This window comes from Sphingomonas sp. (assembly GCF_965227385.1).
In the GTDB taxonomy this organism is placed as follows: Bacteria; Pseudomonadota; Alphaproteobacteria; order Sphingomonadales; family Sphingomonadaceae; genus Sphingomonas.
In genome coordinates, this window is record NZ_OZ245750.1 from 1,027,014 (window position 1) to 1,477,095 (window position 450,082).

415 protein-coding genes, 4 tRNA genes, 3 pseudogenes and 1 riboswitch (2 of these 423 only partly in view) are annotated in these 450,082 nt (G+C 66.4%); of the genes and pseudogenes, 238 read left to right on the forward strand and 184 right to left on the reverse strand.

Annotated elements, in window-relative coordinates:
• The 10 genes from ACO05N_RS04985 to ACO05N_RS05030 form a co-directional block, all read left to right on the forward strand.
• On the forward strand, positions 1 to 662 hold the 3' portion of the coding sequence (locus tag ACO05N_RS04985) for a motility protein A (protein WP_422056076.1). The gene continues 25 nt to the left of window position 1, outside the view; 662 of the gene's 687 nt are visible here — the last part of the coding sequence; its start codon lies off the left edge, out of view; its stop codon occupies positions 660 to 662.
• A complete protein-coding gene (locus tag ACO05N_RS04990; RefSeq protein ID WP_422056077.1) occupies positions 659 to 1,201 on the forward strand; it encodes a flagellar motor protein MotB in 543 nt (180 codons plus the stop codon). The genes ACO05N_RS04985 and ACO05N_RS04990 overlap by 4 nt, the downstream gene beginning before the upstream one ends.
• Positions 1,198 to 1,704, forward strand: a complete 507-nt coding sequence (locus ACO05N_RS04995) for a flagella basal body P-ring formation protein FlgA (protein ID WP_422056078.1) — start codon at positions 1,198 to 1,200, stop codon at positions 1,702 to 1,704. The genes ACO05N_RS04990 and ACO05N_RS04995 overlap by 4 nt, the downstream gene beginning before the upstream one ends.
• A gap of 100 nt (positions 1,705 to 1,804) precedes the next feature.
• Positions 1,805 to 2,089 carry a flagellar biosynthesis anti-sigma factor FlgM gene (flgM, locus tag ACO05N_RS05000; RefSeq protein ID WP_422056079.1) on the forward strand — a complete coding sequence of 95 codons (285 nt, stop codon included), beginning with the start codon at positions 1,805 to 1,807 and terminating at the stop codon, positions 2,087 to 2,089.
• Positions 2,076 to 2,390 carry a flagellar protein FlgN gene (locus ACO05N_RS05005; RefSeq protein ID WP_422056080.1) on the forward strand — a complete coding sequence of 105 codons (315 nt, stop codon included), beginning with the start codon at positions 2,076 to 2,078 and terminating at the stop codon, positions 2,388 to 2,390. The genes flgM and ACO05N_RS05005 overlap by 14 nt, the downstream gene beginning before the upstream one ends.
• Before the next feature lie 139 nt (positions 2,391 to 2,529).
• On the forward strand, positions 2,530 to 3,405 hold the full coding sequence (locus tag ACO05N_RS05010; RefSeq protein WP_422056081.1) for a lytic transglycosylase domain-containing protein: 876 nt from the start codon (positions 2,530 to 2,532) through the stop codon (positions 3,403 to 3,405).
• Between the two features lie 6 nt (positions 3,406 to 3,411).
• Positions 3,412 to 5,502: a flagellar biosynthesis protein FlhA gene (gene flhA / locus ACO05N_RS05015; RefSeq protein ID WP_422056082.1), complete on the forward strand. Its 2,091-nt coding sequence runs from the start codon at positions 3,412 to 3,414 to the stop codon at positions 5,500 to 5,502.
• On the forward strand, positions 5,499 to 6,254 hold the full coding sequence (locus ACO05N_RS05020) for a sigma-70 family RNA polymerase sigma factor (protein WP_422056083.1): 756 nt from the start codon (positions 5,499 to 5,501) through the stop codon (positions 6,252 to 6,254). Before flhA ends, ACO05N_RS05020 begins: the two co-directional genes overlap by 4 nt.
• A gap of 46 nt (positions 6,255 to 6,300) precedes the next feature.
• Entirely contained in the window at positions 6,301 to 6,654 is a 354-nt protein-coding gene (locus tag ACO05N_RS05025) for a YbaN family protein (protein WP_422056084.1), read from the forward strand.
• A 58-nt stretch (positions 6,655 to 6,712) separates the two neighbouring features.
• Positions 6,713 to 8,101 carry a M28 family metallopeptidase gene (locus tag ACO05N_RS05030; RefSeq protein WP_422056085.1) on the forward strand — a complete coding sequence of 463 codons (1,389 nt, stop codon included), beginning with the start codon at positions 6,713 to 6,715 and terminating at the stop codon, positions 8,099 to 8,101.
• A gap of 164 nt (positions 8,102 to 8,265) precedes the next feature.
• Here ACO05N_RS05030 and ACO05N_RS05035 read toward each other — a convergent pair.
• Both ACO05N_RS05035 and ACO05N_RS05040 read right to left on the reverse strand, forming a co-directional pair.
• Positions 8,266 to 8,520 (reverse strand): annotated as a pseudogene (locus tag ACO05N_RS05035) (flagellin); the annotation flags it as partial.
• Positions 8,521 to 9,519: 999 nt separating this feature from the next.
• Positions 9,520 to 9,876: pseudogene (locus ACO05N_RS05040) on the reverse strand (flagellin protein FlaA); the annotation flags it as partial.
• A 244-nt stretch (positions 9,877 to 10,120) separates the two neighbouring features.
• Between ACO05N_RS05040 and ACO05N_RS05045 the strand changes: the two are divergent.
• From ACO05N_RS05045 to ACO05N_RS05130, 18 genes are all read left to right on the forward strand, one after another.
• The gene (locus tag ACO05N_RS05045; protein ID WP_422056086.1) at positions 10,121 to 11,371 is read left to right on the forward strand and encodes a sigma-54 interaction domain-containing protein; all 1,251 of its coding nucleotides are present in this window, start codon (positions 10,121 to 10,123) and stop codon (positions 11,369 to 11,371) included.
• On the forward strand, positions 11,368 to 11,736 hold the full coding sequence (fliE, locus tag ACO05N_RS05050; RefSeq protein ID WP_422056087.1) for a flagellar hook-basal body complex protein FliE: 369 nt from the start codon (positions 11,368 to 11,370) through the stop codon (positions 11,734 to 11,736). The genes ACO05N_RS05045 and fliE overlap by 4 nt, the downstream gene beginning before the upstream one ends.
• 2 nt (positions 11,737 to 11,738) lie before the next feature.
• On the forward strand, positions 11,739 to 13,388 hold the full coding sequence (fliF, locus tag ACO05N_RS05055) for a flagellar basal-body MS-ring/collar protein FliF (protein ID WP_422056088.1): 1,650 nt from the start codon (positions 11,739 to 11,741) through the stop codon (positions 13,386 to 13,388).
• Between the two features lies 1 nt (position 13,389).
• The gene (gene fliG, locus ACO05N_RS05060) at positions 13,390 to 14,400 is read left to right on the forward strand and encodes a flagellar motor switch protein FliG (RefSeq protein WP_422056089.1); all 1,011 of its coding nucleotides are present in this window, start codon (positions 13,390 to 13,392) and stop codon (positions 14,398 to 14,400) included.
• On the forward strand, positions 14,393 to 15,097 hold the full coding sequence (locus ACO05N_RS05065; RefSeq protein WP_422056090.1) for a FliH/SctL family protein: 705 nt from the start codon (positions 14,393 to 14,395) through the stop codon (positions 15,095 to 15,097). The genes fliG and ACO05N_RS05065 overlap by 8 nt, the downstream gene beginning before the upstream one ends.
• Positions 15,098 to 15,103: 6 nt before the next feature.
• Positions 15,104 to 16,432, forward strand: a complete 1,329-nt coding sequence (locus tag ACO05N_RS05070) for a FliI/YscN family ATPase (protein ID WP_422056091.1) — start codon at positions 15,104 to 15,106, stop codon at positions 16,430 to 16,432.
• Positions 16,425 to 16,853 carry a hypothetical protein gene (locus tag ACO05N_RS05075; RefSeq protein WP_422056092.1) on the forward strand — a complete coding sequence of 143 codons (429 nt, stop codon included), beginning with the start codon at positions 16,425 to 16,427 and terminating at the stop codon, positions 16,851 to 16,853. Before ACO05N_RS05070 ends, ACO05N_RS05075 begins: the two co-directional genes overlap by 8 nt.
• 27 nt (positions 16,854 to 16,880) lie before the next feature.
• Positions 16,881 to 18,059: a flagellar hook-length control protein FliK gene (locus ACO05N_RS05080; protein ID WP_422056093.1), complete on the forward strand. Its 1,179-nt coding sequence runs from the start codon at positions 16,881 to 16,883 to the stop codon at positions 18,057 to 18,059.
• A 22-nt stretch (positions 18,060 to 18,081) separates the two neighbouring features.
• Positions 18,082 to 18,693 carry a flagellar basal body-associated FliL family protein gene (locus ACO05N_RS05085; protein WP_422056094.1) on the forward strand — a complete coding sequence of 204 codons (612 nt, stop codon included), beginning with the start codon at positions 18,082 to 18,084 and terminating at the stop codon, positions 18,691 to 18,693.
• 27 nt (positions 18,694 to 18,720) lie between these two features.
• Entirely contained in the window at positions 18,721 to 19,662 is a 942-nt protein-coding gene (locus ACO05N_RS05090) for a FliM/FliN family flagellar motor switch protein (RefSeq protein WP_422056095.1), read from the forward strand.
• Complete coding sequence (gene fliN, locus ACO05N_RS05095) at positions 19,659 to 19,949, forward strand: flagellar motor switch protein FliN (protein ID WP_066656183.1); 291 nt, start codon at positions 19,659 to 19,661, stop codon at positions 19,947 to 19,949. Before ACO05N_RS05090 ends, fliN begins: the two co-directional genes overlap by 4 nt.
• A gap of 6 nt (positions 19,950 to 19,955) precedes the next feature.
• Positions 19,956 to 20,210 carry a flagellar biosynthetic protein FliO gene (locus tag ACO05N_RS05100; protein WP_294017610.1) on the forward strand — a complete coding sequence of 85 codons (255 nt, stop codon included), beginning with the start codon at positions 19,956 to 19,958 and terminating at the stop codon, positions 20,208 to 20,210.
• Complete coding sequence (gene fliP, locus ACO05N_RS05105) at positions 20,207 to 21,025, forward strand: flagellar type III secretion system pore protein FliP (protein ID WP_422056096.1); 819 nt, start codon at positions 20,207 to 20,209, stop codon at positions 21,023 to 21,025. Before ACO05N_RS05100 ends, fliP begins: the two co-directional genes overlap by 4 nt.
• 7 nt (positions 21,026 to 21,032) lie before the next feature.
• Positions 21,033 to 21,302: a flagellar biosynthesis protein FliQ gene (gene fliQ, locus ACO05N_RS05110; RefSeq protein WP_066682622.1), complete on the forward strand. Its 270-nt coding sequence runs from the start codon at positions 21,033 to 21,035 to the stop codon at positions 21,300 to 21,302.
• A gap of 126 nt (positions 21,303 to 21,428) precedes the next feature.
• Positions 21,429 to 22,211, forward strand: coding sequence for a flagellar biosynthetic protein FliR (gene fliR, locus ACO05N_RS05115; RefSeq protein WP_422056097.1), 783 nt, complete (start codon positions 21,429 to 21,431; stop codon positions 22,209 to 22,211).
• Positions 22,211 to 23,353, forward strand: coding sequence for a flagellar type III secretion system protein FlhB (gene flhB, locus ACO05N_RS05120; RefSeq protein WP_422056098.1), 1,143 nt, complete (start codon positions 22,211 to 22,213; stop codon positions 23,351 to 23,353). The genes fliR and flhB overlap by 1 nt, the downstream gene beginning before the upstream one ends.
• Positions 23,354 to 23,386: 33 nt before the next feature.
• Positions 23,387 to 24,823, forward strand: a complete 1,437-nt coding sequence (fliD, locus tag ACO05N_RS05125) for a flagellar filament capping protein FliD (RefSeq protein ID WP_422056099.1) — start codon at positions 23,387 to 23,389, stop codon at positions 24,821 to 24,823.
• Between the two features lie 4 nt (positions 24,824 to 24,827).
• Positions 24,828 to 25,226, forward strand: coding sequence for a flagellar protein FliS (locus tag ACO05N_RS05130; protein ID WP_422056100.1), 399 nt, complete (start codon positions 24,828 to 24,830; stop codon positions 25,224 to 25,226).
• Positions 25,227 to 25,274: 48 nt separating this feature from the next.
• On the opposite strand, the gene ACO05N_RS05135 is transcribed toward ACO05N_RS05130, so the two are convergent.
• The gene (locus ACO05N_RS05135) at positions 25,275 to 26,345 is read right to left on the reverse strand and encodes a CaiB/BaiF CoA transferase family protein (RefSeq protein WP_422056101.1); all 1,071 of its coding nucleotides are present in this window, start codon (positions 26,343 to 26,345) and stop codon (positions 25,275 to 25,277) included.
• A 70-nt stretch (positions 26,346 to 26,415) separates the two neighbouring features.
• Between ACO05N_RS05135 and ACO05N_RS05140 the strand changes: the two genes are divergently transcribed.
• Complete coding sequence (locus ACO05N_RS05140) at positions 26,416 to 26,952, forward strand: NADPH-dependent FMN reductase (protein WP_422056102.1); 537 nt, start codon at positions 26,416 to 26,418, stop codon at positions 26,950 to 26,952.
• Between the two features lie 57 nt (positions 26,953 to 27,009).
• The gene (locus tag ACO05N_RS05145; protein WP_422056103.1) at positions 27,010 to 27,606 is read left to right on the forward strand and encodes a response regulator; all 597 of its coding nucleotides are present in this window, start codon (positions 27,010 to 27,012) and stop codon (positions 27,604 to 27,606) included.
• On the opposite strand, the gene ACO05N_RS05150 is transcribed toward ACO05N_RS05145, so the two are convergent.
• Genes ACO05N_RS05150 through argH form a run of 5 tightly spaced genes read right to left on the reverse strand, consistent with a single transcriptional unit; the run spans position 27,584 to position 32,160 of the window.
• On the reverse strand, positions 27,584 to 28,534 hold the full coding sequence (locus ACO05N_RS05150) for a CorA family divalent cation transporter (protein ID WP_422056104.1): 951 nt from the start codon (positions 28,532 to 28,534) through the stop codon (positions 27,584 to 27,586). The genes ACO05N_RS05145 and ACO05N_RS05150 overlap by 23 nt on opposite strands.
• Positions 28,531 to 29,286 (reverse strand): NAD(P)-dependent oxidoreductase, encoded by a 756-nt coding sequence (locus ACO05N_RS05155; RefSeq protein ID WP_422056105.1) that lies wholly within the window; start codon positions 29,284 to 29,286, stop codon positions 28,531 to 28,533. Before ACO05N_RS05155 ends, ACO05N_RS05150 begins: the two co-directional genes overlap by 4 nt.
• A complete protein-coding gene (gene lysA / locus ACO05N_RS05160) occupies positions 29,283 to 30,542 on the reverse strand; it encodes a diaminopimelate decarboxylase (RefSeq protein WP_422056106.1) in 1,260 nt (419 codons plus the stop codon). Before lysA ends, ACO05N_RS05155 begins: the two co-directional genes overlap by 4 nt.
• 10 nt (positions 30,543 to 30,552) lie before the next feature.
• Positions 30,553 to 30,786 carry a lipoprotein gene (locus ACO05N_RS05165; RefSeq protein ID WP_422056107.1) on the reverse strand — a complete coding sequence of 78 codons (234 nt, stop codon included), beginning with the start codon at positions 30,784 to 30,786 and terminating at the stop codon, positions 30,553 to 30,555.
• A 3-nt stretch (positions 30,787 to 30,789) separates the two neighbouring features.
• Complete coding sequence (argH, locus tag ACO05N_RS05170; protein ID WP_422058708.1) at positions 30,790 to 32,160, reverse strand: argininosuccinate lyase; 1,371 nt, start codon at positions 32,158 to 32,160, stop codon at positions 30,790 to 30,792.
• Between the two features lie 16 nt (positions 32,161 to 32,176).
• Between argH and ACO05N_RS05175 the strand changes: the two genes are divergently transcribed.
• Positions 32,177 to 32,767, forward strand: coding sequence for a TlpA family protein disulfide reductase (locus tag ACO05N_RS05175; protein WP_422056108.1), 591 nt, complete (start codon positions 32,177 to 32,179; stop codon positions 32,765 to 32,767).
• A 13-nt stretch (positions 32,768 to 32,780) separates the two neighbouring features.
• On the forward strand, positions 32,781 to 33,830 hold the full coding sequence (locus tag ACO05N_RS05180) for a hypothetical protein (RefSeq protein WP_422056109.1): 1,050 nt from the start codon (positions 32,781 to 32,783) through the stop codon (positions 33,828 to 33,830).
• Here ACO05N_RS05180 and ACO05N_RS05185 read toward each other — a convergent pair whose 3' ends face one another.
• Entirely contained in the window at positions 33,831 to 34,487 is a 657-nt protein-coding gene (locus tag ACO05N_RS05185; RefSeq protein WP_422056110.1) for a TetR/AcrR family transcriptional regulator, read from the reverse strand.
• 108 nt (positions 34,488 to 34,595) lie between these two features.
• Here ACO05N_RS05185 and ACO05N_RS05190 point away from each other — a divergent pair, with 108 nt between their 5' ends.
• Both ACO05N_RS05190 and ACO05N_RS05195 read left to right on the forward strand, forming a co-directional pair.
• Positions 34,596 to 36,821 (forward strand): TonB-dependent receptor, encoded by a 2,226-nt coding sequence (locus ACO05N_RS05190; RefSeq protein ID WP_422056111.1) that lies wholly within the window; start codon positions 34,596 to 34,598, stop codon positions 36,819 to 36,821.
• Positions 36,822 to 36,909: 88 nt separating this feature from the next.
• On the forward strand, positions 36,910 to 38,190 hold the full coding sequence (locus ACO05N_RS05195) for a spinster family MFS transporter (protein ID WP_422056112.1): 1,281 nt from the start codon (positions 36,910 to 36,912) through the stop codon (positions 38,188 to 38,190).
• A gap of 134 nt (positions 38,191 to 38,324) precedes the next feature.
• Here ACO05N_RS05195 and ACO05N_RS05200 read toward each other — a convergent pair whose 3' ends face one another.
• Genes ACO05N_RS05200 through ACO05N_RS05210 form a run of 3 tightly spaced genes read right to left on the reverse strand, consistent with a single transcriptional unit; the run spans position 38,325 to position 41,946 of the window.
• The gene (locus tag ACO05N_RS05200) at positions 38,325 to 39,602 is read right to left on the reverse strand and encodes a dihydrolipoamide acetyltransferase family protein (protein ID WP_422056113.1); all 1,278 of its coding nucleotides are present in this window, start codon (positions 39,600 to 39,602) and stop codon (positions 38,325 to 38,327) included.
• 5 nt (positions 39,603 to 39,607) lie between these two features.
• Positions 39,608 to 40,666, reverse strand: coding sequence for an alpha-ketoacid dehydrogenase subunit beta (locus ACO05N_RS05205; RefSeq protein WP_422056114.1), 1,059 nt, complete (start codon positions 40,664 to 40,666; stop codon positions 39,608 to 39,610).
• Positions 40,663 to 41,946 carry a 3-methyl-2-oxobutanoate dehydrogenase (2-methylpropanoyl-transferring) subunit alpha gene (locus tag ACO05N_RS05210; RefSeq protein WP_422056115.1) on the reverse strand — a complete coding sequence of 428 codons (1,284 nt, stop codon included), beginning with the start codon at positions 41,944 to 41,946 and terminating at the stop codon, positions 40,663 to 40,665. Before ACO05N_RS05210 ends, ACO05N_RS05205 begins: the two co-directional genes overlap by 4 nt.
• A gap of 242 nt (positions 41,947 to 42,188) precedes the next feature.
• On the opposite strand from ACO05N_RS05210, the gene ACO05N_RS05215 reads away from it, so the two are divergent.
• Complete coding sequence (locus ACO05N_RS05215) at positions 42,189 to 43,124, forward strand: ribose-phosphate pyrophosphokinase (protein WP_422056116.1); 936 nt, start codon at positions 42,189 to 42,191, stop codon at positions 43,122 to 43,124.
• 154 nt (positions 43,125 to 43,278) lie between these two features.
• Here ACO05N_RS05215 and ACO05N_RS05220 read toward each other — a convergent pair whose 3' ends face one another.
• Positions 43,279 to 44,025, reverse strand: coding sequence for a sulfite exporter TauE/SafE family protein (locus ACO05N_RS05220; RefSeq protein ID WP_422058709.1), 747 nt, complete (start codon positions 44,023 to 44,025; stop codon positions 43,279 to 43,281).
• Positions 44,022 to 44,525 carry a sterol desaturase family protein gene (locus tag ACO05N_RS05225; protein WP_422056117.1) on the reverse strand — a complete coding sequence of 168 codons (504 nt, stop codon included), beginning with the start codon at positions 44,523 to 44,525 and terminating at the stop codon, positions 44,022 to 44,024. The genes ACO05N_RS05220 and ACO05N_RS05225 overlap by 4 nt, the downstream gene beginning before the upstream one ends.
• A 22-nt stretch (positions 44,526 to 44,547) precedes the next feature.
• On the opposite strand from ACO05N_RS05225, the gene ACO05N_RS05230 reads away from it, so the two are divergent.
• The 5 genes from ACO05N_RS05230 to ACO05N_RS05250 all read left to right on the forward strand — a co-directional run bounded on the left by ACO05N_RS05230 (position 44,548) and on the right by ACO05N_RS05250 (position 49,065).
• Entirely contained in the window at positions 44,548 to 44,871 is a 324-nt protein-coding gene (locus ACO05N_RS05230; RefSeq protein WP_422056118.1) for a hypothetical protein, read from the forward strand.
• 129 nt (positions 44,872 to 45,000) lie between these two features.
• On the forward strand, positions 45,001 to 46,200 hold the full coding sequence (gene sucC / locus ACO05N_RS05235; protein WP_422056119.1) for an ADP-forming succinate--CoA ligase subunit beta: 1,200 nt from the start codon (positions 45,001 to 45,003) through the stop codon (positions 46,198 to 46,200).
• Between the two features lie 188 nt (positions 46,201 to 46,388).
• Positions 46,389 to 47,138, forward strand: a complete 750-nt coding sequence (locus ACO05N_RS05240) for an electron transfer flavoprotein subunit beta/FixA family protein (protein WP_422056120.1) — start codon at positions 46,389 to 46,391, stop codon at positions 47,136 to 47,138.
• Entirely contained in the window at positions 47,135 to 48,061 is a 927-nt protein-coding gene (locus ACO05N_RS05245) for an electron transfer flavoprotein subunit alpha/FixB family protein (RefSeq protein WP_422056121.1), read from the forward strand. The genes ACO05N_RS05240 and ACO05N_RS05245 overlap by 4 nt, the downstream gene beginning before the upstream one ends.
• A 14-nt stretch (positions 48,062 to 48,075) precedes the next feature.
• The gene (locus ACO05N_RS05250; RefSeq protein ID WP_422056122.1) at positions 48,076 to 49,065 is read left to right on the forward strand and encodes an HNH endonuclease; all 990 of its coding nucleotides are present in this window, start codon (positions 48,076 to 48,078) and stop codon (positions 49,063 to 49,065) included.
• Between the two features lie 160 nt (positions 49,066 to 49,225).
• Here ACO05N_RS05250 and ACO05N_RS05255 read toward each other — a convergent pair whose 3' ends face one another.
• Both ACO05N_RS05255 and nhaA read right to left on the reverse strand, forming a co-directional pair.
• Positions 49,226 to 50,230 carry a histone deacetylase family protein gene (locus ACO05N_RS05255; protein WP_422056123.1) on the reverse strand — a complete coding sequence of 335 codons (1,005 nt, stop codon included), beginning with the start codon at positions 50,228 to 50,230 and terminating at the stop codon, positions 49,226 to 49,228.
• A complete protein-coding gene (gene nhaA / locus ACO05N_RS05260; RefSeq protein ID WP_422056124.1) occupies positions 50,230 to 51,465 on the reverse strand; it encodes a Na+/H+ antiporter NhaA in 1,236 nt (411 codons plus the stop codon). The genes ACO05N_RS05255 and nhaA overlap by 1 nt, the downstream gene beginning before the upstream one ends.
• A 76-nt stretch (positions 51,466 to 51,541) precedes the next feature.
• Between nhaA and ACO05N_RS05265 the strand changes: the two genes are divergently transcribed.
• On the forward strand, positions 51,542 to 53,014 hold the full coding sequence (locus ACO05N_RS05265) for a DUF389 domain-containing protein (RefSeq protein ID WP_422056125.1): 1,473 nt from the start codon (positions 51,542 to 51,544) through the stop codon (positions 53,012 to 53,014).
• Here the strand turns inward: ACO05N_RS05265 and ACO05N_RS05270 are convergent.
• Positions 53,011 to 54,600 (reverse strand): lysine--tRNA ligase, encoded by a 1,590-nt coding sequence (locus ACO05N_RS05270; RefSeq protein ID WP_422056126.1) that lies wholly within the window; start codon positions 54,598 to 54,600, stop codon positions 53,011 to 53,013. The two genes, ACO05N_RS05265 and ACO05N_RS05270, sit on opposite strands and share 4 nt — an antisense overlap.
• A gap of 150 nt (positions 54,601 to 54,750) precedes the next feature.
• On the opposite strand from ACO05N_RS05270, the gene ACO05N_RS05275 reads away from it, so the two are divergent.
• Positions 54,751 to 54,999 (forward strand): FeoA family protein, encoded by a 249-nt coding sequence (locus tag ACO05N_RS05275; RefSeq protein WP_156442774.1) that lies wholly within the window; start codon positions 54,751 to 54,753, stop codon positions 54,997 to 54,999.
• Positions 54,996 to 56,843, forward strand: coding sequence for a ferrous iron transporter B (feoB, locus tag ACO05N_RS05280; RefSeq protein WP_422056127.1), 1,848 nt, complete (start codon positions 54,996 to 54,998; stop codon positions 56,841 to 56,843). The genes ACO05N_RS05275 and feoB overlap by 4 nt, the downstream gene beginning before the upstream one ends.
• 19 nt (positions 56,844 to 56,862) lie before the next feature.
• Here feoB and ACO05N_RS05285 read toward each other — a convergent pair whose 3' ends face one another.
• Both ACO05N_RS05285 and ACO05N_RS05290 read right to left on the reverse strand, forming a co-directional pair.
• The gene (locus ACO05N_RS05285) at positions 56,863 to 57,903 is read right to left on the reverse strand and encodes a serine hydrolase domain-containing protein (protein ID WP_422056128.1); all 1,041 of its coding nucleotides are present in this window, start codon (positions 57,901 to 57,903) and stop codon (positions 56,863 to 56,865) included.
• A gap of 338 nt (positions 57,904 to 58,241) precedes the next feature.
• On the reverse strand, positions 58,242 to 58,415 hold the full coding sequence (locus tag ACO05N_RS05290; RefSeq protein ID WP_422056129.1) for a DUF4169 family protein: 174 nt from the start codon (positions 58,413 to 58,415) through the stop codon (positions 58,242 to 58,244).
• Positions 58,416 to 58,450: 35 nt separating this feature from the next.
• Here ACO05N_RS05290 and ssb point away from each other — a divergent pair, with 35 nt between their 5' ends.
• Entirely contained in the window at positions 58,451 to 59,026 is a 576-nt protein-coding gene (gene ssb, locus ACO05N_RS05295) for a single-stranded DNA-binding protein (RefSeq protein ID WP_422056130.1), read from the forward strand.
• A gap of 77 nt (positions 59,027 to 59,103) precedes the next feature.
• Here the strand turns inward: ssb and ACO05N_RS05300 are convergent.
• Positions 59,104 to 59,190: transfer RNA gene (locus tag ACO05N_RS05300), tRNA-Leu, on the reverse strand.
• A gap of 119 nt (positions 59,191 to 59,309) precedes the next feature.
• On the opposite strand from ACO05N_RS05300, the gene ACO05N_RS05305 reads away from it, so the two are divergent.
• Positions 59,310 to 60,668, forward strand: coding sequence for an MATE family efflux transporter (locus tag ACO05N_RS05305; RefSeq protein WP_422056131.1), 1,359 nt, complete (start codon positions 59,310 to 59,312; stop codon positions 60,666 to 60,668).
• On the opposite strand, the gene ACO05N_RS05310 is transcribed toward ACO05N_RS05305, so the two are convergent.
• Positions 60,640 to 61,317 (reverse strand): zinc-ribbon domain-containing protein, encoded by a 678-nt coding sequence (locus tag ACO05N_RS05310; RefSeq protein ID WP_422056132.1) that lies wholly within the window; start codon positions 61,315 to 61,317, stop codon positions 60,640 to 60,642. The genes ACO05N_RS05305 and ACO05N_RS05310 overlap by 29 nt on opposite strands.
• A 189-nt stretch (positions 61,318 to 61,506) precedes the next feature.
• On the opposite strand from ACO05N_RS05310, the gene ftsE reads away from it, so the two are divergent.
• From ftsE to ACO05N_RS05330, 4 genes are read left to right on the forward strand one after another with little or no spacing between them, the layout of a single operon-like run.
• Entirely contained in the window at positions 61,507 to 62,214 is a 708-nt protein-coding gene (ftsE, locus tag ACO05N_RS05315) for a cell division ATP-binding protein FtsE (RefSeq protein WP_294017561.1), read from the forward strand.
• Positions 62,214 to 63,101, forward strand: coding sequence for a cell division protein FtsX (locus tag ACO05N_RS05320; protein WP_422056133.1), 888 nt, complete (start codon positions 62,214 to 62,216; stop codon positions 63,099 to 63,101). Before ftsE ends, ACO05N_RS05320 begins: the two co-directional genes overlap by 1 nt.
• Positions 63,098 to 63,640: a YdcF family protein gene (locus ACO05N_RS05325; protein WP_422056134.1), complete on the forward strand. Its 543-nt coding sequence runs from the start codon at positions 63,098 to 63,100 to the stop codon at positions 63,638 to 63,640. Before ACO05N_RS05320 ends, ACO05N_RS05325 begins: the two co-directional genes overlap by 4 nt.
• Positions 63,633 to 64,328, forward strand: coding sequence for a lysophospholipid acyltransferase family protein (locus tag ACO05N_RS05330; protein ID WP_422056135.1), 696 nt, complete (start codon positions 63,633 to 63,635; stop codon positions 64,326 to 64,328). The genes ACO05N_RS05325 and ACO05N_RS05330 overlap by 8 nt, the downstream gene beginning before the upstream one ends.
• An 82-nt stretch (positions 64,329 to 64,410) precedes the next feature.
• Here ACO05N_RS05330 and ACO05N_RS05335 read toward each other — a convergent pair whose 3' ends face one another.
• Positions 64,411 to 65,499, reverse strand: coding sequence for an alkene reductase (locus tag ACO05N_RS05335; RefSeq protein WP_422056136.1), 1,089 nt, complete (start codon positions 65,497 to 65,499; stop codon positions 64,411 to 64,413).
• A 52-nt stretch (positions 65,500 to 65,551) separates the two neighbouring features.
• Between ACO05N_RS05335 and ACO05N_RS05340 the strand changes: the two genes are divergently transcribed.
• The 4 genes from ACO05N_RS05340 to ACO05N_RS05355 are packed head-to-tail and all read left to right on the forward strand — an operon-like array spanning position 65,552 to position 70,399.
• Positions 65,552 to 66,487 carry a DMT family transporter gene (locus ACO05N_RS05340; protein WP_422056137.1) on the forward strand — a complete coding sequence of 312 codons (936 nt, stop codon included), beginning with the start codon at positions 65,552 to 65,554 and terminating at the stop codon, positions 66,485 to 66,487.
• 2 nt (positions 66,488 to 66,489) lie between these two features.
• A complete protein-coding gene (locus tag ACO05N_RS05345; RefSeq protein ID WP_422056138.1) occupies positions 66,490 to 67,149 on the forward strand; it encodes a COQ9 family protein in 660 nt (219 codons plus the stop codon).
• A complete protein-coding gene (locus ACO05N_RS05350; RefSeq protein ID WP_422056139.1) occupies positions 67,146 to 69,863 on the forward strand; it encodes an ATP-dependent DNA helicase in 2,718 nt (905 codons plus the stop codon). Before ACO05N_RS05345 ends, ACO05N_RS05350 begins: the two co-directional genes overlap by 4 nt.
• Positions 69,860 to 70,399, forward strand: coding sequence for a SixA phosphatase family protein (locus ACO05N_RS05355; protein ID WP_422056140.1), 540 nt, complete (start codon positions 69,860 to 69,862; stop codon positions 70,397 to 70,399). Before ACO05N_RS05350 ends, ACO05N_RS05355 begins: the two co-directional genes overlap by 4 nt.
• Here the strand turns inward: ACO05N_RS05355 and ACO05N_RS05360 are convergent, their stop codons facing one another.
• The 5 genes from ACO05N_RS05360 to rpmF all read right to left on the reverse strand — a co-directional run bounded on the left by ACO05N_RS05360 (position 70,400) and on the right by rpmF (position 73,377).
• Complete coding sequence (locus ACO05N_RS05360) at positions 70,400 to 70,729, reverse strand: MerR family transcriptional regulator (RefSeq protein WP_422056141.1); 330 nt, start codon at positions 70,727 to 70,729, stop codon at positions 70,400 to 70,402. It lies immediately after the preceding gene.
• Position 70,730: 1 nt separating this feature from the next.
• Positions 70,731 to 71,030, reverse strand: coding sequence for an integration host factor subunit alpha (locus ACO05N_RS05365; protein WP_422056142.1), 300 nt, complete (start codon positions 71,028 to 71,030; stop codon positions 70,731 to 70,733).
• 115 nt (positions 71,031 to 71,145) lie between these two features.
• On the reverse strand, positions 71,146 to 72,114 hold the full coding sequence (locus ACO05N_RS05370; RefSeq protein ID WP_422058710.1) for a beta-ketoacyl-ACP synthase III: 969 nt from the start codon (positions 72,112 to 72,114) through the stop codon (positions 71,146 to 71,148).
• A 26-nt stretch (positions 72,115 to 72,140) separates the two neighbouring features.
• Positions 72,141 to 73,172 carry a phosphate acyltransferase PlsX gene (gene plsX / locus ACO05N_RS05375; RefSeq protein WP_422056143.1) on the reverse strand — a complete coding sequence of 344 codons (1,032 nt, stop codon included), beginning with the start codon at positions 73,170 to 73,172 and terminating at the stop codon, positions 72,141 to 72,143.
• 25 nt (positions 73,173 to 73,197) lie between these two features.
• Positions 73,198 to 73,377, reverse strand: coding sequence for a 50S ribosomal protein L32 (gene rpmF / locus ACO05N_RS05380; RefSeq protein ID WP_422056144.1), 180 nt, complete (start codon positions 73,375 to 73,377; stop codon positions 73,198 to 73,200).
• A gap of 203 nt (positions 73,378 to 73,580) precedes the next feature.
• Here rpmF and ACO05N_RS05385 point away from each other — a divergent pair, with 203 nt between their 5' ends.
• Positions 73,581 to 74,015, forward strand: coding sequence for an MAPEG family protein (locus ACO05N_RS05385; RefSeq protein WP_422056145.1), 435 nt, complete (start codon positions 73,581 to 73,583; stop codon positions 74,013 to 74,015).
• Here the strand turns inward: ACO05N_RS05385 and nudC are convergent.
• The 3 genes from nudC to mutY are packed head-to-tail and all read right to left on the reverse strand — an operon-like array spanning position 74,012 to position 77,228.
• Positions 74,012 to 74,887 (reverse strand): NAD(+) diphosphatase, encoded by an 876-nt coding sequence (gene nudC / locus ACO05N_RS05390; RefSeq protein ID WP_422056146.1) that lies wholly within the window; start codon positions 74,885 to 74,887, stop codon positions 74,012 to 74,014. The genes ACO05N_RS05385 and nudC overlap by 4 nt on opposite strands.
• On the reverse strand, positions 74,887 to 76,182 hold the full coding sequence (locus ACO05N_RS05395; RefSeq protein WP_422056147.1) for a serine hydrolase domain-containing protein: 1,296 nt from the start codon (positions 76,180 to 76,182) through the stop codon (positions 74,887 to 74,889). The genes nudC and ACO05N_RS05395 overlap by 1 nt, the downstream gene beginning before the upstream one ends.
• Positions 76,179 to 77,228 carry an A/G-specific adenine glycosylase gene (mutY, locus tag ACO05N_RS05400; RefSeq protein WP_422056148.1) on the reverse strand — a complete coding sequence of 350 codons (1,050 nt, stop codon included), beginning with the start codon at positions 77,226 to 77,228 and terminating at the stop codon, positions 76,179 to 76,181. The genes ACO05N_RS05395 and mutY overlap by 4 nt, the downstream gene beginning before the upstream one ends.
• 27 nt (positions 77,229 to 77,255) lie before the next feature.
• Here mutY and ACO05N_RS05405 point away from each other — a divergent pair, with 27 nt between their 5' ends.
• Genes ACO05N_RS05405 through ACO05N_RS05430 form a run of 6 tightly spaced genes read left to right on the forward strand, consistent with a single transcriptional unit; the run spans position 77,256 to position 84,508 of the window.
• Positions 77,256 to 77,768, forward strand: a complete 513-nt coding sequence (locus tag ACO05N_RS05405) for a DUF721 domain-containing protein (RefSeq protein ID WP_422056149.1) — start codon at positions 77,256 to 77,258, stop codon at positions 77,766 to 77,768.
• Complete coding sequence (locus tag ACO05N_RS05410; RefSeq protein WP_422056150.1) at positions 77,768 to 78,472, forward strand: DsbA family protein; 705 nt, start codon at positions 77,768 to 77,770, stop codon at positions 78,470 to 78,472. Before ACO05N_RS05405 ends, ACO05N_RS05410 begins: the two co-directional genes overlap by 1 nt.
• Positions 78,473 to 78,499: 27 nt before the next feature.
• On the forward strand, positions 78,500 to 79,237 hold the full coding sequence (locus tag ACO05N_RS05415; protein WP_422056151.1) for a thioredoxin domain-containing protein: 738 nt from the start codon (positions 78,500 to 78,502) through the stop codon (positions 79,235 to 79,237).
• A 21-nt stretch (positions 79,238 to 79,258) separates the two neighbouring features.
• Positions 79,259 to 82,672 carry a chromosome segregation SMC family protein gene (locus ACO05N_RS05420; protein ID WP_422056152.1) on the forward strand — a complete coding sequence of 1,138 codons (3,414 nt, stop codon included), beginning with the start codon at positions 79,259 to 79,261 and terminating at the stop codon, positions 82,670 to 82,672.
• On the forward strand, positions 82,672 to 83,172 hold the full coding sequence (locus tag ACO05N_RS05425) for a hypothetical protein (RefSeq protein WP_422056153.1): 501 nt from the start codon (positions 82,672 to 82,674) through the stop codon (positions 83,170 to 83,172). Before ACO05N_RS05420 ends, ACO05N_RS05425 begins: the two co-directional genes overlap by 1 nt.
• Positions 83,144 to 84,508 carry an MFS transporter gene (locus ACO05N_RS05430; RefSeq protein ID WP_422056154.1) on the forward strand — a complete coding sequence of 455 codons (1,365 nt, stop codon included), beginning with the start codon at positions 83,144 to 83,146 and terminating at the stop codon, positions 84,506 to 84,508. The genes ACO05N_RS05425 and ACO05N_RS05430 overlap by 29 nt, the downstream gene beginning before the upstream one ends.
• A 121-nt stretch (positions 84,509 to 84,629) precedes the next feature.
• Here ACO05N_RS05430 and ACO05N_RS05435 read toward each other — a convergent pair whose 3' ends face one another.
• A complete protein-coding gene (locus tag ACO05N_RS05435; RefSeq protein WP_422056155.1) occupies positions 84,630 to 86,927 on the reverse strand; it encodes a glycoside hydrolase family 3 N-terminal domain-containing protein in 2,298 nt (765 codons plus the stop codon).
• Between the two features lie 222 nt (positions 86,928 to 87,149).
• On the opposite strand from ACO05N_RS05435, the gene ACO05N_RS05440 reads away from it, so the two are divergent.
• Positions 87,150 to 88,097, forward strand: coding sequence for a LacI family DNA-binding transcriptional regulator (locus ACO05N_RS05440; protein WP_422056156.1), 948 nt, complete (start codon positions 87,150 to 87,152; stop codon positions 88,095 to 88,097).
• On the opposite strand, the gene ACO05N_RS05445 is transcribed toward ACO05N_RS05440, so the two are convergent.
• From ACO05N_RS05445 to ACO05N_RS05465, 5 genes are all read right to left on the reverse strand, one after another.
• Positions 88,094 to 89,917 carry a family 43 glycosylhydrolase gene (locus ACO05N_RS05445; protein ID WP_422056157.1) on the reverse strand — a complete coding sequence of 608 codons (1,824 nt, stop codon included), beginning with the start codon at positions 89,915 to 89,917 and terminating at the stop codon, positions 88,094 to 88,096. The genes ACO05N_RS05440 and ACO05N_RS05445 overlap by 4 nt on opposite strands.
• A 113-nt stretch (positions 89,918 to 90,030) precedes the next feature.
• Positions 90,031 to 93,228: an amidohydrolase family protein gene (locus ACO05N_RS05450; RefSeq protein WP_422056158.1), complete on the reverse strand. Its 3,198-nt coding sequence runs from the start codon at positions 93,226 to 93,228 to the stop codon at positions 90,031 to 90,033.
• Positions 93,229 to 93,305: 77 nt separating this feature from the next.
• Positions 93,306 to 93,896 (reverse strand): methionine biosynthesis protein MetW, encoded by a 591-nt coding sequence (metW, locus tag ACO05N_RS05455; protein ID WP_422056159.1) that lies wholly within the window; start codon positions 93,894 to 93,896, stop codon positions 93,306 to 93,308.
• Positions 93,893 to 95,008, reverse strand: a complete 1,116-nt coding sequence (gene metX / locus ACO05N_RS05460; protein ID WP_422056160.1) for a homoserine O-acetyltransferase MetX — start codon at positions 95,006 to 95,008, stop codon at positions 93,893 to 93,895. The genes metW and metX overlap by 4 nt, the downstream gene beginning before the upstream one ends.
• Before the next feature lie 32 nt (positions 95,009 to 95,040).
• Positions 95,041 to 96,549, reverse strand: a complete 1,509-nt coding sequence (locus ACO05N_RS05465; protein WP_422056161.1) for a flavin monoamine oxidase family protein — start codon at positions 96,547 to 96,549, stop codon at positions 95,041 to 95,043.
• 131 nt (positions 96,550 to 96,680) lie between these two features.
• Between ACO05N_RS05465 and hisC the strand changes: the two genes are divergently transcribed.
• Entirely contained in the window at positions 96,681 to 97,787 is a 1,107-nt protein-coding gene (hisC, locus tag ACO05N_RS05470) for a histidinol-phosphate transaminase (RefSeq protein WP_422056162.1), read from the forward strand.
• Complete coding sequence (locus ACO05N_RS05475) at positions 97,784 to 98,527, forward strand: prephenate dehydrogenase/arogenate dehydrogenase family protein (protein ID WP_422056163.1); 744 nt, start codon at positions 97,784 to 97,786, stop codon at positions 98,525 to 98,527. The genes hisC and ACO05N_RS05475 overlap by 4 nt, the downstream gene beginning before the upstream one ends.
• Before the next feature lie 52 nt (positions 98,528 to 98,579).
• Here the strand turns inward: ACO05N_RS05475 and ACO05N_RS05480 are convergent, their stop codons facing one another.
• The 9 genes from ACO05N_RS05480 to gltX all read right to left on the reverse strand — a co-directional run bounded on the left by ACO05N_RS05480 (position 98,580) and on the right by gltX (position 105,219).
• Positions 98,580 to 99,026 carry a hypothetical protein gene (locus tag ACO05N_RS05480; protein WP_422056164.1) on the reverse strand — a complete coding sequence of 149 codons (447 nt, stop codon included), beginning with the start codon at positions 99,024 to 99,026 and terminating at the stop codon, positions 98,580 to 98,582.
• The gene (locus tag ACO05N_RS05485; protein WP_422056165.1) at positions 99,023 to 99,565 is read right to left on the reverse strand and encodes a GNAT family N-acetyltransferase; all 543 of its coding nucleotides are present in this window, start codon (positions 99,563 to 99,565) and stop codon (positions 99,023 to 99,025) included. The genes ACO05N_RS05480 and ACO05N_RS05485 overlap by 4 nt, the downstream gene beginning before the upstream one ends.
• Entirely contained in the window at positions 99,565 to 99,981 is a 417-nt protein-coding gene (gene ribH / locus ACO05N_RS05490; protein WP_422056166.1) for a 6,7-dimethyl-8-ribityllumazine synthase, read from the reverse strand. The genes ACO05N_RS05485 and ribH overlap by 1 nt, the downstream gene beginning before the upstream one ends.
• Entirely contained in the window at positions 99,981 to 101,120 is a 1,140-nt protein-coding gene (ribB, locus tag ACO05N_RS05495) for a 3,4-dihydroxy-2-butanone-4-phosphate synthase (protein ID WP_422056167.1), read from the reverse strand. Before ribB ends, ribH begins: the two co-directional genes overlap by 1 nt.
• Positions 101,107 to 101,715: a riboflavin synthase gene (locus ACO05N_RS05500; RefSeq protein ID WP_422056168.1), complete on the reverse strand. Its 609-nt coding sequence runs from the start codon at positions 101,713 to 101,715 to the stop codon at positions 101,107 to 101,109. The genes ribB and ACO05N_RS05500 overlap by 14 nt, the downstream gene beginning before the upstream one ends.
• 3 nt (positions 101,716 to 101,718) lie before the next feature.
• Complete coding sequence (gene ribD, locus ACO05N_RS05505; protein ID WP_422056169.1) at positions 101,719 to 102,663, reverse strand: bifunctional diaminohydroxyphosphoribosylaminopyrimidine deaminase/5-amino-6-(5-phosphoribosylamino)uracil reductase RibD; 945 nt, start codon at positions 102,661 to 102,663, stop codon at positions 101,719 to 101,721.
• Between the two features lie 14 nt (positions 102,664 to 102,677).
• Positions 102,678 to 103,034 (reverse strand): hypothetical protein, encoded by a 357-nt coding sequence (locus ACO05N_RS05510; RefSeq protein ID WP_422056170.1) that lies wholly within the window; start codon positions 103,032 to 103,034, stop codon positions 102,678 to 102,680.
• Positions 103,035 to 103,077: 43 nt separating this feature from the next.
• Entirely contained in the window at positions 103,078 to 103,749 is a 672-nt protein-coding gene (locus tag ACO05N_RS05515) for an energy transducer TonB (RefSeq protein WP_422056171.1), read from the reverse strand.
• A gap of 135 nt (positions 103,750 to 103,884) precedes the next feature.
• Positions 103,885 to 105,219, reverse strand: a complete 1,335-nt coding sequence (gene gltX, locus ACO05N_RS05520; protein ID WP_422056172.1) for a glutamate--tRNA ligase — start codon at positions 105,217 to 105,219, stop codon at positions 103,885 to 103,887.
• Positions 105,220 to 105,306: 87 nt separating this feature from the next.
• Between gltX and ACO05N_RS05525 the strand changes: the two genes are divergently transcribed.
• Positions 105,307 to 105,382, forward strand: a tRNA-Val gene (locus tag ACO05N_RS05525).
• 35 nt (positions 105,383 to 105,417) lie between these two features.
• Here the strand turns inward: ACO05N_RS05525 and ACO05N_RS05530 are convergent.
• Positions 105,418 to 105,780, reverse strand: coding sequence for a hypothetical protein (locus tag ACO05N_RS05530; RefSeq protein ID WP_422056173.1), 363 nt, complete (start codon positions 105,778 to 105,780; stop codon positions 105,418 to 105,420).
• A gap of 111 nt (positions 105,781 to 105,891) precedes the next feature.
• On the reverse strand, positions 105,892 to 106,461 hold the full coding sequence (locus tag ACO05N_RS05535) for a helix-turn-helix domain-containing protein (RefSeq protein ID WP_422056174.1): 570 nt from the start codon (positions 106,459 to 106,461) through the stop codon (positions 105,892 to 105,894).
• Positions 106,462 to 106,554: 93 nt separating this feature from the next.
• Here ACO05N_RS05535 and ACO05N_RS05540 point away from each other — a divergent pair, with 93 nt between their 5' ends.
• Complete coding sequence (locus ACO05N_RS05540; RefSeq protein ID WP_422056175.1) at positions 106,555 to 107,034, forward strand: DUF6456 domain-containing protein; 480 nt, start codon at positions 106,555 to 106,557, stop codon at positions 107,032 to 107,034.
• 5 nt (positions 107,035 to 107,039) lie between these two features.
• Here the strand turns inward: ACO05N_RS05540 and ACO05N_RS05545 are convergent, their stop codons facing one another.
• The 3 genes from ACO05N_RS05545 to ACO05N_RS05555 are packed head-to-tail and all read right to left on the reverse strand — an operon-like array spanning position 107,040 to position 110,422.
• Positions 107,040 to 107,510, reverse strand: coding sequence for a hypothetical protein (locus ACO05N_RS05545; protein ID WP_422056176.1), 471 nt, complete (start codon positions 107,508 to 107,510; stop codon positions 107,040 to 107,042).
• Between the two features lie 4 nt (positions 107,511 to 107,514).
• Positions 107,515 to 107,940: a hypothetical protein gene (locus tag ACO05N_RS05550; protein WP_422056177.1), complete on the reverse strand. Its 426-nt coding sequence runs from the start codon at positions 107,938 to 107,940 to the stop codon at positions 107,515 to 107,517.
• 40 nt (positions 107,941 to 107,980) lie between these two features.
• The gene (locus tag ACO05N_RS05555; RefSeq protein WP_422056178.1) at positions 107,981 to 110,422 is read right to left on the reverse strand and encodes a DUF2339 domain-containing protein; all 2,442 of its coding nucleotides are present in this window, start codon (positions 110,420 to 110,422) and stop codon (positions 107,981 to 107,983) included.
• A 104-nt stretch (positions 110,423 to 110,526) separates the two neighbouring features.
• Between ACO05N_RS05555 and dapF the strand changes: the two genes are divergently transcribed.
• Positions 110,527 to 111,471: a diaminopimelate epimerase gene (gene dapF / locus ACO05N_RS05560; protein WP_422056179.1), complete on the forward strand. Its 945-nt coding sequence runs from the start codon at positions 110,527 to 110,529 to the stop codon at positions 111,469 to 111,471.
• An 85-nt stretch (positions 111,472 to 111,556) separates the two neighbouring features.
• Positions 111,557 to 112,945, forward strand: a complete 1,389-nt coding sequence (locus tag ACO05N_RS05565; RefSeq protein WP_422056180.1) for an ADP-ribosylglycohydrolase family protein — start codon at positions 111,557 to 111,559, stop codon at positions 112,943 to 112,945.
• Positions 112,946 to 113,793: 848 nt separating this feature from the next.
• Here the strand turns inward: ACO05N_RS05565 and ACO05N_RS05570 are convergent.
• Entirely contained in the window at positions 113,794 to 114,183 is a 390-nt protein-coding gene (locus tag ACO05N_RS05570) for a DUF6491 family protein (RefSeq protein ID WP_422056181.1), read from the reverse strand.
• Positions 114,184 to 114,413: 230 nt separating this feature from the next.
• Here ACO05N_RS05570 and ACO05N_RS05575 point away from each other — a divergent pair, with 230 nt between their 5' ends.
• The 7 genes from ACO05N_RS05575 to ACO05N_RS05605 all read left to right on the forward strand — a co-directional run bounded on the left by ACO05N_RS05575 (position 114,414) and on the right by ACO05N_RS05605 (position 119,703).
• Positions 114,414 to 115,037, forward strand: a complete 624-nt coding sequence (locus ACO05N_RS05575) for a hypothetical protein (RefSeq protein WP_422056182.1) — start codon at positions 114,414 to 114,416, stop codon at positions 115,035 to 115,037.
• On the forward strand, positions 115,027 to 116,346 hold the full coding sequence (locus ACO05N_RS05580; protein ID WP_422056183.1) for a DNA-packaging protein: 1,320 nt from the start codon (positions 115,027 to 115,029) through the stop codon (positions 116,344 to 116,346). The genes ACO05N_RS05575 and ACO05N_RS05580 overlap by 11 nt, the downstream gene beginning before the upstream one ends.
• A gap of 46 nt (positions 116,347 to 116,392) precedes the next feature.
• Complete coding sequence (locus tag ACO05N_RS05585; RefSeq protein WP_422056184.1) at positions 116,393 to 117,121, forward strand: NRDE family protein; 729 nt, start codon at positions 116,393 to 116,395, stop codon at positions 117,119 to 117,121.
• Position 117,122: 1 nt separating this feature from the next.
• Positions 117,123 to 117,794, forward strand: coding sequence for a spermidine synthase (locus ACO05N_RS05590; protein WP_422056185.1), 672 nt, complete (start codon positions 117,123 to 117,125; stop codon positions 117,792 to 117,794).
• A gap of 81 nt (positions 117,795 to 117,875) precedes the next feature.
• Positions 117,876 to 119,012 carry a phage portal protein gene (locus ACO05N_RS05595; protein ID WP_422056186.1) on the forward strand — a complete coding sequence of 379 codons (1,137 nt, stop codon included), beginning with the start codon at positions 117,876 to 117,878 and terminating at the stop codon, positions 119,010 to 119,012.
• Between the two features lie 65 nt (positions 119,013 to 119,077).
• Entirely contained in the window at positions 119,078 to 119,326 is a 249-nt protein-coding gene (locus ACO05N_RS05600; protein ID WP_224922245.1) for a DUF6127 family protein, read from the forward strand.
• Positions 119,323 to 119,703, forward strand: a complete 381-nt coding sequence (locus ACO05N_RS05605; RefSeq protein WP_422056187.1) for an HK97 family phage prohead protease — start codon at positions 119,323 to 119,325, stop codon at positions 119,701 to 119,703. The genes ACO05N_RS05600 and ACO05N_RS05605 overlap by 4 nt, the downstream gene beginning before the upstream one ends.
• Here the strand turns inward: ACO05N_RS05605 and ACO05N_RS05610 are convergent.
• Complete coding sequence (locus ACO05N_RS05610; RefSeq protein WP_422056188.1) at positions 119,700 to 119,960, reverse strand: hypothetical protein; 261 nt, start codon at positions 119,958 to 119,960, stop codon at positions 119,700 to 119,702. The two genes, ACO05N_RS05605 and ACO05N_RS05610, sit on opposite strands and share 4 nt — an antisense overlap.
• A gap of 249 nt (positions 119,961 to 120,209) precedes the next feature.
• Here ACO05N_RS05610 and ACO05N_RS05615 point away from each other — a divergent pair, with 249 nt between their 5' ends.
• From ACO05N_RS05615 to ACO05N_RS05665, 11 genes are all read left to right on the forward strand, one after another.
• Positions 120,210 to 121,265, forward strand: coding sequence for a phage major capsid protein (locus tag ACO05N_RS05615; protein WP_422056189.1), 1,056 nt, complete (start codon positions 120,210 to 120,212; stop codon positions 121,263 to 121,265).
• Positions 121,266 to 121,434: 169 nt separating this feature from the next.
• Positions 121,435 to 123,111, forward strand: a complete 1,677-nt coding sequence (locus ACO05N_RS05620; RefSeq protein WP_422056190.1) for a hypothetical protein — start codon at positions 121,435 to 121,437, stop codon at positions 123,109 to 123,111.
• A complete protein-coding gene (locus tag ACO05N_RS05625) occupies positions 123,105 to 123,320 on the forward strand; it encodes a hypothetical protein (RefSeq protein ID WP_422056191.1) in 216 nt (71 codons plus the stop codon). The genes ACO05N_RS05620 and ACO05N_RS05625 overlap by 7 nt, the downstream gene beginning before the upstream one ends.
• 75 nt (positions 123,321 to 123,395) lie before the next feature.
• Complete coding sequence (locus tag ACO05N_RS05630) at positions 123,396 to 123,674, forward strand: hypothetical protein (protein WP_422056192.1); 279 nt, start codon at positions 123,396 to 123,398, stop codon at positions 123,672 to 123,674.
• Positions 123,674 to 124,213 carry a head-tail connector protein gene (locus ACO05N_RS05635; RefSeq protein WP_422056193.1) on the forward strand — a complete coding sequence of 180 codons (540 nt, stop codon included), beginning with the start codon at positions 123,674 to 123,676 and terminating at the stop codon, positions 124,211 to 124,213. The genes ACO05N_RS05630 and ACO05N_RS05635 overlap by 1 nt, the downstream gene beginning before the upstream one ends.
• Positions 124,210 to 124,614 carry a DUF3168 domain-containing protein gene (locus tag ACO05N_RS05640; RefSeq protein ID WP_422056194.1) on the forward strand — a complete coding sequence of 135 codons (405 nt, stop codon included), beginning with the start codon at positions 124,210 to 124,212 and terminating at the stop codon, positions 124,612 to 124,614. The genes ACO05N_RS05635 and ACO05N_RS05640 overlap by 4 nt, the downstream gene beginning before the upstream one ends.
• Positions 124,615 to 124,627: 13 nt before the next feature.
• Positions 124,628 to 125,035, forward strand: coding sequence for a phage major tail protein, TP901-1 family (locus ACO05N_RS05645; protein ID WP_294017498.1), 408 nt, complete (start codon positions 124,628 to 124,630; stop codon positions 125,033 to 125,035).
• Positions 125,032 to 125,340 (forward strand): gene transfer agent family protein, encoded by a 309-nt coding sequence (locus ACO05N_RS05650; RefSeq protein ID WP_422056195.1) that lies wholly within the window; start codon positions 125,032 to 125,034, stop codon positions 125,338 to 125,340. Before ACO05N_RS05645 ends, ACO05N_RS05650 begins: the two co-directional genes overlap by 4 nt.
• Positions 125,337 to 125,552, forward strand: coding sequence for a phage tail assembly chaperone (locus ACO05N_RS05655; protein WP_422056196.1), 216 nt, complete (start codon positions 125,337 to 125,339; stop codon positions 125,550 to 125,552). Before ACO05N_RS05650 ends, ACO05N_RS05655 begins: the two co-directional genes overlap by 4 nt.
• Positions 125,545 to 126,096 (forward strand): tail tape measure protein, encoded by a 552-nt coding sequence (locus ACO05N_RS05660; RefSeq protein ID WP_422056197.1) that lies wholly within the window; start codon positions 125,545 to 125,547, stop codon positions 126,094 to 126,096. Before ACO05N_RS05655 ends, ACO05N_RS05660 begins: the two co-directional genes overlap by 8 nt.
• A 127-nt stretch (positions 126,097 to 126,223) precedes the next feature.
• The gene (locus tag ACO05N_RS05665) at positions 126,224 to 128,506 is read left to right on the forward strand and encodes a DUF2460 domain-containing protein (RefSeq protein WP_422056198.1); all 2,283 of its coding nucleotides are present in this window, start codon (positions 126,224 to 126,226) and stop codon (positions 128,504 to 128,506) included.
• Between the two features lie 6 nt (positions 128,507 to 128,512).
• On the opposite strand, the gene ACO05N_RS05670 is transcribed toward ACO05N_RS05665, so the two are convergent.
• Positions 128,513 to 129,004 (reverse strand): hypothetical protein, encoded by a 492-nt coding sequence (locus tag ACO05N_RS05670; protein WP_422056199.1) that lies wholly within the window; start codon positions 129,002 to 129,004, stop codon positions 128,513 to 128,515.
• Between the two features lie 52 nt (positions 129,005 to 129,056).
• On the opposite strand from ACO05N_RS05670, the gene ACO05N_RS05675 reads away from it, so the two are divergent.
• The 7 genes from ACO05N_RS05675 (at position 129,057) to ACO05N_RS05705 (ending at position 135,265) form a co-directional block, all read left to right on the forward strand.
• On the forward strand, positions 129,057 to 129,863 hold the full coding sequence (locus tag ACO05N_RS05675; RefSeq protein WP_422056200.1) for a DUF2163 domain-containing protein: 807 nt from the start codon (positions 129,057 to 129,059) through the stop codon (positions 129,861 to 129,863).
• Positions 129,860 to 130,234 carry a peptidoglycan endopeptidase gene (locus ACO05N_RS05680; protein WP_422056201.1) on the forward strand — a complete coding sequence of 125 codons (375 nt, stop codon included), beginning with the start codon at positions 129,860 to 129,862 and terminating at the stop codon, positions 130,232 to 130,234. Before ACO05N_RS05675 ends, ACO05N_RS05680 begins: the two co-directional genes overlap by 4 nt.
• 1 nt (position 130,235) lies before the next feature.
• On the forward strand, positions 130,236 to 132,374 hold the full coding sequence (locus ACO05N_RS05685; RefSeq protein WP_422056202.1) for a phage tail protein: 2,139 nt from the start codon (positions 130,236 to 130,238) through the stop codon (positions 132,372 to 132,374).
• Between the two features lie 6 nt (positions 132,375 to 132,380).
• Complete coding sequence (locus tag ACO05N_RS05690; RefSeq protein ID WP_422056203.1) at positions 132,381 to 132,890, forward strand: DUF2793 domain-containing protein; 510 nt, start codon at positions 132,381 to 132,383, stop codon at positions 132,888 to 132,890.
• A 102-nt stretch (positions 132,891 to 132,992) separates the two neighbouring features.
• The gene (locus ACO05N_RS05695) at positions 132,993 to 134,117 is read left to right on the forward strand and encodes an OmpA family protein (protein ID WP_422056204.1); all 1,125 of its coding nucleotides are present in this window, start codon (positions 132,993 to 132,995) and stop codon (positions 134,115 to 134,117) included.
• 180 nt (positions 134,118 to 134,297) lie between these two features.
• A complete protein-coding gene (locus ACO05N_RS05700) occupies positions 134,298 to 134,600 on the forward strand; it encodes a transcription initiation protein (RefSeq protein ID WP_422056205.1) in 303 nt (100 codons plus the stop codon).
• Positions 134,600 to 135,265 (forward strand): phytanoyl-CoA dioxygenase family protein, encoded by a 666-nt coding sequence (locus ACO05N_RS05705; protein ID WP_422056206.1) that lies wholly within the window; start codon positions 134,600 to 134,602, stop codon positions 135,263 to 135,265. The genes ACO05N_RS05700 and ACO05N_RS05705 overlap by 1 nt, the downstream gene beginning before the upstream one ends.
• Here ACO05N_RS05705 and ACO05N_RS05710 read toward each other — a convergent pair.
• Positions 135,254 to 135,979, reverse strand: coding sequence for a YgfZ/GcvT domain-containing protein (locus ACO05N_RS05710; RefSeq protein WP_422056207.1), 726 nt, complete (start codon positions 135,977 to 135,979; stop codon positions 135,254 to 135,256). The genes ACO05N_RS05705 and ACO05N_RS05710 overlap by 12 nt on opposite strands.
• Before the next feature lie 44 nt (positions 135,980 to 136,023).
• Here ACO05N_RS05710 and ACO05N_RS05715 point away from each other — a divergent pair, with 44 nt between their 5' ends.
• On the forward strand, positions 136,024 to 137,349 hold the full coding sequence (locus tag ACO05N_RS05715; RefSeq protein WP_422056208.1) for a dihydroorotase: 1,326 nt from the start codon (positions 136,024 to 136,026) through the stop codon (positions 137,347 to 137,349).
• Positions 137,350 to 137,426: 77 nt separating this feature from the next.
• Positions 137,427 to 137,729 carry a hypothetical protein gene (locus ACO05N_RS05720; protein WP_422056209.1) on the forward strand — a complete coding sequence of 101 codons (303 nt, stop codon included), beginning with the start codon at positions 137,427 to 137,429 and terminating at the stop codon, positions 137,727 to 137,729.
• A 22-nt stretch (positions 137,730 to 137,751) separates the two neighbouring features.
• Here the strand turns inward: ACO05N_RS05720 and ACO05N_RS05725 are convergent, their stop codons facing one another.
• Positions 137,752 to 139,560: an ABCB family ABC transporter ATP-binding protein/permease gene (locus tag ACO05N_RS05725; RefSeq protein WP_422056210.1), complete on the reverse strand. Its 1,809-nt coding sequence runs from the start codon at positions 139,558 to 139,560 to the stop codon at positions 137,752 to 137,754.
• Positions 139,561 to 139,643: 83 nt separating this feature from the next.
• Here ACO05N_RS05725 and ACO05N_RS05730 point away from each other — a divergent pair, with 83 nt between their 5' ends.
• On the forward strand, positions 139,644 to 139,874 hold the full coding sequence (locus tag ACO05N_RS05730) for a hypothetical protein (protein ID WP_422056211.1): 231 nt from the start codon (positions 139,644 to 139,646) through the stop codon (positions 139,872 to 139,874).
• 4 nt (positions 139,875 to 139,878) lie between these two features.
• Here ACO05N_RS05730 and ACO05N_RS05735 read toward each other — a convergent pair whose 3' ends face one another.
• From ACO05N_RS05735 to crtY, 4 genes are read right to left on the reverse strand one after another with little or no spacing between them, the layout of a single operon-like run.
• Positions 139,879 to 140,832, reverse strand: a complete 954-nt coding sequence (locus tag ACO05N_RS05735) for a phytoene/squalene synthase family protein (RefSeq protein WP_422056212.1) — start codon at positions 140,830 to 140,832, stop codon at positions 139,879 to 139,881.
• The gene (locus ACO05N_RS05740) at positions 140,829 to 141,410 is read right to left on the reverse strand and encodes a TIGR00730 family Rossman fold protein (protein WP_422056213.1); all 582 of its coding nucleotides are present in this window, start codon (positions 141,408 to 141,410) and stop codon (positions 140,829 to 140,831) included. Before ACO05N_RS05740 ends, ACO05N_RS05735 begins: the two co-directional genes overlap by 4 nt.
• Positions 141,407 to 142,888 carry a phytoene desaturase gene (locus tag ACO05N_RS05745; protein ID WP_422056214.1) on the reverse strand — a complete coding sequence of 494 codons (1,482 nt, stop codon included), beginning with the start codon at positions 142,886 to 142,888 and terminating at the stop codon, positions 141,407 to 141,409. The genes ACO05N_RS05740 and ACO05N_RS05745 overlap by 4 nt, the downstream gene beginning before the upstream one ends.
• Positions 142,885 to 144,048: a lycopene beta-cyclase CrtY gene (gene crtY, locus ACO05N_RS05750; RefSeq protein ID WP_422056215.1), complete on the reverse strand. Its 1,164-nt coding sequence runs from the start codon at positions 144,046 to 144,048 to the stop codon at positions 142,885 to 142,887. The genes ACO05N_RS05745 and crtY overlap by 4 nt, the downstream gene beginning before the upstream one ends.
• Positions 144,049 to 144,156: 108 nt before the next feature.
• Here crtY and ACO05N_RS05755 point away from each other — a divergent pair, with 108 nt between their 5' ends.
• From ACO05N_RS05755 to ACO05N_RS05770, 4 genes are all read left to right on the forward strand, one after another.
• The gene (locus ACO05N_RS05755; RefSeq protein WP_422056216.1) at positions 144,157 to 144,921 is read left to right on the forward strand and encodes an SDR family NAD(P)-dependent oxidoreductase; all 765 of its coding nucleotides are present in this window, start codon (positions 144,157 to 144,159) and stop codon (positions 144,919 to 144,921) included.
• A gap of 120 nt (positions 144,922 to 145,041) precedes the next feature.
• A complete protein-coding gene (locus tag ACO05N_RS05760; protein WP_422056217.1) occupies positions 145,042 to 145,608 on the forward strand; it encodes an HNH endonuclease in 567 nt (188 codons plus the stop codon).
• A gap of 146 nt (positions 145,609 to 145,754) precedes the next feature.
• Positions 145,755 to 147,341: a serine hydrolase gene (locus tag ACO05N_RS05765; protein WP_422056218.1), complete on the forward strand. Its 1,587-nt coding sequence runs from the start codon at positions 145,755 to 145,757 to the stop codon at positions 147,339 to 147,341.
• 133 nt (positions 147,342 to 147,474) lie between these two features.
• On the forward strand, positions 147,475 to 149,565 hold the full coding sequence (locus tag ACO05N_RS05770) for a transglycosylase domain-containing protein (protein WP_422058711.1): 2,091 nt from the start codon (positions 147,475 to 147,477) through the stop codon (positions 149,563 to 149,565).
• Here the strand turns inward: ACO05N_RS05770 and ACO05N_RS05775 are convergent.
• From ACO05N_RS05775 to ACO05N_RS05805, 7 genes are all read right to left on the reverse strand, one after another.
• Positions 149,562 to 150,263 carry an SDR family NAD(P)-dependent oxidoreductase gene (locus tag ACO05N_RS05775; RefSeq protein WP_422056219.1) on the reverse strand — a complete coding sequence of 234 codons (702 nt, stop codon included), beginning with the start codon at positions 150,261 to 150,263 and terminating at the stop codon, positions 149,562 to 149,564. The two genes, ACO05N_RS05770 and ACO05N_RS05775, sit on opposite strands and share 4 nt — an antisense overlap.
• Complete coding sequence (locus ACO05N_RS05780) at positions 150,260 to 150,928, reverse strand: glutathione S-transferase family protein (RefSeq protein WP_224922132.1); 669 nt, start codon at positions 150,926 to 150,928, stop codon at positions 150,260 to 150,262. Before ACO05N_RS05780 ends, ACO05N_RS05775 begins: the two co-directional genes overlap by 4 nt.
• An 86-nt stretch (positions 150,929 to 151,014) precedes the next feature.
• Positions 151,015 to 155,487: a glutamate synthase large subunit gene (gltB, locus tag ACO05N_RS05785; RefSeq protein WP_422058712.1), complete on the reverse strand. Its 4,473-nt coding sequence runs from the start codon at positions 155,485 to 155,487 to the stop codon at positions 151,015 to 151,017.
• 38 nt (positions 155,488 to 155,525) lie between these two features.
• Complete coding sequence (locus ACO05N_RS05790; RefSeq protein WP_422056220.1) at positions 155,526 to 156,098, reverse strand: DUF2059 domain-containing protein; 573 nt, start codon at positions 156,096 to 156,098, stop codon at positions 155,526 to 155,528.
• Positions 156,095 to 157,543, reverse strand: coding sequence for an NAD(P)-dependent oxidoreductase (locus ACO05N_RS05795; RefSeq protein ID WP_422056221.1), 1,449 nt, complete (start codon positions 157,541 to 157,543; stop codon positions 156,095 to 156,097). The genes ACO05N_RS05790 and ACO05N_RS05795 overlap by 4 nt, the downstream gene beginning before the upstream one ends.
• Before the next feature lie 141 nt (positions 157,544 to 157,684).
• Positions 157,685 to 158,485: an undecaprenyl-diphosphate phosphatase gene (locus ACO05N_RS05800; RefSeq protein ID WP_422056222.1), complete on the reverse strand. Its 801-nt coding sequence runs from the start codon at positions 158,483 to 158,485 to the stop codon at positions 157,685 to 157,687.
• Positions 158,486 to 158,540: 55 nt separating this feature from the next.
• On the reverse strand, positions 158,541 to 159,470 hold the full coding sequence (locus ACO05N_RS05805; protein WP_422058713.1) for a complex I NDUFA9 subunit family protein: 930 nt from the start codon (positions 159,468 to 159,470) through the stop codon (positions 158,541 to 158,543).
• 119 nt (positions 159,471 to 159,589) lie between these two features.
• Between ACO05N_RS05805 and pdxH the strand changes: the two genes are divergently transcribed.
• Together pdxH and ACO05N_RS05815 are read left to right on the forward strand one after the other, a co-directional pair.
• Positions 159,590 to 160,168, forward strand: a complete 579-nt coding sequence (gene pdxH, locus ACO05N_RS05810) for a pyridoxamine 5'-phosphate oxidase (RefSeq protein WP_422056223.1) — start codon at positions 159,590 to 159,592, stop codon at positions 160,166 to 160,168.
• A complete protein-coding gene (locus tag ACO05N_RS05815) occupies positions 160,165 to 161,073 on the forward strand; it encodes a cation diffusion facilitator family transporter (protein ID WP_422056224.1) in 909 nt (302 codons plus the stop codon). Before pdxH ends, ACO05N_RS05815 begins: the two co-directional genes overlap by 4 nt.
• Here the strand turns inward: ACO05N_RS05815 and mnmA are convergent.
• On the reverse strand, positions 161,070 to 162,179 hold the full coding sequence (gene mnmA, locus ACO05N_RS05820) for a tRNA 2-thiouridine(34) synthase MnmA (protein WP_422056225.1): 1,110 nt from the start codon (positions 162,177 to 162,179) through the stop codon (positions 161,070 to 161,072). The two genes, ACO05N_RS05815 and mnmA, sit on opposite strands and share 4 nt — an antisense overlap.
• A 114-nt stretch (positions 162,180 to 162,293) precedes the next feature.
• On the opposite strand from mnmA, the gene ACO05N_RS05825 reads away from it, so the two are divergent.
• The 3 genes from ACO05N_RS05825 (at position 162,294) to ACO05N_RS05835 (ending at position 163,322) form a co-directional block, all read left to right on the forward strand.
• The gene (locus ACO05N_RS05825; protein ID WP_422056226.1) at positions 162,294 to 162,518 is read left to right on the forward strand and encodes a hypothetical protein; all 225 of its coding nucleotides are present in this window, start codon (positions 162,294 to 162,296) and stop codon (positions 162,516 to 162,518) included.
• Positions 162,519 to 162,618: 100 nt separating this feature from the next.
• On the forward strand, positions 162,619 to 162,918 hold the full coding sequence (locus tag ACO05N_RS05830) for a DUF1153 domain-containing protein (RefSeq protein ID WP_422056227.1): 300 nt from the start codon (positions 162,619 to 162,621) through the stop codon (positions 162,916 to 162,918).
• A gap of 143 nt (positions 162,919 to 163,061) precedes the next feature.
• Positions 163,062 to 163,322 (forward strand): GlsB/YeaQ/YmgE family stress response membrane protein, encoded by a 261-nt coding sequence (locus ACO05N_RS05835; RefSeq protein WP_066658922.1) that lies wholly within the window; start codon positions 163,062 to 163,064, stop codon positions 163,320 to 163,322.
• Positions 163,323 to 163,381: 59 nt separating this feature from the next.
• Here ACO05N_RS05835 and ACO05N_RS05840 read toward each other — a convergent pair whose 3' ends face one another.
• Both ACO05N_RS05840 and ACO05N_RS05845 read right to left on the reverse strand, forming a co-directional pair.
• A complete protein-coding gene (locus tag ACO05N_RS05840) occupies positions 163,382 to 164,092 on the reverse strand; it encodes an SIMPL domain-containing protein (protein ID WP_422056228.1) in 711 nt (236 codons plus the stop codon).
• An 88-nt stretch (positions 164,093 to 164,180) separates the two neighbouring features.
• Positions 164,181 to 164,441, reverse strand: coding sequence for a GlsB/YeaQ/YmgE family stress response membrane protein (locus tag ACO05N_RS05845; RefSeq protein ID WP_294018209.1), 261 nt, complete (start codon positions 164,439 to 164,441; stop codon positions 164,181 to 164,183).
• Positions 164,442 to 164,679: 238 nt separating this feature from the next.
• Here ACO05N_RS05845 and ACO05N_RS05850 point away from each other — a divergent pair, with 238 nt between their 5' ends.
• The 3 genes from ACO05N_RS05850 to ACO05N_RS05860 all read left to right on the forward strand — a co-directional run bounded on the left by ACO05N_RS05850 (position 164,680) and on the right by ACO05N_RS05860 (position 170,390).
• Complete coding sequence (locus tag ACO05N_RS05850) at positions 164,680 to 165,900, forward strand: efflux RND transporter periplasmic adaptor subunit (RefSeq protein ID WP_422056229.1); 1,221 nt, start codon at positions 164,680 to 164,682, stop codon at positions 165,898 to 165,900.
• Between the two features lie 13 nt (positions 165,901 to 165,913).
• Positions 165,914 to 169,078 (forward strand): efflux RND transporter permease subunit, encoded by a 3,165-nt coding sequence (locus tag ACO05N_RS05855; protein WP_422056230.1) that lies wholly within the window; start codon positions 165,914 to 165,916, stop codon positions 169,076 to 169,078.
• Between the two features lie 106 nt (positions 169,079 to 169,184).
• The gene (locus ACO05N_RS05860) at positions 169,185 to 170,390 is read left to right on the forward strand and encodes a DUF445 domain-containing protein (protein ID WP_422056231.1); all 1,206 of its coding nucleotides are present in this window, start codon (positions 169,185 to 169,187) and stop codon (positions 170,388 to 170,390) included.
• Between the two features lie 108 nt (positions 170,391 to 170,498).
• On the opposite strand, the gene ACO05N_RS05865 is transcribed toward ACO05N_RS05860, so the two are convergent.
• Entirely contained in the window at positions 170,499 to 171,173 is a 675-nt protein-coding gene (locus ACO05N_RS05865) for an HAD family hydrolase (RefSeq protein WP_422056232.1), read from the reverse strand.
• Between the two features lie 100 nt (positions 171,174 to 171,273).
• Between ACO05N_RS05865 and ACO05N_RS05870 the strand changes: the two genes are divergently transcribed.
• The 4 genes from ACO05N_RS05870 to ACO05N_RS05885 are packed head-to-tail and all read left to right on the forward strand — an operon-like array spanning position 171,274 to position 174,794.
• Positions 171,274 to 172,377: an MlaE family lipid ABC transporter permease subunit gene (locus tag ACO05N_RS05870; protein WP_422056233.1), complete on the forward strand. Its 1,104-nt coding sequence runs from the start codon at positions 171,274 to 171,276 to the stop codon at positions 172,375 to 172,377.
• Positions 172,377 to 173,189 (forward strand): ABC transporter ATP-binding protein, encoded by an 813-nt coding sequence (locus tag ACO05N_RS05875; protein WP_422056234.1) that lies wholly within the window; start codon positions 172,377 to 172,379, stop codon positions 173,187 to 173,189. Before ACO05N_RS05870 ends, ACO05N_RS05875 begins: the two co-directional genes overlap by 1 nt.
• A 7-nt stretch (positions 173,190 to 173,196) precedes the next feature.
• Entirely contained in the window at positions 173,197 to 174,168 is a 972-nt protein-coding gene (locus ACO05N_RS05880) for an MlaD family protein (protein WP_422056235.1), read from the forward strand.
• 8 nt (positions 174,169 to 174,176) lie between these two features.
• Complete coding sequence (locus ACO05N_RS05885) at positions 174,177 to 174,794, forward strand: ABC-type transport auxiliary lipoprotein family protein (RefSeq protein ID WP_422056236.1); 618 nt, start codon at positions 174,177 to 174,179, stop codon at positions 174,792 to 174,794.
• Between the two features lie 5 nt (positions 174,795 to 174,799).
• Here ACO05N_RS05885 and ACO05N_RS05890 read toward each other — a convergent pair whose 3' ends face one another.
• Positions 174,800 to 175,663, reverse strand: coding sequence for a peptidylprolyl isomerase (locus ACO05N_RS05890; protein WP_422056237.1), 864 nt, complete (start codon positions 175,661 to 175,663; stop codon positions 174,800 to 174,802).
• Positions 175,664 to 175,750: 87 nt separating this feature from the next.
• Between ACO05N_RS05890 and ACO05N_RS05895 the strand changes: the two genes are divergently transcribed.
• From ACO05N_RS05895 to ACO05N_RS05915, 5 genes are all read left to right on the forward strand, one after another.
• Positions 175,751 to 175,841, forward strand: a tRNA-Ser gene (locus tag ACO05N_RS05895).
• A 139-nt stretch (positions 175,842 to 175,980) separates the two neighbouring features.
• Positions 175,981 to 176,304, forward strand: coding sequence for an Arm DNA-binding domain-containing protein (locus tag ACO05N_RS05900; RefSeq protein ID WP_422056238.1), 324 nt, complete (start codon positions 175,981 to 175,983; stop codon positions 176,302 to 176,304).
• Between the two features lie 27 nt (positions 176,305 to 176,331).
• Entirely contained in the window at positions 176,332 to 176,544 is a 213-nt protein-coding gene (locus ACO05N_RS05905; protein WP_422058714.1) for a phage integrase central domain-containing protein, read from the forward strand.
• Positions 176,545 to 176,586: 42 nt separating this feature from the next.
• Positions 176,587 to 176,952, forward strand: coding sequence for a tyrosine-type recombinase/integrase (locus ACO05N_RS05910; protein ID WP_422056239.1), 366 nt, complete (start codon positions 176,587 to 176,589; stop codon positions 176,950 to 176,952).
• 49 nt (positions 176,953 to 177,001) lie between these two features.
• The gene (locus ACO05N_RS05915; RefSeq protein ID WP_422056240.1) at positions 177,002 to 177,160 is read left to right on the forward strand and encodes a hypothetical protein; all 159 of its coding nucleotides are present in this window, start codon (positions 177,002 to 177,004) and stop codon (positions 177,158 to 177,160) included.
• Between the two features lie 202 nt (positions 177,161 to 177,362).
• Here the strand turns inward: ACO05N_RS05915 and ACO05N_RS05920 are convergent, their stop codons facing one another.
• The 6 genes from ACO05N_RS05920 to ACO05N_RS05945 form a co-directional block, all read right to left on the reverse strand.
• On the reverse strand, positions 177,363 to 178,472 hold the full coding sequence (locus ACO05N_RS05920; RefSeq protein ID WP_422058715.1) for a PLP-dependent cysteine synthase family protein: 1,110 nt from the start codon (positions 178,470 to 178,472) through the stop codon (positions 177,363 to 177,365).
• Between the two features lie 54 nt (positions 178,473 to 178,526).
• Positions 178,527 to 181,316, reverse strand: coding sequence for a M16 family metallopeptidase (locus ACO05N_RS05925; RefSeq protein WP_422056241.1), 2,790 nt, complete (start codon positions 181,314 to 181,316; stop codon positions 178,527 to 178,529).
• Positions 181,317 to 181,389: 73 nt separating this feature from the next.
• On the reverse strand, positions 181,390 to 184,494 hold the full coding sequence (locus ACO05N_RS05930) for a TonB-dependent receptor (protein WP_422056242.1): 3,105 nt from the start codon (positions 184,492 to 184,494) through the stop codon (positions 181,390 to 181,392).
• Between the two features lie 123 nt (positions 184,495 to 184,617).
• The gene (locus ACO05N_RS05935; RefSeq protein ID WP_422056243.1) at positions 184,618 to 185,691 is read right to left on the reverse strand and encodes a FecR family protein; all 1,074 of its coding nucleotides are present in this window, start codon (positions 185,689 to 185,691) and stop codon (positions 184,618 to 184,620) included.
• Complete coding sequence (locus ACO05N_RS05940; protein WP_422056244.1) at positions 185,688 to 186,224, reverse strand: sigma-70 family RNA polymerase sigma factor; 537 nt, start codon at positions 186,222 to 186,224, stop codon at positions 185,688 to 185,690. The genes ACO05N_RS05935 and ACO05N_RS05940 overlap by 4 nt, the downstream gene beginning before the upstream one ends.
• Positions 186,225 to 186,389: 165 nt before the next feature.
• Positions 186,390 to 187,613 carry a threonine ammonia-lyase gene (locus ACO05N_RS05945; RefSeq protein WP_422056245.1) on the reverse strand — a complete coding sequence of 408 codons (1,224 nt, stop codon included), beginning with the start codon at positions 187,611 to 187,613 and terminating at the stop codon, positions 186,390 to 186,392.
• Positions 187,614 to 187,656: 43 nt separating this feature from the next.
• A riboswitch (SAM-I-IV-variant riboswitch) is annotated at positions 187,657 to 187,768 on the reverse strand.
• A 270-nt stretch (positions 187,769 to 188,038) separates the two neighbouring features.
• Between ACO05N_RS05945 and ACO05N_RS05950 the strand changes: the two genes are divergently transcribed.
• Positions 188,039 to 188,176, forward strand: a complete 138-nt coding sequence (locus tag ACO05N_RS05950; RefSeq protein ID WP_422056246.1) for a hypothetical protein — start codon at positions 188,039 to 188,041, stop codon at positions 188,174 to 188,176.
• A gap of 414 nt (positions 188,177 to 188,590) precedes the next feature.
• Here the strand turns inward: ACO05N_RS05950 and ACO05N_RS05955 are convergent, their stop codons facing one another.
• Positions 188,591 to 190,003: a sialate O-acetylesterase gene (locus ACO05N_RS05955; RefSeq protein ID WP_422056247.1), complete on the reverse strand. Its 1,413-nt coding sequence runs from the start codon at positions 190,001 to 190,003 to the stop codon at positions 188,591 to 188,593.
• Between the two features lie 163 nt (positions 190,004 to 190,166).
• On the opposite strand from ACO05N_RS05955, the gene ACO05N_RS05960 reads away from it, so the two are divergent.
• Complete coding sequence (locus ACO05N_RS05960) at positions 190,167 to 192,872, forward strand: TonB-dependent receptor (protein ID WP_422056248.1); 2,706 nt, start codon at positions 190,167 to 190,169, stop codon at positions 192,870 to 192,872.
• 20 nt (positions 192,873 to 192,892) lie between these two features.
• Positions 192,893 to 195,742 (forward strand): hypothetical protein, encoded by a 2,850-nt coding sequence (locus ACO05N_RS05965; RefSeq protein WP_422056249.1) that lies wholly within the window; start codon positions 192,893 to 192,895, stop codon positions 195,740 to 195,742.
• A gap of 52 nt (positions 195,743 to 195,794) precedes the next feature.
• Here the strand turns inward: ACO05N_RS05965 and ACO05N_RS05970 are convergent, their stop codons facing one another.
• The 4 genes from ACO05N_RS05970 to ACO05N_RS05985 all read right to left on the reverse strand — a co-directional run bounded on the left by ACO05N_RS05970 (position 195,795) and on the right by ACO05N_RS05985 (position 200,234).
• Complete coding sequence (locus ACO05N_RS05970; RefSeq protein WP_422056250.1) at positions 195,795 to 196,970, reverse strand: mandelate racemase/muconate lactonizing enzyme family protein; 1,176 nt, start codon at positions 196,968 to 196,970, stop codon at positions 195,795 to 195,797.
• Positions 196,971 to 196,979: 9 nt separating this feature from the next.
• A complete protein-coding gene (locus tag ACO05N_RS05975) occupies positions 196,980 to 197,909 on the reverse strand; it encodes a dihydrodipicolinate synthase family protein (protein WP_422056251.1) in 930 nt (309 codons plus the stop codon).
• An 84-nt stretch (positions 197,910 to 197,993) separates the two neighbouring features.
• On the reverse strand, positions 197,994 to 198,716 hold the full coding sequence (locus ACO05N_RS05980) for an IclR family transcriptional regulator (protein ID WP_422056252.1): 723 nt from the start codon (positions 198,714 to 198,716) through the stop codon (positions 197,994 to 197,996).
• 153 nt (positions 198,717 to 198,869) lie between these two features.
• Complete coding sequence (locus tag ACO05N_RS05985) at positions 198,870 to 200,234, reverse strand: hypothetical protein (protein ID WP_422056253.1); 1,365 nt, start codon at positions 200,232 to 200,234, stop codon at positions 198,870 to 198,872.
• Positions 200,235 to 200,420: 186 nt separating this feature from the next.
• Here ACO05N_RS05985 and ACO05N_RS05990 point away from each other — a divergent pair, with 186 nt between their 5' ends.
• From ACO05N_RS05990 to ACO05N_RS06005, 4 genes are read left to right on the forward strand one after another with little or no spacing between them, the layout of a single operon-like run.
• A complete protein-coding gene (locus ACO05N_RS05990) occupies positions 200,421 to 202,148 on the forward strand; it encodes a sodium:solute symporter family transporter (RefSeq protein WP_422056254.1) in 1,728 nt (575 codons plus the stop codon).
• Positions 202,145 to 202,882 (forward strand): SDR family NAD(P)-dependent oxidoreductase, encoded by a 738-nt coding sequence (locus tag ACO05N_RS05995; protein WP_422056255.1) that lies wholly within the window; start codon positions 202,145 to 202,147, stop codon positions 202,880 to 202,882. The genes ACO05N_RS05990 and ACO05N_RS05995 overlap by 4 nt, the downstream gene beginning before the upstream one ends.
• On the forward strand, positions 202,866 to 203,813 hold the full coding sequence (locus ACO05N_RS06000) for a 2-dehydro-3-deoxygalactonokinase (RefSeq protein WP_422056256.1): 948 nt from the start codon (positions 202,866 to 202,868) through the stop codon (positions 203,811 to 203,813). Before ACO05N_RS05995 ends, ACO05N_RS06000 begins: the two co-directional genes overlap by 17 nt.
• Positions 203,810 to 205,285: a 2-dehydro-3-deoxy-6-phosphogalactonate aldolase gene (locus tag ACO05N_RS06005; RefSeq protein ID WP_422056257.1), complete on the forward strand. Its 1,476-nt coding sequence runs from the start codon at positions 203,810 to 203,812 to the stop codon at positions 205,283 to 205,285. The genes ACO05N_RS06000 and ACO05N_RS06005 overlap by 4 nt, the downstream gene beginning before the upstream one ends.
• A gap of 280 nt (positions 205,286 to 205,565) precedes the next feature.
• Here the strand turns inward: ACO05N_RS06005 and ACO05N_RS06010 are convergent, their stop codons facing one another.
• From ACO05N_RS06010 to ACO05N_RS06040, 7 genes are all read right to left on the reverse strand, one after another.
• Entirely contained in the window at positions 205,566 to 206,849 is a 1,284-nt protein-coding gene (locus tag ACO05N_RS06010; RefSeq protein ID WP_422056258.1) for an NAD(P)/FAD-dependent oxidoreductase, read from the reverse strand.
• Between the two features lie 8 nt (positions 206,850 to 206,857).
• Complete coding sequence (locus ACO05N_RS06015) at positions 206,858 to 208,363, reverse strand: FAD-binding oxidoreductase (protein WP_422056259.1); 1,506 nt, start codon at positions 208,361 to 208,363, stop codon at positions 206,858 to 206,860.
• Positions 208,360 to 209,406 carry a 2-oxoadipate dioxygenase/decarboxylase family protein gene (locus ACO05N_RS06020; protein WP_422056260.1) on the reverse strand — a complete coding sequence of 349 codons (1,047 nt, stop codon included), beginning with the start codon at positions 209,404 to 209,406 and terminating at the stop codon, positions 208,360 to 208,362. Before ACO05N_RS06020 ends, ACO05N_RS06015 begins: the two co-directional genes overlap by 4 nt.
• A gap of 59 nt (positions 209,407 to 209,465) precedes the next feature.
• Complete coding sequence (locus ACO05N_RS06025) at positions 209,466 to 210,416, reverse strand: hypothetical protein (RefSeq protein WP_422056261.1); 951 nt, start codon at positions 210,414 to 210,416, stop codon at positions 209,466 to 209,468.
• Entirely contained in the window at positions 210,413 to 211,429 is a 1,017-nt protein-coding gene (locus ACO05N_RS06030) for a dipeptidase (protein WP_422056262.1), read from the reverse strand. Before ACO05N_RS06030 ends, ACO05N_RS06025 begins: the two co-directional genes overlap by 4 nt.
• 112 nt (positions 211,430 to 211,541) lie before the next feature.
• Entirely contained in the window at positions 211,542 to 212,165 is a 624-nt protein-coding gene (locus ACO05N_RS06035; RefSeq protein WP_422056263.1) for a helix-turn-helix domain-containing protein, read from the reverse strand.
• A 158-nt stretch (positions 212,166 to 212,323) separates the two neighbouring features.
• On the reverse strand, positions 212,324 to 214,768 hold the full coding sequence (locus ACO05N_RS06040) for a TonB-dependent receptor plug domain-containing protein (protein WP_422056264.1): 2,445 nt from the start codon (positions 214,766 to 214,768) through the stop codon (positions 212,324 to 212,326).
• Positions 214,769 to 214,969: 201 nt separating this feature from the next.
• On the opposite strand from ACO05N_RS06040, the gene ACO05N_RS06045 reads away from it, so the two are divergent.
• From ACO05N_RS06045 to ACO05N_RS06065, 5 genes are all read left to right on the forward strand, one after another.
• Positions 214,970 to 216,244 carry an amidohydrolase family protein gene (locus ACO05N_RS06045; RefSeq protein WP_422056265.1) on the forward strand — a complete coding sequence of 425 codons (1,275 nt, stop codon included), beginning with the start codon at positions 214,970 to 214,972 and terminating at the stop codon, positions 216,242 to 216,244.
• A 26-nt stretch (positions 216,245 to 216,270) separates the two neighbouring features.
• Positions 216,271 to 217,851, forward strand: a complete 1,581-nt coding sequence (locus ACO05N_RS06050) for an aldehyde dehydrogenase family protein (RefSeq protein WP_422056266.1) — start codon at positions 216,271 to 216,273, stop codon at positions 217,849 to 217,851.
• A 30-nt stretch (positions 217,852 to 217,881) separates the two neighbouring features.
• Positions 217,882 to 218,880 carry a hypothetical protein gene (locus tag ACO05N_RS06055; RefSeq protein ID WP_422056267.1) on the forward strand — a complete coding sequence of 333 codons (999 nt, stop codon included), beginning with the start codon at positions 217,882 to 217,884 and terminating at the stop codon, positions 218,878 to 218,880.
• 57 nt (positions 218,881 to 218,937) lie between these two features.
• Positions 218,938 to 220,344: an amino acid permease gene (locus ACO05N_RS06060; RefSeq protein ID WP_422056268.1), complete on the forward strand. Its 1,407-nt coding sequence runs from the start codon at positions 218,938 to 218,940 to the stop codon at positions 220,342 to 220,344.
• Between the two features lie 325 nt (positions 220,345 to 220,669).
• Positions 220,670 to 220,828, forward strand: a complete 159-nt coding sequence (locus ACO05N_RS06065; RefSeq protein ID WP_422056269.1) for a hypothetical protein — start codon at positions 220,670 to 220,672, stop codon at positions 220,826 to 220,828.
• A gap of 168 nt (positions 220,829 to 220,996) precedes the next feature.
• On the opposite strand, the gene ACO05N_RS06070 is transcribed toward ACO05N_RS06065, so the two are convergent.
• From ACO05N_RS06070 to ACO05N_RS06115, 10 genes are read right to left on the reverse strand one after another with little or no spacing between them, the layout of a single operon-like run.
• Positions 220,997 to 222,043: an oxidoreductase gene (locus tag ACO05N_RS06070; protein WP_422056270.1), complete on the reverse strand. Its 1,047-nt coding sequence runs from the start codon at positions 222,041 to 222,043 to the stop codon at positions 220,997 to 220,999.
• A gap of 31 nt (positions 222,044 to 222,074) precedes the next feature.
• Positions 222,075 to 222,839: an SDR family oxidoreductase gene (locus ACO05N_RS06075; RefSeq protein ID WP_422056271.1), complete on the reverse strand. Its 765-nt coding sequence runs from the start codon at positions 222,837 to 222,839 to the stop codon at positions 222,075 to 222,077.
• 18 nt (positions 222,840 to 222,857) lie between these two features.
• Positions 222,858 to 223,829, reverse strand: a complete 972-nt coding sequence (locus ACO05N_RS06080; RefSeq protein ID WP_422056272.1) for an ABC transporter substrate-binding protein — start codon at positions 223,827 to 223,829, stop codon at positions 222,858 to 222,860.
• On the reverse strand, positions 223,826 to 224,620 hold the full coding sequence (locus tag ACO05N_RS06085) for an SDR family oxidoreductase (RefSeq protein ID WP_422056273.1): 795 nt from the start codon (positions 224,618 to 224,620) through the stop codon (positions 223,826 to 223,828). Before ACO05N_RS06085 ends, ACO05N_RS06080 begins: the two co-directional genes overlap by 4 nt.
• Positions 224,617 to 225,462 (reverse strand): alpha/beta fold hydrolase, encoded by an 846-nt coding sequence (locus tag ACO05N_RS06090; protein ID WP_422056274.1) that lies wholly within the window; start codon positions 225,460 to 225,462, stop codon positions 224,617 to 224,619. The genes ACO05N_RS06085 and ACO05N_RS06090 overlap by 4 nt, the downstream gene beginning before the upstream one ends.
• On the reverse strand, positions 225,462 to 226,007 hold the full coding sequence (locus tag ACO05N_RS06095) for a cupin domain-containing protein (protein ID WP_422056275.1): 546 nt from the start codon (positions 226,005 to 226,007) through the stop codon (positions 225,462 to 225,464). Before ACO05N_RS06095 ends, ACO05N_RS06090 begins: the two co-directional genes overlap by 1 nt.
• A 27-nt stretch (positions 226,008 to 226,034) precedes the next feature.
• Positions 226,035 to 226,952, reverse strand: a complete 918-nt coding sequence (locus tag ACO05N_RS06100) for a VOC family protein (RefSeq protein WP_422056276.1) — start codon at positions 226,950 to 226,952, stop codon at positions 226,035 to 226,037.
• A complete protein-coding gene (locus ACO05N_RS06105; RefSeq protein WP_422056277.1) occupies positions 226,943 to 227,734 on the reverse strand; it encodes an IclR family transcriptional regulator in 792 nt (263 codons plus the stop codon). Before ACO05N_RS06105 ends, ACO05N_RS06100 begins: the two co-directional genes overlap by 10 nt.
• Position 227,735: 1 nt before the next feature.
• Complete coding sequence (locus tag ACO05N_RS06110; RefSeq protein WP_422056278.1) at positions 227,736 to 228,758, reverse strand: Rieske 2Fe-2S domain-containing protein; 1,023 nt, start codon at positions 228,756 to 228,758, stop codon at positions 227,736 to 227,738.
• Positions 228,751 to 229,083, reverse strand: coding sequence for a recombinase-like helix-turn-helix domain-containing protein (locus ACO05N_RS06115; RefSeq protein ID WP_422056279.1), 333 nt, complete (start codon positions 229,081 to 229,083; stop codon positions 228,751 to 228,753). The genes ACO05N_RS06110 and ACO05N_RS06115 overlap by 8 nt, the downstream gene beginning before the upstream one ends.
• Before the next feature lie 209 nt (positions 229,084 to 229,292).
• On the opposite strand from ACO05N_RS06115, the gene ACO05N_RS06120 reads away from it, so the two are divergent.
• Together ACO05N_RS06120 and ACO05N_RS06125 are read left to right on the forward strand one after the other, a co-directional pair.
• A complete protein-coding gene (locus tag ACO05N_RS06120) occupies positions 229,293 to 230,534 on the forward strand; it encodes an MFS transporter (RefSeq protein WP_422056280.1) in 1,242 nt (413 codons plus the stop codon).
• Positions 230,531 to 231,349, forward strand: coding sequence for an SIR2 family protein (locus ACO05N_RS06125; protein WP_422056281.1), 819 nt, complete (start codon positions 230,531 to 230,533; stop codon positions 231,347 to 231,349). The genes ACO05N_RS06120 and ACO05N_RS06125 overlap by 4 nt, the downstream gene beginning before the upstream one ends.
• Positions 231,350 to 231,352: 3 nt before the next feature.
• Here the strand turns inward: ACO05N_RS06125 and ACO05N_RS06130 are convergent, their stop codons facing one another.
• The 6 genes from ACO05N_RS06130 to ACO05N_RS06155 form a co-directional block, all read right to left on the reverse strand.
• On the reverse strand, positions 231,353 to 232,159 hold the full coding sequence (locus ACO05N_RS06130; RefSeq protein WP_422056282.1) for an IclR family transcriptional regulator: 807 nt from the start codon (positions 232,157 to 232,159) through the stop codon (positions 231,353 to 231,355).
• A gap of 50 nt (positions 232,160 to 232,209) precedes the next feature.
• Positions 232,210 to 233,673 (reverse strand): aldehyde dehydrogenase, encoded by a 1,464-nt coding sequence (locus ACO05N_RS06135; RefSeq protein WP_422056283.1) that lies wholly within the window; start codon positions 233,671 to 233,673, stop codon positions 232,210 to 232,212.
• On the reverse strand, positions 233,673 to 234,464 hold the full coding sequence (locus ACO05N_RS06140; RefSeq protein WP_422056284.1) for an aspartate dehydrogenase: 792 nt from the start codon (positions 234,462 to 234,464) through the stop codon (positions 233,673 to 233,675). The genes ACO05N_RS06135 and ACO05N_RS06140 overlap by 1 nt, the downstream gene beginning before the upstream one ends.
• Position 234,465: 1 nt before the next feature.
• The gene (locus ACO05N_RS06145) at positions 234,466 to 236,160 is read right to left on the reverse strand and encodes a thiamine pyrophosphate-binding protein (RefSeq protein WP_422056285.1); all 1,695 of its coding nucleotides are present in this window, start codon (positions 236,158 to 236,160) and stop codon (positions 234,466 to 234,468) included.
• Positions 236,161 to 236,183: 23 nt separating this feature from the next.
• On the reverse strand, positions 236,184 to 238,157 hold the full coding sequence (locus tag ACO05N_RS06150; protein ID WP_422056286.1) for a glycoside hydrolase family 3 protein: 1,974 nt from the start codon (positions 238,155 to 238,157) through the stop codon (positions 236,184 to 236,186).
• Between the two features lie 96 nt (positions 238,158 to 238,253).
• Positions 238,254 to 240,350: a TonB-dependent receptor gene (locus ACO05N_RS06155; RefSeq protein ID WP_422056287.1), complete on the reverse strand. Its 2,097-nt coding sequence runs from the start codon at positions 240,348 to 240,350 to the stop codon at positions 238,254 to 238,256.
• A 126-nt stretch (positions 240,351 to 240,476) separates the two neighbouring features.
• Here ACO05N_RS06155 and ACO05N_RS06160 point away from each other — a divergent pair, with 126 nt between their 5' ends.
• Positions 240,477 to 240,821, forward strand: coding sequence for a hypothetical protein (locus tag ACO05N_RS06160; protein ID WP_422056288.1), 345 nt, complete (start codon positions 240,477 to 240,479; stop codon positions 240,819 to 240,821).
• Here the strand turns inward: ACO05N_RS06160 and ACO05N_RS06165 are convergent.
• Positions 240,797 to 243,268, reverse strand: a complete 2,472-nt coding sequence (locus tag ACO05N_RS06165) for an MHYT domain-containing protein (RefSeq protein ID WP_422056289.1) — start codon at positions 243,266 to 243,268, stop codon at positions 240,797 to 240,799. The genes ACO05N_RS06160 and ACO05N_RS06165 overlap by 25 nt on opposite strands.
• Positions 243,269 to 243,446: 178 nt before the next feature.
• On the opposite strand from ACO05N_RS06165, the gene ACO05N_RS06170 reads away from it, so the two are divergent.
• The 8 genes from ACO05N_RS06170 (at position 243,447) to ACO05N_RS06205 (ending at position 253,242) form a co-directional block, all read left to right on the forward strand.
• Positions 243,447 to 245,786: a TonB-dependent receptor gene (locus tag ACO05N_RS06170; RefSeq protein WP_422056290.1), complete on the forward strand. Its 2,340-nt coding sequence runs from the start codon at positions 243,447 to 243,449 to the stop codon at positions 245,784 to 245,786.
• Entirely contained in the window at positions 245,776 to 247,077 is a 1,302-nt protein-coding gene (locus ACO05N_RS06175) for a spinster family MFS transporter (RefSeq protein ID WP_422056291.1), read from the forward strand. Before ACO05N_RS06170 ends, ACO05N_RS06175 begins: the two co-directional genes overlap by 11 nt.
• Complete coding sequence (locus ACO05N_RS06180; RefSeq protein ID WP_422056292.1) at positions 247,074 to 248,696, forward strand: carboxylesterase/lipase family protein; 1,623 nt, start codon at positions 247,074 to 247,076, stop codon at positions 248,694 to 248,696. Before ACO05N_RS06175 ends, ACO05N_RS06180 begins: the two co-directional genes overlap by 4 nt.
• Entirely contained in the window at positions 248,693 to 250,273 is a 1,581-nt protein-coding gene (locus ACO05N_RS06185) for an AMP-binding protein (protein WP_422056293.1), read from the forward strand. Before ACO05N_RS06180 ends, ACO05N_RS06185 begins: the two co-directional genes overlap by 4 nt.
• Positions 250,260 to 251,042 (forward strand): TetR/AcrR family transcriptional regulator, encoded by a 783-nt coding sequence (locus ACO05N_RS06190; RefSeq protein ID WP_422056294.1) that lies wholly within the window; start codon positions 250,260 to 250,262, stop codon positions 251,040 to 251,042. Before ACO05N_RS06185 ends, ACO05N_RS06190 begins: the two co-directional genes overlap by 14 nt.
• Positions 251,043 to 251,120: 78 nt before the next feature.
• Positions 251,121 to 252,011 carry an SDR family NAD(P)-dependent oxidoreductase gene (locus tag ACO05N_RS06195; RefSeq protein WP_422056295.1) on the forward strand — a complete coding sequence of 297 codons (891 nt, stop codon included), beginning with the start codon at positions 251,121 to 251,123 and terminating at the stop codon, positions 252,009 to 252,011.
• Positions 252,012 to 252,344: 333 nt separating this feature from the next.
• On the forward strand, positions 252,345 to 252,665 hold the full coding sequence (locus tag ACO05N_RS06200; RefSeq protein WP_422056296.1) for a hypothetical protein: 321 nt from the start codon (positions 252,345 to 252,347) through the stop codon (positions 252,663 to 252,665).
• Between the two features lie 79 nt (positions 252,666 to 252,744).
• Complete coding sequence (locus tag ACO05N_RS06205) at positions 252,745 to 253,242, forward strand: lasso peptide biosynthesis B2 protein (RefSeq protein ID WP_422056297.1); 498 nt, start codon at positions 252,745 to 252,747, stop codon at positions 253,240 to 253,242.
• Here ACO05N_RS06205 and ACO05N_RS06210 read toward each other — a convergent pair.
• Positions 253,233 to 253,751 carry a GNAT family N-acetyltransferase gene (locus ACO05N_RS06210; RefSeq protein WP_422056298.1) on the reverse strand — a complete coding sequence of 173 codons (519 nt, stop codon included), beginning with the start codon at positions 253,749 to 253,751 and terminating at the stop codon, positions 253,233 to 253,235. The two genes, ACO05N_RS06205 and ACO05N_RS06210, sit on opposite strands and share 10 nt — an antisense overlap.
• A 30-nt stretch (positions 253,752 to 253,781) precedes the next feature.
• Complete coding sequence (gene hemA / locus ACO05N_RS06215) at positions 253,782 to 255,023, reverse strand: 5-aminolevulinate synthase (RefSeq protein WP_422056299.1); 1,242 nt, start codon at positions 255,021 to 255,023, stop codon at positions 253,782 to 253,784.
• A gap of 216 nt (positions 255,024 to 255,239) precedes the next feature.
• On the opposite strand from hemA, the gene ACO05N_RS06220 reads away from it, so the two are divergent.
• Positions 255,240 to 255,407: a hypothetical protein gene (locus tag ACO05N_RS06220; protein ID WP_422056300.1), complete on the forward strand. Its 168-nt coding sequence runs from the start codon at positions 255,240 to 255,242 to the stop codon at positions 255,405 to 255,407.
• Between the two features lie 15 nt (positions 255,408 to 255,422).
• On the opposite strand, the gene murI is transcribed toward ACO05N_RS06220, so the two are convergent.
• Entirely contained in the window at positions 255,423 to 256,214 is a 792-nt protein-coding gene (murI, locus tag ACO05N_RS06225) for a glutamate racemase (RefSeq protein WP_422056301.1), read from the reverse strand.
• A 73-nt stretch (positions 256,215 to 256,287) separates the two neighbouring features.
• Between murI and plsY the strand changes: the two genes are divergently transcribed.
• The 3 genes from plsY to ACO05N_RS06240 are packed head-to-tail and all read left to right on the forward strand — an operon-like array spanning position 256,288 to position 258,651.
• Entirely contained in the window at positions 256,288 to 256,893 is a 606-nt protein-coding gene (gene plsY, locus ACO05N_RS06230; protein ID WP_422056302.1) for a glycerol-3-phosphate 1-O-acyltransferase PlsY, read from the forward strand.
• On the forward strand, positions 256,886 to 257,971 hold the full coding sequence (dprA, locus tag ACO05N_RS06235) for a DNA-processing protein DprA (protein WP_422056303.1): 1,086 nt from the start codon (positions 256,886 to 256,888) through the stop codon (positions 257,969 to 257,971). The genes plsY and dprA overlap by 8 nt, the downstream gene beginning before the upstream one ends.
• On the forward strand, positions 257,968 to 258,651 hold the full coding sequence (locus ACO05N_RS06240) for a hypothetical protein (RefSeq protein WP_422056304.1): 684 nt from the start codon (positions 257,968 to 257,970) through the stop codon (positions 258,649 to 258,651). The genes dprA and ACO05N_RS06240 overlap by 4 nt, the downstream gene beginning before the upstream one ends.
• 17 nt (positions 258,652 to 258,668) lie before the next feature.
• Here the strand turns inward: ACO05N_RS06240 and ACO05N_RS06245 are convergent, their stop codons facing one another.
• Positions 258,669 to 259,121 carry a hemerythrin domain-containing protein gene (locus ACO05N_RS06245; RefSeq protein ID WP_422056305.1) on the reverse strand — a complete coding sequence of 151 codons (453 nt, stop codon included), beginning with the start codon at positions 259,119 to 259,121 and terminating at the stop codon, positions 258,669 to 258,671.
• A gap of 122 nt (positions 259,122 to 259,243) precedes the next feature.
• Here ACO05N_RS06245 and topA point away from each other — a divergent pair, with 122 nt between their 5' ends.
• Complete coding sequence (topA, locus tag ACO05N_RS06250; protein WP_422056306.1) at positions 259,244 to 261,784, forward strand: type I DNA topoisomerase; 2,541 nt, start codon at positions 259,244 to 259,246, stop codon at positions 261,782 to 261,784.
• 4 nt (positions 261,785 to 261,788) lie between these two features.
• Here the strand turns inward: topA and ACO05N_RS06255 are convergent, their stop codons facing one another.
• Positions 261,789 to 262,085, reverse strand: a complete 297-nt coding sequence (locus ACO05N_RS06255; protein ID WP_422056307.1) for a hypothetical protein — start codon at positions 262,083 to 262,085, stop codon at positions 261,789 to 261,791.
• An 85-nt stretch (positions 262,086 to 262,170) separates the two neighbouring features.
• Positions 262,171 to 263,013, reverse strand: a complete 843-nt coding sequence (gene panC / locus ACO05N_RS06260) for a pantoate--beta-alanine ligase (RefSeq protein ID WP_422056308.1) — start codon at positions 263,011 to 263,013, stop codon at positions 262,171 to 262,173.
• Between the two features lie 77 nt (positions 263,014 to 263,090).
• Here panC and ACO05N_RS06265 point away from each other — a divergent pair, with 77 nt between their 5' ends.
• The 3 genes from ACO05N_RS06265 (at position 263,091) to pgmG (ending at position 265,663) form a co-directional block, all read left to right on the forward strand.
• Positions 263,091 to 263,891: a division plane positioning ATPase MipZ gene (locus ACO05N_RS06265; protein WP_224922911.1), complete on the forward strand. Its 801-nt coding sequence runs from the start codon at positions 263,091 to 263,093 to the stop codon at positions 263,889 to 263,891.
• Positions 263,888 to 264,196: a J domain-containing protein gene (locus ACO05N_RS06270; protein WP_422056309.1), complete on the forward strand. Its 309-nt coding sequence runs from the start codon at positions 263,888 to 263,890 to the stop codon at positions 264,194 to 264,196. The genes ACO05N_RS06265 and ACO05N_RS06270 overlap by 4 nt, the downstream gene beginning before the upstream one ends.
• Positions 264,197 to 264,280: 84 nt before the next feature.
• Positions 264,281 to 265,663, forward strand: a complete 1,383-nt coding sequence (gene pgmG, locus ACO05N_RS06275) for a phosphoglucomutase/phosphomannomutase PgmG (RefSeq protein WP_422056310.1) — start codon at positions 264,281 to 264,283, stop codon at positions 265,661 to 265,663.
• Between the two features lie 18 nt (positions 265,664 to 265,681).
• Here the strand turns inward: pgmG and ACO05N_RS06280 are convergent, their stop codons facing one another.
• On the reverse strand, positions 265,682 to 266,857 hold the full coding sequence (locus tag ACO05N_RS06280) for a tetratricopeptide repeat protein (protein ID WP_422056311.1): 1,176 nt from the start codon (positions 266,855 to 266,857) through the stop codon (positions 265,682 to 265,684).
• 97 nt (positions 266,858 to 266,954) lie between these two features.
• Here ACO05N_RS06280 and ACO05N_RS06285 point away from each other — a divergent pair, with 97 nt between their 5' ends.
• On the forward strand, positions 266,955 to 267,716 hold the full coding sequence (locus tag ACO05N_RS06285) for an exonuclease domain-containing protein (protein ID WP_422056312.1): 762 nt from the start codon (positions 266,955 to 266,957) through the stop codon (positions 267,714 to 267,716).
• Between the two features lie 63 nt (positions 267,717 to 267,779).
• Here ACO05N_RS06285 and ACO05N_RS06290 read toward each other — a convergent pair whose 3' ends face one another.
• The 4 genes from ACO05N_RS06290 to ACO05N_RS06305 all read right to left on the reverse strand — a co-directional run bounded on the left by ACO05N_RS06290 (position 267,780) and on the right by ACO05N_RS06305 (position 270,938).
• On the reverse strand, positions 267,780 to 268,697 hold the full coding sequence (locus tag ACO05N_RS06290; RefSeq protein WP_422056313.1) for a TraB/GumN family protein: 918 nt from the start codon (positions 268,695 to 268,697) through the stop codon (positions 267,780 to 267,782).
• A gap of 33 nt (positions 268,698 to 268,730) precedes the next feature.
• Positions 268,731 to 269,171 (reverse strand): hypothetical protein, encoded by a 441-nt coding sequence (locus tag ACO05N_RS06295; RefSeq protein ID WP_422056314.1) that lies wholly within the window; start codon positions 269,169 to 269,171, stop codon positions 268,731 to 268,733.
• Positions 269,143 to 269,352: a helix-turn-helix transcriptional regulator gene (locus tag ACO05N_RS06300; RefSeq protein ID WP_300492665.1), complete on the reverse strand. Its 210-nt coding sequence runs from the start codon at positions 269,350 to 269,352 to the stop codon at positions 269,143 to 269,145. The genes ACO05N_RS06295 and ACO05N_RS06300 overlap by 29 nt, the downstream gene beginning before the upstream one ends.
• A gap of 65 nt (positions 269,353 to 269,417) precedes the next feature.
• Positions 269,418 to 270,938: a sodium:solute symporter family transporter gene (locus ACO05N_RS06305; RefSeq protein WP_422056315.1), complete on the reverse strand. Its 1,521-nt coding sequence runs from the start codon at positions 270,936 to 270,938 to the stop codon at positions 269,418 to 269,420.
• Positions 270,939 to 271,041: 103 nt separating this feature from the next.
• Between ACO05N_RS06305 and ACO05N_RS06310 the strand changes: the two genes are divergently transcribed.
• The 11 genes from ACO05N_RS06310 to ACO05N_RS06360 all read left to right on the forward strand — a co-directional run bounded on the left by ACO05N_RS06310 (position 271,042) and on the right by ACO05N_RS06360 (position 283,101).
• Positions 271,042 to 271,926 carry a Ku protein gene (locus tag ACO05N_RS06310; protein ID WP_422056316.1) on the forward strand — a complete coding sequence of 295 codons (885 nt, stop codon included), beginning with the start codon at positions 271,042 to 271,044 and terminating at the stop codon, positions 271,924 to 271,926.
• Positions 271,927 to 271,930: 4 nt separating this feature from the next.
• Entirely contained in the window at positions 271,931 to 272,407 is a 477-nt protein-coding gene (locus tag ACO05N_RS06315; protein ID WP_422056317.1) for an MgtC/SapB family protein, read from the forward strand.
• Complete coding sequence (ligD, locus tag ACO05N_RS06320) at positions 272,394 to 274,844, forward strand: DNA ligase D (protein ID WP_422056318.1); 2,451 nt, start codon at positions 272,394 to 272,396, stop codon at positions 274,842 to 274,844. Before ACO05N_RS06315 ends, ligD begins: the two co-directional genes overlap by 14 nt.
• A 72-nt stretch (positions 274,845 to 274,916) precedes the next feature.
• Positions 274,917 to 277,397 carry a circularly permuted type 2 ATP-grasp protein gene (locus ACO05N_RS06325; RefSeq protein ID WP_422056319.1) on the forward strand — a complete coding sequence of 827 codons (2,481 nt, stop codon included), beginning with the start codon at positions 274,917 to 274,919 and terminating at the stop codon, positions 277,395 to 277,397.
• Complete coding sequence (locus tag ACO05N_RS06330) at positions 277,397 to 278,275, forward strand: transglutaminase family protein (protein WP_422056320.1); 879 nt, start codon at positions 277,397 to 277,399, stop codon at positions 278,273 to 278,275. The genes ACO05N_RS06325 and ACO05N_RS06330 overlap by 1 nt, the downstream gene beginning before the upstream one ends.
• 80 nt (positions 278,276 to 278,355) lie before the next feature.
• Positions 278,356 to 279,309 carry a DnaJ C-terminal domain-containing protein gene (locus ACO05N_RS06335; protein WP_422056321.1) on the forward strand — a complete coding sequence of 318 codons (954 nt, stop codon included), beginning with the start codon at positions 278,356 to 278,358 and terminating at the stop codon, positions 279,307 to 279,309.
• Between the two features lie 9 nt (positions 279,310 to 279,318).
• Positions 279,319 to 280,260, forward strand: a complete 942-nt coding sequence (locus ACO05N_RS06340; protein ID WP_422056322.1) for a YihY/virulence factor BrkB family protein — start codon at positions 279,319 to 279,321, stop codon at positions 280,258 to 280,260.
• Positions 280,257 to 281,060: an enoyl-ACP reductase FabI gene (gene fabI / locus ACO05N_RS06345; RefSeq protein WP_300492673.1), complete on the forward strand. Its 804-nt coding sequence runs from the start codon at positions 280,257 to 280,259 to the stop codon at positions 281,058 to 281,060. Before ACO05N_RS06340 ends, fabI begins: the two co-directional genes overlap by 4 nt.
• A complete protein-coding gene (locus ACO05N_RS06350) occupies positions 281,060 to 281,584 on the forward strand; it encodes a GNAT family N-acetyltransferase (protein WP_422056323.1) in 525 nt (174 codons plus the stop codon). The genes fabI and ACO05N_RS06350 overlap by 1 nt, the downstream gene beginning before the upstream one ends.
• Positions 281,585 to 281,658: 74 nt before the next feature.
• Positions 281,659 to 282,726, forward strand: coding sequence for a chorismate synthase (aroC, locus tag ACO05N_RS06355; protein ID WP_422056324.1), 1,068 nt, complete (start codon positions 281,659 to 281,661; stop codon positions 282,724 to 282,726).
• Between the two features lie 129 nt (positions 282,727 to 282,855).
• On the forward strand, positions 282,856 to 283,101 hold the full coding sequence (locus ACO05N_RS06360; RefSeq protein ID WP_422056325.1) for a hypothetical protein: 246 nt from the start codon (positions 282,856 to 282,858) through the stop codon (positions 283,099 to 283,101).
• A 42-nt stretch (positions 283,102 to 283,143) separates the two neighbouring features.
• On the opposite strand, the gene ACO05N_RS06365 is transcribed toward ACO05N_RS06360, so the two are convergent.
• The gene (locus ACO05N_RS06365; protein WP_422056326.1) at positions 283,144 to 284,433 is read right to left on the reverse strand and encodes an adenylosuccinate synthase; all 1,290 of its coding nucleotides are present in this window, start codon (positions 284,431 to 284,433) and stop codon (positions 283,144 to 283,146) included.
• Between the two features lie 68 nt (positions 284,434 to 284,501).
• Positions 284,502 to 287,879 (reverse strand): PAS domain-containing protein, encoded by a 3,378-nt coding sequence (locus ACO05N_RS06370; RefSeq protein ID WP_422056327.1) that lies wholly within the window; start codon positions 287,877 to 287,879, stop codon positions 284,502 to 284,504.
• Between the two features lie 106 nt (positions 287,880 to 287,985).
• Between ACO05N_RS06370 and ACO05N_RS06375 the strand changes: the two genes are divergently transcribed.
• Positions 287,986 to 288,990, forward strand: coding sequence for a fumarylacetoacetate hydrolase family protein (locus tag ACO05N_RS06375; protein WP_422056328.1), 1,005 nt, complete (start codon positions 287,986 to 287,988; stop codon positions 288,988 to 288,990).
• A gap of 133 nt (positions 288,991 to 289,123) precedes the next feature.
• On the forward strand, positions 289,124 to 291,280 hold the full coding sequence (locus ACO05N_RS06380) for a M3 family metallopeptidase (protein WP_422056329.1): 2,157 nt from the start codon (positions 289,124 to 289,126) through the stop codon (positions 291,278 to 291,280).
• Between the two features lie 21 nt (positions 291,281 to 291,301).
• Here the strand turns inward: ACO05N_RS06380 and ACO05N_RS06385 are convergent, their stop codons facing one another.
• The 3 genes from ACO05N_RS06385 to ACO05N_RS06395 form a co-directional block, all read right to left on the reverse strand.
• A complete protein-coding gene (locus tag ACO05N_RS06385) occupies positions 291,302 to 291,892 on the reverse strand; it encodes a DUF1989 domain-containing protein (RefSeq protein ID WP_422056330.1) in 591 nt (196 codons plus the stop codon).
• A complete protein-coding gene (gene gntA, locus ACO05N_RS06390) occupies positions 291,882 to 292,577 on the reverse strand; it encodes a guanitoxin biosynthesis heme-dependent pre-guanitoxin N-hydroxylase GntA (RefSeq protein WP_422056331.1) in 696 nt (231 codons plus the stop codon). The genes ACO05N_RS06385 and gntA overlap by 11 nt, the downstream gene beginning before the upstream one ends.
• Positions 292,578 to 292,670: 93 nt before the next feature.
• On the reverse strand, positions 292,671 to 293,066 hold the full coding sequence (locus tag ACO05N_RS06395) for a glycine zipper 2TM domain-containing protein (RefSeq protein WP_422056332.1): 396 nt from the start codon (positions 293,064 to 293,066) through the stop codon (positions 292,671 to 292,673).
• Between the two features lie 345 nt (positions 293,067 to 293,411).
• On the opposite strand from ACO05N_RS06395, the gene ACO05N_RS06400 reads away from it, so the two are divergent.
• The gene (locus tag ACO05N_RS06400; RefSeq protein WP_422056333.1) at positions 293,412 to 294,386 is read left to right on the forward strand and encodes an esterase-like activity of phytase family protein; all 975 of its coding nucleotides are present in this window, start codon (positions 293,412 to 293,414) and stop codon (positions 294,384 to 294,386) included.
• A gap of 99 nt (positions 294,387 to 294,485) precedes the next feature.
• On the opposite strand, the gene rpmB is transcribed toward ACO05N_RS06400, so the two are convergent.
• Complete coding sequence (rpmB, locus tag ACO05N_RS06405; RefSeq protein ID WP_145847280.1) at positions 294,486 to 294,776, reverse strand: 50S ribosomal protein L28; 291 nt, start codon at positions 294,774 to 294,776, stop codon at positions 294,486 to 294,488.
• Positions 294,777 to 294,946: 170 nt separating this feature from the next.
• Here rpmB and ACO05N_RS06410 point away from each other — a divergent pair, with 170 nt between their 5' ends.
• Together ACO05N_RS06410 and ACO05N_RS06415 are read left to right on the forward strand one after the other, a co-directional pair.
• Positions 294,947 to 295,222, forward strand: coding sequence for a hypothetical protein (locus tag ACO05N_RS06410; protein ID WP_422056334.1), 276 nt, complete (start codon positions 294,947 to 294,949; stop codon positions 295,220 to 295,222).
• Positions 295,223 to 295,307: 85 nt separating this feature from the next.
• On the forward strand, positions 295,308 to 295,736 hold the full coding sequence (locus tag ACO05N_RS06415; protein ID WP_422058716.1) for a nucleoside deaminase: 429 nt from the start codon (positions 295,308 to 295,310) through the stop codon (positions 295,734 to 295,736).
• 41 nt (positions 295,737 to 295,777) lie between these two features.
• Here ACO05N_RS06415 and ACO05N_RS06420 read toward each other — a convergent pair whose 3' ends face one another.
• Positions 295,778 to 296,455 carry an OmpA family protein gene (locus ACO05N_RS06420; protein ID WP_422056335.1) on the reverse strand — a complete coding sequence of 226 codons (678 nt, stop codon included), beginning with the start codon at positions 296,453 to 296,455 and terminating at the stop codon, positions 295,778 to 295,780.
• 128 nt (positions 296,456 to 296,583) lie between these two features.
• Here ACO05N_RS06420 and ACO05N_RS06425 point away from each other — a divergent pair, with 128 nt between their 5' ends.
• Positions 296,584 to 297,891, forward strand: coding sequence for a hemolysin family protein (locus ACO05N_RS06425; RefSeq protein WP_422056336.1), 1,308 nt, complete (start codon positions 296,584 to 296,586; stop codon positions 297,889 to 297,891).
• Positions 297,892 to 297,951: 60 nt separating this feature from the next.
• Here ACO05N_RS06425 and ACO05N_RS06430 read toward each other — a convergent pair whose 3' ends face one another.
• From ACO05N_RS06430 to purD, 3 genes are all read right to left on the reverse strand, one after another.
• Entirely contained in the window at positions 297,952 to 298,152 is a 201-nt protein-coding gene (locus ACO05N_RS06430; protein WP_422056337.1) for a hypothetical protein, read from the reverse strand.
• A gap of 56 nt (positions 298,153 to 298,208) precedes the next feature.
• A complete protein-coding gene (locus tag ACO05N_RS06435) occupies positions 298,209 to 299,984 on the reverse strand; it encodes a vWA domain-containing protein (RefSeq protein ID WP_422056338.1) in 1,776 nt (591 codons plus the stop codon).
• A 132-nt stretch (positions 299,985 to 300,116) separates the two neighbouring features.
• On the reverse strand, positions 300,117 to 301,385 hold the full coding sequence (gene purD, locus ACO05N_RS06440) for a phosphoribosylamine--glycine ligase (RefSeq protein ID WP_422056339.1): 1,269 nt from the start codon (positions 301,383 to 301,385) through the stop codon (positions 300,117 to 300,119).
• Here purD and xseA point away from each other — a divergent pair.
• From xseA to ACO05N_RS06455, 3 genes are read left to right on the forward strand one after another with little or no spacing between them, the layout of a single operon-like run.
• Positions 301,384 to 302,763, forward strand: a complete 1,380-nt coding sequence (xseA, locus tag ACO05N_RS06445) for an exodeoxyribonuclease VII large subunit (protein ID WP_422056340.1) — start codon at positions 301,384 to 301,386, stop codon at positions 302,761 to 302,763. The two genes, purD and xseA, sit on opposite strands and share 2 nt — an antisense overlap.
• Positions 302,764 to 302,793: 30 nt before the next feature.
• Positions 302,794 to 302,997, forward strand: coding sequence for a DUF2093 domain-containing protein (locus ACO05N_RS06450; RefSeq protein WP_422056341.1), 204 nt, complete (start codon positions 302,794 to 302,796; stop codon positions 302,995 to 302,997).
• Complete coding sequence (locus ACO05N_RS06455; RefSeq protein ID WP_422056342.1) at positions 302,994 to 303,875, forward strand: M23 family metallopeptidase; 882 nt, start codon at positions 302,994 to 302,996, stop codon at positions 303,873 to 303,875. The genes ACO05N_RS06450 and ACO05N_RS06455 overlap by 4 nt, the downstream gene beginning before the upstream one ends.
• 70 nt (positions 303,876 to 303,945) lie before the next feature.
• Here ACO05N_RS06455 and clpB read toward each other — a convergent pair whose 3' ends face one another.
• Entirely contained in the window at positions 303,946 to 306,525 is a 2,580-nt protein-coding gene (gene clpB / locus ACO05N_RS06460; protein ID WP_422056343.1) for an ATP-dependent chaperone ClpB, read from the reverse strand.
• 205 nt (positions 306,526 to 306,730) lie between these two features.
• Here clpB and ACO05N_RS06465 point away from each other — a divergent pair, with 205 nt between their 5' ends.
• The 3 genes from ACO05N_RS06465 (at position 306,731) to ACO05N_RS06475 (ending at position 310,190) form a co-directional block, all read left to right on the forward strand.
• Positions 306,731 to 309,565, forward strand: a complete 2,835-nt coding sequence (locus ACO05N_RS06465) for a M16 family metallopeptidase (RefSeq protein WP_422056344.1) — start codon at positions 306,731 to 306,733, stop codon at positions 309,563 to 309,565.
• Positions 309,566 to 309,594: 29 nt separating this feature from the next.
• The gene (locus ACO05N_RS06470) at positions 309,595 to 309,894 is read left to right on the forward strand and encodes a hypothetical protein (RefSeq protein WP_422056345.1); all 300 of its coding nucleotides are present in this window, start codon (positions 309,595 to 309,597) and stop codon (positions 309,892 to 309,894) included.
• A 122-nt stretch (positions 309,895 to 310,016) separates the two neighbouring features.
• On the forward strand, positions 310,017 to 310,190 hold the full coding sequence (locus tag ACO05N_RS06475; RefSeq protein ID WP_082737790.1) for a DUF1328 domain-containing protein: 174 nt from the start codon (positions 310,017 to 310,019) through the stop codon (positions 310,188 to 310,190).
• A gap of 2 nt (positions 310,191 to 310,192) precedes the next feature.
• Here ACO05N_RS06475 and ACO05N_RS06480 read toward each other — a convergent pair whose 3' ends face one another.
• Both ACO05N_RS06480 and purE read right to left on the reverse strand, forming a co-directional pair.
• A complete protein-coding gene (locus ACO05N_RS06480) occupies positions 310,193 to 311,260 on the reverse strand; it encodes a 5-(carboxyamino)imidazole ribonucleotide synthase (protein ID WP_422056346.1) in 1,068 nt (355 codons plus the stop codon).
• Complete coding sequence (gene purE, locus ACO05N_RS06485) at positions 311,257 to 311,742, reverse strand: 5-(carboxyamino)imidazole ribonucleotide mutase (protein ID WP_422056347.1); 486 nt, start codon at positions 311,740 to 311,742, stop codon at positions 311,257 to 311,259. The genes ACO05N_RS06480 and purE overlap by 4 nt, the downstream gene beginning before the upstream one ends.
• A 102-nt stretch (positions 311,743 to 311,844) precedes the next feature.
• Between purE and ada the strand changes: the two genes are divergently transcribed.
• Positions 311,845 to 312,885 (forward strand): bifunctional DNA-binding transcriptional regulator/O6-methylguanine-DNA methyltransferase Ada, encoded by a 1,041-nt coding sequence (gene ada / locus ACO05N_RS06490; RefSeq protein WP_422056348.1) that lies wholly within the window; start codon positions 311,845 to 311,847, stop codon positions 312,883 to 312,885.
• Here ada and ACO05N_RS06495 read toward each other — a convergent pair.
• The 5 genes from ACO05N_RS06495 to ACO05N_RS06515 are packed head-to-tail and all read right to left on the reverse strand — an operon-like array spanning position 312,882 to position 319,418.
• Positions 312,882 to 313,337, reverse strand: a complete 456-nt coding sequence (locus ACO05N_RS06495) for a GNAT family N-acetyltransferase (RefSeq protein ID WP_422056349.1) — start codon at positions 313,335 to 313,337, stop codon at positions 312,882 to 312,884. The genes ada and ACO05N_RS06495 overlap by 4 nt on opposite strands.
• A 16-nt stretch (positions 313,338 to 313,353) precedes the next feature.
• The gene (locus ACO05N_RS06500; protein WP_422056350.1) at positions 313,354 to 314,937 is read right to left on the reverse strand and encodes a trypsin-like peptidase domain-containing protein; all 1,584 of its coding nucleotides are present in this window, start codon (positions 314,935 to 314,937) and stop codon (positions 313,354 to 313,356) included.
• A gap of 16 nt (positions 314,938 to 314,953) precedes the next feature.
• Positions 314,954 to 316,501, reverse strand: coding sequence for a hypothetical protein (locus tag ACO05N_RS06505; protein ID WP_422056351.1), 1,548 nt, complete (start codon positions 316,499 to 316,501; stop codon positions 314,954 to 314,956).
• Positions 316,502 to 316,558: 57 nt separating this feature from the next.
• Complete coding sequence (locus ACO05N_RS06510) at positions 316,559 to 318,724, reverse strand: primosomal protein N' (RefSeq protein ID WP_422056352.1); 2,166 nt, start codon at positions 318,722 to 318,724, stop codon at positions 316,559 to 316,561.
• Positions 318,725 to 318,773: 49 nt separating this feature from the next.
• Positions 318,774 to 319,418, reverse strand: a complete 645-nt coding sequence (locus ACO05N_RS06515; protein ID WP_422056353.1) for a DUF2490 domain-containing protein — start codon at positions 319,416 to 319,418, stop codon at positions 318,774 to 318,776.
• Between the two features lie 155 nt (positions 319,419 to 319,573).
• Here ACO05N_RS06515 and fsa point away from each other — a divergent pair, with 155 nt between their 5' ends.
• The gene (fsa, locus tag ACO05N_RS06520; RefSeq protein ID WP_066656352.1) at positions 319,574 to 320,227 is read left to right on the forward strand and encodes a fructose-6-phosphate aldolase; all 654 of its coding nucleotides are present in this window, start codon (positions 319,574 to 319,576) and stop codon (positions 320,225 to 320,227) included.
• Between the two features lie 64 nt (positions 320,228 to 320,291).
• Here the strand turns inward: fsa and ACO05N_RS06525 are convergent, their stop codons facing one another.
• The 4 genes from ACO05N_RS06525 to ACO05N_RS06540 all read right to left on the reverse strand — a co-directional run bounded on the left by ACO05N_RS06525 (position 320,292) and on the right by ACO05N_RS06540 (position 323,276).
• Positions 320,292 to 321,179, reverse strand: coding sequence for an alpha/beta fold hydrolase (locus tag ACO05N_RS06525; RefSeq protein ID WP_422056354.1), 888 nt, complete (start codon positions 321,177 to 321,179; stop codon positions 320,292 to 320,294).
• A gap of 2 nt (positions 321,180 to 321,181) precedes the next feature.
• The gene (locus ACO05N_RS06530) at positions 321,182 to 321,385 is read right to left on the reverse strand and encodes a helix-turn-helix transcriptional regulator (RefSeq protein WP_422056355.1); all 204 of its coding nucleotides are present in this window, start codon (positions 321,383 to 321,385) and stop codon (positions 321,182 to 321,184) included.
• Positions 321,382 to 321,798, reverse strand: coding sequence for a hypothetical protein (locus tag ACO05N_RS06535; RefSeq protein ID WP_422056356.1), 417 nt, complete (start codon positions 321,796 to 321,798; stop codon positions 321,382 to 321,384). Before ACO05N_RS06535 ends, ACO05N_RS06530 begins: the two co-directional genes overlap by 4 nt.
• Positions 321,799 to 321,869: 71 nt before the next feature.
• Positions 321,870 to 323,276 (reverse strand): glutamate ligase domain-containing protein, encoded by a 1,407-nt coding sequence (locus ACO05N_RS06540; protein ID WP_422056357.1) that lies wholly within the window; start codon positions 323,274 to 323,276, stop codon positions 321,870 to 321,872.
• 176 nt (positions 323,277 to 323,452) lie between these two features.
• Between ACO05N_RS06540 and ACO05N_RS06545 the strand changes: the two genes are divergently transcribed.
• Positions 323,453 to 324,268, forward strand: a complete 816-nt coding sequence (locus ACO05N_RS06545) for an LD-carboxypeptidase (protein WP_422056358.1) — start codon at positions 323,453 to 323,455, stop codon at positions 324,266 to 324,268.
• Positions 324,269 to 324,659: 391 nt separating this feature from the next.
• Here ACO05N_RS06545 and ACO05N_RS06550 read toward each other — a convergent pair whose 3' ends face one another.
• Positions 324,660 to 325,013 (reverse strand): VOC family protein, encoded by a 354-nt coding sequence (locus ACO05N_RS06550; RefSeq protein ID WP_422056359.1) that lies wholly within the window; start codon positions 325,011 to 325,013, stop codon positions 324,660 to 324,662.
• Between the two features lie 235 nt (positions 325,014 to 325,248).
• On the opposite strand from ACO05N_RS06550, the gene thrS reads away from it, so the two are divergent.
• From thrS to ACO05N_RS06565, 3 genes are all read left to right on the forward strand, one after another.
• Complete coding sequence (thrS, locus tag ACO05N_RS06555) at positions 325,249 to 327,249, forward strand: threonine--tRNA ligase (RefSeq protein WP_422056360.1); 2,001 nt, start codon at positions 325,249 to 325,251, stop codon at positions 327,247 to 327,249.
• A 122-nt stretch (positions 327,250 to 327,371) separates the two neighbouring features.
• Positions 327,372 to 327,905, forward strand: coding sequence for a translation initiation factor IF-3 (infC, locus tag ACO05N_RS06560; RefSeq protein WP_066659927.1), 534 nt, complete (start codon positions 327,372 to 327,374; stop codon positions 327,903 to 327,905).
• Positions 327,906 to 327,913: 8 nt separating this feature from the next.
• Positions 327,914 to 328,762 carry a glycoside hydrolase family 16 protein gene (locus tag ACO05N_RS06565; RefSeq protein WP_422056361.1) on the forward strand — a complete coding sequence of 283 codons (849 nt, stop codon included), beginning with the start codon at positions 327,914 to 327,916 and terminating at the stop codon, positions 328,760 to 328,762.
• Positions 328,763 to 329,016: 254 nt separating this feature from the next.
• Here the strand turns inward: ACO05N_RS06565 and ACO05N_RS06570 are convergent, their stop codons facing one another.
• From ACO05N_RS06570 to ACO05N_RS06595, 6 genes are all read right to left on the reverse strand, one after another.
• Positions 329,017 to 329,235, reverse strand: a complete 219-nt coding sequence (locus ACO05N_RS06570; protein WP_422056362.1) for a hypothetical protein — start codon at positions 329,233 to 329,235, stop codon at positions 329,017 to 329,019.
• Positions 329,232 to 329,615 (reverse strand): VOC family protein, encoded by a 384-nt coding sequence (locus tag ACO05N_RS06575; RefSeq protein WP_422056363.1) that lies wholly within the window; start codon positions 329,613 to 329,615, stop codon positions 329,232 to 329,234. The genes ACO05N_RS06570 and ACO05N_RS06575 overlap by 4 nt, the downstream gene beginning before the upstream one ends.
• Before the next feature lie 85 nt (positions 329,616 to 329,700).
• The gene (locus tag ACO05N_RS06580) at positions 329,701 to 332,442 is read right to left on the reverse strand and encodes a [protein-PII] uridylyltransferase (protein WP_422058717.1); all 2,742 of its coding nucleotides are present in this window, start codon (positions 332,440 to 332,442) and stop codon (positions 329,701 to 329,703) included.
• Between the two features lie 158 nt (positions 332,443 to 332,600).
• Positions 332,601 to 333,149, reverse strand: coding sequence for a nucleotide exchange factor GrpE (gene grpE / locus ACO05N_RS06585; protein ID WP_422056364.1), 549 nt, complete (start codon positions 333,147 to 333,149; stop codon positions 332,601 to 332,603).
• A 24-nt stretch (positions 333,150 to 333,173) separates the two neighbouring features.
• The gene (gene hrcA / locus ACO05N_RS06590; RefSeq protein WP_422056365.1) at positions 333,174 to 334,217 is read right to left on the reverse strand and encodes a heat-inducible transcriptional repressor HrcA; all 1,044 of its coding nucleotides are present in this window, start codon (positions 334,215 to 334,217) and stop codon (positions 333,174 to 333,176) included.
• 31 nt (positions 334,218 to 334,248) lie between these two features.
• Positions 334,249 to 334,743 carry a DUF6438 domain-containing protein gene (locus ACO05N_RS06595; RefSeq protein ID WP_422056366.1) on the reverse strand — a complete coding sequence of 165 codons (495 nt, stop codon included), beginning with the start codon at positions 334,741 to 334,743 and terminating at the stop codon, positions 334,249 to 334,251.
• Between the two features lie 90 nt (positions 334,744 to 334,833).
• On the opposite strand from ACO05N_RS06595, the gene rph reads away from it, so the two are divergent.
• Positions 334,834 to 335,550, forward strand: a complete 717-nt coding sequence (gene rph, locus ACO05N_RS06600) for a ribonuclease PH (RefSeq protein ID WP_422056367.1) — start codon at positions 334,834 to 334,836, stop codon at positions 335,548 to 335,550.
• Positions 335,547 to 336,215 (forward strand): RdgB/HAM1 family non-canonical purine NTP pyrophosphatase, encoded by a 669-nt coding sequence (gene rdgB / locus ACO05N_RS06605; RefSeq protein WP_422056368.1) that lies wholly within the window; start codon positions 335,547 to 335,549, stop codon positions 336,213 to 336,215. The genes rph and rdgB overlap by 4 nt, the downstream gene beginning before the upstream one ends.
• A 35-nt stretch (positions 336,216 to 336,250) precedes the next feature.
• Here the strand turns inward: rdgB and ACO05N_RS06610 are convergent, their stop codons facing one another.
• Positions 336,251 to 336,736 carry a DUF892 family protein gene (locus ACO05N_RS06610; RefSeq protein WP_422056369.1) on the reverse strand — a complete coding sequence of 162 codons (486 nt, stop codon included), beginning with the start codon at positions 336,734 to 336,736 and terminating at the stop codon, positions 336,251 to 336,253.
• A gap of 90 nt (positions 336,737 to 336,826) precedes the next feature.
• Here ACO05N_RS06610 and ACO05N_RS06615 point away from each other — a divergent pair, with 90 nt between their 5' ends.
• On the forward strand, positions 336,827 to 337,507 hold the full coding sequence (locus tag ACO05N_RS06615; RefSeq protein WP_422056370.1) for a hypothetical protein: 681 nt from the start codon (positions 336,827 to 336,829) through the stop codon (positions 337,505 to 337,507).
• On the opposite strand, the gene ACO05N_RS06620 is transcribed toward ACO05N_RS06615, so the two are convergent.
• The gene (locus ACO05N_RS06620) at positions 337,504 to 338,070 is read right to left on the reverse strand and encodes a CAP domain-containing protein (RefSeq protein ID WP_422056371.1); all 567 of its coding nucleotides are present in this window, start codon (positions 338,068 to 338,070) and stop codon (positions 337,504 to 337,506) included. The genes ACO05N_RS06615 and ACO05N_RS06620 overlap by 4 nt on opposite strands.
• A 39-nt stretch (positions 338,071 to 338,109) precedes the next feature.
• Here ACO05N_RS06620 and hemW point away from each other — a divergent pair, with 39 nt between their 5' ends.
• A complete protein-coding gene (hemW, locus tag ACO05N_RS06625) occupies positions 338,110 to 339,249 on the forward strand; it encodes a radical SAM family heme chaperone HemW (protein ID WP_422056372.1) in 1,140 nt (379 codons plus the stop codon).
• A 173-nt stretch (positions 339,250 to 339,422) separates the two neighbouring features.
• Here the strand turns inward: hemW and ACO05N_RS06630 are convergent, their stop codons facing one another.
• Positions 339,423 to 340,622, reverse strand: coding sequence for a penicillin-binding protein activator (locus ACO05N_RS06630; RefSeq protein ID WP_422056373.1), 1,200 nt, complete (start codon positions 340,620 to 340,622; stop codon positions 339,423 to 339,425).
• 11 nt (positions 340,623 to 340,633) lie between these two features.
• On the opposite strand from ACO05N_RS06630, the gene rsmI reads away from it, so the two are divergent.
• The 4 genes from rsmI (at position 340,634) to ACO05N_RS06650 (ending at position 343,518) form a co-directional block, all read left to right on the forward strand.
• Positions 340,634 to 341,467 (forward strand): 16S rRNA (cytidine(1402)-2'-O)-methyltransferase, encoded by an 834-nt coding sequence (rsmI, locus tag ACO05N_RS06635; protein ID WP_300492759.1) that lies wholly within the window; start codon positions 340,634 to 340,636, stop codon positions 341,465 to 341,467.
• Complete coding sequence (locus tag ACO05N_RS06640) at positions 341,464 to 341,817, forward strand: YraN family protein (RefSeq protein WP_422056374.1); 354 nt, start codon at positions 341,464 to 341,466, stop codon at positions 341,815 to 341,817. Before rsmI ends, ACO05N_RS06640 begins: the two co-directional genes overlap by 4 nt.
• Before the next feature lie 108 nt (positions 341,818 to 341,925).
• On the forward strand, positions 341,926 to 342,882 hold the full coding sequence (gshB, locus tag ACO05N_RS06645) for a glutathione synthase (RefSeq protein ID WP_422056375.1): 957 nt from the start codon (positions 341,926 to 341,928) through the stop codon (positions 342,880 to 342,882).
• A 33-nt stretch (positions 342,883 to 342,915) separates the two neighbouring features.
• The gene (locus ACO05N_RS06650) at positions 342,916 to 343,518 is read left to right on the forward strand and encodes a DedA family protein (protein WP_422056376.1); all 603 of its coding nucleotides are present in this window, start codon (positions 342,916 to 342,918) and stop codon (positions 343,516 to 343,518) included.
• On the opposite strand, the gene gloB is transcribed toward ACO05N_RS06650, so the two are convergent.
• From gloB to ACO05N_RS06670, 4 genes are read right to left on the reverse strand one after another with little or no spacing between them, the layout of a single operon-like run.
• A complete protein-coding gene (gene gloB / locus ACO05N_RS06655; protein WP_422056377.1) occupies positions 343,515 to 344,246 on the reverse strand; it encodes a hydroxyacylglutathione hydrolase in 732 nt (243 codons plus the stop codon). The two genes, ACO05N_RS06650 and gloB, sit on opposite strands and share 4 nt — an antisense overlap.
• Complete coding sequence (locus tag ACO05N_RS06660) at positions 344,246 to 344,710, reverse strand: VOC family protein (protein WP_422056378.1); 465 nt, start codon at positions 344,708 to 344,710, stop codon at positions 344,246 to 344,248. The genes gloB and ACO05N_RS06660 overlap by 1 nt, the downstream gene beginning before the upstream one ends.
• A 53-nt stretch (positions 344,711 to 344,763) precedes the next feature.
• A complete protein-coding gene (locus ACO05N_RS06665; RefSeq protein WP_422056379.1) occupies positions 344,764 to 345,522 on the reverse strand; it encodes a tetratricopeptide repeat protein in 759 nt (252 codons plus the stop codon).
• A complete protein-coding gene (locus tag ACO05N_RS06670; RefSeq protein WP_422056380.1) occupies positions 345,519 to 346,241 on the reverse strand; it encodes an alpha/beta fold hydrolase in 723 nt (240 codons plus the stop codon). Before ACO05N_RS06670 ends, ACO05N_RS06665 begins: the two co-directional genes overlap by 4 nt.
• Positions 346,242 to 346,323: 82 nt before the next feature.
• On the opposite strand from ACO05N_RS06670, the gene ACO05N_RS06675 reads away from it, so the two are divergent.
• Complete coding sequence (locus ACO05N_RS06675; protein WP_422056381.1) at positions 346,324 to 347,217, forward strand: tyrosine recombinase XerC; 894 nt, start codon at positions 346,324 to 346,326, stop codon at positions 347,215 to 347,217.
• Positions 347,218 to 347,281: 64 nt separating this feature from the next.
• Entirely contained in the window at positions 347,282 to 347,884 is a 603-nt protein-coding gene (locus ACO05N_RS06680) for a superoxide dismutase family protein (RefSeq protein WP_422056382.1), read from the forward strand.
• Positions 347,885 to 347,890: 6 nt separating this feature from the next.
• Here ACO05N_RS06680 and thpR read toward each other — a convergent pair whose 3' ends face one another.
• Positions 347,891 to 348,430 carry an RNA 2',3'-cyclic phosphodiesterase gene (thpR, locus tag ACO05N_RS06685; protein ID WP_422056383.1) on the reverse strand — a complete coding sequence of 180 codons (540 nt, stop codon included), beginning with the start codon at positions 348,428 to 348,430 and terminating at the stop codon, positions 347,891 to 347,893.
• 129 nt (positions 348,431 to 348,559) lie between these two features.
• Here thpR and ACO05N_RS06690 point away from each other — a divergent pair, with 129 nt between their 5' ends.
• Together ACO05N_RS06690 and ACO05N_RS06695 are read left to right on the forward strand one after the other, a co-directional pair.
• Complete coding sequence (locus ACO05N_RS06690; RefSeq protein WP_422056384.1) at positions 348,560 to 349,306, forward strand: Bax inhibitor-1/YccA family protein; 747 nt, start codon at positions 348,560 to 348,562, stop codon at positions 349,304 to 349,306.
• A gap of 126 nt (positions 349,307 to 349,432) precedes the next feature.
• The gene (locus ACO05N_RS06695; RefSeq protein WP_422056385.1) at positions 349,433 to 349,669 is read left to right on the forward strand and encodes a hypothetical protein; all 237 of its coding nucleotides are present in this window, start codon (positions 349,433 to 349,435) and stop codon (positions 349,667 to 349,669) included.
• Positions 349,670 to 349,757: 88 nt separating this feature from the next.
• Here ACO05N_RS06695 and ACO05N_RS06700 read toward each other — a convergent pair whose 3' ends face one another.
• The 4 genes from ACO05N_RS06700 to ACO05N_RS06715 are packed head-to-tail and all read right to left on the reverse strand — an operon-like array spanning position 349,758 to position 353,686.
• Positions 349,758 to 351,071, reverse strand: a complete 1,314-nt coding sequence (locus ACO05N_RS06700; RefSeq protein ID WP_422056386.1) for an amidohydrolase — start codon at positions 351,069 to 351,071, stop codon at positions 349,758 to 349,760.
• A gap of 47 nt (positions 351,072 to 351,118) precedes the next feature.
• Positions 351,119 to 351,739: a DUF4893 domain-containing protein gene (locus tag ACO05N_RS06705; protein WP_422056387.1), complete on the reverse strand. Its 621-nt coding sequence runs from the start codon at positions 351,737 to 351,739 to the stop codon at positions 351,119 to 351,121.
• Positions 351,739 to 352,524, reverse strand: coding sequence for a 3-hydroxybutyrate dehydrogenase (locus ACO05N_RS06710; protein ID WP_422056388.1), 786 nt, complete (start codon positions 352,522 to 352,524; stop codon positions 351,739 to 351,741). The genes ACO05N_RS06705 and ACO05N_RS06710 overlap by 1 nt, the downstream gene beginning before the upstream one ends.
• Positions 352,525 to 352,537: 13 nt before the next feature.
• A complete protein-coding gene (locus ACO05N_RS06715) occupies positions 352,538 to 353,686 on the reverse strand; it encodes a patatin-like phospholipase family protein (RefSeq protein ID WP_422056389.1) in 1,149 nt (382 codons plus the stop codon).
• 109 nt (positions 353,687 to 353,795) lie between these two features.
• Here ACO05N_RS06715 and ACO05N_RS06720 point away from each other — a divergent pair, with 109 nt between their 5' ends.
• Together ACO05N_RS06720 and ACO05N_RS06725 are read left to right on the forward strand one after the other, a co-directional pair.
• Positions 353,796 to 354,686: a neutral zinc metallopeptidase gene (locus ACO05N_RS06720; RefSeq protein WP_422056390.1), complete on the forward strand. Its 891-nt coding sequence runs from the start codon at positions 353,796 to 353,798 to the stop codon at positions 354,684 to 354,686.
• Between the two features lie 10 nt (positions 354,687 to 354,696).
• Positions 354,697 to 355,164, forward strand: a complete 468-nt coding sequence (locus ACO05N_RS06725; protein WP_422056391.1) for a GreA/GreB family elongation factor — start codon at positions 354,697 to 354,699, stop codon at positions 355,162 to 355,164.
• A gap of 74 nt (positions 355,165 to 355,238) precedes the next feature.
• On the opposite strand, the gene ACO05N_RS06730 is transcribed toward ACO05N_RS06725, so the two are convergent.
• The gene (locus ACO05N_RS06730; RefSeq protein WP_422056392.1) at positions 355,239 to 356,135 is read right to left on the reverse strand and encodes a DUF2171 domain-containing protein; all 897 of its coding nucleotides are present in this window, start codon (positions 356,133 to 356,135) and stop codon (positions 355,239 to 355,241) included.
• 217 nt (positions 356,136 to 356,352) lie between these two features.
• Between ACO05N_RS06730 and ACO05N_RS06735 the strand changes: the two genes are divergently transcribed.
• A tRNA-Ala gene (locus ACO05N_RS06735) sits at positions 356,353 to 356,428 on the forward strand.
• Positions 356,429 to 356,461: 33 nt separating this feature from the next.
• On the opposite strand, the gene ACO05N_RS06740 is transcribed toward ACO05N_RS06735, so the two are convergent.
• The 5 genes from ACO05N_RS06740 to ACO05N_RS06760 all read right to left on the reverse strand — a co-directional run bounded on the left by ACO05N_RS06740 (position 356,462) and on the right by ACO05N_RS06760 (position 360,620).
• Positions 356,462 to 357,280, reverse strand: a complete 819-nt coding sequence (locus tag ACO05N_RS06740; RefSeq protein WP_422056393.1) for a tyrosine-type recombinase/integrase — start codon at positions 357,278 to 357,280, stop codon at positions 356,462 to 356,464.
• A 58-nt stretch (positions 357,281 to 357,338) separates the two neighbouring features.
• On the reverse strand, positions 357,339 to 357,740 hold the full coding sequence (locus ACO05N_RS06745) for a hypothetical protein (protein WP_422056394.1): 402 nt from the start codon (positions 357,738 to 357,740) through the stop codon (positions 357,339 to 357,341).
• A gap of 112 nt (positions 357,741 to 357,852) precedes the next feature.
• The gene (locus tag ACO05N_RS06750) at positions 357,853 to 359,124 is read right to left on the reverse strand and encodes a TolC family protein (RefSeq protein WP_422056395.1); all 1,272 of its coding nucleotides are present in this window, start codon (positions 359,122 to 359,124) and stop codon (positions 357,853 to 357,855) included.
• Positions 359,121 to 359,324, reverse strand: coding sequence for a YgaP family membrane protein (locus ACO05N_RS06755; RefSeq protein WP_422056396.1), 204 nt, complete (start codon positions 359,322 to 359,324; stop codon positions 359,121 to 359,123). Before ACO05N_RS06755 ends, ACO05N_RS06750 begins: the two co-directional genes overlap by 4 nt.
• 15 nt (positions 359,325 to 359,339) lie before the next feature.
• Positions 359,340 to 360,620 (reverse strand): NAD(P)/FAD-dependent oxidoreductase, encoded by a 1,281-nt coding sequence (locus ACO05N_RS06760; RefSeq protein WP_422056397.1) that lies wholly within the window; start codon positions 360,618 to 360,620, stop codon positions 359,340 to 359,342.
• 78 nt (positions 360,621 to 360,698) lie between these two features.
• Here ACO05N_RS06760 and ACO05N_RS06765 point away from each other — a divergent pair, with 78 nt between their 5' ends.
• The 9 genes from ACO05N_RS06765 (at position 360,699) to ACO05N_RS06805 (ending at position 373,721) form a co-directional block, all read left to right on the forward strand.
• Positions 360,699 to 361,040: a rhodanese-like domain-containing protein gene (locus ACO05N_RS06765; RefSeq protein WP_422056398.1), complete on the forward strand. Its 342-nt coding sequence runs from the start codon at positions 360,699 to 360,701 to the stop codon at positions 361,038 to 361,040.
• Between the two features lie 3 nt (positions 361,041 to 361,043).
• Positions 361,044 to 362,063, forward strand: a complete 1,020-nt coding sequence (locus ACO05N_RS06770; RefSeq protein ID WP_422056399.1) for an efflux RND transporter periplasmic adaptor subunit — start codon at positions 361,044 to 361,046, stop codon at positions 362,061 to 362,063.
• Complete coding sequence (locus ACO05N_RS06775) at positions 362,060 to 365,299, forward strand: efflux RND transporter permease subunit (protein ID WP_422056400.1); 3,240 nt, start codon at positions 362,060 to 362,062, stop codon at positions 365,297 to 365,299. The genes ACO05N_RS06770 and ACO05N_RS06775 overlap by 4 nt, the downstream gene beginning before the upstream one ends.
• Positions 365,296 to 365,622: an ArsR/SmtB family transcription factor gene (locus tag ACO05N_RS06780; RefSeq protein WP_422056401.1), complete on the forward strand. Its 327-nt coding sequence runs from the start codon at positions 365,296 to 365,298 to the stop codon at positions 365,620 to 365,622. Before ACO05N_RS06775 ends, ACO05N_RS06780 begins: the two co-directional genes overlap by 4 nt.
• Positions 365,623 to 365,696: 74 nt before the next feature.
• Positions 365,697 to 366,629 carry an MBL fold metallo-hydrolase gene (locus ACO05N_RS06785; RefSeq protein ID WP_422056402.1) on the forward strand — a complete coding sequence of 311 codons (933 nt, stop codon included), beginning with the start codon at positions 365,697 to 365,699 and terminating at the stop codon, positions 366,627 to 366,629.
• A 32-nt stretch (positions 366,630 to 366,661) separates the two neighbouring features.
• Positions 366,662 to 367,438: a sulfite exporter TauE/SafE family protein gene (locus ACO05N_RS06790; protein WP_422056403.1), complete on the forward strand. Its 777-nt coding sequence runs from the start codon at positions 366,662 to 366,664 to the stop codon at positions 367,436 to 367,438.
• A 906-nt stretch (positions 367,439 to 368,344) separates the two neighbouring features.
• Positions 368,345 to 371,284 carry a TonB-dependent receptor gene (locus tag ACO05N_RS06795; protein ID WP_422056404.1) on the forward strand — a complete coding sequence of 980 codons (2,940 nt, stop codon included), beginning with the start codon at positions 368,345 to 368,347 and terminating at the stop codon, positions 371,282 to 371,284.
• A gap of 59 nt (positions 371,285 to 371,343) precedes the next feature.
• On the forward strand, positions 371,344 to 372,531 hold the full coding sequence (locus ACO05N_RS06800; protein ID WP_422056405.1) for an alginate lyase family protein: 1,188 nt from the start codon (positions 371,344 to 371,346) through the stop codon (positions 372,529 to 372,531).
• Entirely contained in the window at positions 372,528 to 373,721 is a 1,194-nt protein-coding gene (locus tag ACO05N_RS06805; protein ID WP_422056406.1) for an alginate lyase family protein, read from the forward strand. Before ACO05N_RS06800 ends, ACO05N_RS06805 begins: the two co-directional genes overlap by 4 nt.
• 3 nt (positions 373,722 to 373,724) lie before the next feature.
• On the opposite strand, the gene ACO05N_RS06810 is transcribed toward ACO05N_RS06805, so the two are convergent.
• Positions 373,725 to 374,393, reverse strand: a complete 669-nt coding sequence (locus ACO05N_RS06810) for a response regulator transcription factor (RefSeq protein WP_422056407.1) — start codon at positions 374,391 to 374,393, stop codon at positions 373,725 to 373,727.
• Entirely contained in the window at positions 374,380 to 377,304 is a 2,925-nt protein-coding gene (locus ACO05N_RS06815) for a sensor histidine kinase (protein WP_422056408.1), read from the reverse strand. Before ACO05N_RS06815 ends, ACO05N_RS06810 begins: the two co-directional genes overlap by 14 nt.
• 220 nt (positions 377,305 to 377,524) lie before the next feature.
• Here ACO05N_RS06815 and ACO05N_RS06820 point away from each other — a divergent pair, with 220 nt between their 5' ends.
• The 8 genes and pseudogenes from ACO05N_RS06820 (at position 377,525) to ACO05N_RS06855 (ending at position 384,943) form a co-directional block, all read left to right on the forward strand.
• A complete protein-coding gene (locus ACO05N_RS06820; RefSeq protein WP_422056409.1) occupies positions 377,525 to 377,824 on the forward strand; it encodes a hypothetical protein in 300 nt (99 codons plus the stop codon).
• A 48-nt stretch (positions 377,825 to 377,872) separates the two neighbouring features.
• Positions 377,873 to 378,529 (forward strand): isochorismatase family protein, encoded by a 657-nt coding sequence (locus tag ACO05N_RS06825; protein ID WP_422056410.1) that lies wholly within the window; start codon positions 377,873 to 377,875, stop codon positions 378,527 to 378,529.
• 80 nt (positions 378,530 to 378,609) lie between these two features.
• Positions 378,610 to 379,446: an alpha/beta fold hydrolase gene (locus ACO05N_RS06830; protein ID WP_422056411.1), complete on the forward strand. Its 837-nt coding sequence runs from the start codon at positions 378,610 to 378,612 to the stop codon at positions 379,444 to 379,446.
• Between the two features lie 21 nt (positions 379,447 to 379,467).
• A pseudogene (locus tag ACO05N_RS06835) lies at positions 379,468 to 379,620 on the forward strand (DUF1427 family protein); the annotation flags it as partial.
• A 119-nt stretch (positions 379,621 to 379,739) separates the two neighbouring features.
• On the forward strand, positions 379,740 to 381,599 hold the full coding sequence (locus ACO05N_RS06840) for an amidohydrolase (protein ID WP_422058718.1): 1,860 nt from the start codon (positions 379,740 to 379,742) through the stop codon (positions 381,597 to 381,599).
• A gap of 4 nt (positions 381,600 to 381,603) precedes the next feature.
• Positions 381,604 to 382,011, forward strand: a complete 408-nt coding sequence (locus tag ACO05N_RS06845; RefSeq protein ID WP_422056412.1) for a DoxX family protein — start codon at positions 381,604 to 381,606, stop codon at positions 382,009 to 382,011.
• Complete coding sequence (locus ACO05N_RS06850) at positions 382,008 to 383,579, forward strand: MFS transporter (protein WP_422056413.1); 1,572 nt, start codon at positions 382,008 to 382,010, stop codon at positions 383,577 to 383,579. Before ACO05N_RS06845 ends, ACO05N_RS06850 begins: the two co-directional genes overlap by 4 nt.
• Entirely contained in the window at positions 383,576 to 384,943 is a 1,368-nt protein-coding gene (locus tag ACO05N_RS06855; RefSeq protein ID WP_422056414.1) for an alginate export family protein, read from the forward strand. Before ACO05N_RS06850 ends, ACO05N_RS06855 begins: the two co-directional genes overlap by 4 nt.
• Here ACO05N_RS06855 and ACO05N_RS06860 read toward each other — a convergent pair.
• On the reverse strand, positions 384,940 to 385,869 hold the full coding sequence (locus tag ACO05N_RS06860) for a LysR family transcriptional regulator (protein WP_422056415.1): 930 nt from the start codon (positions 385,867 to 385,869) through the stop codon (positions 384,940 to 384,942). The two genes, ACO05N_RS06855 and ACO05N_RS06860, sit on opposite strands and share 4 nt — an antisense overlap.
• A 112-nt stretch (positions 385,870 to 385,981) precedes the next feature.
• On the opposite strand from ACO05N_RS06860, the gene ACO05N_RS06865 reads away from it, so the two are divergent.
• Both ACO05N_RS06865 and ACO05N_RS06870 read left to right on the forward strand, forming a co-directional pair.
• Positions 385,982 to 386,680 (forward strand): pirin family protein, encoded by a 699-nt coding sequence (locus tag ACO05N_RS06865; protein WP_422056416.1) that lies wholly within the window; start codon positions 385,982 to 385,984, stop codon positions 386,678 to 386,680.
• Between the two features lie 57 nt (positions 386,681 to 386,737).
• A complete protein-coding gene (locus ACO05N_RS06870; RefSeq protein ID WP_422056417.1) occupies positions 386,738 to 387,928 on the forward strand; it encodes an MFS transporter in 1,191 nt (396 codons plus the stop codon).
• Between the two features lie 228 nt (positions 387,929 to 388,156).
• On the opposite strand, the gene ACO05N_RS06875 is transcribed toward ACO05N_RS06870, so the two are convergent.
• Complete coding sequence (locus ACO05N_RS06875) at positions 388,157 to 390,814, reverse strand: DUF4118 domain-containing protein (RefSeq protein WP_422056418.1); 2,658 nt, start codon at positions 390,812 to 390,814, stop codon at positions 388,157 to 388,159.
• Positions 390,815 to 391,142: 328 nt separating this feature from the next.
• Between ACO05N_RS06875 and ACO05N_RS06880 the strand changes: the two genes are divergently transcribed.
• The 6 genes from ACO05N_RS06880 to ACO05N_RS06905 all read left to right on the forward strand — a co-directional run bounded on the left by ACO05N_RS06880 (position 391,143) and on the right by ACO05N_RS06905 (position 397,342).
• The gene (locus ACO05N_RS06880; RefSeq protein WP_224919938.1) at positions 391,143 to 391,232 is read left to right on the forward strand and encodes a potassium-transporting ATPase subunit F; all 90 of its coding nucleotides are present in this window, start codon (positions 391,143 to 391,145) and stop codon (positions 391,230 to 391,232) included.
• A gap of 13 nt (positions 391,233 to 391,245) precedes the next feature.
• Positions 391,246 to 392,949: a potassium-transporting ATPase subunit KdpA gene (gene kdpA / locus ACO05N_RS06885; RefSeq protein WP_422056419.1), complete on the forward strand. Its 1,704-nt coding sequence runs from the start codon at positions 391,246 to 391,248 to the stop codon at positions 392,947 to 392,949.
• Positions 392,950 to 392,959: 10 nt separating this feature from the next.
• On the forward strand, positions 392,960 to 394,987 hold the full coding sequence (gene kdpB / locus ACO05N_RS06890) for a potassium-transporting ATPase subunit KdpB (RefSeq protein ID WP_422056420.1): 2,028 nt from the start codon (positions 392,960 to 392,962) through the stop codon (positions 394,985 to 394,987).
• 114 nt (positions 394,988 to 395,101) lie between these two features.
• Positions 395,102 to 395,686 (forward strand): potassium-transporting ATPase subunit KdpC, encoded by a 585-nt coding sequence (gene kdpC, locus ACO05N_RS06895; RefSeq protein ID WP_422056421.1) that lies wholly within the window; start codon positions 395,102 to 395,104, stop codon positions 395,684 to 395,686.
• Positions 395,687 to 395,694: 8 nt separating this feature from the next.
• Complete coding sequence (locus ACO05N_RS06900) at positions 395,695 to 396,414, forward strand: response regulator (RefSeq protein ID WP_422056422.1); 720 nt, start codon at positions 395,695 to 395,697, stop codon at positions 396,412 to 396,414.
• 166 nt (positions 396,415 to 396,580) lie between these two features.
• Positions 396,581 to 397,342, forward strand: a complete 762-nt coding sequence (locus ACO05N_RS06905; RefSeq protein ID WP_422056423.1) for a FadR/GntR family transcriptional regulator — start codon at positions 396,581 to 396,583, stop codon at positions 397,340 to 397,342.
• Positions 397,343 to 397,407: 65 nt separating this feature from the next.
• Here the strand turns inward: ACO05N_RS06905 and manD are convergent, their stop codons facing one another.
• Positions 397,408 to 398,616: a D-mannonate dehydratase ManD gene (gene manD / locus ACO05N_RS06910; protein WP_422056424.1), complete on the reverse strand. Its 1,209-nt coding sequence runs from the start codon at positions 398,614 to 398,616 to the stop codon at positions 397,408 to 397,410.
• A gap of 103 nt (positions 398,617 to 398,719) precedes the next feature.
• Here manD and uxaC point away from each other — a divergent pair, with 103 nt between their 5' ends.
• Positions 398,720 to 400,129 carry a glucuronate isomerase gene (gene uxaC / locus ACO05N_RS06915; protein WP_422056425.1) on the forward strand — a complete coding sequence of 470 codons (1,410 nt, stop codon included), beginning with the start codon at positions 398,720 to 398,722 and terminating at the stop codon, positions 400,127 to 400,129.
• Between the two features lie 37 nt (positions 400,130 to 400,166).
• Here uxaC and ACO05N_RS06920 read toward each other — a convergent pair whose 3' ends face one another.
• Positions 400,167 to 401,417 (reverse strand): dipeptidase, encoded by a 1,251-nt coding sequence (locus tag ACO05N_RS06920; RefSeq protein ID WP_422056426.1) that lies wholly within the window; start codon positions 401,415 to 401,417, stop codon positions 400,167 to 400,169.
• A gap of 40 nt (positions 401,418 to 401,457) precedes the next feature.
• Complete coding sequence (locus ACO05N_RS06925) at positions 401,458 to 402,822, reverse strand: alkaline phosphatase PhoX (RefSeq protein WP_422056427.1); 1,365 nt, start codon at positions 402,820 to 402,822, stop codon at positions 401,458 to 401,460.
• A 190-nt stretch (positions 402,823 to 403,012) separates the two neighbouring features.
• Here ACO05N_RS06925 and ACO05N_RS06930 point away from each other — a divergent pair, with 190 nt between their 5' ends.
• Both ACO05N_RS06930 and ACO05N_RS06935 read left to right on the forward strand, forming a co-directional pair.
• Positions 403,013 to 405,241, forward strand: coding sequence for a sensor histidine kinase (locus tag ACO05N_RS06930; RefSeq protein ID WP_422056428.1), 2,229 nt, complete (start codon positions 403,013 to 403,015; stop codon positions 405,239 to 405,241).
• Complete coding sequence (locus tag ACO05N_RS06935) at positions 405,238 to 405,888, forward strand: response regulator transcription factor (protein ID WP_422056429.1); 651 nt, start codon at positions 405,238 to 405,240, stop codon at positions 405,886 to 405,888. Before ACO05N_RS06930 ends, ACO05N_RS06935 begins: the two co-directional genes overlap by 4 nt.
• A 58-nt stretch (positions 405,889 to 405,946) precedes the next feature.
• On the opposite strand, the gene ACO05N_RS06940 is transcribed toward ACO05N_RS06935, so the two are convergent.
• From ACO05N_RS06940 to ACO05N_RS06950, 3 genes are read right to left on the reverse strand one after another with little or no spacing between them, the layout of a single operon-like run.
• Entirely contained in the window at positions 405,947 to 407,539 is a 1,593-nt protein-coding gene (locus ACO05N_RS06940; RefSeq protein ID WP_422056430.1) for a family 43 glycosylhydrolase, read from the reverse strand.
• Positions 407,540 to 407,556: 17 nt separating this feature from the next.
• Positions 407,557 to 408,582 (reverse strand): alpha/beta hydrolase, encoded by a 1,026-nt coding sequence (locus tag ACO05N_RS06945; RefSeq protein WP_422056431.1) that lies wholly within the window; start codon positions 408,580 to 408,582, stop codon positions 407,557 to 407,559.
• 14 nt (positions 408,583 to 408,596) lie between these two features.
• Positions 408,597 to 411,437, reverse strand: a complete 2,841-nt coding sequence (locus tag ACO05N_RS06950) for a TonB-dependent receptor (RefSeq protein ID WP_422056432.1) — start codon at positions 411,435 to 411,437, stop codon at positions 408,597 to 408,599.
• Positions 411,438 to 411,844: 407 nt separating this feature from the next.
• Between ACO05N_RS06950 and ACO05N_RS06955 the strand changes: the two genes are divergently transcribed.
• From ACO05N_RS06955 to ACO05N_RS06970, 4 genes are read left to right on the forward strand one after another with little or no spacing between them, the layout of a single operon-like run.
• Entirely contained in the window at positions 411,845 to 415,093 is a 3,249-nt protein-coding gene (locus tag ACO05N_RS06955; protein WP_422056433.1) for a TonB-dependent receptor, read from the forward strand.
• A gap of 20 nt (positions 415,094 to 415,113) precedes the next feature.
• On the forward strand, positions 415,114 to 416,406 hold the full coding sequence (locus tag ACO05N_RS06960) for a pectate lyase (RefSeq protein ID WP_422056434.1): 1,293 nt from the start codon (positions 415,114 to 415,116) through the stop codon (positions 416,404 to 416,406).
• 32 nt (positions 416,407 to 416,438) lie between these two features.
• The gene (locus ACO05N_RS06965) at positions 416,439 to 417,551 is read left to right on the forward strand and encodes a ThuA domain-containing protein (RefSeq protein ID WP_422056435.1); all 1,113 of its coding nucleotides are present in this window, start codon (positions 416,439 to 416,441) and stop codon (positions 417,549 to 417,551) included.
• Positions 417,548 to 419,131 (forward strand): pectate lyase, encoded by a 1,584-nt coding sequence (locus tag ACO05N_RS06970; RefSeq protein WP_422056436.1) that lies wholly within the window; start codon positions 417,548 to 417,550, stop codon positions 419,129 to 419,131. Before ACO05N_RS06965 ends, ACO05N_RS06970 begins: the two co-directional genes overlap by 4 nt.
• Here the strand turns inward: ACO05N_RS06970 and ACO05N_RS06975 are convergent.
• Positions 419,128 to 420,294: a cytochrome P450 gene (locus ACO05N_RS06975; RefSeq protein WP_422056437.1), complete on the reverse strand. Its 1,167-nt coding sequence runs from the start codon at positions 420,292 to 420,294 to the stop codon at positions 419,128 to 419,130. The two genes, ACO05N_RS06970 and ACO05N_RS06975, sit on opposite strands and share 4 nt — an antisense overlap.
• A 25-nt stretch (positions 420,295 to 420,319) precedes the next feature.
• Between ACO05N_RS06975 and ACO05N_RS06980 the strand changes: the two genes are divergently transcribed.
• A complete protein-coding gene (locus ACO05N_RS06980) occupies positions 420,320 to 420,904 on the forward strand; it encodes a TetR/AcrR family transcriptional regulator (RefSeq protein WP_422056438.1) in 585 nt (194 codons plus the stop codon).
• Here ACO05N_RS06980 and ACO05N_RS06985 read toward each other — a convergent pair.
• The 6 genes from ACO05N_RS06985 to ACO05N_RS07010 form a co-directional block, all read right to left on the reverse strand.
• The gene (locus tag ACO05N_RS06985) at positions 420,889 to 422,436 is read right to left on the reverse strand and encodes a carboxylesterase/lipase family protein (protein ID WP_422056439.1); all 1,548 of its coding nucleotides are present in this window, start codon (positions 422,434 to 422,436) and stop codon (positions 420,889 to 420,891) included. The two genes, ACO05N_RS06980 and ACO05N_RS06985, sit on opposite strands and share 16 nt — an antisense overlap.
• A complete protein-coding gene (locus tag ACO05N_RS06990; protein ID WP_422056440.1) occupies positions 422,433 to 423,443 on the reverse strand; it encodes a PfkB family carbohydrate kinase in 1,011 nt (336 codons plus the stop codon). The genes ACO05N_RS06985 and ACO05N_RS06990 overlap by 4 nt, the downstream gene beginning before the upstream one ends.
• 24 nt (positions 423,444 to 423,467) lie before the next feature.
• Positions 423,468 to 424,220: a 2-dehydro-3-deoxy-D-gluconate 5-dehydrogenase KduD gene (gene kduD / locus ACO05N_RS06995; protein ID WP_422056441.1), complete on the reverse strand. Its 753-nt coding sequence runs from the start codon at positions 424,218 to 424,220 to the stop codon at positions 423,468 to 423,470.
• A gap of 22 nt (positions 424,221 to 424,242) precedes the next feature.
• The gene (gene kduI / locus ACO05N_RS07000; RefSeq protein WP_422056442.1) at positions 424,243 to 425,085 is read right to left on the reverse strand and encodes a 5-dehydro-4-deoxy-D-glucuronate isomerase; all 843 of its coding nucleotides are present in this window, start codon (positions 425,083 to 425,085) and stop codon (positions 424,243 to 424,245) included.
• A gap of 34 nt (positions 425,086 to 425,119) precedes the next feature.
• A complete protein-coding gene (locus ACO05N_RS07005; protein ID WP_422056443.1) occupies positions 425,120 to 425,773 on the reverse strand; it encodes an RpiB/LacA/LacB family sugar-phosphate isomerase in 654 nt (217 codons plus the stop codon).
• 163 nt (positions 425,774 to 425,936) lie between these two features.
• Entirely contained in the window at positions 425,937 to 426,956 is a 1,020-nt protein-coding gene (locus ACO05N_RS07010) for a LacI family DNA-binding transcriptional regulator (protein WP_422056444.1), read from the reverse strand.
• 240 nt (positions 426,957 to 427,196) lie between these two features.
• Here ACO05N_RS07010 and ACO05N_RS07015 point away from each other — a divergent pair, with 240 nt between their 5' ends.
• The 11 genes from ACO05N_RS07015 to ACO05N_RS07065 all read left to right on the forward strand — a co-directional run bounded on the left by ACO05N_RS07015 (position 427,197) and on the right by ACO05N_RS07065 (position 445,067).
• Complete coding sequence (locus tag ACO05N_RS07015) at positions 427,197 to 427,988, forward strand: 2-keto-4-pentenoate hydratase (protein WP_422056445.1); 792 nt, start codon at positions 427,197 to 427,199, stop codon at positions 427,986 to 427,988.
• A gap of 11 nt (positions 427,989 to 427,999) precedes the next feature.
• Positions 428,000 to 429,307 (forward strand): MFS transporter, encoded by a 1,308-nt coding sequence (locus tag ACO05N_RS07020; RefSeq protein ID WP_422056446.1) that lies wholly within the window; start codon positions 428,000 to 428,002, stop codon positions 429,305 to 429,307.
• 149 nt (positions 429,308 to 429,456) lie between these two features.
• Complete coding sequence (locus ACO05N_RS07025; protein WP_422056447.1) at positions 429,457 to 429,909, forward strand: MarR family winged helix-turn-helix transcriptional regulator; 453 nt, start codon at positions 429,457 to 429,459, stop codon at positions 429,907 to 429,909.
• Between the two features lie 85 nt (positions 429,910 to 429,994).
• Positions 429,995 to 432,091 (forward strand): malate synthase G, encoded by a 2,097-nt coding sequence (locus ACO05N_RS07030; protein WP_422056448.1) that lies wholly within the window; start codon positions 429,995 to 429,997, stop codon positions 432,089 to 432,091.
• 103 nt (positions 432,092 to 432,194) lie between these two features.
• Positions 432,195 to 434,330: an autotransporter assembly complex protein TamA gene (locus ACO05N_RS07035; RefSeq protein ID WP_422056449.1), complete on the forward strand. Its 2,136-nt coding sequence runs from the start codon at positions 432,195 to 432,197 to the stop codon at positions 434,328 to 434,330.
• Complete coding sequence (locus ACO05N_RS07040; protein ID WP_422056450.1) at positions 434,330 to 438,538, forward strand: translocation/assembly module TamB domain-containing protein; 4,209 nt, start codon at positions 434,330 to 434,332, stop codon at positions 438,536 to 438,538. Before ACO05N_RS07035 ends, ACO05N_RS07040 begins: the two co-directional genes overlap by 1 nt.
• A 181-nt stretch (positions 438,539 to 438,719) precedes the next feature.
• Positions 438,720 to 439,496, forward strand: a complete 777-nt coding sequence (locus ACO05N_RS07045) for an aspartyl protease family protein (RefSeq protein WP_422056451.1) — start codon at positions 438,720 to 438,722, stop codon at positions 439,494 to 439,496.
• Positions 439,497 to 439,553: 57 nt separating this feature from the next.
• The gene (locus tag ACO05N_RS07050; protein ID WP_422056452.1) at positions 439,554 to 441,029 is read left to right on the forward strand and encodes a flavin-containing monooxygenase; all 1,476 of its coding nucleotides are present in this window, start codon (positions 439,554 to 439,556) and stop codon (positions 441,027 to 441,029) included.
• Positions 441,030 to 441,097: 68 nt separating this feature from the next.
• Positions 441,098 to 441,862 carry a trehalose-phosphatase gene (gene otsB / locus ACO05N_RS07055; RefSeq protein ID WP_422056453.1) on the forward strand — a complete coding sequence of 255 codons (765 nt, stop codon included), beginning with the start codon at positions 441,098 to 441,100 and terminating at the stop codon, positions 441,860 to 441,862.
• On the forward strand, positions 441,859 to 443,655 hold the full coding sequence (locus tag ACO05N_RS07060; protein WP_422056454.1) for a glycoside hydrolase family 15 protein: 1,797 nt from the start codon (positions 441,859 to 441,861) through the stop codon (positions 443,653 to 443,655). Before otsB ends, ACO05N_RS07060 begins: the two co-directional genes overlap by 4 nt.
• On the forward strand, positions 443,652 to 445,067 hold the full coding sequence (locus ACO05N_RS07065) for an alpha,alpha-trehalose-phosphate synthase (UDP-forming) (RefSeq protein ID WP_422056455.1): 1,416 nt from the start codon (positions 443,652 to 443,654) through the stop codon (positions 445,065 to 445,067). Before ACO05N_RS07060 ends, ACO05N_RS07065 begins: the two co-directional genes overlap by 4 nt.
• On the opposite strand, the gene ACO05N_RS07070 is transcribed toward ACO05N_RS07065, so the two are convergent.
• From ACO05N_RS07070 to hppD, 3 genes are all read right to left on the reverse strand, one after another.
• Positions 445,064 to 445,420, reverse strand: a complete 357-nt coding sequence (locus ACO05N_RS07070) for a Rieske (2Fe-2S) protein (RefSeq protein WP_422056456.1) — start codon at positions 445,418 to 445,420, stop codon at positions 445,064 to 445,066. The two genes, ACO05N_RS07065 and ACO05N_RS07070, sit on opposite strands and share 4 nt — an antisense overlap.
• Positions 445,417 to 446,697 carry a homogentisate 1,2-dioxygenase gene (gene hmgA / locus ACO05N_RS07075; RefSeq protein ID WP_422056457.1) on the reverse strand — a complete coding sequence of 427 codons (1,281 nt, stop codon included), beginning with the start codon at positions 446,695 to 446,697 and terminating at the stop codon, positions 445,417 to 445,419. The genes ACO05N_RS07070 and hmgA overlap by 4 nt, the downstream gene beginning before the upstream one ends.
• A 135-nt stretch (positions 446,698 to 446,832) precedes the next feature.
• Positions 446,833 to 447,870: a 4-hydroxyphenylpyruvate dioxygenase gene (hppD, locus tag ACO05N_RS07080; RefSeq protein ID WP_422056458.1), complete on the reverse strand. Its 1,038-nt coding sequence runs from the start codon at positions 447,868 to 447,870 to the stop codon at positions 446,833 to 446,835.
• Between the two features lie 143 nt (positions 447,871 to 448,013).
• On the opposite strand from hppD, the gene ACO05N_RS07085 reads away from it, so the two are divergent.
• Together ACO05N_RS07085 and ACO05N_RS07090 are read left to right on the forward strand one after the other, a co-directional pair.
• The gene (locus ACO05N_RS07085) at positions 448,014 to 449,684 is read left to right on the forward strand and encodes a tetratricopeptide repeat protein (RefSeq protein ID WP_422056459.1); all 1,671 of its coding nucleotides are present in this window, start codon (positions 448,014 to 448,016) and stop codon (positions 449,682 to 449,684) included.
• Positions 449,685 to 449,787: 103 nt separating this feature from the next.
• Positions 449,788 to 450,082, forward strand: partial view of a trypsin-like peptidase domain-containing protein gene (locus tag ACO05N_RS07090; RefSeq protein ID WP_422056460.1) — the beginning only. Its footprint extends 1,109 nt past the window's final position; only the first 295 of its 1,404 coding nucleotides appear in the window; its start codon is at positions 449,788 to 449,790; its stop codon lies off the right edge, out of view.

Genomic DNA, 450,082 nt, shown 5'->3' on the forward strand with positions numbered 1-450,082 from the left:
TTGCCGCGCTGGCCCCGCTTGACGCATCCGTGCTGCTCGATCCGCTGGCGCTCGCCATCGTGCTGGGCGGAACGGCGGCCAGCGTGCTGCTGCGCCACCGGCTTGCCGATGTCGCGCGCGGGCTGATCGCGCTCAAGACGCTCGCCCGCCGCCCGTGCGACGCCGCGCCGCTCATCGCGCAGGCCGGGTCGCTCGAGAAGATCGCGCGGCGTCACGGGCTGATCGCGCTCGACCGGTCGGTGATCGACGATCCCGACATGGCAGCTGCGGTCGCCGCCGCCGTCGATGGCGCGAGCCCGTCCGAGATCGAGGCGATCGTCCACGACCGCGCCGCAATGCGCGCCGAGCGGCACCGCGCCGTGATCGAACTGTGGAGCGGGGTGGCCGAAGCTGCACCCGCGATGGGGCTGATCGGCACGATCCTGGGCCTGGTCCGCATGTTCGCGGCGATGGACAATCCCGACCGCATCGGCGCAGCGATGGCGGTGGCGTTGCTCGCGACGCTCTATGGCGCGCTGCTTGCCAATCTCGTCGCCATGCCGATCGTCGCGCGCCTGAAGCGCCTCGCGCGGGTCGAGGAAGCGGAGCGGCTGCGGCTGGCGGCGCCACTGGCGCGACTCGCCACGCTCGAACGCGCGCGCAAACGCGAGCTGGCGGCATGAGCGCCGCAGTCTCCCCCGACAGCTGGGACGACATCGCCCCCGCCCGCTCGGTGTGGCTGATCACGCTCGCCGATCTGGCGCTGCTGCTGATCGGCTTCTTCGTCCTGCTTCAGGCGCATCGCGAGGCGGATCGCGCACGGCTGTTCGCCGGGCTGCGCAGCGGTTTCGGCACCGAAGCCCCGGCGCCGGCCGATCCGATGGCGGTCGCACGTGCGCGGGTCGACGGCTATGCGCCCGGAAGCGCCAATGCCGAGCTGGGCGCAACCATCGCCTGGGCGCGAGACGTGGCGCGCGACACGCGTACGGTCATTACCATCACCGGATCGACTGCGCCGACCGGCGATGTCGATCCCCGGACCGGCAGCGCCGCCATTCTCGCCGCCGATCGTGCGCGCGCCGTTGCCGCAGCATTGGTGGCACAGGGCGCAGTGCCGCCCGACCGCCTGATCCTTCGCGTCACGCCCGGCCAGCGCCGCGCCGTGACGCTTTCCGTCGGATTTGCCGGCGATCCCCCATCAGACGCTGGAGATCCCCAATGATCGCACTCCTGATCGCCCTGTCCGGCCCCGCCGTCACCTTCCAGTCGACCGAGGCGCTCGACCAGCTGGTCGAACGCTTCGCGGGTGCCCCGATCGGTGCCGAGGGCGGCGCGCGCGCTGCCGTGGACAAGCGTCTCAAGCTCGCCCCATGCGATGCGCCGCAGCTCAGCTGGCGCTCGCCGGCCGAGGATGCGGTGGTGATCCGCTGTCAGGGGCCGCAGCAATGGCGCGTGTTCGTCGCGATCAACGCGTTGCCGAAGGCTGCGCCCACCGCCACCACGCCCGCTCCGGTGGCCGCAAAGGTCGAATTCGTGATCCGTCGCGGCGATCCGGTGATGCTTGAGGTCGGCGCCGCCGGCTTCTCGATCACGCGCGAAGGGCTGGCGATGGGCGATGCTGCGGCCGGCGCGCGCGTTCTGGTCAAGACCGACGACAAGCGCCCCCCGGTTGCGGCCATCGCGCTCGCTCCCGGTCGCGCGAAGCTGCCCGGTTTCGGGGATTGACCGCGCGGCGGTGAAAAAATTCGCCGTCGATGCACTTTTTCCTAAAGCTCCCCGTCAAAGCGTCGTTTTTGCGTATGTCCGCAGAAAAAGGGTCGCAGACATGGTGGATCCAGTCGGCTTCAAGCCTGCATCTCTTGCCCCCCGGCTCACGCCGGTGGCCGCGGCCGCGCCCGTCGCTCGGCTGGAGGGTGCGACCGAAACCGCAACGACCAGCGCCGCTGCGTCGCTGACCAAGGCCGCCGCTGCCAGCGCGCCGGTCGATGCCGAGCGGGTCGCGCGGATCAAGAAGGCGATTGCCGACGGCAAGTTCCCGCTGGTCCCCTCGACGATCGCCGACCGGCTGCTCGCGCTCAAGCTGCAGTGGAATCCGAATGACCCGGCATGACGCCCTGATCCGCGTGATCGAGGCGCTGCACGCCGAGATCGCCGCGCTGAAGGCGAACGACGTTGCCGCGCTGGAGCAGGCGACGCGCGACAAATTGATGGGCATCGAGGCAGTGGGGGCCGCCAATGACGATGATCCCGCGCTGTCGGGCGAGCTCAAGGCGCTGGCCGAGGAAGCGCACCGGCTGAACGAAAGCTGCCGGATCTATGTGAACCTGATGGCCGCCAATGTGCGGCGGCGACTGACGGCACTGACCGGCAATGATTTGCCGTCCTACCGGCCCAGATTTGCCGCTGGCTAATTGCATGCCCGTCACCCCGGCCAAAGCTGGGTCTCCGGCGGCAAAAGACCCCAGCTTTCGCTGGTGTGACGCCTACATAATCAAACTGGCACGGCTCTTGCTGATCTTCCCGAACCCAAGGGGATGAGAAGCAGGGCCTATGACCGTACCTTCGATCGGAGCCAGAACGACCGTCACCACGGCGATCGCGACGGCGAGCCAGAAGACCGGCATCGACTTCAACTATCTGCTCGGCCAGGCACAGGTCGAAAGCGGGCTGCGCGCCGATGCGCGCGCGCGCACCTCCAGCGCGACCGGCCTCTATCAGTTCATCGAACAAAGCTGGCTCGGCGTGATCAAGGATCATGGCGAGAAGCACGGGCTGGGCTGGGCGGCGGACAGCATCCGCCAGACTGCCGCAGGCCGCTACACCGTGTCCGACCCGGCAACGCGCCAGGCGATCCTGTCGCTGCGCAACGATCCGCAGGCCGCATCGCTGATGGCCGCCGAACATGCCAGCGACAACAAGGATGCGCTGGAAGCATCTTTGGGGCGTGAGGCGACCGGCACCGACCTTTATATGGCGCATTTCCTGGGGCTCGGCGGCGCGCGCAAATTCCTGCGCGCGATGGATGCCGACCCGACCCGCGGCGCGGCGAGCCTGTTTCCCGCCGCCGCGCGCGCCAACCGCAACATCTTCTACGCCTCTGATGGCTCGCAGCGTTCGCTGGGGCAAATCTATGAGCGCTTCGCCGGCAAGCTGGATCGTGGCGCTGCTGCGGTCGGCGCGACCGGCACGGCTTCGGGCAGCCTCGACGCCCGCTTCCAGACGCTCGTCGCCTCGCTCGGCGAGGATGTCGAAGTGGTGCTGGGCAATGACGCGGTCGGACAGGATCGCGGCTGGCTGACCACGCTCGACCGGCTGCAGAGTGCCGGGCGGCTCAAGGCATCGGCGGTGCCGACCGTCAATCCGCTGCGGCCGACGCCGGAAACGGCGCGCCTCGCCTATCTCATGCTCGCGCAGATGGGGGCCTGACCCGCAATGAACGCAACTTCGCTCAAGGCCGGAATCCTGCCGGGCCTGCGCAGCTTCGCGCTGCCGATCGCGATCCTCGTGCTCGTCGCGATGATGGTCGTGCCGGTGCCGACCTTCCTGCTCGACGCCTTTTTCATCATGAACATCATCATCAGCCTCGCCGTGCTGATGGTGGCATTGAACGCGCAAAAGCCGCTCGACTTCTCCGCCTTCCCCACCGTGCTGCTGTTCGCGACCCTGTTCCGCCTCGGCCTCAACGTCGCTTCGACCCGCGTCGTGCTGGGTCACGGGCATGAAGGCGAGGCGGCCGCCGGCCATGTCATCGAAAGCTTCGGCACCTTCATGATCGGCGGCGATTATGTCGTCGGCCTGTTCGTGTTCGCGATCCTGATCATCATCAACATGATCGTGGTGACCAAGGGTGCCGGGCGCGTGTCCGAAGTGTCGGCGCGCTTCACCCTCGACGCCCTCCCTGGCAAGCAGATGGCGATCGACGCCGACCTCAACGCCGGATTGATCACGCCGGACGAAGCCAAGGCGCGCCGGATCGAGGTTTCGACCGAGGCCGATTTCTACGGCGCGATGGACGGTTCGTCCAAGTTCGTGAAGGGCGATGCCGTCGCCGGCCTGCTGATCCTGTTTATCAACGTCATCGGCGGCCTGATCCTCGGCCCGATCAGCCATGGGCTGACGCTGGGTGAGGCGGCGCAGACCTATGTGCTGCTGGCCATCGGCGACGCACTGGTCGCGCAGATTCCGGCGCTGCTCCTGTCGATCGCCGCCGCCGCGATCGTCACCCGGGTCAGCGCGGACAAGGACCAGGACCTGACCGGCCAGATCGGCAGCCAGTTCGGCAGCCACCGGACCTGGACGCCGGTCGCGGTCATCACCGCACTGCTCGGCCTGCTGCCCGGCATGCCCGCATTCATCATCCTGCCCGCCGCTGCGGGTTCCGGCTTCATGGCGTGGAAGATGTGGCAGGCGAGCAAGCTGCCGCCACCCCCCGCCGCGGTCGAGCCGGCCGAGCCGGTCGATCCCTCGCGCATCGGCTGGGACGAGGTCACCGACAATATGCAGGTGATGATCGACATCGGCTATGGCCTGGTGCCGCTGGTCGACGAACGCCGTGGTGGCGCGCTGATGGGCCGGATCACGGGTGTCAGGCGCCAGCTGTCGAAGGAGCTCGGCTTTGTCGTGCCGCAGGTGCGCGTGCGCGACGACATCAACATGCCCCCCTATGCCTATCGCATCGTCGTGGGCGGCGTGGTGATCGGGGAAGACAGCGTCTCGCCCGACGAGATGCTGGCGCTCGACACCGGTCAGGCGGTCGGCAAGCTCCCCGGCAAGGCCGCCAAGGATCCGACGTTCGGCCTCGACGCGATCTGGATTTCGCCCGCCGATGCCGATGCGGCGACCGGGCAGGGCTGGCTGGTCGTCGATCCCGGCACGGTGATGGCGACCCACCTCAATCAGGCGCTGATCCAGAATGCCGCCGATCTGCTCGGCCCGGACGAGGTGCAGGCGCTGCTCGACGGCCTGCGCGAGCGTGCCGCGCAACTGGTCGCCTCGCTCTCGCCCAACCCGCTGCCGATCACGACATTGACGCAGGTGCTGCGCGGGTTGCTGGCGGAGAATATCCCGCTCAAGGAATTCCGCCGCATCGCGGCCGCGATCGCGCTCGCCGCGCAAAAGACCGCCGATGCCGACGAGATCATCGAGCTGATCCGCCCCGAACTTGGGCCCCTGATCATCCAGCGGCTGTGCGGGGTCCGTGAACCGCTCCGCGTAATGACGCTGGAGGGGCAGCTCGAAGCGCTGTTGGGTCAGGCGATCCGTTCCGACCCGTCGAAGCGCCACACGATTGAGCCTGACCTTGGCCGCCGCATCGTCGATGCGTTGCAGCGCGCCGCCCAGCCGCTCGTCGCCGAGGCCAAGCCGTTCGCGCTGGTCGTCCAGCCGACCATCCGCATCGCAATCCGCAAACTCGTCCGCACCGTCCTGCCCGACACCCCGGTGATGAGCTTCTTTGAAGTGCCGGAGGACAAGTCGGTCGAGGTCGTCGCCGTGATCGGCGCACCGGAGGCACTTGCCGCATGACCTATCAGCCAAGCCCCAATGAATTTGGCCCGAATGAATTCGCGCTGACCTATGATCGCCGTGGCGACACGAAGCGGGACATGGACAGCCTCGTGCGCAAGCATATGCCGCTGGTCCGCCGGCTCGCCTGGCACGTCCACGGGTCGATGAGCACGCTGATCGACGTCGAGGATCTGGTGCAGATCGGGCTGGTCGCCTTGGTCGAGGCGGCAGGCAGCTTCGAGGATCGTGGGCTGGTCAGTTTCGACCAGTATCTCCACACCCGCGTGCGCGGCGCGATGATCGACGAATTGCGGCGCCAGGCGACGATCACGCGCGGCGCGATGAAACGCCGCCGCGCCTATCAGGACGCGGTCACCGCGCTTGCCGCCGATGGCGCGCGGCCCGACGAGGCGGCGGTCGCGTCGAAGCTGGGCGTCACGGTGGAGAAGCTGCGCAGCGATTATGCCAGTGCCGAAGCCGTGCGGTTCGATTCGATCGACGATGTCTATTCGGACGAAGGCCCGTGGTTCATGTCCGACGAACCCGACGCCTTCGACCAGCTCGCCGATGCCGACCAGCGCGAGGCGCTGATCGAAGCGATCTCCGAACTCCCCGAAAAGGAGCAGCTGGTGATCCAGCTCTATTATGTCGAGGAACTCAACCTCGAGGAAATCGGCCAGGTGATCGGCGTCGGCGCGGCGCGCATCTGCCAGATCAAGAAGAGCGCGCATGACCGGTTAAAGAAGGGGCTGATGCGGCGACTGGGGTAACGCGCTTTTTGCGAGACAGTCGCGACTGGCGTGCTACGCAAGCGGGGTGCGTCGCCATCTCTATCTGATCGCCGGGTTTCTGTGCCTCGGCCTCGCGGTGATCGGGGCGATCCTGCCGGTGATGCCGACGACGGTGTTCGTGATCATGGCCGCCTATTGCTTCGCGCGCAGCTCGCCCAAACTCGAACGCCGCCTGCTCGACCATCCGCGCTTCGGTCCGCATATCGTCCGTTGGCGCGAAAAGGGCGCGGTCAGCCGGAGCGGCAAGATCGCCGCGAGCATCGCCTTTGCCGCCAGCATCGCGCTGACCCTTGCACTCACCGCCATGCCCTGGCCATTGATCCCGATCGGCGCGGCGGTCGTGATCGGTGGCTGGCTCTGGACCCGGCCCGAAGCCTGACGTCTTGCCCCGCGCGCAGTCCCCGTTAGGGTCGCGCGGGTCAAATCAAGGGGTTTCCATGAAGCGTCTCTTCGCCGCCGCACTGCTCTGCACCGCGCTCGCCGCGCCCGCTTTCGCCCAGACCGCGGCGCCCGCGCCGGTCACCAGCGCCGCGCCCGCGACCGACTGGACGGTGAAACCCGAATGGATTTCGGCGCATGTCCGCTTCCTCGCTGGGCCGGAGTTGCAGGGGCGCGGTAGCGCGACGCGGGACGAGGCGATCGCCGCCGCTTATGTAGCGGCACGTTTCCAGGGCTATGGGCTGCAGCCCGTGCCGGGCACGGACGGCTATCTGCAAAAGGTGAAGGTGATCCGGCCGCGGCTCGACGGCGAGCCGAAGTTGGTCGTGGGCGGCAAGATGATCGCGGGAGCGAAGCTGCTGTTCGGCGGTGCCGAACGGGTCGAGGGCGTTGCAACGCTGTATATGGGCGACGATGGTGCGGAGCTGCCAGCGGGGGACGTTATCCTTGCCGGTGGGCCGAGGCTTTCGACGATGGCGGCGCTACGCGCCACCCGCGGTCGTAAGACGAAGCTGCTGGTGCTGCGCGAAAGCGATGAGACGCAAAAACTCTGGAGCCGACTGGGCGAACGTCCGCGATTGGACGCTTATCTCGCGAGCCAGGCGCCGGAGGACGGCGTTTCCGTAGTCGTTCTCCCCGCCGCCGCGTTCGATCGTGCGGCAAAGGCGGCGGGCAAGCCGGTCACGATGACCCTGCCCGGACTGGTGCGTGAAGAGGTCGAGACCACGAACGCCATCGGCTACCTGCCCGGCACCGACCCCAAGGCGGGGGTGATCCTGCTCGCCGCGCATGTCGATCACCTCGGCGTGCAGCCCGGCGGGACGGTCATGTACGGCGCGAACGATGATGCCTCGGGCGTAGCCGCCGTGCTCGAACTCGCCCATGCGCTGAGCAGCGGCAAGCGCCACAAGCGCGGCATCTTGTTCGCGGCGTTCGGTGCGGAGGAAATGGGCGGCTTCGGATCGCGCGCCTTCGCCGCCGCGCCGCCGGTGCCGCTGGGCGATATCGTCGCCAACCTCGCCTTCGAGATGATCGGGGCGCAGGATCCCAAGCTGCCCGCCGGCACGATGATGATAACCGGGTTCGAGCGCTCGACGCTCGGCCCGGCGCTGGTCGAACGCGGCGCACTGGTGGCCAAGGACCCCTATCCCGAGCAGAACTTCTTCGCGCGATCGGACAACTACCAGCTCGCGCTGCGTGGGGTGGTGGCGCACACCATTTCGGGCTGGGCAGTGACGCCGACCTATCATTCGCCGCAGGATACGATCGCCAATCTCGACATCCCGTTCATGACGCGCGCGGTCCAGTCGCTGATCGGGCCGGTCCGCTGGCTCGCCGAAGGCGACTACCGCCCCGACTGGACCCCCGGCGGCAAGCCGGGCGAGTAAGGGTCCGCTTCGGCGGGTGCCGCTCTGCGCAACGGGCGGCAAGCAGACAAAGAAAAGCCCCGGTGGTCTTTCGACCACCGGGGCTTCCTCGCATGCCCTTCCGGCAGGGAAGGGTGACCGGCCGTGGCGCCTGTCAGGGGGGTGACGCCCCGACCGGCACACGCTTAGCGAAGCAGCGAGAGAACGTTCTGCTGCGACTGGTTGGCCTGGGCGAGCATCGCGGTCGATGCCTGGCTCAGGATCTGCGCCTTGGCGAGCGCGGTCGTTTCGGCCGAGAAATCGGCGTCTTCGATGCGGCTGCGCGCTTCGGTCAGGTTGGTCGAATTGGTCGTCAGGTTGTTGACCACCGATTCCAGGCGGCTCTGCGCGGCGCCCAGGCTGGCCCGGGTCGATGCCACCGCGTCGAGTGCGTCGTCGATCGTCTTGAGCGCGGCCGACGCCTCGGTGCGGGTGCCGATCTGAAGCACCTCGGCTCCGCCGCCACCTTCGCCTTCGCCTTCACCTTCGCCTTCACCCTCGCCGCCGCCGGCTTCCGCCGCGACCCACACCTTGTCGCCTTCGGCCAGCTTGATCACATCGCCTTCAGCAGGCGATTCGAATGCGCTGATCTCGGCACCGTCGGCGATGTCGTCGGCGGTGACGGTGTAGAGGCTGTCGAGCTCGGTATCGCCATCGGCGATGGTCTTGGTGCCGCCCGCGCCGTCGGAGATCTTGTCGCCGACCTTGAGCTGGACTTCACGGCCTTCGGCCATCGTGAAGGCTGCGCCATTGGCGACGTCGTCTGCCGACACCGTATATTCGGTGCCGACACGGGCGTCGTCCGCAGCCAGCGTTTCGAGTTCGCCGGTTGCTTCCTCGGCGTCGCCAGCTTCTTCAACGGCGTCAGCCGCCCACACCTTGTCGCCTTCGGCCAGCTTGATCACATCGCCTTCAGCAGGCGATTCGAATGCGCTGATCTCGGCACCGTCGGCGATGTCGTCGGCGGTGACGGTGTAGAGGCTGTCGAGCTCGGTATCGCCATCGGCGATGGTCTTAGTGCCGCCCGCGCCGTCGGAGATCTTGTCGCCGACCTTGAGCTGGACTTCACGGCCCTCGGCCATCGTGAAGGCTGCGCCATTGGCGACGTCGTCTGCCGACACCGTATATTCGGTCCCAACACGGGCGTCGTCCGCAGCAAGGGTCTGGAGCGAGGAGGTGGTTCCGCCTTCGCCTTCACCTTCGCCGCCGCCTTCGACCGCCTCGACCGGAGCCGCGATGGTCTGGCCGGTGATCGACGACAGGTCGAGCTTGGTGATCTTGAGCGACACCGTCTGGTCCGCGCTCGATCCGACCTGGATCGTCTTGGTGATGTCGGCGTCGGTCGCGAACAGCTGGACATTGTTGAACTTGGTGTTCTTCAGGATGTCGTTGACCTGACCCGCCAGCTCGGTGACTTCCGTCTGCATGTTCTTGCGGTCGTCGTCCGAATAGGTGCCCGACGATGCCTGGGTCGCCAGTTCCTTCATGCGCTGAAGCATGTTGGTGACTTCGCTCAGCGCACCTTCCGCGGTCTGCGCGAGGCTGATGCCGTCGTTCGCATTGCGGATGGACACGGTCATCGATTTGATCTGGCTGGTCATGCGGCTCGCGATGGCGAGACCGGCTGCATCGTCCTTGGCGCTGTTGATGCGCTTGCCGGTCGACAGGCGCTCCATCGCGCTCTGCAGCGAGGTCGACGCCATCTTGGACGCATTCGCGGCGCGCAGGCTCGCGATGTTCGTTCCGATAACAGTCATGTTTCGTCTCCGTTCAATCCGGCGTCTCCCGTTCCCCCCTGAATGCGAGAGAGCCCGAGCCGCCAATGGGGTGAACGGCAGGGTGGGCGGCGGATTAAGCAGTTTTCTGCGCAGTTTTTCGCGGGTCTCGCGCGCGCGTAGAGGCACGCGCGGCTAACTGGAGCCGGAAAAGGCTGTTTTTTTGAATTGGTTTACTCAACGTTTACCAACAATCCCGCATTCCCCCGTTCAACAGGGGGTTCGAATGCAAACCATCTTTCCGTCGGCCGCAGTCCTTCGCCAGCATTATGCGCTGGTTTCGGCGCTGCGCTCGCAAGGGTTCACGATCGGTGCCGCCGACAAGGTGAAGCCGATGTCCGGCGACCTGTTCATGATCGTCGAGGGCGAAGCGCCCCCGGTCTCCGCCCGCACCCTGGTGCTGGCCGAGGGGCCGGTCGCGGCTATCCCGTTCCATGACGGCAACCCCGCACGCCTGTCGTTCGGTGCCGACGACGCTGCGGTTGCCGCCGGCTTTGCCAGCGCGATGTTGCGTGGCGCACATGCGCCGGTTGCCGCCGATCCGGAAAGCCTGGCGCTGTACGCGCTGGCCGAGCGCGTTGCCGCCGCCGACATCACCGTCCTGATCAACGGCCCGACCGGCACCGGCAAGGAAGTGCTGGCCAAGGCGATCCACAATGGCTCGACCCGGCGCGACGGTCCGTTCATCGCGGTCAATTGCGCGGCCCTGCCCGAAACTATGCTCGAAGCGCTGCTGTTCGGTCACCAGAAGGGCGCGTTCACCGGTGCCAATGCGGCGGGCGAGGGGTTCTTCCGCGCGGCCAATGGCGGCACGCTGCTGCTCGACGAAGTCGCCGAGATGCCGCTCGCGCTCCAGGCCAAGCTGCTCCGCGCGCTACAGGAGCGCGAAGTGGTGCCGATCGGCGCGACTGCCGCCGAAAAGATCGACGTTCGCGTCATCGCCTGCGCCAACCGCGACCTTCAGGCCGAGGTGATGGAGGGCCGCTTCCGCGCCGACCTTTACTACCGCCTGTCGGTCTTCCCGCTATCGACCCGGCAACTGGCGGCGCGCCCCGGCGATGTCGCCGCGCTGGCCGCGGCAATGGTCCTGCGTCACAGCGCCGGCCGCGCGCGGTTGCCCTGGGTGACGCGCGAAGCGCTGGCGGTGCTGCAGTCCCATGACTGGCCGGGCAATGTCCGCGAGCTCGAGAACGTCATCCAGCGCGCGCTGCTGCTGTGCATGGGCGATGCGATCACGCCGGATCATCTGATTTTCGATCGTCCGGCGATGCCGACACCCGTTGCGGCCGAGCCCGGCCAACTCAGCAACATCGTCCAGCTCAGCGAATTCGCGGCGATCCGCGAGACTCTGGCGGCATGCGGCGGCAGCCGGATCGAGACCGCGAAGCGGCTCGGCATTTCGGAACGCACGCTGCGCTACCGCCTCGCCAAAGCGCGCGAGCACGGCGAAGACCTTGTCCGGAGGATTAGCGCATGAGCGTGAGCGGAATTGGCGGCGCCGGGGGCGTCGACCGGGTGATGCAGCTGCGCGCGCAGATCCTCGAACGCAACGAAGCGCTGCAGCGCGCGACCAGCGGCGCCGCCGTTTCGGGCGGCGCGCCGCTCAGCCAGCCCGCCGGCCCGTCTAGCTTCATCGACACGATGCAGCAGGCGGTCGCGAACGTGAATGGCGCACAGAGCCGCGCCAGCGAACTCTCCGCCGCCTATGAGCGCGGCGAGACGGTCGACATCGCCAAGGTGATGCTCGCCCGCCAGGAGGCGTCGGTCGGGTTCGAAGCGACGCTTCAGGTCAGGAACAAGCTGCTGACCGCCTATCGTGACATCATGAGCATGCCGGTCTGATCATGAGCAACGCCATCGCCACCACCGACGCCCCTGTCCCCGCCACCAGCGGCGGCGCGGCCAACCCCCTCAAGCAGATGGGCGAGCTGTTCGCCCAGCCCGCAGTCAAGCGCAGCCTGCCGCTGATCTTCATGCTCGGCCTGATCGGCGCTGCCGCTCTGGCCTGGATGATGCTGTCCACCCCGCCGCAGCGGGTGCTGTTCGCGAGCCTCCCTGAAAGCGACAAGGCGGCCGTGGCACAGGCGCTCGACGCCGCCAGCATCGCCAACGGCATCGACGGGTCGGGGTCGATCACCGTGGCCGAGGACGATTATCACAAGGCGCGGATGCTGCTCGCCGGACAGGACCTGCCCAAGGCTGCGCCGGGCGGCTATGCGCTGCTCGACACGATGCCGATGGGCGCGAGCCGCGCGGTCGAGGGCGAACGGCTGCGCCAGGCGCGCGAGACCGAACTCGCCCGTTCGATCGGCGCGATCGACACCGTGGCCGAGGCGCGCGTGCACCTTGCCACCCCTGAAGCCAGCGTTTTCGTGCGCGACAAGGCCGAGCCGAGCGCATCGGTGATCGTCAAGCTTCAACCCGGCCGCAGCTTGTCAGACGCGCAGGTCCGCTCGATCGTCAACCTCGTCGCTTCGTCGGTGCCGGGGATGAAGCCCGATGCGGTGACCATCGTCGATCAGCTGGGCGAATTGCTCAGCAAATCGGGCCAGGAAGCGAGCGCCGGCGACGCACGGATCGATTTCCAGAACCGGGTCGAGGACAAGGTGCGGCAACAGCTCGTGACCCTGCTTACCCCGCTGCTCGGTGCCGGCAATTTCAGCGCCGAGGTACAGGCCGAGGTCGATCTGGACGAGAGCCAGGCGACCCGCGAAAGCTACGACAAGGACGGCACGGTGGTGCGCGCCGAACAGGGCAACTGGACCGGTGCGCCGCGCGACGGCGCGGGTGCGCCCGGCGGCATTCCCGGTGCGCTGTCCAACGTGCCGCCGCCGCCCAGCACGGTCGCGACCCCGACGCCCGGCGCCCCGGATGAAAACGGCCAGCCCGCGCCTCCCGCCGCTGCCCCGGGCATGAAGCAGAGCGACAGCTTCACCCGCAGCTACAGCAATGGCCGCGAAGTTTCCGTCACCCGCAACATGCCGGGCAATATCAAGCGGTTGTCGGTCGCAGTGCTGCTGCGCGAAGAGCCGGGCAAGCCGCGCGGCCAGGTCGAAATCCGCCAGATCGACGAGCTGGTCAAGGCCACGGTGGGCTACAAGGCCGAGCGTCAGGATCAGGTAACGGTGGTCAGCCGCAAGTTCAGCACCAATGCCGGTGCCGAGGCGGAAGGTGTCCCATTCTACGAAGCGCCCTGGTTCGCGATGGTTGCACGCAACGTCACCGCTCTGGTGATCGCGCTGCTGGTCCTGCTGCTGGGCGTGCGCCCGCTCGCCCGTGCGCTGATGCGCCGTCGTGACGATGCCCGTCCGGCCGGTGCGCCGATGGGCGCCGCCGATGGCGTGCAGCTGCCGACGCCGGTCAGCCCGGAGATGCTTGCCGGTTCGGGCCTGTCGCTGGGCGACCGGGTCGGACTGGTGCGCGATTTTACGCGCGAAAATCCGGCGCGCGCCGCGCTTGCGGTGCGCGACATGATCCGCACGGAGGCCCAGTGAGATGAACGCGCCGCGTCACTTTACCGGAGTCGAGCGCGCCGCCGTCCTGATGATGGTCGTCGGCGACGAAGAGGCAGCCGCGATCCTGCAAAAGCTCGATCCCGATGAGGTGCGTCAGCTCGGCGCGGCGATGATGGCCGTGGCGGACGTCAGCGAATGGGAAATGGCGCAGGTCCTCGACGATTTCACCGGCCGCGCGCAGGAGCGCAGCGCGATCCAGTTCGATCCGCGTCCCAAGCTGGAAACTGTGGTGACCAAGGCGCTGGGGCCGGAGCGGGCGGGCACCGTCCTCGCCAGCATCCTGCCGCCCGAGCCCGCCGAATCGATTTCGGCGCTCGCCTGGATGGATGCAACCGAGATCGCCGGGATGCTCGAGGACGAACACCCGCAGATTTCCGCTGTGCTGCTCGCGCATCTCGACCCGGCGGTGGCGGCACAGGTGCTCGAAATGCTGCCCGAGGCGGTTCAGCCGCAGGTGCTGCGCCGCGTCGCGCGGCTGGGGCCGGTCACGCCGGACGCGATCGCCACGCTGACCCAGGTCCTCGAGCGGCATCGCGGCCAGCCCAAGCGCGTTGCCGGCGTGCAGATGGGCGGCGCGCGCGAGGCCGCGAAGATCATGTCCTCGGCACGCAAGATCACCGAGCAGAAGGTGATGCCCAAGCTTGCTAAGATCGATCGCGAGATCGCCCGCGCGATCGAGGAGGCAATGTTCGTCTTCGACAATCTGCTCGAGCTCGACGACAAGAATATGGGCACCCTGCTGCGCAACATCGACAGCGACGTGCTGGTCCGCAGCCTCAAGGGCGTGGACGATGCGGCGCGCACCCGCTTCCTCGCGTGCATGTCGAGCCGCGCGGCCGACACGATCCGCGACGAGCTGGAAGCACGCGGCCCGATGAAGATGGCCGAAGTGCTCGACGCGCAAAAGGCGATGATCGCGACCGCACGCCAGCTGGTGAAGGACGGCACGATCACCATGCCGGGCGGCGGCGGAGACGACGACTATGTCTAGCTTTGTCCCAGGCCTCGCTACGCGCAGCGACGGCATCGCCGACGCGCTCAAGCGGGCCTTCGCCCCGCCCGCCGCCTTTGCCGCGCGCGCCATCGCGCCGCGCCCGCCCGCCGCGCCGCGCCACTTCGCGCCCGAGGCACCGGGCCATAAGCCGACGCAGGGCTGGGACATGTTCGAGGCGGACAAAGCGGCCGAGCCGGCGCCCTTCGTCGATCCAGTCGCTGCCGCGCGCGCCGCCGGCTATGCCGAGGGGCTCGCCGCCGGTCGCGCCGAGGCCGATGCGTCCGCGGCGCAACAGGCGGCATTGCTCGCCCAGGTCAGCGAAGCGCTGGCCCGGGGCGCACATTTCGATCGGGCGCGCATGGCGGGCCATCTGCGCCAGACGGTGCTGCATCTCGTCACGCAAATGATCGGTGAGGCGGGAATTGCCCCCGACATCCTTGCCGCGCGGATCGAGGCGGCAACCGATCTGCTCGCCGACAGCGCCGAATCGGCGATCCTGCGTCTCCATCCCGACGATGTCGCGTTGGTGCAGGATCATTTGCCCAAGACGGTCTTCCCTGTGGGTGATCCCCAGCTCAAGCGTGGCGCCTTCGTCATCGAAAGCGCCTCGACCATCGTCGAGGACGGACCCGACCTGTGGCTCGACCAACTGGCGCAGGCGATCGACCGCGTACCGATTCCTCCCGCGATCTGAGGGCGCATGTTCAACGATTTCAGCGACGCCTATCTCGACGGCCTTGCCGGAGGCGGATTCCGGCCACAGCCCAAGGTATCGGGGCGGCTGTCCTCTTATGACGGACTGCTGATGGAGGCCGTGGGCCTCTCGCTGCCGGTCGGCACGGTATGCGCGATCGGCACCGGCGACCATCGCGTCGAGGCCGAGGTGATCGGCTTTCGCGGCGGCAAGACCTTGCTGATGAACCTGGGTGGCCCAGCCGCCCTACTCCCCAATGCACCCGTTCGCCCAGTCGGCCCGCCGGGCGAGGCGGAGGTCGGCGCGGCGATGCTCGGCCGCGTGGTCGATGGCGCGGGCAAGCCGATCGACGGGCTCGGCCCGATTCGCGGCGCCGGCAAATGGCCGCTCGCCGGCAAGATCCAGTCGCCGCTCGACCGCGGCCGCGTGCTCCAGCCGCTCGATGTCGGGGTGCGCGCGATCAATGGTCTGCTGACCATCGGTCAGGGGCAGCGCGTCGGCATCATGGCGGGATCGGGCGTCGGCAAGTCCGTCCTGCTCGGCATGATGGTCCGCGCGGCCAAGGCCGATGTCATCGTCATCGGCCTGATCGGCGAACGTTCGCGCGAAGTGTCCGACTTTCTGGAGACCAAGGTGGCCGGTGCGGCGCGGGCGCGGTCGGTGGTCGTTGCGGTCCCCGCCAACCATTCGCCGGTGCTGCGCATCCGCGGCGCGCTTCGCGCGACTGCCATCGCCGAAGCCTTTCGCGATGAGGGCAAGAAGGTGCTGCTCATCATGGATTCGCTCACCCGCGTCGCGCATGCCGGGCGGGAGATCGGCCTGGCGCTCGGCGAACCCGCCAGCGCGCGCGGCTACCCGCCCAGCGCCATCGCGATGTTGCCCAGCCTGATCGAGCGCGCCGGGACCGACGTCCATACCGGCGGGTCGATCACCGCGATCTACACCGTGCTCGCCGACGGCGACGACGGCAACGACCCGGTCGTGGACAGCGCGCGATCGATCCTCGACGGCCATATCGTGTTGAGCCGCGCGCTCGCCGAACGCGGCGTCTATCCCGCGATAGACCTTGGCCCATCGGTCAGCCGTGTGATGACCGACATCGCCGACAAGAAACACGTCGCCGCCGCGCGCGTGCTGCGCCGTCACCTCGCGACTTATGAGGAGAATCGCGATCTCGTGCTGATGGGCGCCTATCGCGCCGGGGCAGACGCACAGATCGACGCGGCGATCGCCTGCCACGACACCGTGCTCGACTATATCCGCCAGCCCTATGACGAGACGGTCAGCCTCGACGAAGCCGTGACCGAGCTGGTCGGCGTGTTCGGGGATGGATAAGCACGCCAGAAAGCTGGGCCGGCTCCACCGCGTCCGCACGCTCCAGCTCGACATGGTGCGCGCGAGCGAGGTGGCCGCGCGCGAGAAGGTTGCCGCCGAACAGGCGCTGCGTGCCCGCATCGAATCGCTGGCGCAGGGCGTTGCGCCGTCGCCCGCGCCGCTGCCCGGCAGCGCCACCAGCCTGATCGCCGCCGCCCATTATCGCGAACGGCTCCATCAATCCGCATTCGCGGCCGAGCGCCGCGTGGCCGATGCCCAGCGGGGGCTCGACCATGCCCGCAGCGCAACCCAGGAAGCCAAGCGCGACCAGAGCGCGATCGAGAAGCTGATCGCGCGCGCCGAGGCCAATGCCGCCCGCCGCGCGATGCGCGCGCTCGAGGATATGCCAGCGATCCCGAGAAAACGGCACGATCCTTGCTGATCACCGGGCGAAGGAGTTTCGCCCGACGTGACCGACCTGCTCGCCTCGACCGCCATCCCCCTGTCTCGGCCGGGGATACTGCCGCGCGCCCTGACCGGGGCGGGAGGTGCAGGCTTCGATCTCAGCCTTGCGCTCGACTGTGTGATGCCCGGCATCGGACCCACGACCGGCAAGCCGGTTGCCGGGGGCGGCAAGGATTTGCCGGTCCCCGGCAATGGCGAGGTCGCCGGCGACGACACCGACACGGATGACGCATTGTTGGCGTGGATGCCGGAGGGGCTGGTCCCGCTCCCGCTCGAAGCGCCGTTGCCGGCCCGCATCGCGGTCGGCACGCCCAGCGCCCATATCGACGGGCCGATTGCCGATCCGATCGATGCTGCGATGCAGCCGCTCCCGCTGACCGATGCCGCGTCCCCGACCGGTGCGGGGGGCGAGGGCGAAGCCACCGCCCCGGCCGCGCCTCCCGCAGCGCCGGATGCGGCGGCGGCTCCCGTTTCCACTCCGCTTCGCACTCTGCGCGCGGTTCCGGCCCAGGCCGAGCCGGGCGCGGGGGGCGGGGTCGCTGCGGCGGAGGTGCGGATCGATCGCGCCGCCGCCGCGGCTCCCGAGCTTGCCGCGCGCGCGCCCGTCATGGTGCCGCCGGTCGTCCAGGCGGCACCCGCCGCACAGGTCTTCGCCGCCGCGCTCGCGGCGCCGCTGGCAGAACCGCGCGACACTGCCACGCCGGCCGATCCCGCCAGCCCGGAGCTCCAGCTGCTCCGCACGGTCGAGCTTCAGCGCACCACCGTGCAGGCAACCGCACCGACCGATCAGGCCCCGCTCGACCTCAGCCGTGACGATTGGACCGGCAAGATGATCGAGCGGATCGCCGCGCTGCGCGACGGGGTCGAGGCGGCGGACACCCGCATCCGCCTCGCACCCGAAAATCTCGGCGCTGTCGACGTCTCCATTCGCCGCGATGGCGACCGCATCCAGGTGCACTTCACCGCCGAAAATCCCGCGACTCGCCAGCTGCTCGCCGACGCCGCGCCGCGCCTTGCCGAACTCGCCGAAGCGCGCGGGCTCAAGCTAGGCCAGTCGAGCGTCGATGGCGGCGGGACCGGTGAGCGCGGCCAGCCACAGCACCAGCCACAACAATCCGCACCCGCCCGCCCGGCATCGGCGCGTGCGGACAGCAGCAGCGCGTCCGATGCGCGCATTGCCTGAACCATCCTGAGGGGGACCTAAGATGAGCGATACCCAAGCAACCGCAGCACCCGCCAAGAAGAAGGGCGGCATGATGAAATGGCTGATGATCGGCACCGGCCTGATCGTGCTGATCGGCGGCGGGGTCGGGGGCGGGCTCTATGCCGCCAATTCCGGCCTGCTCGGCGGCGCCGCCGCCCATGGCGAAAGCGCCGACGCCGACACGCCGCGCCTCGTCCCCAAGAGCGAGGAAGTCCGTGCGGCGGCTGGAAAGGAAGGCGAAGAGGGCGGCGAGGGCCAGGGCAAGCCGACGCCGAAAGGCGAGGGCGGCGACAAATACGCCTCCAACTATTACGCGCTGGAGAAGGAGTTCACCTCCAATCTGCGCGAAAGCGTCCATTTCGTGCAGGTCGGCATCGCCGTCTCGACCCCCTATGACAATCGCGTCGTCGAGAATCTGAAGACGCACGAGCTGGCGGTCCGCTCGGCGATTCTGCTCGCGCTCGGCGAAACCAATGAGGACGATGTCTTCACCGCCGACGGCAAAACCCGCCTGCAAAAGCGCCTCGCCGGCGCAATCAACGGCGTCCTGAAGGAAAAAGAGGGATTTGGCGGGATTGCTAACGTCTATTTTACCAATTTCATCGTTCAGTGAACGGGCATGGTTAACGGCCCTTCAGAGATGACCCTTCAGGAAAGCGCGCCAGAACGGCGCGAGCGTTCGCGCGCCAGCGCCGAACACGCGCCGGCACTCGGGGCTGCCAACCTCAACCCGTTCGGCGACCTGCACGGCGTCCAGCATCTCACCGCCCGGCTGGCCAAGTCGCTCAAGCCCGTGTTCGAACCGCTCCTGGGCGAAGGGCTGCGCGTCTGGGCCGAGCCGCTGGCGGTGCAGCGTCACGCCGATTATCGCGCAGAGCGGCCCGACGGGCTTACCGCCTGGCTGCCGCTGGCGATGGCGCCGGGGCGGGGTCGCGCTTTCATCCTGATCGATGGCAAGCTTAGCTACGAGATGCTCGACCGCTTCTTCGGCGGCGACGGCGAGGCACCGCACCCGATGCCGACCGACTTTACCGGATCGGCCGAAACTCTGCTGCATCGGCTGGCCGACAGCATCGCGGCGCAGCTGCGCCCGGCCTGGGAACTGCTTGCCGAGATCGATTTCGCCTATGCCCCCGCACCGACGCCGCTGTCGGTCGCGCCGGAAATCGACGGCGGCGACGCGATGGTCGTCACCCGCATCGGCGTCGCCCAGGGCGGGGCCAAGCCGCACTGGATCGACATTCTCTACCCCGTCAGCGCGCTCAAGCCATGGAGCCCTGCGCTCACCGCCAAGGTGATCGGTGGCGAGCCCGAGGTCGAGCCGCACTGGCGCAATTCGCTGACCCGCGCCGCGCTCGGCGTGCGCCTCCCGGTCCGTTCGGTGTTGGCCGAGCCGGTGGTGCCCGCCGCGATGCTGATGGCGCTCAAGCCCGGCGATGTCATCCCGATCAGCTTCGGCCCCGATGTGCCGGTGATGGTCGGCCCGCGCCGCATCGGATGCGGCACGGTCGGCACCGCCAATGGTCGCGCCGCCATCCGCCTGACCCGTTTCGACACCCCTGAGCTCGAGGACGCACGATGAACGACATGACCGGCAGTTTCGCCGCCGAAACCGCGGCCGCCGCCAATTTCCATCTGCTTCAGGATGTCGGGGTCAAGCTGACCGTCGAGATCGGATCGACCACGCTCACGCTGCGCGAGCTGCTCGCGCTCGCCGAAACCAGCGTGATCGAGCTGGACCGTGAGGCCGACGAACTGCTCGACGTGTTCGTCAACGGCACGCTGATCGGGCGGGGCGAGGTGGTGACGGTCGGCGAAAAGTTCGGCGTGCGCATGACCGAACTGGTCGCCCCCGAAAAGCGGGGCTGATCGACCATGATGTGGTCCTACATCCTCAAGCTGGTCGTGCTGCTGCCGCTCGTCTGCGGCCTGCTGATCGGCTGCCTCTATCTCTGGCGCAAGCTCGAGGCGCGACTGCCCGGCAATCAGGGCGACCGGATGCTCAAGGTGCGCGAGACGATGATGGTCTCGACCGGCACCCGCATCGCGGTGCTTGAGGTTGAGGGCAAGCGGCTGCTGGTTTCGGTCAGCCGCAACGGCGTGACCCTGATCGACCGGATCGACGGATGAGCCCGATGCTGCGCCACCTCATGCTCCTGCTCGGCGCGCTGGCGCTGGCGCTGTTCGCGGTCGCTCCGGCCTTTGCGCAGGACGCCGCCGCAGCTGCGCCCGTCGCCGTGCCGACCGCTGCCGCGACTCCCGGAGCGGGCGACGCGATCGACCGCGCGCTCGGCGATCTGGGCGGCGGCGACGCGCCGCTCAGCCTGTCGCTGCAGGTGCTCATCATCATGGGCCTGCTCACGGTGCTGCCGGGCATCCTGCTGATGATGACCAGTTTTACCCGGATCATCATCGTGCTGGCGATCCTGCGTCAGGCGCTCGGGCTGCAGCAGACCCCGCCCAACCAGGTGCTGGTGGGCCTGTCGCTGTTCCTGAGCTTCTTCATCATGGCCCCGACGATCGAGGTGATGAACCGCACCGCGATCCAGCCCTATGCCGACGGCCGCATTGGCGCGACGCAGATGATCGAGGAAGCGGGCAAGCCGCTCCACGCCTTCATGCTCAAGCAGACGCGGGTGAAGGACATCACCATGTTCGCGGGCATCGCCAAGGCGGGGCCGATCGCCAATCCGCAGGATACGCCTTTCTCGATCCTGCTCCCCGCTTTCGTCACCAGCGAGCTCAAGACCGCGTTCCAGATCGGCTTCCTGATCTTCCTGCCCTTCATCGTCATCGACCTGATCGTCGCCACCGTGCTGATGAGCCTTGGCATGATGATGATGTCGCCGACGATCATCTCGATGCCGTTCAAATTGCTGCTGTTCGTGCTGGTCGATGGCTGGGCGCTGACGATGGGCAGCCTTGCTTCAAGTTTTAGTGGATAGCCGGACCATGGACGCAGATTATTTCCTGTCGGTGGCACGCGAAGCGATGTGGATCCTCGCGCTCGCATCGGCCCCGATCCTGATCCCGGCGCTGCTGTCCGGCCTGATCCTCGGCATGATTCAGGCGGCGACGTCGATCCAGGAACAGACGCTGACCTTCGTGCCCAAGCTCGCGATCGTCGGGGTCAGCCTGGTGATCTTCGGCGGCATGATCATGACCCTGCTCGGCGATTTCACCACGACGATCTTCGAACGCATTCCGGATCTGGTGAAGTGACCTTCGCTCCGGTCCCCGCAGCCCCGCCCCAGCTGCCGCCGCGCCCGTTCGTGGGCGTGCCGCACGCACCGCGCGGCGACGCACGGCGTACGCGCTGGGCCCCGACTTCGGCCAGCATCCACTGACATGCTCGGCTTCGGCCTCGCAATCGAGCCGCAGCTGTGGGCGCTGCTGTTCACGATGGTGCGTGTCGGCGCAGCGTTCATGGCCGCGCCGGTGTTCGGCGCGATCGCAGTGCCGCTCAATGTCCGCATCCTGCTGACCGCCGCCGTATCGATCCTGTCGATGCACGCCGCGCCGATCGCGGTGCCGGGCGAGGTGTTCGTGCTGACCACGTTCCTCGCCGTCGCGGCGGAGGCTTTGGTCGGCCTCGCGCTCGGCTTCATCCTCCAGATCGCCTTCGCCGCGCCGTTGGTGGCGAGCGAAGTGATCGGCGTGTCGATGGGCCTCAGCTTCGCTACCGCGATCAACCCCCAGACCGGCCAGTCGACCCCGGCGCTGGGCCAGTTCCTGACCGTGCTGCTCACCTTGCTGTTCCTCGCGGTCGACGGTCATCTCGTGCTGGTCGAGCTGATCGTGCGCTCTTACGAACTGCTGCCCCCCGGCGGTGCCTGGCTCGCGCCGGGCAAGCTCATGAACATCGTGCTGTTCGGCGGCTATGCCTTTCTCGCCGGGTTGCTGCTCGCGCTTCCCGTGGGGTTCCTGCTGCTGTGCCTCAACATCGTGGTCGGCATGCTGTCGCGCTCCGCCCCCGCGCTTAACCTGTTCGCGATCGGCATTCCCGCCAGCCTTGCCATGGGCGTACTCGCCCTGCTCGTCGGCATGCCGGCCATGGGCGACTACATGCTCGTCATCGTGCGTGAGGCGCTCGACGCCGCACAGGCGCTGGTGCTGGGAGGCCTCGGCTGATGTCGGAGAGCGCCGGCGAAAAGACACAAGCCCCAACACCCAAGCGCAAGCAAAAGGCGCGCGACGACGGCGACCTGCTCAAATCGCGCGAGTTCGGCGCGGCGCTGATCATGCTGCTCGGCTGTGGCTGGATGATCCTGATGGGGCCGCAATTGCTGTCGGCGATCCGGGAGGTGATGACGGCCAGCTTCAGCTTCGGTCGCGCCGATATTGAGAGTTTCCAGCCGTGGAAGCCGCTCGCCACCGCCGGGTGGAAGCTTGCGCCGTCGCTCGGCGCGCTGCTCGCCATCACGCTGGGCGGCGCGGTGCTCAGCCAGGCGGCGCTCGGCTCGCTGCGCTTCAACGGCAAGCTGATGGCGCCCAAGGGCAACCGCATCAATCCCGGTTCCGGCCTCAAGCGCATCTTCGGCCCGACCGGCTGGATTGAACTCGGCAAGTCGCTGCTCAAGGTCGTGCTGCTCGGCGGCATGGGCGCGTGGCTGCTCTGGGGATCGGCGCCGATGACGATGGGACTGGTCTCGTCCGACCTCGGCACGGCGGTGAAGTCGCTTGGCGATACCTTTGCGACGCTCGTCATCGTCATGGCTGGCGGATTGCTGCTGATCGCGGGCGTTGACCTCCCGATCCAGATCTTCCGCCACATGCAGCGGCTCAAGATGACCCTTCAGGAGGTGAAGGACGAATATAAGGAAACCGAAGGCTCGCCCGAGGCCAAGAGCCATCGCCGCCAGCGCCAGCGCGAAATCGCCAAGGGCGGGTTGCGCAAGAGCGTCGCCACCGCGCATGTCGTGCTCACCAACCCGACGCACTTCTCGGTCGCCTTGCGCTACGATCAGGGCAAGGATCAGGTGCCGGTGGTGGTCGCCAAGGGCCGCGGCGAAATCGCGCTGGCGATCCGCGAGCTGGCGGATGAACTGGCGGTGCCACGGATCGAGCTGCCCCCGCTCGCCCGTGCGCTCTACTTCACCAGCCGCGAGAATCAGGAGATCCGCGACGACCTCTATCTCGCGGTCGCGACGGTGCTGGCGTTCGTGTTCGGCCTCGACAAGCGTGCCGGGGCGGCGATGCCGGCCGTGCGGGTGCCTGAAACCGCGCTGTTCGACGAAAACGGGGTGCAAATCGGCCTAAAGGGCAAGCCGTGATGGCCGTTCTTGAAGGCATGGGGGATCACGGCCATGGCCATTGAATCGATTGCGAAAACGATCGGCACCGGGTCGGGCATCGACACGACCGCGCTCGTCCAGGGTCTGGTCGACGCGCAGTTCGAGCTGAAGAACGCCGCGCTCACCAAACGCGAAGAGACGCTGACCGCGCAGATCACGGCGGCAGCAACGCACAAGAGCAACATCACCGGCTTCGCCACCGCGCTCGCCAGCCTGACGCGCGGCGGAACATTGTCGACCCAGCCGACCAGCTCGCACCCCGGCATCCTCGGCGTCACCCGCCTGGCCGGTGCCAATCTCGCGACGCTCAACACCAAGGTGGAGGTGCGCCAGCTCGCCGCGCCGCAGAGCGCCGCCAGCGCGCCCGTCACCGACCGCACCGCCGCGATCGGGCAGGGGACGCTGACATTGACCTTCGGCACCGCCACGGTCGCCGATGGCGCGATGACCGGCTTTACCGCCGGCACCGCCGCGCCCGTCACCATCCCCATCGGTCCGGCCAATAGCAGCCTCGATGGCATCGCTTCCGCGATCAACGCGGCCAAGGCGGGCATCTCTGCCTCGGTCGTCACCGACAGCGGCGGCGCGCGCCTGGTGGTCAAGGGCGCGAGCGGCGAAGCGCGCGCCTTCACGCTGACCGCGACCGAAACCCCGGGCCACACCGGCCTTGCCGCTCTCAATGTCGGCATCGGTGCGACCGGTACGACGATCGGCAGCGCTGCTTCCGACGCGATCGTCGCGGTCGACGGCATCGCGCTGCGCCGCGACGGCAACAGCATTTCCGATCTGGTCCCCGGCGTGCGGCTCGACCTGGCCTCGGCCCAGCCCGGCACGATCGTGTCGATCGGCAAGAGCGCACCGACCAGCGCACTGCTTCAGGCGGCACAGGATTTCGTCGCGACCTATAACGAGGTGTTTGCGGCGTTGAACAAGGACCTCGACCCGATCGGCGGCGCGCTGCGTGGCGATGCCGCGGCGAAGGCGGTGAAACGCTCGCTGCAGCAGATCACGATCGCACAGATCGCGACCGGTGCCGCGGGCGAGCCGACCACGCTGGCCCAGATCGGCATCCGCACCGAACGTAACGGGACGCTCAGCGTCGATACCACCGCACTCACCCGCGCGCTGGTCGATTATCCCGAAGCGGTCGAGCGGCTGTTCGCCGAACCGGTCGGCACCGGTGCCACCGGCAATGGCGTCGCCGGCGCGCTCAACGCCATCGCCACGGCGGCGGCCAGCACCACGCGCGGGCTGGGCGCGAGCGAGGCGGGCTATACCCGCGCCAAGGCCGATCTCGACGACGACAAGGCCGACATTCTGACCAAGATCGAGGACACCCGCACCCGCATGACCCGTCAGTTCGCCAGCATGGATGCCAAGGTCGCGGTCTATAAATCGACGATGAGCTTCCTCGAATCGCAGGTCGAAGCCTGGAACAAGCAGAATTGATGCGATGACCCGCCCGATCCGCCTCACCACCGACGCCGCCGCCACCTATCGGAACATCGACGCGGTGGGTCGCACCGCCGCGGCCGATCCGCACCAGCTGATCGCGCTGATGTATCGGGAGTGCATCGCCGCGCTTCGCTCCGCCGCCTTTGCGACCGAGAAGCGCCAGTTCCCGGTCAAGAGCGAGCGCATCGCCCGCGCCACCGCAATCCTGTTCGCGCTGGAAGGGGGCCTCGATTTCGAGCGTGGCGGTGACGTCTCGCGCACGCTGGCGACGCTCTACCACGGCCTGCGCAACCAGATCGTCCACGCGAGCATCGGCACCGACCCCGCGCCGTTCCGCGCGGTCGCCGACGACCTCGAGGAAATTGCCGGCGCATGGAGCGCCGCGCGCGCGGCATAATTCAAGCCATCAGTCCTCATCCCGGCGAGGGAGGATCGTTGATCGTCCCTAATCGACCCACCGCCCCAGCATCTCGCCCACGCTCGTCACGACCGCCGGTCCCACCGGCGCGGCACGCGGGGAGAATTGCGGCGCGGTCGGGCCACCCGCCGGGCCGCTCGCCAGCGGACGCCGGGCGAGTGCATGCGGATGCCGCGCGGCTTCGCTTAGGCTCAGCACCGGGGTGACGCACGCCGCCCCGTCGGGAAAGCGCGCGATCCATTCGTCGCGCGTCCGGCTGGCAAAGCGGCGGGCGAATTCGCGCGCCATGTGCGGCCAGGCGGCGCGGTCGAACTGCGGGATTTTCGACGCCTCCAGCCCGAGTACCGCGCACAGCTCGGCAAAGGCCGACGGCTCGATCGCGCCGACGGCGACATGCCGGGCATCGGCACAGCAATAGGTGCGGTAGAAGGGCGCGCCGCCATCGACCAGATTGGCCTCGCGCCGGTCGAGCCAGCGGCCGCTTCCGGCCAGGCTCTGGGTAAGCGCCATCAGCGTGCCCACCCCATCGACCGCCGCCGCATCGACGATGCGTCCCTCGCCGCTTGCCTGCGCGCCCAGGATCCCGCTGACCATGCCCAGCGCCAGAAACAGCCCGCACCCGGCATGATCGCCCAGCAGGGTGAGCGGCACTACCGGCTGGTCGGGCGTCCCGATGGCATGCAGGGTGCCTGTCAGGGCGAGTACATTGATGTCGCTGCCGGGACGTTCCGCCATCGGCCCGTCCTGCCCCCACATGCTCGCCCGGCCATAGACCAGCCGTGGATTGCGCATCCGGCACGCATCCGGCCCGATCCCCAGCGCCTCGATCGAACGCGCCGGCATCCCCTCGATCAACCCATCGGCGCGATCGATCAGGTCGCGCAGCTCGTTGATCGACGCCGGATGGCGGAAATCGAGCTCCAGTTCGCGCCGCCCGCGATACAGGCCGGGGACGACATGGCTCGCGCTCGCATCGGGCTGAACCACGCGGACCACGTCCGCCCCCAGGTCGGCGAGCAGCATCGCGGCGAACGGCACCGGCCCGATCGCGTCGATCTCGACGATGCGCACCCCAGCCAGCGGTCCCTTAGCCTGCACCTCCGTCCCTCCATTGTCGTCCCGCGCGTTCAGGGTGGCCCATCCCACCGGTTTCCGCTAGCCCCCCGCCATGAGCAAGCCGCACATCGTCGCCCTGGGCGGAACCTCGCGCCCCGAATCGAGCACCGGGCGCGCGCTGGCGCGATGCCTGGCAATCGCCGAAGACGCCGGTGCGCGCACCACCTTGCTGACGGGCGAGGCGATCAACTTCCCGCCCTTCGAGCTCTGCGATCCGGTGCCGGACGGCCGCATTGCGGATTTCGTGGCAGTGCTGCGCAGCGCCGACGCGCTGGTGATCGGGTCGCCGGGCTATCACGGCACGCTGTCAGGACTGGTCAAGAATGCACTCGACCATGTCGAGCTGTTGCGGGGTGACGACCGCGTCTATTTCGATCGCATGCCGGTCGGGATCGTCGCTACCGCCGGGGGATGGCAGGCGGCAGTATCGACCATGGCGGCGCTGCGCACCGTGGTCCACGCCCTGCGCGGCTGGCCGACCCCGCTCGGCGTCCCGATCAACACCGGCGCGCCGGGCGATCCGCTGGCCGACGCCGATCCGCAGCTGCGCATGATGGTCGATCAGATTCTCTGGTTTCTGCGGCGCTGAGGCGCTTGGGTCGCGGGATTAACCGGATTGTGACGCACCCGGTCTATAACGGCCGCCATGGTGACCACCACCGCCCCGACCGGCGACTCACGCCGCCGCGCCACGCGTACCATCCTGGTCGTCGATGACAGCCGGACCAGCCTGCACGTCATCGGCGGGCGGCTCGGCGCGATGGGCTATATGGTGGTGCTGGCGCAAAGCGGTCGCGAGGCGCTGGACCTGATCTCCGGGCGCGGCTTCGACCTGGTCCTGCTCGACATGGTGATGCCGGGCATGTCGGGTCTGGAAGCGCTCGGTGAAATCCGCACCGCTCCCGACACCGCCGACCTGCCCGTGATCATGATCACCGCGCTCAACGACCCGCACGGCGCGGTTGCGGCGCTGGCGGCGGGGGCCGACGATCACCTTGCCAAGCCGTTCGATTTCGGCGTGCTTCAGGCGCGGATCGAACGCACGCTGGAGCGGGCCGGCCGGATCGCCGAACTTAAGCGCACCGTCGCCGCGCTCGACGCGCGAATCGCCGCGCGCGCCATCGAACTGGGCGAGACGCGCAGCGAACTCGCCGTCACGCGCGCCGATTGTGCGCGGCTGCAGGGATCGGTCGACATGCGGGCCGTACTGGCCGTGCCGTTCAGCGGAACCAGTGCCGCCTGACGAAATACAGGCCGACGCCGGCCGCCACTGCCAGGCTGAATCCGGTGATCACCCAGAATGATTCGGGATGTTTGGCATATGGGATGCCGTCGACGTTCATCCCGAACAGCCCGGTGATGAAGGTCAGCGGCAGGAAGATCATCGCCACCACTGCGATCAGCAGCGAGCGCTGGTCGATCACCTCGGCCCGCAGGTCGGTCAGCGCCTCATGGATCAGCGCCGAACGCTCGCGAATGCTCTCCAGCTCTTCCGCCATCCGCGCAGCGCGGTCGGCGGCGGCGTTGATGTGCAGCCGGTCGTCATCGCTCAGCCAGGCCACCGGCAGCCCGGCAAGCTTCTCCAGCGCCACGCGCTGGGGATAGAGAAAACGCCGATAACCGATCGCCTCGCGCCGCACGCGGCTGACGTTGCGGCGTAGGTCGAACGCGGCGCGCGGGTCGAGCCGCTCCTCGCAATCGTCGAGCGAATCGCCGAGTTGCGCGACATGCGGATCGAGCTGTTCGGTGATCGCGGTCGCCAGCGTCGCGATCAGGTCGCCCGCGTCCCGAATGTCGCCTGCGATCATTGCCGCCCGCGCCGCATCGAGCGCATCGAGCGGCAGGCGCGTGACGGAAATCACCCGCTGGCCGTCGGCGCGCATGCGGATCGACGCGAGCGGATCGCTGCTCGCCATCTGCGCCTGCGTCATGCCGCGTAGGTTGAGCAACGCCGCACCATCGACCTGTTCGCAGCGCGGGCGCGTCTCCAGCGCGGTCAGCGCGTCGATGGTGAAATGGTCGAGCGCGGCATGATCGCGCAACCACGCCTGCACCTCCTCATCGCGGGACGTGAGGTGAATCCACACGAACTCCGCCTCGACCCCCAGCGCGTCGCGCGGGGCGATCTCCTCGACGGCCTGTGCCGTCACCCGATAGGCAAATCCACTCATCGCGTCGTTGCAACATCGACGGTCAGCCCGGGCAAGCCCTCAGGCGGCGCATCGCACAGCAGGCGATCGGCATCGGCGCGCGCGCGGTCCAGGATCGCGGCGGGGACGTCCGCGCGATGCGTCACGCGATCCGCCTGCGCCAGCCAGCGCGCCTGCCGCAGCGTCAGGTCGTCGGGGTCGGGAGAGGTCAGCACGATGGTCTCGATCCGGTCGCCCGGTGCATCCGAACCCGCAATCCAGCGCGCCACCGCCTCGTCATCCTGCGCCTGAAATGGATCGAGCGGCCCGCTCAGCGCCGCACCCAGCGCTCGCCGCCGCGCGCCCCCATCGGGCCAGCGCGCCCGCATCGCCCCCCGCGCCGCCGCCAGCGCATCGGCAAACGCGCCAAGACCAGCGGGAATCAGCGGCTCGATCCGCTGGCGCAACGCCGCCGCAAGTCCCGCCGACGCGCCCCCGGTGCCGATCGCGATCGTCACCGGATCACGCTCGACGATCGCAGGCAGGGTGAAGTCGCACAGATCGGGCCGGTCGGCGACATTGACCAGCAACCCGCGCGCCTTGAGCCGCGCGACCACCGGCTCGGGATCCTCACACGCGACCAGAGCGATGTGCGCGGCCGCATCCTCGCCGACGATCACCGCACCCGCGCGTTCGAGCAACCGACGCTTGGCCTCCGCCATCGCGCCGTCGCCCACCAGGATTGCCGGCCGCCCGTCCAGCCGCAAAAAGACGGGCAGGCCGGAGCGTTTCACCGCACCCACTCGGGGACGCGTTCGGCCCCCATGATCGTTTCGGGCTGGATGCGGTCGGCGACCACCGCGAACTTGTCGCCCGACACCAGCACCTCGGGCACCAGCGCGCGGCTGTTATAGGTCGACGCCATCGTCGCGCCGTACGCGCCAGCCGTGCGGAACACGGCAAGGTCGCCCGACTTCACCAGATCGATTTCGCGCCCCATCGCGAACGTATCGCCGGTTTCGCACACTGGACCCGCGATATTGGCGACGAACTTCTCCCCGGTCGGCTCGACCGCCTCGAACGCATGATAGGCGTCGTAGAGGGCAGGGCGGGCCAGGTCGTTCATCGCGGCATCGACGATGACATAGGGGTTGATGCTCGCCGGCTTGACCCAGATCACCTCGGTGACGAGCAGCCCGGCATTGCCGCAGATGAAGCGGCCCGGCTCGAACATCAGCGTCACGTCCCAATCGGCGGTGACGCGCTTGACCATCGCGCCGAATTCCTCGGCGGACGACACCTTGTCGTCCGGCTCATAGGGAACGCCAAGCCCGCCGCCCAGATCGACATGGGTGATGGTGTGCCCGGCGGCGCGCAGCTGCGCGACCAGCTCGCCGACGCGCTTGTACGCGGCCTCCAGCGGGGCGAGCGTCTTGAGCTGGCTGCCGATATGGATCGCCACGCCGCGCAAATTCATGCCCGGGCGCTTGGCCAGCCGGTCGAAGATCGCAGGCGCGCGGTCGATCGCCACGCCGAACTTGTTCTCCGCCTTGCCGGTCGAGATCTTGGCGTGGGTGCCTGCATCGACATCGGGGTTCACCCGCAGCACCGCCGGCGCGGTCTTGCCCTGCGCATGCGCCAGGTCGGCGAGGACCTCGCCTTCCTCCTCCAGCTCCAGATTGAACTGGCCGATATTCTCGTCCAGCCCCAGCTGCAGCTCGCCGCGGGTCTTGCCGACGCCCGAAAACACGATGTCCTCGGGCTTCATCCCCGCCGCCAGCGCGCGCTTCAATTCGCCGCCCGACACCACGTCCGCGCCATAGCCCTGCTTGGCCAGCACGCCGAGCACCGCAAGGTTCGGATTGGCCTTGATCGCGAACGCGATGTGCACGCGCGGCAGATCGGCGAGCGCGGCCTTCAGCACCTGCGCATGCCGTTCCAGCGTCGCGGTCGAATAGACGTAGAAGGGCGTGCCCACTTCCGCGGCGATAGCGGGAATGGCAACGTCCTCGGCGTGCATCACGCCGTTCTTGCGGGTGAAATGGTCCATGATGATCTTCTTACTGCGGCGGCAGATCGAACTCGTCGCTGCGCCGTTCTTCTGAGCTGAGCAGCACTTCGTCGCTGCGCGTCGGTCGCGTCTGGGGCGGCGCCTTCGTCAGGTCTGCCGGTGCCGGCGTGGCCACCGCCCCATAGGGTTTGGGGGGCAGCGACTCCCCGGCGGCCGGTTTCAGGTCGCCCCGATTGCCGCATGCGGCCAGCAGAAGCGCCGTGAAGACCACCAGGGTTCGCATAACTTACTCTCCTCTTGCGGCACGCGCCGCCGCAATCGCCTCACGCACCCGCGCCGGGGCCGTGCCACCAAAACTCATCCGGCTCGCGACCGAAGCATCGACCGTCAATACGTCAAACACGCGCGCATCGATACGCCCGTCGATCGCCTGCAGTTCCGCCAGTTCCAGCTGGTCGAGCCGCACGCCCTTGGCCTCCGCCGCCGCGACCGCGCGGCCGGTGATGTGGTGCGCTTCGCGGAACGGGATGCCGCCCTCGCGCACCAGCCAGTCGGCGAGGTCGGTGGCGGTGGCAAAGCCGCTTTCGGCGAGGGCGCGCATCCGGTCGGTGCGGAACGCCGCGCTCTCGACCATCCCGGTCATCGCCGCGATGGAGAGCGCGAGCAGGTCATGCGCTTCGAACACCGGCGGCTTGTCGTCCTGCATGTCCTTCGAATAGGCGAGCGGCAGGCCCTTCATCGTGATCATCAGCGCGGTCAGGCACCCGACGATCCGCCCGCTATGCCCGCGCACCAGCTCGGCGGCATCGGGGTTGCGTTTCTGCGGCATGATCGAGCTGCCGGTCGACCATTGGTCGGACAGCTTGACGAAGCCGAACGGCTGGCTCGCCCAGATCACGAACTCTTCTGCCAGCCGTGACAGGTGCAGCGAACATTGCGCAGCCGCCATCAGATAATCGAGCGCGAAGTCGCGGTCGCTCACGGCATCGAGCGAGTTGCGCGTCGGCCCGTCAAAGCCCAGCGCCGCTGCGGTCATGTCCCGATCCAGCGGAAAGCCCGTCCCGGCCAGCGCCGCCGACCCTAGCGGGCAGCGATTGCCCCGCGCGCGACTATCGCTGAATCGGCTGATATCGCGCGCGATCATCTCGAAATAGGCCATCAGATGATGCCCCAGCGTCACAGGCTGCGCGCTCTGCAGATGGGTGAAGCCCGGCATCACGCTGTCGGCATGTTCCTGCGCCCGCGTCAGCAGCGCGCCCTGCAGCGCGTCGAGCGCGGCGAGCACCTGATCGGTCGCGTCGCGCACCCACAGGCGGAAATCGGTCGCGACCTGATCGTTGCGGCTGCGCGCAGTGTGCAGCCGCCCGGCGACCGCCCCGATCTTCTCGGCCAGCCGCGATTCGGTCAGCATATGAATGTCTTCGAGCGCCAGATCCTCCGGCACCCCGTCACGTTCGTAATCGGCGGCGACCTGATCCAGCCCGGCAGAAATCGTCGCGGCATCCTCCGTCGACACGATGCCCTGCTGCCCCAGCATCGCGACATGCGCTTTCGATCCGGCGATGTCCTGCGCCCACATTCGCTTGTCGAACGGGATCGATGCGTTAATCTCACGCATCACCGACGACGGGCCTTCGGAAAAGCGCCCGCCCCACATGGAATTGGAGCTTCCCTTGCGCTCGACGATCGCGCTTCTCCTCACTCTGGGCCTTGGAACCGCCGGCTGCGATAGTGGCAAGCAACCCGACCCGCAAGCAACCGCAACTGTCGCCGACGAAAGCGCGGCTGCGCCCGACAACGCGTCCGACGAACCAGAACGCGTCGGCACGGTCGACCGGAGCAACAAGGGTCAGGCCGCGCCCGACCACGGCTTTCTAGACCCCGCGGGCAATCCGGTGACGCTGGCGGCGTTCCGCGGCAAGCCGCTGCTGGTCAACCTCTGGGCCACCTGGTGCGCGCCCTGCGTGCGCGAAATGCCGACGCTCGACCGCCTCGCCGTGCGCGAAAAGGACAAGCTCCAGGTGCTGGTGATCAGCCAGGACCTCGACGGCGCGGCCAAGGTCACGCCCTTCTTCGAAAAGGCCAAGTTCGCCGCGCTCCAGCCCTATCTCGACCCCGACGTCAAATTCTCGACCGGCTATGGCGTCAACCTGCCGACGACGATCCTCTATGACGCGCAGGGCAAGGAAGTTTGGCGCGTCTCGGGCGACATGGACTGGGACGGCGAGACGGCTGCGGCTTGGATCGCGGAGGCATCGAAGTAACGGAGGAAGCGTGATGAAGCCGCTGTTGCTTGCCCTTGTGTGCCTGGCGTTGGCCGCCGCGCCGTCACTGGCTCAGCCGGGCGGCAAGGCACCTGTCGACGATGTGTTCGACCGCGGATGCGGCGACGACAATGGAACCGACCGTTGCTCCGATGCGGTGCAGGACAAAATGCGATCCTTGTACGGGCTCGAGTCGGGCAAAGACCTGATCGACCGCGGCGTTACCTTCCGGAGGGTTATGCTGGTCGATGGCTATGGCAGAGATGTCGTCGCCATCTCCGCGCACAGGAAGCCGGGCCGGGCGCCCGTCATCGAGGTTCGAATTCCCGGGGCGCTCACGGCTAAATCTGCGACCTTGGAAGCCGCACTCAGCAGCGAAGCGTGGACGCGCATCATTGCGGAATCCGCGAATTTCGATCGCGACCTGGTACGCAGAAATGGGGTAGCTGAGGATGAAATCTCGCTTTGCCTCCATGCCTGGTTCGCGGTGGGTGAAGCGGGAGATGCGCGCAGGCTCGAACAGCATGTGCTGGGCGAGCAACAGACTGAGTCCGGGTATCGTCGCGATGCAGAAACCGCATGTGGCGGGGGGCTCGGAATGTCGTTCGCCTTTCGCCTCGCCGATATTGCGTATGAGGTGTTGGCCGAATGCGGCACGATCGACCGTGCGACCGTTCGGAATATCCCGATGCTCCTCGCGACCTGCACGGGACTAAAGGGCGATCGGCAGTCCGCCGGTGAAGCGCTCGCCGTGCTTAACAAGCTGCGGCCCGGCACTGAATTGACGCAAAAAGAGAGCGACTGGCTCGTCGCACACGACGCGGAGTCGGTTCAGCCGCAGCTGTGGTCGCTGCTTCAGACCGCCGGGGCGATCTTCTTCGAATCTCCTGAAGGGTTCGATGTCGATCACGTCAAAGTGCGCGGGACGGCCGCATATTGGAATACCGACAAGGCGGATGACGATGAGGAGGCAACGGTCGAACTGGCACTGATCCGCCAGCTCGACGGCTTCGTCGTCAAGAGTCTACGCGTATCCGAGCGTCGCCCGATGAAGCGCGGCTGACTACCGAACCCCCAACCCCCGCGCCAGCATCTCCGCCACCGTATCCGCGACCTCGGCCGCCTCGGCATCCTCGCTCCACACGCCATAGCGCAGGCCCAGAAACACGTTCATCCCCATGATCGCCCAGGCGTGGACCTCGGACACGTCGTCGCGCACCTCGCCGCGCTCGGCCGCCGCCTTCAGGCGCCTTTCGATGCGCTCGGCGGTGGTCTGATAGTGGAGCCGGAAACTCTCGGGATCGACGAACTCGGCCTCGTCGATGATGCGGTAGATTTCCTTGTGCTTGCGAACGAAGCCGATGAAGGTTTCAAGCCCCGCGCGCTCTGCGGCGATCTGCTCCGGCGCGGCGCGGATCGCGGGGGCGACATGTTCGCGCACCTGATCGCTCATGTCGCGCACCAGCGCGCGGAACACCGCGTCCTTCGAATCAAAATAGGTGTAGAAACTGCCCAGCGCCACGCCGGCGCGTCGGGTGATGCCGCTCACCGACCCCTCATGGAATCCCTTCTCGCCGAACTCGGCGGCGGCGGCGTCGAGGATGGCGCGCAATGTGCGGCGTCCGCGGGCGGTGCGCGGTTCCTTGCCCTCGCTCGCCGCGCTGTCGCCCAGATGCAGGGCAGGGGGCAGTGTGGCGGACTTGCCACGTTCTTGCGTCATTTCGTCCCCTCCTTCATCCGGAAGTTGAAACCCGGTTCAGGTTTCACTATAGGCAAGCGCAACCACTGACAAGGCCGGGTATCGTCGGCCGCTTTTGGGGAGGAAAGCATGAAGCGTCTCTATCCGTCTGTCCGCACGATTCTGACCGCCGGCGCCGCGCTGAGCGCGCTCGCCTCTGTCCCTGCCATGGCGCAGGATGCACCCGCCGACGAAGCCGCCGAAGCGCAGGACAGTGGCGAAATCGTCGTCACCGCGCGCCGTCGCGAGGAAAGCCTGATCGACGTGCCGATCTCGATGTCGGTCGTGTCGGGCGATTCGCTGGTCAAGAGCGGCGCGGCGGACATCACCGCGCTGCAGGACAAGACCCCGAACCTGACGCTGCAGGTCGCGCGCGGTTCCAACTCGACCCTGATCGCGTTCAGCCGCGGCGTCGGTCAGCAGGATCCGTTGTGGGGCTTCGAGCCCGGCGTCGCGCTGTACATCGACGATGTTTATGTCGCACGCCCCCAGGGCGCGGTGCTCGACATTTTCGACGTCGAGCGGGTCGAAGTACTGCGCGGGCCGCAGGGCACGCTGTACGGCCGCAACACCATCGGCGGTGCGGTGAAGTATGTCACCCGTCGCCTCGGCAATGACTTCAAGGCGTCGTTCCGCGGCTCCTACGGCTCGTACAACCAGATCGACCTCCTCGGTCAGGTCGTGGTGCCGGTCGGCGACACGCTGTCGCTGGGCGCGGCGGTCGCGCAGTACTGGCGCGACGGCTATGGCACCAACCTCACCACCGGTGCCGAGCATTACAACAAGGACGTCCTGGCCGCGCGCGTATCGGCGGAGTTCAGCCCGACCGACACCATCTTCTTCCGTGTCGCGGGCGATCGCGTGCTCGACCGGTCTAACCCGCGCCACGGCACCCGCCTGCTGCCCAACGGCACCGACCCGATCTATGCGCCGACCGCCAGCGTCTACGATACCCGCGCGGGCATCGGCGACGAGAATCGCGTCGAGACGCGCGGTGTGTCGATCACCGGTGAGATCGGCCTGTCCGACGCGCTGACGTTCAAGACGATCACCGCGTGGCGCGACGGCAACACCGACACGGTGATCGACTTCGACAACACCCGCCTGCCGACGCTCGACGTCCCTGCCGAATATTCGGACCGCCAGTTCACCCAGGAGCTTCAGCTGCTGTATGAGGGCGAGGCGCTTCAGGGCGTGTTCGGCGTGTATTACCTCAACGGCCGCGCCAGCGGTGCGTTCGACACCGTGCTCGGCCTGCTCAACACCACCACGCTGACCTCGGGTGAGGTGTTCACCAAAAGCTATGCCGCGTTCGGCGACTTCAGCTTCGACCTCAGCGATCAGTTCAAGATCTCGGCCGGCCTGCGCTACACCCGCGATGAAAAGACCGGCACGGTGTTCCGCCGCAACTATACCGGCATCCGGTCGCCGCGCTTTGGCAACACCACCGCGGTTCCCGGCCTGATCCGGTCGGACTATACCAACAGCCGCGATTTCGAGAAGCTGACCCCGCGCATCAGCCTCAGCTACCAGCCCCACGCCGACCTCAATTTCTATGCCAGCTATGGCAAGGGGTATAAGTCGGGCGGGTTCGACATGCGTGGCGACGCGATCCTGACGCCGACCACCGTCAACGGGTACGAGCCCGAGACGATCGACAGCTACGAGCTGGGCATGAAGGGCGCGTTTCTCGACCGCACCCTTTTCGTGAACGCCGCCGGCTTCTTCTCGACCTACAAGGACCAGCAGGTCACGATCCAGGTGCCCTCGCTCGCGGGTGGCATTGCCAGCTTCGTCGATAACGCGGGCAAGGGCGAGATTTACGGGTTCGAGCTCGAAACCCGCATGGTCCCGTCGCGCCACTTCCAGGCCAGCGTTGTGGTCGGCTACACCAACGCCGACTACAAGGAGTTCCTGACCTTTATCGGCGGTGGCACCACCCCGGTCGACGTCTCGAACGCGCGCGATTTCCAGAATACGCCGGAATGGACCGCCAACGCCTCCTTCACCTGGTCGAACGATGTAGCGGGCGGCGTGCTCGCCTTCACCCCGGCGGTTTCGCTGCGCAGCGATACCCAGATGTTCGAACTGGCGACCCCGGCGCTCGATCAGGACGGCTATGCGCTGGTCGACGCCTCGCTCAACTGGACCTCGGGCGACGGCCGCTATCGCATCGGCGTCGCCGCGCGTAACCTGACCGACGCGCGCTATCGCGTCGGCGGCTACAACTTCCCGGGCGCGACCTTCGGCAATTCGATCATCGGCTATTACGGCCCGCCGCGCACCGTGACCGGCACGTTCGAGATCAAGTTCTGATCGCTTTCGTGCTTTGAGTTTGCCAGACTGATCGGGCCGGGCGTCGAAAGGGGGCGTCCGGCCCATTTTTTTGAGGGAGAGGGTACGGATGAGCGCCACCAACGGGGCGGCCCCGGCTGCACAGGGCCATGGCACGCCCGGCTATCGTGCGGTCGTGCTGGCGATGCTGCTGCTGGTCTATACCTTCAACTTCCTAGACCGACAGATCCTCGGCATCCTCGCCGTGCCGATCAAGGCGGATCTGGGGCTGACCGATACCCAGCTCGGTGCACTCGGGGGCATCGCCTTCGCCTTTCTCTATTCGACGCTCGGCGTCCCTCTGGCATTGCTCGCCGACCGCACCAGCCGCACCTGGGTGGTGACGATCTCGCTGACGGTGTGGAGCGGCTTCACCGCCCTGTGCGGTCTCGCCAACAGCTTCTGGACCCTGTTCCTCTACCGGCTCGGCGTCGGCGTGGGTGAGGCGGGCGGCGTAGCCCCCTCCTATGCGATCATCGCCGACTATTTCCCCCAGCATCAGCGCGCCCGCGCGCTTGCCATCTACTCGCTCGGCATCCCCATCGGCCTCGCCTCGGGCACCTTGCTCGGCGCGTGGATCGCAAAGACCGTCGACTGGCGCTGGGCCTTCATCGTCGTTGGCCTGGCGGGCGTCATCATCGCCCCCTTCTTCCGCATGATCGTCAAGGAACCGCCGCGCCCGGTCGCGACCACCGCCGCAGCGCGCGCACCCATTGGAGAGGTGTTCGCGATCCTCGCCAAGAAGCCCAGCTTCTGGCTGATGGCGATCGGTGCCGGGTTCAGCTCGATGTGCGGCTATGGCCTCGCTTTCTGGGCGCCGACCTTCTTCGTGCGCAGCTTCGGCTTCGACCTGTCGACGACCAGCTATTTCTTCGGATCGATCCTGCTCGTCGGCGGCACGATCGGGGTGTTCATGGGCGGCGTGCTGGCCGATCGGCTGGGCCACAGCGACCGCGGTGCCTATGCCAAGCTCCCGGCGATCGCCTGGCTGATCTGCGTGCCATTGTTCGCCGGCGGGTTCCTGACCGACAATGTGACGCTGGCGTGGTTCCTGTTCCTGATCCCGAACGGCCTCAACATCCTGTGGCTCGGCCCGGTGACCACCGCGATCCAGAACCTCGTGCCCCCGCAGATGCGCGCGACCGCGAGCGCCAGCTTCCTGCTGATCAACAATCTGATCGGCTTGGGTGCCGGCTCATGGGCGATGGGCGCGATGTCGGACGCGATGACCGTGAGCTATGGCAACGAAGCGCTGCGCTATTCGGCGGTCGCGGCCCTGTCCTTCTACGTCATCGCCGCCGCGCTGATGTTCTGCGCCGTCCGCACCCTGCGCAAGGACTGGGTGGAGTAAGCGCTTTTGTTGCTTCAGCGTTGCTGAAACGGTTGCGGCACCGGCCCGCTCCCCCACCCGGCCACCCACGAGAGTAATCTGATTGGGTGGCTGGGTGGGGGAGCGGGCCGATGCCGCGTCAGCGAAGCTGACGCTCAGTCAGCAAACAACAACACCGGCGTCTCGAGCAGCTTGCGCAGCGCCTGGACATAGCTCGCCGCGTCCCAGCCATCGACGACGCGATGGTCGCAACTGATCGACAGGTTCATCAGCTTGGCGCGCACGATGTCGTCGCCGACGAAGACGGGGCGCTCGACGATCTTGTTCGGGCCGATGATCGCCACCTCGGGCCGGTTGATGACTGGGGTGGTCGCGATGCCGCCCAGTGGCCCGAGCGAGGTGATGGTGATCGTCCCGCCCTGCAGCTCTTCCGACTTGATCTTGCCGGTGCGCGCGGCTTCGGCCAGGCGGCCGATCTCGCTCGCCAGCTGCCACACATTCATGTCCTGCGCGTCGCGGATGACGGGGACGGTCAGGCCGGCATCGGTCTGAGTCGCCATTCCCATATGGACGCGGCCATGCCGCGTCACCACGCCGCCCTCATCGTCATAGCGTGCATTGAGCATCGGGAAGTCGGGAAGGGTGCGGCAGATCGCGACGATCAGGAACGGCAGCATCGTCAGCTTGGGCCGCGATCCGCGATTGGCGTTCAGGTCCGCGCGCATCGCCTCCAGCGCGGTCACGTCGATCTCGTCGACATAGGTGAAGTGCGGGATCGCGCGTTTCGCCGCCGCCATATTTTCGGCGATGCGGCGACGCATCCCGATCACCTTGACCGCCTCGTCCTCGCGCGCGCGGCTGGCGTGGGGGGCGTGATAGCCCTGCCCGCTGCCATAGCGCAGATAGGCGTCGAGATCGGCGTGGCGGATATGCTGGCCGTCATGCTTCACCTCGGCCAGGTCGACGCCCAGATCCTTGGCCCGCGCACGCACGGCGGGGGAGGCAAGGACATGACGCGCTTGCTCGGCCGGTGCGGGAGCAGGCGCGGGGACGGGAGCAGGAGCAGGTGCGGGCGCGGGAGGCGCGGTCTCTTCCACGACCTCCGGCACGCCCGGCGTCTCTGCCTCGACCTGTTCCTCGACCGCCGCGGCAACCGGAGCCGCTTCCGCCGCAGCTTCCTCCGCCACCGCCTCGTCGGTTTCCACGACCATCAGCGACGCGCCAATCGCGACCTGATCACCGACCTCACCGGCCAGCTCGACCACCACGCCCGACACCGGCGATTCCATTTCCACGGTCGCCTTGTCGGTCATCATGTCCGCGACCTGCTGATCCTCCTCGATCCGGTCACCGACCTTGACGTGCCAGGCGACGATCTCGGCCTCGGCAATGCCTTCGCCAATATCCGGAAGACGAAACGTAAAGCGCGCCATGCCGATCAGTCCTTCAGGAGTTTCTTGAGCGCCTGTCCGATACGGACCGGCCCGGGGAAATAGGCCCATTCGAGCGAATGGGGATAGGGCGTGTCAAACCCGGTAACGCGCTCGATCGGCGCCTCGAGGTGATAGAAGCACCGCTCCTGCACCAGCGCCGACAGCTCGGCGCCGAACCCGCCGGTACGCGTCGCCTCATGCACGATCATGCAGCGCCCGGTCTTCTTCACCGACTCCTCGATCGTGTCGATGTCGAGCGGCACCAGGGTGCGCAGGTCAATGATCTCGGCGTCCACGCCCATTTCCTCGACCGTCGCCTTCACCACATGCACCATCGTGCCATAGGTGAGCACGGTCAGCGCACTGCCCGGTCGCACGATCGCCGCCTTGCCCAGTTCGATCCGGTAATAGCCCTCGGGCACCGCGCCGCCGGGATGCTTCGACCAGTTTTCCGCCGGGCGATCCCAATGGCCGTTGAACGGGCCGTTATAGATGCGCTTGGGCTCGAAGAAGATGACCGGGTCATTGTCCTCGATCGACGCGATCAGCAGCCCCTTGGCGTCGTACGGGGTCGACGGGATCACCGTCTTCACGCCGGACACATGGGTAAAGATGCCCTCCGGCGACTGGCTGTGCGTCTGCCCGCCGAAAATCCCGCCACCGAACGGCGAGCGCACCGTCAGCGGTGCGGTGAACTGCCCCGCCGAACGATAGCGCAGCCGCGCCGCCTCGCTCACCAGCTGGTCGAGCGCGGGGTAGATATAATCGGCGAACTGGATCTCCGGAACCGGGCGCAGGCCGTATGCGCCCATGCCGATCGCCACGCCGATGATGCCGCATTCGGTGATCGGCGTGTCGAACACGCGGGTCTTGCCGAACTTCTCCTGCAGACCCGCCGTCGCGCGGAACACGCCGCCGAAATAGCCGACGTCCTCGCCCATCACGATCACGTTCGGATCGCGTTCCATCATCACCGCCATGGCGGAATTGATCGCCTGGATCATGTTCATGCGCGCGGTGTCGCCGGTTTCGCCGGTCGCGGCGGTGTCGATCACGTCGCTCATGCCCTCCTCGCCCATGGCCGGCCGCTCGCCTCTTCCTCGTCGATCATCTGCTGGCGCTGCTCGCGCAGATGCCACGGCATCTCCTCGAACACCCCGTCGAACAGCGAATCGAGCGGCTGGTGCAGGCCATGGCCCAGGATGCCGTTCTTCTCGGCTTCCTTCTGCGATGCCTTGACCAGTTCGGCGACCTCGCGGTCCTGCGCCGCGTGGCGCTCCTCGTCCCATTCGCCGATCGCGATCAGATGCGCCTTCAGCCGCGCGACCGGGTCGCCCAGCGGCCATGCGCCCGGCTCGCCCGCGCTACGATATTGCGTCGGATCGTCGGAGGTCGAATGACCCTCGGCGCGATAGGTGAAATGCTCGATCAGGGTTGGCCCTTGGTTGGTCCGCGCGCGCTCCGCCGCCCATTGAGTCGCCGCATAGACCGCCAGCGCATCGTTGCCGTCGACCCGCAGACCCGCCATGCCATAGCCGATCGCGCGCGCGGCAAAGGTCGTCGACTCGGCCCCCGCAAAGCCCGAAAAGCTCGAAATCGCCCATTGGTTGTTGACGACGTTGAGGATGACCGGCGCCTTGTAGACCGTGGCAAAGGTCATCGCCGAGTGGAAGTCGCCCTCCGCCGTCGATCCCTCGCCGCACCAGGTCGCGGCGATCCGCGTGTCGCCCTTGGCCGCGCTCGCCATTGCCCAGCCCACGGCCTGTGGATATTGCGTGGCGAGGTTGCCGGAGATCGAGAAGAACCCGTCGTCCTTCGACGAATACATGATCGGCAGCTGCTTGCCCTGCAGATTGTCGCCGCTGTTCGAATAGATTTGGTTCATCATCTGAACCAGGCTGTAGCCGCGCGCGATCAGGATGCCCTGCTGGCGATAGCTCGGGAAGCACATGTCGTCGCGGCTCAGCGCATGGGTGGCCGCGATCGCCACCGCCTCTTCGCCGGTGCACTTCATGTAGAAACTGGTCTTGCCCTGCCGCTGCGCGCGGAACATGCGCTCGTCGAATGCGCGCACCAGCGCCATGTCGCGCAGCATCGTGCGCAGCGTGTCGGGATCGAGCCGCGGGTCCCACGGGCCGACCGCGCGGCCCTCATCGTCGAGCACGCGGATCAGCGTGTAGGACAGGTCGTGGAAGCTCGCCGGATCGGCGGCGGTATCGGGGCGGGGCTGGGCACCGGCGGGCGGTACCTCCACCGCGGCGAAATCGACCGCATCGCCCGGCCGGAACTTGGGCTCCGGCACATGCAGGCTCAGCGGGGGCAGGTTGCGCGGGACGTCCGCCATGCACTCTCCAGCAGCTAAAGGCCGTCCGGGTCGCCCTGCGGCGCGCGGACATTTATTTCAGCGCCCGATTATATTGTTTCAACACATCTGTCGAGATGGGACAGCAATGCTGTCCTGACTCCCCTGTACCTGCGCGGGACGCCGTCGCGTGGGCACGCTACCCTAAACGCCCCCTTTTCGCGAGCGATCCACGCTCCTAAGGGGAGACAATTCGATGACATTCGCTTGGGAGCGACGCGCGTATGAAACTGATGGCTGGCAACTCGAACCTGCCGCTTGCCCAGGCGATCGCCTCATACCTCGAAATTCCGCTGACGCAGGCGAATGTGCGCCGCTTCGCGGATGAGGAAATCTTCGTCGAAATCCTCGAAAATGTCCGTGGCGAGGACGTGTTCGTGCTCCAGTCGACCGCCTATCCGGCGAACGACAACCTCATGGAATTGCTGATCATGATCGATGCGCTGCGCCGCGCATCGGCCAAGCGGATCACCGCCGTCCTCCCCTATTTCGGCTATGCCCGTCAGGACCGAAAGCCCGGCCCGCGCACACCGATCTCGGCTAAGCTCGTCGCAAACCTGATCACCACCGCTGGCGCCAACCGCGTCCTCTCGGTCGACCTCCACGCCGGGCAGATCCAGGGCTTTTTCGACATCCCGACCGACAATCTCTTCGCCGCCCCGGTGATGAGCGAGGATATCAAGGCGCGCTTCTCCGACAAGAATCTGATGGTGGTCTCGCCCGACGTCGGCGGCGTGGTCCGCGCCCGCGCGCTGGCCAAGCGGCTCGATAACGCCCCGCTCGCGATCGTCGACAAGCGCCGTGAAAAGGCCGGCGAATCGGAGGTGATGAACATCATCGGCGAGGTCGAGGGCCGCTTCTGCGTGCTGATCGACGATATCGTCGATTCGGCCGGCACGTTGTGCAACGCCGCTGCCGCGCTCAAGGCCGCGGGGGCCGAGGACGTTGTCGCTTATTGTACTCACGGCGTCCTCTCGGGCGGCGCCGTCGCGCGCGTCGACGGCTCGGCGCTGCGGGAGCTGGTCATCACCGATTCGATCGGCAACCACAGTGTCGTCGATCAGTCGCAGCGCGTCCGCCACCTGACCATCGCGCCGCTGCTGGCAGAGGCGATTCGCCGCATCGCGGATGAAAGCTCGGTGTCGAGCCTGTTTGACTGATCCAATTCCTCACCCAGCTCGCTGACGGAGGGGCGCCACTCCAAGTGGCGGAATTTTGCCGAGCTGTTCACGGCTGTCTTCGCAGCCGCCCCTCCACCACCGCCTGCGGCGGCGGTCCCCCATCCCCTGAGATAAGCTCAGGGGAGGAATGAGATCATCCCGCCGCCTTCGCCACCAGCACCACGCCCACGCCGATCATCAGCCAGTAGATCGCGGTATAGAATCGCTCCGGCGACACGCGCCGCACCAGCCACACCCCGGCAAAAGTCGACGCGATCGCCACTGGCATCAGCACCGCGCTGGTCCCCAGATTCTCGCCCGTGAACTGCCCCAGTGCCAGATAGGCGGGCACCTTGATCCAGTTCACTGCGCCGAAGAACACGGCGGTGGTGCCGACCAGATAGGCGGGCGCCAGCTGGCGCGGCATCACCCATAGCTGCCAGGGTGGTGCCCCGGCATGGGCGATCTGGCTGGTAAAGCCCGATGCGATCCCGAAGAGCGACCCGACCCAGCCGGGCGAGGTCGACGCCGCCCCCGCGCCCAGCCGGTCCTTCCACAGCCGGTGCGCACCGAACAGGACCGAGATTACCCCGACCATCGCGAGCACGACATCCGCCGACACGCTCGCCGCAAACCAGTAGCCCAGTGCAATGCCGACGATCGCTCCCGCCAGCGTCCACCCCAGCACGAAATAATCGACCGTTCGCCGGAACGCCCAGATGCCGACCACGTCCTGCACGATCAGGATCGGCAACAGGATCGCCGCAGCGCGCACCGGATCGATGACAAATGCAATCACCGGCAGCGACAGCGAACCCGCACCGGCAAACCCGCCCTTGGACAGCCCCAGCAGCGCGACCGCTGGAACCGCGATCGCGTAAAAGACGGGGTCGAGGATCAGAAGCGGCCTACCGGCTCACGCACCCCGGCATTGCCGCGCGCCTTGAGCTGCGCCTTCAGCTTTTCGGGCGGCGGGGCGTAGAGGAACCCGAAGCTGACGGTGCCATGCTTGGTCTCGACCACATGGTGCAGCCGGTGCGCCTGGATGATCCGCTTCATATACTCCGACTTGGGGATGTAGCGGGTGTTCAATCGCTTGTGCACGATGATGTCGTGGAACCCGAAATAGATGGCGCCATAGGCCGCGATCCCCGCGCCGATCCACGCATAGCCCTGCCACCACCCCAGATGCACCCCGCCCAGCAGCAGCACGAACGACGGCACCGCAAAGATCACGGCATAGAGGTCGTTCAGCTCCCAGTTTCCGGTACGCGGCTCATGGTGGCTTTTGTGCAGGAACCAGCCCGGGCCGTGCATCAGCCAGCGATGCGCGACATAGGCAAACCCCTCCATCAGGGCGACGGTGAGCAGGAACAGCGCGATGCCGATTGCGGGACTCATGCGGGCGATATAGCGACGGACCATGATCGATGCGAGACGCGTGATTCCCCTGATTGCGGCGCTGACCGCAGTTTCTGCCTGCGCGGTACCCGAAGCGCGGCTGCGCACCGGCCTCACCAACGCTGGCCTGCCCAAGCCGCTCGCCGCGTGCATGGCCGAACGCATGGTCGATCGCCTGAGCCTCGCCCAACTGATGCGCATCGCCGACCTGCCCAGGGCGCGCGAAGCCGAGTCGCTGGACCGCTTCTTGCGCCGCGTCCGCGCGCTCGGCGATCCCGAAATCCTTGCAGTTGCGACCAGCTCGGGCGGACTATGCGCCACCGGTCTCGCGAAAGAGGTGCGCTAACCCGCTCGTTTCGCAGGCGGCGCAGCGCTTATTGCAACTGCGCCGCAATGCCGAAGTCAAGACATTTGATTCCGCCGCGCCCCTGTGCTTAAGCGGCGCGAATTTTGCTGCAACGCAAAGGGCGATCCCATGAATATCCATGAATATCAGGCCAAGGAACTGCTGGCGAAGTACGGCGCGCCGATCGCGGCCGGTCACGCTGCCTTCACTGTCGAAGAGGCGGTCGAAGCCGCCAAGAAGCTCCCCGGACCGCTCTATGTCGTGAAGTCGCAGATCCACGCCGGCGGCCGCGGCAAGGGCAAGTTCAAGGAACTCGCCCCCGAAGCGAAGGGCGGCGTCCGCCTCGCCTTCAGCCTCGACGAGGTCGAGGCGCATGCGAAGGACATGCTGGGCAACACGCTGGTGACGATCCAGACGGGCGACGCGGGCAAGCAGGTCAACCGCCTCTACGTCACCGACGGCGCCGACATCGCCAAGGAATTCTACCTCGCGCTGCTCGTCGATCGCGCGACCAGCCGCATCGCCTTCGTCGTCTCGACCGAAGGCGGCATGGACATCGAGGAAGTCGCTCACTCGACCCCTGAGAAGATCCACAGCTTCTCGGTCGATCCCGCGACCGGCTTCATGCCCCACCACGGCCGCACCGTCGCCGCCGCGCTCGGCCTGACCGGCGACCAGGCAAAGCAGGCGGCCAAGGTCGCATCCTCGCTCTACGCCGCCTTCCTCGCCACCGACGCCGAGCAGATCGAGGTCAACCCGCTCGCGCTGACCGAGCAGGGCAACCTCCTCGTGCTCGACGCCAAGGTCGGCTTCGACGGCAACGCCATGTTCCGTCACAAGGACCTGATGGAACTGCGCGACACCACCGAAGAGGACCCGATGGAGCTCGAGGCGTCGAAGTACGACCTCGCCTATATCAAGCTCGACGGCGACATCGGCTGCATGGTCAACGGCGCGGGCCTCGCCATGGCGACGATGGACATCATCAAGCTGAACGGCATGTTCCCGGCAAACTTCCTCGACGTCGGCGGCGGCGCGAACAAGGAAAAGGTGACGGCCGCGTTCAAGATCATCCTCGCCGATCCGGCGGTGAAGGGCATCCTCGTCAACATCTTTGGCGGGATCATGAAGTGCGACATCATCGCCGAGGGCATCGTCGCCGCGGCGAAGGAAGTGAACCTGTCGGTCCCGCTGGTCGTCCGCCTCGAAGGCACCAATGTCGAGCAGGGCAAGGAAATCCTCGCCAACTCGGGTCTTGCCATCGTTCCGGCCAACGATCTGGGCGACGCGGCGAAGAAGATTGTGGCGGAGGTCCAGACGGCTGCTTGATCGCGGCCCCTTGAACGCCCATTGAAAGGGGGTCTGGCGCGTCATCCGCGTCGGACCCCTTTTTCGTTTGCGCAATGACGCTACGGCAATCGTATGATTCCATACCGGACTTGCGAAAACGGCAAAAACCCTTCTAGGGACAAACGGACTCGAACCTTTAAAACGACGCGATTGGAGCGGAGGACGCGATGAAAGTGCTGGTGCCGGTCAAGCGTGTGCTTGACTATAACGTAAAGCCCCGCGTGAAGGCGGACGGGACGGGCGTGGATCTCGCCAACGTCAAGATGAGCATGAACCCGTTCGACGAGATCGCGGTCGAGGAAGCGATTCGCCTGAAGGAAATGGGCGCGGCGACCGAGATCGTCGTGGTCTCGATCGGCGAGCAGAAGGCGCAGGAAACGCTGCGCACCGCGTTGGCGATGGGTGCCGATCGCGCGATCCTGATCACCGCTGAAGGCCCGGTCGAGCCGCTCGGCGTCGCCAAGCTGCTGGCCAAGGTGGCCGAGGAAGAACAGCCCGGCCTGATCATCCTGGGCAAGCAGGCGATCGACGACGACAATAACCAGACCGGCCAGATGCTCGGCGCGCTGCTCGGCTGGGGCCAGGGCACCTTCGCCAGCAAGGTCGAAGTGTCGGGCGACAAAGTCGACGTGACCCGTGAAGTCGATGGTGGCCTCGAAACCGTGAAGCTCAATATCCCGGCGATCGTCACCACCGATCTTCGCCTGAACGAGCCGCGCTACGCCTCGCTGCCCAACATCATGAAGGCAAAGAGCAAGCCGCTCGCCGCCAAAACCCCGGCCGATTACGGCGTCGACGTGACGCCGCGCCTGTCGGTGGTCAAGGTCGAAGAGCCGGCCAAGCGCACTGCGGGCGTCAAGGTTGCGGATGTGGATGAGCTTGTCGGCAAGCTCAAGGCACTGGGAGTTGTGGCATGAGCGTTCTGGTCTGGGTCGAACATGACAATGCGTCGGTGAAGGACGCAACGCTCGCCGCCGTCACCGCCGCGGGCAAGCTGGGCGACGTCGTCGCTCTGGTCGCCGGCTCGGGCGCGCAGGCTGCCGCCGACGCCGCGGCAAAGATCGCGGGCGTCAGCAAGGTGCTGCTCGCCGACGACGCGGCCTATGCCAATGCGCTCGCCGAGAACGTCGCGCCGCTCGTGGCTGACCTGATGTCGGGCTATGACGCCTTCGTCGCGCCCGCCACCACCACCGGCAAGAACATCGCGCCGCGCGTCGCCGCGCTGCTCGACGTGATGCAGATCAGCGAAGTGATCGGGATCGAGGGCGATCAGTTCACCCGCCCGATCTATGCCGGCAACGCGATCGCCACCGTCACCTCGTCGGACGCGAAGAAGGTGCTCACCGTGCGCGGCACCGCCTTCGACAAGGCGGCGACCGAGGGCGGCAGCGCGTCGGTCGAAACCGTTTCGGGCACGGGCGACAAGGGGCTGTCGAGCTTCGTCGGCGCGGAAATCGCCAAGAGCGAGCGCCCCGAGCTTACCAGCGCCAAGATCATCGTCTCGGGTGGCCGCGCGCTCGGCTCGGGCGAACAGTTCCACGCGCTGATCGATCCGCTCGCCGATAAATTGGGTGCGGCCGTCGGCGCCAGCCGCGCCGCGGTCGATGCGGGTTACGCCCCCAACGACTATCAGGTCGGCCAGACCGGCAAGATCGTCGCCCCCGAAGTCTATGTCGCGGTCGGCATCTCCGGCGCGATCCAACACCTCGCGGGGATGAAGGACTCCAAGACGATCATCGCGATCAACAAGGATGAAGACGCCCCGATCTTCCAGGTCGCCGACATCGGCCTGGTCGGCGACCTGTTCAAGGTCGTGCCGGAGCTGACCGAGAAGCTGTAAGCGGATCGGACGGAATGCAGGAAGGCGCCGCCGGCCGAAAGGTCGGCGGCGCCTTTCGTTTGAATCTTCTCGATTTTGTCGCCACTCTGCCGATGGAGGCAGGCATGGCGAACGGCGTATTCATCCATCGCGAGGACTCGCGCTACAAGGATACGCCGGCCCACCGATATCATTTCCCGAAACAGTATCTGGGTCGCGCGCAGCAATGTGTCGGGGACTGGATCGTCTATTACGAGCCGGTCAAGGTTCGGAATAGCAAGGGTTACTGGGCAATGGCTCGTGTCGATCGGATCGAACCAGACGCTGATAGTGCCGGTATGTATTACGCGATCATCGACACATCGTCGTTTATTGAGTTCGGCACGAACATTCCCTTTACGACCCATGGTGTGCCGATCGAACAGGGCCTGCTGAATGACGCCGGGGCGATATCCGGGCGGGCCCAAGCTGCGGTGCGACCGCTAAGCCGGCAGGACTTCATCCGTATCGCCAACGCCGGGCTCGACGCCACAGATGATGATCTCCTCCCCCGCGACGATGCCCTGCCCAGCGATCAGCGCGTGCGTGAAGAGACAATGCCGTTCGACTTCGGTGAGCGAGATAGGGTTGCGATCCTGACATCTCGCATCTCTCGCGACAGGGCATTTCGAAAGAAAGTGCTGACGGCCTATGGAGAGCGGTGCGCGCTCACCGGGCTCAAGCTGATCAACGGTGGCGGTCGCGCAGAGGTTCAAGCGGCGCACATCCAGCCGGTGGAGCGCAACGGCCCTGACATTGTGACCAATGGCCTTGCTCTCTCCGGCACCGTGCATTGGATGTTTGACAGGGGTCTGATTTCACTCGCCGACGACCTGACAATTCTCGTGTCGCGGCACGTCAATGATCGCCACAGCATCGAGGGTCTTCTAAACCGAAGCGGACGCGCCACCGCGCCACAGGTCGTTTCCGAGCAGCCTCATCCGCAATTTCTTAAGTGGCACCGCGACCACTGCTTCAAGCAGTAGAAACAAGTAAGCCCCGTCGCATCGCTGCGGCGGGGCTCCCTGAACGATCCGTTCCACATGGGTTCGGGTCGTCTAAATGCTCTTTCTCTCGATCAAGCAGGGTAACAACGTCCCCGCATCGCATTTGGTTCCATGCCCGCGAAAAAAATTCCCGCCCCCTTCAAAACCGGCTGAAAAAGCTCGCAACATTCGCCCCCAGCGCGTCGATCGCATAGCCGCCCTCCATGACCACCGCAGTCGGCAGCCCGGCGGCAGCGATATCGCGCCCCAGCACCGCATAGTCCGCCGTCTCCAGCGCGAATTGCGAAATCGGATCGCCGACGAACGTGTCCGCCCCGAAACTGACCATCAGAAACTCCGCGCCGGACGCCGCAATCGCCGCCAGCGCCCGGTCCTGCGCCGCCCGGAACGCATCGATCTTCGTACCGCGCGGGAGCGGCAGGTTCAGCGTCGCGCCTTCGCCCGCGCCCTCGCCGACCTCGTCAGCATGGCCCCAGTAAAAGGGGAAGTCCGTCGCCGGATCGGCATGGATCGAGGCGAAGAACACGTCGCCGCGCTCCCAAAAGATATCCTGCGTCCCGTTGCCGTGGTGATAGTCGATGTCGAGGATCGCGACCCGCTCTACCCCCGCATCGCGCGCCGCCTGCGCCGCCACCGCGACATGGTTGAGGTAGCAATATCCGCCCATATAGTCGGCCCCGGCATGATGCCCGGGCGGTCGCGACAGCGCGAACGCCGCCCGCGCGCCCGCCAGCACAGCGTGCGTCGCCGCCAGCGCGCATTGCGTGCTGCGATAGGCGGCGTCCCAGCTCTGCGGCGTCAGCGGCGTGACCACGTCGATGCTGTACTGGCCGACCAGCGCATCGATCCGGTCGAGCTTCAGCCCCGGCCGCCGCCGTGTCGGCCAGACATAGCCCATGACATCGCCCGGCCGCCCCGCCTCGGCCCAGCGCGTCGGGGCGGTCTTGAGGAACTCGACGTACCCCGCGTCATGCACCGCGCGGATGGGTGCCTCGCCGCGATCCTGCGGCAGCTCGGTCGCGCCCAGCGTTGCGGCAATCGCCGCCGCGCGCGCGGGCGTTTCGGCATAGGGCACGAACGCGCCATTATGCAGCTCGCGCGCCGGGGCATGCGCCAGCTGCCCCGGATCGTAGAAGCAGCGCATCAACCGACCAGATCGGCGTCGCCCTTGCCGCCTTCACTCCAGCGTGGCGCAAGCCGCAGGATGGTATAGCCGATCACCGCCGACAGGATCGACCCGGTCAGCACGCCGATCTTGACCTCATCGACCAGCAACTCATTGCCGGGGAAGGCCAGCCCGCCGATGAACAGGCTCATCGTAAAGCCGATGCCGCACAGCATCGCCACGGCATAGAGCTGCAGCCAGGTCGCCCCGCCCGGCGGCGCGGCAAAGCGCAGCTTTGCGGACAGCCAGATGCTCCCGAAAATGCCGAATTGCTTGCCGATGAACAGGCCCGCCGCAATGCCCAGCGGCAGCGGTTCGAGCAGGATGGCGGGTGACATGCCGGCCAGGCTGACGCCGGCATTGGCAAAGCCGAACACCGGCACGATCAGATAGGCGACCCAGGGGGCGAGCGCATGCTCCAGCTTGTGCAGCGGCGATTCGGCGTCGTCGCACGCGCCCGGGCTGGTGGTGATCGGCACCATCATCGCGGTCAGCACGCCCGCAATCGTCGCGTGCACGCCCGACATGAACACGAAATACCAAAGCGCCGCGCCCAGCAGCAGGTATGGCCACAGCCGCTTCACCCCGCTGCGGTTCAGCACATACATCGTTGCCATCACCAGCGCGCCGAGCGCGAGGTAGAGCGTCGACAGCTCGGCGGTATAGGCGATCGCGATGATCGCGACCGCGCCCATGTCATCGACGATCGCCACAGTGGTCAGGAACAGCTTGAGCGAGGCCGGCGCGCGGCTGCCGAGCAGCGCCAGTACGCCGATGGCAAAGGCGATGTCGGTCGCCGCCGGAATTGCCCAGCCATTGACCAGCGGGCCATCCCATCCGGTGATGAACAGATAGACCAAAGCCGGCCCCACCATGCCCGCCGCCGCCGCGACGATCGGCAACCGCCGATGCTCCCAGGTAGCGAGCTGCCCGTCGATGAACTCGCGCTTGATCTCCAGCCCCACGAACAGAAAGAAGATCGCCATCAGCGCATCGTTGATCCACAGATGCACGCTCATCGACCCGTATTTCGGGCTGATCACCGGCCCGGTGTCGAGGTGCAGCAGGTGGAAATAGGCCTCCGAAATACCGGGCAGATTTGCGACGAGCATCGCCAGCGCTGCGGCCGCCATCAGGATGATGCCGCCCGCGGCCTCGCTCTGCAAAAATCGGCGCAGCACCGATCGTCCTGCCTGGTCGTTCCGTGCGGCCATGCGTTGCTCCTGTGATTGCGGTTCGCCACCTGCCTAACCGCTGGCGGCACTGCGGCAAACCCCTTAGAGGCGCGATATGAGCATCGCATTGTTGAAGCCCGATAATCCGGTCGTCGCCTGGTGGCGGACGCGGGTGATCGCCACGGTCGATCATGTCGATGTCGTCGAAAAGGTGCGTGAAGACGCCGGCTTCACCGGCCGCTATGCCTTCATGACATTGATGTCGGCGGGCATCGCGGTACTCGGCCTGCTGCTTTCTTCGCCAGCGGTCGTCATCGGCGCGATGCTGATTTCGCCGCTGATGGGGCCGATCATCGGCCTTGGCTTCGGCCTCGCCACCTTCGACTGGAACGAGATCCGCACCGCTGCCATCGCGCTCGCGCTCGGCATCGTCATCGCGGTGCTGTTCACGGCATTGCTGGTGCTGGTCTCGCCGATCCAGAATGTGACGACCGAAATTGCAGCGCGGACCCGCCCCAATCTGTTCGATCTGATGATCGCGCTCTTCTCCGCGCTCGCCGGGGCCTATGCGATGATCCGGGGCAGGGCGGGGACGGTGGTCGGCGTCGCCATCGCCACCGCGTTGATGCCGCCGCTCGCCGTTGTCGGCTTCGGCCTCGCAACCTGGAACTGGACGGTGTTCGCCGGATCGCTGCTGCTGTTCCTTACCAATCTCATCACCATCGCGGTGGCCGCCGCCGTGGTCGCGCGCCTCTATGGCTTCGGCTCGCACCTCTCGCCCCAGCACACGATGCTGCAGACGATCGTCGTCACCGTCGCGCTTGCTGCCTTCGCGATTCCGCTGGGTCTGGTCCTCGTCCAGCTCGGCTGGGAAGCCAACGCCTCGCGCCAGATCCGCGAAGTGATCAGCAGCGAGTTTGAGGGCGCCGCGCGCCTGAGCCAGGTCGAGATCGATTACGAGGCGCAGCCCGTCCGCGTCACCGCCACCGTGCTGACACCCCAATTGCGTGCCGAGGCGGAAGCCCGCGCTACCGCCGTGCTGCGCGAACTGGTCGGCCGCCCGGTTGCGGTCGAGCTCGAACAGATCCGCGTCGGCACCGGCGCCCAGGCGGAAGCGGCGCAGGTCGCGGCCGCGCAAGCCTCCAGCGCCAGTGCCGCCAACCGCCTCGCCGCGCGCGCGCAGGAACAGCTCGCGCTGATCGCCGGGGTCAAGCCCGACGCGGTGATGCTCGACCGCGACAATCGCCGCGCAGTGGTCAACGCCGCCCCGCTGCCCGGCGCCAACCTCGCCGCCTATCGCGCGCTCGAAACCCGCGTCGCCGCAGGAGTTCAGGGCTGGACCGTCACGCTGATCCCGCCGGTGGCCGCCCTCCCCGACATCGCGGTAGCGGACGACAAGCCGGACGCCGAACCGCTCGCCACCGCGATCTGGGCGGCACAGCGGATCAAGCTCCCGCTCGGCGTGTCGGGCAATCGCGCGCAGACCGTGGTCGACGCCCTCACGCAAGCCGGCGTGGACGCCCGCGTCACCGGCAACGGCAGCGGCACCGCCCGCCTGCGCTGGCTGGCGCCGGAGGAGGCGAATTAAACCTTCGCCAGCGCCTCGGCGATCAGCTTGCGGCTATTCTCCACGCCATACAGCGCGATGAAGCTGCCCATACGCGGCCCCTGCGACGATCCCAGCAGCGTCCCGTACAGCGCCTTGAACCAGTCGCGCAGCGCTTCCTTGCCGAAATGCGCCTTGCCGATCTCATAGACGATGTTCTGCAGATCCTCGGCCGAGGCATCCGCCCCAGCAGCGGCGAGCTGCGCGTCGAGATCCTGCAGCGCCGCGACCTCGACCCCCTCGGGGGCGCGCCGCACCGGCTTCTCCGCCACATCGCGAACATAGGCAATCGCATAACCGATCAGCGCATCCAGCGCGGGCCAGTTCGCCGCCGTCGCATTGGGCACATAATTGCCCAGATAGCCCCACACCTGCTCGACCGTCGGCTCGCGCAGCACCCCGACCAGGTTGAGCAGCAGCCCGAACGTCACCGGCAGCGTCTCGGCCGGCGGCGGGCCGTTATGGATATGATGCACCGGATTGCCCAGCCGCTGCTCGACCGGCTGGTCGGCATAGGCGGCGCGGAACTGCCAGTAATCGTCCACCGCGCGCGGGATCAGCCCCAGATGCAGCGCCTTGGCCTTTTTCGGCTCGCGATAGATGTAGAAGGCGAGCGACTCGTCGGGGCCGTACGTCAGCCACTGCTCGATCGACAGTCCATTGCCCTTGGTCTTCGAAATCTTCTCGCCCTTGGCGTCGAGGAACAGCTCGTAATTGAATCCCTCGGGCGGCCGCCCGCCCAACACGCGCGCGATCTTGCCCGATTGCGTCACCGAATCGATCAGGTCCTTGCCCGCCATCTCGTAATCGACGCCCAGCGCGACCCAGCGCATCGCCCAGTCGGCCTTCCACTGCAGCTTCGACTTGCCGCCAAAGATGGTCTGCTCGATCCGCTCGCCCCCCTTGCCATCGCTGCTGTCGGTGAACGCGATCATCCCCGTCTCGGGATCCAGCACCTCGATCGGCACCTGCAGCACGATGCCCGTCTTGGGGCTGATCGGCAGCACCGGCGAATAGGTCGCCTGCCGCTCCGCGCGCAGCGTCGGCAGCATCACGTCCATGATGCCCTGATAGTTGCGCAGGACGAGCCGCAGCGCGTCGTCGAACTTGCCCGACCCGTAATAGTCGGTGGACGACGCGAACTCATAGTCGAACCCGAACCGATCGAGAAACTCCCGCAGCATCGCATTATTATGCGCCGCGAAGCTTTCGAACTTGCCGAACGGGTCGGGCACCTTGGTCAGCGGATGGCCGATATAGTGCGCCAGCATCTCGCCATTCGGCACATTGTCCGGCACCTTGCGCAGGCCATCCATATCGTCGCTGAACGCGATCAGCCGCGTCGGCTGATCCGACAGTGTCTCGAACGCGCGCCGTACCATCGTCGTGCGCAGCACTTCGTTGAACGTCCCGATATGCGGCAGCCCCGACGGGCCATAGCCGGTCTCGAACAACACCGGCGCACCGCCCGGCTTCCCGTCGGGATAGCGCTTGAGCAGCTTGCGCGCCTCTTCATAAGGCCATGCCTTTGAGGTGAGGGCGGCGTCACGGAGAGCGGTGTCGGTCATCACTGTCTATCTATCTGGATAAGTTGCGCATCAGCGGGTGCGCGAAGGCGGCCTGTTTTGCAACCTCGCAGTATCCACGCCGTGGGCGGCAAGGTGATAGAGTCGCATTCCGCTGGCATTTCCCCGTCGCTCTTGATAATCGCTCGCAACATGACCGACTCCCTCGCGCGTGCGCCGCGCAACCTCCCTGCTACCGTCGCCACGATCGACTGGTCCGCGCTAGCCCCGCACGAAGTGCGCCGCCTGCGCGAATTCGGGCTGGATGAAGGGGTCGAGGTCGAACTGATCCGCCCGGTGGGCTGGTTCGGCGGTCCCGCCGCGGTGCGCATCGGCCGCATGACCGTCGCGCTGCGCCGTCACATCGTCCAGGCGATCCATCTCAAGGCACCCGCCGCATGAACGCCCAACCGCTCGTCGCCCTGGTCGGCAACCCCAATGCCGGCAAGACCGCCCTGTTCAACGCGCTCACCGGCGCGCGGCAAAAGGTCGGCAATTATCCCGGCGTGACAGTCGAGCGCCATTCGGGCCGCCTCGCGCTCAACGATGGCCGCCCGGTCGAGCTGGTCGACCTGCCCGGTACCTACAGCCTCGATCCGTCCAGCCCCGACGAAGCCGTCACCCGCGACGTCGTGCTCGGAAAGCAGGAAGGCGAACGCCTCCCCGACGCGCTGATCGTCGTCGCCGACGCCTCGAACCTCGAAAACCATCTGCGCTTCGTGCTTCAGCTGCGTCAGCTCGGTCGCCCGATGGTGGTCGCGCTCAACATGATCGACATGGCAACGCGCGACGGCCTGACGATCGACGCCGATGCGCTGTCCGCCGAACTCGGCGTGCCGGTCGTCAACACCGTCGCGGTGCGCAAGCGCGGGCTCGACGACCTGCGCGTCGCACTCGATGGCGTGCTCCGGGCAAGCCGACCCGCCGCTCCCGCGACGCCCGAATCCGATATCACTTACTTCCAGCGCGACGCCCGCCGCATCGCCGCGCTCGCCATCACCGATCAACCGCGCAGCCGCGCCTTCACCCGCGCGGTCGATAATGTCGTGCTCCATCCCGTCGCGGGCTGGCTGATCCTGATCGCTTTGTTCTTCGTGATGTTCCAGGCGGTGTACAGCTGGTCCGAAGCCCCGATCGGCTGGATCGAGGGGACTCAGGAATGGCTCGGCGCCCACGCGCAGGAGAATCTGCCCAGCGGCTTTATCGGCGACCTGATCGTTCAGGGGATCATCGCCGGCGTCGGATCGGTGGTGGTGTTCCTGCCCCAGATCCTGATCCTGTTCTTTTTCATCCTGCTGCTCGAAGCGACCGGCTACATGGTCCGCGCGGCCTTCCTGATGGATCGCCTGATGTCGCTGGTCGGCCTGTCGGGCCGCGCTTTCATCCCGTTGCTCTCGTCCTTCGCCTGCGCAATCCCCGGCATCATGGCCGCGCGCTCGATCGACGATCCGAAAGAGCGGCTGACCACGATCCTGATCGCGCCGCTGATGACCTGCTCGGCGCGACTCCCGGTCTATATGCTGATCATCGGCGCGTTCATCCCCGCGCGTGACGTCGCTCCCGGCATCGGGCTGCAGGGGCTGGTGCTGTTCGGCCTCTATGTCCTCGGCATCGTCGGCGCGATCCTCGCCGCCTTCGTGCTGCGCATGACCGCGACGCGCGGCAAGAGCGGCGGCTTCATGATGGAAATGCCGCGCTATCAGCTCCCCTCGCTCCGCGACCTGCTGATCGGCTTGTGGCAGCGCGCCTATGTCTTCCTGCGCCGCGCGGGCACCATCATCCTCGGCGTCACCGTCGCGCTATGGCTGCTCGCCTCCTATCCCGTCGCGCCGGAGGGGGTAAAGCAGAGCGAATATTCGGTCGCCGGCCGCATCGCATCGGGCCTCGAAGTCGTCCTCGCCCCGATCGGCTTCAACCACGAAATGAGCCTCGCGGTGATCCCCGCCATGGCCGCACGCGAAGTGGCGGTCTCCGCGCTCCAGACCGTCTACGCCATCGACGCCCCGGACGAGGAAACCGGCGCAGCGGCGCTTGGCGAGAAACTGGCACAGGGCTGGCCCCTCCCCACGGCACTCGCCTTCCTCGCCTGGTTCGTCTTCGCCCCGCAATGCCTCTCGACCATCGCCGTCGCGCGGCGTGAGACCAACGGCTGGAAATGGCCGATCGTGATGATCGTCTATCTGTTCGCGGCAGCGTACGTGGCGGCGGGGCTGACCTATTGGACGGCGACGGCGCTGGGGCTTTAGCGGGCGGACGCTTCGCCCGTCAGCTCATCTGGCCGCGCAGAAAGGCGATCAGCTTTGGATCGCTCCCGGTCCGTTCCAGGATGGGCAGGATGACCCGCCATCCATTGTCGCTGTTGGTCAGGATGACGATGCCATCGCCGCGCGCGCGATCGATCGCGGCAAAGGTGAAGGCGCCAGGATCCTTGCCCGTATGGAGCATCGTCGTGCCACCGGCAAAGCCAAGCAGCTGCCAGCCCAGCCCGAACCCGATCCACGGCGGACAGCTCGCCGCTTTCGCCCCACTACAGATTTCCGCAGTCAGGTCTGCCTGCGATCGGCTGCGTTCTGCGGCGATGGTCGCATCCAGCCCCCGATCGTTCCGCGCCGCGATCATGAAACGCGCATAATCGCGCGCCGTCGCATGGGCCAGGTCGGCGGCGTTATAGCGCGCGACCGGCTCGACCGGCAGCGGCGCGCCGTCCGCGTCATGCGGCGTGGCGATCGGTTGGGTCACGCCCTGTGCGGACACATAGCCCGTGGCGCGCATCCGCACCGGCGCGAACAACCAGCGCGCCGCCAGCGTCTCGAACGCCTGACCGGTGCGATGCTCGGCATAGCGCGCAGCATATTGATAGCCCTCTCCCGAATAGCGCGTTGCCGTGCCGGGATCGAAGTCGAAGGCAAGCCCGTTGGAATCGCGCCAGTTCGGGAATCCCGTGCGATGGCTCAGCGCCATGCGGACCGTCAGCTTCATCCGCCGCGGATCGCGCGCCAGATCGGGGTCGCTCCAATAGCGGTCGATCGGCGCATCGAGCGACAATTGCCCGGCCGATACCAGCCGCAGAATGACCTCCGCCGTCAGCGGCTTGGTCAGCGACGCCAGATTATAGGGCGTGGCGACGCTCGCCGCCCGCCCCGGGCCCGCCATCCCCCAAGCCGCCGTCGCGACGATCCGGCCCTTGCGGATCAGCGCCACCGACGCGCTCTCCACCCGCTGTTCGCGCAGCGTCGCGGTCATATCCGGCAGCGCTGGGTTGGTCTTCGCCTCGGCCATCGGCGCGCACGCCAGGGCCGCGATCATGCCGCCGACGGCGAGCGCTCGCGGGGGAACTCGTGTGTTAGTCATATACAACAGCTAGCGGAACGGGGGTACGACATCAACCGTCTGATCGTCCCTCCCGCCCATTCTGTGCGGCGCACGGGCTGCGGCATACTCCTCCACCGGTGCTTCGTCACGCAGCTGTGATCGGCTGCAGGCCAATCAAGGTCATTCCTACACGTGCAAATTCTGCTTCTGTTCCCCAATGTGCCCGCGACTCGCCATTTTCGGTGCCATTCCGGCATAACGGTCACGCGACACCCGCCGCGGCGTTTGCGATGGTGTAAAGTGAGTGTAAACTTCCGCGTCCGGCGACGGATTCAATCGCGCTGCGACTGGTCCAATGTGCGCGCAAATCGCGCTTTCTCGGCGGTGTCACGTGCCTTTTCGGCCTTGGTGCGCCCGAATTTGGCGCGGTTCTCCACAGCCTTTGCGGCGGCCTGCGCCTTCGCGCGTGCCTTTCGCGCCTTGTTGAGGTTAAGGATATCGGCCATTCGTCCCTCGATATCGAATTAGCAGTGGAGTTTCCATGGCGGGCAGCGTCAACAAGGTCATCCTGGTCGGTAATCTCGGGCGCGATCCCGAAAGCCGGTCCTTTTCCAACGGCGGCAAGGTCGTGAACCTGCGCATCGCGACCAGCGAAAGCTGGAAGGACCGCAACAGCGGCGAGCGCAAGGAGCGGACCGAGTGGCACAGCGTCGCGATCTTCAGCGAAGGTCTGGCGAATGTCGCCGAACGCTATCTGCGCAAGGGCTCGAAGGTGTATCTCGAGGGCCAGCTGCAGACTCGCAAATGGCAGGATCAGCAGGGCCAGGACCGCTATTCGACCGAAGTGGTGCTGCAGGGCTTCGACGCCAAGCTGGTAATGCTCGACGGTCCCGGCGGCGGTCAGGGCGGTGGCATGGGCGGCGGCGGTGGTCGCGGCGCGGATGACTGGGGCGGCGGCGATGACGCGTTCGCGGGCCAGTCGAGCAATCGCGGCGGCGGCGGCTTCGGCGGTGGTAGCGGTGGCGGCTATGGCGGCGGCAACCGTGGTGGCGGCAGCAGCGGCGGCAACGCCGGCGGCGGCTTCCCCGACGATCTCGACGACGACGTGCCGTTCTGAGGTGACGCATGGCGCGCGGCACATGTCGCGCGCCAGCGGCCCCTTAAGGGGTTAATTTAGTTAGATTTTTCAAGAAATGGTGCGGTCGAGAAGACTCGAACTTCCACGGCCTTTCGGCCACAACGACCTCAACGTTGCGCGTCTACCAGTTCCGCCACGACCGCACTGATTTCGCCCACCCGATGAACCGGGTGGCTGGTAAGGCAGCGGCCCCTAGCAAAGCGCCGGGGGGCATGCAACCTCCCTTTTGTCCGCGCCACTCTGCGGCTAAGGCGACCGCCCCATGACACTGACCCTCGAAACCCGCGCGGAGATTCGCCGCATCCTCGCGCTGGCCTGGCCGGTGGTGCTGACCGGCCTCAACTGGACGATCCTGCACGTCACCGACGTCATCGTCGTCGGCCTCGTCAGCACGCATGAGGTGGCGGCATTGGGCGCGAGTCGGACACTGACCTTCATCGGCATCGTCGTCGCGCTGGGCTGGCTCACCGGCGTCCTCGTCTTCTCCTCCCGCGCCGATGGGGCCAAGGACCTGCCCGCCACCGGCGCGGTTCTGCGGCAGGGGCTGGTCCTCGGCGGCATCCTCGGCCTGATCAGCGGCGCGCTGCTGTTCGTCTTTGCGCTCCCGATGCTCCGCGGCGTCGGCGTCGATCCCGGCATCGCCCCCGATGCGGCGCGCGTCGTGCAGACCATGGCGCTCGCCTATCCGTTTCAGCTGGTCATCGTCGCGGCGAGTTTCTTCCTCGAAGGCGTCAGCCGCCCGCGCCGGGTGATGGCGGTCAACCTCTCGATCCTGCCCCTCAACGCGGTACTCGCCTGGATCCTCGCCACCGGCCAGTTCGGCCTTCCGCAATTCGGCGCAGTCGGCGCGGCGAGCGCGACCGTCATCGCGACCATCGTCGGCGCGGTCGCCATGACCGCCGCCGCGCTCACCCTGCCCCGCGCGAAGGAGCGCGGCGTGCGCGACTGGAGCGACATCGGCACGCCGGTGATGTGGCGTGGCGTCGGTCGGCTGATCGCCTTCGGCGCGGTGCCCGCAGTCGCGTCGGGGCTGGAGCTTGCGGGTTTTTCGATCCTGATCGCGTTGTCGACCCAGCTCGGCGAATCGGTCACGCACGCCTTTCAGATCGTGTTCTCGGTCCACAACGTCACCTTCGCCTTCGCGCTCGGCCTGGGTTCGGCAGCAGGCGTGCGCGCGGGTAACGCGGTGGGGGAAGGGGTTCCGGCACAGGCCGGGCCGCGCACCGGCATCGCCGCGATCCTCGCCGCGCTGATCCTCGGCCTGCTCGCGCTGCCGCTGACCTTCACGCCGGTCCTGATCGTATCGGGCTTCCCTGCTTCGGCCGAGGTCGCGACGCTCGCCGCGCTGATGCTGGCGGTGTGGGCGCCGTTCATCCTGTTCGACGGGCTGCAGGTCGTGTTCGTCTACGCGCTGCGCTCGCTCGGCGATCAGGTCGTCGCCGGCCTCAACGGCATCCTCGCTTTCTTCCTGCTCACCGGCGCGATCGGACTATGGACCGTCCAGCACGGCTGGGGCCCGATGGGGCTGGTCTATGCTTCGGGCAGCGGGATGATCGCCGCCGCCCTGCTCAACGGCGGGCGGCTCTGGTGGGTTATTCGCCGCCTTCGCCGGAAAAGCTGAACTGGATCGTCTTGCCGGTCTGCGGCACGTCCAGCTTGCCGCTGTTGAAGTCGAGGCTGCCCCCGGCGGGAAGGGTGCGGGGGTCCGGGGTGATGGTCCAGCTGTAGACAATCGTGTTGTTCACGTCGCGCAGCTCGGCCAGGATATTGGGGACGCGCTGCGTCTCCTTGGTCGGATTCATCACCTGCCCGCTGACCACGAACAGCTCGCCGCCATTGAGGCGCGGCTTGCGCTCGACCGACTGGGCGGTGAAGATCAACGGGGTCTGCGCCGCCCCGATCGGCAGGCCCAGCTGAGCGGCAAGGCCGGGCGCACCGGTCCAGATGATCGCGACCGCGCCCAAAGTCATCGACAGCCCGGCGATCGCCGCCGCGGCAGTCCAGCGCTTTTCGGGATTGCGGCGGGGCTTGAACGGCGGCTCGTGCGCGAACGGATCATAGTCGCGCGGCTTGTCCTCGGGCGGCTGCGAATAGGCGTCTGCGCGCACCAGATCGGGTGCCGGGGTCGGCGCCGGGCTGCCCGCCGTGGCGAGCGGGGCCTGGAACCAGCTATGCTTGCAACTGGCGCAACGGACCGTCCGTCCCTCGGCACCGATGGCGGTGTCGGGAACCAGATAGCGTGTTCGGCAATCGGGACATTCAAGGATCATGGCGGCACGCGTTGCTAGGCGGCCCTGGCTAACCAAAACGGGGCAAGGCCGGTCCCGAATCTAAACACCCGCCGCGCGCGAATGGCAAGGCCCCAGTAGCCCCAGCCCCTCGCCCGGCTTGAGCGCACCCGATGGCTGTGCGATGGCTGCGCGCGAGGCAGAAGGATCAGGAGCGGCCCGCGCCGGCACATGGCCAATATCGTTCAGTTTGAGAATGTCGGCCTGCGCTATGGCACTGGTGCGGAAACGTTGAGCGACGTCAGCTTCACGCTCAGCGCGGGTGCCTTTTACTTCCTGACCGGCGCATCCGGCGCGGGCAAGACCTCGCTGCTCAAATTGCTCTACCTTGCGCAGCGGCCAACGCGCGGCGTGGTGCGGCTGTTCGGCGAGGATGCCGGCGCGCTGCCGCGTCGCCGTCTGCCTGGATTCCGTCGCCGCATCGGCGTGGTGTTCCAGGACTTCCGCCTGCTCCCGCATCTTTCGGCCTATGACAATATCGCGCTGCCCCTGCGTGTCGCCGGAATGCCGGAGGGGGAGATCGAGGCGCCGGTGCGCGAAATGCTCGCCTGGGTCGGCCTCACCGACCGTGGCACGGCAAAGCCGCCGACACTGTCCGGCGGTGAACAGCAGCGCATCGCCATCGCTCGCGCCGTCATCACCCGTCCCGAAATGCTGGTCGCGGACGAGCCGACCGGGAACGTCGATCCCGACATGGCGGAACGGCTGCTGCATCTGTTCGATTCGCTCAACCGGCTCGGCACGACGGTCGTCGTGGCGACGCACGATTTTCACCTGCTCAACCGCATTCCCAATGCACGGATGATGCGGATCGAGAAGGGGCGCCTTCTCGACCCCACCGGCGCGCTGCGCTTTCCGCCCGACCGGGGGAACGCATAATGCGGATCGGGCGGGCACGGCCGCATCATCGCTGGCTCGACGATGGCCAGCGCACGCGTGCGATGCTGTGGATCATGGCGATCATGCTGTTCCTGACCGTGCTCGCCGGCGCGCTGGGCTTCGGCATGGCCGGGGCCGGGCGCTCGCTCGATCGCCAGCTTGCCGGGCGGCTGACGGTCCAGCTGATCGAGGTCGATGCGGCGCGGCGCGATGCCAATGCCGGCATGCTGGTTGACCGCCTGCGTGCGACTCCGGGCGTGAAACGGGTGGTCGAGGTCGACCGCGCCCGGCTGGCCGAGCTGCTGCGCCCGTGGCTGGGCGATGCCGGGCTGGATGCCGAACTGCCGATGCCGGCGATGATCGATGTCGATTTGACGAGCGGCGATCCGGCGTTGATCGCGCGCGTGCGGCAGACCGCGCTCGCGGTATCCCCCGCAGCGCGGGTGGATCAGCACGCGCAATGGCTGTCGCCCGTGGCGGGCTTCATCACGACCCTGACTTGGGCTGCGGCGGGGCTGGTGCTGTTGATGGCGACCGCGACGGCGGCAGTGGTGCTGCTCGCAGCGCGCGCGGGGCTCGACACGCATCGCGACACGATCGCGGTGCTGCACATGCTGGGCTCCACCGATACCCAGGTCGCGCGCCTGTTCCAGCGGCGGATCGCACTCGACACGCTGTTCGGCGGCATTCTCGGCACGGCGGCGGCGCTGGGTGCAGTGTGGCTGCTCGGGCGGCAGACGGCGGAGCTGGGTTCCGAACTGCTCGGCAGCATCGCGCTCGCCGATGCCGATTGGGTGCTGCTCGCGCTGGTGCCCTTGATCTTTGCGCTGCTCGCGATGGGCGCAGCGCGGGTCGCGGTGTTGCGCACGCTGGGGCGCACGCTGTGATCTGGCGCATTCCGCTGTTGCTGGTGCTGGCCTGGGCGCTTGGCTTTGGCCTGTTCATGCTTTCGCTTGGCAAGCCGCTCGACCCCGGGGTCCGGACCGATGCCATCGTGGTTCCGACCGGTGGGCCGGGGCGGATCGATCGCGGGATCGCGCTGATTCAGGCGAAATCGGCCAAGCGCATGCTGATCACCGGCACCGACCCGACCGTGCGCCCGATCGAGCTGGCAGTCGAATATCGGACCTCGCCACGGCTGTTCCGCTGCTGCATCGACCTGGGGCATGAGGCGGTCGATACGCGCTCCAACGCCGACGAGACCGCCGCCTGGGTCGCGCAGCATGGTTACAAGTCGATCCGGCTGGTCACTGCCGACTGGCATGTTCCGCGCGCAAAGCTGGAGCTTGCCAACGCGCTCGGTCCCGATGTCGAGATTCGCGGCGACGGCGTCCGCACCACGCCGAGCTGGTCGATGCTGTTGCGCGAATATCACAAATATCTGGTCCGCCGCTTCGCGCTGCTGTTCGGGATCGGCAATGGCTGACCGCATCCGCACGCTGATCTTCGCGATCATCTTTTACGGCCTGTCGGTGCCGATCGTGCTCGCCGCTCCGCTCGTGGCGCTGTTCGGCACCCAGCGGATCCGCAGCTATTCGATGGCATGGGCCGGGCTGGGACTGCTGCTCGCCCACCAGATTCTGGGCATTCGGGTCGCGGTCGAGGGGCGTCGGGCCGAAGGACCCGCGCTCTACGCGGTCAAGCATCAGGCGATGTATGAAACGCTTGCGATGGCGGCGATGCTCGACGGGCCTGCGATCGTGATGAAGCAGGAACTGGCGCGCATCCCGGTGTGGGGTTGGGTCGCGCGCCGCTATGGCGTCATCGTCATCGACCGTGCGGGATCCGCCAAGGCGCTGCGCGCCATGATGAAGGAAGCGCGCGCCGCGGTGGCAGAGGGACGGTCGGTAGTGATCTTTCCCGAGGGCACGCGCACCCCGCCGGGTGAAACGCCGCCCCTGCGGTCGGGCTTTGCCGGCCTCTACCGTGCCATCGGACTGCCTGTGGTGCCCGTCGCCTGCGAAACGGGGAAGGTCTGGCCGCGAAAGGGCCCCAAACGCCCCGGCCTGGTCACCTTCCGCTATGGCGACCCGCTTCCCCCGGGGATGCTGCGTGCGGAGATCGAGGCGGCGGTACATCGCGGCATCAATGCGTTCGAACCCGCCCGGCTCTAGCCGGTCCGCCGGGGATCCCGGCCCATGGCTCCGGGCGGGGACGCATCGCTGACATTCAGCGCTGGTCCCCGGCTCCGTCCGGTCAAGCGTCCTGCGTCGCCAGCGCGGGGTAATCGATATACCCCTCCGGTCCCTGGCTGTACCAGGTTGCCATATTGCCCTCATTCAGCGGTGCCCCGGTGCGCAGCCGTGCGGGCAGGTCCGGATTGGCAAGGAAGGTTCGGCCAAAGCTCACCGCGTCTGCAACCCCGCTGTCTAGCGCGGCCTGTGCCTGTTCGCGGGTCACATAGTCCGAATTGACCACCAGCGGCCCCTCGAACACCGAGCGGATCGCCGGGCTGAGCTTCGGCACGTCGGTGCGACCGAACGTACCCTCCGGCCCCGGCTCGCGCAGTTCGAGGAATGCGATGCCCAGCTCCGACAGGCGCTTGGCGGCGGGCAGGAACAGCGCGTGCGGGTCGCTGTCATCGACCCCCTGGCTCGCGCCATTGGGCGACAGCCGCACGCCGGTGCGGTCGGCACCTGCGGCCGCGACGACGCGTTCGGCGACCTGGCTCAGCAGCCGGATGCGGTTCTCGACGCTTCCGCCATACATGTCGGTCCGCAGGTTCGCACCGTCGCGCAGGAACTGGTCGATCAGATAGCCATTGGCAGCATGGATCTGCACACCATCGAACCCGGCCTTGAGCGCATGTTCGGTCGCGCGGGCGTAATCGTCGAGGATGCCGGGAATTTCCGCGATGTCGAGTGCGCGCGCCTGCTCATAGGGCTGGCGACCCTCATAGGTGTGGACATGGCCCTGGGTCTGCGTCGCCGACGCCGAAACCGGCTGCTCCCCGATCACCGAGCTATGGACCTGCCGTCCCATGTGCCACAGCTGGGCGACGATCCGCCCGCCTGCGGCGTGCACCGCATCCGTCACCGGCTTCCAGCCCTCGGCCTGTGCTTCGGTCCACAGCCCCGGTGCGAACGGCCAGCCCAGACCCTGACGGCTGATTCCGGTCGCCTCGGAAATGATCAGCCCGGCCGAAGCGCGCTGCGCATAATAGTCGGCCATAATCGCGGTCGGCACACCGTCGCGCCCGGCGCGACCGCGGGTCAGCGGGGCCATCAGTACGCGATTGGGCGCTTCGATGGCACCAAGGCGGATCGGGTCAAACAGGTCGGGCATGCGGGTCTCCAAATCAGTTGCGTTGCACAAGAGTTAAGGCGCTAAGGGCGACATGCACGACTCCACCCCGCCAAGAAAAGTTGCATCGGTAACAAGCAGCGCTGCGTTGCCCTTCGCCGCGCTGCTGCTCGGCAATCTCGCGCTCGCCTTCGGGCCATGGTTCGTGCGCGCCGCCGATGTGGGGCCGGTGGCGGCGGGGTTCTGGCGGCTGACCCTTGGCGTGCCGTTCCTGTTCGCGATCATCCTCATGAGCCGCGGCAACCCGGTTCAGGGAACGCGCGGCCTGTGGGGCATCCTGCTGTTGTCAGGCATCGCCTTTGCCGCCGATCTTGCCTCCTGGCATGTCGGCATCCTGCATACGACGCTCGCCAATTCCACCCTGTTCGGCAATTCGGCGACGCTGATGTATCCGATCTGGGGATTCCTCGTCGCCCGGGCGTGGCCGACCCGGCAACAGGGCCTGGCGCTCGCGCTCGCCGCGATCGGTGCCGGGCTGCTGCTCGGCCGTTCCTACGAATTGTCGCCGCAGAACCTGTTCGGTGATCTGCTGTGCCTGCTCGCGGGTGCCCTCTATACGGTCTATTTCATCCTGATGGCGCGCGCCCGCGCAGCGATGGCGCCGCTTCCCGCACTCGCCTGGTCCAGCCTGTTCGGAACCCTGCCGCTCCTGGTGTCCGCCTGGGCGCTGGGCGAGCAGGTGTGGCCCCAGAATTGGGGGGTATTGATTGGCCTCGCGCTCGCCAGCCAGGTCGTTGGACAGGGACTGATGATCTACGCGCTCGGCCATTTGTCGCCGCTGGTCGTCGGCATCGCCTTGCTGACCCAGCCGGTCGTCGCAGGAACCGTCGGCTGGATCGTCTATGACGAGCGGCTGGGTGTGCCCGATTTTGTGGGAGCGGCGTTGGTCGCGGTTGCTCTCGTTCTCGTTCGGCGCGGCAAAAGCCCGCCGGGACAGGTTGCGTCGAGCGAGGCAGAGGCTAAAACGTGAACATGACCAATGTCGCCGACATGACGCTCGACGAGCTGCGCGAAGCACTTGCCCCGCATCTCGCGCCCAATGCCGCCTTTGACGGATGGAGCGCGGCGGCCATTACCGCTGCTGCGGATGCGATCGGGGCGGATCACGACATCGCCCGGCTCGCCATCCCCGCCCGACCGGTGGAGATGATCGATTTGTGGTTCGCGCATGTAGACCGCGAAATGGCCCGCCGGCTGCCGCCCGAAATACTTACGCCGATGAAGATCCGCGCAAAGATCACCGGGCTGGTCGAGGCGCGGCTCGATATCCTCGCCCCGGATCGCGAGGCACTGCGCCGCGCGGTCGCGATCCTCGCCATGCCGCAGAATGCGGCGCGCGCGACCCGGCTCGGCTGGCGCTCGGCCGATACGATGTGGCGGCTCGCCGGCGATACCGCGACCGATTACAACCATTATACCAAGCGCGCGATGCTCGCCGGCATCTATGCCGCGACGATCGCCGTGTTCCTCAATGATGAAACGGAGGGTCAGCTCGAAACCCGCGCCTTCCTGTCGCGCCGGATCGAAAACATCATGCAGTTCGAAAAGGCCAAGGCAAAGCTGTCCGCGCGCTCCGATCATCGCTTCAGCATGTCGCGCTTCATCGGTCGACTGCGCTACAACGCGCGGTGAACCCGCTTCCCTACCCGGCACTCTACGCGAGCCATGGTGGCGTCTGGATCGCGACCGGGGAGGGCACACGCAGTGTCGGGCGGGGGGAGGCGGTGCGCCTCGCGGCCGATACGCCCCTCATCCTGCTCAATGCGCCGCTGACGGCACAGCGTCTGGGCTATCCCGATCTGTCCGGGCTCGATCTGCTCGAGCTGTTCGCGTTTCTGCGCCCGGCCCGGTTCATGGTGCCGACCCCGCGCGGCGTGGCACGCATACTCGGCATCGCCGAGCCCGCTAACGATGCCGCGGTCGCCCCGTTCCTGCGTGCTGCGGCCGAAGCGATGCTGGCGATCGCAGAGGCGGACTGGCCGGAACGGGAGGGCGCATGGCACGCCGCCCAGTCGCTGGCTAGATTGCGCTGGAGCTGGGCGCCGGCGGTTTCGCAGCGCCTGTCACGCCCCGAAAAGGCCGAGCGCTGGCTATTTTCGCGCTTGCCGGAGTGGAGCGAGGCTGCGCCGCGCACGCCACCGCGCACCGTGACGCTGGATACCGACGCGGTGCGCGACCGGCTGGCGTCGCTGACCGGATCGGGCGCAGAGGTGCGCCCGGGCCAGCGCCTCTACGCCGAAGCCGCCGCCAGCGCGTTCGCGCCCCGCACGATGCGCGATTCGCCCAATCTGGTGCTGGCCGAGGCCGGGACGGGGATTGGCAAAACCTTGGGCTATCTCGCGCCGGCCTCGCTCTGGGCACAGCAGGCCGATGGCGTCGTGTGGATCTCCACCTTCACCAAGGCGCTGCAACGCCAGCTGGGGCATGAAGGCGAGCGGCTGTTCGACGATCCGGCAGAGCGCAAACGCCGCATTGTGACGCGCAAGGGTCGCGAGAATTATCTTTGCCTGCTCAATCTGGAAGATGCGCTGCAGGGAGGGTTTGCGGGCCGTGCGGCAATTCTCGCCCAACTGGTCGCGCGCTGGGCCGCCTATACCGCCGACGGCGACATGGTCGGCGGCGATTTGCCCGGCTGGCTCCCGGTGCTGTTCCGCCGCAACGGATCGACCGCGCTGACCGATCGGCGCGGCGAGTGCGTTTATGCCGGCTGCCCGCATTACCGCAAATGCTTCATCGAGCGCGCGGCGCGGGCGAGCGCGGACGCCGATATCGTCATCGCAAACCATGCGCTGGTGATGGTCAACGCCGCGCGCGGCCGCGAAGCGACCACCCGACCGACCCGCTATGTCTTTGACGAGGGCCACCATCTGTTCGACGCCGCCGACGCGATGTTCGGCGTCGCGCTGTCGGGGCAGGAAACGATCGAGCTGCGCCGCTGGATCACCGGTCCTGAGGGGACCTCGCGCGGACGGCGGCGGGGGCTGGCGGCGCGGCTTTCCGACGTTGCCAGCTATGATGATGCCGGCGCGCGCGCGATCAGCGAAGCGGTGGACGCCGCGCGCGCACTGCCGTCCGACGGCTGGCTTCAACGCCTTGCCGAGGGGCAGCCATTCGGGGCGATCGAGCAGCTTCTCGCCGCCGTGCGCGGCCTCGTCTATGCCCGCGACACCGCCGGACCGGGCGAGGCGGGCTATGGCATCGAGACCGAGCTCGAACCCGATGCGCCGCTGATCGACGCCATTCCGCCCGCCGCCGCCGCGCTGGAATCGTTGCTGCGTCCGATGATGGCGCTCGGACGGCGGCTTGAGGCGGTGCTCGACGAGGCGCCCGACTGGATGGACGGGCAAGCGCGCGCCCGGATCGAGGGGGCGATCGCTTCCCTGGGCTGGCGCGCGGAGACGGTGGCGGCCTGGCTATCGCTCGTGGTGCGGATCGGCGGCCCCGCCACCGTCGACTTTGTCGACTGGCTCGCCGTCGAACGCATCGAAGGCCGCGAAATCGACATCGCCATCCACCGCCGCTGGCTCGACCCGACCAAGCCGTTCGCCGAAACGGTATTGAAGCCGGCGCACGGTGCGCTGGTCACCTCGGCAACGTTGCGCGCGGGCGGGGACTGGGACGTTGCCGAACAGCGCAGCGGCGCCCAGCATCTCACGCATCCGGCGCAGCGGTTCGAAGCCGCCTCGCCCTTCGACTATCCGCGCCAGGCGGAGGTGCTGATCGTCACCGACATCAAGCGCGGCGACATGGGCGCGCTTGCCGCTGCCTATGCCCGGCTGATCGTGGCCGCACAGGGCGGGACTTTGGGACTGTTCACCGCGATCCGCCGACTGCGCGCGGTCCATACCCGCATCGCGGACCGGCTTGCGCGGGAGGGGCTGCCGCTCTACGCCCAACATGTCGATCCGATCGATACCGGCACGCTGGTCGACATCTTCCGCGACGATCCGCGCGCTTCGCTGATCGGCACCGATGCGTTGCGCGACGGAGTCGATGTTCCCGGCCACTCGCTCCGGCTGGTGGTGATGGAGGGCGTGCCCTGGCCCAAGCCGAGCGTGTTGCACGCCGCACGCCGATTGGCCCATGGCGGAAGTGCGTATGACGACCGCATCGTCCGCGCGCGACTGGCGCAGGCATTCGGTCGACTGATCCGCCGTGCCGATGATTCGGGCGCGTTCGTGCTCCTCTCCGCCGCCATGCCTTCGCGCTTGCTCGATGCTTTTCCGCCCGGCACCCCGGTGGTGCGGCTGACGCTCGACGCGGCGGTCGAGCGCGTGCAGCGTCTTTCCTCCGTCGCATCGCTCGGGCAGAAGGCGCAGGAAACCGCCGATCGGGAGGGCCGATGAAGACGTTGACGGTGCTGCGCCACGCCAAGTCGAGCTGGGACGATGCGGTCGCACGCGATTTCGACCGGCCGCTCAACGCCCGCGGGCAGCGCGCGGCTGTCACCGTCGGCCGGCACATGCGCGGCGATGGGCTGACGTTCGACCATGTCGTCGCCTCGCCCGCCGTGCGGATCGTCGAGACGGTCGAACAGATCGAGACCGGCTATGGCAGCGCACTCGCCCCGGCATGGGATCGGCGGATCTATCTGGCCTCGGCCTCGACGCTGCTCGACGTGATCCACGAATTGCCCGACGGCGCCGACAGCGCCTTGCTGATCGGCCACAATCCGGGACTGGAGGATCTGGTCCTGATGCTGGTCCCTGACCGGCTCGGGGACCAGCTGCGCGATTCGGTCGAGGAGAAATTTCCGACTGCCGCGCTGGCGGTAATCACCTTTGACACCAGCGACTGGGCCGCGATCCGCTCCGATACTGGGACGCTGGTACGTTTCGTGCGCCCGCGCGACCTCGACCCCGCGCTTGGGCCCGAGCAGTAATCAACCGTCCTCGGTCAGCGCCCCCTGAAGCGAATCACGCAGCGCACGCAGCGAATCGGTCCGTCCGCGCCGTGCGCCGCGCTCCGCATCGAGCAGCCGCTGCACGCCCCGGATCGAGTAGCCCTCACGGCTGAGCAGCGCATCGATGCGACGCACCAGCGCCACATCGTCGGGGCGATAATAGCGGCGCCCCCCCGCACGCTGCAGCGGGCGGAGTTGGGTAAATCGCGTTTCCCAATATCTCAAAATATGCTGAGGGCGCCCGATTTCCTGCGCAAGCTCACCGATCGTCCGGAAGGCTTCGGGACCCTTGTCCGGACCGGCCGCCATGTCATCCCCCGCTGACGATCCGGTCGCGCAGCATCTGGCTGGCCCGGAAGGTCAATACCCGGCGCGGTGCGATCGGCACCTCGACCCCGGTCTTGGGATTGCGTCCGATCCGCTCGCCCTTGTCGCGCAGTACGAAGCTGCCGAAGCCCGAAATCTTGACATTCTCGCCATTGGCGAGCGCTTCGCACATATGGCCGAGGATTTGCTCGACCAGTCGGGCGGCGTCGGCACGCGACAGGCCGACGTCGCGGTGCAGCGCGTCGGCGAGATCGGCCCTGGTCAACGTTGCGGCGGTTGCCATTCTTAACCCTCCTGCCCCGTCTTGTTACCGTAACACATTGAGGGACGGGTGCAACCATCGTTGCGCCAACGTTACGATAACGTAGTATTACGGTACGGGGTGATTACCCGACGCTCTAAAAGCGTACGACCGCCGCGCCCCAGGTAAAGCCGCCGCCCATCGCCTCGAGCACCAGCAGGTCGCCCAGCTTGATCCGTCCGTCGCGCACCGCGGTGTCGAGCGCCAGCGGTACCGAAGCGGCGGACGTGTTGGCGTGCTGATCGACCGTCACCACAACTTTTTCGGGCGCAAGACCGAGCTTCTTGGCGGTCGCATCGAGAATGCGGGCGTTCGCCTGATGCGGCACGACCCAATCGACATCCTCCGGCCCCAGTCCGGCTGCCGCAAGACCTTCATTCATCACCGCGGCAAGATTGACCACCGCGTGGCGGAACACTTCCTTGCCCTTCATCCGCAGCTTGCCCACCGTGCCGGTGGTCGACGGACCGCCATCGACATAGAGCAGCTGATTGTGCCGTCCATCGGCGTGCAACTTGGTCGCGAGCACGCCGCGACCGCCCTCGACCGCCGTCTCCTGCGCCTCCATCACGATCGCGCCGGCGCCGTCGCCGAACAGGACACAGGTTGTACGGTCTTCCCAGTCGAGGATTCGGCTGAACGTTTCCGCCCCGATGACTAGCGCACGATGGGCGCTGCCCGCACGGATCATGCTTTCCGCGACCTGCACCGCATAGAGAAAGCCCGAGCATACCGCTGCCACGTCGAATGCGACGCAATCGTCGATGCCCAGCGCCGCCTGAACGCGCGTTGCGCTGGCCGGAAAGGTCTGGTCCGGCGTCGCCGTCGCCAGCACGATCAGGTCGACCGACTGCGCGTCGATCCCGGCTGCGGTCAGCGCCGCCCGCGCTGCATCGGTCGCGAGCGTTGCGGTGGTTTCGTCTTCGCCGGCAATGTAACGAAAGCGGATGCCGGTGCGTTCGACTATCCATTCGTCGGAAGTGTCGATCTGCGCGGCCAGCTCGGCATTGGCAACCCGGCGGCGCGGCAGCGCCGATCCGGTTCCGGTAATCACTGCACGCCGCATGGTTGCTGCGGCGGCGCTTGAGTCATTCATGCTGCCTGGGCCTCGAAATTGCCGAGATCCTCGGCGATGCGGCGGGTGAGATCGTCGCGTACCATCTTTGCGGCGACACCGATCGCGGTGTCCACCCCGATTTCGTTGGCGCTGCCATGGCTCTTCACGACTATGCCGTTGAGGCCGAGGAAGACGGCGCCATTGTGGTTATTGGGATCGAGATGGTGGCGCAGCAATTCGGTGGCTGGCTTCGAAATCAGGAAGCCGATCTTCGACCGGATCGAGCTGGAAAAGGCGCGGCGCAGCAGGTCGGCGACGAAGCGCGCGGTTCCCTCGACCGTCTTGAGCGCAATGTTGCCCGAAAAGCCGTCGCACACGATCACATCGACATTGCCGCGCGACATCGCATTGCCCTCGACGAACCCGGTGAAGCGCAGCGGCAAATGCGTCGCGGCGCGCAATTGCTGCGCGGCGTCGCGGATGATGTCGGTGCCCTTTTGCTCTTCGGTGCCGATATTGAGCAGCGCGACACGTGGCGATTCGAGATCGAGCACGGTGCGTGCATAGGCGGCGCCCATCACCGCAAACTGGATGAGGTTGCGCGTATCGACCTCGGTATTCGCACCCAGGTCCAGCATGACGACGTCATTGCTGCCGAGCGTCGGCATCCGCGCGGCGAGCGCAGGGCGATCGATGCCGGGCATGGTGCGCAGCGCCAGCTTCGCCATCGCCATCAGCGCGCCGGTATTGCCCGACGAGACGGCAGCAGCGGCATCACCGCGTTTCACCAGATCGATCGCGATGCCCATCGACGTCGTCTTGGCGCGCCGAATCGCTTGGCTCGGCTTGTCGTCGGCGGTCACCACCTCGGGCGCGTGCACGATCTCGGACGCAGCGGTGAGGTTGGGATGGGACTTCAGCCCCTCGCGAATCGCGGATTCGTCGCCGACGAGCAGAAAGCGCATGCCGTCGAACCGGCGTCGCGCACGTGCGACTCCGGCAAGCATGACCGCCAGCCCCTCATCGCCGCCCATCGCATCGACGGCGATTCGCGCGCTTGAGGTCATGACCGACGGCCCCCTTTAATCGGGCTCAGCCCTCGACCGAGACGATCTCGCGGCCGTTATAGTGGCCGCAGGCACCGCACAGCACATGCGGACGCTTCAGTTCGCCGCAATTCGGGCATTCCTGAAACGCCGCGACCTTCAGCGCGTCGTGCGACCGGCGCATGCCGCGGCGGCTCGGCGAAACTTTTCTCTTGGGGACGGCCATTTCGGCAAACCTTCTTGAACTGTCGTCTTAAAACCTGGATCGCGATACGCCCATGGCGGCGAACGGGCAAGCACCGGGGTCCGGCACTCGCCGGACAGCCCTGGGCCAGTCGCGAAGCGAGCGAGCGCCTATACCGATTTCCGTTCAAGTTGCAAGGCGGCGCGCGGCGTGGCAGCCACGACGTTTCAATGGGGGAAGAAACAATGGACGCCATCATCCTGCCGGTGACGCTCGCGGCAGCAGCCGCCTGCGCACTGATCAACGTCTGGCTCGCCGTCCGCATCGGTCAGGTGCGTCGGTCCGAGAAGGTCTCGATCGGCGACGGCGGCAACCCGCGGCTGATCGCCCGGATGCGTGCGCAGCTCAATTTCGTCGAATATGCGCCGATCGTGCTGATCCTGATCGGCCTGATAGAACTGGCGGTCGGCACGGAGACCTGGCTGTGGGCGGTGGCGGCATTGTTCGTGATCGCGCGCATCCTCCACGTGTTCGGAATGGACGGCTGGATGCCCGGACGCATGATCGGGATTTCGGTCACATTGCTCGTGACCATCGGCCTTGCGGGGTATGCAGCCGCGATTCCCTATTTTGCCTTTGGCGAATCGGAAACGATCGAGCTGGTCGAAACGACCGGCTAGCTTTCCGTCACCCAGGCGCTGAGCAAGCTATGGGCGATCGCGTAGCGCGGCGGAGCGATGAACCGTCCGTCCGTGTCGCCCGCCAGCGCCGCGCGTACCTCGTCGCGAGTCACCCACATCGCATCCTCGATCTCGGTCGTATCGAGCGAGAGCGTGTCGTCTTCAGCCCGCGCGATACAGGCGATCATCAGCGACGAAGCGAACGGCCAGGGCTGGCTGGCGACATAGCGTATAGCGGTCACGCGCACGCCCGCTTCTTCCAGCGTCTCGCGCGCCACTGCCTCTTCGATCGATTCGCCGACCTCGACAAAGCCGGCAAGCGCAGAATAGCGTCCGACAGGCCAGGCCGCCTGTCGCCCGAGCAGCGCGCGACCGTCATGCTCGGCGAGCATGATCACCACCGGATCGGTGCGCGGGAAATGCTCTGCGCCGCATCCGCTGCACCGCCGCGCCCAGCCCGCGCGGAACAGCTCGGTCGCGCTGCCACAGGCCGCGCAAAAGCCATGGCGCTGGTGCCAATCGACCAGGCTGCGCGCACAGGCATAGAGGCTTGCCTGATCGGGTGGCATCAGTCCGAGCATCGCGAACAAGGCGGGCGAGCGCGCCGCGCCATGCCGCTCGCTCATGCGCAGCGGCGCGAAATGCGGCTTGCCGTCGATATAGCCAAGGAACAGCGGGCGGGCATCCTCGGGCAGGTCCGCCAGGCTCACCCAGACCAGCCGCCCCTCGCCATCCAGCTCGGGGTCGAGCCCGTTGAGCTTCAGCATCCGCGCGCGCCAGTCGCCCCTCGCCACCGCCAGCGCCTCAGGGTTATTGCGTTCCCGGTCGGCGCGGTCGAGCACCCCGCCGGTGAACCCGACCTCTAGGCGCATCAGCGACCTGCTTGAGCGTAGACGGCTTTGACAGCATCGGCGCGCAATGGCCATTTGTCGGAAGGGAAGTAATTGACCATCACCGTCCCGCGAATTTTCTTCGCCGGGTCGACCCACGCGACCGTGCCCGCCGCGCCGCCCCAGCCATAGGTTCCCTTGCCCGCGCCGCCGGGAACGTCTTCAAGCTGGACCGATCCGCCCGCGCCATAGCCCATTTTCGGCCCGGTCGCGCCGCCGCTTCCGCTCGGCGCGCCACCATAAATGACGCCCGCGGGCAACAGGTCGGACATGGCGAGTTGCACCGTCTCGGGCTTCATCACGCGGACGCCATCGACCGCGCCACCATTGGCCAGCATGTGCAGGAACCGGTCATAGTCGCGGGCCGACATCACCAGCCCCGCCCCGCCATAGGGGAAGGAAGGCGGGGTCAGCCACGCCGAGCTTTTTGCCGGATCGAACGGGATGCGATTCTCGCCCGCCCAGGCATAGTTGGTCGCGAATCGGCCAACTTCCGACTTTGGCACCGTCCAATAGGTCGAGGTCATCTTCAGCGGCCCGAGCATCCGCGTCTGCAGGAACTGCTCGTAGGGCATCCCCGCCGCCGCCTCGATGATCGCGGGCAGCAGGTCGAGGCTGATCGAATAGCTCCACTTGGTTCCCGGCTCGGCGATCAGCGGCAGCGTCGCGACGCGCTCGGCAAATTCCTTGAGGCTGGTGGGGCGCAGCGGACGCGCCTGTGCTTCCAGCGCCGCGTTGACCGCGCCCGGCGTGATCCCCAGCCGCTCATATTCCTTGAGCAGCGGCCCCTTGGTGATGATCGAATAGCCAAGGCCGGCGGTGTGCGTCAGCAGATGCCGCACCGTGATCTGCGTCGTCGCCGGACGGCTGTCGAGGCTGTTGGCCGGATCGGTCAGCACTTTCATGTTGCGAAAGCCGGGAAAGAAATCGGCGATCGACTGGTCGAGCTTCAGCTTGCCGTCCTCGACCAGCATCATCGCCGCCATCGCGGTGATCGGCTTGGTCATCGAATAGACGCGCCACAGCGAATCGGGACCGGCCGGAGCAGCGTCGGCCTCCGTGGCGATACGGCCCGCGCTGGCGAAGACCGGCGCCGAATCGCCGACGCCATAGGCGATGACGATGCCCTGAGTACGGTTCTGCGCGACATAATCCTGCGCCAGCGACTGAACCGGAGCCGCGACGCGCGGTGCTGTCGCCGCCTGTCCCAATGCCGCCGATTGCGGGGCCGCCAGCGCCAGCGCCGCCGCACCACCGATCATCCAGGTCCGCTTCATGCTTCGCTCTCCATCGCCTCGACCGCCTTGGCGAACAGCCGCGGAAGTCCTGCCTCGTCCAGTCGCCCGATCGGCCACCATTCGCCGTCGAGCGCGTCTATGTGACGCGCGCGTGTTGCAGTCGCAAGCACGGCGTTCAGCTCGAAATGCGTGAACACATGGCGGATCGCCGCGTTGCGCAGCGTCCAGTCGGCTGCGGCCGGCGCGTCGGCCAGCCCCGGCGGGATCTCGCTCCACGGACCGGTCGGCAGCGCCCGCATGCCGCCCAGCAATCCCTTGGCCGGGCGCCGCACCAGCAGGACAGCGTCGTCGCGCTCCAGCCAGAAGAAGGTGCCGTAGCGCACCGGCCGCGTCGCCTTCTTCGCCTTGACCGGAAACGCCTCGGGCATCCCCGCCCGCCGCGCGGCGCAGGGTTCAGCCAGGGGGCAGAGCAGGCATTTCGCACTGCGCGGCGTACAAATCGTCGCGCCCAGATCCATCATCGCCTGCGCGAAATCGCCCGCGCGTGCGTCCGGCGTGATCGAATCGGTGAGCGCGCGAACCCGCGGTTTCGCCGCTGGTAGCGGGTCGGCCACGGCAAACAGTCGCGTGACCACCCGCTCGACATTGCCGTCGACCACCACCGCGCGCTGCCCGAACGCGATCGCCGCCACCGCCGCCGCCGTATAGGCGCCAAAGCCGGGCAGGTTTCGCAACGCCGCCTCGTCCCCCGGCAACTGCCCGCCATGCTCCCCCGCCACCGCCTGCGCTGCGGCGAGCAGGTTGCGCGCGCGGGCATAATAGCCAAGCCCCGCCCAGGCGCTCATCACATCGGAGTGGTCGGCAGCCGCAAGGCTCGCAAAGTCGGGCCAGCGGGTCGTGAATTTCTCGAAATAGGGGATCACCGCCGCAACCTGAGTTTGTTGCAGCATCACTTCGGACAGCCACACGCGATAGGGATCGGGCGGCGGCGTTCCCGGTGGCGCGCGCCATGGCAACGCGCGGGCATTGGCGTCGTACCAGGCGAGCAGCAGATCGGCGATGATGTGAGAAACATTGTCGGGCACGCCCCGGCTATGGCATGGACCGGGCGAATGAGTAAGCCGCGCATCCCGAGCGAAGAACCTCGCCGCAGCAACCGGGTCCGTGCCGTCGCCGATCTGGTGCCGGACGTCGGCCGCGTCGCGTTCCGCAAGTTCGGCTTCGTCCAGAGCGCAGTGCTCAGCCGGTGGAGCGAGATTGTCGGCGAGCGCTATGCCGGAGTTTCATCGCCCGAATCGATCCGTTTCCCGCGCGGCGAGCGCTCGAACGGCGTGCTCAGCTTGGTGGTGCAGGGCGCGCACGCCCCGATGATGCAGCATATTGCGCCCGAGATCGTCGAGCGCGTGAACCGCTTCTTCGGCTATCCCGCTGTTGCCCGCGTCGCAATTCGCCAGGGCGAAGTCGCCCGCAAGCCGAAGCCCGCCGACCCCGTGACTCCCGCGCCGCTGCCCGCCGAACTCGGCGACAGCCTGCGCGCGATCGTCGATCCAGAATTGCGGGCGGTGCTGGAAGGGCTCGGCGCCGGACTCGCCACGCCAGCATTCAAACTTGGAAAGATCGATTGATGCGTGTGTTTGCCATCCTGGCTCCGCTGGCCATCGGCGCCTTGGCTCCGGGCGGCGCGACCGCGCAGCAGCCGAAGACGAAGGCCGCCGCACCGCGCGACTGGTCGACCCATGTCGTGCAGGCACCTTCGGGCGCCTATCTGATCGGCAATCCGACCGCGAAAGTGCGACTCGTCGAATATCTCAGCTACACCTGCGGTCATTGCGCGGAGTTCATGGCCGAAGCGAAACTGCCACTGAAGAACGGGTACGTCCGCCGTGGCACGGTGCGGATCGAGGTGCGCCACGCCGTGCGCGATCCGATCGACATGGCCGCGGCGTTGCTCGCGCGCTGCGCCGGGCCGGGCGGCTTCGTCAGTGCGACGGATGCGATCTTCGCCGAGCAGCGCGATTGGGCGCGCCGCGGTGCTGCCTGGTGGAGCGCCAACGCGGCGGCGCTGCAGTCCGAAACCCGGCTCATGCAGTTGAAGGCTGCCGCCGAGGGTTCGGGTCTGAGTGGCCTGATGCGCGGTCGCGGCATGAGCGACGCGACGATCGACCGCTGCTTTGCCACGCCGACCGACCTCAACCGCCTGACCGCCATGGCCGACGCATCGTGGAAGGTGATCAGGGGCACCCCGACCTTCGTGATCAACGGCAAGACCGGTGGCGGCGGCCATTGGGAAACGCTCGAACCCGAATTGCGCGCTGCAGGTGCGCGCTGACCCATCCCCCAAGCGTGGAGACGTAACTTGAAGCGAATTGCAATCGGCCTGGTATCGGCACTGGCTCTGGCCAGCTGCGGTGGCGACAATGCCGGCAATAACAGCAGCGCCGCACCTGCGGCCCCGGTCGCGGGCGCATCCGCCCCGGCGGGCAGCCAATGGGTCGATACGGTGGTCAAGACCCCCGAAGGCGGCTTTCGCATGGGCAACCCGGATGCCCCGATCAAGCTGATCGAATATGGCTCGCGCACCTGTGGCCATTGCGCCAACTTTGCCGTCACGGGCATGGAGCCGCTCAAAGCCTATATCGCGACCGGCAAGGTCAGCTTCGAATTCCGCGACTTCCTGCTGAACCCGATTGACGTCGGTGCGGCACTGGCTGGCCAGTGCGCCGGGCCCGGCCCGTTCTTCGCGATTCTCGACCAGATGTTCGCCGAACAGCAGACGCTGATGAGCAATGGACCCAAGGAGGGCGATCCCTTCATCCAGCAGGTCGAGGGAATGGCGCCGCAACAGCGCATCGCCGCAGTGGCGGAGAAGTTCGGCTACCTCGCCTTTGTCCAGCAGCGCGGCGTCCCGGAATCCCAGGCACGCGCATGCCTTGCCGACGCTGCCGCCACCGATGCGCTGGTGAAGTCGGCCGAGGCCGGACAGAAGCGGTATAACATCGCCGGAACGCCGACCTTCATCCTCAATGGCAAGGTGCTGGAAAACACCGGCACCTGGCCGCAGGTCGAAGCCGCGCTGAAGGCGGCGGGCGCCTGACGAAGGCCGGGGGCGGGGCCGATGCAGATCAAGCGGCTCCGCCTGACGGGGTTCAAGAGCTTCGTCGACCCCGCCGACCTGCGCATCGAACCCGGGCTGACCGGCATCGTCGGCCCCAATGGCTGCGGCAAGTCCAACCTGCTCGAAGCGCTGCGCTGGGCGATGGGCGAGAACAGCGCCAAATCGATGCGCGGCGCGGGGATGGAGGATGTGATCTTCGCGGGCACCGCCAGCCGTCCGCAACGTGATTTCGCCGAAGTCTCGATCCTCGCCGAACAGGCCGGCGGCCCCGATGACGGCGAACTTGAAGTCGTCCGCCGGATCGAGCGCGGCGCAGGCTCGGCCTATCGCATCAACGGCCGCGACGTGCGCGCCAAGGATGTCGGCCTGCTCTTCGCAGATTCGGCGACTGGCGCGCATTCCCCGGCGCTGGTCAGCCAGGGCCGGATCGGCGCGATCATCCAGGCCAAGCCCGGCGAGCGCCGACAGATGCTCGAGGAAGCCGCCGGCATCTCCGGCCTGCACGTCCGGCGCAAGGACGCCGAGCAAAAGCTGCGCGCGACCGAGGCCAACCTCACCCGGCTCGACGAGCTGATCAGCGATCAGGAGGCGCGCGCCGCCGCGCTCAAGCGCCAGGCGCGACAGGCGGAGCGCTATCGCGAGCTGTCCGACCGCATCCGCGTGGCCGAGGCGCGGATGATCTTCGCCCGCTGGCGCGACGCAGCTGCCGCAGCCGACGCCGCCAAGCAGGAAGCTGCGGCGGCCGAGGCTTTGGTCGCCGATCGCACCGCCGCGCAGGAAGCCGCACTCGCCGCGCAACAGGCGGTTGCGACCACGCTCGCCACCGCCCGCGCCGCTGCGCTGACCCAGCGCGACCGCGCGAGTGAGGCGATGCACCGGCTGGCAACACTCCGCAGCGAGCGCGCCGCAATCGATCGGCGCATCGCCGAACTGCACGAATCAGTCGCGCGATTGGAAACCGACAAGGAACGCGAAGGCGCACTTGCACGCGACGCCGCCGACGCGCTCGCCCGGCTCGACAGCGAGACACAGGCCCTCGACGCCCGCATCGCCGAGGCGACCGCGCGCATGCCCGATCTCGACGCCGCACTCGCCGATGCCGAACGCGCCGCGCGCGATGCCGAGGTGGCGCTGGCACAGGCCCTCGCCGCACAGGCCGCCGAAGCCGCAGAGACCCGTGTCGCCGACGCCGCGCTTGCCGCCGCTCGCACCCGTGCGGAGCGCGCGACGCGCGAAGCCGCGCGGGTCGATGCCGAAATCCGCGCATTGGGAGACCCCGCCCCGCTCGCCGCCGAACGCCAGCGCGCGGCCGATGCACGGGCGCAGGCGGCGCACCAGGCCGAATCGGCGCGCACCGGTCTGGCCCGTGCCGACGCCGCAGAACGCGCCGCGATCGACTCGCGCAGCCGCGCCCAATCCGCCCGCGCCGAGGCGCATGCCGAGCTCGCCCAGCTCGACAGCGAAGCTGCGGCGCTGTCCAAAGCGACCCGACCCAGCGGCAAGGAACGGCTGCTCGACAGGCTGACGGTCGCGCCCGGTTACGAACACGCGCTCGCCGCCGCGCTGGGCGACGATCTGGAGGCTGGACTCGATCCGGCAGGCGAACGCCATTGGGCGGGGGCCGATGCACTCCCCGGCGACCCGCCGCCACCGCGCGGGACCACGCCCTTGGCTGCGCATGTCACCGCCCCGCCCGCGCTCGCCCGGCGGCTGGCACAGGTGCTGGTTGCAGAGAGCGATGAAGACCAGCCGCTCGCGGTCGGACAGCGGCTGGTGACGCTGATGGGCGTGCTGCGACGCTGGGACGGCTATGTCGCGCGCTCGGGCGGCGCGGCGGCGGCGGAACGGCTGGAGCGGGTCAACCGGCTCCACGCGATCGAAAAGGCGCGCCCCGCCGCCGTGCGCGCGGTCGATACCGCCGATGCCGAACTGGCGCGGATCGAAGCAGAGATCGCCGAAGCGAAGCGCGCCGCGTCCGATTGCCGCCGGCTGCTCGACAGCGCCGAAACCTCCGGGCGCGACGCCGCCCGCGCCGAAGACCGCGCCGCCGCCGCAATCGAGCGACTGGACGCCCAGCGCGCCGATCTGGAGGGACGCCGCGCGCGCACCGTCGCCGAGCAGGAGGAAGCCGCTGGCGAGGTCGCCCGCGCCGAAGCCGCGCGCGCCGCCCTGCCCGATGGCAGCGAAACCCGCGCCAAGGTCAGCGCGCTATCCTCCGAAGCCGAACTGCGCCGCACCGCGGCCGCGACCGCGCGGGCCGAGCGCGGCGCACTGGAACGCGACATCGTGTCAGCGCGCGAGCGGCTTGCCGCCGCGCAGGCGGAACGCCGCAGCTGGACGTCGCGTGCCGGGGAGGCGGCGCGCCGCATCGCCGAGATGGACGCCCGAGCCGTCGAGCTCGCCGAAGCCGCCGATGCACTCGCCGGACGCCCTGCAGAACTCGACGCGGCGGTCACCGGGGCCGAACGCGCGAGCGAAGAGGCACGCATCGAAAGCGCCGCCGCCCAGCTTGCCGAGCGTGAAGCCGAAGCCGAATTGCGCGGCACCGAAGCCGCCGTGCGCGCCGCCGGCGATGCGCTGGGCGAAGCGCGTGAACAACGCGCCGGTGCCGTCGCCCGCGCCGAGAATCACGATCTGCGCCGGGTCGAAATGAACCGCCTGTCGGGCGAACGCTTCGAATGCCCGCCGCCCGTCCTGTCGCAACGCGTCGGCTTCGATCCCGACAGCGTGCGCGGCCCGCAAGACGAATCCGCCGCGCACGACCGGCTGATCGCGGAGCGCGAGCGGATCGGCCCGGTCAACCTCGTCGCCGAGAGCGAACTGGCAGAACTCACCGCCGCTGCTCAGACCGCCGCGGCCGAGCGGGACGAGCTGATCCAGGCGGTGCACCGGCTGCGCGGCAGCATCGGTACGCTCAACCGCGAGGGGCGCCAACGCCTGCTCACCGCGTTCGAGGCGGTGGACCAGCATTTTCGCCGCCTGTTCACCACCCTGTTCAACGGTGGGCAGGCGCATCTCGCGCTGATCGACTCCGACGATCCGCTGGAGGCGGGGCTCGAAATCATGGCCCAGCCGCCGGGCAAGAAGCTCCAGTCGCTGACCCTGCTGTCGGGCGGCGAACAGGCGCTGACCGCCGTCGCGCTGATCTTTGCCCTGTTCCTCACCAACCCCGCGCCGATCTGCGTGCTCGACGAAGTCGACGCGCCACTGGACGACGCCAATATCGAGCGCTTTTGCGACCTGCTCGAAGCGATGACGCGGGAAACGGCAACGCGCTACCTGATCGTCACCCACAATGCCGCAACGATGAGCCGCATGCACCGGCTCTTCGGCGTGACGATGGTCGAGCGCGGGGTCAGCCGCCTCGTCTCGGTCGATCTGGGCGGCGCCGAATCGCTCCTGGCGGCTGAGTGATGCGCAGCGACGTGCATCATTTTTCGGCCGCCGATATTCAGCCAGTGCAGCGGCTTCTCGGCAAGATCGGACGCCCCCCGATGCGCTGGGTCGCAATCCTGATCGCCATCGCTGCAGCGCTAGCGCTCCTCGCGATCATGGCTGGGGACGCGAGGCTCGCGGCCATTCCAGGTGTCGCATTGGCGATCGCCACAGTCGCGTGGCTTACCCCTAGCTTGTCGCGCCGCACACTCGAGAATTGGATTGAGCAGCACGCAGGCTGTGCACCGTTCACGTCATGGGATGACACAGAGATCCGCAACGGCGGATGCGTTCACAGGACCGATGGCGTCTTTCCGTGGCGGACGATCCGCGCTGCTATCGCGAGCCCCGACTACATCATTTTGCTATCGCGCTGCGGCCCGCTGATCGTCCCGCAGCGCGCACTCGATGCCGAACGCGCGGCGGATCTTGTCCGCCAGTTGGAGGCCCATGGGATCACGGTGCGCCTTGCCGATTGACGCGATCCCCGCCCCTCGCCCGACCCGCTTCCGCCTCGCGCTGTTCGGGTTCGGGGACTTTGCGTTCAATCTCTACTGGCAGAGCGCGATGCTCTTCCTGCTGTTCTATTACACCGACGCGCTGGGCCTGCCGGTGGGGGTGGCGGCGACGATCTTTCTTGCCGCTTCGGTCTGGGACGGGATTGCGAACTTCACCGCCGGGCTGCTCGCCGACCGGCATGAGCCGCGTGGCGGACTGGGGCGGCTGCTTGCGCTCGGCGGGGTGCCGCTCGGGCTTGGCTTCATGCTTGCCTATCTGCCCCCGCTCGTGCCCGGCTATTGGGGGATGGCGGGCATCTTTGCGGGCCATATCCTGTTCCGCACCGCCTATGCCTTTTTGAATGTCCCCTATCTTGCAATGAGCGCGCGGGTCAGCGCAGACAGCAACGACCGGGCGTTCGTTGCCGGCGTGCGCATGCTGTCGGGCACACTGGCCGCGATCGTCGTCGCGCTCGGCACCGTTCCGCTGGGCTCGGGTCTGCTCGGCGTAGAGGTGGCGGCGGACGCCTATTTCGGGGCGGCTATGCTGTTCGCACTCGCCGGAGCCGCGATCCTCGCGCTGGTCGGTGCCAGCTATCGCGAAGCCGATGTGCCCGATCGCGCCGCACCGGTTCCGGTCCTGACCGCATTGCGCGCCATCGCCGCCAACCGCGCCTTCGTCACGCTGAACCTCGCGATGATGGCGGTGATCGTCGCGGTGACGATCCTCAATAAGTCGGTCCTCTATTATTTCAAATATTTCCTGCATGACGAGGCGAGCGGGCAACTCGCCCTGGCGTCGATGAGCGTGGTCAGCGCGGTGTCGGTGCCGTTATGGATGCTGCTGCGGCGCCGGATCGGTGCGCGCGGACTGTGGTTCCTGGCGGCCGGACTCGCCAGCGCCGGACTCGCCGCCTTCGCCCTGTTTGACATCCACCGCGCCGGGGTGATGCAGGCGTATCTCATGGCGATGCAGGCGATGATCGTCGGGCTGAACTTCGTGTTCTGGGCGATGCTGCCGAACACGATCGAATATGGCGAGCAGCGCACGGGCCTGCGCGTCGAGGGCGCAGTGTTCGGGATGGCGGCTTTGCTGCAGCGTGTTGCCATCGGTATCGCGACCGCGATCATCGGCTTCGGCTTCGATGCCGCCGGCTACGTGGCCAATGTCGAACAGAGCGCGGCGACGCTGACCGCAATGCGCCTGACCATCGGGGCGGTCCCGCTGGCATTCCTCGTCTTCTCGTGCGTGATGATGGCGCTCAACCCGCTCGCGCGCGGGGCGCATGCGCAAATCGTCAAGGATCTGCGCCGCTAGAGTCGTTTTCAGCCTCGCTGAAACGGCACCGGCCCATTCCCCCTCATTCGGCACCGCCCCGGGGGAGGAGGGGGAGCTGGAGCGGTGCCGAATCCCGGACCAGGTCCGGGGCGCGCGGCCGTCAGGCCGCTGCGAGGGTGAAGGTCGAATGCACGCCCTGCGCTTCCGCCGAGGGCGCGATCCACACGTCGAACAGGCCGGGTTCGACCGTGGGTTGCAGGTCCATGCCGATGAACTGCAGGTCACGCCGGCGCAGCACGAAGCGCACCGTCTCGCTCGCGCCGGGGGCCAGTGCCAGCTTGCGAAACGCCTTGAGCTCACGCACCGGGCGGGTGATGCTCGCCGCGCGATCGCGGATATAGAGCTGCACCACTTCCTCGATCGCGCGGGTGCCGCGATTGGTGATCGTCGCGGTGAACGCGATTTCGCCATCCCAGCCCAGCGTGCCCTGCTGCGGCGTCAGTCCCGCATACTCGACCTTGCCATAGGTCAAGCCGTGACCGAACGGATAGAGCGATGCGTTGGGGCTGGTCCGCCAGCGGGTCTTGTACGGCTCGAGCTTGTCGTCGCTCGGGTTCGGGCGGCCGGTCGGCTTGTGCGCATAGTGATAGGGCTGCTGCCCCGATTCGCGCGGGAAGCTGATCGGCAGGCGCGCCGAGGGGCTGTAATCGCCGAACAGGACGTCGGCGATGGCATTGCCGCTTTCCGATCCCAGGAACCAGGTGACGAGGATCGCAGGTGCGTTCTTGACCGCCCCCTCCAGCGCCAGCGCGCGGCCGTTCTTGAGCAACACGACGATCGGTTTGCCGGTCGCCGCAACCGCTTCGGCCAGCGCCATTTGCGGGGCCGGAACGGTGATGCTGGTGCGCGACTGCGCCTCGCCCGACATGTTCTCGCTCTCGCCGATCGCGAGCAGCACCACGTCCGCAGCGTTCGCCGCCGCCACCGCCGCCGCGATACCGCCATCGAGCGGTTCTTCGATCTTGGAGCCGAGCGTCACCGTGACCGGTGTGCTCTTGCCCAGCGCATTGCGCACGCCGGTTGCCAGATCGATCGCCTGCTTGTTGTCGCCATAGACGCACCACGGGCCGTTCAGGTCGTGCTGCCCCTCCGCGAACGGGCCGATGATCGCGATTCTTTTGCCGCTCTTGGGCAGTGGCAGCAGGTCGCCGTCATTCTTGAGCATCACGATCGAGCGCTTGCCCGCTTCGCGCGCCAGCGCGAGACTTTCCTTGGTGCGGGTCCGCGCCGCTTCGCGCTTTTCGTTGATGCGACGGAACGGGTCCTCGAACAGGCCGAGCTTGGCCTTGAGCGCCAGCACCTTGCGCACCGATTCATCGACGCGCGCCATCGGCACCTCGCCCTTTTCGACCAAGTCGGGCAGGTGGTCGCGGTAGAAGCCGCTGGTCATGCTCATGTCCACGCCGGCCATGAAGGCCAGCTTGGTCGCCTCACGCGCATCGGCGGCATAGCCGTGCGCGATCATCTCCATGTCGCCGGTGTAATCGGACACGACAAAACCGTCGAAGCCCCATTCCTCGCGCAGGATCTTGCGCATCAGCCATTCATTGCCGGTCGCGGGGACGCCCGACAGCTCGTTGAACGCGGCCATCGCGGTCGGCGCACCGGCAGCGAATGCGGCTTGGAACGGCGGAAAATAAACTTCGCGCAGCGTGCGTTCGGACACGTCGACGGTGTTGTAGTCGAGCCCCGCCTCGGCCGCGCCATAGGCGGCGAAATGCTTGGCGCAGGCCATCATCGTGTCGATTGCCTTCAGGCTCTTGCCCTGGAAGCCGCGCACGCGGGCTTCGGCGAAAAGGTTGCCGAGCAGCACGTCCTCACCCGCGCCTTCGACCCCACGGCCCCAACGCTGGTCGCGCGCGATGTCCACCATCGGCGCGAAGGTCCAGTCGATGCCGGCCGCCGCCGCCTCGAACGACGCCGCAGCCGCAGCCTTCTGCGCCAGTAGCGGCTCGAAGCTTGCGGCCTCGCCCAGCGGGACCGGGAAGATGGTGCGATGACCATGGATGATGTCGGCCGCGAAGATCAGCGGGATCTTGAGGCGCGACTCCCGCATCGCCGCGGTCTGCATGATGCGGCACATGCGCGCGTTGTTGCCGTTGAACACGCCGGTGATGCGGCCCTGACGCACCTCATCGACCTGCTGGTCGAAATTGGCGTTGGAACCGCTTGGCGGGTTCATCGCGATCGCCGCGCCGCCGCCCCATGCCGCCGCCATCAGGCTGAGCTGACCGGCCTTTTCATGGATCGTCATCTTGGCGATCAGCGCATCAACAAAGCCCGGAACCTCGATCTTCGCCGCTTCGCCCATCAACGCCCGCGCCGGGCTGTGCAGCCACGCAGCGACCGCACCTGCACCCATCAGGGCAGCGCGGCGAGAAATCCGGGTGTCGAGCATGTTGATCCTCTCCTGAACGGGTTGCACCAGCAAGGGTACGCTAGATTTGAATGGCTGGCGCGGTCCGAGTCAGGGGTGTCGCGGCAAACCGTAACCGGTTACATGCAGCCTAACGAACGTGTTTGCAATCGGGAATGACCCGGTAGAGAAGAACGTTCTCAATCTGGGGGACGTGACAACATGGGTGAGGCGACGATTCGGGATGTGGCACGGCACGCTCAGGTGTCGATCGCATCTGTTTCGCGCGCCCTGAACGGACTTGGCAATGTCCGCGCAGAGACGCGCGAGCGAGTCATCGCCGCCGCGGCCGAGCTTGGCTATGTCCCGCATGCCGGTGCACGCAGCCTTAGTCTGGCGCGTGCGCACGCGATCGGGGTCGTGTTGCCCGATCTGCATGGCGAGTTTTTCAGCGAATTCGTACGCGGCATGGACCGCGAGGCGAGCCGGCGCGGCTATGTCATGTTGCTGTCGGTCATGCATGACGAGGGCGAGCAGGCGGCAATGGCGTTGCGCGCGATGCGCGGCCGCGTCGACGGGCTGGTGGTGATGGCGCCGCATCTGTCCGAAGCGATGCTCCGCCGGGCGCTGCCGACCGGTCTGCCTGCGCTGATCATCAACGGCCCGCGCGCGATCACCGACCTGGCCACCGTACGGCTCGATAATGCAGCCGCCACCGAGGCGATGGTGGCGCATCTCGTCGCGACCGGCCGCCGCCGGATCGCGCATATCGCCGGGCCGGAGGGAAATATCGACGCGGGCGAGCGCGCCGCCGCATTCCGCAGCAGCATCGCACGGCTCCTGCCCGGGGCCGAGGCGATCGTCCTGCCCGGCGACTTCGCGGAGGAGGGGGGGGAAGCGGTCGCGCGCGCCATCGCCTCTGGCGAGATCGACTGCGACGCGGTGTTCGCCGCCAACGACATGATGGCGCTCGGCTGCCTTCAGGGGCTACGCACCGCCGGTATCGATGTGCCGGGGCAGGTCGCCGTCACCGGATTCGACGATATCCCGCTCGCGCGCTATCTCGGCGTCACCACGATGCGCGTCCGGATTGCCGAACTGGGTGAGGAAGCGATCGGACGCGTGATCAACGTGCTGGAGGGCGAGGGCGCCGACACGCGCGCCGAACTGCACCAGGCCGAGCTTGTGGTGCGCTCGACCAGTGCGGGTTAACGCACCCGCACCGGCGCGCTGCGTTTAGACACGCCGGTCTCGTTGAACGCCTCGACGGCGGCATAATAGCCGACCCCCTTGTTCAGCGCGCGCAGGTCAAGGCGCGCCTGCGGGCCGTCACCCAGTTCGTCGGCGAACACCTGATAGGTCAGCGTCAGCCGGTCCGGGCGGATGCCCCACATGACGTTGTACCCCACCGCGCCCGGCACCTTGCGCCAGCGCACTGTCGCATTGCGTTCGTCGGTATCGCGGATCGCCGCCACCGTCCCCGGCATCGCAGGCGCGCGGCCCTCGGCGTTGCCGAACACACGCAGATCGTTGATCGCCAGATGCGCGCCGCCGATATGACCGTGGACATAGCGGACGAAGCGGACCTTCGCGGGCGTTTCCAGCTGGAAATAGGCATTGGGGCGGTCGCGGCGCGGGGCCTCCGTCTCTGCCAGCTTGGACCAGCTTTTGCCGTCGAGCGATCCCTCCAGTTTGAACTCGGTATAGATGTCCGGCGCATCGCCATAGCGGCCGGACTTGTAATCGGCGAAATTGACCTGGATTGCGCGCACCATCTTCGCCGCGCCCAGATCCATCGTCAGCGTCTCGCCCGGCTCCTTGCTGGCGGCGACCCAGAAGGTGCGGGGATTCTCGTCCGCCGCCCGGTTCGCGTCATACGCGCCCAACGTCGAGGATGCGGTCAGGGTCTTGCGGTAGGACAGCAGCATCCAGCCGGTGAACAGCCCCTCGATATCCTCGACCTTGCCCTCCGGCATCCAATGCGGGAAATCCCCGAAGCGGGACGATGCCCACATCTGCCCGTCCGCTTCGAACCGCGTCGGGAACAGGTTGATCCGCCGCTCGAACGTCCAGTTATGGCCGAGCCACGGCGTGCCGCTGTTCCACCAATTGCCGTAATGGTCCTGCACGGTCGAGCCATGCCCGGCGCCCTCGACAAACCCGCCGGGCTTGTACGCGACCGGATTCCACGGTGCATAGGTAAACGGGCCGAGCGGCGATTTCGCGGTGTAAGCGCCATTGGCATAGGCGTTATACTCGGTCCCGGGCGCACCGTATTGAAGGTAATAGGTGCCGGCGACCTTGGTCATCCAGGCGCCTTCCATGAACGGCTTGATCGGGGTGCCGTCGGGCAATTTGCCCGAATGATCCTGACCGAAGCGTTCCCAGCCATGATTGTCGGGGTCGAGCTTGAACGCCTCGGTCGCGCGGCCCTTGTAGATCATCCGGCCGTCCTTGAACTCGATCCCGATGCCGTAGAGCGGGAAGACGTTGGACGACCCCCAATAGAAGTACCATTTGCCGTCATCGTCCAGGAACAGCGCGGGGTCCCAGGGCCCGGGCGGCACGTCGCCCGGCTTCATGTTCGCTTCGCCACCCGGCCAGACCTGTCCCGGCAGGCGCGGCATGCGGCGGACGAAATAGTCGAGCTTGCCCGTCTCCGGGGCGTCGGAGACATAGACCGACCCCGGCTCCATCATCGATGGCATCAGATACAGCCGTTCGCCGTCCGACCAGGCGGCGGGCGCGACGAAGCCCCCCTTTTCCCAGCGGCTCGGCGTGATGAAGGTCCAGTCGATCAGATTGGTCGAGCGCCAATAGCCCTCGGCCAGAGTCTGGAAGAGATAATAGGCGCCCTTGTGCCGGATGATCACCGGATCGGCGCCGGTGCGGTACGAGATGTCCTCGTTCACCTGCTCATAATTGTAGCGGTAGTCGAGGTCGATCGGATTGGCATAGGTCCGCTTGCCCAGCTGCGCAGTCGCGGAGGTCGCGCACAAGCTTACCAGCACCACAGCAAGGGTTACACGCATCGACCATCTCCCAAAGCTGCGCCGCGAGGCGCGTCAGCGGGCTGTAACCGGTTACAGCCGCCGGCGAAACCCCATTGGTTTGGCCGGGGCGTTGCCGCCCCGGCAGTCGCCGGTCACTCCCACCAATAGGGGCGGCGCTTTGCGGTGCCGGTGTCGACCTCGTTCATCGTGCGCGGGTCGTACATCCGGCCACCCAGCATGACGCGGTGGATCTTGTCGCTGTTCCGAATGTCCGCAGTCGGATCGGCGTCGAGGACGAGCAGGTCGGCCAGCTTGCCCGGCTCGAGCGAGCCAACATCCCTGGCGTAGCCCAGCGACCTGGCCGAATCGATCGTGCCTGCCCGCAGCGCCTCGACCGGGGTCATGCCGCCGCGCACGAACGACCACAGTTCCCAATGCGCGCCGATTCCGGCCTGCTGGCCATGCGCACCGATCGCAACCAGCTTGCCGGCCTGCATCACCTTCTTCGCCTCACGCGCATTGTCATCGTCGACGAAATTGCTCTCGGGTGCCTTTGTCACCCGCATCGTGTCGGCGCGCAGCTGCGCCGGGGGCGTGTGTACCATCAGCGGGTTTTCCCAGACATTGGTCGCCTGCCGCCAATAGGGGTCGCCGGCCAGGCCGCCATAGGTGACGACCAAAGTCGGGGTGTAGTTGGCGTCGCTCTGGCCAAAGAATTGGAGCACGTCCTTGTAGAACACCTCGCTCGGCACATTATGCTCGAGCGTCGAGTTACCGTCGGCGATCAGGTTCATATCCATGCCGAACAGCGACCCGCCCTCGGCCACGACCTGCATCCCCTCCGCCCGCGCGGCGGCGACGACCATCTGACGCTGCTCGCGGCGCGGCTGGTTATAGTTTTTCACCGAATAGGCGCCCTGCGCCTTCAGGCGGCGGACATGGTTGAGCGCGTCGTCATAGCTGTCGATCTGCGCATAGACGCCCGCAGCGCGCGCGCCGTACACGATCTCGCCGGTCGAAAAGAGGCGCGGAGCAAGGATCTTGCCCGCCTGCTGCATTTCCGCCGCGGCGAAGACATGCGCCGCCTGGCTCGACGGATCGTGCAGCGTCGTCGTGCCGAGTGCGAGGTTCTGGAGCAACGACCAGTTCTGCTGAGGGATCAGCTCGTCGGTGCCATAGGGGCCGTGCGCATGGGCATCGACCAGGCCCGGGATGATCGTCTTGCCGGTGACATCCACCGTCTTGGTCCCAGCGGGGAGCTGGATCGCAGCGGTCGGTGCGACCGCGACGATGCGATCGCCCTCGATCAGGATCGTGCCATCCTCGATCACCCCGCCATCGGCGCCGGCCATGGTGACGATCCGCGCGCCGGTCAGCGCGACCGTGCCGCTCGCCTTCGCCGCCTTGACCTCCATCGCCATCGACGTGGTGCGCGGGGTTACGGTGACCTTGGCGCCGCCCGGTGCCGAGGCGAAGAAGGCGTTGCGGTCGGCGGTGTAGAGCGTCGGACCGAGGCTCCAGTGCAGCCGCGCGCCATCGCCCGACCAGGTGATGTAATCGCCACCATCGCTGCTCACCCGCACCACCGGGAGCGCATCGCCCTTCGGCGCGACCGCAACCTGCTGGCCACCGGGCATCAGCGGCATCGCGAACACCTGATAATTCTGGCGGAAGGCGACGCTCTTGCCGTCCGGTGCGACGATGAATTCGGTGGCCAGTTCACCCGCAGCATGGACGCGCTTGCCCTCGCCATTCAGGTCGGTCGAGACGAGCTGGAGCCGCTCGCCACCCTCGACCATGAAGATACGGTCGTTCGAAGCGCCATAGTGCGGGCGCGACAGGCCGCGGCTGACCATTACCGGCGCGCCGCCAGCGGCGGCGACGCGATAGACGCCGGGATTCTCACCCCATTTCGGCGCGGTCAGCCCGCCGCCATCGCCCTTTTCGAACACGATCGTCTTGCCGTCGGGTGAAAATTGCGGGCGGGCATAATGGCCCGGCTGCTGCGTCACGCTCCGCGCCGCACCGCCCGAGGCGGAGACCACGCGGATCGCGCCAAGGCTCTCGTCATTCCACTGGACGAACACGATCGAACGCCCGTCGCGCGACCAGGCCGGAAACAGCTCAATGCCAGTGCCATCGGCGAGGTTGGTCAGCCGCTTCGCCGTTCCACCGCTCACCGGCTTGACCCAGAGCTTGCCCAGACTCTCGAATACCAGCTGGCTGCCATTGGGCGAGACGGTCGCGAAGCGCGGCATCTTGGTCGTAAAGCTCGTCGGAGCGACCGCGATTTGCGGGTGCGGCGCGTCGGCGACCGCGCGGGTATCGGCGACGCGGAACGGAATCACCGCCGCATTGGCGCCATCGGCATCGACGCGACGGATCTTGCCGCCGGCCCAGAACACGATCGACTTGCTATCGGGCGTCCAGTCGATGTTGGGATAGACGCCGGTGACCGCCCAGGTCTCCTGCACGTCCTGATCGAGCGCGCCATAGACGATGCGCTCAGCCCCGCTCGCCAGATCCTTGACCCACAGCTTGGACTTACCCGCCTCACGCCGGACAAAGGCGATGGACTTGCCATCGGGCGAGGGCGCGGGGCGCACCGATCCGCCCAGCCCCGACACGGCGGTCGTGGTCTCGCCGGTCTCCAGGTCGTAGCGCTCGATGTTGAACAGGTCGGTATTCGAATCCTGCGCATATTCGAAGATTGGGCCGGACGTGATGTTGCGGGTGAAATACACGCCCTTGCCATCCGCCGCATAGATCGGCTCGCCCAGTTCCTTCTGGTGCCGCTCGTTCGGGCGCTTGACCAGCTGCACGCCCGCCCCGCCCGAGACGTGATACAGCCACACCTCACCCGTGCCGAGCGAGCGGCCCGTGGTGAAGTGCTTCTTCGCGACGATATACTGCCCGTCCGGCGACCAGCTTGGCTGGTTGAGCAGGCGAAAATCTTCCTTGGTCAGCTGACGCTTGTCGCTGCCATCGGCGTTCATGATCCAGATATTGTCGCCACCGCCGCGGTCGGAGGTGAAGGCGATGCGGCGACCGTCGGGAGAAAAGCGCGGATGCACTTCCCACGCCATGCCTTCGGCGACGCGCGTCGGCGTGCCGCCCGCGATCGGCATGGTGTAGATGTCACCGAGCAGCGCAAAGGCGACCCTCTTGCCATCCGGGCTGACATCGACGTCGATCCACGTGCCTTCGTCGGTGTCGATCTTTGCCTGCTTGAGCGTCGCGCCCCGTGGCGCATTGACGTCCCATTTGGGAGTTTCGGCGGGCTTGTCCTGCGCGTTTGCCTGACCAAGTACGAAAAGCGCGGCGAGGACGCCGGCGACCGACTGACGCATATGGGACTCCCTGAACATGTTCTGGGCGCAGTTGGTAACGGGCGAAACCGGACCCGTCACCCGCGCTTCGTCGAAAATCAGCGCTTCAGCAGAAAGACGGCGTGTTCGGCACGGAAATTGGCGGCGGCCGAACTGGTCAGCTGGTCGCCTGACAGGAACCATGCTTGCTCGACCGTGATCCCGCGCTCGCGAACATAGGCGCGGAAATCGTCGATCGTGACATGGTGGATATTCGGCGTTTCGTACCACGCCACCGGCAACAGCCGCGTCACCGGCATCCGCCCGCCCCACAGCAGCGACAGGCGCACCCGCCAGTGCGCGAAATTCGGGAAGGACACGACCGCACGCTCGCCGATGCGCAGCAGGTGATCGAGCACGACATGCGGGCGCATCGTCGTCTGGAGCGTCTGGCTGAGGATTGCGTAGTCGAAGCTGGCGTCGGGGTAATCCGCAAGGTCGGTGTCGGCGTCGCCCTGAATCACGGAAAGCCCGCGCCCGACGGCGGAAGCGACATTGCGCGCGTCGATCTCCAGCCCGCGCGCGTCGCATCCCCGTTGATCCCGCAGCGCCGCCATCAACGCCCCGTCGCCGCACCCGACATCGAGCACCCGGCTGCCCGGCGCGACATTGGATGCGATGATTGCCAGGTCGGGGCGGAGTCCGGTCATTCGCCCGCCCTCAGGAATCCGTCCACCACGCGGTTCAGCTCGGGCGCTTCGAGCAGGAAGGCGTCATGACCGAAGGGTGAGGAGAGTTCGACAAAGCTGACCGGCGCGCCGGCGGCATTGAGCGCATGGACAATCGCGCGCGATTCGCGGGTGGGATAGAGCCAGTCGGTGTCGAAGCTGACGAGGCAGAAGCGCGCCTTCGTCTCGCGGAACGCATTGGCGAGCACCCCGCCATGTTCCTCGGCCAAGTCGAAATAATCCATCGCGCGTGTGATGTAGAGATAGGCGTTGGCGTCGAACCGGTCGACAAAGCTCAGCCCCTGATGGCGCAGATAGGATTCGACCTGGAAATCCGCGTCGAAGCCAAAGGTCTTGGCCTCACGCGCCTGCAGCTTGCGGCCGAACTTCTCAGTGAGGCCCGCTTCGGACAGATAGGTGATATGCGCCGCCATCCGCGCGACGGCGAGGCCCGATGCAGGCGGCTCACCCTCATAATAGGCGCCGCCATTCCAGCGCGGATCGGCCATCACCGCCTGACGCCCGACTTCGTGAAACGCGATATTCTGCGCCGAATGCCGCGCGGTCGATGCGATCACCACTGCGGCCTCGACCCGGTCGGGGAAGGTCGCGGGCCAGCTCAGCGCCTGCATCCCGCCCATCGATCCACCGACCACGGATTTGAGCCGGTCGACGCCGAGATGGTCGAGCAGCATCGCCTGCGCGCGCACCATGTCGCGGATGGTGATGACGGGAAAGCTCATGCCCCAGGGGGCACTGGTCGCCGGGTTGACCGTCGCCGGTCCCGACGATCCCATACAGCTGCCCAGCACATTGGCGCAGATCACGAAATGCCGCGCCGGATCGATGGGCTTTCCCGGTCCGATCATGCGCGCCCACCAGCCGGGCTTGCCGGTGATCGGGTGGGTCGACGCGACATGCTGGTCCCCGGTCAGCGCGTGGCAGATCAGGATCGCGTTGCCGCCGTCCGCCGCCAGCGTGCCATAGGTTTCATAGGCGATCTCGACCGGCGACAGCAGCACGCCCCCGTCGAGGCGCAGCGGCCCCGGAAGCGTCACGCGGCGGTCGAGGCCAAAGCGCGGATCGTCAGACATCGCCGCGTGCGTAGAAGTCGCGCGGCCAGGGTTCAAGCGGTTCCAGCGGGGATGGTTCGGCCAAGGATCGCCTGCGCAGCCAGCCGCCCGGTCTGCGCGCCCCCGTTCATATAGCCGGGAAAGGCGTCGGACAGATGCTCGCCGGCAAAGATGACGCGGCCGAGCGCGGGGGCGGCTTGCACCGCCGCACCATCCCCGCCTTCACGCCACAGCAGCGATCCGAAACGTGTCAGATAGCCGGGTGGATAACTGCCATAGGACCCGCCGATCAGCGGATCGCGATGCCAGGCGGTTCGCCGAACCGGTGCGTCGGCACAGGCTGCGGCAAGATCGCCGAGCGCCGCGCCCGCATCCGATGCGTAGCGTTGCGCCAGCGCTCGCGCCGACTCCGGCGAAGCGGTCGCGTCGCCACCGAGATACCAGGTCCAGACCGGTGGACCGTCCACGCCGCGAACGCTGCCGTCCCAGCCGCTCGCCCAGCTGCCGTGGGCCGCAGCGTGCCATACATCGCCGCCAGACCCGATCGCGTCGCGCCAGCGTGGCGAATCGGCCACGGCCAGCACCTTCTCGTTCCGGCCCAGCGTCATGGCACCGACAAATCTGCGCCACGCGGCAGGCAGCGGCACGGCAAAGTCGATCCGGCGGGTGACTGGCGCCGGCACCGCGACGATCACGGCGTCGGCGCGCATCGTCATGCCATCGGCAAAGGTAAGACGCACGCCGCCGGTCGCGCGATCGACGCGAAGCAGCCGGCGCCCTGTTTCGATCCTGTCCCCATAACGAGCGGCAAACGCATCGATCAGCGCGCCGCTCCCCCCGGCGATCGTATAGCGCTCGTCCGACCCGCCCAGGATATCGGCACGCTCGCCGTTCACGGTTGGCAGGCTGAACAGCAGCGAGAGCGCGGAGGTAGCATCGGGTTCGGCACCATATTCGGTCCGCGCGGTCGTTTCGAGCAGGCCGCGCAGCCAGGGTGCTGGGATCAAGCCGGCATGCCGATCGAGATAGTCGGCGACCGACACGGCATCGAACGCGCGCACGGCGGCGGGGTCGATGTCGATCCGGTCGGCGTCCCGGCCGATCTGTGCCGCGATCGGGGACAGCGCATCGGCCAGTTCGGTTTCCGCCACCATCTGCCCGCCGGTAACGACGATGCTGCGATGTGGCGCGGCCTTGCGGTCGATCAGGTCGACGCCGAATCGCTGTGCGATCGCGCGGATGTCATGATGGTCGCTGTTGACCAGCTGGGCGCCGAGCTCGAACGCGGGTGCCGTCGTGGACTTCAGCGTGAAGACGCGACCGCCGAGCCGCCCGGCGGCTTCATACAGCCGGGCATCGACCCCTGCCGCGCGCAGGTGATGGAGCGCGGTCAGCCCGGCGATCCCACCGCCGATGATCGCAACCCGGCCATTGCCGGTGTTTGCCGGTGCAGCGGTGGGGATCGCGGCGGCGACACCGCCGGCGGCAAAGCCCTTGAGCAACGCGCGTCGCGTCGCGCCGGGCTGAGCCGGGACCGGCGCAGCCTCTCCCGCGGCGGCCAAGTTCCGCCGCCGCGCCGCCGCCAGTGCATTCCAGACCAAACCCCCGCTTCGCATCCAACCCCCGGTTTCGTTGCGCAGGGGTTAGCGCCATGACCTTGCTATTGCGTAACCATTGGGCAAAGGGGTCGCCCATGACTGGACCGACCCCCAAGCCGTGGATCATGGACATTGCCCCCTATGTACCGGGCAAGTCGAAGACCGATGATGGCCGCAAGGCGATCAAGCTGTCGTCGAACGAAAATCCGCTTGGCACCTCGCCGGCCGCGCGCGCCGCATTCGCGACGGCGGCGCACAGCCTAGAACGCTATCCGGACGCCAGCGGCACCGAATTGCGCGAAGCGCTCGCCGCCAAGCACGGGCTCGATCCCGACCGGATCATCTATGGCAATGGATCGGACGAGGTGCTGCACCTTGCCGCCGGTGCATTCGCCGGGCCGGGCGACGAGATCATCTATGTGAATTACGGCTTCACCGTGTACCCGATCGCGACCAAGCGCGTCGGCGCGGTCCCGGTGGTCGCGCCCGACAAGGATTATGCGACCGACGTCGACGCGATCCTGTCCTGCGTCACCGACAAGACGCGGATCGTGTTCATCGCTAACCCGAACAATCCGACCGGCACCCATGCGAGCCGGGAGGAGATCGCCCGCCTCCACGCCGGGCTGCGCGACGACATCCTGCTCGTCCTCGACCACGCCTATGCCGAATATATCGATGGCGACATCGACGATGGCGGCATGGAGCTGGCGCAGACCGCGTCCAACGTGCTGGTCACGCGGACCTTTTCCAAAATGTACGGCCTGGCCGCCGAGCGCATCGGTTGGGGCTATGGCGCGCCCGCGATCATTGAGGCGATGCACCGCATCCGCCTGCCGTTCAGCATTACCATCGCCGGGACCGCAGCTGCCATCGCGGCGCTCAACGACGATGATTTCGTTGCGCGCTGCAAGACCGAGAATGCCAAATGGCGCCGCTGGTTCAGCGACGAGATCGCGAAGCTCGGCAATGCCGGCCTTCGCGCGGTGCCGAGCCAGGCCAACTTCGTGCTGGTGCTGTTCGAGGGCAAGCTGACCGGCGAAGCGGCCTATAAGGGGCTGATGGACGCGGGCTATATCGTCCGCTGGCTGCCCGGCCAGGGTTTGCCTCATGGTCTGCGCATCACCATCGGCAACGAGGAAGAGACGCGCGCGGTTGCGGCGATCCTGCAGCAGCTGGTGGCGGCCGTCGACGCCGAATGAAGCACTTCGGCATCATCGGCTTCGGGCGGTTCGGTCAACTCGCCGCCACGCATCTGCGCGACCATTTCACGGTGGTCGTGCACGATACGCGCGACATTGCCGAGGATGCGGTCCGGGTCGGCGTGGTGACCGACACGCTGCAGACGGTGGCCGCGTGCGATATCGTGATGCTCGCCGTCCCGGTCCAGGCGATCGAGCGCACACTCACCGCCATTGCCCCGCATGTCCGTCCCGGCGCGCTGGTCGTTGACGTGGCATCGGTCAAGATGCTCCCCGCGCGCTGGATGGCGGAGGCGCTGCCCGAGAGTGTCGATATCGTCGCCACCCACCCGCTGTTCGGGCCGCAGAGCGCGCGGCGCGGGCTGGCAGGACAGCCTTTGGTGGTGTGCCCGGTGCGCGGCGAGCGCCACCACCGCGTCGCCGAATTCGGGCGCGCGCTCGGTCTCAAGGTCTCGGTCACCAGCGCCGAGGAGCATGACCGCGAAATGGCCTATGTCCAGGCGCTGACGCACCTGATCGGTCGGACGCTGGTCAATATCCGTATCCCGGACGAAGAACTGAAGACCGACAGCTACCAACATCTGCTCGAGCTGTGCGCGCTGATCGGTGACGACAGCGAAGAGCTGTTCTTCGCGATTCAGAACCTCAACCCGTTCGCGGGTGAGATCACGCAGCAGTTCATCGGGGAGGCCAACGGCCTATTGGCGCGTGCGCTCAACGCCGGGAACCGCAGCGCCTAGTGTCGTTTCAGCATGCTGAATCGGGCCGGTGCCGCCAAACCGGAAAACGACTCTAACTGCGTTCCACTTCGTCCAACCGCGCCGTGACCCATTGGCGGGCCGCTGCGCGGAGTTTGGGCTGAAGGATCGCCACGAACGGCAGCACGATCAGCCAGGGGAAGAACAGGAAGGCAATCGTGAAGGCAAAGAACAGGGCGATTAGCCAGCCCCCGATCGCCTTGCCGATCTTTTCGTTGAAGCGGTCGTCCATAATGATCCGGCGTGGTGCCTTGAGGTCGTAGAGCGGCGCGGTGGTGAGGATCTGTGCGCCGCTCCGGTCGTCGATCCGACGAGGTTCGGGTTCGCTGACGGGGCGTTCGGACGGGGCTGGACGCTCTGGCCGGGGTGTCGCTGCGACGGGGCCGGGCGCGCTGGCCGGTTTCCCAGTCCGCGTGTCGATCACCACCAGCCGCCGATCGCGCTCGACGACCTTGTAACGGCTGGGGGGCACGTCGGTCACCGCACCGCCCGCCGCGCGCGCCACTGCTCGGCGCTCTGGCCCCAGGCGTCGACTTCGACGTCGGCATAGGGGGCGGGAAGCGTGACGGGGCGGAGGTTGGTCGAGCCGAGCCGCTGGGCAAGCCGGATCGAGCGGGCATTTTCGGGTGCGATGGTGTGGATCACCTCGCTCCAGCCGAGCACATCGACGGCATAGTCCATCGCCGCGACCGCGCCCTCATAGGCATAGCCACGCCCGGCGAACTCCGCGGCAACGCCCCAACCGACTTCGGTGCCGGGCCAGCCGTCGGGCATCCACGGACCGAGGCGGCCGACCCATTTTCCGGTGGCACGTTCGATGACCGAGAACATTGCGAAGCCGTTGATCTCCCACGCGCCCGCCATGGTGCACAGCTGCCGCCACGCGACGCTGCGTTCGACCGGGCCGCCGAGATGCTCGGTCGCCACCGGATCGGCGGAGAAGGCTGCCCAGCCGTCGAGATCCTCCGCCGCCGGACGGCGCAGGATCAGCCGTTCGGTGAAGAGGATCGGGTGGGTCATTACAGCCGCTGCTTCAGCGCCAGCATTGCGATCGCTGCTTCGGCGGCGCCGCCACCCTTGTTCAGCTGTGCAGGATCGGCGCGGCGGATCGCCTGGGCCTCGTCTTCGGTGGTCAGGATGCCATTGCCGATCGGGATGCCATCCATGGTCAGCGCCATGATCCCGCGTGCGCTTTCGTTCGAGACGATCTCGAAATGATAGGTCTCGCCGCGGATGACGACGCCGAGCGCGACATAGGCGTCATAGCGCTGGGTTTCTTCGGCGAGCACGATTGCGCCGGGAACTTCGAGTGCGCCGGGGACGGTGACCGTCTCATGGGAATGACCCGCCGCCTCGATCGCGGCGCGGGCGCCTGCGAGGAGCATGTCGTTGAGATGGTCGTAGAAGCGCGCCTCGACGATCAGGATATTGGCCATTATTCGCCTTTCAGATCGATTGCGCGCTCACCGACGATGCGCAGCCCATAGCCATCCAGGCCGACGAGCGTGTGGTGGGTGTTGGTAAGCAGCACCATTTCCTCGACGCCGAGGTCGTTGAGGATCATCGCGCCGACGCCATAGTCGCGCAACTCCTCCATATCGACTTCGGTGCGTTTCCCCGCCTTGCGCTCGACCGCCATGGTGAAGGCGTCGGCGCGTGGCTTGTTGATTACGACCACGACGCCTGCGCCCTCGGCGCCTATGATCTCCATTGAACGCTGCAGCAGGACGCCTCGATCACCCGCTTCGCCGAACACGTCGGCAAAGGGCGACAGAGCGTGCATGCGCACCAGCGTCGGCTTGCTGGGATCGACGCGCCCCTTGACCAACGCGAGCTGTTCGGTGCCGGTCGCCTTGTTCCAGAAGGCGATGGTGCGCCAGTCGCCACCCCAGCGGCTGGTGAAGACCGATTCGGAGCGGCGCTCGACCAGATGGTCGTAGCGGCGGCGATAGGCGATCAGGTCGCGGATCGTGCCGATCTTGAGATTGTGAAGCTGGGCAAAGGCGACGAGGTCGTCCATTCGCGCCATCGTGCCGTCGTCCTTCATGATCTCGCAGATCACGCCCGAGGGGTTGAGCCCGGCGAGGCGGGACACGTCGACCGCCGCTTCGGTATGACCGGCGCGGACCAGCACGCCGCCCTCGCGCGCGACGAGCGGGAAGACATGGCCGGGCGAGACGATGTCGGCGGCACCCTTGGTCGCGTCGGTCGCAACCGCGATGGTGCGCGCCCGATCGGCTGCGGAGATTCCGGTGGTAACGCCCTCCTTGGCCTCGATCGACACGGTGAAGGCGGTACCCATGCTAGTCCCGTTGCGGCGCGACATCGGCTCGAGGCCGAGCTGGTCGGCGCGTGCCTGGGTGATGGCGAGGCAGATCAGGCCGCGACCATATTTGGCCATGAAGTTGACGGCGTCGGGGGTCGCCATCTGGCCGGGGATGACCAGATCGCCTTCATTCTCGCGATCCTCGTCATCGACCAGGATGAACATGCGGCCGTTGCGCGCCTCGTCGATGATCTCTTCGGGCGTGGACAGGAAGGCGTGGGGCAGGCGGGACAGTTCAGCGTTGGCCACGGACGGCCTCCATGCGTTGCAGATAGCGTGCGAGCACGTCGATCTCGAGGTTGACCGCCTGACCCTGTGCCAGCGCGCCGAGGGTGGTGACGGCCTGGGTGTGCGGGATCAGGTTGATCGCGAAGTGGGCGGTGCCATCGGGCTGGTCGGTGACCTCATTCACGGTGAGCGACACGCCATCGATGGTGATCGATCCCTTGGCGGCGATGAACGGGGCGAGGGTTGCGGGGACGGCGAAGCCGATGCGCTGCGAATCACCCTCGGGGCAGATGCCGATCACGGTGCCCACGCCGTCGACGTGGCCGGTGACAATATGGCCGCCGAGTTCGTCGCCGACCTTGAGCGCGCGTTCGAGGTTGAGGCGCTGGTTGACCTGCCACTGCGCCGCGGTGCGCGAGATTGTTTCGTGGCTGACATCGACCGCGAACCAGCCGGGCCCCTTGTCGACGACGGTCAGGCAAACGCCCGAACAGGCGATCGACGCGCCCATATCCACGGTTGCCATGTCATAGGCGGTGGTAATGCGCGCGCGCAGGTCACCGCGATTTTCGATCGCTTCGATCGCGCCGACATCGGTGATGATTCCGGTGAACATATCCTATCCTCTGGCGCGCTCGTAGACCTCGATCCGGTCGCTGCCAAGCATGCGTGCATCGTGGAGGTTCCAGCGGCCATGCGCGGGATCGAGCGTCGCAAGACCCAAGTCGGCGAGACCGGGTCGGCCGCCCAGCAGGATCGGCGCGCGGTAGAGCAGGAGGCGGTCGACGAGGTCGGCGCGCAGGAATGCGGCGGCCGTATGTGCGCCGCCCTCGACCAGGAGGTGGTCGACACCGTCGAGGTCGGCGATCGCTCTCGCGCTGGCAATACGAGTCCATCCGGGCGCGTCGCTGGCCGAGAGCAGGATCCGGCGCGGGGTGCGGTCTTCCAGGCCGGCAAGGCGCACGTCGAGCCTTGGCGCGTCGGCGTCGAGCGTACCGCGGCCGACCAGAATCGCCTCATGTCGCGCGCGTTCGAGATGGGCGTGCGCGCGGGCGCGGAGGCCGGTGATCCAGCGGCTTGTCCCATCGGCGAGCGCGATGCAGCCGTCGAGCGAGGTTGCGAGCTTGAGCGTCACCGCCGGGCGACCGTGCGCGCGCCGTGTAAGGAAGCCGGCCATGCTGCGCGCCGCGTCGGCGGAACGGATATCGGTGGTGACGGCGATCCCCGCTTCCCGTAGCCGCGCGATGCCGCGCCCGTCGGTGCGTGGGTCGGGGTCGCGCAGGGCGATGACGACGTGCGCTACGCGACAAGCGATCAGCGAGTCGGTGCATGCCGGGCCGCGTGCCGACTCGTGCGCGCAGGGTTCGAGCGTGGTGTAGGCGGTTGCCCCGCGCGCGGCCTCGCCCGCCTGTGCCAGCGCCATCGCTTCGGCATGGGGGCGCCCGCCGGGCTGCGTCCAGCCGCGTCCGACGACGTGATTGTCGCGGACAATGACGCAGCCGACATTGGGATTTGGCGCGGTGCGGCCGCGCGCACGCTCGCCCAGCGCGAGCGCGGCACCCATCCACGCGGCATGGTTCAAATCCCGTATTCTTTCAGCTTGTCGTCGATCTTTTTGTATTCGAGCCGCTTCTTTTCAGCCTTGGCCTTTTCCTCGGCCAGCTTCTTTTTGCGGATCGGTTCGTCGATCTTCTGCTGCGCGATGATGTCGTCGAGCGTGCGGTCGGCACGCCAATTCTGGAAATAGACGATCTCGCGCTTGTACGGTTTTTCGAAATAGCTGTCCTTGTAGAAACCGAACAGGATCAGGCCGGTCGTGACCGCCGCAGCGACCAAGAACCAGACCTGATAGCGGTGGCGGATTCGCAGCACGTTGCGCAAATCCGCCAGCGCGCCGACCGTCGAAACGGGGCGATCGGGTTTGAAGAACCTCATGGCCGCCAAGATAGGGATTTTGGAGCCACCCGACCAGCCCCGCTCAATCCACCAATTTGAAGCTCAGCGTCATCGTCATCCAGTCTTCATAAGGGATGCCGTCGCGGGTCGCGGGCTTGAACCGCCATCTGGACAATGCATGGCGACGGGTCGCCTCGGACAAGCCCTTGCTGGGGGTGCGCAGGATCTCGATCGCCTTGACCCGCCCATCGACCCCGACCAGCACGCGCGCAACCAGCTTGCCCTCGGTCTGAGCGCGGATTTCGGAATTGGGATAGGGTGGCTGAAGCGCATCGGCGTAGCGCGGATCGACCGTGGCGCCGATCATCACCGGTGGCTTGGGCGGATCGGCGACGGTGGTGCCGCCCGAAGCCGGGCCGACGGGGCCGGGGGGATCCATCGTGGTTTCGGTGAAGTCGGGAGTCGCGCCGATCGGATCCGCCGCGCCGTTCGATTTGACGATCGGGGTGGGCTGGTGCGGCAGGGGTGTCGTCTGCTGCTTTACCACCGCATCCTTTTTGGGCAGCGGTTGCGGAGTCGGTTTGGGCGGATCGATCGGGACGTTGGTCACGAAGATCGGCGGTTCCGGGAGCAGGCCGGGAACGATGGTCGGGCCGACCAGGGTTGCGCCGAAGCCGACAGCGGCGAGCACGAGGAGGGAGGCGCCCGCACTGGCGGGGCGTGAAGCGGCTGGCTGGTAGCGGTTTGCGTGCATGACAGGCTCTCCATCATTCCGGTCTGTGCCGGTCGATGGATGATATACCATCACACAAACCTTGCAAATGTCTTTTCGTTCGGCGGATCGGGGCGTGCGGGGGGAAGGAAACCGGCGGGCTGGACGGGAATCCGTTCAGCCGCGCAGGCGCTCGACGGCGCGATCACGCCCAATGAGCGGAAGCAGCGCCGCCATGTCCGGGCCCGAGTCGCGCCCGGTCAGTGCCCGGCGCAACGGGTGGAACAGCGCGCGGCCCTTGCGCCCGGTCGCATCCTTGAGCGCGCCGGTCAACGCGTGCCAGGGGTCGGCGCTCCAATCGAGCGTTGCGGCGAGATCGGCGGCGGTGGCGAGAAAGGCGCGATCCTCGGGATCGGCGGGGGCATCGACGGGTCCGGCAACGACCTGCCACCATTCGGCGGCACCGCCAACGGTTTCGAGGTTCGGGCGGATCGCATCCCACGCGGCGGCGTCCATGCCCTCCGGCAGCCGATCGGCGACGGCCGCGAAGGGCAGCTGATGGACGATGCGGGCGTTGAGCTGGGCCAGTTCGGCTTCGTCGAACCGCGCGGGCGCGCGGCCGAAACGGGCGAAATCGAACCCGGCGATCAGCGGCTCGGGATCGGCCTGCGGCTCGACGGGATCGCTGGTGCCGAGCCGCGCGAGCAGCGCGATGATCGCCTGTGGCTCCAGCCCCGTGTCGCGGAAATGATCGCAGCCGAGCGAGCCAAGGCGTTTCGACAACTTCCCCTCGCTCCCGGTCAGCAGTGCTTCATGCGCAAAGGCGGGCGGGGTGGCGCCGAGTGCGGCGAACATCTGTACCTGTGCCGCGGTGTTGGACACGTGATCCTCGCCGCGCACGACATGGGTGATGCCCATGTCGATATCGTCGATCACCGATGGCAGGAGATAGAGCCACGACCCGTCGGCGCGGCGGATGACGGGATCGCTCATCGTCGCGGGATCGAAGCGCTGGGGCCCGCGGATCAGGTCGGTCCATTCGATCGGCGCGCTATCGTCGAGCTTGAAGCGCCAGTGCGGGCGCGTGCCGGCGGCTTCCAGTGCGGCGCGATCGGCGTCGGTCAGCGCCAGCGCGGCGCGGTCGTAGATTGGCGGCAGGCCGCGACCGAGCTGGATCTTGCGCTTCAGCTCGAGTTCCTGCTGGCTTTCATAGGCGGGATAGACGCGGCCAGCCGCGACCAGTTCGGCAAACCGACGTTCATAGAGGGCGAAGCGCTGCGACTGGCGTGCCTCGCCATCGGGGACGAGGCCGAGCCAGGCAAGGTCGGTGCGGATTGCGTCGACAAACGCCTCATCCGACCGTTCGGCATCGGTGTCGTCGATTCGCAGCAGGAAGCGTCCGCCATGCTTGCGCGCCCACATCCAGTTGTGGAGCGCGGTGCGGATATTGCCGACATGAAGACGGCCGGTGGGGCTGGGCGCAAAGCGGGTGAAGACGGGCGTGCTGGTCATCCGCGCCCGCTAGCCGATTTGGCTGCGCGATGGAAACCATCGCACGTCTTTACGCGCGCGGCGGTTACGCCTATCGGGGCGCGGTCCGGGCGCTTAGCTCAGTTGGTAGAGCATCTCGTTTACACCGAGAGGGTCGGCGGTTCGAGCCCGTCAGCGCCCACCATATCCACCGGAATTCGGCTCAGTCGCTGCACCAGCTCAATTGGCGCTGATCGACGGCTTGCCACCGGTCAGCTTCAATGTGACATAGCTGTTGTCGCAGACATTGGCGCTGCTGAAGACCATCGTCGTGGCGTCTTCGAAGGTCGCGCGCAGGTCGAAGCGGCATTGGCTGGAAGGACGGTCGAACCGCACAGTCGTCTTCGCACCCGGCTTGATCACCGGCGAACGGCGCGCTGTCTCTTCCTCCAGCCCCGGCTTCCAGTCCGCCGATCCTGTCGGCGCGATTTCGATCATCTTGATGGACTTGCCCGTGCCGTTGGTCAGGACGAAGTCCCACTCATCGGCAAGTGCAGGCGACGCGACGAACAGGGCCAGTACGAGCCCGGTCAGATAGTGCATGAGCATCCCTCCCCTAAAAGGACGAACGCAACCATGCGCCTGCGCACGGCCTGAGGCAAGATACGGGGAAATGCGCATGGCGGCCGCCGATCGGCGACGCAGAAGCTGTACCTAGAGCGATCGCACCAGCCGTGTGGCACAGGCAATCCAGGGCGGGTCGGCGACCACCTGTTGCCGCGCGCCGGGGCCGAGCGGAAGGATATTGAGCCGTCCCCCTTCGCCCTCATGTGCGATCAGGCGGCCGAACAGGAAGCGGCCTGTCGGACGCGGGATCAATACGTCCCGGTTGAGTGCGCGACCGAAATCGGCAGGCGCCAGACGGTGGCACCAGATTTCGTCGCCCGCGCGGTAATCGCCGATGCCGCCGGTGACCATGACCGCCACCAGATCCGGCTCGGTAACCGGCGGGACCACGGTGGCTGGGCGGCGAAGAGCGTGGGCCCCGCCCGAATCGAGGTTGGCGGCGACCGGGATGTCGGGCCGGTCGGGCAAGCGGACCAGATCGGCGGCGTCGACCCCGAGTGCGGCGGCGATGCGGTTGAGCCAGACCACCGATACGGTGCGGGTGCCCGTTTCCAGCCGCCCTATCGTCTGCGCCGTTGTGGGCGGGTCGCAGCGTTGCGCGACCTCCTCCAGCGTCAGCCCCTTGGCGCGGCGAACTTCGCGGATCGCGGTGATCAATGGCGGCTCCCAATAACCGATACGGTTAAGCGTGTTTCCTACAAGCGTGACGCTATGGCAAGTCCGATTCGCAATCGAGCGAAGGAAGAATAAATGCGGGAACTGGTCGAGCGCACGATCGAGGGCGGCCATGTGGTGCGGCACGCCCCGGCGCGGCGGACGGGGCGGCGGGTTACGGTCAATGACGCCGAATCGCCGCTCGCCTGGCTACGGGCACGGAACATGGTGGATGCGAGACAATTCGAAGCGGGCGAGCGGCTGCGCGACGATTACGAGATGGCGGCGCTCGGCCCGCGCGTCACCATGCGGTGGAATCTGGCACCGTCTGGCCGGCGCGGTGCCGTGCCGGGAGCGGGGCTCGATCCGACCGAAGCGCAGATTGCGGCGAAACGCCGGTTCGACGCCGCAATCGAGGCAGCCGGGCGGGGCCTGGCCGACATTTTGTGGCGGGTGATCTGCGCTGGGGAAAGCGTCCCGGCGGCGGAAAAGGCGCTGGCCTGGCCAGCGCGTGCAGGACGATTGGTGCTCACGCTCGCGCTCGACCGGGTGGCGGATCATTACCGCCTGCCGTGACGGGTTCAGTTGAAGAGCAGCAGCACATCGGTCGCGTCGCCGCCGCGATTGGCGACGCGGACGACCAGCGGGCCGCCGCCTGCAGCGATGCGGCAGGTGAGCAGCGCGCTGCCGCTGTTATCCACACAGAGCTGTCGCCCCGCCGTGTCGAGGATGGTGAGTGCCACTGGGGCCGCGCCGATCCGGCGGATGGCAACCGTCGCTGCGGCATCGGCGCTACGGGCGATCGGGAGCGACCATGTCGCGCCGGCGGGGACGGTCTGGCGGATCGAGCTGGGGCCGGCACCGAGCACGCCGCGTGCAGCCTCCGCCTCGGCCTCGGCAACCTCGGCGAGCAGCTGGGGGTCGCCTGCCGCGAGCGACCGGGCCTCGGCGCGCATCTCATTCCCGGTGATCGGGCGCGGACGATCTTCGCCACGAACGGGCAGTGCGGTCAGGGTCAGCGCGATGGCGAGCAGGCGAAGGGCGGCGCGCATCGGATCAGGCCGCGTTGGCGGGGCGTGGTCCGGTCCAGACCGGCGCGCCGACGCGGAAGCGGACCTGCGCTGCGGGAGTGGCGGACAGGCCGATGCCGTTGCCGCGATAGCGGACGACCCAGCTGTCGGCGGCATAACAGTTGCCGCGCGCAGGGCGGGCATATCCATATTGAACCGCATCGATCTCGGCCAGCATTGCGCGGTCGCTGCGAGCGAGCAGCCGGGCTTCGGCATAGAGAGCGGCGGCAGTGGTCGCCCCGGGGGTGAAGACAGTGCGAGGAAGGGCGGCGAGCAGCTTGGCCGCCTCGACCATCGCCAGCGGATCCTGCGCGGCGCGGGCGTAGCTGGCGAGCTCACCCGACAGCGCGATGGTGCGCGCCGCGTCGATGTCGGTTTCGGCGGGGTCGACGATGTGAACGATCTTGGTCATCTGGGCCTCCTGTTGGTGTGAGGCCAGGATGCCGCCGGGGTCAGGCGTTCGCCACTGACGCTTTCGGTCGCGCCGCGAGGAAGCGGCGATAGACCCAGCCGATCCCGATCAGCGCGACGCCAAGGCCGAGGAAGGACAGGATGCGGAGCAGGCCGTCGAGCGCGGCGGCGTCGATCAGGAACACCTTGACCGTGACGAAGGTGAGCAGGCCAAGCCCGGCGAGGCGCAGGTCACGGCTGCTTGAGCGGATACCCAGCGTCAGTCCGCCAAGCGCGAGGAGGAGCAGGGCGGCGGAGTAACCGTAATTTTCTCCCGTTCCGATCGGGCCGGTTATGATGCCGCCATGCGCGGCTTGGCGGACCGCGGCGAGGGTGGCGAGCAGCGCGGCGGCGATGGCGGCGCGGGTCGCCAGCGGCTGGGGCAGGAAGCGGTAGAGCCAGAAGCCGGCCAGCGCGACATGCAGCGCGGGCGGGAAGAGGCTGACCTGCTGAGCGACGAAGACCGGGTTGAGGACGAGCAGGTCGAACCAGAGCAGGCGGCCGAGCGCGAGCGCGAACAGCGGCAACGCGATGGCGGGGCTGCGGGTGCGGAGCGCGAAGGCGGCGGCGAACAGCGCGTGGGTGATCAGGGCACGCTCGACGAAGCCGAGGCTGTCGAAGCGCGGTTCGGTGGTGATGGCGAGCGGGAGCTTGGCGAGATGGTAGAGCAGCAGCAGCGCGATGGTGAGGCCGGTGCTGAGGACGGCTTTGCGCAATGGGCCAAAATGGCGGCCATCGCGGGCGAGCAAAGCGACCGGGGCGATCAGCGGAAGCAGCGCACGGAAGCCGTCGGCGAGGTCGGGCAGGAATGGGGCTGTCAGGCGCTCGCCCGCGAGCGACTGCGCGATCAGCACGAGGTAGTCGGCCAGCGGATCAAACGCAGCGGTCAGAATGGCAGCGATGCCGAACGCAGGTAGGGTGAGCAGTGCGCGGTCGCCGGTGCGGCGCGCCCAGAGGCCGAGGCCAAGCGTGGCGAACGCAAAGACACTGCCGAGCCATGCGAGCGGAACCAGCTGCCCCAGCGCGGTGGCGCACAGGATCGCCGCTGCGAGCGCGCCGCCGATCAGGCCGGGGTCACGGCTGTCGATTACGCTGCGGCGGCGCCAGCTGACGCTGAAGGCGAGCGCGGCGGCGAGGAGCTCGAGGCCCGCCCATTGCCAGTCGGTTAGGTGCGAAGGCTCGAGCAGGTTCGCGAGCAGCACCGGCCCGGCGATGCCGCCGAGCGCGAGGATCGCCCAGCTGCGCCCACGATTGAGCAGGATCAGGCCGGGAGCGGCGAACAGGAGCGCGAGGACCGGCGCGGCGATGAAAGTCGCGCCATGATCGGGCGCGACCAGCGCGGCAGCGAGCAGGACCAGCGACAGGGCGAGCGCGGCGAGCGCGCCCGGAAGATGGCGTGCGTCGCGCCAGGCGAGGAACAGCGCGGCGGCAGCGAGCACGAGGTAGAAGCTCCACGCAAATCCGTCGAAGCTGAGCGCGGGGGCGAAGATCAGCAGCTGGATAAGGCCAGCGACGAGCGGTGCGGTGCGCAGCCACGCGCTGGTGACGCCAGCGCGCGGAAGGGCGAGCGTCGCGGCGAGTGCGAGCGCGATGACGAAGGCGGCGGGTCCGGTGAGGCGGGTCGGCTCCAGCGCGACGAGCAGGAAATTGACCCAGCCGAATCCGACGACCGTTGCCGCGAGTGCGAGCCAGCCCCAGCCCCGGTGAATGGCCAGGCCGAACAGCGCTGCGGTGAACAGGCCGAGATAGGCGAGCAGCGGTCCGATGCCGGCAGCGTCGTACCCGGCGACAAGCGGGGCAATGAAGCCTCCGGCGAGCGCGAGCACGGCGGTGGGTGGACCGTGGCGCAATGCGAGGAATAGGCCGAGCGCAGTGACGCCGATCATCAGCGCGAAGGCAGGGAGCGGGCCGATCAGCTGATAGAGCGCGGCGGCGATGTAGAGCGTCGCGTAGCTGCTGGCGGTGCCGGCACCCGCCAGCGCCTGAGCGATCCGAGGGTCTTCGGCGAGAGTGGGGATGCGGCGGGCGGCCTCGCTGGCGCCAACCAGGATCATGGCGAAGAGCGCGGCGAGGATGGTGCGGACTGCTGGGGTGAGGAGGCCGATTTCTACGGCGTAGCGGACGAGGAAGAAGCCGGCGACGACCAAGGCGACCGCACCGATCCAGACGGGCAGGCGTGCGCCGATCAGGGATTCGAGGCTGGGGCGGTCAGGCTCGGGCTCTAGCGGGGGCGGAGGGGCTTCTGCACGTTTGACCGGCGGCGTAATGGCGGTGGGGGCTGGACGCGGCGGCGGCGCGAGTTCCGCCACACGCGTCGGCTGCGGCTCTGCCCGCGGGCTGCGTTCGAGCAAATCGACCCGTCGGGTGAGGGCGCGCAGCCGCTGGGCCTGCACCATCGCGACGATGCCGAGTGCGACCACGGCGAGGAACAGGATGCCGTCCATCGCGGACCTTGTGGCAGCTTGGCCGCAGTCGCGCCAGTGGCGGTTTGCAGCGGGCAAGCGGAACTGCAGTTGCGCGCGGATTGCAGTGACGTAGATGTCATCACATGGAATTGCACTTTTCGAAATGTCACGGGTCGGGCAACGACTTCTGCTATCTGGACGCGCGCGCCGTTGAGCTGGATGATGCGAGCTGGGGTCGGATTGCGCGCGCGTTGAGCGACCGTGCGGGGCCGGTCGGGGCGGATGGGATCTTGTTGCTGACGCGCGGGGATGGCGCTTCCGATTTCGGGATGCGGGTCGTGAACGCGGATGGTTCCGAACCGGAGACGTGTCTGAACGGGCTGCGGTGCGTGGCGCGTGCGGGATTTGAGGCGCTTGGGATCGATGCGGCGCGGGTGCGGTTGAAGACGAGTGGGGCGCAGGTGGCGCGCGACGCGGAGCTGGCGGCGGGTGTCTACACCGTGCGCGAGACGGTGGGGCCGGTGGCGACCGATCCGGGGGCGGTGGGCATTCGGGTTGCCGCGCCGGTGATCGACGCGGTGGTGCCGGAACTGCCGAGCGACCGCGCCTTTACCGCGCTGGCGATGCCCAACCCGCATCTGATCGCGTTCGTCGAGCGGGTGGACGTCGATGAGCTGGTCGCGCTGGGCCAGTGGTGCGAGGCGGGGCCGGCGTTGCTGGTCGATCGCGCCAATGTGAGCTTTGTCGAGCTGCGCGGCGCGGACCTGTTCGTGCAGACATTCGAGCGCGGGGTCGGGCTGACCAATGCGTGCGGGACCGCGATGGCGGGGTCAGTGCATGCGGCGGGGCTGACCGGGCGGTTGCCGTTCGGGGAGTGGCTGACGGTGTTCAACCCCGGCGGCCGGGTGCGCGCGCGGGCCGAAGGGGCGGCGGGGGGCAACGCGGTGACGATCGCGGGCAATGCGACGTTCGAGTGGGATGGCGTGATCGAGATCGACCCGGCGACCGGCGCTGTGGGCGCGCTGACCGTAGTGCGGCGGCGCGACGATGAGGTCGCGGCCTGGGCGGCGGCGATCGCAGCGCCCTGACGCCTCGACGGCGGCGCGCAGCCCGCATAGGGGGAGGACGATGCGGGGCGCCACACCCCGGCCCCCGGTTCGAGGAGAGTGATTGTTGCGCCGCCTGACGCTGCCCGCCCTGGCCCTGTGCCTGTCCGCCTGTGCGACCACCGCACGCGAGCCTGCACCCAAGCTGGCGGCGGCGCAGCCCGCGGCGCTTGAGATCGACCGCGCCGCCTATGCCCGGCGGATGGAGGGGTTCTGGCTGGGGCAGAGCATTGCCAACTGGACCGGGCTGGTCACCGAGATGGACAAGATCGGCGGCGACGGGCCGCATGGCAAATTCTACACGCGTGACGATTGGGGCAAGCCGGACCAGCCGAGCATCTTTGACCCGACCAAGCCCAGCCCGATTTCGCCGACGATCGATTTCGTGCTGCGCGGACCGGGCGAAAGCTGGGGCGCGGATGACGATACCGATATCGAATATATCTATCAGGAGGCGCTGCTGAAGCACCGCGCCAGCATCCTGACGCCGCAGCAGATCCGGCAGGCGTGGATCGACCATATCTATGACGAGAAACAGCCGACCCCGTACGGCAAGGACGAAACCGGCAACCAGAATTATCTGTGGGTTTCGAACCAGCGCGCCCACGAATTGATGCTGGCGGGGGTGCTGCCGCCCGACACCTCCGACCCCGCGCGCAACGAGCATATCGATATGATCGACGCGCAGCTGTCGACCGAGATTTTCGGCCTGTTCGCGCCGGGCCGCCCCGACATTGCGCTGCGCATGGCCGACCTGCCGATCCGCACCACGGCGCGGGGCGCCGCCGCCGACATTTCGCGCTTCCATGTCGTACTCCACGCGCTGTCGGCGCAGGTCGATCCGGCGCAACCGCTGGGTCCGCAATTGCGCGCCATCGCGGCGCAGGCGAGCCGGGTTCTGCCCGAGGGTGGCTATCCGCTGGCAATGTACCGCTTCGTCCTGGCGCAATATGAGAGCGGCGTGCGCTGGGAAGCGGCGCGCGACGCGGTCTATCGCCGCTATCAGGTCGAGATGGCCGATGGCTACGACCTCTCCGCGCGCAAGCTCTACTGCAATGGCTGTTTTGCGGGGGGTATCAACTTTGCCGCGGGGCTGGTCAGTTATTTCTATGGCGAGGGCGACCTGCGCGAGACGGTCCGGATCGGCACGCTGGCGGGATGGGATTCCGACAATCCCACCGCGACCTGGGGCGGGCTGATCGGGTCGATCATGGGGCGCGCGCGGATCGAGGCTGCGTTCGGCCGGAAGCTGTCGGGGCGTTTCCATATCCATCGTACGCGCAAGGGGTTTGCGAACGAGGGGTATGACGATTTCGTGGCGATGGGGACGCGGGCGCTGGCGATCGTCGATCGCGCGGTGGTCGAGGAGGCCGGAGGGCGCGTCGATCCGGCGCGGGGGCGGTGGGTTATTCCGGCGGCGGCGGCGGCGGGGGCGTGGGGGCCGGGGGGCCAGTAGGGAAGTTCTCGGAACCCGTTGCGGACCCCCCCGAAACTGAGACAACCTCGTGCGATGCGGAGGCCATGGTTGATCAGCGCGCCGATCCTGACATGCCTGGTCAGCTGTTCGAACGAGCAACCCCGGCCCAAGACCTGTAATGGCCCCTCGCTGGCGGTTTACCAGCCGGAAGACGGACCACGCTCTGCTCAACATGCACTGAAAATTGCTCGGGATCTGTCTACGGCTTCGGTCATGACGCCGCATGGGCGCGTTACGCACACGGTCGAGCAGTGCGGGCAGCGTAACCGCGATTGCGTCATTTTTCCGATTTCGATTTCGAAGCCACCCACTGGAAAAGCGACATGGGAAACGGCGGCGCATTCATGCCGGCGGGTCGGCGAACAGGGGCGCGCGGTCGTCTATTCCTGTCGTGATTTGCAGGGCGGGTGGGCAACGCGATTTTCAATGGCCGCCCCGAGGGGCGTGACTTCCTTTGTTCGCCACCACCCGCAAATTGGCAGCTTCCGCTCGACCTTGACCTCGGCTTGTGGCCTGTTTTCAACCTAGCCGGAGCGCGGGTCCGCGTCCCACCGAAATGCCGCCATGCCGGTCATCCCCCGTGTGTTCTGGGCCTCTGTCGCCCCCAGCGGCTCAGTCGCGTGCGGTGGGGTGGATGCTGAAACACGTTCAGCATGACGGGAGGAGGTGTGTTGGCGTTCTGGCGGTTGCTTCGTCGGGCCTTGCGTTGCGGTCGGACTTCGTGGTGCGCAAGGCGGCCCCGTCCCGGCACAAGCCCGGGATGACGATTGTTGGGGAGGCGGCTGGGGCGCTCACCCCACAGCCCCATGCCCTTGGGGCAGGGCCTGTCAGTCCTTTGGCTTGGCCGGCTTCTTCGCGCGTTCCGGGGGTTTGCCGTCGATCTTGACCAGCGAGGCGAGGCGGCATTCGCCTTCGCGGGGGACGATGATGCTGGCGAAACGGTCGATGCCGCCGGCGCCGCCCGACGGCTTGAAGGCGATCTGCCATGCCCAGGGGAGTTCCTGGCACGGAGCCAGGAAGGTGCCGCGATACCATTGGCGTCCCGCGCGCAGGTAGATCGCGTCGCGGCCATCGGCGCGGAAGTCGCGGATCATCGAGGGAAAGGGGATCCTGGCCTCCTTGGCGGCGGGCGCCGCCGGGGCAGCGTCCTGTGCGGTGGCTGGGAGGGCCGTGGCGAGGAGGGCCAGCGGGGCGAGCAGGGCGGGGCGGTGGGTCATGCTGGCAGCATGGCACAGACGCGATGAACCGGCGATGAGTGAATGACGAACCAAATGGGAACAAAGTGCTTGACATCGTCACGCTCATTCGGTACATAACAGGAACGCTGAAGAATTGCGAGTCGCGGCGATCGGGCCGCTGAGTGCGATCTTTGGGGAACTGGAAATTGAGTGAAGTCGGGCCGGGGCGGGGACGCCTGTCGGCCCGATTTGCGTTGGGGAGATGTGGGATGGGGACGCGACGCGCCTATACCGATCCGGTGCATGCGCCGTTCGATCAGAAGCGCAAATGGATCCGCTGGACCAAGGCGATGCGTGAGGCGTTTCTCGATCACCTCGCTGCCACGTGCAACGTCAAGGAATCGGCGGCGGTGATCGGGGTGATCCCCGGATCGGTTTACACGCTGCGTCGTCGTGAGCCGAAATTTGCCGAGGCGTGGGAAGAGGCGCTCGCGCTCGGCTACCAGATGCTGGAGACGCGCGTGGTCGGTCATGTCCTGGCGGGCAGGGGGCCGGACGAGCCGTTGGGAGCAGGCGTCGACAGCAATCTGGGACCGGTCAGTTTGGAGACGGCGATGAAGCTGTTGGTCCTGCACCGCAACGCTTCCGGCAAACCGCGCAAAGGTGGGGGCGGCCCGCAATATGCGCGACCCGATGAAACCGATGCGATGCTGCTCAAGCGGCTCAAGGCGATCGAGATGCGGCGCGCGCGTGAGGCCGAATGGGCGGCGCAGGTCGAGGTGGGCAAGGCCGGGTTGCTGACACACGATGCGGGCGCTGGCGATCCGGTCCTGGCACGCGATGCTGTGATCGATCACGTCGCGCGGGTGGAGGGTACGCGCGATGGCGAGTGATGCGGAGATCGGCGCCCTCATCGACCGACTGATCGCGCTGCCCGATGAAGAACGCGGCCATGCGGTGCGCGGGATGACGAAGCCGATGCGGCGCGAGTTCCTGGCGCGGTGGAAGCTGTGGGCGCATGGCGGACAGCTGGTGCCGCCGGGGGACTGGCGGGTATGGCTGATCCGTGCCGGGCGTGGCTTTGGCAAGACGCGCGCGGGGAGCGAATGGGTCAACCAGCTGGCGGTGGATGTGCCCGAGGGGCGCTTTGCGCTGGTCGGGGCGAGCCTGGACGAAGTGCGGCGGGTAATGATCGAGGGGCAGTCGGGGCTGATCGCGACGGCGCGCGTTGATCGGCGCCCGGTGTGGAAGGCGAGCGCGCGCGAGTTGCACTGGCCGTCGGGGGCAGTGGCGTTCGCCTATTCCGCGGAGTCGCCGGAAGGGCTGCGCGGCCCGGAGCATCATGCCGCCTGGGCCGATGAGCTGGGCAAATGGGGGCGCCGGGGCGATGCAGCCTGGGATAACCTGACGATGGGATTGCGGCTGGGGGATCGGCCGCGCGTGCTGGTGACGACGACGCCGCGGCCGACGCGGTTGATGCGGCGGGTGATGGCGCTGCCGGGCTGTGTCGAGACGCGGGGGAGGACGCGGGACAATCCGCATCTGCCGGTGAGTTTCGTGGCGGCGATGGAGGCCGAATATGGCGGCACCCGACTGGGGCGGCAGGAGCTGGACGGCGAACTGCTGAGCGATGTGCCGGGCGCGCTGTGGACGCGGGCGATGATCGAGGCGGCGCGCGACGTGGCGGTGGATGCGCCAGTGCGGGTGGTGGTCGGGGTCGATCCGCCGGCGAGCGCGGAGGGCGATGCGTGCGGGATCGTCGCGGTGGCGATCGATGGCGCGGGGCGGCTGTGCGTGCTGGAGGATGCGAGCGTGGCGGGGCTGTCGCCCGAGGGCTGGGCGCTCGCGGTGGCGGCGTGTGCCGACCGGCATGGCGCGGATCGCGTGGTGGCGGAGAAGAACCAGGGCGGCGACATGGTCGAGAGCGTGCTGCGCGCGGCGGCGGTGGCGATGCCGGTGCGGCTGGTCCATGCGAGCCGGGGCAAGGCGGCGCGGGCGGAGCCGGTGGCGGCGCTGTACGAGCGACGGCAGGTGCGGCATGCCGAGCCGTTCGCGGCGCTGGAGGACGAGCTGTGCGGACTGGTGCGCGGGGGCGATTATGCCGGGCCGGGGCGCTCGCCGGATCGCGCGGACGCGCTGGTATGGGCGGCGTGGGAGCTGGTGTTCGGATGGAAGGGGGAGGTCGGGGTGCGCAAGCCGTGAGATCGGCTCTAGGCGATGCGTTCGCCCCTCGCTAAGCCACGCTCCCATGTGCGTGCTGGCGTTGGCGTGGGGGATGCATCCCAATTGGTTGTTGGTCGCCGCGGGGAACCGTGACGAGCGGCATGCGCGCGCGACCGCGCCATTGTCGCGCTGGATGGCCAAGGGGCCGGTGATCGGCGGGCGCGATCTGGAGGCCGGGGGGACCTGGCTGGCGGTGAACGAGGCTGGGCGGCTGGCGGCGGTGACCAATGTGCGCGGCGAGGCGGTTGATCCGGCGCGGTTGTCGCGCGGGGGGCTGGTGACCGATATGCTCGCGGGGCATGAGCCGGAGGATCTGGACGCCTACAATCCGTTCAACCTGATCGCGGTGGATCGCGACGGGCCGCTCTATCTGTCGAACCGGCCCGATCCGGTGCGGCGGCCGTTGAGCCGGGGGATGCATGGGCTGTCGAACGGGTTGTTCGATACGTTGTGGCCCAAGACGATCCGGGTGCAGATGGCGCTGACCGCGTGGCTGGAGGAAGGCAGCGCGTCGATGGAGAAGCTGTTCGCGGCGCTGGCGGACGAGCGGCCGGCGGGGGCGGCGGAGCGGTACGAGCCCGATCCGTATGAGCCGGTGGACTCGCCGGTGTTCATCCGCAATCCGATCTATGGGACGCGGTGCAGCACGGTGGTGACGGTGGACCATTTGGGGCGCGGGCGGATTGCCGAGCGGCGGTTCAGCGCCTCGGGCTTGCTCGAGGGCGAGAGCGTCCTCAGTTTTACATGGAGTTGAGATGACGCCTCGCGAAGTGATCGGCGTGGCCGAGGTGCCGGGCGGGGAGCCGTTGCGGCTGGTGCGGCATGGGCGTGACTTCATCATCATGCTCGAGCGCAACGAGCTGATGTCGAGCCGGATGAGCGGATCGGAAGAGGCGCTGGCGGAGATGACGCTGGATCGGTTGAGCGATCCGGCCAATGCGCGGCTGTTGATCGGCGGATATGGCATGGGGTTTACGCTGCGCGCGGCGCTCAGGCGGCTGGGGCCGAAGGGTTGGGCGTGCGTGGTCGAACTGGTGCCCGGCATCATCGACTGGGCGCGTGGGCCGATGGCGGAACTGGCCGATGGGTGCCTGGATGATCCGCGCACGCAGCTGGTGATGGGCGATGTCGGTGCGGAGATTGCGCGCAGCCGGGGGAGCTGGGAGGCGATCCTGCTGGACGTCGACAATGGGCCGGACGGGCTGACGCGCGATGCCAATGACGGGCTGTACACGATGCGCGGGCTGGAGAAGGCGCGGACGGCGCTGGCGCCGGGCGGGGTGCTGGCAGTGTGGTCGGCGGGGCCGGACCCGGCCTTTTCGCGGCGGATGCGCGATGCGGGCTTTGCGGTGGAAGAGGTTCAGGTGCGGGCGCGTTCCAACGGGAAAGGTCCGCGGCACGTGATCTGGTTCGGAAAGAAGCGGTAAGAGTCTTTTAGGCGCGCAGACGCGCGCGCCCTCCCCCAGCCCCTCCCGCTAGCGGGAGGGGAGTTTTAGCGGAGAATTTTTATGAAATGGTTCGGGCGGAAGTCCGGGCGCGAGGGTTCGCGTCCGGTGTTGGCGCGTGGGCAGGGCGCGGGCGCGGTGCTGGGTGAGTGGCCGCAGAGCTATGAGGCGCAGGTGCGGGCCGGTTATGCGGCCAATCCGGTGGCGCAGCGGGCGGTGAAGATCATCGCTGAGAGCGTGGCGGCCGCGCCGGTCGCGGCGAGCGATGCGGCGCTGCTGAAGCTCATCACGGCGCGGAGCCAGGGGCAGGAACTGGGGGCGACGATTGCCGCGCAGTTGCTGTTGCATGGGAATGCTTTCGTGCAGCTCCTTGGCGATGGTGCGGGGGGTGTGGCGGAGCTGTTTGCGCTGCGGCCCGAGCGGGTGAGTGTCGAGACCGACGCCGGGGGGTGGCCGGTCGGCTATCGCTATCGCGTCGGCGCGAGCGTCAACACGATCGCGGCGGAGGACGCGGCGGGGCGGCCGCAGGTCGTGCATCTGAAGGCGTTCAACCCGGTCGACGATCATTATGGGCTGGGCTGCCTGGGCGCGGCGTCGGGGGCGATTGCGATCCACAATGCGGCGACGCGGTGGAACAAGGCGTTGCTCGACAATGCGGCGCGGCCCTCGGGGGCGCTGGTGTATGAGCCTGGGGACGGGAGCGCGCTGTCGCCTTCCCAGTTCGAGCGGCTCAAGAGCGAGATGGAGGCGGGCTTTGCCGGGGCCGCCAATGCCGGGCGGCCGATGTTGCTGGAGGGCGGGCTGAAGTGGCAGGCGATGAGCCTGACGCCGGCGGACATGGACTTTGTCGGGTTGAAGGCGGCGGCGGCGCGCGAGATTGCGCTGGCATTCGGGGTGCCGCCAATGCTGATCGGCCTGCCCGGCGACAATAGCTATGCGAACTATCGCGAGGCGAACAAGGCGGTGTGGCGGATGACGATCCTGCCGCTGGCGGACAAGATCCTGACCGAACTGGCGCAGGGGCTGTCGCCGTGGTTTCCGGATGCGCGGCTGTGGGTCGCGGTCGACAAGGTGCCGGCGATGGCGGACGACCGCGAGCGGCTGTGGCGCAGCGTCAGCGGGGCGGAGTTCCTGAGCGATGCCGAGAAGCGCGCGATGCTGGGGATCGGCGCGGAGATTGGCCAGGGGATCGGGGCGTGAGTGCGCCGGTGGACGGCAAGCTGCTGGCGCAGCTGATCGCGCAAGGGTCGGCCGAGGGGGCGGACATGGCGACGCTGCGTGCGGTGGCGGAAGAAGCGGGCGAGTTGGGCGCGAGCCGGGCGCTGGCGCGGCTGGGGCTCGACGATCCGCATGCCGGCAAGGACATGGGCGAGTTGCGCGAGCTGCTGGAGGCGTGGCGCGATGCGAAACGGTCGGCGGTGAAGGCGGTCGCGGGATGGGTCGTGCGGATGCTGCTGGCGCTGCTGGTTGTGGGGTTGGCGGTGAAGCTGGGGTTTTGGGGGGTGGGGAAGTGAGCGTGCGGTTCGCGGGCTACGCCGCAGTGTTCGATGTGCCGGACCGGGGCGGCGATGTGATCCGGGCCGGTGCGTTCGGGGCGCGGGTGCGGCGGGTGCCGCTGCTGTGGCAGCATCGTGGGGATCCGGTCGGGGTGATCGAGGCGATCGGTGAGGATGCGCGCGGGTTGCGCGTGACGGCGCGGGTCGATGCGCCGGAGCTGGCGGCGTTGGTGGCGCGGGGCGCGGTCAATGGCCTCAGCTTTGGGTATCGCACCGTCAAGGCGCGGCAGGGGCGGTGGCGCGAGATCGAGGCGCTGGAGCTGTGCGAGGTGAGTCTGGTGGCGCGGCCGATGCAGCAGCATGCGCGGGTGCATGCGTTAGCGACAGATATTTAGCGTAGCCGGCGGGCGTTGGCGCGGACTTTGCGGCGGTAGTGGGCGAGTGCCTTGCGCGTGGTGGTTGCGGGGCTCATGCCCATCGCGCCCGTCATCATCGCCAGTTGCAGTTCGAACGCGGCGGTCATTTTTTCGGAGATCATCAATTCGGCCTCGCGCTGCGCTTCGGGGCCGCCCTGGGCGATCCTGGTTGCGCGCAGGCCGATCACGGCGGCGGACTCCCAGCCGAGCGACCAGGCATCGAATCCGGCGTTCATCCAGCTTCTGGTCGATCGTTTGGACATTTGGAATTCCCGGCGTGACGGTGCGTCGCGGTCCTAACGATACAGGATCGTGGATGGGCCCGCATGGGCGCGAATATGGCGCATAGCCTATTCATTTTCTGAGACGACGGGGTTCGCCTGACGCGGGCCCCCTCCACCATCGCTTTGCGATGGTCCCCCTCCCCGTTCCCCCGGCCTTCGCCGGGGCAGGCGCGGAGGACTTTTTACTGGTGGGAGAAGACTATGGAAACGAAGGCGGATGTCCTCGAACAGTCGTTCGAGGCGGTGGAAGCGGCTGGGGTGCCGGTGGCGCGGCCGATGTTGAGCGGCGCGCGCAGTGTGACGGGCGCGGCGTTCGAGGGGTTCCTGCGCAGCGGGAGCGGCGCGCTGGAGATGAAGGCGCTGTCGGGGACGAGCGGGGCCGAGGGCGGCTACGCCGTGCCGCGTGAGATCGACGCGCTGATCGATGCGACGCTGGCGAGCATCTCGCCGATCCGCGCCATCGCCAATGTCGTGACGGTGGGCAGCGCGGGATACCGCAAGCTGGTCGCGTCGGGCGGGACCGAATCCGGCTGGGCGAGCGAGACGGCGGCGCGCGACGAGACCGATACGCCGGTGTTCAACGAGATCGCCCCGCCGATGGGCGACCTGTTCGCCAATCCGGCGGCGAGCCAGGCGATGCTGGACGATGCCGCGTTCGATGTCGAAGCGTGGCTGGCCGACGAGATCGCGCGCGAGTTCGCGCGGGCCGAGGGGGCGGCGTTTGTGAGCGGCAACGGGACCAACAAGCCCAAGGGGTTCCTGACCTATGCCACGGCGGCGACCGGTGATGACGTGCGGGCGTTCGGGACGCTGCAGCATATCGTGTCGGGTGCGGCGGGCGCGTTTGCGGCCAATCCCGAGGAAAAGCTGATCGACCTGGTTCAGGCGCTGCGGCCGCCGTACCGGCAGGGGGCGGTGTGGTGCATGAACTCGGCAACGCTGGCGCGCATCCGCAAGTTCAAGACGAGCGATGGCGCATTGCTGTGGCAGCCGTCGCTGAGCGCGGGGCAGCCGGCGACGTTGCTGGGCTATCCGGTGGTCGAGGTCGAGGATATGCCGGATATCGCGGCCAATTCGCTGTCGATCGCGTTCGGCAATTTCAAGGCGGGCTATCTGATCGCCGAGCGTGGCGAGACGCAGATCCTGCGCGACCCCTACAGCAACAAGCCGTTCGTGCATTTCTATGCGACCAAGCGCGTCGGCGGCGCGGTGACGAACAGCGAGGCCATCAAGGTCATGAAGTTTTCCGCCTCCTGACGGAGCGGGGTCAAGCTGCTGAAGTTCGCGGCTTCGTCAACGTGCGCGGCACGGTTAGCGGTGCGAAAATCATCGTAATTGTGCCGTTCGTTGCATGGCTGATACAGTTGGGTCGGGGCGATGCGGGCGCCCCGGCCAGTTCCGACTTTACCACCGCGGGAGCAGATAGATGGCAGAGCTGATTTACGCAGATTTGGTCGAGGAAACCACGACGACCACGGGGACCGGCGCAATTACGCCGGGAGGGGCGGTCGATGGATCGCGCAGCTTTGCCGCCGTGCTGAGCGAGGGGGACCAGTTCTATTACAGCATCGACGGGTCGCCCACCGATGCGAGCGTGTTCGAAGTCGGGATCGGCACCTATGTCAGCGGGACGATCGAACGGGCGCCGATTGTTTCGTCCGACGGGACCAGCGCCGTCGATCTTCCCGCCGGGACCAAGACGGTCGCCCTGACCGTGGCGGCCGAATTCTACCAGACCGTGCAGGCCCATGACGTGTTCGCCGCGTGGCAGGCAATTCCGGGCAATGAAGGACTGACCGTCACCGATTTCCTGAACCAGATTACCGGCGCGGACGGACTGTCGGCGCCGCATTACACGATCGAGACCGAGACGCCGCCGGACATCAACGCGGGATGGTCACAGGAGGGCGTCGTGTACGATTCGCCCGCTGGGACCGGGGGCGGCGAGCCGTCGAGCGTCCGGTTCGGGTTGAATTTCTCATATAACCCGTATCCCGCGGACACGCAGTATCCGGGGCAGCCGGCATATACCAACAACGTGTTCGGCCTGAGCTGGAACCTCAATACCAGCTATGCGCCCATCGACACGACCAAGGGCGGGCCGTCGATCCGTATCGAAAGCAGGTTCAAGGTGCCGACGGCCAATCCGGCCAATCCGGGTGGCTGGATCGATGGGTCGGAATTCCATCACGCGATGCACACGACCGGATCGGGCGGGATCGAGTATCGACCGATTAGCGTCTATGCCCCGTTCAACAACGACGATTGGGGCTATGATTCCGGCGTCAGCTTTACGGGCGCGAAATACACCTTTGCTGACGGATATCGCAACGTCCACGTCACATTTGCATTCAGCGGCACGTCGAGCGGGGACAAGTCGATCTTCCTGTCCAATCAGGTTCGGATCAACCGCGAAGGTAACGGCACGCCCTGGATGTATCAGTCCAACGCCGCCGGCACTTCGCGGCTGCCTTTGCCGTTCATCAGCGCCCAGAATCATTTGCAGATCGGGCAGCCGATCTACTCGTCGGTAGTGGCGGCAGGACTGAACCCGCTGAACATCCAGTCGGTGCTTGCGCTCACGGGGGTTTCCGGATTCACCAATGGCGCGCGGCTGGTGTATCTGAACGTCAATTCGATCACCGGTTCGGCGACCGGTTTCGAAGGCGAAGTGTCGGCCTCGACCCGGTTCGAGGGGTTCAGCGTCCGCAATCCCCATGCCAGCGGCAATTGTGGCGGCAGGATTGTCGGTAACGGAAACCTCTATCTCGACTTCTTCCGCCAGACGGACTTCAAGCGCTGGGGCATGACCCTGCGTTCCGACGACACCTTCGCCATCGGACAGCAGGCGCAGGGGGTGGCAGTCGCCGACGCGATCCGCATCAATTTCACGACGCTGCAAACGCAGTTCATGAAGGCCCCCAAGCTGCCCGGCGCGACCGTTTCGGGTGCGGGGTCGGCTTCGGCGGCGGGCGCGGGCGCACTGCATTATGTGACCGACCTGAACGCCACCACGACCGGCAGCGTCGCGGCGGGTAGCGGATCGAACAAGGGCGTCGTCGTGAGCGACGGCACCGACTGGCGGATCATGGCCGCATGGTAAGCCCGCGGCGCGGAGCAGCGATCGCGCGCCGCCGCATCGGCGGCGGTGCGATCAGCGCCGTGCGGCGCAGCGGGCAATTCCAGGCCCGGCAGGTCCGCCTGGCCGGACTGGCGCATGCGGACATCGGTGCCGATCCGCAGGTGGAGGCCGGCGCCGACGGGCACAGCGTCCGGGCCGAGGACAAGGCGCGCGTCGTGCGCCCGGACTGAAGCACGGCAACATGGAGACGATGGAGGGGCGGTCCGGGGGGCCGCCCCTTTTTTCTTGGGAAAAGGGGGCGAGCAATGGGCGTCTTTCTGAAGGATCCGGCGGCGACGCTGGATTATGCGATCGATTGGGCGGCGGTTGCCGGGGCTGCCGGACTGAGCGCAAGCGGCTGGGCGGTCGAGCCCGCGCACGATGGCGGACTGGCGGTGGTGGCCGAGGCGGCGAGCGGGACGCGATGTGCCGCGACGGTCGAGGGCGGGCGGCCGGGGCTGGTCTATCGCCTGACCAACCTGGTGACGTGGAGCGACGGCCGGCGCGATGCGCGCACGCTGGACGTGCGGGTGGAGCAGCGGTGATGATCGAGACGATCGTGCCGCCCGAGGCGGCCCCCGTCGCGCTGGCCGAGCTGCGCGCGTTCCTGCGGATCGACGGCGCCGAGGGCGATGCCGCCCTGGCGGCGCAACTGCGCATCGCGACCGAGATGTGCGAGGGATTTATCGGAGCGCCGCTGCTGGAGCGGACCCTGCGCGAGACGTTGTCGACGCGCGCCGAATGGCAGGCGCTGAGCGTCGCGCCGGTGCGCGCGGTGACGGCGGTTCATGCGTTGTCGCCCGGCGGGAGCGACGTTGCGCTGGCTCCCGAAGCCTACAGCATCGACATCGATGCGGGCGGGCGCGGCTGGATGCGCTGCCTGTCCGGCGCCGGGCGGGTCGCGGTCACGTACATTGCGGGAAGCGCGGGTGACTGGAACGCGGTGCCGGAGCCCGTGCGACATGGCATCCTGCGGCTCGCGGCGCATCTGCGGATGGATGGCGATGGCCAGCCGCCGGCGGCGGTGACGGCGCTGTGGCGACCGTGGCGGGTGATGCGGCTGGACGCTGGAGCGGTGCGATGAGCGCGGCGGCGGTGCTGGCGGAGGCGATCCGGGCGGCGCTCAGCGCACATGCCCCGCTTGCCGAGGGGCTGGCGGCGATCTTCGATGCGCCACCGGTACGCGCGGCGACGCCGCACGCGGTGATCGGCGAGGCGCAGCTGTCCGACTGGGGCACCAAGGACATGGCCGGGCGCGAGGCGCGGGTTGTCGTGAGCTTGCACGATGCCGGGGAGAGCCCCGCGCGGCTGCGGCGGCTGTCGGGCGAGGTCGAGACGGCGATGGCGGGGATGCCACGCGGGATCGGCGGAGGCTGGCAGCTGGCGAGCCGTGCACTGCTGCGCGCGCGGATCGAGCGCAAGGGCGAGGGACGCTGGGTCGCGACGAGCGAGTGGCGGGTGCGGATGTTGCAGAGCGGGATTTGAGGGAGATCGGGTGATGGCGGTGGAGAAGGGAAGCGCGTTCCTGTTGAAGGTGGGCGATGGCGGGTCGCCGGTTGCCTATGCGACGGTGGCGGGGCTGCGCACGACGCAGTTGAGCGTCAATGGCGAGGCGGTGGCGATCACGTCGAAGGATTCCGGCGCGTGGCGTGAATTGCTGTCGGGTGCAGGCGTGCGATCGGTCAGCGTGTCGGCGGCGGGGGTGTTTACCGGTTCAGCGGCGGAAACGCGGATTCGGGGCAATGCGCTGAGCGGCGTGATCGACGATTACCGACTGAGTTTCGAGAGCGGTGAGACGATGACCGGGCGGTTCCTGGTCACGCGGCTGGACTATGCCGGGGATTTCAACGGGGAGCGAAGCTACACGCTGAACCTGGAGAGCAGTGGCCCGGTGGTGTCGGCATGAGCGCCAACGCGGCGCGGGGCGAGGCGGCGGTGCGGGTTGCGGGGGTCGAACTGGTGCTGCGGCCGTCGTTCGGTGCGCTGGTAGCGGCGGAGCAGGAAGTAGGGCCGCTGTTCGCTCTGGTCGAACGGGCGGCGGACGGGCGGCTGGGGCTGGGCGAGATGGTCGCCTTGTTCTGGCATTGTCTGAAGGAACGGCCCGAGGGGCTGACCCGCGAGGCATTTGGCGAGGGGGTGGCGGCGGGGGGACTCGCCGCGGCGACCCCTGCGCTGCGCGTGCTGATCGGGCAGATCCTGGCGGGCCGGTGACCCCGGGTCAGGCCCGGGGCAGGTCGTTCGCCGAGCGCGCCGCGCTGTTGGCGGGGCAAGCGGGGGTGGCGTTCGGGTGGACGCCCGAGCTGTTCTGGAACGCGACCCCGGACGAACTGGCGGCACTGGTGCGGGCGGCGGCGGGCGAGGCGGTCGCGCCGCCCGATCGCGACACGATCTCAAAGCTGATGGAGGCGTTTCCCGATGGATGACGAGATCGAACACATGATGGTGCGAGTGCGCGCCGACACCCAGGGCTTTTCCCGCGACGTTGCGGAGATGCGCGCCGTGATCGACGGGCCGCTGCAGGCGGGTGCGGATCGTGCGGGCCGCGGGATCGAGAACGCGCTGTTGCGCGCGGTGCGGACGGGCAAACTGGGCTTTGAGGATCTGAAGCGCGTCGCGTCGCAGATTCTGGCGGAGATTGCGGCGGAGGCGGTGCGTGGCGGGATGGCCGCGATCTTCGGCAACGGTGGCATTGCCGGGGCGATCGGAGGGCTGTTCGGACTGCCGGGCCGCGCGACCGGGGGGCCGGTGGCGCCGGGGCGCGGTTACGTTGTGGGTGAGCGCGGGCCGGAGCTGTTCGTACCGACCAGCAGCGGGCGGGTCGAGGTGCCGGTTCAGGGCGGCGGGCGTGATGTGCGGGTGGCGATCACGATCAACGCATCGGGCGGCGCCGAGGCCGCCGGGGCGCTGCGGCAATCGAGTCGGCAGGTGGCGCGGGCGGTGAAGGCGGCGCTCAACGGGGTGGATTGAGGGTGTCCCCCTCCCGCTTGCGGGAGGGGTTAGGGGAGGGCGTGTCTGTTGAGCGCGGGTGCGTGTGGACAGGCCCTCCCCCGGCCCCTCCCGCAAGCGGGAGGGGAGAAGAAGGGGAGGGCCTAAGATGGCATATTGGCTGACGTCCGAACGGACGGTGCAGGCGGCGGGGGTGATCTCGCGCTTTGACCCGGCCTATTGGACGGTCAATTTTCCGCGGCCGATGATGGCGAGCGTGGTGGGCACCGCGCCGGACGCACTCCGCGTGGATGCGGTATTCTATCGGCAAAACGATCTGGCGGGGCTGATCTGGGAGAGCGTGGATCGGCATGACCACCCGCTACTGTCCTATGAGACCAGCCGGGATTATCGTGGGTGCCGGTTGCGCTTTCGGTGGCGATCCGGCGGGGTGATGCCGCTGGATCCGGTCAATGGACCGGTGCTGACGATCGAGGGGCGCGATGCGGCGGGGGTGCCGCGCGCCTGGTATGTGCGGTTGTGGAACTATGCGCAGGGGACGCCGGAGGATTGCGTCGTTAGCCTCGATTTTGCCAGCGTTGCGGGCGGGTTCGTGCTGCCGGGCGAGGCCGATCCGGTGTGGGCGGGCGATGTCGACCGAATGTTCGTGAGCCTGGTGCCGCCGGGCTACACCGGTGAGGACGCAGCGCTGGCGGTGCCGGTCGAGGGGTGGGTCGAGCTGTCGGAGATCGCGGTCGCGGGGCCGGGCGCGGTGCTGGCGATCGGCGACGTGGTGGTGCCCGAACATGGGCTGTCGATCTGCTCGGGCTATGACGACAGCTATCACCTGACCCCGGCGCGGCTGCTGCGCAATGCGCTGCAACTGGGGTATCGCGGGGACATCGTCCATTATGTCGGGATGAGCCATTATTTCCGGCTCGAGGCGGCGGCGGGCGGCTATTTTGCGAGCCTTGCCGGCGGGGCGCTGAACGCGCCGTGTGTCGCGTGGCATGCCGATTTCGCGGCGCGGGCGAGGGCGCTGGGGTTCGGCGTGATCTGGTCGCTCTCCTATGAGCTGTTCGATGCGCATTGCTGGGGCGATTGGAAGCAGCGGGCGGCGGATGGATCGCCCGCCCTGACGGGGTGGGAGCCGCCCTCGACCCTGTTGTCGCCGGCACATGTGGGGGCGATGGGGTATCTGCAGTCGGTGGCGGCAGCATTTGTCGGGATCGCGCAGGATGCGGGGCTGGCGGTCAAGTTTCAGGTCGGCGAGCCATGGTGGTGGGTGATGGCCGATGGCCAGTTGTGCATCCATGACGACGCGGCAAAGGCGGCATTGGGCGATCCGGCGGAGCAGAATGTGCGGGGCGATCCCGACACCGATGTGCTCGACGCGGCGGGGGCGTTGCTGGCGGCATCGACGGCGGCGCTGGGCGCGGCGGTGCGGGGTGTGGCTCCGGCGGCGCAGCTGTTGTTGCTCGCCTATCTGCCCACGGTGCTGGACCGGGACGCGCCGGAAGCGATGCGGGCGAACTTGCCGGTCGGCTGGACCTATCCGGTGTTCGATGTGCTGCAGCTGGAGGATTATGACTGGGCGGCGGCGGGCAATGCCGTCGCGAGCGCGCGCGGCGTGGCGCTGGCGCAGGCGCGGCTGGGCTATCCGGTGGAGAAGCAGCATTATTTCGCGGGGTTCGTGCTGAACCCGGAGGATGCGCAGCAGTGGCGCGGGATTGCTGCAGCGGCGGATGCGGCGCGGGCGCGGGGCGTGGCGGCGACGTTCATCTGGGCGCTGCCGCAGGTGATCCGCGATGGGTTCGTGACCTTCGACCAGGAGGATGAGATGCAGGCGTTCGACGATGTGCTGTTCCCGATTGCGCTTGGGCGCGAGGCGGAGGTTGCGCCGGAGGTGTCGACTGCGATCCTGACCAGCGCGGGCGGACATGAGGCGCGCAATGCAGCCTGGGCGCAGGCGCGGACCCGGTACGATGTCGGGCCTGGGGTGCGGAGCGAGGCGGATATCCGGGCGCTGCTGGGGTTTTACCGCGCGCGGATGGGACCGGCGCGGGGGTTCCGGCTGCGCGATCCGTTCGATGACTGCTCGAACGATGAAGGCGCGCCGGGTCCGCTCGATCAGGTGATCGGCACCGGGGATGGCGCGCAGCAGGCGTTCGCTCTGGTGAAAACATATGGCGATGTCGCGCGGCGGATCACCCGGCCGGTGGCTGGGAGCGTGCGGGTGGCGGTCGACGGGATCGAGACGGCGGCGTTCGCGACCGGCGCGGGCGGGGTGGTCATGCTGGACGAACCGGCGGGGGATGGGGTGGTGGTGACGGCGGGGTACCGGTTCGATGTGCCGGTGCGCTTTGCGGAGGATTCGCTGAGCGTGAACCGGGCGACGTTCATGGCGGGGGCGGCGCCCAGTGTGCCCTTGGTGGAGGTCAGGGAAGACTAGGCAGGGTCACTTAGCCCCAAGCGGAGCCAGGCCAGGAGGGCGGGGCACACTGGCGAGCCGATCGATCTCACGGTCGAACAGTGCGCCAAGCTTCGCGTCCCAGATCGCGGCGCCGTTCAACCCCGAATCCGCCACGAAGATCATCCCGCCGCCATCGAGCAGTACGCGGACGCGCTGACCCACGCGGGTGAACGCGATCGAACAGGAGTCGAGATAGGCGACGGAGATAGTCGAGCCTTCGACGATGCCCGGTCCGCCGGGCTTGAGAACCCGAAGAATCTTGACGCGGGCAGCGGGCAGCAGGCCCGGCTTCCAATCGTCGCCCAGGTTCATCGGTTTCTCGACCTCGGCGTCCACGACGAGCGCGGCGAGACCATAGGACTGTCGCGCATAGTCGAGCGCGCCGCTTTCCGACCGGATTGGCCCCATCGAGCATGCCATCGCGGGCGGCGCAATGCAGAGCGCAATCACGGAGATGGTGCGGAGCCAGCTGAGCATCGGTTCAGAGTGCCGTCCGCATTGCGTCCACGCAAGATCAAGGAAGACGCTGATGAACTGGCTGAACGCGCCGCTCGCCACGATCGCTTATTGCTGGCGGATCGAGCGGCGGGATGGGGTGGCGATCGGGCTGACCGCGCATGATCGCGATCTGGAGGTGGATGGCTTCCGCTATCGCGCGGCACCGGGGATGACGCCATCGGCGATCCGGCGCGGGGCGGGGCTGGATGCCGACAGCATGGATGTGACGGGCGCGCTGACTGGCGCGGCGATCAGCGAGGTCGACCTGCTTGCCGGGCGGTGGGACGGGGCGCGGATCAGCCTGTTCGCGGTCGACTGGACGGCGCCGGGCGAGATCGTCGTGCTGGGCAGCGGGACGATCGGGGCGGTCGAAACGCGCGATGGCGTGCTGACCGCCGAGCTGCGCGGGGCGGCGGCTGCACTGGATGCGCCGGTGGTCGAGATGACGTCGGCCGAATGCCGCGCCGAGCTGGGTGACGCACGGTGCCGGGTGGCGATGGCGGGGCGGCGGCGATTCGCGCGGGTGATTGCCGCCGAGGGGGCGGTGCTGACACTGGATCTGCCCGAGCCGGTGGCGGGTGGATGGGCTGGCGGGCGGCTGCGCTGGTTCGGCGGGGCGAATAGCGGGCTGAGCGATGCGATCGCGGCGTCGGCCGGGGATTTCGTGACGCTGCGGCGGGCACCGCGCTTCGATGCCGTTGGTGCCTTGGTGGAGGTGAGCGAGGGATGCGACAAGAGCATCGCGACATGCGCGGGGCGGTTCGGCAATGCGGCGAATTTCCGGGGCAAGCCGTATCTGCCGGGGGTGGATCTGTTGACGCGCTACCCGGGAGGATGAGTCCGCTGGAGCGGGCGCGGGGCGCGATCGGCGCGCGGTTCCGGCTGCATGGGCGCTGCGTGGCGCATGGGCTGGATTGCGTCGGGCTGGCGGGGCTTGCCCATGGGATTGCCGTGCCGCGTGGATATGCGCTGCGCGGCGGGAGTGTTGCGCAGGTGTGCGACGCGGCGGCTGCGGCGGGTCTGGCGCGTGTCGACGATGCGCGACCGGGCGATCTGGTGCTGTTCGCTGCGGGCGCAGGGCAGCTGCATCTCGCCATCGCGAGCGATGATGGTGTGATCCACGCCGATGCGGCGTTGCGCCGCGTGGTCGAGCGGCCGGGCGTGCCGCCGTGGCCCGAGCTGGCGCGCTGGCGGTGCAAGGAGAACTGACATGGCGACATTGGTGCTGATGACCGTCGGCGGCCTGTTCGGCGGTCCGGTCGGGGCAATGCTGGGCAGCCTTGCCGGTCAGGCGGTCGATCGCGAGCTGCTGTTTAAGCCCAAGGGGCGCGAGGGGCCGCGGCTGACCGAACTGGCGGTGCAGACATCGAGTTACGGCACGCCGGTGCCCCGGATTTTTGGGACTTTACGGGTCGCCGGGACGGTGATCTGGGCAACGGACCTGGTCGAGCATCGCCAGCGCGAGGGCGGCAAGGGGCGGCCGACGGTGACCAGCTACAGCTATACCGCGTCCTTCGCCGTGGCCTTGTCGGCGCGACCGATCCTGTCGGTCGGGCGGATCTGGGCCGACGGGAAATTGCTCCGCGGGGCGGCGGGGGACTGGAAGGTGCGGACCGGGTTCCGCTTGCATCCGGGATCGGAGGATCAGGCGGTCGACCCGTTGATCGCATCGGCCGAAGGCGCAGGGCTGGCGCCGGCGCATCGCGGCATTGCCTATGCAGTATTCGAAAACCTGGAGTTGGAGGAGTTCGGCAACCGCATCCCTTCCTTGACCTTCGAGCTTGTGGCCGATCCGGGTGCGGTAACGGCAGGGGCGATCGTCGCGGCACTGTCCGGCGGCACGGTCGATGCGGGCGACGCGACGCTGCCGATCCAGGGCTATTCGGGTTATGGCGAGTCCGTACGCACGGCGATTGCGCCGCTGATCGAGGCGAGCGGGGCCTGGCCGGTCATTGCCGGCGATGGCTTTATCCTGGCCAGCGGCGGGGGCAGCGCGGCGATGATCATCGACCCTGGTGCAGGCGGGGGCGGGATCGAGCGGTCGATCGAGGCACCAGACCGGGTCCCGAGCAGGGTGGCGATCAGCCATTACGACCCTTCGCGCGATTATCAGGCCGGGGTGCAGGTCGCGACCGACCCGCAGGGACAGGATCGCGAGCGGCGCATCGAGCTGCCTGCGGCGATCTCCGCTGCCACCGCGAAGGGAATCGCGCAGGCGGAGCTGGTGCGGGCGGATCTGGTGCGTACGCGGCGGGTGGTGCGCCCCGGATGGTCGGCGATCGACCTTGCGCCCGGCGCGCGCGTCGCGATTGCCGGTGAGAGCGGACTGTGGCGCGTGGTCGAGACCCGGGTGGAATCCGGCGAGGTCGCGTTGGTGCTGACCCCGATCGCCCCGCCGGTCGCGGCGGCACTGGCCAGCCCCGGGCGGGTCAGCCCAGCGCCCGACCGGATCCATGGCGCGACGCGGCTGCATGGTTTCGAGATGCCACATGTCGGCGAGGGATTGTTGAGCAGCCCCCGGCTGTCGATCGCTGCGTGCGGGACGTCGACCGGCTGGCGCAGGGCCGCACTGGCGGTGAGCAGTGACGCTGGGGCGCGCTGGGAGGCGATCGGCGGGACCGCGGTTCCTGCGGTGATCGGAACGGTGGTGACGGCTGCGCCCCCCGCAGGCGCGCTGATCGAGGACCGGCGTTCGCAGCTGGTGATCGACCTGGCCCATTCCGGGATGGAGCTGATCGACGCGTCGCCCGAAGCGCTGGATGCCGGAAGCAATCTTGCGCTGGTTGGGAACGAGCTGATCCAGTTCGGTCGCGCCGAGCCGCTGGGCGACGCACGCTGGGCGTTGAGCCGGCTGTGGCGCGGACGGCGGGGGACGGAAGATGCAATCGGCACGATGGCGCCGGGGGACCAGTTCGTCCTGATCACGACCGATGCGCTGACGGTGCAGGACGGACGCGGCGCGGCGGGCGCGCAGCTGACCGTGATGGCGACGGGGGTGGGCGATGCCGAGCCGGTCGAGGTTATCGTGCCCGTTACCGGGCGGTCGGTGGCGCCGCCCGCGCCGGTTGCGCTGCACGCAGTGCCCGCTCCGGGCGGCCGTAGGTTGCGCTGGACGCGGCGGAGCCGGGTGGGGTGGCGCTGGAGCGATGGCACCGACGCCCCGCTGGGCGAGAGCGCCGAACGCTATCAACTGCGGATCGCCGTATCCGGCCAGCCCGATATCGTCGTGACGAGCGACACCCCCGAATGGCTGCTGACCGGCACGGACGCGGCGACGGTCGAGGTGCGCCAGGCGGGCGACCACGGCCTGTCGCCGCCCGCGATCCTGATCCTCGAGGCGATGGAGTGACGACAGATGACGACGACCAGCCGATTCGCCCTGCCCCTGCTGCATGCCGGGCAGGCGCAAAAGGAATTGTTCCATAATGAGGCGGTCGTCGGGATCGACGCGCTGCTGCACCCGGATGTGCAGGGGGTGGGTGTCGACACACCGCCTGCTACGCCCGAAAACGGGCAGGCGTGGATCGTGGGGCATGCGCCGAGCGGCGATTGGGTCGGACATACCGATGAGATCGCATGCTGGACCGCCGGTGGATGGCGATTTGCTGCGCCGCGCGCGGGAATGGAGGTCTGGGCCGAATCGCTTGACCGGCCGGTGCGTTTCCGCGCGGGCATAGGGTGGCAGGTCGGCGTGATCGCCGGCAGCCGGATCGAGATCGATGGGATCCAGGTGATCGGTGCTCGCCGAGGGGCAGTTGCCACGCCCACTGGCGGTGCTATCGTGGACGAACAGGCGCGTGATGCGATCGAGGCGATCCTCGATGCGTTGCGGGCACACGGACTCATCGCTAGCGCCGAACTGTGACGTTGCGGCAACAGTCCCCGGATTTTGTTCGCTTGCGCGGAAACTTTCCAGCGGTTAGGAAGTTAGCGCTGTCCGAAGTGGCAACTAAGAAAGGGGATTAAGATGCGGAAGCTTGCCGTAACTCTGGCACTTGCTTCGACCGCGCTCACCACGCCCGCCCTCGCACGCGACGACGCGTGGTATGTGGGTGTTGAAGGCGGTGCGATGATCGTCGAAGACATTGATTACGACATCGGCGCCACGGCTGCCGCTGGAACGGTCGACCATAACTATGGTTGGGACGTTGGCGGTACGATTGGCTACGACTTCGGCGGTTTCCGCGCCGAGGCCGAAGTCAGCTACAAGCGCGCGACGGTCGATGCCTATCGTTCGACCCTCTCCACGCCGTTCTACACGGCGGCTGGTGCGGTCGCGAACCTTGCGCCGGGCACCTACGACTATGCGGGCGGCTCCTCGAGCGCGCTCAGCTTCATGATCAACGGCATGCTCGATTTCGGCGACGATGATGGGCTTCAGGGCTTCGTCGGCGGCGGTGCCGGCGTGGCGCGGGTCAAGGCTGACTATGCTCTGACCACCCGCGGCGCGTTCCTGGACGACTCCGACACCGTCTTCGCCTGGCAGGCGATTGCGGGCGTGCGTCAGGCGGTCACCGACAATATCGACGTCTCGCTGAAGTATCGTTTCTTCAACGCGGACAACGTGAAGCTGATCGACGTGACCGGTCGCACCTTTGACGGTCGCTATCGTTCGCACAGCCTGCTCGGTGGCGTGACGTTCAACTTCGGTGAGCCGGCTGCTCCGCCGCCTCCGCCGCCCCCGCCGCCGCCTCCGCCGCCTCCTCCGCCCCCGCCGCCCCCGCCGCCTCCGCCGGCAGTGTGCACCCCGGGGCCGTACATTGTCTTCTTCGAGTGGGACAAGTCGGACATCACGCCGGAAGCAGCGGGCATCCTGGATAACGCCATCTCGGCTTACCAGAATTGCGGCAATGCGCAGGTCATGCTCGCCGGTCACGCCGACCGTTCGGGTGCAGCCAGCTACAACGTCGGCCTCTCGCAGCGTCGTGCGGACTCGGTCCGTTCGTACCTGTCGGGCCGCGGCATTCCGGACGGTGTGATCGGTACGGAAGCGTTCGGTGAAAGCCGTCCGCGCGTCGACACCGCCGACGGCGTGCGCGAACTGCAGAACCGCCGCGTGGAAATCACTTACGGTCCGGGCTCGGGCATGTAAGCCACGCGGTCCACTCTGTGGATCGATAAGATTTGGGGAGGTCGGGAAACCGGCCTCCCTTTTTCTTTGCGCCATCGCGTGGGCTGGAATGGGTCGAGGGATCGACTTGCCGGAGGAGTCAGGCTCGGGCATCATCATGCCGATGTGGCCAAGTATTTGATCTCGTTCCCGAGTGCGGCGATGACCGTAGCCGATGATGAACTCGCCGCGGTGGGCGATGCCGCCCGCGCTGTGATCGCCGAGGCCAAGGCGGCAGGCGTGTACGTCTTTGCCGGTGGCATCGATGAAGCGATTGCGCCCGTCCTGATCCGCACGGACGGTACGGTATGTTCCGATCTCTATCCCGGCAGCCGTCTGGATGGCGGCTTCGCGATCTTCGAATTGCCGAGACAGGTCGATGCGATCGAGTGGGCGCGGCGGATCGCGGCCGCCTGCCGCTGCGCGCAGGAAGTGCGCGTGTTCATGTACGATCCCGCCAGCTGATGCCCGGTCCATTCAGCGAGAGTGGTGCCGCCCGCCTGGCAGGTGCCGCTTGCGACGCGATCGAGGCGCTGGCGGCGAGCCTGGCGGACCAGCCGACGGACCGCGCCGGTATTCGCTTGCACGGAATTGCGCCGCTTGCGGCCCTCCTCGACGGGCACGGCAGGATTGGTGCGCAAATCGTTCCCTTTGGGGGAGCAGGTGCGCGGCCGGTACGCGCCATCCTGTTCGACAAAAGCGAGCACAGGAACTGGGCGCTGGCTTGGCATCAGGACCGGACGATTTGCGTGCGCACGCGACACGACGTTCCCGGCTTCGGGCCGTGGACGGTCAAGGCGGGGCTGGTCCATGTGGCGCCACCGTTCGACCTGATCGAGCGGTTGATCACCATCCGTATCCATCTGGATCACGTGCCGGAGGACAATGCGCCGCTACTGATCGCGCCGGGGTCGCATCGGCTTGGGATGGTGCGCGAGGATGCGATCGAGAAGGCCGTGGCTGCGTGTGGTGCATATGCATGCCTGGCGGATGCCGGCGATATCTGGGTCTATGCGACACCCATCCTGCATGCGTCGGCGGCGGCGGTGACTCCGCGCCGCCGCCGGGTGTTGCAGGTCGATTATGCTGCGTTCGACCTGCCCGGCGGCCTTATATGGTCAGGCATCTGAGCCGAGTGCGGCGGTCAGCCAGTCGGGCAGGATCGCGTCACCCAACGCCTCGACGCGGCGATGTTCGACCATCAGCCCGAGTTCGGGATAGGTTGCGCGGGTGCGATCGCCCGGCGCGCTGAGCGGCGCGACCACGAGCCGCCGGTTGACCTTGGCGCGCCAGTTCATGCGCGCAGTGTTTTCCTGACCGACATAGCAGCCCTTGGAGAAGCTGACGCCGTTTAGCTCCGCGGCATTGCATTCGAGCCAGAGCGTCTTGTCCTGGCCGAGTTCCTCCGCCCCTTCGGTGACGCCGAGGTTGAGACGATGTTCCAGCCAGCCGATGGCCGGCGATCCCGCTTGCTCGCCGAGCCAGCGCCAGCCGAGCGCTGCAAGTCGTGGATCGGGAACGCCATGCCCCGCCGCGCGCGACCAATGGACCCCGCCCTCGGCAGCAGCAATCGTGATCGGGCGGCGCAGGCGGTAGATCGACAGGCGGCGGATCAGGGCGTCGCGCTGCGTTGCTTCACAATCGATCAGGATGTCGTCGCCGTGAGCCCACAGGATGAAGTCGAACAGCGCCTTGCCCTGCGGCGAAAGCAATCCCGCCCAGAGCGGCGCATCGGGCTGCACCGCATTCACATCCTGAGTCACCAGCCCTTGCAGGAAGCCGCGCACATCCTCCCCGGAAGCACGGATCAGGGCGCGGTCGGGCAGCAGGGTGGCATCAGTCATGGCGAACAGGTAGGAGGCGGGGCAGGCAAGCGAAAGAGGCTGATATGGCGACGTTCGATCTGAAGCTCACTGGTGGCACGGTGCATCTGCCCTCCGGCCCGGCGCAGGTCGATGTCGGGGTGCGTGACGGCAAGATCGTCGCGATTGGCGCGAGCGGGGACGCAGGCGAGACGATCGATTGCACCGGGCTCGACGTGCTGCCCGGGGTGATCGACAGCCAGGTCCATTTCCGCGAACCGGGGCTGGAAGCCAAGGAAGACCTCGAATCCGGGAGCCGCGCCGCGGTGCTGGGCGGGGTGACGGCGGTGTTCGAGATGCCGAATACCAAGCCGAATACCGACAGCGCCGACGCGGTGAACGACAAGCTCGCCCGCGCGAAGGATCGCATGTGGTGCGACCACGCCTTCTATGTCGGGGCGACCAACAGCAATGCCGAGCATCTGGCCGAGCTGGAGCGGATGCCGGGGACGGCGGGGGTCAAGATCTTCTTGGGCGCATCGACCGGCGACCTGCTGGTCTCGGACGATGCCAATCTGGCGCAGGTGCTGGCGAGCGGGCATCGCCGCGTCGCGATCCATGCCGAGGACGAGTTCCGCATGAACGATCGCGAGAACGAGCGGGTGGCGGGTGATCCGTCGAGCCATCCGGTGTGGCGCGACGACGAGAGTGCGATTTTGGCGACGCGGCGCATTCTGAAGCTGGCGCGGGAAGCGCGGCGGCGCATCCATGTGCTGCATGTGACGACGCCGGCGGAGTTGGAGCTGCTCGGCCAGTACAAGGACATCGCGACGTGCGAGGTGACGCCGCAGCATCTGACGCTGGCCGGCGAGGACGCCTATCCGCGCCTTGGCACCTACGCCCAGATGAATCCGCCGATCCGCTCGGCCGCGCATCGCGACGGGCTGTGGCACTGGCTCAATCAGGGCGTGCCGGACGTGCTGGGGTCGGATCATGCGCCGCACACGATCGCGGAAAAGGCCAAGCCTTATCCCGCGTCGCCCAGCGGGATGCCGGGGGTGCAGACGCTGTTGCCGCTGCTGCTCGACCATGTGGCGAAGGGGCGCACGACGCTGGCGCGGCTGATCGACCTCACCAGCGCGGGGCCGCAGCGGGTGTTCGGGCTCGTCGGCAAGGGGCGGATCGCGGTGGGCTACGACGCGGATTTCACCGTGGTCGACCTCAAGAAGCAGTGGACGGTCGAGGAGGGCTGGCTGGCGTCGCGGTGCGGCTGGTCGCCGTTCACCGGGGATGAGCTGACCGGCAAGCCGATCGGGACGATCATCCGCGGGCGTCAGGTGATGTGGGACGGGCAACTGGCGAACAGCGCGCATGGCCGGCCGGTGCGGTTCGAGGCGGTCGAGTTCGGGTGAGTCTCCGCTACCGAGCCTGCAGGAGCGCTACGCTGCTTGCTGCGATGCTAGCCAGCGGGACCACCGGCGTTGCTTCGGTGATCACGACCGGCCCATTCTACGTCCGTTACGCGCAAGAGGCGAGCGCTGCCGACCGGGCGGAGGTGCTGGCAATCGTTGTCTCTGTCTCCAAATCTCTTCCCGATTCGGTCGTTCATCTCTGCTCGACCGCCAGCTCCCACTTACAAAAGCGTTGGCATGGAGAAGTTCGGGCAGCGCTCGTGAGCGCAGGCATCGAGCTATCGCGCATCCGGGACAAGGGCCGGTGCGACGCGAAAATGGCGAAGAGCAAGCCCGAACATGCGGTGGCTGTGCTGGTCGGACCTGGCGGCCGCCCGTAAAGACCGTGCCGCATCGGATGGCTTAGGCCTCCACAGCCTCCCGCTCGGCCTGTTGTCGCATCCACATCTCGGCGTAGGTGCCGCGCTGCTCCAGCAGTTCGGCATGCGTGCCCTGTTCGGCGATCTCACCGTGTTCCAGCACGACGATGCGGTCGGCATGGACCACGGTCGACAGGCGGTGGGCGATGACGATGGTGGTGCGGCCGCGTTCGATTGCTTCGAGCGTGTCGAGAATCTCCGCCTCCGTCCGTGAATCGAGCGCGCTGGTCGCTTCGTCGAGGATCAGGATCGGCGGGTTCTTGAGCAATGTGCGGGCGATGGCGACGCGCTGCTTCTCGCCGCCCGACAGCTTGAGGCCACGCTCGCCGACGCGGGTGTCATAGCCGTCGGGCATCGATTCGATGAAGCCGGCGATCGCCGCGCCGCGGGCGGCCTGCGCGACCTCATCCGGCCCGGCGCCTTCGCGACCATAGGCAATGTTGTAGCCGATCGTGTCGTTGAACAGCACCGTGTCCTGCGGAACGATGCCGATCGCGGCGCGCAAGCTGGCCTGAGTCACCTGGCTGATGTCCTGCCCGTCGATTGTCACGCGCCCGCCAGTCAAGTCGTAGAAGCGGTAGAGGATGCGCGCGAGCGTCGACTTGCCCGCGCCCGACGGGCCGACGATCGCGACGGTCTGGCCGGGGCGGATGACGAGGTCGATGCCCTTGAGGATGTCGCGCCCGGGGTCGTAGCCGAAGCGGACATCTTCGAACCGCACCTCGCCGCGATCCACCACCAGCGGCGGGGCGTCGGGCACGTCCTTCACCTCGGCACTGGTATCGATCAGGTCGAACATCGCGCCCATGTCGATCACGCCCTGCCGGATCGTGCGATATACCCACCCGAGCATGTCGAGCGGGCGGAACAGCTGGCTGAGCAGGGTCGAGACGAACACGACATCGCCCGCGGTGAATTCGCCGGTGGACCAGCCCCAGGCGACCACCGCCATCCCCGCGCCGAGCATCACATTGGTGATCAGCGACTGGCCCATGTTGAGCCAGGCGAGTGAGTTTTCCGACTTCACCGCCGCCTTGGCATAGGATTCGACCGCGCGTTCGTAGCGATCGGACTCGCGCTGCTCCGCACCGAAATATTTCACCGTCTCGAAGTTCAGGAGCGAGTCGACCGCATGCGCGACTGCGCCGGTGTCGAGATCGTTCATCTGCTCGCGCAACTTGGCGCGCCAGTCGGTGACCCAGCGGGTGAAGGCGATGTAGATGATGACCATCGCCATGGTCGACGCGACCAGCCACCAGCCGAACTTGCTGCCGAAAATCTGGAGCACCAGCGCGAGTTCGAGGATCGTCGGGGCGATGTTGAACAGCAGGAAGTAGAGCATCGAATCGATGCTCTTGGTCCCGCGTTCGACCACCTTGGTCACCGCGCCGGTGCGCCGTTCGAGATGGAAGCGTAGCGACAGCTGGTGCAGGTGGCGGAAGGTGACGATGGCGAGCCGCCGGGTCGCATCCTGGCCGACTTTTTCAAACACCGTGTTGCGCAGATTGTCGAACACGGTGGTGAATAGCCGCGCGGCGGCATAGCCGACCACCATCAGGATCACGAAGGTGATGACGCCGCGCTCACCGATCGACATCGCGTCGACGGCGGCCTTGAGCGCATAGGCTGCGCCATAGACCTGCACGACCTTCGACAGCACAACCAGCACCAGCGCGCCGACGATGCGCGCCTTCAGCCCCGGCTGTCCGGCGGGCCAGAGATAGGGAAGGAAGCGCCGGAGCGTGGCGAACAGTGGACGTTCGCCGCCGGAGCGGGCGGTATCGGGAGGCATTGGCGCTATCTGGGGCCGCAGCGATCGGGATGCAATGAAACAAAACGCGCCCGCCATCCGTTGAAATGGCGAGGAGCGAGATGATGGAACCGGTTTTCTACGTGATGGCCATTCTTGGCTGCGGTGACTTCCAGGATCAATGCCAGCAGGCGCGGATCGAGCCGGTCCGGTATCAGAGCGCGGCGCAATGCCAAGCCGCCATGGCGCAGGTGTTACCGCGCCACACCGACCTCTCCTATCCGACCATTGCGGCGACCTGCCAGCAGCGCGGCGAACAGATGGCGCGCGCGGAAACTAAGCCGCGCCATCGCTGAGTCCTCACGATTGTCGCGGTCGCGTCCATAATTCCGCGGGTCGCGGACGCGGCGGATAGAACGTTCGACGCATGGTGGCTTGACCGAATGCGCGTGCGATCCAGCCCATCTTTTGCCCAGCGCTTGTTCCAGCGCGATGGTCCCATGCATGATCGCCGCGGGCGACGACTTCCCGTGCGATGTCCCCGTAAATTCCCGCTGCGGCCAAGACCGCCCAGGCGGACCGGAAGCCCAGCGCGGGGGTGCCCAGCCGCGCGCTGTCTTCATGTGCCTGCGCCAGTTCCCCCAACCATCGCGCCATCACCGTGAGGCGCGACCGAAACGGCGGCTTCATATGCTGGCCAGGCGGGATGTCCATTTCGACCAGCCATTCCATCGGCAGGTAGCAGCGTCCGATTGCGTCGTCCGCCTCGATATCGCGTGCGATATTGGCGAGCTGAAACGCAAGGCCGAGGTCGCACGCGCGGTCGAGCGTCGCGTCGTCCTGCGGATCCACCCCCATCACCACCGCCATCATGCATCCGACCGCGCCGGCGACATGGTAGCAATATTGCATCAGGTCATGTTCGGAGCGCGGGAACCAGCCCTTCGCATCGAGCGCGAAGCCGTCGACCAGATCCTGCGCAAAGCGGTGCGGCATGCGCGTTTCCGCGGCGACGATGCGCAACGCCTCGAACGCCATTTCCCCGGTCGGTTCGCCCGCCAGCGCCTTGTCGGTCAAATTGCGGATGCGCGCGAGCGCGGCGGCGGGGTCCTCGACCACGCGCGCATCATGGCCCAGCTCCTGCCCATCGGCGATGTCGTCGCACGCGCGGCACCAGGCATAGAGCAGCCACGCGCGCTCGCGCGTGACCGGATCGAACAGCTTGCTGGCCGCCGCGAAACTTTTCGAGCCCTTGGCGATGCTCTCCCGCGCGGCCGCCACGACGGCGTCGCGGCCTGGCGCGGGCAGAGTCACAGGTCCTTGCTGCCGATCTGGCCCACGGTCTGCGTCGGCACATGCGCCGCCATCTTGGCGAGCAGTCCGTCGAGCTGATCGTCGATGATCAGGATCGACTGGTGCTGAGGGCGCAGAAAGCCGACTTCGCCCATCTTCCCGACGAATTCGATCAGGCCGTCATAATAGCCCGCGACGTTGAGCAGCCCGACCGGATTGGCGTGATAGCCGATCTGCGCCCAGCTCATCGCTTCCCACAATTCGTCCATTGTGCCGGTGCCGCCGGGCAGAGTGATGAAGCCATCGGACAGGTCGGTGAACGCCTGTTTGCGCTCATGCATCGTGCGCACGACGTGCAACTCGGTACAGCCGCGATGCGCGACTTCGGCATCGACCAGCGCCTGCGGGATCACCCCGATCACCTCGCCGCCCGCTTCCAGCGCGCTGTCGGCGATCGCACCCATCAGGCCGAGCCGCCCGCCGCCATAGACGACGCCGATGCCGCGCTGCGCTAGCTTACGGCCGACGAAGCGGGCATTTTCGATATAGACCGGGTCCGCCGGGGTGGCGGATCCGCAATAGATGGCGAGGCGCTTCACGGGTTAGCTTGCTCCAGCATCAGCGCGGCGGTCGCCTTGGCGCTGCCGACCACGCCGGGGATGCCGGCGCCCGGATGGGTGCCAGCGCCGACGAAATAGAGGTTCGGGATCGAATCGTCGCGGTTGTGCGCGCGGAAATAGGCGCTCTGCGTCAGGATCGGCTCCAGGCTGAACGCGCTGCCCAGATGCGCGGCGAGATCCTGTGTGAAATCGGGCGGGGCATAGCTGAACTTGGTAACGATCCGGTCATGGATGTCGGGAATCAGGCGGCGCCCGACTTCGTCCAGAATGCGCTTCTCGAGCAGCGGGCGGACGGTATCCCAATCGACCGGGGCCTTGCCCATGTGCGGCACCGGGGCGAGGGCGTAGAAAGTCGAATGCCCTTCCGGCGCCATCGACGGATCGGTGATGGTCGGATGGTGCAGGTAGAGCGAGAAATCCTCGCTCACCACGCCATGATTGTAGATGTCGTCGAGCAGCCCCTTATAGCGCGGACCGAACAGGATCATGTGGTGCGGGATGCCGGGCCAGGTGCCCTTGATGCCGAAATGCACGACGAACAGCGAGGGTGAGAAGCGCTTGCGCTCCAGCTTCGCGGCGGTGCGCTGCGCGCTGCGCGAACCCTTGAGCAGGTCGCGATAGCTGTGGACGATATCGGCGTTGCTGGCGATGGCGTCCGCCTCGAACCGCTTGCCCGTCTTGGTGCGCACCGCGGTTGCGCGCTCGCCCAGCGTCTCGATCTCCTCGACACCATCGCCCAGCACCAGCGTGCCGCCGAGCCGCTCGAAATGCCGGACCATGCCCGCGACCAGCCGGTTGGTGCCGCCCATCGCGAACCATACGCCGCCGTCTCGCTCCAGCTTGTGGATCAGCGCATAGATGGCGCTGGTGGTCATCGGATTGCCGCCGACGAGCAGCGTGTGGAACGACAGCGCCTCGCGAAGCTTCTCATTCTTCACGAAGCTCGATACCATCGAGTAGACGCTGCGCCACGCCTGGTACTTCATCAGCGCCGGCGCCGCCTTGACCATCGAGGTGAAGTCGAGAAACGCGACATGGCCGAGCTTCTCATAGCCCTCGCGATACACCCCGGCCGAATAGTCGAGGAAGCGGCGATACCCGGCGATGTCGGCAGGATCGAGCTTGGCGATCTCCGCCGTCAGCACGCTGTCGTCATTGGTATAGTCGAAATTGGTCCCGTCCGGCCAGTTGAGGCGATAGAAGGGCGAGACCGGCGTCAGCGTGACGTCATCGGCCATGCGATGGCCTGACAGCGCCCACAGCTCTTCCAGCGATTCCGGCGCGGTGATGACGGTCGGCCCGGCATCGAACGTGAAGCCGTCCTTCTCCCAATAATAGCCGCGCCCGCCGGGCTTGTCGCGCGCCTCGACCACCACGGTGTCGACGCCGGCCGACTGCAGGCGGATGGCCAGCGCCAGGCCGCCAAATCCTGCTCCGATCACTACTGCACGCTTCATTTGCTCGACCCCCTGATCGCCGCGAGCGCGCGCCTGACCGGCACCGGCGGTTTGCCGGCGAGAACACGGGCGCGATCGAATAGGCTGGACTGAGCGCTATAGAAGCGGGCGACGAGCCCCGCGTCCAAGCGATAAAATCGTTCAAGCACGCGATAGCGTTCACCCGGCTCCGCGGCGCGGAACAGCATTGCGCTGAGCATGCGGTAAAAGCCGCGCTGTCGCCACGCCTTGCGCGCGTGACCATAGGTCAGGTCGTGCAGCGCCGCACCCGACAGGTCACGTGCATTGCCGATTAGTCCGGCGAGGCGCACCGCATCGGGCAGCGAATAGCCGGTAACCGGCTGAAACAGTCCGGCGCGCATACCCGCCTTGGCGACGCGATTGCCGCCCGACTTCCAATATTCTTCGAAATCCCCGCCCAGCGCGATCGGCAGCGACCCTGCCTCCTCGCGCATCACCCCTTCGACGACGATCCCGCGCGCGCTCGCCCAGGCGTCGATCCGCTTGGTATAAGCTGCGGTATCGATGTCGGGCGTGTCGCTGTAATAGGTGTCTTCGAGGAACAGCCGCGTCGCTGCAAAGGGCAGCGCATACATGAAGCGATAGCCGTCGATCTGCGCGACCGTCGCGTCCATAATTACCGGGCGCTTGAGCGCATGCGGTTCGGCCAGCGCCAGCTCGCGCCCGACGAACTTCTGCCAGCCCAGCTCCAGTTTGGACAGGTCGGCGGGACCGCGGCAATCGATCACCCCGCCTGCCTCGATCCGGTCGCCATCGGCAAGCACGACCGCGCGTGCGCTGGCGCCCAACACCTTGCGCCGGGTCATCACCGATCCTTCGGGCATCGCGGCACGGACGACCTGATCGAACCGATCAGACTCGATCGAATAATAGGGTGCCTTCAGCGTGCGCGCGTGCGCGGGAAAATGAACGTCGTAGCTGGTCCAGCCATAGGAGATCAGCGGCGCGACCAGCCAGCGGTCGGCGGGTGCCACGTCGCTGGCGAAGAACGACCAGAGGTGGTTGCCGCCTATGCTCCGCCCGCCCTCGATCAGGCGGACGTCGAGCGTCGGATGTTTGCGGCGCAGCGCGAGCGCGATCAGCCCGCCGGCAAGTCCCCCTCCGACAATGGCAACGTCGCAATGGATGATCGCTGGCATCGCCGCCGCCTAGCGGATCGTTGCGCATGGTAAAAGCCCCGCTTGCTGCGTGCGCGAACCTTTCCGTCGCGCCGGTGCGTTGCACTGCCGCAATCAAGGAGGGTGACGATGCGGACGGCAATGGTAACGGGTGGCGCGCAGGGGATCGGTCGTGGCGTGGTCGAGCGGCTGCTGGGCGAGGGCTGGGCGGTAGTGGCGATCGACCGCGACCGGGTTGCGTTGCGCGAGCTGGCCGACGCGCACGCGCCGCGCCCGCTGCTGACGCACCCGGCCGATGTCGGCGACGAGGCTGCGGTGGCGGAGCTGTTCAAGGTCTATGCGGCGTGGTGCAGGGACGTCGGCGCGGACGGTCTCGACCTGCTGGTCAGCAATGCCGGGATCGCCGACCCGGTCAGCGGCCCGATCGAGAAATTGAGCCTCGCCGACTGGCGCCGCTGGCAGGACAGCCATGTCACGGGCGGCTTCCTGATGACGCGCGCAGCCGTGCCGCTGCTGCGCGAGGGTGGCGGGTCGATCCTCTTCATTGCCTCCACGCGCGCCTTCCAGTCCGAGCCTGAGACCGAAGCCTATGCCACGGCCAAGGGCGGGCTGGTCGCGCTGACTCATGCGCTGGCGGTGAGCCTCGGTCCCGACATTCGCGTCAATGCGATCTGCCCGGGCTGGATCGAGACGGGGCCATGGCAGAAGGCGTCGGCGCGATCGGAGCCGGAGCATCGCGCGATCGACCGCGAACAGCACCCCGTGGGCCGCATCGGCACACCGGACGATATCGCCGATGCCGTGCTCTACCTCACCGATCATGCCGGATTCACGACCGGTCAGGCGTTGGTGATCGACGGCGGGATGAGTCGGCGGATGATCTATGCCGACTAATTGCGGTTCACTCCAAACCGGCCCTTGACCACGAGTCGCGCCCCGTGCTGTCATAGTCATGTCACGGCTGGCGGCGAATAAGCCCCGGTCGCGAGCGACGCGCGGCGAGAGAGGGGGACCATGTACCATCCCGATCTGATCCGACATCCGGAAGGGTGCCCGGCGCTCGTGCTCAATGCCGATTACACGCCCTTGTCCTATTATCCGCTGAGCGTGTGGCCGTGGCAGACCGCGATCAAGGCGGTGTTCCTCGATCGCGTCGACATCGTCAGCCATTATGAGCGCGAGGTGCGCAGCCCGACCGCGTCGATCAAGCTGCCCAGCGTGATTGCGCTCAAGCAATATGTGCGGCCGTCGCAGTTTCCGGCCTTTACGCGCTTCAACCTGTTCCTGCGCGACAAGTTCGAATGCCAATATTGCGGTAGCCACAAGGATCTGACGTTCGACCATGTCATCCCGCGCGCGCAGGGCGGGCGCACGACGTGGGAGAATGTCGCAACCGCCTGTGCCCCGTGCAATCTGAAGAAGGGCGGGCGCACCCCGAAACAGGCGGCGATGCCGCTGTTCATGCCGCCGATCCGCCCGACCAGCTGGCAGCTGCAGGAACATGGCCGCCGCTTTCCGCCCAATTATCTTCACGATACCTGGCGCGACTGGCTCTACTGGGATGTCGAGCTGGAGGCGTAGCGCTTCCTTGCCTACCCATATCTGTCGTCACCCCGGACTTGTTCCGGGGTCCACTGCGCGGCAAAGTCGGTCTTCCAGGCTCTTGCGATGCGCGCGGCTGAGTGGATCCCGGCACAAGGCCGGATGACGATTAGGGGTAAAGCGGAATGACGGGATTCACGGTGGATCGGCGGACGGCGCTGGCGCTTGGGGTTGGCGGAGCGGCGACGCTGGCGCTTCCCGCCTGGGCACAACAGGCCGCAGCCCTTGATGCGACGGTCGATCCGATCGTCGCGAACTTCATGCGTGCATTCGAAACACCGGGCATTGCCGTGGCGATCGTGCGCAAGGGACAGCCTGCCTGGCTCAAGGGCTATGGCGTGCGCACTATGGGCAGCGCCGCGCTGGTCGATGTCCACACCCGCTTTGGAATCGCGTCGAACAGCAAGGCGTTCACCGCCGCCGCGCTCGCGATGCTGGTGGAGGAGGGGAAGCTCGACTGGGACGACCGGCTGACCCAGCATATGCCCGAGTTCAAAATGGCCGATCCCGCGGTCACCAGCCTGTTCAACGTGCGCGACCTGCTCGTCCACCGTTCGGGGCTGCCCTTGGGCGCAGGCGATCTGCTCTATTTCCCGCGCTCCAACCGCACGGTTCAGGACGCGGTGCGCGCGCTGCAGTTTCTCCAGCCGGTGCGCCCGTTCCGCGGCGGCTATGATTATGACAATATCCTCTACATCGTCGCAGGCGCGCTGATCGAGGCGAAGTCGGGGATGAGCTGGCGCGACTTCATCCGCACGCGGATGCTCGAACCGCTGGGTATGGTCGACGCGGTGCCGTCGCTGGAGCTGCTGAAAACCGGCAACGTCGCGGGGCGCCATGCGCGACTGGGGCCGCCGGTGCGCGGCGTGGGGCCGATGCAGGTGATCGAGCCCGATGAATCGCCCGTGGTCGATGCCGGAGCGGGGATCAACGCCAGCATCGCCGATGTCGCCAGATGGCTGGAGGTTCAGCTGGCACTGGGCGCGCTGCCCGACGGCAAGCGGCTGTGGAGCGCCGACAGCGCAGCCGCGATGTGGACCCCGCAGATGGTGGTCGCGTCGAGCGATGGTCCCACCGACCTCAACCCGGTGCGTTCGATCATGCAGGGCTATGCGCTCGGCTGGTTCGTCCAGGATTATCGCGGCCGCCGCCTGATCAGCCATTCGGGCGGCCTGTCGGGTCAGGTGACGCAGACTGCGCTGATCCCGTCAGCGGGAATCGGGGTCGCGGTGCTCAGCAATACCGAGGACAGCGTGTCTGGCGGCATCCGCAACGCGCTGCTCGACCATCTGCTCGGCGTGCCAGCCTATGACTGGGTCGCCAATTATGTCGCGCGCAACAAGCTGGCCGCCGAAAGTGCCGTCGCGGCATTGGGCGATGGCGACGCCAAACGTCCCGCGGGCGGACCCAGCCTGCCGCTGGCCGCCTATGCCGGACGCTATCGCGATCCCTGGTATGGCGACATCGTGGTCAAGGCGGGCGGCAACGCGCTGTCGATCGATTTCGTCCCGCATCCCCAATTCGCAAGCCGGCTGGAGCCATGGGGCACGGATGCGTTCCGCACGCGGATGACGCCCGGCAAGGGCGAGGATGCCGTGGTGACCTTTGCCATCGCCGACGGCAAGGTTGCCGGTGTGACGATGAAGGCCCTCTCACCGCTCGCCGATTTCAGCTATGACTATCACCATCTGGCATTCGTGCCGGTGGCATGAGGTGATCGGATCGCAATGATCGTGAAGGGCAGGCGGCGGCCGGTGCGCGGCGGAGCGTTGGGTGCTCGCGCTGTCTCGATACGCGATCAGCTTGCTCAAACTGTTATATCGGCGTAATACAGTGTCCGGCTCCATGCGATACGACACTCTTTACCCCGAAATTCCGGACGCGCGCGGTCCTGCGGCTCAGCCTCAGCCGGCCGGCGCCGGCGGCTCGGGTCCTCCGCTGGGCGACTATACGGTCAACCTGCCGGTCATCGTGCGCCGGCGGAAATGGCGCTGGTTACCGCGCGTCCTCGCGCTGCTGATCCTGCTGTTTATCGCTGCGGTCGCGTGGCTGGTATGGACCGCCCCGCTTTCCAAGTCGCTCGAACCCCCGGTTCCGCCCTCGATCACCCTGCTGTCGGCAGAGGGGACGCCGATTGCCCGCACCGGGGCGGTGGTGGGGAAGCCGGTCGATGTCACGACGTTGCCCGACCATGTCGTCGAGGCGTTCATCGCGGTCGAGGATCGCCGCTTCCAGTCGCACTGGGGCGTCGACCCGCGCGGAATCCTGCGCGCCTTCGTCAACAACATGTTCACCGACAATGGCCGTCAGGGTGGCAGCACGATCACCCAGCAGCTGGCCAAGAATGCGTTCCTCAGCTCCGACCGCACCTTCGGCCGCAAGTTTCAGGAAGTGCTGATCGCCTTTTGGCTGGAGGCATGGCTGACCAAGGACGAGATCCTCTCGCGCTACCTCTCCAACGTCTATTTCGGCGACAACCAGTACGGCCTCGACGCCGCCGCGCGCCATTATTTCAGCCGTCCGGCGACCGACCTGACCACCGCGCAGGCGGCGATGCTGGCCGGACTGGTCAAGGCGCCGTCGCGGCTCGCTCCGTCGAGCAACCTGTCCGGCGCGCGGGAGCGTCAGGCGGTGGTTGTGCAGACGATGGTCGATGCCGGCTTCCTGACCGAGGCGGAGGGCAAGGCGGTGCAGCCCGCGCGCCTGCGTTTGTCCAAGGTCAAGACGTTGCCCAGCGGCACCTATTTCGCCGACTGGGTCCTGCCTCAGGCGCGCGACCGGTCGGGCGAGATTGCCACCAACCAGACCGTGACGACGACGCTGGAGGCGCGGATGCAGCGCGCCGCCGAACGCGCGGTACGCAATGCGGCGCTGCGCAAGGCCCAGGTTGCGATCGTCGCGATGCGCCCCGATGGTCGCGTGATCGCCATGGTCGGCGGCAAGAATTACGCGGCATCGCCGTTCAACCGCGCCACCCAGGCGCAGCGCCAGCCGGGGTCGACCTTCAAACTGTTCGTTTATCTCGCCGCTTTGCGCTCCGGAATGACGCCGGATTCGATCGTTCGCGATGAGCCGATCACGATTGGCGACTGGAGCCCGAAGAACAGCGACGGGCGCTATCGCGGCCCGATCACGCTGCGCGAGGCGTTCGCCCGGTCGAGCAATGTCGCCGCCGCGCGGTTGACCCAGCGGGTCGGTGTGCCGGCGGTGATCCGGGCCGCCCGCGATCTGGGGATCACCAGTGCGATCCCGAACGAAGCGTCGATTGCGCTCGGCACGTCGAGCGTGTCGCTGCTGGAACTGACCGCCGCTTACGCCGCCATCGCCAGTGGCACCGCTCCGGTCCGTCCGCGTGGGCTGACTGATGCGGACGAACCGGGCTGGGCGGAGCGGCTGACGGGCTCGACACACTCGCTGTCGCGCCGCGAACTCGATGGCATGCGGGAACTGCTGGCCGCGACGGTAGCGGGTGGCACCGGTCGCTCGGCCGCGCTCGCCGTCGATACGTTCGGCAAGACCGGGACGACGCAGGACAATCGCGATGCCCTGTTCCTTGGCTATGCCGACGGGATCATCACCGGCGTATGGATGGGCAATGACGACAACAGCCCCAATGCCGGGCTTGCGGGCGGTGGCGCCCCGGCGCGGGTGTGGCGCGATTTCATGAGCCAGGCGCTGGGAGTCGCCGCGCTGCCCCGGCCCGAGCCGGTGGTCGAGAATATCGGCGACGCGCTGGTCGAGGATCCGGAGAACTTCATCGACGAAGGCGTCGAGTTCGAAGGCAGCTTCGGCGACCGCGACCTTGGCGTCCGCGTCAATCGCGACGGCAGCATCGAGGTGACCCGCACACGCCGTGAAGGGCCGATCGAGGAGGAAACCATCGACGAACCGCGCGATCGTGCGCGGCGCGAGCCGGTGCCCGAAGACGAGTTCTAGGCGGGAATCTCGACCCCGTCCCAGGCGAAGCACTTCCCGCTATCGACCGGCTTCAGCCCTTCGATTACGTCGAGCAGCTGCAGCGCGGCGCGTTCGGGGTCGAACAGCTTGCCCGGCGCGACCGTGCCGCGAAACGGCTGCGACAGCTGCGTATCGACCGTTCCGGGGTGCAGCCCGACCACGATCGACCGATCGTTGCGGCGCGCGGCGTCGATCGCGAAGTTGCGGATCAGCATGTTGAGCGCCGCCTTCGACGCACGATAGCCGTGCCATCCGCCCAGCCGGTTGTCGCCGATGCTCCCCACTCGCGCCGACAGCGCCGCGAACACCGGCGTGCCGGTGCGCGGGAGCAGCGGAAGGAAATGCTTGGCGACCAGCGCGGGGCCGATCGTGTTGATCGCGAACACGCGCGCCAACCAGTCGGGGTCGATGTCGCGCAGTGCCTTTTCCGGCCCGCGCTCGCCCTCGCCCAAGATGCCCGTCGCGACGAACACCAGCGACGGTGGCGGCCCGGCGGCCACCAGCGCGGCGGCGGCTTCGATGCTCGCCTCATCGGTCAGGTCCAGATGCGCGTCCCCGGCCAACGACCGACCGAAGCGCCAGACCTTGGCGTAGGTCGCTTCCTCATCCAGCGCCTCGGCGAACGCGCCGCCGATCCCGCCGGTCGCGCCGATCACCACCGCGCTTGCCGTACTCACAGGTCGAGCTTCTCGTAATCCGACGGCGGGTTGATCCCCTCCATTCGCTCGGCAAGCAGCGGACGGAAGCTCGGGCGGCTCTTCATGCCGACATACCAGCGCTTGGCCTGCTCATGGCTCTTCCAGTCGATCCCGCCGAGATAATCGGCAACGCTGATCTGCGCCGCGGCGGCCAGATCGGCGAGGCTCATCGTCGCACCGCCCAGCCAGGTGCGATGATCGAGCAGGAAATCGATATAGTCGAGATGCGCGACCGCCGCCTTCATCGCCTCGCGCAACGCGCCGCTGTCTGGCGTGGCGCGCTGGACGATGCGCTTGATCATCCGCTCGTTGAGCAAGGGTCCGGTAATGTCGCGGAAAAACTGATTGTCGAACCAGCTGACCAGTCGCCGGATCTCCGCGCGGTCGGCGGCGGTGCCGTTGAGCAGGGCGGCCTTGCTCACCGTCTCCTCGAAAAACTCGCAGATCGCGACCGAATCGATCAGCACGACGCCGCGATCGTCCGCCATCACCGGGGTCTGTCCGGCGGGGTTCATGTCGAGAAACTCGTCGCGCCGGGCCCAAGGCGATTCGCGGACCGGCTCATAGCCGACGCCCTTCTCACCCAGGACGAGCCGCACCTTGCGCGAGAAGGGGCACAGGGGGAATTGGTAAAGCTGCCACATGCCGACCGGCATAGGCCCGGCGGGCGGGGGGCGGCAAGGGACGCGATCAAATTCCTCCCCCAGCAAACTGGGGGAGGAATCGAGGACTACTCTGCCGCGACCATCTCCACGCTGTCATCCAACGGATGCGCCAGCCGGGTCAGCATCTCCTTGGGCACGACCTGCCAGAACTTGCCGCGCACCCGCTCCCAATCCTCGATCAGTCCGGTCGACCATTTGCTGTCGGTCGCCTCGGCATGGTCGGTGACCAGGTTCTTGAGCACCGCTTCCCAGTGCAGCGACGACAGCCGCTGCCACACGATGCTCTCGCCATTGGCGCGCGCGTCGAACGTGCCGCTTTCGTCATAGATGAACGCCATGCCGCCGGTCATCCCCGCGCCGAAATTCGCGCCGACCTCGCCCAGTACCACCGCGACACCGCCGGTCATATATTCGCAGCCATTGGCGCCGCAGCCTTCGACCACCACCTGCGCGCCCGAGTTGCGGACGGCGAAGCGCTCGCCGGCCTGACCTGCCGCGAACAGCCGGCCCGAGGTCGCGCCGTAGAGCACGGTGTTGCCGATGATCGTGTTGTCTTGGCTGGCGAGCGGCGAGCTGACCAGCGGGCGGACGATGATGGTGCCGCCCGACAGGCCCTTGCCGACATAGTCGTTGGCGTCGCCGAACACTTCCAGCGTCACGCCCTTGCACAGGAACGCGCCGAGCGACTGGCCGGCCGATCCGCGCAGGCGGATCTGGACGTGACCATCGTTGAGCTTCGACATGCCGAAGGTCTTGGTGATCTCGCTCGACAGCCGGGTGCCGACCGCGCGGTGGGTGTTGCGGACATTATAGGCGAGCTGCATCTTTTCGCCGCGCTCGAACACCGCCTTCGCGTCGGCGATGATCTGCGCGTCGAGGCTGTCCGGCACCGCGTTGCGCCACGTCGACAGGCTGAAGCGCCGCTCGCTCTCGTCCGCGTCGACCTTGGCCAAGATCGGGTTGAGGTCGAGATCGTCGAGATGCTCGGCACCGCGGCTGACCTGACGGAGCAATTCGGTGCGGCCGATCACCTCGTCCAGGCTCTTGCAGCCGAGCTTGGCGAGAATCTCGCGCACTTCCTCGGCGATGAAGGTCATCAGATTGATGACCTTTTCCGGCGATCCGGTGAACTTCTGGCGCAGCCGCTCGTCCTGCGTGCACACGCCGACCGGGCAGGTGTTGCTGTGGCACTGGCGCACCATGATGCAGCCCATCGCCACCAGGCTGAGCGTTCCGATGCCGAACTCCTCCGCGCCCAGGATCGCGGCAATCACGATGTCGCGCCCGGTCTTGAGCCCGCCATCGGTGCGCAGCCGAACCCGGCCGCGCAGGCCATTGAGGGTCAGCGTCTGGTTGACCTCGCTCAGCCCCATTTCCCACGGCGTACCGGCGTACTTTACCGAAGTCTGTGGGCTCGCGCCGGTGCCGCCGACATGGCCGGCGACCAGGATCACGTCGGCATGCGCCTTGGCCACGCCCGCCGCGACCGTGCCGATGCCCGCGCTGCTGACCAGCTTGACGCAGACCCGCGCGCGCGGGTTGATCTGCTTGAGGTCGTAGATGAGCTGCGCCAGATCCTCGATCGAGTAGATGTCGTGGTGCGGCGGGGGCGAGATCAGCGTCACGCCCGGCGTCGAATGGCGCAGCCGCGCGATGAACTCGGTCACCTTGAAACCGGGCAGCTGCCCGCCCTCACCGGGCTTGGCGCCCTGCGCGACCTTGATCTCGACCTCTTCACACGCGCCGAGATATTCGGCGGTGACGCCGAAGCGACCGGACGCGATCTGCTTGATCGAGCTGTTGGCGTTGTCGCCATTGGCATAGGGCTTGTAGCGGATCGAATCCTCGCCACCCTCGCCCGACACCGCCTTGGCGCCGATGCGGTTCATCGCGATCGCCAGCGTCTCATGCGCCTCGGGCGACAGCGCGCCGAGGCTCATGCCCGGCGTCACGAAGCGCTTGCGGATTTCGGTGATCGCCTCGACCTGGTCGATCGCAACGCCCTCGGTCGGGAAGTTGAACTCCAGCAGGTCGCGCAGATAGACCGGCGGCAAATCGCGCACGCCGCGCGAGAATTGCAGATAGGTCGAATAGCTGTCGGTCGCCACGGCGGTCTGCAGCGTGTGCATCAGCTGCGCGCTATAGGCATGCGTCTCGCCGCCATGGCGTTGGCGGTAGAACCCGCCGATCGGCAGCGTCGCGACCGCGCTGTCGTAGGCGGCGTCGTGGCGCATCGTCGCGTTGAGGTGCAGCGAGGCATAGCCCTCGCCCGAAATCTTGGCCGGCATGCCCGGGAAGAAGTCGTTGACCAGCGCGCGGCTGAGCCCGACCGCTTCGAAATTATAGCCGCCACGATAGCTGGAGATCACCGCGATCCCCATCTTCGACATGATCTTGAGCAGGCCTTCGTCGATCGCCTTGCGATGGTTCTTCAGGCATTGCTCGAACGACAGGTCGCCGAACAGGCCGCGCGCATGGCGGTCGGCAATCGCCGCTTCGGCCAGATAGGCGTTCACCGTGGTCGCGCCGACGCCGATCAGCACCGCATAATAATGGGTGTCGAGGCATTCGGCGGTGCGGATGTTGACGCTGGCGTATGAGCGCAACCCCTTGCGCACGAGGTGGGTGTGCACCGCCGCCGCCGCCAGCACGCCGGCAATGGCGATGCGGCCCGGCCCGACGGCCTCATCGGTCAGAAAAATCTCGGTCTTGCCCGCGCGCACCGCCTGTTCGGCCTGCAGCCGGATATCGGCGATTGCCGCGCGCAGCGTCTCCGGCCCGCCACCGGCGGGAAAGCTGTAATCGATCTCCGCCGCCTGAGCGCCGAAATAGCGCTTCAGCCGCGCCCAGTCGCCATTGGTCAGCACCGGGCTTTCCAGCACCAGCACCTTGTTCGCGGTCTGCGCAGTATCGAGGATGTTGGCGAGGTTGCCGAACCGCGTCTTGAGCGACATCACGTGCCGCTCGCGCAAGCTGTCGATCGGCGGATTGGTCACCTGGCTGAAGTTCTGGCGGAAGAACTGGCTGATCAGGCGCGGCTTGTCGCTGATCACAGCCAGCGGCGTGTCGTCGCCCATCGACCCGACCGCTTCCTTGGCGTCGGTCACCATCGGCGACAGGATCAGCTCCATGTCCTCCAGCGTCTGCCCGGCCGCGACCTGGCGGCGGGTCAGTTCGGCGCGGGTCCATGCCGGCGTTGCGTCCGCCGCTTCGGGCAGATCGTCGATCCCCATGAACTCGCCGATCATCGAAGCGTAATCATATTCCCCGGCGATCCGGTCTTTTACCTCGCCATCGGTGTAGAAGCGGCCTTCGTCCAGATCGACCGCGATCATCTGGCCCGGCCCCAGCCGACCCTTGGCGACGACGGTCGCTTCGGGGATCTGCACCATGCCCGTCTCCGAACCGACGACCAGCAGGCCGTCGGCAGTGCGGGTGTAGCGCAGTGGACGCAGCGCGTTGCGGTCGACGCCGGCCACCGCCCAGCGGCCATCGGTCATCGCGAGCGCCGCGGGACCGTCCCACGGCTCCATCACGCTGGCGAGATACTTGTACATCGCCAGATGCTTATCCGGCATCGCGTCGATCGCCTGCCACGCTTCGGGCACCAGCATCAGCTTGGCCGTCGGCGCGTCGCGGCCGGAGCGACAGATTGCCTCGAACACGGCGTCGAGTGCAGCGGTATCGGACGCGCCCGCCGGGATCACCGGCTTGATGTCCTCCGAATGCTCGCCGAACGCGGTCGCCGCCATCTTGATCTCGTGGCTGAGCATCCAGTTCTTGTTGCCGCGGATCGTGTTGATCTCGCCATTATGGGCGAGGCAGCGGAACGGCTGCGCCAGCCACCATTGCGGAAAGGTGTTGGTCGAATAGCGCTGGTGGAAGATCGCGACGCGGCTGACGAAGCGTTCGTCGCGCAGGTCGGGATAGAATTCCGACAGCGATTCCGCGAGGAACAGCCCCTTGTAGATGATCGACCGGCACGACAGCGAGCAGATGTAGAAACCGCTGATCTGCGCCGCAATGATCCGCTTCTCGATGCGACGACGGACGAGGTAGAGGTTCTTCTCGAACTCCGCCGCGCTCTGTTCGTCCGGCATCGGCCCGGCGATCATGATCTGCTCGATCTCCGGCCGGGTCGCCTGCGCCTTTTGCCCGATGACCGAGACATCGACCGGCACCTGGCGCCAGCCATAGATGGTGTAGCCCGCATCGATCAGCACGCTTTCGACGATCGTGCGGCACGCCTCCTGCGCGCCCAGATCGACGCGCGGCATGAAGATCATGCCGACCGCAAGCCGGTTGGGCAGCACGCGATGCCCGCTCGCGAGCACGGCATCGTCAAAGAAGCGCAGCGGCAGGTCGACATGCAGCCCGGCGCCGTCGCCGGTCTTGCCATCGGCATCGACCGCGCCGCGATGCCACACGGCCTTCAACGCATCGATCGCACCCTGCACCACGCGGCGCGACGGCTGTCCATCGATCGCCGCGACCATGCCCACGCCACAGGCGTCGCCCTCGAACTCGGGGCGGTACATGCCTTCAGCGGCGAGGCGTTCGCGTTCGGATTCGTAGATCACTTGTTCGACTTTCCTGTGAGATCCGCTTCCAGCTTTTCGAGATCCTTTTCCCCGTCCGCCATCGACCTCTCCATCAATCGACGCTGCCAACCCAAAAGCTCCGGGTCTGCGGGGATCTTCATGCTCTCGTCCATGTAGAGCCGCCCGGTCGGCGTGCTGAAGAACGCGGTGATCTCATCAAGTTGCGCAACCGTGAAACGGCGCGCGTAGGCGCGCTCCATGATGGCGAACATGCCGGGCAGCTCGGTCTGTAGAAGTTGAATCGTCTTCTTCTGCTGCGTGGCAAAGAAGGCGTCGAGCGTTGCTTTCGCCTTGGGATCGGCGGCCAATGCCGTTTGAATGTCGGGCCGCGAGAGCAGCGCCTGCTGCATGTTCGCGAGCATCGGGTTTAGCATCGCTTCAAACATGGCGCTGCGCTGTGCCGGCGGCATCATTGCCTCAACCGTTCGCTTCGCGGCGGCAAGGTGTGCGGGATCGACTGCGGGCGCAGGAGTGGCCGCCGTGGTCGTCTGGGCGAGGGCGTGGCCTCCGATGGTCAGCGCAAGCGCGAAGGCAAATGGGCGGATCATGCCGCAACCTTTCCAACCGAAGCCATCTTCTGTGCCTTCAGCCACGCATGCATCCGCTCGCTGACATCGCGGCCGTCGCGGATTGCCTGCACCACCAGGCTCGCGCCCTTGACGATGTCGCCGGCGGCGAAGACGCCGTCGAGGTTGCTCATCATCGTGCGCGCATCGGTGCGGACGGTGCCCCAGCGGGTGACGCCCAGTTCGGGCGCGTTGAAGAGTACTGGCAGGTCCTCGGGGTCGAAGCCGAGCGCCTTGATCACCAGATCGGCGGGGACGTCGAACTTCGCCTCGGGATCGGGCTCGGGCGCGCGGCGGCCGCTGGCGTCGGGGGCGCCGAGGCGCATGCCGACGGCCTTGACCGCAGTCACCTGATCGCCGCCCTCGAATGCCTCGGGGGCGGAGAGCCAGACGAATTCGACACCTTCCTCCTCGGCATTGGCGGTTTCGCGCTGGCTGCCCGGCATGTTGGCGCGGTCGCGGCGATACAGGCACTTCACCGATTCCGCTCCCTGGCGGATCGCGGTGCGGACACAGTCCATTGCGGTGTCGCCGCCGCCGATCACGACGACATTCTTGCCCGCGGCGTTGAGGCTGCCATCCTCGAACGCCGGGACGCTGTCGCCAAAGCTCTTGCGGTTCGACGCGATGAGGTAATCGAGTGCATCGACCACGCCGTTCGCGCCGATGCCCGGCGCCTTGATCGCGCGCGGCTTGTACACGCCGGTCGCGATCAGCAGCGCGTCATGCTTGTGGCGCAGCTGCTCCAGCGTCGCGTCCTTGCCGACATCGAAGCCGAGGTGAAAGACGATGCCGCCCGCCGCCAGCCGGTCGGTCCGGCGCGTGACGACGTGCTTCTCCAGCTTGAAGCCGGGGATGCCATAGGTCAGCAGCCCGCCCGCGCGATCGTGGCGGTCATAGACATGGACCTCATAGCCCAGCACGCGCAGATATTCGGCCGCCGTAAGACCCGCCGGGCCCGCGCCGATGACGCCGACCGACTGGCCGCGCGCGGGGCCGGGCTGCAGCGGTTCGACCCAGCCTTCCTCCCACGCCGTATCGGTGATGAACTTTTCGACCGACCCGATCGTGACTGTGCCGTGGCCCGAGGATTCGATGACGCAATTGCCCTCGCACAGCCGGTCCTGCGGACAGATGCGGCCGCAAATCTCGGGCATGGTCGAGGTGCTGTTGGACAGCTCATAGGCTTCGCGCAGCCGTCCTTCGGCGGTCAGGCGCAGCCAATCGGGGATATGGTTGTGCAGCGGGCAGTGTACCGTGCAGTACGGCACGCCGCATTGCGAGCAGCGCCCGGCCTGATCCTCGGCACTAGGCGGCGCGTAGCGCTCCGCGATTTCACGAAAATCCTGCGCACGCAGGTCTGGATCGCGCTTCGGCGGAAACGCCTGCGCACGATCGACGAATTGAAGCATCACATCCTTGCCCATACGGCCCGGATGACAGCATTTTATTCCCGAGTCACGCAAAAATGGAGTGATAGGACAGCTGCGCTTACCTATTATTCCGCCGTCCCGGCCTTAGCATGCAATATTGTGTAATTTCATTTCAATGATATAGCCGATACGGTCCTATCGCAGCGAAAGGAATAAGATCGCGACTGCACCCAGCGCGATTCGATACAAGGCGAAGGGCGCAAAACCGAACCGGCCGACGATTTTGACGAACGCCTTCACCACCAGCAGCGCAACGATGAACGACACGCCAAGGCCGATCGCGATCCCGCCCAGATCATCGGCGTTCAGCAGGTCGCGATCCTTGTACAGCGAATAGGCCGTCGCACCCGCCATGGTCGGCACCGCGAGGAAGAAGCTGAACTCGGCCGCCGTCTTGCGCTCCACGCCCATCAGCAAGGCGCCCATGATCGTCGCGCCCGACCGGCTGACGCCCGGGATCATTGCGATGCACTGCACCAGGCCGATCGCGACCGCGGTGGGCAGCGGCATCGTCTCGACCCGCTCGACCTTCACCACCTTGACCATCCGCTCGATCACCAGGATCGCGATGCCGCCGACAATCAGCGCGACCGCGACGGTCATCGGCGACTGGATCAGCTGGCGAATTCCCTCATAAGCGACCGCGCCGATCAGCATCGCGGGCAGAAAACCGATCAGAATGTTGCGCGTGAACCAGATCGCCTCGCGCTCCCCCCGCAACAGGCCCATGCCGATTCCCCAGAAGCGCCGCCAATAGGCGACCAGTACCGCCAGGATTGCGCCCAGCTGGATCGCGACCTTGAACGCGACCGATCCTTCGCCGGTAAAGCCGAGCAGCTCGCTCGCCAGGATCAGATGCCCGGTCGACGACACGGGCAGGAATTCGGTCAGACCCTCGATGATGCCGAGGATGATGTAGATCGCGATGTCGCCCACGGCGCGCTCCCCCTGCCGGGTGTGCCCGGTCGTTCAACTGTGCCGGATGTGGCGGTCAGGCGTGGCGCGCGTCGGCGAACCGCCCATGCTTGCGATACTGGACCAGCCAGTGCGGCGCGACCGCGCCCAGCGGAGTCGGCGCGATGTCGAATGCCGCCAGGCCTTCGCCCGATGCGACATTGTCCTGCTGCAGCATCAGCCACTGGTCCCAGCTGATCGGCGCACCCGGCAGGAAACCGAGCGATGCCAGCGCTGCACCGGCGAAGTCGGGCAGCTCGACCACCGGCTTGTCGCGCCCGATCGCGCCCAGCAGCCAGTTATGGAACTGGGTAAAGGTCAGCACGTCCGGCCCGCCCAGCTCGATCGTCTGGCCGGCATAGCGCGCCGGCTCGGCGATCGCGCGCGTCACGGCCTGCGCGACATCCGCGACCCAGACCGGCTGGATCTTGGTCCCGCCCTTGAGCACGGGGACCACCGGCAGCGACGCGGCGAGCGCGGCGAAGCGGTTCACGAACTGATCCTCGCGCCCGAACATCAGGCTGGGGCGCAGGACCGTGGCGGTGGGGAAGGCGGCAAGGACAGCCGACTCGCCATCGCCCTTCGACCGGCCATAGGCCGAGGGCGAGTTGCTATCGGCGCCGATCGCGGACATCTGCACGAAGCTGGTCGCGCCAGCCTCGGCGGCGGCCTTGGCGGCATTGCCCGATCCGCGCGCATTGACGAGGTCCATGCGGCTGCCGAACACCCCCACCAGATTGACCACGGCGTCCGATCCAGCGACCGCGCGCGCCAGGCTGTCGGGGCGCGTCACATCGGCGACAACAAACTGCGTCTGGCCCAGGCCGCCCAGCGGCCTCAGGAACCATGCCGCGCGGGGATCGCGCTGCGCGATCCGCACCCGCGCCCCGGCCTTGAGCAGGCTCTGCGCGATATAGCGTCCGGCGAAACCGCCGCCGCCGATCAACGTCACCAGCTTGTCCTTCATCGCGTCCTCGAACAATTTGACCAAAGCCTGCGCTCCCCATGCCGCGCGATGCACCAAAGGGCAATGCCGGGATCGCCGTTCCCCCTCCCGCTTGGCGCGGCAAAGGTCTATGGCGGGGCATGACCGACGATCCCTTTGCCCTGTTCGATGCCTGGTACCGTGAGGCGCGGACGACCGAGATCAACGATTCCAACGCGATGGCACTGGCGACGGTGAGCGCCGATGGCCAGCCATCGGTACGCATGGTGCTGCTCAAAGGGCACGGGCCAGAAGGCTTCACTTTCTATACCAATCGCGAGGGGCGCAAGGCGGGCGAGCTGGAAGCCGTCCCGCGCGCGGCATTGCTGTTCCACTGGAAGTCGCTGCGCCGGCAAATCCGTATCGAAGGGCCGGTAAGCCGGGTGACCGACGCCGAATCCGACGCCTATTTTGCTACGCGCAGCCGCGACTCGCAGCTGGGCGCCTGGGCCAGCGACCAGTCGCGCCCGCTGCCCGATCGCGCGACGTTCGAAGCGCGCTTTGCGCAGGTGCAGGCGCGGTTCGAGGGCGTAGACGTGCCGCGCCCGCCGCATTGGGGCGGCTATCGCGTCACGCCGCAACGGATCGAATTCTGGATGGATCGCGAACACCGCCTGCATGAGCGCCGCGTATTCGTCCGCAATGGTGACAGCTGGGACGAAGGCTTGCTGTACCCATGAGCGCCACCCCGACCCGGGCGGCGATTGCCAGCGTCTGTGCGGCGCTGCTGCTCGGCGGGCTCAAGGCCTATGCTGCATGGACCACCGGATCGGTGACAATGCTGGCAAGCCTGTCGGATTCGGTGCTCGACCTGATCGCCTCGCTGGTGACCTTGGCCGGCGTGCGTATCGCTGCCCAACCGGCGGATGCGAAGCACCGCTTCGGTCATGGCAAGGCCGAGGCGCTGGCGGCATTGTTTCAGGTCTTGCTGATCTCGGCCTCCGCCACCTTCATCGCGGTGCGCGCGATCGAGCGGCTAGCGAGCGGCGAGGTGGCCGCCGATCCCGAGGCCGGGATCGTGGTGTCGGTGATCGCGATCGGCGTGACGCTGCTGCTGACCGCCTATCAGGCGCGCGCCATCGCGGCGAGCGGATCGATCGCGATCCGCACCGACCGGCTGCATTACCAGTCGGACCTGCTGCTCAATTCCGGGGTGATCGCCGCGCTCGTCCTCGAATCGGTGCTGCATCTGCGCGGCGCCGACCCGCTGTTCGGCATTGGCATCGCGCTATGGCTGCTCTGGGGCGCGTGGCACGCGGCGATCGAAGCGATCGGCCAGCTGATGGACCGCGAATGGCCGGAGGAGAAGCGCCGTGCCTTCATCGCCTGCGCGGCGGCGATCCCGGGTTTCGAAAGTCTGCACGATCTGCGCACGCGCACCAGCGGGTCGCAGGACTTTGCGCAATTCCATATCCATGTCCCCGCGACGATGACCGTGGCCGAGGCGCATGACGTGGTCGAAGCCATCGAAGCGCGACTCGAAGCCGAGTTTCCCGGCACCGAGATCCTGATCCATGTCGATCCGGAGGGGCAGGTCGATCGTCCCGGCGAGCCCTTGCGCGAGGCGAACGAGCTGAAGGGTTAGGCCGCGACCATCTCCGCGCGCTCGGTTTCGGCGATCCAGCCACCGCCGAGCACGCGTTCGCCCGCGTAGAGCACCGCCGCCTGGCCCGGCGCGACGCCATATTCGGGCGCGTCGAATACCACCCGGTCGCCCTCCAGCCGCGCCGGAACTGGGCGCGCCATCGACCGGACCTTGGCGGTCAGCGGGCCCTTATACTCTCCGCCGATCCAGTTGAGCCCCTCGATCCGAGCAGCGCTGACCGCGAGCGCGGACTTGGGACCGACCACCACATCGCGCGTCGCAGGGTCCAGTCGCAGAACGTAGAGCGGCTCGGGGCTGCCTCCGATTTCCAGGCCGCGGCGCTGTCCGACGGTAAAGTGGATCAGGCCCTTGTGCACGCCCAGCTTGTTGCCCGCCTCGTCGACGATCGCCCCGGCGGTGTCGGCTTCGGGCCGCAGCTTCCTGACCAGCGTCGCATAATCGCCATCGGGGACGAAACAGATGTCTTGGCTGTCGGGCTTGCCCGCGACGCCTAGGCCGATCTCCGCCGCAATCTCGCGCACGCGCGCCTTCGGCAGGCCACCCAACGGAAAGCGCAGGAAATCGAGCTGCGCGCCGGTGGTCGCGAACAGGAAATAGCTCTGGTCGCGCGCCGGGTCGGCGCCCTTGTGCAGTTCCGGCCCCTCCGGCCCCGCGACCCGCTGAACATAGTGGCCGGTGGCGAGGCAGTCGGCGCCGAGATCGCGGGCCAGCGCAAACAGGTCGGTGAATTTCGGCCCCATATTGCATTTGACGCACGGGATCGGCGTGCGCCCCGCCAGATAGGTGTCGGCGAAATTGTCGATCACCGTCTCGCGAAAGCTGCTTTCATGGTCGAACACATAATGCGCGATGCCGAGGCGATCGCACACGGCGCGCGCGTCGCGGATATCGCGGCCCGCGCAGCAGCTCCCCGCGCGCCCGACAGCTTCGCCATGATCGTAAAGCTGCAGCGTGACGCCGATCGTCTCGGCGCCGGTGCGCGCGGCGAGCGCTGCCACCACCGAACTATCGACGCCGCCCGACATGGCGACGACGATCCGCCGCTTCTCGAGCGGTCCGGTCAGCTGAAAATCTCCGGCAAACATGGCCGCGCACATAGGGGTTTCACGGGGGCGATGCAAAATCGCTGTATTTACCGGGCTTTCAGCCTTCGCGGTTAAACGGAGTCGGATGAGTTCGACCGATGACAGCAGGCTCCAGTGGATCTGAGCTTCCGATTCGACCGCGACGTCGCGGCGACGCCGATCGCTGCGCCGGTCGCGGTGTTGCTGGCAGCGGCTGCGGTGCGCCAGTCGGCAAGCCCGACTGCACAACTGCAATTCCGGCTCGACCGGCTGGCACCGGCGCACGGGTTGCTGGCGCCGCCGCACGGCGCGTTCAGCCTGGCGGCCGAACGCGCGCTAACCCGGTGGAAACGCCGATGAACGCGCCGTTTACCGTGCCGTTTAGGCGAAGCGAAATCCGCGGACGTTATGACGGGCTTCAGACGCAGTTGGGGACCCCCCGCCCTGATCGAGGTATTGAATGATTGAGAACCAGAAGATCCGCCCGGCAAAGGTGATCGGTCCGCTCGGCGAGCCGCTGACGCTGGATTCGCTCCCGCCGCCCGAGACGACCCGCTGGGTCGTGCGCCGCAAAGCCGAGGTGGTCGCGGCGGTCAATGGCGGCCTGCTGACGATCGACGAGGTGTGCGAACGTTACAGTCTGACCGTGGAGGAATTCGCGGGATGGCAGCGTGCGATCGACCGGTCGGGCATGCCCGGACTGCGCGTCACGCGGATCCAGCATTACAAGTCGCTCTACGAGCGACAGCAGAAATATTGAGGATCGGCCGATAGTTGGCCGCTCCTGTTACTGTCTCTCCCATCCGCCCGCGCCTCAAAACGCGGGCGGAACCATATTCGGCACTGGCGCGTCTTCGCTTCACATAGTCCGCGCGGCTTGCGGACGTCACAGTGGAGGAAGTTATGGACCTGGTTGGACTGATTGTCTGGCTCGTGATCGGCGGCGTGGTCGGCTGGCTCGCCAGCCTGGTGATGCGCACCGATGCTCAGCAGGGCATTTTGCTCAACATCGTCGTCGGCATCGTCGGCGCCTTCATCGGCGGCCTGCTGTTCGGCGGCTCGATCAACAGCGCGATCACCGTAATGACCTTCGTGTCGTCGCTGGTCGGCGCGATCATCCTGCTCGCGATCGTCAATCTGGTACGTCGCGGCTCGGTGCGTTAACGCCTACAGTCGGATTCGAGTGAAAAGGGGCCGTCCCGGCTGGGGCGGCCCCTTTTTCGTTACTTGAGCAGAAAGCGGATGCGGACGGTTGCGTTGACCTGCTGTTCGCCCGGCGCAATCTGGGTTGCATCCTTGGCCTCGGCCCGGACCATCATCTGCGGCACCGGTCCCGGCGCGCCGCCGTCGCTGCCTTCGCTGACCATCAGGATGCGGTCGATCCGCATCCCAAGCGCCCGTGCATAGAGGTCGGCGCGGGCGCGGGCGCGTTTCACTGCATCAACCCGGGCTTCGTCCATCGCCCCGTCGATCGCATCGATGGTCAGGCTGGGCCCGTCGATCTGGTTCGCGCCCTGCTTGACGAGCGTATCAAGGATCGTGCCGCTCCGCGCGATGTCGCGGAACTTCACCGATACGCTATTGCTCGCCTGATAGCCGGTGATGACCGGCGGCTGATTTTCGGCATAGCGATATTGCGGGCTGAGCGAGATCGTCGCGGTCTGGATGTCGCGATCCGCGATGCCCGCCCCCTTCAGCGCCGCCAGCACCGATGCCATTTGTCGCGCATTGGCGGACAGCGCTTCGGCTGCAGTCGCGCCCTGACTGACGACGCCGGCGCGGATCACCGCGACATCGGGGACGCGATTGACCCGGCCCTCCGCCACGACGTCGAGCAGCGTGCCCTCGCTGACGGTTGCGGTCGGCGCGGTCTGCGCGGTGGCGGCGAGCGGCAGGCTTGCAGCAAGTGCGGCGGCGCTCAACAGTCGGATCATCTAGTCAGGCCTTTCAACATAAAATTGTCCCGCCGCTGCTTAGGGCAGGGCGGGACAACCGGGGCTGAACGCCCCTTGCAGCATGCGTTCAGCGCGTGCGGCGAGTCATTACGAGCCGATAGAGTGCCAGCAACACGACGGCACCGACCGTGGCGGCAATATAGCTGTTTAGGGTGCTGGTCAGGTCGACCCCGATCGACGGCGCGACGAACCCGGCCAACAATGCTCCGGCGATGCCGATCAGGATGGTGACGATGATACCGCCCGGATCCTTGCCCGGCATGATTAGCTTGCCAAGGACGCCGGCCACCAGGCCGATCAGGATCCAACCGAGAATTCCTTCGGGCATGCTTTCCTCCTGTAGTCGTCTCCGTCCCCCGATCAGGCTGGAGCCAGCGGAAGATTGCATGATGAACGGGGCGCTGAATACCCCCATTTGCAACTGACTTGAGCTTGCGCGAAATGATCAAAACGGGCATTTGCCGCGCGCCTCAAAACTGCCCTTGAGGCAAGTGACTTATTCAGATAATACAGCGCGACGGGGAGGACCCGCGCCGGTCGTTGGCCGGGGGTAAAAGAGGTCGCGCATGAATTACGAGGCTCGGATGTTCGGTGGGGAAGAACGGCTCGCTTTGGCGGGTGAAGGCGAAAAGCGGTCGCGGCGCAAATGGGCGATCATTGCGGGGGTCATCGCGCTCGTCGTGATCGTGGCGGCGTATTTTGCCTTTGGCTCGGGCGGGGCGGACGAAAAGGCCGAGCCGGCCAAGGCGGGCGCTGCTGGCGCAGCCACGGGCGGTACGGGCGGTGATCGCCAGCTTCCGACCGTCACCGTCGCAGTCCCGGGCCGCAGCACCATCACCAGCGTGATCACCGGAAACGGCTCGCTCGCGGCACGGCGCGAAATGCCGGTGGGCGTCGCCGGTGAAGGCGGCATGGTCACGCGCGTGCTGGTTGAGCCGGGCGACTGGGTCAATGCCGGTCAGGTGCTCGCCACCGTCGACCGCTCGGTTCAGAGCCAGACTGCCCAGTCGCAGGCGGCGAGCATCCGCGTTGCGCAGGCCGACCTCAGCATCGCCCAGGCCGAACTCGATCGGGCACAGCAGCTGCTCGCGCGCGGGTTCGTGTCCAAGGCGGACATCGATCGCAAGACCGCGACCCGCGACGCAGCCGCGGCGCGCGTGCGCGTCGCCCAGTCGCAGCTGTCGGAGACTCAGGCGCGCAACCGCCGCCTCGACATCCGCTCGCCCGCTGCGGGCCTGGTGCTCACCCGCGCGGTCGAACCGGGTCAGATCATCAGCTCGGGCTCCGGCGCGCTGTTCCGCGTTGCTCAGGGTGGCCAGATGGAATTGCGCACGCAGCTGAGCGAAGCGGATCTCCAGCGCATCCCGGTCGGCGCGCGCGCCGAGGTGACGCCGGTCGGCACCGACCGCAGCTTCACCGGTGAAGTGTGGCAGGTCTCGCCGGTGATCGACCCGCAGACGCGGCAGGGCGTTGCGCGCGTCGCATTGTCGTTCGACCGGGCGCTGCGCCCCGGCGGCTTTGCCTCGGCGCGGATCAATGCGGGCGGCGCCGTCGCCCCGCTGCTGCCGCAATCGGCGATTCAGAGCGATGCCAAGGGCAATTTCGTTTACATCCTTAATGCCAAGGACGAGGCTGAGCGCCGCAACGTGACCACCGGTGACGTGTCGGATGCGGGGGTCGCGATCACCGCCGGCCTGACGGGCACCGAACGGGTGGTGCTGACCGCGGGCGCGTTCCTCAACCCGGGACAGAAGGTCAAGCCGAACCTCACCACGCTGAAGCGTTAAGGGACAACGGGATATGAGCTTTCGCAACATTTCCGCCTGGTCGATCCGGAACCCCGTTCCGCCGATCGTGCTGTTCCTGGCGCTGACCATCGCGGGCTTTGTCAGCTTTGCGCGGATGGATGTGAACAACGATCCGGACATCGATTTCCCGATCGTGTGGGTGTCGATCAGCCAGCCCGGTGCCGCACCGAGCGAGCTCGAGACCCAGGTCACGCAGCGCGTCGAGGCGGCGGTGCGCAGTCTGCAGGGTATCGACCAGATCGAATCCACCGTCAGCGAAGGCAATTCGCAGACGGTGATTCAGCTCGACATCGGCACCCCGATCGATCGCGCGGTCAGCGACGTGCGCGACGCGATTGCGCAGATCCGCGGCGACTTGCCCGATGGCATTCTCGAGCCGCTGGTCGGCCGCGCGAACACGTCGGACCAGGAGATCGCGACCTTTACCGCGACCGGCACCGACATGACGATCGAGCAGCTGTCCTGGTATGTCGACAATACGGTCGCCAATGACCTGCTGTCGATCGACGGCCTGTCCGGCGTCGAGCGGATCGGCGGGGTCAGTCGCGAAATCCGCGTCATCCTCAACCTGCCCAAAATCCAGTCGCTCGGGCTGACCGCCTCGCAGGTCAACCAGCAGTTGCGGCAGGTCAATCTGAACGCCGCCGGCGGTCGCACCGAGATTTCGGGCAGCGAACAGTCGGTCCGTGTTCTCGGCAATGCCCAGGACGCGCGCGCGCTCGCCGAAACGCGCATCGCGATCGGTGGCGACCGCAATGTCCGCCTCGGCGATATTGCCGACGTCAAGGACCTCTACGCCGAACAGCGCAGCCTGGCCGAGTTCAATGGCCGGCAGGTGCTGTCGTTCAACATCAAGCGCGCCAAGGGTGCGTCCGATGTCACCGTGTTCGAGGAAGCGGAAAAGAAGCTGGAGGCGCTGAACAAGCGCAATCCGAGCGTCAAGTTCAACGTCCTGTTCAACAGCGTCAAATATACCGAAGCGCAATATCATTCGGCGATGGTCGCGATGATCGAGGGCGCGGTGCTCGCGGTGGTCGTCGTGTTCCTGTTCCTGCGCGACTGGCGGGCGACGCTGATCTCCGCGCTGGCGATTCCGCTCTCGGCCATTCCCACCTTCTGGTTCATGGAGATGCTGGGCTTCACGCTCAACCAGATGACGCTGCTGGCGCTCAGCCTGGTTGCCGGCGTGCTGGTCGACGATGCGATCGTGGAGATCGAGAATATCGTCCGGCACATGCGGATGGGCAAATCCGCCTATCAGGCATCGATCGATGCGGCGGACGAGATCGGCGTTGCGGTGCTGGCCACGACCATGTCGATCGTCGCGGTGTTCCTGCCGGTCGGCCTGATGCCGGGCATTTCGGGGCAGTTCTTCAAGAATTTCGGCCTGACCGTGGTTGCCGCGGTGCTGATGTCGCTGGCCATCGCGCGCCTGCTCACGCCGATGATCGCGGCCTATTTCCTCAAGGCCAAGGGGCATGCCAGCCATGGCGAGGGCGCGATGATGGACGGATATGTCCGCATCCTGCGCTGGACGCTGACGCATCGCTGGGTCGCGGTGGTGGCGTTCCTGGTCGCCTTTGCGCTCGAGATCTTCCTCGCGGCGGGCGGGCCCTTGCCCTTCACCTTCCAGCCCAACCAGGATCAGGACGATATCACCGTCCAGATCGAAATGGTGCCGGGAACCAGCCTGGAGCAGACGAAGACTGTCGTCGACAAAGTGACCGCCATTGTTGCGGCGCGCAGCGACGTGGTCGAAAACGTCTATTCGCGCACCTTTGTCGGCAATGGCCGCGTGGTCGCGATCCTGAAGGACGAGCGCCCGATCACCAGCGTCGAGCTGGAGCAGCAGATACAGCCTGCGCTCGCCCAGATCCCCGATGCGCGCGTCAATGTGCGCTCGCAGGGCGGTTGGGGCGGCAGCGGCCGGGCGGTGTCGATCGTGCTGGGCGGTGAGGATCCCAAGCTGCTCAACGACACGGCGCTCAAGATCGTCGCCGAGATGGAGAAGATGCCCGAGCTGCGCGCACCGCGCATCACCGGCGATCTCCAGCGGCCGGAAATCGTGATCCAGCCGCGCACCGAGCTGGCGGCCGATCTTGGCGTGACGACGGCAGCCCTGTCCAACGCGATCCGCATCGCGACACTGGGCGACATCGACCAGAACAGCGCGAAATTCTCGCTGTCCGATCGTCAGGTGCCGATCCGCGTCGCGCTCGCCGAAAGTTCGCGCGCCGAGCTGGAAACGATCCGCAACCTGCCGGTTGCCACCTCGACCGGCGGATCGGTGCCGCTGGGCGTGGTCGCCGACATCAAGTTTGGCGTGGGCGCGACTCGTATCGATCGTCTGAACCAGAAGCGGCGTCTGGTCGTTGGTGCCGACCTGGCCACCGATCCCAAGACCGGCAAGCCGTTCGTGCTGGGCGCGGTGATGCAGAAGGTCGATCAGCTGCCGACGATGCGCAACCTGCCGATGGGCGTCGGCAAGCTCGAGGTCGGTCAGGCCAAGTGGCAGACCGAAATGCTGGTCAACTTCGTCGTCGCGCTGGTGTCCGGCATCCTGCTGGTCTTCGCGGTGCTGGTGCTGCTCTATCGCGGTGTGATGGCCGCGATGGTCAATCTGTCCTCGCTGCTGATCGCGGCACTGGGCGGGTTCATCGCGCTGTGGCTGACCGGCAATCCGATTTCGATGCCGGTGCTGATCGGGGTGTTGATGCTGCTCGGCATCGTCGCGAAGAACTCGATCCTGCTGATCGACTTCGCGCTGGAGGAGATGGAGAAGGGCGTCGACAAGATCACCGCGATCGTCGACGCGGGGCACAAGCGCGCACAGCCGATCGTGATGACTACGGTCGCGATGGTCGCGGGCATGGTGCCGACTGCACTGTCGCTGAACGGCGACGGGTCATGGCGCGCGCCGATGGGCATCACGGTGATCGGGGGTCTGATCCTGTCGACGCTGCTCACCCTGCTGATCGTGCCGGCGCTGTTCAGCCTGGCGCTCGGCATGGAACGGCGGATCGGTCCGTGGCTTGGTCGCAAACTGCTGACGTTCAGCCCGGGTGACGATGCGGAGGACAAGGCGCGCCTCGCCGGGTCCGTCCCCCCAAGCCGTATCGGCCATAGCGGCAGCGAAGGCACCGCGCCTGCCGAGTGAACCAAAACGACGCACGCGGATTGTTCCGGCTATGAACCCGGCAATCCGCGTGCTTTCTGGTCCTGTGATTCGCTCATCCGACCCCGTCCCGCCTGGCCTCAGGCGCATGCGCATTCTCGCCACCGGCCTGCTGGTACTGATGGCGGCGGTGTATTTCACCGCGCGCAGCTTTGAACCCGATTACACCGTCGCGGGCTTCGTCCGTGCCTTTGCTGAAGCCGCGATGGTCGGCGGGCTGGCCGACTGGTTCGCGGTCACCGCCCTGTTCCGCCACCCGCTCGGACTGCCGATCCCGCATACCGCGATCATTCCGCGCAACAAGGAGCGGATCGCCAGCTCGCTCGCCAATTTCCTGCGCGACAATTTCCTCATTCCCCGCGTCGTGGCGCGGCGGATGCGGACGATCGATGTGGCAGGGGCTGCGGGCCGCTGGCTGGCCCAGCCGCCTGAAAGCTCGGGCCGTCTGCGCCGCGGTGCCTCGCGCATGGCGGCGTCGCTGCTCGAATCGCTCGACAAGGATCAGCTCGGCGGCCTCATCAAGGGCGCGGTCGCCAATCGCCTGCGTCAGACCGACGTTGCGCCCTTGCTGGGTCAGGCACTGGGCGCGGCGATTGCCGAGGGGCGGCACCTGCCGCTGATGGATTCGATGCTGCGCTGGCTGGCCAAGATCATCGACCAGAATGAAGCGCTGATCCGCAAGATGGTGCATGAGCGGGCCGGGTCGATCATGCGCTGGACCGGGCTGGACGAGACGCTGGCCAATGCGATCATCGACGGGCTTTACAAGCTGGTGTCCGACGTCGCTGAGGATCCCGGCCACCCGCTGCGCGCCAAGGTGGAGGAGGGGCTGGAAAAGCTTGCCTTCGACCTGCAGTTCGACATCCCGACCCGATTGAAGGTCGAGGAATTCAAGGCCGACATGCTCGACAATCCCGCACTCGCCCGCTGGATCGAGGGGATGTGGGACCAGGCCCGCGGCGCGTTGCTCCGCGTGGCGCGCGATCCCGATGCCGCGCTGGCCGGCAAGTTTGGCGACGCGCTGCGCCAGCTCGGGCAAACGCTGCAGAGCGACCCGCGCCTCGCGCACATGATCAACCGCTTCGTCCGCCGCGCCGCAGTCGGCACCGCCGCCGATTATGGCGACGGCATCGTGCGGCTGGTGTCGGACACGGTGCGCGGCTGGGACGCGCGCACGATCACCGGACGGCTCGAAAATGCGGTGGGCAAGGATCTGCAGTATATCCGGATTAACGGGACGTTGGTCGGCGGCATGGTCGGGCTGACGCTGCACACGCTGCATACGGTGTTGTAAGCGACCCTATCCTCCCCCGCCAGGGGGAGGTGTCAGCGCAGCTGACGGAGGGGGAGGAAGCGCGATGGGTGAAAGGACGCAGCCTCCGGCTGGCGGGAAGGATTGTGGCTACCCCTCCCAATCCAGCACCGTCCACCCTTCCACCGCCGCCAGCTTGCGCAGCGGGCCATGGGCGTTGACCGCGAACGGCTCGTCCGCCCATTCGAGTACCGGCGCGTCGGAGACATGGTCGCTGTAGAAGCGCACCCGGATGTCCGTTCGCGATAGACCTTCCCGCGCCATCCACGCCTCTATCAGCCGCAATTTGGCCGGGCCGTAGCAATTCTCGCCCTCAAGGTCCGCCAGCACATTGCCATCGGCGTCGCGCCGCGCCGCGGTGGCGATCACCGTGTCGATGTCCAGCCGTGCGGCGATCGCTTCAGCATAATAGCCATGGCTCGCCGTCGCCAGCACCGGCTCCCAGCCCGCCGCGCGATCCGCTTCCACCCGCGCGCGGGCATCGGCGAACATATTTGTCGTCGCCATATCGTCCGCAAATGCATCCGCCACTGCCGCCAGATCGGTGGGCGGGATCGCGCGGCCGATCATCAGGCGATGCGTGATCTCCTTTAGTCGCGCCCGGTCGATCGCCTTGGCCAGATAGGCCAGGCTCGCCACCGCCGCGAGCGGGAGCAGCGCCAGCCGCCACGGCGCCCGCACGCGCGCCGCATGGATCAGGAATGGTGTCCATGTCGCGCGCCGCGTGATCGTCTTGTCCATGTCGTAAATGGCGAATCGGCGCATCGAAACCTTTCCTCGCCGTCCGCAATTGGTTCGGTCGGCACCTTATCCTCTAGCTACAGGTGCTTGCCGTTCCAGTCCGAATCAACGATGGGTGGTCGCGATGAATGCGCCAGCCGACTTTCAGCACGACGCGACCGCCGGGGCGCTGCGGTTCAGCGGCAACCTGTCGTTACGCTCGATCGGCGATCTGCCTGACCGGCTGAACGCGGTCGAGGGGGACGTGAACACGCTCGACATGCGCGGGATCGACCGGATCGACACGGTCGGCGCATGGCTGATCCATCGCTTCGCGCGGGATCGCGGCGCGCAGGTCGCGGGGCTCGATTCGAATCAGCAGCTGTTGTTCGACCATGTCGCCCAGGCCGATCACCCGATCGAAGGGCCGCCGAAGCCGATGGGCGCGTTCGCCCAGTTGCTCGCCGAGATCGGCGAAGCGGTAATTCAGGCGGGCAAGACCATGTTTGGCCTGCTCGGCTTCATGGGCGCGACCGCAGTCGCGGCCGGCCGGGTAATCGCCAATCCGCGTCGCTTTCGCTATCACGCGACGGTGCATCGGTTCGAGGTCGTCGGCGTCTCCGCGCTCGGCATCATCGGACTGATGAGCTTCCTGATCGGGATCGTCATCGCGCAACAGGGCGCGGTCCAGCTGCGCCAGTTCGGCGCGGAGGTGTTCACGATCAACCTGGTCGGGCGCATCACGCTGCGCGAACTGGGCATCCTGATGACCGCGATCATGGTCGCGGGCCGCTCCGGATCGGCCTTTGCGGCGCAGCTCGGCACGATGAAGCTGACCGAAGAGATCGACGCGATGCGCACCATCGGGGTCAACCCGATGGAGGCGCTCGTGCTCCCGCGCGTGATTGCGGCGGTGCTGATGCTGCCTCTGCTTGGCTTCTATGCCTCGCTGCTCGGGATGATCGGCGGCGGGCTGCTGTGCTGGATCGCGCTCGACATCCCGCCGATCACCTTCGTCCAGCGCATTCGCGAAGTGGTGCCGATCACCGACCTCTATGTTGGCCTCGTCAAGGCGCCGGTGTTCGGCGCGATCATCGCCATCGCCGGCTGCTATCAGGGGATGCAGGTCGAGAGCGACGCCGAACAGGTCGGCCTGCGCACCACCACGGCGGTGGTCCAGGCGATCTTCCTCGTCATCGTCCTCGATGCGTTCTTTGCGGTCTTCTTCACCGAAGTGGGGTGGAACTGATGACCGCTCCGACATTCGATGGCGAAGAAGCGATCATCCGCATTCGCGGCCTGCGCAACAGCTTCGGCGATCAGGTCGTGCATGACAATCTCGATCTCGACGTGCGGCCGGGCGAGATTTTGGGCGTGGTCGGCGGATCTGGCACCGGCAAATCGGTGCTGATGCGATCGATCATCGGCCTGCAACCGCCCGATGCAGGTGAGGTCCGTGTCTTTGGCGAATCGGTGATCGACGCCGATGAAGCGCAGGCGATTGAAATCCGTCGGCGGTGGGGCGTGCTTTTTCAGGGCGGCGCGCTGTTTTCGACCCTCACCGTGGCCGAGAATGTCCAGGTCCCGCTCAAGGAATTCTATCCGCAGCTCGACCAGCAGCTCCTCGCCGAGATCGCGGCTTACAAGGTGGTGATGACTGGCCTGCCGCCCGAGGCCGGCCCCAAATATCCCGCCGAGCTTTCAGGCGGCATGAAGAAGCGCGCGGGTCTGTCGCGCAGCCTGGCGCTCGATCCCGAATTGCTGTTCCTCGACGAGCCGACCGCCGGGCTCGATCCGATCGGTGCGGCGGCGTTCGATGAACTGACGCGCTCGCTCCAGCAGACGCTGGGCCTGACGGTCTTCCTCATCACCCATGACCTCGACACGCTCTATGCGATCTGCGACCGCGTCGCGGTGCTGGCCGACAAGCGCGTGATCGCTGTGGGAACGATCGACGAGCTGCTCGCTTTGGATCATCCGTGGATTCAGGAATATTTCAACGGCCCGCGCGGACGCGCGGCGGTGGCGAGCGCGGAACGCGCCGGAGCCATGGGGGCATGAGGGACTGATGGAAACACGCTCAAACCATGTGCTGGTCGGCGCAGTCGTGCTGATCCTGCTCGCCGTGCTGGCGCTGTTCACCGTGTGGCTTGCCCGGGTGAACACGACCAGCGAGAAAGAATATGACATCTTCTTCAAACAGGCGGTGGACGGGCTGAACAAGGGATCGCAGGTCGCCTTTTCCGGTGTGCCCGCCGGCCAGGTCAAGGAAATCGGCCTGTTCAAGCCCGACCCAAGCCTGGTGCGCGTGCGCATCGCGGTGAACAGCGACGTCCCGATCCTGCAGGGCACGACCGCGACGATCCAGGGCGTCGGGTTCACCGGGGTCAGCCAGATTCAGCTCGACGGCGCGGTCAAGGGCGCCCCCCCGATCGTGTGCCCGGATGCCAATCCACGCAGCGTCTGTCCGCTCGGCGTGCCGGTGATTCCGACCAAGCAGGGCGGCCTGGGCGCGCTGCTCAACTCCGCGCCGCGCCTGCTCGAGCGGCTGTCGACGCTGACCGAGCGGCTGACCGAATTGCTGTCCGACCGTAACCAGGCATCGATCAGCGGCATTCTCGCAAATACCGAAAAGCTGACCGGTGAGCTGGCCAAGGGTGCGCCGGACATGCGTGCAACGCTCGCCGAACTGCGCGTCACGGTGCAGAAGGCCGGCGTCGCCGCCGAACAGATCGGCAATCTTGCCGGCACCACCGATCGCGTGCTGGACCAGGAAATCGCGCCGACGATGAAGGATCTGCGCGGCGCGATCGCATCGGCGGACAAGAGCATGAAGGCGCTCGAGCGCACGTTGGGCAAGGCGGACGGCGGCATCGACGAGGTGACGACCAAGACCATTCCCGAGCTCAACCAGCTGATTCAGGACCTGCGCCAGATGACCGCCGCGCTTGCCTCGGTCGCGGAGAAGATCGACCGTGAAGGCGCCGGATCGCTGATCGGATCGCCCAAACTGCCCGACTACGACCCCAAGAAGAAGTGAGCCCGATGATGCGCAAGCTCCTCCTCGCCCCCGTCCTGCTCGCCGCACTGCCGCTTGGCGGATGCATCAAGTTCGGTGCCGAGCCGCCGCCCTCGCTGCTCAAGCTGGAGGCGGACGCTGTGATGCCGACCGGTCAGACGGTGAGCTCGGCGACGGTGCGCGCGATCACTATCGCCGTCCCGTCGGTGCCGCAGGAACTGGCGGTGACCCGCGTTCCGGTGCGCAGCAGCGACACGGCGGTCGCCTATCTGAAGGACGCGCAATGGGTCGAAGCGCCCAACCGCATGTTCGCGCGCGTGCTGGGCGACACGATCTCGGTGCGCACCGGCCGCGTCGTGCTGAACCTGCGTCAGTCGCTGTCCGACCCGGGCGCGCGGCTGGGCGGCGAGTTGCGGCAGTTCGGGGTCGATGCCGACAGCAATGCAGCGGTGGTGGTCTATGAGGCAACGCTGGTGCGCGACCGTCCCGCCGGTGCCGATGGCGTCCGTCCGGCAATGACGTTCGAAAAGCGCCGCTTCGAAGCGCGCGTGCCGATGGCGCAACTGACCCCGACCGAGGCGGGGGCGGCCCTCAATCAGGCGGCGAACCGCGTGGCGGGTGAGGTCGCCGACTGGGTCGGCCGATAACGGCGCTAGTCCACCCGGCGCACCGGCGGCATCACGTTGCAGATGTCCGCTCCACCCGCGGGCAGGTTGAAGAACGGCGGCTGGCGGTTCTCGCGCGCCTTGATCCAGGCCGCGAAACGGGGATTGTCCGCCGCGCGGTATTGAAAGCGTGGGCGCTCCGCTTCGGGCAGCGCGCTGGCCAGTCGACCGCGCACGAACGGCACGTGCTGGCTCGCCTCCTTGTAGAGGCCCAGGCCGCCCTCGGTCCCGCGCGGGAGCGAGGACAGATGCTCGATTCCCTCGATCACGCGCCCCACGATCGCGATGTTGCGGTCGAGATGGCGCGGGCCATGGCCGATCACCGCATACAGGTCGCCGCCGCTGCCGGTACTGGGGGCCAGATCGCGCGCGACCCCGACCATGGCATAGCAATGCGGGATCCACGCGACCGTGCCGTTGGTGGCGAGCGGCCAGCCATCGGCGCTATGCCCCGTGCGGCGGGCGTAAGGATCGCGCCGCGTGAGGCGGGTGATCGCGTCGTAGCGCGGCCAGTCATATTCGGCCGGCGGTTGCGCCACCACGCCGTCCGGCAGCGGCTTCTTCTCGGTCGGGTCACCCCATTGGACGACATAATTGTCATGGACGCGATAGACGCGCGCCGCGTCCCACCACCCCGCCGCCGCCAGCTTGCGGATATTGGCGACATGCACCGGGGCATAGCGCGGCGCGAGGCGGATCACGACCCGTTTGCCCGCGCCCAATGTCATGACCAGCAGCTCGTCGGCGGGGATGTCGCGCCAGTCCCCGACCAGTGGATCGGACGGCAGCGGCGCGGGTGCGGGTGCAGGCGCGGCGGCCTGGAGCGCGAGCGTGAGAGCGAGGGTCAACATGTCCGCAAGCTGTCACGCCTCCTGCGACCGCGCAACGCGCTTGCACAGCGCCGGGCAAATCTCTAGGCAGCGCGCTTCCAGCGGTGCGGAGCGGTGGCCGAGTGGTCGAAGGCGCTCGCCTGGAAAGTGAGTATACGCCAAAAGCGTATCGAGGGTTCGAATCCCTCCCGCTCCGCCATTTGGGCCTTTTTTAGGTCGCCGCGCTCCCTAAAAATCGCTAAAAAAGCCCGGAAATCAGCGGTTTTTTCGTTCCGCTGGGTTTCACTCAATTCCGCATCATCCCGCGCGAAGTGTGGGGAAAAATGAGGTGAGGTGTCATGGGGAGGCTCACTGCGGCGAAAATTCGCAGCCTCTCTGAACTGGGCCGCTACTCCGACGGCGACGGCCTATTCCTCGAAATCAACGGTCGCGGCGCGGCCGGCTGGATTCTTTGCGTGCAATCCGCGGGCAAACGGCAGGATATCGGGCTCGGCTCTGCGAAGTCGGTTTCACTCAAGGACGCTCGCGCGGCGGCCTATGCGACTCGTCAGAAAATCGCCCAGGGGATCGACCCGGTAGCGAAGCGCAAGCAGGAGCGCATAACGGTCCCCACGTTTCGCGAGGCGGCGGTCAGCGTGCATGAAGAGCACCGCGCAGCCTAGAAAAACGGCAAGCATCAGCAGCAGTGGATTTCGACGCTTGAGACCTATGCCTTTCCGGCATTTGGCGGCCGGCCGGTGAACGAGATCGAGGCACCAGCCATTCGTGACTTGCTTGCCCCGATCTGGTTGAGCAAGCCCGGGACGGCGCGTCGCGTGCGCCAACGGATCGCCACGGTTCTCGATTGGGCATGCGCGAAGGGGTTCAGGGCAACCGAGGCGCCGATGCGGTCGATCGCGTAGCGTCTGCCGCGTCAGCCCAAGAAGGATCGGCACTTTGCCGCGATGCCCTATGCCGATGTCCCGGCATTCATCGAGAAGCTGCGGGAGAGGGAGCCCGTCGGCCGCGTTGCCCTCGAAGCCCTGATCCTGACTGCTGCGCGGTCGGGAGAGATGCGCGGCGCATGCAGGTCGGAGTTGGATCTGGAGAACCGCATTTGGTCGGTCCCGGCCCAGCGCATGAAGATGGGGCGGACTCACCTTTTACCCTTGTCCGATGCGGCGGTCGCCGTGTTCGAGCGGGCCAAGGCATTCAAGGTCGGGGCGAGCGACCTCGTGTTTCCGGGGCAGAATGTGAGGCGGCCGCTGTCCGATATGACGTTGCTCAAGATTTTGCGCGACATGGAGCTGGCGTCACGGTTCCTGGGTTAGCTCTGCGTTCCGGGACTGGGTTGCGGACCAGACCGACTATCCCGGAGAGGTGGCCGAGGCTGCGCTGGCGCATGCGGTGTCCAACGAGGTCGAGGCCGCGTATCGGCGCACCGACTTTCTCGACAAGCGCCGGCTTCTCATGCGCGATTGGGCGGGCTTTTGCAGCGGCGCTTCGGCAGCATCGCGCAATGAGCTTGAGAAGGCATAGGCCCGAGGCTGTAGTCGTATTGCAGCGAGTTGGACTCAGGCAAGGAAGTTGGCGGCGGGGTTATCGTGCCGCATTCGACGCGGTGGGAGTACCTTAGTTTGGACAAGAAGCGCTCGATCAAATTGCGCTCAGGTTGAAGCGGCTTGCTGAAGCACGAGAGTGATAGTCGTCGCGTCGACGCCTTTCCAACGAGGCCGAAGTCTTACGGAGCCAGCAAGGTTTGGAAGATCCGGGCAGCGGACTGGGCCCAGTCCAGCGATCGCGCGGCGAGCCACGCATCGTCATAATAGGTGCAGCCGTAGCGTTCGCCGTTGTCGCACAGCAACGTGACGACGGAGCCCTGTTCACCCGCCGCGGCCATCTCGCCGATCAGCCTCGCGCAGGCTACGATGTTGGTACCTGTCGACCCACCGACCCGACGCCCGAGATGATCCGACAGCGCGTGCATCGCGCCGATGCTCTCTACGTCTTCCACCGCGATCATACGATCAATCACGCGGGGCATGAAGCTTGGTTCGACCCGCGCGCGCCCGATACCTTCGATGCAGCTCGAACAGCCTTCGGGCATTTCGATCATGGCGGGATCGGCATAGTGGCGGTGGAAGATCGACCCGACCGGATCGGCGACGCACAGCCGCGTCGCGTGGCGCCGGTAGCTGATATAGCGCCCCATCGTCGCCGAGGTGCCGCCGGTTCCTGCGCCGCATACGATCCACGCGGGCACCGGCGCTTCTTCCGTCGCCATCTGGGTAAAGATGCTCTCGGCGATATTGTTGTTCCCGCGCCAGTCGGTCGCCCGCTCGGCATAAGTGAACTGGTCGAGATAGTGGCCCCCGGTATCCCGAGCGAGCCGATGCGCGACGGCATCGATCGAGCGCGGATCCTCGACCGCATGGATCTCGCCGCTTTGAAAGCGGATCGCGTCGAGCTTCGGCGCTGCCGTGCTTGCCGGCACCACCGCGATGAACCGAAGACCCAGCATCTTCGCGAAATAGGCTTCGCTGACGGCCGTCGAACCCGAGGATGATTCGATGACGCAGGTGTCTGGCCCGATCCACCCGTTGCAAAGCGCGTAGAGAAACAACGAACGCGCCAGGCGGTGCTTGAGACTGCCCGTCGGGTGGCTGCTTTCATCCTTGAGATACAATGTGATGCCGGGATGACGCGGCAGGTCGACGCGGATCAGATGCGTGTCGGCGGATCGGTTATAGTCGGCTTCGATGCGACGGATCGCCTCCATCCGCCATGCCCGATGCGCCGGTCCGGATACCGAACCGATACGTGGAAGAACCGGTTCGGTCTGGACGTTCATGACAGTCATATCCCCGCGATGGTTCGCAATCCGGAACGCGCAGACCGATATCCGCTAGCGCAGACGCTTGCCATATGCATCGACGACTTCGACCTCGCCTAACCCGAGCTTTCGGATTTCCGCCTCGATCGTCGACAGATCGCCGATCACCATCCAGGTGAGCTCCTTGGGTCGGAACAGCCGCCGCGCCGCCGCGCGGACCTGATCTGGCGTCAGCGCCTGCACCCGGCCGATATAGCCGTTCCAATAGTCCTCGGGCAGGCCATATTCGAAGGTGTCGGCGTAGAAGCCCTTCATCCCGCCCGGCCCCTCGAGCTGCGCGGGCAGTCCGAGCAGGAGGACATTCTTGGCGGCGGCGATTTCCTCATCGCTGGGCGGGCGGGTAGTCGCGATCTCGCGGGTCTCGCGATCGATCTCCCGCATCGCTTCGACCGTCTTGTCGGCCTGTACCGATCCACCCGCTTCGACCATTCCGATCAGCGGGGCAGATTCGATGCTCGACGATGCGCCGTAGGACCAGCCTTTTTGTTCGCGAAGGTTCATGTTGAGCCGGGACAGGAAGTGACCGCCGAGAACGGTGTTCGCCACCCTCAGCACCTCGAAATCGGGATTCGTTCGCGGCCCGCCGGTCTGCAGGACCTTGATGATGCTGGACTTCGCTCCGGGCTGATCGATCAGGACGACGCGCGGTCCCGCAGGTCGCGCGGGTGGAACGAGCGTCTGCTTTTCGGGCAGTGGAGTTGCTGGTCGCTTCCAGCCGCTCAGCTGCTGCTCCAGTTTCGGGACGATTTCTGCCAGCGTGATGTCGCCGACGATCAGCAAGGTTGCGTTGTCGGGGCGCACCCAGCGCTCGTAAAAGCGACGCAGGTCGGCGGTGGTCAGTTTCTGGATCGTTTCGGGGGTCAGTCGTGCGGCATAGGGGTGGTCGGCGCCGACGATGTAACGCGGCGCCAGCCGCCGAAACTTGCCAGTGGGCGTCAGGCTGCTTTCTTCATACCCCCGGACGAAACGCTCCTTCTTGCGCGCCCATTCCTCTTGCGGGAAGGTGGGATTGAGCAGGACATCGGCATAGACGTCGAGCGTCTCGTCGAGATTGGCCTTGAGCGCTTCCATCGAATAGCGCGTATCTTCCTGCGCCACCGTCCAATAGACGCTCCCTCCTAGTCGCTCGAGCGCAGTCGAGATGTCGTCGCGCGAACGCGTGACGGTACCTGCCGTCGTCAGTGAGAACCCTTCGGACAGGCCTACCGAGGCCGGGTTGCGATCCGGCAGCGCACCGCCATCGACATACATCGTCATTGACACAGTCGGCACGTCGTGGCGCTCCGCCAGTGCGACCTTGACGCCGTTCGACAAGGTAGCGCGCTGCAGCGCTGGCAGACTGAAATCGGCCATCGCACCGACGGCCGGCTTCGTCGTCCGATCTACCGCAGCGCCGGAGACCTTGTACTCCGGCACGGCCCGCGCTTCGACGATAAGCGCACCGTCCGAAATCCACTGGCGTGCAGCGGCGACCGCCTGAGCAGGCGTTACGGAGAGGGTGCGCTGCTGGCGTACCGCATCATCGCCGGGATCGCCGGCAAACAACTCGCTCTCCGCCAGTCGGGAGGCCAGGCCCAGCACGCCGGACTGGGCGCGCACCGTGCCGGCGTAGCGGCTGCGCTTGTACCGCTCGACCTCTTCTGCACTCGGCCCGGTCCGAAGATAAGCGGCGATTTCCTCATCGAGCGCCGTTTCCAGCCGTTCGAAACTGACGCCCGGCTTGGCCGTGGCGTTTACCTGGAAAATTGAACCCAGCGCCAGCGTCGACACGGCCGATCGAACCTCGCTTGCCAGCTTCCGCTCGAGGACGAGACGCCGGTGCAGGAAACTGGTTGAGCCCTCGCCGAGCGTCTCGGCAGCAATCTTCAACATCGGTATCTGGGGATCGTTACGTCCAGGGACGTTCCAGAATTTGAACAGGATGGGGTTCGCGATCTGAACGTCCATTTGCACCCGCACCTCGCCCGTACGCATGGCGGGCCAATCCTTGACTCGATTGATCGGCGGCCCCGCGGGAATATTGCCGAAGTAGCGGGTGACCTTCTCGCGCGCCTCCGCCACCGTCACGTCGCCGGAAAGTACCAGCACCGCGTTGTTGGGACGATACCAGGTGTTGAAGAACGCGCGGACATCGTCGAGCGTGGCCGCGTTGAGGTCCTCCATGGAGCCGATCGGCGCCCAGCTATAGGGGTGCCCGGCGGGATAGCTGCGCCGCATCACAATTTCGCCCATCTCCGCGAGCGGTTGGTTCTCGCGCTGGCGCTTCTCGTTCTGAACGACCTTGCGCTGCTCGTCGAGCTTGGCCTGGTCGACTGCTGGCAGCAGGTTCGCCATCCGGTCCGACTCAAGCCATAGGACGCGATCGAGTGCCACGCTCGGGATAACCTGATAATATTTGGTGGTATCGAACTCGGTGGTGCCGTTCGCGCTGGCACCCACTTCGTTCATCTGTTCGAACCAGTCGGAGTCGGCATGTTGCGACCCATTGAACATCAGATGCTCGAACAGATGCGCGAACCCGGTGCGCCCCGGCGTCTCATTGGCGCTGCCGACATGATACCATACGCCGACCGCCACGATCGGCGTCTTGTGATCCTCGTGCACGATCACGGTCAGGCCGTTGGGAAGCACGAACCGCTCGAAGGAGATCGGGATCGGCTTCATCTCAGGGGCCACTGATGCCGGTTGTTTGACCGATGTCGTGGACTTGCGCGGGGTCGTCTGCTGAGCAGACGCCCCCGCCATGGCGACCGATCCCAGCAGCAGGGCAAGCGGAATTGCGGAAGAAGACCGAACTTTCATGACGTTCTCCAGATACGCGGGAGGAGGACCGCGGAGCGCCGCCCCACGGTCAAAGAGCATCGATCGTGCGCGGCTACTTGCCGAAGGATTTGCGCAGGCTAATCGTGAAGCGACGCAACCGGGCGTCGCCATAGCTACTGTAGCCCGACGCCCGATAGGTGGTGATCGCGACGACCGGCGGCGTTTTGTCGAAGACGTTCTGGATACCCGCAGACAGCCGCAGTCCGTTCAAAACGCCACTCGTGTCGCCAAAGTCATAGGCAAGAAACAGATCGCTATAGGACTGGACCGGCACCTTGCGCTCGCCTTGCAGCGCGACCGCACTCGCGATCGCGCCGCTCGTCGTGCTCGGGTCCGAAGTATTGTAGATGTTGTAGCTGCTATAGAACTGCGTATTCCATTGCACGTTGAGCTTGCCGATCTGCCAGTCGAACCCGGCATTGCCTTGCCAACGCAATGGCCCGTCCCGGTTGCCGGCATAGTTGAGCGAGGTTCCCTGTGCCGTGGTTTGCCGGATGCTGTCTGGATGCCAGGTGCCGATCCCGTACAGCCGAACCTTGCCGAGCGCATGGTCTTCCCAAAGATAATCGAGCTGGAAGTCGACCGACTGATAGATTGCGCGGAAGAAATTGACCGGTGAGGCATCGATCGAGACGATCCGACCGAGATATCCCGCAGGATCGCCCGCTTGCGGGGCAGCTTCCCGGACCACCCGGCCCGGAAACTGTTCCGGATTCGCCAGCAGATAGGGGATCGGGACACCGCCGATCTCGCTGTCCTTCTTGATCCGGGTATAATCTGCCGAGAAGCGCAGACCCCTGAACGGCGTCAGAATTGCGCCCAGCGACAGGCTCTTGGAACGTTCGGGCTGAAGCTCGGTGTTCCCGAGGCCGGTAATGAGGCTGTAGCTATAGCCCTCGGCGCGATTGCCGCGAAAGGGATCGGGATTGAACTGCCCGATTGTCAACGTGGTATTCGCCAACTGGATCACGCTGGGCGGCAGGAAACCGGTGGCGAAGCTCGCGCGCAGGACGAGACCTTCGAACGGAGAATACTTCGCGGCGAGCGTGTAGTTGGTGCTATCGATCCGCGCCTCAAGCGGGGTGTAGGTCGGAAAGATCGCATTGGGGTCGGTGGTGACGAGCTGATAGGCGCTCAGCGGCGCCGAGCGGGTCAGATAATCGTCATGGCGCACTGCGCCGCGCAACTCGAGTTCGCGCAGCATCGGAATGTCGCTCGCCGAGGAGACGAGTGGGAGCGTCACTTCGGCATAGGCCGAATTGGTTCGTTGGAAGCGTGGCGAGTAAAACGTATAGGTGCGTGCGCGGGTCGACTGGTTGAGCGTCACGTCCCGCGTGCTTTCGATCGTCCGCGCTTCCCGCTGCAGGGCCGCAGTCAGCGTGGCCGAGCCGCCAGGCAGCTTGAACAGCGGTCCGGACGCGCGGATCACCGGATTGTCGAAGGTCGACTCGTAGGGGCCGGTGACGGCCGTCGGCTCGTCGAACAAATAGCTTCCGAAATCGATTGGGCCCTGAAACGGGTTGAGCTGGGGGCGCCCGGCGCAAGAGGCTGCGGTCGATGCATTGAGGCCGCAGGTGGTGGCCGCCAGTTCGGTCACATAGACATAGCCCGTCGAACGGGCGGAGGACCAACTCCGATTGAACTCGACATTGACCGCCCATTTGCCCGGAAGCCGCACGATCGCGCCGGTGCTCAGGCGTCGGCTGGTCGATTCGAATTCATAGGGGAAGGCATAGTCCGGGACCGGGAACGAGACCGTCACCTGCTGCTGAAAGGGGTTTGTCGGCGCGTTGGCCGCCAGCGTCGCGGTGTTCGGAAGCTGGGTGACGCCGACGCTGTTACCCTTGTTCACGAAGTGCGAATAGTCGGCGAACATGTCGAGCCAGCTGTTGAACTTGCGTCTGACATTGACGTTGAACGAGCGAAGTTCGGACGACGTGATCAGCGCGCGTTCCGACCCGTTCAGGTCCTCGGGCATATCCAGATTGAGCCGGCCAGCCCCGGCGACGAAAGCCGCGCCACCGTCGCTCCCATAGCCCGCATAGCCAAGCGGTATTGTGGCTAGGTTCGAGTTGAGCGCGACGCCATTGTCGAGCACAAGGTTCGCACCGGTGCTGCTGCGAATGTTGATGCCGTTGCCGATCGGTGGTGTGGCGTTCCCGATGTAGGGCGACTGGTTGGCAAAACCGCGGTCGACGCCCTGTTGCACCAGCCGCCGGCGGTCCTTGACGAGCAACGTGCCTGAGTCGCTTATCGCGCCGCTGAACGCCACGGTGGTTCGTCCGCCCTCGAGCGCAAAGCCGCCCGCGACATCCAGACGGGTCATCGGGGCATGAAAATCGAACGTTGAATTATGGCTGAGCGTAACGTCGATGCCGCGATAGTCGCTGCGCAGGACAATATTGATGACGCCGCCGACTGCATTTCCGCCATAGATGCCGCCGGCGGACGATGGGAGCACCTCGATGCGCTCGATGGCACCGACCGGGATTCCGTTGAGATCAGGCTGAGCCGGCCCGCCATTGGCTGCTGAGCGGTCCGCTACCCGGCGCCCGTTCACCAAGATCAACGTCTGGTTGGAGCCGAGTCCGCGAAGGTTGAACGTGGAATAGGGCGAGCCAACGCCGCCTGCGGTCTGTGCGTTCGACCCACCGAACCGGCTGTTCTGCGGAAGTCGGCTGCTCAGAAATTCTTCGACGGACGCGGCTTGGGACGAACGAATTTCCTCTTTTCCGAACACCACATAGGGTTGATCGTCGTCCTCGCTGCGGCGGATATCGGCGTTGAGCGAGCGGTTGCCGACGATGAGGATCTCCGATCGCCCGGCACTTGCTTCGTCCGTCGCGGGGCTACCGGGGTCCGACGTGACTTGCGGCGCGCGTTCGATCACCATCGCCCCGCTCGCCGTCTGGCGCGCGCGCAAGCCCGAGCCCTGCAGCAATCGTTCGAGGGCTTGCTCGAAACTCATGCGCCCGGTCAGGCGGGGAGCCCGCTTTCCACGCGTGAGGTCAGCCGAAAAATGCAGCCGCCGATTGCTCTGGCGTGCAAGCTCGGTCAGCGACGTGCCCAGGCCCTGCGAAGCGATGTCGTAGCTGCGCGCCACGTCCTGCCCCGACGCCTCGGCTGGTACCGCCACGAGTGCCGCCGTGGCGGCCATCAACGCCGCCTTCATCCAGTTCCGGTTCCCAATCCCCACCCTTTTGTTCCCCCCGTCGATGTGTCGATCGACTATGAAGACGGGTCGAGGCGCCGGGTCCGCAAAAAAACTTTCACAAAAGCATCACTCGTCGCTGGTGTGGAAGGTCATTGGTCCATCGCGTTCCTGCGTTATCCGCACCGGCAAGACCTCGGTCGCGGCGCGTGCGAACGCCTCGGGATCGTTTGCCTTGAACACCCCACTGACGCGATACGCGCCCACTGTGGCATCAGCCAGCGCGATCGGCCGGGTCGTGTAGCGATTGATCTCAGCTACGGCCTCTGCCAGCGGCACGTCGTTGAAGACGAGTTGCCCGCCGCGCCATGCCGTCACGTCACGCGGTTCAACGGGCTTGACCTCGAGCGGCGCGGCTGGCGCGGCGACGGCACCGTCGCCTGCCGTAAGCGTGATTTCGCGTCGTGGCGCGCCCGGCGCCGCTCCCGCCCGCGATGCCGCACGCACTTTCACGACGCCCTCCACCATCGCGATGCGTACGCGATCACCCTCGAGGCGCACATTGAAGACAGTGCCGATGGCGGTGATCTCTTGTCCCTGCGCATAGACGCGGAACGGACGCGACTGTCCATGCGCCACTTCGAACAGCGCTTGCCCACGGAGGAGGTGCACCGCGCGTTCTCCCGTCGAATAGGCGACGCGGATCTGGCTATCGGTATCGAGCGTCGCGACCGATCCGTCGGGCAGGTCGATCGCCGCACGCTCCCCGATCCCGGTTCGATAGCGCCGCGCCGCCGGATCGCCCGCGTTGCTCGCGAGCGAAGGCGGCTGCGCCGTCGGGATCAGCGTGTGCTGCGGGGCAGCGGTCCAGATCATCGTCGCGACGACGGCGGCCGCCGCTGCTACGACCGCGCCGGTCCAACCCCACAGCCGTTTGCGACTGCCCCGCGCTTGCAAGGCCGTTCGCCGCAGTTCGATCAGCGCGGAATCGCCAGCATGCCGCGCGGTCACGCTCAGCGCCCACACTGCATCGTCATAAGCATCGGCATGCCTGTCGTCTTCTGCGAGCCACTGCGCGAAACGCAGTTGCTCGGCCTCGCTCAGGTCGCCCTGATCCTGCCGCAACACCCAAGCGGCCGCGCTCTCGTGCACTGCATCGGGCTGCCAAGGCGCGCGCGGGCGGGGCGTGGGGAACGCGCTCATGTCACGCGTCTCCGGCGCTCGGCGAGGCAGGCGGTGGCGAGCGTGATCTGTGCCTCCACGGTGCGTTTCGAAATTCCGAGCCGCTGCGCGATCTCGGTTCGCGGCAAATTCTCGAGTCTGGCGAGAATGAAGATGTTTCGCATGCGTTCGGGCATTTCGTTCAGTGCGGCGATCAGAATGTCTAGTTCCTGGCGCCCGCCAAGGATCCGCTCAGGGTCGAAATCGTCCATCCTATGGACCTGCTCGGCAAACCCGGCGACGGGATGCGCGACGCGTACCTTTTGATATCGGAAATAGTCGCGGGCAAGATTGGCAGCGGTGACGAACAGATAGCGGTCGGCACTTTCGACATGAGCGAGGTCATCCTTTTGCAGTAGCCGTGCGAATACCTCCTGGACCAGATCCTGCGCATCGGATGCGGGAATGGCGCGACGGGTAAAGTAGCGCAGCAGAACGCTTCCATAGCTTAGCGACAGGCTCTCGATCGATCGTCGCGCCTGGTTCTCATCGATCGGAATCGGTCGGTCTCGCATAGCTGATCGCGGCCTTATCGACTTTTCAGAGACAAGACGCGCGAGCAGGAGCGATCCGCAAGAAAAAATGCTGGAGCGCCGGGCTTTCGGGCGCGAGACGCGCTTGGGTCTGCCCTGCCCATGAGGCGAGCGTCGGTCGCCGCCGACGCGCAGGCGCGTTGCGAGTCAATTCAGCGCCCGGCGCGCCACTTCATATCGGTTCGCACGCAACGCCTCCATCAGACGGTCGCCGTGCGCACGATCCTGAATCTCGACCAATAGCTCGAGTGATACCCGTTTGGGATTGACGCTGAGTGCCATCCGGTCGTGCCCTACCTCGACGATGCATGCGCCCTCTCGGCCTAGCAGCGTTGCAATATCGGCTAGCATGCCAGGCTGATCGGAGATGGTGACGTCGAGCCGCATCAGCGAACCCTGTCGGATCTGATCGCGTAGGATCACGTTGGCGAACATTCTGCTATCGATGTTTCCGCCGGTCAGCGGAACTGCGACGCGCTTCCCCCTGAATCGGCTGCCATGTTCCAGCACCGCGGCAAGGCCGGCCGCCCCGGCGCCTTCGCACACCGTCTTCTCGACCGATTGTAGCAACGCGATAGCCCTCTCGATGGAAGCTTCCTCGACGAGCAGGATATCGTCCACCAACGCCGAGACGAACTGGCGCGTAAGCGCCCCTGCGCGCTTGACCGCGATGCCTTCGGCAATCGTTACACCGTCGGGGACGGGCGCGTCGTCGCCGGCGACTGCTCGGACCATCGATGGATAGATGACCGACTGTACGCCGATCACCTGGAGGTCGGGGTTGATCGCCTTCGCGGCGATCGCCACGCCCGCAATCAAGCCGCCGCCGCCTATTGGGACCACGATGACGTCAAGATTCTCGATGGCGCGAACGATCTCGAGTCCGAGCGTTCCCTGCCCTGCGATTACCTCGACATCGTCATAAGGGTGAACCAAGGTCAGGCCGCGCTGCTCTACAAGTTGCTCCGCCAGTGCGTGCGATTCGGCAAGATTTGCGCCCTCGACGATGACGCGGGCGCCATGGTCGCGCGTGCGCGAAATCTTGGTGAGTGGCGTGCCGACTGGCATGACGATGGTTGCAGCGATCCCCAGCCGGGCAGCATGATAGGCTACCCCTTGGGCATGGTTTCCAGCAGACATCGCGACGACGCCCAAACCCCGCTGCTTCGGGCCAAGGCCAAGCAGCTTGTTAAGCGCACCGCGTTCCTTGAAGCTCGCGGTGAATTGAAGGTTTTCGAATTTGAGGAAGAGTTCGCACCCAGCGAGGCGCGACAGCGTACGACTTGGCAAGCATGGTGTGTTCATGACGTGATCCGCGAGTCGCTGTTCAGCCTGCTCGATGTCCGCGAAAGAGGGCTTGATCTGATTCATGGCCTGGTCCGTTACAGGGGTAGCATCAGGACCGTGGCGTCGTGGAAACCCAAGCGGTTGCCGTTCGGCCGCATCGTCCGGCCAGAGCCGGACCACCACCTTTGCGAGAGAACGCGAGGTTGGCGCGGGCCGTGGCCCGTCTCCAGATGCAAGCACGTGGGGCGTGCCATGCCGTTTAAGACGGCTCAGGGCGATCAAGCCGCAGTCTCGCCAGAAAAATATTTTGGTGCGGCTGGCGGCTGGAGGAGAGGCTGGCGTGGATCGGCCCTTTCGCTGTTGTGCGATGAATATCGGCGGACGATGGTTCTTGTAGGCGTCAGGCTCGAACGCCGACGCGTGCGCCCCGCTCAAGCATGGACCATGACTGTGTAAGGCTCCTCCTGCGGACTTGGATTTACACGCTCCTGGAAGCAGGCAGTTTCATGGTGAGTGGCGCCGAAAACGTCCTGATGTTCAGCTACAACCTTCACAGTAGCTGCCACAAAGGCGGCATGATCGCCAACCAGGAAGCCAATTCCGATGGCAAGCGTCAGCGCCAGCGTGATGCCTTAGCGTCGGGATGATCCATTCGCATTGAGAGGGTTGAACCGTAGTTCCTGCGCGGGACGCCTTGCGGGCTTTTTCCCTGATCGCATCAATGTCCATCCGGGAATGGATAAAGCGGGCGCCGCCGCTCGCCAAGCAGGCTTGCTGCGGTGTCGCAAACGGGGGTTCATCAAACTCCGTTGTAGAGGGACCTCAATGAAGTTCGGCCGTTAAGCCGCTGACGGCGGTTTTGGCGGATGGCCCTGCTAGAAGCCGCCAGTCCGCAACCGGCCCAAAACCGGTCGCCTCCTAGACCACATTAGAAATGGTAGAAACTGGGCCGGGATCGGACAGTCCGCTTGTAGGGTCTGTAGCGTCGAAAATGGACAACGCGGGGAGCAATTGCAGCGCAGTCGCTGACAGCGGTTCTCGCTTCGATCTTGGCTCGACGATCACCGACAGTTGAAGCCTGCCGTCATCGTGGGACCGCTGAGGCAAATCGCGAACGGTCCTGGCGGCCCTCCGCGCTCGGTACGCAGATCTGCGCGCGGGGCGTCGGACCACGCATAGCGAACGGATTGCACTATACCGGGGCCGGGAACCGTCAGTTCAATCCTGCGCGGGCCGATCAGGCGCGCACGGACAGCAACACATGAGTCGGTGCAGAGCTCAAAGCCGCGCACGGCCCGACCATCCGGCGCGGCCAGCCGGTCGCCAATTCCATAGTCCAGGATCACGCTGCGTCCGGCCTGGGTGATGCGCGGCACCTCTGCGCCGGACTGCATATATCCACGCCCATAAGCCACCGACAGCGCGCGTTCGGCCGCGCGCTCTGCCACTACAGCCTTCTTCGCCGGATGCAGGTCGGTTGCGCTGTCCTGATCGATCTGGACCACCAGCCCGGCGGCGGCGTCAATGGCGACAAAGCGTCGCTGCGCCTCGCGGATCTGCGCCCAATGGCCGGGCGGCGTCCGGGGCGTCGGGGCGAATGGCGGAAGCTGTACGACGATCGTCGGGAGCGGCTGATCGAACGCCTTGCGCCAACTTGCCGCGAGGGCGGTGAGGCGCTGCGCATAACCGTCGGGCCGGTGGGTGTCGCTTTCGCCCTGATACCACAGGACGCCCTTGAGACCGAACGGAGCGAGCGGCGCGATCATGGCGTTGAACACCCGCCCGTCATTCTGGCGCGACACGCGATCGATCGCTTTGCTGGCCACGCCATGCCGAGCGAGGCTCGCGGAATCGACAAAGGCGGAGATCCGCGTCCCGCCCCACGATGCACCGATCAGGCCGATCGGTACCTTGAGGCGGGCGCGCAACTGCTCACCGAAATGGTGGCAGACGGCGGAGAATCGCGCGGCACTGTCCGGACTGGACGCGGCCCAGCCGCTCAGCGGCATTAGATGGGGGGACGGTACACGGGCCTCCCGCCGCGCGATGTCCAAAATGCGGAGGTGATCGTCCGTGGGGAAGCGTGCCGGAAGGTCGCTCGCCTTTGAGCGCCGGAATTCCATGTTCGACTGGCCGGCGCACAGCCACACGTCACCCATCATCACGTCGCGATAGCTGTCGCGGAACGAAGCCGCGGAGGCCGTCAGAGTGAAGGGCCCGCCGGCAGTGCGTTGAGGCAGGGTTACCGTCCAGCGACCCGCATGGTCCGCGAGTTCCTCTTTCGCGGTCGTCCCCAACATTACGTGCACCCGTTCGCCAGGCCGCGCCTGTCCCCAGACCCGGATCGGGCGATCGCGCTGGAGCACCATAGACGGGCCGAAGACCGTATCCAGCCCCAGCCGCTCCTGCGCTGGAGGCGGGCCCGCATCGCGGGTCTGCGCTGAGGCGGGCACCGCAAGCGCAGTCAAAAGCATGACCGTAAATCCGATGCGAACCGCCACCCCCATGGTCCTCTCCCTTTGCTCTTCGTGCAGTCGATAGACGAGATCACGGTTGACTTATAGCTAAAATAGCAACAAAATGCTTCCGATTGAACCGCTCGTTCGAAGCGGTATGACGATTGGGATGGAGGATGCCGTGAAGCGAATCGCCACAATTTCTCAAATTGCGCTGGTTGCGGCGATGCTGAGCACCGCGCCGGAATGTTTCGCTCAGGAGAACGAAACGCCGCCCAAAGAACAGGATGGCACCGCGCAGGCTCCGACGACCGAAGTCATCGTCACCGGCATTCGTGAATCGGAGGCCGAGTCGATCGACATCAAGCGTCGGTCGAAGCAGATCGTCGATTCGATTGTCGCCGAAGATATTGGCAAGCTGCCCGACCAGAATGTCGCCGAATCGCTGGAGCGGGTGTCCGGCGTGCAGGTTCGGCGCGAGATCGATGAAGCCGCCGACATCGCGATCCGCGGACTCAGCCAGAACCGGCTCGAGTTCAACGGCCATACGCTGATCAGTCCCTATGGTCGCGGAGCGGACGGGCCTGACGACGGCGCGTATAATGTGTTGACCCTCATCCCGTCCGAACTGGTCGCGCGGATGGATGTCACCAAGCTTCCCTCCCCGTCGATGATCGAAGGGTCGCTGGGCGGGACGGTCAACATCCTCACGCGCCGCGCATCACCGCGGAAGAAGTTCTTCATCGGCGGCTCGGCCCAGATCGTCGAGAAGTCCAAGGCGGGCGACCCGTCCTATCGTCTCACCGGGCTGATTGCCGCGTCACTGCTCGATGGGCGGCTCGGCATCGCGGTGGGGGCCAATTATCAGCGGCTGAATATCGGGCAGGATTCGTTCGACAGCTTTTCGTCCTGGCGCGAACAGCCCGACAATTTCAGCGCTGATCCGAGCGTGGTCGATCCCAATGGCGACGGCCGCAACATCTATTATTTCAACGACATCCGTTATCAGCGCCTGCAGGAAAAGCGGACCAAATACGGCGTCACCACCAACGTCTTCTTCAACCCCAGCGACAATCTCGAGTTCAGCCTCGACCTGCTCTACGCGCATGCCGAGACCGACCGCACCCGCAACTGGGTTTCGATCCCGCTGAGCCGCGCCGCGTCGGGCTATACCGACCTGGTCGTGTCAGAGAATGAGAATATCGTTGCCGGAACCGTGCGCGCGGTGATTCAGGGAAATGCCGAACGGCTGACCCTGCCAACCGACATCTTCTCGGGTCAGTTCGGGATGAAAACCCGGGTGGGCGATCGGCTGGAACTGTCAGGAGACATTGCGTACAGCCGTGCGACGCAGGATTATGGCCAGACCTATCTGCGTGCCGACACGATCGCGTCGCAGCTGGTGTCGTTCGACTTCCGCGACCGCGATGTGCCGGCCGTCGGACTTCCCGCCGGCGTCGATATCGCGGATCCGGCGCTCTACATTTACCGCACCAGCTTCGATAACCGCTATCTCTATGAAGCGGAGGAAATCACTGCGCGGTTCGATGCGAAGCTGGACCTGGATGGCGGGTTCCTGACCTCACTCGAGGCTGGATATCGCTTCGCGCAGATCGATCTCAACCGCGAAACCTATCGCAACCAGACGACCTATCCCACCTCGGCCGCGACCCGGATCCCAGTGACCTCGATCCCGGCCAACTATACCGTCGCCGAGTTCGATGACTTTCTGACCGGTGCACAGGGCGGTTTCCCGACCACCTATCTTGTGCCGATCATCGACAAACAGGGGAATGACGGCATCTGTCAGGTCTTCTCGTCGACCTGTACGCCCAACCTCTACGATCCGACCTCGAGCTTCAACCTGAGCGAGCCGGTTCATTCCGCCTATGCCCAGGGCAATTTCGAGACAAAAATGTTCGCGCTGCCCGTCAGCGGCAATTTCGGGCTCCGCTATGTCGGCACGCGCCTGATCGCCGATGGCTTCTACGGCATTCGTGGCAGCACCGCAGCGAACGCCTTTGCTCCGGTGCACCAGGTGGTCAGCTATGACGACTGGCTGCCCAGCATTGCCACCCGCTTCGAACTGTCGGACAGCGTGCTGCTGCGGCTTGGCGCGGCACGCGTGATCGCGCGACCGGATACCCGTGACCTGTCGCCGTCCTTCTCGATCACCTCGGCGGGTACCGGCGCGGGCGGCAATCCGGCACTCCAGCCCTTCCGCGTCAATCAGCTCGACGCATCGATCGAATGGTATCCACGTCGCGGCGCGCTGTGGTCGCTCGCGCTGTTCTACAAGGATGTCGCGAGCTTCATCTATTCGCAGACGGTCGAGGAGGTCATCCCGGGGCTCGACGCCGATCCGGGCGACAGCGACCCGGAAACGCCCTATCGCATCGGACGCACGTTCAACGGCCAGGGTGCGACGATCAAGGGGCTCGAAGTCCAGATCCGCCAGCCGCTCGACTTCCTGCCAGGGCCGCTCGAAAATCTCGGGGTCAAGGGCACCTACACCTATATCGACAGCAAGTCGGGGATCATCGACGGCCGCACCGACGAGGAGCTGCCGCTCCAGTCGCTCTCGAAGCACAGCGGCACCGCGTTGCTGTTCTATGAAGACGGGCCGTTCGGCATGCGGGTCGGATATTCCTACCGCAGCGGCTACCTCAACCGCATCGGTCTTGAAGGCAACGGTATCTACTACAAGGCGGCCGGCTATCTGTCGGCGGGGATCGATTACGACATCGCCAAGGGGGTGAAGATCAGCATCTCCGGGTCGAACCTCACCAACACGCCGACGCGCAAATACGCGAACTATGAAGAGGCGATCGCCAGCTATCTGGAGAATGGCCGCAATATCACCGGAACGCTGACCTTCCGGTTCTGAACAGAGTGAGGCGTAAGATGATGAATGGGCGCAGGAGCCGGATGCCGGCATTGGTGGCATTGCTGGCAGCCGGTTCGGCGCTGGCGGCATGCGGGGTGCGGGAGCCGGTTGCGACCGGGGCCGCTCCCGCCACCCCATCGGAGAGTGCGGACGCACTGGCGCAGCGGATCGCCGGCTTCGACCTCGACTTCACGGTGCTTTACCGCCCCGACGATCCCCAGATGGCGCAACGGCCGGCGGGGATAAAAGGGGTGGCATACAATGTCGCCACCTGGCGCGCCTTCGATCCGGCGCGCGCCGATCTGGTCGCCGAAAAGCGCGACGAAGCGACGCATGGCGACGGGTTCGACGACCGCATCCTCGCGGCAAAGGCAGAGGCACGCAGCGCCGACTATTTCAACGCCGGCGAACCGGTCGCAATGAAGCCGGTCAGCGTGCGGCGTGAGGGCAACCGACTGATCGCCACCTACCCCACCGATCCGCGTTTTACCCTGACCGCCGAGGTGGACCTGGCGGCAACGCCCTATCCGCTCCTCAGCTGGAAGCTGGATGCAAAGACGCCGGGCTATTTCTCGGTCGGCTATACCGGCGCACCCGATGTCGGCGCGGCGCAGGCGTCGGAAATCTGGCAGCCGCTGATCTGGCAGGAAAAGCGCATCCCCGACCGTTCGTACCTGACCCTGGCCTATCGCGCGACCCTGCCGACGACGATGGTGCGACAGGGCGATACCGGCTTCGCGGCGATCGCGCATCCGGGGGAGTTCCCCTTCCAGCCGCTCCCGCTCGCCGACAACAGCCGGTTCGGTGTCGCGGTGCGCGGCAGCGACGGCAGCGCGAGCCCGATGATCTTTGCGCCGGTGATGGGCGGCGCGGGATCGAAGCTCGCCAGCGGAACAAGCACGCAGTTCCGCGCCTATCTCGTCCGCGACAAGGCGGAGGAACTGACCCAGCTCTACGAAAAACTGGCGCGCAACGTGTACGGTTTCCGCAATTTCCGCAGCAACGCGGTCGGATCGCTCAACACGACCTTTGATCGCATGGTCGATTACTCGATGTCCTCCTACGCCCGCTGGATCGCGGAGCTGAAAGGCTCTTCCTACTCCACCGACGTGCCCGGCGCGGTCAAGAACGTCAGCAGCCTCAATCCGTTCGAACTGGCGCTGGTGACCGACCGGCCCGGCATGTTCGAGGATCGGGTGATCCCCTACGTCGAATATATGCTCTCGCGGGAGAAGTTCCTGTTCAGCCTCGACCCCGAACAGAAGATCCAGAACCCGTCGCGCGCGCTGCTTGGCCCGACCGCGCCGATTTCGGAACTGGCAACGCTCTACGCCGTGCTCGGCCGCCGCAATCCCGCGCTGCTCGACCTGGCGAAGCGCGAATATGCAGGATCGCGGACGCGCAACCTCGATGTCGCCGAGCAGGGCAAAACGTGGGAGAATGCGCTGTCGCTCTATGAGGCGACCGGTGATCGCGCGATGCTCGCCACCGCCGTTGCGGGCGCCGACCGCTATCTGGCGAAGCGGGTCGAGACGCAGCAGACCGAATTCAAGGATGCATCCTTCTTCTTCTGGCCTGCCTTCGTCCCCGATTTCGTCGACCTCTATCGGCTGTACGAAGCAAGCGGTGAGAAGCGCTTCCTCGCCGCCGCCCGGCTCGGCGCGCGCCGCTACACCATGTTCACCTGGATGGCCCCGGCGATCCCCGACGGGAACGTCACGGTCAATCCGGGCGGCAAGGCACCGGTCTATTGGTACCTCAAGTCAAAGGGCCACAAGCCGATGTCCGCGCCGCAGGAGGAGGTGCCCGCCTGGCGCCTGTCCGAATGGGGACTGACGCCGGAAAGCTCGGGCACCAGCACCGGACACCGCGCGATCTTCATGGCCAATTTTGCGCCCTGGATGCTGCGGATCGCGGCGGATACAGGCGACAAGCTGCTGCACGACGTGGCGCGATCGGCGGTGATCGGCCGCTATCGCAACTTCCCCGGTTATCACATCAACACCGCGCGCACGACGATCTACGAGGGCGCGGACTATCCGCTCAACGAGCATGAGAAGCTGAGCGTCAACTCGTTCCATTATAACCATATCTGGCCGATGGCGACGATGCTGCTCGACTATCTGCTTGCGGACGCAAGCGCGCGATCGAAGGGCCAGATCGACTTTCCCAGCCAGTTCATCGAAGCCTATGCCTATCTCCAGAACGGCTTCTACGGCTATGCGCCGGGCCGCTTCTATGGCGATAGCGGTGTGCATCTGTGGATGCCCAAGGGGTTGCTGACGCGCTTCCACCCCGAACTCAACTATGTCGCGGGCTATCGCGGGGACGCGCTCTACCTCGCGCTTGCCAACCAGTCGGACAAGCCGGTCACTGGCGCGATCGAGGTCGATCCGGCGCGCGTCACCGCTGCCGGCCCGTTGCGCGTAATCGCGCTCTCGAGGGAGGGAAGCGCAGCGCTCGCCAATGGCCAGGTGACAGTCACGGTGCCTGCGGGCGGACAGGTAGCGCTGCGCATCGACGGGCTGCGCGCGAAGACTAGCATCGACCGCGCCGGCCTTGAAAAGCCCGGCACCCCGGTGCGCAACGACAGCGCCGAACTGGCGGCGGGCGACGCGCGCGCCTATCTGCTCGATTTCGGCAGCTTCGGACGGCGCGGCTATGTCTATCTGCGCGACGACGACCGCAAGGTTAAGTCCGCGACGCTGCGCTATCGCGATGGGAAGACCTGGAAATCGCTGACCGACGCGAACTTTCCGTTCGAATTCAGCGTACCGCGCCAGCACGGACAGAGCCTTCGCTTCACTCTGTCGGTCGATGCCGCAGGCGGCGGGACCGTGACGAGCCCGGAAACAGTGCTGGGGGAATGACGGGAAGGGGCGGCCGGTTGACCAGCCGCCCCATTCGACCGCGCGCTATCTGTCAGCCCTGGATCTTCTCCGCATGCGCCCATAGCGCTTCGCCCGGCACGACACCCAGCCCCGGGCCCGCGGGCAACGCATAAGCACCCGCCTCACACATAAGCTCACCGTCGAGCAGCGCCGCGTTCCGGTCCATGATCGAATGCTGATATTCGTGCATCGGCAGGTCATCGATCGCCGCTGAGGCCTGCAGGCTCGCCGCCTGGAAGATACCGAGGCCGATCGTCGCGTGCGGGATCGTCTTCACATGATGCGCACCGGCAACCTGTGCGATGCGCATAAACTGGGTGATCCCCTTGTGTCCCATTTCGGGCTGAACGATTGCCACTGCGCCCGCGCGTAGGCGGGGCAGGGCATCGTGGACGCTGCGCCATTCCTCGCCACCCGCGATCGGCGTCGCCACGGAACGGGCAACATGCGCCAGCCCTTCGACATCCTCGGGCTTCACCGGTGCTTCGGCGAACCAAAGCCCATAGGGCTCGAGCCGCCGGATCAGCGCCGCCGCTTCCGCCGCGCCGAACATCCAGTGGAAGTCGATCATCAGCTTGACCTTTGGCCCCAGCGCATCGCGCAGTGCCGCCAGTTCAGCCTCGATTCCCTCGGGATCGACCGCTGCGGCGAACTTGATCGCGTCATAGCCCTTGGCGACGAACTCCCCCGCCAGCTCCACCCGCTCATCCAGCGTCGCGCGCGGCAGGCCAGAGACATAAGCGGGAATCGACGCGCGGCGCTCGCCGCCCAGCAGCTTGCGGATCGGCTGGCCGGCAAGCTTGCCGCAAATATCCCACAGCGCGATATCGACCGCCGCCAGCGCATCGAGCCAGAAGCCACCGGTATAGCCGCGCACGCGCAGCATGTCGTAGAGGTCGTGCCAGATCGCCGATACATCAAACGGGTCGCGCCCGCGTACCAGCGGCAGGATCAGATCGTCGATCAGCTCGCCGATCACGCGCGGCGCGGTCAGGCCATAGGTTTCGCCCCAGCCGACCGCGCCGTCGCGGGTCGTCACCTTCACCAGAACCGAGCGGTCCTGCGTCGGATAGATCGTCCGGTTTGACGTGCGAACTAGATAGCCGCGCTCATTGACCCGCTCGCCCGGGCGCAACGGACCCAGATAGGGCGTGTCGCGCGGGATGGTGACGATGAACGTCTCGATATGGTCGATCTGGTCCCGCATGACGCCCCTCTATACCGTTTGGCGCAGGTCGAGCGAACTGCCCATCTCGCGTATCAGCGGTTCGAGTGCGGCGAGCAGCTGGTCGAGTTCGGCGAGGTCGTACCGATCGAGCTGCGGGCCGGGTGCGCGGACGTAGGCGCTTTCGATCAGCCCACGCCGCCGCAACACCTCCTTGGTCAGCCGCCAGCGGAACACCGCCTGCATATTCAGCAGCGGCAGCGTGCGCTCGAACAGCATCCGCACCGTCGCGAGATCGCCCGCGCGATGCGCCGCGATGAGCCGGACGTGCAGGTCCGCGATTTCCGACGCGGGCATCGTGCCCTCCGCGCCACGCGCCAGTTCGTCCGTGATGTAACGCCCGCCCGCGCCGCCAAAGATCGCGCGCAGCTGCGGCACGCCCGCCTCGCGCAGCAGCGTGATACGCTGGCCGCAAGGGGCATTCTCCTCCTTCACATAGGCGATGTTGGGCGCACGTTCGATCACCTGCACAAGCTGTCGGGTGCTGAGCCCCAGTCCCATCGGGCGGGGGGCATTCTGCAACATGACGGGCACCGACGCGGCGTCGGCGAGCCCGGCATAGAAATCGCCGATCGCGTCCAGATCGTCGCCCTTCCGCGCCGGTGTCACGATCATCGCCGCCGCCGCGCCGGCGCGCTCCGCCGCCGCGATGAGTGCCGCGCTTTCCTGGTCGCTCGCGCCGCTGCATCCGGCGACGAAGGCGACGCGTCCGGCAGCACGCTCGCCGATCAGGGCGATCATGGCGAGACGCTCATCGAGATCGAGCAGGTCGTACTCGCTCGCAAGGCCCGGGAAGACCACGCCATCGCTGCCGCAACCGATCACCCATTCGACAACATTGGCCATACCGCGAATGTCGATCCGTCCCGCGTCGTCGAAGATGGTCGGCAGCACCGGAAAGGCACCGGCAATGTCGGTCATGCGCATCACTCCCCTTCGCGGCCCATCACGCAGCCGCCAAGGGTTCAATTAGGCAATCATTGCTAAAGTAGCAATAGTTTTCGGTCAGTCGCCGATCCGGGCCGCTGCATTTTGCAGCGCCTCGACGATCGGACCTGTATTCTGTTCCGGAATCCACCCGGACATCCCGACTGCCGCGAAAGACGGGTGGGACACCGGCACCGCGATGGTGTGCCGGTCCTCTTCGGCATTGACGAGCACGCGCGCAAACCCTTGCATGCGCACCACGGCGATCGCGGCAAACAGGTCGTCCAGACCGCCTGGAAATCCGGGAATTTCGCGATCCACAAACAGGTCATGGATCACCGCATCCTCGTGCTGGGCAAGCAGCGCCATCCCGATGCCGCTCGACGTCGCGGGGAGCAGGCCGATGCGACCGATGCCCTGCGTCGTGCTCATTCCCGGCGGGGCGTGGAACAGGTAGCTGACGCTGTCGCGCCACAGCACGCCCAGCGCGATGGTGAGGCCGAAGCGCCGCAGCTCCTCAAGCACCGGAAGCGCATCCTGCATGATGCGCGAGGCGTGCAGGCTCTGCGCCGCCAGCACATGCATCCCCGGCCCGGCGGTATATTTGCGGTTCGCCGTCTGCCGCGCGATGCCGAGATAGGAGAGCGTTTTGAGCAGCCGGTTGACCCGCGTCGGGTTGAAGCCAAGTTGCCGTGCCAGCTCGCGATTTCCAACGGGTTCGGGTGAAACGGCGAGTGCCTGGAGCGTCGCGATTCCGTCGATCAGGCTCTGGTTAGGCTGGGCATTGGGCTTGGACAGCATGAGCAAGGCGTTCCATCAGATGCGCCGGAGTGGCGCCACAGGGTAATGCGGGCGGCGGCGCCATGCACCATCGCCCGCATCTCTTGTGAAGGATGTCGCTAAGAGCGCAACTCCTTTGTTTCGCCTGGCGTTACATTTTCATGCCGGTCGCCCTCAATAGGGATTGGACGAGCCCGGCGGATCGGCGGGATAGTTGGTCACCGCGATCTTGCGGCGCGTGATCTGCGTATGCCCGCTGACGATCGACTTGCGGTAGAACAGATAGCTTTTCCCGTTCGAATAAATGCGGTCGAAGTTGGAATCGCCATAATCACCGCCGTCGAAATCGATCACGACCGGATACACCGCCTCCGAGGAGGTGGATGTCAGCAGAGTCTGCGGGGCGCTCCAGGTCAGCAGGTCGGTCGAAGTCGTATATTGTACCGCACTGCTGCTGCGAATGATCGCGATATAGTGGCGCGACGGCTTATGCCACACGACCGAGCGGACATAGCTGTTGAACAGCGACGGCTGCACTGTGGCGCAAGCGGAATTGGTGTTGCTGTAGGGGTTCTTCATCTGCTGGGTGAATTGCGGCGACGTCGTGTTGCCGTCCCACGCCCGCCAGCTCGTCCGGTCCTTTGGATCCGCGCTGCGGAACAGGCACACTCCCTTACCCTGCCCCCCGAAGTTCGAACTGCTGTACGCGAACATATAATAATAGCCGTCGAGCGTGCCGTCCTGATTGCGGCCACGCACGATGTTCGACGGCGTGCCGTATCCGATCCAGCCGGCCGACGTCGTGTTCGCATCGCCCGGATAGGCGACATGGGGATAGATGGCGACATGGCCGGGCGTGGCGGACGATCGCGCGAAGCTCACATGCCGGTCGGGCGACGAAACCGTCGCGGTCCACAGTGGAATCGACGAATACCAGCAATAGGGCAGGCCATCGCTCGTCCCTGCGTCGTGGCAGTCGGGATCGTTGGTGCGCGTGCCGAAATAGTCCTGATGGCCATAGGCATAGACCGTCGACCCTTCGAAATGCACCGCCTGGATCCACGTCTTCTGGTCGAACTGCGAGGGATCGGTGTTGCCGCTGTTGCCGGTCATCACCGGGGTGCAATCGAGCGCGGCGGTCTTGGGATTGTTGGTGAATCCGGTGACCGACCCGGTCCATTGCCAGCCGGTGGCATTGGGATCGGATACGGTCAGATGGATGACGTTGTTCTGGTCCTCGAACGCGCGGACCGGGCCGTCGATATGGACCTTCTGCGTCCCGCACAGATTGGTGTTGCTGTCGTGAAACGTCTCGATCGCCGAATCGGCGAGGACCAGTGTCGGCGCGGCAAGTGTCGTCGAGAGCGTCGCGGCCGCGACCGTCGTCTTTGTGCGTGCCTGCTTCCTGGCAGCGGGCGCGTTGTCGCTGCCCTGCACCAGCACTGTTCCAGGTGTAGCCTCTTTCGACGTCAGGACGGCGCCGCTGCCCGCGGCGAGCAATCCGGTGGCCAGCGCGGCTCCGGCAAGGATCTTCGGCATGACTCTCTCCTCGATATGGTTGTCCGTCACCGGCGCGGAGAGCCGACGACGCGTCATGCATATACTGTAATTGCTTATATAGCACTATTAATAGCGCCTACGCGGAAATTCGGCCTTTGTTTTCCAGATTTGTTGCTCTAATAGTGCTGCAAAATCATCTCTGGAGAGTGTGCATGAAGGTCCGCCATGACCACCGCTGATGCGATCGTGCTGATCGCCTATCTCGCCGGCATGCTGGCGCTGGGCATCTTCTATATGCGCCGCAACACCAGCCTGAAGCAGATGTTCGCCGCCGGGCACCAGTCGCCCTGGTGGGTTGCGGGGCTGTCGGGATTCATGACGATGTTCTCGGCGGGCACGTTCGTTGTCTGGGGCGGCCTTGCCTATCGTTCGGGCCTTGTCGCGGTGGCGGTCAACATGGCCTATGGCGTCGCCGCGTTGCTGGCGGGCGCGTTCCTGGCGGCGCGCTGGCGCCGGTTGGGAGTAGAATCACCCGCCGATTACGTCCGGCTACGCTTCGGCGCGTCGGCGGTGCAACTCTATCTCTGGGTGATGATGCTGTTCCGCCTGATCGGATCGGGGATCGCCCTCTACGCTCTGTCGGTGCTGCTCTGCGTGCTGGTCCCGCTCGATCCCGGCAATCCATTGCGCGATCCAGCCACGGGCAATCTCGCGGTCATCTACGCGGTGATCGCTTTCGGCGCGGTGATCGTCCTTTACACCATGCTTGGCGGCTTGTGGGCGGTGCTGATGACTGATGTTATGCAGTTCATCGTCCTCAATCTCGCCGTGCTGATCACGGTGATCCTGATCCTCGCACGGCTTGGCGGGCTTGAAGGGTTTGCCGAGCGCGTACCGCAGGGCTTTTTCGCGCTGACCAATGACGATTATGGCTGGTGGTTCATCGCCGCATGGACGGTGATCCACTTCTTCATGATCGGTGCCGAATGGGCGTTCGTTCAGCGGTTCATCAGCGTGCCGACCCCGCGCGACGCGCGACGCAGCGCCTGGCTGTTCGGCGGGCTCTACCTGATCTCGCCGGCCTTCTGGCTGCTCCCCCCGATGCTGTATCGGGCGATTGACCCCAATGCGAACCCCGAACAGGCCTATATGCTCGCAGCGCAGGCGGTACTTCCCGCCGGGATGCTGGGGCTCGTCCTGGCGGCGATGTTCTCGGCCACTGCCAGCCTGATAAGCGGCCAGCTCAACGTCTTCGCCGGGGCGCTCACCCCGATGCTGACGCGCGGGCGGGACGGACCGGCGGAGGTTCGCACCGGACGTATCGTCACCATTGGTCTTGGCGCGTTCCTGACTTTGGTGGCCGCGCTGATCCCGCTGCTCGGTGGTGCGGAGAAGGTGATCGTCGCAGCGACCAGCCTGCTGGTCGTGCCGCTGGTCGCACCCAGCGTCTGGGGCTTCTTCAGTGACCGGGTCGATCAGCGCTCGGCATGGCTGACCGTGATTGCAGCGGGCGGGGTGGGCCTGTTCCTGCGCTACCTGATCACCCCGGCGGGGCCGCTCGGCGACGTCGCGGCATTTCAGCCGCTTCAGCTGTGGGCGGCGGATGCGGGCATCCTGATCGACGTGATCGTCGGTGTCGCGGTGCCGATGTTGGTTCTGGGGGGCTTTCACCTGCTGTCGCGCCGGGTCGCGCCGGGTGTGGCGCGCATTGCCGCGTTGCCGCCTGCCGCAGAGTCTGTCGGTGGCAGTGGCGCATCCGACGCGCCGCGCATCGTCGCGCTGACCGTGGGTGCCAGCGGCGCGCTGCTCTGGATGACCGCGATTGCCGCAAGCGCGGACGATCGCGCGATATTGCTCGTCACCGGCGCGGCGCTTGTCGCGCTCGCGGCCTTGTCCGAATGGATCGGGCGGCGCGCGATGCGGGCGGGCCGAAAGGCGGAGGCGATGGCATGAGCGGACGGTTTGAAGGGCGGCGCATCCTGGTCACCGGTGCGTCGGGCGGCATTGGTGGCGCTGTCGTCGAAGGCTTTCGACGCGAAGGAGCTTGGGTCTGCGCGCTCGGCCATTCGCGTCCCGGCAATGGTGATCTCAACCTCGCCGCCGACCTGGCTTCCGACGACGCCGTGACCGATGCGCTGGCCGCCGTGCACGAAGCGGGCGGCGCGGTGGACGTCGTCGTCCATTCGGGCGCGGCGAGCGTCAATGCCGGGATCGCCGACACGCCCAGTGCCGACTGGCTGCGCATCTATGACGTCAACGTCGTCGGCGCGGTTCGCCTGATCCAGGGATGCGCGCCGGCGATGGCGGCGAAGGGCGGCGGCAATTTCGTGCTGATCTCGTCGATCAATTCGCGCTTCGCGACCCCGACTCTTGCGGCTTATGCGACGTCGAAAGCGGCGCTCGACGGCCTGATCCGCACTGCGGCGCTTGATCTGGCACCACAGAATATTCGCGTGAACGGGGTCGCCCCCGCGTCGGTCGATACGCCGCTGCTCGCGCGCAATTTCGATTCGACGCCCGATCCGCAGGCGGCGCGTGCCGCCAATGTCGGGCGACATCCGCTCGGCCGACTCGGTACGCCGCAGGACGTTGCCGAGACGGTGTTGTTTGTCGCGTCCGACGCGGCAGGCTGGATGACCGGAACAATTGTTGAGTTGGATGGAGGCGCCGGTGTCACACGCCGCTAGCGGTGCCTGGCCGATGGTCGGGATCAATTGGGGAAGCAGCAATTTTCGTGCGTGGCGGATCGGTGCGGACGGCGCGGTGCTGGATCGCGTAACGATGCCGCGCGGTGTCGCGTCCCTTGATCGTGACGGCATGCGCGCGTGCATCGACGACCTGGCCCATAGCTGGGGGCCGCTTGGCACCTGTTGGGCATCGGGAATGATCGGATCGAATATCGGCTGGACCGATGCCGGCTATTGCGAGGCACCCTCCTCGGTCGCCGACCTTGCTGGGCATAGCCTGGCCACTATGATCGGCGACACGCCGGTACGGATCATCCCCGGCCTTGCCTGTACCGGCCCGCATGATGGCCCGGACGTCATGCGCGGCGAGGAGGTGGAGCTTTATGGCTACCTCGCCCAGACCGGCGCGCGCGCGGGCGACCGCTTCATCGTCCTGCCTGGTACGCACAGCAAATGGGTGCATTGCCGCGACGGACGAATCGTCGATTTCTTCACCTCGATGGGGGGCGAGGTGTTCGACCGGTTGACCAGCCAAGGATTGCTCGCGTCGATCACGGAGGGCAGCGGCGTGCCGGGCGCAGCGTTCGAGGGCGGGTGCGACCGCGCAAGACTGAGCGGCCTCAACCTCGGCAGCCTGTTGTTCGAAACGCGCGCACGCGCGGTTCGCGGGGGGCTAGGCAAGGAGGATGCAGCATCGCATCTGCGCGGCCTGCTGATCGGCGGTGAAATCGCCGATGCACTGCGCCTATACCCGGCACTCGCCGGCGCACAGGTGACGCTCATCGGCAATCCCGGCCTGTCGGTGATGTTCGCACGGGCGCTCGATACGCTGGAGATCGGTGCCGAAATCGTCGAATCCGAGAGCTGTTGCATCGCCGGGTACGGCGCGCTCGCCGATGCGATAGCGGGCAGCGAGGCTCGCGCCGCATGATCGACGCACTGGCTGCGGTAGAGACGGCGCTGGCCGACGCCCCGGTCGTCGCGATCGTGCGCGGCCTCCATGCCGGGGAAGCGGTCGCGGTGGTCGAGGCGCTTTACGACGCAGGCATTCGGGTCGCCGAAGTCCCGCTCAACTCGCCCGACCCGTTTGCGACGATTGCGCTGTTGCGCAGACATTTCGGCACGCGGATGGTGATCGGTGCCGGGACCGTGCTCGATCCTGCAGATGTCGACCGGCTCGCCGAGGCAGGTGGGCAGATCTGCGTAGCACCCAATTGCGACGTCGATGTGATTGTGCGAGCGCTCGAGTTAGGGATCGTGCCGATGCCGGGCGTGGCCTCGCCGAGTGATGCATTTCGCGCCTATCGCGCAGGCGCGCGCTGGCTCAAATATTTCCCGGCGGGCGAAGTGGGGCTGGTGAACATCGCCGCACTGCGCCCGGTCATGCCCGCCGATGCGCGATTCGTCGCCGTGGGCGGCGTCGGTGCGGCGAATGCAGCCCGCTTTCTTGAAGGCGGCTGCGATGCAATCGGGGTCGGTTCGGAACTTTACCGACCGGGTCGGGATGCCGCCACAGTGGGCGGATCAGCACGCGAACTGGTTGCCGCAATGCGGGCTCCAAACCCCGAGCCGCGTGCCATTGCCAATCCGGGCGCGACGATCAGCGAGTCGCCGTTGCTCGATCAGGCGGGTGAGCATGTGCTGTTCGTCGATCCCGTCCAATCGACTCTGCACCGCGTGGCTCTTGCCGATGGCGCGATGCACCAGGTCGCGACCGATCTGCCCCTAAATGCGATTGGCTGGCGCGGCGACACGCTGGTGGGCCTCGCGGATCGTGCGCTAGTGGCGGTAGACTCATCAAGTGGTGCGACAACAGTCATCGTCGATGTCGAGGTCGGTCCTGGCTGCAGGTTCAACGACATGACCGTCGCGGCGGACGGAGTTGTCTGGGCCGGTACGATGCATCGTGGTCTGCTTGCAGGTCGCGGCGCGCTGTTCCGGATCAGCATGGACGGCTCGGTTGAGCGGGTCTGCGAAGGGCTGGGTGTGTGCAACGGGATGGAGTGGACCCGGGATCGGACCAGCCTCTATCTGGTCGATACGCTGCAACGCACGCTGATCCGTTTCTCCTCTGTGCCCGGCGGCATGCTTGGCGATCCTGTTATCGTCAGCGATTTCATGAATATCCCGGGCAAGCCGGATGGCATGACGATCGGAGCCAATGGCAATCTGCTGGTGGCGATGTGGGGCGGTGCGCGGGTCGTCGAGCTTTCCCCGAACGGCGCACTCCTACGCAGTCTCAACGTATCGCCTCCTCACGTCAGCAGCCTGTGTGCTGACGGCAGGGGCGGGTTGATTATCACGACCTCCCGCATGCGCTTGATGCAATGCGAAGCGGATGCGACGGGCTCGGGCAGCGTCTTAAGGTTCGCAATCGGTTGTGCAGTGCAATCCGGGGTTTAGATAGGCTCTGGCCGAAATGGACGGGCTGGCAGACCATATTTTGTTTGCCACCTGACGACTTGTAGAAGCGTCCGCTATTGGGCCGGGACCTGCAGTTCCGGAACGACAGAATTGGAGCGCAAAGCGGCCAATCGATGCCACGGCGAACCATCACATCTCTGACCCGATGTGGGGAAGAGTGTGGGGCAGGGATGCGTGAAGTTGACGCGGTGCTGTGCACAACCGCTGCACCAGCATAGTTGTGCAATGATGCGGTCGTCGAGGCAGGCCACGTTTCAGGTTAGCGACGTGAGCCCAAAAAATGTGCAGCTTGAGCGCCGATTTCGTACAAAGTAGACTTAACCGGGCGTAAGCTGGCGATCTTCACTTCGGTAGCGGGCAGCGCGAGTTCGTCGACACCAAGTGCGCCTGTTACAACTTGTGCCAAGTCGCGTCCGAACGTTGTACCCGGTGCTATGCCACGTCCATTAAAGCCGCTAATTGAAATCATGTTACGATCAAGGCAGTGAAACCGCGGCAGCGCATCCGATGTCATGCCGATCTGGCCGTACCATTGATGCTCGAATTCCACATCACCCAGCTCAGGGAAGAGGCGGGAGAGTTCCCGATAAGCCCACCCGACGTGGATTGGTTTGCCGGTCCCGCGTAATGCTCCGACACTCCCAAAGATAAGCCTGCCCCCATTGTCGAGTCGAAACGAAGATAAAATCTTCTTGGTGTCCCAAGCCCCCTGACGCTGTGGCAATATCTTGGAAAGCTGCGAACTATTGAGTGGACGCGTCGCCAGGTTGAAATAAGGTAAGAGAATCTGCTCGCGCCGAATGCGCGCGGTTGCCAATTCGGAATAGGCGTCGGTGGCGATAATCACCCACGGCGCTGTAACGCTCCCTCCTGCCGTCTGCACATTCCAGCTAGCTCCCTTTCTATTGAAGCCTGACACGGGCGAGCGGACAAACAATCGGGAACCCAATTCGGTCGCAGCGCGAGCCAATCCCCGAACATAGGCAAGCGGCTGGATCGTCCCGGCGCGTCGATCCAGCAAGGACCCGCTGTACGCATCGGTGCCCAGCTTATGTCTGGTTTCAGCCGCGTCCAGCAACTCGATCGGGGCGCCAAGCTGTTGCCACTGGCGCGCGCGCTCGGCCAATTCCTCTAACCCTGATTGTCCGGCAGCACAGTGAAGCGTGCCCGCCGTCGTCGCCTCACAGTCGATAGAGTAACGCTGTACCAGATCGAACACCAGGCTCGGCGCGTCGCCGAGTTGCTTCAGCAATTGTTCGCCACGACGTGTACCAAGTCGGCGCGGTAGTTCATCAGGCATTACCCAAAGGCCGGCATTCACAAGTCCGACATTGCGGCCAGACCCTCCAAAGCCGATTTCATCTCCCTCGAGCAGAACAGTCGCGCGACCACTCTCGGCTAAATGCAAGGCAGCGGCGCAGCCGGTGAAACCTCCGCCGACAATCACCACCTCGGCATTAATGTCACCCTCTAGCCGGCCCGCGTCCGGGAGTGGTGACGATGTCGCCTCCCAAAGACCATGAGAAAGCCTGTCATTGTTCATCTCCGGCCTCAATGTTTGCCCGTGCCAGCGCCGTTGCTATCGTCACCTTGCTGTTTCGGGTCGCCAAAGTCGCGGAGATCCCGGTCGTCAATATCCATGATCGGGCCGCCGTACCACACCCGGCTGATCGGCGCCGGAGCCAAAAGTGTCTGAACAGCGCCGGCCAGTTGCTGGACGGCCGGCGGGGTAAACCGATGATAGGCAGCGATGTTACGTGGCCCTACGCCATGTTCAGCGCTGAAGCTGCCGCCGTAGCGCTCGACCGCCACGGCAAAGATCCGCATCCGCACTGCCTCTGCCAAACCCTGCGGCAGCGGCCCGTGTTCGGTCGGCCACACCAGATTGAAGTGTATCCCGCCATCGCCGATGTGACCGAAATCGCACACTAGCAGCCCCGGATAATCCCGCGCGATCTCGGCGGCCATTTCGCGCCGAAATCTGGAGACATCGCCGCGCCGCACGGCGATGTCGCAGCCGATCGTGGTGCCCATGGCGCGCAGGCCGTCCGGAACGGCATGGCGCAATGCCCACAGGTCCGCGCCGTGATCCACGACCACATCGGCGATTGGCGAGGCAGGTGCCTCGATCATCTCCGCAAGGACACCTGCCAAAGCGTCTTCCAGGACCATGGCATCGAATGCCGCGCCTGCGGCGAGTTCGATCAGTACGAAATAGGGGTGTTCGGCATCGGCCGGGAACGGCCGGCGAAGATGCGGAACGTGATGCAACGCCGCGAGATAGGCCGGTCGGGAAATGCCCTCAAACGCGGTGAGCAGCATTCCCCAACTGCGCTCGAAGGTCAGCAGAAGCCCGTCGAGCGCCATGGGATCGCGCAGTGCGATCAGTGCCGTGATCGCGTGCCGGGGAGTGGGTTGAAGGGCCACCGTTGCCGCCGTGATGATTCCCATCGCACCGCCGCTACCGATCGCCAGCTGCTTGAGATCCAAGCCGTCATTCTGCTTCCAGCAGTCGCGACCCAGCTGCAGGATCGTTGCGGGCGCATTGCTGGTGACGAGCTCGAGCGACAGCAGGTTGCGGCGGACGTCGCCATAGCGAATGAACCGTGCGCCGCCGGTATTCGCGGCGATCATTCCACCCATTGTGGGATCGGCGCCAAGGTCGATCGGGAAGAACAGGTCATGCGCCGCAGCCTGCGCGTTCAGGGTCGACAATGACACGCCGGCGCCGACGCGGGCAGTGCGATTGACGGGATCGATCGCCACCGCGTTGAGTCGCTCCGTCGACAGCAATATCATGCCACCGCTCTCGTCGGCGACTCCGCTCGCAACCAGCCCCGTGCGTGCGCCTTGCGGTACGAGCGTGACGCCGGCGCGTACCGCCATCTCAACGACTGCCGCGACTTCCTCGGTGGTGCGCGGGCGGACCAGCGCGCGTGATCGCCCCGCTGGCCCGCGCCCGTCATGGTCACGCCCCGCCAGGTCGGACGGATCGGTCAGAACGTGCCCGCAGCCAACGATGCGGCGCAGCGCGACAACCAGATCCCGATCGTTCATGCCGCGCGGGTCATCGCAAAGATGCCGGTTGCGTTGCCAGTGTCGAAACTGAGGTCGAGCGTGCCGGTCGCTGGGTCGATATCGCGGCTGATGATTTCGTAAAACGATCCTGGAACGCGCCGGGTAACCTCTGACCCTTCGACCGCAAACGGCCGCTCCACGGGATCAGCGCGAAACGCCGTCTGCCGGACCCGACCGTTCTGCGAGACCTCGACGGAATCCTTGATCGGCACCCCCCGCGCGCGCTGACGGTCCGCTGCTTCATAGATGTCGGCGACCCGGCTGGTCGCGTGATTAAAGGCGTTGCCCTCGGTGGCGATCCACGCCGCTTCCGCCGATTGGGACAACAGCGCCTCATAGTCGCGCAGCGATGGCGTTTCATGCTGACGGCCGAACGCGGAGAGGAAGTTCGGCAGGACGTCCAGCGCCATCTGGAACGGGATGCTCTCATCTCGCTCCAGTTGCAGCAAGGCTGCCCGGCTGGCTTCGGTGAGCGGATCGCTGCTCGTGCCAAAGACGCGCTGCGCCACATACTGGAACTGGGCGTCGAACTGATCGACGTGCAATTCGCTGACAAAAAACTGGGGTAGCAGCTCGGGCTGATCGCGATGTGCCCATGCGTGACCCGTCATGCGCAGCCGTGGCAGTGGATAGATGCCGGCAACCGCATAGCCCAGCGGCTGCAAGATCCTCGCGATGGCGGCTTGCCCGGCTGGCAGCGCGCCCGTGTCACCACCCACCAGGCAAACCGTGCGGATCGCGCCATGGTCGAACCGGATCCGTTCATCGCGGGCGCGTTGCTCGGCTACGAACGCAGCGCCGGTCGGTACGCGCGCGAGCAGGTCGTCGAACAGCAGCACGTTCAGGGCTGCGGCCAGGCCGGCCCGCGGCACGGTGCCATTCGGTCCGATCGCGCTGAGCGGCGCGTCCAGGTCTATCGTCGCCAGCACGGGCGCGGCGCGCGCACCCAACAGGCTCGCCACCAGTTTGGCGCCGGGCGCGGTTTGATCAAGGGTCATGTCATCTCCGGTGGCGACGGGCATGGGTCGTGGAGCAGGCGCATGATCGATGCGCCCTTGTCGTTTGCGTCAGTGCGGCAGCGTCAACCGCCCGGCGATTTCGCGGCAGGTCGACGGTCTGGATCGGCCAGCTCGGCCTCCGAAGGCCAATGGCCTTGCGGGTTCTCGCGCACGATCTGTGTCAGCATCGCCTTGGCACCGGCCTCGTCCCCGCCAAAGCGGCGTTCCATTGCGATCGCGAACTTGATCGTGCTGTCGCGCGTATCGGCGAATTGCTCGGGCTTCAGTCGACCCTGCATGATCTGCACGGCCTGATAGTAAAAATCGTTCTCGATCAGCTTTAGCCCCGGCTCGATCGCGTCGATGATCGCGCGCGCCTTCTCGTGCTGACCCATCTTGCGATAGGCGAGATATGTCCAATAGGCCGTTGGCACACGCATGTCATCGCGCGCAAAATCGGCGGCAAGCTCCAGCGATTTTGCCATACCGGACACCACGGTTCGATAGTCGCCGGTCGCGAAGCTGGTCTGGGCGTGATAGTAGACGATGTTCCCACGGTAGGTGCTGATCGTCAGCCCCAGCGGGTTGGGCATGCCATCGGGCTCGAACGTGTCCGGCGTATCGCCCATGAGCGCCAGCGCTTTGGCATAGTCTGCCAGCGCTTCGTCAAAACGTCGCGCGCGCGTCAGATCGCGGGCGCGGAAGCGGTAGAGCTTGTAGCTGTTCGGAAAGCGCTTGATCCCGGCGCTGAATGCGTCGACCGCCTCGCAGACGCGGCCGGCGTAATCGAGCCGCCGACCGTACCAGATATGGGAGTCCTCCCGATCGGGCGCGATGCGCAGCGCTGCGGCAGCAATCGCGATATCGTCATCCAGAACCTTCTGTGTCGCAGCCGAATAACGCGGAATGGTCAGCGGCGTGCCGATCAGGCTGGTCGCGCAGAGTTTCGAAGCAGGCACCGGCGTTTGCGCCGATGCGGCCGAGCTGGCGGCGATGCCAAATGCGGCTCCGACAAGCAGCAAAACGCGGTTCATCCGATCACCTCTTGATAGATGCGGCGCACATTGAGACCCATAATCTTCTCGACCGTGCTCGACGGGTAACCGAGTTTGCGCACGCCATCCCAGACGACCTCCATGCGACGCGGCCCGTTCAGTTCGTCGATGAACAGCGGCCAGTCGGCCTCGTGGAAGTTCGCACCTTCCTCCCGCTTGAGCTCGGCGACATAGGCATCGGTCATTTCGACAATGCGATGATCGCGATCACTGCCGATGGCGACATGATCGGCGCCCATCACGTTCACCGCGTGGCCGATGTGACGGAAATATTCAGGCAGCGCGTCCTTGCGCTTCGTCGTCAGGAACGGGCGCATCTGGCAGATGCCGGCAACCCCGCCGCGCTCGGCCAACAGGCGCAGGTTGGCATCCGTCGTGTTGCGCGTGTTGCTGTGGACCGCCATGCACGCAGTGTGGGATACGATGACAGGCGCCCGCGATGCCGCGATCGTGTCTGCCATCGTCGCCATGTTGGCATGCGACAGATCGATCAGCATGCCCCGCTGGTTCATCCGGGCGACCAGTTCGCGCCCGAAGTGCGTAAGCCCGTTGCTGCCGAGTTCCTTGCAGCCAGCACCGGCCCAATTTTGATCGTTATATGTGATCTGCGCTGACCGGACGCCCAGCTTGTGGAACAGGTCGACATTGTCCAGATCGCGACCAAACTGCGTGCTGTTCTGGAAGAGATAGAAAAGCGCGATCTGACCATTGTTCCGCGCGGCGTCGATGTCGCTCACCCGAGTGGCCTTGACGAACAGCTGCGGATGTTTTGCGATATGGGCGTCGTGATCGAGGACGGCCTGGATCGCCTCCTCATACGCCGCGCCCTCGTAGCTTTTGGGATCGCACAAGGTGACCGTGATCGCGTCGAGACCGCTGTCGCGCATCTGTGTGATCAATGCTGCGTCATATTCGAACCGCACTTCGCCCATTGCGTCGAAGGTCAGCGGGCGGCGTTTCGGCGTGTTGGCAAGCGCTGGCGCGATCGCCATTGATGCGACGCCCGCGGTTGCCGAAAGAATGAAATCTCGCCGGTGCATGACCCCTCCATCTTTTGCCTATCGGAAATATATATCCGATACGACAGAAGAGGCAAGCATTGGATCAGCCGGTGTTGATCCACAGTACGACGGCATCCTTTTCGCTCGTCGTATAGCAAGCGTGCTGCATGCTACTGTCGATGTAGATGCTGTCGCCGACACCGAGGGTCACCGGCTCATAATGCTCGGTCTGAAAGCAAATCTCGCCTTCAAGGACGTAGAGAAATTCTTCCCCGCTATGTTCCGACCAGTTCTCGAAATCGCCGGGCGCGCGTGCCTTGATCGTGGTGACGAAAGGAAGGATTTTCTTGTTCTTCAGCTCGGTGGCGATGAGGCGGTGACGATAGACGGAAGTCTCCATCAATCGACCGGCGCCAGCCATCGTAACGCTGCGCCGACCGGCCGCGTCCTGGCTGGAATGACCCGCGAACAGGTCGGTAATGTCGATGTCGAAGCCGACCGCCAGCTTTTGCACCACGTCGAATGTCGGCGACATCTGATCGTTCTCGATCTTCGACAGGGTGGAGGCCGCCAGTCCGGTCATTCGGCCGGCATCCTCCAGCGTCAACTGACGCTCCCGACGCAGCTCGCGCAACCGTTTGCCCAAGTGAAACGGGTCGCTTCGCCGCCGTCGGCCGGCCCGCGTTGCGTCGAGAAGCGTTGCCTCGTCCCCATTGCCGGACCGCATACTTATTTCCTCAGCTAGCTCGGTTCTGTTGATCGACCGCCGCAGGGCGGCGAGCCGGAGTTATGCAGACCGTATATAGCAGAATTTCCAATAGGCGATGCAGGCAAGATTCTTGCCGGCACGCCTATTGGAAAGTCTCACGCTCTCAAATGTTTACTTTAAAAGCTAAATTTCGCGTTTAGGTAATAGAAGCCACCGGCCACACCGAACACACTATGATTGTCATAGATCAGGCCGGCGCGTGCACGTGCCGCGCCGCGATCCGGCGGGAAGATATTGAACAGGTTGCGCGCGCCAATACTGAGATCGACGTTGCGAATACCCGAATAGGTTACTTCCGCATCGAACAGGGTCACTGCCTTGCGCGGCAGGAAGGTTGCGCCGTCCAGGCGTCGCCAGGCCCCGTAATGAACTGCACGTGCCATCAACGCCACATCGCCGACCTTGGTCGTGGTCGAGAAGTTGCCGCGCCACCGCGGCGTGCCGCGTTCGAACTCTGTCACGATGGCCGGGCTGAATCCCGGTGGCGGCGAACCGCGCAGATGCTGTTCGTTATAATTCACCGCGAGGCTGAAGTCGGTCGAAGCGTTCGTCGACCAGCGATGGCGATAGGTGCTGACCAGGTCGAAGCCGCGCACGCGGGTATCCATCTCGTTCTGGAAATAGCGGACCTGCTGGATGTCGATGCCGTTGGGGAAGCCGATCGCCGCCAGCCCCGCGCGCTCTGTCGCGGTCGTGTTGCGAGAGGGAGTCAGCAACAGGCGATCGTCGACGTCGATCTGATAGAAATCGAGTGTCGTCAGGAAGCCCTCAAACCCGGTGAACACCATGCCGGCCGACATGTTGAACGAGGTTTCCGGCACAAGCGATTGTGATCCGAACACCTGCGCTGCAGGCGATCCGGGGACGAGCACGGCGTCGAGGATGAAACCTCCCATGCCGTCGAGCTGCGACGTCAGGCTGGTGCCGAACACCTGGCCAGCGGCCGGTGCGCGAAAGCCGGTGCTGACCGACCCACGAAGCGCAAACGCCTCGCTCAGCTCGAAACGCGTCGCCGCCTTGTAGCTGAAATTGTCACCAAACTGGTCGTAGTCCTCAAAGCGCGCGGCGACCGAGAGATTCCACCACGGCGTAATGTCCGCATCGACCTCACCGAACACCGCATAGCTGGTTGAGTCGAAGCTGCCCGCAAACTCGGGGGAGAAGCCCTGGAAGCCGTTCGATCCTGCCGGCAAATCGCGCAACGGGCCGGTCAGGTAGCTCGCCCGGTCACCCTGACCGATCACATAGGTTTCCTTGCGATAGCTGGCGCCTGCAAATGCAAGGATCGTATCGGTCAGTTCGTACGAGACTTCCGCGTCGAACTGAATTTCACGCTGCGTGAGCGACCCTGGCTTGAAGGCTGTCGGGGAGTTCACGCCCATCGACGCGTTGATCGTATTCGTGATCGTGTAGTCGACGGTGTTCCGGCCATAGCGGGCCGACAGGTCCCACTTGAGACGCCCCTGTTCGTCGCGCAGGCCAACGAGCACGCTCGCATCTTCAAGGTCGCCACCGAATTCCGGGGTGAAGCCGCCCGGATAGATCGCCGCAAGATTGAACTGCTGCGGATGTGCCGGAGTGAGGTCGAACGCCGAATTACCATAGGTGCTGTGACCACTCAGGCCGCCAGCGGCGAACGGCTGACGCAAGCCGAACGTGACCGAGCTTTCGCCCGTCATGTAGTTGCCAAAGGCGTAGAGCTCGAGTTCGTCCCCCAGCTCGATGCCTGCGTTGAACACGCCCTTGAATGCGCGATACAGCGGGTCGAGATTGCCTTCGGGATGCGCTGGCACGCCGGGCACGTTGGCGGCGCGCAATGCCGCCGCGCCGGCATGCACCGCCTTGAACGCATACGCCTTGGCCTGATCGGTATACTGCGCCGCGAGGTTGAGATAGGCGCGATCGCCTAGCGGGACCGCGACATGGCCCTGAATGTCGTAGGTGCGGCCGCCGGTCTCATAATATTCGCCGACCTGAGCGATGACCGAGCCGCCGGTGCGCGCGCGCTTCAGCTCAAGGTTGATCACGCCGGCAATGGCGTCCGATCCGTATTGCGCCGACGCGCCATCGCGCAGCACTTCGACGCTGGAGAGCGCGATGGGCGGAATGACGTTGAAATCCTGGCCTTGCGAGCCCGAGGTCGATGCGTGCCCGGTGCCGATCTGCACGATGGAGGCACGGTGCCGGCGTTTTCCGTTCATCAGCAGCAGGACATGATCGGCTGGCGAGCCGCGCAGCGTGATCGGGCGCACGAACGAGGACCCGTCATTGCCCTGCAAGCGCTGCGCGTTGAACGCAGGGACGAGGGTGCGCAGGGCGTCGTTGACGTCGGTATATCCCGTCTCGCTGATCTGTTCAGGCGATAAGACGTCAATCGCAACCGCGCTGTCGGTGACCGAACGGTCCTTGCGTCGCGTGCCGACGACGACGATGTCCTTGTCTGCTTCGGTCGCCGTTTCGACGTTCTCGCTGTCCGCAACATCGGTCTGTGCGTGCGCTGGCACCGCGATGGCCAGCCCCACCGCCGACGACAGCAGCAGCTCCGAAATCAATTTCGACATATGTCCCTCCTCTGAACCCCAAAGTCCACAACCGGCCGTGAGCCGATTTCCGATATGTGGCAGATCGCTCGGAGTTTTCCTATAATAAAATTTATTGCCCAAGGTCGATAAACTTTCTAAGCCCTCGACTGTCGATGCGACGGCTGTTGCAGATGGGGGGGGCGATTGACGCGGACGTGCAAATCGATGGCGCTGTGCACGATGGCTGGTCTGGTCCTCTCACTCGGCCAGCCCGCGCTCGCCCAGTCCGCGCCTGATGACCGGCTCGTCATCCATGCCGGCAGCGTCATTGCGGTTCCGGGCGACCGACCGCTTGGCCCCTCAACCATCGTAATCGAGGGTGGGCGGATCGCTGCGATCGAGTCGGGTCATGTCGAGCGCCCCGCCGCGCGGACGCTGGATCTGAAGGATCGCATGGTTCTTCCTGGGCTGATCGATACGCATGTCCATCTCAGCTTTGCACCCGAGACCAGTTTGACTGCGGCCGCAGTCGACACACCCGAAGATGTCGCGCTGTTCGCCTATGCCAATGGCAGGAAGACGCTGGAGGCGGGCTTCACGACCGTGCGCGACGTGGGGTCCGACGGCTACGCGATCCACGCGCTGCGCGACGCCGTGAATGACGGCAGCGTGATCGGCCCGCGCATTTTCCTTTCGGGTACCTCGCTTTCGATCGTCGGTGGCCATGGCGACATGTCGGGCCTCAATCGCAAGGCGACGGAAGCGCTGTATCCGTATGACTATACCGGGGCTTGCACGGGCGCCGTGGAATGCGCGCTGCGCGTGCGTGAGGCCGCCAAATACGGCGCCGATCTGATCAAGGTGACCGCGACCGGCGGCATCATGTCGCAGCAAGCGCGCGGCCTTGGCCAGCATCTGACCGATGAGGAACTGACCTCGATCGTCACAACCGCGCATGGCCTGGGCCTGAAGGTGGCATCGCACGCGCATGGCAGCGAAGGGGTTGCCGCATCGGTACGGGCCGGCGTCGATACGGTCGAGCATGGTACGTATCTGGATGAGCCGACAGCCAGGGTGATGGCGGCGCGCGGTATCTGGCTGGTTCCCACACTCGGCCTGCTTGAGGACCGAGAGAAGCGCGAGCTCAGCCCGGTCGTTCGCGCTAAGATCGCTCAGGCTCGTACGGTCGAGGGTCGCAACATCCGTCTCGGCGTGCAGTACAAGGTGAAGATCGCGTTCGGCACTGATGCGGGCGTAACGCCGCACGGCCAGAATGCTCGCCAGTTTCGATACATGGTCGAGCAAGGGCCGATGACGCCGATGCAGGCGCTGCGCTCGGCTACGGTCGATGCTGCCGCGCTGCTGGATCAGTCGGAACGGATCGGCACGCTCGCCGTCGGGAAATCGGCAGACCTGATCGCCGTCGCCGGCGATCCTTATGCAGATATTACCGTGCTGGAGCGCGTATCGACCGTCGTCAAGGATGGTAAGATCGTCAGGCATGACAAGCCCTGACCACACCCGAATCTTTTCACTTTTCCATGGATCTCAAAATGGACGTGCCCGCCAAGATGACTGCGATCGATCACATTGCCATACCTCCCGGCTTTGCCCCTGCTGTGGAGGATTTGTTTCGCGCGCTGGGCCTTACGTTTCAGGACCATTGTGGCACGGACCTGGCGGTGTATTCGCCGATCGACGGGTCGGCGCTTGCAACGCTGAGCACCGACAGCGCTGCGGACGTGGACGCGATGGTGGCGCGTGCCCGTGGCGCGTTCCTCGCATGGCGGACCGTGCCTGCCCCCCATCGCGGCGAACTCGTCCGCCGCTATGGCCAGGTGGTGCGAGAGCATAAGGAAACGCTGTCGCGCCTGCTGACGATCGAAAATGGAAAGATCCTCAGCGAAGCGCGCGGAGAGGTACAGGAAGTCATCGACATCTGCGAATATGCGGTCGGCCTCTCGCGCCAGCTGTTCGGCCTGACCATCGCATCGGAGCGCGCCGAGCACCGACTCACCGAATATTGGCATCCGCTTGGCGTGGTAGGGCTGATCTCGGCATTCAACTTCCCAGCGGCGGTCTGGGCCTGGGGTACCACGGTCGCACTCGTCTGCGGCGACAGTGCGATCTGGAAGCCCTCGGAAAAGACGCCGCTGACGGCGCTCGCCTTTGCTGGTCTCCTGCAGAAAGTGGCGGCGGAATACGAGTTCGCTCCGCAGCATCTGGTGCAAGTCGCCATCGGCGCAGCCGAGTGCGGCGGCGCGCTGGCCGACCATCATGACGTGGCCATCGTCAGCGCGACTGGCAGCGTGTCGATGGGGCGGGATGTCGGCGTGCGCGTTCAACGCCGCTTTGGCCGTTCGATCCTCGAACTTGGCGGCAACAATGCCGCGATCATTACACCCAGCGCCGACACGTCGCTCGCGCTGCGCGGGACGATCTTTGCCGCCACGGGAACGTGTGGCCAGCGTTGCACGACGCTGCGCCGTCTGATCGCGCATCAGGATATTCGCGACGCGTTCGTCAAGCGGCTGATCGGCGCCATCGGCACGCTGCGCATCGGCAGCCCGTTGAACGATCTGACGCATGTCGGGCCACTGATCGACAAAGCCGCTTTCGACGGCATGCAGCGCGCGCTCGAACAGGCGCGGCGCGAAGGTGGTACCGTGCATGGCGGGGAGAGGATCGAGATCGAAGGCGCGCCTGACGCATATTACGTCCGGCCGGCGATCGTCGAGATGCCGGCGCAAACCGACATCGTCCGCGAGGAAACCTTCGCCCCGATCCTGTATGTCATGTCCTATTCGACTCTGGATGAAGCGATCGCGCTGCAGAACGGCGTTTCGCAGGGGCTGTCGTCCTGTATCTTCACGCGCGATTTGCTTGAGGCGGAGACTTTCCAGTCGGCGGTCGGCAGCGATTGCGGCATCGTTAACGTCAACATCGGCACCAGCGGGGCGGAGATCGGCGGCGCGTTCGGTGGGGAAAAGGTCACCGGTGGCGGCCGCGTCTCGGGCTCCGACAGCTGGAAGAACTACATGCGCCGCGCGACCGCGACGGTGAACTACTCGACTTCTCTCCCGCTGGCGCAGGGTGTGAAGTTCGACCTCGACATTGACTAACCATAAGCCACCCATCCGGGAGAGATGATGATGACCCCCCATTCCATTATACGTGTCGCGGCGCTCGGGCTCGCGCTCGTCGCCGCGCCGCTTTCGGCGACCGCGCGTCAGCAGGACGGCAGTTTTCAAGGCACTTCGCTGCTCGGCCAGCCGATGTACACGAGCCCCGCGCGCAACGCGAATGTCGCCGCGGTCGAAACGCTGCAACGCGCTGCGCGCGAAGCCAAGGCGGCGTACGACGCGGGCATGACCGTCGACAACGCCACCTGGTACGGTCGCGTGTTGTTCTACCAGGGCTATACCAAGGAATCTGCGGCCGTTTACGATGCGGCGCTCAAGCGCTTCCCCAATTCGGGCAAGCTGCTGCGCCACCGAGCGCATCGCGCATTTTCGCTGCGCGAGTTCGACAAGTCGATCGAGCTAGGGCTGAAGGCGGCCAAGCTGTACGAGGGGCAGCCGCTGGAGCGCGAAAAGCCGGGTCCCGATTACTTCCCCGGCGACCCGGATGTGGTGCAATATTATCTCTACTACCATCTCGGCCAAGCCTATTTCGCCAAGCATGATTTCGCCAACGCGGCAAAGTGGTTTGGGAAGTCGGCAGAAGCCGCTGCCTTCACCCACGATCTCGATGCGCGTACGGCGAATAGCTACTGGGAATATCTGTCCCACGCGCGTGGCGGTAATTTGCGTGAGGCCAATGCGGTGCTCGACAGCTATGATCTGACGCTGTTCGAAGTGCATCCGAAGGGTGGTTCGGACACTTATTTCGACGGGCTTCAGCTGTACAAGGGGCATCGTGCCGCTGACAGTTTCTTCAGCGACAAGGATACCGGCCGCGCATTCGCAACGGCCGATGGTGTGGCCGCATCGACCGCCTACAGCCTCGCCAACTATTACATCCTGCGCGGCGAGCCGGAAAAGGCCAAGCCATGGCTCAAGCGTTCGATCAACGTCGACAGCTGGAGCTTCTTCGCGCGGATCCAGGCGGAAGCGGACTGGCTGTTGCTGTTTCCCAACGAGAAGCCGTAACGCCCAGAACAATGCCGGCGTCGGACGGCATGACCAGAATAATCGGGGAGGAATATCGTGAACAATAGGGTGCGCCGCAAACCCATCGTGTCGTCACCTGAGCGCAGCGCCGACGCGCTGGCGCCCAGCCTTTCCTGGCCTCAGCTGATGGCGATGGGCGTGGGTGCGATCATCGGCACCGGCATCCTGACGTTGATCGGGGTCGGCGTCGACCGGGCTGGCCCGGCGGTGCTGATCTCGTTCGCGATCGCCGGGGCGGTGTGCGCGTGCGCGGCTCTCGCCTATGCCGAGCTTTCGGCGATGATGCCGACGGCAGGCAGCGCCTATAGCTATTCCTATGTGGCACTTGGTGAAGTGGTCGCGTGGGTGGTCGGATGGAGTCTCATCCTTGAATATTCGCTCGTCGTCTCGACCGTCGCGGTCGGATGGTCAGGCTATGCCTCGCCATTGCTTATGGGGATCGGCTTTCCAGCGGCGCTCACACAAGGGCCCGAATTGGGCGGGCTGATCAACCTGCCGGCAGTGGCGATTATTGCGATCGTCACCGCGCTGCTGCTGTTGGGGACGCGGGAAAGCGCCCGCGTCAACTCGATCCTGGTGATCGTCAAGATCGTCACGCTGCTGCTATTCGTCGGCTGTACGCTGCCCTATTTCGATGCCGCCAATTTCGATCCGTTCATGCCCTATGGCTATGCCGCGCATGTCGATAGCGACGGCATCGATCGCGGGGTCATGGCCGCGGCAGCAATCATCTTTTTCGCCTTCTATGGTTTCGACGCGATTTCCACGGCCGCCGAAGAGACCAAGCGACCTTCTCGCGACTTGCCGATCGCCATCATCGGCTCGATGGCGGCCTGCACGCTGATCTATATGATCGTCGCAGCGACCGCCGTGGGCGCGGTGTCGTTCACCCAGTTCGCGAACAGCCCGGAACCGCTTGCGCTGATCCTGCGATCGATCGGGCAGGATGCCGTGGCGCGGATCGTCGCTACCGCGGCTGTCATCGCGCTTCCGACTGTGCTCCTGGCGTTCCTGTTCGGGCAGAGTCGCATCTTCCTCGCAATGGCGCGGGACGGCTTCCTGCCACAGCGTCTGGCACGGATTTCATCGCGCGGCACACCCACTCGAATCACGCTGATGACGGCCGCGATTGTGGCCGTGCTCGCGGGGCTGCTGCCGATCGGGAAGGTCGCGGCACTGGCCAATGCCGGGACGCTGATCGCCTTCATCGCAGTTGGCGTCTGTCTGCTGGTGCTGCGTCGGCGCGAGCCAGCTGCTGCGCGACCGTTTCGACTGCGGGCGCCGCTGATCGTCGGGCTCGGTACGATCGCCGGTTGCATGTACCTGTTCTTCAGCTTGCCCAGCGACACCTTGCTGTGGTGCTTGGCGTGGAATGCGATCGGCATCGGCATATACGTTGCTTATGGTCGGCATAGAAGCAAACTGCGTCACGCCAATAGCTAAACTTTGGCAGGCGCTGGCGACCCCTAATCGCTGACTGCGGACAGCCGTGCTGAGCACGGCTACCGCCAATGTCGGCGGCTAGCGCGCAAACCGACCGTGTGCGGTCTTGCGCCGTTCCAATCGATCTCGGGTCAAGTGTGGGGTAGCCCCCTCAGGACGATCATAAAATATGTGCTAAATCAATTCACTATATCAAAATCTAAGATTCCTTCCGCTCCGCCACTTTGGGACGTTTTAAGTCTCCGCATTTCCCAAAAACCGCGAAACTCTCGGAATACGCCGGCTTTTGAGAAAGTACTCCGATGGCGACGGCCTTTTCCTTCAGATGGACGGAAAAAGCTCAGCGCGATGGTTCCTGCGCATTCACGTGAACAAGATGCGGCGGGATATCGGCCTCGGCTCGTTGAAGGCAGTATCGCTCGCAGATGGGCGCGAAGCGGCATTCACGGTCCGGCGCAAATCGCCCAGGGGATCGATCCGGTAGCGGAGCGCAAGCAGGAGCGAGTCGCGGTGCCCACGTTTGGCGAGGCGGCGGTGAGCGTTCATGAAGAGCACGGCGCGGCGTGAAGAACGGCAAGCACCAGCAGCATGAAGATGGGTCGGAATGCGAGATCGACACCTTCGAAGACAACCTGGTGCGAGAGCGCCGGCGTCAGCGGGTTGCCTTTGACTCCGTATGGTCCGCGGCGACCGTGAGACGTTGGCCGCAGGCGCTGCTTTGCCGTGCCAGCTCGATCAAGTTTAGCGTCGTCAGTGCAGCGGCCAAGGGAACCGGCGGCGCGCTGTCGGTCGTCAGCGTGTCGGCCACGCCGGCGTAAAATTCACGATAGTCGCCGGTCAGGGTCGGCACGATCGATACGCCTTCCTCGCCGGTCAGCGAACCGAAATCGGCTTCGCTCTCTTTGCTGGTGCCCGGCTGTCCGCCGGATGCCAGCCATGCTTCCTGCGGGTCGAGGCCCCGCTTCACAAAGCTGCCCTTCGAACCATGCACGGCAAAGCGCGGACGCGGCGCTGCGACCAGCAGGCTCGCGGACAGGCGAACGCGGCACGATGGGTAGAACAGCGTGAGATCGAAATGATCGTCGGCGATCGCGCCCTGTCGCCATACAGAGACATCGGCCGCGATCGATCGCGGCGTACCGAACAGCGCGAGCGCCTGATCGATCAGATGAGGTCCAAGGTCGGCCAGCAATCCGGCGCCCGCTCCGTCTCCTTCGCGCCAGCGTGCTTGCGGAACCGGACGGAAACGATCCCAGCACCCCTCGAACAAGTGGACCGCGCCCAGCGTGCCGCTGTCGATCAGATGGCGAACGGTCAGAAAGTCGCCGTCCCAACGCCGGTTGTGGAAGGGGAAAATGTGCCGGCGACGTGATTCGGCCAGACCGGCCAGCGCCGCCGCTTCACCCAGCGTCGTGGTGATCGGCTTGTCGATCACGACATGCTTGCCCGCGGCAAGTGCCGCCTGCGCCAGCGGAAAATGCGTTTCGTTTGGCGTCGAAATGACGACGAGATCGATCGCCGGGTCGTTGATGATGCAGTCGGCATCCGTCACGCTTACATGGGGATAGCGCGAAAGAACCGCGTCCCGGCGCGATGAGGCGATAGCCTTCAAGCGCAAGTCTTCGACCGCTGCGATCAGCGGTGCATGGAACACGCGTCCGCCCAGGCCATAGCCGATCAGGCCGACATTGACCGTCATGCTGCCATCAGCGCGCCGGGCGCCACCGCTTTCATGCCGAGATCAGCCCGCCATTGATCGGCAGTATCTGTCCGCTGATGAAGCCGGCTGCGTCGCCGAGCAGGAAGACCGCCGCCCCGACCGTGTCGTCCGGCACCTGCGGCCGTTGAATGGCCGCGCTATTGACATAGAAATCCTTGCGCGCCTGGGGAACGTAATCGGTGGCTTCGACCCGGACGAGGCCCGGGGCCAGCGCATTGACCGTGATGCCATCCCCGCCCAGTTCGCGTGAAAGCGAGCGGGTCATTGCAATGACGGCGCCCTTGCTGCCGACATAATGCAGCAGGTTCGGCGCCCCCCACAGCGCTGTGTCGGAAGCCAGGTTGACGATGCGCCCGCCGCGCTCCGACCGGCGGAGAAACGGTGCCATCGCCCTGACCATCAGCCACGTTCCCCGCACGTTGATCCGCATCACGCGATCCCAGGTGTCGATGTCGAGCTCGTCGAACGGGATCCCGCCGATCCCCGTCGCCAGCGCGGCGTTGTTGAGCAGACCGTCGATCGCGTCGTGGCGCTCGCGCAGTGCAGCGGCGAAGGCATCGACCGAGGCCGGATCCTCGATATCGAGGGCAAGGGCGGTTGCGTCATGGCCGGCCTCCCGCAACCGCGCGGCAGTCGCCTCCCCCAGTTCGGTGCGCAGTTCGCCGATGACGATCCGGGCGCCGGCCGCGGCACATGCCTCCGCAAAGGCGGCCCCAAGCCCACGTCCGGCCCCGGTGATCACGATCGTGCGGTCATGCAGTGGTGGCAACATCATCCAAGGGCTCCAGCGCGTTCAGCGCGTGACAAATTGGTTGGAAAAACTGGCGTGTACATCGGTGCCGTGGGAGACCAGCCCTTCCTGCGTGGCGGCGCGTGCGGCGGCGGCCATGACGGTTGGGTCGAACCGCCCGCTCCGACGACCATAGACGTTGCATGCCAGCAGGCGGAAGATCCGGGCGGCCTCCACTTCGCTGAAGCCGGATTGAGGCGCCAGGCGAGCATAGCGGGCGGCGGCGGTATCGGGATTGCGGACGATGCCGTCGATCGCGTTCAATACGGCACGGACGAACCGTCGCAGGGCATCGGGCCGCCCGGCAATGGTCGCGTCGGACGCCATGATCCCTTGCGCCACCGCCGGATAGTCGCGGTCGAGCGGCCGATAGCGCAGCGCGACGCCCGCCCGTTCGGCCTTCACGCCCCAATCGATCGTGCCAACGATCGCCGCCAGCTCCCCGGTGCCGAGCTTTTCGACCAATGTGCCGGATGGAGCGGCCAGCACCTGCACGTCCCCAGGCGTCAGGCCCGCGTTTCGCAACAGCGCTTTCAGCGCGTAGTAGGACACGTCCTGCAGCGAAGGAACGCCGATCTGCCGCCCCTTCAGCGACCGGCCGGCGACGGGCAGCGAAGCCTGCTCGATCAGCGTCAGGAAGGAATGGCGGCCGAGCAGGGCAACGCCCTTCACGCGCACATCTCGTGCGCGCAGGATCAGCGCGGTGTCACCCAGCGCGCCACCTGCATCGCCCTTGCCGGCGGCGAGCGCCTCGCCAACCTTCATGCCGCCCCCGGCGACCTGTTCGAAGCGAACCGCGAGCCCTTCGCGGGCGAAAAGCCCGTCGCCCTCGGCCAGCACCAGCGGGGCGAACACGATCGCTTCCCGGGGGGCGGGCAGCAGGTAGACGAATGGTTCGGTCGCGCCGCGGGCGCCGGTCAGCAGCAGCGTCGAAGCACCCAGCAGCATGCGGCGCGAAAGCAGTGGCAGCGTCATGCGAACCGCGACACGCCGCCGGCGACCTGAAGCGCGGCGCCGGTAATGAAACTTGCGGCCGGTGACCCGAGGAACACGATCGCCGCCGCCGCCTCGGCCGGTTCTCCGAAACGTCCAAGCGGGATCTGTTTCTCCCGTGCCAGCTCGGCCAGCCACGCTTCCATCGTCTGCCCCGGTTTCGCCCGCTCGTGGAATCGCCGTTCCCACTGGCCGGAGTTGACGGTGCCGAGCAGGATCGAGTTGACCCGGATGTCGGGTGCCAGCTCGACACTGAGCGATTTCACCAGATTGTGCACGCCCGCCCGCGCGGCCGAGGTGCAGACCATGTGCGGTTCGGGCTGCAGCGCGAGCAGCGAATTGACCACGACGATCGCCGCCGCGTCGCTCTGTCCGAGCAACGGCAAAAAAGCGCGGGTGGGCCGAATGACGCTGTAGAATTTCAGCTGAAGTTCCGCGTCCCATTCGGCGTCCAGGGTCGAGGCGAAGCTACTCAGCCGCGCCTGGCCGGCGTTGTTGATGAGCAGGTCCGCTCGCCCGAAGCGCGCCGTCACTGCATCCGCCAGCGCTGCTACCGCCGCTTCATCCAGTACGTCGCAGCGCTGCAGCATGAGGTGATCGACCGGCAGCCCGCGCGCGGCGAGCCGTTCGCGCGAATCGATCAGCCCGTCCTCGCGACGCGCGCAGCTGACGACATGCGCGCCCTCGTTCAGCAGCAGGGCGACCGTTTCCAGGCCGATGCCCGACGAACCGCCAGTCACGATCGCCACTCGACCTTCAAGGTTCAGGTTCACGCCATTACTCCTTCGCGCGCATCGGCGTCGGCCAACACCGTCCGCAACGCTTGATTGAATTGTTCGGGACGCTGCGTCGCCATCGCATGACCGCCGCCCGGAATCTCGATCCCGACGCCCCCGGGTGCCGCGGCGGCAACGGTGGCACAGCGCGCCGGCGGCGTGATCACGTCAGCGCCGCCCCAGAGCGTCGTCACCGGTACGCTCAACCCTGCGACCGCCGTGGTCAGGTCGGCGCTCGCCAGCAGACGCGACGCCTGGACATAGCCGCGCGGGACCACCTCGGCCATCGCCTGCCGGACGATCGCGTGCGCCTGCTCGCACGCCCCGTGGCTGAGGAGGCGCCCATAGCGCGCGGCGGCGAGCCCTTCGGGCCCCAGCGTCTCTACGTCCGCGATCCGCTGTGCGATGCCGTCGGGCAGCGGCTTGCCCGCCGGGACGCCATAACCGCTCGCCGGACTGGCCAGTACCAGCGCGGCGACGCGATCGGGACGGCCCAGTGCAAAGGCCGTGGCCATGACCGCGCCCAGCGACTGTCCCACCAGCACGCACCGTGCGATCGACACGTGATCGAGCAATACGCCCAGGGCCTGCGCATAATCCCCGGGAATCGGCCACTCGCTGGCCAGCGGCGCGCTGCCCGCATAGCCGGGCGCGTTCCACGCAACGACACGCCGCTCTGCGGCAAAGCCGGCGAACTGCCCCGCCCAGGCGCGCGAATTCGAACCGATGCCGTGCAGCAAGACCAGCGGCAACCGATCGCCGGCCCCGGCTTCACGCCACGCCTGCAAACGCCCCGCGATGGGGCGCGAAATCAGTTCCGGTTCGAAATAGCGCGGCATCAGCCGTTCGCAGCGACGGGCTTCGGGCGCTTGACTTTCGACAGCGGGTGATCGGGCGGATAGGTCGGCGTTTCGGGCACGTTGGTGCCGAGACAAACGATCATCAGCGCCTCCTCGATCCCCTCGTTGACCAGCCCGCGATAGACGCCGGCCGGTACCGAGACGAGGTCACGCTCCCGCACATAGGTTTCGAAATACTCCCCGTCGCTTTCGAACATCAGCTTCACCCGGTTGCCCTTGAGAATGAAGAAGACCTCCTCGACATCGTCATGCAGGTGCAGCGGCCCCTCGCATCCGGCCGGAAGGACCATGGTCGAAAAGGTGAAATGCTCGGCGGGCACGGTATTGGTGTCCGATGCGACCCCGGTCGCCCCGGTGCCGACATAGCGCATCTGCGCACGCTTATACTTGGGATCGAAATCGGCCTGGAACTTGAGGGCGTCCCAGTCGAGCTTGCGCGTTTCGTAGCGTGCGACACGCCCGTTGATCCAGGTTTCAAGCGTCTTTCCCTCCGGGATGATGCTGTTCTTCGCGGCTTGGGTCATGATGGGTTCCTTGAAGGCTGGATGGGTTCAGGCGGCGCGGGCCTGGCGGCGGGTGTTGCCGTCGATGCCACCGGCGATCGCCCATTCCGCGAACAGGTCAGGGCGGCGCTCATACTCACGCGGCTCCCACGCCTGGGTGCACCAATCGTCGTCCGCATAATATTCCAACGCGCCGCCGAACGGGCTTTTGAAATACCAGAAATAGGCCGACGAGATCGGATGGCGCCCCGGCCCGAGCTCGGTTTCATGGCCCGCCCGGCCCATCGCCAGCCCACCGCCAAATACTTCGTGGATGTTGCTGACGGTGAAGGCGACGTGGTTGAGGCCGGGATTGCCGGGCCGCTGCAACACGAATGCATGATGATGCGGGCCGGGTGTCTGGCAGCGCAGGAACGCAGCGTGGCCGGGATAGGAATCGCTGACGACAAAACCCAGCTTCTCGGTGAAGAAGGCTTGGGACGCCGCGAGATTGTCGACGAAGAGCACGACATGCCCCACGGTGATCGGACGCGCACGATCATAGAATTGCGCGCGCTGGTCGACGCGGCGGTGCTGGCCTGGCCCGTTTACGTCCTGCGGGTCGGCGACCACTTCGCCGCGCTGGCGCAAGCGAAAGCCATGCGACAGTCCGCTGGGGTCGGTAGCGGCCAGCATGCCGCCGTGCGCACCCGCCGCATCGCCCAGCCGGTCGCGCAGGTCGGCCATCGCCGCGTCGTCCCGGACGCCCCAGATCACCTGGCGCAGCGTCGACCCTTCCTGCATTGCCGGTGGCAGCGACGGGTCGCCGATCGGGCGAACCGTGACGGCGCATCCGTCCCGCGTCGTGAAGTTCAGGGCTGCCGCATCGCTCCCCGCATCGGTCAGCCCCCAGTCGGTGAGGAAGATGCGCGCCGCATCCATGTCCTCCACCCCGAACACGACCGCGTCGATGCCGGTCAGATACATTCCGTTTCTCCTCGATTCAAAGCCAGCCGGGGCAGCATTTCGGGCGCGCCGAGCAGGCGTGAGATGCCATCGGCCGTCGCGCGCACCGCGCGGGCGACCTCTTCCGGATCGGCGCCGTCGGCGACCGCGGCGGTCGCGTTGACCGCTGCCACGATCGACAGGCTCATGTCGCGGACCGGCGCGGCAACGGCGCGCACGCCCGGTTCGTAGAAGCTTGTGGCGGCGGCATGACCGCGCTCGCGATCGGCATCGATCATCTGCTGCAACTCCGCCAGGTCAGCGGGCCCGTGGGGCGCCAGCGCGCGCAGGTCCACGCCGTCATACAGCGCGCGCAACTCCGTCGGTTCCAGTTCTGCCAGCAGCACGCGGCCCATCAGGGTTGCGTGCGCCGGCAGGGACGAGCCGATCGAGACGTTGCGCGTCACGGCGGCACGGCTCGCATAGCGGCTGAGGTACATGACGTTACGGCCCTGCCTAATGCCAAGATGCGTCGACCAGTTGGTCGTGTTGCGCAACGTTTCGAGAAGCGGGCCGGCCAGCGCGACGATGTCGCTCGACGCGAGATATTCGAAGCCGAGCGTCAGCACGCCGACGTCGAGGGTGTAGCGTCCATCGCCAAGGCGGCGGACCAGTCGCTGATCCATCAGCGCGATGAGCAGCCGGTGGACGGTCGAGCGCGGGATTGCCAACGCAGTCGCGATTTCACCCGGGCCAAGGTTGGGCCGGTCGCGACGAAACAGGCGCAGGATCGCCAGCCCGCGTTCAAGGCCGGGGGCCGCCATGTCAGGCCGGCTCCGCCGCCAGTTCGGCCCCGACCTCGCGCTTTGCAGCGGCGGCCATGAAGCGGCGCAACCGCACGAGACCGGCGTCGTGCGCGTACAGCATTTCATCGTCCCGCGCGGAGTCGAGCATGCCTTCAAGGATCAGTCGATCCTGTTCGAGCACGTCCCAGTGCAGGCCTTCGAGCCGCGCGCGATACAGGAACTTCCACGCGTCGCGCTGCCACCCCTCCACCTTGCGGCAGCGCCAGAAGAAGACGCGGCAGCTTTCCGCATCGACCGGGGTCACCATGCCGACGATGAAGAAGGAACCACCCGGCCCGGCCGATTTGCGATAGGGAATCGACAACCGTTGCCACCACGCGCCGGTCGCCCCGAATTCGGTCCAGTCGAAATTGATGCCCGACTGGTCGGTCTTCTCGAACACGAAGCCGGTTTCGGTCTCGCGCGCCTTCATCCGGGCGGTCTTGTCGCCCTCCGCCATCGAATGCGAGACAGCATGCAGATAGGCCCCGTGCATCGGGTCCATGACGTTTTCGGCGGCATAGCGATAATTGCACTGCCAGTGCGCGGTGCACAGGATCGCTTCCCATGCACCGCCGTTCAGCTCCTCCGGAAGGTCCAGCGGCGGCAAATCGGTCGCGTCATCGCCGAACCACAGGAAGATCGCGCCCGCCCGCTCGATCACCGGATAGGCACGGTTGCGCTTGCGCCCGACCAGTGGAGATTCGCCCAGCGCCGGGACGCGCGCGAGACAGCCGGCGCCGTCGACTTCGACCCCGTGATACCAGCACGCGACGGTCGATCCCAGGTTCCAGCCCATTGAGAGCCGTGCACCGCGATGCGGACAGCGATCCTCGATCGCGTGCACCGCGCCCTCGCGATCGCGCCAGAGGACGATGCGCTGGCCCAGTCGCGTCAGGCCGTGGGGCGTATCGCGCACCATCCAGCTGGCCGCGACCGGATACCACAGGTTGCGGATGCCGCTGTTCAGGCGCGCTTCGGCCGCAGCGTTCAGATCAGCCATGGACCGTACCCGTCGGTACCGCCGCGAACAGCGCGTCGCCGGATTGCTTGAGCTGATCGGCCAGCGACCCTTCATCCCACGCACGCCCGTCGCGATCCATACTGCCGTGCCGGTTGAGCGAACCGGCGAGCGCTTCGAGCGTCTCCGCGCCCTCGCCAAAGGCTGCCATCAGGGCGTCGGCCAGGTCGGATTCGAAGGGGTCGAGCGGCAAGGCGCGGGTCTGGAACACGATATTCTCCACGGCGCGCGGGTCTTCGATGAAGCCACCCCCGCCACCTTTCACCGTCGGCGTCGGCCCTGAAGCGAGGAAAATGTTGGTGTCCATAATCACCTTGCTTGATATATGAAACGGTATCTCTGATATGGATCGTGCACCGAGATATTTTCGGCGTCAAGTCGCATCTGAAAGCGGGCTTTGCGTTGACGACCGCAGTGAAGCCTGCAACAATATCGCTTCATATGTGAGACAACGCATCATATTTGGATTGGAGTGGCGGGATGGCGGTCGATCAATTCGCTCATGCAACGGCGTCTGTGACCGCCGTCCCCCCGAGCGAACGATCGATCGCCTATCCCGGCTGGCGGGTCCTGTTTGGCGCGGTGGTCGGGCTGGCCTTCAGTCCCGGCCCGGTGATCTTCGGATCGCTTGGCCTGTTCGCGCCCCACCTCGCATCCACCTTCGGCTGGAGCCGGGGCGCCATCATGTTGTCGCTGACCTTCTTCAATATCGCCGGGGTTCTCGCCTCGCCCTATACCGGCACGCTGATCGATCGCTTCGGCGTGCGCCGGGTGCTGTTCCCGTCGCTGGTCGCCCTCGCGCTCGGGCTGATCGCGTTGGCCTTCATCACCGGCTCCTTGCCGCTGTTGTACGCCATGGCCTTCATCTGGGGCGCGCTCACCGTGGGGACGCAGAGCATCAGCTATACCAAGCTGATCGCCGGCTGGTTCACGCAATGGCGGGGGTTGGCAATCGGGATCGCGGCCGCGGGGCTCGGCCTTGGCTATACGCTGGTGCCGCTAATCGTCGGGGCATTGTTGCAGCAGGTCGATTGGCGCCAGGCGTTGCTGGCGCTGGCCGCGCTCGTCGTGATCGGGCCGCTGGGGGCGAACCTGTTGCTGGCGCGGCCTAACCCGGCCACGTTCGTTGCGGGCGGGGTGGCGCTGACCGGGATGAGCGTGCAGCAGGCCCGCCGCACGCGCGAATTTGCATTGATGTCGCTCAGCATCTTCCTTGCGTCCGCCGCGCTGACCGGCGTCGTGCCGCATATCGCGCTGCTGGCGCTGGATCGCGGTCTTTCGACTGGCCAGGCGGCGGCGATCGCAGCGACCTATGGCCTTTCCACGATCATCGGACGCGTGCTGGTCGGCGCGCTGGCCGACCGCTTCTTCGTGCCGCGCGTCGCGATGCTGTTCTTTGCGCTCTCCGCAATCGGCTTCGTCCTTGCTGCGCTTTATGGCGGCACGGCCTCACCCGGCGTGCTGATGATCGTCGCGGTGACGATCGGCCTGGGCTTCGGCGCGGAAAGCGATGTGATCGCGCTGTTCATCAGCCGCTATTTCGGTCAGCGCTGCTTCGGCGCGATTTACGGCCTGTTGCTGGCCGTATTCCTGATCGGCGCATCGATCGGTCCCGCGCTGTTCGGCTATGGCCGCGAAGTCGCGGGCAGCTATGCGCTGCCGATGCTGGTGGGCGCGATCGTCATGGCTATTGCCGTTCTGCTGCTGGCTGGCCTGGGACCGTATCGCGACAGCTATCCACCGGAGCATGCGGCGTGAACAATCCGATCGAGCGGCTTGCGGACGCGATCCGGCAGCGGCGCGCCATCCTGTTCGCCGGGGCCGGCGTGTCGATGAGCGTCGGCCTGCCCTCATGGTCCGAGCTGATCCGCCGTATGCAGGCCGATCTGGGCCTTCAGGAAAGCCCGCAGGCGCGGCGCTGGACCTATCAGACGCTGGCCGAATATTACCGGCTGAAGCATGGCAGCATCGGCCCACTGCGCAGCTGGATGGACCGCACCTGGAGCGTCACGGCCGATCGGGTCCGCGAATCGCCGATCCACGACCTGATCGTCGAGCTGGACTTTCCGATCATCTACACGACCAATTACGACACCAATCTCGAAACCGCCTATCGGCTGCACAATCGGCCATTCGTGAAGGTCGCCAACACCTCCGATATCGTCAACGCCGACCACAGCCTGCCGCAGATTGTGAAGTTCCACGGCGATTTCGACGACGATGAATCGCTGGTCATCGCCGAAACCGACTATTTCGAGCGGCTGATTTCCGACACCCCGCTGGACGTGAAGTTCAAGGCCGACACGCTCGGCCGCACCTTGTTGTTCATCGGTTACAGCGTGTCGGACCTCAACATCCGCATGACGCTCTACAAGCTCTGGAAGACGTGGCGCGATTCAGGGCGTGAGCGCGACCGCCCGGCATCGTTCGTGTTCACCGCCAACCCCGATCCGGTCAGCGACGCGGTACTCGAGCATTGGGGGATCACGGTGCTCCATGAGCCGGGTCCCTCACCCGAAGAATCGACGCTCGCCTTCCTCAAGCGGCTGCGCGACGCGATCGCGGCGGACTAGACGCTAAACCGCTTCGCCGTCCTGGAAGCCAAGGCCACGCGACACGTCCGCGGCGGCCTCTTCCACCTTGCCGCGGATGCGCGTTTCGAATTCTTCCTTCGAAAAGGTCGTGATCGGACAGCTGATCGAAATCGCGGCCTCGATCCGGCGCGTGGAATTATAGACTGGCGCCGCGATGCTCGCGACATCCGCATCGAAAAAGCCCCAGCTCATCACGCTCCCGCTGCGGCGATCGTCCTCGACCAGATGCACCAATGCGCCCATGCTGCTGGGCGTCTGTTCGGTATAGGTTTCGAAGTCATAGTCTTCATACAGCGCCACGACCTCCGATAGCGGCAGCCCCGTCAGCAAGACGCGCCCGGGGGCCGATGCGTGGGCGGGGAGGCGCGAGCCGACAGTCATCGCGCTGATCAGGCTGGTATTGCCCTGGAACCTGACGACATAGACGACATCACGCCCCTCCCGCACGGCAAGATGCGTCGACGCCTGCGTCTCGTCGCGCAGCCGCTTGAGCACGGGACCGGCGACCTCGACCAGATCCTTGCCGGCGAGGAAGCTGTAGCCGAGTTCCAGCACCCGGCTGCCAAGCTGATAGCGGTGCGTATCGGCGATGCGGCGCAGAAAGCCGGTCGCTTCGAGCGTGTAGACGATGCGGAACGCGGTCGATCGGCTGATGTCGACGCGTTTGGCCATCTCCGCAACCGACTGCTCCTGCCGCTCGCGCGTGAAGGTCTGCAGGATCTGCAAGCCGCGCTGAAGGCCCGGTACGATATAGCGCTCGTCCAGGTCTCCTGGCTCATTCCTCGTCATTTCAACACCCTGCCGTTGAACAACGCGTTTCGCAGATGAAACGCGACTTGTCACGCCCAGCGCAGGGGCGCTGGGTCCATCCCGACATAGATGCTTTTCTGGTTCATATACTGACGAATGCCGTCGCGGCCCTTTTCACGCCCAAGACCGCTTTCCTTCATTCCCCCGAACGGGGTGGAAATGCTGAACTGCTTGTACGTGTTGATCCACACCGTGCCCGCTTCGATCCGGCGCGCGAGCGCATAGGCGGCGGGGAAATCGCGGGTCCAGATGCCGCAGGCCAGGCCATAGACACTGTCGTTGGCGGTTTCGACCAGGCTGTCGACATCGTCGAACGGCAGTGCGACCAGCACCGGGCCGAACACTTCCTGCTGACAGATCGCGGCATCATTGGTCACGCCAGTCAGGATCGTGGGGGCATAATAGGCGCCGCCGGCATAGCCTTCGCCGACCGGACGACCGCCGCCGGTCAGGATTTCGGCACCGGCCGCCACCGCGCGTTCGACATGGCCGGCGACGCTGTCGCGATGGGCAAAGGCGACCAGCGGCGCGACCTGCGTTGCGGGGTCCGTGCCCGGACCGACGCGGAGCGCCTGAGTCCGCGCGACCAGCTGCGCAACAAAGGAGTCGAAGATCGAGCGGTGGACGAACAATCGCGTGCCGGCGATGCAGGACTGGCCGGTCGAGCTGAATACGCCATAGAGAATGCCGGCGATCGCCCGGTCGATATCGGCGTCGGCCATGACGATCGTGGGTGACTTGCCGCCCAGTTCCAGGCTGATCGGCATCAGCTTCTGCGCGGCCGCAGCCGCGATGCGACGCCCGGTTACCGTGCCGCCGGTGAAGGCGATCTTGCCGATCTGCCGGTGCCGCACGATCGCATCGCCGACCACTGCGCCATCCCCCGGAAGGACCGAAAGCAACCCCGGCGGCAGGCCGGCGCCCTCCACGATGCGCGCCAGGCGCAGCGAGACGAGCGACGTCCATTCGGCGGGCTTGAGCAGCACGGCATTGCCGGCGGCGAGCGCAGGCGCCAGCTTCTGTGCATCACTGGCGATCGGACTGTTCCACGGGGTGATCGCGCCTACGACACCGATCGGCTCGTGGACCGACAGCGTCAGGTTCGGCCCGCGCGGGGTGGTCAGGACATCGTCCATCGTCTCCAGCGCAGCCGCCATGTAGCGGAATGTACCGGCGGCAGAGAGCGCCAGCCCGCGCGTTTCGGCCAACGTCTTGCCGGTGTCGGCGGTCTGCAACGCGGCGATGCCGTCGGCATCCGCCTCGATCGCGTCGCCGATCCGATGCAGCAGCCGCGCGCGAAGGTGTGGCATCATGTCACGCCATGCCGGATCAGCGGCGGCGCGGCGTCCGGCTTCGACCGCTTCCTCGACATCGGCGATACCGGCGGTGCCGTGCACCGCCACGACGCTGCCATCGGCTGGATTGATGCTCTCGCGCAGCGCGCCCGCGCCGCGCCGCCAGCGGCCCGCGACATAAATCTCTTCGAACGACATCAGATCACCACCGGATCGGCCATGCCGCGCAACAATCGCGCGATGCTGTGCGCGGTCAGCGCGGACGTCTTGGGATTGGCCTTTGAAGGGGCGCCGCAGATGCTGATTTCATAGCGGCCGTCCTCCCCCTCGAACAGCAACTCGTGCACGTTGCGTTCGATACCGGGATCGGCGACCAGTTCGACCTCGGTCCGGTCGAAGCCCATGCCAGCCAAGGCAATCGTCGCGGCGACATTGGAGTTCTTGGGATAGGTCAGCGCCGCCTCGCGCGCGTTGCCGCGATAAAAGGTGAAGGGCTCGGCCAGGCCGCCGAGATCGACCAGCGCCTCCGCCGGTGTGCCTTTCCAGGCAAGTGGCGGCTTGCTGCCGCGATAACGCACGCGGCTCAATCCCCCGAGCCGCGCGGCCGCCAGTGCATCGATGCCAGCCATCGCGCCCGCTGCCAGCATAACCCGCGAACCACCGTCCTCCGCCGCCGCGCGCAAGCGTGCGAGCAGCGTATCGTCGGCGAGCGAGCCGATCGACACGACCATCAACGGCACGCCGGCGCGGAGCACGGCTTCGGCATAGGCCTCGATTGCCGAATGCCCCGCGCACTCCACGATGACGTCGGGATTGGCATCGAGCAGCGCGGCCAGCCCATCGGTCGGCGCCGCCTCACCGCGCTGCCGGTCCAGCACCCCGACGACTTCGAACCATCCGTCCGGGATCTGCGTCAACGTTTCGCGCACCGACCGCGAAATGCCGCCATCGCCGATAAAGCCGATCCGGAGGGGCGGGCGCACGGTCATTCTATTGCGCCAGCTTGGGCGGGCCGGAGAATTTGGCAGGATAGGGGCCGATGGCGACCATATCGACTTCGACGATGGCGGCGCCCTTCGCCGCTTGCGCGCGCGCGATTGCATCGCCGAAATCGCCGACCGACGTCACCTTTTCGTGGCGCAACCCCATCGATGCCGCGATCTGGCCGAAGTCCGGGATCAGAATGTTGGAATAGTGTTTGCGCCCGCCATAATCGACATCCTGGATGTTGCGAATGACGCCGTAGCCGGCATCGTTCATCAGGATCAGCACCATGTCGGGCTGTTCTTCGGCAAGGGTCGCCAGCTCGCCCAGGCACAGGCTCAGCCCGCCATCGCCGCTGAGCGCGAGCGCGCCGCCCGGCGCACCGAGTGCGGCGCCGATCGCCATCGGCAATCCCTGGCCGATCCCGCCACCGACGGCATGCACCCCAGCGCGGCTGTTGCCGACGCGCAGATAGCGGTTGCCCCAGGTGCTGTTCGAGACCGTCACGTCACGCACCCACGCCATGTCCGGGCCGAGCGCCGCCTGCGCCGCATCGACCAGTTCGGCATAGGGGCCAAGACCTTCGCGCAGCCCCGTCCGCATCGCCTCGCGCGCATCGACGATGTCGTCGGCGAGCGACTGATCGAGTTCCAGGGGGTTATCGAGGGCCGCGACCAGCGCGTCGAGCACCGCGGGAGCGTCGGCGTGGATGAACTGGGTGCTGGCGTAGGTCCGCCCTTCGGCCGTCGCATCGACATCGATCGCGACCAGGGAGTCCGGCAGTCGCAGCTTGTAGGTCCAGGTTTCATTCCCGCGCAGCCGCGATCCCGCAACGATGAGCAGGTCGCACCGGTCGTACAGCGCCTGGATTTGTGGCGTGCAGTTGAATGCGCCCAATGACAGGGGATGCGTTTCCGCCACCACGCCCCGACCGCTCGTGCTCGTCACGATCGGAATACCCAGATCGGCCAGCGCCGTTGCTGCCGCCTCGCCGCCCCGCGCGCCGCCGCCCAGCAACAGCATCGGCCGGCGCGCTGCTCTGACCCGCGCCGCCAGCGCCGCGATTTCCGCCTGGCGGGGCTTGAGCGCCGTCGGCTCGAGTGCCGGAAGCACAGCCGGCGCCGGCATCGCCGCAGCCTGGACATCGACCGGAATTTCGATGCTGACCGGTCCGCGCGGCGCGGACAGCGCGCACTCCGCGGCTTCCTTCATCGTCGCGACCAGATCGTCCGGCGATGTGATACGAAAGGCGCGCTTGGAAATTGCGCGCAGCATGTCCAGCTGCGCCGGCGCTTCGTGAATATAGGCGCGGTTGCGGTCGAGATGCTCCAGTTCGACCTGCCCGGTAATGTGCATCACCGGCGAACCGGCGGTCAGTGCCTCGACCATGGCACCTGCGGCATTGCCGGCGGCCGTGCCCGTGCTGGTGAACCCGACGCCAAGCCCGCCGGTGGTCCGCGCATACGCATCGGCCATGTTGAGGGCGCCCGCCTCGCCGCGTGCGGGGATGAAGCGGATGTTGCCGCGCTCCGCCAGCGGATCCAGGATCGGCATGTTGTGGATGCTGATGACGCCAAAGGCATGGCGGACGCCCCAATGTTCCAGCAACTGGACGATCACGTCGCCGACGCTGGTTTGCAAGACGCGCTCCGTCCCGGGCTCGTCCTGCGTGCCGTCGAGCGTGGCGGCGTTGCTGTACATGTCTGATACGTTCCTTGAATCAATCATTTGTCGTAAGTCAGGCCAAAGCCCTGTCGGAATGCTGTGCGCGCAAAGTCGTGGGGCGCGTCCTCATGTTGCGTCGCGACCGAAACGTCGTCGGCCGGCAGGTCGAACGGCAGCTTCCCGGTCGGGCGTGCGCGCCCGGTCAGGATGTCGGCCACCGCCGCATCGCCGGAGCCGAACGTCGCGACGACCGCGCCCACGCCATCGATGAACTCGCCGAGCACCGACGGGCGCTCCATGCTGATCACCACGATCACCGGCTTGCCGGTTGCCACCGCGGCCCGGATCGCATGCAGATCGGATTCATTATCCGCGCCGGCGAAGCTCACCGGCCCTTCATGCGTGCCCTTGAAGAACGCCTTTCCGGTTTCGTTCACGCGATAGGGCGCGTTGACCTTGACGACGATCGCATCGGCCGTCGCATCGCTCGCCGCCAGACGCGCGGCGAATGCCGCGGGCGGCTTGTCGAAGCCCTTCAGGGATAACTTGGCGGCCGGGGCGAGCGGCAACGTCGCCGCTTGGTTCTTGAGCAACACGATCGCGCGACGCTGGGCGTCCAGTGCCGCCGCAGCATAGGTTGGCGCGTTCAGGATCGCATCGGCGGCCTCGGCATCGACATAGGGATTTTCGAACAGGCCAAGCTCGAACATCGGCTTCAGGATACGGCGCGCCGACTGGTCGAGGCGGGCCTGCGAGACGCGGCCCAGCTTGACCAGTTCGATGACATAATCCGTCTCATGCTCGCCGCCGAACTGATCGACGCCGGCTTTGATCATGCGCCCCTGGCGGTCGCGCTTGGACAGGTTCTCGACGCCCCAGGGCTGGGCGTGCAGCCAGTCGGTGACCACGATGCCGTTGAAGCCCAGATCGCCGCGCAGCATGTCGGTCACGACCCGCTTCGAAAAGGACGAGCCGACCGTGTCGATCCCGGTCGGGATGCCATAAGCGGTCATCACGCCCGTCGCCCCCGCCGCGATCCCGGCCTTGAACGGTTCCAGATGATAAGCGAGATTGCGCGCCGGATAGACGAACCGCTGACCATAGACGTTATGCGGGTCGATGCCGTTTTCGACCGGGCCGTCGCCGGGGAAATGCTTGATGATCGTCAGCACGCTGTTGCTGCCGATCCGGGCACCCTGGAACCCGCGGACATAGGCAGCGCCCAGACGTGCAGCGAGGGCGGCGTCCTCGCCGAACGTACCCGGGATGCGGTTCCAGCGCGGCTCGGTGGCAACGTCGACCATCGGGTTGATGACCATGCGCAAACCGATCGCGCGATATTCGGCCGCGCCGATCCGCCCGAACCGCTCGACCAGCGCGGCATCGCCGATCGCGGCCAGGCCGATCTGGTCCGGCCAGTCGGATGTAATCTTCACCCGGTCCGGCGGCGGCAGCGATCCGCCCGGCAGGCGGTTGGTCGTGTGGATGGGATCGGCCGCGAGCACGACGGGGATTCCCAGGCGGTCCTGCTCCGCCAGCGCCTGCATATTGTTGGCCCAGCGCGCGGCGTCGCCTGGCTTGCCGCCGGCCGACACCGCCATCCAGCGTACATGCTTTTCGAGCAGCAGGACGCGTGGCGAGGGTTTGTCCGCGCGATCGAAGCCGGGCACGCCGGTGACGTTGACCGGTGACTTGAGCGCTCCGGGAGGCAGCGGCGCCAGTTCCTCACGCAGCGTGCCGTTCGGGCCGACGAACCCTGAATGGGACGCGAACATCATCAAACCCGCCTTCTCGGCGACGGTCATCTTGGCCACCAGGTCATCGATCCGCTGCGCGACCGGCAATCGCCAGTCCTCGTAGCGGTCGAGGCGGCCATTCTTGTTGAGATCGCGGAACCGCTTGCCGGCAATCGTCAGGATCGGCGCAACGCGGCTTTCGATGGCTGGCTGGCGCTGCGCAGGACGCGGGCCCGCATTCGATGCGTCGACGGGCGCCAGCAACAGCGGCGCAAGCAACAGAGATGCATAGTTCATCGCGATTCTCCCGAACGACTGAACGCCGCGTTCGTTAGATCCTGGCAGGCGGGGTGGCCTGGGACACCGCAAGATGTCCCCGGCCGGGGCAAAGGTTCAGAAGTCGTGGTTCAGGCGGACGCCGAAGGTGCGCGGGGCATCGTACTGATACCGCACGCCGCCATAGAGCGCGCTCTGCTCCGCGTTCGAGATCACGACGGTGTTCTCGATATTGCGGATGTAGAGTTGCAGGTTCAGCTTCGAATCCTGCGGCGCGAGCGTCAGGCTTGCATCCGTGCGCCAGAAGCCACGCTGGAAGTCGTTCGCGCGGTTATAGATGGTCAGGAAGTAGCTGCTGCGGTGCTGAGTTTGCACGCGCGGCGTGATCACCAGCCCGCCGACATCGAAGTCATGCTGGATACCGCCGCTGAACGACCATTCGGGCGACTGGACCGTGCGATTGCCGTTGAGCGAGAGGTTGGAAGCACCGTTCGCCACCGCCAGATCGGTAAACTCGCCATGCAGATACGAAACGGACAGGTCGAACTGCGTCTTGGGCGTCAGCAGCCACGTGACTTCGGCTTCCGCGCCGTAAATCTCCGACTTGCCGGCATTCACGATCTGCGTCGCGGCCTGTGACGCGACGTACTGGCTGACCTGCTGGTCCTTGTAGTCATAGTGATAGGCGCTGAGGTTCAGCTGAAGTGCATTGTCGAGGAACCGATTCTTCGACCCCACTTCCCAGGCCACCAGGGTCTCCGGGTTGTATGCGCCGATCCCGAAATTGTTGAAGCCGCCGGCCTTATAGCCCGTGTCGAATTTGACGTAGAGCAGGTTGCGCGGCGTCACCTGGAAATCGACGCCGGCGTGATAGGTGAACTTGTCGGACTTGGCGGAGCTGTTCTCGACACTGAACGCACGGACGGCGGTTCCGCTGCTGATATCCTGCGTCAGGCTGCCGACATATTGCGGGCCGACGCGCGATTTCTTGTCATTCGAATAGCGCACGCCGCCCGACACGCTCAGGCGGTCGGTCAGGTCATAGCTGGCCTGACCGAAGAACGCGTAGGACTTGGTGTCGACGTCGAAGAAATACTCGCGCAGGTTGACGCGCGCACCGGCGGCATTCGTATTGTCGAAGCGGTTGTGCAGGTCGAGGTGCTCGTCGAAATAATAGGCGCCGACCTGCCAGCGGAACCCGCGCTCGTTGTTCGACGCCAGCCGCAGTTCGTGGCTCTGGTCGTTCGACACTTCATCACGCGAATAGATATAGCCCTGCCGCGCGTTGGCGTCGTTGTCCCAGCTGTGCTTGTAATCCGTCCGGACGAACCCGCCGATATAGGTCAGCGTGGCGAAATCGAGGTCGAGATCGACCTGGCCGTTCACCGTGTAGATGCTGGTGTCGAAATAGCCGTCATAGTTGAGCGGGAAATGCGTCGCGTCATCGGCGTCGCTGGGCGGGCGAACCGCGTCCAGCGTACCGCCGGTCGGAATCAGGCGGTTGTTGTAGACGGCGCCGTTGCCGTCCTGCTTGAGGTAGCTGCCGCCCAGCAGCACCTTCAGCCGCGAGGTTGGCGTCCAGAGCAGCTGCGCGCGGCCGCCGCGCGCGACATTGTCGTCGCCGCGTCCGCCCACGCCATTGTCGCGGAAACCCTTGTTGTAGCGGCTGACCACCGAGAAGCGCGTCGCCAGCGTGTCGCTCAGCGGCAGGTTGACGGCCGCGTCGGCGTTGATCGTGTCGTAGTTGCCGGCATCGATCGACACATAGCCGCCCAGCGTATCCTCGGGCTTGCGGGTGATGATGTTGATCGCGCCGCCCGTGGCGTTGCGGCCGTACAGCGTGCCCTGCGGACCGCGCAACGCCTCGACACGCTCGATGTCGTAGAAGCTGGCGTTCATGCCGGTCGGACGCTGGAGATAGACGCCGTCGATGCTGATGGCGACCGCGGGATCGCCGATCTCGGTCGTGTCACGGCTCGACACGCCGCGGATCGTTACGACCGACGCGCCGGCAGCCTGACCGATATTGATGCTGGGTGAAAAGTTCGCCAGCTGAGCCACGTTGCCGACGCCATTCTGCTTCAGCGTTTCGCTATCGAACACGTCAAGCGCAATCGAGGTTCGCTGGGCGGAGGACGGGCGCTTCTCGGCCGTCACGACGATTTCGACGAGGCCGGTGTCGCTGGCTGGGTCGGCGGCGGGATCGGCCGGCACCTCCTGTGCGAATGCGGATGGCGTCAAGATGGCAATGATGAGCGCCGAAGCGCTTACGGAAGCAACGCGACCAAGCTTGAACATCTGAAACCTCCCACATGTTTTGCATATCAACCGTTGCTTCATATGCAAATCGCCGAGGTGAGTCAATGGAGCGACTTCATGCCGCAGTGCATTCCCTTCCGCAGCCTGATCGAAGGGCGCGTGCGATGGGAGGACGCGGCTGGCAAGCCGGGCGTCGACGGGGGCATGGCATCCAACCGTCAAGCCTTGGGCAGTGCTGTGACCGATCGGCGGCAGTTCGTTCAGGGCCGCTGGAAGGGCCGAGTGACCTGGATCACGGCGCTAAGCGGACCCGCATCGTGTTATGTCCATTCCATCTCGTGCCGAATGTGCGCGCGGTTCGGGGAGGCGGTGTCGCGACCCTCGATTTCCCAGGTGGAACGCTATCGATCGATCGGGGCATCCTGACGCTCCGCGACGACGTCGCCGGCCTGGCGCTGCATCGCCCCGTGCAGCGCGGGAAGTAAGTCGTCCAGCTTGAACGGCTTGCGCAGGACAGTCGTGGCACCGGCCCGATCGAGCGCTTCGGTGTCGGCAAAGCCGCTGGCAAACAGGATCGGCAGGTCCGGCATGCGCTGCTTGAGTGCGAGCGCGAGTTCCGCCCCGTTCATCCCGGGCATCGCAAAATCCAGCAGCGCCACGTCAGGCGTGGTGCGGCCGATCAGGTCGAGCGCCTCGTCGCCCCCGCCCGCCTCGATCACATGGTGGCCGAGCGCCGTCAGCGCCGTCGCGAATATGCCACGCAGCTCCACATCGTCATCGACGAACAGGATCCGCAAGCGCGCATCCGGGCCGGCTTCGGTCCGCGTCTTGACCGCAACCGATTCGGGTTCGCGATTCGTGCGGGGCAGCAGCACGCTGACCGTGGTACCGATGCCCGGCGTGCTCGACAGGCGCACCGTTCCACCGGCCTGGCGCGCGCTGCCATAGATTTGCGCGAGCCCCAGGCCCGTGCCCTTGCCGACCGGCTTGGTCGTAAAGAACGGCTCCATGGCCCGGCGCAGGGTCGCCTCGTCCATGCCGATGCCCGTGTCGCTGACGGCGATTTCCACATAATCGCCCGGCTCAAGTTCGGTGTCGCTGCCGATGTGGCGCGTCGCGGTGGCGATGGTCAGCGTGCCCCCGTCCGGCATCGCGTCACGCGCGTTGATCGCGAGGTTCAGGATCATCATTTCAACCTGGGTCGGATCGGCCAGAACCGGCACCGGCACGGCGGCGAGTTTGAGGTCGAGGGCGATCATCGGCCCCAATGTGCGCCGCAGCAGTTCGGCCATTGCCTGGATCACGTCGCATACGCGCAACGGCTGAAGCTGGATCCCCTGGGCGCGGGCGAAGGTGAGCAACTGGCTGGTCAGTTTCGCGCCACGTTCCGCGGCCTTGAGCCCGGTATCGGCGTAGGACCGGACCCGGTCCGAATCGTCGGCGCGGCGCCGGATCAGGTCGAATGCACCGACCACCGCGCCGAGCAGATTGTTGAAGTCGTGCGCGATGCCGGACACCAGCTGTCCCACTGCCTCCATCTTCTGGCTTTGCAGCAATGCTTCCTGCGTCTGGCGCAACTCGGCGGTGCGCGCTTCGACGCGCGCCTCCAGCGTCGTATTGAGCTCGCGCAGCTGCGCCTCGGCCGCGGCGCGTTCGATGACCAGGCGGGTGCGCTCGGCGATCTCCTCCATGAAGGCGACCTCGGCAGGGTGCCAGCGGCGCGGCTGGCGGTCGTTGAGATAGACGATCGTGCGCAGTCGCCCGTCGCGGACGAACGGCACAACCAGGATCGCGCGGGTATCGACCTCACGCGCGGTGTCCTGCGTGCGCATATCGTCGCTGAGGGGCGAGGCGGAAAGGTCGTCGATGGCCACGGTCGTGCCGGCATTGAGCGCCGCAACGATCTTCACGCCAAAGGCCGCCGCCGGAAAGCGGCCGACTAGCGCCGGCACGGTCCCGTCGGTCCAGCACGCGCGATAGTCGAACTGATCCTCGACCGGATCGAGGTCGCCATAGCCGGTGCGGGTGACGCCGAAATGCGCGCCCATCAGCGCCGCGACCTCTGGAAGCGCCTCCTCCGGCGACTGGCCCCGCAGCAGATCGGCGATCTTGAGCCGAAGGGCAGTCTTGGCCTCGCGCCGCGCGGTGCGCCGGTAGATGCGCTCGAGCTGGGCGGCGGCGAGCAGGAGCAGCAGCACCACCACGGTGATCAGGCTGATGGCGATCGCCAGATTGGTCTGGCCGATGCTCGCCACCCCCTGCGCATGATCGGAATGATGTGCGACGGTGAAGATCGCCGCGCGCATGCCGGAATAATGCATGCCCGCGATCGCCGCCCCCATTACCATCGCGGCGGCGGCCATCTGGCTGGTCCGCTGCTCGCGCGCCGCCAGCCATACCGCCGTGGTTGCCGCGCCCAACGCGATCATCACGGAGATCGTGACCCAGCCCCAGTCATAAGCGAGCGTCGCCGGCATGCGCATCGCTGCCATGCCCAGATAATGCATCGCGACCGCGCCGCTCCCGATCAGCAGTCCGGCCAACGCGATCCGCCGCGCCGTCACCCGCAGCCAGTTGAAGGTCGCCAGCCCCGCGCCGGTAAACGCGATCGCGATCGCCAGCGATAACAGGGTCTGCCCGCTGTCGTAGCCCATCGTCACTCCGGGCATGCTGAACGCCAGCATGCCTACGAAATGCATCGACCAGATTCCGCCGCCCAGCGTCGCAGCCGCCGCGGCGAGCCAGACCTGGCGCGCGCGCCCGCGCGACGCGCGGATGCGGCTCGCCAGGCTGAGCGAAACAAAGGAGGCGAGGATCGCGACGGCGATGGACAAGACCACAAGATAGCCGTTGTGCGCGCCGTGCATGGTCATCGCTGCACGCTTTCACAGCGGTGACGACATGGCAACACATGCTTTCAAACCGAGCGCATTCGATCTGCATCAAAAGATATTCACACGCGTGATAGTGAATATTGACAGGGCGGTGGCATCGCGACATAGTCGCTGCAGCAAATCGACGCATGATCGATGGCATCGAGGAGAGGTAAGGATGAGGGCAAGGCTTCTGGCGACCGCCTGCGCGGTCACGTTGTTCACGGTACCGATGTCCGTTGCGGCACAGGAGGCCCCCGTCGGTGAACCCGGCGATGCCACCGCTCAGGCGGATCAGGAAGTGGTCGTGACCGCGACCCGCCGCGCCGAAAAGATCCAGGACGTCCCGCTCAGCATCAGCGCCTTCCAGCAGGAAGAGCTGACCGAAAAGGGGATTGTAGGGTTTGAGGGCATTGCCCGGGAAACGCCGGGCGTCGTGCTCAACCGCCCCACCCAGAATTTCAACAATTTCACCGCACGCGGCATCGCCACCAACGGCTATAACGCCAATCTGCAAAGCTCGGTCGCGGTCTATATCGACGAACTGCCGATTTCGACGATCGGCAACACGACGGTGGTCGACCCGACCCTGTTCGACGTCGAGCGGGTCGAGTTTCTGCGCGGGCCGCAGGGGACGTTGTTCGGATCGGGCTCGCTGTCGGGCGCGATGCGCATCCTGACCAAGAGCCCGAACCTGTCATCGTTCGACATGGCCGGCCAGGTCGATCTGGCGCTGACGGGGAAGGACAGCTTCCGCCAGCGCTACAATGTCATGGTCAATCTGCCGATCGTCAGCGACACGCTGGCGGTACGCGCGGTCGGCTTTTACCGCAATGAAGACGGTTATCTCGACAATGTCGGGACCGGCATCAAGAATTCGAACAAGCTGATCAACTGGGGCGGGCGCGTGATCGCGCTGTGGAAGCCGAATGACCGGCTGTCGGTGCGCGTGATGGGATCGTATGAGGACAGCGATCCCAAGGACAGCTCGCTCACCAGCCCGTCGCTGGGGCGTGAGAAGCGCGTGTCGGACCAGCCCGACCGCTTCACCGGCAAGCAGACGATCATCAACGGCACGGTCGAATATGAATTCGATTTCGCCCGGCTGACCAGTTCGTCCACCTATTCGGATTTCGACCAGCGCTTTTATGTCGATCTTGCGGGGACCTTCCCGCCCGGTTCGTTCGCCGGGGCGCCGATCGCGTTCGGGCTGGATGCCGACGCCTATGACAAGGTGTTTGTTCAGGAGACGCGGCTGGTGTCGTCGCTCGACGGCCCGTTCGAATTCACCATCGGCGGATTCTACATGCACCGCCGCCGCGACGTGGATTATTTCTACCGCTCCAGCCCCGAGTTTCTCGCGGCGCGCGGGCTGACCGGGCTTCCCGACCAATATTATCAGAAGCTCTACACCTATCAGAAGAGCGACGAACTCGCCGGGTTCGGTGAGATCACCTATCGCTTCTCACCCAAATTCTGGCTGACCGGTGGCATGCGCTATGGCCGCACCTCGGCGCAGGGCTTTACCGAGGCGGGCGGCTATCTCGCGGTGCTGCGCGTTCCCAACGCACCCGGCTCGCCGACGCCATTCACCGACTACAACTACTTCACGCTTGCGCTGCTCAATCTCAACAACCTGGCCTTCAACACCTTGATTCCGTACGATGCGGTCACCGGCGTCAAGGCGACCGGGTCCGCCCCGTCATGGAAGGCCAGCGCGACGTGGAAGCCGAGTGAATCGCTCACCACTTACGCCACTTTCTCGACCGGCTTCCGCGCGCCGATCGTCAACGCGCGTGCCGGTGCCGCCAGCCTGACCGACCCGACCGACATCATCATTCCGTACGGCGCGGAGTCCGACGATCTCAAGAGCTATGAACTCGGTGCCAAGGCGCGCTGGCTCGACGGCCGCGTGACGATGAATGCCGCGCTCTACCTGATCAACTGGAGCAACATTCAGGCGCAGGCCAACCGCCGGTCGGACTCGGTTCAATTCGCCACCAATATCGGCGCGGCGCGCAGCAAGGGGTTCGAGGTCGAGATCGGCGTGATCCCGGCCAAGGACGTCTTTATCGGGCTGAACGCAGCCTATAACGACTCCAAGATCACCAAGCTCTCGACGACCGAGGCAGTGGTTTCGGGCGCTGTGCTCGGCCACCGCTTGTCCGCACCGCGGCTGCAGGGCGCGGCGTATATCTCCTATGGCTTCGACCTGGGCGACAGCGCGCGCGGCACCTTCGCGATCAACGCGCAATATGTGGGATCGTACAACAGCTCGTTCCCAAACACGCCGGGCAACCCCAATCTGCGCCTGTCGACCTTTGGCAAGACCGACGAATATGCCAATGTGAACCTCAACCTGGGGGTCAAGAAGGGGTCCCTCTCGGCCAATCTCTATGTCGAGAATCTCTTCGATGATCATTCGGTCGTGTACATCCACCCCGAGGCGTTTCTGGTGAGCCGTTTCGGCACGCTGCGCCCGCGCACCGTGGGGATCCGCCTTGGCTATGGCCTCTGACGCAGCGACGGCCGGTGGCGACACCGGCCGTCCGTCACCCGCAAACCGGCCGTGGTTCGTGCTGGTCACGCTCACCTTCGTCTACATCCTCAATTTTCTGGACCGGCAGCTGATCGGCATTCTCGCCAAGCCGATCCAGGATTCGCTGAACGTTACCGACACCCAACTCGGTTTGATCGGCGGCCTCTATTTCGCGATGTTCTATTGCTTCATCGCGATCCCCGTCGGCTGGTTCGCCGACCGCACCAGCCGCGTCGGCGTCCTCAGCCTCGCCTGCGCGATCTGGAGCGGCGCGACGGTCGCGTGCGGCATGGCGGTCAATTATACGCAGCTGGTCATCGCGCGCATGACGGTCGGGTTCGGCGAGGCGGGTGGCGTCCCGCCATCCTATGCGATCATCACCGACACCTACCCGCCGGGCAAGCGCGCGGCGGCGCTCGGCATCTTCAACTTGGGGCCAGCGATCGGCGCGGCGGCGGGCGTCGCGTTCGGCGCGGCGATCGCCGGACATTATGGCTGGCGGCTGCCCTTCATCATCGTCGGCGCGGTCGGCGTGGGCACGGCGCTGTTCGTGTGGCTGACCATCCGTGAGCCGCAAAAGGGCGCGATGGATGGCGCGCGTGCGGCGGGGGCGGGGGACAAGGCGCCGTTCTGGCCCACCGTCGGCGCGTTCTTGTCCAACCCCGTGCTGATGCTCGCGGCACTGGGCAGCGGCGCGACGCAGTTCGTCACCTATGGCCTCGGCAATTTCGCGGTCCTCTATCTGATGCGCGAAAAGGGGATGGTGCTCGGCGACGTCGCGGTCTGGTACGCGCTCGTCCTGCTGATCGGCATGGGCGGCGGCATGGTCATTTCCGGCCGGGTGATCGACGCGATGACGCGTAAGGCGCGCAGCGGCTATGCCGTCGCTCCGGCCATATCGCTCGCAATCGCGATGCCCTTTTACATCGGCTTCGTCTGGGCCCCCGGGTGGCCGCTCGCACTGGCGCTGCTCGCCGTGGTGATGGTGTTCAACTATTTCTACCTCTCGGCCTCGGTCGCGTTGGTGCAGGAAGAGGTGAAGCCCAATCAGCGCGTGCTGTCGGGTGCGCTGCTGCTGCTGATCATGAACTTCATTGGCCTTGGCCTTGGCCCGACCTGGGTCGGGTTCGCGAGCGACTGGTTCAAGGCACAGGGCGATACGCAGAGCCTGCAAAGCGCGCTTTACACGCTCACCCCCTTCTACCTGATCGCGATCGGCTTGTTCGTCGCGCTCGCGCTGCGGCTGAAGCGGGAAGGGGCGGCGGCATGAAGTGGCTGATCGCGCTCCTCGCGCTTGCCTTGGGCAGCCCCGCGCTGGCCCAGACGCCACAGGTCATAGCTCCGGTCGGCACGGTCCAGGGTGTGGAGCAGGGCGGTGTCCGCATCTTCCGCGGCATTCCCTATGCCCAGCCGCCGGTCGGCCCGCTGCGCTGGAAGCCACCCGTTGCTGCCGCAGACTGGCAGGGTGTGCGCAAGGCAACCGCGTTCGGCCCCGCGTGCGTCCAGCCGCGCAACCGCAATGCCGGCATCTACACAAACCCGCTCGACACGATCAGCGAGGATTGCCTGACGCTCAACATCTGGGCGCCTGCGGGAGGGAAAGACCTGCCCGTGTTCGTGTGGATTCACGGGGGCGCGCTGGTTGCGGGGTACAGCCACGAAACCATGTATGACGGCGCGCGACTGGCGCAGCGCGGCAACATGATCGTCGTGTCGATCAACTACCGGCTCGGCATCCTCGGCTATCTTGCCCACCCGGAATTGAGCGCGGAATCGCCGGACGGCATTTCGGGCAATTACGGCCTGCTTGATCAGATCGCGGCGCTGAAATGGGTCCAGCGCAACATCGCGGCGTTCGGGGGCAATGCCGGCAACGTCACCATTGCGGGCGAATCCGCCGGCGCGCTCAGCGTGATGTATCTGATGGCCAGCCCGCAGGCGCGTGGCCTGTTCCACAAGGCGGTGGCGCAGAGCGCATACATGATCACTACGCCCGAACTGAAACAGGGCAAGCACGGCCTGCCCTCGGCCGAAGCAGCGGGCAGCCAGATCATGGCCGCAGTCGGTGCCGGCGATCTTGCGGCGTTGCGCGCGATGGACGCCGAGAAGCTCACCGTGGACGCCGCGACCAAGGGCTATGGCCCCTGGGCCAATATCGATGGCAAGACGCTGACCCGCCAGCTGGTCGCGACCTGGGACCATGGCGAGCAGGCCAAGGTGCCGGTGCTCGCCGGGTTCAATGCGGGCGAGATCCGCTCGCTCCCGGTGCTGCTCCCGCCCGCGCCCGCTAATGCCGAGGCGTATGAGGCGGCGATCCGGACGCGCTATGGCGATCTCGCGGAACACTTCCTCCGGCTCTACCCGTCGAGCAACATCAAGGAGTCGCTGCTCGCGACGACGCGCGACGCGCTTTACGGCTGGACCTCCACCCGGCTCGCGATCGGCCAGACCGCGATCGGGCAAAGCGCCTATCTCTATCTGTTCGATCACGGCTACCCCGCTGCTGCGGAATACGGCCTGCACGCCTTCCACGCCGCCGAAATCCCCTATGTCTTCGGCACGGCCAGCCGCACGCCGCCCTATTGGCCCAAAATCCCCGACGACGTGGCTAACCGCCGTCTGTCCGACGCGATGCTGGGCTATTGGGCGAGCTTCGCGCGTTCGGGCGCGCCCGTTGCAGACGGGCAGCCGGCGTGGGAGGCCTATGGCGCGGCCGCCAATTACATGGCGTTCGCCGGCAAGCCGCTGCCCGGCACGCGGCTGATGCCCGGCATGTTCGCGCTGCACGAAGCGGCGGTGTGCCGTCGTCGCGCGGCGGGCGACCAGCCATGGAACTGGAACACCGGCGTCGCCTCGCCGGTCCTCAACAAGGCGACGGGTTGCCGATGATCGACGGAAGCATGCAGGATTATCCGCTGACGCTGGACAAGTTCCTGCACCACGCCGCTAAATGGCATCCCGATGCCGAAGTGGTCACAGCGCGTGAGGCGGGGGGGATCGATCGGATCGGCTATGCCGCGCTGCGCGACCGCGCGCTGGCTGTATCGTCGCTGCTGACCGGCTTCGGCGTCCGACCAGGGGACCGCGTCGCGACGCTGGCCTGGAACAGCCAGGCGCATGTCGAGGCGTGGTACGCGATCATGGGGATGGGCGCGGTGTGCCACACGCTCAATCCGCGCCTGACCGCCCAGCATCTCGCCGACATGGTGGTACAGTCGGGCGCAAAGCTGCTGATCGTCAGCGCCGATCTTCAGCCGCTCGCCCACGCCATTGCCGAGCGGGTGCCGAGCCTGTCGCTGATGCTGGTGATCGACGGCGTCGCTGACGCGCAGTCCGCACCCTGTGCCGTCGCGGAGCTCGAGCCGCTGATCGCAACTGCACCTGGTGGAGTGGTGTGGGGCGGTTTCGCTGAAACGACGCCCTGCGGCCTGTGCTTCACCTCCGGCACGACCGGTGCGCCGAAGGGCGTGACCTACACCCACCGAGCCAGCTTTCTCCACACGCTGCGCTGCCTGCAGGCTGATGTGATGGCAATCCGGGCGACTGACAGCGTGCTGGTGGTGGTGCCGATGTTCCACGCCAACGCCTGGGGCCTGCCCTTTGCATTGCCAGCAGCGGGCGGGCGGCTGGTATTGCCCGGGCGCGCGACCGATGGAGCAAGCCTCGCCCGGCTGATCGCGGCGGCACATGTCACGATCGGTGTCGCGGTGCCGACCGTGTGGCTGGGCGTGGCCGAGCATCTCGAGGCGACCGGCGAGACCCTGCCGAGCCTGGAGCGCATCATCGTCGGAGGCTCCCCGCTCGCGCCCGCGCTGATGGAGCGGATCGAGCGGGTGCTTGGCGTCACCGTGCAGACGAGCTGGGGAATGACCGAGCTGTCGCCCTCCGGCACCGTCGCGCCTCCGCACGATCCGCAGCGCAGCGCGGCTGTATCCGGTCGTCCTGCGATCGGCGTCGACCTGCTGCTGACCGACGCCAACGGCGTGCCGTTACCCCGGCAGCGCGACGTTGAAGGCCATCTGCGCGTGCGCGGTGCAGCGGTGGTCGATCGCTATTTCGGGCAGGACGTGCCCGCGACCGATGCCGATGGCTGGTTCGCGACGGGCGATCTTGCGCGGATCGACCGCCACGGCAATCTCATCATCACCGGGCGCGCCAAGGATCTGATCAAGTCAGGTGGCGAGTGGATCAACCCGGCGGAGATCGAGGCGGTGGTCGGCGCGCTGCCACAGGTATCGCTCGCCGCCGTGATCGGGCGTCAGGACCCGAAATGGGGCGAGCGCCCGCTGTTGCTGGTCGAGATGCAGGACGATGCGCTGAGCGACGAAGACCTGCTCGCCCCGTTGCGCGGACGGGTCGCATCCTGGTGGATTCCCGACGCGATCGTGCGCCTGCCCGCAATGCCGCTCGCCCCGACCGGGAAAATCGACAAGAATAGCTTGCGGTCTCAATATGGAAGCGCTTGAGACCTTGTTCGACCCGGCGCGCGGCGATCCGGCCGCATCCGGGCAACAGGGGAATGACAGCCCAGTGCCTGAGCAGAAATCCGAAAAGCCCAAGCCCCGCCGCCGCTCGACCAAGGCGGAGCAGCGCGCGGAGATGATGGAGCAGATGCTCGACGAGGCGGAATATCTGTTCTCGAAACATGGCCTGCACGGCGTGACGCTGAAGGACGTCGCCAAGCGCGTCGGCGTCCACCACACGCTGCTCAACTATTATTTCGAGGACAAGAAGAAGCTGTTCGACGCGGTCTTCGCCCGCCGCGCAGTGGTGACCAGCGAAAAGCGGCTGCGCGCGCTCGACGATTATGAGGCATCGACCGGCGGCAAGCCGACGCTTGAGGGCGCGCTGCACGCCTTTCTCGACACCGATCTCGACCTGTATATCGAGGGAGGCGAGGGCTGGAAGAACTACGGCGCGCTGGGTGCGCTCGTCGCCAACACCCCCGAATGGGGCGCGGAACTGATGGATTCGCACTTCGATCCGGTCGTGCTGCGGCTGATCGACCTGCTCAAGAAGGCGCTGCCCGATTGTGCGGAAGAGGATATCTTCTGGGGCTACCACTTCGTTACGGGGGCGCTGATGGTCACGCTGGCGCGCACCGGGCGCATCGACAAATTGTCCGGCGGGCTGTGCCGGTCGGAGGACTTCGCGGCGATCAAGGACCGCATGGCCGTGTTCATGGCCGCCGGGTTCCGGCAGATTTGCGGCAGCGGCGGGCGGGGCAAACTCTAGCCAACCCGCCGGCGCGCGGCTAGTTGTGCACAGAATATTCACTCACGCGTTAGCGAATATAATGGGAGGAAGTTGATCATGCTGGATGGACGGATCGCAATCGTAACCGGTGCCGGGGGCGGGCTGGGTCGCGCCCATGCACTCTATCTGGCGCGCATGGGCGCGCGCGTCGTGGTCAACGATCTGAGCGACGATGCAGCGCAGCGCGTCGTCGCCGAGATCGGCGCACAGGGCGGCAAGGCGCTCGCGCTCGCCGGTTCGGTGACCGATGAATGGGCCATGTCCCACATCGTTGCGTCGACCATGGATGCCTGGGGCCGGGTCGACATCCTCGTCAACAATGCGGGCATCCTGCGCGACAAGAGCTTCGCCAAGATGACGATGGACGAATTCCGGCTGGTGGTGGACGTGCACCTGATGGGCGCCGCAATCGCCAGCAAGGCGGTGTGGGAGGTCATGCGTGGCCAGCGCTATGGCCGCATCGTGATGACCACGTCGTCTTCGGGCCTTTACGGCAATTTCGGCCAGGCCAATTACGGCGCGGCCAAGATGGCGCTGGTCGGCCTGATGCAGACCCTCGCGATCGAGGGCGAGAAATACGGCATCCGCGTCAATTGCCTCGCGCCGACGGCGGCGACCGGCATGACCGAGGGCGTGCTGTCCGCGGCGAGTCTTGCCGCGCTCGATCCGGCGTTGGTCAGCCCTGGGCTGCTGGCGCTTGTCGGCGCGGACGCGCCCACTCGCGCGATCCTGTGCGCCGGTGCCGGGCATTTCGCCACCGCCAACGTCACGCTGACCGATGGCATCCAGATCGGCGACGGCGCCGATGCCGGCGAAACGCTGGTCGCGCGCTGGGCCGAGGCGAGCGACCGGGCAGGGGAGATCGTCCCCGCTTATGGCTTCGTACAGGCGGAGCGCGAACTGGCGGCGGCGGGCGTCACGGTTCCGGCGGTGGCAGTCGCGCGCTGAACAGGCCGTCAATCGGGTCGAACCGGTGCGGTCGCCGGACCCGCTCTGGCCCGGCGGGCCCGGGCCCGGGGCCGGACCGGTCCCCGTCGCTGACCCTGCTTGCGCGTGCGGAGCGCGCGGCATAGGCTCGCGTCATGATCGACCAGGCGATCCGTTCCACTCCCGCGACCGCCTTGCCCCCGACACCCCCTGGATCTTTCTGTATCGCAATCCGGTGGAAGTCATGGTCTCCCACCTGCGGATGCCCGGCATGCATTTCGCGGCCGGGCAGGTGCCCGCGCTCGGCGCGATCGATTCGGCAACGTCCGCTCGATCGAGGATCGCGGCGCGGCGGTGCTCGCCCGCTATCTCGACTGCGCGATCGACCATGTGGCGCGCGGCGGCGGGATGCTGGTGAACTATTCCGAGCTGCCCCCCGCGATGGAAGAGGCGATCCCCCGACATTTCGGATTCGTACCCGATGCATGGGAGCGTGCGGCCATGGCGGCGGCGGGCCGACGCAACGCAAAGGCGCCGGATCAGGTCTTTGCCGACGATACGCAGCGCAAGCGCGCCGCCGTCACGCCGGCGGTCGCGGCTGCCGTGACGCGCCATCCGGAGGGACCTTATGCGCGCATGGAGGCACTTCGGGCCGGGGCCGCTGCTCTGGCGTAATCGACGTGGCCCTCGCCCATTGGCCGACACCGGCGGTGATGCTAAAGCCTGACGAAACACCATTGATGGAGGCGGTTACGTGTCGCGCACCGCGATCATCGCGCGCAAATTGGCAGTGGCGCGGCGCCAGCCGGCCTTTGTGTGGCTATGGCTTTTCCCGGCGTGGCTGCTGATCGGCATGTCATCTGCGACCATCGCCCTGCTGCCCTTTCGTCGGATCGCACCATGGCTGGGGGTCAATCTCGGCGCGACCGCACATCGGCCCGCGGCGACCCCGCAACAGGCTGCACGCGCGCGGCTGATCGGCAGGGCGGTGTCGATCGCCGCCTCCTACGCCCCGTTCCGGTCCAATTGCCTGCCGCAGGCAATGGCGGCGAAGGCGCTGTGCGACCTGTGGCGGGTGCCGTGCGCGGTGATGCTGGGGATCGAGCGGAACCGAACCGAAGGGGATCTGCGCGCACATGCCTGGACCAGCAGCGGCGACGCGGTGCCCACGGGCGGCGCGCACAGCTTCGCGACGTATGCTCCGCTATCCTGCTTCGTCCCCGCCTACGTGGCGGCGCAGCTTCAGCGCTGAGCCGGGGGGCGACGCATCGCGACCGACGCCGCATTGCGGTCCGTTGCGGTTTCGACAAAGCCCAGTCGCGCATAGATCTGGCGAGCTGGATTGTCGGCGAACACGTGCAGCGTCGCGGGGAGGCCGTGCGCGTCAGCGACTGCAAGCCATGCGCCCAACAGCGCGCGCGCTACGCCGATTCCGCGATGTTCCGGCAGCACCGCAATATCGACCAGATGGGTATCTGCGGCATTCCACGCGATCAGCACATGGCCGATAGGGGCGCCCGCGCGCATCACGATCCGGTGCATCGCATCGGGAAATGCACTGTCATGTCCCGTCCGCTGAAATTGTGCCTGCTGCGCGAGCATTGAGTCGGGCAACAGGCCGACCAGCGTCGAGCAGGCGACGGCGCAGTTCAGCAGGAACGCCAGGTCGTCGGACGTGCGCGCGCGACATTCCAGCGTGCCGCAACGCTCGGCAAAGGCCAGATCGAACGCGGCAGCCAGTTGGGTTTGGACGGCGTTCAACGATCAGCCTCCTCGCCCGGGCGGTGCATGTCAGGCTGCGGCGCGCAGCTCCAGGCGTTCCCAGATCTCGACCAGCGCGGCGGTAAGCTCCGCCATCATCGTTTCGTCATGCGCCGGGCCGGGCGTGAAGCGGAGACGCTCGGTCCCGCGCGGCACCGTCGGATAATTGATCGGCTGAACATAGACGCCATATTCGGCCAGCAGAATGTCGCTGATCTTCTTCGCGCGCACGGGGTCGCCGACCATCAGCGGCACGATGTGGGTCGTGCTGTCCATCACCGGCAACCCGGCATCGGCGAACATCGCCTTGAGCTTTGCCGCCGCCGCCTGCTGCCCGTCCCGTTCCGCGCTCGATCGCTTGAGGTGGCGTACCGACGCCAGCGCGCCGGCAACCAGCACGGGCGACAGCGAGGTGGTGAAGATGAAGCCGGGCGCATAGCTGCGGATGACATCCACGATCGTCCGATCCGCGGCGATATAGCCGCCCATCACGCCGAACGCCTTGCCCAGCGTCCCCTCGATGATCGTCAGGCGCGACGCGGCCTCGTCCCGCTCCGAAATCCCGCCGCCACGGGCACCGTACATGCCGACGGCATGGACTTCGTCGAGATAGGTGAGCGCGTTGTACTTGTCGGCCAGGTCGCAGATCGCGTGCAGCGGGGCGACGTCGCCGTCCATCGAATAGACGCTTTCAAACGCAATCAGCTTGGGTACCGCCGGATCGTCCGCGGCCAGCAATTCCTCCAGATGGGCAAGGTCGTTGTGCCGCCACACCCGCTTCTCGCACCCCGAATTGCGGATGCCCGCGATCATCGACGCGTGGTTCAGCTCGTCCGAATAGATGATGCAACCCGGCAGCACCTTGGCCAGCGTCGACAGCGTCGCTTCGTTCGAGACATAGCCGCTGGTGAACAGCAACGCCGCTTCCTTGCCGTGCAGATCGGCCAGCTCGCCTTCCAGATCGACATGATAATGGGTGTTGCCGCCGATATTGCGGGTGCCGCCCGATCCGGCGCCGACATCGTGCAGCGCTTCTTCCATCGCCGCGATCACCTCGGGATGCTGGCCCATGGCGAGATAGTCGTTCGAGCACCACACGGTGATCGGCTTTGGCCCGTTATGCCCGGCAAAGCAGCGCGCATTCGGGAACATGCCCTTGTTGCGCAAGATGTCGATGAAGACGCGATATCGGCCTTCGGCGTGCAGCCGGTCGATCGCCTGGTTGAACACACGCGTATAATCCACCGCGCGCGGAGTTGCCTCGCTGGTCATCCAGCCCCGTTAGCGAAATTCTCGGCGCCGCGCCACTGCGGCGATCACCTAGTTTTTTGATCAGGGCGATCGGGCTTTTGTTGCGCCTCCGCTTGCCCCAGATCAGGACTCATGTGCCCGCAATGTGCTATGAAGGTGCCACTGTGGAACCGGGCTTCGGGCATGTCCGCAGCTGAGAGACCAACGCGCTCCCGCTTCAAAACTGGGAGATTTACGATGTCGCAGAGCGAAATCGATTACTTTGCGCAACGCGAACGGGCCGAACGCGACCGGGCTGCAAAGGCCAGCGACTCGGGCGCCCGCCACGCCCATCTCGCCATGGCCGATGGCTATGCCAAGCGCGTCAAGGTGATGATCGAGACTCCGGCGATTCCGCTGCGCTGAACCGCCGCCGGTGGGTCACAGCGTCTCGACCCGGTCGAGGCCATAGGTCGCCAATGCCGGTACCAGCGCGGGATCGGGCGCGGCGGTGAATACCGCGACCCCTGGCGCAGGGCGGTCCGGCCAGTCCTGCCCCGCTGTCAGATGGGCGATTCGCCGCGCTATGCCCGGCCCGCCATCGACGAAGCGCACGCGGTGCGGCGCGGCGGCGGCGAGTTCGGCCTCGACCAGCGGAAAATGGGTGCAGGCGTTGACGATGACGTCGATGCGATCGCCCCCCGCCTGCCCGAACAGCCCATCCAGCACCGCACGGTACGGCGCGCTGTCGGCTGCACCGCCGCGCAGCTTCGCCTCGGCAAGCTGGACCAGCTCGGCGCTGCCATGGCGCAGCACGGTGCAGTCGGCGGCGAAGCGCGCGGCCAGATCGTCGACATAGGGTTGGCGCACCGTCGCCTGCGTCCCCAGCACGCCGATCACACGCGTAACCGACACTTCGGCTGCCGGCTTGATCGCCGGCACCGTGCCGACGATCGGCACGTCGAGCGCGGCGCGGACATGGGACAGTGCAATCGTCGATGCGGTATTGCAGGCGATGACGATCAACCGCGGCCGGTAACGCTCCGCTAGCCGCCCGAGCAGCGCGGGCACGCGCGTCGCGATTTCGCCCTCGCTGCGCGTGCCATAGGGAAATCCGGCGCTGTCGGCGACATAGACCAGCGGCGCGGCGGGCAGCAGCGCCCGCGCCGGTGCCATCACCGACAGCCCGCCCACGCCCGAGTCGAAAAAGAGAAGGGGCCGGGAATCGGCCATGCTGGTGCCCGCTGATCGAGATTGTTGCGTGCGCTTACCGAAGACCCTAGCCTTTGTGCAAGTAAGGGGACTCATGCAGACGCAACTCGCCAGTATCGCGCCGGTGCTCGCCATCGCGCTGGGTTACCTCCTCGGGTCGATCCCGTTCGGAGTGATCCTGACCAGCCTCGCCGGGGCGGGCGACCTGCGCCAGATCGGATCGGGCAATATCGGCGCGACCAATGTGTTGCGGACCGGGCGCAAGGGGCTGGCAGCCGCGACCTTGCTGCTCGATCTGCTCAAGGGTGCGGCGGCGGTATGGATCGCGCATGCGCTATGGCCCGGTCTCGAACTGCTGGCGGCGGCGGCTGCATTTGTCGGGCATTGCTACCCGGTCTGGCTCAAGTTCAAGGGCGGCAAGGGCGTCGCGACGCTGATGGGCATCGTGCTCGCGCTGCACTGGCCGTCGGGAATCGTGTTCGCGGTGGTGTGGCTGGGGCTGTTGGCGACGCTGCGAATTTCATCGGTCGCGGGGATGGCGGCGGCGATCAGCGCGCCCGTCAGCGCGGCGTTGCTGGACCGGTTCGACATCGTGATGCTGCTGGTCGTGCTCGCGCTGATCGTGCTGTGGAAACATCGCGAGAATATCGAGCGGCTGATGGCGGGGACCGAGCCGCGCATCGGGCGAAACCATGGCTGACGAGGCGGCGCGCCTCGCCCGCCTTCGCCTGATCCGGTCGCCGCGAATCGGCCCGGTCACCTATCGCCAGCTGATCGCGCGTTTCGGCGACGCACAGGCGGCGCTCGACGCGCTGCCGACGCTCGCGCTGCGCGGGGGTGGTCACACACCGGCACTGGCCGATCCCGCACAGGTCCGGCGCGAACTGGCGGTCGCGGCACGACTGGGCGCGCGCCATGTGTTTCTCGACGATCCCGACTATCCGGCGTTGCTGGGTGAGCTTGAAAACGCGCCCCCCGCGCTGATCGTGCGCGGCGATATCGGGCTGCTCGCGCGGCCCTGTGTGGCGATGGTCGGCGCGCGCAACGCGTCGGCGGCGGCGTGTCGCTTCGCGCGGCAACTTGCGCAGGGGCTGGGGGAGGCGGGGGCGACCATCGTCTCCGGTCTTGCGCGCGGCATCGACACCGCCGCGCATCATGGGTCGCTCGCCCGCGGGACGGTCGGTGTGATCGCGAGCGGGATCGACATCGCCTTTCCGCCCGAAAATGCCGAACTCCAGGAACAGGTCGCGCAGCGCGGCCTGCTGATCGCCGAGCAGCCGCCCGGCGCCGAACCGCTCGCGCGCCATTTTCCCTCACGCAACCGCATCATCGCCGGACTCGCCCAGGGGACGGTGGTGGTCGAGGCCGCGCCACGGTCCGGATCGCTGATCACTGCGCGAATCGCGGCGGAGGCCGGGCGTGAGGTTATGGCCGTCCCCGGCTCCCCGCTCGACCCGCGTGCACAGGGGTGCAACTTGCTGATCCGGGAGGGCGCGACATTGGTGCAGGGGGTCGACGACATCCTCGAAATGATCCGCCCGATCGACGCCCGCGCCGTGCGCGCGCCCGTGTCGCGGTTCGATGCCGGGCCAGGCAGCGAACCTGATGCGTCGGAACGCAAACGGGTCGAGGGGCTGCTCGGTCCGGTCCCCGTTCCGGTCGACGAACTGATCCGCCAGTCCGGCCTGCCCGGCGCGGCGGTGCAGCTGGTGCTGCTCGAACTCGAACTCGCCGGCCGGCTGGAGCGGCATGCCGGCGGTCGGGTGAGCCTGTATTGACCGGGCACGACCCCGACCGGCTTGAGGTCGCCGAAATCCTTCGCGAAGCCTCGGCGCTGATCGGGGCGCATCCGCTGGCCTTCGTTCTCGCCACCGCGATTTACGTCATGTTCGGCATCTGGATCGAGGATCAGGATGCGTCGTGGAGCGCGCAGGTCACGATGGCGGTCGCGCCCGTGGTGCTGCAGGGATTCCTGCAATATCTCCTGCTCCGTCAGGCCTTTTCCGACAGCGCGCGTGGCGTAACCGTTCGCCTGCTTGCCCCGTTCATCGTCATCATGCTCCAGCTTGGCCTGTGGACGATGCTCGGGCTGGGTTACATTCTGCTGCTCGTGCCGGGTTTGTATCTCGCCGCCCGGACGTCCGCGGCGCTCGGCATGGCGACGGTCGAGGGCACCGGTCTGTTCGCAAGTCTCGCCGGCAGCTGGCACCGCACGCGGCGTGCGGTGTGGCCGCTGGCGATGGTCCATGCCATCCTGCTGTTCCCGGTCGTCGCGCTGCTGGTCGGATTGGCCGTCGCCACCGCCGTCGAGTATCACCTTACCTATGAATCGATCGAGTTCACCGTGTTCGCCAACCTTGGCTTCGGGGTCATCACGATGGCGGGATGGGCAGTTGCCGGCGCGGCATACCGGCTGACCCTGCCGTCACACCGGATGCATGAGGATGTGTTTGGCTAGCCACGATTTCGGCGCAGCTACGCCCGTGCTTCGACCATCCGCGCACCCGCCTCGCGCAGGGTAAGCGTGCCGCAGGCAAGCGCCAGCGGGTAGAGGATCTCGTTTTCGATCCGCACCCGCGCCGACAGCGCGGACAGCACCCGCTTGCTCGCCTCGACGAACAGCTCGCGATCGTTCTCGATCTCGTCGGCCGTCCATTCTTCGACATAGGCGCGCCATTCGCTGGCAAGCTGGTCGAAATCGCCCATCGCGATCTGCGCGGCCTCACGCTGCGCCATGTCGCCCTTGGCGAGCAGATGCGGGTAGACGTCGCGATCCTCGGTCGCGAGGTGCGCGATCAGGTGGGTATCGAGCGCGACGATCGTCGTACGCAGCATCGTCGGCGATGCGGTGGCGACGGCCCGCCTGAGCGCATCGGCACAGGCGCTGATCTGCGCATGCTCGTCTATCAGACGTTCGATCGAAACCACTGCCGCCCCCTCCTCTGCCGACTCTTATAGACGATGGAGGTTAAGAGGGGGTGGCGTTCCGCTTGACGCCCGCTATTCAGCCTCCCCATCCTCGCGCGTACACGTAAGGACCGCCAGATTTCATGCAGCTCGTCATCGTCGAATCGCCCGCCAAGGCGAAAACCATCGAGAAATATCTGGGCAAGGACTATCGCGTCCTCGCCTCCTATGGTCACATCCGCGACCTGCCGGCCAAGGACGGATCGGTTCAGCCCGATGACGGCTTTGCGATGGAGTGGGAAACCTATCCCGACAAGGCCAAGCAGCTCAAGGCGATCACCGACGAGGCGAAGAAGGCCGATCGTCTGATCCTTGCCACCGACCCCGATCGCGAGGGGGAGGCGATCAGCTGGCACGTCCAGGAAGTGCTCGCGAAGAAGAAGGCGCTCCCCAAGGAGGTCGAGCGCGTCACCTTCAACGCGATCACCAAGGCGGCGGTGACTCAGGCGATGGCGCAGCCACGCCAGCTCGATACTGACCTGATCGACGCCTATCGTGCGCGCCGGGCGCTCGACTATCTGGTCGGCTTCACCCTCTCGCCGGTGCTGTGGCGCAAGCTGCCCGGTGCCAAATCCGCGGGCCGCGTCCAGTCGGTTGCACTGCGCCTGATCGTCGAGCGCGAGCGCGAGATCGAGCTGTTCAAGGCACAGGAATATTGGTCGGTCGTCGCGCATCTCGAACATGACGGCACCGCGTTCGACGCGCGGCTGGTGCGGTTCGAGGGGAAGAAGCTCGACCGGCTGTCGATCGGCACCGAAGGCGTGGCGATGCGCGCCAAGGCGGCGGTGGAACAGGGCCGCTTCAGCGTCGCGAGCGTCGAGACCAAGCCGGCGATGCGCAACCCGCCGCCGCCTTTCACCACCTCGACCCTGCAGCAGGAGGCGGCGCGCAAGCTTGGCTTCTCCGCCAGCCACACGATGCGGATCGCGCAGGCGCTCTACGAGGATGGCGCGATCACCTATATGCGGACCGACGGCGTGCAGATGGACGGCAGCGCCATCGACGCCGCGCGCAAGGCGATCCATGATCGCTATTCGGGCGCCTATGTCCCCGACAAGCCGCGCCAGTACCAGACCAAGGCCAAGAATGCGCAAGAAGCGCATGAGGCGATCCGCCCGACCGATTTCAGCAAGGATCGCGCCGGTTCGGGCGACCACGCCAAGCTCTACGATCTGATCTGGAAGCGCGCGCTGGCCAGCCAGATGGCGAGCGCGCGGATGGAACGCACCACGGTCGAGCTGGAGGAGCCGACCGGCCAGGACGCGCTGCGCGCCACCGGCCAGGTCGTGCTCTTCCCGGGCTATCTCGCCCTGTACGAAGAAGGCCGCGACGACGAAGGTGACGAGGATTCGCGCCGCCTGCCGATCATCCGTCAGGGCGACACCCCGGCCAAGAAGGGCGTCGACGCCGAACAGCATTTCACCCAGCCGCCGCCGCGCTTCTCCGAAGCGTCGCTGGTCAAGCGGCTCGAGGAACTCGGCATCGGCCGCCCCTCGACCTATGCCTCGATCATTCAGGTGCTCAAGGACCGCGCCTATGTGCGGGTTGAGAAGAACCGCTTCTTCGCCGAGGAAACCGGGCGGCTGCTGACCGCCTTCCTTGAGCGCTTCTTCGAGAAATACGTCAATTACGACTTCACGGCCGGGCTTGAGGAAGAGCTGGACGACGTGTCGGGCGGGCGTGCCGGGTGGCAGGCGGTGCTCGCCGCCTTCTGGCGCGATTTCCAACCGCGCACGGCGGAAGTCATGGAGCAAAAGCCGAGCGAGGTGACCGCCGAGCTCGACAAGTTCCTCGAACCCTATCTCTTCCCCGACAAGGGCGATGGCACCGATCCGCGCCTCTGCCCGTCATGTGGCGTTGGCAAGCTGGCGTTGCGTGGCGGCAAGTTCGGTGCGTTCGTCGCCTGCTCCAACTATCCCGACTGCAAATTCACCCGCCGCTTCGGCCAGCCGGGCGGCGAAGAGGGCGGCGATAGCGGGCCGGAGGTGATCGGACAGGATCCGGAAACGGGCGAGGATATCTCGCGCCGCTCGGGCCGGTTCGGGCCGTACATCCAGCGCGGCGAGGGCAAGGAGGCGGCGCGCGCGTCGATCCCCAAGGATATTCCCGAACTGGATCTGGACTGGGCGGTCAAGCTGCTCAACCTGCCGCGCACGATCGGCAATCATCCGGAAACGGGCAACCCGATCACCGCGTCGATCGGCCGCTATGGCCCGTATCTCGCGCATGACGGCAAATATGCGCGGCTGGCCTCGACGACCGAAGTGTTCGAAACCGGCATGAATGCCGCCGTGGTCAAGCTGGCCGAAGCGGCGGCGGGCGGCGGACGGCCGCAGCGCGGATCGCGTGAGCCATTGAAGGTGCTGGGCGCACACCCGGTGTCGGGCGCGGAGATCAAGCTGATGGAGGGGCGCTATGGCGCGTATCTCACCGACGGCACGACCAATGCGACGTTGCCCAAGACGGTCGATCAGGCCGCGCTGACGCTCGACGAGGCTGTGCAGCTCATCGACGCCAAGGCTGCAGCCGGTCCCGCCAAGAAGAAGGGCGGGCGCAAGGCTCCGGCGAAGAAGGCTCCGGCAAAGAAGGCCGCGCCGAAGAAAAAGGCGGCGGCGAAGGCGTAACGGATCAGGCCGCGCGCAGGCTGGTCAGCTGCAGCCAGGCGCGGGCCTGTTTCTGCGCTTCGATGATTTCGCGCGCGGTCATGTCTTCCGCGACTTCGGCGCGCATATAGGGCGCCTCGGCGCTGCCCCCGAGGGCGGCGATGTTGAACCACTTATGCGCTTCGATCAGGTCCATCTCGACGCCCGACGCGCCGCTCGAATAGACCATCCCGAGCTCGTAGGCCGCGTCGACGCTACCGCGCGCCGCATCGGCCAGCCGGCTGTCGATCAGGAACTGTGCGCTCTTAATGCTGTTGCCCATGACTTTGCCCCACTTTTGATCGCTCTCATCATGGAAGCGAACTTGGGCCAGTCATGGTAAGCAAATGGTTAACGCGCTTTACCGTTCAATCCGGGGCCGCCACCGCAACATTGTCGATCAGCCGTGTGCCCGCGATCCGCGCGGCGGCAAGCAGGCGCCGGGGCTGGCCCGCGACCGGCGCACCCAGGCTGTCGGCATCGACCAGCTCGACATAATCGACCTCGAACCCGGCCGCTTCCAGCGACGCGCGCGCGGTGTCGAGCGCGGCGGCGGGATCGTCGCCCTTCTCGATCCCGCGCACCGCGACACCCAGCGCGCGCGGCAGCGCGACTGCCGCCGCGCGGTCCTCGGGCGCGAGATAGGCGTTGCGGGAGGAGAGGGCGAGCCCGTCATCGTCGCGCTGGGTCGGCACGCCGCGGATCTCGATGTCGAAATCGAGGTCGGCGACCATGCGCCTGATCACCGCCAGCTGCTGGAAATCCTTTTCCCCGAACAGCGCGACATCGGGCTTCACCTGGTTGAACAGCTTGGCGACCACCGTCGCGACGCCGTCGAAATGGCCGGGCCGGGCGGCGCCGTCCAGCGGCTCGCTCACACCCGCCACCGAAATGTTGGTCGCGTGGCCCTCCGGGTACATCACCTCGACCGGCGGCATCCAGAGCAGGTCGACGCCAGCCTCGGCCAGCATGCGCGAATCGGCCAGTTCCTTGCGCGGATAGCGGGCCAGGTCCTCGTTCGGTCCGAACTGCTTGGGGTTGACGAAGATCGACACGACCACGCGCTGCCCGGCCAGCTTCGCCTGCGCCACCAGCGCCATGTGCCCGGCATGCAGCGCGCCCATGGTGGGGACGAACGCGACCCGCTCCCCATTGGCGCGGAATCCCGAAACGGTATCGCGAAGTTCGGAGAGCTGACGGATGGTTTGCACGCGCACAAGGCCTTGGATATGGAACGAAGCGCGGCCTTCTATGGGGGGCGGGCCGGCTGTTCAATCAGGGAAGTTGAGTGACCGACGCAACGAACTCGCTGCACGTGATCGTCTTCGCCAACGAAAAGGGCGGGACCGGCAAATCGACGACCGCTGTCCACACCGCGATCGCACTCGCGATGAAGGGCGCGCGGGTGTCGTGCCTCGACCTCGACCATCGCCAGCGCACGATGGGCCGTTACCTCGACAACCGGCGGCAGACGATGGAGCGCGTCGGCCGTCCGCTGCCGATGCCGCGCTACGAAACGCACGACGGCGAGAATATCGCCCGCTTCTCGGAATCACTGGAGCGGCTGGGGCAGGATACCGACTTCCTGATCATCGACACGCCGGGGCGCGACGACAAGTTCGGGCGGATCGCGATCACCAACGCCGACACGCTGGTGACGCCGATGAACGACAGCTTCGTGGATTTCGATCTGATCGGGCAGGTTGATCCGGATACCTTCCGCGTGACCCGGCCCAGCTTCTATTCCGAACTGATCTGGGATTCGCGCAAGCGCCGCGCCAAGGCGGACGGGCAGACGATCGACTGGGTCGTCCTGCGCAACCGCATGCAGCATATCGAGGCGCGCAACATGAAGCGCGTGTCGGAGGCGATCGACCAGCTCGCCAAGCGCGTCGGCTTCCGCGTCATCCCCGGCCTGTCGGAGCGCGTGATCTATCGCGAGCTGTTCCCCAAGGGCCTGACCATGCTCGACAGCCGCGAGTTCGGCGAAATGGGCCTGGCGCATGTCGCGGCGCGGCAGGAATTGCGCGAGATGATGGCCGGCCTTGCCCTGCCCGAGCTGGAGTCGGCAATGCCGCTCTTCGCATGATCTTCAAATTCCTGATCGGCCTGCTGCTCGCCTGGCTCGGCTGGCGGCTATGGCATGGGTGGGGCCGCCCACTGCCTGGCACGCCCAAGCCGGCTCCGGCACCCGCCGCGCGCGATCCCGAAGAGGCAGCCGCCTATGCGATCCTGGGCGTGGCGCCGGGCGCCGATGCGGACGCGATCCGCGCCGCCCACCGCCGACTGATCACCAGCGTCCACCCCGACCGCGGCGGCTCGCCCGAGCTGACGCGCCAGGTCAACGCCGCGCGCGATACGCTGCTCAAACCCAAGTCCGACCCGAAAAACTGAAACGCATTGCCATTAGCCGCGTTTGACGGTTGCACTTTGCGTAACGCGCGCGAAATGAAGCGCGTCGAATTTTCTGGAGGCCCAATGACCCATCGTTTCGATCCGACCTCGCTGCGCGAATATGACATTCGCGGAATCGTGGGCAAGACGCTGGGCGCCGACGATGCGCGCGCGATCGGGCGCGGCTTTGCCACCCTGATGCGCCGCGCCGGTGGCACGCGCGTCGCGGTCGGTCGCGATGGGCGCGTCTCCTCGCCGGAGCTTGAGGCCGCGCTGGTCGAGGGTCTGACGGCATCGGGCTGCGACGTGGTGCGGATCGGGCTCGGGCCGACCCCGATGCTCTATTACGCCGAAGCGACGCTAGAGGTGGATGGCGGCATCCAGATAACCGGCAGCCACAATCCCGGCGATTACAACGGCTTCAAGATGGTGTTTCAGCACCGTCCATTCTTTGGCCAGGACATCCAGACGCTGGGCAAGATGGCTGCCGAAGGCGATTGGGAAGAGGGCGAAGGCACGGTCGGCGACGCCGATATCCTCGACAATTATGTCGGGCGCCTGCTCGCCGGCTATGCGGGCGGCAGCTTCCGTATCGGCTGGGACGCCGGCAATGGCGCCGCCGGCCCGGTGATCGACAAGCTGGTGCAGCTGCTGCCCGGTGAGCATCACACGCTGTTCACCGATGTGGACGGCAATTTCCCCAATCATCATCCCGATCCGACCGAAGAGAAGAATCTGGCGCACCTCAAGGCGCTGGTCGCGGAGAAGAACCTCGATTTCGGACTGGCGTTCGATGGCGATGGCGACCGGATCGGCGCGATCGACGGGCAGGGCCGCGTGATCTGGGGCGATCAGCTTCTGTCCATTCTGGCTGAACCTGTCCTGCGCAAGGACCCCGGCGCGACGATCATCGCCGACGTGAAGGCCAGCCAGGCGCTGTACGACCGCATCGCGGAACTCGGCGGCCAGCCACTGATGTGGAAGACCGGCCACAGCCTGATCAAGACCAAGATGAAGGAAACCGGCGCGCCGCTGGCGGGCGAGATGAGCGGGCACATCTTCTTCGCGCAGGACTATTACGGCTTCGACGACGCGCAATATGCCGCGGTCCAGCTGATCAACGCGGTCCACCTGATCGGCCGCTCGATGAGCGAGATCCGCAGCGCGATGCCGGCCATCGTCAACACCCCGGAAATGCGTTTCCAGGTCGATGAAAGCCGCAAGTTCGCGGTGATCGACGAAGTGCTGGAACGGCTCAAGGCCGAGGGTGCCGACGTCAACGACACCGATGGCGCGCGGGTCAACACCCCCGATGGCTGGTGGCTGCTGCGCGCGTCGAACACCCAGGACGTGCTCGTGGCCCGCGCCGAGGCAAAGGACGAGGCAGCGCTGCAGCGGCTGCTGGCGATGATCGATGCGCAGCTTGCCGCCAGCGGGCTGGAGCGCGGGCCGCAGGCAGGGCATTGAGTTGAGCGGCCAGCGGGTTCAGCCGCCGGGTTTGCCTTGCGCCAGATCCCATGCCGCACGGACCTGCGCGGCATAGATCGGGGCGCTACGGTCCAGAGCAGCCTGCGCATCGCGTGAAAAGCCGGTGTGAAGCTGTTGCCGCAACCGCGCATCATCGGCGGCGACGCGCAGCAGCGAACGTGCTTCCTGCGGCGCCCGCCCGCTCGCCTGGAGATGCGTTGCCAGCCCCAGGATCGCCCGCGCACGATCCGGGTCCATCGCTGGTCGGCGGATCAGCACCGCAAGCGCGCGGCGATACCAGCTTTCCGCCTCGTCGGGTCGGCCCTGTTTCGCGATGATGGCGGCGACGTAGCTGCGCCCCTTGGCGATCATCGGGTCGGAATCGCCGACCCGCGCGGCGGCGGCATCCAGCCCCTTGCGGAACAGTGCCTCGCCCTCGGCCAGCCTTCCCTGGCTGGCGAGGTTGTAGCCGAGATTGGTATAGGTCACCGCCAGATCGAGCTTGCCGCGATCGTCGGCCAGCCGCTCCCGCGCCGCCAGCAATGGCGCATAGAGCGCTTCGGCCTCGGCGAACCGGCCCTGATCCTCAAGCATATAGGCGATATCCTGCTGCGTCTGCAGGATCGCGCGGTCGCCTGCCGACAGGGTCCGCGCGCGCAGCGCCAGCGTGGCTCGCATCGTCGCTTCGGCTTCCTTGTGGCGCTCCTGATAACTCAGGTTCCACGCCAGCGCGTAATAGATGTCGGCGACCTCTAATGGGTCCGAGCCGCCGTCGTCCGCCAGTGCGAGCGCCATGCGATAGAGCGGCTCGCCTTCAGTAAAGCACGCTTGCTGCTCCATCGCGTAGCCGAGGTGGAGATAGGTGCGGACGAGTTGAGGCGTGCGCGCCATGGGCCGCCGGTCGGTGTGAAACAGTGGCGCATAGCGCTCGGCCACCGCGAGATCACCGGCGTCGCGTGAAGCGACCAGCAGTTTGCCCCAGCTTGCAGCGCATTCCAGCGTGGGCTTGGCGGGGTCGCATGCGGCGAGCTCGGCGCGGCGCGCGGCGATATAGCGCGCTCGCGCTGCGTCGCCCCCGGCCAGCTCGATGCAGCGCGGCGCGGCGGCAGTCGCGGGCAGCGCCGACACGCCCGCCAGCGCCGGGCTGGCCAGCGTCAACGACAGAAACAGCAGCAGGCGGCGCAACAGATGCATGCGCTGCATCCTATCGCACCATGGTCCGCGCGCCAGCGACGATCTCTGACGGCGGCGTGGGGGTGGCAAATTGCGGCAGGGCAGGCCACATGGGGGTATGGCTTCCGCCCCGCCCCAGATCATCCGCGTCATCGACCTTGAGACCACCGGCAACGCACCCCCCCAGCACGGGGTGTGCGAAATTGGCTGGCAGGACGTCGCGCTGGGCAAGGACGGGCGGTGGGAGCTGGAGGGCGAGGGCGGTGCGCGGCTGGTCAATCCCGGCCGCCCGATCCCGCCGTTGACCATGGCGATCCACCATATCCGCGACGAGGACGTGGCGAACGCGCCGTGGTGGCACGATGTGGCGCGCCCGGTGCTCGACCCCTGGCCGCGTCGCGTCGCGCTGGCGGCGCATCGCGCCAGCTTCGAGGAGCAGTTCTGCACGCCGGCGCTGACGCGCGGGGCGGACTGGATCTGCACATACAAATGCGCGCTGCGGTTGTGGCGCGACAGCCCGGGCTTCTCCAACCAGTTCCTGCGCTATTATCGCATGCCCGAGGGGCTGGAGCATGAGCGCGGCCTGCCCGCGCACCGCGCCTTTCCCGACGCCTATGTCACCGCGCACCATCTGCGCGACATGCTGAACGAGGCGGGGGTCGCGCAGCTGATCGAATGGTCGAAGCTGCCCGGCCTGCTCCCCCGCGTCCGCTATGGTCCGGATCGCGGAAAGGAATGGAGCGAGATCGACGACGAGTCGCTCGACGCCTTTCTGCAGGATCGGGACGCGGACATTCGCTACACCGCCCAGGTCGAACTGGAACGCCGCCGCGGCCGCGGGCCGGAGTTCAAACCGGTCCGCCAGCCGGACTTGTTCTGAGAAAAGATGCGCCTCTCACCGCGTTCCTCCCCTGAGCACGCTCAGGGGAGGAATATGCGGCCCTCAATATTCGATCCGCGCGCTCTTGATCTTGCGCTTTTCGAGCATGACCTGGACGCTGTCCGGGCCGGACAGGTGCCCCGCACCGACCGCCATGAACACCACGCCCGGCTTGTCGAGCCGCGTGTCGATCCATTCGGCCCAGCGTGCGTTGCGGTCGGCGAGCAGCATCTTGCTGAGCTCGGGCGAGCTGCGCATCGCCTCGTTCATGATCGCGGCCAGGCCCTCGGCATCGCCCTCGGACCATTCGGCGACCATCTTCTCGAATTCGGGGCCGATCTGGCCGAGCTGCGCCAGCGTTTCGGTCAGGAACTGGATCTGCGCGGCCTCCGACAGGCTGTCGAAAAAGCCGAACTGCTGCTCGATGGTCTCGACGCCGGAGATCGGCTTGTTCGCCGCTTTGGCCGCCGTCGTCAGCGTGGTTTCGGCGCCCGATGCCGGGTTGTAGCCTGCCTTCATCAGCGCGACGAGCGACAGCTGGTTGGCTGCGAACCACGGCTTCAGCCGGGCAAAGGCTTCAGCCGGAATGCCGGCATCGGCCACGGCCTTGGCAAAGGCTTCGCGCTTGTCGGCGGGCAGGCGGTCGGCCAGCGCGGGGCCGGTCGCGGCGACGCCATATTTCATGATCAGCGGCTGGACGCTTGCCGGATCGGGCATGTCGCCGATTTCGGTGACCAGCTCGCCGCTCGCGTCGAACGCGGTCTTCACCGCCTCGTCGAACCAGGTCAGGTTGGACGGCAGCACGTGGATCGTGCCGAACAGATAGATCGTGGTGTCCTCATCCTTGACCACCCACAGCGCCGGATCGGCGTCCTTGACCGCAGCGGCCGGGGCGGGGGCCGGCGCCTGCTGTGCCAGGGCGGCAGGAGCGACGAACAACAGGGCGAGCGCAGTCGCTGCGCGCGGCAGGAACTTCTTCATCATAACTCTCCGATAACAAGGGGTTGGTTCAGTTCAGGGACGTAATTTCTTGTAGCCATAGGCCAGCATCATCACCGCGAAGGTCGCGATGGCGAGCGCCTCATGCTGCGGCTCGCGGACCAGCTCGCCACGCCACAGCAGATACCAGTTGGCGTAGAGGGCGAAGTAGAAGTTGATTGCGACTGCCGAGGCCCAGAGATTGTCGCGCTGGTCCAGCTCGTCGGTCACCCGGTAATAGCGCCAGCTGCCATATACGAGGGCAATCGTGGTGATCAGCGACGCGGTGATCGCCCAGGCGGCGGGGATGCCTTCCAGAAACGCACCGCCGTCGGCCTCGAACATACCTGAGAAAAAGCCGACCACTGCGCCGGCACCCATCAGCGTGAACAGGATGATCCGCTGGCGTCGTGTGCGGGCGCGGGCGGCGGCCAGGCCGTCCTTCATTTCATTCGCCATCGTCGTGCTCCGCGTCATCGAAAATCTCCTCGATGCTCAGGTCGAACAGTCGGGCGATGCGGAAGGCGAGCGGGAGCGAGGGATCGTACTTCCCCGTCTCGATCGCATTCACCGCCTGTCGCGACACGCCCAGATGCCCGCCCAATTCGGACTGGCTCCAGTTGCGTTCGGCGCGCAGCACTTTCAGACGGTTCCGCATTCGTCACTGTTCCCTGACATTGTGTCAGCCACGGGTGACTATATGTCAGGTTACCATTACACGCGTCAAGCGGATTTTTTGCCCCGTGGGATCGCGGCGACGATGGCGGCGGCGAGGGTGCCGATGCACAGCTGATAGGGGAAGGCGAGCGCGGTCGATCCAAACGCAAAGGGCTGGAGCAGGAACACGGTGACGAACCCGGTGAGCAAAGCCGCGATCACCGACGCCGTGCTGCCCCGCGTCGTGAACAAGGCGACGGCATAGACGCCGAGCAGCCCGGCATAGGCGAACGCCATCACCGACAGCACGAATTCGAGCAGCGGCATGTCGCTATGCTTCTGCCAGTAATAACTCAGCACAGCGGTCGCGAACATCGCCACTGCCACCGCTGCCATGCCCCAGCGCCCGGCATGGACATAATGCCGGTCCTCCGCTCCCCCGCGCGACTCGCGCCACGGGCGGTAGAAATCGCTGACCACCACCGACGACATCGAATTGAGCGCCGAGGTCACGGTGGACACCGCCGCTGCGATTACCCCAATCGTCACCAGCCCGCGCAGGCCCGGAGGCAACTGCGTCAGGATATAGTGGACGAACACCGTGATCTTCTCGCCCGCAAAGTTCGCCGACACGCTGTTGGTCGTCCCCATGATGTCGGGCCGGTCGTAAAAGATGTGCAGCATCACCCCGATCGTCACGAAGATCGCGATGATCGGCACGCTGCCCAGCGCAGACATGATCAGGCTGCGCGCGCCGGTTTTCGCATCGGGGCTCGCGAGCAGGCGCTGGGTTGTATCCTGATCCAGCCCCGCGCTGGCAGTATTGAGCAGGAACAGCCCGGTGACGGCGGCGAGCAGGGTAAAGGGCTTGGACAGATCGGTCGACAGATCGAACAGCCGCAGCTTGTCGGTGCCATCGGGCGCGTTGCGCAGTGCATCGATCAGCGCCGCGTTGTCGAGCGGGATCGCGGCGCGCAGGAAGATCAGCACCGCCACGGCCGCACCGGCATAGACGATGAACTGGACGAAATCGTTCCAGATGACGGACTTCAATCCCCCGCGCAGCGTGAAGGCGAGGCTCGCGAGCATCACCGCCGCCGCCGATAGGATGATCGACCCGGCATCGATCGCGTTGAACCCGACCATCGCGATGGCGATCGCGGCGAGATACACGCGCGCGCCGCCCGACAAGATGCGCCCCGCCAGATACATGCCCCCAGCCCAACGCATCGCCCGCGCGTCGTACCGCGTCTCGAGCAGCTCATAGACGGTGGCGACGCGCAGCGCGTAGAAGCGCGGAATCAGCACATGCGCGACGAAGAACGCCGCGAGCACCGCGCCCACTACGGCGCCGAGATAGCTGTAATCGCTGCGGTATCCGTAGTCGGGCGCGCCAAGGAAGGTCGCCGCCGACTGCTGCGTCGCCAGCACCGACACGGCGGCCAGCCACGCCGGCACGCTGTTTCCCGCGAGGAAATAGTCCCCGGCATTGCGCGTCTCGACCCGGTTGAAATGCCAGGACAGTCCGGCCAGCACGGCAAGGTAAAGCCCGACCACCAGCCAGTCGAGCGCGGCGAAATGCAGCATCATCGGAAACGTGTAGCAGAGGTCTTTCCAAGGTCACGCGGCAAGTTGCGGAACGACTCCCGCACTCACGCTTTGAATCGGCCTCGCAACAAAAGGATGTCCGATGGCAGCGCGCGCATATTGGCAGGGGCAGATCCGTCTCGCGCTGGTCTCTATCCCCGTCGAAATCTACAGCGCCACCAAATCGGGGGCCCAGGTCGCGTTCCATCAGGTCCACGAACCTTCCGGCAAGCGCATCAAATATGAAAAGGTCGTGCCCGGCATCGGCCCGATCGACACCGACGAAATCATGAAGGGGTTCGAGGTCGAAAAGGGCGAATATGTCCTGCTCGACCAGGACGAGATCGATGCGGTCAAGCTCGAGTCCAAGAAGACGCTGGAGCTGACCCAGTTCGTCGACGCGCATGAGATCGACGTGCTCTATTACGAAAAGCCCTATTTCGTCGTTCCCGCCGACGACCTCGCCGAAGAAGCGTTTGTCGTGCTGCGGGAGGCGCTCAAGCGCACGAAGAAGGTCGGGCTTGGCCAGCTGGCGATGCGCGGGCGCGAATATGTCGTCAGCTTGAAGCCGTGCGGGCGCGGCATGGTGCTGGAAACGCTGCGCTATGCCGATGAGGTACACAAGGCGCAGGGCTATTTCCGCGACATCCCCGATGCCGAGCCCGACGCCGACCTGCTCGGCCTCGCCGAATCGCTGATCGACAAGAAATCGGCGAAGTTCGATCCCGCCACCTTCCACGACCGCTATGTCGACGCGCTCAAGGGCCTGATCGCGCGCAAGCAGAAGCAGAAGGGCAAGCGCAAGATCATCGAGGACAGCGATTCGGGCGACGATGCGCGCGGATCGAACGTCGTCGACCTGATGGCGGCGCTCAAGAAGAGCCTCGAAAAGCCGGGCGGTTCTGCAAAGTCGGCGAGCAAGGCGCCCGCAAAGAAGGCTCCAGCGAAAAAGCCGGCGGCGAAGGCGCCAGCGCGCAAGCGGGCATGAAGCGATGGAGCTGAATCCGCCGGTCACGTTCGACGCGCTCGGCTGGGACCCGTGGTTGCGGCTCGGCGGAGCCGCCATTGCGGGACTGCTGCTCGGCCTCGATCGCGAGGTGCGCGGGCATGGCGCGGGGCTGCGCACCCATGCGATCCTGTGCTTCTCCGCCGCGCTGATCACGCTGTGCGCACTGGCGCTCTACTACCAGCTCGGCGGCACCGAATCCCAGGCCGACCCGCTCCGCGTGATCGAAGGGACGGCGGCGATGGCCGGTGTCATCGGCGGCGCGCTGATCGTGTTCGCCAAGGGTGAGGTCAAGAACCTCACCACCGCCGCGCATATCTGGCTCGCCGCGTCGATCGGGATCGCATTTGGTGCGGGGCTGTACCCGATCGCGGTGATCGGCACGCTGGGGTCGGTGCTGCTGCTCACCCTGTTCGGCTGGATCGAACTGCGCGCCTTCAGGAAAAGTAATGGCCAGGACTGACCCGCTCGCACGCTACAACGCGATGCGCGATTTCGCGAAGACGGCCGAGCCGCGCGGCGAGCTTGCCAAGGGCGAGGGCCGGACCTTCATGGTCCAGAAGCATGACGCCACCCGCCTTCACTGGGATTTTCGGCTCGAGATCGACGGCGTGCTCAAGAGCTGGGCGGTGACGCGCGGACCCAGTCTCGATCCCGGCGAAAAGCGCCTCGCCGTGCGGACCGAGGATCACCCGATGTCCTATGCGACGTTCGAGGGGACGATCCCCAAGGGCGAATATGGTGGCGGGACGGTGATGCTGTGGGACCGCGGGACCTGGGCACCCGTACCGGGCAAGAGCGCCAGGGATCTGGAAAAGGGCCATCTCCACTTCACCCTCGACGGCGAGCGGATGAAGGGCGAGTGGCTGCTGATCCGCCTCAAGCCGCGCGGCAAGGAAAAGCGCGAGAACTGGCTGCTGCGCAAGATCGACGACGCCCATGCCGGCGCGACCGATGCGCTGGTCGAAATGGGCCTGACCAGCGTCGCCACCGGGCGGACGATGCAGGAGATTGCGGACGGTGTGCGCGCCGAACAGCGGCCGTCCGGGGGGCGGACGCAGGCGCGCACGCGGACCGCGAAGCGGTCCGGTGGAAGCCGCCCCGCCTTCCGCCCACCCCAGCTCGCCACGCTCGTCGACTCGGTCCCCGCCGGCAATGGTTGGCTGCACGAGATGAAATATGACGGCTACCGCGCGCTGGTCGCGATCGGAAAAGGCGGGCCGCGCGTCTACACCCGCAGCGGGCTGGACTGGACCGACAAGTTCACCGGGATCGCGCAGGCGGCCGCGACGCTCCCCGCATCCTCCGCGCTGATCGATGGCGAAGTGGTTGCCTTCAAGGACGGCAAGCCCGACTTCTCGACGCTGCAGGACACGCTTGCCAGCGGCAGCGGCGACCTTGCCTTCTTCGCCTTCGACCTGCTCGAACAGGATGGCGAGGACCTGACCGGCCTGCCCCAGATCGTTCGCAAGGAGCGGCTGCGCACCCTGCTCGACGGCGCCGACCCGCGCCTGCTCTTCTCTGAACATGTGCTCGGCGCAGGCGAAAAGCTGTTTGAGGCGATGTGTCGAGAGGGGCATGAGGGCGTCATCTCGAAGCGCGCCGACGCTCCCTATCGCGGCACCCGCAGCAAGAGCTGGCTCAAGACCAAATGCACGCGGCGGCAGGAATTCGTCATTCTCGGCTGGCTACCCAGCAGCGCCAGCGGGCGCGGGCTGAAATCGCTTCTGCTCGGCGTCCACGAAGACGGCGCGCTGCGCTACGCGGGCAAGGTCGGTACGGGATTTAACGCATCGAACTCCGCCGCGCTGATGGACAAGCTCGCGCGCATCGCACGCAAGACTCCGTCCGCCGATGTGCCCAAGGTCGCGGCACGCGGCGCTCACTGGGTCTCGCCCAGGCTGGTCGCAGAGGTTGCGTTTGCCGAATTCACCGCCGAACATGTCGTGCGCCACGCGAGCTTCATCGCGCTGCGCGACGACAAGCCCGCCGACGAAATCGTGACCGAAACCGCCGCCCCGCCGCCGCCCGCGCCGCAGAGCGACGTGAAGATCAGCAACCGCGACCGCGTGATCTTTCCCGATTCAAAGATCACCAAGGGGCAGCTCGCCGATTATTATGCCGCGGTTGCGCCGATCCTGCTGCCCTGGCTGGCCAACCGCCCGATCAGCCTGGTGCGCTGCCCCCAAGGGCGTGCCAAGCAATGCTTCTTCCAGAAGCATGACGCGGGCAGCTTTGGCGCGCATGTCCACCATGTCGACATTCGCGAAAAGGACGGATCGACCGAACCCTATCTTTGGATCGACGATGCCGATGGCGTGCTCGCCTGTGTCCAGATGGGAACAATCGAATTTCACGGCTGGGGCAGTCGGGTGGAGGATGTCGAAAAGCCCGACCGGCTGGTGTTCGACCTCGACCCCGACGAAGGGCTCGACTTCGCCAGGGTCAGGAAGGCGGCGGAGGATTTAAAACAGCATCTCGCCGATATGGGCCTGACCAGCTTCCCGATGCTCACCGGCGGCAAGGGCGTGCATGTCATCGTCCCGCTGAGCCCGCAGGCGGAGTGGCCCGCCGCCAAATCCTTTGCCGAACGCTTCGCCCGCGCGCTGGCACAGGCCGAGCCGGAACGCTTCACCGCCAACCTCAAGAAAGCCGAGCGCAAGGGCCGCATCTTCATCGATTACCTGCGCAACCAGCGCGGCAGCACGGCGGTGATGCCCTATGTCGCACGCGCCCGCCCCGGGGCGCCGGTATCGGTGCCGCTAAGCTGGAGCGAACTGCGCGACGCCGACAGCGCGCAGCTATTCAGCGTCCGCGATTCCGCGACGTTGCTCGACCGCGCAACCGGACGCGCGCTCGCGGGTTGGGGTCAGGCGGATCAGATCCTGCCGGACATTTAGGCGGCTGAACCGAAAGCTTGTTGCGCGCACCGGCGCGGCCCGTCACAGAAAGACCCGCAAAGGGGGCGATGCATGGCGAGCGCGGCTGCGGATATCGGTGAAGACACGGCGGCGGTCGCGCGGCGCTGGCTGACCGACTATCGCGCGGCGACCCCGGCTACCGACATGCTCTACGCCGCCGGGCTGGACGATCCGGCGTGGAATGCGGCACTTGAGGAACTGGCGGAGCGCGCGGGCGACGACCTCACCGCCGCGCGCGAGCGGGCGCAACGTCATGCCGAGGATATCGGCACCGGCTTTCGCATCCCCGGCGAGGGCGAGGAGCGGCCATGGCCGCTCTCCCCGGTCCCGCTGCTGATCGAAAAGGCCGAGTGGCAGGGTATTGCCGCAGGTGTCGCCCAACGTGCCGATCTGCTCGAAGCGATCCTCGTCGACAGCTATGGCGCCCAGAATCTGGTGCGCGGCGGCAGCCTGCCCGCGACTCTGCTGACCGGCAGCCCCTATTTCCTGCGCCCGATGATGGGGCTGGAGCCGCCGGGCGGCTGTCACCTGCATTTCGTTGCGTTCGACCTGTGCCGGGGTCCGGCGGGCGAATGGCGCGTGCTCGCCGATCATCTGCGCGCGCCCGCCGGGGCGGGTTATGCGCTGGAGAACCGGCTCGCCATCGCGCGGATGCTGGGCGGCCTGCAGCAGCGGCTCAATGTCGAACGCCATGCCCCGTTCTTCGCCGCGTTTCGCGAAGGAATTGCCGCGCGGTGCAAGCGCGCCGATCCGCGCATCGGACTGCTGACGCCGGGGCGGCTCAATCCAAGCTATGCCGAGCAGGCGCATCTCGCTCGCTATCTCGGCTTTCTGCTGGTGGAGGGCGGCGATCTCGCGGTGCTCGACGACCGGGTCTATCTGCGCACCATCGCGGGCCTGAAGCGCGTCGATGCGCTGTGGCGCCGCGTCGACCCGCGCATGATCGATCCGCTCGCGTTCGATTCTCACTCCGCGATCGGCGTGCCCGGCCTGATCGACGCGATGGCGCAGGGTGAGGTGGTGATTGCCAATTCGCCCGGTGCCGGGATGCTCGAGGCACCGGCCTTTGGCGCGTTCCTGCCGCGCGTTTGCGCCCGTCTGACAGGGGAGAGCCTGAAGCTCGCCAATATCGCCACCTGGTGGTGCGGCCAGCCGCGCGAATGCGCCGAAGTGGCGGGCGATCTCGACAATATGGTGATCGCACCGGCGTTCGGCGTCGCGACCAACGTCCTGACCGAACCGATGCTCGGCTCTGCCCTGTCGCCCGAACAGCGCGCGGCGCTGATCGCCGATCTCGCGCGCCGCCCACAGGACTATGTCGGGCAGGAAGTGGTCCGCCTCTCGACCATGCCGGTGGTCAGCAATGGCCGGCTGGAGGCGCGTCCCTTTACCCTGCGCGTATTTGCCGCGCGCGGTGCGGATGGCAGCTGGCATGTCATGCCCGGCGGCTTCGCGCAGATCGGTGACAAGCCCGACGCGCGCGCGGCGGTGATGGGGGAGGGCAATTGGTCCGCCGATGTCGTCATCCATGGCGGCGATCCGGTCGCACCGGTCACCTTGCTCCAGCCGAGCGACACGACGCAGCTGCGCCGCAACCCCGGCACACTGCCCAGCCGCGTTGCCGACAATCTCTTCTGGCTCGGCCGCTATCTCGAACGCGGCGAGGCGCGGCTGGGCGTGATCCGAGCGCTGCTCGGCCATTCGATCAGTGCCGACAGCGGCGCGGCGCTCGCCGCCGACACCGTCGGGCGGCTGGTCGGGCTGGTGGTCGAGGCTGGCGCAGCGCCGCAGCCCGACAGCCTGGGCCGCGCCCAGCTCACCCGCTTTGCCGAAGCCGCGATGGACGCCACAGATGGCTGGTACAGCGTCCGCGCGATCAACCGTCAGGCGCGCGCGATCGGCGCAGTCAGCCGCGACCGGCTGTCCGCCGACATGATCCGCCTGCTCGACGCGCCCTATCCGACGCGCGGCAGCGCGCTCGACCGCGCCGGATCGCTGCAACGGCGCTACTCGGCACTGGCAGGCCTGTCGTCCGAACATATGGCGCGCACCGATGCATGGCGCTTCCATGACCTGGGCCGCCGGGTCGAGCGTGCGGTGGCGACCGTCTCCGCCCTGCTCGCGCTGGGTGATCCGCAGGCGACCAGCGACGACCTGTCCGCGCTGCTCGACCTTGCCGACAGCCAGATCAGCTATCGCCAGCGCTATTTGACCGGCATCGCGCGCGTGCCGGTGATCGACCTGATCGCGCTCGACCCCGGCAATCCGCGCGGCATCGCGTTTCAGGTCGCGGCGATCTCCGCCCATCTCGAAGCTCTGCCGCGCCTGTCCGACGATGGCATCGCCGAGTCGCAACAGGCGCTGGCGCGCGAACTCGCCGCGCTGGTCGCGACGGCGCAGGCGGCCAGTTTCGGGCGCGATCAGCTGTTCGCGATCGACAACAAGCTCGCCGACATGTCGAACGCCGTTGCGCGCCGCTACTTCCTCCACGGCTCCGAACCCTTGCGCGCTGCCGGGCTGGTCGTCGGCTGATGCGATATGCGATTCGCCACGTCACCCGCTTCGACTATGCCGAGCGGGTTGGCTTCGCCCGCTGCAACCTGCGGCTGAAACCGATCCACTGGTCGGGGCAGGAGCTTCACGATTATCGCCTCAGCGTGCAGCCCGGCGGCAACACCGCGCCCGCGCGTGCCGAGGCCGGCCTCGCCAATGTCGTGCGGCTGGTGGTGACCCAGCCGGTGCAGAGCCTGACGATCGAAAGCAGCTGCACCATCACCGTCGACCGCCCGGTGCCGATGCCGCGCTCCGACGATCCGACGCTGGCGCAGGTCGCGGCGGATGCGCGCGCCAGCCGCGATGCGGGACCTGCCAGTCCAGCCTCCTATCTCTTTCCCTCGCCGCTGATCCCGCTCGACCGCGACATTGCGGAATGGTGCGCGCAGGAGCTGGATCCGGGTCGCGGCGCGCTCGACGCCGCCATCGCGCTCGCCTGCCGCATCCAGAACGCGTTCGCGTTCGATCCCACCGCGACCCTGGTTGATACGCCCCCGCGTGAGGCGTTTCTGAAGCGCGGCGGGGTGTGTCAGGATTTCGCTCAGATCATGATCTCGGGCCTCCGCGCCTCCGGCCTGCCCGCCGCCTATGCCTCGGGCTATCTGCGCACGCTGCCCCCGCCGGGCCAGCCGCGGCTGGTCGGAGCGGACGCCACCCATGCCTGGGTGTTGCTGTGGTGCGGACCGGAGCGCGGCTGGGTCGGCGTCGATCCGACCAACGGCATCTGGATGGCGAGCGATCATGTCGTTGTCGCGATCGGCCGCGACTATACCGACATCGCCCCGATCGACGGCATCGTGCTGGGGTCGGGCGCGCAGAATATGACGGTGTCGGTGGACGTCGCGCCGCTGGATTAGGGGTGCAACCCTTGCACTCGCCCCCTGCCGCGCCGATGTAGCGGGATAACACGCCGAACGACAATCAACAGGGAAACACCGTGGCCGATCCTTACGCAACCTTGGGAATCTCGCGCGGGGCCAGCGAGGATGAGGTCAAGAAAGCGTATCGCAAGCTCGCCAAGGAGCTCCATCCCGACCGTAACCGCGACAATCCCACGGCGGCGGAGAAGTTCGGCACCGTGACGCAGGCGTACGACCTGCTGATGGACAAGGACAAGCGCGCCCGCTTCGACCGGGGTGAGATCGATGGTGACGGCAACCCCACCTCGCCCTTCGGCGCTGGCTTTGGCGGCGCGCGCGGCGGGCCGCAGGGCGGGTTCCGGCCCGGCGGGGCGCAGTTCGACTTCGGCGGTGGCGGTGGCGGCGATGCCGGGTTCGAGGATATTCTCGAGGGGCTGTTCGGCGGCCGCGGCGGCGGTTTCGGGGGCCAGCAGGGCGGGTTTTCGAGCGGTTTCGGCCGCCGCCCGCCTCCGGCCAAGGGCGCCAATATCGCCTATCGCCTGCGCGTCCCGTTCGAAGATGCCGCCGCGCTCAAGCCGCAGCGGATCCAGCTGCGCGACGGATCGACGATCGACCTGAAGCTGCCCAAGGGCGTCGAAACCGGCACCCAGATGCGCCTGGCGGGCAAGGGCGACGCCGGGCCGGGCGGCAATGGCGACGCGATCGTGACGATCGAGGTCGAACCGCACCGTTTCTTCACCCGCGACGGCGACCATATCCGGCTCGATCTGCCGATCACGCTCAAGGAAGCGGTCGCGGGCGCGGCGGTGCGCGTGCCGACGCCCGAAGGGCCGGTGAACCTCAAGGTTCCCGCCGGATCGAGCTCGGGCAAGACGCTGCGCCTCAAGGATCGCGGCTTTCACGGCAAGAGCGCGCGCGGCGACCTGCTCGTCACGTTGATGATCGAGATCCCGGGCAGTGACGCCAAGCTGGCCGAATTTGTTGCCGACTGGACCGATCAGGGGAACCCGCGCGCCCGGCTGGGCGTCTGATCGGATATCGTGACCGAACCTATCTCCCCTGAATCGCCCGAAGCGCGCCGTCGCGGCTTCAACGAACGGCTGTCCGACCTGGGCGTCACGGACCGCATGATCGTGGTGACCAAGCGAGTGGCGGTGGGTGCTTTCAACGACGGCTTCACCCATGCCGGCAACCTTGCCTATCTCAGCCTCGTCACGCTGTTCCCCTTCTTCATCGTCGCAACCGCCGTGGCGCGGCTGGTTGGGCGGACCGGCGACGGGCTTCAGGCGGTCGCCGCATTTCTGCGCACCGTGCCACCGGAAGTCGCCGATTTGCTACGCCCCGCGATTCTTGAGGTGCTGGAGGCCCGCTCGGGATCGCTGCTGTGGCTGGGCGCGCTGGTCGGGTTGTGGACGACCTCGGGCTTTGTCGAAACGGTGCGCGCGATCCTGAGGCAGGCCTATGGCATACCCTCGGGTACGCCCTTCTGGCGGCTGAAACTGGCGACGATCGGAATGGTCATCGCCTCGGTGATCCTGGCGATGATGGCGTTCAGCTTCCAGCTGCTGCTCAGCGGAGCGGAGCAGTTCATCCTGCGCGTCATTCCCTTTGCCTCAGATGCGGCGCGGATGATTTCGTTGACCAAAGTGGCGCCCGCCATCGCCCTGTTCGGGGCGCTGTATATCCTGTTCTACACGCTGACCCCGTCGCGTTATCGCAAGTCCGGCTGTCCCAAATGGCCCGGGCCGGCGTTTGTGACCCTGTGGTGGATGGGTTGCACCGCTGCCTTGCCCGCAGTGATCGGTTCGTTCGGTGGCTATGGCCTCACCTATGGCAGTCTCGCCGGCGTGATGGTCGCGCTCATCTTCTTCTTTCTCATCGGCTTTGGCGTCGTTATCGGCGCCGAACTCAACGCCGCACTGGCAGAAACGCCCGAAACCGGGCTAGAGAAGCCGCAAGAGGGACCGGAGGGTAAGACGTGACCGGATTGATGCAGGGAAAACGCGGGCTGATCATGGGGCTCGCCAATGATCGTTCGCTGGCATGGGGCATCGCCAAGAAGCTGCGCGAACAGGGTGCGGAACTGGCGTTCAGCTATCAGGGCGAGGCGCTGGAGCGGCGCGTGCGCCCGCTGGCGGCGGAACTGGGCAGCGATTTCCTGATCGACTGCGATGTCAGCGACATGGCCGAGCTCGACAAGACCTTCGCCACGCTGGCGGAGCGCTGGCCGACGATCGACTTCGTGGTCCACGCGATCGGCTTTTCGGACAAGAACGAGCTGCGCGGCGGCTATGTCGACACCAGCCTCGACAATTTCCTGATGACGATGAACATCAGCGTCTATTCGTTCGTCGCGGTGGCCAAGCGCGCCCAGGCGATGATGCCCAATGGCGGATCGCTGCTGACGCTCAGCTATTACGGCGCGGAAAAGGTCATTCCGCATTATAACGTCATGGGCGTGGCCAAGGCGGCGCTGGAAACCAGCGTCCAGTATCTCGCTGTCGACCTCGGCAAGCAGAATATCCGCGTCAACGCGATCAGCGCCGGCCCGATCAAGACGCTCGCGGCCAGCGGCATCGGCGACTTCCGCCTGATCCTCAAATGGAACGAGCTCAACGCCCCGCTCAAGCGCAACGTGACGATCGAGGATGTCGGCGGCGCCGGCCTCTATTTCCTGTCCGACCTGTCGAGCGGCACCACCGGCGAAACCCACCATGTCGACGCCGGCTACCACGTCATCGGTATGAAGGCCGAAGATGCCCCGGACATTGCGCTGGTCTGATGATTGCCATCCGCCCCGCCACCGGCGGTGACGTCGCCGCGATCGATGCGCTGCTTCGGCGCAGCTTTCCTGCGGCGGATGAAGCGTTGCTCGTGCAGCGTTGGTGCATCGATGGCGACATGGTGCTGACGCTGGTCGCGGATGATGAGGAGACCGGCGCGCTCGCGGGGATGGTCGCATTCAGCCGGATGGACGTGCGCGTCAACGACGTCGCCCTCGCCGCCGTCGCGCTCGCCCCCGTGGCGGTCGAGGCGGCGTATCGTCAGCAGGGCGTGGCAGAGGCGCTGATCGCCGCCGGGCACCGGCATCTCGGCGACGCGGGCTATCTGCTCAGCTTCGTGCTCGGCGATCCGGCTTATTACGGTCGTTTCGGCTATGCCGCCGACCTCGCGCGCGGGTTCGACTCGCCCTATGCCGGGGATCATCTGATGGCGCTGGCGTTGCAGGACGGGAAGCTGCCGTGCGGCGTGCGCGGTGTTGCGGCCCATGCTGGCGCGTTCGCGGCGCTCGCGCAGGACGCATGACACCATAGCGGCTTTGACCGACCCGCTATCCTTCTTGCTTCCAAATCGCGGTGCAATCGGCAAGGGATGACGCCATGAGCTTCAACACCTTCGGCCGCGTCCTGCGCTTCACCACCTTTGGCGAGAGCCATGGCCCTGCGATCGGCGCGGTGGTCGATGGCTGCCCTCCCGGCCTCGACCTGTCCGAAGCGGATATCCAGCCCTTCCTCGACAAGCGCCGCCCCGGCACGTCGCGCTTCACGACGCAGCGGCAGGAGCCGGACGCGGTCCGCATTCTCTCCGGCGTGTTCGAAGGGCGGACGACCGGCACTCCGATCGGCCTGTTGATCGACAATGTCGACCAGCGCTCAAAGGATTATTCGGAGGTCGCCAGCGCCTATCGCCCCGGCCATGCCGACTATGCCTATGACGCCAAATACGGCTTTCGCGACTATCGCGGCGGCGGTCGCTCCTCGGCGCGTGAGACGGCGATGCGCGTCGCGGCGGGGGCCGTCGCGCGCAAGGTGATTCCGGAAGTGCGCGTCCGCGCCTGGGTCGAACAGATCGGCCAGCACCCGATCCTCTATTCGCGCTTCGACGATGCGCAGATCGACAACAACGCCTTCTTCTCCCCCGATCCGGTCGCGGCGGAGCAGTGGGAAAAGGTGATCGATGCCGCGCGCAAGGACGGCTCCTCGCTCGGTGCGGTGGTGGTGTGTGAGGCGGAGGGCGTTCCCCCCGGCTGGGGCGCGCCGCTCTATGCAAAGCTCGACAGCGAATTGGCGAGCGGCATGATGAGCATCAATGCGGTCAAGGGCGTCGAGATCGGCGACGGCTTTGCAGCGGCGCTGGCGTCGGGTGAGGGCAATGCCGATCCGATGCGTCCCGGCGTTGACGGTCCGGAGTTCCTCGCCAACCATGCGGGCGGCATTGCGGGCGGCATCTCGACCGGCCAGCCGGTACGCGTGCGCGTCGCGTTCAAGCCGACCAGTTCGATCCTCACGCCGGTCGAAACCATTACCCGCGATGGCGAAGCGACCGAGATCCGGACCAAGGGTCGCCACGACCCGTGTGTCGGCATTCGCGGCGTCCCGGTAGTGGAAGCGATGATGGCGCTGGTGCTGGCCGACCAGAAATTGCTCCACCGCGCGCAGTGCGGCTGATCGGCCCGCCGCGCGCACGGCGCAGCTGACGGGCGAGCCGGGCGGCTTCGCCGATGGGGCGAGGAACCGGCATGCGACTTCCGGTGAACAGCGCGCGTTCAATCCGGGCTGTGTAACCAGGAGTATCCCATGCGCCACAAGACGCTGTTCAGCCTCATCGCCCTTGGTGGATCGACCGCCGCCTTCGCCGCAATCGGCACGCCGCAAACGCAACCACCGCTGCAGAACGAGATAACCAACGAAGCCGCACCGGACGACACCACCGCACCGGAGACGCTTTCGAACCGCACCGATGTCGAGCCAAGCGCGCAGCCGGCCGACCCGACTCAGGACGGCAGCGATACCGCGCCCGAGCCCAATTCGACCTTCTACTGACGGTTTCGTCCCCGGGCGCGGCGTGCCGCGTCCGGGTTACCTTCAGTCCGCGAAGGGATCGCGGACCAGGATCGTGTCCTCGCGCTCGGGACTCGTTGACACCAAAGCGACCGGGCATCCGATCAGCTCTTCGATCCGCCGGATATATTTGATCGCCTGCGCCGGCAGCTGCGCCCAGCTGCGCGCACCTGCGGTCGACTCGCTCCAGCCCTCGATCTCTTCATAGACTGCGACGGCACGCGCCTGATCCTGCGGGCTGGGGGGCAAATAGTCGTAATGCTTGTCGCCGACGGTATAGCCGGTGCAGATCTTCAGCGTCTCCATCCCGTCGAGAATGTCGAGCTTGGTCAGCGCGATGCCGGTGACGCCGCTCAGCGCGACCGACTGGCGCACCAGCACTGCGTCGAACCAGCCGCAGCGGCGCTTGCGCCCGGTGACTACGCCGAACTCGCGCCCGCGCGTGCCCAGCAGTTCGCCGATCTCATTGTCCTGCTCGCTCGGGAACGGGCCCGATCCGACGCGGGTCGTGTACGCCTTGACGATTCCCAGCACGAAACCGACCGACCCCGGACCAAGGCCGGAGCCCGACGCCGCCGCTCCGCTGACCGTGTTGGACGAGGTGACGAACGGGTAGGTGCCATGGTCGATGTCGAGCAATGCGCCCTGCGCCCCCTCGAACAGGATGCGCTTGCCCGCTTCCTTCGCGCCCTTAAGCGTCAGCCACACCGGCGCGGCATAGGGCAGCACCGCCGGCGCAATCTCGCGCAGTTCGTCCAGCAGGCGATCGCGGTCGATCGGTGGTTGGCCGAAGCCGGCGCGCAGCGCGTCGTGATGCGCGCACAGCCGGTCGAGCTGCGGCCCCAGATCGTCGAGATGCGCCAGATCGCACACGCGGATTGCGCGGCGACCGACCTTGTCCTCATAGGCCGGGCCGATGCCGCGGCGGGTGGTGCCGATCTTGCCCGAACCGCTCGCATCCTCGCGCAGCGCGTCGAGGTCGCGGTGGAAGGGCAGGATCAGCGGCGCGGTCTCGGCAACCTGCAGCGTCTCGGGCGTGATCTCAACCCCCTGCGCGCGCAGCTTTTCCATCTCGTCGCGGAAATGCCAGGGGTCGAACACCACGCCATTGCCGATCAGCGACAGCGTGCCGCGCACCAAGCCGGACGGAAGCAGCGACAGCTTGTAGACCTTGTCGCCCACGACCAGCGTGTGGCCGGCATTATGCCCGCCCTGAAAGCGGACGACCAGGTCGGCGCGGCTGGCCAGCCAGTCGACGATCTTGCCCTTGCCCTCATCGCCCCACTGGGCGCCGATCACCGCGACGTTCGCCAAATTCCGATCCTTTCCGGTATGCGCGGCTCCCCTAGAGCGCGCGCGCCGCTACGTCCAGCATCGCGCGGTCAGCTGTCGAGCGCGGCGCGGACCTTGGCGGCGAGCTGCACCACGCCGAACGGCTTGGCGATCAGCGCGGCGGCGATCCCCGCGTCGGTGGTGATCGCATTCTCGTCGGGCGTATAACCGCTGGTATACAGCACTTTGAGGCCCGGCTGGCGTGCACGCGCGCGGCGGGCCAGCTCGTCACCCGTCATCTCCGGCATCACCACATCGGTGAACAGCAGTGAAATCGGCTGCTGCCCGCGCGCCATGATGCGCAGTGCCTCGACCCCGTCGGGAGCCTGCAGCACCGTATAGCCAAGCTCGCGCAGCGCCTCGACCGAATGGTTGCGCACCCGCTCCTCGTCCTCGACGACCAGAATCACCTCGTCACGCGATCCGCTCTGCAGCGGCGCATCGCGCAGTGCGGGTGCGACCGCGTCGGGCACCGCATCGTGACGCGGCAACAGCAGCGTCACGCGGGTCCCCCGGCCAGGCGCGGTGTCGATCGCGACATGGCCGCCCGACTGCCGGGCAAAGCCGAAGACCTGGCTGAGTCCCAGGCCGGTGCCCTTGCCGACGCCTTTAGTCGTGAAGAACGGGTCGAACGCGCGCGAGGCCACTTCGTCCGACATGCCCGATCCGGTATCCGCGACGGTCAGCGCGACATAGTCCCCCGCGGCAAGGCCCAGCTCGCCCGCCTCGCCCGCAGCGAGGGTGCGGTTGGCGGTCTCGATCGTCAGCCTGCCGCCATCGGGCATCGCGTCGCGCGCGTTAACCGACAGGTTGAGGATGACATTCTCCAGCAGGTTGGGGTCGGCCAGCGCGGGCGCAAGCTGGCTCTGCAATCGCGTCTCGACCGTTACCTTTTCGCCGAGCGTGCGCATCAGCAGGTCGATCATGCCCGAAACGAGCGCATTGATGTCGAGCGGCACCGGCGCCAGCGGCTGTTGCCGCGCAAATCCGAGCAGCCGCTGGGTCAGCGCCGCCGCGCGCGTCGCGCCGTCCCTGGCGGCAACGATATAGCGGTCGAGATCGGTCGCGCCCTGCGCGATCCGGCGCTCGAGCATGTCGAGCGATCCGATGATCACCGCCAGCATGTTGTTGAAGTCGTGCGCGATGCCGCCGGTCAGCTGGCCGACCGCCTCCATCTTGTGCGCCTGGCGCAACCGCTCCTCGGCGGACATCAGCTGGCGCGTGCGCTCCTCCACCGCCTGCTCCAGCTCCTGTCGCGATCCCGCCAGCACTTCGCGCGCGTCGACAATGTCCTGGATGTCGGTGCAGGTGCCGAACCAGCGGGTGATCGCACCATCGTCGTCGCGGACCGGCTGCGCCCGTCCCAGGACCCAGCGATAGACCCCGCTATGGTGCCGCAACCGATACTCGATATGATAGGGTTCGCCGGTTTCCAGGCACCGACGCCACATCGCCCAGGCGCGCGGCTGGTCGTCGGGATGGAACATGTCGTTCCACGCCGCGCCATCGGTCGAGCCAGAGGAGACACCGGTAAACTCGTACCAGCGGTCGTTATAGTAATCGTGATAGCCATCGGGCTGCGTCGACCAGACCATCGGGTCGATCGAATTGGCGATGGCGCGGAATTTGGTCTCGCTCTCGCGCAGCGCGATGACGGCGGCGGCGCGCTCTACCGCGTCCCAGGTCGACTGGGCGACCGCCTCGATCAGCGCGACTTCCTCCGGCCGCCATTCGCGCGGCTCGGCCTGGTTGGCGTAAAGGCTCCCGACCCATGCCCCGCCGCGCATCAGCGGCACGCCTACCGCTGCAGGTGAGGAGCGCGACAAGTCGCTGCCCGTGAACCGCGGATCATTGGCGGCGTCATGCGAGACCAGGGTCAGCCCCTGCCGATAGATCGCATTGGCGGCGCCCATGTCGAGTCGCCGCGTCCCCTCCAGCGAGCGCAGCTTCCCGCTGGTGACACACGGACCGAACTGCACCGCATCATCGTCAGCGACGCGGTAAAAGCCGACCCGATCGATCCCCAGCCGCTCGGCAACCGCCCCCGCCCCAAGCCGCATGATCGCCTCGGGCGTATCCAGCGCACGTTGGCGCCCGGCAAGGTCGAACAGAAATGTCTGATCCTGCGTCGCTGCCTCAAGGTCGGCGGCGGCTTGACGCGCGGCTTCCTCGGCTTCGCGACGCTCGGTGACTTCGAAGATAACGCCGGGAAAGCGCACCGCACGCCCGTCAGCGCCATAGCTGCACCGCCCCTGCGCGGTGACCCAGCGCACGCGCCCGGCGGCATCGATCAGTCGATACTCGCTGGAAAACGCGTCGCCGCTGCGGACCGCCTGACCGATTTCGGCGCGCAGGCGCTGCGCGTCCTCCGGGTGGACATTGGCGATGAACGTTTCGCTCGGCCCGCCCTGCTCGGCCAGCGCCGGATCGACGCCATAGAGCTGGGCAAGCCGCGCATCGGTGCGCAGCTGGTCGGTTGTCAGGTCCCAGTCCCACACTCCCACGATGTTCGTCGCCTGAAGCGCAAGCTGAAGCCGCTCCTCGCTCTCGCGCAATCGATGCTCGGCGACGACGCGCTCGGTCACGTCGTTCGCCTCGATGAAGATCGCGGTCGTGGTCCCTGCGTTGTCCTTGATCGGTTGAAAGACGAAATCGACCAGACGGGTGTCGGCTACCCCGTCGCGAACGAGCTGAACCGGCTGGCCGGTCGCGCGATAGGCCACGCCGGTGTCGAATACCTGATCCAGCAGATCGACGAACCCCTGTTCGATGATCTCGGGCAGCGCTTCCGCAACGGGCTTTCCGATCAGCTCGGCACGTCCGGTCAGCGCATGATAGGCCGGGTTGGTCAGCGCGAAGACATGGTCCGGTCCCTCCAGCAACGCGACCGCGCCCGGCGCCTGTTGGAACAGCTCGCGCAGCCGTTCGATCTCGGCGCGGCGCTCGCGTTGCGACAATACCGTCGCGGTCGTCTCGTTTCCCTGGTTGAGGATGCCGCACACCCGGCCATATTCGTCGCGGATCGGGGTAAAGCTGTAATTCCAGTAGCTTTCGTGCGGTTTTCCGCCCCGTTCCATGTCGAGCCGCTGGTCATAGGTGGCGAACCCTTCACCCGTCGCCATGACGTGCTCGAATTGCGGACCGACCACGTCCCAGATTTCGGGCCAGACCTCGGCACCGGGGCGGCCCAGCGCGCCAGGGTGGCGCTCGGCCGGAATCGGCGCCCAGGCATCGTTGTAGAACAGCCGCAGCTCCGGACCCCAATAGATCGCCGTCGGCATTTCCGAACCGAGGCAGATACCCAGGGCAAAGCGCAGCGCTTGTGGCCAGGTTTCCGGCGGGCCCAGCGGGGTTGCGGCCCAGTCATGCTCCCGAATACGGCGACCCATCTCGCCGCCTTGCTCCAGGAATCGAAGCTCGGAAAACATGTGTTGAGCGTTGCGGGTTGCGCTCGCGCCTGTCAATGCAACTTGGGTAAGGACTCGCCGAAAACCAGCCGGTTAGAGCAGGCGGGCCAGGAGCAGGAGAAGCAGCGTGAAACTTGCCAGTCTCAAGCACGGACGTGACGGCCGCCTCGTCGTCGTGTCGAGCGACCTCGCCTGGTATGCCGATGCCGGTCACATTGTCGGCACACTGCAGGCGGCGCTCGACGATTGGGATCGCTATGAAGGGGCGTTGCGCAACCTCGCCACCGATCTCGATCATGAAGTGATCCCGCGCGAACGCTTCCATGAACGTGAGGCGGCGTCGCCGCTGCCGCGCGCCTATCAATGGGCCGATGGCTCGGCCTATGTGAACCATGTCGCGCTGGTGCGGCAGGCGCGCGGGGCGGAAATGCCCGACAGCTTCTGGCACGATCCGCTGATGTACCAGGGCGGCAGCGATGGGTTTCTCGGCCCGCGCGACCCGATCCCGCTCGCGGACGAGAGCTGGGGTTGCGACCTCGAGGCGGAAGTGGTCGTCGTCACCGGCGACGTGCCGCTGGGCGCGAGCCGTGAGGAAGCGCTGGCGGCGGTGCGGCTGGTCGGACTTACCAACGACGTGTCGCTGCGCAATCTGATCCCGGGCGAACTGGCCAAGGGCTTCGGCTTCTTCCAGTCCAAGCCCGCCAGCGCCTTTTCGCCGGTGTTCGTGACGCCGGATGCGCTCGGCGACTGGTGGCGCGACGGCAAGCTGCATCGCAAGCTGATGGTCGACTTGAACGGTCAGCCCTTCGGCCGCGCCGAGGCCGGGGAGGACATGACCTTCGATTTCGGCACGCTGATCGCGCACGCCGCGAAGACGCGCGCGCTGGGGGCCGGCACGATCATCGGCTCCGGCACCGTATCGAACCGCGATGCCGATGGCGGTCCTGGCAAGCCGATCGCACAGGGCGGCGTCGGCTATTCGTGCCTCGCCGAAGTCCGCACCGTCGAAACGATCCGCGACGGCCAGGCGTCGACCCCGTTCCTCAAGGCCGGCGACACCGTCCGCATCTGGGCCGAGGATGACCGGCACCACCCGATCTTCGGTGTGATCGAACAGACCGTCGGGGGGTGACCCCATTCCTCCCCTGAAAAATTTCAGGGGAGGAACAGCACTGCGACCGGCCATGCCATTCGTCGCGTGCCGCTTGCCAAGCGTGGCCCGTGCCGTATCATCCTGTTATCACACCATCTCCCAGGGGAAGTTCATGAAGCCCGTATCCGGCGCGATTTTGCTCGCCACCGCCTCGCTCCTGTCGATCTTGCCCGCCGCTGCCCAGACCCCGGCCGCGCCAACCGCAACCGCCACCGTGGATCCTGCACCGATGATCGACACCTGGCCCGGCCCGTTCGACGGCGTTCCCCAGTGGGACAAGGTCACCCCGGCGATGTTCCCGGCCGCCTTCGAGAAGGGCATGGCCGAGGCGCGCGCCGCGTTCGCCAAGGTGCGCGACAATCCCGAAGCCCCGACCTTCGCCAACACGATCGAGGCACCGGCCAAGGTTACGACGTCGCTGGCGCGCATCTTCCCGGTGTGGGGCGTCTATACCAGCAACCTCGCCAGCCCCGAGGTGCAGAAGATCGCGCGCGAATGGAGCCCGAAGCTGTCGGCCTTCTCGACCGAACTCAGCCTCGACCCCAAGATGTTCCAGCGGGTGAAGACGCTGTACGACAAGCGCCAGACGCTCGGCCTCAACGCCCAGCAGATGCGCCTGCTCGAACGCGAATATCGTGATTACGTGACCTCGGGCGCGCTGCTCAACGAGGCGCAGAAGGCCGAGATCAAGCGCATCAACGGCGAGCTGTCGGTCGCCTATACCGAATTCAGCCGCCGCGTGCTGGCGGACGAAGAAACCGCGATCATCATCGACAATGAGGCGGACCTCGCCGGCCTGCCCGACAGCTTCAAGGCGAGCCTCGCCGAAGAGGCCAAGGCGCGCGGGCAGGCGGGCAAATGGGCGGTCAAGAACACGCGTTCGTCGATGCAGCCCTTCCTGATGTACGCCACCAACCGCGCGCTGCGCGAGAAGGTCTACAACGCCTATATCAACCGCGGCGACAATGGCGGCGCGACCGATACCAACGCGATCATCGCCCAGATCCTGAAGCTGCGTCAGGAGCGTGCCAAGGTGCTCGGCTTCAAGACGCATGCGCATTACCGCATGGACGACACGATGGCGGAGACGCCGGAGAACGCGACCAAGCTGATGATGTCGGTCTGGCCCGCGGCGGTCGGGCGCGTGAAACAGGAAGTCGCCGACATGCAGGCGCTCGCGGACGCCGAGGCTGCAGCGGGCAAGGGGCCGAAGATCAAGATCGAGGGCTGGGACTATCGCTTCTATGCGGAGAAGGTCCGCAAGGCGAAATACGACCTCGATGAGAGCGAGGTGAAGCCGTATCTCGAGCTCAACAACATGGTCAACGCCATGTTCTACGCCGCAGGCCGCCTCTACGACCTGGAATTCAAGGAAAATACCGGCACGATCCCGGTGTTCCAGGCCGATGTGCGGACGTTCGAGGTCAAGCGGTTGGGCAAGACGATCGGCGTCTTCTACCTCGACAATTTCGCGCGCGCGGGGAAGCGTTCGGGGGCATGGGCGACCAGCTATCGCAGCCGTTCGGGGCTGCGCGGCGACGATATCGTGCTGGCGTCGAACAACAACAACTTCACCAAGGGCGGTGGCGGTGAGCCGACGCTGATCAGCATCGACGACGCTTCGACGCTGTTCCACGAATTCGGCCATGCGCTGCACAGCCTGCTCGGCAACGTCTATTATCCGGGCCTCGCCGGCACGCCGCGGGACTTTGTCGAATATCCCAGCCAGGTGAACGAAAACTGGCTGCTGACCCCCGACGTGCTCAACCGCTTTGCCAAGCACTACAAGACGGGCGAGGTGATCCCGGGGGCGTTGGTGGAGAAGATCCAGAAGGCGGCGACGTTCAATCAGGGGTTCGACACGGTCGAATATCTCTCATCCGCCATTGTGGACATGCAACTCCACAATCGCGACACCCCGGTGACCGACCCCGACGCATTCGAACGCGACACGCTCGCTTCTTTGGGTATGCCAAAGGAGATCGTGATGCGGCACCGCCTACCCCAGTTCAACCACCTCTTCTCCTCCGACGCCTATTCGGCGGGATATTATTCCTACCTGTGGTCGGAAACGATGGACGCCGACACCTGGGCCGCGTTCGAGGAAACGGGGAATGTCTGGGACAAGGCCACGGCGGACAAGTTCCGTACTATCCTGTTGGAAACAGGCAATGAAACCGACCGCAAGGAAGCGTACAAAGCCTTCCGCGGTCGCGATCCGGACGTCAACGCGCTGTTCAAGCGCCGCGGCTTCCCGACCGGAAACTGATGGAATTGGGGCGCTGCCGGATTACTCCGGCAGCGTCACCTCCCAGTCGATCGGCTTGAACGACCCATTGTTCGACTGCAGCGCCGAACAGGCGGTTAGGCCGATCACCAAATCCTCCATCGCCCGAAACACGATCCGGTCCCCCGCTTTGCTCAGCGGTGGATCGACGCGCAATTCGCCCGTTGTCCCATCGACCGGCACGTTCATGAAGCAATTGAACGCGGTGGGGATCATGTCCTCCTCGACGCCAAAAGGCGCGAGCGCGGCGGCGAGGTTGCCGAAGCAGCCGCGATGCGGGTCGGTATCGCCATAGATGATGCGGAACGTGTCCTTCGAGCATGGCGTCAACAGGAAATCATGCCGCCCAACATCGTCGGCGACGATCTCGAGCAGCACGTTGCTGCGGTTCGAATAGAGCTTGTCGCCCGTCGTCAGGTAAATGCGGCTGGCGTAATCCAGCGTACGACCCGACGAAATCACTTCGCCGACATCGTCCTTGCGATAGGCGAGCAGGTCGGCGACCTGTTCGCCGGTCGGATCGGTAACAGTCAGCCGCGCCCCCTTGGGCAGTTCGAATGCAACGCCGGAGCGCGGGGCGATTCTATGCGGCATTCTGTGCATCCCCGCGCCCGCGGAATGGGCAGCGCCATTCGGGGTCGACCACCCGCCCGCTATATTGCCGTGCTTCCGAAACCGTGCCGTGCTGCGCCAGCATCGGATTGGGCGCGCCGGCCAGCGCGACATCGCGCGCAATGATCGAATCGCGCAATTTCTGATATCGCCCCTGTGCGCGAAGCTGCTCGAACTGATCGTGCAGGTTGAACACCAATGCCGGCCGCTCGAAGCGGCGCGCGGGTCGGCTCGCCTGCGGGTGCAGGCCGACGACGAAAAACGCCTCGCCGCCAAAGCTGAGCGAGAAATGCGGATCATCGGGATCATGGCTGACGCGGGGATCGCCCGGCTGGCCCAGCCATTCATCCTTATCGGTCAGCGACTGCAGCCGTGCCCAAAGATTCGCCTCGAACGCCGGTTCGTCGAGTTCGCGATCCTGCTCGAACAGGACGACCAGCGACTGGAACAACTCGGGCTCGGCGCGATAGCTGGCAGCGAGGTCGTGCAGGTTGGGAAGTATGCGCAGGTCGTCCCACGCCGACCCGATGTCCTTGCTCACAACAAAGCGCATGCGATCGCGGCTCAGCGCCGATTTCGCGCCGACACATGGGAATTCGGCCGACTTGACGAACGCGCGGAAGCGCTCCGCCAGCGGATGTGCGGAATCGTTGCATGGTTTCAGCATGCCCGCCCAACGCGCGAGCGACCAAGTTGTTCAAATGAAAGGGCCGGCCCCTTGTGAGGAGCCGGCCCGTTTCAACTTGTCATGGGGCCTTGCTTAGCGGCGGCAATAGCCCGGACGGTCCGCCCGGTCGATCTCGCGCCCGGCCAGCGCGCCAACCACGCCGCCCAGCAGGGTGCCGACGGTCTTGTCGCCGCGGCCTGCGATCGCGTTACCGGCCAGCCCACCGGCGATAGCACCGACGATCGTCCCACCGTCACCGTCGCGGCACTTGTCTGCAGCGCGCGAACGATACTGATAGCGGCGCCCGTCGCGACGATACTCGCGGTAACGGTCCCGCTCGTACCCGCGGCCGTCGCGATAGCGATCGCCGTAGTAACCACGGTCGTCGCGATATTCGTAGCGGCTCTGCGCGGCTGCCTCGGTCGCGGGAACCAGCGCGATGCCGGTCATCGCCAGCGCGGCGCCGATCAGGGAAAGCTGCTTGATCATCTCGTGTCTCCTTGTTCGTCCGATCTCGTTGAACAAGGGATTCGCACAACCGCATTGAGCGCTCCCTTAATGCGGCTGTTATCCGCGGTTCAGGATCGTTGCGGGATCGTAAGGGGGGTGCCGGTGGACCCGCAGCGCCCAAGGGGGGAGTGCCCTGTCCCGGTACGCAACACGGGAAGTCGGGCAGGGCGTTCGGATCGCACCGGCATGTCGGGCAGGTCCGCAGATACGCAGCGGAACGGCTTGTCTGTCGGTTAGCTGAACGGCGACCAACCCAGGCTGAACGGAGCTGTTATCTGAGGTTCAGCTTTGCGGCACGATTGCGGCCATTATGAAGGGCCGACGATGCGCATCCTCCTGTCGATCCTTCTGATCCTGATCTTCGTCCCGCAATGGTCGGGCGAGGCGCGGCTGTCGCTATTGCCGCGCAACGTGTCGGTTGGGGCCAGGCAGGTGGTATTGGAGCCGGGCAATCCGCAGCGCACGCGGCTGGGCGGCCTGACCTTTCTTGGCGGGGTCGCGCTGGAGGGGGACGGAGCGGCGTTCGGGGGCTTTTCGGCGATGGCGGTGGATGGCAACCGGTTCACGCTGTTGAGCGACGGGGGCAACATCGTCTCGTTCACCATGGGGGCGGACTGGCGGCCGCGGGCGCTGCGCTTTGCCGAACTGCCCGCCGGCCCGGGCAAGGGGTGGCGCAAGCAGGATCGCGACAGCGAATCGCTGACACGCGATCCGGCGACCGGCCAGATCTGGGTCGGGTTCGAGCGCGCAAACGCGATCTGGCGCTATGGCCGTGGCTTCGTACATGCCCAGGCGCACGCGACGCCTTCCGTTCTGGCGAACTGGTCCAGCAATGGCGGAGCCGAGGCGATAGTGCGTCTGCGCGACGGCCGCTTCATCGTGCTGGCAGAGGACCGCAAGGGCGACGCAGCGGGGACGATGCGGGGCATCATGTTCGCGGGCGATCCGGTGGTTGCCCCGCGCCGCGGTTTCGCATTCAGCTATCGCCCGCCGCGCGGCTTCAAGCCAACCGACATGGCAGAGCTTCCGGACGGGCGCATCGCGATCCTCAACCGGCGCTTCGCGCTGCCGCTGTCGTTCACGGCGACGCTGACCGTTGTTCCGCGCACGGCGATTCGGCGCGGGGCGGTCGTGACTGGCCGGGAGATCGCCCGATTCGAGGGGGCAGTTCTGCAGGACAATTTCGAAGCGCTGGCCGCCGTCCGGGAAGGTCAGGAAACGATCCTGTGGATCGCATCGGACGATAACCAGCTGTTTCTGCAGCGGTCGTTACTGCTCAAATTCCGGCTGAACCGATAAGGCGCCGCTCGAACGAATCGCATCAGGGCGATCAAAACGCCGAACGGCCCGCGTCCCGGAATGGGAGCGGGCCGATCAGAATCGGTTCGCCGAGGCGAATCAGGCTGCGGCAGTCGCCTTCTTGGCGATTTCGCGCTTCAGGCGGCGGGCGCGCAGCGACAGCTTCTCGTCGCCGGTCTTGAGCAGCCAGTTGTCGAGGCCGCCATTGTGCTCGACCGAGCGCAGGCCGTGCGTCGACACGCGCAGACGGATCGAGCGCTCGAGCGCTTCCGACATCAGCGTCACATTCTGCAGGTTGGGCAGAAAGGTACGCTTGGTCTTGTTATTGGCGTGGGAAACATTGTGACCCACCTGCCGGCCCTTGCCGGTCAGCTCGCAAATGCGCGACATCGAATCGTTCCTAGGTTTCAGCCTGTCCAGCGGCGCTGGGAAAGAGCGGCCCGATAACGGGACAGCGCGACTACGTCAACCGTGCATCGCCCTGTATCGCGCCGTGCGTGCAACCCCTATGGTCAATGATGCGTTATTTCGCAAACGATTCGAAAGGGAGATCGGACTCGATGCGTGGACTTCTGGCAATTCTCGGCCTTGCGGCCGTGGTGATCGTGGTGCTGATTTCGCTCGGCATGCTGAGTGTCGACATGAAGCCGGGTTCGCTCCCGACCGTGAAGTTCGAAGGCGGCAAGGCGCCGACTGTCGCGGCGGACGTCGGCGATGTCGGCATGGGCACCACCAACAAGACGATCCAGGTGCCGACCATCACCATGGAAAACAAAACGATTCAGGTCCCGACCGTAGAGGTCGAGAAGGCGCAGCCGACCCCGGCTGCCCAGTAATTGCATCCTGCCGCGGTGCGTCGGCAATATAGCCGACCGCCGCTGCTTGCGGCATATCAGCGGCATGTTCCCGCTGCCCGAACCCATGCGTACCGCACTCGACGCCGCCCTCGCCGCCGCAGAGACCAGTGAAGTGCCGGTGGGTGCGGTGGTCATGCAGGGGGAGCGGGTGGTTGCGGTCGCAGCGAACGCGCCACGGACGTTGCACGATCCGACCGCGCACGCCGAAATTCTCGCGATCCGCGCCGCTGCGCGAGCGCTGGGTCGCGATCGGCTGGAGGATTGCGACCTGTGGGTCACGCTCGAGCCCTGCGCGATGTGCGCGGGCGCCATCGCCCATGCCCGCATCGCGCGGCTCTATTATGGTGCTGCCGATCCAAAGGGCGGGGCGGTCGAGCACGGGCCGCGTTTCTTTGCCCAGCCGACCTGCCATCACCGCCCGGAGGTGTATTCGGGGATAGGTGAGGGCGAAGCGAGCGCGCTGCTGCGCCAGTTTTTTGCCGTGCGGCGCTGACTGGCCCTCTCTCAGCAGGCGGAGAGAGGGCGTTGCTCAGGTCAGCGCATGTCGCTTTCCCGAATTGGGACGATCTTGATTTCGACGCGGCGATTCTGTGCGCGTCCCTCGACCGTCTCGTTGGAGGCGATCGGCTGGGTTTCACCATAGCCTAGCGTTTCCAGGCGTGCCGCCTCGACCCCGCGCGACACGAGATAGTCGGCCACCGCTCCGGCGCGGCGCTCCGACAGCGTCTGGTTGTAGGCGTCCGACCCCGTCGAATCGGTGTGGCCGTACACATCGACATAGGTCTGGTTGTAGCGGTCGAGCACGTCGGCGACCTTGTCGAGCGTCGGTCGGAACTGCGCCTGCACCGTCGCGCTGTCGGTCGCAAAGGTGATGCCCGACGGCATCGACAGGATCAGGTCGTCGCCGCGGCGGATCACTTCGACATCGGTGCCGGCGGTGCGTTCGCGGATCTCGCGCTCCTGACGGTCCATGTAATTGCCGATCGCGGCGCCCGCGACCGCGCCGATGCCGGCACCGACGATCTTTTCGGTGCGGTCCCGGCGCCCGCCGACGATGTCACCGAGCAGATAGCCGCCGAGTGCGCCGCCGATCGCGCCGATCCCGGCCTTGGAAATTCGCTGCTCGCCGGTGACCGGATCGGTAACGCACGCGCTGGTCAGCGCGAGCGCGGCGATTGCCGGGATAAGCGGCCAATTGGCGGGTACTCGCATAACGTCCTCCTTGAAACTTGCGCGCGACAAACGGCTTGAGCCGCGCCCTTGTTCCGCCTGCGCACCGAAGTCCTCTGAATCAGCCGTTGTGAAACGGGGATGAATGCGACTATGGGAGGGGCAGGCCAATGGACCCGCTTCCCCCCATACCCTGGATCGACGTCGCGATCATTCTCGCCCTGGTCGCGCTCAACGGCGTGTTCGCCATGTCGGAGCTCGCGATCGTGTCGGCGCGCAAGGCGCGGCTTGAGGGGTTGGCCCGGTCCGGCAAGCGCGGCGCGCAGACCGCACTCGACCTCGCTGCGGACCCCGGCAAATTCCTGTCGACGGTGCAGATTGGCATCACCCTGATCGGCATCATCAACGGCGCCTATTCGGGCGCCAGCCTGGGTACGCCCGCCGGTGCGCGGATCGCGGCGCTGGGGGTTGAAGCCGAACTGGCCCAGACGATCGGTTTCGCCATCGTCATTGCCTTTACCACCTATGTCTCGCTGATCTTCGGCGAGCTGGTGCCCAAGCAGTTCGCCTTGCGCTCGCCCGAACCGTTCGCGGTGGTGATCGCGCCGATGATGAAGCTGCTCGCGCGCATCACCGCACCGATCGTGTGGGTGCTCGACCAGAGCAGCTCGCTCGTGTTCCGCCTGCTAGGGCTCAACCGCGAGTCCGAAAACCGCGTGACCGCCGAAGAGCTGCACATGATCGTCGCCGAAGCGACGCATTCGGGCGTGATCGAAGAGCATGAGCGCTCGATCATCTCCGGCGTGGTGCGCCTGGCGGATCGACCGGTGCGCGAAGTGATGACCCCGCGGACCGATGTCGACTGGATCGACATCAATCTGGACGAGGCCGCGATCCGCGCCGCGCTATCCGCGACTCCGCACACGCGGCTGCCTGTGGCTGACGGTTCGGTCGACGCGGTCATCGGCGTGGTGCAGGCGCGCGATGTCGTTACCGCGCTGATCGAGGGGCGCCCGCTCGACCTGCGCGCGCTGGCACAGCCGGCGCCGGTGCTGCCCGATCAGGTCGATGCGATGGATGCGCTGGGCGCGCTGCGCCGTGCGGCGGTGCCGATGGGCTTCGTCCATGACGAATACGGACATTTTGAGGGGATCGTGACCCCCGCCAACCTGCTGGCGGCCATTGCCGGCGAGTTTGCGTCGGATGCCGACGCCGGCGACAATCCCGCCATCACCGTGCGCGACGACGGGTCGTTGCTGGTGTCGGGCCAGCTGGCGGCAGATACGCTGGCCGACCGCATCAAGATCGACCTGCCCGAGGATCGCGACTATGCGACCGTCGCTGGCCTCGCGCTCGCAGTCCTCAAGCGCTTGCCGACCGAGGGCGAGAGTTTCGTCGAACAGGGCTGGCGGTTCGAGATCGTCGACATGGACGGTCACAAGATCGACAAGCTGCTGCTGAGCGAGATCACCGACTAGAGCTGGGTTGATCTGCGCTGAATCGGGGCCGCGCCCGGTCCAGCGCTTCTGAAACAATCGCTAACCGTCGGCGTCGCGCTCCTGCGCTGCGCGGATCGCCTCCTCCCGTGCCGCTTTCCAGCGGCGATGCAAGTGCCGCCCCCACCAGATCATCGTCACCGCGCCGCCCGCCAGGATCAGGATCAGAAGCAGGTGGGTGGCCGTGACCCATTCGAACGCCGCCGCCATTCCCGCCGGAGGCACATAGGGTTTCTCATCCATCCGGCCGCCTCTCCGCTCATCTTCGGGATCAGAATGCGCGGAGCGGCCGAAAGCTCCTAATCCTTTGCCGCGCTGCGGACTTCCTGCACCGCAGCCAGTTGGGCAAGCTTGAGAAATTCGTTGCGCCAATAGCCCTGCGGGTTCCCCGCCAGCCCGCGGATTGCGGCATAGCTGTAACCGCCCAGATATTTGTCGCCACGCAGTTTCTGACCGAATGCCGCGACTGCCGCTGCGAACGCCATGTCGCCGGTGGGCGCGGGAGCCGCACGCAGCAGCGATGCCGGAACCGCCTGTTCGATCAGCCGCGATGCCTCCTGGCCCGGTAGCTTGTAGCGTAGCTTGACGAACGCCAGCTCGCGTCCCGATGCGCTCGAAGCGGGCGGGCGGTTGCCGTCATAGCGGCGTTCGGGCAGCCAGCCCTTGCCGCCCGACGGCACGACTTCGTAGAGTGCGGTCACCTGATGACCCGCGCCGATATCGCCGGCGTCGACCGCGTCATTGTCGAAATCCTCTTCGGCCAGCGCGCGATTCTCATAGCCGATCAGGCGATACTGGCTGACCTGGGTCGGGTTGAACTCGACCTGGACCTTCACGTCCTTGGCAATGGTGAAGAGCGAGGCGCCGAGTTCGTCGTCCAGGACCTTCTGCGCCTCCATTGCCGAATCGATATAGGCGTAGTTGCCGTTGCCGAGATCGGCGATGCGCTCCATCAGCGCCTCGTTGTAATTGCCCTCGCCAAAGCCCAGCGTGGTCAGGGTGACGCCGCTGTCGCGATATTTCTTCACCATCGCCTCCAGCGCCCTGTTGTCGCTGACCCCGACGTTGAAGTCGCCATCGGTGGCGACGAAGATGCGGTTGATCCCGCCCCTGATGAAATTGGCGCTGGCGATGTCGTAGGCGAGCTGGAGTCCCGCTGCCCCCGCGGTCGATCCGCCCGCCTCGAGGCAGTCTAGCGCCGCGCGGATGTGCTTGGGGTTCGCGGTCGGATCGAGCACCACGCCGGCTGCCCCGGCATAGACAACGATCGAAACGCGGTCCTTTGCAGTCAGCTTGTCGGCCAGCATCGTCAGTGCGCGCTTGACCAGCGGGAGCTTGTCGTCGCTGCTCATCGATCCCGAAACATCGACCAGGAAGACGAGGTTCGCCGCCGGGCGGCCCTGTGCGGTCACGTCATAGCCGCGTAGTCCGATGCGGACGAGGCGGGTGTCGGGGTTCCATGGCGTCTGCGCGACATCGGTCGTCACGCTGAACGGCTGCTGCCGCGAGGCGGGGAGGGGATAGTCGTAGCGGAAATAGTTGATCATCTCCTCGGTCCGCACCGCTTCGGCGGGGGGCGTCTGCCCCTTTTGCAGGAACCGGCGGACATTGGAGTAGGAACCGGTGTCGACATCGACCGAGAAGGTCGAGACCGGGGCGGTGGCGACTGACTGGACCGATGCGACCTCCTTGCCGTCGTAGCGTTCGCGATTGCCCGGCGCGCCATAGGGAGCGGCCGATACCGGAGCGGGTGCGACGCGACGGGCATAGTCAGCTGACGATCCCGGCGCGGGCGGCGCATAGGCCGCGGGCGGTGGGGGCGGTGGGGGCGGGGGAGCGTAGGCCGGCGGCGGTGCCAAGGGCGCCACCTTTGCCTGTCGGCCACCGCTGAAGCGGTAGGTCTGACCGCCTGAGGCCATCTCACGCGGATGGCCGCCGAGCTTGCAGCGCACCGGCGAGTCATTGTCCGCGCGGGGTGGGGAAGGCCGGTGGCTGCGCGAGTGCGCCTGGGGCGGCGGGGGCGCTGCGGCACCGAGCAACAGCGAGAGCGAGACGAGCGCGGCAGTGCGCTTCATGGCGATGACCCCTTTTGACAGCGATGCGTCGAGGGGTGCGCCCTGTCCGATGAGCGGCAGATGAACAGGTGATAATGTTACATGGATTGACTGAATCTGTCAGAAGCGGCCTGCGCCGGGGCGACGACTGGGTCAGCCCCCCTCCCGCGCCACTTCGCGCCAGCCGATGTCGCGGCGGGCGAAGCCTGTGGGGAAGTCGATCGCATCGACCGCGCGATAGGCGGCGGCCTGGGCTTCGGTGACGCTTGCGCCTGTGGCGGTGACGGTCAGCACGCGGCCTCCGGCTGCGACGAGCGCACCGCCGTCCAGCTTCGCGCCCGCCTGGAACACCTTTGCGCCGGTCGCCTCGGCTGCGGCGATCCCATGAATCGCGCCGCCGGTTTCGGGCGTGCCGGGATAGCCCTTCGCCGCCATCACCACGGTCAGTGCGGTATTGTCCGAGAAACGCGTCGCGGCACGACCGGCGAGCTCGCCAGCCTCGGTCGCCAGCATCAGTTCGAGCAGGTCATCCTCGAGCCGCATCATCAGCACCTGGCATTCGGGATCGCCGAAGCGGGCGTTGTATTCGATCAGCTTCGGCCCGGTGCGGGTGAGCATCAGCCCGGCATAGAGGACGCCCGAATAGGGTGAGCCCGCCTTGGCCATCCCCGCGATGGTGGGCTTGATGATCGTTTCGATCGCTTGCGATTCCAGCGCGGGGGTCAGCACCGGGGCGGGGCTGTACGCGCCCATCCCGCCCGTATTCGGCCCAACGTCGCCGTCGCCAACGCGCTTGTGATCCTGCGCCGAGCCGAAGGTCACGAAGTTCGTTCCGTCGGTGATGACGAAGAAGCTTGCTTCCTCGCCCTCCAGAAACTCCTCGATCACCGCCTCGCCGCCGGGCTTTTCGAAGATCGCCGCGATCGCGGCTTGGGCCTCCTTCTCGCTCATCGCGACGGTGACGCCCTTGCCTGCGGCGAGGCCATCGGCCTTGATCACCACCGGACGCCCGAAATCGCGCGCCAGCACCGCGCGGGCAGTGTCGAGGTCGCGGACCCGGACATAGCCGGCGGTCGGGATATTCTCGCGCGCGCACAGATCCTTGGTGAAGCCCTTCGATCCCTCCAGCTGCGCGGCCGCCTGGCTCGGGCCGAACACCGGCAGGCCGGCGGCGCGCAGCGCATCGCTCAGGCCATCGACCAGCGGCGCTTCGGGGCCGACCACGACAAAACCGATCGCATGGGCGCGGCAGAACGCGATCACGGCGGCGTGATCGGTCAGCGGAACGTCGTGGCAGGTTGCATGATCGGCGATTCCGGGGTTGCCGGGGATCGCATGCAGGCTATCGAGCCGGGGCGATTGCGCGAGCTTCCAGGCGAGCGCATGTTCGCGGCCACCGGATCCAAGCAACAGGACGTTCATGTCAGACCCCTTCGACGATATCGATATGCCGCGGCTCGTAGCCGAGGGGCGGGAGGGGGACAATGACGCGCCGCTCAGCATCGGCGAATTGTCGCATCGGTTGAAGCGGATGGTCGAAGGCGAGTTCGGCCATGTCCGGCTGCGTGGCGAGATTTCGGGCTACAAGCGGGCGGCGTCGGGCCATGTCTATCTGGCGCTGAAGGATGCTGATGCGGTGATCGACGGCGTGATGTGGCGCGGTGCCGCCGACCGCCTGCCCTTCCGCCCGCAGGACGGGATCGAGGTCGTCGCGACCGGCAAGCTGACCATCTATCCCGGCCGGTCGAAATACCAGATCGTGATCGAGCGCATGGAGCTGGCGGGCGAAGGCGCGCTGATGGCGCTGTTCGAGCGGCTGAAGGCGCAGCTGGCGGGCGAGGGGCTGTTCGACGTCGCACGCAAGCAGCCCTTGCCGTTCGCGCCGCGCGTCATCGGCGTCGTCACCTCACCCACCGGCGCGGTCATCCGCGACATCCTCCATCGGCTCGCCGACCGGTTTCCGACGCGCGTGCTCGTCTGGCCGGTCAAGGTGCAAGGCGATGGCGCGGCAGCAGAGGTTGCGGCGGCTGTGCGCGGGTTCGATGCGATGCCCGAAAATGGGCCGGTGCCGCGCCCCGATCTGGTCATCGTCGCGCGCGGCGGTGGGTCGATCGAGGATCTGTGGGCGTTCAACGAAGAGCCGGTGGTACGCGCGGTCGCCGCCTGCCGCATCCCGGTGATTTCGGCGGTCGGGCATGAGACCGACACCACCTTGTGCGATTTTGCAGCGGACGTGCGCGCACCGACGCCGACTGCCGCCGCCGAGATGGCGGTCCCGGTGCGTGCCGACCTGTCCCATCATGTCGCGACGCTGGCGCTGCGCACCGAGCGCTGCGCGCGACGCTATCACGAGCGCGGCAATGAGCGGTTGCAGGCGCTGGTGCGCGTGCTCCCGCGCCGCGATGCGCTGCTTGGGCCGCAGCGGCAAAAGGCCGACGACCTGGCAGCGCGGCTGGATCGCGGGCTGGAGCGGCGCGTGACGGTCGCGCGCGGCGTGCTCGATCGCGCCGGAGGCGCGTTGCGGCCGGCGGTGCTGGAGCGCAAGCTGGAGGGGTTGCGCCACCGGCTGGAGGGCGCGGGCAAGCTGCTCGAAGCGGTCAATCCCGACAATCTGTTGCAGCGCGGCTATGTCCGCGTCGGTGCCAAGGTCAGCGGAAAGGTGATCGCCAGCGCCGCCGATGCACGCGCGGCCGGGGCGCTGACGCTGCATTTCCGTGACGGCCCGGTGGACGCGCGGGTTGAGCGCGGCGGCGGCAAGCCCTATGCTGAGGACAAGCCCGAACAGCCCGGTCTGTTCTGACCCGCCCCAACCGCAAGAGTGAGCGCAGCCATGTTGATGTCGTCCAATTCCGCCCGTCCGGCGCGGTTGCATTATATGGCGAATGGCTTTCGCGTGCTATCGTCGGGCGACCATGTACTGTGCGCGGTGAGCGGCGAGAAGATCCCGCTGGATGCGCTGCGCTATTGGAGCGTGGCGGAGCAGGAGGCCTATGCCAGCGCCGAGATCGCAACCAAGGCGATGACCGCAACGTGAGATGGGTCGGGGGGGCGATCGTCGCGGGCGCGGTGCTCGCGCTGCTGGCAGGCGTGAGTGTGGGGGCTGATCGGTCGGTCGCGTCCCCGCTGCAATCGGGGCAATCGCGCACCGCGTTTCGCTTCGATGGGCCGATGATCCAGGGCGGTACCGTGCTCGGCACCGCACCCGCGCTGACCAGCCGGGTGACCCTGGACGGCCGCGACGTGCCGGTCGCACCCGATGGCCGGTTCCTGATCGCGTTCGATCGCGACGCCCCTGCCAGCGCCGATCTGGTCGCAACCCGCGTCGACGGCAGCAGTCTGCGCCAGACGCTTACGATCCAGCCGCGCGCCTGGCGGATCGAGCGGCTGAACACGCTCCCGCGTTTTGCCCAGCCCAGCGCCGAGTTCCAGCGCCGTCGCCCCGCCGAACTGGCACAGATCAATGCGGCCCGGTCCAAGTCGCACGATGTGCATGGATGGCGACAGGATTTCATGTGGCCCGTGACGGGGCGGATCTCTGGCCTGTTCGGATCGCAGCGCATCTACAAAGGCGAACCGGGCGCCTATCATTCCGGTGTCGATGTCGCACGCCCGACCGGAACGCCGATCATCGCCCCCGCCGACGGCGTGGTGGTGCTCGCCGCGCAGCAGCCATTCACGCTGGAGGGCAAGTTGCTGATGCTCGACCATGGTATGTCGCTCAACAGCGCTTTTCTGCATCTGTCGCGGATCGACGTGAAGGTCGGCGATGTCGTGCGGCGAGGGCAAAGGATCGGCGCGATCGGCACTACCGGTCGCTCGACCGGCCCGCATCTCCACTGGGGGATGAAATGGGGCAGTGCGCGGATCGACCCGTTGCTGATCGCCGGATCGATGCCGGTGACGGCGGACTAGGACCCGACCGCCGACGCACCGGCGCGTGCCGCGGCGCCGATCAAGGGGGCGAGCGCGAAGCCGGCGTCCCTCATGCCGTGCTTAACACCAACCCGCCATCGCCCTCGCTGACCTTGACGGTCGCGCCGTCCTTGACCTCGCCGCGGAGGATCGCGTCGGCGAGCGGGTCCTGCAGGTAGCGCTGCACCGCACGCTTGAGCGGGCGTGCGCCATAGACGGGATCATAGCCGACGCGCCCGAGCCAGTCTCGCGCCCCCGGCGTGAGGTCGAGCGTGATCTTGCGATCCTTGAGCAGCTTGCCCAGCCGCGCGACCTGAATGTCCACGATCGGCGCCATCTCGCTGCGGCCGAGACGGTGGAACAGCACGATTTCGTCGAGGCGGTTGAGGAATTCGGGGCGAAAATGGCCGCGGACGATTTCCATCACCTGCGGTTCGACTGCGGACACATCCTGCCCGTCCTCAAGCTGCGTCAGGAACTGGCTGCCGAGGTTCGACGTCAGCACGATGATCGTGTTGGTGAAGTCGACCGTGCGGCCCTGTCCGTCGGTCAGGCGCCCATCGTCGAGCACCTGGAGCAGGATGTTGAAGACGTCGCCATGCGCCTTTTCCACCTCGTCGAACAGCACGACCTGGTATGGGCGGCGGCGGACGGCTTCGGTCAGCACGCCGCCTTCCTCGTAACCGACATAGCCGGGCGGCGCGCCGATCAAGCGCGCTACCGAGTGCTTCTCCATGAACTCGCTCATGTCGATGCGCACCATCGCGCTCGAATCGTCGAACAGGAATTCGGCGAGCGCCTTGGTCAGTTCGGTCTTGCCGACGCCGGTCGGGCCCAGGAACAGGAATGACCCGAGCGGGCGGTTCGGATCCTGAAGCCCGGCGCGGCTGCGGCGCACGGCGGTAGACACGGCCTTGACCGCCGCCGCCTGTCCGATCACGCGCTTGCCGAGCTGTTCCTCCATCGCGAGCAGCTTCTCGCGCTCGCCCTCGAGCATGCGATCGACAGGGATGCCGGTCCAACGGCTGACGACGCCGGCGATGTCGTCGGCGGTCACTTCCTCACGCAGCATCGCGACGCTGGTGGTGGCCTGCGCCGCCTCCAGCTGCTTGGTCAGCGACGGAATCGTGCCGTAGTTGAGCTCAGCCATCTTGGCGAGGTCGCCGGCGCGCTGGGCCTGTTCGAGCTCGAGCCGGGCGGCGTCGAGCTGTTCCTTGATCTTCGCCTCGCCCGCGATCTTGTCCTTCTCTGCCTGCCAGCGACCGGTCAGTTCGGCGCTTTGCTGCTCGAGATTGGCGAGTTCGTGGCGCAGATTGCCCAGACGGTCCTGCGACGCCGCGTCGGTTTCCTTGGCGAGCGCCATCTCCTCGATCTTGAGCTGCACGATGCGGCGGTCGAGATTTTCGATCTCCTCGGGCTTGCTTTCCACCTCCATGCGGATGCGCGAGGCGGCCTCGTCCATCAGGTCGATCGCCTTGTCGGGCAGGAAGCGGTCGGAGATGTAGCGGTTGGACAGGGTCGCGGCCGCGACGATCGCCGCGTCGGTGATCCTGACCCCATGATGCAGCTCGTATTTTTCCTTCAGGCCGCGCAGGATCGAGATGGTGTCCTCAACCGTCGGCTCGCCGATGAAGACCGGCTGGAAGCGCCGCTGGAGCGCGGGGTCCTTTTCGACATATTTGCGATATTCGTCGAGCGTGGTGGCGCCGATGCAGTGCAGCTCGCCACGCGCGAGCGCAGGCTTGAGCAGATTGCCGGCGTCCATCGCGCCTTCGCTTTTTCCCGCGCCGATCAGTGTGTGCATCTCATCGATGAACAGGATGATGTCGCCCTCGGCGCCCTTGACCTCGTCGAGCACGCCTTTCAGCCGCTCCTCGAACTCGCCGCGATACTTCGCACCCGCGATCAGGCTGCCCATGTCGAGCGCCATCAACTTGCGGTCCTTGAGCGTATCGGGGACGTCGCCATTGGCGATGCGCAGCGCGAGCCCTTCCGCGATCGCGGTCTTGCCGACGCCGGGGTCGCCGATCAGCACGGGGTTGTTCTTGGTCCGGCGGGCGAGGATCTGGATGGTGCGGCGGATTTCCTCGTCGCGACCGATCACGGGGTCGAGCTTGCCGTCCTTCGCCGCCTGCGTCAGGTCCCGGGCGAACTTCTTGAGCGCATCGTAGCGGTCCTCGGCCCCGGCGGTGTCGGCGGTACGCCCACCGCGCAGCTGATCGATCGCGGCATTGAGCGCTTCGGGCTTCAGTCCGGCAGCGGCAAGCGCGCGTCCGGCGTTCGTCGTCGAGGCCAGGGTCAGCGCAAGCAGCATGCGTTCGACCGTCACGAAGCTATCGCCCGCCTTGCCGGCAATCTGTTCCGCCTGGTCGAGCACGCGAACGGCGTCATTGTCGAGACCCGGTGCCTGCTGCGCGCCACTTCCGGTCACAGCCGGAACGCGGGCGAGTGCGGCGTCGGTCTCCGCCGTGGCGCGACGCGGATCGCCGCCCGCGGTCTGGATCAGCCCGGCGGCCATGCCCTGTTCGTCTTCGAGCAGCGCCTTCAACAAATGTTCCGGGCTGATACGCTGATGGTTCATCCGGATCGCGACGGTCTGCGCCGACTGGAGGAAGCCCTTGGCGCGGTCGGTGAATTTCTCGAGATTCATGATCGTCCCTGTCTGCTTTCGCCGTCGAAGATGGTGTTGCAAATCTGCAACACAAGCCCGGTGGCGCAATTCTGTTTCGCGCCCCGCGATGCTGCCGCTTCAATCCGGCAGCGGCAAGTTGGGAAAACACCGCAGGGTTGCGTGGTATCGGCAGGAGGGTATGTTGTTGCGATCGATACAGTTCACTGTGGGAATTCTCCGCATCATGAAATCAGCCTTTGCCAGCCTGACTGCGCTCGCGGTCGTGCTCAGTGCCCCCGCCTATGCTCAGCAGGCACCGGCGCCGACCGTTGCCGCGGTGCCCGTCGCCGATCTCGTCAAGCGCGTGGACATTCCCTACGAGCAGTTCGTGCTCGCCAACGGCCTGCGCGTCATTATCCATACCGATCGCAAGGCGCCGATCGTCGGCGTCGCCGTGTGGTATGATGTCGGGTCGAAGCATGAGCCCAAGGGCAAGACCGGCTTTGCGCATCTGTTCGAACATCTGATGTTCAATGGCTCCGAAAACTCGCCTGGCGAGTTTTTCGAGCCGCTGAAGGAAGTCGGCGCGACCGATTACAACGGCACCACCAATTCCGACCGCACCAATTATTTCCAGACCGTACCGCGCGCCGCTCTGGACCGCGCGCTGTTCCTGGAAAGCGACCGCATGGGCTATCTGCTCGGCGCGGTGACGCAGGGCAAGCTGGATGAGCAGCGCGGCGTGGTGCAGAATGAAAAGCGTCAGGGCGATACCCAGCCCTATGGCCTGCTACGCTACAAGATCACCGAAGGGCTGTTCCCGGTCGGCCATCCCTATCATCACTCGACAATCGGTTCGATGGCGGACCTTGATGCGGCCAGCCTTGACGACGTGAAGAACTGGTTCCGCCAATATTATGGCCCGAACAATGCCGTGCTGGTGCTGGCCGGCGATATCGACGCCGCCACCGCCAAGCCGCTGGTCGAGAAGTATTTCGGCGCGATCAAGGCCGGGCCCAAGACGGTCGAGCCGAAGGTGGTCGTGCCGACCCTGGCCGAGCCAAAGGCCGAGGTGATGAAGGACCGCGTGGCGGTGACCCGCATCTATCGCATGTGGGCCGTGCCCGGCATGCGTGACGCGGATTCGACGGTGCTCGACGCGTCGATCGGCGTGCTGGGCGGGCTCGCCAGCTCGCGGCTAGACAATATCCTGGTCAAGCAGGAGAAGCTGGCGGTCGGCGTCGGCGCGTTCAACCAGACGCTGGCGCAGGCCGGCATGGTGCTGATCTCCGCCGATGTCCGTCCGGGCGTCGATGCTGCGGCTGTGGGCAAGCGGCTGGACGAGATCATCGCCGATTATCTCAAGAACGGCCCCACCGCCGAGGAGCTGGAGCGCTACAAGACGCGCACGGCATCGTCGCGCATTCGCGGACTTGAATCGGTCGGCGGGTTCGGCGGCAAGGCGGTGACGCTGGCGTCGGGCGCGCTCTACATGAACGACCCGGGCTATTACAAAAAGCAGCTCGCCCAGCTGGCGGCGGTGACGCCGCAGCAAGCGCGCGCGGTGACCGCCAAGTGGCTGTCGCGCCCGGTCTATTCGCTGACGATCGAGCCGGGGCCGCGCGCGGCCTATGCCGAGGCGGCGACCGCGCCGAAAGCCGCAGTCAAGGCGGCGGATGAGGTGGTCAAGGGCACGCGTGGCGCGCTGCCCGGCGTCGCCGAGGTCAAGGATATCGACTTCCCGGTGGTGACGCGCAGCGCGCTGTCGAACGGCATCGAGCTGGTCTATGCCCAGCGCGACGCGGTTCCGGTGACGCAGGCGATCATCACCTTCGACGCGGGCACGGCGTCCGACGTGGCGAGCGCGCTCGGCACCGAGGGGATGGCCCTGTCGCTGATCGAGGAAGGCACCAAGACCCGCAATTCGGTGCAGATCGCCGAGGCGCAGGAGCGGCTGGGCGCCGGGATCAATGTCGGCAGCAGCGCCGACCGCGCGACCATTTCGCTGTTTACGCCGAGCCCGAACCTTGCCGGATCGCTCGACCTGATGTCGGACATCGCCCGCAACCCGAGCTTCCCGCCAGAAGAGATCGAGCGCGTACGCGGCCAGATGCTCGCGACCATCGCGCAGGTTCGGTCGAACCCGGCAGGCCTTGCGCAGATGGCGATGCCCGCGCTGATCTATGGCCCGGATTCGCCGTACGCGAAGACCGCCGCGATTGGTGGTGACGCCGAGGCGGTGAAGAAGCTGACCCGCGACGATCTGATCAACTATTACAAGGCGTGGATCCGCCCGGACAAGGCGAAGATCTTCGTCGTGTCGGACCGCCCGCTGACCGAGGTGAAGGCCGCGTTCGAGGCCAAGTTCGGCAACTGGAAGGGTGAGGGCGCCGCCGGTACCAAGGATTTCGCCGCCAAGCCGCAACAGGCCGCGCCCAAGATCCTGCTGATCGACCGTCCGGACTCGCCGCAGTCACTGATCCTGGCCGGACAGATGACCCCGGTCGATCCGTTCGGCGACCCAATCGCGCTGGGCACCGCGACCGAAGTTCTGGGTGGCGACTTCCTGTCGCGTATCAACATGAACCTGCGCGAGGACAAGGCGTGGTCGTACGGTGCGCGCGGCGGTCTCAACCGACTGGAGCATGCGGTGCCGTTCATCGTGTCGGCGCCCGTGCAGGCCGACAAGACCGGTCCCGCGATCGCCGAGATCCAGAAGGAGCTGAAGGCGTATCTGGGCGACAAGGGCATCACCAAGCTGGAGTTCGACCGGTCGGTGATCAGCGCGATTCGCCGTCAGGCCGGGCAGTATGAAACCGCCGGTGCGGTGCTGGGCGCGATGCAGTCGAACGACTTCCTGCGCCGTCCCGACGACTATCAGGAGCAGATCGCGAAAAAATATCGCGCGCTGACGATCCCGCAGGTTGACGCTGCGGCACGCGCGGCTCTTGACCCGAGCAAGCTGGTCTGGGTCGTGGTCGGCGATGCGTCGAAGGTCCGGCCGCAGCTTGACAGCCTCGGCCTGCCTGTCGAGGTGGTGAAGCCGGAAGCCGTCGGCCCCGGTGCCGGTGGCAACTGAGAGCGCAACGGATTACAGGAGAGCAGAGCATGGCGAATGTCGATGGAAGCTGGGATACCGTAACCCACTCGCCGATGGGGGCGCAGAAGGCGACGCTGACCGTCACCAGCGATGGCGACAGCTTCACCGGAACCTATGCCGGTGCGATGGGCACGACCGACATCAAGAACGGCAAGGTCGATGGCGACAAGCTGAGCTGGTCGCTCGACATCACCGTGCCGATGCCGATGACGCTGACCTGCGAAGCGACGGTCGATGGCGATGCGATCAAGGGCACCGTGACGGCAGGCGCGTTCGGCAGCTTCCCCATGGAAGGCACGCGCGCCTGATTCGGGCGATGCCGTAGAAGATGAAGAGGCCCGCTGCCCGTGAGGGTGGCGGGCTTTTTCTTTGGCGCGGGGCAACTCGGTCGCGCTTGGGCGTTCTCCCTTGCATAGAGGGAGATTCTCAAATGCTGCGGGCTGCCTTCATCTTTGCGATCATCGCGCTTGTGCTTGGCCTGCTGGGCTTTGGCGGGATCGCCGGGTTCGCCTGGGATATCGCCAAGATCCTGTTCTTCATCGCGCTGGCCGTGGCCGCGCTGTTCCTGATCCTGGGCGTGACGATCTACAAGAAGGTGACCTGAGCCTAGCGCGTCACGCGGGTAACGTGGCCCATCTTGCGGCCTGGTCGCGCCTCGTGCTTGCCGTAGAGATGGAGGTGCGCGCCCGGTTCGGTGAGCAACGCGTGCCAGCTATCGACGTCGTCGCCGATCAGATTGCGCATCTGCACCGAACGGCCGGTCAGCGTCACCGGGCCGAGCGGAAGGCCGAGCACCGCGCGGACATGGTTCTCGAACTGCGAGGTTTCGGCGCCTTCGATCGTCCAATGTCCGCTATTATGGACGCGCGGTGCCATTTCGTTGAACACCGGGCCTGCGGGCGTGGCAAAGAACTCGCAGGTTAGTACACCAACGTGATCGAGCCGGTCGGCAAGCTGCGTGGCGAGCGCAATCGCGGCGGGGGCCTGATCGACGATGGCGGCGGGGGCGGGGGCGGTCGAGCGGTCGAGGATGCCGCCGACATGCTCGTTATGCGGCGTGGGATAGGCGACGCTCATACCATCGGTCCCGCGGACCAGCAGCACCGAGAATTCGTGCGTGAAGGCAACGAGTCCTTCAAGGACGCATTCGCGTTCGCCGAGCGTTGCCCATGCAGCGTTGGCATCGGTAAGGGTGGCGAGGCGGACCTGGCCCTTGCCATCATACCCCTCGGTCGCGGTCTTGAGGATGGCAGGCGTGCCGATCGCGGCGAGCGCGGCGTCGAGATCGGCGCGCGATGCGACCGGGTGCCACGGTGCGGGACTGCCGCCGCATTCTTCCGCCATCCGCTTCTCGTTCCAGCGGTGCGCGGCGGTTTCGAGCGAGGCATGGCCAGGACGGACCGGGGCGTGGGCGGAGATCGTCGCGACGGCGAGCGCGTCGACATTCTCGAACTCATAGGTGACGACGGCGCAGTCGCGTGCGAAGGCGGCGAGCGCGGCCTCATCATCATAGGCGGCACAGGTGAAAGCGGCGGCGACGTCGCACGCCGGGCCGCTTTCGGGCGCATAGATGTGGCAGCGATAGCCGAGCTGCGCGGCGGCGACCGCGATCATCCGGCCGAGCTGGCCGCTGCCGAGGATGCCGAGGGTGCTGCCGGGCGGAACTGCGGTCATTCGGGGTCCGTTGCAACGCTTTCGGTCTGACGCGCGCGCCAGGCCTTGAGCCGTTCGGCGAGGTCCGCGTCGCCGGTGGCGAGGATCGCGGCGGCGAGCAGGCCCGCGTTGATCGCGCCCGCCTTGCCGATCGCCAGCGTGCCGACGGGGATGCCGCCGGGCATCTGGACGATCGAGAGCAGGCTATCCATGCCCTTCAGCGCCTTGGATTCGACCGGCACGCCGAGCACGGGGAGGTGCGTCATCGACGCCGCCATGCCGGGCAGATGCGCCGCGCCGCCCGCGCCGGCGATCACGACCTTGAGCCCGCGATCGGCTGCACCAGTGGCATAATCATAGAGGCGTTGCGGGGTGCGGTGCGCGGAGACAACCTTGGTCTCATGCGGCACGCCGAGCGCGGCGAGCGTCTCGGCCGCGTGGCGCATTGTCTCCCAATCGGAAGTGCTGCCCATGATGATGCCGACCAGTGGTGCGTCCGCCATTCGCCTGCCCTGAAAGCTGCGGGAAAGCGTCCCCCTAAAGGCGTCGCGCTTTGGACGCAATGCGCGGGAAGCGGTGCGCGGAAGATCGGCTATATCGGGGACATGACCGACGCCATCCTCTCCGACGACGAAGCCTGGGAAGCCTTTCAGCGCCGTGATCGTGCCTATGACGGGCGGGTGATCGCGGGGGTGCTGACCACCGGCATCTACTGCAAGCCGAGTTGCCCGGCGCGGCATCCTTTGCGGGCGAATGTCCGCTTCTTTCCCGATGCGGCAAGCGCGCGGGCGAGCGGGTTGCGCGCGTGCCTGCGCTGCAAGCCTGATGAGATCGGGCGCGAGCGGGTGGCGGTTGCACGCGCAGTCGCGCTGATCGAAGGCGCGGAGGATGCGATCGGGCTGGAGGCGCTGGCGGCGGAGGTCGGCTATGCCCCGCATCATTTCCAGCGGCTGTTCAAGCGCGCGACCGGGGTGACTCCGGCTGCCTATGCGCGCGGGGTGCGGGCGCGGCGGGCGGCGGCGGCACTGGAGACGGAGGGTAAAGTGACCGATGCGATCTATGAGGCGGGCTATTCCGCGCCCAGCCGGTTCTACGAGACCGCGGCCGACCGGCTGGGCATGACGCCCAGCGCGTGGCGCAATGGCGGGGCGGGGGTGACGATCCGCTGGACCGTCGCGTCGACGAGCCTGGGCCCGCTGCTGATCGCTGCGACCGACAAGGGGCTGTGCCGGGTGGCGTTCGACGAGGGCAGCCTGGCGCTCGCCACCCGCTTTCCGCGCGCGGAGATCGTTGCTGGCGGCGCGGCGCTTGCCGATCTTGCGGCGCGAGTGGTGGGCGAGGTGGAGCGGCCTGGGCGGCACACGGACCTGCCGCTCGACGTTCGCGGTACCGCGTTTCAGGAGGCGGTGTGGCAGGCGCTCCGCGCGATCCCGCCGGGCGAGACGCTGAGCTACACACAGCTTGCGATCGCCGCGGGGCGACCCGGCGCCGTGCGCGCGGCCGGGACGGCGTGCGGAGCGAACAACGTTGCGGTGATCATCCCCTGCCACCGCGCCCAGCGCAGCGACGGGAGCATGGGCGGTTATGCCTATGGAATCGAGCGCAAACGGGTCCTGCGCGCACGGGAAGGGGTGGAAGACGCCTAGTCGATGGCGCGGCGCATGCGGAAGGTGCCGGGGCCGTAGCCGCCGGCTTCGACAATCGCGAAGCCCTGGGCTGCCCAGAAGGCTTCGGCCCCGTTGACCGCCACCAAGGTGATGTCGCGAAAGCCAGCCCGCCGCGCGTGTTCGATGACAAGCGCCGTCGCGGCGCCACCCGCACCCTGCCCGCGCGTTTCCGGCAGGAGTGCAATGTCGTGAAGGTAGAAGCTGTCGGCGTCGGGCGGGATCGCGCCGAGCAACGCGCCGAGCGCGGGCGATGTCGCGCCGTGCCAGGGGTGCGCGATCAGCAGCCCTGCGACGGCATCGCCCTGTTCCCAGACCTGGCAACCGGATGGCCAGAGTGCGAGGCGCTCGGCATAGACCGATTCGGACTCGGCGTACCGGCCATGCACCAACGCCGATATTTCCGCGACCCGGGGGAGGTCGGCGACCGTCATCGCGCGCCAGCCCATCTCAGCCCGCTGGCTTGCAGTTATAGACCAGGCGTTCGTTGAAAATCTGCGGCAGGGCGGTGCGGATCGATTGCTGGCGCGTCGCGAGATCAGCGCGTGCGGCGGGATCGGTCGAGCATGCCTTGACCTTCACGTCCGCGCGGCGCTTGCGCGCGACATCCATCTGCGCAGCGGAGAGCAGGTAGCGTGTCGTAGAATAGGTCCGGGTCGTCGGGGCATATTCCAGCACCGACACCGTCGCCTCATCGTCCGGGACCAGGATGCGCTGCCAATTTTGCCCGGCCTCGGCATATTGCGTGCGGCCGTTGACGCAGCCGTCGGGGTTGATGTCGATCGCCACGTCCTTGGTATCCGATACCGTGACGCGCGAGCGGACCGGGTCGATGGTGCAGACCATCTTGCCCAGGCCCCCGGGCTGAGCGACCGGCGGCGGCACCGCGACGCGCGCGGCGCCATCGATCGCACTGGGGTCGAAAGCGGGGCGCAGCACGAAGGTGGCGACCGAGGCCACGACCAGCGCGCCGCCGCCGACCGCAGTCATGATCGCCTCACGCTTCTGCTCGCGGATCAGCAGCAACCCGGCAACTCCGAGCACGAACGCACCGATGACCAGCAACAGCGCGGCCCCGGCCATATAGTTTTCGCGCGTCACGATGTTTTCGCTACGCGCCTGCTGAATCGCATCTTCACGGTCTGCGGCGGCCTTCGCTGCGGCCTCTCGCGCGCGCTGTTCGTCGGCCGCACGGGCCTGTTCGGCAGCGGTGCGGTCCTGTGCCAGTCGGTCGGCGATGCTGGTGCAGGCGACGCCGTTCGACGGCATCGGCTGCTTCGCCTCGCGCAGGAAGGCTGCGACCTCTTCATTGCTGATCGCGAAGCCGAAGCTGGCATCGCCATCGTCGGCGCGGGTCAGCGCGGCGTTGACGCCAAGGACGCGCCCGCACGGGTCGAGCAGGGGGCCGCCCGAATTGCCGCGCGCAATGCCCGCCGTGTGGAGCAGCACCTTCACCCCCTGGAGATCGCGGCGACCGGAGAACACGCCCTGAGAACGGACCGGGGTCAGGGGCGTGATGAAGTCCGCAGCCGTCCGCGCGGTGGCAAGGTCGACATTGCCGGGATAGCCGAGCGCGATCATCGCATTTCCCTCGCTGATCGGCCCCGAATAGAAGGTCAGCGCGGGGAGGCGGATGCCGGTGAATTCGATCAGCGCCAGATCGCGGTCGCTGTCGATCGCGATCAGGCGGCCCTGGAACGACTTGTCCCCCTCGGACGGGACGACGCCGATCAGGACATTGCCGGGATAGCGTTCGGCGGCCTCAACCACATGCGCATTGGTCAGGACGCGGTTGGGCGCGACGGCAAAGCCGCTGCCATGGCCGAACCCGACCACTTCGCCTTCCACGGTCGCAATGGTGACGATCCGCACCACGCCGCGCCCGGCTGCGGAGATGTCGTCGTCGGCATGCGCCGGACGCGCGAAGAGCAATGCCGTCGCGGCGAGCGCGATCCAGGCGAGGAGGAGACGCGAAATCCGGGACAGGCGCCGCGGCGGCGCCGCAGCTTCCGGCTCGCAGGTCCGGTTTATCATGGTCGGTCCGGTTGGCTCATTCGCCCGCACCGCCGTCGCCATCCGCCTGATCCTCATCCTCGCCCTGCTGACGTTCGAGCAGCGCGTCGATTGCCGCTCGATCACCGCTGTCGATCCGCGCGATGATCTCCGCTGCGGCGGTGCTGTGGCCGCCGCCATGCGGATTATAGGCAACCGGTCGCAACATCGCGCGGGCGGCGTCGAGCTTGCCGTCCTGCAATTGAACCAGCGCGGCGTTCATCCGCAGGTTGATGTCATAGGGCGCGAGCGTGAAGGCATACATCAGCCCCGTCTTGGCATTTGCCGTCGGTGCCTGTCGCGCCAGTCCAAAGCTGCGAAAGAAGAGGATGTGCGGTTCGGGGTCGTCGGGATCCAGCCGGTTGGCGGTGGCGATGATCTTGCGGATCGCGGACCAGGTTCCGGGCGTGAGGTCGCCGGCCTTCCGCGCCACCCCCATGCGGGACATCGCCTTGTACACATACGCATCGATGGCCTTCGGATCGGCGGCCAGCGCGCGGTCGGCGGCGGCTTCTGCCACGGAATAATCGCCGGCATCATAGGCGGCTTCGGCAAGGACGATTTGCACCGCAGGGTCATCGGGATAGGGCGCACTGGCACGCGCCGCGCGCGCATAGACACCTGCCGCGGTCTTTTTGTTGACGCCCACCTTGGACCGGATCCGGATGTCCATCAGCGCGGCCTCCCCCGCGCGCAGCTGCCGGACGTTGATGGCGCCCAGCTTCATCGATTGGGGCGGCACGCGCCGCAATTCGAAGCGGGTCCGCTTGTAGCGCTCAAGCTCGCGGTCGAGCGTCTTCAAATCGCCGAACGCCGTCGCGGCATCTATCGGCGGCTTGCCGGCATTGAGCGCCTTGAAATAGTCGGTGAGCTGGGCCGTGCGCGCCCTGTTGAAGTTGAGATAGTGGGTGAGCAGCCAGCCGCGGCCGTACAAGGCTTCGCGCTGGACCTCGTTGAGCTTGAGTGTCTCGGCGATCAGCATCTTGTTCAGCGGCAGCCAGTTCCCGGCCATGATCGAATGCGCGCGATATTGCGGCGGCGCCCCCAGCACGACGCCGCCTTCGCGATCGATCACCGACGTCGCGTGAAATTCGGCAAAGCCCTCGATGAACCAGCTGGGAAACGCGATGCCGGGCCAGCTGGTGTACATGAAGTGGTGGGCATATTCATGATGGAGGACTTGACGGCCCGACAGTTCGAACTGGCGCTCGTCCCCCGCATGTCGCGGCACCACCGCCATCGGCCCGCCCGCGCGACCGATATAGAAGCCGGCGACGCCACGGCTTGAAAGCGCCTGCGTCGTATCGGTGTCGTCCACGACGTAGACGGTCACCCGGTTTGCCGCGCCGGGCGGCGAGTCGGCGATGCCCCGGGCAATGCGCAGCGACCTGTCGAAGCGTTCGAGATCGGAGGCAAACCGCTCGGCGCGCTCAGCAGTCCCTTCCAGATACACGACGAAGTGATCCGAACTTGCCTCGAACCATTCGGCGCGGGCGATCGCTGGCGACAGCAGCGCGACCATCACGATCAGCCAGCGAAGAATCATGCGGCACCCCCGGTTACCAGCGCGAACGCTAGGCGATACCCCGCCAGGCTTTCAAGCTCACAAGAAGCTATAGGGGTCGACATCGACCACCACCCGGACCTTCGCCGACCATTCCAGCGCGCCGAGCCAGTCGCGGATCACGTCCTGAACGTCGAGCGCGCGGCGCGCGTGGACGAGCAGGCGGAAGCGGTGGCGCCCGCGCAGCATGGCGAGCGGCGCGGGGGCGGGGCCGAAGACCTGCATCGCCTCGACCTGCGGAGCGCTGCGGCCGATTGCGCGGGCGGTGTCGAGGGCGGCGTCCTTGTCCTCGCTCGACACGATGATCGCGGCGAAGCGGCCAAAAGGCGGGGCACCGGCTTCGCGCCGAGCTTCGGTTTCGGCCGCGTAGAAGCCTTCGGCATCGCCGCTGACCAATGCGCGCATCACCGGCGCCTTGGGGCTGTGGGTCTGGATGAGCACGGTTCCGGGCTTTTCGCCGCGCCCGGCGCGTCCGGCGACCTGGCAGATCTGCTGGAAGCTGCGTTCTGCGGCGCGCAGGTCGCCGCCCTCAAGGCCGAGATCGGCATCGACCACGCCGACCAGCGTGAGGTTGGGGAAGTGATAGCCCTTGGTCACCAACTGCGTGCCGACGACGATGTCGATGTCGCCCGCCTCCATCCGCGCGACGAACTCCGCCGCCTTGGCCGGGGACCAGATGGTGTCGGAGGTGACGATGGCGGTCTTGGCATCCGGGAACAGCGCTGCGACCTCGTCCGCGATGCGTTCGACGCCGGGGCCACAGGCGACCAGGCTGTCCTCGCTGTCGCATTCCGGGCAGGCGCGCGGAGTCGGGATGGTGTGGCCGCAATGGTGGCAGGCGAGGCGGGTGATCAGGCGGTGCTCGACCATCCACGCGGTGCAATTGGGGCATTGGAAGCGATGTCCGCAGGTCCGGCACAAGGTCAGCGGGGCATAGCCGCGGCGGTTGAGGAACAGCAGCACCTGTTCCTTGCGCTCCAGCGTCGCGTCGATCGCGCGCACCAGTTTCGGGGCGAGCCAGCGGCCGCGCATCGGCGGATCGGCGAGCAGGTCGATTGCCTCGATCGCCGGCATCTCAGCGACGCCATAGCGGCCGGGCAGCTTGAGTTCGGTATAGCGGCCGAGCGCGACCTGCTGCCGCGTTTCGATCGCCGGGGTGGCACTGGCGAGGATCACCGGGCAGCCCTCGAAATGCGCGCGCATCACCGCGACATCACGCGCGTGATAGTGGACGCCCTCTTCCTGCTTGAAGCTGGTTTCATGCGCCTCGTCGACCACGATCAGGCCGAGATTGGGGTAGGGCAGGAAGAGCGAGGAGCGCGCGCCCACGGTGACGAGCGCCTCGCCGCAAGCGATGGCGCGCCAGGCGCGGCGGCGCTGCGACTGGCGCAGGCCGGAGTGCCATGCGACCGGCTCGACGCCAAAACGGGCGTGGAAGCGCTTGAGGAAGGGTTCGGTCAGCGCGATTTCGGGCAGCATCACCAACGTCTGACGCCCAGCACGGATCGCCTCGGCGACCGCTTCGAAATAGACTTCGGTCTTGCCCGACCCGGTCACGCCGTCGAGCAGGAAGGGCTGAAACGCGCGCGTATCGACCGCCGTGCGCAGCGTCGTTGCGACCTCGGCCTGCTCATCGGACAGCTCAGGCGCGCCGAAGCGCGGGTCCGGCAGCGGATAGGGGGTGTCGAGTGCGACCGTGACCCCCTCGATCGCGCCGCTCTTGACCAGTCCGCGGATCACGCTGTCGGACACATCGGCGATGGTCGCCAGCTCGCGGATCAGGCCCTGACGGTCGCCGATCCGCTCCAATGCCTGTTCGCGCTGTGCGGTCATGCGCGGCGGGACTTCGCCCGTCGCGCGATATTCGATGATGGTCTTGCCGCCCTCCAGCGCCGAGGTCGAGCTGAGTGCCATGCGGAGCACCGCCGCGAGCGGGGCGAGATAATAGTCGGCGGTCCATTCGATCAGGCGGCGCAGCGGTGCGGGGATCGGCGGCGCGTCGGCAACGGCAAGCAGGTTGCGCAGGCGATTGTCGCCAATCTCTTCGGTCGGCAACCGCTCCGCCTCCCACACCACGCCGATCAGCTGGCGCGGGCCTAGCGGCGCGACGACGATCGACCCCGGTTCGACCGTCATCCCGCGCGGGACGCGATAGTCGAGCGGGCCAAGTGCGGAGTTGAGGACGATGACGCGGGCACGGGACATTGCGCCCCATATCGGCGCTATCGGCGGCGCTGGAAAGGCTCCGCGTCGATCAGAAGCTGGCGGACAGCCCCAGAGTGAGGGCATGCTCCATCCGGTCGGGCGCACCGCGGTTGAAGCGATACTGGTTGAGGTAGCCAATCGCAGCGTCGACCTTGTCGATCAGCGGAAAGGCGATCTCGACGAAGTTGCGCATCCGCTCATGCCCCGCACGCTGACCGAAATCGGTGCTGTTGAGATTGAAATAGCTTTCATGCCCCAGTTCCAGGTCGATCGTGTCGCTTAGCGGCAGCGTGTAGCTGATCTCCGGGCGGATGCGGTGGCCGACATCATCAGCGCCGCTGCGAAAGCGTTGTTCGACCCGGATCCGGCCGCTGAGCGCGCCCTTGCCCAAGGCGAGGTCCGGGAAGCCAAGCTCCTGTCGCGGGCGCCATTCGGTGTTGTCGACGCGGCCGTCTTCGAGCGCGACGACGCGGTTCAGGCCGCCGGTCAGCTTGAAGCCACCGCCGATATCGACGCCGATCTTGGCGACATACTGGCTTTCATACAGGCCACCGTCGGCATTCCCCAGCCGCTGGTTGGTCTCGAGCTCAAGGTCGACGCCCTCCGACAAAGCCGTCTCCGCCGAGAGCTTGATCCACAGCTGCTCGTCCTCGACTTGCGCATGCGCGGCGGGGGCAAGCGCGGCGAAGAGCAATGCACAAAGCGGGAATCGCAACGTCGTCATCTCCAAAGGGTGCCGCAGCGCGATGCGGCGCGTATAAGCGCCCCGATTCGACGCCGCAGCGCCAGTAACACAGGCGCCCGTGAATTGGCGTCATCAAAACGTCATATGCGCGCAAAGGAATTGTCATGAAGTTTTTCGCCGACACCGCCGACACCAACGACATTCGCGAGCTGGCGGATGCCGGGCTGCTGGATGGCGTGACCACCAACCCTTCGCTGATCCACAAGGCGGGGCGCAACTTCCTCGAGGTGGTCGCCGAGATTTGCGAGATCGTCGACGGCCCGGTGTCGGCGGAAGTCGTCGCGCTCGACTATGACGGCATGATGCGCGAGGCGGAGATCGTGCGGAAGATCGCCGACAATGTCGCGGTCAAGCTGCCGCTGACGATCGAGGGGCTGAAGGCGTGCAAGGCGCTGACCAGCGACGGGACGATGGTCAATGTGACCTTGTGTTTCTCGGCCAATCAGGCGCTGCTGGCGGCGAAGGCCGGGGCGACGTTCATCTCGCCGTTCGTGGGGCGGCATGACGATATCGGCTTCGACGGCATGGACCTGATCGGCGATATCCGGCTGATCTACGACAACTACGCGTTCGAGACCGAGATCCTGGTCGCCAGCGTCCGCCATCCGATCCACATCCTTGAGGCTGCAAAGCTGGGCGCCGACGTGATGACCGCGCCGCCGGCGGTGATCCGCCAGCTGGTCAAGCATCCGCTGACCGACAAGGGGATCGAGGGCTTTCTGTCCGACTGGGCGAAGACCGGACAGACCATCGCCTGATTTCGGCTACGCGAACTGAGGAAGGGCTGTCCCGGGATGCCGGGGCGGCCCTTCTTCGTTGGGGTCATTCGGCGAGGAACGCCTTGACCTCCGCAGCGAAGCGCTGCGGCTGGTCGAGCATGATGAAGTGGTAGCTGTCGGGCACCGCGACCAGCTTGGCCGGTGTTCCGGCAAAAGCGGGTTCCCAGACGGCCTTGGCCTGTGCTTCGCCGATGCCGGCGGCGTAGAGGATGGTGAAGGGCTTGGCCGTCACCTTGGCCAGTTCCGGGCCGATATCGGTGACGATATCCTCGTACAGCGCCTGGGCGACGGCGCGTTGATCGGCCTTGAGGCCCCAATTGGCGACCTTGATCCGGCCTTCGGGAGTATTGGACCAGATGCCGCCGGGGTCGGTGGTGACGGCGGGCATCGCCTTCATCCGATCGGCGCCGGCGACGGTCATGGCGCGCAGCTGTTCGGCGCGCGGCGCGATGCTGGCGGGGGTGGCGGCGGGGTCGAACAGCTTGCCGAAGAAGGGCAGGGTGTCGACGACCAGCAAGCGGCCGACCCGGTCGGGGTGGCGGGCGGCGAGCATCATGCCGATCAGGCCGCCATAGCTGTGGCCGATCACTGCGGGTCGCCTGGCGCCGCGCTTTGCTGCATCGGCGAGGATGTCGGCGATGATGCCGTCCGTCATGCCGGGCTTGCCATTCTCCCCCAGCGCATCGCCGCCAAAGCCGTTGACCTGGACCAGCAGCACCTGCCGGTTCTTGGCCAGATCGGGAGCGATGCCGTCCCAGACTTGTCGGGGGCTGGACAGGCCGGGGATGAGATAGACCGGCTCATGGCCCGGCTTCACTTCGCCCAGGGCGAGGATCGAGATGTGCGGCATCCGCTGTTCGGCGGCGATGGTCTGGGCATGGCTGGCCGGGGTCGTCAGCAGCAATGCGGCGAGGGCGATCAGGCGGAACATGGTCAATCCTCCTTCGAGGGATTGGTGAAAATCTCTTCGATCGTCAGCTCGAACAGGTCGGCGATCTTGAAGGCCAGCGGCAGCGAGGGGTCGTAGCGGCCGGTTTCGATCGCGTTGACGCTCTGCCGGGACACTTCGAGCCGTTCGGCCAGGTCCTGCTGGCTCCATTCGCGTTCGGCGCGGAGGACGCGGAGGCGGTTCTTCATGCGTCCTCCTCCGACTTGCGATTGCGCAGGGCGGAGACGCACTGGCTGGCACCCCAGATGCCGCACCAGATCGGGAAGCCCAGCATCGTCGGGAAATGCGGGACTGCGCCGCCGAACTCGAGGAAGCCCCAGATGCTCATGATCGCCAGCAGGCCACCCAAGCCGACCATCATGTGGCGGACGATCAGCGCCCGGAGATATTCGTCACTCTCTTCGACGACATAGAGGCCGATCACCGCGATGATCCCGACCAGCGGCAACGCGGGCAGGACCGAGAGCAGGCCGAGCAGCGCACCGGCCGGCTGGCTGTCGCGGATTACCCAGGTCGTGATGAACAGCGTTGCGACGTAGACCGCGATCAGCGGCATGAACCGGGCGATGTAGCGCCGACCGGCAGGGGTGGTGTTGCGCATTGGAAAGCTCCCTTGTTCAAATGACAAGAGAGCTTTACGTCGAGTCGTCCGTCTATGTCAAGCGTGCTTTCCTATTTGACTGCGTTCCTTTCCAAATCGTCCAGCACGCTTTGCGCGAGCAGGCTAAGCGTGTCGTCTCTTGCGCCCATGATGACGATGCGGTCGCCGGGTTGCGCCATGGCAGCGAGGTGGGCGGCGGCGGCGGCGCGGTCGGGGATGTGACGCGCGTCGCGGCCGGTGGCGGCAATGTCGGCGACGATGTCGGCGCTGGTCACTTCGCGCGCGACGGTACCGCCCTGATAGACCGGGTCGGGGAGGATCAGCTGGTCACCGGGGGCGAGCTTGGCGGCGAACATCGCGACGAGTTCGCTGCGCATCACTTTCAATGGGCCATAGCCGTGCGGCTGGAACAGCGCGAGGATGCGGCCAGGGAAGGCGTGGAGCGTGTCGAGCGTGGCGCCGATCTTGTCCGGGTTGTGCCCGAAATCGTCGATCACGGCGACGCCGTTGGCGGTGCCGACCAGCTCGAAGCGGCGGCGCAGGCCGGTGAAGCCCTGAATTGCGTCGCATACGGCATCTGCGTCGAGCCCGGCGGCGATGCACGCGCCGATCGCGGCGAGGGCGTTGGCGACATTGTGGGGGCCGGGAACCGAGAGGCGGATCCGGCGGGTGGTGCCGTCCATTTCGAGGTCGAAGCTGACGGCGAACGGCTCGGGCGACAGGTTGCGGGCGGAGAGGTCGGCGTCGATCTCGACCGCGAAGGTCCGGGTGCGGGCCGGGTCGAGCGCCTTGGCCAGCGCCGCGCTTTCGGAATCGCCGATGTTGACGATGGTGGTGCGCGCTTTGCCGGCGAACTCGCCGAACAGGGCGCGCAGCTCCTCGAGGCTCTTGTGGTCGAGGCTGACATTGTTGAGCACCGCGACCTGCGGGGTGTAGAGCGCGATCGATCCGTCGCTCTCGTCCACTTCGCTGACATAGAGATCGCCCTCGCCAACAAGGGCGCTGGCAAAGGGTGCCTCGGGCCGGACGAAATTCTTCATTACCGCGCCGTTCATCACCGTGGGATCGCGGTCGAGGCTGTGCAGGATCCAGGCGATCATGCCGGTGACGGTCGACTTGCCGCTGGTTCCGGCGACGCCGATCGAGAGCGGGGCGGCGTTGAACAGCTTCGCGTTCAGTTCGGCGCGAGTCATTCGGGCGCAGCCGAGTGCGGCGGCCTGAACCATGTCGGGGACGCTGTCCTCGACCGCGGCGGAGGCGATCACGACCTGGTCGGGCGAGGTGATGCCGCTGCCGTCCTGCGGGAACAGGTCGATGCCGAGTTGGCGCAGCGCGTCGAACTTGGCGGGGAGGCGCCCGCTATCGAGGCTGCGGTCCGAGCCGGCGACGCTCGCGCCCTGGCCAGCAAGGATCATCGCGAGCGGCATCATGCCGCTGCCGCCGATCCCGACGAAAAAATGGGGTTTGCCGTGTTCCATCATGCCGGGCTATCGCGGGTAATCGTGAGTGGGGCAAGGCGTTGCCTGTCCCCGCTTTCGTCCCGCCGAGCCGGGTTCGGGGTGCGTCGTTCCAACCGAGAATGTGCAGCCCGTGGCGCGGTGGACCCCGGAACAAGTCCGGGGTGACGATGGTGGTGGTTGGGGGTTGCAGGAATATGCGGATCGGCGTCGTCGCACCGGCACGGACAGTCAGCGCGGAATCGGCGGCGCGGATGCAGGCGTTCATGGCGCTGTACTGGCCGGCCCACGAGATCGTGTTCCATCCGCAATGCTTCATGACCGAGGGGCATTTTGCAGGGCCGGACGACGTGCGCGCGGCGGCGTTTCTGGAATTCGCCAACGATGCGGCGTTCGACGCGATCTGGTTCGCGCGCGGCGGCTATGGCTCCAACCGCATCCTCGATGTCGCGATGCCGCAGCTGGGGGCGGCGGCGCGCAACAAGACCTATGTCGGCTATTCCGACATGGGGTTCATGCTGGGTGCGCTCTATGCGCGGCGGATCGGGCGGCAGGCGCATGGGTCGATGGCGAGCGCCATGGGCGTCAACGACAAGGGTACCGACGCCGGATGGGTGCTGAGCTGGCTGATCGACGGCAAGCGCGACGGGCTGGAGCCGACGCTGGACGGCCGCCCGGCCGCGGCGTTCAACCTGTCGATCCTGGCGGCGATGATCGGCACGCCGTGGCTGCCCGACCTGACCGACCATGTCCTGCATATCGAGGAGGTCGGCGAGCCGATGTACCGGATCGACCGGATGCTGTTCCAGATGGCGCACGCCACGCAGCTGCAGGGTATCGCCGGGGTGCGGCTGGGCGCGGTGACCGACATGGTCGACAATGACGTGCCCTTCGGCGAGTCGCTGGAGCAGATCATCATCCGCTGGTGCCGCGAGATGGGGGTGCCGTATCTCGGCCGGTCGGGAATCGGGCATATCGCGCTCAACCGGGTGGTGCCGTTCGGGGTGGTGTGAAGTCGGGGCTGGCAGGCGTCCGACGATCCTGACGAAAAGATGCGTGTATCGGGGGGAGGCGACCGCGACGGGGCGGGTTTGCGCCAGGTAGGCGACTGCGACGCGACACCTGCGCGACGCGCTGACACCAGTGGCGCTACTTTGGCGCGACGGGGACGCAACACCGGCACGACAGTTATGCGACCGCGACGCGACACCGGGGTGACGGGTGGGCGACGGCTGTGCGTAGCGTTTCAGGTGGGCGGATTCGGGCGAGGTGCGCATCGACCAGTTTATGCGCTTTTTGGGGGTTTGTAGGAAAGGGGTGTTAGCTGCGATCCTGTCGAGCCGCGTCCGCCGGGCGTGTGGCGGGGTGGACCCCGGAACAAGTCCGGGGTGACGAAGGGGGCAATTAGTCCGCCTCGCGCCCCACGCGGACCAGCGTGCCGTCTGGGTCGCTCACAGCAAATTCGTACATGCCCCATGGCTTGAGATGCGGTGCGCCGGCTTCGATGATGCACTCGCGCACGCGCTCCGCAACGGCGTCCACGTCTTCGGCGTAGAGGTACAGGCCGAAGGGGTTGTCGGGGGCCTGGGGCGTGCCCGGTTCGTGGCGCAGGTGCAGGTGCCAGCCCTTGCCGTCGCTCAAGATGCGGTAATGGCCCCAGTCGCTGTCGAGGGTGAGGCCGAGGCGCTGGTAGAAATCGGTGCTGGCCTGCAGGTCGCGGCACGGGAGGATGGTGGTAATGCGGTGGTCGGCGGGCATGGGCGGAGGGTAGCGTCGAAGCCAGCCCCGCGCTATATCCCCCCGTATGGCCGCTCGTTTCGCCAGCACTACCACCTTCACTCCCGCCGCGGCGGGAGGGTTTGGCGTGCGCGGTTAGAACCGCGGCGCCGCCCTCTTGCCCGGGATCGGGTGAGATGGCGCTGCTCCTCCTGATCCTGCCTCTTTTCCTACAGCGCTGCCCCGTGCATAGGCACGTCAAACATGCAGGACTGATATGGCGCAGCTTCTTTCGATCACGCTTCCCGATGGCTCCGTGCGGCAGGTCGCGCCGGGGACGACGCCTGGCGACATTGCCGCCGCGATCGGGCCGGGCCTGGCCAAGGCGGCGATTGCCGCGCGGGTCGATGGTGAACTCCGCGATATCAACCGGCCGCTGGAGGGCGATGCCAACCTCGCGCTGGTGACGGCGCGGGACGAGGCGGATGCGCTGGAGCTGGCGCGGCATGACTTTGCGCATATCCTGGCCGAAGCGGTGCAGGAACTGTTCCCAGGGACGCAGATTACCTTCGGTCCGGCGACCGATGACGGGTTCTATTACGACGTGATGGCTCCGGCGTCGCGCGCACCCTTCTCGATGGAGGATCTGCCCGCGATCGAGGAGAAGATGCGCGAGATCATCCGCGCGGATAAGCCGCTGCGCCGTGAGGTGTGGAGCCGGCAGGCGCTGATCGACCGCTGGACGGCCGAGGGCGAGAGCTTCAAGGCCGAATGGGCGAAGGAACTGCCCGAGGGCGAGGAGCTGACGGTCTATTGGTCGGGCGACGACTGGCTCGACATGTGCCGTGGGCCGCATCTGGCATCGACGGGAAAGCTCGATCCGCAGGCGTTCAAGCTGATGCGCGTTGCGGGCGCCTATTGGCGCGGCGACCAGAAGAATGCGCAGCTGACGCGCATCTATGGCACCGGCTGGCTCAACAAGAAGCAGCTCGACGCGCATCTCCACAAGCTGGAGGAGGCGGCCAAGCGCGACCATCGCAAGCTGGGCGCGGAGATGGACCTGTTCCACCTGCAGGCCGAGGCGCATGGCAGCGTGTTCTGGCACCCCAAGGGCTATATGGTGTGGCGTCAGCTCGAGGCGTATATGCGCCGCGCGATCGACGGTGCGGGCTATCGCGAGGTCAAGACGCCGCAGGTGATGGACGCGCGCCAGTGGGAGCAGTCGGGCCATTGGGGCAAGTATCGCGAGAACATGTTCGTGATCCCCGACGAGGTGCCGAACGTCGATGACGAAGGCCCGGTGATCAGCGGCGAGGCCGACTGGATGGCGCTCAAGCCGATGAACTGCCCGGCGCATGTGCTGATTTTCCGGCAGGGGCTGAAGAGCTATCGCGAGCTGCCGCTGCGGCTGTACGAGAATGGCTGTTGCCACCGCAACGAGCCGCATGGCGCGCTGCACGGGCTGATGCGGGTGCGGCAGTTCACGCAGGACGACGCGCATATTTTCTGCCGCGAGGACCAGATCGTCGCCGAGGTGCAGGCATTCTGCGAGCTGGCGGATCGGGTGTATCGCGATTTCGGGTTCACCTATTCGATCAAGCTGGCGCTGCGGCCGGAGAAAAGGTTTGGGTCCGACGCGGATTGGGACAAGGCGGAGAATGAGCTGCGCGACGCGGTGGTGCGCGCGGGGCTGGCGAACGAAGAATATGGCTGGGAAGAACTGCCGGGCGAGGGGGCCTTCTATGCGCCGAAGCTGGAATGGCATCTGACCGACGCGATCGGGCGGACGTGGCAGGTGGGCACGATCCAGTCCGACCGGGTGCTGCCCGAGCGGCTGGATGCATCGTACGTTGGCGAGGATGGCGAGCGGCACCGGCCGTTGATGCTGCACCGCGCGATCTTTGGGTCCTATGAGCGATTCATCGGCATTTTGATCGAGCATTTCGCCGGGCGGCTGCCGGTGTGGCTGGCGCCGGTGCAGGCGGTAGTGGCGACGATCGTGTCGGATGCGGATGACTATGCCAAGGACGCGGTCGCGAAGCTGAAGGCTGCGGGCATCCGGGTCGAGAGCGACCTGCGCAACGAGAAGATCAACTACAAGGTGCGCGAACATTCGCTGGCGAAGGTTCCGCATTTGCTGGTCGTCGGCAAGCGCGAGGCCGAGGAGGGCACCGTCGCCGTCCGCACCCTGGGCAGCGAGGGGCAGAAGGTGATGAGCCTGGACGACGCCATCGCGATGCTTGCGGATGCGGCGCTGGCACCCGATATGAAGGCGTAACCCGCGCGCCACAGCGTGTGGCTTTTTCGTCAGGATCGCGCGGCGGGGCTACCCGTCCGCGCGTTCATGCGTTATCGTAAGTCGTCGAAATTATAACAGGAGCTGTTCCTATACGTCCCCCCATGTCCCGGCGCGGTTTCGCGCCCCCGGTGCCAACCGGCCCGCGCTTCAATGAATTCATCCAGTCGCCCAAGGTTCGCGTGATCGACCATGAAGGCGAGAATCTGGGCGTGATGTTCACGCGCGAGGCGATGGAACAGGCGCAGGCATTGGGCCTCGACCTGGTCGAAGTGTCCCCGAACGCGGACCCGCCCGTCGCCAAATATCTCGATGTCGGCAAGTACAAGTACGAGGCGCAGAAAAAGGCCAACCTCGCGCGCAAGTCGCAGAAGACGCAGGAGATCAAGGAGATCAAGATGCGTCCCAACATCGACGATCATGATTATGAGACGAAGATGAAGGCGGTGCACAAGTTCATCGGCGAGGGCGACAAGGTCAAGATCACGCTGCGCTTCCGCGGTCGTGAGCTGAGCCATGGGCAGCTGGGCATGAACCTGCTCAAGCGCGTGCAGGAAGACGCCGCCGAAGTGGCGAAGGTCGAAAGCTATCCGCGCATGGAAGGCCGCCAGATGCTGATGGTGCTGTCGCCCAAATGAGGGTGGCGATGCTTGCGTTGCTGGCGCTGGCCGCGCCGCTTCCGGTGGCTGCGCAAGTGGTGCACAGCCCGCCGATCACCGCCGGGACGGACGAACCGCTCGTCCGTCCGGCGGATGCAAAGCTGGTCTGGTCGGACGAGTTCGATGTCGACGGCCTGCCGGATCCCAAGCGCTGGGCCTATGATACCCACCGCAACAAGCTGGGCTGGCACAACGAAGAGAAGCAATATTACGCCGCAGCGCGCCCGCAGAATGTGCGCGTCGAAGGCGGGCGGCTGATCATCACGGCGACGCAGGAACGGCTGTCCGACAAGCCCGACCATGGCGGGCAGGATTATGCGTCGGGCAAGATCTTCACCAAGGGCATCGCCGACTGGCGCTATGGCTTTTTCGAGGTGCGCGCCAAGCTTCCGTGCGGGCGCGGCATCTGGCCGGCGATCTGGATGCTGGCGTCGGACGACAGCAAGGGCTGGCCCGCGATGGGCGAGATCGACATCATGGAGCATGTCGGCTGGAACAATGGCCGCGTCCATGGCACGGTGCACACCGGCGCGTACAACCATGTCGCGCAGACGCAAAAGGGCGCGCATGTCGTGCAGAACGATGTGTGCGAGACGTTCCACACCTATCAGCTCGACTGGAATGCCGACCGCATCCTCGTGGGGATGAACGGGCGCGCCTATATGCGGTTCGAGAATGACAAGAAGGGTGATCCGCAGACCTGGCCGTTCGGCACGCCCGAATATCTGATCCTGAACGTCGCGGTCGGCGGCTGGGGCGGGCAGAAGGGGATCGACTCCAAGGCGTTCCCGGCGGCGATGGAAATCGATTACGTGCGGGTGTGGCAGCGGGATTGATGCACGCGGTTGCGCTGCTTCCGGCCTTCCACGGGTTCCCCGGGTCTCGGTTGTGAGGCGCGTACTGAAGTTTCCATGAAGCCGCTTGTGGCGCGGTGGATGCTGAAACGAGTACAGCATGACGGTGGTGTTGCGGGGGCGTTGGCACCTCTCCCGTCGCCCCGGGCTTGACCCGGGGCTGGGCTTTTCTCGAACGTTGGAAAAGAAGAAGCCTTGGCCCGGCTCAAGGCCGGGCTGACGATGGGGGAGGCTCTCTAGTCTCCGCCGCCGCCGCCGCCGCCGTCTCCTCCGCTGTCGCCGCCCGAATCGCTGCCGCTATCGGGGCGGTCGTGGTCGTCGGTGTCGCTGGCGTAGGTCGTGCCGCCGTCGCCATTGTCCTTCTTGCGCTTTGCCTCCTTCGCCGCGTTCAGCGAGACGAACACGGTTATCAGCGAAATCGCCACCGCGCCGAGCGCGATCCATAACGCGGTCATGCCGGCGGCTCCCACAGTTCGATGGCGTTCCCTTCGGGATCGTGGATGCGGGCGAACTTGCCGACTTCGGGCGAGTCCCATTCGGGATTGGTGATGATATCGATCCCCGCGGCGTTGAGCTGTTCGAGCATTCCTTCGAGGTCGCGGACGCGCAGGTTGATCATGAATTGCTTGTCGGCGGCGAAATAGTCGGTTGCCTGTTTGAACGGGGCGAACACCATCGGGCCGCCCTGCGTATGCCAGGTCCATTCATTGACCTCGCCCCCGCTATCCTCGGCGACGCAGCCCGCGCCGATGCCGAGATGTTCGCGATACCATGCGGTGAGCGCATCCGGGTCATTTGCCCGGAAGAACAGCCCGCCCATGCCGAGTACGCCCATTGTCGTCGCTCCCCCGTGGTGGTGGGGGGGAGTGTAGGGCGGGGCGGCGAGAGGTGAAAGGGGGGTGACGACAGCAACCGTTGGGTCACGCTGCGCTCGCGAACTCGCCCAGGCCCGTCGCGGCGTCGAGCAGGCGGCGTTCGAGCGACTTCAGGCGCAGTACGGCGGTGATCTTGTCGCCGGTCAGGTCGGTGACATAGAAAGTGTCGACCGCGCGCTCGCCATAGGTGGCGACGTGCGCGCTGTGGATCGTCACCTTCGACTGGAACAGCGCATAGGCGAGGTGGTGGAGCAGGGCCGGGCGGTCGCGCGCCTGCACCTCGATCACGGTGAAGCGGTTCGATGCCTTGTTATCGATCAAGACGTTCGGCTCGATCGTGAAGGCGTCGGCGCGCAGGCGGGGGAGCGGTTTCGCGGCGAGGCGTTCGGTGAGCTTGGCGCGGTTGGCGAGCGCCTCGGCAATGCCGGTTTCGATGCGGGCGAGCTGGCCGGGATCGTCGAACGGGCGGCCGAGCGGGTCCTGCACCAGGAAATTGTCGAGCGCCATCCCGTCGCGCGTGGTGTGGATGCGCGCGTCGATGATGTTGCCGCCCGCCGCATGGATCGCGCCGGCGATGCGGTAGAACAGCCCGGCATGGTCGGCGGCATAGACGGTGACCAGCGTCGCGCCGCGATCGGGATAAACCGTCGCCTCGACCGACAGCTGCGCGTTGCCGACGCGGGCGATGAAGCGGGCGTTGCGTTCGATCACATCCTCGGGTTCGGCCACCCAATAGGGATCGGCGAGACGGCGGACGAAGCCGTTGGTGTCGCCGCCGATTGCCTGGGCAAGTGCGGCCTGCTTCGCCGCGATCCGCTCGCTTCGGCCCTTTTGCTTGTGGCCGAGGCGCAGGACTTCTTCGGCGCTGTCGAACAGGTTGGTGAGCAGCTGGCGCTTCCAGCCATTCCACACGCCGGGGCCGACCGCGCGGATATCGACGACGGTGAGGATCAGCAGCATCATCAGCCGCTGGGGCGATTGCACCACGGCGGTGAAGTCGAGGATCGTCTTAAAGTCGCTCAGGTCACGCTTGAATGCGGTCGCGGACATCAGCAGGTGATAGCGGACCAGCCACGATACCGTCTCGGTTTCCGCCGCGGTCAGGCCAAAGCGCGGGCAGAGCTTGAGCGCGATCTCTGCGCCGATCACGCTATGGTCGCCGCCGCGGCCCTTGGCGATGTCGTGCAGCAGGACCGAGACATAGAGCGCGCGGCGCGAGGCGACCTGATCGAGGATGCCGCTGGCGAGCGGGTGATCCTCCTTGAGGTCGCCCTTTTCGATGCGGTTGAGCAGGCCGACCGCGCGGATCGTGTGTTCGTCAACCGTGAAGTGGTGGTACATGTCGAACTGCATCTGTGCGACGACACGGCCAAAGTCTGGCACGAACTGGCCGAACACCCCGGCCTCGTTCATCCAGCGCAGCACGGTTTCTGGATCGCGTGGGGACGTCAGCACGTCCATGAACAGCGCGTTGGCGCGCGGGTCGTCGCGCCAGTCGGCGATCAGCTTGGCATCGCGGTTGGCGGCGCGCATCGCGAGCGGGTGGACCTCGAGGCCGTGCAGGTCGGCGAGCTGGAACAGCTCGACCAGCCGCACCGGATCCTCGCGGAAGAAATCGTCGTTCGGCAGCGCGAGGCGGCCGCGATCGAGGACGAAGCCCTTCAGCTTGCGGGGGGACCGGCGGATGCGGGGGAGGCCGAAGCGGCTGCCGCGTGCGGCAAACTTCTCGTCCAGATGCGCGAGGAAGACGCCGGTCAGGTCGCCGACCATCTTCGCCTGGAGGAAGTAGAAGTGCATGAAGCGCTCGACCTTCGACTTGCCCGGGCGGTCGGCGTAGCGCATCCGCTCCGCGATCTCGCGCTGATAGTCGAAGGTCAGCCGGTCCTCGCCGCGTGCCGCAAGGTTGTGGAGGTGACAGCGCACCGCCCACAGGAAATTCTCGGCGCGGCGGAACTGGCGATATTCGAGCTTGGTGAGCAGCCCGACCTCGACCAGATCGGCGGGTTCGCGCACGCCATGGGCGTATTTGCCGATCCAGAACAGGGTATGAAGGTCGCGCAGGCCGCCCTTGCCCTCCTTGACGTTCGGCTCGACGACATAGCGGCTGTCGCCCATCTTGCGGTGGCGCTCGTCACGCTCGGCGAGCTTTTGCGCGATGAAGTCGCGCGCGCTGCCATTCTGGATCTCCGCCTTGAAGCGCGCTGCTGCCTCGTCATAGAGCGCGGTGTCGCCCCAGATATAGCGTGCCTCGAGCAGCGCGGTGCGGACAGTGATGTCGCCGCGCGCCTCACGCACCATTTCGTCGAGCGAGCGTGAGCTGTGGCCGACCTTCAGCCCCATGTCCCATAACGAATAGAGCATCGATTCGATGACCTGCTCGCTCCACCCGGTCTGCTTCCAGGGGGTGATGAAGCCGATATCGACATCGCTGTGCGGCGCCATCTCGCCGCGCCCGTATCCGCCGACGGCGATCAGGGTCATGCGTTCGGACGCGGTCGGGTTGCTGTTGGGGTAGAGCCGCGCGAGGGTGAAGTCCCACAAGGTGCGCAGCAGCTGATCCATCAGGAATGCGCCGCTCGCGGCGCTTTCATGCCCCTTGGCCGGGTGGTCGATCAGGCGGCGGGCGATTTCGGCACGGCCATCCTCGAGCGCCTGTTTGAGCCGGAGCGCCGCGGCCTGACGCAGCCGCATCGTATCGGGTGCATCGAGCGCGGCGAGATCGTCCGCCAGCGCCCGCCGGTCGACGATCGCGCGGCGGTAGGGGATGGAGTCAAAGCGGCCGGACATGGGGTGGAGATAGGGGAGGTCGCGCAGTCGCGCTACCTTGTTCGTCATCCCGGCCTTGGGCCGGGATCCACCGGGCGGCAGGCGCGACGCTCGAGCCGCTATCGCCGGACTTGCGGCGCAGTGGACCCCGGCACAAGGCCGGGGTGACTAATAGCGGGTCAATCCGGCTTCTTGGCCACACCCACGAGTGCGGGGCGGAGCAGGCGGTCGCGGATCATGTAGCCGGCCTGGATTTCCTGGACGATGGTGCCGGGTTCGGCGTCCGCGCTGGGCATTTCCATCATCGCCTGGTGGCGATTGGGGTCGAGCGCTTCGCCGAGCGCGCTGATTTTCGAGATGCCATGGCGGGCGAAGACGCTGTCGAGTTCGCGCCCGGTCGCTTCGAGGCCGGTGATCAGCCCCTTCATCTTGTCGTCCTCGCGCAGCTCCTCCGGGATCGCGGCGAGCGCGCGGCCGAGATTGTCGGCGACCGAGAGGATGTCGCGCGCAAAGCCGGTGGCGGCATAGTTGCGCGCGTCCTCCGCCTCCTTCTGCGCGCGGCGCAGCAGGTTCTGCGCCTCGGCGCGGGCGTAGAGGGTTGCGGACTTGGCTTCGGCGAGTTCCGCCTCGAGCGCGGCGACGCGATCCTGTTCGGCCACTTCGGGGGCGGCCTCTGCGGTTTCCTGACGGAGGTCGTCGGTCGCTTCGGTCTTGTTGTCTTCGGTCATGGTTCCTGCATGTTTTCTTATGGTTCAGGCCAGCAATCTGGCCAGGGTCGATGCCGTGAAATCCACCATGGGCACGACGCGCGCATAGTTCAACCGGGTCGGGCCGATAACCCCCACCACGCCGACGACGCGACCGTCCATCGCGCGCACCGGTTTTGCGATGACGGAGGAACCGGACAGGGCGAACAGCTTGTTCTCCGAGCCGATGAAGATGCGGGCGGCGTCGGCCTCACGCGCGCTGTCGAGCAGGCGGGCGATTTCCTCCTTGCCCTCCAGCTCGTCGAGCAGGCGGGTGACGCGGTCGAGATCCTCGGCCAGCGCGGATTCGAGCAGGCGCCCCTGACCGCGTACGATCAGCACCGGGCGATCGTCGCCATCCTGCGACCAGACGGCGAGGCCGCGCTCGACCAGGGTGCGGGCGGCGTCGTCGAGTGCGGCGCGCTCGCTGGCGATCTGATGCGCGATGCGGGCGCGGGCCTGCGACAAGGTGAGCCCGCCGAGCGTCGCAGTGAGGTAGTTGGCGGCCTGTTCCAGCGTTGCCGGGGGCAGGCCGGGGGGCAGCTCGACCACGCGGTTTTCGACCGACCCGTCCTCGCCCACCAGTACTGCGAGCGCGCGGTCGTTGCCGAGCGGCACGAAGCCGAACTGGCGCAGCACGCGCTCCGCCTTGGGCACCAGCACCATGCCGGCGCAGGCCGAGAGGCCGGAGAGCGCAGCGGTGGTGCTGGCCAGCGCCTCCTCGACCGGGCCACGCGTTGCGGCGCGCGATTCGATCGCGGCGCGTTCCTCCGCCGAGGGTTCGTTGGCCTGCATCATGCCGTCGACGAACAGGCGCAGGCCCAGATCGGTGGGCATCCGGCCCGCGCTGGTATGCGGCGCGGCGAGCAGGCCGAGCTCTTCCAGGTCCTGCATGACGTTGCGGATCGAGGCGGGGGAGAGGTTGAGGCCGGGCGCGCGCGAGATGGTGCGCGAGCCCACCGGCTGGCCCGCCTCGAGATATGATTCGACGACGACGCGAAAGATGTCGCGGGCGCGGTCGGTCAGCTCGGTGATTGGCGGGGTGGTCACGGTTCCAGATGTAGCGTGCCGTGCGCGCGCCTCAAGGCCGTTCGCCCAGCAACAGCGTCAGCGGGAGCAGATCCGGTGCATTGCCCAGTGCATCGGCCATGGCCCGGTAGCGTTCGCGATCGCATCCGAAATAAAGATACAGGCGATCGGCGGACTTGCCTTCGCCCCAGCGCACCTCGGTGCTGGGCATGTCGGTGGCAGCGCGGGCGCATTCCGGCGAACCCGGCGCGATGCGGCGTTCGCCCTTGGGTCGATAGGGCGCCAACGCCCCAGCGAAGGCGGCATATTGCGCCGGAGTCACCGGAAAGGTGCCTTCCCCGATGACGGCGGTATGGCGGATGCCGGTGAAGCGGCCCGAATTGTTGCCGAACAGCTCGATCTTGAACACCGGACAGGCACCGAAACATGGGCCGGATTCATAGACGATGCGTTTCGATGCCGCCGGCACGGGGGTGACGGGCTTTGGCGTGCGTGCGCAGCCGGCCACCGCAAGCCCCAGCACCATGATCAGTCCAAGCCGCTTCATGCCATTTCTCCGACGAGGCGAAGCGTCAGACTGGCGCGTTCGTTCTTGTCCGTCTAGTTCGGCGGCCAAACCAATCAGGAGAATCCCCCTATGCGCCCCAGCGGCCGCGCCCCCGATCAGATGCGGGCGATCAGCATCGAACCGAACTTCACCATCCATGCCGAGGGATCGGTGTTGGTGAGCTTTGGCAATACCAAGGTGCTGGTGACCGCGAGCGTCGAGGAGCGGGTGCCGCCGTTCCTGCGCGGCAAGGGTGAGGGTTGGGTGACGGCCGAGTACGGCATGCTGCCCCGCGCGACGCATACGCGCGGCAGCCGCGAGGCGGCGAAGGGCAAGCAGTCGGGGCGGACGCAGGAGATTCAGCGGCTGATCGGGCGCAGCTTGCGCGCGGTGACCGACCTCAAGGCCTTGGGCGAGCGTCAGATCACGCTGGATTGCGACGTGATCCAGGCCGATGGCGGCACGCGCACGGCGGCGATCAGCGGCGCGTGGGTCGCACTGCGGCTCGCGGTCGACAGACTGATCGCCGAGGGCAAGCTGACCGGCGATCCGATCACGCAGCAGGTCGCGGCGGTGTCGTGCGGCATCTATCAGGGCAATCCGGTGCTCGACCTCGACTATGACGAGGATAGCGCGGCGGATGCGGATGCGAATTTCGTGCTGCTCGCCGATGGCAAGATCGCCGAGGCGCAGGCGACCGCCGAGGGCGCAACCTATGACGAGGAAGGGCTGCTGCGCCTGCTGCGCCTCGCCCGGATCGGGTGCGGTGAGATTTTCGCGGCGCAGCTGAAGGCGGCGGGACGATGAGCGGCGAAGGCCGGGAGCCGCAGGCGATCCGCAAGCTCCAGCCGGGCAAGCTGGTCATCGCCAGCCATAATGAGGGCAAGGTGCGCGAGATCCGCGAGCTGCTCGCGCCCTATGGGATCGAGCCGATCAGCGCAGCGTCGCTCGACCTGCCCGAGCCGGAAGAGACGGGCACGACCTTTGTCGCCAATGCCGAGCTGAAGGCGATGCAGGCGGCGGACCTGTCGGGCCTGCCCGCGCTGGCCGATGACAGCGGGCTGTGCGTTGAGGCGCTGGGCGGCGATCCGGGGATTTTCTCGGCGCGCTGGGGCATGGCCGATCCGGGGATCGCCGGGCTGGAGCCGGTGACCGGCGAAGGTCGCGATTTCGACCTGGCGATGCGGCGGGTGAACGAAAAGCTCGACGCCCTGCCCGAGGGGACGTCGCGCGCGGCGCATTTCGTGTGCGCGCTGGCGCTCGCCTGGCCCGACGGACATGTCGAATGGTTCGAGGGGCGGGTCGACGGCACGCTGATCTGGCCGCCGCGCGGCGACCGGGGCTTTGGCTATGACCCGATGTTCGTGCCCGAGGGGCATGAGCGCAGCTTTGGCGAGATGAACCCGGCGGCGAAGCACGCGATGAGCCATCGCGCCGATGCGTTCGCGCAGCTGGTCGCGGCGGTGTTCTGAACTTTTGATCCTTGCTGGATGCGCCCGGCGCAGCCCTAGACCACCATTTCGCGCAGGATCGTGTCGAGCAGGACGAGCGCGGCGTCAATGCGCGCCTCCTCGTCGCGCGAGACGGTGAGTGTGCGGACAAGGTCGTCATGGTGCATCCGCCGGGCGAGGCCGATCGCGGTTTCGTAGCTGACCCGTTCGGCCTGCTTGCCCTTGCGGAAGGCGCCGACCAGCGCGGTATCGCGCAGCGGACCGGCGGCGATGGTGTCGGCGTCGCGCGCCGCGTCGTCGAGGATTGCGCGCAGCCAGATATTGGGCGGACCCTCGACCTTGCCATTCAGGGCAGCGATGGCCGAGGTCAGTCGCCCGGCCTGGGCCTGCGCGGTGCGGGCCTCTTCAGCGAGATACGTGCCGATCCGGTAGGACGCATTGTGTTGCAACGCCCCCGACCGCTCGACCCACGCGGTTTCGGCATCGTGCAGATCCTGAAGCGCGACGATCAGCAGGGCACGGGGGGTATCGGTGTCAGCCATTGGCTCAGAACGCATGATCACCGCGCGCGGTCCCGGACAAATTCGGTCAGCTGCTGGCGGTCGCGACGATGCGGCGATAGGCCAGGGGGCATGGCGACCTTTGTCCACCTGACCAGCCATCGCAACCTGCCCGGCATCCGGCGCGGGGGAATCGCGTTCGTGAAGCGGGATGGATGGCGGCCCGACCATATTTATGCGCTGCCGGTCACGCGCGAGTTCAACATCGCGCATCAATGGCTGCGCGAGTTGCGGCGGATGGGCGGGGGGACGATCGCGGGGGTCTATTTCCGCATCCCCGATGACGAGATGGTCGAGGTGTCGCACTATAACGGCACCCCGGTGACGATGCGCGCAGCCGAGGCGGTGGCGCTGATGCTCGCCGCCGAGCAGCGCGACCCGGCTGCGGCCCGGGCGGCGGACAAGGCGTCGAAGGCAGTGCAGCGCGGGCGGGCGCTGCCGTCTTCGCCCGAGGGGTTTCAGGTGACGATTGCGCGTCCGATCGCGCGGAGCGAAATCCTGCGCTTCAAGATGCTGCCGCAGGTTACGGGCTGGCGCTACATGCCCGGCGCGAACGGGACGGCGCCGTGCGGGTGCGTGTGCTGCATGAAAGGCAGTTTCGGCGTCGGCAAGCTGGAGCGGCGGCTGGAGGCGGATGAGGCGGCGGGGCGGAAGCCGAATTATTATCTGTTCGGGCGCGAGGAGAAGTCGTTCGCGCGGGTGGAGCGGATGAAGGCGCGGTCGGCATCTCCCCGGAGGGATAAGGTCGGTTAGGGCAACGCCACCTGTCCCATCACATTGCCGGCGGGGGCGTAGCGGCAGACGAGCACGTCCTCCCGCGCGTTGCTGGCGAGGGCACAGCCGACGCGGGTGGTGCGCGACCAGACGATCTGGGCGTAGTGACCGGCATCGACGAAGCGGCCGGTGGCGCTGATGTGCGGGATCGGGCGGTTGAGATAGTCGCGTTTCTCGGCGACCCAATGTCCCGCCATTTCTTCGTAGCGATAGGCGCTGCGCGTGCCTTTCCAGAGATTTTCGCCCTGAGCGGCGGGGCCGCGTGGCTGTTGCGCGTGCTCGAACCTGCCGCTGCGCGCAAGGACGCGGGCATAGGCGGCGGCGTCGCGGGCGAGGGCATTGTCCCAGGTCAGCGGCGGCACCTTGACCGCGGCGCGGGCGGCGTTGTGCGCGTCGAGCATCGCGGTGCGCAGGCGATCGGCGCCGCGCGGGGCGGGGGTCAGCGAGTCGCGGCGCTCGACAAATTCCCTGGGCGCGTCGGCCTTTGGGACTTCGTTCTGCGGCGAACAAGCGGCCAGGATCAGGAGCGGGAGGAGCAGCATCTTTCGGAAAACCTCGTTTCCGCGCATAGCGCGCGCAACATGAATGGTTCCGAACCGATCGCTGCGGCCCCGCTGGCGCTTTACGTCCACTGGCCGTTCTGCGTGTCCAAATGCCCCTATTGCGATTTCAACAGCCATGTCCGCGAGGTGGTGGACCAGGATGCGTGGCGCAAGGCGCTGCTCGCCGACCTCGCGCATGAGGCAGCGCTGCTGCCCGGGCGGCGGCTGGGGTCGATCTTTTTCGGGGGTGGCACGCCGTCGCTGATGCCGCCCGAGACCGTGGCGGCGCTGATCGACGCAGCGGTGGCGGCATGGACGCCGCAGGGCGATCTGGAAGTGACGCTGGAGGCCAATCCGTCATCGGTGGAGGCGGCGCGCTTTGCCGATCTGGCGGCTGCGGGGGTCAATCGCGTGTCGCTGGGTCTGCAGGCGCTGGACGATGCAGCGCTGGCGTTTCTGGGGCGGGCGCATGGCGTGGCCGAGGGGCTGGGGGCGCTGGCGACGGCGCAGCGGCATTTCGGGCGGGTGAGTTTCGACCTGATCTATGCGCGGCCGGGGCAATCGGTAGCGGATTGGGAGGCGGAGCTGACCTGCGCGCTGAGCTTCGGGACCGAGCACCTGTCGCTGTACCAGCTGACGATCGAGCCGGGGACGCGCTTTGCGACGCTGGCGGCGAAGGGCGATCTGGTGATCCCGGATGCCGATGCGGCGGCGGATCTGTGGGACGTGACGCAGGCGCTGACCAGCGCGGCGGGGCTGCCGCTGTACGAGGTGTCGAACCATGCGCGGCACGGGGCGGAGAGTCGGCATAACCTCAGCTACTGGCGCTACACCGATTATGCCGGGGTCGGGCCGGGGGCGCATGGGCGGCGGACCGGGCATGCGACGGTGCGGCACAAGAAGCCGGAGAACTGGCTGAACGCGGTGGCACGCAACGGACATGGGACGCAGGAGGAGGTTGCGCTCACCGCAGCCGAGCGCGCGACCGAGGCGCTGGTAATGGGGCTGAGGCTGGCCGAGGGGGTCGATCTCGGGCGGATCGGGGCAGGCCATGTCGATCTGGCGGCGGTGGAGCGGCTGGCGGCGCACGGGTTGATCGTGCGCGCAGGCGATCGGCTGCGGGTGACGGACGCGGGGATGCCGGTGCTGGAGGGGATCTTGCGCGAGGTGGTCCTGTAGCTCCTCCCCCAGCTCGCTGGGGGAGGTGGCATCGCGCAGCGATGACGGAGGGGCCGCCCCGTAGAGGGCGGAATTTTGCCGAGCCGTTTACGGCCGTCTCCGCGGCCGCCCCTCCACCACCGCCTTTGGCGGCGGTCCCCCTCCCCCAGCAAGCTGGGGGAGGATTTTTTGGATTACCGCCCGAAGCCCTGGGGGGCGGGGGAGACGGTCACGGTAGTGCCGCCGCGAATCTCCTGCACTTCCAGCGCGCGTTCGGCGACGCCGTCGCGGCCGAAGCGGAACGCGCCGTCGATGCCGCCGAAGCCGCCTTCATCGCTGAGGCGACCGGTCGGGAAATTGTCGCCCGGGCGCCAGTCGCGCGCGATTCGCACCGTCAGCAGCACCGCGTCATAGCCAAGCGTCGACAGGCGATAGGGCGCCGCGCCGAAGCGGGCGCGATACTTGTTTGCATAGGTGCGGTAGAGCGTGTCCGAGACGCTGGCGAACCAGCTGCCATTGAGCACGGTCATGCCGCCGACGGCCGAATCGCTGTTCCACAATTCGGTGCCGAGCACCTTCGCATTGGCGTTGGCGCGACGGATGCCGGGGACGGCGGTGACCGCGCCGCTCGCGCTGTCGGCGATCAGCACCGCCTGGAACGGCGAGCGCGCGAGGCGGGCGATCGCGGCGTTCATCGCAGGCGCACCGCGATTATAGGTTTCGAGCGCGGTGACCTTGCCGCCCGCACCCTCGACCGCGCGCAGGAAGGCGGTGCTGGCGCGCTCGCCATAGAGACCGGTCGGCATCAGGCCGGCGAATTCGGTGACGCCGCTCCGCCGGGCATAGTCGACCACGCGCTCGATCGACTGCGCGGGGGTATAGCCCATCACATAGGTGCCGTTGCCGGCGACGCCGGTGTCGTTCGAGAAGCTGAGCACCGGCACCCCGGCGCGGCGCGCGAGGGGGGCGATGGCGCGGGCGTCTTCGGCAAGCAAAGGCCCCAGGATCAGCTTGTTGCCGTCCGCCAGCGCGCGGGTCGCCGCGGCGGTCGCGCCGAGCGCGGTGTCATAGGTTGTGATGCGGACATTGTCCGCCTTGAGATCGAGGATCGCAAGCTGGGTCGCGTTGGCGAGGCTGCGGCCGATCCCGGCATTGGTGCCCGACAGCGGCACGAGCAGCGCGACGCGGTGCCGCTGCGTATCGGCTTCGGGAAGGCCGGGCCGGACCGGCGGCGGGGTGGTCGGGCGGACCGGCTGGGTCGGACCGGGGCGCACCGGCTCGGGCGGCGGGCCGGAGGGGCGGACGCAGGCGGACAGCGCAAGCGCCGCGCCGATCACGATTCCCCGAATGATCCGCGACATGCCCGGTTGGCGTTTCGCTGCTGCCTCTGCCATGACGTTCCCCAATGACTTCTGTTCTCGAGCCCGGCCTCTACATCGTCGCGACGCCGATCGGCAATCTCGGCGATCTGTCTCCCCGTGCGTCTGAAATACTCCTGAACGCCGATGTGGTTGCGGTCGAGGACTCGCGTGTGACAGCGGGACTGTTCCGTCACTTGGGCGCAAAGCGGCCGATGACGCCGTATCACGACCATAATGCGGAGGCGGTGCGGCCGGGTCTGGTGGCGCGAATGGCGACACAGGCGGTGGCTTTGGTGTCGGACGCGGGGACGCCGCTGATTTCCGACCCCGGCTACAAGCTGGTGCGCGATGCGCGCGCGGCGGGGCATGCGGTGGTGACGATACCCGGTCCGTGCGCGGGGATTGCGGCGCTGACGCTGGCCGGGCTGCCGACCGACCGGTTCCTGTTCATGGGGTTCCTGCCAAGCAAGCAGCAGGCGCGGGCCGAGGCCATCGCCGAGGTGGCGGGCGTACGCGCGACATTGGTGTTCTATGAAAGCGGGCCGCGCCTGTCGGCGGCGCTGGCGGCGCTGGCCGAAGGGCTGGGGGATCGCGAGGCGGCGGTGGCGCGCGAGATCACCAAGAAGTTCGAGGAATGCGTGACCGGATCGCTGACCGAGCTGTCGGCGCGCTACGCCGAGGGTGGGCCGAAGGGCGAGATCGTCGTGGTGGTCGCCCCGCCGGGCGAGGCGGCACCGGCGAGCGCGGAGGATGCCGATGCGGCGCTGGCGGAGGCGCTGACGCGGCTGCCGGTGTCGAAGGCGGCGGGCGAGGTCGCCAAGCGGCTGGGGCTGGACCGCAAGGCGCTGTATGCGCGCGCGATGGAACTGAAAGGGTGAGAGACCGTCGCGCCGCCGAGCAATCGGGCCGCGACGGGGAGACGCGCGCGGCGTGGTATTTGCGGTTGCGGGGGTGGCGGATTCTCGATCGGCGGGTGCGGACGCCTGCCGGAGAGGTCGATCTGGTCGCCAAGCGGGGCAGGCTGGTCGCGTTTGTCGAGGTGAAGGCGCGCAAGTCCGCCGCCGAGCTCGATTTCGCGATCGATGAGCGGCGGCTGGCGCGGGTTGCGGCGGCGGCGGAGTATCTGATGCCGCGCTATGCAGCGAATGGCGAGGATATCCGGGTCGATGTGCTGCTGCTCGCGCCCGGCGTGCGGCCCCGGCACATCGAGAATGCGTGGATCGGGTGACAATCGGCTTCAGGCACCCTACTTCGCCGTCACCCCAGCGAAAGCTGGGGTCTCAAGCCGCATGAGACCCCAGCTTTCGCTGGGGTGACGGACTTGGAAGGAGTCGCAATGCCCCTCACCGTCGCCGTGCAGATGGACCCGCTCGATTCGATCAATATCGCGGGCGATTCGACCTTTGCGCTGATGCTGTCGGCGCAGGCGCGCGGGCATCGGTTGTTCCATTATTCGCCCGAGGCGTTGAACTATGCCGATGGCCGGGTGTGGGCCAAGGCGCATCCGGTGACGGTGCAGCGCGTCGCGGGCAATCATTTCGAGTTCGGTGATCCGGTGTCGCTGGATCTGGGCGAGGACGCCGATGTCGTGCTGATGCGGCAGGATCCGCCGTTCGACCTTGGCTATATCACCGCGACGCATCTGCTCGAGCGGATCGCCGACCGGACATTGGTGGTCAACGATCCGGCCAGCGTGCGCAATGCGCCCGAGAAGGTCTGGGTGCTCGATTATGCGCGCTTCATGCCGCCGACGCTGATCACGCGCGACTATGACGAGGCGAAGGCGTTCCTGGCGAAGCACGGCGCGATCGTGGTCAAGCCGCTGCACGGCAATGGCGGCAAGGCGATCTTCAAGATCGACGGTAATGGTGCGAACCTGTCGTCGCTGATCGAGGTGTTCAACACCGCGTACCGCGAGCCGCACATGGTGCAGGCGTTCCTTCCCGATGTGGCGAAGGGCGACAAGCGCATCGTGCTGGTCGATGGCGAGGTGGCGGGCGCGGTCAACCGCGTGCCTGGCGAAGGCGAGATCCGGTCGAACCTGGCGGTCGGCGGGACCGCGGCGAAGACCGAGCTGACCGCGAAGGAGCAGGAGATCTGCGCGGCGCTGGCACCGGAACTCAAGCGGCGCGGGTTGATCTTTGTCGGGATCGACGTGATCGGCGGCGAGTGGCTGACCGAAATTAACGTGACGTCGCCGACCGGCATCGTCGCGATCGACCGGTTCAACGGGACCGACACCGCCGCCATGATCTGGGATGCGATCGAGCGCCGCGTCGCTGCGCGCGGCTGATCCTTTTTCCCTGATTAGCGTTTGGCGTCCCTTATGACCGAATTCATTCTGAACCTGATCGCCTGGGGCGGATATGTCGGGATTTTCATCCTGATGACGCTCGAGAATGTGTTTCCGCCGATACCGTCCGAGGTCATCATGGGCTTCGGCGGGATGGCCGTTGCGCGCGGCGACATGGACATGACCCCGCTGCTGATCGTCGCGACGCTCGGCACCACGGCGGGCAATATGGTGTGGTACGGCATCGGGCGCTGGATCGGGATCGCGCGGCTGAAGCCGTTCGTCGATCGCTATGGGCGCTGGCTGACGCTGACCTGGGACGAGGTCGAGCAGCTCAACCGCTTTTTCAACCGGCACGGGCTGTGGGTAGTGTTCTTCTTCCGCTTCCTGCCGACGTTCCGCACGATGATCTCGCTGCCCGCCGGGATGGCGAAGATGGGCATGCCGCGCTTCCTGCTCGCAACGTTTGTCGGCAGCGCGATCTGGAACGCGGTGCTGGCCTATGCCGGACTGCTGCTGGGGTCGCGGTTCGAGGAGCTGCAGGTCTATGTCGGGCCGGTCGCAATTCTCACGACGGCTGCGGTCGTCGTGGTGTGGGCCTATCGCGTGGTGACGTGGAAACGGCGGGTGGGCTAACCCCGGAAGCTGTCCTTCGCCGCGCGGCGTTCGGCCAGTTCCTCGACCGATTCAGCGCGCATGAAGGGGTTGGTCGCGCGTTCGAGCGCGATGGTCGTCGGCACGGTGGGCAGGCCCTGCGCGCGCATCGCATCGACTTCGGCCATCCGCGCGACCAGCGCGTGATTGTCCGGTTCGGCGACCAGCGCGTAGCGGCCGTTCGACTGGGTATATTCGTGCGCGCAATAGACGGTCGTGTCGCCGGGCAGCGCGGCGAGGCGCTGCATGTTCGCGAACATCTGCGCCGCCGTTCCTTCGAACAGGCGGCCGCAGCCCATCGCGAACAGCGTATCGCCGACGAAGACGATCTCGGCCTCGGGGAGGTGGTACGCGATATGGCCGGCGGTGTGGGCGGGGACGTCGATCACCTGCGCCGCGAAGTCGCCGAGCATGACCGTGTCGCCTTCGGCCACCAGCCGGTCGGCGGTCGGGATCTTTGCGGCCTCGGCGGCCGGGGCGATGATGGTGCAGCCGGTCGCGGCCTTGATCGCGGCATTTCCGCCGGTGTGATCGGGGTGCCAGTGGGTGTTCCAGATCGCCGAGATCGTCCAGCCGCGCGCTGCGGCAGCCTCCAGCACGGGTTCCGCCACGGCGGGGTCGACGACGATCGTCTCCCCTGACGCGGCGTCATGCGCGAGCCAGATGTAATTGTCGCTGAGCGCGGGGATGCGGACGACCTCGATTGCCATTACCAGGCCCCGGTGTTCGGCATCGACGCCCAGGGTTCGGCGGGTTCGAGATGGCCGTCCTGCAGCAGCTCGACCGAGATGCCGTCGGGGCTGCGCACGAACGCCATATGGCCGTCGCGCGGGGGGCGGTTGATCGTGACGCCGGCGTCCATCAGCCGCTGACAGGTTTCGTAGATATTCTCGACGCGATAGGCGAGGTGCCCGAAATTGCGGCCGCCGGTGTAGGTTTCCGCCGGGCTGCCATCCTCGGGCGGCCAGTTATAGGTAAGTTCCACCTCGGCGCGCGGGCGGCCATCGGCCTCGGACGTGTCGGCGGCGATGTCGCCCGGCGCAGCGAGGAAGATCAGCGTGAAGCGGCCCTTCTCGCTTTCCATCCGCCGGGTTTCCTTGAGCCCGAGCAGTTCGAAGAAGCGGATCGAGGCGTCCGGGTCGGTCACCCGGATCATGGTGTGGAGATAGTGCATCGGGAGTCCCTGTCGCTGGTTCGAGCCAGAGATAGGAAGGGATCGCCGGGAGTCTATTGTTCGGCCTTAAATTGTTCCAGCGCAGCGCGTGCTGAAGCGCCGATCGGGCCGTCGGGCGAAAGCTGCGCCGCGCGGGTCCATGCGGCCCTGGCCCCGGCTTCGTCGCGGGCGACGGCGGCGATATTGCCCGCCTCGAGCTGGACCGAGGCGTCGTCGCCGGCCATCTCAACCGCCTTGGCGATATGCTCGCGCGCAAGCGGGATATTGCCGGTGCGGCGCGCGAGATTGGCGGAAAGCAGCCACGCCATCGGGTCTTTGGCGGCGTGGACCAGTGCCTTGTCGAGGTCGCCGCGCGCGCCGCCGAGGTCGCCCGATGCGACCAGCGCGCGGGCGCGGTCAAGATGCGCCTCGCCGCGCTCCAGCCCCTCCAGCGTGCCGGTGGCGAGCGCAGCGTCGAGTGCGGCGCGCGCCTTGGCGGCCTCACCGGCGGCAAGCCAGGCATTGCCGGCCTGTGCCCAATATTTGGATGCACGACGGTCGCGCGCGACTTCGGCTTCGCGCGCGGCGGTTTCGAACGCGCCGCCCGCGCTGACCCAGCGCTGTTGCCGGGCATAGGCCATGCCGCGGCATTGTTCGGCGAAGAAGCGCCCGCCCGCCATGCGCCAGCGATTGGCCTCGGCAATTCCGGCGGCGGGTTCGTCGACCGCAAGCTCGACGCAGCGTTCCCAGCGCTGTTCCTCGGGCGAGGGCGGGCCGACGGGGGCGGGCGGCGTGACACTCTGGGCGGCGGCGGCGAGGAGCAGGAGCATCATGGCGTGGGGACGAGATCCTCAAGGGTGCGCAGGATCAGGGCGATGTCCTGCGAGCGCGACAGGCGGTGGTCGCCGTCCTTGACGAGAAGTGTCTGCACATCGTCTGAACGGAGCAGGCCGGCGAGGGTGACGCTGCGCTCCCACGGCACATCGGGGTCGCGCTGGCCGTGGATCAGCCGGGTGGGGATGGACAGGTCGATCGGGCCATGCATCAGCCGGTTGGCTTCGCCCGAGGACCAGAAGGCACGGGTGGTGACGGTGGGTTCGGGCGAATAGTCGGACGGCTGTTCGAGGCGGCCTTCGTTGAGCAGCGTCATCTTCTGCGCCTCTGTGAAGCCCCAGTCGGTGAAGTCGGGGGCGGCGGCGATGCCGACCAGGGCGGCGACGCGATCGGGCCGGGCCTGGGCCACCAGCAGCATGATCCACCCGCCCATCGACGATCCGACGAGAAGCACGGGTCCTTCGATCAGGCGGTCGATCAGCAGCAGCACGTCGTCGCGCCAGCCGGCCAGCGTCTGATCCGCGAACGCGCCCTCGCTCTCGCCGCAGCCGGCATAGTCGAAGCGCAGAAAGGCGCGGCCGGTGGATTGTGCCCAGGCTTCGAGTGCGACCGCCTTGCTCCCGCTCATGTCGGAGGCATAGCCGGGGAGGAACACGATCGTCGGACCGGTGCCGGGGCTGTGGTGAAAGGCGAGGCGGTGGCCGTTGGCGTTGATCATGGAGGGTGTTTAGGGGATTTTGGAGCGCTGACCAATTCATCCTCCCCCTGGCGAGGGGGGATAATTGGGATATGGTCGAACGATGGACGACACGCCATTGCCCCTCCTCTTCGGCGCGCATCTGGCGCGGGATCGTCGGCGGTCGGTGCATACGGTGCGGGCTTATGAAGCGACGGCGGCGCGGTTGATCGCGTTCCTGTCGGGGCATTGGGGCGGGGCGGTCGATCGGGCAACGCTGGGCCGGGTGAGCGCGGCCGACCTGCGCGCCTATCTGGCGCAGCGGCGCACTGACGGGATCGGCAATGCCAGCGCCGCGCGGGAGCTGTCGGCGGTGCGGGCGTTCCTCGCCTTTGCGGGCGGGGAGGACGCCGAGCTGCCCCGGCTGCGGGGGCCGCGCGTGCGCAAGGGCGTGCCGCGCCCAGTTTCTCCCGATGAGGCGGTCGCGCTGGCGGAGGAAGTGGCGGACGATGCGCGCGAACCGTGGATCGCGGCGCGCGATCTGGCGGTGCTGCTGCTGCTCTATGGCGCGGGGCTGCGGATCGGGGAGGCGATGGCGTTGACTGGTGCTGCGCTGCCGCTGGGCGAAACGCTGCGGGTCACGGGCAAGCGCGACAAGACGCGGATCGTGCCGCTGTTGCCGCAGGTGCGCGCGGCGGTGGAGGAGTATGTGCGGCTCTGTCCGTATGGCACCGCGCCGGGCGCGCCGCTGTTTCGCGGGGCGCGGGGCGGGCCGCTCGATCCGGCGCTGGTGCGGCGGGCGGTGCGCAAGGCACGGGTGCAGCTGGGCCTGCCCGAGCGGACGACGCCGCATGCGCTGCGCCACAGCTTTGCCACGCATCTGCTGGGGCGCGGGGCGGATCTGCGCGCCTTGCAGGAGCTGCTCGGCCATGCCAGCCTGAGTTCGACGCAAATCTACACCGCGGTGGACGCTGCGCATCTGCTCGACGTCTATCGCAACGCCCATCCGCGGGCGTGACATGCGGAACCCTTTCCCCCGCTCGGCCATTGGGGTCGCGGGCCTTCAGAACAGGAGAGATGAGATGATCCGGACCAGCTGCGCGATTGCCGCGCTGATGCTGACCGCTGCTTGCGGTGGCGCAGAGACGACTAACACTGCCATGCCTGCGAACGACGCCATGATGATGGGCAATGACGCGATGATGGGCAACGATGCCATGCCGATGGACAATGGCAGTGTCGCCGCCGAAAGCGCGACCGCAACGCTCGCCAAGGCCGATGGCAGCGCCGCGGGCAGCGCGGTGGCGACGACCACCGCCGAAGGGCTGGCGGTCACCGTCTCGGTCACCGGGATCACCCCCGGCGAACATGGCGTGCATGTCCATATGACCGGCAAGTGCGACGCACCGGCCTTTACCACCGCGGGCGGCCACTGGAATCCGGCATCGACCCAGCACGGGCTCGACAATCCGCAGGGCGCCCATGCCGGCGACATGCCCAACCTGAACGTCGCCGACGACGGTACCGGCACGCTGACCTTTACGCTGCGGTCGGGAACGATGGCGCAGCTGCTCGATGCCGATGGCTCGGCATTCGTGGTGCATGCGGGCAAGGACGACCAGAAGACCGATCCGTCGGGCGATAGCGGCGATCGCGTCGCGTGCGGTGTGTTCGCGGCGGGATAACTGCCTTTACGAGCCGGTCAGCGCAAAGCGCGCGACCGGCTCGTAGCTTGCCCCGCCATGGCCGAGGTGGCTCTCGTACAGCGTCATGTGGCTGACGGCGAACTCAGGGCTGGTCAGCGCGGCGTGGCGGGCGAGGAAGGCGTCGACCGGTCCCGCCGATCCCGCGAGCCGCGCCAGGGTCACGTGCGGGATATAGGCACGGTGTTCGGGCTCCAGACCGATGGCGATCAGCGCACGGTCGATCTTCCTGTGCAGCGCCGCCAGCGGATCGCGCGGCGCGACCCCGGCCCAAAGCGCGTTGGGGCGCCCCTTTGTCTCGAACGTCCCGCACCCGGCGATGCGCAGCGGGGGAAGCCCTGCGCGGATCGCGGAGAGCGCGGCTGCAACATTCTCGCCAGTGTGCGAATCGACCGTGCCGATGAAGCGCAGGGTGATGTGGAGCTGATCATCGTCCTGCCAGCGTGCATCTTCCACCCCGTCCATCACGTCGATGAGCAGGTCGCGAATCGGGGCAGGCGGGCGCAATGCGACGAACAGACGGTGCATGGGCGGGCATTAACCGACTTCGTCAGAGGCGGCGATTCCGGTTTTCCTTGAATCTCGCCAGGCAAAGCATGATATTCGGTAACATCCGGGCGGCCGATATTCAGAGACCGCCGGGCAAAGGAGTTTGAGATGGCGAACTGGTCTGACCCCCATTCGACCGCCGCACCGTTTGCGACGGCCGCAGGTACGCGGGATAGTGCCGCGTATGATGCGGGGCTGCGGTCCTACATGCTTTCGATCTACAACTATATGGCTTCGGGCGTGCTGCTGAGCGGCATCGTCGCACTCATGTTCGCATGGGGCGGCACCGAATCGATCGCCTATTCGGTCTTCGCCAATGGCGGGCCGCTGGTGTGGCTGATCATTCTGTCGCCGCTGGCGATCGTATTCGCGATGAGCTTTGGCCAGAACAAGTTCTCGACGCCGGCGCTGCAGGGCATGTTCTGGGCGTTCACGGTGCTGATGGGCCTGTCGCTCTCGACGCTGCTGCTGCGCTACACCGGCACCTCGGTCGCGCAGGCGTTCTTTGCCGCCGCAGCGGGTTTCGCGGGCCTGAGCCTCTATGGCTATACGACCAAGAAGGACCTGTCGGGCCTTGGCAGCTTTCTGATCGTCGGCCTGATCGGCATCATCGTGGCGTCGCTCATCAACATCTTCACCCAGTCGAGCACCCTGTCGCTGATCATCAGCATCGCGGGCGTACTGATCTTCGCGGGTCTGACGGCGTATGACACGCAGCGGATCAAGAGCATCTATCAGTATGTCGCCGGCACCGACATGGTCGGCAAGGCGGTGATCATGGGTGCGCTGACGCTGTATCTGGACTTCATCAACATGTTCCAGTTCATCCTCAGCCTGATCGGCAACCGCGAATAATCCGCGACGCCGATGGCGATTTCGGGAGGGCCCGGCCAGCGATGGCCGGGCCCTTCTGCGTTTCGGGGGCGGAACGCCGAGCCGGGCGCGCGCGTTTTGATCGTCCACCCATATGGGAGAGAGACGATGGACGACGATAAGAAGCGCGGCGACGCCGGGACCGACGAGAGCATCGCGGAACGGCTGGAGAAGAACCCCGAGAGCAAGCAGGCGCGGCTTGACCGTGCGCTGGACGAATCGATGGATGCCTCGGATCCGCCCTCGGGCACCCAGCCGATCCATTCGCACCATGCGGCGCCTTCGACCGGCTATGACGCCGACAAGGAGGCCGAGCTGGCGAAGCAGAAGGATGCGGCGAAGTAGCTGAACAGCCGTTTGCCCGGAGTTTGTCGAAGGGCGGCTACTGACAGCGGTGGCGTCGGCCCCTCGACAGGCTCAGGGCCAACGGACGTTACCGCCTCATCACATCGAGCGCTGCCGCCGTCATCGCTTCGGCGGCGGTGCCGATGACCTTTTCGGCATCAGGTGCCCATTTCGGGCTGTGCAGCGAGGGCAGGCCCTTGCCGCCATTGGCCTGCGCCTTGTCCCACGCATCCTGTGGCACGCCGCCGACCCAGTAGATCACGGCCTTCACCGACGGATCGGCGATCGGGTAGCGGCCAAAATCCTCGCCCGCCATGGTCGGGGCGATGTCGGTCACGCGCGTCGCGCCGAAGCGGGCGGTGAACAGCGTCTTGAGCTGCCCCGCAAAGGCCGGATCGCTGACGGCGGGCGGGGTGAAGGGTTCGCGCACGGTGACGACCGGCATGCGATCCTCAGGCACCCCCGCCGCGATCGCCTCTCCCCTCGCGATGCGGGCGATGCCGTCGAGCAATTGCTTGCGCACTTCGGGCGTATAGGCGCGGACGGTGAGCAGCAGCAGCGCCTGGTCCGGGATGATGTTGTGGCGGGTTCCGCCCTGGAAACTGCCGACCGTGACCACAGCGGAATCGAGCGGGTCGATTTCGCGCGCGACCAGCGTCTGCAAGGCGGAGACGATGCGCGCGCCGAGCACGATCGGGTCCCTGGTCGTCGCGGGATAGGCGCCGTGGCCGCCGACGCCCTTCACCACGATGTCGACCGAATCGACGCTGGCGAAGGTCGGACCTGCGCGGATGCCGATCACGCCCGCGGGGAGTGCGGCGCTGTTGTGAAAGGCGATGGCGTGGGTTGGCTTGGGGAAGCGGGTGTAGAGGCCGTCGTTGAGCATCGCGATTGCGCCGCCGCTGCTCTCTTCGGCGGGCTGGGCGATCATCACCACCGTGCCGCGCCACTGGTCCTTCATCGCGGCGAGGTTGCGCAACGTGCCGACCCAGGCGGTCATGTGCGTGTCGTGCGCGCAGGCGTGCATGACGCCGCTCTCGACGCCCTCGGGCGTGCGGGTGCGCACCTTCGAAGCGAAGGGCAGGCCGGTTTCCTCGGTCACCGGCAGGCCATCCATATCGGCGCGGATCAGCACGACCGGGCCGTCGCCATTCTTCAGTACCGCGACGACGCCCGTGCCGCCGACCTGTTCGGTGACCGTGTAGCCGGCCTTGCGCGCTTCGGCGGCGAGCTTGGCGGCGGTCCTGACCTCGGCGAGGCTGATCTCCGGGTTGGCGTGGAGGTCGCGGTACAGCGTCATCAGCGACGGCAGCTCGCGCGTCGTTGCGTCGCGGACGCTGTCGGCCGCGGCGGGCAGGGCGAGCGCGAGGGTCGCGGCGGTGGCGGCGATAAGGGTCTTCATGCGGATACCCTAGTTCGCCCCCGCAGCGACGCAACGGCCAAGAAGGGTTACCCCGCCGGGACCAGTTCGATCACGTCGAGCTGTGAATCGAAATTGGGAGAGGGCAGCACCAGACGCCACCGGCCGATGGCGAAGCGTTCGATATAGCCGGCCATGTCGCGCTTGCGATCAAGGCTGTAGGGCAGCGCCTTGCGTTCGTCGCCAAGTTCGAGCGTGCCGAGGAAGATCACGCGCGCGTCGGTTTCGGCGTAGAGCGTGCCCGACGGACGCTGTTCGCCCTCCAGCACCGCGAAGACCGGCATCTCACCATCGCGGCCGACGCGACAGCGGACCGGCGGGCGCTCGGCAAAGGCCTGCAGGTCGGGGCGGTACGCGCCGAGCTTGAAGGTGCGGCAGCGATAGTCGCCGGCGGGCGGCATCGCGCTGGCGAGCGCGCGATCGGGCTCGAACAGAGCGCCCCCGCGCGCGATTGCGCCATTATCGGCGGCGCGCGCAGCGGGCAGGGCGGCAACCCATGCCTTGCGCCAGTCGCGCAGCCGTTCGCGGTCCGGCTCGGTCGCGACGGCGCGCCAGCGCGTTTCGGGCGCGGTTTCCACCAGGCTGAGGCCGTCGCGCGCGCATCCGGCGAGCGCGAACCCTGCGACGAGCGTGAGTAGCGCGTGCCGCATCATGCCGCCGTCCACCCGCCGTCCATGCTGTAATTCGCGCCGGTGATCGATCGCGCGTCGTCGCGGCACAGGAACAGGGTGAGCGCGGCGACCTGTTCGGGCAGCACGAATTCCTTGGTCGGCTGGGCGGCCAGCAAAACGTCGTTCATCACCTGCTCGCGCGTCAGGCCCCGCGCCTTCATCGTGTCGGGGATCTGGTTCTCCACCAAGGGCGTCCAGACATAGCCGGGCGAGATGCAATTGACGGTGACGCCGTCGGTCGCAGTTTCCAGCGCGATGGTCTTGGTCAGGCCCGCGACGCCATGCTTGGCGGCGACATATGCGGACTTGTTGGGGCTGGCGACCAGGCTGTGGGCCGAGGCGGTGTTGATGATGCGGCCCCATTTCGCCGCCTTCATATGCGGCACGGCGGCGCGCATCATGTGCCAGGCCGAGGACAGGTTGATCGCGATGATCGCGTCCCATTTTTCGGGCGGAAATTCCTCGATCTTCGCGACGTGCTGGATGCCGGCATTGTTGACGATGATGTCCGGGCCGCCGAGTTCGGCGTGGCAGCGTTCGACCATCGCGTAGATCGCGTCGGGCTTGCTCATGTCGGCGGCGTCGTAGAGCGCCTTGGCACCGCTGATCCCCTCAAGCCCCGCGCGCTCGGTTTCGATCGCATCCGCGTCGCCGAACCCGTTGATCATCACACTGGCGCCCTCCGCCGCCAGCGCCTTGGCGATGGCGAGGCCGATGCCCGAGGTGGAGCCGGTGACGATGGCGGACTTGCCCTTGAGGAACATGGGATACTCCTGGTTAGCGTTTGGCGAGGTCGAAGGCGGCGGTGCGGCCGTCGGCGATGTTGCTGGCGATCAGACGGGCATTGGCCATCGTGCGCGCGACATCGTCGCGGCCCGCCTGCCAATGTTCGCGCATCGAGCGCGCGGAAAATTCGAAATCGCGGCTGCCCCCTTCCCACGCATTGGCGCGGTAGATCAGGTGGACGAGGCTGACCGGTGCTTCGTCCGCCGCCCGACGCAGCGCGGCAACATCGGGATCGTCGGCGAGGCTGTCGGGGAGCTTGGCCAGCACCTTGCGGATCAGTTCGCGCTCCTTGCGCAGCTTCAGCCGCTCGTCGCTGACCTGGCGGGTGCGGCTGGAGAAGCGGATTTCCTTCTCACGCGCCATCACGTCGGTGATCGTGTGCGGCATCGCGGCGGCGGCGGAGAACAGGTCGACCTGAAACACCAGCATCGCGCTGAGCTGATGATCGAGGACATGGATGAGCGGGGTGTTCGAGACGAGGCCGCCGTCCCAATAATATTTGCCGTCGATCTCGACCGGGGGCAGGCCGGGGGGCAGCGCACCCGAGGCCATGATGTGGCGCGCATCGATGCGGTCGGTGCTGGTATCGAAGTAACGGAAATTGCCGCTCTCGATCTCGACCGCGCCGACCGAGAGGCGCACCGGGCCGGTGTTGAGCAGATCCCAGTCGACCAGCGCGTCCAGCGTCTCGGCAAGTGCGGCGGTATCGTAATAGCTGAGCGCGGCGCAGCTTCCCGGCGTCGCGAAGAAGGGCGGGACGGTGCGCGGGTGGAAAAAGCCGGGGACACCCTGTGCCAGCACCGCTGCGGCGGACCATTCATGGACGAATTCGCGCACCTGATCCTGCGGGAAGATCGGGAAGCTGGGCAGGCCGCTGGTGACGCGATTCCAGAAGGCTTCGAGCCGCTCGACCCGGCGTTCGGGCGGATTGCCCGCGACGATCGCGGCGTTGATCGCGCCGATCGAGATGCCGGCGACCCAGTCGGGTGCGATGTCCGCGCTTGCCAGCGCCTCGATGACCCCGGCCTGATAGCTGCCGAGCGCGCCGCCGCCCTGCAGCACCAAGGCGACGCAGCCGGGGAGCGGCAGCGGCGCGTCGCTGCCCGCTTTGCTGCGGCGTTGCGGATCGGCATCGGCCATGGCGCACATGTGGTGCAACGCAGCGCGAAGGGCAATGCGGGATTCTTCATGCAACGCGATGCCGCTTGGGGCATTGTGGCGGGAAGGAAACGATAAAAGGGGATGGGCCATGCGGCTCGACGATCTCGATCCCAGCGACAATGTCCGCGACCTCGGCTCCGGCGGGGGCGGGTTCGGCGGGGGTGGCGGCAATATTCTGTTCGCGCTGCTGCCGATGTTGCTCGGCAGCCGGCTGGGCTGTGGCACGATCGCGCTGATCGGCATTGGCGCGGCGATCTTCATGACGCTGGGCGGTGGCGGCGCATTGCTTGGCGGCGGCGGCACGACCGGCAGCGGCGGGCAGCAGGTGGCGCAGCAAAAGGCATGCGACACGCCCGAGGAGCTGCAGGCGTGCCGTGTGATGACCAGCACCGAACAGACCTGGACCAAGCTCTTCGCCGATCAGGGCCAGCGTTATCCGGCACCGGTGCTCAATTTCTATGAAGGCGGCGTGCAGTCGGGCTGCGGTCAGGCAAGCTCGGCAGCGGGGCCGTTCTATTGCCCGGCGGATCGCGGCATCTATCTCGACACCGCGTTCTTCCGCGAGCTGTCGACGCGATTCGGTGCGGCGGGCGACTTTGCCCAGAATTACGTGATCGCGCATGAGGTTGGCCACCATATCCAGAATGTCAGCGGCACGATGGAGCAGGTGCGCGCGCGCCAGTCGCGAATGAGCCAGGCCGAGGGCAATGCGCTGTCGGTGCGGGTCGAGCTGCAGGCGGATTGCTATGCCGGCGTGTGGGCCGCGCAGAACCGCGACCGGCTGGAATCCGGTGACATCGAGGAAGGGTTGCGCGCGGCCGAAGCGATCGGCGACGATACGCTGCAGCGTCAGGCACAGGGGACGGTCGTGCCCGAAAGCTTTACCCATGGCACATCGGCGCAGCGTATGAAGTGGCTGAAGCGCGGGCTGGACAGCGGCAATCCTGCCGCCTGCGATACGTTCAGCGGCGCGATTTGAGGATGACTGGATGAGTGTCGCATTCCGCCGCGAAAGCGACGAGGACCATAAGGAACCCCGGTTCGAGCTGCCAATCCCGGCTGGCCCCAATCTGGTGACCGCGCGCGGGCTGGCGCTGATCGGCGAACAGGTGCGCGCACTGGAGGTACAGCTCGACGGGCTGGAGGGCGAGGAGGCACGTGCGCCGCTGCTGCGCGACCTGCGCTACTGGCATACGCGACAGACCACCGCGCAGCTCGCGCCGGTGCCGGAGGCGGATGTGGTCGCGATCGGATCGCGTGTCGGCTTTCGCCTGAACGGGCGGGCGCGCGCGATCGACATCGTCGGCCACGACGAGGCCGATCCCGCGCAGGACCGCATCGCGTTTCAAGCGCCGCTCGCCGCCGCCATGCTCGGCGCGGAAGTGGGCGATCGCGTCGATTTCGGCGGGCGCAGCGATGCGATCGAAATCCTATCAGCCGAGCCTATCCCCACCTGACACCAAAGGCCCGGGTGTTTCCACCCGGGCCAAGGGATACGGACCGGCGAACCGGCTCCGCTTGGGAGTTCCGGTCAGTAAGTGCCGGAAAAGCTGCGGTTGAGGTAATGCGGGCCGCGATTGTCGTCGCGCTCGCGCTCGCCGAACATCGCGCCGCTGCGGTCTTCGTCGCGCCAGGCGGCCTTGGCTTCGTCCGCCGTCTTGCGGATCGTCACCCGGTCATCGACCGACTCGATCCAGCGCGACGGGATCGAATGGTGATGGCCACCCGCATCGGGATCGCTCTTGGTCAGGACGATGCGGTCGCCGCGCACCTTGTCGACCGTGCCGATATGCGCGCCGTCCGACCCGACCACTTCCATATGCTCGGTCACGCGCGCGAGCGAACTGCGCTGACCCTGACGCTCGGTGCGCCAGGCGCCGAACTCGTTTTCGAACCGGGTCTGATTTTCGCGGCGATATTCGTGATAGTCGCGGTCGAGATCCTCGATCTGGCGGCGGCGCCAGCCGTGATAGTCGTCGTCACGCGCGCCCCAATCGTTGCCGTAACGCGCGTCATAGCGTGCGTCGGCGGCACGGCGGCGCTCCGCTTCCTCGTCACCGAACCATGAGCGGACTTCGTCGCCCGCGCGGTCGAAAAAGCCGCGATCGTCATAGCTGTAGCCTTCGGGCCCGCGCTCGCGCCCGCGGCCACGGCCGCTGCGGCCGTCTTCATACTGGCTGCGATAGCCACGGCTGCCGCTGGTGTAGCGATCGTCATAATCGCGCCCGCCGCGCTGGCCGCGCGCGCCGTAGCGATCGTCGCCCCGGCCCCGGTCATCCTGATCTGCGGCATAATATTCTCGCGCGCTCGATCGGTAGCGGTCGCGATCCGGGTCGTAGCCATAGCCATAACCTGAATTGCGCGACGAACTGCGGTCGCTCACGCCCCAGTCATTGCGATTGTCGTTGCGATAGGGTTCGTAGCCCATGGGGTCCTCCTCATCCTGCCGGTTCCGGGCACGCGACATCCGCCTGCCCCACGGCAAAAAAATGAACGAGTTGCGGGGCTTGTTCCGACCGGGTGGGGGGACGGTGCGATGAATGGGGGCAGGGACCCGCCCACCGGAAAATCGGCGGCTTTGGCGTTGCAAAACGAGCGGAGGAAAGCTAGACGAGCCGCCTTCCGGCAGTGCCGGGGCGTGGAGCGGGGCTGTAGCTCAGATGGGAGAGCGCTGCAATCGCACTGCAGAGGTCAGGGGTTCGATTCCCCTCAGCTCCACCAACCTAAAGCATGGAAAATAAACGATTTTCTGGCTTATGCGGCCAGAGCGTGTTTGTGTTCAGTATCGCTCGCGTATCGCAAGTGCACCTTGGTGTGCTTCGAGAGCTCGTCGAAAAACTCGTCGATCGCGGCCACCGCTGCGTTCAGATAGGTGGGCGACAGGTGCTCATAGTTGCGCGCGGTCGTGCCCTGTGGGCTGTGTCCGGCAAGCATCTGCCGCTGCTCCGACGGCACGCCGCGTTCTGCCAGCCAGGTGAGCATCGTGTGTCGAAGCGTCTTCGGGGTCGCGCCTACAACGCCAGCCTCCTGACAGGCGGCGTTCCACGCGGTCTTGATGCTCCTTGTCTCACGCTCGAAATGCGTGGGGCCGCCGGGAACGCGGTTCTTCTCCGCGATCGGCACCTTGTATTTGATGAGCTTGCCGGTGATGCCTTCGACCCAAGGGCGCACTCCCTTCGCCATCGGGACAACCGCGCGAAGCTTGCGCGAATGGACGCGGCCCGGTTGGCGCGGGTCGATCAGGTTGCGCTTCAGGTCGATATTGGCGTCGGTGAGCTCGAGGATCGCCTCGGGCCTGCCGGCGGTGCCTAGTTCAAGGACGATGAAGCGCACGATGTGCTCGCGCTCGACCCGGCCGGCGCAAACACTCAGAATGGCGGTGATCTCTTCGAACGACAGCAGGCGATCGCGAGGTGGTGCTTTCTGGTGCTCCGGGACGCTCGCGATGAACGGGGGATGGTCGATCCTTTGGGCCTTCCACGCCCAAGTCAGTGCTCCTCGCAGTGCGGCGAGGTCGCGGTCGATCGTGTGTCCACCGAGACCGGCCTGCGCGCGCCAGGTGCGAAATTGCATTTGCAGGTCAGGGGTGAGCTCCGCGACCGTTGGCCCCTTGACCCGGCCGCGCCTACGCTCATTCTCGAAGAATGCGATCCATTGGTCGACTGAGTACAAGTTCATGCTCGGGACGTCCAACCCAGTAAGCCGCTGCTCCTATGAGCGACTGAATCTGGTGGCGTTGCCCGAAAAACTCGACAGCAACCCCCATCTTCATTGCGTCGCGAACTTCACGCGGGCGTTCTGGCAGCAAAACCTCGACAAGCCCTGGGAAGAGGAACTGGCCAAGATCTGGGAGCGTGTCACACGAGGGGCAGGCTCGATCATAATCGATGTGAATAGCAGCGAACGCATTGCCTCCTACATCACCAAGGAGATGCTGCGTCCAGATCACGATTGGCGACGGAATGCCGCGTTCATAAAAGGCTGCCGGCCCCGCCAGTGGCGCTGGCTGATAGTTCTCTGGCAGACGCGGCATCGCATTCGACCTAGTCAATGCGACATTCTGGGCCAACGCGGTGCTGCGTTAAGGGCGGCAGGCTTTTTCGACGCCGCCTCTGGCCAGCATGGCGGTATCGCAACGACTTGGCTCATCCAACCTGCCCCCCGAGTAATGCGGCGAGGGCCTCGCTCTGAACCAGCCTGCGCGCCATTGCGCGTGTCTCGTCCGCCGCCGCCGCCGCCGCATCGCGCTCCGCGTCGAGCAGGGCAAGCATCGGTTGCGCGCCTGCCCGCACCTCGAGCCGGACGCTGCGTAGCGCCGTATCCGAAGCTTCGCGCCGAGCTCGGGCCGCCACCAGGGCCCGGTCAGCACCGATCAAGGCGGCATAGGCACCCGCTGTTCGCCGCTCGACCTCTTGCTCGGCAGCGGCGAGTTGTGCGCTGCGTTCGGCCAGGTCCGCCTCTGCTTCGCGGACCTTTGCCCCGGCGCGTCCGCCATCGAACAAGGTCCAGCGCGCGCGCACGCCGACGCTCGCGCTATCGGCGCGATAGCCGGGGAAGAACTGGTCGCGCACGCTCGCCGCCTCGGCATAAGCACCCAGTGTTGGCAGGCGCTCGGCTCGTGCGCCGGATACGCCGCCGCGTGCCGCATGGACCATCGCCCGCGCTGCCGCGATGCCGGGATTGTTCGCCCGCGCACGCGCAATCGCCGCTTGCATCGACAGGTCCGGCAATGGCGAGACGGGCAAGCGTTCGTCGAGCGCGACGTCCATCCCCGCGAGCGCCCGCAGCCCGGCGCGCGCCGCCGCCTGCTCGCCCTCGGCTGTGGCGCGTGCGGCCTGCGCTTCGGCGAGGCGGGCTTCAGCCAGCGCCATATCAGTGCTGGTCCCGGCCCCGGTCTCATATTTCAGCCGCGCCTGGCGCACTGCTTCGGTCAGGGCTGTTTCCATCCGACCATAGGCGGCGGCTGCATCGCGCGCTGCGACCGCTTCGGCATAGGTGCGCACCACATCGATCCGCAGCGATAGCGTTGACATCGCCGTGCTCGCCTGTGCGGCGGCCTCCCCCGCACGAGCTTGGCCAATCGCCGCGCCGATCCGGCCGCCGGTATAGAGCGGCAACTCAGTTCCGAACTGAAGCGCGCGCGGCGTGACGGCATCGGCGTTGAGTCCGAAAAATCCCTGTGGATCAATCCGCCCGACACCGACCTGCCCCTGCACGCTGGCACTGGGCATCCTCTCGGCCCGCGCCTGATCGACCCGCGCGGAGGCAGCGTCGGCGCGCGCACGCGCTGCGGCAAGGTCGGGCGATCGCGCCAGCGTCGCTTCGACCACGGCATCAAGCGATTGCGCCTGCGCCGGCGCAACGAATGTCAGCGCGGTCGATGCCGCGAGCAGCGCGCTCAGAGCATGGTGCCTCACCGGAACACCGTGCCCGGCCGCACGCCGATGCGCTTGAACACCATCGCCGCCGGGCAGAAGCCCGTAAACGCCGCCTGGAGCATATTGGCCCCGGCAAATAAAGTGAGGCCGATCCACCAGGGATGGACGGTCAACGACAGGATTGCACTCACCAGCACGACGGTTCCGGCAAAGGCGAGCACGGCGCGATCAAGGTTCATGGATCAGACCTTTCCTTAGTCGAAGCGGAGTTTCTTGATGCCCAGGACGTGCAGCGCGAGCTTTTCGTAAAAGGGTTCGCTCTCGCCCTTGCGGACCTTGCGCAGGAAATATTTCTCGAAGCCGATCTTCGCGAGATGAACCCATTTGCCCGATGCCGACCAGTTGGTGTTGCGCGGCGGGATTTGCGGCTTGGCGACGAACGCAACGCCGCCATCGCCGAAATCGGCAAGGCAGATGGCGTTCCACGTCGCCTCATGCGTGGGTTCTTCGCCGGCATGAATTTGCTTCAGATTCTGTGCGATCGCGGTGACCATGCTCTCGATCATGAAGCCGGTCTTGGGCACGCCCACGGGGAGCGGCGTCGGCCCGGTCGGCGGGATCGCGATGCACACGCCCAGCGCAAAAATGTTGCGATAGGTCGGGTTGCGCTGGTGCTTGTCGGTCAGGATAAAGCCGCGCGGATTGCTCAGCCCGTCGATCCCCTGCACCGCAGGCACACCACGGAATGCCGGCAAGAGCATGGCCCAGCCGAAATCGAGGTCGTGCGCCTTTTTGAGGGAGCCGTCCTCATTGACCTCTTCGGCGTGCAGCACGCCATCGTCGACGCTGGTCACGCGCGTGTTGGTCAGCCATTTGATGTGCCGCTCGCGCATCTCGCTTTCGAGCATCGACTTGGTGTCGCCGACCCCGTCGAGGCCGAGATGCCCGATATAGGGCTCGGGCGTGACGAAGGTCATCGGCACCTTGTCCCGGATCTTGCGGCGCTTGAGCTCGGTGTCGAGCACCATCGCCATCTCATAGGCCGGGCCATAGCAGGACGCGCCCTGCGCCGCGCCGACGACGATCGGGCGCGGATTGGCGCACAGCTCCTCGAACTTCGCATGCGCTGCGGCGGCGTGATCGGTGTGGCAGATCGACTCGGTATGGCCATCCGGGCCGAAGCCGGGGATCTCATCGAACGCAAGGTCCGGGCCCGTCGCGATGACCAGATGGTCATAGGTAACCGAGCTACCGTCGAGCAGTTCGACCCGGTTCTCGGTCGGATGCACCTTGGCGGCACCAATGCTTGAATAGGCAATGCCGTGCTTCTGCATCACGGGGGGCAGATGGACTCGAATCGCCTCCGGCTCGCGCCAGCCAACTGCGACCCAAGGGTTGGACGGGACGAACCAATAGTCCTCGCCCTTGTTCACCACGGTGACGCGCGCTTGGCCCTTCAGCGCCTCGCGAATTTCATACGCGGCGATGGTGCCGCCCAGACCCGCCCCCAGCACCACGACATGTGAATCCGACATGACCTCTCTCCAATAAATTCGAGTTGACTAATATGCCTTTCAATGCATATTAGCAATAAGCAATTTTAGAGGATTGCCATGTTCGGTCTTTTCAGGAGACACGCGATGCGTGAGGTCACCCCCAATGAGTTGAAGGCAATGATCGCGGACGGAACCGCGCTGGTCGTCGACGTGCGTGAGCATGATGAGTTTGCGAGCGGGCATATCGCCGATGCGGTCAATTTGCCGCTCTCGACCTTTGACCCCGCAGCACTCCCCGATCCCGGCGCACGCACGCTCGTGCTCAATTGCGCGGGCGGCAAGCGGTCGGCGATGGCGCTGGGCAAGTGCGCGGTGGCGCAGGCGGCAGTCGACACGCATCTCGCCGGCGGGATCGGCGCGTGGAAGGCCGCTGGCCTTCCTGTCACTCAGGGAGCCTGACCGATGCGCCGACGCCTCGCCCTGTTGCTCGCGGCAACCGCCCTTCCGCTCGCCGCCTGCGGGGGCGAGGCCGAGGCGCCGACCGCCAGCGCCACCCGCTATGCCGGGCCGACGCTAACCGTCCGCAACACCGACGCCGCCGACTGGCGGACCGTCAGCGCCAGCATCACGAGCGTCGATCAGGCGCAGGCCATGGCGCGCATCCCTGGCGTGCTGACCAGCCTGACCGTCAAGGAAGGTGATATGGTCGCGCGCGGACAGGTGATCGGGCGCATCGTCGACAGCCAGCTTGGCTATCAGAGCAGCGCATATGGCGCACAGGCCGCCGCTGCCGAGGCTCAGGCAGCGCAGGCGCGGGCCGAGTTGGCGCGGACCGAGTTTCTTTATGACAATGGCGTTTATGCCAAGGCGCGGCTGGATCAGGCGCAGGCCGGTGCGCGGGCGGCGGAGGCACAGATCCGCGCCGCCCGCTCGCAGCAATCGGCGGTTTCCGCCGTCGCTGGACAGGGCGCAGTGACCGCGCCGTCCGCCGGGCGCGTGCTGATGGCCAACATCCCTGCCGGTTCAGCGGTTGCGCCGGGCATGGCGATCGCGACGATCACGTCCGGCCCGGTGATCCTGCGGCTCGAACTGCCCGAAAGCCTTGCCGCCACGATTCGGCCGGGCGCGGGGGTTACCGCCGAACTCGCCCCCGGCAACACGCGGCGCGGCAGGGTGACGAAACTGTATCCCGCAGTGAATGGTGGCCAGGTGTCGGCCGATGTCGTCATCGACAAGCTGCCGGCGGACCTGATCGGCCGCCGCGTATCGGCGCGGGTTGAGGCCGGACGCCGCGCGGCGCTGATCGTTCCCAAGGTTGCGATTGCTACCCGCTTCGGGGTGGACAGCGTCCGACTGGTCGGTGCGGACGGGACGCTTGCGACGGTGCCGGTGCAGACTGCGCCGACCGGTGATGCCGATCGCGTCGAAATTCTGTCGGGCATCGCCGCGGGCGACCGGATCGCGCTGGGAGCGCAAAAATGAACCTCGGCATATCCGGGCGGCTGACGCGCGCCTTCATCAATTCGCCGCTGACTCCATTGGCGCTGCTCGCGGCGATTCTGGTCGGCCTGCTCGCCACCATTACCATCCCGCGTGAGGAAGAGCCGCAAATCTCCGTGCCTATGGTCGACATCATGGTCGCGGCACCCGGCCTGTCGGCGGGCGATGCGGTCGAACTGGTCGCCAAGCCGCTGGAGACGATCGTCAAGTCGGTCGACGGGGTCGAGCATGTCTATACCCAGGCCGAATCCAATGGCGTGATGGTCACCGCCCGCTTCCTTGTCGGCTCCAAGCCCGAAGACGCCGCGATTCGGATCGAGGAGAAGCTGCGCGCCAATATCGACCGGATCCCGGTCGGTATCCCGCCGCCGCATGTGACCGTGCGGGGCATCAATGATGTGCCGATCGTCGTGCTCACCCTGACCCCGCGCCCCGACGCACCCGGGGCGTGGAGTGATCAGACGCTCGCGCAGCTCGCCGGGCGCCTGCGCACCGAAATCGCGAAGGTGCCCGATGTCGGCCTGACCTTCATCGTCGGCGGCCAGCAGCAGGCGATCCGCATCGCTCCCGATCCCGCGCGGCTTGCTGCGATGCAGGTGCCGCTGGGCAATGTCATCGAGGCGACGTCACAGGCCAATCGCGCCTTTCCCGTCGGACAGGTGCGCGAGGGCGGTGAGACGGCTCAGGTGGTGGCCGGGCGCACGCTCGAGTCCGCCGACGCGGTCGGCGCTCTGGTGGTCCGCTCGATTAACGGCGCGCCCGTCTATCTGCGCGATGTGGCCGAGGTCAGCGAAGCGCCGACCCAGGATCAGGCGCGCGCGTGGCGTTGGTCGCGCGACGGCGATCGCTGGTCGAGCGCTCCGGCGGTCAGCCTCGCCATCGCCAAGCGCGCCGGGGCGAATGCGGTCACGGTGTCGCACGCGATCACCGACCGGGTCGAGCGGCTGAAGGGGAGCCTGATCCCCGATACCGTCACCGTCGCGGTGACGCGCAACTATGGCGAGACCGCCGATCACAAGGCGAACGAGCTGTTGTTCCACCTTGCGCTCGCGACCGTGTCGATCGTGCTGCTGATCGGTTTTGCGATTGGCTGGCGCGAGGCCGGGGTGACCGCGATCGTGATCCCGACCACCATTCTGCTCACCATGTTCGCATCGAACCTGATGGGTTTTACGATCAATCGGGTCAGCCTATTCGCACTGATCTTTTCGATCGGTATCCTCGTCGACGACGCGATCGTGATGATCGAGAACATCGCTCGCCACTGGGCGATGGGCGATGTCGGGACCGAGGGCGGTCGCACGCGCGTGTCCGCTGCGATCGATGCAGTGGCGGAAGTCGGCAACCCTACGATCGTCGCGACGCTGACCGTGGTCGCCGCGCTGCTGCCGATGCTGTTCGTCTCGGGACTGATGGGGCCGTATATGGCACCGATCCCGATCAACGCCTCGGCGGCGATGATCTTCTCCTTCTTTGTCGCGGTGATCATCGCGCCGTGGCTGATGATCCGCTTCGCCCGCAAGACGCTTGCGGCGGCCCATGGCCATGACGATGCCCATGGCGGCAAGCTCGGTGCGATCTATGGCCGCGTAGCCGCGCGGGTGATCGCTAGCCGGCGCAGCGCCTGGACATTCCTGATCGCGGTCGGGCTGGCGACATTGCTCGCCGGATCGATGTTCTATTTCAAGGCAGTGACGGTGAAGCTGCTTCCATTCGACAACAAGTCGGAGGTGCAGTTGGTCGTCGACCTGCCCGAAGGGACCAGCCTGGAGGCGACATCGCGAATGCTGGAACAGGCGGCGGCGGTCGCGCGTAGCGTGCCCGAGGTGACGGCGATGGAGGCATATGCCGGGACGTCAGCCCCGTTCAACTTCAACGGGCTGGTCCGCCACTATTTCCTGCGCGACAAGCCGTGGATGGGCGACCTGATGCTCACCCTCGCCCCCAAGGAGGAGCGGGCGCGTGCCAGCCATGACGTTGCCGTCGCGCTGCGCGAACGATTGAAGGCGCTGCCGCTGCCCACCGGTGGATCGGTCAAGGTCGTCGAAACGCCGCCCGGTCCGCCGGTCATGGCCACGCTGCTCGCCGAAATCTATGGGCCCGACGAAGCGACTCGGCGCAACGTTGCGGTCGAGGTGGAGAAGCTGTTCCGCTCGGTCCCGTTCATAGTCGATGTCGACAACAGCTTCGGTGCGCCGGTGCCCGAACTGCGGCTGATCCCGCAGCGCGACCGGCTCGACTATTACGGCCTGTCCGAACGCCAGCTGTTCGATTCGATCGGCGCGCTGCTGGGCAATACAGTGGTCGGTCATGCGCCGCAGGGCGATGGACGCGACGCGCTGCCGATCCAGATTGGCCTCAACCAGTCGCAGCGCAGCTGGAGCCAGGCGCTTGCTGCAACGCCGGTCGCGGTGACACGCGGGGCCGCCGGGCCACAGCTGGTGCCGCTGGGCGAGCTGGTCGAGGCGCGGATGGTCAAGGCTGACCCGTCGATCTTCCGCCGCGACGGTCGCGGGGCAGCGATGGTCAGCGCCGAACTGGCCGGTCGTTACGAAGCGCCGATTTATGGCATGCTCGCCGTGAACGAAGCGATCGACGCACATGACTGGGCCGCGCGCGGCCTGCCCAAGCCCGAAATCCGCCTGAACGGTCAGCCCGAGGAGGAAAGCACCCCGTCACTGTTGTGGGACGGGGAATGGGAGATCACCTGGGTCACGTTCCGCGACATGGGCGCAGCGTTCATGGTCGCGCTGCTCGGCATCTATGTGCTGGTCGTCGCGCAGTTCGGTAATTTCAAGATTCCGCTGGTGATCCTGACGCCGGTCCCGCTGACGTTGGTCGGCATCGTGCTGGGCCATATGCTGTTCGATGCGCCGTTCACCGCGACCTCGATGATCGGGTTCATCGCGCTTGCGGGGATCATCGTGCGGAACTCGATCCTGCTGGTGGATTTTATCCGTCATGCCCGATCGGAGGATAAATCGCTGCGCGACACACTGCTGGAAGCCGGGATGATCCGGTTCAAGCCGATCGTGCTGACGGCGGCAGCGGCAATGATCGGCGCAGCGGTGATCCTGACCGACCCGATCTTTCAGGGGCTTGCGATTTCGCTGTTGTTCGGCTTGGCTTCCTCGACACTGCTGACCGTGCTTGTCATCCCCGCCATCTATGTGGTGCTGCGCGATGACGAGCGGCCAATGACAAGGGCACTTCAATGAGCGCACTGGACCTATCCCTCGACGAAATGCGCGTGCAGGCGGATGGCCTCGCCCGCCACCTGCGCGCGCTCGCCAATCCGGCACGCCTGCTGATCCTGTGCCGATTGTCGGCCGGGGAAGCGTCAGTGGGCGAGCTGGTCGAGGTGACGGGTCTGTCGCAATCGGCGGTGTCCCAGCACCTTGCGCTGCTGCGCGAGGCGGGCGCGGTGGCGGCGCGTGTCGATCAGCAGCTGCGTCACTATTCGATCTCCGATCCGCAGGTTGGCCGGATCTTTGACGCGCTGTGCAGTGCGTGCCGCGATGGTGATACCGCGCAAGCCTGACCTCTCTTTATATTGACATGCACGCATATAAGGACTACTTAATACTCCGGGAACGCAATTCGGAGTAGCAGATCATGACCAATGGCGACGCAGCGCTTGCCCAGGCGGCGGAAATAGCCCGTTCCTGCCGCAGCGACAGAATGCCGGTGCCGATCGTGCGCGGCTTCTTCGATGAGGCGACGTTTACGGTCAGCTATGTCGTCCATGATCCGATCGCGCGGGTTGCGGCGATCATCGACAGCGTGCTGGACTTCGACCCTGCTTCCGGGCGCACCGGCCATGGTTCGGCCCAAGCGATCATCGAGTATGTGAAGGGGCGCGGGCTGACTGTCGAATGGCTGCTCGAAACCCATGTCCATGCCGACCACCTCTCCGCCGCGCCTTGGCTGCAGGCTCAACTGGGCGGAAAGCTAGCGATCAGTCGCCATATCACTATGGTCCAAGACACGTTTGGCAAGCTGTTCAACGCTGGGACCGAATTTGAACGCGACGGATCTCAGTTCGACCAGCTGCTTGATGACGGCGATGGCTTCATGCTGGGGTCGATCCGCGCCACCGCGCTGGCCGTGCCGGGTCACACACCGGCCGACCTCGCCTTCGTCATCGGCGATGCAGTGTTTCCGGGCGATACGATCTTCATGCCCGATTACGGCACCGCACGCGCGGATTTTCCGGGCGGCGATGCCCGGCGGCTGTATCATTCGATCCGCCGCCTGCTCGCGCTCCCGCGTGAGGCGCGGCTGTTCATGTGCCATGATTACAAGGCCCCGGATCGCGACGAGTTCCGCTGGGAAACCACTATCGGTGCGCAACGCGATGCGAATGTCCATGTCCATGACGGGATCGGCGAGGATGAATTCGTCGCAATGCGGACCGCCCGCGACCGCTCGCTCGGCATGCCCCGGCTGATCCTGCCGTCGATCCAGGTGAACATGCGCGGCGGCCGCCTGCCCGAGCCAGAATCGAACGGCACACGGTATCTCAAGATCCCGCTCGATGCGGTGTGACCGGTCCGGCAAAAGCGTGATGGAGGCGGACCATGGTTGACGTGGCCTATCTGCTGCTCGGGCTGCTGTCTGGCGCGCTGGTCGGCTTTTCGCTCGGCTTGGTCGGCGGCGGCGGGTCGATCCTCGCGGTTCCGCTGATGGTTTATGTCGTCGGCGTCGCCAATCCGCATATCGCGATCGGCACCGCAGCGCTGGCGGTCGCGGCAAATGCAGCAACCGGACTCGCCAGCCATGCGCGTGCCCATACCGTCAAATGGCGGTGTGGCGGCATGTTCGCCGCAGCGGGCGTAATCGGCGCGCTTGCCGGTTCGACGCTCGGCAAGGCGGTGGACGGCCAAAAGCTGCTGTTCCTTTTCGCGTTACTTATGGTCGCGGTCGGCGTGCTGATGATCCGCGGCCGCAAGGCCAAGGGCGACCCGACGGCACAATGCACCCGAACCAACGCGCCCCGCGTGCTAAGCTACGGTCTAGGCAGCGGCGCATTCTCGGGCTTTTTCGGCATTGGTGGCGGATTTCTGATCGTTCCCGGCCTGATCGCATCCACCCATATGCCGATCGTCAACGCTGTTGGCACCAGCTTGGTCGCCGTGACTGCCTTCGGTATGACGACGGCGCTCAGCTATGCGTTTTCAGGATTGGTCGACTGGCCGCTCGCCGGCATTTTCATCGCGGGCGGCGTTGCTGGGGGACTGGCCGGCACCGCCGTCGCGCGCCGCTTGTCGGGCGACAGCAACCTGACGCTAGTGTTTGCAGGACTGATCTTCGCTGTTTCCGCTTATATGCTGTGGCATAGCTCTCGATCAATTTAAGGTTGCGACGTTATATTCGCATTTATTCTATGCAAAGCACTCAGAAATTCTGGTGATATAGATCGAAACCGACTTTGTTGTTTGGCGCTCCCCAAAACTCATTCATATTGCAGTGAGATCATCCCAAACCGAATGGCAACATACTGGCGATCGAGTCGTGCCCTACTACGACCGCTATGGGGCACACTGCACACATGGGCCGAGTGTCCGCTCCGAGGACGCTTGCGGCCTGTTCAGCTCGAAAGCCCTTCGACCTTGCATTGAACTGGCTTACCGAAACGAGCTGACCGGTTCGAGGCAAGGTGGTTCATGGCAAGCACAGAAGCCACCGCAGTCATCCAGAAGCCACCCGCATCCCATGTCGCGATGATCGATAGTGACCACGTCAACAAGGAGAGACGAGGTCACAAATGCACTTGTTCAAGATCATCGCCGCTGACGGCGCGACGCTCACGGTCTGTGCGGAAGACTATGACACGGCCGCGGACGATCCGGGCTTTTTTCTTGCTCGCTGATCCACCCACTGTGTTTAACGCGGGGGAGTGGGCCTTGGCCCGGCCGTGCACTGGCGCCCCGGCGACAATCCCCTCCATGCAGACGATCAACTGATTGCGCAGACGTTGATCTGGGCAGCGCGCAACGGCGCTGGCCTTAAAGCGCTCGCACCCACGCGCGCTCATTTCGACAATGTGGTGGCATGTCGCGTGCCGACCGCCGCATTTACATCTCCGGAGCGCTGCCCGTGTCTGGCTTCGCCATTGCCGCGTCATATCGCCCCCAAGAGTTGTCCTACAACTACGGCTGAAAGTCGTTGACTCTCCAGTCGAAGTTGTCATACACATCACTGACACCGGTATCAGCCGGGTTCACACCGCGCCACGGACGCGCAATGGGAGGGGGAAGCACATGACAAGTCCTATCAATATGTTGCGCGGTGTACTGCTCGCTTCGGCGACATGCGTCGCTTTCGCACCGGCACATGCACAGGACGCGGCGTCGCCGCAGTCCCCCGACCAGGTGGCGGAAGCGGCTGCCGACGAACAGGAAATTCTGGTTACCGGCGCTCGCGAAACGCAGCGCACGTCGATCTCGGTCAAGCGTAACGCCGACGTCGTGGTCGACGGCCTGGTCAGCGACGAAATCGGTGCGACGCCGGATAACAGCGTCGGCGACACGCTTGAGCGGATCACCGGCGTTTCGGCCGACCGCTTCAAGGGCAATGCCAATGAGCTATCCGTGCGCGGCCTTGGCCCCACGCTCAGCTTCGCGACCTTCAACGGCCGCGAAGTCTCGACTGCCGGCCCCGACCGCTCCGTCGCGTTCCAGCAATTCCCGTCGGAGCTGGTCAACGGCGTTCTGGTCTACAAGTCGCAGCGCGCCGATTTCCTCGAGGGTGGTGTCGGCGGCATTATCGAGCTGCGCTCGATGAAGCCGCTCGATTATGGCAAGCGCCGCCTCCAGTTCGAAATTCGCGGCGATTTCCAGCCCAAGGACGACGACGTCTACCAGCATGACGGCCTCGGCTATCGCGCCAACATCTCCTACACCGACCAGTTCAAAACCGGCATCGGCGATATCGGGATCTCGATCGGCTATCAGCGGCAGGACACGACCGCGCCCGAAGACTATTACAACGCCAACGCCACCTTCCAGGCGTGCAACACGATTGCAAACAACCCCTCGCTGGTGACGGGCAGCGCGGCTGCACTGGTCGCGGCGGGGGCGGGCGCCAACTGTACGCTCGCTACCGGCCCGCGCTCGGTCGCGCCGAGCACCGGTGCGACACCCGTGCTGGTCGGTGAGACGCGTGGTGACGTCTATTTCGCCAACTCCTCGCGCAGCTTCCGCACGCAGCAGACTTCAGAAGTTCGCGACGGTCTGATCGGATCGCTGCAATGGCGTCCGCACAGCGATTTCGAAATTTCCATCGACGGGCAATATTCCAATCGCGCCAGCCTGGAGGACCGCAACGTCCTGCAGATCACCGAAGGGTTGCGCGGCGTTCAGCCGCTGATCATCGGGAACGGGGCGAACGGCTATTCGTCAGGCGCGCTGATGAGCTATCGCGGCAATTCCAATCTCGAGAACCAGCTCGAAACGCGCCAGCGCAACGAGGAATATCTGGGCGGCGGGGTCAACCTGATCTGGTCGCCCGACCGGTGGAACATATCGTTCGACGGCTCCTATTCGCGCAGCCATCGCACCGAGAACCAGAAACAGACCCGCATGCGTTCGGCGACGCGCGTACCTTATACGCTGGCGTATGAAGGCGACAACGTCGTCCCGACGGTCGATTTCGGCACGTTCGACATCACCAACCACGCGAACTTCCTGACCACCGCAGCGAATTCGGTCTATGCCCGCCGCCGCTTCGTCACCGATCGGAAGGACGAGATCTGGGCCGCCCGACTGGACGTCACGCGTGAGCTCGACAGTTTCATCACCTCGGTCAAGTTCGGGGGCCGCTTCTCCGATCACCACCGCACGAACGACAATGCCCGTAACAACGACCTCAACACCTTGGTGGCGATCAACGGCCAGACCCCGGCGCAGCTGATCGCCCAGGCAAACCAGCAGTGCCGCGTGCCGTTCACCACGACGAGCTACATGGAGGGCACGGGTACCAACGTGTTGCGCTGGGCGACGTTCGACAACGACTGTCTGTTCCGCACCTTCACCGGCAGCGACGATGCGTTACCAACGCCCGCTGACGGGCGCGATCCCAGCGACATCGATGTGCGCGAACGGATTTGGGCGGCCTATGCCATGGCCAATTTCCGCGCGGATGAGGGGCCGGTCCCGATCAGCGGCAATATCGGCCTGCGCTGGGTCAAGACCGACATCACCTCGATCGGCTTCCGCCAGGCCTATCTCATCAACATCGACACCGCCGGCGATAGCTATTCGGTCGCAGTCGATCCCAGCCGGCCACTGACGGTCAATACCGCCAACGGCAGCTACAACTATCTGCTGCCCAGCGCGAACATCGCCTTCGACCTGACGGAGCAGCTCAAGCTCCGCCTTGCCGCCTACCGCGCCATCGCGCGCTCCGGCATCGAAAGCTTCGGCGCGGGCATCAACCTCAACCCATCGGCGGGCACCGGGCTCAACAACATCATCTTCAATGCGACGACCGGAAACCCCAATCTGAAGCCGCTACGGTCGTGGAACGCCGATGCCAGTCTCGAACTCTACGCGTCGAAAGACACGCTGGTCTCCATTGCCGGCTATTACAAATGGGTCACCGGCACGGTGATCGGCCGGTCGGAACCGCGCCCGACGGACATTACCGTCACCACCGTTCGCGACGGGGGGGCACCGGCGACCGAAACCTTCACGATCAGCCCGGTCGGCCCGGCCAATGATCTCGAGACGCGCCACCTTTATGGTGTCGAGGCAACGGTCAGCCATGCCTTCACATGGCTTCCCGATCCGCTTGACGGTTTCGGCATCCAGGGCTCGGTCAACCGCGCCTTCGCCAATTTCGAATATCCCGACACCTCGCCGATCGCGCCCTATCTGGACCCTGCCAACCTGGTCGGACTGTCAAAATGGACGGCAAGCGGGTCGGTCTATTTCGAGAAATGGGGGCTCTCGTTGCGCGCCAACCTCCGGTACCGGTCGGACTATTACAAGCCGAACGGTGGCACCAACCGCGAAATCCGCGATGGCACCTATCTGAACCTCTCGGCGCAGTACAACCTGACCAAGAATGTCCAGCTCAAGCTTCAGGCGCTCAATGTCACGGGCGAGCAGGACATCATGTACAAGGGCGGATATGACAGCATCGCCGAAGTGTCGAACAGTGGCACGCAATATTTCTTCGGCTTCCGCGTGCGCCTGTGAAGCCGATCCTTCAACTAGGCCGGACCCTTCCTCTCTTGGGCCTTGCCGTTACCGCCGCCGTGGTTTCGACCCCGGCGGCGGCCTTTAACCCAGCAGCTCCGACACAATGTCAGGGTAGCGAAGGCTATGCCGCCGCATTCGGCGGGCGCCGCACATTCACGCTGCGTCCGGAGGAGCTCGAAGCGGTCAAGGCCTCGTTGAACGATCCCGCGGTTGCCACGGCCTATCGCGCGCTGATCGCCCGCGCGGATGAGGCACTGGCGCGCAAGCCAGGCTCGGTCCTCGACAAGCGCACCATACCGCTGTCGAACGACCGCCGCGATTATCTCAGCCTCGCGCCCTATTGGTGGCCCGATCCCGCCAATCCCAAGGGTCCCTATGTCCGCAAGGACGGGCAGGTAAATCCGGAACGCGACACCAACCGCTTCGACCGCACCGCGCTCGGTCGCTTGGTCAGCGACGCCGACACGCTGGGGCTGGCCTATTATCATTCGGGCGAGCGCAAATATGCTGACAAGGTTGCGGCGCTGATCCGCGCCTGGTTCCTCGATCCCACCACGGGCATGAACCCGAACATGAACTATGCACAAGCGGTGCCGGGGCGTGAGAATGGCCGGGCCGAGGGTGTGCTCGACACCAGCGGGTTTATCGCGGTGATCGACGCCGTCGGGCTGATCGGCCCGTCGGGCGCGCTGTCGGCCGCCAAGATCGGCAAGCTTGAGGCGTGGTTCTCCGCCTATGTCGACTGGATGCGCACCAGCAAGAACGGCAAGGAGGAGGCAGCGGCCCATAACAATCATGGTGTCTGGTATGACGCGCAGCTGGCCCGCTTCGCGCTGTTCGCACGCCGCGACGACATCGCGCGCAAGACCGTCGCCGCATTTCCCAAGCTGCGGATGGAAAAGCAGATCGATGCCTCGGGCGCGCTGCCGCATGAGCTGACCCGCACGCGCAGCTTCCACTATTCGATCTTCACGCTCGACGCGGCATATCATCTGGCGGACAGCGCTGCGTGCCTGGGCAGCGACCTCTATCGGACCGAAGCCAAGGGGCGCACCCTGCGCAAGGCGACTGACTTCATCGCGGCGTATCGCGAGCGGCAGAGCGAATGGCCGCACAAGGAGCTGAAATGGCCAGCCCAGGCACTGGACGATCTGCTCGTCCGCGCCGATGCCGCGTGGGGGCCAGGCGCCTATCGACGGCAGCTGGCGGGCGATATGGCACTGCGCTACCGTTCGGCCGAATGATCGACCGCCGCACGCTGCTCGCCACGCCGCTGCTGCTGCCTGTGGCGGCGCAAGCCGCAGCGTTCGATCTGCGCGCGATCGAGCGCCGCCGGATCTTGCCGCGCGCGCGGGCCATGCTGGCCGAAGCCCCGCGCACGATCGCATCGATTCCCGCCCCGCGCAGCCCCGGCACGCGTCACGACTATTATTCCGAAGGCGACTATTGGTGGCCTGACCCCGCCAATCCCGGCGGCCCCTATGTTCGCCGGGACGGCCGTTCCAATCCCGACAAGTTCGACGGCCATCGCGATGCGCTGATCGCATTCGGGCGGATCGTGCCGATGCTCGCCACCGCCTGGGATCTGACCGGCGACGCGCGCTTCGCCACGGCGGCGATGCGTCATCTGCGCGCCTGGTTCGTCGATCCCGCGACCGCGATGCACCCCAATCTTCAGCACGCCCAGGCGGTCATCGGCGTCAACACCGGTCGCGCTATCGGGGTGATCGACACGCTGCAAATCGTCGAGGTCGCGCGCGCAGCCAGCCTGTTCGCGCGCCGGGATGCGCCCGGCTACGCACCGATCCGATCCGGCGTGGAGCGCTGGTTTTCGGACTATCTCGACTGGCTGACCACCTCGCCGTTCGGGGTCGAGGAGCGCGATCAGAAGAACAATCACGGCACATGCTGGCTGCTTCAGGTCGCGGCATTCGCATCCATGACGGAACGGCAGGACGTGCGCGCCGCCGCGCGCGAACGGCTCAAGGCGGTAATCATTCCGACCCAGATCGCGCCCGACGGCCGCCAGCCTCTCGAACTCGCGCGGACCAAACCCTATGCCTATTGCCTGTTCAACCTGGACGTACTTGCCGCGTCCGCTTGGCTGCTCTCGACACGCGACGGCGAACTGATCGGGTGGCGGACGCCCGATGGGCGATCGATTGGCCAGGCGATCGGTTTCATGGCCCCGTTCGTAGCCGACAAGCGCCGATGGCCGTTCGCGCCGGACATCGAATATTTCGACGGTTTCCCGGTGCGCCATCCCGCGCTGCTGTTCGGCGCACGCGCATTGGGCAAGCCCCGCTGGATCGAGCTGTGGCGCGAGCTGAACCCCGATCCGGTTATTCCCGAGGTAGTGCGCAACTTTCCGGTGCGGCAGCCCTTGTTGTGGATCGACTCGCCTGCGCCGCGCCGGGGCCGATCGGCAGCTTGAGGTTCAGCTCAGATACCCTCGCCGCAAGGCCACGGTGACGGCGTGGGTGCGATCGTCGACTTGCAGCTTCTCGAAGACCGCCTTGAGATGTGATTTGACGGTTTCGATCGAGATGCCGAGTTGCCAGGCGATCTGCTTGTTCGGCTCGCCCTCGGCGACCAGCCGCAGGACGGCGATCTCCTTTTCAGTCAGGCGGTCGTCAAAGGCATGGACCGCCAGATCCTGCGCAACTTCAGGCGCGATGATCCGGCGCTTCGCATGGACCGCGCGGATCGTATCGACAAGCTCCTTGCGCAGACAGGACTTGAGCAGATAGCCCTCCGCCCCGGCCGCAAGCGCGCGGTGCGCCTGCGCGTCTCCGGGATAAGTGGTGAGGATCAGCACGACGGCTTTGCGATCCTCCGCGCGAATGGCCTCGAGCGCCTCGATCCCGCCGAGGCGGGGCATCTGCACGTCCATCAAAACGACGTCGGGGCGCTTTTCGCGAAACATTGCGAGCGCTTCGTGGCCATCCTCGGCCTCACCGATCACGTCCATATCGTCGTGTCGGGCAAGCGTTGCGCAAATCCCCTCACGCATCATGGGATGATCGTCGACGACCAGCACACGGATGCGGCGCTGCGTCACGCGGATCCGCGCATCATCGCGGCCTATGTGATCATCTCCGCTCACTGCCCGACCGATACACCATGGCGGCTGGCACGGCTACCGTGACTTCGGTCCCGCCCTCACGCCGGCGGGCAATGCGCAGCGTGCCGCCGATGCGCGCCGCCCGCTCGCGCATGCCGGGGATACCGTAATGACCGCGCCGTCCCTCCCGGGCGACATCGGCCGGTATGCCGATGCCGTCATCGGCGATGGACAATTCGATACCGGTCGAGCGATATTGCAGGTCTACAGTCATGTTGGCGGCATGTGCGTGCCGGGCGACGTTGAACATGATTTCGGACGCGATGCTCGCCAGTTCGTCCCATGCCACCGGGTCGAGCGGGCGGCGCGCGCTCGACGATCGGACTGTCGTTGCGATCGCAGTTCCGGCAAGCTGTCGGCCAGCGATCTCGCGCAGTGTCGCTTCGGGGTCCTCCAGTCCGCTACCGCGCCGCAGGTCACGGAGCCGGTCGCGGCCTTCGGCCACGACATCGTCGGCCCGGTCCATCGCCTCCTCAAGCTCCCGTCGCGCCTTCGTGTCGGCGGGCAGCCCGTCTACCGCAAGCTGGAAGCGGAGCATCAGCGCCTGGATCGACTGGAGCAGCGTGTCGTGAATATCGCGCGCGACCCGCTCCCGCTCGCGCATCCGGTCCAGCAGGCGGCTACGGATACGGTGCGCGAGAGCGCGCATGCGCAATTGATAGACGAACCACAACAACAGCCCTGCCAGCGCAGCGCATAGCGCCTTGAACTTCCAGCTTTGCAGAAATGTCGGCGGGATCTCGATGGTGATCGATCGGCCCTGCCGGTTCCAGTTGCCGTTGGCATCCTGCGCAATCACGTGGAACGCGTGCCGACCAGGGCCTAGATTGGTGTAGCTTGCTTCGCGCCGCTGTCCGGCGGCCGTCCAGTCGGCGTCGGACCCGTCCATGCGGTAGAATGCGACGTTGCGCGTCGGGACCGCAAGGCTGTTGACTGCGAAACCGATGCGAAGACTGCGCGTGCCGGCAGGCAGCTCAAGCTGCGCCGGCGGATCGCGCCAGAAGCGGTCGCTTGTGGCGACCGAGCGAATAGCGACAGGCGGGGCGGCCTTTGCAGTGCGCGCCTGCGCTGGATCAACGAGCAACAGCCCGGCGCGCGAAGCGAGCAGGATGCGGCCATCCTTCAGCGCCTCGACCTGCGGCCCGCGAAAGCTGATCGACTGCCCGCGCGTTTCATAGCCGTCGAGGTGGTCGTACATGCGATATTGCAGCGTCGCACCCGGGGTCTTGAAGCCTCGCGCGAGCGCATCGCCGGCAACGCGCGCAATGCCGAGCCGAACCAGGAACCATGCCGCGCCGTCGCCACCGCGCGCCATCCCGCGCACACCAACGAGCCACGGATTGGCTCGAGTGTCGATGCGCTGGATCTGGCCGGCACGGATCCGCACGACGCCATGGGCACCGCTGACATAGACCGCATCGCCTGTCCGCCAGATCGTCGAAATCGGACCGACCCGCAGCAGGCTGGCAGAAATCGTGGATCGCGCGCTCGGCGTGAGGCGGAGCAGCCCGTCGTCGCCCGCGGTCGCGATCACGCCATCGCCGATTGGATCGGGCACGATGTCGAGCACGTTCCTGACATCGGTATAGCGTTCGATCCAGCGATCGCCCGCGCGTACCCAGAGGCCGTCTTGTCCGTCGACCCATAACCGGCCCGATCGATCTTCCGCGCAAACGGTCGGCGCAACGGGGTCAACGGGCCGCGCGAAGCCAGCGGTTTCCCTGGCACCGTAGCGCACCACGTGGCCACCGTGCACCGCCCACACGCCGCCATCGCGCGCGGGGCACAACGCCGCGATCCGCTCGCCAATCCGGCCGATGCGTTCGATAGACCCGTCGCGTGCGCGGTAGATATCGCGCGCTGCGGCGATGAAGACATCGCCGGCGCTTGCTGCGAGCTTGACGCCATCCTGCACATCGGACGGAACGGCCGACACCGGCATGATCGGGACGGGACGGTAGCGGTCGAGCCCGGCGTCGGTCGCGACCCAGATGCTGCCCTCCCGATCGGCGAACACGTCGATCGTCGCGTTGGACGTCAATTGCCGACCGATCGCGACGCGCTCGACCGCGCTCGCATCACCGATCGTGCCGCGAAACAATCCGACGCCGCGCGTCGAACCCCAAACCCCGCCGCGGCGGTCGAACGCCATCGACGGCACAGCAGCGCCCTGCACCGGCGACAGGATCGGCGAAGCAGGCAGGCGCAATCCTTGCCCGCTGCGGACCGCGCGCGTGCCGAACTGGTCGGATACCCACAATGCGCCGTCCGGCGAACGTGCCAGCATCGAAAAGCCGATCCGATCGGGCTGTCCTTCGAAGCGCATCGCGCCTGGAGCCAATCGCGCGAGGCGCCCGCGCTCCCGGCTTTCTCCCAGCGTTACCCAAAGGCTGTCATCTGCGGTGACCGCCAGCGACGCGATCTCGCCCGGTGGCAGGCCCATGGAACGGTCCACCGCCTCCCACCGGTTGGCGCGCAACCGGAACAGCCGCTCGCCCTGTCCACCCCATGCCGCCCAGATCGTGCCATCGGCGGATTGCGCGAACCGCATGATCGAGGGGGGCGCATCGCGCATCGCGACGGTCTGAAGTCGCCCGGCGCGATAGCGGGCGGGGCCGGCATTTTGATTGAACCCCACCCACAGCTGCCCCTGCCGGTCGACGAAGATCGCCGTCGGAATGGCGTTGGTGAAGCGGCGGTCAGCGGGGTTCGCGATCCGCTCGAACGTCAGACCGTCGAAGCGGAACACCCCCTCGGCCGAGGCGAGCCAGAGATAGCCGTCTGGCGTCTGCGCGATCCCGACGACATTGCCGGGCGCGCCTTGTTCGGGGGTCCAGCTGCTGTGTTTGAAACCCGCGATCTGAGCTGCCCCGCCCGGGGCGACGGCGAACATGGCAATCGCAGTCAGACAGGCGATGGCGTGGCGCAAGCGATGTTCCCCCGTGGGCGCGCGGCGGCGCACTGCCCCTCGATAGCGCAACTTCCGTGCGATCCACTCCCCCAAATGGGGGAGGCTGGCGTCCCCCCTGCCAGTGTGCCGCCGCGCGTCGTGCCGCGCTACCTGCTGACTCGTCGCTCGCCGCTCCGGTGATCGACCCAAACGGGAGGCTGGCATGCAGGACGGAAGGGTAAAGCAGGTCATGGCACCGGTGCCGCGGGCAGATCGGCGACGCTGGCATGAGCGCGCTAGCCGGCTCGTGCTGGCCTCGGCCGGCATCGCTTCGTTGCTGGCCGTAAGCGCCCTGATCGGCCGTTTGGACGAACTGGCCTTCGGCATTTTGCTTTACCTGCTCGGCCTTGCAGCCGTGCTTCGTCTGATGCTCGCCCAACCGGTGCAGTGCGACGACATTTCAGAAAATTCGAACGATCCGACCGATCTTATGTGGATGGGCCGCAAAGCACCGCGCCCTTAAGCCGCTTTCAACACCACCAACCAAGTTTTGAACAAGGGAGATGTGACCATGATAACCGCTACCGCCACCCCCGGCACCACGCTGCTTTCGCCGACCGATCATGCGCTGGTGATGATCGATTTCCAGTCGCAGATGGCGTTCGCGACCAAGTCGATCGCGGCCGAACTGCTGCGCAACAACGCCGCCCTCGTCGCAAACGCGGCTGCCGGCTTCAGGGTACCGACGATCCTGACCACGGTGGCCGAAAAGAGCTTTTCCGGTCCGATGTTCAGCGAAGTGACCGACCCGTTCCCGGGCCAGGCGCTGCTCGACCGCACGTCGATGAACACCTGGGAAGACGCCGCGGTGATCGAAGAGATCAACCGCATCGGCAAAAACCGTCTCGTGTTCGCGGGCCTGTGGACCTCGGTCTGCATTGTCGGTCCGGTGCTGTCGGCGATCGAGCAGGGCTTCGAAGCCTATGTCATCACGGACGCTTGCGGCGACATTTCGGAGGAGGCGCATGAGCGCGCCGTCGCCCGCATGATCCAGGCCGGCGCCCGCCCGATGACCGCGCTGCAATATCTGCTGGAACTGCAGCGCGATTGGGCCCGCGGCGAGACCTATGACCTGACCACCGGCATCGCCCGCAAATGGGGCGGCGCCTACGGCCTCGGCGTCACTTACGCCAAGACGATGTTCGGCGCGTCCGAAGGCGGTCACTGACCCCCCCCCGGCCGGACCGCATCCCCTGACCACCCGCGGTCCGGCCATCCCACCAAAGCCACGAAGAAAGGAACCGACTCATGAGCACCATCACGACGCAAGACGGCACCGAGATCTTCTACAAGGACTGGGGGCCCAAGGACGCCCAGCCGATCATGTTCCACCATGGCTGGCCGCTGTCCTCGGACGATTGGGACAGCCAGATGCTGTTCTTCTACAATCAGGGCTTCCGCGTCGTCGCGCATGATCGCCGTGGGCACGGTCGTTCGGCGCAAGTCGATTTCGGACACGACATGGATCATTACGCTTCGGACGCGGCGGCGGTCGTCGAGCATCTCGACCTCAGAAACGCGATTCATATCGGCCATTCGACCGGCGGTGGTGAAGTGGCCGCTTATGTTGCTCGTTACGGCATCCCGCAGGGCCGCGTCGCCAAGGCGATCCTGGTCGCGTCGGTCCCGCCGATCATGCTCGACACCGAACGCTATCCGGACGGCCTGCCGCTGGCGGTGTTCGACGGACTGCGTGCGGCGCAGGCCGCCAATCGCGCGGCGTTCTTCCGCGACGTCGCCGACACCTCCTTCTACGGCTTCAATCGCCCCGGCGCGAAGGTGATCCCGGCGGTTGCCGACAATTGGTGGCGCCAGGGAATGATGGGCAGCATGCTGGCCCATTATCAGGGCATCAAGGCCTTCTCCGAAACCGACCAGACCGACGACTTGAAGGCGATGACGGTTCCGACGCTGGTGCTGCAGGGCGACGACGATCAACTCGTCCCGTACAAGCATGCTGCCGAGTTGCAGGCCAAGCTGCTGCCCGACGCTCAGCTCAAACTCTATCCCGGCTATTCGCACGGGATGCTGACGCTGAATGCCGATGAGCTGAACGCGGACATGCTCGCGTTCATCCGCGGCTGACCGGGGCAGGGGAGCAAACGCATGAAACCCTATCTGCTTTCGCTAGGTGCCGGCCTGTTGATCGGCGTCATCTATAGCCTGATGGGCGTCCGCTCCCCTGCACCGCCGATCATCGCGCTGATCGGGCTCGCCGGCATCCTCGCCGGCGAGCAGATCGCGCCGCTCGCCAAACGGTGGATCGTGTCGCCTGTCGCACAGCATCAGGAACCTCGAACGTGACCCAGATCACTCGCCGCCAGGCGCTGGCCGGCGCCGCCACCACCGCCCTTCTCACCGCTACGGAGAGCCTTGCCATGTCGCCCAAGCAGCCCGACCTCCTGATTACCAACGCCAAGGTCACAACGCTCGACCGCGCCAACCCGCGAGCGGAGGCCGTGGCGATCCGTGACGGAAAGTTCCTGGCGGTCGGTTCGGAACCGGAAGTGCGCGCAGCGATCGGACCGAACGCACAGGTGATCGACGCCAAAGGGCGCCGCCTGATCCCCGGCCTGATCGACAGCCACATCCACGTCATCCGCGGCGGGCTCAACTACAATATGGAGCTGCGCTGGGACGGCGTGCCAAGCCTCGCCGACGCGATGGCGATGCTCAAGAAGCAGGCGCAGAACACGCCCCCACCGCAATGGGTGCGCGTCGTCGGCGGCTTCACCGAGCGTCAGTTCGCCGAAAGGCGCCTGCCGACGCTGGCCGAGATCAACGCCGCCGCGCCCGATACGCCGGTGTTCATCCTGCACCTCTATGATCGCGCCCTGCTCAACGCAGCGGCGCTGCGGGCGGTCGGCTATACCAAGGATACGCCCAACCCGCCGGGCGGTGAGATCGTGCGCGATGCCGCCGGCAACCCGACCGGATTGCTGCTGGCGCAGCCGAACGCGACCATCCTCTACGCGACGCTCGCCAAGGGGCCCAAGCTTCCCGAAGACTATCAGCTCAATTCGACCCGCCATTTCATGCGCGAGCTCAACGAGCTTGGCGTCACATCGGTGATCGACGCGGGCGGCGGATTTCAGAATTATCCCGACGATTACCGCATCATCGAGAAGCTGCACGCAGACGGCCAGCTGACGCTGCGCATCGCCTACAACCTCTTCACGCAGAAGCCCAAGGAGGAGCTGAAGGACTTCGCCACCTGGTCGACCCAGGTAAAGCCCGGTGATGGCGACGACACGTATCGGCACAATGGCGCGGGCGAGATGCTGGTCTATTCGGCGGCGGACTTCGAGGATTTCCGCGTCGAGCGCCCCGATATGCCGCCGAATATGGAGGGCGACCTTGAACCCGTCGTGCGCCTGCTCGCCGAGCGGCGCTGGCCGTGGCGGCTGCACGCCACCTATGACCAGACGATCGGTCGCGCGCTGGATGTGTTCGAGAAGGTCAATCGCGACATCCCGCTGTCCGGCCTCAACTGGTTCTTCGACCACGCCGAGACGATCAGCGAGCGGAATATCGACCGCATCGCGGCACTTGGCGGTGGTATCGCCGTGCAGCATCGCATGGCGTTTCAGGGCGAGTATTTCATCGATCGCTACGGCGCCAAGGCCGCCGAGGCGACCCCGCCGATCAAGCGGATGATGGACGCCGGTATTCCGGTCGGCGCAGGAACCGATGCGACGCGCGTCGCCAGCTATAACCCCTGGGTCTCGCTGTCCTGGCTCGTCACGGGACGCACGGTCGGCGGCACGACGCTCTATCCGGTGCGCAACCGTCTCGACCGCGAACTCGCGCTGCGCCTGTGGACCGAGCGCAACACCTGGTTCTCGAACGAGGTGGGTAAGAAAGGACAGGTCAAGGCGGGGCAGCTCGCCGACCTTGCCCTGTTGTCCGACGACTATTTCAGTGTCGCGGAAAGCGACATCGTCCACCTGCGCTCGGTGCTGACGCTGCTCGGCGGCAAGGTCGTGCATGGTGAAGGCGATTATGCGGGGATCGCCCCGGCGCTGCCCAGGCCGATGCCCGACTGGTCTCCGGTTGCGACATTTGGTGGCTATCACCGTGAGCCGGAGACCGCGCAAAAGCTGGCGAGCGCCTGCGGTTGCCATTCGGCCTGCGCGGTGCACGGTCACGATCACGCGGCCGCGCTTGCCAGCAACGCGCCGGTTGCCGACGTCCAGAGCTTCTGGGGTGCGTTCGGCTGCGGCTGCTGGGCAGTTTGAGGTCATGACGCCCGGTCCGATTGCCAAGTTGCTTGTCGACCGCCGCTTCGCGGCCTGCGCTGCCACACTGCTCACCTTGCCCTATTGGACCAGTGCGCTGGCGAAGATCGCCAACTGGAACGGTGCGGTCGGGGAGGCGGCGCATTTCGGGCTGCAACCGGCGATCCTGATCGCAGCGCTCACCATCTTCGTGCAGCTGGCCGGATCACTGGCCATCATCGTCGGACGTGGCGCGTGGCTTGGCGCAGGCGCGCTGGGGGTCTTCACTGCGCTCGCGACGCTGATCGCGCACCCGTTCTGGACGATCGCCGATCCGATCGCGCGCTTGCACGAGCGCAACACCTTTCTCGAGCATGTCGGGTTGATCGGCGGACTGATGCTGTCTGCAATCCTGCAGGAGCGCACACAATGACCGCGTCCAGCGACAAGCCGCTCAGCAACAAGCTTTTCCGCGCAATCTGGATCGCGACCATCGTGTCGAACATCGGCACCTGGATGCACGATGTCGGGGCAGGCTGGTTGATGACCTCGCTGTCGGCCGATCCGCTCATGGTCGCGCTGGTTCAGGCTGCGACCACGCTGCCAATGTTCCTGCTTGCGCTGCCCGCAGGGGCGCTCGCCGACATCGTCGACCGGCGCAAGCTGCTGATCGGCGCGCAGCTGTTCGGCCTCACCGCCACTGCAGTCCTGGCGCTCAGCACCTTTGCCGGCCTGACCAATGCCTGGATCCTGCTTGCGCTCACCGCAGCCATCGCGGTCGGCGCCGCGCTGTCCGCCCCGACTTTTCAGGCGATCGTGCCAGAGCTGGTGCCGCAACCAGCGCTGCAACAGGCGGTCGCGCTCAACAGCCTGGGCGTCAACATCGCGCGTGCGATCGGCCCCGCGCTGGGCGGCGTCATCATCGCGGCGGCCGGCACCGGCGCGGTCTTTGCGCTCAACGCCGTGTCGGTGCTCGGCGTAATCACCGTGCTGTGGCGCTGGCGGCGCGATGGGGCCCAGCGTCGGCTACCCGCCGAGCATTTCCTGGGTGCGATGCGTGCAGGGCTGCGCTACGCCATGCGCGCACCGGAGTTGAAGACCGTGCTGATCCGCTCGGTCGGCTTCTTTGTGTTCGCCAGCGCGCTCTGGGCGTTGCTTCCGATCATCGCGCGGCGGGATCTGGGACTAGGACCGGCGGGCTATGGCGGGCTGCTCACCTTCATGGGATTGGGTGCGATCGCCGGTGCGATGCTGATGCCGCGGCTGCGCGGCAAGCTCGGCGCGAACCGCACGACGGTCGCCGCGTCGCTGTTTCTCGCCGCGTCCATGGCCGGGCTCTCGCAAGCCAATGGCTTTGCCACTGCCGCCATGGCGCTGGGTGCAGGCGGCTTTGCCTGGATCGCGATGATGGCATCGCTGAACGGCGGCGCGCAGGCCAGTTCGCCCGGCTGGGTCAAGGCGCGCGCGCTCGCCATCTATCTGCTCGTTTTCCAGGGGTCGATGACCGCCGGCTCGACGCTGTGGGGTAGTGTCGCCGGGCAGATCGGCGTGCCGCTGACGTTGCTTGCCGCTGCCGGCCTGCTCGCGGCCGTCACGCTGGTGCTCGCGATGCTCTATCCGCTTGATGGGATGGCGAAGCTCGATCTCGCGCCTTCGCTGCATTGGCCCGCGCCGCTGATTGACGGCGAGGTGGAGCATGATCGCGGCCCGGTGCTGGTGACGATCGAGTATCGCGTCGACCCCGCGCGCGTGCCGGATTTCTTCGCGGCGATGCAGGACATGCACCGCATTCGCCGCCGTGACGGTGCGATTCATTGGGGCGTCTATGAGGACGCCGCCGAACCGGGTCTGGTGCTCGAAACCTTCACGGTCGAAAGCTGGCTCGAGCATCTGCGCCAGCATGAGCGGGTGACGAATGCTGATCGCGTGCAGCAGGATGCGGTGCGCGCCTTTCAGCGCGAGGATGCGCCGCCGGTGGTGCGGCACCTGATCTCGCGATGAAGTGGGTGGCGTTTCTAGCTGCGCTCGCCTTGGCATCTGGGACGGCGCGGGCACAGGTCGCACAGACCAATCTTCGCTATGACGAGGATTGGTCGGCAGCGTCCGCCACCGCGCAACGCGACGCGCACTGGTGGGAGCGGCTGAAGGCACGGCCGCTCGACGCCGATGGCGAGGTCACGCTGACGTTGGGTGGCGAAGCGCGGGCGCGGTACGAGGGGTTCGCCGACAATCTGTGGGGTCAGTCCCCGACGGGCGCCGATGACGGCTATCTCTGGCTGCGCTTCATGCCGCTGGCGAGCGCGAAAGCCGGTCCGATCCGCGCCTTCGTGCAGGGGATCGCCGGTTACGCCATCGGGGTGGCCGGCGGGGCAGGGCCGGTGGACCGCACCGGGGTCGATCTGCTCCAGGGCTTTGTCGACGCCCAACTGCCCGTTGCCGGGGGCATTTTGACCCTGCGCGGAGGGCGTGAGCTGGTTGCGCTGGGATCGGAGCGGCTGGTCGGCACGCGCTATGGTCCCAACATACCGCAGCCGTTCGACGGCGCACGGGTAGGCTGGCAGCGCGGGGCGTGGAAGCTCGAGGCACTGCATCTGCGCCCGGTCGCGGCCCGCCACGGCAGCTTCGACGATCGCAGCTCGCCGACCAAGCGCCTCGACGGCGTCTACGCAACGCTCCCCCTGAACGGGTTTGCCAATGCCGATCTCTATTGGCTGCACTATGGCGACGCGGCAGCGCGGTTCGGCGGCCGGGTCGGTGACGAGCGACGGGACACCTTCGGTGTGCGGCTGTTCGGCAAGCAGGGGCCGATCGCGTGGAACTGGGAAGCGATGCTCCAACGCGGCAGCTTTGCTGGGCAGACGGTCCGTGCCTGGTCGATCGCCACCGAAACCGCGTATACGCTGAGCGGAACGATGCAGCCGCGCCTTCGCCTGCGCGCCAACATCGCGAGCGGCGATCGCAGCCCTGCTGATGGCCGCCTCGGCACGTTCAACGCGATGTTCCCAAAGGGCAAATATTTCGGCGAACTCTCACCGATCGGCCCGCGCAATATCATCAATGTCCACCCCGGCATCGACGCCGATCTCGGGTCGAACCTGTCGGTCGAGCTGGCCGCAATTGCCTATTGGCGGTTCAGCCGCGGCGATGGCGTCTATGACGTGCCGGGGCAGTTGATCCGTCCCGCCGACACCGCGACGGCCCGCCATATCGGCAATCAGGCCGAGCTGTCGCTTGGCTGGCAGGCGACGCCGATCCTCGGGCTTTCGGCGTCAGCCTCGATCTTCCAGCCCGGCGACTTCCTCCGTCAGACCGGCAGCGCCCGCCCGATCCGCATGATCGGGGCCGAGGCGATGCTGCGCTTCTAAATGTCGCCCAGACCTGCTTCCTCGGCATCCTCGCGGCCCAGCGCCACGAACTGGTCGAGCAGCCAGGCGGCGGCGGGCCCCGGCGGGGTGTCGCGCCGCCAGATACCGGCGAAGCGATAGGTGCCGCCGACATGGTCCGGCATGACCAGGCGTACGAGCGTCCCGGCCGCCAGATCGCCCGCAATCATCGGCCCCGGCATGTTGCCCCAGCCGATCCCCTCGCGCAGCAGCGCGTGCTTGGCACCGAGATCGGCGAGCCGCCACGTCTTGTGGCTGGTCACCGAATAATCATGGCCTTCAGTAAAGCGCGAGCGATCGGTCAGGACCAGCTGCGTATGGCCGCGCGCTGCGCCGGGCGGGATCGCGGCCATCCGGCCGAGCGGGTGATCGGGGGCGGCGACGGGGATCATCGGCAGCGAGCCTGCGGCGACGCTGTCGATCCCCTCGACCCCGGCGGCGAGTGGGCCGGAAATGCCGATGACAGCGGTGCGATCCAGCACCATCGCGGCGATCGCGCCCAATGCCTCGACATGCAGCCGCAGCGAGACCGTGGGGAATTCACTCGCGAACGCGCGCAGCACTCGGCCCAGCCGATGGGCGGGCAGCATGACGTCAACCGCCAGATCGACTTCCGCCTCCAGGCCGGTGAGCAACCCACGCACCTTGGCGCGCAGCCCGTCCATGTCCTGCGCCAGCGCGCGCGCCTCGGAAAGCATCGCGCGACCGGCGATCGTCAGCACCGGTTTGCGCGTGCCGGATCGCTCGAACAGCGTCAGGCCAAGCTGCGCCTCAAGGTTGGCAATGCCATAGCTGATGACCGAGACCGCGCGATTGAGTTTGCGCCCCGCGGCGGCAAAGCTCCCTTCGTCGACAATGGCGAGAAACACGCGCAGTTGGTCCAGGGTCGGCGTGCCGGGTTCGCTCACTATTCAACTCCGTCGAACGATATGCCGCAGTTTATCCCTCTGATCGAAAATGTCGGCAAGGCTTATCTCCAACCTCATGGCCGGCGGGATTGCCGGCGTCAGGAGACATGAGATGATCGAACTTCGCCCCTTTGCCAGCCTTGGCAGTGCCAATCATGGCTGGCTCGACGCCAAGCACCATTTCTCGTTCGCCGGATATCATGACCCGGCGCGCACCAGCTGGGGCAATCTGCGTGTGTGGAACGACGATACGATCGCGCCCGGCACCGGCTTCCCCGCGCACCCGCACCGCGACATGGAGATCATCACCTATGTACGCAAAGGCGCGATTACCCACCAAGACGATCTCGGCAACAAGGGGCGGACTGAGGCGGGCGACGTGCAGGTGATGAGCGCCGGCACCGGCATCCGCCACTCGGAATATAATATGGAGCCGGATGAGACCCAGATTTTCCAGATCTGGATCATTCCCACCCGGGCGGGCGACAAGCCGCAGTGGGGCGCAAAGCCGTTTCCCAAGGACGAACGCGCTGGCCAGTTTGTGACGCTGGCTTCCGGCTATGACGGCGACAGTGATGCACTGCCGATCCGCACCAATGCGCGGGTCGTGGGAGCGACGATCCTGGCGGGCGAGCAGGCGATCTATCCGGTCGGCAAGGACCGCAAGGCCTATCTCGTCGCGGCGACCGGCCTGATCGAAGTCAACGGCGTCCGAGCCGAGGCCCGCGATGGTGTCGCGATCAGCGACGTCGACTCGATCACCGTGACGGCGATCGATGATGCCGAGATCGTATTGGTCGACGTCGAGTGAAACCAGCGCGGGGCGCCGCAACCGGCCGCTCCGCGCCCCCCTCAGCAGGAACATGCCATGACCGCGATACCCTCTGACGTCCCCGCCACCAGCCCGGCGGCTCCGCGCACCAGCACCGTCTTTGCGATGGCGGTGGCGGCGGGCATTGCGGTCGCCAACATCTATTACAACCAGCCAATGCTCGGCTTGATGGCCGGCGACCTGGGGCGATCCACTGCCGCATGGGTGCCGACCGCGACTCAGCTCGGCTATGCGGCGGGCCTGTTCCTGCTCGTGCCGCTGGCCGATCTGGTCGAGCGCCGGCGGCTCATCGTCGTGCAGTTCATCGCGCTGGCGCTCGTCCTTGCCTTGTTGGCCACGGCATCGACGCCCCTGCTGGTCGTCGCCGCCTCACTGGCGGTCGGTGTGTTCGCCACCGTCGCGCAGCAGATCGTGCCTTTCGCCGCGCATCTCTCCGCTCCGGAACGCCGCGGTGCCACGGTCGGCACAGTCATGGCCGGACTGCTGAGTGGCATCCTGCTCAGCCGCACGCTCGCCGGTGTCGTCGCGACGCATGCTGGCTGGCGCGAGATGTTCTGGGTGGCAGTGCCGATCGCACTTGCAGCCGCCATGTTGATGGCGGTGCGTTTGCCCGCCAGCCTACCCGACAGCGGCTTGCGGTATGGCACTCTGCTTCGCTCGCTCGTGCATCTATGGGTTGCGCATCCGGTGTTGCGCCGTGCATCGGTCACCCAGGCGCTGCTGTTCGCCGGGTTTAGTGCGTTCTGGACCGTACTCGCGCTACGCCTGCAGACGCCGCCTTTCGCCTATGGTGCGGACGTTGCGGGCCTGTTCGGCATCGTCGGCGCAGTCGGCGTGCTCGCCGCGCCGATCGCCGGCAGGCTAGCGGATCGTCGCGGTGCGCGATCGGTGATCCTACTTGGGACCGCCGCGACGCTGTTAGCCTGGGTGATCTTCGGCCTGTGGACTTCGCTCGCCGGCCTTATCTTGGGCGTGCTACTCCTCGATTTCGGCGTGCAAAGTGCGCTCGTCTCGCATCAGCAACTGATCTATGCGCTGCAGCCGGATGCCCGCGCGCGGCTCAACACGCTCTTCATGGGGATCATGTTCGTTGGCGGCGCGGCCGGATCGGCAGTTGCGCTTACCGCTTGGAATTTCGCAGGCTGGTCCGCCGTTGCCGGCACCGCTGTAATCGCATCGATCGTTGCGATGCTGTTGCAGCGGGTGCGCAGCAACCACGACCTTTGAGCGCAGCGCGCACGGTGCATGAGTCGCGGCGGCGGTCTCGCGCGTGTCTCAGACCATTACGCTGGTCACCTCATCGATCCTCTTGTCTCCGATCCAAGGAAGATGTGACGGTCAAGAGACGCGAGCCAGAAGTCGCTGTGACGCGTGTTGGCCGATCAGCTCCACCAATCCAACACATTGAAAGCGTGCAATTCTCTGGCCCGAGCGGCCAGGGCCTGTGGCGCGCGCCTAGGATGCGGCTGGGGCGCCCGGCAGCAGCTGTTCGGGAAAGCGCAGGGTGAAGACGGCTCCGCTGGTGGGGTGATTGCGGGCCTCGACGTCAACTGCCATGGCCGTGGCGAACCCCTTGACGATGGCGAGCCCGAGCCCGCTGCCGCCATGGCGATCGCCGCCGCGCCCTTGCGCGAATGTCTCGAAGATCAGCGCCTCCTGTCCTTCGACGAGGCCGGGCCCTTCGTCGCGCACGGACAGCTCGACCGCGTCGCGCGTGCGGGCGCCTTCGATCGTAATGGTGCCCGTTTCACCGCCATGCTGCGCGGCGTTGGCGAGAAGGTTGATCAGGATATGATGGAGCAGCGTCGGATCGGCGGTGACGAAGGGCAGATTGGCGGGGACGCGCAGGTCGATATGCCGCCCGCGGAACAGGTCCTTCAGGTCATGGACCGCGCCGCCGATCGCGTCGGTCAGATCGATCGGCTCGGGACGCAGTTCGAGCGCGCCGGCATCGATCCGCACCATGTCGACAAGATTATCGAGGAAACGGCGCAGCCGGGCGACCTCCATCCGCGCGATCGGCAGGCTCGGCGCCCCAGGATGGTCAAGCGCGATGGCGTCGATTGCGGTGGCGACCGAGGTCAGCGGCGTGCGCAGATCATGCCCGATCGATGACAGCAGCGCCGCGCGCAGCCGGTCGCGCTCCTTGAGGATCGTGACCTCGCGGACCTCATCCTCCAGCTTCAGCCGTTCATGCGCCAGTGCCGCCTGACCCAACAGGGTCTGGAGCAGCACCGCGCGGTCGGCGCGCACCGGGTCGCGTCCGTCGGTGCGGGCAATGCCGATCACCGCGAGCACGCCGAGTGCGGTCTTGAGCGGGTGGAACTGCCAGTCGGCGGCGTTGAGCGTCCCGGTGCCGACTCCCGCCGACTCACCGCGATCCCACGACCAGTCGGCGGCGGCGGCGTTGACCGGCCCCAGTTCGCCTTCGGCTGTGGGGCAGCTGGCTACGGTGACGAGCGCGGCATCGCGGCGGTTGAGCAGGAGGACGTTGACGTCGAGCAGCTGCGAGACCTCTTCGCAGATGATCCGGCTGGTCGATTCCCAGTCCGATGCACGTGCCAGCGCCTGACCGAAGGCGGCGATGGCGGCATTTTCCTGCGCACCGCGTGCGCCCAGCGTCGCCCGCGCCTTGAGCTTTGCGGCCAGGTTCGCGGTGAATGCGGCGATGCCGATCAGCACGAACATCGTCAGCAGGCTTTGCGGGTCGGCGATGGTGAAAGTGTGGAGCGGCGGGAGGAAGAAGAAGTTGTAGGTAAGACCCGCGAGCAGCCCGGTGACGAGCCCCGGTCGCAACCCGAACCGGCCCGACGCCACAATCACGGGCAACAGGAAGATCAGGTCGACCCCGCCCAGCCCGATCCAGGGTTCGACCAGCTTTCCAAACAGGGTGGTCGCGGCGACCATCGCGACGATCGCGGCATATCCACCGGGATCGCCCCACAGCCCCTTGCGCGCCGTCCGCGCTGCCGCGCGTTCGCCCGGCTCTGTCGCGGGGATGACATGCACCGCCAGCCCTGCGCTCGACCGCAGCATCGCATCGACCACCGACCCGTGACGCAGTGCGAACCACCAGCTGCGCACCGACTTGCCGATCACCAGCTGGGTCGCGCGCATCCCCTGAACGTGCGTCGCCAGCCCCTCGATCACGCTGGCGGCGGGCACCGTCGCGATCGTCGCGCCAAGGCTCGCGGCGAGGCTGAGCGCGTCGGCGATACGGCGCTTGTCTCTCTCGCCGAACTGCTCGGCGCGCGGGGTTTCGATATAGACCGCCTGCCATGGCGCGCGCAGCGCATCGGCGAGCCGCTTGGCGGCACGCACCAGCGCGTCCGAACCGGGCAGCTCGCTGATCGCGACCAGCACCCGCTCACCCCCGGCGAAGGTGCCGGGCAGGGCGCTGGCGTCGAGATGCTCGATCAGCGCCTGATCGACGCTCAGTGCCGCGCGGCGCAGCGCCATTTCGCGCAGCGCGGACAGGTTGGGCTTGGAGAAGAAATGGCCGAGCGCGCGGGAGGCTTCGGCGGGGATGTAAACCTTGCCCTCCTTCAGCCGCTCGATCAGCTCGTCGGGAGGCAGGTCGACCACCTCGATCTCGGCGCCGTCGAACACGCTGTCGGGCACCGTCTCGCGCACGCGGACCTTGGTGAAGCTTGCGACGACGTCGTTGAGGCTTTCGACATGCTGGACGTTGAGCGTCGTATAGACATGGATGCCCGCGTCGAGCAGCTCCATCACATCCTGCCAGCGCTTGGGGTGGCGGCTGCCCTCGACATTTGTGTGGGCGAACTCGTCCACCAAAGCGAGCTGCGGGCGGCGGGCCAGTACCGCGTCGAGGTCCATTTCTTCCAGTTCATGCCCGCGATAGGGCAGGGCGCGGCGAGCGATCACCTCGAACGGCGCGACCAGCGCCTGCGTTTCCGCGCGGCCATGGGTTTCGACCACCGCGACCACGACATCGGTTCCGGCATGCAGCCGTTCGGCACCCTCGCGCAGCATCTCGAACGTCTTGCCGACGCCGGGTGCGGCGCCGAGGAAGATTTTGAGGCGCCCGCGTTGTTCGCGCTTCGCGGCGCGCAACAGGGCGTCGGGGGAGGGGCGTGTCGAGTCCGTCATCGTCAACCAGATCGTCCGTTTGGGCTGAGCCTGTCGAAGCCCCGTCCCATACAGCGCATGGGAAGCCCTTCGACAGGCTCAGGGCAAACGGGGTTGGGGAAGCGGGGCGGAAAGTCCAGCGGCCATCGCGATCTATATGCTTTCTTAATGCCCCGCGCCCGCATTCACCGGCGAACCTTAACGGGGTCCGCGCCTAATTGACCCTCCGAAACCATTCGGAGTCCGCCCCCCATGTCTTCCCTCATGTCTGACGTGATCTGGCTCGCCGTGCTCGGCGGCCTGTTCCTCGCGACGCTCGCCTATCTGCGCCTGTGTGACGAGGCGTGAGATGAGCCTTCACCTGACCCTCGCCGGCATCACCGCGCTTGCCCTGCTCATCTACCTCGCCGCCGTGCTCGTCCGGCCCGAGAAGTTCTGAAAGTCCAGATCCTATGACTGTCCAGGGATGGGGGTTGATCCTCCTCTTCGTCGCGCTGGTCGCGGCGCTCGCCAAGCCGATCGGGCTGTGGCTCTTCGCGCTCTATGAAGGGCGCCGCACGCCGTTGCACGCCGTGCTCGGGCCGGTCGAGCGTGGCTTCTACACGCTTGCCGGGATCGATCCGACCGTCGAGCAGAGCTGGCGCCGCTACGCGCTGCACATGCTGATCTTCAACCTCGCCTTGCTGCTGTTCACCTATGCGGTGCTGCGCCTGCAGGGCGTGTTGTCGATGAATCCGCGCGGTCTCACCGGGATGATCGCCGATGGCGCGTTCAACACCGCGATCAGCTTCACCACCAACACCAACTGGCAATGGTATTCGGGTGAGGTTGCGCTGTCGAACCTCAGCCAGATGCTGGGGCTGACGATCCACAACTTCCTGTCCGCCGCGACCGGCATCGCCATCGCCTTTGCGCTGTTCCGCGGCTTTGCGCGGCGGCAGGTGAGCGGGCTCGGCAATTTCTGGGCCGATGTCACCCGCGTCACGCTCTATCTGCTGCTGCCGCTGTGCATCGTCTATGCGCTGTTCCTTGTCGCCAATGGCGTGCCGCAGACCTTTGCCAGCCTGGTCGATGCGACGGGGCTTGAGGGCGTGAAGCAGTCGATCGCGCTTGGCCCGGTCGCCTCGCAGGAGGCGATCAAGATGCTCGGCACCAATGGCGGCGGCTTCTTCAACGCCAACAGCGCGCATCCGTTCGAGAATCCCAATGCGCTGACCAATCTGGTGCAGATGCTGTCGATCTTCGCCATCGGCGCTGGCCTCACCTGGACCTTCGGCAAGGCGGTGGGCAACACGCGCCAGGGCTGGGCGATCCTCACCGCGATGCTGATCCTGTTCACGGTCGGCGCGGGCGTCACCTATTGGGCCGAGGCCGCCGGCAACCCGAACCTCCACGCGCTCGGCGTTGCGGGCGGCAATATGGAGGGCAAGGAAGTCCGCTTCGGCATCGCCGCGAGCGCGCTGTTCTCGGTCGTCACCACTGCCGCGTCATGCGGCGCGGTCAATGCGATGCATGACAGCTTCACCCCGCTGGGCGGCATGATCCCGCTGTTCAACATGCAGCTGGGCGAAGTCGTGATCGGTGGCGTCGGTGCGGGCATCTATGGCTTCCTGCTGTTCGCCATCCTCGCCGTGTTCGTCGCGGGGCTGATGGTCGGCCGCACGCCGGAATATGTCGGCAAGAAGATCGAGAGCCGGGAGGTCAAGCTGGCGGTACTCGCCATCGCGATCCTGCCGCTGAGCATCCTCGGCTTCACCGCGCTGGCCGCCGTGCTGCCCGATGGGCTGGCGGGGCCGCTCAACAAGGGGCCGCATGGTTTCTCGGAAATCCTCTACGCCTTCACCTCCGCGACCGGGAATAACGGGTCGGCCTTTGCCGGGCTGACCGCGGGCACGCCTTTCTACAACGGGCTGCTGGGGGTCGCGATGTGGCTGGGCCGGTTCTTCGTGATCGTGCCGGTGCTCGCCATCGCGGGCAGCCTCGCCGCCAAGAAATACACGCCGGAAACCGCGGGTTCGTTCCCGACCACCGGCGGCCTGTGGGTCGGCCTGCTCGTCGGAATCATCCTGATCCTCGGCGGCCTGACCTTCCTCCCCTCGCTCGCGCTTGGACCCATCGCCGATCATATCGCGATGGTCCACGGCCAGCTGTTCTGAGTGCCGAACGATGACCACCAAATCCATGTTCACCGCTGACCTGATCCTCCCGGCGATCGGCGACGCGTTCAAGAAACTCGATCCGCGCCAGCTGATCCGCAACCCGGTGATGTTCGTGACCGCGTCGGTGGCGCTGCTGCTGACATTGCTGCTCGGTATCGGGGGCGAGAGCCTCGCCATCCCGTTCCAGATCCAGCTGATCGTGTGGCTGTGGCTGACCGTGCTGTTCGGCACCTTTGCCGAGGCGCTGGCCGAGGGGCGGGGGCGGGCGCAGGCTGCGTCGCTGCGCGCGACCAAGGCCGAGCTTCAGGCCAAGCGCCTGATCGGTGTCGGTGACGCCTGGGGCCTGGTCGGCGCATCGTTGCTCCAGCGCGGCGACATGGTGCTGGTCGAGACCGGCGACCTGATCCCCGCCGATGGCGAGGTGGTCGAGGGTGTCGCATCGGTCAACGAAAGCGCGATCACCGGCGAAAGCGCGCCGGTGATCCGTGAGGCGGGCGGCGACCGTTCGGCCGTCACCGCGGGTACTCGCGTCATCTCCGACCGGATCAAGGTGCGCGTGACGCAGGAGCCGGGTCAGGGTTTCCTCGACCGCATGATCGCGCTGGTCGAAGGTGCCGAGCGGCAGAAGACGCCGAACGAGATCGCGCTGACGATCCTGCTGGTCGGCCTGACCATCATCTTCCTGATCGCGGTCGCGACGATCCCGGGATTTGCCAGCTATGCCGGTGGAAGCATCCCGGTCGCGATCCTCGCCGCGCTGCTGATCACGCTGATCCCGACGACCATCGCGGCATTGTTGTCGGCGATCGGGATTGCCGGAATGGACCGGCTGGTGCGGTTCAACGTGCTGGCCAAATCGGGCCGCGCGGTCGAGGCGGCGGGCGACATCGACGTGCTGCTGCTCGATAAGACCGGCACGATCACCATCGGGGATCGTCAGGCCAGCGAGTTTCGCGCACTGAGCGGCGTCGCGGTCGAGGATCTCGCCCGCGCCGCCCTGCTCGCCAGCCTGGCCGACGAGACGCCCGAAGGCCGCTCGGTCGTGGTCCTGGCGCGCGAGAAGTTCGGCATATCGGTGCCCAGCCTGCCCGCCGAGGCCGAGGTGATCCCTTTCACCGCGCAGACCCGCATTTCGGGCGTCAAGATCGCCGAGGGGCTGATCCAGAAGGGCGCGGTGGATTCGGTGCTGCGCGCCAATCCGGGCCTGGGCGACACGCCAGCCGCCGCCGAGCTGCGCCGCGCGACCGACGAGATCGCCCGCGCCGGCATGACCCCGCTCGCAGTTGCGAAGGACGGTCGCCTGCTCGGCGCGGTCGCGCTCAAGGACGTGATCAAGGCCGGGGTGCGCGAACGCTTCGCCGAGCTGCGCCGCATGGGCATCCGCACGGTGATGATCACCGGCGACAACCCGCTCACCGCCGCCGCGATCGCCGCCGAAGCCGGGGTCGACGATTTCCTGGCCGAGGCAACGCCCGAGGACAAGCTGGCACTGATCCGCAAGGAACAGGCGGGCGGCAAGCTGGTCGCAATGTGCGGTGACGGCACCAACGACGCGCCCGCGCTCGCGCAGAGCGATGTCGGCGTGGCGATGAACACGGGCACGCAGGCAGCGCGCGAGGCGGGCAACATGGTCGATCTCGACAGCGATCCGACCAAGCTGATCGAGATCGTCGGCCTCGGCAAGCAGCTGCTGATGACGCGCGGTGCGCTGACCACCTTCTCGGTCGCCAACGATGTCGCCAAATATTTCGCGATCATCCCGGCGATGTTCGTTGCGCTCTATCCGGGGCTTGGCGTGCTCAACGTGATGGGGCTGGGGTCGCCCGAAAGCGCGATCCTGTCGGCGATCATCTTCAACGCGCTGATCATCCCGTGCCTCGTCCCGCTGGCGCTGAAGGGCGTCGCATACAAGCCGATGGCGGCGGGTCCGCTGCTCGCCCGCAACCTCGCCGTCTATGGCCTGGGCGGCCTCGTCGCGCCGTTCATCGGCATCAAGCTCATCGATCTGGCCGTGACCGGCCTCAACCTCGCCTAGTCCCCCTCCCGTTTGCGGGAGGGGTTAGGGGAGGGCCTGTCACTACGGATCGCGCCCTCCTTACAGGCCCTCCCCCGACCCCTCCCGCAAGCGGGAGGGGAGAAAGAGAAGAAGATGCTCACCGACCTTAAGACCGCATTGCGCCCCGCACTCGTGCTGACCACCGTGTTCGCGCTGCTGCTTGGCCTGGCCTATCCCGCGCTGATCACCGGCGTCGCGCAACTGGCCTTCCCGCATCAGGCCAATGGCAGCCTGATCCGCGACGGCGACCGGGTGATCGGTTCCGAGCTCCTCGGCCAGAAGTTCAGCGGCGACCGCTATTTCCACGGTCGCCCCTCGGCCGCCGGGGCCGACGGCTATGACGCCGCGGCTTCGGCCGGCTCGAACCTCGGCCCGACGTCCCGGGCACTGGTCGACCGGGTCAAGGCCGACGCCGACGCCAACCGCACTTCACCAGCACAATCGGTCCCCGCCGATCTGGTGACGACCTCCGCTTCGGGGCTCGACCCCCATATCAGCCCCGAAGCGGCCTTGTCGCAGGTCAATCGTGTGGCGGCTGCACGCGATCTGCCGCGCGCAACGGTCACCGCGCTGGTCCGCCGTCACACGGAAACCCCGTTGGTCGGCGTGCTGGGTCAGGATCGGGTGAATGTCCTCGCGCTCAATCGCGCCCTCGACCGGACGGCGGCGCAGCCCTAAACGAGGCCATGGCCTTGCCGACCAAGCTGCTGATCATCGAGGACGACGTCCACATCCGCCGCCTGCTCCGCGCCGCCATCCAGCGCGCGGGGCATGTGGCCGTGGAGGCCGCCACGGCGCGCGAGGGGCTGTCGCTGCTCGACATCGAAAAGCCCGATGTGGTCCTGCTCGACCTTGGCCTGCCCGACCGCGACGGGATCGAGCTGATCCAGCCAATCAAGGCACGCTCGACCGCCACGCTGCTGGTCGTGTCGGCGCGCGAAGATGTGGCCGAGAAGGTCGCGGCGCTAGACCTGGGCGCCGACGATTATCTGACCAAGCCCTTCGATACCGAAGAATTGCTCGCCCGCATCCGTACTGCGTTGCGCCACCGCCTTGTGGGCAGCGCCGAGCAGGAGCTGGTTCGCGTTGGAGAGGTCGAGATCGACCTGGCCCACCGCCGCGTCCGCCGCGCGGGAGAGGAGGTCCATCTGTCGCCCAAGGAGTATGAGACGCTTGCCGAACTCGCGCGGCGTCCGGATCGGGTGATCAGCCATGCGCAGCTCCTGCGCACCGTCTGGGGTCCGGCCCACGCGCTGCGGGTCGATTATCTGCGGATCATCGTCCGAAATCTCCGGCAGAAGCTGGAGGCCGATCCGGCGCGGCCCAACCTGATCCAGAATGAGCCGGGCGTCGGATACAGGCTCCGGGCGGCGGCGGGCGAGCGACCGAACCTGCCCTTGCAGTAAGCCCGCCCGCGCGGTGGCTGCCGTCGCACGCGGCACGTATTGGTGACCGGCGGTGAACCCTATGGACATTCGCCCCGGATGGCGCTCCGACCACGATGGTCTGGCCAATTTGGTCAGATCAGGTTAGCATCGCGCGACCGCCGCGGGGCAGGATGAAGCGAAAGCGATGAAGATGGATGACGGTGAGGGCGGCAGGGATCGGCTCTATCGGACGATCGCGCGCAGGTTGCTCGCCTCATTCTCTGGCGGACAGTATCAGCCGGGCGATCGTCTGCCGACCGAGCGCGAATTGGCCATCACGTACAACGTCAGTCGACCGACGATCCGGGAAGCCATTATCGCGCTCGAAGTACAGGGGATCGTGGACGTGCGCGTGGGGTCCGGTGCCTATCTGCGCGGCCTGCCCGATGCGACGGATGAAGCACAGTTTAACGTCACCGCATTCGAGCTGACCGAAGCGCGATTGCTGGTCGAGGGCGAGGCGACTGCGCTTGCCGCATCGCAGATTACCGACGCCGAGCTCGAAACGCTCGCGCGACTGATCGAGGAAATCGCGAAGGAGAATGAGCGGAATGCGGGCACCGAGGATGCCGACCGAGAGTTTCATCTGACCATTGCCCGCGCCACGCGCAATTCGGCGCTGGTGAGCATCATCGACACGCTGTGGTCGCTGCGGGCCAAGTCTCCCGAAAGCGCGCTGCTTTATGCCAAGGCGCGTTCGGCGAACGTCAAACCGGTGGTCGACGAGCATCAGGCGATCCTCGACGCGCTGCTCACGCGCGATCCTGCAATCGCCCGGGCGGCGATGCGCGCGCATCTGTCGGCGGTGCTCGACAGCCTGTTGTTCGCCACCGAAGAGCGCGCGATCGAAGCGGCCCGCATCGCGTCGGCGTCGAAACGGGCCCGCTATGCCAAGGCGCTCGGCTGACCGGTTTCGCCGGCCCGCGTCAGCTCAGCCCATCCCGGGCGGCGCGCCGACCGCCTTGCGCCGCGTCACCAGTTCCACATGCTGCCATCCTCAAGCCGCGCGACCGGGAGATAAGCGGGCTTGTAGGGATATCTGGCCGCCAGCGTTTCGTCGATATCGACCCCGTGACCCGGGGTTTCGCCGCAGAACAGGAAGCCGTCCTCGAACCGGTAGTCGTGCGGGAACACCGCATCGGTCTCTTCGGTGTGGCGCATATATTCCTGGATGCCGAAATTCGGGACCCAGGTGTCGAAGTGCAGCGCGGTGCCCATCGTTACCGGCGACAGGTCGGTCGCGCCGTGGCAGCCGGTCCGCACCTGATAGAGCGATGCGAGGTCGGCGATGCGCCGCAGATGCGTGACGCCGCCGGCCCCGACGATGGTAGTGCGGATATAGTCGATCAGCTGGTTCTGGATCAGGTCCTTGGCGTCCCAGATGGTGTTGAAGATCTCACCGACCGCAAGCGGGGTTACGGTATGCTGGCGGATCAGCTTGAACGCTTCCTGATTCTCCGCCGGGGTCACGTCCTCCAGCCAGAACAGCTGATAGGGTTCGAGCATCTTGCCGAGATTGGCGGCTTCCTGCGGGGTGTAGCGGTGATGCCCGTCGTGCAGCAGATGATGGTCGAAGCCATAGGTCGCGCGCACCTTGTCGAACATCCTGGGGATGTAGTTCAGCGCCTTGCGCGTATCCCAGCCGGTGACCGAGGGGAGCGCGGCATCGGCCGGCTCGTAATAGAGCGTCCCGCGGCCGACCCCATAGGCGTCCTTGATGCCCGGCACGCCGGTCTGCGCGCGGATCGCCTTGTAGCCCATGTCGACATACCGGCCGACCGCATCGACGGTTTCGTCGATGTCGGATCCGTTGGCATGGCCATAGACCATGACGCCGTCGCGCGAGCGCCCGCCGAGCAGCTGGTAGAGCGGCATCCCGGCCATCTTTGCCTTGATGTCCCACAGCGCGACATCGACCGCGGCGATCGCGCGCATCGTCACCGGCCCGCGCCGCCAATAGGCGCCGCGATACAGATACTGCCAGATATCCTCGATCCGGCGCGGGTCCATGCCGATTAGGCACGGTGCGACGTGATCCTGAAGATACGAGACGACCGACAGCTCCCGCCCGTTCAGCGTGGCATCGCCGATGCCGTAGACGCCCTGATCGGTCTCGATCTTCAGCGTCACGAAATTGCGTCCGGGGCAGGTCACGATGACCCGTGCGGCGGTGATCTTCATTTCGCTGTAACTCCCCTCCGCCCCTCGGGCATCGTCTTACAACCAAACTAGATTGGTCAGACATTATATGGCAAGGGGCGATCCAGTGAAGATGGAGAGGCGCATGAGCCCGTTGAAACTGCATTCCGACCGCCTGTTTCCGGCGGATGCGACCACACGGGACATCGCCCGCAGCCTGTATGCGCAGGTCGCCGATCTCCCCATCATCAGCCCGCACGGCCATACCGACCCGCAGTGGTTCGCGGATGACCAGCCCTTCACCAACGCCGCCGAGCTGCTGCTGACCCCCGACCATTATGTGCTGCGCATGCTCTACAGCCAGGGCATTGCGATGGAGCAGCTGGGCGTCGTGCCACGCGGCGAACAACCGCAGGTGACCCCGCGCGAAGCGTGGCGCACCTTTGCCGCGCATTATCACCTGTTCCGGGGTACGCCGTCGCGCATGTGGCTCGACTGGGTGTTCGCCGACGTGTTCGGGATGGAGCAGCGGTTCGATTCCGCCAGCGCCGACGCCTATTTCGACGCGATCGGCGAGCAGCTGGCGCGCGACGACTTCCGCCCCCGCGCGCTGTTCGACCGGTTCGGGATCGAGGTGATCGCGACCACCGAATCGCCGCTCGACCCGCTCGACCATCATCGCAAAATCGCTGCGAGCGGTTGGTCGGGCCGGGTCATCACCGCCTATCGCCCCGACCCGGTGATCGATCCGGAGTTCGAGGGGTTTCGCGACAATCTGCGGCGTCTGTCCGACCTGACGGGCGAGGATTGCTTCAGCTATGACGGCTATCTTGCCGCGCATCGCAATCGCCGCGCCTATTTCGCGGCGATGGGGGCTACCTCGACCGACCACGGCCACCCGACCGCAGCCACCGCAGACCTGAGCGATGCCGAGGCGCGCGCGCTGTTCGACCGTGTGACCGGCGATTTGGTCAGCGCGGCCGACGCCGAACTCTTCCGTGCGCATATGCTGACGGTGATGGCGGGGATGAGCATCGACGACGGACTGGTCATGCAGATCCATCCGGGGTCGTTCCGCAACCATAATCCGGCGCTGTTCGCGCGCTTCGGGCGCGACAAGGGCGCGGACATTCCCGCGCAGACCGAATATGTCCGCGCGCTGCGTCCGCTACTGTCGAAATATGGCAATGATCCGCGTCTGTCGGTGATCGTCTTCACGCTCGACGAAACCAGCTATGCCCGCGAACTCGCGCCGCTCGCCGGCCATTATCCGGCGCTCAAGCTCGGCCCGGCCTGGTGGTTCCATGACAGCCCGGAAGGGATGCGCCGCTTCCGCGAGCAGGTGACGGAGACCGCCGGCTTCTACAACACCGTCGGGTTCAACGACGACACCCGCGCCTTTCTGTCGATTCCCGCGCGGCACGATGTCGCGCGGCGGGTCGATTGCGCCTTCCTCGCGCGGCTGGTCGCCGAACATCGCATGGAGGATTGGGAGGCCGCCGAGCTGGCGCAGGACCTAGCCTACAATCTGGCTAAGGCGGCATACAAGCTCTGAGGCTGTCCGGGGCGACGCTCCCCTACCCGGGCGCGCGTCAGCCCGGATCGTTCGCGTTCGCGGGTGGGGTTGCGGCCCTGGCGCGCGCGGTGGCTTCGACCGCTTCCATCACGCGCAGCACATTGCCCTGTGACAGCTTCGCAAGGTCCGCGTCGCTCCAGCCGCGCCGCGCAAGTTCGGCGAACAGCAGCGGGTAGCTGTCGACGCCCTTCATGCCGACCGGGCCAGTGCCGCTGATCCCGTCATAATCCGCGCCGATCCCGACATGGTCGTGCCCCGCAACCTTGGCGACATGGTCGACATGGTCGGCGACGGTGCCGACATCGACGCGCGGCTCGGGGTTGGCACGCTCCCACGCGACCAGGGCGGGGACGTCGCGCCATGCGACGGGATCGGTGGTCAAGCCGTTCAGCTTGGCAAAGGCGATCCGCTTATTGTCCCAGTCGTTCCATACGGTCGACAGGAAGGCAGGGTAGAAATTGACCATCACCACGCCGCCATTCTCCGCGATGCGGCGCAGGAGCGGATCGGGGATGTTGCGCGGGCGATCGGCGATGGCGCGCGCGGAGGAGTGCGACGCGATCACCGGCGCCTTGCTCACGTTGAGCACCGCGTCCAGCGTTGCGTCCGACACATGGCTGACATCGACGATCATGCCGATGCGGTTCATCTCCTCGATCACCTGACGGCCAAAGGGGGTGAGGCCACCGGCGCGTGCGGCATCGGTCGAGGAATCGGCCCAGGTGAGGCTCTTGCCGTGGGTCAGCGTCATGTAGAGCACGCCGAGCTCGCGGAACTGGCGCAGCACCGACAGGCGGCCGCCGAACTGGTGCCCGCCCTCGATCCCCATCAGCGACGCGATCTTGCCCTGCGCCCGCGCCGTGCGGACATCGGCGGCGGTCTGGGCGAGCATGAACACGTCCGGATGCTTGCGCACCATGCGCTGGACGATGTCGATCTGGTCGAGCGTGGTCTGCACCGCCTGCGCGCCGGTCTGGCTGGCGGGGATGTAGAGCGACCAGAATTGCCCGCCGACCTTGCCCTTTCGCAGGCGCGGGATGTCGGTCTGCAGCGGCTTGGCGAGCTTGCTGGTGTCGCGCGTCAGATCGACCGCCTCGACCGCGCTGTCATAGGAGGTGCGCAATTCCCAGGCGAGGTCGTTATGCCCGTCGATCACCGGTGCCTGGGTGAGGACCCGCTCGACGCGCGCGCGGGTAGCGGCGTCGGGCTCGGGGGCCGCTGTCTGAGTGGTGGCGAGTAGGAGCGGGGCGAGGGCGAGTGCGATCATCCGCCCAGCCTACCGCCTTCAAGCCAAGCGGCAAGAGCGCTTACGCGACTGCGCTACGCCACGGTCCGGTGATCGCCAGCGTCTTGGCCGGGCTGTAGAGGTTGACGAACAGCGTCGATCCGTCCGGCGAGAAGCACGCACCCGCGAGTTCGGTCTGCACGCGGCAACGTGCGACCGGGTAGAGCGCGCCGTCCGGGGTTATGCCGCGCAGATAATTGTCGGTGACGTCGGTATATTGATCTTCGCACACGATCAGATGGCCGTTGGGGCCGACCGTAAGATTGTCGCCATAGTTGAACATCTGCGGATCGGTGGATTCGACGAACAGCTGGACCATGCCCGGCGCATCCGCCTCGCCCGGCTGGCCTTCGCGCGGCGAGGGGCGATAACGCATGACCTGCCCCAGTGCCTTGGCCCCGCCCGAGGTGCAGGTGAAATAGGCCTCGCCATCGCCCCAATGGATGCCCTCGCCGCGGGCAAAGCGCGCCGCGCCCGCCTTGTGCCCGCGCAGGCGCAGATCGTCGTCGGGCGCGTCGGTGCCCGTAAGGTCGATCCAGCGTGCCGCCTTCCACGCGCCGACGCTGATGTCGCGGCGGCCCTTGTTCGATGTGTCGCCGCCCTCGGGCCTGTCGCGCAGGCCCAGTGCCTGCAACCGCCCGCCGCGCGCGAGTTGGCCGGGACGGTCGGGGAGGAAGCGGTAGAACAGCCCGTCCTCGCGGTCTTCGGTCAGATAGACGATGCCGGTGCGCGGATCGACGGCAGCCGCCTCATGGTTGAAGCGGCCCATCGCGGTGAGCGGGACGGGATCGACCAGTCCGCGCGCCCGCGCCGGGACTTCGAAGATCCAGCCATGATCCTTGCCGACGTTTTTGCCGGCGCGGGTCATGTCCTCCTCGCACGTCAGCCAGCTGCCCCAGGGCGTGGTGCCGCCCGCGCAGTTGCGGATCGTGCCGGCGAGGCTGAGATGCTGGCGCTCGACCCGGCCGGTGGCGAGGTTGTAGATCAGCGTGCTGGTGCCGCCGGGAAGCGGGCGGCCATCGCCGTCGCGGTCATAGGCAGGAATGCGGGTCGCATCGCCGCGGACGAACGGGCCGGTCTTCTGGTGCTTGACCTGCAGTTCATGGTTGCGGACCAGCGCGACGCGGCGCCGGTCGATCGCGAAACAGCCCATGCCGTCGGCACGGTCGCCGACCACGAAGCCGTCGTCCATCGCGTCGCCCAGCTGCGAGATCACGCGGTAGCTGAACCCTTGCGGCAGATCGAGCAACCCGGCCGGATCGTCGCGCAGCGGGCCATAGCCGGGTGCGGCCGGGGCCGAGGCGATGGCGGGCACGCGTGCCAGCCCCGCAAACGCGCTCGCCGCAAGGCCGGCGGCGAACGTGCGGCGGCTGATTTCGAAGGTCATCTGTGGCTCCTGTCGGGTGCTTATTGCATCGGACGGGCGCGTCCGCGCAATTTCAATCTGCCGTATTCTTACGGGAATCGCGTGTAGGGTGTTTAGCGATAGATTAGCGGTGTTGCGCTAGGGGAAAGGCAATGGCGACCGCGTTGATCATCGATGGCATCGGCGCGCGGGCCGTCGCGCGGGACGCGCGATGATCGCGCTGCCGCGATCCGTGGCGACCATCCCGGCCCTAAGGGTCGCGGCAGCCGCGCTGTGGCTGGTCGCGCTGGCCGGCGCGGTGTGGCTGTCGAGCAGCCGGTTCGTCGTCGCGCCGGGATTCGAATTCTATCTCGGCCCGCTCTTCTATCTCGTCGCCTATCGCTGGTTCGGGTTGCGCTGGGGCCTGGTCACCGCCGTGCTGACGATGGCGCCGTCGGTCCTGTGGTGGGGCCATGGCTATTCGGTGATGCTGGCGATCGGCCATGTGCTGGCCGTCGCCTGGTCGCGGCGGCGACAGATGAGTTTTTCGACCGTCACTCTGTTCTATCAGCTGACCGTCGGCACCGTCATTGCGATCGTGCTGTTCCGGTTCACACTGAACAGTCCGGTGGAGGTGATTGCAGTCGTACACCTCCGCAAAATCCTGTGCGAGGTGACCCTGGCCGGAATCGCGGATATCGTCACGCTGCTGATTGTCCGCCAGGTGTCTGGACTGGGGCTGGAGCGGGCGCGGATGCTGTCGCTGCGGATGTCGCTGACCGCCATCGTCTCGCTTGCCGTGTCCGGTGCCGCCACGCTGTTCCTAATCGGCAATCTGACCAATGTTCGCGACAGGCTGACCATCGTCGAGGATCAGATCCACACGGTGGTCACCGACGCGCGGGCAGCCTCCCCCGTCACACCGTTGCCGCCGTACATCCGGGTCGCGGGGTCGGCGGTCGAACTGCCGCTCATCGTGGTGCCGACCCGCGAGCTGGCCGCTGGCGCAAAGCGGCTTGGGTGCACGCGCACCGACCGCGGGGATCAGGGCGGCCCCGACGACCGCAACACCTTTACCTATTGGCTGCGGGTCTGTGTCGTCGCCGGGCGCTATGGCGATATGAGCGTGCTGGTCTCGCCCCGCCCGCTGGTGCTGGAAAGCTTCGGCAATGTCTTCACCGGCCTGTTGCCGTTGATGGCCTATCTGGTTCTTGCCGAGCTGGTCCTGTTCGGATTCCGCAGCACCCTGGCGCGGTCGATGCACCTGTGGGACGCCGCGGTGCAGAGCTTTGCCGCACGCCAGCGCTTTCCGCGCGACGAGGCGCCATTCATCGAATCGAACGCGGTGCTCAACATGCTGCGCCAGGCAACCGATGATTATCTCGACGCGGACGAAGAGCGCGAGCGGCTGGCGCGGACGGTGGACGAACTGCGCAACGCGATCGACCTGCGGCTGATGAGCGGCCTGCGGATCGAGGACGATTCGCTTCGCTATCTCGAGCTGACGCCCGGGGCTGGCGCCTGCCAGCGGGTGGTGCCGTTCAATCCGGCGGACCGCAATGCGCTGATCTCGCTGCGCGGGACCAACGACATCATGGCCGAACTGCGCTTTGCCGGATCGGACAGTCAGCACTGGTTCCTGTTGCTCGCGCATGATTATGACGCGGACACGGGCGAGTGGCGCTACGGTTGCCTGGTGCGGTTGCGCGCGGCGCAGGCGATGCAGACCAAGATGCTGCATAATGCCCGGCTGATCGAACTGGGCGGCATGGCATCGGCGCTCAGCCACGAATTGCGACAACCCCTGTTCACCATCTCGCTCGCAGCCGAGACGGGCGCGACGATGCTGCGGCGCGACCCGCCCGCCAATGACCGTGCGCGCGAGAAGTTTACGCGCATCCTGGAACAGGTGGCGCGCGCCTCGGCGATCATCGAGCGAACATCGGCCTATGCCCGCGAAGAGCGCGGCGACCGCGAACCGACCGATCTGGTCCAGGCGATCCACGATGCAGCACGGTTCATGCGGCCGGTGCTGCAACATCGCGGGATCGAGCTGACGGTCGGGTCGGGTCAGAAGATCGAGGCGATGATGCTGCCGCGCATCGGCATCGAACAGATCATCGTCAATGCACTGCAAAATGCCGCCGATGCGATCGAACAGGCACGCGCCGAGCAGCTCTCCGCCGGCGCGATTCGCATCGACATTTCGCGGACCGCGCATCATGTCGCGGTCGCAATCCGCGACGATGGCACCGGGCTGGTCGATAATCTCGCGGATTCGCCGTTCGACGCGTTCAGTACGTCGAAACCGGCGGGCAAGGGCACGGGCCTTGGCCTGTTCATCTGTCGACAGATCGTTGACGAAATTGGCGGCACCATCAACCTTGCCAATAATCAGGACGGGGTGGGGGCGACGCTGACCCTGACCTTTCCGCTGTCGCATCCGTGGAGGCTCACATGACCGACCCCGCCGCCATCTCCGCCGACCCCGTCTATCTGGTCGATGACGATACCGACCTGCGCCATGAGCTGGCCGATGCGTTGGAGGAAGCGGGCTATGCAGTGCAGGGGTTCGACAGCGGCGAATCCTTCCTGGAGGTCGAAGGCGACCTGGCTCCGGGTTGCGTCGTGCTCGACCTGACCATGCCGGGGATGAACGGGATGCAGGTGCATACCGCGCTGGTCGATCGCAACAGCCGCCATGTCGTGGTCATGCTGACCGGCACGGGCAGCATCGCGACCGCAGTCGCCGCACTGCGCACGGGCGTGGTCGATTTCGTCGAAAAACCGGTCCAGCTTGACACGCTGAAGGAATGTATCGAGGTCGCGCAGGTGCGTCGCATGACGGTCGCGGCGACCCGAGAAAAGCTGGAGGCGGCGCGCGCCCGGTTCGCCCCGCTGACGCCGCGCGAGCTGGAGGTCGTCTACGGTATGATGTTGGGCCAGTCCGCCAAGATGACCGCGCGGCGGCTCGACCTGTCCTTCCGCACGGTCGAAAGCTATCGCGCGAACCTGATGGTCAAGCTGGGCGTGCGCACCCTGGCGGACGTGGTGCGGATGGCGATCGAGGCGAAGATCACCCCCACCGGCCCGATCGTCGACGAATAGCGGCGCTTTCCGCTGTGCGGCACCGGCCCGGTGCGGAACCAGCAAAGCCGCAAACGGCTCAGCCCAGCGCCTCGAACCGGAAATTGGCGAATTTCGCGGTCCCGGCGCCGGCCGAATAGAGACCGGGGCGCAGCATCAGGAAGCCGCCGCGGACATTGTGGTGGTATCCCGACACCTCCATGCCACGGTCGAAGCGGTGCCAGGTCTTTCCGCCATCGGCGCTGGTGTCATAGGTGACGATGTGGCGGTCGTTGGTCACGCGCATCCGCAGCTTCCGCCCGTACGGATTGGCGGGGCGACCGCGTTCGATGCCGTACTGGTGCGTGACGAAGCGCTTTTCATCGAAACCGAGGCCGCAATAGAGCTTGTCGTCGTAGAACAGGATAAGGCCCGCAGTTCCGCCCGGCGCGATCTCGATATCGCATTCGAAACGATAGGCGGGGTCGCCCGCGATCAGCAGCAGCGGCGATGAGCTGGACGGCGCGGTACCGCGGGCATCGAGGTGCAGGACATTGTCCGCGACCCGCGCACGCGACCGCTCATCGGGGGCGGGGCGGAAGAAATTCCATTTGGTGCCGATGGCGAGGGTCGCGAAATCGTCCGACAGGGCCATGCCGTGCGGGCCGGTCTGTTCGCCGCCCTTGGGCTTGGGAAGCGGCTGCGACAGGTCGCCGCCCTTCATGCGGAACCAGCCGTCATCGGTCCATTCGACCGGATCGAGCAGCGCCTGCCGCCCCAGCGTCCAATAGCCATTTTCATAGCCGTGATAGACGCTCCACCAGTCGCCCGCCGGCCCCTCGACCAGCGTCGCATGGCCGCGTGACCACCATTTTTCCTGCAGCGACGTCGTGCGGACCAGCGGGTTGTGCGGGCAATTCTCCCACGGGCCGTGGATCGAACGCGAGCGCGCGGCGATGACCATATGCCCGGTCGGTGGTCCCGCGGTCCCGCCGACGGCGGTGATCATGTAGAACCAGCCATTGTGCCGCGTGATCTTCGGCCCCTCCGGCGCGAACCCCTCGACGATCCAGTCCTTGGGATAGCGCCACGGGTCATAGACATGCTCAGGCTCGCCGATGCGGCTGAGGCCGTCGTCGGACAGGCGCACGCGGTCTCCACCCGACAGGAACAGCCAGCGCGATCCATCCTCACCCACCGCATGGCCGGGATCGATATGGCTGGGCAGCTTGAGGTCGATCGGATCGCTCCACGGCCCTTCGATCCAGTCGGCCCAGATCACCCAGCTGGTATTCGGCCCCTTGGTCGGGATGTAGAGGAAATAGCGGCCATTGTGCTTGCACAGCTCCGGCGCCCAAACCGATCCGATATTCCTCGTCAGCGCCGCGCCGACCGGCTGCCAGTTGATCAGGTCGCGCGAGTGCCAGATGACCAGCCCGGGGTAGGAGTCGAAGGTCGAGAAGGTCATGTAATAGTCCTTCCCGTCCTTGAGGATCGTCGGATCGGGATGGTCGCCCGCCATCAGCGGGTTGAGGAAGCGGCCGTCGCCAAGGTCGGGAATCCGCTGATTGTCGAAGCCGCGCTTCCAGTCGGGGGCGGGCGGCTGAGCCTTGCCCTGCGCGAGGGCAGGGGTTGCTGCGGCAGCGCCGCCGAGCGTGGCGGCACCGATCAGGTCGCGGCGGTTGATACGCATGGACACTTCCCCTGTGATCAGACGAGCAGGCCGGTCGTCCAGGCGAGGAACAGCTCAGGCCAGATGGAGACGGGTTTGCCCATGGTCCTGCGCAGGCCAAAGCCATGGCCGCCATGGGCGAAGAGATGGGTTTCGACGGGAACGCCCTTCGCCCGCAGCGCCGCACGGAGCAGCAGGGCGTTTTCCACCGGCACGACATTGTCGTCCTCGGCATGCAGCAGAAACACCGGCGGGGCGTTGGCGGGGACGTTGCGATCGGGCGAATGCGCGGCCTCCCGCGCGGCATCGGCCCCGGGCCCGATCAATAGCGTGCGCGAACCGGCATGGGCGTGCGGCGCGGTCATGGTGATGACGGGATAGATCGGGGCTGCGGCATCGGGCCGGGCGCTGTGGCGGTCGGCGGCGTCGACGGGGTTATAGACGCGCGCATCGAAGCGGGTGAGCAGGTCGGCGCAGAGATGCCCACCGGCGGAGAAGCCCATTGCGGCGACACGCTGCGGGTCGATGCCATAGTCGCGCGCGCGGTGGCGGATCAGGCGCATCGCGCGCTGCGCATCGGCGAGCGCGACGTTCGGCCCGGCGGCCCAGCCTTCGCCGGGCAGGCGGTAGAAGAGGACGAAGACGGTAAAGCCGCGCGCCGACAGCCAGCGGCCGAGCTCATAGCCCTCCTTGTCGATCACGATGTGGCGATAGCCGCCGCCAGGCGTGATCATCACCGCCGCGCCATTGGGGCGGTGCGGGCGGAACACGACCATGCGCGGTCGGGTGATGCCGAGCACCGCGCGGTCGGACAGGTCGCGGTCGGTGCTGCGTTCGGTGACGGTTTCGACCGGGGGCGTAGCGGGCAGGCCGGGCGCGCCCTTTGGCCACAGGTCGATCGTCTCGGTCGGATCGGGAAGCCCCGCCGGCCCCGGCGTTCCGGTGGCCGGCGGTGCGGTCTGGCCATGAGCGGCGGCGGACGCCATCAGCGCCGCCCCCGCCCCGGCGGTCGCGAGAAATGCACGGCGGTCGGGCCGAAGCAGAGCCCCGTTCCGATCCGCCATGCCCCCTCTCTCGGTCACATCTTGATCCGCGCGCCCACCAGGATCGTGCGGCCGAAATGGTTGCTTTCATAGTTGCGACGCGCGCCGATATCGACCCAGCGACCGCGATAGGCATCGGTCAGGTTGGTCCCTTCGACCGAGACTTCGAGAAACTCGGTCAGCTTGTAGCGGACCGACGCATCGACATTGGTGATCGCGTCATAGCCCTCGAAGATGTTGCCGGTCGCCGAGCCCGCGTCGGTGAAGCCATCGCGATAGCTGACCGATGCGCGCGCGCTGAACTTGCTGTCTTCGTAATAGAGCGTGCCGTTGAATTGCTTCTTCGACAGGCCGTAGAGCGTCTCGGTATAGTTGGTGGAGGTTGCCCCGCCCAGGGTGCAGTTGGGTGCAACGCAGGCGTTGGTGAACGGCCCGGTCTGCGTATAGGTCGCCGAAGAGTCGACAAAGGTCGCGTTCACGATACCGCCGAAGTTCGACAGGAAGCCCGGCAGGAACTTGAAGGGTGCCTGCAGCGCGATTTCCGCGCCCTTCAGCGACGCGCCGCTGCCATTGCCGGTGGTGGCGATCGTCCAAATCGGCTGCGACAACTGTGCCGGGTTCAGCGCGGCGGGAGAGGACGGTACGAGCACCGATGGCGACAGGCCGGTTTCGGTGAACGTGCCGGTGCGGGTGATCGCCACCGGGAAGCTCGCCACGTCCTTCTTGAACAGCGCGACCGAGAAGATCGACTGCGGCGCGAAATACCATTCCAGGGCGACGTCGAAATTGGTCGCACGGAACGGCAGCAGGAACGGGTTGCCGCTGGTGACGCGATAGTTGAATCCGTCCGCCGAACCGCCCGGGGTAAGGTTGCCGAGCGACGGGCGCGTCATCACCTTGGCAATGGCGCCCCGGATGATCAGGCTTTCCATCGGATAGAGTGCGAGGTTGAACGACGGCAGCCAGTCGTCATAGCCGCGCTCCACCGTGACCGTCACACCGCTGTTGATGCCGTAGGACGACTGGTCGGTGCGGACGTAGCGGATGCCGGCATTCAGGGCATAATCGAGGCCGAAAAGCGCGCCCTTGGCATCGAACTGGAGATACCCGCCCTTGGTCTCTTCGGTAACGCCGCGATTGTTACCTGCATCGACCCGCAGCGCGCGGCTGTACAGGTTGGTGTAGGCAGCGGCCGCGTCGAGATTGGGGACCAGCCACTGCGTCGTCGTTCCGCTCGGGGCGTTGGAACCCTGCAGCGTGAACAGTTCGGACAGCGCCGAGGTGACCGGGAAGCCATAGACCGCAGTCGGCCCGAACACGCTGGTGGCCGAGCAGGCGAGGGTGCCCAGTACCAGATCGACGCCGCCATTACCGCACACTGCGGTATCGCGGGTAAAGGCGGTGGCGTCGAAATTGTACCGACGCCAGATCGCACCGGTCTTGACTGTGAAACCCTCGGTCACATCCCATTCGGTACGCAACTGTGCGGTGCGGAACTGGTTGAGGATGCTCGACGGACGATCACGGATTTCGGCAAGCTGGAAGTTCGCCGGATTGGTGACGCTGGTCCCGAAGGTCAGCGTCGGCGCGGTCATGTTGCGATAGTCGTAGCTGTACCCCTGCGCATCGCGATCATCGAACACGATGGTGGTCTCGACCGGAACATCGGCGTTCGAGCGCGAATAGCCGCCGGCCAGCTTGAAGCGAAAGGTGTCGGTGACGTCCTGATCCCATGTGGCGCCGATCTGATAGAATTCGGTTTCGGTCTTCTTCAGGAAATGCTCGGTCCGCACCCATGCATCGTTGAGCGTGGCAGCGATCATGTTGTTGTTGCTGTCATAGACCGGGTTGACGACATTGATCGAGCGTTCGTTCGAACGCAGCAGAACCTCGCCCCACTTCTCGCGGCGGTCTGCCTTGAATTTGGAATAGAGGCCGTCGATCGAAACCTGTGTTGCATCGCTCGGCGACCACTGGATGCTCCCGGTCAGGCCCAAGCGCTCGCGATAGTGCGTGACTTCGCCATAGCGCGGGATGCGCGGGTGGAACGACAGCGCGGCCTGATTGCACGCGGCGCTCGGCACATAGGTGCCGCCGCTGTTCGCGGTGGTGAAGCAGTTGGTGCCGTTGACCGAATCGAAGCGCGCCTGTGCCCAGCGGACGGTGTTGTTGCCGATCTCCTTGGTGGTCGTCTTCTGATAGGCAGCGGAGATCGATGCGCCGAGCGTGCCGTCGGGCGATTTCCACCCGATCAGGCCGGCGACGCGCGGACCCCAGGTGTCGGACAGGTCGTTATAGCTGCCCTGCGCCGAGGCGGCGAAGGTGAGGCCGTATTTGCCCTTCAACGGGTTGCCGGTGTTGAGATCGACCACCGCACCGAGCGACCCTTCGTCGAGGTCGGCGGACGCGGTCTTGTGCACGACGATCGAGCTGAACAGCTCAGATGCGAAGACGTTGAAGTCGAACGCGCGGTCGCGGTTCGATGCCGCACCGTCATGGCTGGTGGTGATCGTCTCCAGCCCGTTGACGCGGACGCGGGTGAACTGCGAGCCGAGGCCGCGCACGGTGATCGCGCGCCCTTCGCCGCCGTCGCGCTGGATCGCGATGCCGGGAATGCGCTGCAGCGATTCGGCGAGGTTCTGGTCGGGGAATTTCGCGATGTCCTCGGCCACGATCGCATCGACCGCGGCGACCGATTCGCGTTTCACGTTGAGCGCGGCGTCGAGCGACGCGCGGAAGCCGGTGACGACGATTTCCTCGTCTTCGCCCGCTGCGGGCTCGGCCGGCGCGTCCTGCGCCTGGGCGGCGGTGGCGATGACTAGGGCGGAAGTGGCTGCCAGCAGGCGCGCTCCGCCACGGCGAACAGTGAACCGCATTGATATTCCCCTCTCAAACGGTGTCGATGACACCGGTAGCTGCATTGGGCCGCGTGCATCGCACGAAGCCGGATGTCATTGCGGAGAGGGTGCCGGGACGCGCATCGCGTCGGTTCGCGACATCCTCTCCAGATTCGCCGTGTTCTCACGGTCGACCACCATTTTCCTCGCTTGAGAAACCGGTGTCATCGCGGTTCTCTGCCATTCCGGTGCGGGTGTCAACCCGGGGGGATTTCGGTACTCCGGGCGCGCTCCACTGTCGCGCGGGTCCGCGTTTGTCTGCCCGACCGGGCCTCAGGATCGTTACGCTGCACGTTTGGAGATTGAAAATGGCGGGTCGCTTTGATACCGGTGTCATTCGACGGGCCGACAACAGGCTCGCGATGCGATATCAGAGAGGGGATTCCATGGGCATTCGTCAGCTTCAATCCGCACGCCGTTCCAGCTCGGGGCTCGCGCTTGCGCTTTCCCTTGTCGCGGCAGGACCGGCCTGGGCGCAACAGGTGCCGGTGGAGGGCCAGTCCGACGCCGATAGCGAGGAGGTGGTGGTTACCGGTTTCCGCGCCAGCCTGGCCAACGCGCTGAGCGACAAGCGCAAGGCCGACCAGATCGTCGATTCGATTACCGCCGAAGACATCGCCGACTTTCCCGACGCCAACATCGCCGAATCGATCCAGCGGCTGCCCGGCGTGTCGATCGACCGCGACAATGGCGAGGGGCGATCGATCACGGTGCGCGGGCTGGGCGGCGACTTTCAGAGCGTGTTCCTGAACGGTGCCGACGCGCAGAATATCTCGGGCGGCAACCAGTCGGACGCAGGCGCGAACCGGTCGCGCGGGTTCGACTTCAACACCTTTGCGTCCGAGCTGTTCAGCGGCGTCAAGATCACCAAGTCGGTCACCGCCGCGAACGAGGAAGGCTCGCTTGGCGCGATCATCGACCTGATCACCGGGCGTCCGCTAGCCTATAAAGGCGATCGCATCGCGATGGGCGCGGAGGCAGAGTATCGTGAAAATGGCGACAGCTGGAATCCGCGCCTGACCGCGCTGTTTTCGAAGCGGCTGGCCGACAATTTCGGCATCCTTGGCACCGTTGCGTTCCAGGACCAGCGTCAGCAGATCGATTCCTACCGCCGCAACCCCGGCCAGTTCGAATTTGCCTATCGCAATTCGCAACATGCCGGCGTGTCGCCGAACGTGTTCGGCTTTGCCCGTCCGACCGGCACCGGGACCGGCGCGACCTTTGGTTCGGATCCGGCCGCCTATGCGCTGGTGACGCCCGAAACGATCATTCCCGCGCTCCCGTCGATCGGGCGGCAGGACCTGCAATATGACCGGCTGGGCATCACCTTTACCGCCCAGTGGCAGCCGACGTCGCGCACCGAGGTCATCGGCGACTTTGTCTATTCGCGCTATCGCCAGGATTCGAATTCGCAGGGCATCACCACGATCGGCCTGAACCGCAACGGCACCAATAACCGCGTCGCGCAGAATACGCTGCGTGCGCTCAATACCGCCAACGGCCTTGCCGACCGCCGCGCGCTCTATGCGCGTTGCGACGCCAACGCGTCGCTCGATTGCGGGCAGGCGCTGTACGGCAACACGCTCGTCGCCGGGACGCGCGCGAGCTACAACCCGTTCAACCTCGATCCGTTCGACTATTACAACGCGACGGTTTCGCCGGGCTATATCCCCAATGCCAACAGCATCGCCTATTATGACGAGCTGCTCGGCCGTCCCTCGACCCAGATCCGCGCGGCCCATGTCAACGCCGCGGGCCAGGCGGATTATCTGGTGCTCGACAATGTCGATTGGCGCAGCTTCGCCGATGCGCAGTTCGGCCAGACCGACTTCAAGCAGGCGACGCTGAACGTGAACCACGAGTTCAGCGACAATTTCCGCGTGGCGCTGACCGGCGGCTGGTCGAAATCCGAATTCCGCGCCGAAGGGATGCTGGTCGAATTCAATGCCATCGACCGCGACGGCTATGTGTTCGATGAACGCGGCGGCGGGAAGATGCCGGTGTTCAACCCCGGCTTCAACGTCGCCGACCCCAGCCAGTGGACGCTGGTGAAGGGCCTGTCGACGATCCGTTACTTCACCAATGAGGTGAACAACGAATTCCGCGTCGGTCGCGCCAATTTCGAGCTCGATCTGAGCGAGCAATTCGCGCTGCGCTTTGGCGGCACCTACAAGACGTTCGAATTCGACAGCCTCCAGGGGCGCCGCAACTCGGGGATCGAGGCGATCAACCCGACGCTGGCAGAGGCGGGGCTGCAGATCACCCAGCTGGGCCAGCTGGTCGGGTTCGGGCAGGGGCTGGACGTGCCGGCGGGAACCCCGACGAGCTTCTACGCGCCCAATCTCGACGCGTTCCGCACCTATTTCTCGATCGACTGCAACTGCATTAACAAATGGGGCGATTACCGCGCGCAGGCCGACGGGCGTGAGCGCAACGCGGTGCGGGAGCGCGATCTGGCCGGGTTCGTCCAGATGGACTTCGACCTGGACGTGATGGACCGCCGCCTGCGCGGCAATGTCGGCGTGCGTGTTGCCAACACGCGGGTCGACGGCACGGGATCGGTCGGTGGCGCGGCGAACGGCGCGCTGGGGACGATTGTCACTGCGCGCAACGAATACACCGATGTGCTGCCAGCCGGTAACCTGACCTATGAAGTCAGCGACAATTTCCAGATCCGCTTCGCCGCGGCCAAGACCATGTCGCGGCCCCAGCTTGCTGCGCTGACCCCCGGCACGACGTCGTTCCCGACCGGGCTGACGGTGGGGGGCGCGGCGCCGTCGATCACGGTCGGCAACCCGTATCTGAGTCCGTTCCGCTCGACCAATCTCGACCTCAGCTTCGAATATTATTGGGGCACCAACGGCTTTGTCGGGCTGGCGCTGTTCCAGAAGGATATCAACTCGTTCCCGCAACAGGTCGCGGGCGAGTTTGCGCTACAGGACGTGTACGAACCGGCGATCGTCGACCAGATCCTCGCCAATGTGACCAGTGTGTCGCTGGCGCAATATATCCGCGATGGCGGGGTGTTCGCGGTGCGTCAGTTCGACGATGCGCCAGGCGGAAAGATCCAGGGGCTGGAGCTCAACGTCCAGTCGAATTTCTTCTTCCTGCCCGGCTTCCTGCAGCGGTTCGGTGTCACCGCGAACTACACCTATATCAAGTCCGAACTGAGCTATCTGACCGGGACCGCGCTCTCGACCACGCAGGGGCAGACCGGATCGACTGCGGTCAACGATTTCGCCACCGCGCCCTTCCTCAACACCTCACCACATGCGTTCAACGCGACGCTTTATTACGAGCACGGCCCGCTCAAGGCGCGCGTTTCGGGAGCGTACCGCAAGGAATATGTGAACCGCTTCCCGCTGTCGTCGGGCACCTGTTCGGTCGGCACCACGACCAATGGGGGCGGCGTGTGCAATTCGCCGGTGGTGGCGGATTTCGGGTACAACGAGGATACGTTCAACCTCGACTTCTCGATGTCCTATGCGCTGACCAAGGAAATCCGGCTGTCGCTGGAAGGGCGCAACCTGACCAACACCACGCAATATCGCACCATGTATCAGGCCAATCCGGTGTCGAGCGTCTATGCGAGCACGGGGCGCATCGTCACCGTCGGCGTGCGCGCGGCCTTTTGATGCCGGGCGCCTGGCTCCTGATGTCCGCTGCGGCGGGGGCGGCGGTGCCGCTCCCCGCCTTTCCGGGCGCGGAAGGGGCCGGTGCGCTGAGTCCGGGCGGGCGCGGCGGCAAGGTGCTGACCGTTACCACCCTGGCGGACAGCGGCCCCGGCAGCCTGCGCGCGGCGGTCGAGGCCACGGGGCCACGGATCATCGTCTTCGCGATATCGGGCACGATCCAGTTGACCAGGCCGCTGACGGTGCGCGAGGGGCGGGTGACAATCGCCGGGCAGAGCGCGCCGGGCGACGGCATCACGCTGCGCGATCATCCGCTGGTGGTACAGGCGACTGATGTGGTGATCCGCTTCATCCGGTCGCGGCTAGGCGACGAATCCAGGACCGAGGCGGACGCAATCTGGATTCGCGCGGGACGCCGGATCATCCTCGACCATGTCTCGGCGAGCTGGTCGGTGGACGAAACGCTTTCGGTGTCGGGCAATTATGCCGAGCCGGGCGAAGGCTGGTACGACGTCACCGTGCAATGGTCGATCATCGCGGATTCGCTGACCAGATCGCTGCATGCCAAGGGCGAGCATGGCTATGGCAGTCTGGTGCGCGGCGGGCGCGGGGCGCGGGCAAGCTTTCATCACAATTTGTGGGCCAACCACAGCGCGCGGATGCCGCGCCCGGGCAATTACGCGCCGGCGGCGAGCGATCCGGAGGGCGCTTTCTTCGATTTCCGCTGCAACCTGTTCTACAATTGGGGCGGCACCCGGTCGGGCTACAATGCCGACAAGGACAGCCTGTCGCGATATAATTTCGTCGGAAACGCCTATGTGCGCGGGCCGCAATCGACCAGGGCGATTGCGTTCAACGAAGGCAATCCGGTCGCGCAATCCTTCTTCGCCGACAATGCGATGGACGGGGTGGTCCCGGCCGATCCGTGGTCGCTGGTGACGGGCATCACCGATCCTGCGCAGAAGCTGTCGTCTCCGGTCGAAATGCCCAAGGTGGGCTGTGCCGGAGCGGCGAGCGTCGAGACGGCAGTGCTGGCGCGCGCAGGGGCTTCGCGCAGCCGCGACAGCGTCGATGCGGCGGTGATTGCAGGGGTGCGCACCCGCACCGGCAGGCAAATCGACAGCCAGCGCGACGTCGGTGGCTGGCCTGACCTGCGTAGCGGTACCGCGCCGCTGGACAGCGATGGCGACGGCATGCCGGACGCCTGGGAGCGCCAGCACGGGCTCGACCCGAAGCGCGACGATTCCGCAGCCGACCGCAACGGCAACGGCTATAGCAATGTCGAAGACTATCTGAATGCGCTGGCCGCTGGCTGAGCGGACCGCTCACGTGGGACGAGGAGATTGACATGCGGGCGATGCTGATGCTGCTGGCGGCGATCCTGCTGAGCGGGGCGGCATCTCCGCGGCACAGCATTGCGCGGCAACCCGAAATCCTGCTGTTCAGCCACACGACCGGTTGGCGGCATGACTCGATCGAGCCTGCCGTCGCGGCGTTGACCAAGGCTGCGCGCGCCAAAGGCTATCATGTCGTGGCCAGCGAAGACCCCGCGCTGTTCGACGACGCGAAGCGGGTGAAACGCTTCGCCGTGATCGTGCTGTTGTCGACCACCACCAAGCCCAAGGAACCCGGCAGCGAGTGGTTCACCGGCGCGCGGCGCGACACGCTGATGGCCTTTGTTCGGGCAGGCGGGGGGATTGTCGGCGTCCACGGCGCCGCGGATTCGCATTACCATTGGGACTGGTATGGACGGATGATGGGCGCGCGCTTTGCCCGGCATCCGGCGGGGACGCCAAAGGGCGTCGTGACCCGTGCGCCGCTCGACCACCCTTCGATTCGCAGCTTTCCTGAGACCGCCGAGCTGGTCGATGAATGGTATTGGTTCGACGATTTCGACCCACGTCTGCTCCCGCTGCTGACGTTGGATCCGAGCTCGATCGGGGAGAAGGGCGTCAATCCGCGTCCCGTGGCCTGGGCGCACCGGTTCGAGGGCGGGCAGGTGTTCTATACCGGTCTCGGCCATACCAAGGAATCGTGGAGCGACCCGCGCGTCGTCGATCACGTCATGGGCGGGATCGACTGGGCGGCGAAGCGCGGCGCGCGGCCGATGGTCGTCATCGACGACGCGGCCAAGCGTGTACAAGAGCCGCCGCCGCATGGGCGCATCGGGAGGAGCACCGCGTGGCGCATCACCGACGGTGTGCCGGGTCGCATGATGGAATATCGCAAGCGCGCGCTGCACAAGGGCGCGGCGATCGGCGTGCATCCGATCGACCATGACGAGGTCTATGCGGTCGTCTCCGGTGAGGGCGAGGTCAGTTCCGACGGCACGACCGCGCGGCTGACGCCCGGCATGACCGCCTATCTCTACACCGGCGCGCATGTCGGCATTCGCCAGATCGGCGAGAAGCCGCTGGTGCTGATTATCGCCTATCCGCTTGAAGGAGTACCGCGTAAATGATTGCTCGCCGCCAGCTGCTCGCCGCGTCCGCCGCATTGATGCTGACCCCCGCACTGGCGCGGGCGCAGACGCCGCCCACTGCTGAGATTGCAGCGACGATGAAGCGCGCGACGCAATTCATGGTCGAGAAGCTCGCCTATCGCGGCGGCTATCTGTGGTCGTACCTGCCCGACCGTTCGCGCGTCTGGGGTGAGCTGGAAGCCTATAAGACGATGGTGTGGGTGCAGCCGCCCGGCACCGCGACGATGGGGCACCTGTACCTCGACGCCTATCACGCGACCGGCGACGACTATTATTACCAGGCGGCGGCCAAGGCCGCGCAGGCGCTGATCGACGGGCAGCTGCCGACGGGCGGCTGGGGCTATTTCATCGATTTCGGCGGCGCCGCGTCCACCAGGCGCTGGTACGAGACAATCGGCAAGAATGCCTGGCGGATGGAGGAATTCCAGCACCATTGGGGCAACGCCACCTTCGACGATCAGGGGACGGGCGAGGCGATCCGCTTCCTGATCCGCCTCTATGTCGAAAAGCGTGAGGCACGCTTCAAACGCGGGCTCGACAAGGCGATCAACTTCATCTTCGCCAGCCAGCTCGATAATGGCGGCTGGCCGCAGCGCTGGCCGCGGGTGCGCGACGGTGGGCTGCACGGCAAGCCCGATTATACCGGGCTGATCACGTTCAACGACGGGGTGATCCACGACAATATCGACGTACTGCTGACCTATCACCAGGCGATCGGCGATCCGCGCGTGTTGCCGGCGATCGAGCGGGCGATGGACGTCTACCTCAAGACCCAGCAGGCCGCGCCGCAGGCCGGCTGGGGGTTGCAGCATCGCGCCGATTTCTCGCCGGCCGGCGCGCGCACCTACGAGCCCGAGGCGCTGGTCACGCACACCACCGCGTCGAATGTCGAAGACCTGATGGAATTCTACCGCCTGACCGGGAATGCGAAATATCTGGCGCCGATCCCGGCGGCGCTCGACTGGCTCGACAGCGTGCGGCTGCCCGAGGAATTGCGCGTGGGGAACCGGCATTTCCCGACCTTTGTCGAGATCGGCACGAACAAGCCGCTCTGGGTGCATCGGCGCGGGTCGAACGTGGTCAACGGCGAATATTATGTCGATCACGACCCTGCGCACACGATCGGCCATTACAATCCGCGCCGCTCGGTCGATGTGCCGAAGCTGCGGCGCGAGTATGAGAAATTGCGCGCGATCCCCGGTGGGCCGGTGTCGAAGGATTCACCGCTGCTCAAGGGTCGCCAGCCGCTGTCGCCCTATTGGGTCGCGGCGGTCGAGCCGGGGTCGGACATGAATGTCGCGGGCGGCAAGAGCGCAGCGGAACTGGTCGCGTCGCTCAACGAAGAGGGCTGGTGGCCGACCCAGCTCAAGGCGATCAGCCACCCTTATCGCGGGCCCGGATCGAAGGAGGTCGCGCCAGGCGATTTCCGGTCGAGCAATGTCGGCGACAGCCGCGACACCTCTCCGTTCGACGTCAAGGACGGGCCGATCGGGATTTCGACCGGCACCTATATCGATCACATGGTCACGCTGATCGGGGCGCTGCGGGCTGGCTCTTAAGCCGGATCGATCGCCAGGCGGCAGTTGCGCAGCTCGTAGCCCGCGACCAGCGGGTTCCAGCCGACATCGGGCGCGCGCTCGAGCCGCAGACCGGGGACGCGCAGCAGCCGGTCGAGGAACACGGCGGATTCGTGCAGCGCGACGCCCGCGCCGGGGCAGCGATGCTCGCCATCGCCGAAGGCGAGGCCCGGCCCGGTGACGCGCGGGGCGCGCTCGCGCTCCGGGTCGAGCGCGTGCGGGCAGGTGCCGACCGCGACCGCATCGCCATTGGCCGACCGGATATCGAGCGCGACGGTGCCGCCCTCGACATGGCGGTATAGCGTGCCGACGACGGGCTCGAGTCGCAGGATCTCCTCAAGGATCGCGATCTGCCCATCGGCATCGGCGGCAAGAAACTGCGCGCTGAGTTCAGGGCGTTCGAGCAGATGCCAGCCGGCCATGGTGATGAACTCACGCGTCGTCACCATCCCCGCCGCACCATAAGTGAAGCATTCGGTGAGGATATCGAGCGGGGTGTAGCCCTCGCTCAGCAGGTGCGAGATCACGTCCTCACGCGGCGCGGCGCGGCGGGCGGCGATCGCGGGCTTCACGTCCTTGGCGTAGAAGCGGCGCATCCGCCACTGGCCGAGCAGGAAGCTCATAATCTCGGCAAACTTCCCGCGCCCGGTCTGGAAGGCGGTACTGAAGAAGGAGTCGAGCCGGCGGCTCATGCCGTCGATGTCGCTTTCGGTCAGGCCGACAATCTCGGCCGCGACGGCGACCGCCATTTCGAGCGACAGCCGGTCGAGATCGCCGCTGCCGTCCTTTACCAGCCGCGCGATCAGCGCGTCGCTGGTCCGCTCCATCAGTTCGCGATAGCGCGTCTCGACCACGCGCGGGGTGAAGAAGCGCGCAGTGCCGCTGCGCTGGCGGCGATGCGCCTCGCCATGCAGGAACAGGATCGGCGGGCGCGCCTGGCCGCGATATTTGCCGATCACCTCGGCCTTGAAGCCCGCCTGACGTCCATTGGTGTCGCGCAGCACCGCGCGCACCGCGTCATATCCGGACACCACCGGAGCCTTGAGCAGACCGCCGCGCGCCGCGCTTGCGGACTTGCGGTCATCGCGCGCATGATCGATCGGGCAGCGGGCCGGCGGGCTGGCAAGATGCGACTGGGCGGACATGACACACTCCGGGTTGTGATACACGATGGATCATAAGATAGCGAAGCGGAGCGGTGTTTCAAGCGATGCGCGCGTTGTCCGTTCGCGCGCGGCGCTGGGAACAGCGCTGGTGGAACTGGTGGCGGAGCGTCCGTTCGGGGAGATCACGGTCGCGATGCTGACCGATCGTGCCAGGATTGGTTACGCGACCTTCTTCCGCCACTATCCGGATCTGTCGGCGCTGCTGATCGAAGTAGCCGATTCGTTGATCGCCGAGCTGCTCGCCAAATTGCTCCCGATGCTGCAGCAGGGCGACCGGCTCGCGCTGGTGCGCACGCTGACCGCGGAAGTGCTGTCGCGCCGCACCCTGTGCCACGCGCTGTTGACCGGAGCGGGCGATACGATCCGTCAGATCGTGACGCAGCGCGCGATCGCGCAGGCGCTGGCGAGCCCGGCCGAAACGCCGGACGGACTGCCGCGCGAGTTGGCGGTGACGCATCTGGTCGGCGCGGCGCTGACGATCCTGACTTGGTGGCTCGACCGTGCGCCCGACATGGCGGCGGACGATGTCGCGGCGATCCTCGACCGGCTGGTGCTGGCGCCGGTGCTGGCGGATCAGGTTCCGGGCTGAATATAGGGGATACGGGCGAACAGCTCGCGCTGCCACTTGCGCGGGTCGGCCTCGACGCGGCTCTGCGTGTCGAAGATCATCGTGCGGCGATCGGGCAGAGTGTATTTGGGCCAGTCAGGCACGCCTGCGCCATTGGGATTGCCGGTGGCGGCGAGGTTGACGAAGGCGCGCTGCATTGCCGCGCACACCGCCTGCGCGCCCGGGCCGGTGCCCGACACCGTCCCCTCCGCGCCGATCGTGCCGAACACCATCGGGATATCATGCGTATGCGCCGCCCCGCGTTCGGGCGCGACGGGGGACTGGAAATCGAGCTGATAGACCCAGGCGGGGACGCCGGCTCTGGCGCGCTCCTCCGCCTCGATCACCTGTCCGCGCCAGCTGCGCCCGGCGGTGGTGCTGGCGTAGAAAATGTCCGGCGCGGTCCAGTCGGGGAATTGGCGGCGATATTCGGCGACGACCCATTCGGGGTGGGCGTCGATGCGCAGTTGCGGAGCGATGCGTTCGGCGAGGTTGGACCAGTCAAGCGTGCGCACCGCCTCGCTCTTCGGATCGATGAACGCGCGGGTCTCGTCGCGCGTATTGCCGAGGATCATCGGGATGCCGTTGCCGATCGGATTGGCGTCGGGCCAGAAGGGGTGGCGGGTCAGCCACTTCATGTCGAGCACCGGGCCCATATAGACCCCGCCGCCCAGGATCGGGTCTTCGGCGGACAGGCCTGCGATCAGCCGCTGCACGGGCATGTCGATCAGGTCGCCTGGCGTGGCGTTGAGCTTGGCGAGCAGGGCTTTCGCGCGCGCGGTAGCGTTCAAGGGGCCGCTTGCCGTGACCTGCTGCCCGCTCATCGTCGCGGCGCTGTGGAACAGGCCCTTGGCGGCGGGCATACCCATCAGCGTGGCGATCTTGGCCCCGCCGCCGGACTGGCCGAACACCATCACCCGGTTGGGATCACCGCCAAAGCCGACGATGTTGTCGCGCACCCATTGCAGCGCGAGGATCAGGTCGAGCTGCCCGAGATTGCCGCTTTCGGGGAAACGCGGGTCGAGCCGGGCGAGGTAGAGATAGCCGAGCGCGTTGAGCCGGTGGTTGACGGTGACGACGACGACATCGCCTTGCTCCGCCAGCGTTGCCCCGAACACCTGCGGCTCGATCACCGTGCCGTTGGAATAGGCGCCGCCATGGAAATAGACCATTACCGGGCGGCGCGCGTTCGGGTTGGCTTGCGGCGTCCAGACGTTGAGGAACAGGCAGTCCTCGGCCTGATTGGGTAGATTGCTGCGCTGGGGGCAGTTCACCGCGAAGTCGGTCGCGCGGATCGTTTCGCGGCCGCGGGCGGGTGCGGTCGCAGCGCGGAAGCGGGTGCGGCTGGTGTCGCTGCCGTAGCGGATGCCGAGAAACGCCTGGGTGGCGCCGTCAGCCTTTCCCTGCCAGCGACCGGTGGTGCCGGTAGCGACCGGGTCGCCCTTGGCGAACGCGGCGGAGGGGAGGGCGGACAGCGCCGCACCCGCCCCCAGCAGCGTCCGCCGGCCTATCACCGACGCACGTCCAGACCGCCTTCGAGGAACGCGTCGATGTCGCACTGCCCGAACAGCGAGGCGTCGCCCGGCAACGAGTGTTTGAGGCAGGTGAGCGCGAGGCCCGAGGCAACTGTCGCCTCCAGATCCTGCCCCGACAGCACGCCGTGCAGGATGCCCGCCGCGAACGCATCGCCGCCGCCGATGCGGTCGACGATCCCGGCAACCACAACCTCATCGGTCTGGTAGCCGCGTTCGCGCGTGTCGACGCGCGCGGCGATGCGGTGGCGATCGGCGTCGTCGACATGACGCGCGGTCGACGCGATGCGCTGAAGATTGGGGAAAGCGTCGAACGCGGCTTCTGCGGCCTCGCGGCGGCGGTCGGCGCCGTCGCCCGAGAAGGTCTGGCCAAGCAGCAGCGACACGTCGCGATGGTTGCCGAACATCGTGTCGGCGAGGCTGACCAGTTCGGTCAGCACCGCGCGCGGGTTGCTGTCCCAGCTTTCCCACAGGCGCGCGCGGTAATTGCCGTCGAAGCTGATCGCGACGCCCAGTTCCTTCGCGGTCTTTGCTGCAGAGATTGCTGCAGCAGCCGTCGCCGGGCCGAGTGCTGGCGTGATGCCCGAAAGGTGCAGCATCGCCGCGCCATCGAGGATGCTGCGCCAGTCGAACGCATCCGCCGGTGCGGTCGCGAAGCTCGACGCTGCACGGTCATAGACGATGTCCGAGGCGCGCAGCCCGGCGCCGACCGACAGGAAGTACAGGCCCATGCGGGCGTCGCGCAGCTGGACATTGCGCGTATCGACGCCCTGTCCGCGCACAAAGCGGATTGCCGCCTGGCCAAGCGGATTGTCCGGCACCGCGCTGACCATCGCCACGTCATGGCCGAGATTGGCAAGGCCGATCCCGACATTGGCCTCGGCTCCGCCGACATGCACGTCGAGGCTGCCGGTCTGCATCAGCAGCTCGCGCCCCGGAGCGGTCAGGCGGAGCAGCAATTCCCCGAAACAGACGATATGGCCGGCCATGATGTCTCCTCAACTAAGCTGGCGTCAGCGCGCCAGCCAGCCGCCGTCTACCGCGAGGATGTGCCCCTGAACATAGTCCGATGCCGAGGAGGCGAGGAACACCGCTGCGCCGCCCAGATCGGACGGATCACCCCAGCGCGCCGCGGGAATGCGCTCGAGAATCTGGCGGTTGCGCGTCTCGTCCTTTTGCAGCGCGTCGGTATTGTTGGTGGCGATATAGCCGGGCGCGATCGCATTGACGGTAATGCCCTTGCTCGCCCATTCGTTGGCCAGCAGCTTGGTCAGGCCGCCGACGCCGCTTTTCGAGGCGGTGTAGCTGGGCACGCGGATGCCGCCCTGGAACGTCAGCATCGATGCGATGTTGATGATCTTGCCCCCGCCATTGGGGATCATGTGCCGCGCCGCCGCCTGGCACAGGAAGAACACCGATTTGAGGTTGGTGTCCATCACCGCGTCCCAGTCTTCTTCGGTGAAGTCGACTGCGTCGTTGCGGCGGATGATGCCGGCATTGTTGACGAGGATGTGGAGCCCGCCGAGCTTTTCCACAGTTTCATCCACAATTCGGCCCACAGGCTCGATCGAGGACAGGTCGGCGCTGATGATCTCGGCCTTGCGACCAAGTGCGCGGACCTTTTCCACCGTTTCGGTCGCGGCGGAGCGGCCGACTGCGGCAATGTCCGCGCCCGCCTGTGCCAGCGCGAGGGCAATGCCCTGGCCGATGCCGGTGTTCGCACCGGTGACGACCGCGACGCGGCCGGTGAGATCGAAGGGATTCATGGAGTAACCTCGTCCTTGGGCCTTAGGCCAGCTGGCAGATGTCCAGCACGTTCATGTCGGTATAGTCCTGATTCTCGCCCGCCATCGCCCAGATGAAGGCATAGGACCGGGTGCCCGCACCCATGTGGATCGACCAGGGCGGGCTGATCACCGCTTCCTCGTTCTGCATCACGATGTGGCGGGTCGCCTCGCCCTCACCCATGAAGTGCATCACGCGGTCGGTGTCGAGATTGTCGAGTTCGAAGTAGAAATAGATCTCGCTGCGGCGCTCATGGATGTGCGGCGGCATGGTGTTCCACACGCTGCCTTCCTTGAGCACGGTCAGCCCCATCACCAGCTGTGCGCTGTCGCACACGCCGGGGATCACCAGCTGATAGATCGACCGCTCATTCGATTCGGCGAGGCTGCCGCGATCGAGCCGGTTGGCGTCGGCAATGCCCAGCTGGCGCGTCGTGAAGGCGCGATGGGCGGGGCAGGAGACGAGGTAGAAGCGCGCCCCTGCACCCGAAAACTGCACGTCCGCCGCGCCCATCGTTACATACAGGCAATCCTTGTTGCCCAGCGTGAACGCCTGTCCATCGACGGTGACGACACCTTCGACCGACCCGACATTGACGATGCCAAGCTCACGCCGCTCGAGGAACGGGTGACCCGCCGCCGATGCCGGCTCGGTCTGGTCGGGCAGGCGCACAGGGTCCGTCGCCACCAGCACCCCGCCGATCACCATGCGATCGGCGTGGGTGTAGTTGAGCACGCATTCGCCCGCGCGGAACAGGTCGGTGATGAGATAGCGGTCGCGCAACTCATCGTTCGACACGCACTCCATCATGTCGGGATGGGTGGCATAATAGGTGCGGTCGAACATGGCCTCTCCGTTCAAGGGGTGGGTGCGGTCGGGATCAGGCGAGCGCGGGCTGCGCGGTCACGCTCTTGAGGTAGGCGCTGATCGCGTCGTCCTGCGAGTTGGCGTAGAACAGCTCCGCGAACTTCTCGCCCGCGATCGCGGCGCGCAGCAGGTCCTGATCGACGTTCTTGAGTACGGTCAGCATGTCGTGACACGTCGTCGCCTTGAGATCGGCAAGGATGCCGCGGTTCTTGCGCATGATCTCGGCGCGCTCCTTGGGATAGCCAAGGCCACGCTCGCCGTCGAACAGCTTGCGATACACGTCCTGCAGGTTGAGCTCTGCGGCCCAGCCAAAGCCCTTGGCATAGGGCATCGAGATGGCGTTGCCGTCGTTGATCTGGCCGAACAGGAAGGCGTCGGTCGGGTCGATCACCAAGCCACAGAACACGCCGGGCATGGCGTTGCAGGCGAGCATCGACCCCATGCCGGTGCCGCAACCGGTAACGACGAAATCCGCCGCCTTGGAATTGAGCAGGATGCCGGCGAGCAGGCCGTTCATGACATAGGTCAGCGACGCGCTGTCCTCCGCCGAATACATGCCATAGTTGAACACCTGATGGCCCAGCGGCTCGGCGACGGCGGTCAGCGCGTCGTGGATGATGCCGTTCTTGGCGGCCTGGCTGTTTTCAGTAATCAGGGCGATCTTCATCGGTCGAATCCTCTCCAAAAAAATAGGAACGGCGGGCGGCGGGAACAGGCCGGTCCCGCGCGCCATAAGCGATTGCGGATATGCTCGCTAGGTAACCGGTGTCAGGTCATGATGCAAGAACGCGATGCGTGTTGTGTGGCAACTTGGGCCGGCGTGCGACCCTTCATTCCCCCGGCGGCGCGACCGATGCGCGGCGGATCAGCGTCGACACGAACAGCGATTCGGCCGCCTCCTCATCCTCGCCATCGCCGATCAGCTTGAGCGCCGCGGCGCGCGCCATGGTCGCGATCGGCCAGCGCACGGTGGTGAGCGGCGGCCACAGATAGGAGGCAATGGTGGTGTCGTCGAAGCCGACGATCGACAGGTCGCGCGGCACGTCGAGCCCGCGCTGGCGCGCGGTGTGCAGCACGCCCGCCGCCATCGCGTCGTTCGAACAGAAGACCGCGGTCGGACGCGGCGACAGGTCGAGCAGCCGTTCGGCCGCGCGCATGCCGGATTCGAACGTATAGTCGCCCTGTGCGATCAGCGTCCGCTGGATCGGCAAATCGGCATCGTCGAATGCGGCTTCATAGCCCTGGCTGCGCTCAAACGCCGAGCGGAAGCCGTGCGGGCCGAGGACGAGGCCGATGCGGCGATGGCCCATTTCGAACAAATGGCCGACTGCGCCGCGCACGACTTCACGGTCGTTCGACGCGACCATATGCTGCGGGTCGTCGAACGCAGCGGACCCCATGCGCACGTAGCGCGTGCCGATCTCGCTGCACAATTCGGCGAGCGAATCATTTTCGCTGATCGGCGGCAACAGCATCACGCCATAAGGGCGCTGTCGTTCGAGGAAGCGGCGGATATCGTCGAGCATCGTCGGTGATCCGCGATCGACCGGGTGGACGATCAGTTCGAACTCGGTATCGCGCAGCACTTCAAGCAAGCCATGCTGCACGTTGAGCACCATGTGCGGGTTCGGGTTGTCGTGGATCAGGCCGATCAGGAAGTTGCGGCGCAACGCCAGTGCGCGCGCCTGTGGGTTGGGGACATAGCCGATTTCGGCGATGACCTTTTCGACCCGTTCGCGCGTCTCCTCGTTCAGCAGCGGGGAGCGGTTGATCACGCGGCTGACGGTCTTTTTCGAAACGCCGGCAAGCCGTGCGACATCGTTGATCGTCGCCTGAGCAGTTTTCTTCATAGCATGTGCATAGCGCGCAACCGGATGCTAGCCAATCGGTGCGCCCCGACCAGTTTGACACCGGTTTCCGGCCGAATCCTCAAGGTGCGGCGGGCGGGGTTTGGCCGTATTGGATCGGACGACGTTGCATGAGGCCGGGGTCAGCGGCTATCCGGCAAATTTAAGATCGCTGTAACCGACGTCTTGCCACTGACACCGGTTTCCATTAGCGATGCGGGCGAGAATAGAAGCGAGGGGTGGATGAGCGACCTGAACGTCATTGCGGAGGCTTTCGTCGCCGCGCGCCGCGATGCACGCGGGCTGTCCGAATATCCTGGCGCCGCGCCGACAACGCTGGCGGATGCCTATGCGATCCAGGATCGCGCGCTGGCGCTGGCCGGGGCCGATGTGGCGGGGTGGAAGGTCGGTCGGATCAACCCGCCGCTCGACGGACAGCTCGGCACGAACCGGCTGGCCGGCCCGATTTTCGCGCCGTTCGTGCGCAGACACGACCCCGCTCCGGCGATGCCGATCTTTGGCGAGGGCTTCGGTGCGGCGGAGGCCGAGTTCCTGCTACGGATCGGCACCGCACCCCATCCCGCCAAGACCAGCTATACGATGGACGAGGCCGCCGAGCTGATTGACGCGGTCCATGTCGGGCTGGAAATCGCCAGCTCGCCCTTTCCCGGAATCAACGCGCTCGGGCCGCTGGTCACCATCTCTGACTTTGGCAACAATCACGGGCTGGTAGTCGGCGATGCGATTCCCGACTGGCGCCAGTCGGGCTTTCTCGACTGGCCGGTGACGCTGAGCATCGACGGGGTCGAAATCGGTGCCGCGACCGCGCGGACGATGCTCGACGGGCCGGTCGGCGCCGCACGGTTTCTGTTCGAGACGATGGCGGCGCGCGGCATCGCGCTGCGTCCGGGACAGTGGATTTCATCGGGTGCCGTCACCGGCGTCCATGAAGTCTCCCCCGAAGCACAGGTTACTGCCACATTCGGCACCATGCGGGTGAGCTGCACGATCGAGGCGGCCAGACCTGCGGCATAGGGAGAGTATGGATGAACGCGACGCAGGCCGAAACCGGCGGCGAGCCGCCCCGCGCGGGGCCGGTGCCGCGCACCGGACGCTATCGATGGATGATCATCGCGATCCTCTTCTTCGCGACCACCGTCAACTATATCGACCGCACCATGCTGGGCCTGCTCGCCCCGGATCTGGGCAAGGAACTTGGCTGGAACGAGAATGACTATGGCAACATCGTCACCGCGTTCCAGGCCGCCTATGCGCTAGGCTTCCTGCTCATGGGCTGGCTGGTCGACCGGTTCGGGCCGAAGATCGGTTATGCCATTGCGATCGGCGTATGGACGGTCGGCCATGTGATGCACGGCTTTGCCAGCACCGTTGCCTCGTTCATGGCGGCGCGCATCGTGCTGGGCGTGGGCGAGGCGGGGCACTTCCCCTCGGTCGTGCGCGCCAGCAGCGAATGGTTCCCGCAGAAGGAACGCGCCTATGCGATCGGCTGGGTCAATTCCGCGACGACGATTGGCGTGATTCTGACTGCGCCGACGCTGTGGCTGTTCATGACCTGGCTCGGCCTCGATTGGCGCCAGACGTTCATCTATTCGGGTCTTTTCGGCGTCATCCTGCTGGTGCTGTGGCTCAAATTCTACAGCAACCCGCGCGAAAGCGGACGGGTCAGCGAGGGTGAGCTCGCCTGGATCGAACATGATCCGCCCGAGCAGATCGAGAAGATCGGCTGGAGCCGTGTCGTTCGGCTGCGCGAGGCGTGGGCGTTCGCGGTGGCCAAGTTCTTGACCGACCCGGTGTGGTTCCTGATGCTGTTCTGGCTGCCGAAATACTTTGCCAGCACTTATAATGTCGACCTCAAGGTCGTGCTGCTGCCGATGATCGTGATGTATCTGTTGTCGGACGTCGGCAGCATCGCGGGCGGCTGGCTGTCGTCAAAACTGATCCACATGGGCTGGACGCCGAATGCGGCGCGCAAGGTGACAATGATCATCGCGGGCTGCTGTGTCCTCCCGTTGCTGTTCGTGACGCAGCTGGAGAATATGTGGCTGGCGGTCGCGCTGATCGGCCTGGCGCTCGCGGGGCACCAAGCATTCTCGACCAACCTGTTGTCGCTGCCGCCGGACATGTTTCCCAAGCGCGCGGTGGGTTCGGTAATTGGTCTTGGCGGCTTTTGCGGTGGCGTCGGCGGCATGATCATGGCCAAGTCGACCGGCCTCGTGCTCGACGCGACCGACGGCAACTACACGTTGATCTTCGCGGCATGCACCGTCGTCTATTTCCTGGCGGTCGGCGCGATCCATCTCCTGTCGCCGCGCTTGAAGCGCGTATCGGTCTAGACGTTGGCTTAGCCCTCTTCCGCAATCGGGAGAGGGCTAAGAAGCGGCGGTCGCGCTTAGGGAGACATATCCTGTCCCCGCCCGGCACTTTCGCGTAATGAAGCAATGCTAACATTGCCTTGCGGCACCGATGGCGGCATCACTGTCCTATGACGGCAACACTCAAGCTCGACGCGTTCCTTCCCTATCGCCTCTCGGTCGCATCGAACCGCGTGTCGGGGACGATTGCCGGTGCCTATCAGGCCCGCTTCGGCCTGCGTATTCCCGAATGGCGGCTGGTCACCGTGCTGGCCGAGTTCGGCTCGATGAGCCAGCAGGCGCTGTGCGGGCGCACCCAGATGGACAAGGTGACGGTCAGCCGCGCGGCGATCTCGCTGCACGAGCGCGGCCTCGTGACTCGCACCCCCAATCCCGATGACCAGCGCTCGCACCTGCTCGACCTCAGCCCCGAGGGCTGGGCGCTGTACCGCCAGATCGCCCCGCAGGCGCTGGAGTTCGAGCGCCGGATCTTTGCCAGCCTGAGCGACGAGGAGCAGGCTCAGCTACGCAAAATGCTCGAGCGGGTCGAGGCGGCGGCGGCGGCGATTTCGCCGGGATTCTAATCATGGGCTTGATCGGTGGGGGTGTCCTCGCCTAATCGTGCCATCCCTCCCCAGGGCAGTTTGTGTTGCTAGCCAGGAGGATTCCATGACCGCTTATCAGACCCGCGCCGGGCTTTCGGTCGCAGCGCCGCTCGTCGCGTTTGTCGAGGATCGGGTGTTGCCGCCGTTGGGCCTTGATGCGGACCAGTGGTGGGCGGGCGCGGCGGAGATTTTCACGCGCTTTACTTCGCGCAACCGCGACTTGCTGGCGCGCCGTGAAAACCTGCAGGCGCAGATCGATGCGTGGTGTGCCGCAGACCCGGTGCGCGCGGCCGACCCGGCGGCGCAGGAGGCGTTTCTGCGCGACATCGGCTATCTGGTGCCCGAGCCCGGCGACTTCACGATCGGCACGCGCGACGTCGACGCGGAGATTGCGACGATGGCCGGGCCGCAGCTGGTCGTGCCGGCGCTCAATGCCCGCTTCGTTCTCAACGCCGCCAATGCGCGCTGGGGGAGCCTGTACGACGCGCTGTACGGAACCGATGCGCTGCCCGGCGCTGCCAGGTCGGGCGGCTATGACGCCGAACGCGGGGCGCAGGTGATCGCGGCGGCCAAGGCGTTTCTGGACGGGGCCGTGCCGCTGGACGGGATGCGCTGGGCGGAGTTCTCCGGCGGCGACCTGCCGCTGGCCGATCCGGGGCAATTCGTCGGTACGCGCGGCGACTCGATGCTGTTCGTCCACAACGGCCTGCATATCGAACTGGTGGTCGACCGCGCCCACCCGATCGGCGCGACCGACCCGGCAGGGATCGCCGATGTGCAGCTCGAAAGCGCGCTGACGGCGATCGTCGACCTGGAGGATTCGATCGCGGCGGTCGATGCGGAGGACAAGGTCGCGGCCTATGCCAATTGGCTGGGGCTGATGCGCGGCGACCTGACCGAGACGTTCGCCAAGGGTGGCGCGACGCTGACCCGTGAGCTGGCTGCCGACCGCATCTATCAGCGTCCACATCAGGGCGACCTGACGCTCCCCGGCCGCAGCCTGTTGTTCGTGCGCAATGTCGGGCATCTCATGACCAACCCCGCGATCCGCATCGACGGGGCAGAAGCACCCGAGGGGATCCTCGACGCGATCCTGACCAGCACGATCGCGCTGCACGACCTCAAGGGGCTGGGCCGGTTCCGCAACAGCCGCGCGGGCAGCATCTACATCGTCAAGCCCAAGATGCACGGGCCGCACGAATGCGCCTTCACCAACGATTTGTTCGACGCGGTCGAGGATTTGCTCGGCCTCGCGCGCGGTACGATCAAGGTCGGCGTGATGGACGAGGAGCGACGGACCAGCGCCAATCTCGCCGCGTGCATCCATGCGGTGCGGGGGCGCATCGCCTTCATCAACACCGGATTCCTCGACCGCACCGGGGACGAGATTCATACCTCGATGCGCGCCGGGCCGATGATCCCCAAGGCGGAGATGAAGGCGAGCGCGTGGATCAAGGCGTATGAGGACCGCAATGTCCGCATCGGCCTCAAGCACGGCCTGTCGGGCCGCGCGCAGATCGGCAAGGGCATGTGGGCCGCACCCGACCGCATGGCCGACATGATGGACCAGAAGATCGGCCATCCGCTGAGCGGCGCCAACACTGCCTGGGTGCCGTCGCCCACTGCCGCGACGCTACATGCGATGCACTATCACAAGGTCGATGTCTTTGCCCGCCAGCGGGAGATCGCGGGGGAGGCGGTTCCGCGGCTGCGCGACCTGCTGACCATTCCTGTGGCGACGGGGCGCAACTGGACGGCGGACGCGGTCGCGCGCGAGCTGGACAACAACGCGCAGGGCATACTCGGCTATGTCGTGCGCTGGATTGATCAGGGCGTTGGGTGTTCCAAGGTGCCCGATATCCACGATATCGGCCTGATGGAGGATCGCGCGACATTGCGCATTTCCTCCCAGCATATCGCCAACTGGCTGCTCCACGGCGTCGCGACGGCGGCGGATGTCGATGCGGCGTTGGCGCGGATGGCGGTCAAGGTCGATGCGCAGAATGCCGGCGACCCGCTCTATCGCCCGATGGCGGGCAACCCCGGCAGCCTTGCGTTGCAGGCGGCGCGTGCGCTGGTGTTCGAGGGAGTGGCCCAGCCGAGCGGCTATACCGAGCCGCTGCTGCACGCCTATCGCGCGCGCGTTAAGGCGTTGGACTGAAGTCACATTGAACCTTCCACGCGCTTGTACGTTGCGCTAGCGATCGGGATACGTGCTGTCTGAATGTGGCGCGATCCCAGCGGGAGGCGGGACTATTTCGGGCGTGCGTCTGGTCATTTCATTGCTGGCAAGCGCTGCGTTCGTCCCGAGCGTGGCGCTGGCGCAGATCGATAGCGGGGCGGGCAAGCCGGGACAGGGTGCGCCTGCGGAAGACCCCAGGACGCTGCAGCGCGAAGCGGAGCGAAGTGCGCAGCAGTCGGATCCAAAGCCGATCGTCAGCGACGAAGAATTCTCCGAAGCGCTCCCGCAGCTTTCCGACGATATCGACGCGCCGCTCGAGCAGATGAATCCGCCGACGCCACCCATCCAGCCGGTGGAGCCGATCGAAGATGCGCCACCGCTGGACGAAGCCGGAGCCGAGGCGGAGATCGCCGCGCCGCTGCCGCCGCTGACGCAGTTCGACGCGACCCCGATCGCGGAACCCGTCGCGGCCAATGACGAGGCGGCGGTCGAAATCCGTTACGCGACCCGCGTCACCGGGCTCGACGAAATCGGGCTGGAGGACCAATTCCGCGACCTTTCAGCGCTGGAGGATGGCGATGGCGTCGCCGCCAATGCCGCGATCATCGGCGCACGGGCGCGCGAGGATGAGGGGCTGGCCGTGCGGCTGATGAAGTCGCTCGGCTATTACGACGCGACCGCGATCTCGACGATCGAACAATCGCCACAAGGCGAGCGACCCGTCACGGCCACGATCGCGGCCGTGCCGGGACCGCTTTATTCATTCGGTGAAATCCGCGTCGAAGCCGATCCGACAGTCCCGCCAGCGCTGATCGCCGACAATCTGAAATTGCGCAGTGGCGAGCCGATCGACGCGGTGCGCGTGCAGGCGGCGGAGGCGGCAGTCAGCGTCGCGCTGCCGCAAAATGGCTATCCCTTTGCCGAGGTCGGGCAACGCGACATCCTGCTCGATGAGACGACGCGCACCGGCGACTATACCTTGCCGGTGGCGATCGGTCCCCGTGCGCGCTTCGGCGGCATCCGGATCGAGGGCGATCCGGTATTGCCGCCCGACCATATTGAAGTGCTGACCCGGTTCGATCGCTCCGATCTGTACGACAGCCGCAAGGTCGACGATTTGCGCGACGCGCTGATCGCGACCAGCCTGTTTTCGACCGTTTCGGTCGAGCCAGTGAAGACCGGCCAGGCCAACGCAGACGGGACCGAGGCGGTCGACCTGCTCGTGCGCCAGAGCAAGGGACCGCCGCGCACGTTGGCGGGAGAGGTCGGCTACAGCACCGGCCAGGGCTTCCGCGCGGAGGTTAGCTGGACCCACCGCAATCTGTTCCCGCCGGAGGGTGCGCTGATCGCGACCGGGGTGCTCGGCACGCAGGAACAGGGCGCATCGGCGACCTTCCGGCGATCCAATGCCGGGCGGCGCGACCGGACCTTCCAGATCGTCGCCTCCGCGCTGCGGTCGGATGTCGAGGCATTTACCGGCCTGACCGGCACGCTGTCGGCGCGCGTTTCCTATGACTCGACGCCGATCTGGCAGAAGAAGCTTACCTATGCCTATGGCGTTGAGCTGGTCGGAACGAGCGAGGACCGGTTCGACTTCACCCTCAACCTGCGCGAGCGTGGCGTTTACTTCATTGCGGCCGTGCCCCTGTTCGCCGGATGGGATCAGTCGGACAATCTGCTCAACCCGACGCGCGGTTGGCGCCTCAAGCTGAACCTCAGCCCCGAAACATCGGTCCGCGGCACTGCCCGGCCCTATGGCCGGGCGCAGGTCGAGGGCACGATCTACCAGCCGATCACCGACAGCATCGTGCTGGCCGGGCGCGCACGCTTCGGTACGATTCAGGGCATTGACCGCAACGACCTTGCCCCGTCGCGGCGTTATTATGCCGGTGGCGGCGGATCGGTGCGCGGGTTCGGCTATCAGGAGCTTGGGCCGCGTGCCCCCGATGGCAAGCCGGTCGGCGGGCGCAGCTTCAACGAATTCGCGGTCGAGGCGCGCTATCGCTTCGGCAATTTCGGGATCGTGCCGTTCCTCGACGCCGGGCAGGTCTATGAGGAATCGCTGCCGCAACTCAGCCGCATCCGTTTTGGCGCGGGCATTGGCGGGCGCTTCTACACCAATTTCGGCCCGATGCGGCTGGACATCGCCACCCCGATCGCGCGCAAGCCGGGTGAGAGCAAGGTCGCGCTGTATATCTCGATCGGGCAAGCTTTCTGATGGCTGAAGAAACGCCAGCGCCGGCCGAGGACAATGTGGTGATCGTGGACCGTGCGCCGCTGTGGCAGCGCGTTGCGAAGTGGACTGCGATCGGCCTCGCCAGCCTGATCGCGTTGCTGCTCGCCGCTGTCGCGATTCTCGATACAGGTGTCGGGCATCGGTTCGTCGCGGACCGGCTGGCGGGCTATACGACCGCGTCGGGCCTCAATATCAAGGTCGGACGGATCGAAGGATCGGTCTACGGCGCCATGGTGCTGCGCGATGTGCGCGTGAGCGATCCCAAGGGCGTATTCGCGACCTCGCCACGCATCGCGCTCGACTGGCGACCCTTTGCGTTTCTGAACAACCATGTCGATATCCGATCGGCCACCAGCCCGCTGGTGCGGGTCGCGCGTCTTCCCGAATTGAAGCCGGGCGGCGATCCCAATGCGCCGATGCTGCCCGATCTGGATATCGATATCGGACGGCTGTCGATCGACCGGCTGGTGCTCGAGGCGCCGGTCGCAGGGCAGCGCCATGTCGCGACGCTGACGGGCGAAGCGAACATCGCCGACCGCCGCGCGCGGGTGATCCTGAACGGTCGCACGCTTGGCCGCACCGGGGGCGACGCGCTGGCGCTGGTGGTCGACGCGGTGCCCGATGACGACAAGCTCGACCTGCGCGCCGATCTGAACGCGCCGGTTGGCGGGCTGGTCGCGGGACTGGCCGGACTCGAAGCGCCGCTCGCGGTGCGCGTGCGTGGTGCCGGCAGCTGGTCGAACTGGCAGGGGCGTGCAGTCGGACGGCTTGGCGCGGGTGAACTCGCCAATCTGCGCATCGCCGCGCGCAACGGCACAGTGCAGGTGCGCGGCATGACCCAGCCCGGTCTTTATATGAAAGGTCCGGTCGAGCGGCTGAGCGCGGGCGGAATGCAGGTCGCGCTCGATGCCACGCTCGATCAGCGGCGCGCCGATACCCGGTTGCGCCTGCGCTCACGTGCGATGGCACTGATGACGATGGGCACGATCGATTTGGGGCAGAGTCGCTTCGACCAGTTCCGGGTCGAGGCGATGCTCCTGACGCCCGGCGCGATCGCGCCGAACCTCAACGGCCGGTCGGTGGCGGGCGAGGTCGCGCTCAACGGCCCGTTCGCGACACCGACCGTGGACTACAAGCTGCGCGCTGCCGCGCTCGGCTTTGGCGAGACGGTGGTCGAGCGGCTCTATGCCGAGGGGCTGGCGACGGTGAATGCCGACCGCATCCTGATCCCGGTCAAGGCGCAGGCGGCGCGCATCTCCGGCCTCAACGCCGCGGCTGGCGGTCTGCTGACCAATGTCACTCTGGCGGGCGATCTGGCGATCACCGGCGACCAGATACTGTCGGAAAATCTTCGCATCCGCTCCGACCGGATCGACGCGACCGCGATCCTGGCCGCAGACATGAGCACCGGACGCTACACCGGCGCGCTCAAGGGCCGTGTGAACGACTATCAGATCGACAGCATCGGCATCGTCAATCTGGAAACCGACGCCGATCTGTACGCCGCTGCCGGGGGCGGCTGGGGGATCAAGGGCCGGATCGTCGGGCGCAGCACGCGGCTGTTCAACGATGGCGTGCGAAGCTTCCTCGGCGGAAATGCGGTTGCGCGCGTATCGCTCGATTTCGGGCCGGACGGGATCATCCGCTTCAGCGACCTGAAGGTTGCGGCGCCGCTGTTCCGCGTGATCCGCGGATCGGGTCGTTATGATCCGGCCGGGCCGCTCAGCCTGACCGCCGATGCGTGGTCGAACGCTTATGGCCCGCTGTCTGCCCGCGTGACGGGCAGCCTCACCCGCCCGGTGGTCAATCTGCGCGCGCCGCGCCCCGGCGTGGGCGTAGGCCTGGCGAACCTTGAGGCGCGGATCGTCGGCGACAATGGCGCCTATGCCGTCGATGCCAAAGGCGACACCAGCTATGGCCCGTTTACGGCGGATGTGCTGGTGCGCACCGGCCAGCGCCTTGCGATCGATGTCCGCAGCGGGCGCTTCGCCGGTGCCGATTTCAAGGGCCAGCTGGTCCAGACCGCAGCCGGGCCGTTCGACGGCGATCTGAGCTTTGCCGGATCGGGCCTCGACGGATCGGTCGCGCTGTCTGCGGCGGGCCAGTATCAGCAGGCGGTGGTGCGCGCCACCGCGAACAACGCCAAGATTCCCGGCGACATGGAGCTGACGATCGGTCGCGCGATCATCAACGGCACCGCGATCCTGTATGACGACGCCCCGGCGATCACCGGCGAGGCGCAGATCGCGAACCTGCGCAACGCCCAATTCACGGTGACCCGCGCGCGGGCGAAGATCGACTATCGCGGCGGCAAGGGCAGCGCGCAGGCGCTGGTCGAGGGATCGACCGCAGTGCCGTTCCGCGTCGCGGCCAATGCGCGGTTCGAACCCAATCTGTGGCGCGTGGCGCTGGCCGGACGCGCGAACAATATCGGGTTCAAGACCGCGCAGCCGGCACAGATCGCGATCGCCGGATCGACCTACACGCTCGCGCCGGCACGCATCGATTTCGATCAGGGCAGCATGCGCCTGTCGGGCAATTGGGGCGATGGTCTGCGAATGCAGGCGCGGCTCGACAAGCTCGACCTGTCGGTCGCCAACGCGCTGTCACGCACCGCCGGCCTCGGCGGCACGGTAACCGGTGCGCTCGATTTCAGCCAGGCCAGCGACGCGACCTTCCCGCAGGCGATTGCACGGCTCAACGTCAGCAACTTCACCCGCTCGAGCCTGGGCGGTGTCTCCGCGCCGGTCGATATCAGTTTCGTAGGTCGCCTGCTGCCCGATGGCGGCGACGCGCGTGCGCTGATCAAGCGTGGGTCGACCACGATCGGTCGGATGGTCGCCAGCCTGCAGCCGCTCGGGCCTGGCGCGGGCAGCTGGACGACACGCCTGCTCGCGGCGCCTTTGTCGGGCGGTATTCGCTACAATGGGCCGTCTTCGGTGCTGTTCTCGATGGCCGGATTCCCCAATCAGAGCCTGTCCGGACCGGTCGCGGTTGCCGCCGATTTCTCCGGCCAGGTGCGCGCGCCCCAGCTTGCCGGGCAGCTGCGGGGCGAGAAGCTGACCTATGAGAATGAAACCTGGGGCACGCGACTGTCGCAGATGTCGGTGCAGGGGCGGTTCGACAATGATTCGCTCGATATCGAGCAGATCGAGGCGGTGGCGGGCAATGGCCGCCTGACCGCGGCAGGGACGATCGGCCTGTCCGCCGAGCAGGGTTTCCCGATCGATATCACCGCGCGCTTCCGCAACGCCCGCCTCGCGCGCAGCAATGCGCTCGGTGCGACCGCAACCGGGCAGCTGCGCATCACCAATGGGCTGGACGGCGGACTGATCGAGGGGCGGATCATCATTCCCGAGGCGCGTTACCAGATCATTCGCCAGGGTGCCGCCGAAGTGCCCGAGCTAACCGGGGTTTATCGCAAGAGCGAGCTGACCGAGGATGGCAAGCGCCCGGTGCGCGCCAAGCCCGCCGGCATCTTCAAGCTGAATGTCAGCATCGTCGCCGACAACCGCCTGTTCGTGTCGGGCATGGGGCTGGAGTCCGAATGGAGTGCGCGGATGCAGGTGACCGGCACCTCCGCGTCGCCGATCGTGACCGGTGAGGCGCGCGTGGTGCGCGGTACCTACAGCTTCGCCAGCCGTCGGTTCGAACTGACGCGCGGCATCGTAAGTTTCGAGGGCGGGCCGCTCGCCGACCCGCAGATCAACATCGCCGCCAGCACGACGGCCGAGGGCGTGACCGCCAATATCAACATCACCGGCAGCGGCCAGATGCCGCGGATCGCGTTCAACTCGACCCCCAGCCTACCGCAGGACGAAGTGCTCTCGCGCCTGTTGTTCGGCAGCTCGGTCACCAACCTGTCTGCGACCGAGGCGATCCAGCTCGCCGCCGCGCTGAACTCGCTGCGTGCGACAGGCGGCGGCCTCAACCCGCTCGGCCAGCTGCGCTCGGCCGCTGGGATCGACCGGCTGCGGATCCTGGGTGAGGACGACACCACCGGACGCGGCACGGCGCTGGCCGCCGGGCAGTATCTGACCGACGATATCTATGTGGAGATCATCACCGATGCGCGCGGATTTACCGCGGTGCAGCTGGAAATCGCACTGACCCGTGCACTCAGCCTGCTGTCGCAAACCGGGTCGTTCGGCGGATCGCGCGCAGGGTTGAAATACTCGAAGGACTATTGACCCCTCGCCGGCCTAGGTGCCATACTCAACTAATACAGTTGGTGGGACCGGGGGCAGTATGGGCCGTACAGGACGATTATTTGGCAGCGCGGTGCTGATCGCGACAGCGTGTCTCGCGCCCGCGCATGCCGCCCGGACGCCAGCGATCTGCGCGATTGCCGACACGGCGCGCAGGGATGCGGTGATCAGTGTTCCGTTCGACGTCGTCGACGGGCGCATCTATGTCTCCGCACGGGTCAACGGAAAGGGGCCATTCCGCTTTGCGGTCGATACCGGTGCGAGCGGGCTTGGCCGCGCCGATGCGCGGCTGGTCGCGGCGCTGGGACTGGCGGTCAGCGGGTCGGGCCAGTCATCGGACGGCGTTGCGACCGCCCGGGTCGACACGGTGTCGCTCGCCTCGCTCGAACTCGGCGGCCTGATCCGTCGCGACCTCAGCGTCATTACCCGCGACTATAATGCTCGCATGTCGAAAGAAGCGGCGTTCGACGGCATAATCGGGCGCGACTTCTTCGCCGACGGGCTGCTCGTTATCGATTATCCCAAGCGCCGCCTGACCTTTGCCCGCAGCGCCGGGCTGCGACGCGGCGCGGCGGGCGTTCTCGGCTATGAGCGCCCGTTTCGCGTGCCGGTGACCATCGGATCGGTCACGGTGGAGGGGCAGCTGGATACCGGCGCAAACGTCGCGTTCGTCCTGCCGCAGTCGCTGTTCGAGCGGATCGGCGGCGGCGCGGTCACGGCGAGCGGTGAAGGCAATCTGACCAATACCACGATCAAGACCGATCGCGCGACTGTTGCCGGGCCGTTCCGGATCGGCACCGCGTCGCTCGCCAATGTCGAGGTGCGCGTGTCTGACCGCTTTCCCGAGCTGCTGGTTGGCGCGCATGCTCTGAGCAAGTTCGCGCTGCTGATCGACCAGCGCAGTTCCAGCGTCGCGCTCTGCCCGCCCGCGCGGGGGTGACGGCAGCCCATTGCGCTCAACTTACACCCATGTAAGTATCTCGTCCGGGAGAGCGCGATGGCCGAGCATTTCGACGTGGTGGTGGTGGGTGCCGGGATTTCCGGCATCGGCGCAGGGTACTTTCTCCAGCGCGACTGCCCGGATCGCTCCTATGTGATCCTGGAGGGGCGGGAACGGCTGGGCGGAACGTGGGACCTGTTCCGCTATCCCGGCATCCGCTCGGACAGCGACATGTATACGCTCGGCTACAGCTTCAAGCCGTGGACGGAGGCGAAGGCGATTGCCGACGGGCCGTCGATCCTGCGCTACCTTGAAGAGACCGCGCGCGAACATGGCATTGATCGGCATATTCGCCACCAGCATCGGGTCGTCGCAGCCAGCTGGTCCACCCCCGATGCGCACTGGACGGTGACGGTCGAGCGCGGGGCGGAGCGGGAGCGGGTCGAGTTCACCTGCAATTTCCTCTTCATGTGCTCCGGCTATTACAATTACCAAGCTGGGTATCTGCCGCACTTTGAGGGGCGGGAGGATTTCGCGGGCACGATCGTCCATCCGCAGCATTGGCCCGAGGGGCTCGATTATGCGGGCAAGCGCGTCGTGGTGATCGGATCTGGCGCGACTGCGGTGACGCTCGTTCCGGAAATGGCGAAGACCGCGGCGCATGTGACGATGCTGCAGCGTTCGCCCACCTATATCGTGTCGCGGCCGAGCGAAGACGGCATCGCCAACTGGCTGCGGCGTAGGCTGCCCGGGCGGATTGCTTACCGCCTGACCCGGACCAAGAATATCGCGCTCGGCCAGCTCTTCTACCGGATCGCGCGCCGCAAACCGCAGAAGACCAAGGAACGGATCGTGCAGATGGTCCGCGACGAGCTGGGGCCGGACTATGACGTCGCGACCCATTTCACGCCCAGCTACAATCCGTGGGACCAGCGCATCTGTTTGGTGCCCGACGCCGATCTGTTCGCCGCGATCCGCGACGGGCGGGCGTCGGTGGTCACCGACCATGTCGAGCGGTTCGAGGCAGACGGCGTCCGGCTCAAATCCGGCGAACTGCTGCCCGCCGATATCATCGTCACCGCGACTGGCCTTGACCTGCAATTGATGGGCGGGGTGCCGTTCACCGTCGATGGACAGCGGGTCGAACCGGCCCAGTCGCTTGGCTACAAGGCGATGATGTATTCGGACATTCCGAACCTCGCCTCGTCCTTCGGCTATACCAATGCCAGCTGGACGCTGAAGTCCGACCTGACCTGCGCCTACGTCTGCCGCCTGCTCAACGCGATGAAGCGGCGCGGGATGCGTCAGGCGACGCCGCGCGTCGGCGCGGACGTGACGCGCGAGGATTTCCTCAGCTTCACCTCAGGCTATGTCCAGCGTGCGATCGATCGCTTTCCCAAACAGGGCGACAAACGCCCGTGGCGGGTGCACCAGAATTACACGCTCGACCTGATCGACCTGAAGTTTGGCGGCATCGATGAGGGGATGGAATTCTCCAACCCCGAACCCGCGCGGGTGCGCGAACTGGCGTAGGGCAAGGTTTCCGCCGCATTGCAGCAGAAACTTCGGAACGATTGCGTTCCGGATGCATTGGCCTGTCGATGCCCGAGCTTATGGAACCGAACACGGCGGCGCTGCTGGCACCGCCTCCCGCCCATCTTGCCGATGGCGCCAGCCTGTTTCTCGACTTTGACGGAACGCTGGTCGAGATCGCGCCGCGCCCCGATGCAGTCGCGGTCGATGGGCAACTGCGTAATCTGATCGCCAACTTATTGAAGCGCTTCGACGGGCGTGTTGCGATCGTGAGCGGACGCGGTGCGGCGGAGATCGACGCGCTGTTCGGCGGTCTCGATTGTCCGATTGCCGGTAGCCATGGCGCGGAACTGCGCGGCGTCGCGCAGGCCGAAATGCCCGAACGTCCGGCCGCGCTCGATCATGTCGCCGCGCGCTTCCACGCGCTCGCCGACGCGCTCCCCGGCCTGGTGGTCGAACTCAAGCCGCTCGGCGTCGGCCTCCATTATCGCGGCATACCCGCTGCCGAAGCCGAGGCGCGCGCGCTGGCCGAGGAACTTGCCGCGACCACCGGCCTGACGCTCCAGCGGGGCAAGATGGTGTTCGAACTGCGCGCACCTGGCGACAAGGGCCGCGCCATCGCCGCGCTGATGGGGGCAATGCCCTTTGCCGGGTCGCGCCCGGTGTTTCTTGGCGACGACCTGACCGACGAACCCGGCTTTGCCACCGTCGCGCGATTGGGCGGCGCCGGCGTGCTGGTCGGGCCGGTCCGAGATACCGAGGCCGCCTATCGCCTGCCCGATGTGATGGCGACGCTGCGCTGGCTCGAAATCATCGCGGAGGAGGCGGCATGAAACCGAATCTCGACCTATGGCCGATCGGCAATTGCCAGGTGAGTGCGCTGATCGATCGCGCCGGACGCTTCGTCTGGGCGTGCGCGCCCAAGGTAGATGGCGATCCGCTCTTCTCCTCGCTGCTCGACGGGCGCGATCCGCGTTCCGACGACGCGGTCGGGCTATGGGGCATCGACCTGGAAGACTGCGCCAGCGTCGAGCAGCACTATCTGACCAACACCCCGATCCTGGTCACGCGCATGACCGACAGCAACGGCAGCGCGATTGAGATCACCGATTTCTGCCCGCGCTTCGAACGGCTGGGGCGGATGTATCGCCCCGTCGCCTTCGCGCGGATCGTGCGCCCGGTGGCGGGATCGCCGCGCATCTGTGTGCGGCTGCGCCCGACGCGCAACTGGGGCGATCCGGCGGTGCTGACTACGGCGGGGTCGAACCATATCCGCTATCTGCTCGACGGGATGCAGCTGCGGCTGTCGACCAATGCGCCGGTCGGGCTGATGATGGACGAGCGCTGCTTCCGCGTCGAACGCCCGCTGCACTTCTTCCTTGGCCCGGATGAGAGCTTCGCCGGCAACCTCGCGACCACGCTGGAGGAGATGCTCGGCTACACCACCTACCACTGGCAGAATTGGGCGCGCGGCCTCGCGACGCCGTTCGAATGGCAGGACGTCGTGATCCGCAGCGCGATCACGCTGAAGCTGTGCCAGCATGAGGAGACCGGCGCGATCGTCGCGGCGCTCACCACTTCGATCCCCGAACATGCTGATAGCGGGCGCAACTGGGACTATCGCTACTGCTGGATCCGCGACGCCTATTACACCGTCCAGGCGCTCAACCGCGTCGGCGCACTCGACGTTCTCGAGGGCTATCTCGCCTATTTGCGCAACATCGTCGATCAGGCCAAGGGTGGACATATCCAGCCGCTCTATGGCGTGCAGGGCGAAAGCGTATTGATTGAGAGCGAGGCGCCGCGGCTTGCCGGCTATCGCGGCATGGGGCCGGTGCGCGTCGGCAACCTTGCCTATGAACAGGTGCAGCACGACGCCTATGGCCAGATCGTCCTGTCGAATGTGCAGGCGTTCTTCGACCAGCGGCTGTTCCGCATGGCCGGGCGCGAGGATTTCGAGGCGCTGGCGCGGGTCGGCGAGCGCGCGGTCGAATTGTTCGACAAGCCCGATGCCGGACTGTGGGAGCTGCGAACGCGGCAGAGCGTCCATACCTATTCCGCCGCGATGTGCTGGGCAGCGTGCGATCGGCTCGCCAATGCCGCCGAGCGGCTCGGGCTCGAGGGTGATCGCGCGCTGTGGCAGGAGCGCGCCGACCGGATGCGCCGGGCGATCGAGGAAGCGGCATGGCGGCCCGAGACCAACAGGATGTCGGCCACGTTCAGCGGCGACGATCTCGACGCCAGCCTGATCCAGCTGCTCGACCTGCGTTTCATGTCGCCCGACGACGACCGGTTCCGCGGCACGCTCGCGGCGGTCGAGGAGGGATTGCGCCGCGGCAGCCATATGCTGCGCTATGCGACCGAGGATGATTTCGGCCTGCCCGAAACCGCGTTCAACGTCTGCACCTTCTGGTTGATCGAGGCGCTGCACTTCACGGGCCGCGATGCTGATGCACGCGCCTTGTTCGCCGAGATGCTGGAGCGTCGCACCGCTGCTGGCTTGCTGTCTGAGGATATCGACCCCGTGAGCGGGGAATTGTGGGGAAATTATCCCCAGACCTACTCGCTGGTCGGCATGATCAATTGCGCCGTCCTGCTGAGCAAACCGTGGAGCGCCATCCGATGAGCCGCCTGATCATTATCTCGAACCGCGTGTCTGCGCCCAAGGACTCGCACGCCGGCGCCCAGGGTGGCCTCGCCGTCGCGTTGCAGGCGGCGATCCGCGAATTCGGCGGCATCTGGTTCGGCTGGTCGGGCGAGACGGTCGAGGAGTTCAACGGCCAGATCAATTTCCAGCGCGCGCAGGGCGTGACCACTGCGACCGTCGACCTCGAGCAGCAGGATATAGAGGAATATTATAACGGCTACGCCAACCGTACCTTGTGGCCGCTATTTCACTATCGCATCGACCTGGCCGAATATGAGCGCGGCTTTGCCGGGGGCTACAAGCGGGTCAACGACCGCTTCGCCGACACGCTGAGTCCGCTGGTCGAAAGCGAGGACATCCTGTGGGTACAGGATTATCACATGTTCCCGCTCGGCCAGTGTTTGCGCGACCGAGGGGTGAAGAACCGGATCGGCTTCTTCCTGCACATCCCATGGCCGCCGCGCCGCCTGTTGGCGACGATGCCCGAGGCGCAGGAACTGGTGCGGACGATGTTCGCCTATGACCTGGTCGGATTCCACACGCAGGAGTGGCTGGAGTCGTTCCGCGACTATGCGACCTACGAGCTGGGCGCGACGATCGAGGGCGATACGTTGGTGCTGGGCGAGCGGCGGCTGCGCGCGATCGTCGCGCCGATCGGGATCGACTGCAAGGAATTCGTCGAGGGTGCGGCCAGTCCGGCCGCCAAGCTTGCCTATCGCCGGATGCGCGACAGCGCGGTCGGGCGTGACATGATCGTAGGGGTCGACCGGCTCGATTACTCCAAGGGGCTGGAGGAGCGCTTCGCCGGCTATGAGCGCTTCCTCGCCGAACATCCCGAGGAGCGCAAGGAAGTATTCCTGCTCCAGATCGCGCCGCCGTCACGCGGGGCGGTGGAGAGCTACAAGAAGATCCGCACCGCGCTCGAAGGGCTGTCGGGGCGGATCAACGGCGCTTATGCCGATACCGATTGGGTGCCGATCCGCTACGTCAACCAGGGCTATCCGCGCGACGTGCTGGCAGGCATCTATCGCGCTGCGCGGATCGGGCTGGTGACACCGCTGCGCGACGGGATGAACCTGGTCGCGAAAGAATATGTCGCGGCGCAGGATCCCGAAAATCCGGGCGTACTGATCCTGTCGCGCTTTGCCGGCGCCGCAGCGCAGCTCAAGGACGCGGTGCTGGTCAATCCGTACAGCGCGGACGAGGTGTCGGATGCGATCATGCAGGCGCTGCGCATGGACCTGGACGAGCGCAAGCGGCGCTGGCGGGCGATGATGGACAATGTCGAGGCCGAGGATGTGGTGTGGTGGCGCGGGCTGTTCACCGATGCGCTGATGGGACAGGGTGTTCCCGCACCGATCCCGGCGGATAACGACGTCGCCGCCGCTTAGGCGGTGTAGATTGCGCCGTCGCGGACTTCGAGTGGCCATGAGGTAAGCGCCGCGCCGGTGCACGGGCCACCGACGCACATTCCGTCCTCGATGCGGAACAAGGCGCCGTGCCAGCTGCACTGGATCATGCCGCTGTCGCCGGTGAGATAGGCGTCCAGCTGCTGCGCGAGCGGCAGGCCCATATGCGGGCAGCGATCGACATAGCCCGCGATGCGGTCGCCGCTGCGGACGGCAAAGCCATGAAAGCGCCCTGCCTTCATCTCCAGTACGAAGTTGCGCGCGGCGCCATCGGCGATCAGGTCGAGCGGGCCGAGCCGAACGCCGGGCGGGGTGGTGGTGAGGCGTTCGCTCACTCGGGCAGCTGCGCCTTCGGGAAGCCCGCCCACGCCGCGTCGTAATCCGGCTGTGCCGTCGCCATCGCATGCGCGGTCGGGCGGTAGGGCCAGCAGGTTTCGACCATGAACGCCATCGTACCGTCGATCTTGTGCGGCTTCAGCTCGGCATTGCTCGCGCCGTCCCAGCTCGCGACATCGGGGCCGTGGCCGGCCATCAGATTGTGCAGCGACAGCCCGCCGGGGACGAAGCCGTCGGCCTTGGCGTCATAGGCGCCGTGGATCAGGCCCATCGCCTCGCTCATCACGTTGCGGTGGAACCAGGGCGGGCGGAACGTGTCTTCGGCGACCATCCAGCGCGGCGGGAAGATCACGAAATCGGCGTTGGCGCGCCCCGGCACGTCGCTGGGCGAGGTCAACACGGTGAAGATCGAGGGATCGGGATGGTCGAAGCTGACCGTGTTCATCGTGTTGAAGCGCGACAGGTCATAGCGCCACGGCGCGAGGTTGCCGTGCCATGCCACGACGTCGAGCGGGCTGTGATCGATCGTCGTGGTCCAGAGCTGGCCGAGCGATTTCTGGACGACCTCGAACGCTTCGTCGCGGTCCTCATACCATGCGGCCGGGGTGTCGAAATCGCGCGGATTGGCGAGGCCGTTGGCGCCGATCGGGCCGAGATCGGGCAGGCGGAACAGCGCGCCGTAATTCTCCGCAACATAGCCGCGCGCGGTGCCATCCGGCAGAACGCAACGGAAGCGCACGCCGCGCGGGATCAGCGCGATCTGACCGGGCGCGATGTCGATCCGTCCCAGCTCGGTCAGCAGCGTCAGCCGTCCAGCCTGCGGGATGAACAGCAGTTCGCCATCCGAATCGAAGAAGACGCGGCGGTCCATATCCGCGTTGGCGGCATAGAGATGCACTGCGACGCCCTCGAGATCCGCAGGGTCGCGGGTGACGAGCATGCTGGTCATGCCGTCGATCAGGTCGGTGCCCGGCGCGGGATCGACGATCGGTCCCCAGCGCAGGCGGTTGGGCGCGAGCGGTGCGGGGTCCGGCTCCGGTACGAAGCGCGCGGCGGCTTTATAAGGCGCGAAGGGCGGATGCTCGGCGCTGGGGCGCATCCGGTAGAGCCAGCTGCGGCGGTTCTCATGCCGCGGCGCGGTGAAGGCCGTGCCGGAGAGCTGCTCGGCATAGAGACCGTAAGCTGGCCGCTGCGGCGAATTTCGCCCGATCGGGAGTGCGCCTGCGACCGCCTCGGTCGAGACGTGATTGCCGAAACCCGGGAAATAGTCGGTCATAGATCAGACCCTAAAGCGCGCTCTGGCGAGTAGTCGGATGAGGGGGCGGTCTGTGGCCGCCTCCCTCATCCTCCTGCTTTCCTTCCCCCTTCGGAAGGTTGAGGCCGGTTGTCCCGGCTCTCCTCTCCAACCTCGTTATGCGTCGACCTTGATCACCCCTCTACGGATTTGATCGAGTTCAATCGACTCAAAAAGTGCCTGGAAGTTGCCGTTGCCGAATCCTTCATTGCCCTTGCGCTGAATGATCTCGAAGAAGATCGGACCGAACATGTTTTCGGTAAAGATTTGCAGAAGAATGCCCTCGTCGCCGACATTGCCGTCGATGAGGATGCGGTTCTTGCGCAGCCGCTCCAGGTCTTCGCCATGGCCGGGGACGCGCTTGTCGACCAGTTCGTAATAGGTCTCGATCGTGTCCTGCAGCTTGACGCCGCGTGCGCGCAGCCGCTCGACCGTGTCGAAGATGTCCGGGGTGGTCAGCGCGAGATGCTGGATGCCCTCGCCCTTGTACTCGCGGATGAACTCCTCGATCTGGCTCTTGTCGTCCTGGCTTTCGTTCAGCGGGATGCGGATCGCCTTGTCGGGCGCGATCATCGCCTGGCTGAACAGGCCGGTCGCCTGGCCCTTGATGTCGAAATACTTCTGTTCCTCAAAGCCGAACAGCGTCTTGTAGAACTCCGACCACACCCGCATCTGGCCGCGCCGGACATTGTGGGTGAGGTGGTCGAGCAGGTCGAGCCCGACATTGTTCTCCGCCTCCGCCTGCTGCCAGCCGGGGATTTCCTCCCAATCGGCATAGAGGTCGGTGCCGTCCTGGATGAAGTATAGGTACGATCCGCCGATGCCGATGATGCAGGTGTCGTCCTCGGCGGTGCGCTCCGCACCGTTGTTCAGCGCCCACTCCATCGCGACCACCGGATCGGCGATGCGGAATGCCATCGCGCTGGCCGAGGGGCCGTGCGCCGCGCGGAACTCGGCGACGCGGCCGCTCTCGTCGCGGTTGAGCATCAGGTTGATGCGCCCCTGCTTGAAGCGCGTGATGTTCTTGGTCGGGTGGCGGTGCGAGGGGACGAAGCCGAGCTGTTCGAACTGCCGGGCCATCGCGTCGGGATCGGGCGAGGTGAATTCGACGAATTCGAAGCCGTTGAGGCCCAAGGGATTGGTCGGGTCGGTCATGCGCGCAGCCTCCGTAAGTTGAGGAGGCATTACACCCGACCGCCATTTGGTGTCAAATGATACTAAATCGCGTGGGGCGAGGCTCGCGCTTGTACCTTGCATTGGGCGGTCGAGAGGAGGAGGCTCGGTGCAAGGGGGAAATGATGCTCTACCCGCTTGCGCTCGCCGCTGCCGTGTTGACCGCCCAGGATGCTGCTCCGGTGGTGGTCGAGGTCGATGTCATCCAGACCAGCCCGGAGTTCGACGCCGCGATGGATGCGGGCGACGCGCGCAAGGCGCTCGCACTCCTTGAACCCGATGTGCAGGCGTGCATTGCCGGTAACGGCGGGGACGGGGCCGCGCCTGAGCAACTGCGCCCGTGCGTGATGCTGATCTCAATGTGGTCGCTGGTGATGGGCGAAACCGGGCGTGTGCAGGAGGCGGTGACCACCGCCAGACGCGCAGTTGCGATCGCGGCCACGTTTGAGGAGGCGAGCGGGATGAGCATGAATGCCCGATTCATGCTCGGTGCCGCGCTCGAACGGATCGGTCGGCATGGCGAAGCGGAGCCAGAGTTCATCGCCGCGCTGGCCGCGGCCGAAGTGGTTTTTGCCGGCGACCCGCTGCTCGCAAACTATCTCGGTCGACGCGCCAATAATCTGGTGATGCAGGGGCGCCATGCCGAAGCCCTGCCACTCGCGCGCCGTGCGGTCGAAATGGCTGGCGACACGGTGGAAGGTGCGGTTTTCCGGATGATGGAGGGGACGGCGCTGACGCGGCTGGGACAACTCGCCGATGCGGAGGCAACGCTGCGGATCGCGGTCGCGCGACTGGACGCGCTGATGGGATCGCGTGCCACGCAGAGCATCCGCGCACGCGAAGCACTGGCGCAGTGTCTGGAGCAGCAGAACCGCACAACCGAATCACTTGCGCTTTGGCGTGAGACCGTGGCGCTGCGCCGGGCAGAGGGCGATAGCCCCGACCTTGCCGACAGCCTGTCGGGCCTGAGCGTGCTGCTCGTCCGGACGGGCGAATATCGCGAGGCAGAAGCGGCGGCGCGCGAGGCGCTGGCGATACGCCTGCGATTTTTCGGCGAAGCGAGCAACTTCACGGGGCTTGCCTATAACAATCTTGGCCTGGTCCTGATGGAATCGGGGCAGGTCGAGGCTGCGGCGGAGATGTATGGCCGCTCGATCGAGGTCATCAAGGCATCCGGCGTCGTCAATATCGACGAGATGATCGCGATCATGACCAACCTTGCCAACGTGCTCGTCCGGCTGGGCGAGACCGGTCCGGCGATCGACGTGCAGCGTCAGATCCTCGACTATGCCGAGCGTGCCTTTGGTCCAGGTCATGTGCGCTCGGTGATGGCACGCAACAATCTTGGCGCGGCGCTGGGCGGTGCAGGTCGGCACGCCGAGGCGATCGCTCTGTTGGAAGCAAATTATGCTGCGGCAAAGGCGCTCGGCCCACAAGGGATGCAGATCGCCGCGCAGACCGCGAGCAGCCTCGCGACATTTGTCGGCCGCGAAGGGAACGCAGCGAAGGCGCGCATGTGGTTCGCGCGCGCCGATGCGGATTCGCGTACGGCGTTCCGCCCCGATCATATTCACCGCATCCTGTTGGGCTGGAGCTACGGCAATTTTCTGATCGGTGCGGACGACGCGTTACCGCTCGCGCGGACATTGCTGCTCGAAGCGGGCACCCAGGCACTGGCGCGCATGGCGGGCGGTCGGGGGTTCGACGCGCAAGCGCAAGCGGAGATGGGGCGGATGACCCGCGTCTTCAGGGACCAGGTTCGCGCCGCATGGAGTCTCGCGCAGCCCGGTCGCTGACGGGCATCCGTCTGATCCTGACCGTCGTTTTCGCCTGAACGAACTGACAGAAACGGGGGGTCTGAAGTCAGTATCCGGAACGTCCATGAACCCCAACACATCCGTGAACTTGACCCGCCGCACGCTTGGCTGGTTTCTCGGGGCGGCGCTTTGCCTAGGCGTGGCGCTGCCGAGCACAGCGCGCGCCGCGGCAATGCCCGATCAGCCCCGGGTCGCAGCCGCCGTGCAGTCCGAAACCGCGATCGAACGCGCAATGCAGGCGGTGGTCGCGATCAGTCCGCAGGATGCGGCGGCGCGCAAGCAGAATGGCGATAGCGAGGCAGCGGGCGGATCGGGCTTCGTCATCCACGCGTCCGGCCTGATCCTGACCAACGCGCATGTCGTGGCAAAACTCGATA

Excerpts from the sequence above, each read along its gene's own strand:
- ACO05N_RS04990 (WP_422056077.1), top strand. The coding sequence starts at position 659 with ATGAGCGCCGCAGTCTCCCCCGACAGCTGGGACGACATCGCCCCCGCC.
- ACO05N_RS04995 (WP_422056078.1), top strand. The coding sequence starts at position 1,198 with ATGATCGCACTCCTGATCGCCCTGTCCGGCCCCGCCGTCACCTTCCAG.
- flgM (WP_422056079.1), top strand. The coding sequence starts at position 1,805 with ATGGTGGATCCAGTCGGCTTCAAGCCTGCATCTCTTGCCCCCCGGCTC.
- ACO05N_RS05005 (WP_422056080.1), top strand. The coding sequence starts at position 2,076 with ATGACCCGGCATGACGCCCTGATCCGCGTGATCGAGGCGCTGCACGCC.
- ACO05N_RS05010 (WP_422056081.1), top strand. The coding sequence starts at position 2,530 with ATGACCGTACCTTCGATCGGAGCCAGAACGACCGTCACCACGGCGATC.
- flhA (WP_422056082.1), top strand. The coding sequence starts at position 3,412 with ATGAACGCAACTTCGCTCAAGGCCGGAATCCTGCCGGGCCTGCGCAGC.
- ACO05N_RS05020 (WP_422056083.1), top strand. The coding sequence starts at position 5,499 with ATGACCTATCAGCCAAGCCCCAATGAATTTGGCCCGAATGAATTCGCG.
- ACO05N_RS05030 (WP_422056085.1), top strand. The coding sequence starts at position 6,713 with ATGAAGCGTCTCTTCGCCGCCGCACTGCTCTGCACCGCGCTCGCCGCG.
- ACO05N_RS05045 (WP_422056086.1), top strand. The coding sequence starts at position 10,121 with ATGCAAACCATCTTTCCGTCGGCCGCAGTCCTTCGCCAGCATTATGCG.
- fliE (WP_422056087.1), top strand. The coding sequence starts at position 11,368 with ATGAGCGTGAGCGGAATTGGCGGCGCCGGGGGCGTCGACCGGGTGATG.
- fliF (WP_422056088.1), top strand. The coding sequence starts at position 11,739 with ATGAGCAACGCCATCGCCACCACCGACGCCCCTGTCCCCGCCACCAGC.
- fliG (WP_422056089.1), top strand. The coding sequence starts at position 13,390 with ATGAACGCGCCGCGTCACTTTACCGGAGTCGAGCGCGCCGCCGTCCTG.
- ACO05N_RS05065 (WP_422056090.1), top strand. The coding sequence starts at position 14,393 with ATGTCTAGCTTTGTCCCAGGCCTCGCTACGCGCAGCGACGGCATCGCC.
- ACO05N_RS05070 (WP_422056091.1), top strand. The coding sequence starts at position 15,104 with ATGTTCAACGATTTCAGCGACGCCTATCTCGACGGCCTTGCCGGAGGC.
- ACO05N_RS05075 (WP_422056092.1), top strand. The coding sequence starts at position 16,425 with ATGGATAAGCACGCCAGAAAGCTGGGCCGGCTCCACCGCGTCCGCACG.
- ACO05N_RS05085 (WP_422056094.1), top strand. The coding sequence starts at position 18,082 with ATGAGCGATACCCAAGCAACCGCAGCACCCGCCAAGAAGAAGGGCGGC.
- ACO05N_RS05090 (WP_422056095.1), top strand. The coding sequence starts at position 18,721 with ATGACCCTTCAGGAAAGCGCGCCAGAACGGCGCGAGCGTTCGCGCGCC.
- fliN (WP_066656183.1), top strand. The coding sequence starts at position 19,659 with ATGAACGACATGACCGGCAGTTTCGCCGCCGAAACCGCGGCCGCCGCC.
- ACO05N_RS05100 (WP_294017610.1), top strand. The coding sequence starts at position 19,956 with ATGATGTGGTCCTACATCCTCAAGCTGGTCGTGCTGCTGCCGCTCGTC.
- fliP (WP_422056096.1), top strand. The coding sequence starts at position 20,207 with ATGAGCCCGATGCTGCGCCACCTCATGCTCCTGCTCGGCGCGCTGGCG.
- fliQ (WP_066682622.1), top strand. The coding sequence starts at position 21,033 with ATGGACGCAGATTATTTCCTGTCGGTGGCACGCGAAGCGATGTGGATC.
- fliR (WP_422056097.1), top strand. The coding sequence starts at position 21,429 with ATGCTCGGCTTCGGCCTCGCAATCGAGCCGCAGCTGTGGGCGCTGCTG.
- flhB (WP_422056098.1), top strand. The coding sequence starts at position 22,211 with ATGTCGGAGAGCGCCGGCGAAAAGACACAAGCCCCAACACCCAAGCGC.
- fliD (WP_422056099.1), top strand. The coding sequence starts at position 23,387 with ATGGCCATTGAATCGATTGCGAAAACGATCGGCACCGGGTCGGGCATC.
- ACO05N_RS05130 (WP_422056100.1), top strand. The coding sequence starts at position 24,828 with ATGACCCGCCCGATCCGCCTCACCACCGACGCCGCCGCCACCTATCGG.
- ACO05N_RS05140 (WP_422056102.1), top strand. The coding sequence starts at position 26,416 with ATGAGCAAGCCGCACATCGTCGCCCTGGGCGGAACCTCGCGCCCCGAA.
- ACO05N_RS05145 (WP_422056103.1), top strand. The coding sequence starts at position 27,010 with ATGGTGACCACCACCGCCCCGACCGGCGACTCACGCCGCCGCGCCACG.
- ACO05N_RS05150 (WP_422056104.1), bottom strand. The coding sequence starts at position 28,534 with ATGAGTGGATTTGCCTATCGGGTGACGGCACAGGCCGTCGAGGAGATC.
- lysA (WP_422056106.1), bottom strand. The coding sequence starts at position 30,542 with ATGGACCATTTCACCCGCAAGAACGGCGTGATGCACGCCGAGGACGTT.
- ACO05N_RS05165 (WP_422056107.1), bottom strand. The coding sequence starts at position 30,786 with ATGCGAACCCTGGTGGTCTTCACGGCGCTTCTGCTGGCCGCATGCGGC.
- argH (WP_422058708.1), bottom strand. The coding sequence starts at position 32,160 with ATGTGGGGCGGGCGCTTTTCCGAAGGCCCGTCGTCGGTGATGCGTGAG.
- ACO05N_RS05180 (WP_422056109.1), top strand. The coding sequence starts at position 32,781 with ATGAAGCCGCTGTTGCTTGCCCTTGTGTGCCTGGCGTTGGCCGCCGCG.
- ACO05N_RS05185 (WP_422056110.1), bottom strand. The coding sequence starts at position 34,487 with ATGACGCAAGAACGTGGCAAGTCCGCCACACTGCCCCCTGCCCTGCAT.
- ACO05N_RS05190 (WP_422056111.1), top strand. The coding sequence starts at position 34,596 with ATGAAGCGTCTCTATCCGTCTGTCCGCACGATTCTGACCGCCGGCGCC.
- ACO05N_RS05195 (WP_422056112.1), top strand. The coding sequence starts at position 36,910 with ATGAGCGCCACCAACGGGGCGGCCCCGGCTGCACAGGGCCATGGCACG.
- ACO05N_RS05200 (WP_422056113.1), bottom strand. The coding sequence starts at position 39,602 with ATGGCGCGCTTTACGTTTCGTCTTCCGGATATTGGCGAAGGCATTGCC.
- ACO05N_RS05205 (WP_422056114.1), bottom strand. The coding sequence starts at position 40,666 with ATGAGCGACGTGATCGACACCGCCGCGACCGGCGAAACCGGCGACACC.
- ACO05N_RS05210 (WP_422056115.1), bottom strand. The coding sequence starts at position 41,946 with ATGGCGGACGTCCCGCGCAACCTGCCCCCGCTGAGCCTGCATGTGCCG.
- ACO05N_RS05215 (WP_422056116.1), top strand. The coding sequence starts at position 42,189 with ATGAAACTGATGGCTGGCAACTCGAACCTGCCGCTTGCCCAGGCGATC.
- ACO05N_RS05225 (WP_422056117.1), bottom strand. The coding sequence starts at position 44,525 with ATGAGTCCCGCAATCGGCATCGCGCTGTTCCTGCTCACCGTCGCCCTG.
- ACO05N_RS05230 (WP_422056118.1), top strand. The coding sequence starts at position 44,548 with ATGATCGATGCGAGACGCGTGATTCCCCTGATTGCGGCGCTGACCGCA.
- sucC (WP_422056119.1), top strand. The coding sequence starts at position 45,001 with ATGAATATCCATGAATATCAGGCCAAGGAACTGCTGGCGAAGTACGGC.
- ACO05N_RS05240 (WP_422056120.1), top strand. The coding sequence starts at position 46,389 with ATGAAAGTGCTGGTGCCGGTCAAGCGTGTGCTTGACTATAACGTAAAG.
- ACO05N_RS05245 (WP_422056121.1), top strand. The coding sequence starts at position 47,135 with ATGAGCGTTCTGGTCTGGGTCGAACATGACAATGCGTCGGTGAAGGAC.
- ACO05N_RS05250 (WP_422056122.1), top strand. The coding sequence starts at position 48,076 with ATGCAGGAAGGCGCCGCCGGCCGAAAGGTCGGCGGCGCCTTTCGTTTG.
- ACO05N_RS05255 (WP_422056123.1), bottom strand. The coding sequence starts at position 50,230 with ATGCGCTGCTTCTACGATCCGGGGCAGCTGGCGCATGCCCCGGCGCGC.
- nhaA (WP_422056124.1), bottom strand. The coding sequence starts at position 51,465 with ATGGCCGCACGGAACGACCAGGCAGGACGATCGGTGCTGCGCCGATTT.
- ACO05N_RS05265 (WP_422056125.1), top strand. The coding sequence starts at position 51,542 with ATGAGCATCGCATTGTTGAAGCCCGATAATCCGGTCGTCGCCTGGTGG.
- ACO05N_RS05270 (WP_422056126.1), bottom strand. The coding sequence starts at position 54,600 with ATGACCGACACCGCTCTCCGTGACGCCGCCCTCACCTCAAAGGCATGG.
- ACO05N_RS05275 (WP_156442774.1), top strand. The coding sequence starts at position 54,751 with ATGACCGACTCCCTCGCGCGTGCGCCGCGCAACCTCCCTGCTACCGTC.
- feoB (WP_422056127.1), top strand. The coding sequence starts at position 54,996 with ATGAACGCCCAACCGCTCGTCGCCCTGGTCGGCAACCCCAATGCCGGC.
- ACO05N_RS05285 (WP_422056128.1), bottom strand. The coding sequence starts at position 57,903 with ATGATCGCGGCCCTGGCGTGCGCGCCGATGGCCGAGGCGAAGACCAAC.
- ACO05N_RS05290 (WP_422056129.1), bottom strand. The coding sequence starts at position 58,415 with ATGGCCGATATCCTTAACCTCAACAAGGCGCGAAAGGCACGCGCGAAG.
- ssb (WP_422056130.1), top strand. The coding sequence starts at position 58,451 with ATGGCGGGCAGCGTCAACAAGGTCATCCTGGTCGGTAATCTCGGGCGC.
- ACO05N_RS05305 (WP_422056131.1), top strand. The coding sequence starts at position 59,310 with ATGACACTGACCCTCGAAACCCGCGCGGAGATTCGCCGCATCCTCGCG.
- ACO05N_RS05310 (WP_422056132.1), bottom strand. The coding sequence starts at position 61,317 with ATGATCCTTGAATGTCCCGATTGCCGAACACGCTATCTGGTTCCCGAC.
- ftsE (WP_294017561.1), top strand. The coding sequence starts at position 61,507 with ATGGCCAATATCGTTCAGTTTGAGAATGTCGGCCTGCGCTATGGCACT.
- ACO05N_RS05320 (WP_422056133.1), top strand. The coding sequence starts at position 62,214 with ATGCGGATCGGGCGGGCACGGCCGCATCATCGCTGGCTCGACGATGGC.
- ACO05N_RS05330 (WP_422056135.1), top strand. The coding sequence starts at position 63,633 with ATGGCTGACCGCATCCGCACGCTGATCTTCGCGATCATCTTTTACGGC.
- ACO05N_RS05335 (WP_422056136.1), bottom strand. The coding sequence starts at position 65,499 with ATGCCCGACCTGTTTGACCCGATCCGCCTTGGTGCCATCGAAGCGCCC.
- ACO05N_RS05340 (WP_422056137.1), top strand. The coding sequence starts at position 65,552 with ATGCACGACTCCACCCCGCCAAGAAAAGTTGCATCGGTAACAAGCAGC.
- ACO05N_RS05345 (WP_422056138.1), top strand. The coding sequence starts at position 66,490 with ATGACCAATGTCGCCGACATGACGCTCGACGAGCTGCGCGAAGCACTT.
- ACO05N_RS05355 (WP_422056140.1), top strand. The coding sequence starts at position 69,860 with ATGAAGACGTTGACGGTGCTGCGCCACGCCAAGTCGAGCTGGGACGAT.
- ACO05N_RS05360 (WP_422056141.1), bottom strand. The coding sequence starts at position 70,729 with ATGGCGGCCGGTCCGGACAAGGGTCCCGAAGCCTTCCGGACGATCGGT.
- ACO05N_RS05365 (WP_422056142.1), bottom strand. The coding sequence starts at position 71,030 with ATGGCAACCGCCGCAACGTTGACCAGGGCCGATCTCGCCGACGCGCTG.
- ACO05N_RS05370 (WP_422058710.1), bottom strand. The coding sequence starts at position 72,114 with ATGCGGCGTGCAGTGATTACCGGAACCGGATCGGCGCTGCCGCGCCGC.
- plsX (WP_422056143.1), bottom strand. The coding sequence starts at position 73,172 with ATGACCTCAAGCGCGCGAATCGCCGTCGATGCGATGGGCGGCGATGAG.
- rpmF (WP_422056144.1), bottom strand. The coding sequence starts at position 73,377 with ATGGCCGTCCCCAAGAGAAAAGTTTCGCCGAGCCGCCGCGGCATGCGC.
- ACO05N_RS05385 (WP_422056145.1), top strand. The coding sequence starts at position 73,581 with ATGGACGCCATCATCCTGCCGGTGACGCTCGCGGCAGCAGCCGCCTGC.
- nudC (WP_422056146.1), bottom strand. The coding sequence starts at position 74,887 with ATGCGCCTAGAGGTCGGGTTCACCGGCGGGGTGCTCGACCGCGCCGAC.
- ACO05N_RS05395 (WP_422056147.1), bottom strand. The coding sequence starts at position 76,182 with ATGAAGCGGACCTGGATGATCGGTGGTGCGGCGGCGCTGGCGCTGGCG.
- ACO05N_RS05405 (WP_422056149.1), top strand. The coding sequence starts at position 77,256 with ATGAGTAAGCCGCGCATCCCGAGCGAAGAACCTCGCCGCAGCAACCGG.
- ACO05N_RS05410 (WP_422056150.1), top strand. The coding sequence starts at position 77,768 with ATGCGTGTGTTTGCCATCCTGGCTCCGCTGGCCATCGGCGCCTTGGCT.
- ACO05N_RS05420 (WP_422056152.1), top strand. The coding sequence starts at position 79,259 with ATGCAGATCAAGCGGCTCCGCCTGACGGGGTTCAAGAGCTTCGTCGAC.
- ACO05N_RS05425 (WP_422056153.1), top strand. The coding sequence starts at position 82,672 with ATGCGCAGCGACGTGCATCATTTTTCGGCCGCCGATATTCAGCCAGTG.
- ACO05N_RS05430 (WP_422056154.1), top strand. The coding sequence starts at position 83,144 with ATGGGATCACGGTGCGCCTTGCCGATTGACGCGATCCCCGCCCCTCGC.
- ACO05N_RS05435 (WP_422056155.1), bottom strand. The coding sequence starts at position 86,927 with ATGCTCGACACCCGGATTTCTCGCCGCGCTGCCCTGATGGGTGCAGGT.
- ACO05N_RS05445 (WP_422056157.1), bottom strand. The coding sequence starts at position 89,917 with ATGCGTGTAACCCTTGCTGTGGTGCTGGTAAGCTTGTGCGCGACCTCC.
- ACO05N_RS05450 (WP_422056158.1), bottom strand. The coding sequence starts at position 93,228 with ATGCGTCAGTCGGTCGCCGGCGTCCTCGCCGCGCTTTTCGTACTTGGT.
- metW (WP_422056159.1), bottom strand. The coding sequence starts at position 93,896 with ATGACCGGACTCCGCCCCGACCTGGCAATCATCGCATCCAATGTCGCG.
- metX (WP_422056160.1), bottom strand. The coding sequence starts at position 95,008 with ATGTCTGACGATCCGCGCTTTGGCCTCGACCGCCGCGTGACGCTTCCG.
- hisC (WP_422056162.1), top strand. The coding sequence starts at position 96,681 with ATGACTGGACCGACCCCCAAGCCGTGGATCATGGACATTGCCCCCTAT.
- ACO05N_RS05475 (WP_422056163.1), top strand. The coding sequence starts at position 97,784 with ATGAAGCACTTCGGCATCATCGGCTTCGGGCGGTTCGGTCAACTCGCC.
- ACO05N_RS05485 (WP_422056165.1), bottom strand. The coding sequence starts at position 99,565 with ATGACCCACCCGATCCTCTTCACCGAACGGCTGATCCTGCGCCGTCCG.
- ribH (WP_422056166.1), bottom strand. The coding sequence starts at position 99,981 with ATGGCCAATATCCTGATCGTCGAGGCGCGCTTCTACGACCATCTCAAC.
- ACO05N_RS05500 (WP_422056168.1), bottom strand. The coding sequence starts at position 101,715 with ATGTTCACCGGAATCATCACCGATGTCGGCGCGATCGAAGCGATCGAA.
- ribD (WP_422056169.1), bottom strand. The coding sequence starts at position 102,663 with ATGGGTGCCGCGCTCGCGCTGGGCGAGCGTGCGCGCGGCCGCACCGCG.
- ACO05N_RS05510 (WP_422056170.1), bottom strand. The coding sequence starts at position 103,034 with ATGAGGTTCTTCAAACCCGATCGCCCCGTTTCGACGGTCGGCGCGCTG.
- ACO05N_RS05515 (WP_422056171.1), bottom strand. The coding sequence starts at position 103,749 with ATGCACGCAAACCGCTACCAGCCAGCCGCTTCACGCCCCGCCAGTGCG.
- gltX (WP_422056172.1), bottom strand. The coding sequence starts at position 105,219 with ATGACCAGCACGCCCGTCTTCACCCGCTTTGCGCCCAGCCCCACCGGC.
- ACO05N_RS05530 (WP_422056173.1), bottom strand. The coding sequence starts at position 105,780 with ATGCACTATCTGACCGGGCTCGTACTGGCCCTGTTCGTCGCGTCGCCT.
- ACO05N_RS05540 (WP_422056175.1), top strand. The coding sequence starts at position 106,555 with ATGCGGGAACTGGTCGAGCGCACGATCGAGGGCGGCCATGTGGTGCGG.
- ACO05N_RS05545 (WP_422056176.1), bottom strand. The coding sequence starts at position 107,510 with ATGCGCGCCGCCCTTCGCCTGCTCGCCATCGCGCTGACCCTGACCGCA.
- ACO05N_RS05550 (WP_422056177.1), bottom strand. The coding sequence starts at position 107,940 with ATGACCAAGATCGTTCACATCGTCGACCCCGCCGAAACCGACATCGAC.
- ACO05N_RS05555 (WP_422056178.1), bottom strand. The coding sequence starts at position 110,422 with ATGGACGGCATCCTGTTCCTCGCCGTGGTCGCACTCGGCATCGTCGCG.
- dapF (WP_422056179.1), top strand. The coding sequence starts at position 110,527 with ATGGAATTGCACTTTTCGAAATGTCACGGGTCGGGCAACGACTTCTGC.
- ACO05N_RS05570 (WP_422056181.1), bottom strand. The coding sequence starts at position 114,183 with ATGACCCACCGCCCCGCCCTGCTCGCCCCGCTGGCCCTCCTCGCCACG.
- ACO05N_RS05575 (WP_422056182.1), top strand. The coding sequence starts at position 114,414 with ATGGGGACGCGACGCGCCTATACCGATCCGGTGCATGCGCCGTTCGAT.
- ACO05N_RS05580 (WP_422056183.1), top strand. The coding sequence starts at position 115,027 with ATGGCGAGTGATGCGGAGATCGGCGCCCTCATCGACCGACTGATCGCG.
- ACO05N_RS05585 (WP_422056184.1), top strand. The coding sequence starts at position 116,393 with ATGTGCGTGCTGGCGTTGGCGTGGGGGATGCATCCCAATTGGTTGTTG.
- ACO05N_RS05590 (WP_422056185.1), top strand. The coding sequence starts at position 117,123 with ATGACGCCTCGCGAAGTGATCGGCGTGGCCGAGGTGCCGGGCGGGGAG.
- ACO05N_RS05595 (WP_422056186.1), top strand. The coding sequence starts at position 117,876 with ATGAAATGGTTCGGGCGGAAGTCCGGGCGCGAGGGTTCGCGTCCGGTG.
- ACO05N_RS05600 (WP_224922245.1), top strand. The coding sequence starts at position 119,078 with ATGGCGACGCTGCGTGCGGTGGCGGAAGAAGCGGGCGAGTTGGGCGCG.
- ACO05N_RS05610 (WP_422056188.1), bottom strand. The coding sequence starts at position 119,960 with ATGAACGCCGGATTCGATGCCTGGTCGCTCGGCTGGGAGTCCGCCGCC.
- ACO05N_RS05615 (WP_422056189.1), top strand. The coding sequence starts at position 120,210 with ATGGAAACGAAGGCGGATGTCCTCGAACAGTCGTTCGAGGCGGTGGAA.
- ACO05N_RS05620 (WP_422056190.1), top strand. The coding sequence starts at position 121,435 with ATGGCAGAGCTGATTTACGCAGATTTGGTCGAGGAAACCACGACGACC.
- ACO05N_RS05625 (WP_422056191.1), top strand. The coding sequence starts at position 123,105 with ATGGTAAGCCCGCGGCGCGGAGCAGCGATCGCGCGCCGCCGCATCGGC.
- ACO05N_RS05630 (WP_422056192.1), top strand. The coding sequence starts at position 123,396 with ATGGGCGTCTTTCTGAAGGATCCGGCGGCGACGCTGGATTATGCGATC.
- ACO05N_RS05635 (WP_422056193.1), top strand. The coding sequence starts at position 123,674 with ATGATCGAGACGATCGTGCCGCCCGAGGCGGCCCCCGTCGCGCTGGCC.
- ACO05N_RS05640 (WP_422056194.1), top strand. The coding sequence starts at position 124,210 with ATGAGCGCGGCGGCGGTGCTGGCGGAGGCGATCCGGGCGGCGCTCAGC.
- ACO05N_RS05645 (WP_294017498.1), top strand. The coding sequence starts at position 124,628 with ATGGCGGTGGAGAAGGGAAGCGCGTTCCTGTTGAAGGTGGGCGATGGC.
- ACO05N_RS05650 (WP_422056195.1), top strand. The coding sequence starts at position 125,032 with ATGAGCGCCAACGCGGCGCGGGGCGAGGCGGCGGTGCGGGTTGCGGGG.
- ACO05N_RS05660 (WP_422056197.1), top strand. The coding sequence starts at position 125,545 with ATGGATGACGAGATCGAACACATGATGGTGCGAGTGCGCGCCGACACC.
- ACO05N_RS05665 (WP_422056198.1), top strand. The coding sequence starts at position 126,224 with ATGGCATATTGGCTGACGTCCGAACGGACGGTGCAGGCGGCGGGGGTG.
- ACO05N_RS05670 (WP_422056199.1), bottom strand. The coding sequence starts at position 129,004 with ATGCTCAGCTGGCTCCGCACCATCTCCGTGATTGCGCTCTGCATTGCG.
- ACO05N_RS05675 (WP_422056200.1), top strand. The coding sequence starts at position 129,057 with ATGAACTGGCTGAACGCGCCGCTCGCCACGATCGCTTATTGCTGGCGG.
- ACO05N_RS05680 (WP_422056201.1), top strand. The coding sequence starts at position 129,860 with ATGAGTCCGCTGGAGCGGGCGCGGGGCGCGATCGGCGCGCGGTTCCGG.
- ACO05N_RS05685 (WP_422056202.1), top strand. The coding sequence starts at position 130,236 with ATGGCGACATTGGTGCTGATGACCGTCGGCGGCCTGTTCGGCGGTCCG.
- ACO05N_RS05690 (WP_422056203.1), top strand. The coding sequence starts at position 132,381 with ATGACGACGACCAGCCGATTCGCCCTGCCCCTGCTGCATGCCGGGCAG.
- ACO05N_RS05695 (WP_422056204.1), top strand. The coding sequence starts at position 132,993 with ATGCGGAAGCTTGCCGTAACTCTGGCACTTGCTTCGACCGCGCTCACC.
- ACO05N_RS05700 (WP_422056205.1), top strand. The coding sequence starts at position 134,298 with ATGACCGTAGCCGATGATGAACTCGCCGCGGTGGGCGATGCCGCCCGC.
- ACO05N_RS05705 (WP_422056206.1), top strand. The coding sequence starts at position 134,600 with ATGCCCGGTCCATTCAGCGAGAGTGGTGCCGCCCGCCTGGCAGGTGCC.
- ACO05N_RS05710 (WP_422056207.1), bottom strand. The coding sequence starts at position 135,979 with ATGACTGATGCCACCCTGCTGCCCGACCGCGCCCTGATCCGTGCTTCC.
- ACO05N_RS05715 (WP_422056208.1), top strand. The coding sequence starts at position 136,024 with ATGGCGACGTTCGATCTGAAGCTCACTGGTGGCACGGTGCATCTGCCC.
- ACO05N_RS05725 (WP_422056210.1), bottom strand. The coding sequence starts at position 139,560 with ATGCCTCCCGATACCGCCCGCTCCGGCGGCGAACGTCCACTGTTCGCC.
- ACO05N_RS05730 (WP_422056211.1), top strand. The coding sequence starts at position 139,644 with ATGGAACCGGTTTTCTACGTGATGGCCATTCTTGGCTGCGGTGACTTC.
- ACO05N_RS05745 (WP_422056214.1), bottom strand. The coding sequence starts at position 142,888 with ATGAAGCGTGCAGTAGTGATCGGAGCAGGATTTGGCGGCCTGGCGCTG.
- crtY (WP_422056215.1), bottom strand. The coding sequence starts at position 144,048 with ATGCCAGCGATCATCCATTGCGACGTTGCCATTGTCGGAGGGGGACTT.
- ACO05N_RS05755 (WP_422056216.1), top strand. The coding sequence starts at position 144,157 with ATGCGGACGGCAATGGTAACGGGTGGCGCGCAGGGGATCGGTCGTGGC.
- ACO05N_RS05760 (WP_422056217.1), top strand. The coding sequence starts at position 145,042 with ATGTACCATCCCGATCTGATCCGACATCCGGAAGGGTGCCCGGCGCTC.
- ACO05N_RS05765 (WP_422056218.1), top strand. The coding sequence starts at position 145,755 with ATGACGGGATTCACGGTGGATCGGCGGACGGCGCTGGCGCTTGGGGTT.
- ACO05N_RS05770 (WP_422058711.1), top strand. The coding sequence starts at position 147,475 with ATGCGATACGACACTCTTTACCCCGAAATTCCGGACGCGCGCGGTCCT.
- ACO05N_RS05780 (WP_224922132.1), bottom strand. The coding sequence starts at position 150,928 with ATGTGGCAGCTTTACCAATTCCCCCTGTGCCCCTTCTCGCGCAAGGTG.
- gltB (WP_422058712.1), bottom strand. The coding sequence starts at position 155,487 with ATGTACCGCCCCGAGTTCGAGGGCGACGCCTGTGGCGTGGGCATGGTC.
- ACO05N_RS05790 (WP_422056220.1), bottom strand. The coding sequence starts at position 156,098 with ATGATCCGCCCATTTGCCTTCGCGCTTGCGCTGACCATCGGAGGCCAC.
- ACO05N_RS05795 (WP_422056221.1), bottom strand. The coding sequence starts at position 157,543 with ATGGGCAAGGATGTGATGCTTCAATTCGTCGATCGTGCGCAGGCGTTT.
- ACO05N_RS05805 (WP_422058713.1), bottom strand. The coding sequence starts at position 159,470 with ATGAAGGACAAGCTGGTGACGTTGATCGGCGGCGGCGGTTTCGCCGGA.
- pdxH (WP_422056223.1), top strand. The coding sequence starts at position 159,590 with ATGACCGACGATCCCTTTGCCCTGTTCGATGCCTGGTACCGTGAGGCG.
- ACO05N_RS05815 (WP_422056224.1), top strand. The coding sequence starts at position 160,165 with ATGAGCGCCACCCCGACCCGGGCGGCGATTGCCAGCGTCTGTGCGGCG.
- mnmA (WP_422056225.1), bottom strand. The coding sequence starts at position 162,179 with ATGTTTGCCGGAGATTTTCAGCTGACCGGACCGCTCGAGAAGCGGCGG.
- ACO05N_RS05830 (WP_422056227.1), top strand. The coding sequence starts at position 162,619 with ATGATTGAGAACCAGAAGATCCGCCCGGCAAAGGTGATCGGTCCGCTC.
- ACO05N_RS05835 (WP_066658922.1), top strand. The coding sequence starts at position 163,062 with ATGGACCTGGTTGGACTGATTGTCTGGCTCGTGATCGGCGGCGTGGTC.
- ACO05N_RS05840 (WP_422056228.1), bottom strand. The coding sequence starts at position 164,092 with ATGATCCGACTGTTGAGCGCCGCCGCACTTGCTGCAAGCCTGCCGCTC.
- ACO05N_RS05845 (WP_294018209.1), bottom strand. The coding sequence starts at position 164,441 with ATGCCCGAAGGAATTCTCGGTTGGATCCTGATCGGCCTGGTGGCCGGC.
- ACO05N_RS05850 (WP_422056229.1), top strand. The coding sequence starts at position 164,680 with ATGAATTACGAGGCTCGGATGTTCGGTGGGGAAGAACGGCTCGCTTTG.
- ACO05N_RS05855 (WP_422056230.1), top strand. The coding sequence starts at position 165,914 with ATGAGCTTTCGCAACATTTCCGCCTGGTCGATCCGGAACCCCGTTCCG.
- ACO05N_RS05860 (WP_422056231.1), top strand. The coding sequence starts at position 169,185 with ATGCGCATTCTCGCCACCGGCCTGCTGGTACTGATGGCGGCGGTGTAT.
- ACO05N_RS05865 (WP_422056232.1), bottom strand. The coding sequence starts at position 171,173 with ATGCGCCGATTCGCCATTTACGACATGGACAAGACGATCACGCGGCGC.
- ACO05N_RS05870 (WP_422056233.1), top strand. The coding sequence starts at position 171,274 with ATGAATGCGCCAGCCGACTTTCAGCACGACGCGACCGCCGGGGCGCTG.
- ACO05N_RS05875 (WP_422056234.1), top strand. The coding sequence starts at position 172,377 with ATGACCGCTCCGACATTCGATGGCGAAGAAGCGATCATCCGCATTCGC.
- ACO05N_RS05880 (WP_422056235.1), top strand. The coding sequence starts at position 173,197 with ATGGAAACACGCTCAAACCATGTGCTGGTCGGCGCAGTCGTGCTGATC.
- ACO05N_RS05885 (WP_422056236.1), top strand. The coding sequence starts at position 174,177 with ATGCGCAAGCTCCTCCTCGCCCCCGTCCTGCTCGCCGCACTGCCGCTT.
- ACO05N_RS05890 (WP_422056237.1), bottom strand. The coding sequence starts at position 175,663 with ATGTTGACCCTCGCTCTCACGCTCGCGCTCCAGGCCGCCGCGCCTGCA.
- ACO05N_RS05900 (WP_422056238.1), top strand. The coding sequence starts at position 175,981 with ATGGGGAGGCTCACTGCGGCGAAAATTCGCAGCCTCTCTGAACTGGGC.
- ACO05N_RS05910 (WP_422056239.1), top strand. The coding sequence starts at position 176,587 with ATGCCCTATGCCGATGTCCCGGCATTCATCGAGAAGCTGCGGGAGAGG.
- ACO05N_RS05920 (WP_422058715.1), bottom strand. The coding sequence starts at position 178,472 with ATGAACGTCCAGACCGAACCGGTTCTTCCACGTATCGGTTCGGTATCC.
- ACO05N_RS05925 (WP_422056241.1), bottom strand. The coding sequence starts at position 181,316 with ATGAAAGTTCGGTCTTCTTCCGCAATTCCGCTTGCCCTGCTGCTGGGA.
- ACO05N_RS05930 (WP_422056242.1), bottom strand. The coding sequence starts at position 184,494 with ATGGCCGCCACGGCGGCACTCGTGGCGGTACCAGCCGAGGCGTCGGGG.
- ACO05N_RS05935 (WP_422056243.1), bottom strand. The coding sequence starts at position 185,691 with ATGAGCGCGTTCCCCACGCCCCGCCCGCGCGCGCCTTGGCAGCCCGAT.
- ACO05N_RS05940 (WP_422056244.1), bottom strand. The coding sequence starts at position 186,224 with ATGCGAGACCGACCGATTCCGATCGATGAGAACCAGGCGCGACGATCG.
- ACO05N_RS05945 (WP_422056245.1), bottom strand. The coding sequence starts at position 187,613 with ATGAATCAGATCAAGCCCTCTTTCGCGGACATCGAGCAGGCTGAACAG.
- ACO05N_RS05955 (WP_422056247.1), bottom strand. The coding sequence starts at position 190,003 with ATGCTTTTGACTGCGCTTGCGGTGCCCGCCTCAGCGCAGACCCGCGAT.
- ACO05N_RS05965 (WP_422056249.1), top strand. The coding sequence starts at position 192,893 with ATGAATGGGCGCAGGAGCCGGATGCCGGCATTGGTGGCATTGCTGGCA.
- ACO05N_RS05970 (WP_422056250.1), bottom strand. The coding sequence starts at position 196,970 with ATGCGGGACCAGATCGACCATATCGAGACGTTCATCGTCACCATCCCG.
- ACO05N_RS05975 (WP_422056251.1), bottom strand. The coding sequence starts at position 197,909 with ATGACCGACATTGCCGGTGCCTTTCCGGTGCTGCCGACCATCTTCGAC.
- ACO05N_RS05980 (WP_422056252.1), bottom strand. The coding sequence starts at position 198,716 with ATGCTGTCCAAGCCCAATGCCCAGCCTAACCAGAGCCTGATCGACGGA.
- ACO05N_RS05985 (WP_422056253.1), bottom strand. The coding sequence starts at position 200,234 with ATGCCGAAGATCCTTGCCGGAGCCGCGCTGGCCACCGGATTGCTCGCC.
- ACO05N_RS05990 (WP_422056254.1), top strand. The coding sequence starts at position 200,421 with ATGACCACCGCTGATGCGATCGTGCTGATCGCCTATCTCGCCGGCATG.
- ACO05N_RS05995 (WP_422056255.1), top strand. The coding sequence starts at position 202,145 with ATGAGCGGACGGTTTGAAGGGCGGCGCATCCTGGTCACCGGTGCGTCG.
- ACO05N_RS06005 (WP_422056257.1), top strand. The coding sequence starts at position 203,810 with ATGATCGACGCACTGGCTGCGGTAGAGACGGCGCTGGCCGACGCCCCG.
- ACO05N_RS06010 (WP_422056258.1), bottom strand. The coding sequence starts at position 206,849 with ATGAACAATGACAGGCTTTCTCATGGTCTTTGGGAGGCGACATCGTCA.
- ACO05N_RS06015 (WP_422056259.1), bottom strand. The coding sequence starts at position 208,363 with ATGAACGATCGGGATCTGGTTGTCGCGCTGCGCCGCATCGTTGGCTGC.
- ACO05N_RS06020 (WP_422056260.1), bottom strand. The coding sequence starts at position 209,406 with ATGCCCGTCGCCACCGGAGATGACATGACCCTTGATCAAACCGCGCCC.
- ACO05N_RS06025 (WP_422056261.1), bottom strand. The coding sequence starts at position 210,416 with ATGAACCGCGTTTTGCTGCTTGTCGGAGCCGCATTTGGCATCGCCGCC.
- ACO05N_RS06030 (WP_422056262.1), bottom strand. The coding sequence starts at position 211,429 with ATGGCGATCGCGCCAGCGCTTGCCAACACGCCGAAACGCCGCCCGCTG.
- ACO05N_RS06035 (WP_422056263.1), bottom strand. The coding sequence starts at position 212,165 with ATGCGGTCCGGCAATGGGGACGAGGCAACGCTTCTCGACGCAACGCGG.
- ACO05N_RS06040 (WP_422056264.1), bottom strand. The coding sequence starts at position 214,768 with ATGTCGAAATTGATTTCGGAGCTGCTGCTGTCGTCGGCGGTGGGGCTG.
- ACO05N_RS06045 (WP_422056265.1), top strand. The coding sequence starts at position 214,970 with ATGGCTGGTCTGGTCCTCTCACTCGGCCAGCCCGCGCTCGCCCAGTCC.
- ACO05N_RS06050 (WP_422056266.1), top strand. The coding sequence starts at position 216,271 with ATGGATCTCAAAATGGACGTGCCCGCCAAGATGACTGCGATCGATCAC.
- ACO05N_RS06055 (WP_422056267.1), top strand. The coding sequence starts at position 217,882 with ATGACCCCCCATTCCATTATACGTGTCGCGGCGCTCGGGCTCGCGCTC.
- ACO05N_RS06065 (WP_422056269.1), top strand. The coding sequence starts at position 220,670 with ATGGACGGAAAAAGCTCAGCGCGATGGTTCCTGCGCATTCACGTGAAC.
- ACO05N_RS06070 (WP_422056270.1), bottom strand. The coding sequence starts at position 222,043 with ATGACGGTCAATGTCGGCCTGATCGGCTATGGCCTGGGCGGACGCGTG.
- ACO05N_RS06075 (WP_422056271.1), bottom strand. The coding sequence starts at position 222,839 with ATGATGTTGCCACCACTGCATGACCGCACGATCGTGATCACCGGGGCC.
- ACO05N_RS06080 (WP_422056272.1), bottom strand. The coding sequence starts at position 223,829 with ATGACGCTGCCACTGCTTTCGCGCCGCATGCTGCTGGGTGCTTCGACG.
- ACO05N_RS06090 (WP_422056274.1), bottom strand. The coding sequence starts at position 225,462 with ATGCCGCGCTATTTCGAACCGGAACTGATTTCGCGCCCCATCGCGGGG.
- ACO05N_RS06095 (WP_422056275.1), bottom strand. The coding sequence starts at position 226,007 with ATGACCCAAGCCGCGAAGAACAGCATCATCCCGGAGGGAAAGACGCTT.
- ACO05N_RS06100 (WP_422056276.1), bottom strand. The coding sequence starts at position 226,952 with ATGTATCTGACCGGCATCGACGCGGTCGTGTTCGGGGTGGAGGACATG.
- ACO05N_RS06105 (WP_422056277.1), bottom strand. The coding sequence starts at position 227,734 with ATGGCGGCCCCCGGCCTTGAACGCGGGCTGGCGATCCTGCGCCTGTTT.
- ACO05N_RS06110 (WP_422056278.1), bottom strand. The coding sequence starts at position 228,758 with ATGGCTGATCTGAACGCTGCGGCCGAAGCGCGCCTGAACAGCGGCATC.
- ACO05N_RS06115 (WP_422056279.1), bottom strand. The coding sequence starts at position 229,083 with ATGGACACCAACATTTTCCTCGCTTCAGGGCCGACGCCGACGGTGAAA.
- ACO05N_RS06130 (WP_422056282.1), bottom strand. The coding sequence starts at position 232,159 with ATGACGAGGAATGAGCCAGGAGACCTGGACGAGCGCTATATCGTACCG.
- ACO05N_RS06135 (WP_422056283.1), bottom strand. The coding sequence starts at position 233,673 with ATGTCGTTCGAAGAGATTTATGTCGCGGGCCGCTGGCGGCGCGGCGCG.
- ACO05N_RS06140 (WP_422056284.1), bottom strand. The coding sequence starts at position 234,464 with ATGACCGTGCGCCCGCCCCTCCGGATCGGCTTTATCGGCGATGGCGGC.
- ACO05N_RS06145 (WP_422056285.1), bottom strand. The coding sequence starts at position 236,160 with ATGTACAGCAACGCCGCCACGCTCGACGGCACGCAGGACGAGCCCGGG.
- ACO05N_RS06150 (WP_422056286.1), bottom strand. The coding sequence starts at position 238,157 with ATGAACTATGCATCTCTGTTGCTTGCGCCGCTGTTGCTGGCGCCCGTC.
- ACO05N_RS06160 (WP_422056288.1), top strand. The coding sequence starts at position 240,477 with ATGCAAATCGCCGAGGTGAGTCAATGGAGCGACTTCATGCCGCAGTGC.
- ACO05N_RS06165 (WP_422056289.1), bottom strand. The coding sequence starts at position 243,268 with ATGACCATGCACGGCGCGCACAACGGCTATCTTGTGGTCTTGTCCATC.
- ACO05N_RS06170 (WP_422056290.1), top strand. The coding sequence starts at position 243,447 with ATGAGGGCAAGGCTTCTGGCGACCGCCTGCGCGGTCACGTTGTTCACG.
- ACO05N_RS06175 (WP_422056291.1), top strand. The coding sequence starts at position 245,776 with ATGGCCTCTGACGCAGCGACGGCCGGTGGCGACACCGGCCGTCCGTCA.
- ACO05N_RS06180 (WP_422056292.1), top strand. The coding sequence starts at position 247,074 with ATGAAGTGGCTGATCGCGCTCCTCGCGCTTGCCTTGGGCAGCCCCGCG.
- ACO05N_RS06185 (WP_422056293.1), top strand. The coding sequence starts at position 248,693 with ATGATCGACGGAAGCATGCAGGATTATCCGCTGACGCTGGACAAGTTC.
- ACO05N_RS06190 (WP_422056294.1), top strand. The coding sequence starts at position 250,260 with ATGGAAGCGCTTGAGACCTTGTTCGACCCGGCGCGCGGCGATCCGGCC.
- ACO05N_RS06195 (WP_422056295.1), top strand. The coding sequence starts at position 251,121 with ATGCTGGATGGACGGATCGCAATCGTAACCGGTGCCGGGGGCGGGCTG.
- hemA (WP_422056299.1), bottom strand. The coding sequence starts at position 255,023 with ATGACCAGCGAGGCAACTCCGCGCGCGGTGGATTATACGCGTGTGTTC.
- ACO05N_RS06220 (WP_422056300.1), top strand. The coding sequence starts at position 255,240 with ATGTCGCAGAGCGAAATCGATTACTTTGCGCAACGCGAACGGGCCGAA.
- murI (WP_422056301.1), bottom strand. The coding sequence starts at position 256,214 with ATGGCCGATTCCCGGCCCCTTCTCTTTTTCGACTCGGGCGTGGGCGGG.
- plsY (WP_422056302.1), top strand. The coding sequence starts at position 256,288 with ATGCAGACGCAACTCGCCAGTATCGCGCCGGTGCTCGCCATCGCGCTG.
- dprA (WP_422056303.1), top strand. The coding sequence starts at position 256,886 with ATGGCTGACGAGGCGGCGCGCCTCGCCCGCCTTCGCCTGATCCGGTCG.
- topA (WP_422056306.1), top strand. The coding sequence starts at position 259,244 with ATGCAGCTCGTCATCGTCGAATCGCCCGCCAAGGCGAAAACCATCGAG.
- ACO05N_RS06255 (WP_422056307.1), bottom strand. The coding sequence starts at position 262,085 with ATGGGCAACAGCATTAAGAGCGCACAGTTCCTGATCGACAGCCGGCTG.
- ACO05N_RS06270 (WP_422056309.1), top strand. The coding sequence starts at position 263,888 with ATGATCTTCAAATTCCTGATCGGCCTGCTGCTCGCCTGGCTCGGCTGG.
- pgmG (WP_422056310.1), top strand. The coding sequence starts at position 264,281 with ATGACCCATCGTTTCGATCCGACCTCGCTGCGCGAATATGACATTCGC.
- ACO05N_RS06280 (WP_422056311.1), bottom strand. The coding sequence starts at position 266,857 with ATGCATCTGTTGCGCCGCCTGCTGCTGTTTCTGTCGTTGACGCTGGCC.
- ACO05N_RS06285 (WP_422056312.1), top strand. The coding sequence starts at position 266,955 with ATGGCTTCCGCCCCGCCCCAGATCATCCGCGTCATCGACCTTGAGACC.
- ACO05N_RS06290 (WP_422056313.1), bottom strand. The coding sequence starts at position 268,697 with ATGAAGAAGTTCCTGCCGCGCGCAGCGACTGCGCTCGCCCTGTTGTTC.
- ACO05N_RS06295 (WP_422056314.1), bottom strand. The coding sequence starts at position 269,171 with ATGACGCGGAGCACGACGATGGCGAATGAAATGAAGGACGGCCTGGCC.
- ACO05N_RS06300 (WP_300492665.1), bottom strand. The coding sequence starts at position 269,352 with ATGCGGAACCGTCTGAAAGTGCTGCGCGCCGAACGCAACTGGAGCCAG.
- ACO05N_RS06305 (WP_422056315.1), bottom strand. The coding sequence starts at position 270,938 with ATGCTGCATTTCGCCGCGCTCGACTGGCTGGTGGTCGGGCTTTACCTT.
- ACO05N_RS06310 (WP_422056316.1), top strand. The coding sequence starts at position 271,042 with ATGGCAGCGCGCGCATATTGGCAGGGGCAGATCCGTCTCGCGCTGGTC.
- ACO05N_RS06315 (WP_422056317.1), top strand. The coding sequence starts at position 271,931 with ATGGAGCTGAATCCGCCGGTCACGTTCGACGCGCTCGGCTGGGACCCG.
- ligD (WP_422056318.1), top strand. The coding sequence starts at position 272,394 with ATGGCCAGGACTGACCCGCTCGCACGCTACAACGCGATGCGCGATTTC.
- ACO05N_RS06325 (WP_422056319.1), top strand. The coding sequence starts at position 274,917 with ATGGCGAGCGCGGCTGCGGATATCGGTGAAGACACGGCGGCGGTCGCG.
- ACO05N_RS06330 (WP_422056320.1), top strand. The coding sequence starts at position 277,397 with ATGCGATATGCGATTCGCCACGTCACCCGCTTCGACTATGCCGAGCGG.
- ACO05N_RS06350 (WP_422056323.1), top strand. The coding sequence starts at position 281,060 with ATGATTGCCATCCGCCCCGCCACCGGCGGTGACGTCGCCGCGATCGAT.
- aroC (WP_422056324.1), top strand. The coding sequence starts at position 281,659 with ATGAGCTTCAACACCTTCGGCCGCGTCCTGCGCTTCACCACCTTTGGC.
- ACO05N_RS06360 (WP_422056325.1), top strand. The coding sequence starts at position 282,856 with ATGCGCCACAAGACGCTGTTCAGCCTCATCGCCCTTGGTGGATCGACC.
- ACO05N_RS06370 (WP_422056327.1), bottom strand. The coding sequence starts at position 287,879 with ATGTTTTCCGAGCTTCGATTCCTGGAGCAAGGCGGCGAGATGGGTCGC.
- ACO05N_RS06380 (WP_422056329.1), top strand. The coding sequence starts at position 289,124 with ATGAAGCCCGTATCCGGCGCGATTTTGCTCGCCACCGCCTCGCTCCTG.
- ACO05N_RS06385 (WP_422056330.1), bottom strand. The coding sequence starts at position 291,892 with ATGCCGCATAGAATCGCCCCGCGCTCCGGCGTTGCATTCGAACTGCCC.
- gntA (WP_422056331.1), bottom strand. The coding sequence starts at position 292,577 with ATGCTGAAACCATGCAACGATTCCGCACATCCGCTGGCGGAGCGCTTC.
- ACO05N_RS06395 (WP_422056332.1), bottom strand. The coding sequence starts at position 293,066 with ATGATCAAGCAGCTTTCCCTGATCGGCGCCGCGCTGGCGATGACCGGC.
- ACO05N_RS06400 (WP_422056333.1), top strand. The coding sequence starts at position 293,412 with ATGCGCATCCTCCTGTCGATCCTTCTGATCCTGATCTTCGTCCCGCAA.
- rpmB (WP_145847280.1), bottom strand. The coding sequence starts at position 294,776 with ATGTCGCGCATTTGCGAGCTGACCGGCAAGGGCCGGCAGGTGGGTCAC.
- ACO05N_RS06410 (WP_422056334.1), top strand. The coding sequence starts at position 294,947 with ATGCGTGGACTTCTGGCAATTCTCGGCCTTGCGGCCGTGGTGATCGTG.
- ACO05N_RS06415 (WP_422058716.1), top strand. The coding sequence starts at position 295,308 with ATGCGTACCGCACTCGACGCCGCCCTCGCCGCCGCAGAGACCAGTGAA.
- ACO05N_RS06420 (WP_422056335.1), bottom strand. The coding sequence starts at position 296,455 with ATGCGAGTACCCGCCAATTGGCCGCTTATCCCGGCAATCGCCGCGCTC.
- ACO05N_RS06425 (WP_422056336.1), top strand. The coding sequence starts at position 296,584 with ATGGACCCGCTTCCCCCCATACCCTGGATCGACGTCGCGATCATTCTC.
- ACO05N_RS06430 (WP_422056337.1), bottom strand. The coding sequence starts at position 298,152 with ATGGATGAGAAACCCTATGTGCCTCCGGCGGGAATGGCGGCGGCGTTC.
- ACO05N_RS06435 (WP_422056338.1), bottom strand. The coding sequence starts at position 299,984 with ATGAAGCGCACTGCCGCGCTCGTCTCGCTCTCGCTGTTGCTCGGTGCC.
- xseA (WP_422056340.1), top strand. The coding sequence starts at position 301,384 with ATGTCAGACCCCTTCGACGATATCGATATGCCGCGGCTCGTAGCCGAG.
- purD (WP_422056339.1), bottom strand. The coding sequence starts at position 301,385 with ATGAACGTCCTGTTGCTTGGATCCGGTGGCCGCGAACATGCGCTCGCC.
- ACO05N_RS06450 (WP_422056341.1), top strand. The coding sequence starts at position 302,794 with ATGTTGATGTCGTCCAATTCCGCCCGTCCGGCGCGGTTGCATTATATG.
- clpB (WP_422056343.1), bottom strand. The coding sequence starts at position 306,525 with ATGAATCTCGAGAAATTCACCGACCGCGCCAAGGGCTTCCTCCAGTCG.
- ACO05N_RS06465 (WP_422056344.1), top strand. The coding sequence starts at position 306,731 with ATGAAATCAGCCTTTGCCAGCCTGACTGCGCTCGCGGTCGTGCTCAGT.
- ACO05N_RS06470 (WP_422056345.1), top strand. The coding sequence starts at position 309,595 with ATGGCGAATGTCGATGGAAGCTGGGATACCGTAACCCACTCGCCGATG.
- ACO05N_RS06475 (WP_082737790.1), top strand. The coding sequence starts at position 310,017 with ATGCTGCGGGCTGCCTTCATCTTTGCGATCATCGCGCTTGTGCTTGGC.
- ACO05N_RS06480 (WP_422056346.1), bottom strand. The coding sequence starts at position 311,260 with ATGACCGCAGTTCCGCCCGGCAGCACCCTCGGCATCCTCGGCAGCGGC.
- purE (WP_422056347.1), bottom strand. The coding sequence starts at position 311,742 with ATGGCGGACGCACCACTGGTCGGCATCATCATGGGCAGCACTTCCGAT.
- ada (WP_422056348.1), top strand. The coding sequence starts at position 311,845 with ATGACCGACGCCATCCTCTCCGACGACGAAGCCTGGGAAGCCTTTCAG.
- ACO05N_RS06495 (WP_422056349.1), bottom strand. The coding sequence starts at position 313,337 with ATGACGGTCGCCGACCTCCCCCGGGTCGCGGAAATATCGGCGTTGGTG.
- ACO05N_RS06500 (WP_422056350.1), bottom strand. The coding sequence starts at position 314,937 with ATGATAAACCGGACCTGCGAGCCGGAAGCTGCGGCGCCGCCGCGGCGC.
- ACO05N_RS06505 (WP_422056351.1), bottom strand. The coding sequence starts at position 316,501 with ATGATTCTTCGCTGGCTGATCGTGATGGTCGCGCTGCTGTCGCCAGCG.
- ACO05N_RS06510 (WP_422056352.1), bottom strand. The coding sequence starts at position 318,724 with ATGTCCCGTGCCCGCGTCATCGTCCTCAACTCCGCACTTGGCCCGCTC.
- fsa (WP_066656352.1), top strand. The coding sequence starts at position 319,574 with ATGAAGTTTTTCGCCGACACCGCCGACACCAACGACATTCGCGAGCTG.
- ACO05N_RS06525 (WP_422056354.1), bottom strand. The coding sequence starts at position 321,179 with ATGTTCCGCCTGATCGCCCTCGCCGCATTGCTGCTGACGACCCCGGCC.
- ACO05N_RS06530 (WP_422056355.1), bottom strand. The coding sequence starts at position 321,385 with ATGAAGAACCGCCTCCGCGTCCTCCGCGCCGAACGCGAATGGAGCCAG.
- ACO05N_RS06535 (WP_422056356.1), bottom strand. The coding sequence starts at position 321,798 with ATGCGCAACACCACCCCTGCCGGTCGGCGCTACATCGCCCGGTTCATG.
- ACO05N_RS06540 (WP_422056357.1), bottom strand. The coding sequence starts at position 323,276 with ATGGAACACGGCAAACCCCATTTTTTCGTCGGGATCGGCGGCAGCGGC.
- ACO05N_RS06545 (WP_422056358.1), top strand. The coding sequence starts at position 323,453 with ATGCGGATCGGCGTCGTCGCACCGGCACGGACAGTCAGCGCGGAATCG.
- ACO05N_RS06550 (WP_422056359.1), bottom strand. The coding sequence starts at position 325,013 with ATGCCCGCCGACCACCGCATTACCACCATCCTCCCGTGCCGCGACCTG.
- thrS (WP_422056360.1), top strand. The coding sequence starts at position 325,249 with ATGGCGCAGCTTCTTTCGATCACGCTTCCCGATGGCTCCGTGCGGCAG.
- infC (WP_066659927.1), top strand. The coding sequence starts at position 327,372 with ATGTCCCGGCGCGGTTTCGCGCCCCCGGTGCCAACCGGCCCGCGCTTC.
- ACO05N_RS06565 (WP_422056361.1), top strand. The coding sequence starts at position 327,914 with ATGCTTGCGTTGCTGGCGCTGGCCGCGCCGCTTCCGGTGGCTGCGCAA.
- ACO05N_RS06570 (WP_422056362.1), bottom strand. The coding sequence starts at position 329,235 with ATGACCGCGTTATGGATCGCGCTCGGCGCGGTGGCGATTTCGCTGATA.
- ACO05N_RS06575 (WP_422056363.1), bottom strand. The coding sequence starts at position 329,615 with ATGGGCGTACTCGGCATGGGCGGGCTGTTCTTCCGGGCAAATGACCCG.
- ACO05N_RS06580 (WP_422058717.1), bottom strand. The coding sequence starts at position 332,442 with ATGTCCGGCCGCTTTGACTCCATCCCCTACCGCCGCGCGATCGTCGAC.
- grpE (WP_422056364.1), bottom strand. The coding sequence starts at position 333,149 with ATGACCGAAGACAACAAGACCGAAGCGACCGACGACCTCCGTCAGGAA.
- ACO05N_RS06595 (WP_422056366.1), bottom strand. The coding sequence starts at position 334,743 with ATGAAGCGGCTTGGACTGATCATGGTGCTGGGGCTTGCGGTGGCCGGC.
- rph (WP_422056367.1), top strand. The coding sequence starts at position 334,834 with ATGCGCCCCAGCGGCCGCGCCCCCGATCAGATGCGGGCGATCAGCATC.
- rdgB (WP_422056368.1), top strand. The coding sequence starts at position 335,547 with ATGAGCGGCGAAGGCCGGGAGCCGCAGGCGATCCGCAAGCTCCAGCCG.
- ACO05N_RS06610 (WP_422056369.1), bottom strand. The coding sequence starts at position 336,736 with ATGGCTGACACCGATACCCCCCGTGCCCTGCTGATCGTCGCGCTTCAG.
- ACO05N_RS06615 (WP_422056370.1), top strand. The coding sequence starts at position 336,827 with ATGGCGACCTTTGTCCACCTGACCAGCCATCGCAACCTGCCCGGCATC.
- ACO05N_RS06620 (WP_422056371.1), bottom strand. The coding sequence starts at position 338,070 with ATGCTGCTCCTCCCGCTCCTGATCCTGGCCGCTTGTTCGCCGCAGAAC.
- hemW (WP_422056372.1), top strand. The coding sequence starts at position 338,110 with ATGAATGGTTCCGAACCGATCGCTGCGGCCCCGCTGGCGCTTTACGTC.
- ACO05N_RS06630 (WP_422056373.1), bottom strand. The coding sequence starts at position 340,622 with ATGGCAGAGGCAGCAGCGAAACGCCAACCGGGCATGTCGCGGATCATT.
- rsmI (WP_300492759.1), top strand. The coding sequence starts at position 340,634 with ATGACTTCTGTTCTCGAGCCCGGCCTCTACATCGTCGCGACGCCGATC.
- gshB (WP_422056375.1), top strand. The coding sequence starts at position 341,926 with ATGCCCCTCACCGTCGCCGTGCAGATGGACCCGCTCGATTCGATCAAT.
- ACO05N_RS06650 (WP_422056376.1), top strand. The coding sequence starts at position 342,916 with ATGACCGAATTCATTCTGAACCTGATCGCCTGGGGCGGATATGTCGGG.
- gloB (WP_422056377.1), bottom strand. The coding sequence starts at position 344,246 with ATGGCAATCGAGGTCGTCCGCATCCCCGCGCTCAGCGACAATTACATC.
- ACO05N_RS06660 (WP_422056378.1), bottom strand. The coding sequence starts at position 344,710 with ATGCACTATCTCCACACCATGATCCGGGTGACCGACCCGGACGCCTCG.
- ACO05N_RS06665 (WP_422056379.1), bottom strand. The coding sequence starts at position 345,522 with ATGATGCTCCTGCTCCTCGCCGCCGCCGCCCAGAGTGTCACGCCGCCC.
- ACO05N_RS06670 (WP_422056380.1), bottom strand. The coding sequence starts at position 346,241 with ATGATCAACGCCAACGGCCACCGCCTCGCCTTTCACCACAGCCCCGGC.
- ACO05N_RS06675 (WP_422056381.1), top strand. The coding sequence starts at position 346,324 with ATGGACGACACGCCATTGCCCCTCCTCTTCGGCGCGCATCTGGCGCGG.
- ACO05N_RS06680 (WP_422056382.1), top strand. The coding sequence starts at position 347,282 with ATGATCCGGACCAGCTGCGCGATTGCCGCGCTGATGCTGACCGCTGCT.
- thpR (WP_422056383.1), bottom strand. The coding sequence starts at position 348,430 with ATGCACCGTCTGTTCGTCGCATTGCGCCCGCCTGCCCCGATTCGCGAC.
- ACO05N_RS06690 (WP_422056384.1), top strand. The coding sequence starts at position 348,560 with ATGGCGAACTGGTCTGACCCCCATTCGACCGCCGCACCGTTTGCGACG.
- ACO05N_RS06695 (WP_422056385.1), top strand. The coding sequence starts at position 349,433 with ATGGACGACGATAAGAAGCGCGGCGACGCCGGGACCGACGAGAGCATC.
- ACO05N_RS06700 (WP_422056386.1), bottom strand. The coding sequence starts at position 351,071 with ATGAAGACCCTTATCGCCGCCACCGCCGCGACCCTCGCGCTCGCCCTG.
- ACO05N_RS06705 (WP_422056387.1), bottom strand. The coding sequence starts at position 351,739 with ATGCGGCACGCGCTACTCACGCTCGTCGCAGGGTTCGCGCTCGCCGGA.
- ACO05N_RS06710 (WP_422056388.1), bottom strand. The coding sequence starts at position 352,524 with ATGTTCCTCAAGGGCAAGTCCGCCATCGTCACCGGCTCCACCTCGGGC.
- ACO05N_RS06715 (WP_422056389.1), bottom strand. The coding sequence starts at position 353,686 with ATGGCCGATGCCGATCCGCAACGCCGCAGCAAAGCGGGCAGCGACGCG.
- ACO05N_RS06720 (WP_422056390.1), top strand. The coding sequence starts at position 353,796 with ATGCGGCTCGACGATCTCGATCCCAGCGACAATGTCCGCGACCTCGGC.
- ACO05N_RS06725 (WP_422056391.1), top strand. The coding sequence starts at position 354,697 with ATGAGTGTCGCATTCCGCCGCGAAAGCGACGAGGACCATAAGGAACCC.
- ACO05N_RS06730 (WP_422056392.1), bottom strand. The coding sequence starts at position 356,135 with ATGGGCTACGAACCCTATCGCAACGACAATCGCAATGACTGGGGCGTG.
- ACO05N_RS06740 (WP_422056393.1), bottom strand. The coding sequence starts at position 357,280 with ATGCAATTTCGCACCTGGCGCGCGCAGGCCGGTCTCGGTGGACACACG.
- ACO05N_RS06745 (WP_422056394.1), bottom strand. The coding sequence starts at position 357,740 with ATGCCGCGTCTGCCAGAGAACTATCAGCCAGCGCCACTGGCGGGGCCG.
- ACO05N_RS06755 (WP_422056396.1), bottom strand. The coding sequence starts at position 359,324 with ATGAACCTTGATCGCGCCGTGCTCGCCTTTGCCGGAACCGTCGTGCTG.
- ACO05N_RS06760 (WP_422056397.1), bottom strand. The coding sequence starts at position 360,620 with ATGTCGGATTCACATGTCGTGGTGCTGGGGGCGGGTCTGGGCGGCACC.
- ACO05N_RS06765 (WP_422056398.1), top strand. The coding sequence starts at position 360,699 with ATGTTCGGTCTTTTCAGGAGACACGCGATGCGTGAGGTCACCCCCAAT.
- ACO05N_RS06770 (WP_422056399.1), top strand. The coding sequence starts at position 361,044 with ATGCGCCGACGCCTCGCCCTGTTGCTCGCGGCAACCGCCCTTCCGCTC.
- ACO05N_RS06775 (WP_422056400.1), top strand. The coding sequence starts at position 362,060 with ATGAACCTCGGCATATCCGGGCGGCTGACGCGCGCCTTCATCAATTCG.
- ACO05N_RS06780 (WP_422056401.1), top strand. The coding sequence starts at position 365,296 with ATGAGCGCACTGGACCTATCCCTCGACGAAATGCGCGTGCAGGCGGAT.
- ACO05N_RS06785 (WP_422056402.1), top strand. The coding sequence starts at position 365,697 with ATGACCAATGGCGACGCAGCGCTTGCCCAGGCGGCGGAAATAGCCCGT.
- ACO05N_RS06790 (WP_422056403.1), top strand. The coding sequence starts at position 366,662 with ATGGTTGACGTGGCCTATCTGCTGCTCGGGCTGCTGTCTGGCGCGCTG.
- ACO05N_RS06795 (WP_422056404.1), top strand. The coding sequence starts at position 368,345 with ATGACAAGTCCTATCAATATGTTGCGCGGTGTACTGCTCGCTTCGGCG.
- ACO05N_RS06805 (WP_422056406.1), top strand. The coding sequence starts at position 372,528 with ATGATCGACCGCCGCACGCTGCTCGCCACGCCGCTGCTGCTGCCTGTG.
- ACO05N_RS06815 (WP_422056408.1), bottom strand. The coding sequence starts at position 377,304 with ATGTTCGCCGTCGCCCCGGGCGGGGCAGCTCAGATCGCGGGTTTCAAA.
- ACO05N_RS06820 (WP_422056409.1), top strand. The coding sequence starts at position 377,525 with ATGCAGGACGGAAGGGTAAAGCAGGTCATGGCACCGGTGCCGCGGGCA.
- ACO05N_RS06825 (WP_422056410.1), top strand. The coding sequence starts at position 377,873 with ATGATAACCGCTACCGCCACCCCCGGCACCACGCTGCTTTCGCCGACC.
- ACO05N_RS06830 (WP_422056411.1), top strand. The coding sequence starts at position 378,610 with ATGAGCACCATCACGACGCAAGACGGCACCGAGATCTTCTACAAGGAC.
- ACO05N_RS06840 (WP_422058718.1), top strand. The coding sequence starts at position 379,740 with ATGTCGCCCAAGCAGCCCGACCTCCTGATTACCAACGCCAAGGTCACA.
- ACO05N_RS06845 (WP_422056412.1), top strand. The coding sequence starts at position 381,604 with ATGACGCCCGGTCCGATTGCCAAGTTGCTTGTCGACCGCCGCTTCGCG.
- ACO05N_RS06850 (WP_422056413.1), top strand. The coding sequence starts at position 382,008 with ATGACCGCGTCCAGCGACAAGCCGCTCAGCAACAAGCTTTTCCGCGCA.
- ACO05N_RS06855 (WP_422056414.1), top strand. The coding sequence starts at position 383,576 with ATGAAGTGGGTGGCGTTTCTAGCTGCGCTCGCCTTGGCATCTGGGACG.
- ACO05N_RS06865 (WP_422056416.1), top strand. The coding sequence starts at position 385,982 with ATGATCGAACTTCGCCCCTTTGCCAGCCTTGGCAGTGCCAATCATGGC.
- ACO05N_RS06870 (WP_422056417.1), top strand. The coding sequence starts at position 386,738 with ATGACCGCGATACCCTCTGACGTCCCCGCCACCAGCCCGGCGGCTCCG.
- ACO05N_RS06875 (WP_422056418.1), bottom strand. The coding sequence starts at position 390,814 with ATGACGGACTCGACACGCCCCTCCCCCGACGCCCTGTTGCGCGCCGCG.
- ACO05N_RS06880 (WP_224919938.1), top strand. The coding sequence starts at position 391,143 with ATGAGCCTTCACCTGACCCTCGCCGGCATCACCGCGCTTGCCCTGCTC.
- kdpA (WP_422056419.1), top strand. The coding sequence starts at position 391,246 with ATGACTGTCCAGGGATGGGGGTTGATCCTCCTCTTCGTCGCGCTGGTC.
- kdpB (WP_422056420.1), top strand. The coding sequence starts at position 392,960 with ATGACCACCAAATCCATGTTCACCGCTGACCTGATCCTCCCGGCGATC.
- kdpC (WP_422056421.1), top strand. The coding sequence starts at position 395,102 with ATGCTCACCGACCTTAAGACCGCATTGCGCCCCGCACTCGTGCTGACC.
- ACO05N_RS06900 (WP_422056422.1), top strand. The coding sequence starts at position 395,695 with ATGGCCTTGCCGACCAAGCTGCTGATCATCGAGGACGACGTCCACATC.
- ACO05N_RS06905 (WP_422056423.1), top strand. The coding sequence starts at position 396,581 with ATGAAGATGGATGACGGTGAGGGCGGCAGGGATCGGCTCTATCGGACG.
- manD (WP_422056424.1), bottom strand. The coding sequence starts at position 398,616 with ATGAAGATCACCGCCGCACGGGTCATCGTGACCTGCCCCGGACGCAAT.
- uxaC (WP_422056425.1), top strand. The coding sequence starts at position 398,720 with ATGAGCCCGTTGAAACTGCATTCCGACCGCCTGTTTCCGGCGGATGCG.
- ACO05N_RS06920 (WP_422056426.1), bottom strand. The coding sequence starts at position 401,417 with ATGATCGCACTCGCCCTCGCCCCGCTCCTACTCGCCACCACTCAGACA.
- ACO05N_RS06925 (WP_422056427.1), bottom strand. The coding sequence starts at position 402,822 with ATGACCTTCGAAATCAGCCGCCGCACGTTCGCCGCCGGCCTTGCGGCG.
- ACO05N_RS06930 (WP_422056428.1), top strand. The coding sequence starts at position 403,013 with ATGATCGCGCTGCCGCGATCCGTGGCGACCATCCCGGCCCTAAGGGTC.
- ACO05N_RS06935 (WP_422056429.1), top strand. The coding sequence starts at position 405,238 with ATGACCGACCCCGCCGCCATCTCCGCCGACCCCGTCTATCTGGTCGAT.
- ACO05N_RS06940 (WP_422056430.1), bottom strand. The coding sequence starts at position 407,539 with ATGCGTATCAACCGCCGCGACCTGATCGGTGCCGCCACGCTCGGCGGC.
- ACO05N_RS06945 (WP_422056431.1), bottom strand. The coding sequence starts at position 408,582 with ATGGCGGATCGGAACGGGGCTCTGCTTCGGCCCGACCGCCGTGCATTT.
- ACO05N_RS06950 (WP_422056432.1), bottom strand. The coding sequence starts at position 411,437 with ATGCGGTTCACTGTTCGCCGTGGCGGAGCGCGCCTGCTGGCAGCCACT.
- ACO05N_RS06955 (WP_422056433.1), top strand. The coding sequence starts at position 411,845 with ATGGGCATTCGTCAGCTTCAATCCGCACGCCGTTCCAGCTCGGGGCTC.
- ACO05N_RS06960 (WP_422056434.1), top strand. The coding sequence starts at position 415,114 with ATGTCCGCTGCGGCGGGGGCGGCGGTGCCGCTCCCCGCCTTTCCGGGC.
- ACO05N_RS06965 (WP_422056435.1), top strand. The coding sequence starts at position 416,439 with ATGCGGGCGATGCTGATGCTGCTGGCGGCGATCCTGCTGAGCGGGGCG.
- ACO05N_RS06970 (WP_422056436.1), top strand. The coding sequence starts at position 417,548 with ATGATTGCTCGCCGCCAGCTGCTCGCCGCGTCCGCCGCATTGATGCTG.
- ACO05N_RS06975 (WP_422056437.1), bottom strand. The coding sequence starts at position 420,294 with ATGTCCGCCCAGTCGCATCTTGCCAGCCCGCCGGCCCGCTGCCCGATC.
- ACO05N_RS06980 (WP_422056438.1), top strand. The coding sequence starts at position 420,320 with ATGGATCATAAGATAGCGAAGCGGAGCGGTGTTTCAAGCGATGCGCGC.
- ACO05N_RS06990 (WP_422056440.1), bottom strand. The coding sequence starts at position 423,443 with ATGGCCGGCCATATCGTCTGTTTCGGGGAATTGCTGCTCCGCCTGACC.
- kduD (WP_422056441.1), bottom strand. The coding sequence starts at position 424,220 with ATGAATCCCTTCGATCTCACCGGCCGCGTCGCGGTCGTCACCGGTGCG.
- kduI (WP_422056442.1), bottom strand. The coding sequence starts at position 425,085 with ATGTTCGACCGCACCTATTATGCCACCCATCCCGACATGATGGAGTGC.
- ACO05N_RS07005 (WP_422056443.1), bottom strand. The coding sequence starts at position 425,773 with ATGAAGATCGCCCTGATTACTGAAAACAGCCAGGCCGCCAAGAACGGC.
- ACO05N_RS07010 (WP_422056444.1), bottom strand. The coding sequence starts at position 426,956 with ATGAAGAAAACTGCTCAGGCGACGATCAACGATGTCGCACGGCTTGCC.
- ACO05N_RS07015 (WP_422056445.1), top strand. The coding sequence starts at position 427,197 with ATGAGCGACCTGAACGTCATTGCGGAGGCTTTCGTCGCCGCGCGCCGC.
- ACO05N_RS07020 (WP_422056446.1), top strand. The coding sequence starts at position 428,000 with ATGAACGCGACGCAGGCCGAAACCGGCGGCGAGCCGCCCCGCGCGGGG.
- ACO05N_RS07025 (WP_422056447.1), top strand. The coding sequence starts at position 429,457 with ATGACGGCAACACTCAAGCTCGACGCGTTCCTTCCCTATCGCCTCTCG.
- ACO05N_RS07030 (WP_422056448.1), top strand. The coding sequence starts at position 429,995 with ATGACCGCTTATCAGACCCGCGCCGGGCTTTCGGTCGCAGCGCCGCTC.
- ACO05N_RS07040 (WP_422056450.1), top strand. The coding sequence starts at position 434,330 with ATGGCTGAAGAAACGCCAGCGCCGGCCGAGGACAATGTGGTGATCGTG.
- ACO05N_RS07050 (WP_422056452.1), top strand. The coding sequence starts at position 439,554 with ATGGCCGAGCATTTCGACGTGGTGGTGGTGGGTGCCGGGATTTCCGGC.
- otsB (WP_422056453.1), top strand. The coding sequence starts at position 441,098 with ATGCCCGAGCTTATGGAACCGAACACGGCGGCGCTGCTGGCACCGCCT.
- ACO05N_RS07060 (WP_422056454.1), top strand. The coding sequence starts at position 441,859 with ATGAAACCGAATCTCGACCTATGGCCGATCGGCAATTGCCAGGTGAGT.
- ACO05N_RS07065 (WP_422056455.1), top strand. The coding sequence starts at position 443,652 with ATGAGCCGCCTGATCATTATCTCGAACCGCGTGTCTGCGCCCAAGGAC.
- hmgA (WP_422056457.1), bottom strand. The coding sequence starts at position 446,697 with ATGACCGACTATTTCCCGGGTTTCGGCAATCACGTCTCGACCGAGGCG.
- hppD (WP_422056458.1), bottom strand. The coding sequence starts at position 447,870 with ATGACCGACCCGACCAATCCCTTGGGCCTCAACGGCTTCGAATTCGTC.
- ACO05N_RS07085 (WP_422056459.1), top strand. The coding sequence starts at position 448,014 with ATGCTCTACCCGCTTGCGCTCGCCGCTGCCGTGTTGACCGCCCAGGAT.